Annotated in this window: 314 protein-coding genes and 20 pseudogenes (1 of these 334 cut by a window edge); 179 read left to right on the forward strand and 155 right to left on the reverse strand. The window is 70.4% G+C overall.

The window, feature by feature from the left end; genetic code table 11:
• Positions 1-406: the 5' portion of a TetR/AcrR family transcriptional regulator gene (locus ABD329_RS00945; RefSeq protein ID WP_198275540.1), read on the reverse strand. The gene continues 233 nt to the left of window position 1, outside the view; only the first 406 of its 639 coding nucleotides appear in the window; its start codon is at positions 404-406; its stop codon lies off the left edge, out of view.
• Positions 407-537: 131 nt separating this feature from the next.
• Here ABD329_RS00945 and ABD329_RS00950 point away from each other — a divergent pair, with 131 nt between their 5' ends.
• The 4 genes from ABD329_RS00950 to ABD329_RS00965 all read left to right on the forward strand — a co-directional run bounded on the left by ABD329_RS00950 (position 538) and on the right by ABD329_RS00965 (position 3,616).
• Positions 538-1,470 carry an alpha/beta hydrolase family protein gene (locus tag ABD329_RS00950; protein ID WP_198275541.1) on the forward strand — a complete coding sequence of 311 codons (933 nt, stop codon included), beginning with the start codon at positions 538-540 and terminating at the stop codon, positions 1,468-1,470.
• Between the two features lie 41 nt (positions 1,471-1,511).
• A complete protein-coding gene (locus ABD329_RS00955) occupies positions 1,512-2,372 on the forward strand; it encodes an LLM class flavin-dependent oxidoreductase (RefSeq protein ID WP_198275542.1) in 861 nt (286 codons plus the stop codon).
• A gap of 15 nt (positions 2,373-2,387) precedes the next feature.
• Positions 2,388-3,356 carry an alpha/beta hydrolase gene (locus ABD329_RS00960; protein WP_198275543.1) on the forward strand — a complete coding sequence of 323 codons (969 nt, stop codon included), beginning with the start codon at positions 2,388-2,390 and terminating at the stop codon, positions 3,354-3,356.
• 62 nt (positions 3,357-3,418) lie between these two features.
• Positions 3,419-3,616 (forward strand): hypothetical protein, encoded by a 198-nt coding sequence (locus ABD329_RS00965; RefSeq protein ID WP_246618206.1) that lies wholly within the window; start codon positions 3,419-3,421, stop codon positions 3,614-3,616.
• A gap of 630 nt (positions 3,617-4,246) precedes the next feature.
• On the opposite strand, the gene ABD329_RS00970 is transcribed toward ABD329_RS00965, so the two are convergent.
• Entirely contained in the window at positions 4,247-5,122 is an 876-nt protein-coding gene (locus ABD329_RS00970) for a cyclase family protein (protein ID WP_198275544.1), read from the reverse strand.
• A gap of 777 nt (positions 5,123-5,899) precedes the next feature.
• On the opposite strand from ABD329_RS00970, the gene ABD329_RS00975 reads away from it, so the two are divergent.
• Positions 5,900-6,175 (forward strand): DODA-type extradiol aromatic ring-opening family dioxygenase, encoded by a 276-nt coding sequence (locus tag ABD329_RS00975; protein ID WP_309142625.1) that lies wholly within the window; start codon positions 5,900-5,902, stop codon positions 6,173-6,175.
• Here ABD329_RS00975 and ABD329_RS48105 read toward each other — a convergent pair.
• Positions 6,166-6,273: pseudogene (locus ABD329_RS48105) on the reverse strand (AraC family transcriptional regulator); the annotation flags it as partial. The gene ABD329_RS00975 and the pseudogene ABD329_RS48105 overlap by 10 nt on opposite strands.
• A 171-nt stretch (positions 6,274-6,444) precedes the next feature.
• Between ABD329_RS48105 and ABD329_RS00985 the strand changes: the two are divergent.
• The gene (locus tag ABD329_RS00985) at positions 6,445-7,443 is read left to right on the forward strand and encodes an NADP-dependent oxidoreductase (protein WP_246618207.1); all 999 of its coding nucleotides are present in this window, start codon (positions 6,445-6,447) and stop codon (positions 7,441-7,443) included.
• Between the two features lie 101 nt (positions 7,444-7,544).
• Positions 7,545-7,774, forward strand: a pseudogene (locus ABD329_RS00990) (IS1634 family transposase); the annotation flags it as partial.
• A gap of 115 nt (positions 7,775-7,889) precedes the next feature.
• Here ABD329_RS00990 and ABD329_RS00995 read toward each other — a convergent pair.
• Positions 7,890-8,606: a GntR family transcriptional regulator gene (locus ABD329_RS00995; protein ID WP_198275546.1), complete on the reverse strand. Its 717-nt coding sequence runs from the start codon at positions 8,604-8,606 to the stop codon at positions 7,890-7,892.
• Positions 8,607-8,766: 160 nt separating this feature from the next.
• Between ABD329_RS00995 and ABD329_RS01000 the strand changes: the two genes are divergently transcribed.
• The 7 genes from ABD329_RS01000 (at position 8,767) to ABD329_RS01030 (ending at position 16,860) form a co-directional block, all read left to right on the forward strand.
• Positions 8,767-9,342, forward strand: a complete 576-nt coding sequence (locus ABD329_RS01000; protein WP_344315781.1) for an HD domain-containing protein — start codon at positions 8,767-8,769, stop codon at positions 9,340-9,342.
• Positions 9,339-10,445 carry an Ldh family oxidoreductase gene (locus ABD329_RS01005; RefSeq protein WP_198275548.1) on the forward strand — a complete coding sequence of 369 codons (1,107 nt, stop codon included), beginning with the start codon at positions 9,339-9,341 and terminating at the stop codon, positions 10,443-10,445. The genes ABD329_RS01000 and ABD329_RS01005 overlap by 4 nt, the downstream gene beginning before the upstream one ends.
• 1 nt (position 10,446) lies before the next feature.
• Positions 10,447-11,784 (forward strand): MFS transporter, encoded by a 1,338-nt coding sequence (locus ABD329_RS01010; RefSeq protein ID WP_198275549.1) that lies wholly within the window; start codon positions 10,447-10,449, stop codon positions 11,782-11,784.
• A 38-nt stretch (positions 11,785-11,822) separates the two neighbouring features.
• A complete protein-coding gene (gene rraA / locus ABD329_RS01015; protein WP_344315782.1) occupies positions 11,823-12,332 on the forward strand; it encodes a ribonuclease E activity regulator RraA in 510 nt (169 codons plus the stop codon).
• A 252-nt stretch (positions 12,333-12,584) separates the two neighbouring features.
• Positions 12,585-14,816, forward strand: a complete 2,232-nt coding sequence (locus ABD329_RS01020; RefSeq protein WP_198275550.1) for an AfsR/SARP family transcriptional regulator — start codon at positions 12,585-12,587, stop codon at positions 14,814-14,816.
• 35 nt (positions 14,817-14,851) lie between these two features.
• Positions 14,852-15,547 carry a response regulator transcription factor gene (locus ABD329_RS01025; protein WP_198275551.1) on the forward strand — a complete coding sequence of 232 codons (696 nt, stop codon included), beginning with the start codon at positions 14,852-14,854 and terminating at the stop codon, positions 15,545-15,547.
• A gap of 5 nt (positions 15,548-15,552) precedes the next feature.
• Entirely contained in the window at positions 15,553-16,860 is a 1,308-nt protein-coding gene (locus tag ABD329_RS01030; protein ID WP_198275552.1) for a sensor histidine kinase, read from the forward strand.
• A gap of 23 nt (positions 16,861-16,883) precedes the next feature.
• On the opposite strand, the gene ABD329_RS01035 is transcribed toward ABD329_RS01030, so the two are convergent.
• The 3 genes from ABD329_RS01035 to ABD329_RS01045 are packed head-to-tail and all read right to left on the reverse strand — an operon-like array spanning position 16,884 to position 19,946.
• Entirely contained in the window at positions 16,884-17,762 is an 879-nt protein-coding gene (locus ABD329_RS01035; protein ID WP_198275553.1) for a LysR family transcriptional regulator, read from the reverse strand.
• Positions 17,746-19,353, reverse strand: coding sequence for an MFS transporter (locus ABD329_RS01040; RefSeq protein WP_309142624.1), 1,608 nt, complete (start codon positions 19,351-19,353; stop codon positions 17,746-17,748). Before ABD329_RS01040 ends, ABD329_RS01035 begins: the two co-directional genes overlap by 17 nt.
• Complete coding sequence (locus ABD329_RS01045) at positions 19,350-19,946, reverse strand: flavodoxin family protein (RefSeq protein WP_198275562.1); 597 nt, start codon at positions 19,944-19,946, stop codon at positions 19,350-19,352. The genes ABD329_RS01040 and ABD329_RS01045 overlap by 4 nt, the downstream gene beginning before the upstream one ends.
• A gap of 210 nt (positions 19,947-20,156) precedes the next feature.
• Between ABD329_RS01045 and ABD329_RS01050 the strand changes: the two genes are divergently transcribed.
• The 17 genes and pseudogenes from ABD329_RS01050 (at position 20,157) to ABD329_RS01125 (ending at position 33,731) form a co-directional block, all read left to right on the forward strand.
• Positions 20,157-20,963 (forward strand): 2-amino-3,7-dideoxy-D-threo-hept-6-ulosonate synthase, encoded by an 807-nt coding sequence (locus ABD329_RS01050; protein WP_198275554.1) that lies wholly within the window; start codon positions 20,157-20,159, stop codon positions 20,961-20,963.
• On the forward strand, positions 20,960-21,997 hold the full coding sequence (locus ABD329_RS01055) for a 3-dehydroquinate synthase II family protein (protein WP_198275555.1): 1,038 nt from the start codon (positions 20,960-20,962) through the stop codon (positions 21,995-21,997). The genes ABD329_RS01050 and ABD329_RS01055 overlap by 4 nt, the downstream gene beginning before the upstream one ends.
• Complete coding sequence (locus ABD329_RS01060) at positions 21,997-23,382, forward strand: class I adenylate-forming enzyme family protein (protein WP_344315783.1); 1,386 nt, start codon at positions 21,997-21,999, stop codon at positions 23,380-23,382. Before ABD329_RS01055 ends, ABD329_RS01060 begins: the two co-directional genes overlap by 1 nt.
• A 64-nt stretch (positions 23,383-23,446) precedes the next feature.
• A complete protein-coding gene (locus ABD329_RS01065; protein WP_198276827.1) occupies positions 23,447-23,725 on the forward strand; it encodes a phosphopantetheine-binding protein in 279 nt (92 codons plus the stop codon).
• On the forward strand, positions 23,722-23,985 hold the full coding sequence (locus ABD329_RS01070; protein WP_198276828.1) for a phosphopantetheine-binding protein: 264 nt from the start codon (positions 23,722-23,724) through the stop codon (positions 23,983-23,985). The genes ABD329_RS01065 and ABD329_RS01070 overlap by 4 nt, the downstream gene beginning before the upstream one ends.
• Positions 23,975-25,267, forward strand: a complete 1,293-nt coding sequence (locus ABD329_RS01075; protein WP_198276829.1) for a beta-ketoacyl-[acyl-carrier-protein] synthase family protein — start codon at positions 23,975-23,977, stop codon at positions 25,265-25,267. Before ABD329_RS01070 ends, ABD329_RS01075 begins: the two co-directional genes overlap by 11 nt.
• Before the next feature lie 8 nt (positions 25,268-25,275).
• Positions 25,276-25,866, forward strand: a complete 591-nt coding sequence (locus tag ABD329_RS01080) for a hypothetical protein (protein ID WP_198276830.1) — start codon at positions 25,276-25,278, stop codon at positions 25,864-25,866.
• Entirely contained in the window at positions 25,863-27,578 is a 1,716-nt protein-coding gene (locus tag ABD329_RS01085) for a class I adenylate-forming enzyme family protein (RefSeq protein WP_198276831.1), read from the forward strand. Before ABD329_RS01080 ends, ABD329_RS01085 begins: the two co-directional genes overlap by 4 nt.
• A complete protein-coding gene (locus tag ABD329_RS01090; RefSeq protein ID WP_306420107.1) occupies positions 27,575-28,126 on the forward strand; it encodes a hypothetical protein in 552 nt (183 codons plus the stop codon). Before ABD329_RS01085 ends, ABD329_RS01090 begins: the two co-directional genes overlap by 4 nt.
• Positions 28,123-29,043, forward strand: a complete 921-nt coding sequence (locus ABD329_RS01095; RefSeq protein ID WP_198276832.1) for an NAD-dependent epimerase/dehydratase family protein — start codon at positions 28,123-28,125, stop codon at positions 29,041-29,043. Before ABD329_RS01090 ends, ABD329_RS01095 begins: the two co-directional genes overlap by 4 nt.
• 447 nt (positions 29,044-29,490) lie before the next feature.
• Entirely contained in the window at positions 29,491-30,108 is a 618-nt protein-coding gene (locus ABD329_RS01100) for a GNAT family N-acetyltransferase (RefSeq protein ID WP_198276833.1), read from the forward strand.
• A gap of 110 nt (positions 30,109-30,218) precedes the next feature.
• Entirely contained in the window at positions 30,219-30,326 is a 108-nt protein-coding gene (locus ABD329_RS01105; RefSeq protein WP_344315784.1) for a putative leader peptide, read from the forward strand.
• 32 nt (positions 30,327-30,358) lie between these two features.
• Positions 30,359-31,612 carry an LLM class flavin-dependent oxidoreductase gene (locus tag ABD329_RS01110; RefSeq protein ID WP_198276834.1) on the forward strand — a complete coding sequence of 418 codons (1,254 nt, stop codon included), beginning with the start codon at positions 30,359-30,361 and terminating at the stop codon, positions 31,610-31,612.
• Between the two features lie 19 nt (positions 31,613-31,631).
• Positions 31,632-33,008, forward strand: coding sequence for an NtaA/DmoA family FMN-dependent monooxygenase (locus ABD329_RS01115; RefSeq protein ID WP_198276835.1), 1,377 nt, complete (start codon positions 31,632-31,634; stop codon positions 33,006-33,008).
• A 44-nt stretch (positions 33,009-33,052) separates the two neighbouring features.
• A pseudogene (locus ABD329_RS48110) lies at positions 33,053-33,274 on the forward strand (NAD-binding protein); the annotation flags it as partial.
• Between the two features lie 31 nt (positions 33,275-33,305).
• Positions 33,306-33,488 (forward strand): hypothetical protein, encoded by a 183-nt coding sequence (locus ABD329_RS01120; protein ID WP_198276836.1) that lies wholly within the window; start codon positions 33,306-33,308, stop codon positions 33,486-33,488.
• Positions 33,489-33,539: 51 nt separating this feature from the next.
• Entirely contained in the window at positions 33,540-33,731 is a 192-nt protein-coding gene (locus ABD329_RS01125; RefSeq protein WP_198276837.1) for a hypothetical protein, read from the forward strand.
• On the opposite strand, the gene ABD329_RS01130 is transcribed toward ABD329_RS01125, so the two are convergent.
• The 4 genes from ABD329_RS01130 to ABD329_RS01145 all read right to left on the reverse strand — a co-directional run bounded on the left by ABD329_RS01130 (position 33,680) and on the right by ABD329_RS01145 (position 38,167).
• Positions 33,680-34,894 (reverse strand): acyl-CoA dehydrogenase family protein, encoded by a 1,215-nt coding sequence (locus ABD329_RS01130; RefSeq protein ID WP_198276838.1) that lies wholly within the window; start codon positions 34,892-34,894, stop codon positions 33,680-33,682. The genes ABD329_RS01125 and ABD329_RS01130 overlap by 52 nt on opposite strands.
• Positions 34,895-34,933: 39 nt before the next feature.
• Positions 34,934-35,428, reverse strand: coding sequence for a flavin reductase family protein (locus tag ABD329_RS01135; RefSeq protein WP_198276839.1), 495 nt, complete (start codon positions 35,426-35,428; stop codon positions 34,934-34,936).
• 173 nt (positions 35,429-35,601) lie between these two features.
• Entirely contained in the window at positions 35,602-36,963 is a 1,362-nt protein-coding gene (locus tag ABD329_RS01140; RefSeq protein ID WP_198276840.1) for a PucR family transcriptional regulator, read from the reverse strand.
• Between the two features lie 277 nt (positions 36,964-37,240).
• Entirely contained in the window at positions 37,241-38,167 is a 927-nt protein-coding gene (locus ABD329_RS01145; RefSeq protein WP_198276841.1) for an alpha/beta fold hydrolase, read from the reverse strand.
• Between the two features lie 229 nt (positions 38,168-38,396).
• On the opposite strand from ABD329_RS01145, the gene ABD329_RS01150 reads away from it, so the two are divergent.
• A complete protein-coding gene (locus tag ABD329_RS01150; RefSeq protein WP_198276842.1) occupies positions 38,397-38,984 on the forward strand; it encodes a TetR/AcrR family transcriptional regulator in 588 nt (195 codons plus the stop codon).
• A 32-nt stretch (positions 38,985-39,016) separates the two neighbouring features.
• Here the strand turns inward: ABD329_RS01150 and ABD329_RS01155 are convergent, their stop codons facing one another.
• Complete coding sequence (locus ABD329_RS01155; protein ID WP_198276843.1) at positions 39,017-39,595, reverse strand: TetR/AcrR family transcriptional regulator; 579 nt, start codon at positions 39,593-39,595, stop codon at positions 39,017-39,019.
• A gap of 88 nt (positions 39,596-39,683) precedes the next feature.
• Here ABD329_RS01155 and ABD329_RS01160 point away from each other — a divergent pair, with 88 nt between their 5' ends.
• Positions 39,684-40,607, forward strand: a complete 924-nt coding sequence (locus ABD329_RS01160; protein ID WP_198276844.1) for an SDR family oxidoreductase — start codon at positions 39,684-39,686, stop codon at positions 40,605-40,607.
• A gap of 304 nt (positions 40,608-40,911) precedes the next feature.
• Here the strand turns inward: ABD329_RS01160 and ABD329_RS01165 are convergent, their stop codons facing one another.
• Entirely contained in the window at positions 40,912-41,625 is a 714-nt protein-coding gene (locus ABD329_RS01165; RefSeq protein WP_198276845.1) for a GntR family transcriptional regulator, read from the reverse strand.
• Positions 41,626-41,967: 342 nt separating this feature from the next.
• On the opposite strand from ABD329_RS01165, the gene ABD329_RS01170 reads away from it, so the two are divergent.
• Complete coding sequence (locus ABD329_RS01170) at positions 41,968-44,322, forward strand: collagenase (RefSeq protein WP_309142702.1); 2,355 nt, start codon at positions 41,968-41,970, stop codon at positions 44,320-44,322.
• A gap of 76 nt (positions 44,323-44,398) precedes the next feature.
• On the opposite strand, the gene ABD329_RS01175 is transcribed toward ABD329_RS01170, so the two are convergent.
• From ABD329_RS01175 to ABD329_RS01190, 4 genes are all read right to left on the reverse strand, one after another.
• Positions 44,399-45,037: an Rv1733c family protein gene (locus ABD329_RS01175; protein ID WP_198276847.1), complete on the reverse strand. Its 639-nt coding sequence runs from the start codon at positions 45,035-45,037 to the stop codon at positions 44,399-44,401.
• Positions 45,038-45,154: 117 nt separating this feature from the next.
• A complete protein-coding gene (locus ABD329_RS01180; RefSeq protein ID WP_198279949.1) occupies positions 45,155-45,973 on the reverse strand; it encodes a rod shape-determining protein in 819 nt (272 codons plus the stop codon).
• Positions 45,970-46,338 (reverse strand): TraR/DksA family transcriptional regulator, encoded by a 369-nt coding sequence (locus ABD329_RS01185; protein ID WP_198279948.1) that lies wholly within the window; start codon positions 46,336-46,338, stop codon positions 45,970-45,972. Before ABD329_RS01185 ends, ABD329_RS01180 begins: the two co-directional genes overlap by 4 nt.
• Before the next feature lie 50 nt (positions 46,339-46,388).
• The gene (locus tag ABD329_RS01190) at positions 46,389-46,718 is read right to left on the reverse strand and encodes a TraR/DksA family transcriptional regulator (protein ID WP_138910283.1); all 330 of its coding nucleotides are present in this window, start codon (positions 46,716-46,718) and stop codon (positions 46,389-46,391) included.
• Between the two features lie 376 nt (positions 46,719-47,094).
• Here ABD329_RS01190 and ABD329_RS01195 point away from each other — a divergent pair, with 376 nt between their 5' ends.
• The 4 genes from ABD329_RS01195 (at position 47,095) to secD (ending at position 51,661) form a co-directional block, all read left to right on the forward strand.
• On the forward strand, positions 47,095-48,057 hold the full coding sequence (locus ABD329_RS01195) for a HAMP domain-containing sensor histidine kinase (RefSeq protein ID WP_198279947.1): 963 nt from the start codon (positions 47,095-47,097) through the stop codon (positions 48,055-48,057).
• A gap of 2 nt (positions 48,058-48,059) precedes the next feature.
• A complete protein-coding gene (locus ABD329_RS01200) occupies positions 48,060-48,767 on the forward strand; it encodes a response regulator (protein WP_214665370.1) in 708 nt (235 codons plus the stop codon).
• Positions 48,768-48,823: 56 nt separating this feature from the next.
• Positions 48,824-49,231 (forward strand): hypothetical protein, encoded by a 408-nt coding sequence (locus ABD329_RS01205; RefSeq protein WP_198279946.1) that lies wholly within the window; start codon positions 48,824-48,826, stop codon positions 49,229-49,231.
• Positions 49,232-49,321: 90 nt separating this feature from the next.
• Entirely contained in the window at positions 49,322-51,661 is a 2,340-nt protein-coding gene (gene secD, locus ABD329_RS01210) for a protein translocase subunit SecD (RefSeq protein WP_425574272.1), read from the forward strand.
• On the opposite strand, the gene ABD329_RS01215 is transcribed toward secD, so the two are convergent.
• Positions 51,630-52,202, reverse strand: a complete 573-nt coding sequence (locus ABD329_RS01215) for a TetR/AcrR family transcriptional regulator (RefSeq protein WP_198279945.1) — start codon at positions 52,200-52,202, stop codon at positions 51,630-51,632. The genes secD and ABD329_RS01215 overlap by 32 nt on opposite strands.
• 145 nt (positions 52,203-52,347) lie before the next feature.
• Between ABD329_RS01215 and ABD329_RS01220 the strand changes: the two genes are divergently transcribed.
• Entirely contained in the window at positions 52,348-53,085 is a 738-nt protein-coding gene (locus ABD329_RS01220) for an SDR family oxidoreductase (protein ID WP_198279944.1), read from the forward strand.
• 183 nt (positions 53,086-53,268) lie between these two features.
• Here the strand turns inward: ABD329_RS01220 and pdxA are convergent, their stop codons facing one another.
• The gene (gene pdxA / locus ABD329_RS01225) at positions 53,269-54,282 is read right to left on the reverse strand and encodes a 4-hydroxythreonine-4-phosphate dehydrogenase PdxA (RefSeq protein WP_198279943.1); all 1,014 of its coding nucleotides are present in this window, start codon (positions 54,280-54,282) and stop codon (positions 53,269-53,271) included.
• A 572-nt stretch (positions 54,283-54,854) separates the two neighbouring features.
• On the opposite strand from pdxA, the gene ABD329_RS01230 reads away from it, so the two are divergent.
• From ABD329_RS01230 to larC, 15 genes are all read left to right on the forward strand, one after another.
• Positions 54,855-55,835, forward strand: a complete 981-nt coding sequence (locus tag ABD329_RS01230; RefSeq protein ID WP_198274877.1) for an aldo/keto reductase — start codon at positions 54,855-54,857, stop codon at positions 55,833-55,835.
• Positions 55,836-55,873: 38 nt separating this feature from the next.
• Positions 55,874-56,659, forward strand: a complete 786-nt coding sequence (locus tag ABD329_RS01235; RefSeq protein ID WP_198274876.1) for an HpcH/HpaI aldolase family protein — start codon at positions 55,874-55,876, stop codon at positions 56,657-56,659.
• A complete protein-coding gene (locus ABD329_RS01240) occupies positions 56,659-57,612 on the forward strand; it encodes a phosphoglycerate dehydrogenase (protein ID WP_198274875.1) in 954 nt (317 codons plus the stop codon). The genes ABD329_RS01235 and ABD329_RS01240 overlap by 1 nt, the downstream gene beginning before the upstream one ends.
• Before the next feature lie 98 nt (positions 57,613-57,710).
• Complete coding sequence (locus tag ABD329_RS01245) at positions 57,711-59,138, forward strand: Nramp family divalent metal transporter (RefSeq protein ID WP_198274874.1); 1,428 nt, start codon at positions 57,711-57,713, stop codon at positions 59,136-59,138.
• 188 nt (positions 59,139-59,326) lie between these two features.
• Positions 59,327-59,902 (forward strand): PadR family transcriptional regulator, encoded by a 576-nt coding sequence (locus ABD329_RS01250; RefSeq protein ID WP_198274873.1) that lies wholly within the window; start codon positions 59,327-59,329, stop codon positions 59,900-59,902.
• 237 nt (positions 59,903-60,139) lie between these two features.
• Positions 60,140-61,693, forward strand: a complete 1,554-nt coding sequence (locus ABD329_RS01255) for a class I adenylate-forming enzyme family protein (protein ID WP_198274872.1) — start codon at positions 60,140-60,142, stop codon at positions 61,691-61,693.
• A gap of 5 nt (positions 61,694-61,698) precedes the next feature.
• A complete protein-coding gene (locus ABD329_RS01260; protein WP_198274871.1) occupies positions 61,699-64,131 on the forward strand; it encodes a xanthine dehydrogenase family protein molybdopterin-binding subunit in 2,433 nt (810 codons plus the stop codon).
• 1 nt (position 64,132) lies between these two features.
• Positions 64,133-64,912, forward strand: coding sequence for an enoyl-CoA hydratase/isomerase family protein (locus ABD329_RS01265; RefSeq protein ID WP_198274870.1), 780 nt, complete (start codon positions 64,133-64,135; stop codon positions 64,910-64,912).
• An 8-nt stretch (positions 64,913-64,920) separates the two neighbouring features.
• The gene (locus ABD329_RS01270) at positions 64,921-65,817 is read left to right on the forward strand and encodes an FAD binding domain-containing protein (protein ID WP_198274869.1); all 897 of its coding nucleotides are present in this window, start codon (positions 64,921-64,923) and stop codon (positions 65,815-65,817) included.
• A complete protein-coding gene (locus ABD329_RS01275) occupies positions 65,814-67,106 on the forward strand; it encodes a 2Fe-2S iron-sulfur cluster-binding protein (protein ID WP_246618088.1) in 1,293 nt (430 codons plus the stop codon). Before ABD329_RS01270 ends, ABD329_RS01275 begins: the two co-directional genes overlap by 4 nt.
• 114 nt (positions 67,107-67,220) lie before the next feature.
• On the forward strand, positions 67,221-68,645 hold the full coding sequence (locus ABD329_RS01280; RefSeq protein ID WP_198274868.1) for a lactate racemase domain-containing protein: 1,425 nt from the start codon (positions 67,221-67,223) through the stop codon (positions 68,643-68,645).
• Positions 68,646-68,728: 83 nt separating this feature from the next.
• A complete protein-coding gene (locus tag ABD329_RS01285; RefSeq protein WP_121825886.1) occupies positions 68,729-68,923 on the forward strand; it encodes a hypothetical protein in 195 nt (64 codons plus the stop codon).
• 2 nt (positions 68,924-68,925) lie between these two features.
• Positions 68,926-69,750, forward strand: coding sequence for an ATP-dependent sacrificial sulfur transferase LarE (gene larE, locus ABD329_RS01290; RefSeq protein WP_198274867.1), 825 nt, complete (start codon positions 68,926-68,928; stop codon positions 69,748-69,750).
• Positions 69,747-70,430 carry a nickel pincer cofactor biosynthesis protein LarB gene (larB, locus tag ABD329_RS01295; RefSeq protein ID WP_198274866.1) on the forward strand — a complete coding sequence of 228 codons (684 nt, stop codon included), beginning with the start codon at positions 69,747-69,749 and terminating at the stop codon, positions 70,428-70,430. Before larE ends, larB begins: the two co-directional genes overlap by 4 nt.
• The gene (larC, locus tag ABD329_RS01300; protein ID WP_309142589.1) at positions 70,423-71,634 is read left to right on the forward strand and encodes a nickel pincer cofactor biosynthesis protein LarC; all 1,212 of its coding nucleotides are present in this window, start codon (positions 70,423-70,425) and stop codon (positions 71,632-71,634) included. Before larB ends, larC begins: the two co-directional genes overlap by 8 nt.
• A gap of 55 nt (positions 71,635-71,689) precedes the next feature.
• On the opposite strand, the pseudogene ABD329_RS01305 reads toward larC, so the two are convergent.
• From ABD329_RS01305 to ABD329_RS01370, 14 genes and pseudogenes are all read right to left on the reverse strand, one after another.
• Positions 71,690-71,938: pseudogene (locus ABD329_RS01305) on the reverse strand (erythromycin esterase family protein); the annotation flags it as partial.
• A pseudogene (locus ABD329_RS01310) lies at positions 71,880-72,356 on the reverse strand (NAD(P)-dependent oxidoreductase); the annotation flags it as partial. The pseudogenes ABD329_RS01305 and ABD329_RS01310, both read right to left, overlap by 59 nt.
• A 129-nt stretch (positions 72,357-72,485) precedes the next feature.
• Positions 72,486-73,811: an MFS transporter gene (locus ABD329_RS01315; protein WP_198274864.1), complete on the reverse strand. Its 1,326-nt coding sequence runs from the start codon at positions 73,809-73,811 to the stop codon at positions 72,486-72,488.
• The gene (locus tag ABD329_RS01320; RefSeq protein ID WP_198274863.1) at positions 73,811-74,956 is read right to left on the reverse strand and encodes a PLP-dependent cysteine synthase family protein; all 1,146 of its coding nucleotides are present in this window, start codon (positions 74,954-74,956) and stop codon (positions 73,811-73,813) included. Before ABD329_RS01320 ends, ABD329_RS01315 begins: the two co-directional genes overlap by 1 nt.
• Before the next feature lie 125 nt (positions 74,957-75,081).
• On the reverse strand, positions 75,082-75,534 hold the full coding sequence (locus ABD329_RS01325; RefSeq protein WP_344315786.1) for a hypothetical protein: 453 nt from the start codon (positions 75,532-75,534) through the stop codon (positions 75,082-75,084).
• Positions 75,535-76,486: 952 nt separating this feature from the next.
• A complete protein-coding gene (locus ABD329_RS01330) occupies positions 76,487-76,906 on the reverse strand; it encodes a VOC family protein (RefSeq protein ID WP_198274861.1) in 420 nt (139 codons plus the stop codon).
• Positions 76,907-76,922: 16 nt separating this feature from the next.
• On the reverse strand, positions 76,923-78,116 hold the full coding sequence (locus ABD329_RS01335) for an MFS transporter (protein ID WP_198274860.1): 1,194 nt from the start codon (positions 78,114-78,116) through the stop codon (positions 76,923-76,925).
• A 71-nt stretch (positions 78,117-78,187) separates the two neighbouring features.
• Positions 78,188-78,661 (reverse strand): cupin domain-containing protein, encoded by a 474-nt coding sequence (locus ABD329_RS01340; protein WP_198274859.1) that lies wholly within the window; start codon positions 78,659-78,661, stop codon positions 78,188-78,190.
• Complete coding sequence (locus ABD329_RS01345) at positions 78,624-80,486, reverse strand: FAD/NAD(P)-binding protein (protein ID WP_198274858.1); 1,863 nt, start codon at positions 80,484-80,486, stop codon at positions 78,624-78,626. Before ABD329_RS01345 ends, ABD329_RS01340 begins: the two co-directional genes overlap by 38 nt.
• Complete coding sequence (locus ABD329_RS01350; protein WP_198274857.1) at positions 80,483-81,337, reverse strand: N-acyl homoserine lactonase family protein; 855 nt, start codon at positions 81,335-81,337, stop codon at positions 80,483-80,485. The genes ABD329_RS01345 and ABD329_RS01350 overlap by 4 nt, the downstream gene beginning before the upstream one ends.
• Positions 81,334-82,752, reverse strand: coding sequence for a KamA family radical SAM protein (locus ABD329_RS01355; protein ID WP_198274856.1), 1,419 nt, complete (start codon positions 82,750-82,752; stop codon positions 81,334-81,336). Before ABD329_RS01355 ends, ABD329_RS01350 begins: the two co-directional genes overlap by 4 nt.
• 274 nt (positions 82,753-83,026) lie before the next feature.
• Positions 83,027-84,067, reverse strand: a complete 1,041-nt coding sequence (locus tag ABD329_RS01360; protein ID WP_198274855.1) for a LuxR C-terminal-related transcriptional regulator — start codon at positions 84,065-84,067, stop codon at positions 83,027-83,029.
• Positions 84,068-84,842: 775 nt separating this feature from the next.
• On the reverse strand, positions 84,843-85,523 hold the full coding sequence (locus ABD329_RS01365) for a response regulator (RefSeq protein ID WP_198274854.1): 681 nt from the start codon (positions 85,521-85,523) through the stop codon (positions 84,843-84,845).
• Between the two features lie 89 nt (positions 85,524-85,612).
• Positions 85,613-86,809: a histidine kinase gene (locus ABD329_RS01370; RefSeq protein ID WP_198274853.1), complete on the reverse strand. Its 1,197-nt coding sequence runs from the start codon at positions 86,807-86,809 to the stop codon at positions 85,613-85,615.
• 254 nt (positions 86,810-87,063) lie between these two features.
• On the opposite strand from ABD329_RS01370, the gene ABD329_RS01375 reads away from it, so the two are divergent.
• The 3 genes from ABD329_RS01375 to ABD329_RS01385 all read left to right on the forward strand — a co-directional run bounded on the left by ABD329_RS01375 (position 87,064) and on the right by ABD329_RS01385 (position 91,601).
• Positions 87,064-89,274 (forward strand): MMPL family transporter, encoded by a 2,211-nt coding sequence (locus ABD329_RS01375; protein WP_198274852.1) that lies wholly within the window; start codon positions 87,064-87,066, stop codon positions 89,272-89,274.
• A 240-nt stretch (positions 89,275-89,514) separates the two neighbouring features.
• Complete coding sequence (locus ABD329_RS01380; protein WP_246618086.1) at positions 89,515-90,069, forward strand: TetR/AcrR family transcriptional regulator; 555 nt, start codon at positions 89,515-89,517, stop codon at positions 90,067-90,069.
• Positions 90,066-91,601: an MFS transporter gene (locus tag ABD329_RS01385; RefSeq protein ID WP_198274851.1), complete on the forward strand. Its 1,536-nt coding sequence runs from the start codon at positions 90,066-90,068 to the stop codon at positions 91,599-91,601. The genes ABD329_RS01380 and ABD329_RS01385 overlap by 4 nt, the downstream gene beginning before the upstream one ends.
• Positions 91,602-91,907: 306 nt before the next feature.
• Here ABD329_RS01385 and ABD329_RS01390 read toward each other — a convergent pair whose 3' ends face one another.
• Positions 91,908-92,720 carry a LysR family transcriptional regulator gene (locus ABD329_RS01390; RefSeq protein WP_198274850.1) on the reverse strand — a complete coding sequence of 271 codons (813 nt, stop codon included), beginning with the start codon at positions 92,718-92,720 and terminating at the stop codon, positions 91,908-91,910.
• Between the two features lie 68 nt (positions 92,721-92,788).
• Between ABD329_RS01390 and ABD329_RS01395 the strand changes: the two genes are divergently transcribed.
• On the forward strand, positions 92,789-93,685 hold the full coding sequence (locus ABD329_RS01395; protein ID WP_198274849.1) for an NAD(P)H-binding protein: 897 nt from the start codon (positions 92,789-92,791) through the stop codon (positions 93,683-93,685).
• The gene (locus ABD329_RS01400; RefSeq protein WP_198274848.1) at positions 93,682-94,374 is read left to right on the forward strand and encodes an SDR family NAD(P)-dependent oxidoreductase; all 693 of its coding nucleotides are present in this window, start codon (positions 93,682-93,684) and stop codon (positions 94,372-94,374) included. Before ABD329_RS01395 ends, ABD329_RS01400 begins: the two co-directional genes overlap by 4 nt.
• Before the next feature lie 51 nt (positions 94,375-94,425).
• On the opposite strand, the gene kynU is transcribed toward ABD329_RS01400, so the two are convergent.
• The 10 genes from kynU to ABD329_RS01450 all read right to left on the reverse strand — a co-directional run bounded on the left by kynU (position 94,426) and on the right by ABD329_RS01450 (position 105,624).
• Positions 94,426-95,688, reverse strand: a complete 1,263-nt coding sequence (kynU, locus tag ABD329_RS01405) for a kynureninase (protein WP_309142588.1) — start codon at positions 95,686-95,688, stop codon at positions 94,426-94,428.
• A complete protein-coding gene (locus ABD329_RS01410) occupies positions 95,685-96,311 on the reverse strand; it encodes an MBL fold metallo-hydrolase (RefSeq protein ID WP_198274847.1) in 627 nt (208 codons plus the stop codon). The genes kynU and ABD329_RS01410 overlap by 4 nt, the downstream gene beginning before the upstream one ends.
• Entirely contained in the window at positions 96,311-97,396 is a 1,086-nt protein-coding gene (locus ABD329_RS01415) for an S-(hydroxymethyl)mycothiol dehydrogenase (RefSeq protein WP_198274846.1), read from the reverse strand. The genes ABD329_RS01410 and ABD329_RS01415 overlap by 1 nt, the downstream gene beginning before the upstream one ends.
• A 36-nt stretch (positions 97,397-97,432) precedes the next feature.
• Positions 97,433-98,293 (reverse strand): tryptophan 2,3-dioxygenase, encoded by an 861-nt coding sequence (locus tag ABD329_RS01420; RefSeq protein WP_198274845.1) that lies wholly within the window; start codon positions 98,291-98,293, stop codon positions 97,433-97,435.
• 6 nt (positions 98,294-98,299) lie between these two features.
• The gene (locus ABD329_RS01425) at positions 98,300-99,604 is read right to left on the reverse strand and encodes an NAD(P)/FAD-dependent oxidoreductase (RefSeq protein WP_198274844.1); all 1,305 of its coding nucleotides are present in this window, start codon (positions 99,602-99,604) and stop codon (positions 98,300-98,302) included.
• A 65-nt stretch (positions 99,605-99,669) separates the two neighbouring features.
• On the reverse strand, positions 99,670-100,134 hold the full coding sequence (locus ABD329_RS01430; protein ID WP_198274843.1) for an acyl-CoA thioesterase: 465 nt from the start codon (positions 100,132-100,134) through the stop codon (positions 99,670-99,672).
• Between the two features lie 4 nt (positions 100,135-100,138).
• The gene (locus tag ABD329_RS01435) at positions 100,139-102,520 is read right to left on the reverse strand and encodes a bifunctional salicylyl-CoA 5-hydroxylase/oxidoreductase (RefSeq protein ID WP_198274842.1); all 2,382 of its coding nucleotides are present in this window, start codon (positions 102,518-102,520) and stop codon (positions 100,139-100,141) included.
• A gap of 11 nt (positions 102,521-102,531) precedes the next feature.
• Complete coding sequence (locus tag ABD329_RS01440) at positions 102,532-104,199, reverse strand: AMP-binding protein (protein ID WP_198274841.1); 1,668 nt, start codon at positions 104,197-104,199, stop codon at positions 102,532-102,534.
• Positions 104,200-104,239: 40 nt separating this feature from the next.
• Positions 104,240-105,142: an acyl-CoA thioesterase gene (locus ABD329_RS01445; RefSeq protein ID WP_198274840.1), complete on the reverse strand. Its 903-nt coding sequence runs from the start codon at positions 105,140-105,142 to the stop codon at positions 104,240-104,242.
• Entirely contained in the window at positions 105,139-105,624 is a 486-nt protein-coding gene (locus tag ABD329_RS01450) for a cupin domain-containing protein (RefSeq protein ID WP_198274839.1), read from the reverse strand. Before ABD329_RS01450 ends, ABD329_RS01445 begins: the two co-directional genes overlap by 4 nt.
• A gap of 204 nt (positions 105,625-105,828) precedes the next feature.
• On the opposite strand from ABD329_RS01450, the gene ABD329_RS01455 reads away from it, so the two are divergent.
• The 3 genes from ABD329_RS01455 to ABD329_RS01465 are packed head-to-tail and all read left to right on the forward strand — an operon-like array spanning position 105,829 to position 108,067.
• Positions 105,829-106,248, forward strand: a complete 420-nt coding sequence (locus ABD329_RS01455; protein WP_198274838.1) for a RidA family protein — start codon at positions 105,829-105,831, stop codon at positions 106,246-106,248.
• Between the two features lie 18 nt (positions 106,249-106,266).
• Positions 106,267-107,157 (forward strand): fumarylacetoacetate hydrolase family protein, encoded by an 891-nt coding sequence (locus ABD329_RS01460; RefSeq protein ID WP_198274837.1) that lies wholly within the window; start codon positions 106,267-106,269, stop codon positions 107,155-107,157.
• Positions 107,158-107,212: 55 nt separating this feature from the next.
• Entirely contained in the window at positions 107,213-108,067 is an 855-nt protein-coding gene (locus ABD329_RS01465; protein WP_198274836.1) for a PaaX family transcriptional regulator, read from the forward strand.
• 10 nt (positions 108,068-108,077) lie between these two features.
• Here the strand turns inward: ABD329_RS01465 and ABD329_RS01470 are convergent, their stop codons facing one another.
• Together ABD329_RS01470 and ABD329_RS01475 are read right to left on the reverse strand one after the other, a co-directional pair.
• A complete protein-coding gene (locus ABD329_RS01470; protein WP_198274835.1) occupies positions 108,078-109,256 on the reverse strand; it encodes an FAD-dependent oxidoreductase in 1,179 nt (392 codons plus the stop codon).
• Between the two features lie 141 nt (positions 109,257-109,397).
• Entirely contained in the window at positions 109,398-110,630 is a 1,233-nt protein-coding gene (locus ABD329_RS01475) for a PucR family transcriptional regulator (RefSeq protein ID WP_198274834.1), read from the reverse strand.
• A gap of 226 nt (positions 110,631-110,856) precedes the next feature.
• On the opposite strand from ABD329_RS01475, the gene ABD329_RS01480 reads away from it, so the two are divergent.
• The 7 genes from ABD329_RS01480 (at position 110,857) to ABD329_RS01510 (ending at position 116,755) form a co-directional block, all read left to right on the forward strand.
• Entirely contained in the window at positions 110,857-111,990 is a 1,134-nt protein-coding gene (locus ABD329_RS01480; RefSeq protein ID WP_198274833.1) for an aromatic ring-hydroxylating oxygenase subunit alpha, read from the forward strand.
• Positions 111,987-112,328, forward strand: a complete 342-nt coding sequence (locus tag ABD329_RS01485; protein WP_309142587.1) for a bifunctional 3-phenylpropionate/cinnamic acid dioxygenase ferredoxin subunit — start codon at positions 111,987-111,989, stop codon at positions 112,326-112,328. Before ABD329_RS01480 ends, ABD329_RS01485 begins: the two co-directional genes overlap by 4 nt.
• A complete protein-coding gene (locus ABD329_RS01490) occupies positions 112,325-113,521 on the forward strand; it encodes an NAD(P)/FAD-dependent oxidoreductase (protein ID WP_214664476.1) in 1,197 nt (398 codons plus the stop codon). The genes ABD329_RS01485 and ABD329_RS01490 overlap by 4 nt, the downstream gene beginning before the upstream one ends.
• A 161-nt stretch (positions 113,522-113,682) precedes the next feature.
• Positions 113,683-114,537 (forward strand): ATP-binding cassette domain-containing protein, encoded by an 855-nt coding sequence (locus ABD329_RS01495; RefSeq protein ID WP_198274881.1) that lies wholly within the window; start codon positions 113,683-113,685, stop codon positions 114,535-114,537.
• A gap of 2 nt (positions 114,538-114,539) precedes the next feature.
• Positions 114,540-115,163: an amino acid ABC transporter permease gene (locus tag ABD329_RS01500; RefSeq protein WP_198274832.1), complete on the forward strand. Its 624-nt coding sequence runs from the start codon at positions 114,540-114,542 to the stop codon at positions 115,161-115,163.
• Positions 115,163-115,858, forward strand: a complete 696-nt coding sequence (locus ABD329_RS01505) for an amino acid ABC transporter permease (RefSeq protein ID WP_198274831.1) — start codon at positions 115,163-115,165, stop codon at positions 115,856-115,858. The genes ABD329_RS01500 and ABD329_RS01505 overlap by 1 nt, the downstream gene beginning before the upstream one ends.
• 36 nt (positions 115,859-115,894) lie before the next feature.
• On the forward strand, positions 115,895-116,755 hold the full coding sequence (locus ABD329_RS01510; RefSeq protein WP_198274830.1) for a substrate-binding periplasmic protein: 861 nt from the start codon (positions 115,895-115,897) through the stop codon (positions 116,753-116,755).
• A 64-nt stretch (positions 116,756-116,819) separates the two neighbouring features.
• Here the strand turns inward: ABD329_RS01510 and ABD329_RS01515 are convergent, their stop codons facing one another.
• The 4 genes from ABD329_RS01515 to ABD329_RS01530 all read right to left on the reverse strand — a co-directional run bounded on the left by ABD329_RS01515 (position 116,820) and on the right by ABD329_RS01530 (position 119,799).
• Positions 116,820-117,251, reverse strand: coding sequence for an MFS transporter (locus ABD329_RS01515; protein ID WP_344315789.1), 432 nt, complete (start codon positions 117,249-117,251; stop codon positions 116,820-116,822).
• Between the two features lie 84 nt (positions 117,252-117,335).
• A complete protein-coding gene (locus tag ABD329_RS01520) occupies positions 117,336-118,139 on the reverse strand; it encodes an MBL fold metallo-hydrolase (RefSeq protein ID WP_198274828.1) in 804 nt (267 codons plus the stop codon).
• A complete protein-coding gene (locus ABD329_RS01525) occupies positions 118,136-118,699 on the reverse strand; it encodes an ester cyclase (RefSeq protein WP_198274827.1) in 564 nt (187 codons plus the stop codon). Before ABD329_RS01525 ends, ABD329_RS01520 begins: the two co-directional genes overlap by 4 nt.
• On the reverse strand, positions 118,696-119,799 hold the full coding sequence (locus ABD329_RS01530; RefSeq protein ID WP_198274826.1) for an MBL fold metallo-hydrolase: 1,104 nt from the start codon (positions 119,797-119,799) through the stop codon (positions 118,696-118,698). The genes ABD329_RS01525 and ABD329_RS01530 overlap by 4 nt, the downstream gene beginning before the upstream one ends.
• 129 nt (positions 119,800-119,928) lie before the next feature.
• Here ABD329_RS01530 and ABD329_RS01535 point away from each other — a divergent pair, with 129 nt between their 5' ends.
• From ABD329_RS01535 to ABD329_RS01595, 13 genes are all read left to right on the forward strand, one after another.
• Positions 119,929-120,627, forward strand: a complete 699-nt coding sequence (locus ABD329_RS01535) for a TetR/AcrR family transcriptional regulator C-terminal domain-containing protein (RefSeq protein WP_198274825.1) — start codon at positions 119,929-119,931, stop codon at positions 120,625-120,627.
• A gap of 82 nt (positions 120,628-120,709) precedes the next feature.
• Positions 120,710-121,546, forward strand: a complete 837-nt coding sequence (locus tag ABD329_RS01540) for a DUF8017 domain-containing protein (RefSeq protein WP_246618084.1) — start codon at positions 120,710-120,712, stop codon at positions 121,544-121,546.
• Positions 121,547-121,811: 265 nt separating this feature from the next.
• Entirely contained in the window at positions 121,812-122,378 is a 567-nt protein-coding gene (locus ABD329_RS01545; protein WP_246618089.1) for a snapalysin family zinc-dependent metalloprotease, read from the forward strand.
• 240 nt (positions 122,379-122,618) lie between these two features.
• Entirely contained in the window at positions 122,619-123,695 is a 1,077-nt protein-coding gene (locus tag ABD329_RS01550; RefSeq protein WP_198274824.1) for an ABC transporter substrate-binding protein, read from the forward strand.
• A gap of 47 nt (positions 123,696-123,742) precedes the next feature.
• Positions 123,743-124,792 (forward strand): FecCD family ABC transporter permease, encoded by a 1,050-nt coding sequence (locus ABD329_RS01555; RefSeq protein ID WP_425574273.1) that lies wholly within the window; start codon positions 123,743-123,745, stop codon positions 124,790-124,792.
• Positions 124,793-124,866: 74 nt separating this feature from the next.
• A complete protein-coding gene (locus ABD329_RS01560) occupies positions 124,867-125,640 on the forward strand; it encodes an ABC transporter ATP-binding protein (protein ID WP_198274823.1) in 774 nt (257 codons plus the stop codon).
• Positions 125,637-127,088 carry an MFS transporter gene (locus ABD329_RS01565; protein WP_198274822.1) on the forward strand — a complete coding sequence of 484 codons (1,452 nt, stop codon included), beginning with the start codon at positions 125,637-125,639 and terminating at the stop codon, positions 127,086-127,088. Before ABD329_RS01560 ends, ABD329_RS01565 begins: the two co-directional genes overlap by 4 nt.
• A gap of 39 nt (positions 127,089-127,127) precedes the next feature.
• Positions 127,128-128,954 carry an asparagine synthase (glutamine-hydrolyzing) gene (gene asnB, locus ABD329_RS01570; protein WP_198274821.1) on the forward strand — a complete coding sequence of 609 codons (1,827 nt, stop codon included), beginning with the start codon at positions 127,128-127,130 and terminating at the stop codon, positions 128,952-128,954.
• 12 nt (positions 128,955-128,966) lie between these two features.
• Positions 128,967-130,241: a cytochrome P450 family protein gene (locus tag ABD329_RS01575; RefSeq protein ID WP_344315791.1), complete on the forward strand. Its 1,275-nt coding sequence runs from the start codon at positions 128,967-128,969 to the stop codon at positions 130,239-130,241.
• 141 nt (positions 130,242-130,382) lie between these two features.
• The gene (locus tag ABD329_RS01580) at positions 130,383-131,318 is read left to right on the forward strand and encodes an L-tyrosine/L-tryptophan isonitrile synthase family protein (RefSeq protein WP_344315792.1); all 936 of its coding nucleotides are present in this window, start codon (positions 130,383-130,385) and stop codon (positions 131,316-131,318) included.
• 125 nt (positions 131,319-131,443) lie between these two features.
• Positions 131,444-131,704, forward strand: coding sequence for a hypothetical protein (locus tag ABD329_RS01585; RefSeq protein WP_198280892.1), 261 nt, complete (start codon positions 131,444-131,446; stop codon positions 131,702-131,704).
• Positions 131,704-134,064, forward strand: a complete 2,361-nt coding sequence (locus tag ABD329_RS01590; RefSeq protein WP_198280891.1) for a heavy metal translocating P-type ATPase — start codon at positions 131,704-131,706, stop codon at positions 134,062-134,064. The genes ABD329_RS01585 and ABD329_RS01590 overlap by 1 nt, the downstream gene beginning before the upstream one ends.
• 70 nt (positions 134,065-134,134) lie before the next feature.
• A complete protein-coding gene (locus ABD329_RS01595; protein WP_198280890.1) occupies positions 134,135-134,647 on the forward strand; it encodes a copper chaperone PCu(A)C in 513 nt (170 codons plus the stop codon).
• A 107-nt stretch (positions 134,648-134,754) separates the two neighbouring features.
• Here the strand turns inward: ABD329_RS01595 and ABD329_RS01600 are convergent, their stop codons facing one another.
• Complete coding sequence (locus tag ABD329_RS01600; RefSeq protein ID WP_198280889.1) at positions 134,755-136,080, reverse strand: RNA-guided endonuclease InsQ/TnpB family protein; 1,326 nt, start codon at positions 136,078-136,080, stop codon at positions 134,755-134,757.
• 26 nt (positions 136,081-136,106) lie between these two features.
• Here ABD329_RS01600 and tnpA point away from each other — a divergent pair, with 26 nt between their 5' ends.
• The 3 genes from tnpA (at position 136,107) to ABD329_RS01615 (ending at position 138,397) form a co-directional block, all read left to right on the forward strand.
• The gene (tnpA, locus tag ABD329_RS01605) at positions 136,107-136,538 is read left to right on the forward strand and encodes an IS200/IS605 family transposase (RefSeq protein ID WP_198280888.1); all 432 of its coding nucleotides are present in this window, start codon (positions 136,107-136,109) and stop codon (positions 136,536-136,538) included.
• A gap of 111 nt (positions 136,539-136,649) precedes the next feature.
• The gene (locus ABD329_RS01610; RefSeq protein WP_344315794.1) at positions 136,650-137,141 is read left to right on the forward strand and encodes a MarR family winged helix-turn-helix transcriptional regulator; all 492 of its coding nucleotides are present in this window, start codon (positions 136,650-136,652) and stop codon (positions 137,139-137,141) included.
• A gap of 332 nt (positions 137,142-137,473) precedes the next feature.
• Positions 137,474-138,397: a poly(ethylene terephthalate) hydrolase family protein gene (locus ABD329_RS01615; protein WP_246618894.1), complete on the forward strand. Its 924-nt coding sequence runs from the start codon at positions 137,474-137,476 to the stop codon at positions 138,395-138,397.
• 112 nt (positions 138,398-138,509) lie between these two features.
• Here the strand turns inward: ABD329_RS01615 and ABD329_RS01620 are convergent, their stop codons facing one another.
• A complete protein-coding gene (locus ABD329_RS01620) occupies positions 138,510-139,295 on the reverse strand; it encodes an IclR family transcriptional regulator (protein WP_198280158.1) in 786 nt (261 codons plus the stop codon).
• 333 nt (positions 139,296-139,628) lie between these two features.
• Here ABD329_RS01620 and ABD329_RS01625 point away from each other — a divergent pair, with 333 nt between their 5' ends.
• A complete protein-coding gene (locus ABD329_RS01625; protein ID WP_246618893.1) occupies positions 139,629-140,999 on the forward strand; it encodes a PHB depolymerase family esterase in 1,371 nt (456 codons plus the stop codon).
• Positions 141,000-141,072: 73 nt separating this feature from the next.
• On the opposite strand, the gene ABD329_RS01630 is transcribed toward ABD329_RS01625, so the two are convergent.
• The gene (locus ABD329_RS01630) at positions 141,073-142,050 is read right to left on the reverse strand and encodes a glycoside hydrolase family 16 protein (protein ID WP_198280156.1); all 978 of its coding nucleotides are present in this window, start codon (positions 142,048-142,050) and stop codon (positions 141,073-141,075) included.
• 375 nt (positions 142,051-142,425) lie between these two features.
• Positions 142,426-142,575 carry a GTP cyclohydrolase I gene (locus tag ABD329_RS48115; protein WP_425574267.1) on the reverse strand — a complete coding sequence of 50 codons (150 nt, stop codon included), beginning with the start codon at positions 142,573-142,575 and terminating at the stop codon, positions 142,426-142,428.
• Between the two features lie 99 nt (positions 142,576-142,674).
• Between ABD329_RS48115 and ABD329_RS01640 the strand changes: the two genes are divergently transcribed.
• Entirely contained in the window at positions 142,675-143,190 is a 516-nt protein-coding gene (locus ABD329_RS01640) for a helix-turn-helix domain-containing protein (RefSeq protein ID WP_198280161.1), read from the forward strand.
• Here ABD329_RS01640 and ABD329_RS01645 read toward each other — a convergent pair.
• From ABD329_RS01645 to glyA, 6 genes are all read right to left on the reverse strand, one after another.
• On the reverse strand, positions 143,187-143,858 hold the full coding sequence (locus tag ABD329_RS01645) for a hypothetical protein (RefSeq protein WP_198280155.1): 672 nt from the start codon (positions 143,856-143,858) through the stop codon (positions 143,187-143,189). The two genes, ABD329_RS01640 and ABD329_RS01645, sit on opposite strands and share 4 nt — an antisense overlap.
• A 462-nt stretch (positions 143,859-144,320) precedes the next feature.
• Positions 144,321-144,935, reverse strand: a complete 615-nt coding sequence (locus tag ABD329_RS01650; protein WP_425574268.1) for a sarcosine oxidase subunit gamma — start codon at positions 144,933-144,935, stop codon at positions 144,321-144,323.
• Positions 144,928-147,840, reverse strand: coding sequence for a sarcosine oxidase subunit alpha family protein (locus tag ABD329_RS01655; protein WP_344315797.1), 2,913 nt, complete (start codon positions 147,838-147,840; stop codon positions 144,928-144,930). Before ABD329_RS01655 ends, ABD329_RS01650 begins: the two co-directional genes overlap by 8 nt.
• On the reverse strand, positions 147,837-148,133 hold the full coding sequence (locus tag ABD329_RS01660; RefSeq protein ID WP_198280006.1) for a sarcosine oxidase subunit delta: 297 nt from the start codon (positions 148,131-148,133) through the stop codon (positions 147,837-147,839). The genes ABD329_RS01655 and ABD329_RS01660 overlap by 4 nt, the downstream gene beginning before the upstream one ends.
• Positions 148,134-148,238: 105 nt before the next feature.
• Positions 148,239-149,459: a sarcosine oxidase subunit beta family protein gene (locus tag ABD329_RS01665; protein ID WP_198280007.1), complete on the reverse strand. Its 1,221-nt coding sequence runs from the start codon at positions 149,457-149,459 to the stop codon at positions 148,239-148,241.
• Entirely contained in the window at positions 149,456-150,772 is a 1,317-nt protein-coding gene (gene glyA / locus ABD329_RS01670) for a serine hydroxymethyltransferase (protein WP_198280008.1), read from the reverse strand. The genes ABD329_RS01665 and glyA overlap by 4 nt, the downstream gene beginning before the upstream one ends.
• 96 nt (positions 150,773-150,868) lie before the next feature.
• Between glyA and ABD329_RS01675 the strand changes: the two genes are divergently transcribed.
• Both ABD329_RS01675 and ABD329_RS01680 read left to right on the forward strand, forming a co-directional pair.
• Positions 150,869-151,534, forward strand: a complete 666-nt coding sequence (locus ABD329_RS01675) for a GntR family transcriptional regulator (RefSeq protein ID WP_198280009.1) — start codon at positions 150,869-150,871, stop codon at positions 151,532-151,534.
• A 146-nt stretch (positions 151,535-151,680) separates the two neighbouring features.
• The gene (locus tag ABD329_RS01680) at positions 151,681-152,118 is read left to right on the forward strand and encodes a glutaredoxin domain-containing protein (protein WP_198280010.1); all 438 of its coding nucleotides are present in this window, start codon (positions 151,681-151,683) and stop codon (positions 152,116-152,118) included.
• A gap of 54 nt (positions 152,119-152,172) precedes the next feature.
• Here ABD329_RS01680 and ABD329_RS01685 read toward each other — a convergent pair whose 3' ends face one another.
• The gene (locus tag ABD329_RS01685) at positions 152,173-153,132 is read right to left on the reverse strand and encodes a zinc-binding dehydrogenase (protein ID WP_198280011.1); all 960 of its coding nucleotides are present in this window, start codon (positions 153,130-153,132) and stop codon (positions 152,173-152,175) included.
• Between the two features lie 185 nt (positions 153,133-153,317).
• Between ABD329_RS01685 and ABD329_RS01690 the strand changes: the two genes are divergently transcribed.
• Genes ABD329_RS01690 through ABD329_RS01700 form a run of 3 tightly spaced genes read left to right on the forward strand, consistent with a single transcriptional unit; the run spans position 153,318 to position 156,012 of the window.
• The gene (locus ABD329_RS01690) at positions 153,318-154,052 is read left to right on the forward strand and encodes a hypothetical protein (protein ID WP_198280012.1); all 735 of its coding nucleotides are present in this window, start codon (positions 153,318-153,320) and stop codon (positions 154,050-154,052) included.
• Positions 154,053-154,072: 20 nt separating this feature from the next.
• Entirely contained in the window at positions 154,073-155,338 is a 1,266-nt protein-coding gene (locus tag ABD329_RS01695) for a sensor histidine kinase (protein ID WP_344315798.1), read from the forward strand.
• Positions 155,335-156,012: a response regulator gene (locus ABD329_RS01700; protein ID WP_198275185.1), complete on the forward strand. Its 678-nt coding sequence runs from the start codon at positions 155,335-155,337 to the stop codon at positions 156,010-156,012. Before ABD329_RS01695 ends, ABD329_RS01700 begins: the two co-directional genes overlap by 4 nt.
• 33 nt (positions 156,013-156,045) lie before the next feature.
• On the opposite strand, the gene ABD329_RS01705 is transcribed toward ABD329_RS01700, so the two are convergent.
• Entirely contained in the window at positions 156,046-156,600 is a 555-nt protein-coding gene (locus ABD329_RS01705; RefSeq protein ID WP_198275184.1) for an AAA family ATPase, read from the reverse strand.
• A gap of 67 nt (positions 156,601-156,667) precedes the next feature.
• A complete protein-coding gene (locus ABD329_RS01710) occupies positions 156,668-157,801 on the reverse strand; it encodes an FAD-dependent oxidoreductase (protein WP_198275183.1) in 1,134 nt (377 codons plus the stop codon).
• A 305-nt stretch (positions 157,802-158,106) separates the two neighbouring features.
• On the opposite strand from ABD329_RS01710, the gene ABD329_RS01715 reads away from it, so the two are divergent.
• Together ABD329_RS01715 and ABD329_RS01720 are read left to right on the forward strand one after the other, a co-directional pair.
• A complete protein-coding gene (locus ABD329_RS01715) occupies positions 158,107-158,838 on the forward strand; it encodes a GNAT family N-acetyltransferase (RefSeq protein WP_198275182.1) in 732 nt (243 codons plus the stop codon).
• 364 nt (positions 158,839-159,202) lie between these two features.
• Complete coding sequence (locus ABD329_RS01720) at positions 159,203-160,351, forward strand: serine hydrolase domain-containing protein (protein WP_198275181.1); 1,149 nt, start codon at positions 159,203-159,205, stop codon at positions 160,349-160,351.
• Positions 160,352-160,610: 259 nt separating this feature from the next.
• Here the strand turns inward: ABD329_RS01720 and ABD329_RS01725 are convergent.
• Positions 160,611-160,988, reverse strand: a pseudogene (locus ABD329_RS01725) (transposase family protein); the annotation flags it as partial.
• Between the two features lie 6 nt (positions 160,989-160,994).
• Complete coding sequence (locus tag ABD329_RS01730; RefSeq protein ID WP_198275180.1) at positions 160,995-161,330, reverse strand: ArsR/SmtB family transcription factor; 336 nt, start codon at positions 161,328-161,330, stop codon at positions 160,995-160,997.
• A 170-nt stretch (positions 161,331-161,500) separates the two neighbouring features.
• On the opposite strand from ABD329_RS01730, the gene ABD329_RS01735 reads away from it, so the two are divergent.
• The 4 genes from ABD329_RS01735 (at position 161,501) to lacZ (ending at position 166,782) form a co-directional block, all read left to right on the forward strand.
• Entirely contained in the window at positions 161,501-162,622 is a 1,122-nt protein-coding gene (locus ABD329_RS01735) for an FAD-dependent monooxygenase (RefSeq protein ID WP_198275179.1), read from the forward strand.
• An 80-nt stretch (positions 162,623-162,702) separates the two neighbouring features.
• A complete protein-coding gene (locus ABD329_RS01740; RefSeq protein ID WP_198275178.1) occupies positions 162,703-162,933 on the forward strand; it encodes a hypothetical protein in 231 nt (76 codons plus the stop codon).
• 58 nt (positions 162,934-162,991) lie between these two features.
• A complete protein-coding gene (locus ABD329_RS01745) occupies positions 162,992-163,432 on the forward strand; it encodes a hypothetical protein (RefSeq protein ID WP_198275177.1) in 441 nt (146 codons plus the stop codon).
• 185 nt (positions 163,433-163,617) lie between these two features.
• Positions 163,618-166,782, forward strand: a complete 3,165-nt coding sequence (lacZ, locus tag ABD329_RS01750) for a beta-galactosidase, LacZ type (RefSeq protein ID WP_198275176.1) — start codon at positions 163,618-163,620, stop codon at positions 166,780-166,782.
• A gap of 159 nt (positions 166,783-166,941) precedes the next feature.
• Here the strand turns inward: lacZ and ABD329_RS01755 are convergent, their stop codons facing one another.
• The 6 genes from ABD329_RS01755 to ABD329_RS01780 all read right to left on the reverse strand — a co-directional run bounded on the left by ABD329_RS01755 (position 166,942) and on the right by ABD329_RS01780 (position 172,388).
• Positions 166,942-167,181, reverse strand: a complete 240-nt coding sequence (locus ABD329_RS01755) for a DUF6411 family protein (protein WP_198275175.1) — start codon at positions 167,179-167,181, stop codon at positions 166,942-166,944.
• Between the two features lie 76 nt (positions 167,182-167,257).
• Positions 167,258-168,373, reverse strand: coding sequence for an AI-2E family transporter (locus tag ABD329_RS01760; RefSeq protein WP_198275174.1), 1,116 nt, complete (start codon positions 168,371-168,373; stop codon positions 167,258-167,260).
• Between the two features lie 29 nt (positions 168,374-168,402).
• Positions 168,403-169,323, reverse strand: a complete 921-nt coding sequence (locus ABD329_RS01765; RefSeq protein ID WP_198275173.1) for a class I SAM-dependent methyltransferase — start codon at positions 169,321-169,323, stop codon at positions 168,403-168,405.
• The gene (locus tag ABD329_RS01770; RefSeq protein ID WP_198275172.1) at positions 169,320-170,438 is read right to left on the reverse strand and encodes an NAD(P)-dependent alcohol dehydrogenase; all 1,119 of its coding nucleotides are present in this window, start codon (positions 170,436-170,438) and stop codon (positions 169,320-169,322) included. The genes ABD329_RS01765 and ABD329_RS01770 overlap by 4 nt, the downstream gene beginning before the upstream one ends.
• A 100-nt stretch (positions 170,439-170,538) precedes the next feature.
• Positions 170,539-171,294: a (5-formylfuran-3-yl)methyl phosphate synthase gene (locus ABD329_RS01775; protein WP_198275171.1), complete on the reverse strand. Its 756-nt coding sequence runs from the start codon at positions 171,292-171,294 to the stop codon at positions 170,539-170,541.
• A 194-nt stretch (positions 171,295-171,488) separates the two neighbouring features.
• Positions 171,489-172,388: a LysR family transcriptional regulator gene (locus ABD329_RS01780; RefSeq protein WP_198275170.1), complete on the reverse strand. Its 900-nt coding sequence runs from the start codon at positions 172,386-172,388 to the stop codon at positions 171,489-171,491.
• Positions 172,389-172,472: 84 nt separating this feature from the next.
• On the opposite strand from ABD329_RS01780, the gene ABD329_RS01785 reads away from it, so the two are divergent.
• Entirely contained in the window at positions 172,473-173,438 is a 966-nt protein-coding gene (locus tag ABD329_RS01785; protein ID WP_246618140.1) for an EamA family transporter, read from the forward strand.
• An 81-nt stretch (positions 173,439-173,519) separates the two neighbouring features.
• On the forward strand, positions 173,520-173,993 hold the full coding sequence (locus ABD329_RS01790; RefSeq protein WP_198275169.1) for a nuclear transport factor 2 family protein: 474 nt from the start codon (positions 173,520-173,522) through the stop codon (positions 173,991-173,993).
• 53 nt (positions 173,994-174,046) lie between these two features.
• On the opposite strand, the gene ABD329_RS01795 is transcribed toward ABD329_RS01790, so the two are convergent.
• Both ABD329_RS01795 and ABD329_RS01800 read right to left on the reverse strand, forming a co-directional pair.
• Positions 174,047-175,087: a vWA domain-containing protein gene (locus ABD329_RS01795; protein ID WP_198275168.1), complete on the reverse strand. Its 1,041-nt coding sequence runs from the start codon at positions 175,085-175,087 to the stop codon at positions 174,047-174,049.
• Between the two features lie 114 nt (positions 175,088-175,201).
• Positions 175,202-177,487 (reverse strand): glycoside hydrolase family 43 protein, encoded by a 2,286-nt coding sequence (locus tag ABD329_RS01800; protein ID WP_198275167.1) that lies wholly within the window; start codon positions 177,485-177,487, stop codon positions 175,202-175,204.
• A gap of 182 nt (positions 177,488-177,669) precedes the next feature.
• On the opposite strand from ABD329_RS01800, the gene ABD329_RS01805 reads away from it, so the two are divergent.
• Complete coding sequence (locus tag ABD329_RS01805) at positions 177,670-178,212, forward strand: hypothetical protein (RefSeq protein WP_198275166.1); 543 nt, start codon at positions 177,670-177,672, stop codon at positions 178,210-178,212.
• A 153-nt stretch (positions 178,213-178,365) separates the two neighbouring features.
• Here ABD329_RS01805 and ABD329_RS01810 read toward each other — a convergent pair whose 3' ends face one another.
• Genes ABD329_RS01810 through ABD329_RS01835 form a run of 6 tightly spaced genes read right to left on the reverse strand, consistent with a single transcriptional unit; the run spans position 178,366 to position 185,129 of the window.
• Positions 178,366-180,162, reverse strand: a complete 1,797-nt coding sequence (locus ABD329_RS01810; protein WP_198275165.1) for a sugar-binding domain-containing protein — start codon at positions 180,160-180,162, stop codon at positions 178,366-178,368.
• A gap of 57 nt (positions 180,163-180,219) precedes the next feature.
• Positions 180,220-180,852, reverse strand: coding sequence for a hypothetical protein (locus ABD329_RS01815; protein ID WP_198275164.1), 633 nt, complete (start codon positions 180,850-180,852; stop codon positions 180,220-180,222).
• Between the two features lie 8 nt (positions 180,853-180,860).
• Complete coding sequence (locus ABD329_RS01820) at positions 180,861-181,697, reverse strand: carbohydrate ABC transporter permease (RefSeq protein ID WP_198275163.1); 837 nt, start codon at positions 181,695-181,697, stop codon at positions 180,861-180,863.
• Positions 181,694-182,665, reverse strand: a complete 972-nt coding sequence (locus ABD329_RS01825) for a carbohydrate ABC transporter permease (RefSeq protein ID WP_198275162.1) — start codon at positions 182,663-182,665, stop codon at positions 181,694-181,696. Before ABD329_RS01825 ends, ABD329_RS01820 begins: the two co-directional genes overlap by 4 nt.
• Positions 182,662-183,984, reverse strand: coding sequence for an ABC transporter substrate-binding protein (locus ABD329_RS01830; RefSeq protein ID WP_198275161.1), 1,323 nt, complete (start codon positions 183,982-183,984; stop codon positions 182,662-182,664). Before ABD329_RS01830 ends, ABD329_RS01825 begins: the two co-directional genes overlap by 4 nt.
• Positions 183,981-185,129 (reverse strand): Gfo/Idh/MocA family protein, encoded by a 1,149-nt coding sequence (locus ABD329_RS01835; protein ID WP_198275160.1) that lies wholly within the window; start codon positions 185,127-185,129, stop codon positions 183,981-183,983. Before ABD329_RS01835 ends, ABD329_RS01830 begins: the two co-directional genes overlap by 4 nt.
• Before the next feature lie 264 nt (positions 185,130-185,393).
• On the opposite strand from ABD329_RS01835, the gene ABD329_RS01840 reads away from it, so the two are divergent.
• From ABD329_RS01840 to ABD329_RS01850, 3 genes are all read left to right on the forward strand, one after another.
• The gene (locus ABD329_RS01840; RefSeq protein WP_198275159.1) at positions 185,394-186,437 is read left to right on the forward strand and encodes a LacI family DNA-binding transcriptional regulator; all 1,044 of its coding nucleotides are present in this window, start codon (positions 185,394-185,396) and stop codon (positions 186,435-186,437) included.
• Positions 186,438-186,716: 279 nt separating this feature from the next.
• Positions 186,717-186,947 (forward strand): hypothetical protein, encoded by a 231-nt coding sequence (locus ABD329_RS01845; protein WP_198275158.1) that lies wholly within the window; start codon positions 186,717-186,719, stop codon positions 186,945-186,947.
• The gene (locus ABD329_RS01850) at positions 186,944-187,135 is read left to right on the forward strand and encodes a hypothetical protein (RefSeq protein WP_198275157.1); all 192 of its coding nucleotides are present in this window, start codon (positions 186,944-186,946) and stop codon (positions 187,133-187,135) included. The genes ABD329_RS01845 and ABD329_RS01850 overlap by 4 nt, the downstream gene beginning before the upstream one ends.
• A gap of 56 nt (positions 187,136-187,191) precedes the next feature.
• On the opposite strand, the gene ABD329_RS48120 is transcribed toward ABD329_RS01850, so the two are convergent.
• The gene (locus ABD329_RS48120) at positions 187,192-187,590 is read right to left on the reverse strand and encodes a LacI family DNA-binding transcriptional regulator (protein WP_425574269.1); all 399 of its coding nucleotides are present in this window, start codon (positions 187,588-187,590) and stop codon (positions 187,192-187,194) included.
• 11 nt (positions 187,591-187,601) lie between these two features.
• Here ABD329_RS48120 and ABD329_RS01855 point away from each other — a divergent pair, with 11 nt between their 5' ends.
• On the forward strand, positions 187,602-187,940 hold the full coding sequence (locus tag ABD329_RS01855) for a hypothetical protein (RefSeq protein ID WP_198275155.1): 339 nt from the start codon (positions 187,602-187,604) through the stop codon (positions 187,938-187,940).
• 10 nt (positions 187,941-187,950) lie between these two features.
• Here the strand turns inward: ABD329_RS01855 and ABD329_RS01860 are convergent, their stop codons facing one another.
• Positions 187,951-188,484, reverse strand: coding sequence for an EF-hand domain-containing protein (locus tag ABD329_RS01860; protein ID WP_198275154.1), 534 nt, complete (start codon positions 188,482-188,484; stop codon positions 187,951-187,953).
• Positions 188,485-188,738: 254 nt separating this feature from the next.
• Positions 188,739-189,911 (reverse strand): epoxide hydrolase family protein, encoded by a 1,173-nt coding sequence (locus ABD329_RS01865; RefSeq protein WP_198275153.1) that lies wholly within the window; start codon positions 189,909-189,911, stop codon positions 188,739-188,741.
• A gap of 198 nt (positions 189,912-190,109) precedes the next feature.
• Between ABD329_RS01865 and ABD329_RS01870 the strand changes: the two genes are divergently transcribed.
• On the forward strand, positions 190,110-190,691 hold the full coding sequence (locus ABD329_RS01870; protein WP_198275152.1) for a CGNR zinc finger domain-containing protein: 582 nt from the start codon (positions 190,110-190,112) through the stop codon (positions 190,689-190,691).
• A gap of 23 nt (positions 190,692-190,714) precedes the next feature.
• Here the strand turns inward: ABD329_RS01870 and ABD329_RS01875 are convergent, their stop codons facing one another.
• Positions 190,715-193,108 (reverse strand): SpoIIE family protein phosphatase, encoded by a 2,394-nt coding sequence (locus tag ABD329_RS01875; protein WP_246618139.1) that lies wholly within the window; start codon positions 193,106-193,108, stop codon positions 190,715-190,717.
• A 375-nt stretch (positions 193,109-193,483) separates the two neighbouring features.
• On the opposite strand from ABD329_RS01875, the gene ABD329_RS01880 reads away from it, so the two are divergent.
• The 11 genes and pseudogenes from ABD329_RS01880 to ABD329_RS01930 form a co-directional block, all read left to right on the forward strand.
• Positions 193,484-194,566 (forward strand): polyamine ABC transporter substrate-binding protein, encoded by a 1,083-nt coding sequence (locus ABD329_RS01880; protein WP_198275187.1) that lies wholly within the window; start codon positions 193,484-193,486, stop codon positions 194,564-194,566.
• A 35-nt stretch (positions 194,567-194,601) separates the two neighbouring features.
• Positions 194,602-195,441 carry an ABC transporter permease gene (locus tag ABD329_RS01885; RefSeq protein ID WP_309142598.1) on the forward strand — a complete coding sequence of 280 codons (840 nt, stop codon included), beginning with the start codon at positions 194,602-194,604 and terminating at the stop codon, positions 195,439-195,441.
• A complete protein-coding gene (locus ABD329_RS01890) occupies positions 195,441-196,208 on the forward strand; it encodes an ABC transporter permease (RefSeq protein WP_198275150.1) in 768 nt (255 codons plus the stop codon). The genes ABD329_RS01885 and ABD329_RS01890 overlap by 1 nt, the downstream gene beginning before the upstream one ends.
• Positions 196,205-197,248, forward strand: coding sequence for an ABC transporter ATP-binding protein (locus ABD329_RS01895; protein ID WP_198275149.1), 1,044 nt, complete (start codon positions 196,205-196,207; stop codon positions 197,246-197,248). The genes ABD329_RS01890 and ABD329_RS01895 overlap by 4 nt, the downstream gene beginning before the upstream one ends.
• A complete protein-coding gene (locus ABD329_RS01900; RefSeq protein ID WP_198275148.1) occupies positions 197,245-198,543 on the forward strand; it encodes a glycosyltransferase in 1,299 nt (432 codons plus the stop codon). The genes ABD329_RS01895 and ABD329_RS01900 overlap by 4 nt, the downstream gene beginning before the upstream one ends.
• Positions 198,540-199,646, forward strand: a complete 1,107-nt coding sequence (locus tag ABD329_RS01905) for an ABC transporter substrate-binding protein (RefSeq protein WP_198275147.1) — start codon at positions 198,540-198,542, stop codon at positions 199,644-199,646. Before ABD329_RS01900 ends, ABD329_RS01905 begins: the two co-directional genes overlap by 4 nt.
• A 52-nt stretch (positions 199,647-199,698) precedes the next feature.
• Positions 199,699-200,481 carry an ABC transporter ATP-binding protein gene (locus ABD329_RS01910; RefSeq protein WP_198275146.1) on the forward strand — a complete coding sequence of 261 codons (783 nt, stop codon included), beginning with the start codon at positions 199,699-199,701 and terminating at the stop codon, positions 200,479-200,481.
• 20 nt (positions 200,482-200,501) lie between these two features.
• On the forward strand, positions 200,502-201,311 hold the full coding sequence (locus tag ABD329_RS01915) for an ABC transporter permease (protein ID WP_246618138.1): 810 nt from the start codon (positions 200,502-200,504) through the stop codon (positions 201,309-201,311).
• A 60-nt stretch (positions 201,312-201,371) separates the two neighbouring features.
• Positions 201,372-202,865 (forward strand): dihydroorotase, encoded by a 1,494-nt coding sequence (locus tag ABD329_RS01920; protein ID WP_198275144.1) that lies wholly within the window; start codon positions 201,372-201,374, stop codon positions 202,863-202,865.
• Between the two features lie 57 nt (positions 202,866-202,922).
• A complete protein-coding gene (locus ABD329_RS01925) occupies positions 202,923-204,533 on the forward strand; it encodes an amidase (protein ID WP_344315801.1) in 1,611 nt (536 codons plus the stop codon).
• A gap of 189 nt (positions 204,534-204,722) precedes the next feature.
• A pseudogene (locus ABD329_RS01930) lies at positions 204,723-204,971 on the forward strand (helix-turn-helix domain-containing protein); the annotation flags it as partial.
• Between the two features lie 45 nt (positions 204,972-205,016).
• On the opposite strand, the gene ABD329_RS01935 reads toward ABD329_RS01930, so the two are convergent.
• Entirely contained in the window at positions 205,017-206,321 is a 1,305-nt protein-coding gene (locus ABD329_RS01935) for an MFS transporter (RefSeq protein WP_344315802.1), read from the reverse strand.
• Positions 206,322-206,455: 134 nt separating this feature from the next.
• Here ABD329_RS01935 and ABD329_RS01940 point away from each other — a divergent pair, with 134 nt between their 5' ends.
• Positions 206,456-207,391, forward strand: coding sequence for a LysR family transcriptional regulator (locus ABD329_RS01940; protein ID WP_344315803.1), 936 nt, complete (start codon positions 206,456-206,458; stop codon positions 207,389-207,391).
• Positions 207,392-207,711: 320 nt separating this feature from the next.
• On the opposite strand, the gene ABD329_RS01945 is transcribed toward ABD329_RS01940, so the two are convergent.
• Both ABD329_RS01945 and ABD329_RS01950 read right to left on the reverse strand, forming a co-directional pair.
• A complete protein-coding gene (locus ABD329_RS01945) occupies positions 207,712-208,284 on the reverse strand; it encodes a hypothetical protein (protein WP_344315804.1) in 573 nt (190 codons plus the stop codon).
• A 103-nt stretch (positions 208,285-208,387) separates the two neighbouring features.
• Positions 208,388-208,858, reverse strand: coding sequence for a winged helix-turn-helix transcriptional regulator (locus tag ABD329_RS01950; RefSeq protein WP_344315805.1), 471 nt, complete (start codon positions 208,856-208,858; stop codon positions 208,388-208,390).
• Positions 208,859-208,975: 117 nt separating this feature from the next.
• On the opposite strand from ABD329_RS01950, the gene ABD329_RS01955 reads away from it, so the two are divergent.
• Positions 208,976-210,346 carry an MFS transporter gene (locus ABD329_RS01955; RefSeq protein ID WP_344315806.1) on the forward strand — a complete coding sequence of 457 codons (1,371 nt, stop codon included), beginning with the start codon at positions 208,976-208,978 and terminating at the stop codon, positions 210,344-210,346.
• 22 nt (positions 210,347-210,368) lie between these two features.
• On the opposite strand, the gene ABD329_RS01960 is transcribed toward ABD329_RS01955, so the two are convergent.
• Both ABD329_RS01960 and ABD329_RS01965 read right to left on the reverse strand, forming a co-directional pair.
• A complete protein-coding gene (locus tag ABD329_RS01960; RefSeq protein ID WP_344315808.1) occupies positions 210,369-211,871 on the reverse strand; it encodes a sodium:solute symporter family protein in 1,503 nt (500 codons plus the stop codon).
• The gene (locus tag ABD329_RS01965) at positions 211,868-212,068 is read right to left on the reverse strand and encodes a DUF3311 domain-containing protein (protein WP_344315809.1); all 201 of its coding nucleotides are present in this window, start codon (positions 212,066-212,068) and stop codon (positions 211,868-211,870) included. The genes ABD329_RS01960 and ABD329_RS01965 overlap by 4 nt, the downstream gene beginning before the upstream one ends.
• 296 nt (positions 212,069-212,364) lie before the next feature.
• Here ABD329_RS01965 and ABD329_RS01970 point away from each other — a divergent pair.
• From ABD329_RS01970 to ABD329_RS01990, 5 genes and pseudogenes are all read left to right on the forward strand, one after another.
• A pseudogene (locus ABD329_RS01970) lies at positions 212,365-212,995 on the forward strand (thiamine pyrophosphate-dependent enzyme); the annotation flags it as partial.
• A gap of 332 nt (positions 212,996-213,327) precedes the next feature.
• Positions 213,328-213,927, forward strand: a complete 600-nt coding sequence (locus ABD329_RS01975) for an ALF repeat-containing protein (protein ID WP_344315810.1) — start codon at positions 213,328-213,330, stop codon at positions 213,925-213,927.
• A gap of 251 nt (positions 213,928-214,178) precedes the next feature.
• Complete coding sequence (locus tag ABD329_RS01980; RefSeq protein ID WP_344315811.1) at positions 214,179-214,691, forward strand: hypothetical protein; 513 nt, start codon at positions 214,179-214,181, stop codon at positions 214,689-214,691.
• 197 nt (positions 214,692-214,888) lie between these two features.
• Complete coding sequence (locus ABD329_RS01985) at positions 214,889-215,257, forward strand: hypothetical protein (protein ID WP_344315812.1); 369 nt, start codon at positions 214,889-214,891, stop codon at positions 215,255-215,257.
• On the forward strand, positions 215,254-215,919 hold the full coding sequence (locus ABD329_RS01990) for a nucleotidyl transferase AbiEii/AbiGii toxin family protein (protein ID WP_344315813.1): 666 nt from the start codon (positions 215,254-215,256) through the stop codon (positions 215,917-215,919). Before ABD329_RS01985 ends, ABD329_RS01990 begins: the two co-directional genes overlap by 4 nt.
• 21 nt (positions 215,920-215,940) lie before the next feature.
• On the opposite strand, the gene ABD329_RS01995 is transcribed toward ABD329_RS01990, so the two are convergent.
• The 8 genes from ABD329_RS01995 to ABD329_RS02030 all read right to left on the reverse strand — a co-directional run bounded on the left by ABD329_RS01995 (position 215,941) and on the right by ABD329_RS02030 (position 223,059).
• Entirely contained in the window at positions 215,941-216,579 is a 639-nt protein-coding gene (locus ABD329_RS01995) for a TenA family protein (protein ID WP_344315815.1), read from the reverse strand.
• Positions 216,564-217,310, reverse strand: coding sequence for a glutamine amidotransferase (locus ABD329_RS02000; RefSeq protein WP_344315816.1), 747 nt, complete (start codon positions 217,308-217,310; stop codon positions 216,564-216,566). Before ABD329_RS02000 ends, ABD329_RS01995 begins: the two co-directional genes overlap by 16 nt.
• Positions 217,311-217,374: 64 nt before the next feature.
• Positions 217,375-218,430, reverse strand: a complete 1,056-nt coding sequence (locus ABD329_RS02005) for a phosphotriesterase family protein (RefSeq protein WP_344315817.1) — start codon at positions 218,428-218,430, stop codon at positions 217,375-217,377.
• Positions 218,427-219,446 (reverse strand): ABC transporter permease, encoded by a 1,020-nt coding sequence (locus tag ABD329_RS02010; RefSeq protein WP_344315818.1) that lies wholly within the window; start codon positions 219,444-219,446, stop codon positions 218,427-218,429. The genes ABD329_RS02005 and ABD329_RS02010 overlap by 4 nt, the downstream gene beginning before the upstream one ends.
• 1 nt (position 219,447) lies before the next feature.
• Positions 219,448-220,215 carry an ATP-binding cassette domain-containing protein gene (locus ABD329_RS02015; protein WP_344315819.1) on the reverse strand — a complete coding sequence of 256 codons (768 nt, stop codon included), beginning with the start codon at positions 220,213-220,215 and terminating at the stop codon, positions 219,448-219,450.
• Complete coding sequence (locus ABD329_RS02020) at positions 220,215-221,225, reverse strand: substrate-binding domain-containing protein (protein ID WP_344315820.1); 1,011 nt, start codon at positions 221,223-221,225, stop codon at positions 220,215-220,217. The genes ABD329_RS02015 and ABD329_RS02020 overlap by 1 nt, the downstream gene beginning before the upstream one ends.
• Positions 221,226-221,239: 14 nt before the next feature.
• A complete protein-coding gene (locus ABD329_RS02025) occupies positions 221,240-222,178 on the reverse strand; it encodes a carbohydrate kinase family protein (RefSeq protein WP_344315821.1) in 939 nt (312 codons plus the stop codon).
• Positions 222,175-223,059 (reverse strand): BtpA/SgcQ family protein, encoded by an 885-nt coding sequence (locus tag ABD329_RS02030; protein ID WP_198277353.1) that lies wholly within the window; start codon positions 223,057-223,059, stop codon positions 222,175-222,177. The genes ABD329_RS02025 and ABD329_RS02030 overlap by 4 nt, the downstream gene beginning before the upstream one ends.
• A 155-nt stretch (positions 223,060-223,214) precedes the next feature.
• Here ABD329_RS02030 and ABD329_RS02035 point away from each other — a divergent pair, with 155 nt between their 5' ends.
• Positions 223,215-224,252: a LacI family DNA-binding transcriptional regulator gene (locus ABD329_RS02035; RefSeq protein ID WP_198277352.1), complete on the forward strand. Its 1,038-nt coding sequence runs from the start codon at positions 223,215-223,217 to the stop codon at positions 224,250-224,252.
• Between the two features lie 32 nt (positions 224,253-224,284).
• The gene (locus tag ABD329_RS02040; RefSeq protein WP_198277351.1) at positions 224,285-225,391 is read left to right on the forward strand and encodes a M20 family metallopeptidase; all 1,107 of its coding nucleotides are present in this window, start codon (positions 224,285-224,287) and stop codon (positions 225,389-225,391) included.
• Between the two features lie 631 nt (positions 225,392-226,022).
• Here the strand turns inward: ABD329_RS02040 and ABD329_RS02045 are convergent.
• Positions 226,023-226,616: a TetR/AcrR family transcriptional regulator gene (locus tag ABD329_RS02045; RefSeq protein ID WP_198277350.1), complete on the reverse strand. Its 594-nt coding sequence runs from the start codon at positions 226,614-226,616 to the stop codon at positions 226,023-226,025.
• A 141-nt stretch (positions 226,617-226,757) separates the two neighbouring features.
• Here ABD329_RS02045 and ABD329_RS02050 point away from each other — a divergent pair, with 141 nt between their 5' ends.
• Entirely contained in the window at positions 226,758-227,546 is a 789-nt protein-coding gene (locus ABD329_RS02050) for an SDR family NAD(P)-dependent oxidoreductase (RefSeq protein WP_198277349.1), read from the forward strand.
• Between the two features lie 70 nt (positions 227,547-227,616).
• Here the strand turns inward: ABD329_RS02050 and ABD329_RS02055 are convergent, their stop codons facing one another.
• The 3 genes from ABD329_RS02055 to ABD329_RS02065 form a co-directional block, all read right to left on the reverse strand.
• On the reverse strand, positions 227,617-230,973 hold the full coding sequence (locus tag ABD329_RS02055) for a molybdopterin-dependent oxidoreductase (protein WP_198277348.1): 3,357 nt from the start codon (positions 230,971-230,973) through the stop codon (positions 227,617-227,619).
• Between the two features lie 180 nt (positions 230,974-231,153).
• Positions 231,154-232,989 carry an FAD-dependent oxidoreductase gene (locus ABD329_RS02060; RefSeq protein WP_198277347.1) on the reverse strand — a complete coding sequence of 612 codons (1,836 nt, stop codon included), beginning with the start codon at positions 232,987-232,989 and terminating at the stop codon, positions 231,154-231,156.
• A 260-nt stretch (positions 232,990-233,249) separates the two neighbouring features.
• Positions 233,250-233,507, reverse strand: a complete 258-nt coding sequence (locus tag ABD329_RS02065) for a hypothetical protein (protein WP_198277346.1) — start codon at positions 233,505-233,507, stop codon at positions 233,250-233,252.
• A 198-nt stretch (positions 233,508-233,705) separates the two neighbouring features.
• Between ABD329_RS02065 and ABD329_RS02070 the strand changes: the two genes are divergently transcribed.
• Together ABD329_RS02070 and ABD329_RS02075 are read left to right on the forward strand one after the other, a co-directional pair.
• Positions 233,706-234,365 (forward strand): hypothetical protein, encoded by a 660-nt coding sequence (locus tag ABD329_RS02070; protein WP_198277345.1) that lies wholly within the window; start codon positions 233,706-233,708, stop codon positions 234,363-234,365.
• A 5-nt stretch (positions 234,366-234,370) separates the two neighbouring features.
• Positions 234,371-234,982 (forward strand): nucleotidyltransferase domain-containing protein, encoded by a 612-nt coding sequence (locus ABD329_RS02075; protein WP_198277344.1) that lies wholly within the window; start codon positions 234,371-234,373, stop codon positions 234,980-234,982.
• Between the two features lie 48 nt (positions 234,983-235,030).
• On the opposite strand, the gene ABD329_RS02080 is transcribed toward ABD329_RS02075, so the two are convergent.
• Complete coding sequence (locus ABD329_RS02080; protein ID WP_198277343.1) at positions 235,031-235,609, reverse strand: TetR/AcrR family transcriptional regulator; 579 nt, start codon at positions 235,607-235,609, stop codon at positions 235,031-235,033.
• 83 nt (positions 235,610-235,692) lie between these two features.
• On the opposite strand from ABD329_RS02080, the gene ABD329_RS02085 reads away from it, so the two are divergent.
• The gene (locus ABD329_RS02085) at positions 235,693-236,589 is read left to right on the forward strand and encodes an aldo/keto reductase (protein WP_198277342.1); all 897 of its coding nucleotides are present in this window, start codon (positions 235,693-235,695) and stop codon (positions 236,587-236,589) included.
• A 110-nt stretch (positions 236,590-236,699) separates the two neighbouring features.
• Here ABD329_RS02085 and ABD329_RS02090 read toward each other — a convergent pair whose 3' ends face one another.
• Together ABD329_RS02090 and ABD329_RS02095 are read right to left on the reverse strand one after the other, a co-directional pair.
• Positions 236,700-237,071 carry a YjdF family protein gene (locus ABD329_RS02090; RefSeq protein WP_198277341.1) on the reverse strand — a complete coding sequence of 124 codons (372 nt, stop codon included), beginning with the start codon at positions 237,069-237,071 and terminating at the stop codon, positions 236,700-236,702.
• A 163-nt stretch (positions 237,072-237,234) separates the two neighbouring features.
• The gene (locus ABD329_RS02095; protein WP_198277340.1) at positions 237,235-237,504 is read right to left on the reverse strand and encodes a hypothetical protein; all 270 of its coding nucleotides are present in this window, start codon (positions 237,502-237,504) and stop codon (positions 237,235-237,237) included.
• Between the two features lie 180 nt (positions 237,505-237,684).
• Between ABD329_RS02095 and ABD329_RS02100 the strand changes: the two genes are divergently transcribed.
• The 3 genes from ABD329_RS02100 to ABD329_RS02110 all read left to right on the forward strand — a co-directional run bounded on the left by ABD329_RS02100 (position 237,685) and on the right by ABD329_RS02110 (position 239,532).
• Positions 237,685-238,704, forward strand: coding sequence for a winged helix-turn-helix domain-containing protein (locus tag ABD329_RS02100; RefSeq protein WP_198277339.1), 1,020 nt, complete (start codon positions 237,685-237,687; stop codon positions 238,702-238,704).
• Between the two features lie 115 nt (positions 238,705-238,819).
• Positions 238,820-239,311 carry a DUF2975 domain-containing protein gene (locus tag ABD329_RS02105; RefSeq protein ID WP_198277338.1) on the forward strand — a complete coding sequence of 164 codons (492 nt, stop codon included), beginning with the start codon at positions 238,820-238,822 and terminating at the stop codon, positions 239,309-239,311.
• Entirely contained in the window at positions 239,311-239,532 is a 222-nt protein-coding gene (locus tag ABD329_RS02110; RefSeq protein ID WP_198277337.1) for a helix-turn-helix domain-containing protein, read from the forward strand. Before ABD329_RS02105 ends, ABD329_RS02110 begins: the two co-directional genes overlap by 1 nt.
• Before the next feature lie 112 nt (positions 239,533-239,644).
• Here ABD329_RS02110 and ABD329_RS02115 read toward each other — a convergent pair whose 3' ends face one another.
• The 3 genes from ABD329_RS02115 to ABD329_RS02130 all read right to left on the reverse strand — a co-directional run bounded on the left by ABD329_RS02115 (position 239,645) and on the right by ABD329_RS02130 (position 241,994).
• A complete protein-coding gene (locus tag ABD329_RS02115; RefSeq protein WP_198277336.1) occupies positions 239,645-240,550 on the reverse strand; it encodes an NADP-dependent oxidoreductase in 906 nt (301 codons plus the stop codon).
• Between the two features lie 517 nt (positions 240,551-241,067).
• Positions 241,068-241,463, reverse strand: coding sequence for a DUF2267 domain-containing protein (locus ABD329_RS02125; RefSeq protein ID WP_198282624.1), 396 nt, complete (start codon positions 241,461-241,463; stop codon positions 241,068-241,070).
• A gap of 99 nt (positions 241,464-241,562) precedes the next feature.
• Positions 241,563-241,994: an Hsp20/alpha crystallin family protein gene (locus ABD329_RS02130; RefSeq protein WP_344315822.1), complete on the reverse strand. Its 432-nt coding sequence runs from the start codon at positions 241,992-241,994 to the stop codon at positions 241,563-241,565.
• Between the two features lie 674 nt (positions 241,995-242,668).
• Between ABD329_RS02130 and ABD329_RS02135 the strand changes: the two genes are divergently transcribed.
• Positions 242,669-243,592, forward strand: coding sequence for a GNAT family N-acetyltransferase (locus ABD329_RS02135; protein ID WP_344315823.1), 924 nt, complete (start codon positions 242,669-242,671; stop codon positions 243,590-243,592).
• 100 nt (positions 243,593-243,692) lie between these two features.
• On the opposite strand, the gene ABD329_RS02140 is transcribed toward ABD329_RS02135, so the two are convergent.
• The 12 genes from ABD329_RS02140 to ABD329_RS02195 form a co-directional block, all read right to left on the reverse strand.
• Positions 243,693-246,815 (reverse strand): alpha-N-acetylglucosaminidase, encoded by a 3,123-nt coding sequence (locus ABD329_RS02140; RefSeq protein WP_344315824.1) that lies wholly within the window; start codon positions 246,813-246,815, stop codon positions 243,693-243,695.
• Positions 246,816-246,843: 28 nt separating this feature from the next.
• On the reverse strand, positions 246,844-247,755 hold the full coding sequence (locus tag ABD329_RS02145) for a beta-glucosidase (protein WP_344315825.1): 912 nt from the start codon (positions 247,753-247,755) through the stop codon (positions 246,844-246,846).
• The gene (locus ABD329_RS02150; protein ID WP_344315826.1) at positions 247,752-248,696 is read right to left on the reverse strand and encodes a hypothetical protein; all 945 of its coding nucleotides are present in this window, start codon (positions 248,694-248,696) and stop codon (positions 247,752-247,754) included. The genes ABD329_RS02145 and ABD329_RS02150 overlap by 4 nt, the downstream gene beginning before the upstream one ends.
• Entirely contained in the window at positions 248,696-250,135 is a 1,440-nt protein-coding gene (locus ABD329_RS02155) for an alpha-L-fucosidase (RefSeq protein WP_344315828.1), read from the reverse strand. The genes ABD329_RS02150 and ABD329_RS02155 overlap by 1 nt, the downstream gene beginning before the upstream one ends.
• Positions 250,136-250,421: 286 nt before the next feature.
• Positions 250,422-254,114: a beta-galactosidase gene (locus ABD329_RS02160; protein WP_344315829.1), complete on the reverse strand. Its 3,693-nt coding sequence runs from the start codon at positions 254,112-254,114 to the stop codon at positions 250,422-250,424.
• Positions 254,111-257,752, reverse strand: a complete 3,642-nt coding sequence (locus ABD329_RS02165; RefSeq protein WP_344315830.1) for a beta-galactosidase — start codon at positions 257,750-257,752, stop codon at positions 254,111-254,113. Before ABD329_RS02165 ends, ABD329_RS02160 begins: the two co-directional genes overlap by 4 nt.
• The gene (locus ABD329_RS02170) at positions 257,749-259,617 is read right to left on the reverse strand and encodes a DUF4091 domain-containing protein (protein WP_344315831.1); all 1,869 of its coding nucleotides are present in this window, start codon (positions 259,615-259,617) and stop codon (positions 257,749-257,751) included. The genes ABD329_RS02165 and ABD329_RS02170 overlap by 4 nt, the downstream gene beginning before the upstream one ends.
• Before the next feature lie 115 nt (positions 259,618-259,732).
• Positions 259,733-259,930: a DUF1349 domain-containing protein gene (locus ABD329_RS02175; protein WP_344315832.1), complete on the reverse strand. Its 198-nt coding sequence runs from the start codon at positions 259,928-259,930 to the stop codon at positions 259,733-259,735.
• On the reverse strand, positions 259,927-262,335 hold the full coding sequence (locus ABD329_RS02180) for a glycoside hydrolase family 31 protein (RefSeq protein WP_344315833.1): 2,409 nt from the start codon (positions 262,333-262,335) through the stop codon (positions 259,927-259,929). Before ABD329_RS02180 ends, ABD329_RS02175 begins: the two co-directional genes overlap by 4 nt.
• A 316-nt stretch (positions 262,336-262,651) precedes the next feature.
• Positions 262,652-263,440 carry a DeoR/GlpR family DNA-binding transcription regulator gene (locus tag ABD329_RS02185; RefSeq protein WP_344315834.1) on the reverse strand — a complete coding sequence of 263 codons (789 nt, stop codon included), beginning with the start codon at positions 263,438-263,440 and terminating at the stop codon, positions 262,652-262,654.
• Positions 263,441-263,577: 137 nt separating this feature from the next.
• The gene (locus ABD329_RS02190; RefSeq protein ID WP_344315835.1) at positions 263,578-264,666 is read right to left on the reverse strand and encodes a LacI family DNA-binding transcriptional regulator; all 1,089 of its coding nucleotides are present in this window, start codon (positions 264,664-264,666) and stop codon (positions 263,578-263,580) included.
• A gap of 58 nt (positions 264,667-264,724) precedes the next feature.
• The gene (locus ABD329_RS02195; protein ID WP_344315837.1) at positions 264,725-265,885 is read right to left on the reverse strand and encodes an NAD(P)/FAD-dependent oxidoreductase; all 1,161 of its coding nucleotides are present in this window, start codon (positions 265,883-265,885) and stop codon (positions 264,725-264,727) included.
• A 285-nt stretch (positions 265,886-266,170) separates the two neighbouring features.
• Here ABD329_RS02195 and ABD329_RS02200 point away from each other — a divergent pair, with 285 nt between their 5' ends.
• From ABD329_RS02200 to ABD329_RS02225, 6 genes and pseudogenes are all read left to right on the forward strand, one after another.
• Entirely contained in the window at positions 266,171-268,228 is a 2,058-nt protein-coding gene (locus tag ABD329_RS02200) for a hydantoinase/oxoprolinase family protein (RefSeq protein ID WP_344315838.1), read from the forward strand.
• A gap of 2 nt (positions 268,229-268,230) precedes the next feature.
• On the forward strand, positions 268,231-269,895 hold the full coding sequence (locus ABD329_RS02205; protein WP_344315839.1) for a hydantoinase B/oxoprolinase family protein: 1,665 nt from the start codon (positions 268,231-268,233) through the stop codon (positions 269,893-269,895).
• Entirely contained in the window at positions 269,895-271,277 is a 1,383-nt protein-coding gene (locus ABD329_RS02210; protein ID WP_344315840.1) for an MFS transporter, read from the forward strand. The genes ABD329_RS02205 and ABD329_RS02210 overlap by 1 nt, the downstream gene beginning before the upstream one ends.
• A gap of 424 nt (positions 271,278-271,701) precedes the next feature.
• Positions 271,702-272,110, forward strand: a pseudogene (locus ABD329_RS02215) (cation:proton antiporter); the annotation flags it as partial.
• Positions 272,097-272,567: a CBS domain-containing protein gene (locus ABD329_RS02220; RefSeq protein ID WP_344315841.1), complete on the forward strand. Its 471-nt coding sequence runs from the start codon at positions 272,097-272,099 to the stop codon at positions 272,565-272,567. The pseudogene ABD329_RS02215 and the gene ABD329_RS02220, both read left to right, overlap by 14 nt.
• Positions 272,560-273,861, forward strand: coding sequence for an ArsB/NhaD family transporter (locus ABD329_RS02225; protein WP_344315842.1), 1,302 nt, complete (start codon positions 272,560-272,562; stop codon positions 273,859-273,861). Before ABD329_RS02220 ends, ABD329_RS02225 begins: the two co-directional genes overlap by 8 nt.
• Positions 273,862-274,020: 159 nt before the next feature.
• On the opposite strand, the gene ABD329_RS02230 is transcribed toward ABD329_RS02225, so the two are convergent.
• From ABD329_RS02230 to ABD329_RS02255, 6 genes and pseudogenes are all read right to left on the reverse strand, one after another.
• The gene (locus ABD329_RS02230) at positions 274,021-274,686 is read right to left on the reverse strand and encodes a DUF4142 domain-containing protein (protein ID WP_344315843.1); all 666 of its coding nucleotides are present in this window, start codon (positions 274,684-274,686) and stop codon (positions 274,021-274,023) included.
• A gap of 326 nt (positions 274,687-275,012) precedes the next feature.
• The gene (locus tag ABD329_RS02235) at positions 275,013-276,779 is read right to left on the reverse strand and encodes a chloride channel protein (protein ID WP_344315852.1); all 1,767 of its coding nucleotides are present in this window, start codon (positions 276,777-276,779) and stop codon (positions 275,013-275,015) included.
• Between the two features lie 181 nt (positions 276,780-276,960).
• Positions 276,961-277,455 carry a MarR family winged helix-turn-helix transcriptional regulator gene (locus tag ABD329_RS02240; protein WP_344315844.1) on the reverse strand — a complete coding sequence of 165 codons (495 nt, stop codon included), beginning with the start codon at positions 277,453-277,455 and terminating at the stop codon, positions 276,961-276,963.
• A gap of 352 nt (positions 277,456-277,807) precedes the next feature.
• Entirely contained in the window at positions 277,808-278,245 is a 438-nt protein-coding gene (locus tag ABD329_RS02245) for a DUF2267 domain-containing protein (protein WP_344315845.1), read from the reverse strand.
• A 55-nt stretch (positions 278,246-278,300) separates the two neighbouring features.
• Positions 278,301-278,589: pseudogene (locus ABD329_RS02250) on the reverse strand (DUF2267 domain-containing protein); the annotation flags it as partial.
• Positions 278,590-278,700: 111 nt separating this feature from the next.
• Positions 278,701-279,132 (reverse strand): Hsp20/alpha crystallin family protein, encoded by a 432-nt coding sequence (locus ABD329_RS02255; protein ID WP_344315847.1) that lies wholly within the window; start codon positions 279,130-279,132, stop codon positions 278,701-278,703.
• 128 nt (positions 279,133-279,260) lie between these two features.
• Here ABD329_RS02255 and ABD329_RS02260 point away from each other — a divergent pair, with 128 nt between their 5' ends.
• Complete coding sequence (locus ABD329_RS02260) at positions 279,261-279,893, forward strand: type III effector protein (RefSeq protein WP_344315853.1); 633 nt, start codon at positions 279,261-279,263, stop codon at positions 279,891-279,893.
• Positions 279,894-280,164: 271 nt separating this feature from the next.
• Here the strand turns inward: ABD329_RS02260 and ABD329_RS02265 are convergent, their stop codons facing one another.
• Entirely contained in the window at positions 280,165-281,031 is an 867-nt protein-coding gene (locus tag ABD329_RS02265; RefSeq protein WP_198282114.1) for an NAD-dependent epimerase/dehydratase family protein, read from the reverse strand.
• The gene (locus ABD329_RS02270) at positions 281,028-281,471 is read right to left on the reverse strand and encodes a nuclear transport factor 2 family protein (protein WP_198282113.1); all 444 of its coding nucleotides are present in this window, start codon (positions 281,469-281,471) and stop codon (positions 281,028-281,030) included. The genes ABD329_RS02265 and ABD329_RS02270 overlap by 4 nt, the downstream gene beginning before the upstream one ends.
• Positions 281,472-281,601: 130 nt before the next feature.
• Here ABD329_RS02270 and ABD329_RS02275 point away from each other — a divergent pair, with 130 nt between their 5' ends.
• From ABD329_RS02275 to ABD329_RS02285, 3 genes are all read left to right on the forward strand, one after another.
• Positions 281,602-282,504, forward strand: coding sequence for a helix-turn-helix transcriptional regulator (locus ABD329_RS02275; RefSeq protein WP_344315848.1), 903 nt, complete (start codon positions 281,602-281,604; stop codon positions 282,502-282,504).
• Between the two features lie 81 nt (positions 282,505-282,585).
• Positions 282,586-283,035 (forward strand): hypothetical protein, encoded by a 450-nt coding sequence (locus ABD329_RS02280; RefSeq protein WP_309142965.1) that lies wholly within the window; start codon positions 282,586-282,588, stop codon positions 283,033-283,035.
• 101 nt (positions 283,036-283,136) lie between these two features.
• Positions 283,137-284,243: a sensor histidine kinase gene (locus tag ABD329_RS02285; protein ID WP_344315854.1), complete on the forward strand. Its 1,107-nt coding sequence runs from the start codon at positions 283,137-283,139 to the stop codon at positions 284,241-284,243.
• A 1,445-nt stretch (positions 284,244-285,688) separates the two neighbouring features.
• On the opposite strand, the gene ABD329_RS02290 is transcribed toward ABD329_RS02285, so the two are convergent.
• The 5 genes from ABD329_RS02290 to ABD329_RS02310 form a co-directional block, all read right to left on the reverse strand.
• Entirely contained in the window at positions 285,689-286,096 is a 408-nt protein-coding gene (locus ABD329_RS02290) for a DUF2178 domain-containing protein (protein ID WP_198275850.1), read from the reverse strand.
• Complete coding sequence (locus ABD329_RS02295) at positions 286,086-286,277, reverse strand: helix-turn-helix domain-containing protein (RefSeq protein WP_198275849.1); 192 nt, start codon at positions 286,275-286,277, stop codon at positions 286,086-286,088. The genes ABD329_RS02290 and ABD329_RS02295 overlap by 11 nt, the downstream gene beginning before the upstream one ends.
• Positions 286,278-287,015: 738 nt before the next feature.
• On the reverse strand, positions 287,016-288,644 hold the full coding sequence (locus ABD329_RS02300; RefSeq protein ID WP_198275847.1) for an N-acyl-D-amino-acid deacylase family protein: 1,629 nt from the start codon (positions 288,642-288,644) through the stop codon (positions 287,016-287,018).
• A 52-nt stretch (positions 288,645-288,696) separates the two neighbouring features.
• Entirely contained in the window at positions 288,697-290,115 is a 1,419-nt protein-coding gene (locus ABD329_RS02305; protein WP_198275846.1) for a Na+/H+ antiporter NhaC family protein, read from the reverse strand.
• A gap of 1 nt (position 290,116) precedes the next feature.
• Entirely contained in the window at positions 290,117-291,508 is a 1,392-nt protein-coding gene (locus ABD329_RS02310; protein WP_198275845.1) for a type III PLP-dependent enzyme domain-containing protein, read from the reverse strand.
• Positions 291,509-291,656: 148 nt separating this feature from the next.
• Between ABD329_RS02310 and ABD329_RS02315 the strand changes: the two genes are divergently transcribed.
• Positions 291,657-292,682, forward strand: a complete 1,026-nt coding sequence (locus ABD329_RS02315; RefSeq protein WP_198275844.1) for an Lrp/AsnC family transcriptional regulator — start codon at positions 291,657-291,659, stop codon at positions 292,680-292,682.
• A gap of 137 nt (positions 292,683-292,819) precedes the next feature.
• On the opposite strand, the gene ABD329_RS02320 is transcribed toward ABD329_RS02315, so the two are convergent.
• Positions 292,820-294,607 carry a thiamine pyrophosphate-binding protein gene (locus tag ABD329_RS02320; protein ID WP_198275843.1) on the reverse strand — a complete coding sequence of 596 codons (1,788 nt, stop codon included), beginning with the start codon at positions 294,605-294,607 and terminating at the stop codon, positions 292,820-292,822.
• Positions 294,608-294,644: 37 nt separating this feature from the next.
• On the reverse strand, positions 294,645-295,385 hold the full coding sequence (locus tag ABD329_RS02325; RefSeq protein WP_309142646.1) for a ThuA domain-containing protein: 741 nt from the start codon (positions 295,383-295,385) through the stop codon (positions 294,645-294,647).
• Positions 295,386-295,968: 583 nt separating this feature from the next.
• On the opposite strand from ABD329_RS02325, the gene ABD329_RS02330 reads away from it, so the two are divergent.
• Together ABD329_RS02330 and ABD329_RS02335 are read left to right on the forward strand one after the other, a co-directional pair.
• On the forward strand, positions 295,969-296,235 hold the full coding sequence (locus ABD329_RS02330; protein ID WP_198275842.1) for a sensor histidine kinase: 267 nt from the start codon (positions 295,969-295,971) through the stop codon (positions 296,233-296,235).
• A 104-nt stretch (positions 296,236-296,339) separates the two neighbouring features.
• A complete protein-coding gene (locus ABD329_RS02335) occupies positions 296,340-296,492 on the forward strand; it encodes a response regulator (RefSeq protein WP_246618267.1) in 153 nt (50 codons plus the stop codon).
• A 201-nt stretch (positions 296,493-296,693) separates the two neighbouring features.
• Here the strand turns inward: ABD329_RS02335 and ABD329_RS02340 are convergent, their stop codons facing one another.
• A complete protein-coding gene (locus tag ABD329_RS02340; protein ID WP_198275841.1) occupies positions 296,694-297,551 on the reverse strand; it encodes an NmrA family NAD(P)-binding protein in 858 nt (285 codons plus the stop codon).
• 51 nt (positions 297,552-297,602) lie between these two features.
• A complete protein-coding gene (locus ABD329_RS02345) occupies positions 297,603-298,226 on the reverse strand; it encodes a TetR/AcrR family transcriptional regulator (RefSeq protein WP_344315849.1) in 624 nt (207 codons plus the stop codon).
• 51 nt (positions 298,227-298,277) lie between these two features.
• On the opposite strand from ABD329_RS02345, the pseudogene ABD329_RS48125 reads away from it, so the two are divergent.
• Positions 298,278-298,949 (forward strand): annotated as a pseudogene (locus tag ABD329_RS48125) (IS5 family transposase); the annotation flags it as partial.
• Between the two features lie 120 nt (positions 298,950-299,069).
• On the opposite strand, the gene ABD329_RS02350 reads toward ABD329_RS48125, so the two are convergent.
• From ABD329_RS02350 to ABD329_RS02375, 6 genes are all read right to left on the reverse strand, one after another.
• Entirely contained in the window at positions 299,070-299,816 is a 747-nt protein-coding gene (locus ABD329_RS02350) for a phosphotransferase family protein (RefSeq protein WP_198275840.1), read from the reverse strand.
• Positions 299,817-300,063: 247 nt separating this feature from the next.
• Positions 300,064-301,230, reverse strand: coding sequence for an FAD-dependent monooxygenase (locus tag ABD329_RS02355; protein ID WP_198275839.1), 1,167 nt, complete (start codon positions 301,228-301,230; stop codon positions 300,064-300,066).
• Positions 301,227-301,814, reverse strand: coding sequence for a TetR/AcrR family transcriptional regulator (locus ABD329_RS02360; RefSeq protein WP_198275838.1), 588 nt, complete (start codon positions 301,812-301,814; stop codon positions 301,227-301,229). Before ABD329_RS02360 ends, ABD329_RS02355 begins: the two co-directional genes overlap by 4 nt.
• Before the next feature lie 661 nt (positions 301,815-302,475).
• A complete protein-coding gene (locus ABD329_RS02365) occupies positions 302,476-302,985 on the reverse strand; it encodes a hypothetical protein (protein ID WP_198275837.1) in 510 nt (169 codons plus the stop codon).
• Between the two features lie 278 nt (positions 302,986-303,263).
• Positions 303,264-303,548 (reverse strand): hypothetical protein, encoded by a 285-nt coding sequence (locus ABD329_RS02370; RefSeq protein ID WP_161563124.1) that lies wholly within the window; start codon positions 303,546-303,548, stop codon positions 303,264-303,266.
• A gap of 416 nt (positions 303,549-303,964) precedes the next feature.
• A complete protein-coding gene (locus ABD329_RS02375) occupies positions 303,965-304,381 on the reverse strand; it encodes an STAS domain-containing protein (protein ID WP_246618265.1) in 417 nt (138 codons plus the stop codon).
• A 226-nt stretch (positions 304,382-304,607) separates the two neighbouring features.
• Here ABD329_RS02375 and ABD329_RS02380 point away from each other — a divergent pair, with 226 nt between their 5' ends.
• Positions 304,608-304,886 carry a hypothetical protein gene (locus ABD329_RS02380; protein WP_309142647.1) on the forward strand — a complete coding sequence of 93 codons (279 nt, stop codon included), beginning with the start codon at positions 304,608-304,610 and terminating at the stop codon, positions 304,884-304,886.
• Positions 304,887-304,971: 85 nt separating this feature from the next.
• Here the strand turns inward: ABD329_RS02380 and ABD329_RS02385 are convergent.
• Positions 304,972-305,313, reverse strand: a pseudogene (locus ABD329_RS02385) (SDR family oxidoreductase); the annotation flags it as partial.
• Between the two features lie 358 nt (positions 305,314-305,671).
• Here ABD329_RS02385 and ABD329_RS02390 point away from each other — a divergent pair.
• Entirely contained in the window at positions 305,672-305,800 is a 129-nt protein-coding gene (locus tag ABD329_RS02390; protein WP_014057601.1) for an LPFR motif small protein, read from the forward strand.
• 356 nt (positions 305,801-306,156) lie between these two features.
• Positions 306,157-306,312, forward strand: a complete 156-nt coding sequence (locus ABD329_RS02395; RefSeq protein ID WP_086706874.1) for a DUF6131 family protein — start codon at positions 306,157-306,159, stop codon at positions 306,310-306,312.
• A 420-nt stretch (positions 306,313-306,732) separates the two neighbouring features.
• Here the strand turns inward: ABD329_RS02395 and ABD329_RS02400 are convergent, their stop codons facing one another.
• Positions 306,733-308,313: an FMN-binding glutamate synthase family protein gene (locus ABD329_RS02400; RefSeq protein WP_214664623.1), complete on the reverse strand. Its 1,581-nt coding sequence runs from the start codon at positions 308,311-308,313 to the stop codon at positions 306,733-306,735.
• Between the two features lie 414 nt (positions 308,314-308,727).
• Between ABD329_RS02400 and ABD329_RS02405 the strand changes: the two genes are divergently transcribed.
• Positions 308,728-309,360, forward strand: a complete 633-nt coding sequence (locus ABD329_RS02405) for a restriction endonuclease (RefSeq protein ID WP_198275835.1) — start codon at positions 308,728-308,730, stop codon at positions 309,358-309,360.
• A 277-nt stretch (positions 309,361-309,637) separates the two neighbouring features.
• A pseudogene (locus ABD329_RS02410) lies at positions 309,638-309,754 on the forward strand (IS5/IS1182 family transposase); the annotation flags it as partial.
• Between the two features lie 26 nt (positions 309,755-309,780).
• Here ABD329_RS02410 and ABD329_RS02415 read toward each other — a convergent pair.
• Positions 309,781-310,155, reverse strand: coding sequence for a MerR family transcriptional regulator (locus tag ABD329_RS02415; RefSeq protein WP_198275834.1), 375 nt, complete (start codon positions 310,153-310,155; stop codon positions 309,781-309,783).
• Between the two features lie 67 nt (positions 310,156-310,222).
• Here ABD329_RS02415 and ABD329_RS02420 point away from each other — a divergent pair, with 67 nt between their 5' ends.
• A complete protein-coding gene (locus ABD329_RS02420) occupies positions 310,223-310,558 on the forward strand; it encodes an EthD domain-containing protein (protein ID WP_198275833.1) in 336 nt (111 codons plus the stop codon).
• A gap of 117 nt (positions 310,559-310,675) precedes the next feature.
• Here the strand turns inward: ABD329_RS02420 and ABD329_RS02425 are convergent.
• Positions 310,676-311,214, reverse strand: a pseudogene (locus tag ABD329_RS02425) (carboxyl transferase domain-containing protein); the annotation flags it as partial.
• Between the two features lie 280 nt (positions 311,215-311,494).
• Positions 311,495-312,127 (reverse strand): TetR/AcrR family transcriptional regulator, encoded by a 633-nt coding sequence (locus ABD329_RS02430; protein WP_198275832.1) that lies wholly within the window; start codon positions 312,125-312,127, stop codon positions 311,495-311,497.
• A gap of 147 nt (positions 312,128-312,274) precedes the next feature.
• Here ABD329_RS02430 and ABD329_RS02435 point away from each other — a divergent pair, with 147 nt between their 5' ends.
• The 6 genes from ABD329_RS02435 (at position 312,275) to ABD329_RS02460 (ending at position 316,782) form a co-directional block, all read left to right on the forward strand.
• On the forward strand, positions 312,275-313,009 hold the full coding sequence (locus ABD329_RS02435) for an SDR family NAD(P)-dependent oxidoreductase (RefSeq protein WP_198275831.1): 735 nt from the start codon (positions 312,275-312,277) through the stop codon (positions 313,007-313,009).
• Between the two features lie 275 nt (positions 313,010-313,284).
• Entirely contained in the window at positions 313,285-313,434 is a 150-nt protein-coding gene (locus ABD329_RS02440) for a hypothetical protein (protein WP_344315850.1), read from the forward strand.
• Positions 313,435-313,819: 385 nt separating this feature from the next.
• Positions 313,820-314,446, forward strand: coding sequence for an HIT family protein (locus tag ABD329_RS02445; protein ID WP_309142645.1), 627 nt, complete (start codon positions 313,820-313,822; stop codon positions 314,444-314,446).
• A gap of 189 nt (positions 314,447-314,635) precedes the next feature.
• Positions 314,636-315,139: a hypothetical protein gene (locus tag ABD329_RS02450; protein ID WP_198275829.1), complete on the forward strand. Its 504-nt coding sequence runs from the start codon at positions 314,636-314,638 to the stop codon at positions 315,137-315,139.
• Positions 315,140-315,397: 258 nt separating this feature from the next.
• Entirely contained in the window at positions 315,398-315,829 is a 432-nt protein-coding gene (locus ABD329_RS02455; protein WP_198275828.1) for a hypothetical protein, read from the forward strand.
• A 518-nt stretch (positions 315,830-316,347) separates the two neighbouring features.
• On the forward strand, positions 316,348-316,782 hold the full coding sequence (locus ABD329_RS02460; RefSeq protein WP_198276032.1) for a nuclear transport factor 2 family protein: 435 nt from the start codon (positions 316,348-316,350) through the stop codon (positions 316,780-316,782).
• A gap of 154 nt (positions 316,783-316,936) precedes the next feature.
• Here ABD329_RS02460 and ABD329_RS02465 read toward each other — a convergent pair whose 3' ends face one another.
• Positions 316,937-317,200 (reverse strand): hypothetical protein, encoded by a 264-nt coding sequence (locus tag ABD329_RS02465; RefSeq protein WP_198276031.1) that lies wholly within the window; start codon positions 317,198-317,200, stop codon positions 316,937-316,939.
• A gap of 307 nt (positions 317,201-317,507) precedes the next feature.
• Here ABD329_RS02465 and ABD329_RS48130 point away from each other — a divergent pair.
• Positions 317,508-317,781: pseudogene (locus ABD329_RS48130) on the forward strand (IS5/IS1182 family transposase); the annotation flags it as partial.
• Between the two features lie 292 nt (positions 317,782-318,073).
• Positions 318,074-318,487 carry a hypothetical protein gene (locus tag ABD329_RS02475; protein ID WP_198276030.1) on the forward strand — a complete coding sequence of 138 codons (414 nt, stop codon included), beginning with the start codon at positions 318,074-318,076 and terminating at the stop codon, positions 318,485-318,487.
• 86 nt (positions 318,488-318,573) lie between these two features.
• On the opposite strand, the pseudogene ABD329_RS02480 reads toward ABD329_RS02475, so the two are convergent.
• A pseudogene (locus ABD329_RS02480) lies at positions 318,574-318,807 on the reverse strand (thymidine phosphorylase); the annotation flags it as partial.
• A 133-nt stretch (positions 318,808-318,940) separates the two neighbouring features.
• Here ABD329_RS02480 and ABD329_RS02485 point away from each other — a divergent pair.
• From ABD329_RS02485 to ABD329_RS02495, 4 genes and pseudogenes are all read left to right on the forward strand, one after another.
• A pseudogene (locus ABD329_RS02485) lies at positions 318,941-320,271 on the forward strand (transposase).
• 45 nt (positions 320,272-320,316) lie between these two features.
• Positions 320,317-320,826, forward strand: a complete 510-nt coding sequence (locus ABD329_RS02490) for a hypothetical protein (protein WP_309142655.1) — start codon at positions 320,317-320,319, stop codon at positions 320,824-320,826.
• An 88-nt stretch (positions 320,827-320,914) separates the two neighbouring features.
• Positions 320,915-321,082, forward strand: a pseudogene (locus ABD329_RS48135) (transposase); the annotation flags it as partial.
• A 97-nt stretch (positions 321,083-321,179) separates the two neighbouring features.
• Positions 321,180-321,731 (forward strand): transposase, encoded by a 552-nt coding sequence (locus ABD329_RS02495; protein ID WP_198276029.1) that lies wholly within the window; start codon positions 321,180-321,182, stop codon positions 321,729-321,731.
• A gap of 141 nt (positions 321,732-321,872) precedes the next feature.
• On the opposite strand, the gene ABD329_RS02500 is transcribed toward ABD329_RS02495, so the two are convergent.
• Positions 321,873-322,808: a LysR family transcriptional regulator gene (locus ABD329_RS02500; RefSeq protein ID WP_246618288.1), complete on the reverse strand. Its 936-nt coding sequence runs from the start codon at positions 322,806-322,808 to the stop codon at positions 321,873-321,875.
• Between the two features lie 70 nt (positions 322,809-322,878).
• On the opposite strand from ABD329_RS02500, the gene ABD329_RS02505 reads away from it, so the two are divergent.
• Genes ABD329_RS02505 through ABD329_RS02515 form a run of 3 tightly spaced genes read left to right on the forward strand, consistent with a single transcriptional unit; the run spans position 322,879 to position 324,931 of the window.
• Positions 322,879-323,196, forward strand: coding sequence for a hypothetical protein (locus ABD329_RS02505; protein WP_198276028.1), 318 nt, complete (start codon positions 322,879-322,881; stop codon positions 323,194-323,196).
• Complete coding sequence (locus tag ABD329_RS02510) at positions 323,193-323,939, forward strand: SDR family NAD(P)-dependent oxidoreductase (protein WP_198276027.1); 747 nt, start codon at positions 323,193-323,195, stop codon at positions 323,937-323,939. Before ABD329_RS02505 ends, ABD329_RS02510 begins: the two co-directional genes overlap by 4 nt.
• On the forward strand, positions 323,936-324,931 hold the full coding sequence (locus ABD329_RS02515) for an amidohydrolase family protein (RefSeq protein ID WP_198276026.1): 996 nt from the start codon (positions 323,936-323,938) through the stop codon (positions 324,929-324,931). The genes ABD329_RS02510 and ABD329_RS02515 overlap by 4 nt, the downstream gene beginning before the upstream one ends.
• A gap of 112 nt (positions 324,932-325,043) precedes the next feature.
• On the opposite strand, the gene ABD329_RS02520 is transcribed toward ABD329_RS02515, so the two are convergent.
• Both ABD329_RS02520 and ABD329_RS02525 read right to left on the reverse strand, forming a co-directional pair.
• Entirely contained in the window at positions 325,044-325,280 is a 237-nt protein-coding gene (locus ABD329_RS02520; RefSeq protein WP_198276025.1) for a hypothetical protein, read from the reverse strand.
• 83 nt (positions 325,281-325,363) lie between these two features.
• Positions 325,364-325,703, reverse strand: a pseudogene (locus ABD329_RS02525) (VOC family protein); the annotation flags it as partial.
• On the opposite strand from ABD329_RS02525, the gene ABD329_RS02530 reads away from it, so the two are divergent.
• Entirely contained in the window at positions 325,642-326,181 is a 540-nt protein-coding gene (locus tag ABD329_RS02530; protein ID WP_246618287.1) for an FCD domain-containing protein, read from the forward strand. The pseudogene ABD329_RS02525 and the gene ABD329_RS02530 sit on opposite strands and share 62 nt — an antisense overlap.
• A 310-nt stretch (positions 326,182-326,491) precedes the next feature.
• Here the strand turns inward: ABD329_RS02530 and ABD329_RS02535 are convergent, their stop codons facing one another.
• Positions 326,492-327,202: an FCD domain-containing protein gene (locus ABD329_RS02535; protein ID WP_198276023.1), complete on the reverse strand. Its 711-nt coding sequence runs from the start codon at positions 327,200-327,202 to the stop codon at positions 326,492-326,494.
• A gap of 118 nt (positions 327,203-327,320) precedes the next feature.
• Here ABD329_RS02535 and ABD329_RS02540 point away from each other — a divergent pair, with 118 nt between their 5' ends.
• From ABD329_RS02540 to fabG, 7 genes are all read left to right on the forward strand, one after another.
• Positions 327,321-328,181, forward strand: a complete 861-nt coding sequence (locus ABD329_RS02540) for a fumarylacetoacetate hydrolase family protein (protein WP_198276022.1) — start codon at positions 327,321-327,323, stop codon at positions 328,179-328,181.
• Complete coding sequence (locus tag ABD329_RS02545) at positions 328,178-329,107, forward strand: VOC family protein (RefSeq protein ID WP_198276021.1); 930 nt, start codon at positions 328,178-328,180, stop codon at positions 329,105-329,107. The genes ABD329_RS02540 and ABD329_RS02545 overlap by 4 nt, the downstream gene beginning before the upstream one ends.
• 25 nt (positions 329,108-329,132) lie before the next feature.
• Positions 329,133-330,056 (forward strand): SMP-30/gluconolactonase/LRE family protein, encoded by a 924-nt coding sequence (locus ABD329_RS02550; RefSeq protein ID WP_198276020.1) that lies wholly within the window; start codon positions 329,133-329,135, stop codon positions 330,054-330,056.
• 2 nt (positions 330,057-330,058) lie between these two features.
• Positions 330,059-331,582 (forward strand): bifunctional 3-(3-hydroxy-phenyl)propionate/3-hydroxycinnamic acid hydroxylase, encoded by a 1,524-nt coding sequence (locus ABD329_RS02555; RefSeq protein ID WP_198276019.1) that lies wholly within the window; start codon positions 330,059-330,061, stop codon positions 331,580-331,582.
• On the forward strand, positions 331,579-333,252 hold the full coding sequence (locus ABD329_RS02560) for an AMP-binding protein (RefSeq protein WP_198276018.1): 1,674 nt from the start codon (positions 331,579-331,581) through the stop codon (positions 333,250-333,252). Before ABD329_RS02555 ends, ABD329_RS02560 begins: the two co-directional genes overlap by 4 nt.
• Complete coding sequence (locus ABD329_RS02565) at positions 333,249-334,442, forward strand: lipid-transfer protein (protein WP_198276017.1); 1,194 nt, start codon at positions 333,249-333,251, stop codon at positions 334,440-334,442. Before ABD329_RS02560 ends, ABD329_RS02565 begins: the two co-directional genes overlap by 4 nt.
• A 182-nt stretch (positions 334,443-334,624) precedes the next feature.
• Positions 334,625-335,386, forward strand: coding sequence for a 3-oxoacyl-ACP reductase FabG (gene fabG, locus ABD329_RS02570; protein ID WP_198276016.1), 762 nt, complete (start codon positions 334,625-334,627; stop codon positions 335,384-335,386).
• Between the two features lie 450 nt (positions 335,387-335,836).
• Here fabG and aguA read toward each other — a convergent pair whose 3' ends face one another.
• The gene (aguA, locus tag ABD329_RS02575; RefSeq protein WP_198276015.1) at positions 335,837-337,003 is read right to left on the reverse strand and encodes an agmatine deiminase; all 1,167 of its coding nucleotides are present in this window, start codon (positions 337,001-337,003) and stop codon (positions 335,837-335,839) included.
• Positions 337,000-337,731: a VC0807 family protein gene (locus tag ABD329_RS02580; protein WP_198276014.1), complete on the reverse strand. Its 732-nt coding sequence runs from the start codon at positions 337,729-337,731 to the stop codon at positions 337,000-337,002. Before ABD329_RS02580 ends, aguA begins: the two co-directional genes overlap by 4 nt.
• Positions 337,732-337,849: 118 nt before the next feature.
• Between ABD329_RS02580 and ABD329_RS02585 the strand changes: the two genes are divergently transcribed.
• Both ABD329_RS02585 and ABD329_RS02590 read left to right on the forward strand, forming a co-directional pair.
• Positions 337,850-338,449: a TetR/AcrR family transcriptional regulator gene (locus ABD329_RS02585; RefSeq protein WP_214664647.1), complete on the forward strand. Its 600-nt coding sequence runs from the start codon at positions 337,850-337,852 to the stop codon at positions 338,447-338,449.
• 802 nt (positions 338,450-339,251) lie between these two features.
• Positions 339,252-340,040 carry a hypothetical protein gene (locus ABD329_RS02590; RefSeq protein ID WP_246618286.1) on the forward strand — a complete coding sequence of 263 codons (789 nt, stop codon included), beginning with the start codon at positions 339,252-339,254 and terminating at the stop codon, positions 340,038-340,040.
• 240 nt (positions 340,041-340,280) lie between these two features.
• Here ABD329_RS02590 and ABD329_RS02595 read toward each other — a convergent pair.
• Positions 340,281-340,384 (reverse strand): annotated as a pseudogene (locus tag ABD329_RS02595) (IS5/IS1182 family transposase); the annotation flags it as partial.
• Between the last annotated feature and the right edge of the window lie 244 nt (positions 340,385-340,628).

Here is a 340,628-nt window from a genome sequence, read left to right on the forward strand (position 1 = left end):
GCAGCAGGCGCTCGACGAACTCGTTGTGCAGGGTCTCGAATCCGGCTTGGTCCGAGTGCAGCGCCTCGGCGAGGCCGTGTTTGGTGACGAGGAAGTCGGCGAATTGGTGGACCCACTGCCGCAGGACTTCGTAGGTGGCATCGGCGGTCTGCGCCGCGTGGGCAGCTGTGGCGAGTGCGTCGACCTGGTGGCGGAAGACCGCGACCACCAAGTCCGCCCGGGTGGGGAAGTGGCGGTAGATGGTGCCCATGCCGAGGCCTGATTCTGCCGCGATCTCCCGTACGGGAGCGTGGACCCCCATACGGACGAACACGGCCGCAGCTGCGTCCAGGAGCTTCTGCTCGTTCCGGCGGACGTCGGCTCGCTTGCGACCTGTGGCTGCTGGCGGAGTGTCGGCTGTGGACATCGTGAACACCTCCCACTTGCAAAGCGGAGCGCTGCTCCGTACTCTGATCCGGAGCGGCGCTCCATATTTCAATGATGCCCGATGCCGCGCCGCACGAGCCCACTGAGCATATCGAGGAAGACATTCACCACATGAACGGCACCACGTCAGCGGACGGCGGCAACGCCTTCACCGCCTCAGTCATCTCTGTCAGCCCGATCGCGCTGCCCGCCCCGGACCGCGGCCAGGACCTGCGGGTACGGGTCACAGCGCCCACGACCGGCCACAACCTGCCCGTCGTCGTCCTCTCGCATGGCATGACCCTGACCATGGACGATTACGCACCACTGGTCGGCTTCTGGGCCGCCCGCGGCTTCGTCGTCATCCAGCCCACCCATCTTGACTCCCTCGGCCTCGCCCCCGACGACCCGCGCACCCCGCTCATCTGGCGCATCCGCACCGACGACCTCACTCACGTCCTGGACCAGCTCGACATGGTTGAAGCCGCCGTGCCCGGGCTGGCCGGCCGCATCGACCACGACCGCATCGCGGTAGCCGGACATTCCTGGGGCGCGCAGACCGCCAGTACCCTGGCGGGCGCACGGGTCGTCGACGCCGACGGCATTCCCGGTGAGAGCATGGCCGACCCGCGAGTCAGCGCGGCCGTGCTGCTGTGTCTGCCCGGTACCGGCGGCGCCGACCTGAGCCCGCTCGCCACCCAGTACTTCCCGTTCATGAACCCTGATTTCGCCGAGCTGAAGACACCCTGTCTCATGGTCGCCGGCGACGCGGACCAGTCTCCGCTCACAGTGCGCGGTCCGGACTGGTTCACCGACGGCTACCACCTCAGCCCGGGCGCCACCGATCTGCTGACCCTGTTCGGCGCGGAACACGGACTCGGCGGCATTCAGGGAGCCAACGACACGCGCACCACCGACGAAAGCCCCGAGCGTGTCGCGCTCGTCCAGCACGCCACCCTGGCGTATCTGCGTACCGCACTGGGCCTGGACAACGACGCGTGGCCTACCGCCCGTCGGCCTCTGGCTGCGGCCGCCGACCCGCTGGGAAGCATCGACTCGAAGTGACCAACCACCTGGCACCGGCTGGTAACTCCAGTTTCGGAATCATGACCGCCCCCGCGCAGGTCGCCTACGATGACGTCCTGCGGGTCTGGCGTGAGGCGGACGGCATCCCGCAGATCGAGCACGCCTGGCTGTTCGACCACCTCATGCCGCTCGGCGGCGACCCCAACGGGCCCACCTTCGAGGGCTGGACACTGCTGTCCGCCCTCGCGGCCCAAACCGAGCGGTTGCGGCTCGGGGTGATGGTCACCAGCAACAGGTTCCGCCCACCGGCCATGCTGGCCAAGATCGCCGCCACTGTCGATGCCGTCTCCGGCGGCCGGCTCGAGTTCGGTATCGGCGCGGGCTCTCGCCCCGACGTGCCACTGGCCCGGCGTGAGTACGCAGCTCACGGCCTTCCCTTCCACGATGCCGCCCACGCGGTCGGAAGCCTCGCCGAGGCGTGCACGATCATCCGCAGACTATGGACCGAAACCGCACCATTCGACTTCCACGGCGAGTACCACCAGCTGACCGGCGCGTTCTGTAGTCCCAAACCCGTCCAGCATCCCCGCCCCCCGATCACGGTCGGCGGCCAGGCCACCCGGACGCTGCGCGTGGTTGCCGAACATGCGGACCGGTGGAACATGCCCGGAGGCACCATCGACAAGGCGATCGAGCGCAGCGCCACCCTCGACCGGCTGTGCGAAGAGACCGGCCGTAACCCGGCTGAGATCACCCGATCCATCGTCCTGCCCGTCTCCTACGATCGCCCTCAGCACACCCGCCACACCATCCGCGCGGCGCTCGATGGCGGGTTCAGCCACATCGTGCTCGGACTGGGCGCGCCCTACCCGACCGGCGTCGCACGCTGGGTTGCCGACACCATCATCGCCCCCCTCTCCGACAAGATCATCGCCCCCTGAACCGAGGAATCGCCGATGGCCAGGACACACCCACCGCTCGACCCCGAGCTCGCCGCAGTGCTGACGGTCGTACACGAACACCTATCACCGACCATTACCGCCGAGGACATCGAGGAACTGCGGGCCAACCCCGTATTCGCGGTCCCGGACGAGGTCCTGACGCGCAATGGGACGCTCCAACTGCGGAACCTGTCCGTACCCGGCCCGGCGGGCGCTCCGGAGGTTTCGCTCCTCGTCCTCAAGCCGGTGGGTCTGGCGCCAGGAGCGCCCATCCTCTACTACATGCACGGCGGCGGCATGATCATCGGCAACAACCGCACCGTAGCCGGCGGCGTGCTGGACTGGGCCGTCAACATCGGCGCCATCGTGGTGTCGGTGGAGTACCGCCTGGCACCGGAGCACCCCGACCCGGCGCCGATCGAGGACTGCTACGCGGGTCTGCTGGGGACCCATGGACTCGCGACGGAGATAGGCGGTGACCCGAACCGCATCGTCGTCACCGGAGCGAGCGCCGGCGGCGGGCTCGCGGCCGGCGTGGCGCTTCTCGCACGCGACCGCGGTGGCCCTGAGCTGCTGGGTCAATTGCTCATGTGCCCGATGCTCGACGACCGGTTCCTCACACCGAGCAGCCAGGAACTGGATGGCGAGGGCCTCTGGGACACCACCAGCAACATGACCGGATGGAACGCGTTGCTCGGCGAACGCAGAGGTGGCAGCGACGTCAGCATCTACACGGCGCCTGCGAGGGCGACCGACCTGGCCGGCTCGCCCAGCTCCTTCATCGACGTCGGCTCTGTCGAGACCTTCCGCGACGAGGACATTGATTACGCCGCTCGGCTGCTCCAGGCCGGTGTCCAGACCGAGTTGCACGTGTGGCCGGGCGGTTTCCACGGGTTCGACGGCATCGCGCCACAAGCCGCGCTGTCGCAGACCGCATCGGCGACCCGCAGCGCCTGGGTCAGGCGACTCTTGGCCGCGGGCTGACAAGCAGCAGGACGACGTGATCTGCGCGTGAGCACCTGGAGATGGGGGGCCAGACCATCCCGATGTCGGCCGGCACGTCCGGCCGCTCGCTGGGCCTGCTGGGCGCGGCGACCAACGCGCCGACCGACGGCAGCGGGGTCTCGGGCACGGTGCCCGTCACGTACACCGACGGCACGTCGTCGAAGGCGACGGCCGCCTTCTCGGACTGGACGCTCAACGACGGATCCAGTAAGCCGTCGGCATGGTCGCGCAGGTGCTGAGTGGTGCGCGTCAGGAAGGGATAGTCGGCCGGGTCGAGTTCTTCCCAGCGTTGGCGTGATGTAGTAGAAGATCGCGGTGGAGACCGCGAAATGCCGTGCGACCGGCAGTCGGGTTCGTGCGACCAGGGTGCCGATGCGGTCGAGCAGGCGCAGCGCGTTCGTCAGCGTGGGCGGTGCGGAGACGTGGGACGCCGCCCACGGGTGCCGGTCAGGGGCGTCGAAGACGGCGACGGCAAGCGCACGCAGCCCGGAGCCGGCGTCTTCCTCAGGGCTCGCGTGCGCGGCGAAGGCGTGGCCGAGCACCTGATCGGCGGCCAGGGCGACCAGTTCGTCCTTGATCGACACGTGCCAGTACAGCGCGCCGGGCTCGTCGTGCATGGCAAGCCACTTCCGGACAGGTCCGGCGAGTTCGAAACCGCGGGCGTTGCCGCGCAGGTGCAGGCCGAGTCCGCCCCAGTTGCCCGCAGACAGCAGCGGCACGCTGATGCGCGACAAGTCGGGCCTGCGGCTGCGGGGGGTAGGGGCCCCTGGATTCGGTCACATGCCCGGATCCAGGGGCCACCACGACAGGTGCGGCTGTTCCGGCCGACCGCGGGGCACTGCTCCCAGGAGGCGCCCGAGTGGTGTCCGTCAGAAGACGGCCAGCGGGTTGACCGGGACGCCGGTCAGTCCGTGGATGCGTGGGGGCGCCACCACGAACAGGAAGGCGTAGCGGTTCAACTCCGTGCATACGGCGGCCAGTTCCTCCACCTCCGCCACGTCGATCAGGGGCATGCCCAGCAGTGGCAGAGCGACGCGGTGCAGCGGTGCGGGTGCGGCCTTTTCCAGGGGTGGGTAGGCGTCGCCGAGGTCGCCGGCGTACAGGGATACGCCGCGCTGGTGCATCCACCGCACCGCGTCCAGCGTGACGCCCGGCAGCGGTTTCTCGAAGTCGATGACACCGGCCCATCCGCCGCGCAGCACCAGGGCGTCCCCGGATTCCAGCCGTACGCCCTGGCGGGCCTTGGCCGCCTCGAAGTCCTCCGGGGTGATCGGGTGCGCCGCGGGCAGCGGGCCGTCGAACGCCAGGTCGAGCAGGACGCCCCGGGTGGAGATGCCGGCGGCGAACGCCGCGGTGGAACCGTGCCGTACGCCGGCCGGTGTCACGCTCTCGGCGAGGGGATGTCCCGGGTAGACCTTGCCGTCCAGAACCTGGTGCCCGAGGGCGTCGATGTGGGTCGAGCTCACGTGATGGTTGGTCACCAGGATCATGTCCACGGTCGCGGGCACGTCCCCGGCGTACTGCATGATCTGCTGGACCGGCGAGCTGTCGCGGGCGAGGGGCGCGAAGGGCCCGCTGACGAACGGCGTCGGCCGGATCGGCCGGGCCAGCGACACCGTTCGTCCGGTACGGGCTTGTGCGGCACCCCTGGCCCGGGCCTCCTCGGTGATCAGGTTGAGCGTGCCCAGTTCGTCGTCCGCGCCCCATCGGCCCCAGTTGCTCGGCAGTTCTTGGTCGTTGGTCATGTCGGTGATGTCCTCTCTCTGTCGTCTTGCCCGTGGTGGTGGGATCGGGGGAGGGGCCGGTCGCCCCCCCTGCGTGTGTGCGTCGCCGGGAGGTGAGCACTCCGATCAGGTCACTGCCGACAAGCGGCAGGTCCTGTTCGCCGAGGTCGTGCCAGGCGTTGGCGCGACCGAGCCGGTCGAGCCGGGCGCAGGCACCGGCGGGAGGGTCCCGCTCGTCCCGCGGTCACCGCTGCTCGAGCCGGCCGCCTCTCTACGGGCCTGTCGGCGGCGGTCGGCGCGGGGTCGCTTCTGCGAGCGGTGCCGTTCCTGGCGGAGCGCCAAAATGGAAGCGCAGGACGGTTCGGCGCACGAGCAGAAAGCGGAGCGATGCTCCATATGCTATACGGAGCGCGGCTCCGTTGTGCAGGGGGCCGCCGCACCAACTCCAACTCGCGTCGGGCGGTCTGCCCCGGTGTGCGGCGACGACGTGGGGTGTGGTGTCCAAGATGCCGCCCAGGGCCCCCGTTCGCCGGCCTCGGCGCCGGTGAGCGCGAACAGGACCGGCGGCGCGGCCGGTTCGGTGTCACTGAACGCGGGCGCGATCGGGCAGTCCAGGGGGATCGTCTGCTGGCGGTTGGAGCCCAGGCGCGTCGGGACGGCGGTGACCCGACGCGGTTGGGCGAGGGATCCGAGGTTTCCTGTGACGGTTGCCGCTGCGCGCCCCTGATCTCCGCAGCCTGCCGGTCGGGGAGCCGCCATGACACTTGATGTCGTCGAGTCAAGCCGACAGCGATCCTGATCGTCAGCGCGCACTGGGAATCGGCGCCGCTCAGCCTGTCGGCGACGGGCCCGGGCACGCCGTTGGTCTACGACTTCGGGGGCTTCGCCCAGCGCTACTTCCAGATGACCTACGAGAGACCGGACGCCGGCGCACTGGCCGCCAGGGGCGCGGCCTCAATGCCGGACAGCGAACCGGTCCACCAACACGCCAGCCGCGGCCTGGACCACGGCGCGTGGGTCCCGCTGAAGACCATGTACTCCTACGGCGACGTACCGGTCCTGAAGACCTCGTAGCGGCCGTCGGCGGACCCCAGGACCCGGCGCGGGATGCCGAGTTCGAAGGGATAGACGCCGTCGAGGGCGAGGACGACGACCTTGTGGGCGCCAGACCGCGGGTTCGGGTCCGGCTCGGCAGCGCTGTCGGCGAGGTCAGGGGCCCTGGGGGCGCAACGGACGCGCCACGGGCGTCGGGAACGGCAGGGTCGACAGGCGTGGCGCGAATGTATCGGAAGCTGACCTTCTTGCCATCGCCCGGGGCCGGACCATACGGCCAGGATCGAGGCATGACTTCTCCAGACATCGCTGAGAACCTCAATTCCCCGAACCCTGCTGCCCCGGACGGCGCCCCCGTAATGCTCGCCCTGCACCAGACGGTCCTCGGCGGCCCTGAGGTTCTGCATCTGACCGAGCTTCCGCGGCCCACGCCCGGCATTGGGGAGATCCTCGTCGCCGTGCACGCGGCCGGATTCAACCCCACGGACTTCATGCACCGCGCGCTGAGTCTCTTCCTGCCGCCCCCGCCGCTGACCCTCGGTTGGGACGTCTCCGGCACCGTGGTGGAGACCGGCCACGGCGTCACCCTCTTCCAGCCCGGTGACGAGGTCTTCGGCATGCTCCCTTATCCGTACGGGGCCGGCTCCCACGCCGAGTACGTGACCGGCCCCACCCGCGCCTTCGCCGCCAAGCCCGCCGGGATCGACCACGTCCAGGCGGCCGCGCTGCCGCTGGCCGCGCTCACCGCCTGGCAGGCCCTCGTCGAGACCGCGGGCCTCCGGGCCGGGCAGCGGGTGCTGATCCACGCCGCGGCCGGCGGTGTCGGCCATCTCGCCGTACAGATCGCCAAGGAGCGCGGGGCCCACGTCACCGGGACGGCGAGCGCCCCCAAGCACGACTTCCTGCGCGAGCTCGGCGCGGATGCCTGCATCGATCACCGCTCCGAGGACTTCACCGACACCGACGAGCGCTACGACGTCGTCCTCGACGCCCTCGGCGGGGAGAACGCCATCCGTTCCGTGAGCGTGCTCCGCCCCGGCGGCACCCTCGTCACCCTGCTGCCGGGCGCCGAAGACACCCGGGTTGTCGCGGAGAAGGCACAGGTCCGCGCCGTCCACCTGGCCGTTGAACACGACCATGCCGGGATGCGCGCCATCGCCGAACTCGTCGAGCGGGGCAGGCTCCGCGCCCATGTCTCCGGCACCTTCCCGCTCGCCGAAGGAGCCCGGGCCCACGTCCTGGGGGAGACGGGCCGCACCACGGGCAAGCTGGTCATCACCGTGCGCTGAGGCGGGATGCCCCGAGGGCGCGCCGGGCCGCGGCACAGGGCGGTCGTCCCTCGGAGGCGAGGGGAAGCCGCACGGTGAACGAGGCACTTCAACGAGTGGCCCCGGCCGTGGGGCAGTCCCGTACGAAGGTCGTGTACTCCTTCGGCCGCGAGGACCAGCTCGACCGGGCCGCGATCTCCCGCCTCGTCATCGCCTTGTCCCGGCTGCTGGACCCCGCTGCCGCGCTGACGGCAACCGCCGACGTCGAGCTCGCCCTCACCGGGCCCAGCCCGGTTGGCGGCGTGCACTTCTGGACGGCCTGTGGCGCCGGCTCGGCCTGGACTCCGTGATGCGACCGTGATGCGACGTGCACATCGACGGGTTCCGCGCCTTCGGCAAGTCCACAAAAGGTCATGAGACGTTACCGAGAAGGGTTCACTCATCGGCGTCGATCCCCGGACGCGGTCTTATGGTGCGTCGACCGCGGGCCAGTTCTTCTCGATCACCTGCAACGCCTTGGTCATGATCGATCCGCCGACCGCGACAGCCAGGTCGGCGTCGCGGTCCTCGTAGGCCTCGACGAGCCGGGAGTAGTCCCGAAACGAGATCTCGGTACGGCCGGGCACCGCAAGGCCGAACCGCCGCAGACGATATGTACGCAGACCGAGCGACTCGATGAGCGGTCCGACTGATCTGTTGGGGCAGATCTCGGCTTCGATCCACCGAAAGTCGACGGTGCCGTAGAAGTAGTCAAGTGCGTCGCCGGTGTGCACGGCGAGCTTCATCCTGCGCAAGGGCGCATGGAGGCGAGCGATCGCCTCATCGGGTGCTGCCTGCACGATGCTTCGGCTGATAACGGCGTAGAGACTTGCCCGGATCTGGTAGATGTCTCGGATCTCGGGCAGCGTCAAGGAGGCGACCCGTGGACGCCGCCGAGGCTCGATGGCTACGAGTCCTTCACGCTGAAGCAGACCGAGGGCTTGGCGTACCGGCGTCCGACTCGTCTTGAACCGCTGGCCCACCTCGACCGAGGTGAGCGGGTAGTCGGCAGGCAACGTGCCCTCGATGATCTCGGTCGCGAGCACCGTGACCATGCGGCGGACGAGAGCCCCCTGTCCCTCGAGACCCATGGCTCGGGACAGCGCTTGGGTGATGAACGTCGGCTCTTCTGCCGCCTCAGTCATGTCGGGCTCCCTCATGCGCCTAACCCTAGAGGTTCGTGCCGGTGTTAGCCGCTGGCGCTCGCCACCGGGGGTAAGTGGCGCCAGTATGGCGCTTGACGGAGCGATCCTCGCCAATTTAGCCTCCGGTTGGCCGCAAAGTGGCGCCAGATTGGGAGAACGGATGACGAACAACGCCGATGTAGGGATCGAGAGGATCCGGGAAGTCCTCCCCGAGATCTCACGGATCGAGGATGCGAAGCTCTCCGATGCGGTCGCGCGGATCTGGCTGCGGGCCTGGAGGTCAAGTGCCTGGGCGGAGCTGGCCTCCGTGCCGAAGAGCGTGGACCTTCCCGCGAAGCGGACCCTGGTGACGCACACCAGTGCCGTCGCGCGGATCGCCGGCCACATGGTCGACGTACTGGCCCCGGCCCACGGGCTGACCATCAGCAAGGACCGGACCCTGGCGATCGCCCTGCTGCATGACGTCTCGAAGGTCGCCGAGTTCGAGCAGTCACCGAGCGGAGCGCGGGCCTCCCGTGCCGGGCGGCTGTACCAGCACGGGTTCCTTGGGGCTCACTGGATGGAGGACGAAGGACTCGATGAGGAGTTGGTCCACGGCGTGCTCGCCCACACGCCCGTGTCCGCGGTGGTTCCCCAGACGCACGAGGCCGTGATCGTTCATTACGCGGATTTCGCCGACTCGGACGTTCAGTTGCTCGATGCCGGGCAGCGACTGTTCTGCAAGAGGCGGGCATGAGCGCCGAGGCCGGCTCGCGCCGGTTGCCCGCGGGCGCCCTGATCTGCTTCGCACGCAGCGCCTTCGAATGCGTCGGAATGCGGTCCGCCGATGCGCAGATCATGGCCGCTTCGCTGGTCGAGGCCGATGTCATGGGGGTGAGTACGCACGGTCTCAACCGTCTTGAGTCTTATCTCGGTCAGCTCCGGGCGGGGCAGGTCGAGGTCCGCCCCATTGAAGCGACCGTCAAGGAGGGGCCCGCTTCTGTGCTGATCGATGCCGGTGGTGGGCTCGGGGCGCCCGTCGGTATCCGCACGGTCGAGGCACTGATATCGAAGGCCCGATCCTGTGGGGTGGCACTCGGCGCTGTGCGCAAGGTCGCCCACTTCGGGGCAGCCGGGTTCTACACCCGTCACGCCGCCCGATCGGGCTTCCTCGCCGTCGCGGCGAGCAGCTCGTCCGCGTCGGTGGTGCCCTTCGGCGGTCGCGGTCCACGCATCGGGAACAGCCCGATCTCCTTCGCCACCCCTGGCGTCGAGCATCCCGAGCTCGTGATGGACATGGCGCTGTCAACCACATCGCGCGGGCGCATCAAGCTGGCGGCCGATAAGGGGGAGGACCTTCCAGAAGGATGGGCCGTCGACTCCTCGGGGGCGCCGACGACCGATCCCGAGGCAGCACTTGCCGGCGGGGTCCTGCCCAGCGGCGGCCATAAGGGGTCCGCACTCTCCCTGATGGTCGAGATGCTCGCCTCGGGCCTCGCCGGAGCAAACCTCACACAGCAGATCAACCACGCCGGGTTCACCAGCGCGGCCGGCCGAGAAGCATCCAGCACCCTCGACGTGACCGTCGGCAACTTCTACCTCGTCATCGACGCCGACCTCTTCGGCGACGGCACCGGAGTCCGTGAGCGCGCCACTGCTATCGCGAACCACGTCCGCGCCAGCGAACCGGCGCTCCACGTCGACCAGGTCCTCGCGCCCGGCGACATCGAGGCCGCGAGGGCGGAGCAAGCGTCGCACGAGGGCGTGTCACTCAGCGAACGAACCCTCCAATCGCTGGCACGAGTTGCCGGCCAACTCGGGATCGACTTCCACCCGGATGACCCCAGAGTGGAGGAGTGAGATGTCCACAACAGCTCCTGGAGCACGTGGTAACCGATGGAAGACCATCGCCGCCGCATCCACCGGCAACTTCGCCGAGTGGTATGACTGGGGCATCTACGGCGTGGTCGCGACGCTCCTCGCCAAGGAGTTCTTCCCGAGCGGCAACGACGCACTGGCGCTGATCAGCGTCTATGCGCTCTTTGCGATCTCCTATCTGACGCGTCCGCTGGGGGCCGCGATCTTCGGTCACATCGGGGATTCGATCGGCAGGCGTCGCGCAATGGCGGGCACGATCACCATCACCTGCGGATCGACCGCTCTGATCGGTTGCATCCCCTCTTACCACGCCATCGGGATCGCCGCCCCGATCCTGCTCCTTCTCATCCGGCTCGCCCAGTCGCTCGGAACCGGCGGTGAACACTCCACATCGACCTCGCTGGTCTACGAGAGCACCCAGGACGGCCGGAAGGCCAGGGCGGTCGCGCTGCTCGCCGCCGGCACGTTCCTCGGCCTGCTCGCCGGGTCACTGCTCGCCACGGGACTGTCGGCGGTGCTCTCCGAGCACGCCTTCGAGGCGTGGGGCTGGCGTGTGCTGTTCTGGCTGTCCCTGCCGATGGGCGGGATCGGGTTGTACATGCGTCGACACACCGATGAGGGAGAGGAATTCACACAGGCCAAACGGCGACAGGGCGCAACCACGCAGGCACCGGCAGCTCCGCTGGTCGAGGCGCTCCGCACGCATTGGGCCCGAATGCTCCTCTTCATGGGATACCTCGGGACATGGACGATCGTCTCCGCCGTCCTGACCTCCTACCTCGCCACCTTCCTCCAGAAGAACGACGCGCTCTCCTCGACACAGGTCTACGCCGCAAACACATTCGCATCCGTCGTGGTGATCATCTGCGCCCTGCTCTTCGCCCCCCTCACCGACAGGATCGGCCTGCGCAACGCCTCGGTCCTCGCCAGCATCCTGGTCGCAGTCCTCGTGCTGCCCGGCTTCCTGCTCGCCGACCGCGGAGTCATCTGGGCATTCACGGGCGCCGGGCTCCTCGGCGCCAGCAAGGGAGTTCTCTCCGTCCCCTCACGTCTGGCGGTCAGCCAGATCTTCCCGGCCAACATCCGTGCCACAGCCGGCGGCCTGTCGTACAACACCGCGACATCAGTCCTCGGCGGCACTGCCCCGCTTCTTGCCGTCGCTCTCAATGACGCCTTCGGATCCAACCTGGTCTTCTGCTCCTACGTCATCTTCGCGGCACTGGTAACGCTCGCCATCTCACTGACGTCGGTCCGGCACTGGACCGCGGAGTCGGAGCAAGCTCCCAACGAGGCAAGCCGCGACACCCCTACCCCGGTGTGACCGACTGGCCGATGTTCCCCACCACATGGAGGACACCCTTGACCACCCCGAGTACATCAGACCTCTACGACACGTACGGTGATCAACTGCAAAGCTGCGACGTGCAGATGCGCCAGTTCGGTGGCACGACACACTTCAGCGGGGAGATCGCGACCTTCCGCTCCGAGGAGGACAACCTGATCCTCAAGTCCATCCTCGCCGAACCCGGCCACGGCCGCGTCATCGTCATCGATACCCGCGGATCACTGAGGGTCGCCATGCTGGGCGACAACATGGCCGCCGCCGCAGCCAGGAACGGCTGGGCCGGAATCATCGTGAACGGCTCCATCCGCGACGTCGCCGCGCTCCGAACGTTGCCCATCGGTATCAAGGCGCTCGGCAGCAACCCACGACGCAGCCGCAAAGAAGGCACCGGAGAGCGCGACATCCCCCTCACCTTCGGAGGAGTCACCTTTGTGCCAGGCCAACGACTGGTCAGCGACGAAGACGGAATCGTCATCCTCCCGGCGGGCGAGGTATTTTTGAGGTACGCGGATGGCGGCGGCTGACCGCTGCGGGGCGGGCGAAGCGTGAGCGAGCTGGAGGTGCCCAGCTCCTGGGCGCGTGGATCCTCGCTCAGGCCGATAGCGACGGTCCGTTCGAGCAGCTCGGCGGTCACGGGGCCGGGCGGTGCGCCGACGGCCCGGACCCGGAACACTAGGTTTTCTGCCGGTGTTTGGGTTTGAGTCATGGTTTAGCCTCATTGAGGCTACGCTGCGGAGAGCGTGGTGAGGTCTACTCGACGTCCGAATGAGGTAGTTGTGGACTTCGCGCTTCTCGGTCCTCTCGTCATCAACCTCGAGGGCCGTCAGTTGACCGTTCCGGCGGCGCGGCAGCGCGTTCTCCTTGCCGCGCTGCTGCTCAACGCCAACCGCGTCGTGTCCGCCGACCGCCTCTCGTACTTCGTGTGGGACGGATCTCCGCCGTCCAGTGCCTCGGCCACCCTGCGTACCTATGTGATGCGGCTGAGACAGGTACTCGGCCCCCGGGTGGGCCGGCGGATCGTGACCCGTTTCCCGGGATATCTCATTGAACTGGACGAGTGCGAAAGCGATCTCGGCCGGTTCGTCGCGCACCGCCGGGCGGGCGAATCCGCCATCGCCTCCGGCGACCTGGCCACCGGTGCCGAGGAACTGAACCGGGCACTGTCGCTGTGGCGGGACGAACCACTGCTGGACATCGCCTCGTCCACCCTGTGCGACGTCGAGGTGCGCCACCTCCAGGAGCTGCGCAGCCAGACCGTCGCCAAGTGGATCGACGTCGAGCTGGAACTCGGCCGGCACCACGGCATGCTTCCCGAGCTGTGGCGGCTGGTCCTCCAGAACCCGCTGGACGAACCGATGGCGGCCCGTCTGATGCTGGCCCTGTCCCGATCGGGCCAGCAGGCGGAGGCGCTCCAGGTCTTCCAGCGCAGCCGTGCCCTGCTGATCGACCAGTTGGGCGCCGAACCCGGGCCCGAGCTGAGACGCATGCAGCAGCGGGTGCTGAGGGACGACGAGCCGCGGCCCTCCGCCGGGCACGACAGGCTCCCGAGCGCCGCCCGGCCCTCCCGGAACCGGCCGCGGCCGGCGCAGCTGCCGGTCGCGCCCACGGCCTTCGCCGGCCGGGCCGACGAGGCCACGGCGCTCCGTTCCCTGGTGTGCTCACCGGCGTCGGACCCCGGCGGTGCGGTGATCGTGGCCCTCACCGGCGGGCCCGGCGTCGGCAAGAGCGCACTGGCCCTGCACCTGGCCCACGGCCTGCGCGACACATTCGAGGACGGCCAGCTCTTCGCCGAACTGCGGGACGCGGACGGGCGGCCGGTCTCTCCCGCCGACGTACTGGCCCGGTTCCTGACCGACCTGGGACTGCGCCGATCGGCCGTTCCGCACAGCCTGGTCGAACGGGCACATCTGTACCGGTCATTGATGGCCGACCGCAGGATGCTCGTCGTCCTCGACGACGCCCAGGACGCCGCCCAGGTCCGCAGCCTGATCCCGGGAAGCGGCGACAGCCGGCTGATCATCACCAGCCGCGGCCACCTCGCGGATCTGGAGGGGGCGTACACCTTCACGGTGCGGCCGCTCCCCGAGGCCGCCTCACTGGAGTTGCTGGGCGGCGTCGTCGGTCATCAGCGCGTGCGGGAGGAGCCGTTCGCGGCCCGGCGCATAGCCTCCGTCTGCGCCGGGCTGCCGCTGGCGCTCCGTATAGCCGGCGCGCGCTGTCTGGCCCGGGAGCAGTGGTCGCTCGACGACATGGCCGAACGGCTCACCTCATCCGGCCGATTACTCGACGAGTTACGCGTCGGCGATCTCACCGTGGGCACCGGGCTGCGCTCCCAGTACGCCGCGCTGCGCGCCCGCTCCGCCCACCCCGGCCCTCCGGCGGACCCGGCCCCCGACGCCGCCTTCCGCGCCCTGGGCGTCCTGGGCGCCGCCGATGTCAGCCCCGATCCGGTGGCCGTCATGCTGAACTGCCGGGTCCACCAGGCCCAGGACACCCTGGAACGGCTGGTCGACGCCCGGCTGCTGACCTCCCCGAGCCCCGGCCGGTACCACCTCGACGACCTGGTGCGGGCGCTGGCCCGGGAGGTGGCCGAGGCCGAGGCGCCACCGGTCGGCCGCGCCATTCTCCGCGAGCTGCTGACCTGGTACAGCCGGGTCTGCGAGCGGCTCAACCCCGATGTGCGGCCCGGCCCCCGGCCGCCGTCGTCGCGCACCGGCCGCACCCTCCCCGCCGTCGACGGCGACGAGTCCGCCGCGCGCTGGCTGGCCCGGCAGCGGGACTCCATCGTGGGCGCGGTGCTCGCGGGACGGCGTAGCGGGGTGGGTCACACCGCCGACCTGCTCGTCGCGGTCCTCGCCGATCTGAGGTCCGTCGAGGGCCTTCTCCCCGGCCTGGAAGCGGTTCTCGACAGCATCCTGAGCCGTGTCGGCGCCCGGACCGGACCCACGACGCGCGTTTTCCCCGAGAGCCATTTCTGGCGCCTTCACGACCCTGTTTCGCACCCCTGACGTCGTACGGACGCGGATTGGGTCAAGATGAGCGAATGATCTACCCAGCCGATATAGACCGGTCGACTGCGGATCAGACACGGCTGTTACTGGTCGAGGACGACCGGGAAACCGCAGACATGCTGGCCGAATTGTTCAATGCAGAGGGTTACGACGTCGATGTGGCATTCGATGGCCAACGGGGGCTTCATCTCGCTCTGGGACGACGACATCAGGTGATGGTCATAGACCGGATGCTTCCGGGTATCGAGGGCCTGGACCTGGTGAAACGATTACGAAGGGTCGGTGTCACCACCCGGGTGCTGGTGCTCACCGCGCTGGGCGCACTCGACGAGCGTGTCACCGGCCTCGACTCCGGCGCGGACGACTATCTGGTCAAGCCCTTCGAAGTGGACGAACTGCTGGCGAGGGTACGTGCGCTGCACCGGCGCGACCTCGTCGACGCGGAAGTCCTTCCGCTCGGCGACGGAGAGCTGGACCTCCGGCGCCGCGAGGTGCGCCTGGCCGACGGCACGGGCGTCGAACTCTCCCTGCGGGAATTCGGACTCCTCCACGCGCTCGCCGAAGGCCCCAGGATGGTGCACGAGCGTGCGCACCTCCGCGAGCGTGTCTTCCCCGACACCTCGGCCGAGTCCATCGTCGACACCTATGTCTACTACCTGCGGCGGAAACTGGGCCGCGATGTCGTCCGCACCGTGCGCGGGCGCGGCTACCAGCTGGGGGCGCTGTGAACGCCATGCCAATCCGTTTTCCGCGCCGCACGGCGCGGAGCCCCGAGCAGCGCAGGCTCGCCGCCGCCCAGTGGACGATCACCTGGCGGATCTCGCTGGTGATGTCGGTGATCATGCTGATCGTCGGGGGCATCGTCTACACCGTGGTGCTGTTCGCCCAGCGCGCCGACGCGGAGCGCGAGACCCAGTGGGGCATCGACCACAACACCGTCGAGAGCCCGCCGGTCTGTGTGTGGATGACCGTGGAGCGGAACGGAGCGGTCAGCAGTACCCCCGGCGCCCCCGCCGGGCTGCCGGTGAGAGCCAGCCTGGCCGCGGTCCGCGCGGGCGCCCCTCCGGTGCTGGAACGGGTGGAGCGAGGCGGTGAGCAGTACACGGTGCGCACCGCCCGGCGTGGCTCGGAGCTCGTCCAGGCGGCGTACGGGGAACGGTTCCAGCGGGCCGACCGCAACCATCTGCTGCTCGCCTTCGCGGCGGCCGAGGCGGTCGGCCTGCTGCTCGTCGCGGCCGCCAGCGGCATGCTCGCACGACGCTCGATGGAGCCGCTCTCCGAGGCGCTGGACCGGCAGCGGCGGTTCGTCGCGGACGCCAGCCATGAACTGCGCACCCCGCTGACCCAACTGCACACCCGCGCCCAGCTGCTGGCCCGGCGCTCCGGCTCCGAGACCCCGCAGCAGCTGGCCACCGACCTCCAGCGCCTGGTGACCGGCACCCGCCAGCTCGGTGATGTCATCGACGACCTGCTGCTGTCCGCGCGGCTGCCCCAGTCGCCGGGGTCCCGCGATCCGGTCGACCTGACCGCGCTCGCCGAGGAGGCGGTGTCCGCCGAGGACGCCCGGGCCCAGGAGATGGGGCTTGCCGTGCGGCTGCGGCCCGGGCCGGGGCGGCACGTGGTGGTGGGCACCGCGCCGGCCCTGCGCCGGGTGATCGCCGCGCTGGTCGACAACGCGATGGGGCACACCCCGCCCGGCGGGGAGGTGACGGTGTCCGTGGACGCCCCGCTTCCCGGCGTCGTGTCGCTGTCCGTACGCGACACCGGCGTGGGGTTCGCGCCGGAGGAGGGCGCGCGCCTCTTCGAACGGTTCGCCAGGGGCTCCGCCGGGCGCGGCAGACGGTTCGGGCTCGGGCTGGCGCTGGCCCGCGAGGTGGTCGAGAGCCATGGGGGGCGGATCACCGCCGAGGGGCGGCCGGGGCACGGTGCGCTGTTCACCGTGGAGCTGCCGGCGGCGCGTACGGGGGAGACGGTTCCACGGGAGCGGACGATCGCGTCGTGTCTCTCCGTCGGAGGCAGACGGCCCGACGCCCCCGGGTGAGCCGGTCGGGTCCGCGGCCGGGCTCACGAGGCGTACGGCCGGCGCCAGTCGAGCGCGCCGCCGTCGAGGTCCTCGGCGAGCCCGGCCAGCGGCGACTCGGCGTCCCACACCAGCCGTGTCCGGCGCCAGAGCCGGCCGTTCGCCAGTCGTTTCAGCGAGACCCCCGGGCAGTGGTCGCCCGGTGCGAAGAAGGCCCCGATCGCGTTCCCGGCGCTCACGATGGCCGCCGCGGTCGTCTGGTCGGCGCCGAAGTACCGGAACCGGGGGGTGAATCCCGCACGTTCGCAGGCGATCCGCAGGCTCAGGCCGAGCCCGTCGGAGCGGTCGCCCGGCGCGACCCAGGTGTCCTCGGCCAGCTCCTCGAGGGTGATCAGCTGCCGGTGGGCCAGCCGGTGGCCGGGGGACAGCCCGATCAGCACCGGCTCGGTGTCGAGGTCGCGGACGGCGAACTCACGGACCGTGGGCGGCACGACGTCCGGGAACTCGCTGATGACCGCGAGTGCGATCTTCTCGGTGCGCAGCAGCTCCAGCACGGCCTGGGACGAGGGCTCCAGATAGGTCAGCTGTTCATGGTGCGGCAGCCGCTCCCGGACGAGCTCGGCGATCAGCGGCACCCAGGGGTTGTCCACCCCGCCCAGCCCGACGGCCCGCGGCGGTTCGGCCGGCTGGGCCAGTGCCCGCGCAGTGGAGAGCAGATCGCCGAACTCGTCGAGCAACTGTCTGGCCCTCCCCAGCACATGGACGCCGAGCTCGGTCGGCACCACGCCGTTCGGGCGGCGGCGGAACAGCGGTCCGCCGAATTCCTGCTCAATGCGTCTGAGCTGGGTGGACAGACCGGATTGGGCGATCTTCAAGGTGGCGGCCGCATGGCTGATACTGCCCGATTCAGCCACGGTGAGCACGATTCGAAGATGGCGCAGCCCCATATCCACTTCCTGCTCCCGTCGTTGAAGGTCGCGGCCGGAAATACCCGATGACGAGGACGGCACCGGCCAGGGACAGCAGCGCCGTCCACGCGGCGGTGACGTACATGGCGTGCAGATAGGCCCGGTCCGCCGCGGCGACGAGCTCGGGCCGGTTCAGCGACCTCGCGACCGCCCGGGCGGCCTCCGCCGAGTCCAGGGCCTTCTCCCGGGGCCCGGGAGGCAGATCGGTGAGCTCGGGCCGGACGGCCCCGCGATAGGCGGTGGCGAGGACCGAGCCGAGCACCGCGACCCCGAGCGTGCTGCCCACCGGCCGGGCCGCGGCGTTGATCGCCGCGCCGGCCCCGGTGTACCGCGGTGGCAGGGCGGCCATCATCTCCGCCGTCATCGGCGCGACCACCAGGCCGATCCCGACGCCCTGCGCGAACAGCGTCCCGGCGATCCAGGCCACCGGGGTGTCCGCGTCGAAGAGCAGATAGCCGCCGAAGGTGGCGCTCGACAGGAGTATCCCCGCGACCGCGCACCAGCGGACGGTCAGCAGCCGGGACAGCGCGGGGGAGACCTGGTTGCCGAGGACGATGCCGCCCGCGGCGGCCGACATCACGGCCCCGGCGGCCAGCGTCGACAGTCCGTGCACCCCCTGTAGGTAGAAGGCGCAGTAGAAGAGCTGCCCCGCCAGGCCGAAGAAGAGCAGCAGCAGGGTCACGCTGCCGCCCGCGAAGCGCGCCTCGGTGAACAGGCGCACATCGAAACCCGGCACGGCCCGGCGGCTCTGCGACACCACGAACGCCGCCAGCAGGGCGAGCCCGAGCGCCATGGGCAGCAGCGCGGCCGGGCTCGTCCAGCCGGAGGGGCGGCCGCCCTGGATGACGCCGTACACCACGAGGCCCAGCCCCAGTACGGAGAGCGCCAGGCCCAGCGGGTCGAGCACCCTGCGTTCGGCGTAGCGCAGCTCGGGCACCAGCAGACCGGCGCCGACCAGGCACACCGCTACCACCGGAAGGTTGACCAGGAACACCGAGCCCCACCAGAACCGGGTCAGCAGCGCACCGCCCACCACCGGGCCGAGCGCGACGGCGGCGCCGCCCGCGGAGGCCCAGACCGCGATCGCCCGGGTCCGGTGGGCCGGCGCGGTACCGCGGGTGACGATCGCCAGCGTCGCGGGCGTGATCAGCGCACCGCCCGCGCCCATGAAGCCGCGGGTGACGATCAGCTCCGTGGCCCCGTCCGAGAACGCGGCCAGCGCGGAGGCGCAGGCCAGCAGCACCAGCCCGGCGACCAGCGTGCGGCGCGGCCCGTAGCGGTCGGCGAGCGCGCCGCCGGCGAAGCTGCCCGCGGCGAAGACCAGCGAGTACGAGGCGTTGGCCCATGCCAGGTCCGCCGCGCTCGCCCCGAGCCCGTGGACCGGATCGGCGAGGGTTTCCATCGCCACGTTGAGGACCGTGTTGTCCAGCAGGACCAGCGTCTGGGCCAGGACCGCCACGGCCACGGTCCACCACTGCCGGGCGGGGGCCGCCACGGCACGGCCCTCGTCCCCGGCCGCGGCCGGCGCGGCGGGCCGGTGGCTCACGACTCCAGCGCTCGTCTGCCCGCGACGACGGTCCGGGTGAGCTCCGCGACCCGGTGCCCGAGATGTTCCGCGGTGGCGAGGTCGGACTTGTGCACCGTCCCCGTTCTGTCGTCCACGGGGGACTGCGCGGCGGCGCCCTGGTAGAAACCGAGCCGGTTCAGGTCGAACTCGCTGCCGGAGGAGGAGTTCCAGCCGGGGGGCAGCCCGAGATTGACCCAGAGCATGCCGTGCTGTGCGGCGAAGGTGGCGAAATAGCCCAGGGTGCCGGCCTTGTCCCCGGCCATCGAGCCGGAGTTGGTGAATCCCGCCGCCAGTTTGTCCTGCCAGCGGCGGGTGAGCCAGCGTCTGGCGCTCGCCTCCGCGAAGGTGTGGAAGGCCGATGAGGCCGTGCCCATATAGGTAGGCGCACCGAAGATGATCGCGTCGGCGTCGTCGAGCCGATGCCATTCCTGATCGGTGATCCGGTCGACCCGGACAGCGGTGACCTCGGTGTGCGGAACCCGGCTCGCGCCGGCCTGTACGGCCTCACCCAGCCTGGCGGTGTGACCACGTCCGCCGTGACAGGCGATCGAGATGCGTACCGGGTCGGTCAAGGCGGTCAAACCAGCCTCCTGGAAAACGCGGTTTCGGCTTCGGCGGAATAGCCGTCGGACAGCCTGTCAGAGCAATCTCAGAAATTCCTCAGAGCCGCATAACCGCGGAGTTATGGAGATTCGATATCCGCTCGCTATTGCATAGCCGTGCCATTCTGTCTCCGCAATCCTCTGCGTGGTTCGCCCCCTTGGGAGAGGTGTGCCTGGCACATGACCGATATTGGTAAATCATTCCGGATGCGGAGGCTCTCGGTCGCGGGGGACGGAAGATATCTTTTCGTCCCGCTCGACCACAGTGTGTCCGATGGGCCGGTGGTGTCCCAGGCCCGCTGGAACGGGCTGCTGAGGGCACTGGTGGACGGCGGCGCGGACGCGGTCGTCGTCCACAAGGGCCGGGCGCGGGCGATCGCACCGGACATCCTGCGCCACTGCGCCCTGGTCGTTCACTTGAGCGCGGGCACCGTGCACGCGGCCGACACCGACGCCAAAGTGCTCGTCGGCGACGTCGAAGAGGCCGTACGGCTGGGCGCGGACGCGGTGAGCGTGCATGTGAATCTCGGATCGGACACCGAGCACCGGCAGCTCAAGGATCTCGGGACCGTCGCGGCCTCGTGCGACCTCTGGAACATGCCGCTGCTCGCGATGATCTACCCGAGGGGTCCGCGGATCGCCGATCCCCACGACCCGGCGCTGCTCGCCCATGCCGTCAATATCGCCGCGGATCTCGGCGCCGACCTGGTGAAGACCTCGATCGCCCTGCCGATGGAGCGGATGGCCGAGGTGGTGAACAGCTGCCCGCTGCCGATCCTCGCCGCCGGCGGCCCGCCCGACGGCTCGGACCTGGTCAGCCATGGGACCTCGCTGATGCTCGCGGGCTGCCGGGGGCTCGCGGTGGGCCGCCGGATCTTCTCCTCGCCCTCACCCTCCTCGCTGGTGGCACGGCTGGCCGCCGTGGTGCACGCCGCCGACGCCGGAACGACCCCCCACCCCTCGACGATCGCGACAGGAGCCGCATGAAGTTCGCATGGATCGACCTCCGCACCGTTCCGCAGGCCCGGCTCGAGGCCGTCGTGGACGCCGCCATCCACACCCGGATGCAGGGCGTGCTCTGCGATGACGAATCCGTCCTCAAGGCGCTGCCCCCCACCGTCACCGCCGTCACCACCGCGGCGGTGACCGAGGAGAAGCAGCTGTACGGCCTCGACGCCGACGCGGCCTGGGTCGACGTACACGACGAACCGTCGCTGCGGCTGGCGTGCGCCGCCGCGGTCGCGCTGCCCCACACCGTGGTCCGCTTCGCCGACCCGACCAAGATCCCCCTGGAGATCGTGCTCGCCGCGGCGGACCGCTCCGCCGGAAAGCTGATCACCGTCTGCGCGGACCTGGAGGAGGCCGCCACCGTGCTGGACGTACTCGAACGCGGCTCGGACGGGGTGCTGTTGGCTCCCTCCGACGCCGGCGAGGTGTTCGCGCTGGCCCGGCTGCTGGAGGCCGGGACCTCTCCGCTGGAGCTGACCACGCTGACCGTCGACCGCATCGAGCACCACGGGCTCGGCGACCGGGTGTGCGTGGACACCTGCACCCACTTCGCCGAGGACGAGGGCATCCTGGTCGGCTCGTACTCGACCGGCTTCATCCTGTGTTGCAGCGAGACCCATCCGCTGCCGTACATGCCGACCCGTCCGTTCCGGGTCAACGCCGGTGCCCTGCACTCCTATGTGCTCGGGCCGGAGAACCGGACCAACTACCTGAGCGAGCTGGGCTCGGGCAGCACGACCCTGGCCGTCAACTCCGAGGGCCGGACCCGGCCGGTCACGGTCGGCCGGGCCAAGCTGGAGTCCCGTCCGCTGCTGACCATCACCGCGCGGTCGGCCGACGGCACCGTGGTGAGCCTGACCGTCCAGGACGACTGGCATGTGCGGGTGCTCGGGCCCGGCGGCAAGGTCCACAACGTGACCGAGCTGCGGCAGGGCGACGAGCTGCTCGGCTACCTGGCCACGGACCAGCGCCATGTGGGCTTCCCCATCGGCGAGTTCTGCAAGGAACACTGATGAGCACCCCGATGCGGGAGCTCATCGACGCGCTGTTCGATGCCCATCCCGACGACCTGCCCTACCTCGTCCACGGCGACCACCCGGTGAGCCGTGGCGAGGTGCGGGCCGCCGTGGACATGGAGGCGGCGGTCTTCGCCGGACACGGCATCGGCGAGGGGCATACGGTGATGCTCCAGATCCCGCCGAGCTGCACCCAGATAGAGGTGCTGCTCGCGCTGTGGCGGCTGGGCGCCCAGGTGATGCTGGTCGACCACCGGCTCAAACCGTCCGAAGTGGACGCCCTGCGCTCGCTGTGCCACCCGCAGTTCATGGTCGGCGCGGGCACGGCGGGCCGCTCACCGCTCACGTTCGAGCCCAGGTACGAGGTGGTCACCTCCCGGTACCCGGACGGCCGCCCGGCGACGACCGAGCACAAGCTGGTCCAGTTCAGCTCGGGTTCCACCGGCCTGCCCAAGGTGATCGGGCGGACCGCGGCCTCCCTGTCGGCCGAGATCGAGCGGTTCACCCGGATCGAGGGGATGCCGGTCCTGGGCGAGCGGATGCTGCTGCTCAGCTCGACCGCGCACAGTTTCGGCCTGATCGCCGGGGTGCTGCACTCCCTCGCCGCGGGCGTCTCGGCGGTCTTCGCGCGACGGGTGTCGGCCAAGGACATCCTCGCCGCCGCCGGGGGCCATGACGTCCACGTGATCTTCGGCACCCCGTTCCACTACGAACTGCTGAGCACCGCCCGGGGCCTGCCCGCCCTGCCCGCCCTGCGCGCGGCGGTCTCCGGTGGGGAGATCATGCCGCCGCAGACCGCCGCGCGGTTCGCCGAGCGGTTCGGCACCGGGGTCGGCGAGTCGTACGGGACCACCGAGACGGGCGTCATCGCGATGGAGGTGAGCGGCGCCTCGCGGCCCTCGGTCGGCCGGGCGGCGCCCGGTGTGGTCCTGAGGATCCGCGAGGGCGAGCTGGACGTCCGGCTGCCGGACGGCTCACCGTATCTGCACGCCTCCGGCGGCGACCGGTTCGCCGACGGCTGGCTGCGCACCCACGACCGGGCCGAGCTCGATCCCTCCGGCGCCGTGCGGCTGCTGGGCCGTGGCGACTCCCTGGTGGTCATCGGCGGCCTCAAGGTCGACCTGACCGAGGTGGAGGCGGTACTGCGCCGGCACCCCGGGGTCAGCGGGGCCGTGGTCGTGCACGCCGGTGCCACCGAGGCCTATGTCTCGGTCGCGGCGGACGGCCCCTCGGCGGGGGAGTTGCTGCGCTGGTGCCGGGACCGGCTGGCCGACTACAAGGTGCCCCGCGTCGTCCACGTCCTGCCGGATCTGCCCCGCACCTCCAACGGCAAGCTGGTCAGGCGCCGCGACGCGCTGCTGGCCCGCGCCCCCGACCGCTGACCCGGCTGACCGCCCCTTGCCGACCACCCCCATCGACCCCTGTGGCACAGAAAGGTTGCGCACCATGGAGACGCAGACGGCCTTGCAGAAGGAGATCCGCGAGTTCGTGCTCAGCACGATCAGCGAGGAGATGAACCATCCGCTCGCCGCGGACGAGATCAGCGATGACAGCCCCATGGGCACCGGTGGGATCGACATCGACTCACTGGGCCTGATCGAACTGCTCCTCCGCCTGGAGCGCCGGTTCGATGTGAAGTTCCCCGACAGCGACATCGAGCAGGCCGGCGCGATGAACCTGGGCGACCTGATCAACGATGTCGTGGAGCGGGGCGCCACGGCATGACCGCGGAATCCGAAACCCGGCCGAGGATCACCACCGACGCCGTCCGGGAACTGCTGTCCGACCCCAAGATCTTCGCCGATCTGCCGCCCGGCCTGGACGACGACGCCGAACTCGCGCTGGACTCGCTGGGACTGGTGTGGTTCCTGCACCAACTGGAGCTGCGCTACGGCCTGGAGATCGAGCCGGCCGATGCCTTCCTCGCCGAATTCACCTCGATACGCCGGATCACCGACTACCTGGTGGACGTCCATGAGCCGTGAGGTACTGCTGACCGGATTCGGGGTGCGTACGGCCTTCGGCACCGGGGCGGACGCCGTGCGGGAGGGCGTGTTCGACGGGCGACCCGCGTTCGCGCCGATCACCCGCTTCGACACCGGCCCGTACCGAACGGGCCTCGCCGCCACCGGCGGCCCGGCCGCCCCCCTGCGGGATGTGCTGGCCGAAGTCGCCGGGTCGGCGGTCGCCATGGCCGGGCTGCCGACGGGGGCCGAGGCCGCCGTCCTGGTGGGGACCGCGGGCGACTTCACCGGCCTGACCCGCTTCTGGCGCGCCGCGGACGCGCCCGGCGGTTCCGGCGCGCCCGGCGGTTCCGGCGCGCCCGGCGGTTCCGGCGCGCCCGGGTCACCCGGCGCGCCCGGGTCACCCGGCGCACCCGGCGTCCCCGGGTCACCCGGCGCTCCTGACGCTCCCGGGTCTTCCGGCTCTCCCGGCGCGGTCGACTCCGGCGGCGCCGTGGAGACCGTTCCCGCGTGGCAGGCCGAGGCCCTCGCGGACGCCCTCGGCCTGCGCGGCCCCCGGCTGGCGTTCACCAGCGCGTGCGTCGCCTCGGCCACCGCGATCACCCACGCCTGCCGGCTCATCGCCTCCGGCCGGGCCGACACCGCGGTCTGCGCCGGGGCGTATCTGGTGGAGGAGGAGAACCTGGCCAAGTTCGACTCGGGATTCGCGCTTTCCCGGGACGGGACGGTGCGTCCGTTCTGCGCCGACCGCAGCGGTCTGCTACTCGGGGACGGAGCCGCCGCCGTGGTGCTCGAATCCGCCGAGAGCGCCCGGCGCCGGGGAGCGCGCGCGCTCGGCGCGCTGACCGGCTGGGGCGCCGCCGGTGACGCCCACCACGTCGCCCGGCCCCATCCGGACGGTGCCGGGCTGGTCATGGCCGCCAGCCGGGCCCTGCGGCGTGCGGGCGGTCCGCGGATCGACTACGTGAACGCGCACGGCACCGCCACCCGGTACAACGACCCCGCCGAGACACGCGGGCTGCACACGCTCCTGGGCGCGGCGGCCGCCCGGACGCCGGTGAGCTCGACGAAGAGCACCACGGGACATCTGCTGGAGGCGTCCGGAGTCGTGGAACTCGTGATCACCCTGCTCGCGCTGCGGGACGGGGTGCTGCCGCCCACCGCCGGGTTCACCGAACCCGATCCGCACTGCGACCTCGACTATGTGCCCAACCGCCCGCACAAGGCCGAGCTCCGGTGTGCGCTCACCGTCAACGCCGCGTTCGGCGGCGCCAACACCGCGCTGGTACTGGAGCGAGCATGATCGTCGCGATGTCCGGTCCCTCCGCGCCGCCGGTCGCCGGTTTCGTGGAGTCCGCCTTCAACCCGATGGTGTACGAGGCCGTCGAGCGATGCCTGACCGCCCGGCCGGGCGACGGCGCCCGGACCGCCATGGTCCTGGCCAGCACGATGGGGGACGCCGCCACCCTCGACCTCGGCAGCCGTCTGCTCGTGGCCGGGCAGGTGCACAATCCGCTGCTGTTCATGCAGTCCACGGCCAACGCGGTCCTGGGGCAGCTCAGCCGGGAGTTCGCCATCACCGGGCCGCTGGTCTGCCTGTCCACCGCGGCGGACCCGGCCGGTGAGCTGCTGGCCGCCGCGGAACTGCTGCTGGAGGACGAGGAGCTGGACCGCGTCGTGCTCATCGGGGTCGAGCTGACCGGCACCGAGCGCACCACGGCGGCGTACCGCGAGCTGCGTACCGGCCCGCCCGCCGCGGACCTGGCCGTGGCCATCGTGCTGGACCGGGACGATCCGCTCCCGCGCCTGCCGTCCGACATCCCGCCCGCCCCCTCGGGGGAGTACGGCACCCTTCGCGGCCTGGTCGAGCTGGCCGCCCGACTCCAAGGAACCACACCATGATCACCAAACAGGAACGCGCGCGGATCAGCGAGGACGCCGCGCTGGGGGCCGGGAACGTGATCCACCGGCTGAAGGCGTACGGCAGACCGCTCGACGAGCAGGTCCTGTGGACCGACGCCACCTGGCCGGCACCGGACGGCGGCCACCCCGAGGTACTGACCCTGGGAGAGCTGCACGAGGCCGTGGAGATCTACGCGGGCTGGTACCACGCACAGGGTGTCGGGCCCCGCGACCCGGTGGCGATCCAGACCTGGTCCAGCACCGAGTTCGCCATCAACTTCCTCGCCCTCACCTCCCTGGGCGCGATCCCCTCGTTCGTCAACGGCAACCTCCGCCCGGAGATCGCCCGCGAGTACGTACGGCGCCAGGGCGCGGTCGGCGCCATCACCGACCAGGCCCACCACGAGGTCCTGGCCCCCGGCCGGGAGGAACTGGGCCTCGGCTTCTGCGTCACGGCGGCCGACATCCGCGCGGAGCACCGCGCACCCCTCCCCGCGGCCTACCCGTACGCCCACCACGCCACCGACCCGATCATCATCTCCCACTCCTCGGGCACCACCGGTATGCCCAAGGCCGTACCGCACACCCACGAAACCCTGCTGTACGCGCAGTTGCACCGGCTGAAGCTGTCGGTCGGCTCCGCGATGGGCCGACTGCTGGTCGCGCTGCCCGGTTCGCACAACGCCGCCATCTCGGTCATGCTGTTCGGCTTCCTGCTGCGCTCGCCCGTCCGCATGCTGTCCAGCCAGCGCGGGGTCGACGTCCTGGACGCCATGGAGTCGTTCCGCCCCACCACGGTGTTCGCGTTCGCCGGAACCTACGGGGAGATGGCGGCCCAGGACCTCTCCGCGCGCGACATGTCCAGCGTGGAGGCCTGGTACAACACCGGGGACGCGGCGCACGAGACCCATATCAGGGCGCTGATCGAGCAGGGCAGCCACGAGACGGTCGGCCAGGACCTGAAGCGGCGCCGGGTCTCCGGATCCGTCTTCACCGACGGACTCGGCTCCTCCGAGACCGGCTACTCGCTCTTCCACAACGGACACCGGCCCGGCAAGTCGTCGTTCTCGCGCTGCGTCGGCAAACCGATGAGCTTCGCCGAGGCCGCGGTGCTCTCCGAGGACGGCACACCGCTGCCACCCGGCGAGATCGGCCGCCTCGGCGTGCGCTCACCCACGCTCACCCCCGGATACTGGAACGACTCGCTGACCTTCCACCGGCTGCGGCTCGGCGGCTACTGGCTCACCGGCGATCTGTCCTACCGGGACGAGGAAGGCAACTTCTACCACCTGGACCGCGTGCCGGACGCGATCCGCACCCCCGCGGGCATCGTGTTCAGCACCCGCACCGAGGAGTTGCTGCTGCGCGAGCTGCCCGAGCTCGAGGACTGCACGGTGGTGGCGGTCGCGCCCGAGGGCGTACGCGCGGACTGGGACGGCGACGGGACCGCCGACGCCTACGCCCTGCTACAGGTGCGCGCGGACACGGCGGACCCGGCGGACGCGGCGGACGCGGACAGGGACGACGCCCGATGGACGGCCGAGGTCAACCGGGTGCTGGCCGCCGAAGGCTTCCCGCAGCTGACCGGAGCGCTCCGGATGGACGCGAGCGAGGTGGTGAAGGGCGCCACCGGCAAGGTGCTCAAGCGGGAGATGCGCGAGCGGTTCCGGGCCCGGGTGGCCGACGGCGAGCTGGACGGGAAGGTGCGATGACCGCGCTCGACCATACGAGCCCCGGCACGGGCCCCGGCACGAGCCCCGGTACGGTCCCCCGTCCGAGGACCATGGATGTGTACCGGCAGTGGTGGCTGCACGACGCGCGCTGGTACCAGGGCGTGGCGAAGCGGTTCGGGCACGAGGTGGCGAACGAGATCAACGCCGAGGCGCTGCGGTACGTGGCCGTCCAGGTGGGCAAGCGGATCCGCCGTCAGTTCGGCGGGAAACCGGCCGCCGACCTCGAGGAACTCCGCCGCCGGTACGACGCCTGCTCCGAGTGGATGTTCCCGAACGAACTGCGCGACGGCGGGACCGCGGTGCTCCCGGACGGCGATATCGAGCTGACCATGCGGCAGAACTTCGCCGTGACCATGGTCCGGATGGCCGGTTCACTCGACGGCTACGAGTGCCCGTGCACCGACATCCACGCCGGGTGGTCGGAGGGGCTCGGCGTCGAACTCACCCGCAACTGCGCCACCGCGTGTCTGCGGGACGGCGATCCCGCCTGCCGCCTGCTGATGCGGGCCCAGGGAGGCGCGGCATGACGGCGCGAGTCCTCGTCGCCGGGGCCACCGGGGTGATCGGCCGGACCCTGGTCCCGCTCCTCAGCGCCCGCGGTCATCATGTGACCGCGCTGGTACGGGAGCCGTCCGCCGCGGCCGGGCCGAGCCTGGACGGCGTCGTGGTGGCCGACGCGCTGGACGCCGAGGCGGTGCGCGCGGCGGTGCTCTCGGCCCGGCCCGAGGTGGTGGTGCATCAGCTGACCGCGCTGCGCGGGCCCACCGCGGAGGGCCTGGAGCGCACCGCACGGCTGCGCACCGAGGGCACCGCGCATCTGATCGCGGCGGCCGAGGCGGCCGGGGCGCGACGGATGGTGGCGCAGAGCATCGCGTTCGCCACGGCCCCCGGCGGCGGGCCGGTGCTCACCGAGGACGCGCCGCTCCATGTCGACGCACCGGATCCGGGCTGGGCCCGCACCGCCCGCGCGATCACCGAACTGGAGCGCCGGGTCATGGACGCCGCGAACCTCTCCGGGATCGTCCTGCGCTACGGAACCCTGTACGGCCCGGGCACCCTCTACCACCGCGACGGTGCGATCCACGCCGCGGTGGCGCGCGGCAGGCTGCCCCTGCCCGATCCCGCCACCGGCGTCACCTCGTTCCTCCATGTCGAGGACGCGGCACGGGCCGCGGTCCGTGCCGTCGAGGCGGACGCCGACGGCGTGTTCAACGTGGCCGACGACGACCCGGCGGAGGCCACGGTCTGGCTGCCCGAATACGCCCGACTGCTCGGCGCGCCCCCGCCCCGTACGGTGCCGGCGCCGCTGGCCGAGCGGCTGCTGGGCTGGCTCACGGCCCATCAGCTGACCGCCATGCGCGGTGCGTCCAACGACCGCATCCGGCAGGTGCTCGACTGGAAGCCCTCGATACCGAGCTGGCGGACCCGGCTGGCCACCGACTGACCGGCGCGGCCGGGCCATGTGCGCGGGCCCGGCCGCGCTCCTCCAACTCGTGCATTTCCCCGCCACGTTGCGCCATGTAACGCGAACATGGCGGCCGTACGAAGTAGTCATTGCCGCCTTCCGGAAGCGCGAACGCGTGCTTGAGCCCACCGTTCCGCATGGTGGTCGCCGCTTGACCGGTACACGAACGCCGGTGTTGGGTGGCGCCCATGGCCTCCACACTTTTGGTGCACCGCCACCACGTCGACCTCGGTCGAGTGGCGAGTGCGCAGTGTTGTTGAGGCATTGACGGCTGCCCGCCGGGGCGCCCTCTCCCATCTGTTTCTTCGCGTGTGATCCGTCTGCCCGTACGCGGCCGCACACTTCCGTGCCCCGTGGGGCATGACGGCACGTCGACCTGCCTGCGTGGGCTCCGAGGAGCCCACGCCCCTCCATGAGGAAACCACCGTGACCGACACCTTCCAGCGGGAGCCACGCCAATCCCTGGCCGCCGTACCCACCCGCGCGCTCGCCCCGGGCGGGCCCGTCCGCTGGGCGGCCCTGGGCTGGGACGACCCGGCGGCCGCCGAGCTGCGGGCGCTGATGGACGCGGAGATCAAGCCCCGCTATGCCGCCTTCGGGCCGCGTCCGCATCTGCCGCCCCCGCCCACCGCGGACGAGATAGCCGTCACCTGGATCGCCTTCACCGGCTCCGGCGAGCCCGTGGCCACCGCCGCGCTGCGCGCGCTGCCCGGCGACCGGTGGGAGATCAAGCGCGTCTTCGTCCGGGCCGACCACCGCGGCCGCGGGCTGGCCGCGGTGGCCCTGGCCGCCGTCGAGGCGTCCGCGGCCGAACGGGGCGTGGCGGAGTTGATGTTGCAGACGGGTGTCCGGCAGCCGGAGGCCGCAGCCCTCTACGCACGTGAGGGCTGGTACCGCATCCCGCCCTATCCGCCCTACTCCCGCGACCCGTACAGCGTCTGCTTCGCCAAGTGGCTGCCCGCCACCGGCGATGGGGTGGCGCCCACACTTTTGCCGGGTCACCCATGGGCGTCGGGGAATACGTCGCGGCCCCGTCCGAGTTGACGACGTTGACGATTGCGTGCGGTCACCGGCCTCACGTAGCGTTCCGAGAAACCAGCCAGGGCCCGAAGGCCCGTCGGGAACGGGAACGGGAGGCGAAGGTGTCGCGGCCGATGATCTGCCCGCCCGCGCCGGCTCCCGCCCTCCGCGGGGGCGTACGGCTGTACTCCCGGCACCACATCGACCTGCTGCGCGTCGCCGGCGCGCTCTGTCGCCGCTGACCTGATCACCTCGAGGACACCGCGCCCTCCCGATGAGGGGCGGTGATCACCCATGGCCGACCAGGGAGGCACCCTTCGTGTCCGAGTCCTCATCCACCCCCTTGCACCTCGCCGTCGCCCTCGACGGGGCGGGCTGGCATCCGGCCGCATGGCGCGAGCCGCGGGCCAGGTCCCGGGAGCTGTTCGACCCGGCGTACTGGACCGATGTCGTCACCGAGGCCGAGCGCGGGCTGCTCGACTTCGTGACCTTCGAGGACGGGCTCTCGCTCCAGTCCTCGCACCGCACCGAGCCCGACGACCGCACCGACCAGGTGCGCGGGCGGCTGGACGCGGTGCTCATCGCCTCCCGGGTCGCACCGCTGACCCGGCACATCGGGCTGGTGCCGACCGTCGTCGCCACCCACACCGAGCCGTTCCACATCTCCAAGGCGATCGCCACCCTGGACTACGTCAGCACCGGCCGCGCGGGGCTGCGGATCCGGGTGTCCAGGCGGCGCCACGAGGCGGAACACTTCGGCCGCCGCACCCTTCCGCGCTTCGGCCCCGAGGATCTGGACACCCCGGTGGTCCGGGAGCTGACCGCGGAGCTCTTCGAGGAGGCCGCCGACTACATCGAGGTGGTACGCCGCCTCTGGGACAGCTGGGAGGACGACGCCGAGATCCGGGACGTCGCCACCGGACGCTTCATCGACCGCGACAAGCTGCACTACATCGACTTCGAGGGCAGGCACTTCAGCGTCAAGGGACCCTCGATCACCCCCAGGCCACCCCAGGGACAGCCGGTCGTCAGCGCACTGGCCCATCAGAGCGTGCCCTACCGGCTGGTGGCCGGATCCACCGACATCGGCTACCTCACGCCGCACGACACGGACCAGGCCCGCGCCACCGTCGCCGAGATTCGCGCCGCCCAGGCCGCGGCGGGCCGCGCGGCGGAGCCCTTGCACCTCTTCGGCGACCTGGTGGTGTTCCTCGACGACGAACCGGGTGCCGCGGCCGCCCGGCGGGAGCGCCTGGACGCCCTCGCGGGCCACCCGTACACCAGTGACGCCAAGGTGTTCACCGGTACCCCCGCACAGCTCGCGGATCTGCTGCTGAGCTGGCAGCGGACCGGACTGACGGGCTTCCGGCTGCGCCCCGGTGCGATCGGCCACGACCTCGAGGCGATCACCCGCGGCCTGGTGCCCGAACTCCAGCGCCGCGGCGCCTTCCGCCGGTCCTACGAGGCCGACACCCTGCGCGGACTGCTGGGCCTCGCCCGCCCCGCCAACCGCTACGCCACCGTCTGAGCCGGAGGGACCACCGACCATGAGCACACCGCTCAAGCAGATCCACCTGGCGGCACACTTCCCCGGCGTCAACAACACCACGGTGTGGAGCGATCCGGAGGCGGGCAGCCATATCGAGTTCAGCTCGTTCGCCCACTTCGCGCGCACCGCCGAGCGCGCCAAGTTCGACTTCCTGTTCCTCGCCGAAGGGCTGCGGCTGCGCGAACAGGGCGGCCAGATCTATGACTTGGACGTGGTGGGGCGGCCGGACACCTTCACCGTCCTGTCCGCGCTCGCCGCCGTCACCGACCGCCTCGGCCTCACCGGCACCATCAACTCCACCTTCAACGAGCCCTACGAGGTGGCCCGCCAGTTCGCCAGCCTCGACCACCTTTCCGGCGGGCGCGCCGCGTGGAACGTCGTCACCTCGTGGGACGCCTTCACCGGGGAGAACTTCCGCCGCGGCGGTTTCCTCCCGCAGGACGAGCGGTACTCCAGGGCCAAGGAGTTCCTGGCCACCGCCACCGAGCTGTTCGACTCCTGGCGGGGTGACGAGATCGTCGCCGACCAGGCATCCGGTACCTTCCTCGGCGACGCGCGGGCCGGAGCCTTCGCCCATCAGGGCTACCACTTCGACATCGCCGGGCAGTTCAACGTCCCGCGCAGCCCGCAGGGCCGTCCGGTGATCTTCCAGGCCGGTGACTCCGAGGAGGGCAGGGAGTTCGCCGCGGCCGGCGCCGACGCCATCTTCAGCCGGTACAGCACCTTCAAGGAGGGCCAGGCGTTCTACACGGACGTCAAGGGCCGCCTCGCCCGCCATGGCCGCACCCACGACCAGCTGCTGATCCTGCCCGCCGCCACCTTCGTCCTCGGCGACACCGACGCCGAGGCGCGGGAGCTGGCCCACGAGGTACGCCGCCAGCAGGTCAGCGGCGCCACCGCGATCAAACACCTGGAGTTCGTCTGGAACCGCGACCTGTCCGCGTACGATCCGGACGGGCCGCTCCCCGACATCGATCCGGATCCCGGCGAGCACACCATCGCCCGCGGCCGCGCCCAGGTGCGGATGTACCGCGATCCGCTGGCCGTCGCCCGGGAGTGGCGGGAGCTGGCGGCCGCGAACAAGTGGTCCATCCGCGACCTGGTCATCGAGACCGGCAACCGCCAGTCGTTCATCGGCTCCCCGGCCACGGTCGCCGAGACCATCAACTCCTTCGTCCAGGCCGATGCCAGCGATGGCTTCATCCTCGTACCGCACATCACCCCCGGCGGGCTGGACGCCTTCGCGGACACCGTCGTCCCGCTGCTCCAGGAGCGCGGTGTGTTCCGCACCGAGTACGAGGGCACGACCCTGCGCGACCACCTCGGACTGGCCCACCCCGGCATCCGGTCGCACCACGCGCGGGCCGCGTCATGACCCGGTCGACGCGTCGATGAGCGTGGCGATGCCGGGCTCGCGCGGGCACCCTGAGCCTGATGGTCGGCGCGACACCGGAGGCATACCGGCACGTGGAGCCGGTGCTGCGGTCCTTCGCCGGGACCGTCGAGCACATGGGTCCGCCCGGGGTGGGAACGGTGGCGAAGCTGTGCAACCAGGTGATCGTGGCCGCGACGCTGCTGTCCGTGGCCGAAGCCCTCGATCTGGCCCGCAGAGCCGGGCTCCGCGGGGAACAGCTGGTCCGGGTGGTCGGGGGGTGGCCCGGCGGCCGGCGCCGTGCTGGAAGCCAAGGCCGCCAAGATCCTCCAGCGGGAGTACGGTCCCGGCGGCAGCGCGGCCAACTGTTCGGTCGTCGCCGAGATCGAGCCGGGCACGGTGCTGCGGGACGCGGTGCTGAGCGGACTCGGGGTGACGGTCCTGCCGCTCACGGCGACCCGAGCCCACTTTCGCCCCCGATGAGGTACGTGCCTGCCGCTTCGCCGGCTCCCAGCTCCACACCGCGATGTCCCTGTGCACCTGTGCACCCCCGAGGTGCAGCCCCGCTCGGAGGCCGCCGCGTTGGTGGCGGACCCGCTGCGCACGCTCATCCGGGACCAGCCCGGCCCCGCCGGACGGCGCGAGCCGAGCGTCGCGGCGAACGCCGGTCATCCCTACACCATCAAGGACACCGTGCCCCGGATGCCGAACAGCGACTTCCCGTAGATCTCGGCGGCCACTTCGGGGTTGAGGACGGCGTGACGGCTCCCGGTCTCGATGTCGCGCCAGATGCGCTGCAACGGGTTGGACTCGCCGAAGCTCGAAGCCCCCTGGGCCGAGCACACGATGCGGACCGCCTCACGCGCGTGGACCGCCGCCATTCCCGCGTCCATCCGCATCCGTGCCCGGGCGTCGTAATCGGGGAACACCCCGGCCCGTGCGGCCTCGTCGATGTCATCGGCCGCGCGCTGGGCGTGCAGTCGGGCGGAGTCGGCGAGCGACGCCGCCCTCGCGGCGGCGAGCTGGATGGTGGGCGCCTCGGCCTGGGAGGTGTAGCTCGTCAGGGTCAGCGCTCGCCCCGGGGCCCGCTCCACCAGGAGATCGACGGCGGCCGTGGCCAGCCCGAGCTGGGGCCCGGTCAACACGAGCGCGGCGGTCGGCACGAACGGAGCCCGGTAGAGCGCCTCGTCGGTGAAGGGTGTGGCGTAGCGGCCCTCGATGGCGTCGGGGACGGAGTGGAAGCGGTGTGCGGGTACGAAGAGGTCCTCGCCGACGAGTGTGTTCGAGGCGGTCCCGCGCATGCCCGCGACGAACCAGGTGTCCTCGACGGTCAGTTCCGACATCGGCGCCAGCACGATGCCGACGGCGTCCGACGTGCCCTCGGCGTCCGGCCGGTTGACCCCGAGGACCGCCCAGTCGGCGTGGGCGCACCCGGACGCGGGGGCCCAGCGCCCGCTCACCCGGTATCCGCCCTCGACCACGCGCGCGGTGCCCGAAGGGGTCACGACACCGGCGACCCGGGCGTGCGGGGTCTCGGCCCAGACGTCGTCCTGGGCCCGGGCGGGGAAGAGCCCGACGAACCACGCGTTGGCGTTGAGCAGTGAGGTCACCCAGGCGGTGGAGCCGCAGGCGCGCCCGACCTTGCGGCTGACCTCCAGCAGGGTGCGGTGGTCGGTCTGGAGACCGCCGTAACGGGCGGGCCGCATCAGCGAGAGCAGACCGGCCCCGGCCAGGGCGTCGATGTTCTCGGCGGGTACTCCGCGCTCGCGGTCGGTCGGATCGGCGTTGCCGGAGAGCAGCGGCCGCAGTGCGGCGGCACGCTCGACGAGGTCGGCCCGCAGCTCGCGCGCGGCGTCGGTGGTGCGGGGAACGTCCATGGTGATGTTCATCGTCGTCACTTCGGTGTCAGGGATCGTGCGGGGTACGGGTCAGCTCGCGACGGCGAGCGGGGCGTGGGTGCCGAAGATCCGGCGTGCGTATACCAGCGGGGCCGTGGAGGTCGACTCGGCCTCCTCGAGGCATACGACGAGCAGAACGTGGTCACCGCCGTCCACGTGGCGTTCGACGTGTCCCGCCGTCCAGCCGGCCGACTCGGGCAGGTGGGGGAGTCCGGCACGGACGGTCCAGGTGACGCCGTCGAACTTCGAGCCCGGTCCCCGGTGCCGACGGGCGAACGTCGACGCCAGCTCCCGCTGGTGGGCGCCGAGGATGTTCACGCCCACCCGGTCACCCGGCTGGAGGTGGGCCAGCAGCGCCGAGGCGCGGTCGAGGGCGAAACTCACCAGCGGAGGGTCGAGCGAGAGCGAGGCGAGGCTCGACACGGTGCTGCCGTGCGGCCGCCCGTCGGCGGCCGTCGCCGTGACCACGGTGACCGGGGCACACACCCCGCTCATCAGCTCGGTAAAGGTCTCTCGGTCGATCATCGTGGGCCTTCCGTTGGGCTGGAATCCGAGTTGTCGGGATGCGCGGCCCGGTGCCTCACCGCGTCCGACATCACGAAGTCAACTCCGGCCGGGGCACGGCCGCTTGGTCCGCCGGCTCAGGATTCAGGTCTCCCGTTGGTCTGCCGGACCGGGCCGCGACCGGTGCATCGGGCTCACGCTTCGACGTCGCGCGGCAGGAGTACCGCGTCCCCCAGTTCCTCGGCGAGTGCGAGGGCGGTGTGGAGGGCGAAGCGGCGGTCGTCGAGGTCGTGTCCCAGCACCTCCTGGGCCCGCTTCACGCGGTAGGTCACGGTCCCCCTGGCCACGTGCAGACGTCGGGCCACATCCACGAGGCTGCGCTCGGCGCCGATGTAGTGGTACAGCGTGGTCCGCAGTGCCTCCATCGGCGCGCTGCGGGCGGCGAGTCCGCCGAGTTCGCGCCGTACGAAGTCACCGGCCGCGTCGAGATCGGTGGCCAACAGCGCGATGGCGGCGACGTCGGCGTAGGCGGTGGCGTGCCTCGGCGCACGTCCGGCCTCGCACCGCAGCCGCTCGACCCGCTCCCCGCGCTCGGCCTCGCGGTGGGAGCGGCGGAAGCCCGCGACACCGGACCCCGGGGTCCCGAAGGCCGCCCGCATCCGCTGCCGGGACAGTGCCTCCGTGATGGTCTCCCATGAACCGGTCGAGTGCGTCGCGTCCGTTCTGTCCGTCCCGCCCGGAGGTACGGTGCCCCACGCCCACAACCGCCCTGAGGCCACTGGGATGACCAGCGTCGTGGTGGCGCCACGGGCCCGTAGTACCTCGATCGCCGCCGCCTGGAGCGTGGCCCCGCCCTTCGGCGAGTCCGACCACACCACCACCGCCTCGTGGGTCCGCCGCAGGTTGTAGCCGAGGGCACGCGACGCCTCGTCGACGTCCACCGCCGCGGCATCACTCAGCAGGGAACGCACGAGGTCGGCTCGTGCCGCGGCCGCGCTGGTGCTCCATACCTCGTGCTCCGCGAGGTAGGTGCGGATCATGGTGTCGGAGAGTTCATCGACGTAGGAGAACAGCTCACGGGAGATCGCCGTGACCTCGTCCACCGCGTCCGCCGGGCCGACCAGTTCGGCACAGGCCCGCAGGAACGCCTCGGTCGTTGCCGCGTGCCCGACCCGGACGCCGTGCAGCACCCGCTCGAGCGGTATGGCCCGGTGAACGAACTCGCGGATGCCCTCCAGGATCGCCTCATCCGTGGGCGGGGTGGCCGCCGGGCCCTCCGCCAGGGTGAACAGCGCCCGCAGGGTGGTCGCTTCATTGCCCCGGCGGAGCATCTCGACAGCGGCCGGACTGCCGCCGAGGACCGGCACCTCGCCGACGATCCGCCGCAGGACCACGGAATTCAGCTCGATCGCCCAGCGCACGGGGCCCGCACCGACGCGCGCGACGGCGTCCTCGACCATCGCGCGCGGGCTCGCCGCCCCCTGGAGGTCGACCTCACCTCGCGGCCCCAGCCGTGCGATCCAGGCTCGCCGCGGCGGCCGACCGGTCTTGATCACACTGCCATACTCCGTCCAACCCGAGGCGCTGATCAACTGGGCGCCGCTGGAAGCGGCACCCCACGGTTCGGCTTGTGGGGCGCCCTCAGCCGGTGGGCGGGGCGAAGAGCGCGTCGTTCCCGAACCGCCGCGCGGTCAGCTGCCGAGCGGTTCTCGCTGCGGCGCCCGACGCGTACGACCGTGGCGTCGGCGCGGGGGAGGGGGAGTGCGGCGACGACGTGGCGCGTGAGCTCAGGGGATGCCTGGGCCGTGGTTGAGAAGTGCGGCCTGCGCGGCGTCAGCCGCCGCCGACGATGAAGTCGGTTATCGCGGCAGCGACGGCTTCGGGCTGCTCATCGGGGATGAAGTGTCCGGCGCCGGGCACGATGACTCCGGTGGTGTCGTCGGCCCATGGGCTGATGGAGGCCGCCATGTCCGGGATGGAGCCGTGGCTGCTGGATATTCCGAGGATGGGCACGGTCAGGTGCTGCCGGCTGAGCGCCTGGTGGTTCTTGCGCGCCGACTCGGCGGCGTCCCGGTAGTAGGCGAGGGAGGCGCGGAGGCCGCCGTCGGCGGCGAGGGCCGCTGCGTAGTGGTCGAGGTCGGCGTCGTCGAATGTGCCGGGAGCGAGGGCCTTCACCTTGAGGAACCAGCCGACGTACTCCCGTTCGCGGCCAGCGAGCAGGGTCTCGGGCAGGTCGGGCACGAGGTGGAACGCGAAATGCCAGGTCTTCCACGCCCGGGCCGGGTCGGTGGGGATCGTTTCCGGGAGGGTGATACCGGGGATTCCGGCGTCGAGCAGGGCGACCCCGCGCAGTTGCCCTTCGTGGTTGAGGGCGAGGGAGAAGGCCACCCAGGCGCCGATGTCGTGGGCGGCCAGCCAGTAGGCCGGCACTCCGAGTGCCTTTACGGCGGCGTGGACGTGGGCGGCGACCGTGTGGGTGTCGTAGCTGCGCTCCGGCCGCTCGGAGTGGCCCTGGCCCGGCAGGTCGATCGCGATGACGCGGAACCGGTCGGCGAGGCTGGGCATGACCTTTCGCCAGGCCCGCCAGGTTTGCGGGAACCCGGCGAGCAGGACGACAGCCGGACCGGCCGACTGGCCGCCTTCGACGGCATGAAGGCGGATGCCGTCTGCGTCGACCCAGCGGTGGGTGAATCCGGCCAGGTCGTGCAGGGGCAGATCGCGGACGGGGTTACTTGCGGAGACGGTCATGGGGTCCTCCATCGGTGTTGGGGTGTGCTGGTCCGGCGGTTCGCCCGAGGGCCAGGCCCGCGAGGGCGATGCGGACGACGGCGGCGGTCGGGGTTGCGTGGTGTGCCTGCCGCGCTGTCCCGGTTTACGGGGGCGCCCGGTCACGGGCATGCTCGAAAGCTAACACATCTTGAACCGATCAGTTCAAGATGAAATGATGGGCAGCATCCGGAACACCGACACATCGGCAAGGAAGTGCCACGTGGCAGGCAAGAAGCAGTTCGACATGGACACGGCGCTCGACGCCGCGATGATCCAGTTCTGGCGCGCCGGCTACGCCGACACCTCAGTCGACGACTTGTCCCGGGCGACCGGTCTGAACCGCAGCTCGATCTACTCCTCGCTCGGCGGCAAGGACACGCTGTTCCTGCGCTGCCTGGATCGCTACGCCGCGCGCTACGGCGACAAGTACGACGCCGCCCTGTCGTGTGCGGCCTCCGAGCCCCTTGCCGCTGTCCGCGCGTTCTTCGACGTCACCCTCGAGCGCATCGCCGATCCCGAACTGCCCGATGGATGCCTGATCGCCCAGTCGGCCATGGCGATTCCAGTGCTGAGCCCGGCCGTCGCGGCGCACGCCAGGCAGGCGCTCGGCTTCCAGCGCCTGCGCCTGCGCGCCGCGCTGAAGGCGGGCCGCATGACCGACCAGGACGCCGAGACCTTCGCTGTACACGCGGCGGCCGTGAACCAGTCTCTCGCCGTCATGAGCAGAGCCGGGGCGAGCCCGGCACAGCTCCTGGCCGTGGTGGACGTGACCGTTGACGCGCTCTCGCAGGCGTTGCGCGCCCACTAGGCCGCTTTTGAAAGGTGCCTGCGGGGCCTGTGCTACGGGATGGCGTAGCCGTGCGCGGTCACGGCCCTGAGTTCGGCCAGCGATTCCCGCATCAACTGCCCCATCTCACGTTCCTCCGGTGCCATGAGCCAGAGCTCGAAGCCGACCTTGAAGACGGCGATCCCCGCCTCGGCGGTCAGGCTCGCGGTCGGCTCCGCGACACCGCGTCGGCGCAGGGCGTCGGCGAGCGCGGTCGACATCGAGGCGAGCTTGATCAGCTCGCGCTCCCGGAGTTCCGCGTTCGCCACGATGACGGCCTGTCGCCGCCGGGAGTGCTCGCGTCGGCCGTCGAACGCCGTGGAGATCGCCTCCAGCCCCGCCATCATCGCGTCGATCGGCGCCACGGACTTCGGTGCCTCGGCGACCGCGGTCGCGAACAGCTCCTGCAACGCGCTCGATCCGTCGAACAGCACCTCGCGCTTGTCGGCGTAGTGCCGGAAGAAGGTCCGCTCGGTGAGCCCGGCCCGTTTGGCGATCTCCGCCACCGTGGTCTGTTCGTAGCCGAGCTCGCCGTAGAGCTCCAACGCCGCCTTCGCCAGGCGTCCGCGCGCGTTCGGCTCCCATCTACCCATGCTCGGATCCTACCGCGATGACAGTGAATGACATCAGGTGCTAGAGTCCGATGTCAGTCACTGACATCAATGATTTGGGGCATCTCTCATGCGCGTCTTCGTGACCGGTGCGTCCGGTTGGATCGGCTCCGCCGTCGTTCCCGAGCTCATCGGCTCGGGGCACCGGGTGGTCGGGCTCGCCCGCTCCGACACCTCCGCCGCCGCCCTCACCGCCGCCGGGGTGGAAGTGGTCCGCGGCACCATTGACGACCTCGACGTCCTGGGCAGCACCGCCGCCGCGTCGGACGCCGTGATCCATCTCGCCTTCAAGCACGACATCGCCTTCACCGGCGACTTCCAGGGTGCCGCCGAGGCCGACCGCCGTGCCGTCGACACCTTCGGCGACGCGCTCTCCGGCACCGACCGCCCCTTCGTCCTCGCCTCCGGTCTGGCCGGCCTCGCGCCCGGGCGGGTGGCGACCGAGCGGGACACGCCCACGATCGACGGTTCGCCGGTCTCGGTCCGGCCGGCCACCGCCCAGGCGGTGCTCGCACTCGCCTCGCGTGGCGTGCGCTCGTCCGTGGTGCGACTGTCCCCGACCTGCCACGGTGACGGGGACAACGGCTTTATGGCGGCCCTGGTCGCCATCGCCCGGGCCAAGGGCGTCTCCGGCCACATCGGCGACGGCGCCAACCGCTGGCCGGCCGTTCACCGCCTCGACGCCGCACGGCTGTTCCGCCTGGCGGTCGAGAAGGCCCCGGCGGGATCGGTGCTGCACGGTGTCGCGGAGGAGGGCGTCCCGATCCGGGACATCGCCGAGGCGATCGGCCGTCACCTCGACGTGCCGGTGACCTCTGTGGCTCCCGAGGCCGCGGCCGAGCACTTCACCTGGCTCGGCGGCTTCCTCGGCCAGGATCTCCCCGCGTCGAACGCCCTGACCCGCGAGCTGCTGGATTGGCGGCCGACCCACCCCGGTCTCCTCGAAGACCTCGACGAGGGCCACTACTTCCGAGTCCCCGCCACCCCCGCCTGACCCACATCCGCCACGCCGGGCCCCGGGCCATCTCCTGTGTGTGCGGGCCGAGTACGGCGTGTTGGGCTCCGAACCGGCTTCTCACCGTTGGGCTTTCCGCCTCGCCAACCAGCTTCCCCCGGGTCCCGATGACACAGGGAAGGTGGAAGTCACTCATCACATCCCGGAAAAGGGTGTTCTGTGATGGTGGCGACGCGTGTCGACCCTTCTGGTCCTTTCCAACCCCCCGAGCAACCCGCCACGCAACATCCGTGGCGGGTTCTCGCCATCATGTGCATCGGCTGCTGTCCCTCGGGGCAGCCGGTCAGGTGCCCGGCTTCCTCTTGGGCCTGCGCCCAGCGGGCTCCTGCCCCTGCGCGCCCTTGGCCCACAGCGAGCGCACATGGCCGAGGTGGCGGGCCATGCATGTCTCGGCGCCCGTCACATCACCCGCGACCATCAGATCGAGGAGCTCGATGTGCTCTTCGGCGGACGGGATCAGCTGGTCGCGCTCGTCCAGTGTGGTCAGTCCGTACAGGCGTGAGCGTTTGCGCAGGTCGCCGACGGTTTCGACGAGCCGGTCGTTTCCGGCGAGCGCGAGCAGGGAGAGATGGAACTGACGGTCGGCCTCCAGATAGCCGATGAGGTCGTGCTCGCGCGCGGCGCGCACGATGTCCTCCGCCACCGGGCGCAGCGCCTCCAGGTCCTCGCGGGCGGCCTCGCGGGTGATCCGGCCGATCATGGGGACTTCGATCAGGGCGCGGATCTCGGTGTACTGGTCGAGGTCGCGTTCGTTGACCTCGGTGACGCGGAAGCCCTTGTTGCGTACGGGTTCGACGAGGCCCTCGCGGGCCAGGTCGAGCATCGCCTCGCGCACCGGCGTCGCGGAGATGCCGAAGTCCTCGGCCAGGCCGGGTGCCGAGTAGACCTCGCCGGGGCGCAGTTCGCCGGAGATCAGCGCGGCACGCAGGGCGTGGGCCACCTGGTCGCGCAGCCGCTCCCTGGCGGTGATGAGGTTGCGCTGCTTGAGGTGGCCCATGACGGTTGGTGTTCCCTTCGTGTCCCGTGCCTTCACGGCCGAGAGGATCACCAGAGTACAATGTCATGTTGTTCTTACGGGTGTTGTTCTCGCGGGTGCCCCTGCGCGGATACGGTGGGCAGGGCGCGTACCGCGTCTTCGAAACCGGGGACCGCGTTCCGTACGTTGCCGAGTTCTCCGCGATCCATCGCGTCGAGAGCCTTGCGCCCTGTGCAATTTCACATTATTACGTTACGCATCACATGGCACCACGCGCTCTCATGTGCAGCCCCGCACAGGGCACTTCAGGCCCTGAGGCACCGCTGCCCCGTAGCCCTTGCCACCTCCCCACAGGAGCCAACGGTGTTCCAGTCGAGAAACCCGCGCGGATCCACGCGCGGAACTCTGCTCACGGCCTTATGGGCGGTGACGCTCTGCGTGACGGCGGCCCCGTCCGGTCACGCGGCCGCCCCCGCTCCCGCGGCGCGGCCCTCGGCGTCACGGCCGGCCGCCTCGCCCGACCCCTTCGACAGGGTCGACCGCCTGGCCACGGCCCCGGGCCGGGTACGGAAGGTCCCGGCCCCCGGCGGCCTCACCGATGGCGGTGTCCCCGGAGCCCGAACGCCCGAGCCGAAGAGCCGCGGCAGCGCCGTCACTCCGCACGCCACACTCGGCACGGCATCCGTGCCCTGCACGCTCGACGGCGTCACGGGCCTGCCCCCGGAGCGGTTCGCCGACTTCCTGGCCGACCCTGCCGTCACCGCCGACGGCTGTCTGCGCTCGATCCTGTGGACCTGGGACCGGCGACTCGCCCCCGTCATGACGGACGAGCATGTCCAGGCCGTCTCCCGCCGCGTCAGCCAACTCGCCGCCTCCCACGACGGCAAGGACGGCAGCCATCTGCTGGAGATGTTCACCTATCTGCACGCGGTGGCGTACCAGGACTTCTCGCACGACGAGATCGACATCACCGATGCGCCGACCGTCAACGCCATGCGCGAGGCTGTCGACGCCTTCGGCTCGGCCGCCCACACCTTCGACGTCACCCGCCCCAACGCCGAGACCCTGCGCGAAGCGCTCGACGCGGCCTCCGCCCCCGGCCTGCGTCAGCACCAACTGCCCCTGATCAAGCGGGTGCTGGCCACCATGGACGCCCAGCACCCCGAAACCGCCCAGGACACCTCTTGGGCCGGTGCCGCCCTCGCGGCGCTCACCGTGAACTACCTCGGCGTGTATCCCGGCAACAAGGACGCCGCCTTCCACGCCGCGGTGACGGCCGATCCCTCATACCGGGCGACCTTCAGCTCCTTCGCCGGCTACACCCACCTCAAGGACGGGCCCAACGCCTGGGTGATACGCGACGCGCTCAGCGAGTACGGCCGCTTCGGCCAGATCGAAGGGCTGCGCGACGAGATCGTCTCCGGCCTCGGCACCCTCCTGGACACCACCGCCCACAACTTCGGGGACCGCAGCGCACCCTGGGCGAAGGTCGCCACCTGGCTGGGGGTGTTCGAGGCCTGTGCCCCGTACCACGTGTGCAAGGACGACATCGAGAGGCGGCTCTTCCCGAACACGTACGTCTACGGCACCGACGGCACCGACGCCATCCAGGTCCGCACCGCCCTCGACCGGGACACCGTCGACCAGCTCACTTACGCCGGCAAGCAGGTCAAGGCGCAGTTCCACCGGGTGCTCGGCACGGAGACGCCCCTCGCGGACGACACCAACACCACGCTGCACATCGTCCTGTACGGCTCCCGCGCCGACTACGAGAACTTCCACCCGCTCCTCACCGGGATGGACACCAACAACGGCGGCGTCTACATCGAGAGCGGGGCGACCTTCTACACCTACCAGCGTCGCGTCCCGCAGGACTCCACACTGACCCTGGAGGAGCTGTTCCGCCACGAGTACACCCACTACCTCAACGGTCGCTGGGCGGTGCCCGGACTCTTCGGTGAGGGGCCGTGGTACGAGGGCGACCGGACCACCGCGATGGACGAGGGCACTGCCGAGTTCTTCGACGGCGCCACCCGCGACGACGGCATCCGGGTCCGCAAGTCCCTGGTTCAGGGGATCATCGACGACACGGCCGACGGCGGGCCGCGCATGACCGTGAACCAGCTCCTGCACGCCACGTACGACGGCGACGGCTTCCGCTTCTACGACTACGCGGGCACCTTCTTCGAGTTCCTGTGGCTCGAACACCCCTCCCTCCTGTGGGAGATGTACCGCGACCTGCGCTCCGACGATCCGGCGGCCTTCGACGCCTGGCGCGACCGGCTCGGCGGGGACACGGGGCTTCAGAGCGGGTACGACCGCTTCCTCGACGAACAGATCGGCCACGTAGGTGACTTGTACGTGCCCCACACCACCTACACGCCCCTGGGTGAGCTCCGTGACGGCTCGGCCGACCAGATCCGCTCCTCCTTCACCGCGATGACCGCGTCCGACCCGGACTGCCGTGCCACCGGCGCGGCGGAGCGCCCCCGGTTCGTCTGCACCGGCCGGATCACCGCGAACCTGACCGACGCGGGCGACACGGACGCGGTCTTCGAGGACATGTCCGAGACCGTCGACTACTTCATCCTCGACCGGGCCGCGGGCGGCGACAACAACTTGACCGATATGAACTGCTGGTTCGGCGAGGTGGACATCTGGTCCGACCAGCGCGCGGGCACAGCGGACTACACCTGCGAGGGCCCCCTCCGCGGCTGATGTGTCACCGGCATCGAGGCCGCGCCCCTGACCCATCGCTTCCTGGGCCGGGGGCGCGGCCGCTGTCGGCCGCGGTTCAGGGGGACGTGGTCCAGCGCGGCGCGGTCTCGGCCCATTCGGTGTCCCACTCGGCGAGATTGCGCCGGCGCAGGACCACGGCGGCGCAGCGGTAGGCGGTGGCACCGGCGAGGAGCACGGTCAGGAAGCCCACAAGCGCCCAGCCCATGGTGCGGCTGCGGATCTGGGCGGCGGTCGTGGGCGGCTCGGCGATCGCTCCGTCCGCGTCGACCCACACCTGGACGGAACTGCCCGCGTTCAGCCCGGGCAGGACGCCGGTCTCGGCGGTGCGGGTCCGTCCGGTCGGGTCGGTGAAGCGGACCGTGGCCGGGTAGCGGTTCTCCCGCGCCTCCGCCGATCCGGGCTCCGGGTGGTCCGGGGCGTCGTGGGTGAGGACGGCGGTGGTGCGGTGCAGGTTCTGTCGCCGGTGCTCGGCGGCCGCGCCGTAGTGGCGGTGCGCGGCGTCACCGGCAGCGAACGTGGCGGCGAGCCCCAGGACCGGCACGAGCAGCAGCAACACCAGTGCGATCCGGCCCTGGAGGCGGTCGGTGCACCGGTACAGCGGATTGTGCCGCCAGCGCCACAGCGACAGGGGATGTACGAGCCCGTGGTGCGGGGGAGCGGGCGGTGGCTGCGCGGGTGGTATCTCGCCGGACACGGTGGTTCTCCTTCCAGGGCCGGGGGATGACGTACCAGAGACCCCGGCCGGTCGGGCGGCGGGGTCGGCGGGTCGGCGGGGCGGCGGGTCGGCGGGTCGGCGGAAGAGCGGGCCAGGTCAGGGCGGGGATATGCGCGTGGCCGAGGGATGGCCGTGCGCGGCCTGGAGGATCTTGGCGGCGCCGCGGACCGCCGCGGTGTGCGGTGCGGGAACCGGTCGCAGAGGCGCGTGGGTGCCGCCGATGAGCCGGTGGGTGAGGTCGGGGCGCAGGGCGCCGCCGCCCGCCAGGAGGGCTCCCCGGGCCAGTGCCTCGGCGGTGAGGGACGTGCGGTCCTGCCGGAGCATTGAGGTGATCATGGTGGTGATGGCCTCGCTGAGCTCCGCCGTGGCGCCGGCGCCGGCGAGGTCGGCGGTGCCGAGGGCGGTGCGGCGGGCGTCGAGGACCAGGCCGTCGAGGAGCAGGACCACTTCGGTGAGGTGGGCGCCGATGTCCACCACGAGCAGCGGCATGGAGAGGTCGGCGTCCGCGGCCAGGGCGATGGCGCGTGCGGTCGGGACGGTGAGGACCGCGTGCGGGCGCAGCACCTCCACGGCGGTGCGGGCCCGTTCCCGGTAGGCGGGGCCGTCCAGCACGGGCGCGGTGACCACCACCAGCGGGCGGGTGAGGCGGGGCAGACGATGGCTGAGCAGCCGGTCGAGCATCCGGGCCGTTCCCGGAACGTCGACGATGGCGCCGCGCTGGATCGGGTACACCGCCCCGGCACCGGGGAAGGTGATGGTGGGTACGTCGAGGACCATGCCGCGGCCGGCGATCCAGGCCCGGGTGCGGGCGCTGCCCAGGTCGAGGGCGAGGCCGCAGCAGTGTCGGCACGACGGCCAGGGCCGGTGCCGGTGCCCGGCGGGGGAGCCGGACCGGAAGCGGCGGAGGACGGTCATCGTCCGGCCTCCCGCACCTGCTGGCACCGTGCGCAGTAGCGTGCCTGCGGAACGATCATCAGGCGTTCGCGCTCGACGGGACGACGGCACAGGTGGCACGCGCCGTAGCGGCCCTCGTCGATGCGCCGCAGCGCCGCCTCCACGTCGGCGAGGACCATGCGCGCCGAGGCGGCGACCTTGACGTGCACTTCGGCCTGGGCCGCGGAGCGGCGCCGGAGCAGGTCCTCGGCGCGGGGCGCCGCGGCGATCTGCCGCAGCTGTTCCTGGCGGAAGAGGCGCTGTTCGTGGAGGTTCTCCAGGAGCGCGGCAAGGTCCTCGGGCGACAGGTGCGCGGCAGGGTTGTCGATGGTCTGGTGGTTCACCACTTCACCCCTTTGAGCAGGGCGGACACGAAGACGGGCCGGAGGGGGCGGGGTCAGGCGGTGGCGCGGCCCTGACAGGCGACGCAGTACCGGGTGTACGGGAGGATCTCCAGGCGTTCGGCGGGGACGGGCTTGGCGCAGCCCTGGCAGGTGCCGTAGGCGCCGTCGTCGATACGGGCGAACGCCTCGTCGATCTCGGTGAGGACCCGCTGGATCGCCTCCGTCTGCGCGGACACCAGATGGGCGTCCGTGCTCTGCGCGCTCTCGTCGAGGGCGCGCAGCTGAGCCAGGCGGCTGTTGCGGGCGTGTTCCAGGCGCTGGCGGGCCTCATGAGAGGTCAGCCGCCCGGGGCGGGGACCGGTCTGGGCGGTGTCGAGCGGCACGATGAGGTCCTTTCGCGAAAAGCGCGCTGCGCGCGGCGGTGGCCGCCCGGTTCCGCGGCCGCGGTCTCCACGACCGCGAGCACTGGCCGTACCGGACGGCTCGATCGTCTTCGACTCTGCTCGACCCGGCGTCGGAAACCCATCGGGCGCGGACCCCATTTGCCCGGGACAGCGGTGACCACGGGGCGATGGCGGGGAACGGCGCATGGGTACCCGATGACCCCGGATATGGGGAACGGACCCCATCGACCGCGCGCGGTGCGGGAGGCAGGCTGTGTCAGGCTCGGTCGTGATCAGTCGCGGCGGCTCCGCCCGGGGGCGATGAGCGACAGTAGAGCTGATCACACGCTTGAGCGCAGAAGGAGGAGTTTCCCCGGTGTCGCTGTTCTGGCGGATCTTCGGGCTCAACGCCCTGGTGCTGGGCACCGCCACGGCGCTGCTGCTGTGGGCGCCGGTGACGGTCTCCGTGCCGGTGCTGCTGACCGAGGCGATCATCCTGGTCGGCGGTCTCGCCGTCATGCTGGTCGCCAACGGCACCCTGCTGCGCTGGGGCCTGGCCCCGCTGGACCGGCTGACCAGGCTGATGACCACCGTTGACCTGCTGCGCCCGGGCCAGCGGCTGCCCGTGCCCGGCGCCGGCGGCGGTAGCGAGGTGTCCGAGCTGATCCGCACCTTCAACGCCATGCTCGACCGGCTGGAGCACGAACGCGCCACGTCCAGCGCCCGGGCGCTGCTGGCCCAGGAGGCGGAACGCCGCCGCATCGCCCAGGAACTGCACGACGAGGTCGGGCAGAGCATGACCGCGATCCTGCTGGTGCTGGGGCGCACCGCGGACGACGCCCCCGAGCCGCTGCGCGAGGACCTCCAGCAGGCCCAGGAGATCACCCGGGAGAGCCTGGACGAGGTCCGCCGTCTGGTGCGCCGCCTGCGGCCCGGCGTCCTGGACGACCTGGGCCTGGTCAGCGCACTGACCTCGCTCACTCAGGACTTCGCCACCCACACCGGGCTGCGTGTCGTGCGCCGCCTCGACGCCGACCTGCCCACCCTCGACCAGGAGAGCGAGCTCGTGCTGTACCGGGTGGCTCAGGAGAGCCTGACGAACGCGGCCCGCCACGCGGACGCGCGGCAGGTCGAGGTGAGCCTGCGCCGTGTCGGCGAGGCGGTGGTGCTGGAGATCGCCGACGACGGCCGCGGCATCGAGGCCGCCTGCGAGGGCGCCGGGATCCGGGGCATGCGCGAACGGGCCCTGCTCGCCGGAGCCACCCTGGACATCACCTCGACGCCCGGCACCGGCACCCGGATCCGCCTCATCACCCCCGCCCCCAGGAAGCAGCTCTGACCATGCCCGATCCGATCCCGCCCGGACCCACCTCGGCCTCGACCCCGCCTCCCACGAGCCCGACGCCGATCCGCATCCTGCTCGCCGACGACCACGCTCTGGTACGCCGCGGCGTACGCCTGATCCTCGACCGGGAACCCGATCTGGAGGTCGTCGCCGAGGCCGGGGACGGCGCCGAGGCCATCGAGGCGGCCCGGAGCCAGGAGATCGACCTGGCCGTGCTCGACATCGCCATGCCGCGGCTGACCGGCCTTCAGGCCACCCGCGAGCTGGTGGCGCTCAAGCCGGGCCTGCGCATCCTGATGCTGACCATGCACGACAACGAGCAGTACCTGTTCCAGGCACTCAAGGCCGGGGCCTGCGGCTATGTGCTGAAGTCGGTCGCCGACCGGGATCTGGTCGCCGCCTGCCGGGCCGCGATGCGCAACGAGCCGTTCCTCTACCCCGGCGCGGTCACCGCCCTGATCCGCAACTACCTGGACCGCGTCCGCCACGGCGAGGAGGAACCCGATCAGCTCCTCACCCCTCGCGAGGAGGAGGTCCTCAAACTCGTCGCCGAAGGGCACTCCTCCAAGGAGATCGCCGAGATCCTGTTCATCAGCGTCAAGACCGTGCACCGCCACCGGGCCAACCTCCTACAGAAACTCGGTCTGCACGACCGGCTGGAGCTGACCCGCTACGCCATCCGCGCCGGTCTCATCGAGCCCTGACGCCCGCCCCGATCAGCCAGCGGGAAGTCGAACACCCGGCAGGAAGGGGACGGTGCATGCGCCCAGCGCCCCACACCGTCCCGACCGCAGGTCACCGGCTCGCGGGAACGCTCATCGCGCTCCTCGCCGTCCTGCTGGCGCTGGTTCCGGCCGATACCGCGCGCGCCGCCTCCGGTCCGGCGCCCCGTCCGGCCTCGGCGGCCACGGTCGCGGAGCACCCGGACACCGGTTACCGCGCGGATGAGCCGTGCGCCGCCGGCTGCGCGGCCCAGGCCAGGGTCCGGCACGACCACCTCGGTGAGCGCCCGTGCCCACCGGATCACCACGCCACCGACCCCCGCGATACGGATGCCGACCGGGCCGTCGCTCCACGTACGTCAGCGCCATCCGCACGCGCACACGTCTCGCCCGGCCGATCGGCCCACGACCGCGGCCGGGCCCCTCCGGCGCCCGCAGGTAACTGACGCCACCCCATCACTCTTCTTCCGTCGCGGCCGCGTGCGCCGCTGCCGCGACGTGCCTGCCGGAGGCTCGTGTTGAAACGCCGCGACAACGTGCTGAAACGCCGCGACAAGCGGAATAAGCGGAACAGGCGGAACAAACGCCACAGGTCCCTGCGCGCGCGTGCGCTGCTCGCCCTCGCCGTGATCGCCGGATCGCTGGCCATCGCCCTCACCACGCCGGTCCGCCTCGGCCTCGATCTGCGCGGCGGCACCCAGATCACGCTGGAGACCCGCTCCACCCTCACCACCGACGCCGACGCCGACGCCGACGCCGCGGCCACCGCCCGTACCGTGGAGGTGCTGCGCGGCCGCATCGACGCGCTCGGCGTCGCCGAACCGACCCTCGTCCGCTCCGGCGACCACCGCATCCTCGTCGAGCTGCCCGGCGTACATGATCCGAAGAAGGCCGCCGATGTGCTGGGCCGCACCGCGCAGCTCACCGTCCACGCGGTCCTCGGCCCGGCCGGGACCGCGGACGGCGCCACCTCCCCGCCGGCCGATCCCGCCAAGGAGCGTGTGCTGCCGGACGATTCCGGGCAGCCCCTGCGACTGCGGGCCGCCGATCTGACCGGACGGGACGTCGAAGGCGCCGAAGCCCGCTTCGACCAGCAGGGCGGTGCCGGCTGGCATGTCACCGTCGACTTCTCCAAGACCGGCCAGGACCGATGGCGGCAGGTCACCGCACGGGCCGCCTGCCACCCGGCCGGTGACCCGCAGCGCCGGGTCGCCATCGTCCTCGACAACAAGATCATCTCCTCGCCGCAGGTCGACCCCTCCGTACCGTGCGGGACCGGCATCCCGGGCGGCACCACCCAGATCACCGGCTCCTTCGACGACACCGAGGCCCGCGAACTGGCCCTGCTCATCTCCGGCGGCGCCCTGCCCGTACCGGTCGAGACCGTCGAACAGCGCACCATCGGCGCCACGCTCGGCGATGCGGCGATCGAGGCCGCGGCCCGGGCCGCCGTCATCGGCACCGCACTGACCGCACTGTTCATCATCGCCGTCTACCGCCTCCTGGGCCTGCTCGCGACCGCGGCCCTGGCCTGCTACGGCCTCATCTCCTACGCCGCCCTGGCCGCGCTCGGCGCCACATTGACCCTGCCGGGCCTCGCCGGGTTCGTCCTGGCGATCGGCATGGCCGTGGACGCCAACGTCCTGGTCTTCGAACGGGCCCGTGAGGAGTACGCGGCCCGCGGCCGCCCCAGCCCCCGCTCGGCACTGACGGCCGGGTTCCGCGGTGCCCTCAGCGCGATCGCCGACTCCAACATCACGACACTGATCGCCGCGGGCCTCATGTTCGCCTTCGCCTCCGGGCCGGTACGCGGCTTCGGCATCACCCTCGCCATCGGCGTCCTCGCCTCGATGGTCAGCGCCCTGGTGATCAGCCGGGTGCTCGCCGAGTACGCGGCGGGCCGCCCCGCGGTCCGCCGCCGGCCCCGTGTCACCGGCATCGCGAGCACCGGATGGGTCCGCGACCGGCTGCTGCGCCGCGAGCCGTTCCTGATGCGCCGTCCGCGCCGCTGGCTGGCCGCCTCCGCCGTACTCGCCGTCGTGGCCGCGTCGGGGATCCTCGTCCGCGGCCTGGACTTCGGCATCGAATTCACCGGTGGTCGGCTGATCGAGTACGCCACCAACACCCCCGTCGACCCGGACCGGGCCCGCACCGCCCTCACCGACGCCGGGTTCCCCCGCACGGTCGTGCAGTCCTCCGGCGAGACCGGGCTGACGGTGCGCGCCGAGAACCTGACCAACGCCGACGCGGCCACCGTCACCGAAACCATCGGCGCCCTCGGCGGCGAGACGAAGAAGGTCCGCGACGAGCTGATCGGCCCCAGCATGGGCGACGAGCTGCGCCGCAACGCCCTCATCGCCCTCTCCCTCGCGCTGGGCGCCCAACTGCTGTATCTCGCGGTCCGGTTCCGCTGGTTCTTCGGGACGGCGGCCGTCGTCGCGCTCGCCCATGACGTGGTGATCCTCATCGGTGCCTTCGCCTGGCTCGGCAAGCCCATCGACGGGGTCTTCCTGGCCGCCCTGCTGACCGTCATCGGCTACTCGGTCAACGACTCCGTCGTCCTCTTCGACCGCGTCCGCGAACTGCTCGGCCGCGACCGCGCCACACCGCTTCCCCGCCTGACGAACCAGGCGATCCTCCAGACCCTGCCCCGTACCGTCAACACCGGCATGGGCGCCGCGTTCATCCTCACCGCCCTCGCCGTCCTCGCCGACGACACCCTCGCCGACTTCGCCCTCGCCCTGCTGATCGGCCTGGCGGTCGGCACCTGGTCCTCCGTCTTCACCGCCGCCTCACTCACCATCGAACTGGGGCCGCACCGGAAGCCGTTCGGCGGGGCCGCCGTCACGACCGGGCCTTCAGGCCGTCCAGGGTGAGGTCGAGCAGGCGCTCGGCACGTTCCCGGTGTTCCGGTCCGGCCGAGGTGAGGGCGATGCCTTCGAGGGCGGCACCCATGTCGGTGGGGCTGATGTCGGCGCGAATCGTCCCGGCGGCCGCGCACGCGTCCATCAGGGTGGTGATGGCGGCCTGGATCATCTCCCGGCTGTGGCCGTAGGGGTTGCTTCCCGCGGCGGCGATGGCACGCAAGGCGTCGGCCATGCCGAATTTCGCGGTCACGTAGTCCAGGAAGAGACGCGTCCAGGCGCGCAGGGCTTCGTGGGGAGGCTTCTCGTCGAGCAGATCGGGGACGGCGTCGCACAGCTGAGCCACCTCGTTGCGGTAGACCGCCTCGATCAGAGCCTCCCGGGTGGGGAAGTTGCGGTACAGCGTCGCGCTGCCCACGCCCGCCTCCTTGGCGATGCGCTCCAGGTGCGCGTCCAGCCCCTCCTCGGCGAACACGCGTACCGCGGCGGCGAGGACCTTGTCTCGGTTGCGCCGCGCGTCAGCTCGCAGCGGGCGTTGTGCACGGTCGGCCATCAGCGGTTGCCGTTTCCTTCCCGGTTCCCCTTCACCTTGCTAAACGGAGGCGTGCCCATTTAGCCTGAGCGTAAGTGGGGATGCCCCCAGTTCCACTGTAGGTCATGGTCTGATCTGCGCATATCCCCTTTGGAGGACGTTGGCCATGTCGGGTATCGAAGGCAAGGTCGTAGCGATCACGGGTGCCAGCAGCGGCATCGGGGCGGCGACGGCGGCCCACCTCGCCGAGAAGGGCGCCCGGCTCGTGCTCGGTGCCCGGCGGGAGGACCGGTTGCGCGCGGTGGTGGACCAGATCACGGCGCGGGGCGGCTCGGCCGTCGGGACCGTCATCGACGTGACGCGCCGCGAGGACCTCAGGCGCCTGACGGAGATGGCGGTCGACCGGTTCGGCCGGCTCGATGTCCTGGTCTCCAACGCCGGCACGATGGCGGTGTCACCGTTCGACGAACTGCGCCAGGACGACTGGGACGCGATGGTCGCGACGCACATCACCGGCCTGCTGAACGGCATCGGGGCGGCGCTTCCCGTCTTCCGGCGGCAGCGCTCCGGCCAGTTCGTCAACATCGCCTCCACCGCGGCCTACGTCGTGAAATCCCCGCAGGCCGTCTACGCGGCCACCAAGACGGCGGTGAAGGTGCTGACCGAGGGACTGCGGCAGGAGTCGGGACCCCATCTGCGCGTCACCCTCGTCTCACCCGGGTTCACCAACACCGAGGGCGTGGGCAAGGGGGCGAGCCCCGAAGCGGCGGCGGCAGCAGCGCGACAGCGCGACGAGATGGCCATCCCGCCCTCCGCCATCGCGTCCGCGATCGGTTACGCGATCGAGCAGCCCGCCGGCATCGACATCAGCGAGGTCGTCGTCCGGCCCACCGTGCAGGCCTGACGACCAACAGGGGACAACGACGTCTGCTCCTCGGCGGGACCGCTCGTACCGGCCGCGCCCGCCGCCCCGCCCGTTCACTCCGTTCCGTCCGAGGCCCGGCCACGCCCTCCGGGCGGCGAGTGGCTCTGTCTGAACCTCTACCGCGGCTCCTGGCGGCAGGACCAACCTGCCGGAGGCGGCGGTTCAGGCCGCCGGGGTGACCGGCACCGTGGCCATATCGGCCGCCTGGCACAGCGCCTCGACCATGCTGCCCGCCTCCGCCGTGCCCGTTCCCGCGATGTCGAAGGCGGTGCCGTGGTCGACGGAGGTGCGGATGACGGGCAGGCCCACGGTGAGGTTGACACCCGCCTCGATGCCCAGGACCTTGACCGGGCCGTGGCCCTGGTCGTGGTACATCGCCACGATCAGGTCGTAGTCGCCGCGTGAGGCGAGGAAGAAGGCGGTGTCGGCGGGGAGCGGACCCCGGGCGTCGACGCCGTCGGCGCGCAGCTTCTCCAGGGCCGGGACGATCTTCTCGTCCTCCTCGCCGTAGCCGAACAGGCCGTTCTCGCCCGCGTGCGGATTGATGCCGCAGACGCCGATCACGGGGTTCGGGGTGCCGGCGCGGACCATCGCCTCGTGGCCGCGGCGCACGGTGCGCTCGACGAGGCCGGGCTCGATGCGGTGGACGGCGTCGATCAGGCCGATGTGCGTGGTGACGTGGATGACCTTCACCTTCTCGGTGGAGAGCATCATCGAGACCTCCTCGGTCCCGGTGAGGTGGGCGAGGAGTTCGGTGTGGCCGGGGTAGAGGTGGCCCGCAGCGTGCAGGGCCTCCTTGTTGAGCGGTGCGGTGCAGATGGCGTGCACCTCTCCCGCCACGGCGAGCTCGGCGGCGCGCTCGATGTACGCGTACGCGGCGCCCCCCGCGACCGTCGACAGCTTGCCCCAGGGCAGGTCGGCGGGGAGCAGGCCGAGGTCGACCACGTTGACGCGGCCGGGTGTGAACCCCGCGTCGCGCGGATGGTCGACGGCGGCGATCTCGCAGTCCAGGCCGAGGACGCGGGCTGCCTCGCGCAGCCGCCGGGCATCGCCGATGACGACGGGGCGGCAGCGGGTCAGCACGGCGTCGTCGAGCAGGGCCGCCACGACGACCTCGGGGCCGATACCGGCGCCGTCGCCCATGGTGACGGCGATGAGGGGGAGGGGGGTGGACATGAGAGCAGCTCCTAGGCGGGAGGCGGGAGGCGGGAGGCGGGGGCGGACGGCGGGAGAGGCGGACGGCGACAGGTTCGGGTGGCCGCCGTGGGGGCAGCCGGACGGGGCCGCGGCGCGACCGCGGTGCGCGGCGGCGAATACCCGGCACCGTCGATGGACAACACGGTCGGGCCCAGTGAGGATCATGGCATAAGCTGCGTGAACTGCGCGATACATCTTGCGTGATTTACGCAACCGTGCGAGCGTTCCCATGGCGCCGACGGCCGTCACCCATGGACCGTGTCGCCGTCGTGGGCGCGACGCGGACCGGCTTACCCAGCGGATCGCATCGCACCGCACTCGGCCGCAGCGCGGCGCGTCGCCGGAACCGCCGCGGCGACCGGTCGGGGCCACGGAGCCGCATGGCGCCATGCGTGCGATGCGCACATCACGCATGTGATCGCCTACAAGTACGACCGCACCACCCGTTTCACCGGCACCACGCACCACCCGCACCACGCACCATCGGCACTACTCGCACTGTTCGCACCACCCGCACTACCCGCACCACACGCCTCGGAAGGAACCCGCCCGTGACCGTCGGCCTCGCACTCCCGCATGTGCCCGTCCCGTTGTCCCCTCTCGTCCTCGGGACGATGACCTTCGGCGACACCGCCGACCGCGCGACGGCCGCCGCGATGGTGGACGCGGCGCTCGACGCGGGCATCACCGGCGTGGACACCGCCAACGGCTACGCGGGCGGCGAGAGCGAGCGCATCCTCGCCGAGCTGCTGCCCGGCCGCCGCGACCGGGCGGTCCTGGCCACCAAGGCCGGAATCCCGCACCCCGACCAGGGCGAGCACGCGCCGCTCTCACCCGAGGGGCTGCGCGCCGCGCTCGACGGGAGCCTCAAGCGCCTGGGCACCGACCACGTCGACCTGTTCTATCTGCACCAGCCGGACCGCCGGACGCCGCTCTCCGCGACCCTGGCGACCGTCGCCGAGTTCGTACGGGCGGGCAAGGTCCTCGCCCTCGGCGTCTCCAACTTCGCCGCCTGGCAGATCGCCGAGCTGAACCGGGTGGCCGACGAGGTCGGCGCGCCCCGCCCCGTCGTCGCCCAGCAGCTCCACAACCTCATCGCGCGCCGCATCGAGGAGGAGTACGTCGAATTCGCCGCCACCACCGGACTGCGCACGGTGGTCTACAACCCGCTCGGCGGCGGCCTGCTCACCGGCCGCCACCGCTTCGACCAGGTTCCGGAGGGCGGGCGCTTCGGCGACTCCAAGGTGGCCGCGATGTACCGCGAGCGGTACTGGAACGAGGAGGTGTTCCAGGCCGTCACCGACCTCACCCGCATCGCCTCCGAGGCGGGCCTGCCGCTGACCGACCTGGCCCTGCGCTGGCTGCTGTCCCGGCCCTCCACCGACGCCCTGCTGCTCGGCGGCTCCAAGGTCGAGCACCTGAAGGCCAACATCGCCGCCGCGTCCGCGGGCCCGCTGCCCGCGGACGTCCTGACCGCCTGCGACGAGGTCGGCGCCCGGCTGCGCGGCCCGATGCCCGCCTACAACCGCTGACCCCGCCGCCCACCTCGCAACGTCGCAAGGAGACACCCATGGCCACCGGCCGCACCTCCGCCCAGTTCATCGCCGCACTGCGCAATCGCGAGCAGCTCATCGGCTACTGGTCGCTGCTCGACTCGCCGATCGCCGCCGAGCGCCTCGCCCGCGTCGGCTACGACTACCTGGCCTTCGACGCCCAGCACGGCCTCTTCGGCTACCAGGGCATGCTGCACAACCTCCTCGCCACCGACACCAAGGGCAGCACCGCCGTCGGCATGGTGCGCGTCGAGGCCAATGACCTCACCTACATCGGCAAGGCGCTCGACGCGGGGGCGAGCGCCGTGATCGTCCCGATGATCGACAACGCCCAGGACGCCGCCGACGCCGTGGCCGCCGTCCGCTACCCGCCGCTGGGCCGCCGCTCGTACGGCCCGATGCGCGCCCAGCTCCGCGTCGGCCCGGACCCGGCCGACGCGCATGACCAGACCGCCGTCCTCGCGATGATCGAGACGGCCGACGGCCTGGCCAACGTCGAGGAGATCTGCCGGACCCCCGGCCTGGACGGCGTCTACATCGGCCCGTCCGATCTGCGCCTGGCCATCGGCGGCGCGACGTCCACCGACCCCGCCGTACAGGAGGAGTTCGAGCAGGCCCTCGTCCGCGTCCGGGAGGCGGCCGAGGCGGTGGGCATCGCGGCCGGCATTCACAACCCCGATGGCGAGAGCGCCGCCCGTCGCCTCGCCGAGGGCTTCACCTTCGCGACGGTGGCGTCCGACGTCGTGCACCTCCAGCAGATCGCGACGTCCCACCTCCGGGCGGCACGCGGCGAGGCCCGCTGATGCCGACCACGCTCATCACGACACCCACCTTCGCCCGGCACTCGGCGCGGCCCTGGCGGATCCTGGAGGAGGCCGGGGCGGGCCCCCTGCGTCCCCGCGAGGACACGGCACTGCCCACCGCCGAACTCCTGGCGCACGCGGCCGAAGCGGATGCGCTGATCGTCGGCATGGACCCGATCACCGCCGAGGTGATGGACGCCGCGCCCCGCCTCAAGGTGATCGCGAAGCACGGTGTCGGCGTCGACACCATCGACGTGGCCGCCGCGCACGCGCGCGCGATCCCCGTGGTGTGCGCGCCGGGCAGCAACTCGCGTGCGGTGGCGGAGTACACCTTCGGCCTGCTGCTGTCCGCGGCCCGCTCCCTTACCGCCTCGCACACCGAGGTGGCGGCGGGCGGCTGGCCGAAGCTGTTCGGCCCCGAACTGCACGGCAAGACGCTGGGCATCGTCGGCTTCGGCCGCATCGGCCGTCTGCTGGCCGGCTACGCGCGCGCCTTCGGGATGGAGCCGCTCGCCCACGACCCGTACGTCCCCGAGGCCGACGTCCGCGCGCACGGCGCCGAACCGGTCGCGCTCGACGCCCTGCTGGAGCGCGCCGATGCCGTCAGCCTGCACACTCCGCCCGACCCGTCCGGCACTCCGCTGCTGGACCGTGCCCGCCTGGCGGCGATGAAGCCGGGCGCGATCCTGGTCAACGCCGCGCGCGGCGGCCTCATCGATGAACGCGCGCTCGCCGACCTGCTCGGCTCCGGGCACCTCGGGGCCGCGGCCCTCGACGCGTTCAGCACCGAGCCGCTGCCCGCCGGCCACCCGCTGCGCGAGTCCCCGCGCACCGTGCTCACCTCCCACATGGCCGCCTGCACCCCGGAGGCCAACCAGGCCATGGGCGCGATGGTGGCCGAGGACGTCGTCCGCGTACTGGCGGGTGAGCAGCCGCGCCACCCGGCGGGCTGAGACACCACGGCACACGGCACCACGACACGCCCCCACACCACTCCTGTTCCCACTCCGGATACCGGCGACGGCGCCGGAAGATCCTCTAAGGACCCGCTATGTCCACCACGACCGACGGCGCCACGGCGGCGCCGCCACCCGCGCAGGCCGACCCGTACGCGCTGCGCGTCGAAGACGCCCGCCCGGCCCCCGGGACCTTCCGCGGCCGGCTGCGCCACCTCGGCCCCGGGCTCGTGCTGTCCGCCGCCGTGGTCGGCTCGGGTGAGCTGATCACCACCACCTCGCTCGGTGCGAAGGCCGGGTTCGCCCTGCTGTGGCTGGTGATCGTCTCGACCGCGGTCAAGGTGTGGGTGCAGATGGAGCTGGCCCGCTGGACCATCCTCAACGGCCGCCCCGCGCTCGACGGGTTCCGCGACGTCGGCCCCCGGATCGGCCGGCTGAGCTGGATCAACTGGCTCTGGATCGGCATGGACTTCGCCAAGATGTTCCAGCGCGGCGGCATCATCGGCGGCACCGCGGCCGCCTGCTCGATCCTGCTGCCGATCCACGGCGGGTCACTGAGCACATCGTCGCTGACGATCTGGGCCCTCATCGTGACCGGCGCCGCCATCCTCCTCCTCCAGACGGGCAAGTACCCCGTCGTCGAGCGGGTCGAGGTCATCGGCATCACCCTCAAGACCATCATCACCTTCGGCCTGGCCCTCGCCCTGCCGTTCACCGCCTTCGGATACGGCCCCGAGCAGTTCGCCGACGGGCTGAGCTTCCAGATCCCCGCGGGCACGGTCGGCATCGCGCTCGCCATGTTCGGCATCACCGGTGTCGGCGCCGACGAGATGACGACGTACACCTACTGGTGCCTGGAGAAGGGCTATGCCCGCTGGACCGGCCCCGACGACGGCAGCGAGCAGCGCGCCCGGCGGGCCGAGGGCTGGCTCAAGGTCATGCGGCTCGACGTGGCCGTCTCCTGGGTCGTGTGCACCATCTGCACCCTGTCCTTCTACGTGATCGGCGCCTCGGTGCTCCATCCTCAGGGCCTGGTGCCCGAGGGCAACGAGATGATCACCACGCTGTCGCACATCTACACCGACACGCTCGGCCCATGGGCGGAGTACCTGTTCCTGGCCGGTGCGATCGCCGTTCTCTTCTCGGTCACCGTCGCCTCGTCGGCCAGCGTTCCCCGCCTGTGGACCAACACCCTCGGGCTGCTCGGAGTGGTCGACTGGCACGACATGCGCGTCCGCACGCGCACCATCCGCATCCTCACCTGCTGTCTGCCCCCGGTGTGGATGTGCATCTTCCTGTGGGTGCAGTCGCCGGTCCTGATGGTGCAGATCGGCGGCATCGGCGGTGGCATCTTCCTGCTCGCGGTCGTGGTCGCGGTCTGGCGTCTGCGCTACACCGGTGTCCCGCCCCGCTTCCGCGCCAACCCCTGGCTGACCGCGGCCCTCGTCCTGAGCAGTGCGGCGATCGCCTTCCTCGGGGTGTACGGAGTGCTCGACACCCTCGAGCTCACGCCCGGCAGCTGAACCGGGGCGGGACGCGCTCGTGCGTCCCGGCACCGGACACCGCCCGACCCCCGCGCCCCGCCATGCCGGTGCCCGTCCGCCTTCCGAAGGCGGCGGTGCCGGGCGAACATGGCGGGGCGTTGGTGGTGAACTGCCGCTTTCCCACGCCGAAGCACAAGGGTCACGGGCGCCACGGTACGCTTCGGACCATGTCAGCATTCCGGCTCTCGACGACGTCGTACGTGGTTCTCGGGATGATCGCCATGCGTGGCCCGTCCACCCCCTACGACCTCAAGCGCGCGATCGGCCGGTCGGTGGGCTACTTCTGGAACTTCCCGCACGCTCAGCTGTACGCGGAGCCCAAAAGGCTTCAGGGGGCCGGGCTTCTGGAGGTGCACGAGGAGGACACCGGGCGGCGGCGCAAGATCTACACGATCACCGAGGCGGGCGACGCCGCGCTGCGGGCCTGGCTGGCCGAGCCGGTCAAGGAGCACTTCGAACTGCGCGACATCGCGGAGATCAAGCTCTTCTTCAACGAGTTGGCGGAGCCGGACGACGTGGCGCGCCTCGCCCGGGACCAGATCGAGCAGCACGAGCGGCGCATCGCGGAGTACGAGGAGATGCGGCGCCGTTACGGCGGGATCGAGGAGGTCGCCAGCCGTATGGTCACCCTCGAGCTCGGCCTGGGCATGGAATACGCCGCTCGTGAGTTCTGGCGCGGTGTCCAGGAACGCGTCGAGCGCGGTGAGTTCTCGTCCATGAAGAGGCGGCCGACGGCCCGGTAAAACCCGGCCCGCGGTGACCCGCCGCCATGCCCACCGGGCATGGCGGCTTCTTGCGTGCGGGCATGCCCGGAAGCGCGGTCGGCGCGGGCGTCGTCTTCTCCAGACCGTTGACACCTCCCTCAGGTCGGCGTAACTTCCAACCCCACGATAGTCCGAATCATACGGTGCGACTCGCACTGTGTGATGGGGAAGCTTCCGCCGAGCGCCGGCACGTCATGGGGAATGGAGAGGACCGCGATGGATCTGAGCACGGTTCTGCGCTGGACAGCCGAGCGCCATCCGCGTCGCCGGGCGGTCGGTGGCAGGACCCCGATGACGTACGGACAGTGGGACGCCCACACCAATCAGCTGGCACGGGCGATGGCCGAGCTCGGGGTCCGTCCGCGGGAACGGGTGGTGCTCCTGAGCGCCGGGGGCGAACCACTGGCCAGCCTCCATCTGGCGGCGCAGAAGCTGGGAGCCGTCTCCGTACCCCTGTCCTTCCGCTTCGGCCCCTCGGAACTCGCCTACTGCGTATCCGACGCGGAGCCGGCGCTGGTGATCGCCGACGACTTCACCTCGGCTCTCGCGCAGGAGGCGCTCGCCCCCGTCGAGGCGGTTCCGTGGATCCGCTCGGGAGACCCGGCCGAGGCGACCATCGAGCGCCTGGCGCGCGACCAGCCGGACGGACCGCTCGACGTCCGGGTGTCCGAGCGGGACATCAGCGTCATGCTGTACACCTCGGGGACCACGGGCAGGCCCAAGGGCGTGCCGCGCACACATGGCGCCGAGTACCACGCCTCGGTCGCCCACCTGCTACAGAGCGGACAGTCGCTCTTCGACACGACGCTCGGCGTGATGCCGCTGTTCCACACCATGGGACTGCGCACCCTCATCGCCACCGTTGTCGCCGCGGGCACCTGGGTCCCCCAGACGAAATTCGACGCCGAGGAGATGCTCGACCTCATCGTCCATGAGGAGATCAGTTCGCTCTACCTGGTGCCCACCATCTACTGGTCGCTGCTGCGCACCGGCCGCCTGGGGCAGGCCACATCCGTGCGCAAGCTGGCCTACGCCGGCGCTTCGATGACTCCGACGCTGGTGAAGCGGTTGGTGGAGACGCTGCGGCCGGAGTCCTTCGTCAACCACTTCGGATCCACCGAGATCTACACCTTCACCGTCGGGACCGACGTCATCGCCAAGCCGGGATGTGCGGGCCGGGCCGGGGTCTTCTCCCGGGTCCGCCTGGTGGAGCCCATCCCGGACGCCCCGCCCGATGCCGAGGTGGCGCCGGGCGAGCAGGGGCAGATCGCCGTCTCCATGCGCAACCCGGACGCCTTCGCGGGCTACTGGCACCGGCCCGACGCGAACTCCAAGTCGATCCGCGGCGGTTGGTACTTCCCCGGTGACCTCGCCGTCGCCGACGAGGACGGCGACCTGTGGGTCACCGGACGCGTCGACGACATGATCAACTCCGGCGGCGAGAACATCTATCCGGACGAGATCGAGGACAAGCTGATCGGCTGTCCGGTGATCAGCGAGGTCGTGGTCGTCGGGCTCCCCGACGACCGCTGGGGACAGGCCGCCACCGCCTTCTTCGTCCCCGAGAGCGGGACGACCCCCGACCACGCGCTGACCGAGCTGCGCTCCTATGCCCGCGAGGGCTCCGGACTGCCCTCCCTCAAACGCCCCAAGCGCTTCATCGCCGTCGAGGAAATCCCCAAATCGGGCGCCGGCAAGATCCTCCGCCGCCGGCTGAGCTCCGGCGACTACCCCTCGCTGGCCGACAGCGACACCGCGACAGACAGGTGAACCACGTGACCGCGACCACGCAACGGCCGGGGCGGCCGACCGCACGGATCGAGGACCCCGCACTGCTCACCGGCCGGGGCCGCTTCCTCGACGATCTCGACCCGCTGCCGGGCACACTGACCGCCGCGGTCGTCCGGAGCCCCCACCCGCACGCCCGCATCCGCGGCGTACGTCTCGAACGGGCGCGGCGGCACCCCGGTGTCGCCGCCGTGATCGGTCCCGATGAGGTCGCCGCGACACTGCGGCCGTTCCCGCTCTCCCTCAAGACGCCCATGCCGTACTACCCGACGGGCACCGACAAGGTCCGGTTCGTCGGTGAACCGGTCGCCGTGGTGGTGGCGGCGGACCGCTACCTCGCGGAGGACGCCGCCGAACTCGTCGAGATCGACTACGACCCGCTGCCTCCGGTGGTCGACGCCGAGAAGGCCCTCCTGCCCGACGCCCCACGGCTGCACGAGGGCGCCGACAGCAATGTGGCGACCGACCGGACCTTTGAATTCGGCGATGTGGACGGCCACTTCGCCACCGCCCACCACGTGGTGAAGGGCAAGTACACCTTCCCGCGGTACTCCTCCACCCCGATGGAGTGCTACGCGGTCGTCGCCCACTGGCAGGACGAGGCCGACGGACCGGGCGTGCAGGCGTGGGCGAACTTCCACGGGCCGTTCTCCATGGTCCCGGTCCTGGCCGGGGCGCTGGGCGTACCCGCCTCACGCGTCCGGCTGATGATCCCGGCAGACAACGGCGGCAGCTTCGGCATCAAGGCCGGCATCTACCCCTACGTGGCCCTGATGGCGCTGGCCAGCAAGCACGCCGGCCGCCCGGTGCGCTGGACCGAGGACCGCATCGAGCACATGCTCGCGAGCTCCGCCGGATCCGACCGTGTGATGTGGTTCGAGGCCGCGGTCTCCGCCGACGGCGAGGTGCGGGCACTCCGCGCGGATCTGGTGGACAACGTCGGCGCGTATCTCCGCCCGCCGGAGCCCAGCACGCTGTACCGCTGCTTCGGCAACATCACCGGCGCGTACACGATCGACGCCGTGCGGATCCGCTCCCGCGCGGTCGTGACCAACAAGACACCCACCGGACTCAACCGCGGATTCGGCGGTCAGCAGCTGTACTTCGGCCTGGAACGGCTGATGGACAAGATCGCCGGGGTCTGCGGCCTGGACCCGGTCGAGCTGCGGCAGCGCAACCTCGTGGGCAGTGACGCGTTCCCGTACGCCACTCCGACCGGCGGCGTCTACGACTCGGGCGACTATCGGCGCGCCCTGGACATGCTGCTGAAGAACGCCGACTACCAGGCACTCCGGGAGGAGCAGCGCGCGGCGCGGGAACGCGGTGAGTACTACGGCATCGGCGTCGCCACCATCGTCGACCCGTCGGCGACCAACATCGGCTACGTCAGCCTGGCCACCCCGGCCGAACAGCGCACGGCGGGGCGCGGCAAGTCCGGCTCCACCGAGCACGTACGCGTCAGCGTGGACCTCAACGGCATCGTGTCCGTCCTGCTGGGCACGGTGCCGCAGGGGCAGGGCCACGCCACGGTCGCCCAGGCCGTGGTCGCCGAACAGCTCGGGCTGCCGCTGGACCAGGTCCGTCCGGTGGTCGAGATGGACACCGCCACCACCCCCTGGACGGTGACCTCCGGCAGCTATTCGTCGCGGTTCGCCCCCTTGCTGACCAGCGCGCTGGTCGAGGCCGGTGAGAAGCTGGCCGGGACTATCAAGGTCGCCGGTGCCACCCTGCTGGATGTCCCGGCGGACCAGGTGGAACTCGCCGACGGCAGGGTCCGGGTCCGGGACGAGCCCGAGCGGGCGGTGCTGTTCCGGCACGCGGCCGGGCTGGTCCACTGGGACCCCGGGGCGCTGCCCGAGGGCACCACCGCGCGGCTGTACGAGGAGGCCGCCTTCACACCCCCTCAGTCGAAGGCCGCCAGCCGGGGCGACCAGATCAACTCGAGCCTGTGCTACGGATTCGTCGCCGAGCTCGCCACCGTACGCGTCGACGCCGAGACCCGGCAGCTCCGGCTCGAGAAGGTGGTGACCGTCCACGACCCGGGCACCATCCTCAACCCCACGCTCCTCGAAGGCCAGATCCACGGCGCGCTCGCACACGCCATAGGCGGTGCGATGTTCGAGGAGATGCGCTACACCGACGCCGGGCAGCCGACGGCGACGTTCATGGACTATCTGTGTCCCACCACCGCGGAGACGCGGTATTCGCTCCACAGCGACCACCTGGAGACCCCTTCCCCCCTCACCCGCCTCGGCGCGAAGGGGTGCGGCGAGGGCAGCAGCATGAGCCTTCCCGCCGCGATCGCGGGCGCGGTCGCCGACGCGCTCGCCCCGGCGGGCGTGGACATCACCACCCTGCCCCTGCACGGAAACGTACTCAACGAGCTGCTCAACGGCAGTGACAGCGAAAGGGATCTGTGACATGGCACTGACCGGAGGCCGGATCAGGCTGGACCGCGGCCACGACGGACGTGTCGCCTACCTCACCCTCGACCACGGCAAGTACAACATCGTCACCATGGAGACCCGCCAGGCGATGGCCGACCGGTTCGCCGAGATCGACGCGGACGAGGACATCCGGCTCGTGGTCATCCGGGGCGAGGGCGAGCACTTCACCTCGGGCGGCGACATCCCCGGCTTCATGGAGATGGAGCCCGTCGACTTCACCGATCTGGGCCAGAACGTCACGGCTCCGTCCCGCAGCCCGAAGCCGGTCATCACCGCGGTCGACGGCTACTGCTTCGGCGTCGGCTTCGAGCTCGCGCTGTCCACGGACATCCGTATCGCCACCGAGCGCAGCGAGTTCGCCCTTCCGGAGATGCGCCTGGGCATGATCCCCGGCTCCGGCGGCACCCAGCGCCTCGCCCGGCTGATCGGCCTCTCCCGCGCCAAGTACCACGTCATGACCGCGACCCGCATCACCGCGCGGCAGGCGGGGGACTGGGGTCTGGTGTCGGCCGTGCTGCCCGATCGCGCGGCGCTGGACGCGGAGGTCGAACGGGTGGTGAAGACCATGCTGGGCTACTCGCCACTGGCCCTGCGCACCGCCAAGGAGGTGCTCGACAAGGGGATCGACGCACCGCTCTACTCGGGGATCGAGCTGGAGCGCAAGGCGTACGCGATGCTGCGGTCGAGCCATGACTTCGCCGAGGGCGTGGCCGCGTTCGGCGAGAAGCGTGCCCCGAAGTTCCAGGGCCGGTGATCTGACTCATGAAAGCCGCACCGTTCGCCTACGTTCGTCCCTCGCGCCTCTCCGACGCGATCGCCGAACTGGCGGAGACCCGCGGGGGCGGCAAGGTCATCGCGGGCGGGCAGTCGCTGACACCGGTGCTCGCCATGCGACTCGCCCGCCCCGACACGCTGATCGACATCAACTCCGTCGAGGAACTCGGCGCGCTGACCCGCTCCGGACCGGCCCTGCACATCGGCGCGACCGTGACGCAGCGCCGTGTGGAGCGGGACCCGCTCGGCGCGAGTGTCCCCCTGCTGCGCCTGGCGCTGCCCTGGGTGGGCCATCGCGAACTGCGCAGCCGGGGGACGGTGTGCGGCAGCCTCGCCCACGCCGACCCGGCCGCCGAGCTGCCCGCCGTGGCCTGCTGCCTCGACGCGGAATTGACGCTGACCGGACCGAACGGCCAGCGGCGCGTGTCCGCCCGGGAGTTCTTCCACGGCGCGATGACCACGGCGCTGACCCCCGACGAGATCCTCACCTCCGTACGGCTGCCCGTGGCCACCGAGGGGGAGGGGTTCGGGTTCGCCGAAATCGCCCGTCGGCACGGTGACTTCGCGCTCGCGGGCGTCGCCGCGCGGGTGCGTCTGCGCGCGGGCCGCCCGGAGGCGACGGTGACCGCGTTCGGCGTGTCCGACCGGCCGGTCACCCGAGATCTGTCCGAGCAACTCGCCGCCGCGGTCACCGGCGGCGGCGATGGGCTCGCGGCCCGGCTCAAGGAACAGATCACCGCCGCCGTCGAGGAGATCGTCGACACCGACGACGACGTCCACGCGTCCAGGGACTACCGGCGCCGGCTGCTGCTCGCCCTGGCCGGCCGGGAACTGTCCAAGGCTTACGATCGCGCCCGCGCCGGCGCCGAGGAGGTGACCGCATGACCGTCGGCGAAGCCGGGTCCCGCGAGACGGGACCCCGCACACCGCGCCCGTTGAAGGCCGGCGCGGACGACCCGGTCGAGGTCCGGATGACCGTCAACGGGACGCCCACGGTGCTGCGCCTACCGGCGCGGGTCACCCTGGCCGACGCGTTGCGTGACCACCTCGGCCTCACCGGTACGCATGTCGGCTGCGAGCACGGGGTCTGCGGTATGTGCACCGTGCTCGTCGACGGCGAGGCCGCCCGCGCCTGTCTGCTGTTCGCCGTGCAGCTGGACGGGACGGACATCGTCACCGTCGAGGGTCTGGGGCGGCCCGACTCCCTGCACCCGCTCCAGGAGTCGTTCGGGCGGCACCACGCCCTCCAGTGCGGCTTCTGCACCCCCGGCTTCCTGATGAGCTCCTACGACCTGCTGGTCAACAAGCCGGACGTCACCGAGGAGGAGCTGCCGGAGGAGTTGTCGGGCGTCATCTGCCGCTGCACCGGGTACCGGAACATCCTCACCGCGGTGGACGAGACCCGGCGCGCACACCCCGAGGGCATCCCCGAGCCGGGCAACCGCGTGCGTACGGCGCTGGTCGGCCGCGCCGGGCAGGGCGCGGACGCGTCCGGTGGTCCGGAGGAGGCCGAGGACACGGTGTCGTCGGGCGTCCAGGACATCGTGCTGCCCAGCGGTGATCCCACCATCGCGGTGCGGATCACCACGGAGATCGAACTGCCCGAGGACCGGGTCTGGGGCGTTCTCGACGACATCTACCTGCTGGCGCGCTGCCTGCCGGGTGCGGAGCTCACCGACGACCACGGCAACGGACACTACGCGGGCAGGGCCCGGGTCTCCGTGGGTCCGGTCAAACTGGCGTTCAACGGGGTGGCGCGGATCCTCGAGCACGACCGCGAGGCCGGTCGGCTGCGGGCGATCGCACAAGGCCAGGACACCGGCGGAGCGCAGACACAGGCGGACATCACCCTGACCACCGAGGCCACGGAGACCGGCACCGCGATGCACGCCGACGCCAAGGTCTATCTCACCGGCCGCATCGCCCAGTTCGGACGCGCTCTCGCCGGTGACGTCAGCCGCCGGATGTTCGAGCAGTTCGCCGACGCCGTCACCGAAGCGGCGACATCCGGGCGGGCGCCGTCCGGGCCGGTGAAGGCCCCCAGCGCCCTGAGCCTGGTGTTCGCGCCCCTGCTCGACCGCGTCAAGCGGCTGCTGCGCCGTGTCGGATCGCGTGCTCGCCCCGGGCGCGGATCGTCCGACCCCGGGCGCGGATCGTCCGATCGGCGACCGTGACACACGAGCGTTGACAGCGTCTGAAATCTCGCCTAGCTTCCAATATATTGATCGACCATCCTAAACATACGGTCCGTTGAGTATGGCTGCGCGCCGCTTGCGAAGAGGTCCACGATGACCGGAACTTTCCACGCACGAATTCCCTACGAGTCGCTGGACCCGCTGACCATCGGTGTCATGGACGACGAGAGCAACGTCCGCCGCGAGGAGCTCGAACTCGACATCCCCGAGCGGAACCTGCTCGCCGCGATCTACCCCGACGAACCCCCCGCGGTGAAGAACACCACCGACGAGGCGCGGCGCGCACTGGCCAACCCGGTGGCCGGACCGAGTCTGGCGCGGTTGCTCGAGGGCGGCCGGAGCATCACGGTCATCATCGACAACCAGTTCCGGCCCACCCCCGCCTCGAAGATCCTTCCGGCCGTACTCGACGAGATCGAACGGGCCGGTACGACCAAGGCCACCGTCATCACCGGCAACGGCAAGGTCATGTCGATGTCGCAGCGCGACATCGAGCAGAAGGTCGGCCGGGACAACCTCGCGCGCATGGCCCGGCTGGGCATCCCACTGCTCCAGAACGACCCCCTCAACTACGACGTCTACACCCACCTCGGCATCACCTCGCGCGGCACGCCCGCCTGGGTGCACGAGTCCGTGACCAGCCACGACGTGGTGATCGCCATCGGACAGGCACAAGCCAATCACTGGGGTTACGGCGGAGGCGGCAAGCTGGTCATGCCGGGGGTGTGCGCCGACATCACCATCGAGGCCAACCACGGCAACTTCGTGATGTCGCCCCAGACGCACTACGGGGCACTGGCCGGGCCGATGCGCTCGGACATCGACGAGATCGCCACGATGGCCGGTCTCACCGCGACCCTGGACGTTCTGCTGGACACCCGCGGCAAGGTGATCGAGATGAACTTCGGGGCACATCCGGTGTCGCACCGCAGGACCATCGAGCGGTTCAACGAGATCTACGCCTTCGACAGCCCGGTTGCCGAAAGCGGTCCGGCCGACATCGTCATCTGCGGGGTGTTCGCGCCCACCGACCATCTGTTCTTCCACACCGGCTGGGGCTGCATGTCCGCCGACCACGTGGTGCGCGACGGCGGCACCGTCATCTACACCAGTCCCTCGCCCGGTGTCCGGACCGAGACGGGCTTCTTCCCCGGCCTGGCCCTGATGGACCTGATGAAGCCCTACATGCCACCCTCCGAGGCCGGTTACCACCGGCTGCTGAGGGACATCCACGCCCGTGAGATCCAGATGTGGGCGGGCTGCATCTGGGCCCCGATCTACGAGGTCATGGTGCGCAAGCACCTGACCCTGGTCACCCTCGAGGAGAACCTCGCCATGGCGGAGGACATCGGCATCGACGCCACCACCTCGCTGGACGCGGCATTCGCCGCGGCGATGGAGCGCCACGGCCCCGACGCCAAGGTGGCGATCCTGCCCTTCGCCCGGTACCAGTTGCCCCGCGAGCTGGTCCGGCTGGACGCCCAGCCCCTGCGTTTCCCGCAAGAGGCGCCGCGGTGAATCCGGCCGGGCCACCCCGGCCACCGGTCCGGGGCTCGACCACCATCACGGAACTGATCAGGCGGCATCCCGAGGGCTCCGCGATGCGGTTGCTGTCCGCGATAGGCGTGGGCTGTGTCTACTGCGGTGGAGCCCCGCGGGAGCCGATCACCCTGGCCGCCCGCCGCCATGGCCGCGATCCGGGGGCGTTTCTGCGGGTGTGTCAGGCGCTCGACGACGGCTGGCCACCGGACGAGTTGATCGCCGCCGCGAAGGCGAAGAAACCCAAGGAGGGCTGACCGTGCACACCACCACTCCGCTGGAGGCCCTGACCGCGCGCATCGGCGCCGTCGGCAGCGCCGTCGTCGCCTTCTCGGGCGGCGTCGACTCGTCGCTGGTCGCGGCGGTGGCGGCGCGAGCGCTGGGGCCACGGGCGCTGGCCGTGACGGCCGTGTCGTCCGCGCTCGCCACCGGTGAGCTCGAGGGAGCGCGCGCCGTGGCCGCCTCGGTCGGAATCGCCCATGAAGTCGTCGACACCGCGGAGCTGGCCCGGGAGGGTTACCGCCGCAACGACCGTTTCCGCTGCTACCACTGCAAGTCCGAGCTCTACGACCGGCTGGACGAACTCGCCGCGCGGCGCGGCTACGCGGCGGTGCTGTCCGGCGCGAACGCCGACGACACCGGCGACTGGCGCCCGGGACTGCGCGCCGCGGCCGAACACGGTGTCCGGCACCCCCTGCTGGAGGCCGGTCTCGGCAAGGAAGCCGTCCGGGCGCTGGCCCGCGCCCTGGCCGTGCCCTCCGCCGAGAAGCCGGCCTCCCCGTGTCTGGCCTCCCGCCTCCCGTACGGCACACCCGTCAGCGCTGCCACGCTCGAGCGGGTCGACCGGGCGGAGCTGGCGCTGAAGCGACTCGGCTACGAGGTTCTGCGGGTGCGGCACCACGGCCGGCTCGGCAGGGTCCAGCTGGCCGCCGAAGAGCTCGTCCGGGTGGGCGACCCCGGGGAGCGCGCCGCGGTGGTGGCGGCCGTGCGGGCAGCCGGGTACGACCAGGTGGAAATCGATGAACAGCCCTTCCGCTCCGGCTCGTTGAACCTGCCGATCACCCCGGTGGAGCGAAGCCGGTGAGCGGGCCGGTCGGTGTCGGTGGCTACGCCCGGCTCGATGTGGACCGCAGGACGCGAACGGGAGTACCGGAGGTGGTCTTCGGCGCGGACAAGTCGCCCGAGCAGACGTTGCGGCTCCTTGCCGAGCTGCGGGCGCACGACCGCACCGGCCCGGCTCTGGCGACCCGCTGCCCCGAGGCGGTTCTCGACGCCGCGGCCGAGGCGTTTCCGGGCGAGATGGTGAGCGTCGACCGTACGGCCGCGACGGTCACCGTAGGAGAGCCGCCACCACCGGTGGGACACGCCCTGGTGCTGACCGCGGGCACGACCGACCTGCCGGTGGCCCATGAATGCCTTGCCACGCTGACGGCACTGGGAGTGGGCGCCGAGGTGATGGCGGACGTCGGAGTGGCCGGGCTGCACAGGCTGCTGGCGAAGTTGGACGAGGTGCGCGCGGCGGACTGTCTCGTCGTCGTGGCCGGAATGGACGGAGCCCTGCCCAGCGTGGTCGCCGGTCTCGTCGCGGCCCCGGTCGTCGGCGTGCCGACCAGCGTCGGTTACGGAGTGGCCACCGGGGGCGTCGCCGCCGCCATGACCATGCTGTCGTCCTGTAGCCCCGGGCTGGCCGTGGTCAACATCGACAATGGCTTCGGCGCCGCCGTACATGTCGCGAAGATCCTCCAATGGGCATGCCGTGGCTGAGCGGGCCTGCTGGATCGACGCCACGTCCGGGCTGGCCGGCGACATGCTGATGGCCGCTCTCCTCGACGTGGGCGCGGACCAGGAGCGGGTCGCCGCCGCGGTGGCGTCGCTCGGCCTCGGCGTCGCCGTACGCGTCGAACCCGGCCGACGCGGCGGATTCCGCTGTCTGCGCGCCCAGGTCGGCGTCCCCGCGGGTCCTCCGGCACACCGGCACCTGGACGACGTCCTCGCGCTGGTCGAGTCGGCGGAGCTGGACGCGGACGCCAGGAGCTACGCCAGGCGGGTGTTCGAGGTACTCGCCCACGCCGAAGGCGGCGTGCACGGAATCGACCCCACGGCGGTGCACTTCCACGAGGTGGGGGCGCTCGACGCACTGGCCGACGTCGTGGGCTGCGCGGCGGCGCTGGACGACCTCGGGCTGCTCAGCGGAGATCCCGTGGTGACGACCTCGCCACTGGCGACCGGAAGCGGCACCGTGCGCGCCGAACACGGCCGCCTGCCGGTGCCCACCCCGGCGGTGCTGGGCATCGCCGCGCGAGCGGGCCTGTCGCTGACCCGGGGAGACCTGGAAGGGGAACGCACGACCCCCACCGGGGCGGCCCTGGTCGCCGCGCTCGCCCGGCCCGGGGCGTTCCCCGCCATGACGGTGCGCGGCGTCGGCATCGGCGGCGGTTCCCGGGACCCCGCCGACCGCCCCAACATCACCCGGGTCGTCGTGGGCACCGTCCAGGAGACCGTACGCAGGCCGTCCGGCGATGTGCTCGTGGTCGAGGCCACGATCGACGACCTGGACCCGCAGCTGTGGCCGTCGGTGCTCACCGCCGTCCGGGCCGCCGGCGCCTGGGACTGCTGGACGAGCTCCATCACCGCCCGGCACGGCCGGCCCGGACAGGTCCTCACCGCCCTGTGCGACGAAGGCCTGCGGGAGGCGATCGTGGACACGGTGTTCCACCACACCACCACGGTGGGCGTGCGCTGGTCGTCCTGGCAGCGGACCACCCTGCCCCGCCGGTCGGTGACCGTGGCCATCGGACCCGAGGGGCGCCGGCAGCACATCGGCGTCAAGGTGTCCGAGGCCGGAGACGGGAGCCGTACGGTCAAACCGGAGCACTCCGACGTGGAATCCGCCGCCCGGGCCCTGGAGCTGCCGGTGCGTGTGGTGGTGGATCAGCTGATGGCCGAGTTCCGGCGCCGGGACGGCTGAACCCGGTCCGGGAGCGGTGCGCCCGAGCCGAGCCCAGGACGCCCGCCAGGGGGGCGATCGCCGATCGCTTGGACTCAGCGTCGATGACGCAGCGGTCCTCCGGGAGCGCGTACAGGAGTCCTTCGACGGTGTCCGGTGGCGGAGTGTCCACTCCCTGGTGGCGGACCGCGCCGGGGGCCGTGGTCACGAAGGCGTACCCCTCGCCGAGCCGGGCACTCACCAGAGCGCCGGCGCTCCACCACTTCACCGTCCCCTGCCACATCTGCATCGCGCTCTCCTCCCGCTGGAGATGGGAGTGCCTGCTCGTCGACGATCCCGCCGCGCGCGGCGTTGACGATCCGCACCTCGGGCTTGAGCTTGCGCAGCGCCTCGTCGCCGATCAGGCCGACGGTCTCCGGGGTCTTGGGGAGGTGGACCGTGATGAAGTCCGAGACCTCCAGCAGCTCATCGAGCGAGAGGAGCTTGACGCCCAGCTGCGCGGCGCGCGCAGGCTGCACGTACGGGTCGTAGGCGACGACCTTCAGCCTCTTGGCGGCGGCGATGGCTTCCGCGTCGACCTTGGTCGCGCTTCGCACCAGGATCGCGTCGACATCCGCGATCGCGGGGAGGAGTTCGGCTCGATCGGCGCCATCGCAGAGCCGGATCTCGAAGTCCGAACCCAGGGCGCCGATAGAGGCGGGCGACAGCCTTTCAGCCAGGAGTACGACAGGTTGCGAGCTCACGGTGGATTTCCATCCCTACTGGTTCGTTGAGGAGCGGCCGCCCCGGCGGCCGCATACGGTGGCAGTTCCGGCGCATGGCCGGCAGGGAGGACGAAGGAAAGCTCGTCCCCCCTGCCGCAGGACCATGGGTCAGGCAGACACCGACTCAGGCCGTGTCTCGCGTACCGGCGGCGCGAGGCGGCCGGTGCGGTGCAGTCCGTACAGGGCGGCGGCACAGGCCAGGCCGAGTGCGCAGAACGCGATCCACGGGAGCGCGGAGACGCCGGCCGCGCGGGCGGCGTCCAGAGAGGCTCCGGTCAGCAGATTTCCGAGCGTGATGCCGACGCCGCAGATGGTGTTGTAGAGCCCGTAGTGGGTGGCGACCAGGCGGTCACCGGAGAGCCGGACGATGGTGTCCATCTCGAACGGATAGGCGATCATCGTCCCCACCGCCAGGAGCAGAGCTGAGAGCGCGGGCGGCACGGCCGCGAGCAGCCACAGCCCCACTCCGCCCTCCGGCGCGGGCACGGCCGTCGGTACCAGCAGGGGCACGAACGCCACGCCCATGGTGAGCAGGCCCCAGGCAAGGGCCCGGCCCGGCTCCATGCGGGCCTTGCACCACGCGGTCACCTTGGTCTGGAAAAGGATCGTGCTCAAGCCCGAGACAGCGAAGAGCATCGCCACCGCCGCTGTCCCGGACGTTCCGTCGCCACCCAGACGCCGCACTTCCAGCGGAAGGGCGAGATAGACCTGAAACTGCATGACATAGAAGCCGATCATGGCGACCGAGAACAGCAGGAACGGCCGGTTGGCCACGATGGTGCGCCACTGGGACAGCACGCCGTCCCGTTGGCCGCTTCCCTTGGTGGTCGGTGCGTCATTTGCCCGGCGGGCGGGCAGACTGCGGATCTGCACGACGCTCAGCAGCGCGAAGATCCCGGCCGACACCAGGCAGGCGACGCGGAAGTCGACACCGGTGAGCACCATGCCGACGAGTGGGCCGAGCAAGATGCCGGCCTGGTAGAAGATGTTGAACAGCCCGAACGCTTCGACCCTGCGCTCCCCGGCGTCCGCCGCCAGATAGGCCCTCACCGCCGGGTTGAACAGGGCGCCCGCCAGCCCGGTCGCCGCGGATGCGGCGAGCAGTGCGGGCAGCGCGTCCACCAGTCCGAGGGTCGCGAAGCCGACGATGCGGAGCATCAGCCCGGCGATGATCAGCGGCTTGTAGCCGAGCCGGTCGGCCAGGGTTCCGCCGACCAGGAACATCCCCTGCTGGCTGAAGTTGCGTATGCCGAGCACGAGCCCGACGGCCCAGCCGGCCAGCCCGACCGTGCCGGACAGGTGCGCGGCCAAGTACGGCATCAGCATGTAGAAGCCGAGGTTGATGGAGAACTGGTTCACCATCAACAACTGGACGCTGCGCGGGTAGGAGCGCATCTGCGCCCAGGTTCCCCCGGAACGTGACTGCCGGTCCATCACCGGTCTCCCTCCTCCTGGGTGCCGAACTCAGGGAGCTCCACGGCGCCGTGCTCCCGCGCCGGGTCGGACAGGGTGAGCGGGTCGACCACGGTGGTGCACCGGGTCCAGCGGCTGACTTCCTTCTCGTCCAGGCGGCCGATCGCCTCCGGTTCGACGGGCGGCGGGGAGTCGAGCAGACCGTGGGCGGCGCAGTAGTCGTCGTCGTAGACCGTGCCGAGATAGCGTTGCGGGCCGTCGGGGAAGATGGCCGCGATCTTCGTGTCCGCGGGCAGGGTACGGGCCAGCCAGCCCGCCACCATGGCGACCGCGCCGACGCTCCAGCCGCCGGTGGCGTAGTGGGAGGCGGCGAGCCGGCGGCAGGTCCACACCGCATCGGCCGGTGTCACCCAGTGGACCTCGCTGAAATTGTCGTAGGCGACGTTGCGGGGGTAGATGCTTGAACCCAGGCCGCGCATCAGCCGGGTGCGGGCCGGCTGCCCGAAGATGGTCGACCCGATGGTGTCGACGCCGACGAGCTTCAGCTCCGGGTACAGGGCCCGCAACACCCGGGAGACGCCGGCGGAGTGGCCGCCGGTACCCACGCTGCACACCAGCACGTCGATGTGGCCCAGTTCGGAGGCCAGCTCCAGCGCGAGTGGGGTGTAGGCGGTGGTGTTGTCGGGATTGTTGTACTGGTCGGGGCACCACGAGCCGGGGTGCTGCGTCATGAGCTGAGCCACTCGCTCGCGCCGTGCCTGCTGCCAGCCGCCGGTGGGGTGGGGTACGGGGACGACGTCGACCTTGGCTCCGTAGGTGGTCAGCAGCTGGATCATGGACCGCTCCAACCCTGGGTCGGTGACCAGGGTGACGGGGTGGCCGTAGACCATGCCGGCCAGAGCCAGGCCCAGGCCGAGGGTGCCGCTGGTGGATTCGATGATCCTGGCGCCGGGGCGCAGATCACCACGGGCGCGGGCCCGCTCGACCATGTACAGGCCGGGCCGGTCCTTGATACCGCCGGGGTTGAAACCCTCCAGCTTCGCCCAGAACCCCCGGTCAGCGGGGGTGAGGGGATCGGAGATCCGGAGAACCGGGGTGTCGCCCACGAGCCCGGACAGGGCCGAGCGGGCGGGAAGTGTGATCTCGGTTGTGGTCTGCGGGTTCATCTTCCGCTCTCATCGGTGGGGTGACGGGGGGTTTCGTCGGGCGCGCCGTCCGGTCCAGGAAGAGGCATCCGCCCCGATGACCTGGTGGCAGCACGCGCGGCCCGTGTCGATGGCCGCGAACCCGTCTAGATCCGCCACCGGCAGACGACGGTGAGAGTGGCGCGTCCTGAACGCCGTATCCGGGGTCTGCTTCCTCCGTGCCGAGCGACCCACTGCCGACCGGTCACGGCGGCGGTCACTCCCGCCGCCGCTCCGGCGAAGACGGCCGGGGCCGCGGTGTCCGTGAACAACTGCCGGGCCTGCGGAGGGGCTTGGCTGACCACGTACGGCGCGCAATGCGCACCGGAGTGTGGATGCGGTCCGTGGGGCATCGCACGCTCGGTGTCCGCCGACGCGAGCGGGAGGAGATCGGCCGAGGCCGAGGGCCGGCCCTGGGTGTGGCTGTCGTCAGCGTGCGGGGCAGAACAGCCGAGCGCCCCCAGCAGCAGGACTCCGAGGACGAAGACCAGCAGCCGCAGCAGCCGAGCCCTGGTAGCCGGGCGGCTGATGTGAGCGTGGGGAAGGGGGCGTAACGGCACGGTTCCTCCGGGGAGCGGCCGCCGCTCCCACGGCGCGGGGCGGGAGCGGCGGATCGGGATCAGCAGGCATCCGAGCAGACAGGCACCGAGGAGCGGCCCGACCAACACGAGGAAGCGTGGCTACGGGCGTCCAGGGAGCCGGGAACTGACCCCACGTGGCCGACCCACCCCGCAGGGCGGGCTGTCATCTCTCACAAGAGCGGCGGCCAGTCGGGGACGCCGGAATCTAGACCTGCTGCACCACGGAGGCTCTCGAACCCGTCAACGAAGGAACGGTCGGCTTCGACCGGAAGGGGTCGGGCTTCCCCCATGCGGACGGGTGCGTCGTTGGCACACGGCCCCGGGTGGACAGACTTGGAGCGGCCAGACACAGGTCCTGCTGGGGCTGGCCGGAGACGCAGCCTTCAGCCGGGTGGGGCGGGCCGTCACCCTCGTGCTCGTGCCGACAGTCGGCTGACGCAGCGTCAGGCGACGCGCTCGCGACAGCGCCGCCTCCTCCGGCACCGCTCGTGTGACCTTCCTGCATCACGGCGGACGCGTGAGCGGGCGCGATCACACCGACCCTTGCGTGCCCCTGGGCGCTCTCAGCGCTCGCGCCGTGCGTGACCAGGACGCCGAGCACCAGCACGGCCAGCCACAGCAGACGCAACGGCCCCGCGGAGCGGGGCCGCAGCATGGCGGAGCGCAACCAAGCCGTAACCATGCCGTGATCGTAACCATTGCCCGGCGGCTCGGCGCGAACTTCCCTCGGAAACACCGCGTTAACAGCTGTACACACATTTCACGCGAGGGATCAGGCTGATGCTTCGGGTCTCGTGAAACGACAGGTCGCCCCGCCCTCGGCACCCATTCGCACGAGCCGCGACCATCTGGCCTCCGCCAGACGTGATCCGCCTCACGCCTCCGTCGACGGCCCTCGTGACCACAGGGAAACCGTCTTGCGGCAGGCGAGTCAGGCCGTTGCGGCGTCGCGCTCGACGAGCTGAAACTGAATTCCCTCCGAGGTGTCGGGCCGGGAAAAAGCATTGAGGTTGCCGTCGATGGCCACGGGCTGAGGAGCGACGAATTCGACGCCGAGGCCGCGAAGCATCTGCATGATCTTGGTGATGCTGTCGTCGACCTCGACTGCGATGTGCTCGATGCGAGCCTTGTCGCCGACGCGGTCGCCGAGGCGGCGTCGACGGGCCTCGCTGGTGGTGGGTTCGATGAGCTCGATACGAGCCCCGTCACCCACCCGGTAGAACGCGGCTTTTACCTCGCGGTCGGGCAGCTCGCGTTCGAACTCGAGGTCGAGACCGAGGCTTTCAAGGAATTCCTTCGCGCGAGGCAGGTCGTGGACCACGACACCGATATGGTCGATGCGCTTGAGCATGAGCGTGTGGGTCCCTTCAGGAGGTCTGCGATGCGATGGGGTTCGGGGCGGCCTGAGTGCGGTGCAGTTGAGTGGCCGTCAGGATCAGAATGACCACCAGGAAGAGCCAGCCGACCGTGTAGCCGGTGGCGCCGACGAGCGCGCCGAACAACGGAGGCATGGTGGCGGCGATGATCTGATTCAGGGTGATCGCGAAGCTGATGGTGGAGGCGACCGCATGCTGGGGGGCGATGTCGGTGATCTGTACGAGGTAGAGCGGGTACCAGCCGACGCTGAGCAGGCCCAGCAGCGTGCAGAGCGTGTAAGCAAGCACGCGAGGCGAGCCGGGGGTCAACGCGCTGAGTGCGGTGATCGGGATCGTGGAGAAGGCGAGAAGCCACTTCAGCGAGCGCATCCGCATGCCGGGCCAGAAACGGTCACTGATCCAGGCGAGACCGATCCGGCCGGCGATCCCGGCAGCCTGGGCCACCGAGTACATGAAGCCGGCCGTGACGATCGGGATGCGTAGGTGATCGTTGAGGAAGATCAAGATCTGCACGGAGAACACGTACTGGAACGCGGCCAAGGCGAGTCCGGCGATGAGCAGCGAGCGGACCGCCCTGTCGCGCACGAGGCCGAGGATCAAGCGGCGCAGGTTCACCGGCGTCTTTCGCGCACTCGTCGTGGCGTCACCCGTCTGGCGGTAGAAGCTGGCGAAGACCACACCCCCGAGGATGCCGGCCGCTCCCTGGACGATCATGGCTGCGGTCCAGCTGTGATGCAGGGCGACGGCGGGCAGGATCGCCCCGGCGATGGAGGCGCCGATCGGCAGACCGGCTTGGCGTATACCGGTGGCCATACCTCGTAGGCCCGGTTCGAACCATCGGGTGATGGCTCGCTGCCCGCCAGGCAGAATGGATCCGTAGAAGGCGCCCATCACCAGGATGAACAGCAGCAGCACGGGGTAATTGCGACCGGCGGCCGCGGCGATGAACGCCGTGACGCCCATGGCGATCATTGTGAGAGAGACGACCCAGCGCTCTCCGTAGCGGTCGATGGCCCGCCCGATGATCAGCATCGAGGCGATCGGCCCGGCCTGGATCGCGGTGGCTGCGAGAGCGGCGGTGGCCGCTGACAGGTGGTAGGTGTTCTTCCAGAACGGCAGCAGGACACTGACGCCGGAGTAGACGATCGAGCCGGAGGTCAGCGCGGTGACGGCGATGGCGAGCACGACCCACTTGTACGAGCCCGCCGAGTGGGCGGCTCGCTCGGCGGGCGCCGCCTCGCCGACCTCTTGCGCGGTCACGCGCCGGGCTCCGATTGCCTGGAGGCCAGGTTCCCCAGCTCGGCCAACAGCGGGATGTTCATCAGGTTCAGCAGGACGAGGTTCTGGCTCGTGGGGTTGTTGAAGTGGTGCAGCGACCAGGCCGGGACGAGCAGAAGGTCCCCGAGGCTCAGATCGGTTGTCTCGCTGGTGTCGTGGAAGGTGACAGTGCCGGTGCCGGCTTGCACGACGAACAGGTGATACCAGGTATGCGCGTGCGGGGTGGTGTTCTTCCCAGCGGGGATGACCTGGTACGCGACGGCGACATCACGGATGATTTCGGCGCTGCCGTTCGGCAGGGACAGGGCGAGCGTGCCGCGTTCGGGGTGCTCTGTGTCGCTGAGCCGGCCGGAGGTGTCCGCCCACCGCCACACCACCGGCTCGGGCAGCAGGGTGTCGTAGCGCTTTTTGAAGTCAGGGTATGGAAACTGACCGCCGCTGCCGATCGGCACGGGAATCATCCTCCTCGAGGATCGTGAGTTGCTGCCACATGTCGCACACGGCGGCGTTCGCCTCGTCCGTGAATCGCGACTTCTGCCCGTCCCTGGGCAGGTAGTACGTGTAGTACCGCGGCCCTTCGACGGGGTATCCGACAGCCCATACACCGGTGAGCGGCGTCCCGGCCTTGGCGATGACGCGGCCGCTGGGCGTAATGTCCACACCGCCCGGCTCGTAGGAGCCGTTGCTGTACGGACGGATGAAACCGCGTGCCAGCAGACGGGCGGTCAGCGGGGAACTGTCCGTCTCGGGGTGGAACAGGTCCAGGCGCGCCGCCACTAAGGCGTCGGCCCATCGGACGGTGGGGCCGTTGGTGAAATGGGTTTCAACGGCGAACCGGGCCGTCTCGGGGTCAGGGATGATACGGCAGCCCGGCCCTCCGGCCAGATCGACCACACCAGCGTTCATCAGGGCGAGAAGTTCGTAGTTACGGCGGCGGGGTGGCCCGAACGAGATCTTGTTCATGAGCGGCACCCATCGGGTGTTGAACACCCGATGCGAATCCGGTGTCAGACCGGAGAATTCGACGACCTCGCGCAGGCTGGCGCGGATGTCCCGGATGGCGTCGGTGGCAGCTTTGACGGGGCTCGTCCGGTTGCCTTCCTCGGCGTGCTTCAGGTCCTCGGTGACGAACGCCGTGAAGAAGGCGCGGAAGGCGTCCAGATCCCTGAAGCTCTTGCCGGCCAGCGGGTCGACGATGGCGTCGACGGCGGCCTGATCGGCCGCGCTGAATTCGTACCGGTCGGGCCGGATGTGACGTTGCTCCAGTGTGGAGCGGTAAACGTAGCCCAGTTCCCGACGCAGGAGCGGCACGGCTTCCGCCTCGAAGTCGATCTGCGCGCTGCCGCGCTTCCGCCTCGCGTGCTCACGCAATCCGCGTATGGCCGCGGGGGTGAAGAAGTGTGGCTGGTAGGCGCCGGCGAGGCCCTTCTGGTTGATACCGCGTGCGGCGGCGGGCAGGCACTGACGGGAGAACAACAGGATGGTCGGCTCGCGCCCGCACGGTATGTAGCGCATGTCGTGGCCGTCGCCCTCGAAACGTCCGCCCCTGCCGATGGTGAGGTGAGCGATGACGTCGTGGGCGGTCAGCCCGAGACCCTGAACGGCCACCGTGGCCCCGGGAGCGATGCGCCCGAGCTTGTCGACCGGGTAGCAGTCCGCCAGGTAGGCGAGGCGGTCATTGCGGCCCTGGTGTGCGCTGACGAAATCCTCGAACCGGATGTCCTCGTCGGTGGGGGTGCGCCGGGAGTGCCCGGTGGCGAGGAACAGGAAATCGGAGGGAATCTCGTAGCCGTTCTCGGTCCGCACCACGTACCTGCCGGACGGGGAGAGTTCCTCCACGTCGATGGCGCGAGCCCGGTGGTGCACCACTCGCACGCCCATGGGCAGCGAGTTGAGGGTGTGGTCGGACGCGAAGGAGAGATACTCGCCGAGCAAGTTGCGCGGCAGGTAGTCGTGTGGCCCGATCGGCTCCCCGCCTGCCTCGCCCGTGCGGTAGTAGCCACCTGCGAAGCGGCGGTAGCCAACCTGCTGGGCCCAATCGGTGAACGACGGGCCGCCACCGCCGGGGAACATGGTGAGCTGGCTGGCGAGCGTGTTGGTGAGCAGATGGTCGGGCTGCCGGTTGGAGTGTGCCCCTTGCCCGGCGTCGCCGGGGTCGACAAGGTGGACGTCCAGCTCAACGCCCTCGGGGAGCTGGTGGGCTCGCTGGGCGATGTGCTGGAGGATGCCGAGGCCGCGCGGCCCCAGCCCGATGATCGTGACCTGAACAGCCCTCACGAGATCACCCGCTCGCGCAGTTCCAGCGCCGCCGGGTCGGTGTACGGGGCTATGGGTTCCTCGTGCAACCGCACCCAGCGGGGGTCGTCCTCTACCTGGGGGAAGCGGGCGGCGACCTGAGGATCATGACCGGGGATGATGTGGTCGGCGCCGTCCGCCAGATCTTCGACGGTCTCGTACGCCTCGACCATGGAGGCGAGGTGGTCGAGGATCGGGAACGGGGCCCGGCGACGGATGTTCGCCCACAGATGCGACGAATCGCTCGCCAACACGACCCAGCCGCGCTTTGTGTGAACGCGTACTACTTGAAGGCCGGGGGTATGTCCAGGGGCCGGGTGCACCTCGACGCCGGGCACGATCGTGGCCGTGCCCCGGTGCAGGGTGAGGCGTTCGTCGAACAGCAGCCGAATCGCCGCGTTCACATCCTCCGCCTCGAAGGGGCGGCGGGGTGCGGGTCGGCGCATGGCGCGGCTGGTGCAGAACGCGAGTTCCGGCTCTTGGAGATGAACGCGAGCCGAGGGGAAGCCGGCGAGGTGACCGGCATGGTCCCAGTGCATGTGCGTGATCAGCAGATGCGACACGTCGGTGGGATCCATGCCGAGACCGGCCAGGGCCTCGACGGGGTGGTGAAGTTGCTCGCGGCCGCGCCGCGCACCCGTGTGCGCGGTAAACCCGGTATCGACGACGATCACCTGATCCTGACCTCGGATGACCCAGATGTAGAAGTCGAAGCCGGCCGGAGTGTCGGTGGCGCAGGGGTCGTCGGCGAACAGGAAGTTCTCCCGCGCGAGTCGCCCCGTCTGAGTCCCGAACCTGAGCGCGAGAAGTTCGTGGGTCGGCGGCCGGTTCATGCGCCCACCACCGCCAGTTCGCGAGCCGTGGGCGACGGGAGCGGCAGTTCGTCCTCGAAGAAGAACTTCTCCGCCCCGAACGCCGGGGTGAGCTGGTCGAACCAGGTCGCGTCCGGATCGTATCCGGCGTAGAACGGCCGACGCGCCCAGTCCGCATGACGTCCCTGAAGGAACTGAAGGGCGAAGACCTTCTCGCCGCGGATGGTGGGGGTGCCGTCGATGAGAACCTTGCCCGGAAACGCGCTCATCGACGGGCCGCGCACGGTGCGGGCGAGGCCGGAGACCCGCTGGTATGCGTCGCGGAAGATCTCGTACGCCCTCACCAGGGGAATCTCGAAGTAGGAGCGGGCGCCGGTATCGCGTTCGACGAACATGTAGTACGGGATGGCGCCCAGCCGCACCCCCGTCGTCCACAACTCCCGCCACGCCTCGGCGTTGTCGTTGATGTGCCTCAGTATCGGCGACTGGAGGCGCGCGTTCGCACCTGCGGCGATGATCCGCTTCAGGGCGGTCTGTGCGATGTCAGGGCGCAGCTCGGCGGGGTGGTTGTAGTGGCCCATGATCGCCAGGTGCTTACCAGCATTGACGACCCGCTCGAACAGCCGGATGAGTTCGTCGGCATCCCGGTCGGTGACGAACCTTTGGGGCCAGTAGGCGACCGATTTGGTGCCGATCCGGATGTTCTGGACGTGTTCGAACTCCGGTGCCAGGAGTGGTTCGATATAGCGGGCGAGAGTGTTTGTGCGCATGATCAGCGGGTCGCCGCCGGTGATCAGGACGTCGGTGACCTCTCGGTGGCGAGCGAGGTAGGCGCTCAGCCCCTGGGCATCCTCGGCGGCGAAGGCGAGTTCGCCGTCGCCGACGAACTGCGGCCAGCGGAAGCAGAACGTGCAGTAGGCGTGGCAGGTTTGCCCGTGTTTAGGGAATAACAGTATTGTCTGGGAGTATTTGTGCTGCATCCCTGACATTTCCTTGCCGTCCAACTCGGGTACGTTGTGGGTTTGCTGGCCGGCCGGGTGGGGGTTCATCCGCTTGCGGAGCTTCCCCGCGTGAAGCGCGATCTGCCTCTTGTCGCCAGCGGCGATGACATCCCGCAGGGTGGCGTAGTCGGTGTCGTCCAGCATGGCCCGGTGGGGGAAGTTCAGCCGGAAGATCGGGTCGTCCGGGATGTTGTCCCAGTTGATGAGTTCGTCGAGCACGTACTGATTGGTGCGGAACGGGAGAACCTGGGAGACCACAGTGACGGCCTCGCGGAGTTCCCCAGGCACCCGCCCCCATTGCGGGGCGCGTTGAATTGTTTTTCCGTTGTAGGGCGTGAACTTGTCGACACTCAATTCGAGTCCCTTTCCCTGTTCGAAACCGAGCGGTGCTGTCGCACATGCCATGCCGACGATTGGTATTGCGGTTTTATGCACGACATCCCTCAGGTCTCACGTATGAGCGAAGTTGGTCACCAGGCGTACCGTCCGGCGCGCCACGATCCTGTTTGAACAATGAGACATCTGTCGCGGTCGCAGGTGATCGTGTGTGCGACTGACGTAAGCCCGCCATAGGGCAAAAGGCGTAATTCAGCACCAATCGGTCCACCGCCGTCAACGTACATACAACAAGGCCGGCGCGTGGCCCGGCCTTGTTGTGCTCGTTGTCGAATGTGATCGCTGGTTCAGCGGTAAGTGAGGCCGATGCGGATCACGGTGTCGTTCGGGCCGTGCCGCAGGGGGAGTGGCCCTGGCCCGCGCCTCGGTGGCCAGGCGCATGTTGGGCGCGCTTCTCGTGGCGGATGCCGAGATCGCGTAGCAGGTAGCCGGCGTGGAGCCGGTTGTGGGCTCCGATACGGAGCAGAACTGCGGCCAGGTGGCGCTGGAAGGTGCGTAGGGAGATACCGAGACGCTTGGCGACGACCTTGTCGTCGTAGCCCTCGACGAGTAGTTCCACGATCGCCGTCTTCATCTCCTCCGAGCTGAACAGCATCTGTTCCCGCTCATAGGTGAGCGGGAATGGCAGGGCTTCGTCCCAAGCCCGCTCGAAGGCGCCGATCAGGAAGTGGATGACGCTCAGGTCACGTATGAGCAAGGCGCCTTTGGGGTTTCCAATCAGCTCGACGAGGGCGACTTCGCGGTCGAAGACGATGAGCTGCATGAACACTTGTGTAACAACGCGGACTTCGGCGCCGTGCTCGACAAGCAGCGAGACGTGGTCGACAGTGGGCTGATGAAACTGCGCCGTGTACTGATGGAGCGTGCGCGTGCGTACACCGCGGTCAAGCACGCCTACGGCACGGTCCGTTGCCTCCTTGAGGACGGGTTCGGGGCGAGGACCGCCAGGTTGAGAGATGAGGATCTCCCTGGTGGCGCGGGCCGAGAGTTCGGACACGGTAAGGCGGACGGCATCCACATTGTCGAGACGGTGCAATGAGTGTTCCCTTACGTCTTTCATGACGCTTTTCTCGTAGACGGGCAGCAGATCCACCAGTTGCGCGCTCACTTCGTTGATCGTCGTCTGCCGTTCGCGCAGTTCCCGGATCGCCGGCAAAAGAAGTTGGGTGAAGGCGGTGGCCGGCGCCACGGGTACGAGGCGAACGGGGTCTCCGGGCTTGCCGGTGAGCACCTTGAGCTGGAGCAGCCTGTCGATCGCCTGTCCGGCCTCATCGGGCGCGGCGTCCGCAAGTTGCAAGAGTTCGTTGCGGGAGACGCTTTCCCGGGCTGCCGCTAGGGCATACAGGGTGACCATCAGACGACTGTCAGCATTGGTGGTTTTGTCGGCTTCCAGGTTTGTGGGGCACGTGGACATGGCTATGTTCCCCTTTCGGGAATTGAAGACCGCCTTAATTACCAACAAGATCACCAACAGCCACTAACGGCGCAAGAGCGCGAAACCGTCACCTACAAAACGGACGAGCTCGCCCGCCTGGAAATCGGCCGACGAGACCGACTCGGCGAATCCCTCCAGGATCGGGCGGTATTGCGGATCGGCCGATGCGATGCGCAACCAGCGCCGTAAGAAGACGGTGTCGATATGGAGCAGGTCGGTTGCCGTGATCCGGCCCGGTCGGGCCAGACCGGGGTGCGATCTCCTCGTTGAGTACGGCCCAGAAGCTCTCGGCCGCCGCGTTCATAACAAGACCCGGTTCGGCCGGTGCTCTGCCGGAGCTCAACGACCGTGTCCCGGCTCGGAATTCGGCTGAGGTACAGCCGGCCCTCCTGGGCGGGCAGGTACGTGATGTCTCCGACGAGCCGGGTGCCGGGCCGGGTGGCGGTGAAGTCACGGCCGATCGGGTCCGGGGCCGGCCGTGCCCGCGTGCACGCGCGGAACACCGTAGGCACCTTTCGAGGCCAGGTGGATCACGGTGACCTCGTGGGTAGGCGCTGCGCTTGCCGAATAACAGGTTCTTCGCAGCTCGGGTTACCCAGGATGTGGTCGGGGGTGCGGTGGCGCCACATGACGGCGCATCAGCTCGCTACCCGCAGAAACAGGCCCTGACCGGCGGAAATGGCCGCCGGCTGTCTCATCGGCTCCTGCGGACCGCTCCATGTTCCCAGGCCCAGGCCGCTATCTCGACCCGGTTGCGGGCGTTGAGCTTGGCCTGGATGCGTCCCAGGTACGTCTTCACCGTCGACAGCGACAGGAACAACTCATCGCCGATCTCCTGGTTCGTGCGCCCCACGGCCACCAGCCGGACGATGTCCCGCTCCCGTTCGCTGAGGCCGACGCCATCGGACGCCGCGGGCGCCTGCGTCATCCCGTGTTCCGTCGCTTCCAGCCTCCGCAGGAGCCGCACGGTGACCGCGGGGGAGACGAGGGCGTCTCCCCGCGCTGCCGCCTGGACCGCCTCCACCAGAAGGGCGGGAGAGGCGTCCTTCAGCAGGAAACCGCATGCGCCGTTGCGCAGTGCGGTTCGCACATAGTCGTCCTGGTCGAATGTGGTGATCACGACGACGTTCATCGGATCGGCCACGCCGGGACCGGCCAGCTGTCGCACCACCTCCAGCCCGTCCAGCCGCGGCATACGAATGTCGACCAGCACGACCCGGGGACGCAGACGACGCGCGAGTTCCACGCACTCCACACCGTCTGCCGCCTCACCGACCACCGTGATTCCTGGCTGCACGCCAAGGATCAGGCTGAATCCCGTCCGCACCAGTTCCTGGTCGTCGGCGATGACGACGTCAATCCGGGGTTCGTGCACTGACCGTTCCTATCATCACGGGGCTGGGCCGTGTTGAGATGGCCCAGGTCGCTTCGTCAGGGCCCGGTACCGGCAGGGCTCGGCCCGGGTCATGACGGTGCGAGCGGGAGGGCGGCGGAGACTTCCCAGCCGCCGTCGGGCAGCGGCCCGGCGCGCAGGGTGCCGTCGAGGGCCTCGATGCGCTCTTGGAGCCCGAGCAGGCCGAAGCCGCCCCGGCCCCCGGTCGGCGTGAGCGCCCTGCGGTGCGGTGGAGTGTTGGTGACGGTCACGCGCAGTCGCTCGGTGTCGGCATCCAGGCGGACGATGGTATGCGCGTCCGATGCGTGGCGGCGTACGTTGGTCAGGGCTTCCTGGACCACGCGGTGGGCGGAGGTCTCCACTTCGGGCCGCAGTCGGGCCACCCGCGCTGCCGCTGTCGCTTCGAGGCGTGCCGTCTCGGCTTCGGCGGGCCCGGAGCCGGGCGACGCGGCGGCGCAGTGGGCGGACACGAGTCCACCGAGATCGGTGAGCAAGTCGCCGGGCCGCAAAGGCGTGTTGCTTTCCTCGCGCAGGACGCGGACCAGACGGCGGGTGGATTCCAGGGTCTCGGCACCGGTCTGGGCGATGCTGCGCAGGATGGGCTCGATCTTGTCTGGCGCGGCGGCCTGGATGGACAAGGCGGCGTTGGCCTGCACGATGATGCCGGTCATGTGATGGGCGATGAGGTCGTGCAGATCGCGGGCCAGGGCGAGGCGCTCCCCGTAGCGGACCTCGCGGGCTGTGCGCTCTCTCCGCGCTTCCAGGGCTCGGATGGTATAGCCGAGCGTGATGAAGATGGCGAGGGCGACGGTCAGCACATAGCCGCCGCCGGTGAACGCCTGCCACGACCCGGCCCGCAGGGGCAGCAGAAGTACGGTCACGCTGATCAGCACGGTTTCCGCCACCGCGGCGGCCGGTCGGCCGGGTTGGGCTGAGGCGCGCAGGGCCATGCACAGCAGACCCAATGTCTCCAGTGCTCCCCACCACGCCATGGAGCTCTGCGCGATCAGGCTCCAAGCGGTCAGCGCCAGGGATGGTGAGACCGCGGCGGCGACGCACTTGCCCAGCGACGGCGACCAGGGGGTCTCGGCGACAGCCAGGGCGATCAGGGGGCCGGTAGCCACGACGGGCAGCCAGGCGGTTCCGGACGTCATGGAAGCGCTCCTGACCACGACGATGTCCGCCAGCCAGGTAAGAGCGAACGCGAACAGGCCGCTGACGGTGATCAGCCGTTTGACGTGCGGAGTACGCGGAAGATGTCGGGCCACGATGCTCAGCGTAGGAGGGCGGGTGGGCGCGCGGCTGTCGGCCGAACGACCGACAGCCGCGCGCCCACCCGGTACGTAGGGCTGACGTGCCGCCCCGGGCGCCGGGCCGACGATGGTGATCGCGGGCGGTCGGCGACATCCATCAAGGGTCGGCCTGTGACCAGTGCGCCGTCCAAGGAAGCGGCGTGTGCAGCACTTCCCTGTCCCAACTTCCCGTCCCAACATCGCATGAGTAGAAAGTTTTCCGCACCCTCATGGCCACCTTCTTGCACTGGATCGGTCGGGCCGCCTTCAAGCGGCGCTGGCTGGTGCTTCTCTTCTGGGGCATCGTCGTTGCCGCGGTGGGCGGCGCCGCCGCGCAGACCACCAGCGGTTCGTCGTCCGCCATCACCCTGCCCGGCACCGAGTCACAACGCGCGAACGACCTGCTGGGTGACAAATTCCCCGAGGCCAACGCGAGCGGCGCCACCGCCCGCGTGGTGCTGCGGGCCCCGCACGGGGAAAAGATCACGAGCAAGGGCAACCATGGCTCGGTGGCCGCGATCCTGAAGCACCTGGCGGCCCCCGCTTCCCGGGTCAGTACCGTCAGTGACCCCTTCAAGAGCGGAACCGTCAGTAAGGACGGTGCGACCGCCTACACCACGGTCACGTACCGGATCACGCCCGGGGAGCTCACCGATCGTGACCACGAGCGGCTCGACGACGCTCTGAGCGAGGGCAGGAAGACCGGCCTGACGGTCGAAGCAGCCGGCAACGCGGTCGCCACGGAAGAGGAGGGCAGCTCGGCCGAAGCCATCGGCTTCGCCCTGGCGGCGGTCATCCTCCTCATCACCCTCGGCTCATTGATCGCCGCGGGTCTTCCGCTGCTGACGGCCGTGGTCGGAGTGGGCATCAGCCTCTCCGCGATCACAGTGCTGAGCCCGGTCTTCGATCTGAACAGCAGCACGTCGGCACTCGCCTCGATGCTGGGCATCGCGGTCGGGATCGACTACGCGCTGTTCATCGTCTCCCGCTACCGCTCCGAACGTGCCGCGGGCCACGATGCCCGCGAGGCAGCGGGCCGGGCGAACGGCACCGCGGGGTCGGCCGTCGTCTTCGCCGGCCTCACCGTCATGATCGCTCTCGTCGGCCTGGCCGTGGTCGACCTCCCGGTGCTGACCGCCATGGGCATCACCGCCGCCGGAGCCGTCGCCGTCGCCGTCCTGGTCGCCGTCACGCTGATCCCGGCCCTGCTCGCCTTCGCCCCCGAACGCGTCCGCGGACGTTCCCGCGACCGCGCGGACAGCCGCGGCAACCGTGCGAGCAAGGCACCGTTCGGCCGGCGGTGGGTCACGGCCGTGACGCGCCGACCGGTGCGGGTTCTCCTCTCGTGCGTGGCAGCACTGATCGTGCTCGCGCTCCCGGCCGGCGGGCTGGAGCTCGGACTGCCCGACGACGGCTCCAAGCCGCCGTCCACCACCCAGCGCAAGGCGTACGACATGCTCGCGCAGTCCTTCGGCAAGGGGTTCAACGGCCCTCTGACCGTGGTCGTCACCGATCGCGCCGCGGCCACCGCCAAGAAAGCCGCCGCCACCATGGGCTCGAAGATCCGCGAACTGGACGACGTGGCCGTGGCGACCCCCGCCGTGTTCAACACCTCCGGTGACACGGCCATCATCACCGTCATCCCCGACAGCGCGCCGTCCGACGGCGCGACCAAGGACCTTGTCGCCACCGTCCGCTCCCTGGCGGCGACGACGGAGCGCTCCATCGGCTCCCAGTCCATGGTCACCGGCACCGCCGCGCTGAACATCGACGTCTCCGACAAGTTCAGCGCCGCCCTGGTGCCCTACCTCCTGGTCGTCGTCGGACTGGCCTTCCTGGTCCTGATCCTCGTCTTCCGCTCCCTGCTCGTGCCGTTGAAGGCGGCACTGGGCTTCCTGCTGTCCGTCCTGGCCTCGCTCGGCGCCGTGGTCGCCGTCTTCCAGTGGGGGTGGCTGAAGGACCTGTTCGGCGTCGAACAGCCCGGGCCGATCATGAGCCTGATGCCTATCCTCACCGTCGGCATCGTCTTCGGCCTGGCCATGGACTACCAGGTCTTCCTGGTCACCCGCATCCGCGAGGCATACGTCCACGGCGCCGATCCGCGTCAGGCCGTCGTCACGGGCTTCGAGCACAGCGCCAAGGTCGTCACAGCCGCGGCCCTCATCATGATCTGCGTGTTCGCGGGCTTCATGAGCTCCACCGACTCCGTCATCGCGGCCCTCGGACTCGGTCTCTCGGTCGCTGTCGCCGTCGACGCCTTCATCGTCCGCATGACCATCGTGCCGGCGGTCCTGGCTCTCCTCGGCCGCCGGGCGTGGTTCCTGCCCGCCTGGATCGACCGTGTCCTGCCCAACGTCGACATAGAAGGCGAACGGTTGGCCAAGTCCCCAGCGGTCGGCGCGCGGCCAGAACCCGCGACCGAACTCAGTCCCCGGCACTGACCCGATCCGCGGATGACGGCGGCGCACACCAGTCGGCAGCAGATCGCGGACCTTTGGGGTCGGCTCAATCGGCTGCTGACGGTGTCGAGAGGTACTGGCCCGCTTCGGCCGCGCACTCGCCGTGGCCTGACCACGACCCAAGGGCCTGTCTCGCTCCCGCGGGCAAACGTGGGCTGCCACGGGTGAGGCCGGTAAGCCTTGTATGAGACATGGCTGTCTCATACGAGCTATGGTTGTCGCATGAGTCTTGACCGCGACGACGTGTTGCGCGAAGCCGCCGCCCTGCTCACCCGCAGGGCCACCGCCTCGATGGACGACATCGCCAAGGCGGCGGGGATCAGCCGCGCCACGCTCCACCGACACTTCGCCGGGCGCGACGCGCTCATCCGGGCACTGGAGGAGCTGTGCATCGAGCGGTCCGAGGCGGCACTGGACACGGCCCGCATCGAGGAGGGCGACGCGGTCGAGGCGCTGCGCCGGCTCGTGGCGGCCCTCCAGCCGGTCTCCGGCTTCCTCGCCTTTCTCTACGGCGAGAACCAGCTCTTCGAGGGCGAGGAGGTCAACGCGGGCTGGGCGCGGCTCGACGCCCGTCTGACCGCGCTCTTCCGGCGCGGCCAGGAGCAGGGACACTTCCGTATCGACCTGACACCCGTGTGGCTGACAGAGGCCCTGTGCGGGCTGATGGCGTCGGCCGCGTGGGGCGTCTACGACGGGCGGCTCGCCGCCAAGGACGTGGAGTACATGGTGCTTGAGCTGCTGCTCGGCGGCGCGCGGCGGAGGAGCGGGGACGCATGAGCGGAAGCCCTGTCGAGGTAAGGGAGGAGAGCGCGGAGGCGGAGGCGCGTCCCGGCCGCTGGCTGGCGCTCGCCGTGCTCGTCCTCGCCGTCCTCCTGGTCGCCGTCGACGCGACCGTCCTGGGGCTGGCGACCCCGTTCCTGAGCGAGGATCTCGAGCCCTCCGGAACCCAGCTGCTGTGGATCGGCGACATATATTCCTTCGTCATCGCGGGCCTGCTGGTCTCCATGGGCGGCCTCGGCGACCGTATCGGCCGCAAGAAGCTGCTGCTCGGCGGCTCGGTGGCCTTCGGAGCCGTGTCCGCGCTGACGGCGTACGCGCAGAGCGCGGAGATGATGATCGGCGCGCGGGCACTGCTCGGCGTCGCCGGCGCGACCCTCATGCCCTCCACCCTCGCCCTCATCCGCAACCTCTTCCCCGACGCCCGGGAGCGCAGCCTGGCCGTCGGCCTCTGGGGTGCGACGGCCTCGGCGGGCATGGCCGTCGGTCCGGTCCTCGGCGGCTTCCTGCTCGAACACTTCTGGTGGGGCTCGGTCTTCCTGATCAACCTCCCCGTCATGGCGCTCCTCGTGCTCGTCGGGGCGAAGCTGCTCCCCGAGTCGCGTGACCCGGCGCCCGGCCCGTGGGACCTGCCCAGCGTGCTGCTCTCCCTCGTCGGCATGGTCGGTGTCGTCTACGCGGTCAAGGAGGCGGCGGTGTACGGAGTGCGCGGGGACATCGCGGCCACCGGCGCGGTCGGGGTGCTGGTCCTGGGGTGGTTCGTGCGGCGGCAGCTGACGCTCCCCGACCCACTGCTGGACATGCGGCTCTTCCGGCACCGGGGCTTCTCGGGCGCGGTCCTCGCCGACCTGTTCACCGTCCTCGGCCTCTCCGGGCTGGTCTTCTTCCTGTCCCAGTACCTGCAACTGGTGCAGGGCCGGGACCCGCTGGAGGCCGGGCTCGCCGAACTCCCCACGGCGGCCGGGGCCGTGGTGGCGGGGCTGCTGGCGGGACGCGCCGCCCGCCGCTTCTCCGTGCGGGCGGCGGTCTCCGGTGGCCTGGCGGCGATCGGGCTCGCTCTCGCCGCCCTCCTCTGGCTGCGCACCGATACCGGGTACCCGCTCCTCGGAGCGGTCCTGCTGGTGGTCGGTGTCGGCGCGGGCCTCGCGTTCACCGTCACCGCCGACGTGATTCTCTCCACCGTGCCGAGGGACCAGGCAGGAGCCGCCTCCGCGGTATCGGAGACCGCGTACGAACTGGGCGCGGCGCTCGGCATCGCCGTGCTCGGCTCCATCGTGACTGGTGCCTACCGCGGCTTCACCCCGCCGGCGGGGGTGCCGGGCCCGGCGGCCGAGAGGGCGGACGACTCGATCGGCGGCGCCGTCGAGGCTGCCGCCGCGCTGCCGTCCGAGACGGGCACGGCCTTGCTGGCCACGGCGCGGGACGCCTTCGTCGACGGCCTGCGGATCGCGGCCGGCGTCGGCGCGGGCGTGCTCCTGGCGACCGCACTGGCGGCGTGGTTCCTGCTGCGCCATCAGCGACTGGACGGCTAGCTGAACGGCGTAGTGGGTCGGCGTAGTCGGTCGGCGGCATTCCGACGTCGTCAGGAAGGCCCGGGCCCGCCGCCGGGTGGGTGAGCATGCTCGACAGCGCAGCCGGCCAGAGCCGGTCAACGGACTCATACCGGATCCTGCCGTTGACCTGACGACGCGGCACAGCGTTCTCGTGCGACAGATCCGCGCCACCGTGGGCGCCATCAGCGACCACGGTCAGCCACGGCTGACGGCACGTGGACCGCACCGCGGCGCCAGGTGAACAGCGCGGGCGGGGCTCTCCGTCCGGTTCGTACCGCCGGCCGCTCAGGCGCGCCGCAGCGTCGCGGTGGCGATCTCCAGGAAGTCGCGCAGCAGTTGGTTCTCGCGCCGGTCCGCGGCGACGGCCAGGCAGGTCTCGGCCCCCGGGGCGTCCGTGACGGGCAGGTGGACGAGGTCGGGGCGGGAGTAGGAGCGCGCGGCGCTCATGGAGATGAGCGCGATACCGTGCCCGGCGGCGATGAGCTCGAACTTCTCCTCGATGGAGGACATCGGCCGGGTCGTCGCCGTGATCATCTTCTCACCGTCGAGGTCGGCGCGGGTGAGCTTCTCGCGGCGGGCCAGCGGATGCGTCGCGGGCATGCAGGCGACCCTGGGCTCATGGCCGATGGGGATGGTGCGCAACCCCGAGGCGTCGAAGGGCTGTCGCAGGTACGCGACCTCGGCCCGGCCGTCCCGGAGCGGCGCGTCCGGCTGCCACCAGTGGGCCGGGACGACGTCGGTCTCGACGTCCGGGTGGCGCGCTGCGAAGGCCCGGATCGCGGCCGACACACGCAGCCCGGGGGAGAAGGCGACAACGAGGCGCCGGGCGCCCCGCTCGGCGTCGTGTACGCGCCGCACCGCCGCGGCGACGGTCCCGAGGATCCGCTGCGCCTCCTCGTGGAGCTGCTTCCCGGCGGGGGTCAGCTCCACGCTGCGGGTGGTCCGTACGAGCAGGGCGCACTCCAACTCCTGCTCGAACGCCTTGATCTGGCGGCTGAGGACCGGCTGGGCGATGAAGAGCTGCTCCGCGGCCCGGCCGAAGTGCCGGTGCTCGGCCACCGCGGCGAAATAGCGGAGCTTGCGCAGATCGAGATCCATGCCCTTAAGGTATCAATTGCCGGAGAAGGTATTGGACGCTACGGGCCACCCGCCCCGAGACTCATCACATGATCGTTATTACCGCTCCCACCGGCCAGATCGGCGGCCGGGTCCTGGAAATCCTGCTCAACGAGGCCCCCGAGCGCGGCGAAGAGCTGCGTGTCATCGTGCGCGAGCCGGGGAAACTCCCCGACGCCGTCCGCGACCGCGTCGACGTCGTCACCGGTTCGCACGGCGACGCCGAGGTCGTCGACCGGGCCTTCGCCGGCGCGGACGCCGTCTTCTGGCTGGCCCCGCCGCACCCGCGGGCACCGAGCCTGGACGACGCCTACTCCGGCTTCACCCGCGCCGCCGCGAAGGCGTTCACGGTCCACGGGGTCGGCCACGTCGTCGGCGTCTCGGCGCTCGGCCGCGGCACTCCCGCCGCAGGCCGCGCCGGGCATGTGACGGCATCGCTGGCCATGGACGACCTCATCGCCGGGACGGGCGTGGCCTACCGGGCGCTCGCCTGCCCCAGCTTCATGGACAACCTGCTGCGGCAGGTGGCCTCCATCCGCGACGACGGCGTGTTCACCGACACCGCCGCCGCCGACCGCGCGGCACCGACGGCCACCACCGGGGACATCGCCGCGGCCGCCGCCGGTCTGCTGCTCGACCGCTCGTGGACGGGGACGGGCGAGGTCCCGGTGCTCGGCCCCGAGGACCTTTCGGCGAACGACATGGCGCGCATCATGTCCGAGGTGCTCGGCCGTCCGATCCGCTACCAGCGGCAGTCGCTGGAGGACCTTCGCGCCGCATTCACCGGGCGCGGCGTCGGCGACGCCATCGTGCAGGGCTACGTCGACATGATGCGCTCCAAGGACGAGGGCATCGACGCGGGTGTGCGGCGCACGCCCGAGACCGCGAGTCCGACGACCTTCCGCCAGTGGTGCGAAGAGGTCCTCAAGCCGGCGGTCCAGGCGTGAACGCTCCCAAGACCGCGCTCATCGTCGGCGCCTCCCGCACCCTCGGACTCGGCCTCGCCACCGAATACGCGCACCGCGGCTGGAACGTCATCGGCACCGTCCGGGGCGAGCGGCGCACCGGCCTCCACGACCTCGCCGAGGCGTCCGGTGGCCGGGTCACGGTCGAGTCGATGGACATGACGGAGCCGGACGAGATCGCCGCGCTGCGCGAGCGCCTGGCGGAGCGCACGCTCGACCTGCTGTTCGTCAACGCCGCCATCACCAGGGGCGACATTCCGATCGGCGACGTTCCGACGGAGATGTTCACCGAGGTCATGGTCACGAACGCGCTCAGCCCGATGCGCGTGGTCGAGTCCCTCCGCCCGCTGGTCGCCCCGACCGGGACCATCGGCGTCATGTCCTCACGCCAGGGCAGCCTCGGCCTGAACACCAAAGGTGGCCAAGAGGTCTACCGCGCCAGCAAGTCCGCCCTGAACCAGCTGATGCGCAGCTACGCCGCCCGGTACGCCGAAGCCGCGCACACGCTGCTGCTCATGTGCCCCGGCCACGTCCGCACCGAACTCGGCGGCCCGGACGCACCGCTGACCATCGACCAGTCCATCCCGGGCGTGGTGGACACGATCGAGCGCCACAGCGGCGAACCGGGCCTGCAATTCCTCAACCACCAGGACCAGCCCGTTCCCTGGTAGCAGCCGTCGGCCCGGGCGCGGCGGCGCCCGGGCAGCCGCCCGTAGGGGAAGTCACCGCGTTGCCCCGGCTCGGACGGGGCCGTCGCCGGATGCCCCGCCCGCCGCCAGAGCGCGGGTCACGTCCATCGCCCGCCAGGTCTCGGCGAACCCGGTGGTGAGGGGAGACAGACCGACGCGGATGCCGTCCGGTGGACGGAAGTCGACGACGACACCCGCCGCGATCAACCGCTGTGACAGTTCTGCCGCGTCGGCACGCGCGAGGGTGACATGTCCGCCGCGCCGGCCGGGGTCGCGCGGCGAGGCGATGCGCACCCCGTGCGGTACCAGCCAGTCGTCGGCGAGCTCCGCGACCATCTCGGTCAGCGCCATCCCCTTGGCCCGGATGCGGTCAATGCCGGCCTCGGCGGTCAGGGCCACGCCCTCCTCGACACCGATCATGCCCGTGATGGGCGGGGTGCCGGAGAGGACACGGCGCGCCCCGGGAGCCGGGCGGTAGCCGTGGCCCATGGCGAACGGTGCGGCCTCGCCCATCCATCCCCACACGGGCTGGCGGAAGGTTTCCTGATGTGCGGTCCGGACATAGGCGAAGGCGGGGGCGCCGGGCCCGGCGTTGAGGAACTTGTAGGTGCAGCCGACGGCGAGGTCGGCACCCGTGGCGTCCAGATGGACGGGGATGGAGCCCGCGCTATGGCAGAGGTCCCACACGATCAGGGCGCCGTGCTCGTGGGCGAGGGCGGTGAGGGCGGCCATGTCGGCGATCCAGGCCGAGCGGTAGGCGACGTGCGAGAGGGTGACCACGGCCGTGTTCGCGGTCAGCGCGGCGGCGAGCTCCTCCGCCGTCACGCCCGCGTCCGGGTCGGAGTCGATCCACCGTACGGTCAGGCCCAGTTCGTCGGCGATGCCCTGGACGATGTAGCTGTCGGTGGGGAAGTTGCGCCGATCGGTGACGATCTCGGTGCGTCCCGGGCGCAGGGCGAGGGCACCCCGGAGCAGTTTGTAGAGACAGACGCTGGTGGAGTCGGCGATGACCACCTGGCCGGGGGACGCACCGAGGGCGGCTTCGCCGAGCGCGTCGCCGACGCGCTCGGGCAGTTCCATCCAGCCTTCGGACCAGGAGCGGATGAGCCGGGTCCCCCACTCCTGGGTGAGCAGTGAGTTCAGGCGCTCCTGGGTGGCCTTCGGCGGGCGGCCCAGGGAGTTGCCGTCGAGGTAGGCGATCAGTCCGTCGTCGGCGGGGGTGATGAACCGGTCACGGAAGGGGGCGAGGGGGTCCTTCTCGTCGAGACGGCGGGCGTCGTCCAGGGAGATCGTCACGGGGTCACCTGTCCCGGCAGTCGTGCCTTCTCCGCGCCGATGGTCGTGGAGCCGCCGTGACCGGTGTGCACGACGGTCTGCCGCGGCAGGACCAGGAGCCGGTCGCGGATGGAGGCGATGATGGTCCGGTAGTCGGAGTAGGAACGGCCGGTCGCCCCAGGGCCGCCCTGGAAGAGCGTGTCGCCGCTGAAGAGGGTGCCCAGCCGCGGGGCGTACAGGCACACCGCGCCGGGAGCGTGGCCGGGGGTGTGCAGCACGGTGAGTTCGGCGCCGCCCGCCGTGATCAGCTGGCCATGGGCCAGCTCGCCGTCCGGGGCGCGGTCGGGGTGGGTGAGCTTCCACAGCGGCAGGTCGTCCGGGTGGAGGAGGACCGGTGCGCCGGTGAGGTCGGCGAGCGCGGGCGCGGCGCCCACGTGGTCGTCGTGCGCGTGGGTGCAGACGATCGCGGTGAGGTGGCGTCCGCCGACGGCGTCGGCGACCGCGGACGCGTCATGGGCCGGGTCGATCACGATCACCTCGGCGTCGTCGCCGATGATCCACACGTTGTTCTCGACCTCCCAGGTGTCGCCGTCCAGGGAGAACGTCCCCGAGGTGACGAGGTGCTCGATCCGGGCGCCGGTCATCAGAAGACCACCACCGAGCGCAGGACGTCACCGTCGCGCATCCGCTCGAAAGCCTTCTCCACCTCGTCCAGCGCGATGGTTTCGGTGACGAAGGCGTCCAGGTCCAGGCGGCCTTGGCGGTAGAGGTCGATGAGCATCGGGAAGTCACGGGAGGGCAGACAGTCGCCGTACCAGGACGACTTCAGCGACCCGCCCCGCCCGAACACGTCCAGCAGTGGCAGTTCGAGTGTCATCTCCGGGGTCGCCACACCGACCAGAACCACCGTGCCGGCGAGATCGCGGGCGTAGAAGGCCTGCCGGTACGTCTCCGGGCGGCCCACCGCCTCGATGACGACGTCGGCGCCGAAGCCACCGGTCATCTCGCGGATCGCCTCGACGGGGTCGACCTCCTTGGCGTTCACAGTGTGGGTCGCGCCCAGCTTCCGGGCCGTGGCCAGCTTGCGGTCGTCGATGTCCACCGCGATGATCTTCGCCGCGCCCGCCAGGCTCGACCCGGCGACCGCCGCGGCTCCCACGCCACCGCAGCCGATGACCGCCACGCTGTCGCCGCGTCCAACCTGGCCGGTGTTGACGGCGGCGCCGATGCCCGCCATCACCCCGCAGCCGAGCAGACCGGCGGCGGCCGGCGACGCGTCCGGGTCGACCTTGGTGCACTGCCCCGCCGCCACCAGTGTCTTCTCGGCGAACGCACCGATGCCCAGCGCGGGCGTCAGTTCGGTGCCGTCGGGCAGCCTCATCTTCTGTGTGGCGTTGTGCGTGCTGAAGCAGTACCAGGGACGCCCGCGCAGACAGGACCGGCACCGGCCGCACACCGCACGCCAGTTGAGAACCACGAAATCGCCGGGTGCGACATCGGTGACGCCTTCCCCCACCGACTCCACCACTCCCGCCGCCTCGTGCCCGAGCAGGAACGGGAAGTCATCGCTGATCCCGCCTTGCCTGTAGTGCAGGTCCGTGTGGCACACCCCGCACGCCCGCACGTCGACGACCACCTCGCCCGGTCCCGGATCCGGGACCGCGATCGTCACGGTCTCCACCGGCGCGCCCTCGGCGCGGGCGATGACCGCGCGTACTTCCTGTGTCATAACGTCAGTTCCTTCAGTGGTTCCGGTCCGGCACGATCAGCCGAGTTCGGTGCGGATGGCGAGCAGTTCGGGGAAGAAGGTCAGGTCGAGCGCGGCCTTGAGGAAGTCCACTCCGCTGGAGCCGCCGGTGCCCCGCTTGAAGCCGATGACCCGGGTCACCACCTTCAGGTGGCGGAAGCGCCAAAGCTGGAAGCTCTCCTCGATGTCGACGAGTTCCTCGCAGGTCTCGTAGGCCTCCCAGTGGGCCTCGGGGTTGTCGTAGATCTCCCTCAGGACGGGGAGCAGGCCGTCCTGGAACTCATGGGCCTGGGTGACGTCCCGTTTCAGCAGCTCCACGGGGACCGGGTGTCCGGCGCGGGCGAGGTAACGGAGGAACTCGTCGTACAGCGTGGGCAGGCGCAGGGCGTCCTCCAGCGCGTCGCGCTCCCGCGGGTCGTGGGCGAAGACCTCGGTCATGCGCGCGTTCTTGTTGCCGAGCAGGAACTCCACGATCCGGTACTGCGCCGACTGGAAGCCGGAGGCCGACCCGAGCGCACCGCGGAACTGGGCGTACTCACTCGGCGTGAGGGTGGCCAGCACGGCCCACTGCTCGATGAGCTGTCGTTGGATGTGCTTGACGCGGGCGAGGGACTTCAGCGCCGGACGGAGGTCGTCCGCCGCCATCCTGCGCATGGCCTCGCGCAGTTCGTGGATCATGAGTTTGAACCACAGTTCGGAGGTCTGGTGCTGGATGATGAACAGCAGCTCGTCGTGGTGCGGCGGGTCGCTGAGCGGCTGCTGCGCGGACAGCAGCCGGTCGAGTCGGAGGTAGCCGCCGTAGGTGGTCTTCCTGCGCAGGTCCGTGTGGATGCCCTGCTCGATCTCTCTGGTGTTGTGCCGTGACGTCCTCTGGCTCATGACTGGTCACCCCATGACGCTGAAACTGCTGTCCCGGTTGATCCGCCGTCGGCGGCTGTAGTGCGAGAGGTCCACCTCGTGACCGGTACGGGGAAGTGTGAGCCGGACGGGTTCGGCGTCGTGGTCCCGGCCGTTCTCGCAGGCGTCGACGATGGCGGCCAGGAACAGCCCGGCCACGGGGGCGTTCTTGAACTGGTTCCCGCTCGTGCCGATCGCGACGTAGTAGCCCGGCAGCGCGGTCTTGTCGTAGATCGGGATCCAGTCGTCGGACACGTCGTACACGCCTGCGATCCCGCGTGGGGTGTGGGGCACGGTGAGGCTGGGGACGCGGCGGGCGGTCCGGTACAGCTGGGCGTCGTAGACCGCCTTCGTCGGATGCAGGTGGTAGTCGTCGGGGTCGTCGAGCCACTGGAGCGGATCGCACTCCGGTTCGGTGCCGCCGATGATGAGCCCGCCGCTCGGGGTGGTCCGGAAGTAGGTGCCGAGGTCCGGATCGGCGACCAGGAGCCCCCTGCCGTCCTGCCCGTAGTCCTCGGGCGCGCGCACCTCGTGCACCTCCTGGCGCAGCGGCCGGGTGGAGACCGCGAAGTCATCGCCGACTCCGGCGAGCGCGTTGACCGCTCCGGAGTGGGGCCCAGCGGCGTTGATCACGACGGGAGCCGACACCCGGGTGCCGTCGGCGAGGTCCACGCCGGTGACCCGGCCCCGGGCCACGATGCCCGTGACCTCGGTACGGAACCGGAAGGTGGCTCCGTGGCGTACGGCGGCCGTCATGAGGTTGTGGGCCGCCAGCTGTGGGTCGTCCACGAATCCGCAGTCGGGGGTCCAGCAGCCGGTCAGCTCACCGGTCGGCTCGTCGAAGAACGCCTCGTCCGTGATGGCCTTGGGCGGGTGGTACCGGCCGGTGTCCAGCAGCGGCAGGCGCTCGCGCATCGTCGCCGCGTCCCAGCGCTCGTACGGCACGCCCGCCCGGTCGAACAGTTCGTACACCGTGGCGCGGTCCTGGCCGGGGGAGTCCAGAAGCAGACCGCCGGTCCTGATGAACCGTGCCAATCCCGCCTCGCCGCCACCTCCGAGGTGATCGGCCCACTCCTCCCAGGCGTGCTTGGACTCCCAGGCGGCGGCGACACCCGTCCAGGTGGAGTAGTTGAACCGGATGACGGCGGAGGACGCGCTGGTGGATCCGCTTCCGGCCGAGGGCCCCCGCTCCACGACGCGGACGCGTCGCCCTCCCGCGGCCAGGGCGTGTGCGATGGAGCAGCCGATGACGCCTGCCCCGATCACCACCGCGTCGAAACTCTGATCGGACATCGGGTGCCTTCCGGACGAGGACGGGGACGTCTAAGAGTCTGCTGACGGACGCGGCGGAAGAGCAGCTACGGGTGTCGAGGGCTCCGACCGGCGGTGTCGACATCTGTAGGAGTCATGGTGAGAGCCGTGATCCACTCGGTGGGCCAGGGTGCGCCGGCGCGCTCACCCCGAGGCGGCACGTGCACCACCGTGTACCGGCCGGACGCCGCCAGCCGCCGCGGATGGCCGTCGGTCTCCTCGCCCCACACCTCGAACCGGAACGTCATCGAGGACGTGCCGATGCGCTCCACGGTGAGGAGGGTCGTCACCTCCTGCCCGAACCACAGCGGAGACGCGAAGTCGACCTCATGGCGCACGCGCGGCGCGGCGCCGAAATAGCCGACGACGCCGCGCTCGCGCATCAGTGCCGCCTCCGCGGCCTCCACGAACCGCACCGTCGCCGTGTTGTGGTGGTGGCCGGAGGCGTCGGTGTCCGACCACTCGACACGGGACCGGTGGACGACACGGGCGAAGGCGTCTGTGCCGTCCACCGGGTCAGGAGACGGGGGCTGGTTCACGCGTCGGCGTCCAGCGCAGATGAACGGGCTGGTCGGCGGGGTCGGGGTGGAGCAGTGACAGCCGGGGCCGTACGGCGTCGGTGCGCGCCGCCGGGGGCTTGCGGCGGCCCGCGCCGAACTGCGCCGGCCACTCGGCGCCCGGCCCCCGGTACTCCTGCTCGGCCGCCGCGTGCAGGGTCCAGTGCGGGTCGTACAGGTGGGTGCGCCCTACGGCGCACAGATCGGCGCGGCCCGCCAGCAGGAGCGAGTTGACGTCGTCGTAGGAGGCGATCGCGCCCACCGCGATGACCGCGGCTCCGGTGGCGGCGGCCACTTCGTGGCGGATGCGGTCGGCGAACGGGGTCTGGTAGGAGCGTCCGAAGGCGGGGCGCTCGTCCTTGGTGACCTGGCCGGAGGAGACGTCGATGGCGTCCGCGCCGTGGGCGATGAACGCGCGGGCGATCTCGACGGCGTCGTGTTCGGTGTTGCCGTCCGGCACCCAGTCGGTGGCGGAGATGCGCACGATCATCGGCCGTTCCGCGGGCCAGACTGCCCGCACGGCGTCGAAGACCTCCAGCGGGAATCGCAGTCGGTTCTCCAGCGGGCCGCCGTACGCGTCGGTGCGGTGGTTGGCGGTCGGGGAGAGGAACGAGGACAGCAAGTAGCCGTGTGCGCAGTGCAGTTCGAGCAGGTCGAACCCGGCGCCGGCGCCCCGGCGGGCGGCGGCCACGAAGTCCTCGGCGATCCGGTCCATATCGGCGCGGGTGAGCTCGCGCGGCACGGCCGAGCCGGGGCCGTACGGCAGCGGGGACGGGCCGACCACCTCCCAGTTGCCTTGCGGCAGCGGGTCGTCCATGCCCTCCCACATCAGCCGGGTGGAGCCCTTGCGGCCCGAGTGGCCGAGCTGGAGGCCGATACGGGCGGTGCTCCGCTCATGGACGAAGGAGACGATCCGCTGCCAGGAATCGCGCTGCTCGTCGTTCCACAGGCCGGTGCAGCCGGGGGTGATGCGGCCCTCGGGCGAGACACACACCATCTCGGTCATCACCAGTCCGGCGCCGCCCATGGCCTTGGAGCCGAGGTGGACGAGGTGGAAGTCGCCGGGCACGCCGTCGATGGCGGAGTACATGTCCATCGGGGACACGATCACCCGGTTCCTCAGCTCCAGCTCGCCCAGCCGGTACGGCTGGAACATCGCCGGTGCCACCCCGTCGAGGCCCTGCGCGGCGGCGAAGGCGGCATCGACCCGGTCGGCGAACTCCGGGTCTCGGGTGCGCAGGTTGTCGTAGGTGATGCGGCGGGAGCGGGTGAGCAGATTGAAGCAGAACTGGGTCGGTTCCTGGTGGACGTACATCCCGATGTTCTCGAACCACTCCAGCGAGGCCTGCGCGGCCCGCTGGGTGGACTCCACGACCGGGCGCCGCTCGGTCTCGTAGGCGGTCAACGCGGTCTCGGTGTCGGGGTGTTCGTGCAGACAGGCGGCGAGGGCGAGTGCGTCCTCCATCGCCAGTTTGGTGCCCGAGCCGATGGAGAAGTGCGCGGTGTGGGCGGCGTCCCCGATGAGCACGAGGTTGCCGTGGTGCCAGCGCTCGTTGCGCACGGTCGTGAAGTTCAGCCACTTGGAGTTGTTGGCGAACACCTGGTGGCCGCCGAGCTCATCAGCGAAGAGCTCGCGGACGCGCGCCACCGCGTGCTCGTCGGAGGCGCCCGGTGGGAAATCGGCTCCCTCGGTGGCGTCGAAACCGGCGCGCCGCCAGACGTCCTCGTGCATCTCGACGATGAAGGTGGAGCCGGTGGCGGAGTAGGGGTAGCCGTGCACCTGCACGACGCCCCATTCCGTCCGCTTGACGAAGAACTGGAACGCCTCGAAGACCCGGTCCGTGCCCAGCCACATGTACTTGCTGTGCCGACGGTCCAGGGAGGGGCGGAAGACCTCCGCATGGGCAGCCCGTACGGCCGAGTTGACGCCATCGGCCCCCACCACCAGGTCGTACGACGCGCACAGCCGCCCGGTGTCCGGGGCGGGGGTGGAGAAGCGCAGGGTGACGCCGAGGTCGTGGCAGCGTTCCTGGAGCAGGCGGAGCAGCTCCTTGCGGCTCATGGCGGCGAAGCCCTGGCCGCCGACGGTGTGGCTCTCGCCCCGGTAGTGGATGTCGATGTCGGTCCAGCGGGCGAAGCGCCGGGCCATGTCCTGGGCGATGGTGGTGTCGGCGTTCTCGATGCCACCGAGGGTCTCGTCGGAGAAGACGACGCCGAAGCCGAACGTGTCGTCGGGGGCGTTGCGCTCCCAGACGGTGATCTCGTGGGCGGGGTCGAGCTGTTTCATCAGGGCCGCGAAGTACAGCCCGCCGGGACCCCCGCCGATGATCGCGATTTTCAAGGGTGTGCCTCTTAACTCTCGGCGACGGCCTCGGTGGAGGCCTGCTCGTCTTCGATGATCCTGCGGAGCGCGAAGCGCTGGAGCTTTCCGCTGGTGTTGCGCGGCAGGGCGCTGTGGAAGCGGACCTCGCGCGGGTATTTGTAGGGTGCCAGGACCTGCTTGACGTGGTCCTGGATCTCCTTGGCCTTGGCCGCGTCGCCGGGCACACCGTCGCGCAGTACCACGAAGGCGCACACGATCGAGCCGCGCTGGGGGTCGGGGCGTGCCACGACGGCGGATTCGGCGACGTCCGGGTGGGTGTCGATGGCGGCCTCGACCTCGGGGCCGCCGATGTTGTACCCGGAGGAGACGATCATGCTGTCGCTGCGGGCGTGGTAGTGGAAGTAGCCGTCCTCGTCCCGGTGGAAGATGTCACCGGTGATGTTCCAGCCGCCCAGGACGTAGTCCCGTTGGCGCTTGTCGTCGAGGTAGCGGCAGCCGACCGGGCCGATGACGCCGAGTCTGCCCGGCTCGCCGGGGCCGAGTTCCGTGCCGTCGGGGCCGAGTATGGTGGCGCGGTAGCCGGGGACCGGACGGCCGGTGGAGCCGGGGCGGATGTCGTCTCCGGCGGCGGAGATGAAGATGTGCAGCAGTTCGGTGGCGCCGATGCCGTCGATGATCCGCAAGCCGATGTGTTCGTGGAGCTCCTGCCAGGTGGCGCGGGGTATGTGCTCGCCCGCGGACACGCCGATGCGCAGCCCGGTCAGCTGCCGCTCGGCGCCCTCGCGCAGGATCGCCCGGTAGGCCGTGGGTGCCGTCGCCAGGACGGTGACGCCCTGGCTCCGCACGATCTCCGCGAGCTGGAGCGGGGTGGCCGCCTCGGTCAGCAGGGCGCAGGCGCCGGCGCGCAGCGGGAAGACGACCAGCATGCCGAGGCCGAAGGTGAAGGCCAGGGGCGCGGTGCAGGCCACCAGGTCGTCCGGGGCCAGACCCAGGGTGTGGCGGCCGAAGGTGTTGTCGATGGACAGGATGTCCCGGTGGAAGTGCATGGTGATCTTGGGGGTGCCGGTGGATCCGGAGGTGGGGCCGAGCAGCGCCACATCGTCGGCGGCGGTTTCGACGGTGGTGAACTCACCCGATTTCGCGGCTACCCGGGTCAGGAGATCCTGGGCGCCGGTGCCGCCGTACTCCACGACGGTCAGTGACGGCAGGACGGAGTCCCGCAGCGCGTACACGTCGTCGGCGAACCGGTGGTCGACGAGGGCGATCGACGGTCGGGTGCGCTCGGCGATCGGGGTGAGCTCGCGGGTGCGCAGGGCGGACATGGTGGTGACGACGACACCGCCGGCCTTGAGGATGCCGAGCCAGGCGGCCACGGTCCAGGGGTTGTTGGGGGACCGCAGCAGGACGCGCTGTCCCGGCACCAGGCCCAGGTCCTCGGTGAGCACCTGGGCCACCTGATGGGCGCGGATGCGCAGTTCGCCGTATGTCCACATCTCGCCGGACGGGGTGCGCAGGGCGGGGCGGTCGGGGCCGAACAGCGCGGTGGGGGTGTCGATGAGCTCGGTGGCCGCGTTGAGCCGGTCGGGGTAGCGCAGTTCCGCCGTGGTGAACTCGAGGGTCGGCCACAGGTGTGCGGGGGGCAGCTGGTCGCGGGTGAAGGTGTCGAGGTGTGCCGAGGGGGAGAGGGGAAGAGTCACGGAAGTGTCCTTCCGGGAGCCCGCCGGGGAGTGCGGCGGGTCAGGTGGGGCGGATCAGGCCCTCCTGGACCACGGTGGCCAGGTGGCGGTGATCGCGCGTGAAGAAGCGCCCCGTACCCAGGCCCCGGCCCGCGTCGGCGGCGACGGCTTCCTGGACGTAGAGCAGCCAGCCGTCCACCGGCCCGGGGCGGTGGAACCACATCGCGTGGTCGAGGCTCGCGGTGACCAGTCCGGGCCTGGCCCAGGGCAGGTCGAGCACCCGCAGCACGGGTTCGAGGATCGTGTAGTCGCACACATACGCCAGGGCGGCCAGGTCCCGCTGGGCGTCGGTCAGCCCGTCGACCGGGCGCAGCGGGTCGAAGGGCCTGAGCCAGACCGCCTGGTGCGGAAGGCGCTCTCCCTCGACGGTGAGGTAGACCGGGCCGGGGACGTGCCGCATGTCGAAGCCGCGGCCGCCGGACCAGTACGCCTTGGACTCCTCGGTCATGGAGCCGCCACTCCGCTCGGCGAGGTACTCGGCCGAACTGGGCAGGCCCTCCGGGTCGGGGATGTCCTCGGCGAAGTCGGTGTGGAAGTCCGCGCCGGCCTCGCCCGCGGCGAATCCGGCCAGGCAGACGTACAGCGGTTTGCCGTTCTGGTAGCCGCGCACCTGCCGGGTGCTGTAGCCGCGGCCGTCGCGCACCACCTCCACCTCGTAGCGCACCTCGGCGCCGATGTCGGCGGGGCGCAGGAAGTAACTGTGCATGGAGTGCGGCGACTTGCCGTCGGTGACCGACCGCATGGCCGCCGCCGCGGCCTGGGCCACCAGGTCGCCGCCGTACGCCTTGGGCCAGGGGCAGGGCTGGGTGGTGGCGGTGAAGGCGAGGTCGAAGTGTTCGGGCTGGGCGGGCTTGAGGGTGACGGCGGCGGTGAAGATCGCCGAGGTGGCGGGCGTCCCGGTCATCGGCGGTCCAGCCAGTCGCGCAGTTCGGCGTCGGCGATGTCCGGCAGGTTGACCACGATGTTCTCCGGTGTCCGGGTGGTCATCCAGGTCAGCGGCTTGGTGCGGGAGAGGTTGCACTCCACGTGCGGCATGAACGGAGGCACGAACACCCAGTCGCCCTCCTCCATGTCGACGTAGTCCCGCAGCTCCTCGCCGAAGTAGATGCGGGCCCGGCCGGACAGGACATAGCCACCGGTCTCGGCCTCGCCGTGGTGATGGGTCACCGAGCGATAGCCCGGTTCGTTGCTGACCTTGCCGAACCACAGGCGGGTGGCGGGGGTGTGCTGGATGCTCACCCCCGAGACCCGGACGGCACCGCCCGAGTCGGCGGTGTTCGCGCTTTCGAGGCCGCCGCGCGTCACCACGGGGGCGACCACGCCGCTCGGCAGCCGGTACATCGAATTGTCGCCCTCGAGGCGGTACTTGCTCAGATCGGGCTCCATGGGGTCGGCTCCGTTCAGTCGGGTGAGAGGAGGTGCCGCCTGGCAGGCCTGCTGATCGCGGGGCCCGCCACGGGGCGATTTCCGCCGGCGAGCCATCGTGGCGCCGACAGGAACCGATGTCTCGTATTTTTCACGGTCGTCATCTAAAGTCAATACGCCTGCCCGGCCCTGCGGCAGGACGGAACGCAATCGACCGGAGGCGCCATGACCCCCGTCCCCGTGAACCCGCCCGATCTGCCGAAGCCCAGCGGCTACTCGCATGGAACACTCGCCGGAAACACCCTTTACCTGGGAGGACAGACCGCCCTCGACGCCGACATGAAGATCGTTCCGGGGGGTGTCGTCGAGCAGTTCCGGCAGGCGTTCGGCAATCTGCTCACCACGCTGCGCGAGGCCGGCGGGCGGCCCGAGGACCTGGTGAGCGTGACCATCTACCTCACCGACATCCCCGACTACCAGGCGCACGGCAAGGAGATCGGCAAGGTCTGGCGCGAGCTCGCCGGGCCCGTCTACCCGGCCATGGCGGGCATCGGCTGCACGGCGCTGTGGCAGCCCGAAGCCGTGATCGAGATCCTCGGTGTGGCCGTGATACCCGAAGAACGACTCGTGGCGCCGCGCCCGTAGGAAAGGCAGGACGTCACCGTGAAACTCGCATCCTTCACCGCGGGCGGCGTGCGCCGGGCGGGCGTCGTCGACGAGGCCGCGCGGACCGTCGCGGTGCTGCCCGCCGAAGTCGGCACCGTGGACGACATCGTCCGTGGTGGCGAAGCGGCCCTCGCCGTGGCGCGTATGGCGGCCGCCGGGGCCGACGACGTGCGCCCCCTCTCCGAGGTCCGCCTCGAATCCCCGCTGCACCGCTTCAACCGCGACATCCTGTGCACCGGCTGGAACTACTGGGACCACTTCGAGGAGTCCCGAGGCAAGCGTGAGGGCCAGGACCCCGTGTCGCGCCCCGAGCACCCCACGTTCTTCACCAAGGGACCGAACACCGTCATCGGTCCCTTCGACGACATCGCCCACGACCCCGAGCTGTCCGCGAAGTGGGACTACGAGGCCGAGATCGCCCTCGTCATCGGCCGTGACGGACGGTCGATCCCCGAGGAGAAGGCGCTGGACCACGTCGTCGGCTACCTCGTGGCCAACGACGTCTCCCAGCGCGACCTCCAACGGGCACACGGCGGCCAGTGGCTCAAGGGCAAGAGCATCGACGCCACGATGCCGCTGGGCCCCTGGCTGACCACCGCCGACGAGATCGACGACCTCGCGGATCTGCGGGTGCGGTGCGAGGTCAACGGCCGCCTGTTGCAGAACGCCTCGAGCGCCCAGATGGCCTTCTCCTTCGCCCGGATCATCGCCGAACTCAGCCACGGCATGACCCTGCGCGCAGGGGACGTGATACTCACCGGAACCCCGAGCGGCATCGGCAACGCCCGCGAGCCGCAGATCTTCCTGGGCGACGGCGACCTGGTCGTCACCCGGGTCGGCGGGCTCGGCGAACTGCGCAACAGGGTGAGGCGGACCCGTCTCACCTAGCCTCGGCGGGAGCAGGTGATCATCCACGAGGCGCCAGGCGTTAGGGTGGCGGGACATGACGGCGCAGACGACATCGGCCACCACGGCGACAGGCGAACGGGAATCCCGCCACGCCCCGCTCATCCTCACGCTCTACGGCCTCTACGCCCGGGGCGAGCACAACTGGCTCTCGGTCGCCTCGCTGATCGGCCTCATGGCGGACCTCGGCGTGGAGAGCCGGGCCGTGCGGTCCTCGGTCTCCCGGATGAAACGCCGCGAGGTGCTGCGCGGTGAGCGCCGCGAGGGCGTCGCCGGGTACTCGCTCGCCGACTCCACCCTTCAGACGCTCGCCGAGGGCGACGTACGCATCTTCCACCGGGCCAGGGCGTCCCGCGAGGACGGCTGGACCCTCGTGGTGTTCTCCGTGCCCGAGTCCGAGCGCGAGAAGCGGCACGCCCTGCGCACCGCCCTGACCCGGCTCGGCTTCGGCACCGTCGCGTCGGGTGTCTGGGTGGCCCCCGGACACCTGGCGGACGAGGCGCGGCGGACCTTGGAGCGCCGGGGCTTGTCCGGGTACGTCGACCTCTTCACCGGTGATCACTTCGCCTCCGGGGATCTGGGCGCGAAGGTCCGCTCGTGGTGGGACCTGGACGAACTCACCGCCATGTACGCGGACTTCCTGGACCGGTACCGTCCCGTCCTGGATGCGGTGACGCGCCGCGAGCCACAGCCGCTGGAGGCGTTCCGGATCTACCTGCCGATGCTGACCGAATGGCGGCGCATGCCCTACCGCGACCCGGGACTGCCCCTGGAACTGCTGCCGCCGGAGTGGAACGGTGTGGCCGCCGGCGAACTGTTCGACCGACTCAACACCGCGCTGAGCACCCCCGCGGCGGCCCACGCCGCAAGGGTGCTCCACGGGCCGCGCTGACTCAAGGACGTCACAGGGCGAAGACCGGCTTGTAGGAGGGGTCGGTCAGGGCCGGACGGTCGGCCGTGAACGGCTCGATCGGGTACCGGGACGTTCCCTCGACGACCAGCTCGGACAGGATCTCCCCGAACAGCCCGGCGAACTTCGCCGCATGGCCGGCCCCGATACCGACGACGACCCGGGGATTCCCGGGCATCGCGTCGATGACGAAGTTGCGGTCCGGCGGCATGTCGTAGACGCACGTCTTGCTGTACAGCTCGAAGCCCGCCGCGTCCGGCAGCCGTTCCCGCAGGAACGCTTCCAGCAGCTCGGTCTCGTCGGCCACCGGTTCCAGTGAGCGGGTCTCGTGGGTGACGAACCGGCCGGACACATCGCGGGCGATCTTGACCGCCACCTCGCCGTAGACCGGGAAGCCGTAGAAGAGCGTCGGGCCGTACCAGCCCCAGACCGGGAACGCGTCGGGAGTGAAGTCCCGCAGCGCCCTCGGTACGAAGTAGGCGACCTGCTCCTGGCTGATCGTGGTGCGCCAGGTCTGGCCCACCTCGGCCAGGATGGTGTCGGACCACGCGCCGGCGGCGACCACCACATGACGTGCGGTGACGGAGCCGCCGCCGTCGGTGTGCACCCGCACGCCGTCCGGGAGGCTCTCGATGCGGATCGCCCGGGTACGGGGCCGGAATGTCACACCGAGGGCCGAGGCGAGCGCACGGTGGGTCTGTCCGGCCCGGCCGATGTCGACCAGCCCCATGTCGCGCTGGAAGGTCACCTCGGCCGGTTCGTCGACGTGCCACTGCGGGTAGTGCTCGGCGAGCCGGGCGTTGTCCCAGCGCTCGTAGGCATGTCCCCGGTCGTCGAGGACCTTGCGGTACCGGGCGATCATCTCCTCACCGACGGTCCCCTTCAGACCGATCTCGACGCCACCGGTGCGCAGGAGAACCTGCTGCCCGCTCATCCTGACCAGCCGGTCCCAGTTGTCGAAGGCGGCCTGGGTCAGCCGTCCGTAGGCGTTGTCGTGGTAGCTGTGCCGGATGGCCCGCGAATGGTCCTGCGAGGCGCCGTTGCCGTGGCCGAGGTCGTACTGCTCCAGGACGACCACGTCCGTCTGTCCCCGTTCGGCGAGCCAGTAGGCGGTCGCGCTTCCGATCGCTCCCGCACCGACTACGACGGTCTGTGCGTCCACTGTCGTCATGAGCACTCCATTCTCCTCGCGAACCGGCGGGCGCGGGGCCCGCACGGTGCGTCGACGGTATGGCTCACGACGACGGCGCCGACTCGGCCGACCGTCGAGACGTGCGGGGGAGGGCTTCCTACACCTGTCGCAGTGCGGGGCTCAGGCCATCGTGCGTGCGGGGGCCGCGTGATCGGCGGTGGGCAGCCCGGTTGTGCGGGTCACCTGCGGGACGAGTTCGGCGAAGAGCAGAGCCATGTGCAGGCGGAGGCGGTCGTCGCCGCTGGAGAGGTCGACGCCCAGCGCACGTTCGACGTTGGTCAGCCGCCAGTACAGCGTCGTGCGGTGGATGTGCAGGTCGGCCGCCGTCTTCTGGACATTGCCCCCGTGGCCGAGGTAGGAGCGGACCGTGCACGCGTACATTTCGTTGCCGGATTCCCAGAGCGCGGAGACGCCCGGACACAGCCGTTCCAGCCCGCCGAGGCTCCGTTCGAGGTGCTGGAACGCGGAGTAGGGACCGAGCTCGGACCAGTCGGACATCCCGGTGGAACCGGCCGCGACACCGCTGATGTCCGCGGCGTACCGCGCGTCCTCGCGGGCCTCCCGCACCCCTTCGAGGGAGCCGACGCCACTGCGCGTGCCCACGATGTGGTCCCGGGCGCTCCACCGCAGAGCGCCGAGGGCGGACTCGCGCTGTGTCCCGGAGGCGATCAGTACGAGTTCTCTGTCACGCGGCGTACCACAGAGAACGGCTCGGCGCGGGACGCGGCGGCGCACTTCGCCCGCCAGCCGGCGCAAATCGGTCAGAGCACTCGGGCCATCCGCCCCGACCGGGCACGTCCGGCGGGCGCGGACGACGGCGACCACGTACGACGGGGCGTCCTCGATCACGTCCAGCTCGCGAATGCCCTCCGCGGCGCGCTCGCGCGCCTGGAGGCCCGGTCGCAGCAGGTTGTCGACCAGCCGTCGCGCCGCGTCCGCCTCCTGGGACTCCTGCGCGACACGGTCGCTCAGCAGACGGCTCGCCTCTTCCGCGCGTGCCAGTGCCTCGTCGACCTGGCCCGGGGTGAGGACGGGGTCGTCGATGAGCCACAGGGAACCCAGGTGCAGCCCCTGGTCCAGCAGGGGGATCACCAGCCGGGGCAACGTACCCAGCTCGTCGTTGGCCGGGATACGGACCGGCCCACGCGCGCGCTGAACCCCGTGTGCGGAGATGATCGAACGGATTTCGCCGCTCGTGCGCCGCTGGAGCACATAGTCGATCCGCGACTGGTCGAGCTGTCCCAGCTGGGCGCTGACAGCCAGGGGGCGCAGTGCCGAATCGTCGATGACGACCGACCGCTCCAGGCGCTCGGCGAGTTGCTCGACGATGAACTGAAGGCGGTCTTCCAGCATCGAACGCTCCTCAACCACCGCTTTTGCGTACGTCAGCGCAACGATAGGTGTCGTTGGGGAGCCTGCCGAGAGGCGTGACATAACCATCGTGTCTCTTGTGCGCCGATTCCTACATCTGTCGATACGGCTCCGGGCAACTCCCGACTTCTGCCGGACGCCGGTGAGGTACCCGTCTCACTAGCGTCTCGGGTTGTCACCAGCCCACTCGAACGACGCGGGAGACGCAGTGACCGCCATCCAGGATTCCGTCCTCACCCCTACGCTGAGCAGCCGCTATTACACCGACAGCGCCGTGTTCGAGGCAGAGAACGAACGCATCTTCGAGCGCCAGTGGTACTACGTCGGCCGCGCCGATGACCTCCCGGCTCCCGGCCACTTCCTGCGCCGACAGGTCGGCCGCGAGACCGTGATCCTGGTGCGCGGGAGCGACCAGACCGTCCGCGGCTTCCTCAACGTCTGCCGGCACCGCGGCGCCCAGCTCTGCCTCGCCGACAGCGGTGACATGGGCAAGGCGATCCGGTGCCCGTACCACGCCTGGACCTACGGCCTGGACGGCAAGCTGATCACCGCGCCGAACTGGCAGGCGATGGACAGCCTGGATCGCGGGCAGTACGGGCTGCACACCGTGCACGTGGAGCAGTGGGAGGGGCTGCTGTGGGTGAACCTCGCCCCGGACCCCGCCCCGCTGATCGACCAGCTGCGCCCCCAGATCGAGGCCCGGCTCGCCGACTACGCCAAGTTCGAGCGGTACGGCCTCGGCGGCCTGAAGGTCGGCGGGCGCGTGGAGTACGACGTCGCGGCGAACTGGAAGCTGATCTACGAGAACTTCCAGGAGTGCTACCACTGCGGCACGATCCACCCGGAGCTGGTACGGACCATCCCCGAGTTCCAGTCCCCGGCGATGGGCACGGGAGGCTACGATCCCACCGGCTACGCCATCGCCGATGACCTCGCATCATTCTCGCTGAGCGGCGACACGGTGCTGCCCAGGCTGCCCCACCTGCTGCCCGAGGACGACCGGCTCTTCTACGGCATGGTCGTCCGGCCCAACTGCTTCATCTCGCTGGTGTCGGACCACGTCGTCGTCCACCGTTTCGAGCCGGTCGCGCACGACCGGACCACGGCGGTCTGCGAGTGGCTCTTCCCGGCGGATGTCGTCGAATCGGGCGACTACGAGCTGGATGACGCGGTGGAGCTGTTCAGCAAGGTCAACGAGCAGGACTTTGACGCGGCCGAGTGGTGCCAGCCGAACATGGCATCCCGTGCCTACCGGCACGGCGGGGTGCTCGTGCCGAGCGAGCAGACCCAGATCGGCGTCTTCTATCAGTGGTACCTGTCCGCGCTGGGAGACGAGACGTGAGCGGGACGATGGATACGCGGCACACCGAGGTGTACGTCGCGCGCGTCGACGACATGGCCGACGGGGACGTGACGGTCGTCGAACTGGACGTCCGCGTCGCGGTGTTCAGGGTGAACGGCGAGTTCTTCGCCATCGACGACCGCTGCACCCACCAGGAGGCCCGTCTCTCCGATGGCTTCGTCGAGGACTGCACGGTCGAATGCCCGCTCCACGCCTCGTACTTCGACCTGCGTACGGGCGATCCGTCGGGCCCTCCCGCGGTGCGTTCCGTCCGGACACACCCGGTGATCGTGCGGGACGGATCCGTGTTCGTCTCCGCGGCGGGTGGGGCGCCGTGATCGGCTCGGTGGTCGTCGTCGGCGCCTCCCTGGCCGGCGTCAACACTGTCCGAGCCCTGCGCGGACACGGGTTTGACGGAGCCATCACCGTGATCGGCGCGGAGCGGCATGAACCCTACGACCGGCCTCCGTTGTCCAAGGCACTGCTCGCGGGGCAGGCCAACGCCGCGGACCTCCGCCTTGTCGGTGCGAAAGAGGACCTCGGCGTACGGTGGATCCTCGGTCGGCGCGCGGTCGAGCTGCGACCGAGTGACAAGGCCGTGCGGCTGGACGACGGGTCGGTCGTCAGCGGTGAGGCGGTGGTCGTGGCGACCGGTGCCCGAGCCCGGAGGATTCCGCTGCCGTCGCCGGACCAGGGTGTTCACGTTCTGCGCTCCCTGGACGACGCACGCCGGCTCGCGGCGGACCTCCGGCCCGGTGCCCGGCTGGTCGTGATCGGCGGCGGGTTCATCGGCTGCGAGGTCGCCGCGACCAGCCGCGGGCTAGGGCTGGCGGTGACCATCGTGGAGGCGGCGCCCCTGCCACTGGCCGGTGCGCTTGGACCCGAGGTGGCTGGCCGCCTGCTGCGGTTGCACCGCGACCGGGGGGTCCGGGTGGAGTGCGGCGTCGAAGTCGCGGCGATCCGGGGGTCGGACAGGCCGACCGGCGTGGTACTCGAGGACGGGCGCGAGCTGCCGGCCGACGTCGTGCTCCTGGCCGTCGGCGCGGTTCCGGAAACCGGCTGGCTGCGGAGGTCGGGTGTGGCGCTCGCGCGGGACGGCGGGGTGGTCTGCGACGCATACTGCCGGACCACGGTGCCGTCGGTGTCCGCGGTGGGCGATGTCGCGTCGGCCGAGCACCGTTTCCTGGGCGGCCCCGCCCGGGTCGAGCACTGGTCCAACGCCATGGAGCAGGCGTATGTGGCGGCGGCGGCCCTGCTCGGGGTACCGGGCGGCGCGGTGGGAGATGATCCCCCGTACTTCTGGTCCGATCAGTACCAGCACCGGTTGCAACTGGCCGGCCGCCCGCGCCCCGGCGACACACTGAGCATTGTCGACGGTGAGCTGGCTGGTGAGTGGTTCGCCGGCACCTACTCCAGGACGACACCGGCGGGAGCCGTCACGACCGCCGTGGTGGCACTCGACCGCCCCAGGGTGTTCGGCCGGCTGCGCCGCGGAGTGGGCGTGCCACCCGCCGGGCGCCGGGCCGGGTGAGAGGGCCCACGACACCGCCGGACTCCGACAACTGTCGAAGGCGGGGGTGTCATCTTCCGACACAGACACGACGTCCTCGGGGTGCCCGACTGCGAGGATTCCCCGACATCACAGCGGCAGCGCGCCACAGAGCCCGGCAGACGCGGGCGAGCGGAGGCATGATGCACGACAGCACGGAAGCCCCGACAACTCTGGAAGCCGTCGCGCCCACGAGAGCGCCCGATGTGCTGCTCAGTCTGTCGCGGCTGTCCAAGACGTTCCACCCACGCCGACACGCCGCGCTTCCGGTACTGCGGGGGGTGGACCTCGAGGTGCGCCGCGGCGAGGCGATCGCCGTGATCGGCCCCAGCGGGTCGGGCAAGTCCACCGCCCTGCGATGTATCAACCTGCTCGAACGGCCGGACAGCGGTTCGATCAGACTCGACGGGAAGCCCGTCTTCGAGGCCTCCGACACCGGCCCCGCCGTCGGCCCGTCCGTACGCGCACTGCGCGATCTGAGGCGCCGGGTGGGGATGGTGTTCCAGGGCTTCCATCTGTTCCCCACCATGTCGGTGCTCGCCAACGTCACCATGCCCCAGGTCCGCAGCCTCGGCCGCGGCCGCGCCGACGCCGAGCGCCGGTCCCTGGAACTGCTCGAGAAGGTGGGGCTCGCCGACAAGGCGAACGCCCGGCCGCAGACGTTGTCCGGCGGACAGCAGCAGCGGGTCGCCATAGCCAGGGCACTGGCGCTGGATCCGGAGGTCATGCTCTTCGACGAGCCGACCTCGGCCATCGATCCCGAGCTGCGCATCGAGGTCCTCCGGGTGATGCGCGGACTCGCCGAGGCGGGCATGACGATGATCGTCGTCACGCACGAACTCCAGTTCGCCCGGCAAGTCGCCGACCGGATCGTCTTCTTCGACGCCGGCACGGTCCTCGAATGCGGCCCTCCCGAGCAGGTCCTGGACCGGCCACGGCATGAGCGCGTACGCCACTTCCTGACCGCGGTCAGTGGCGCGCTGGGGAACGGTGACTGACGATGATCGAGTTCCTGGCCCGAGGCATCGTCACGACGGTGCAGGTCACGCTGGGCGCCTTCGCCGTCGCGGTGGTGCTCGGCGCCCTGATCACGACCGCCCGGCGCAGTGGCGCGAAGGCGGTGCGGATGGTCGGCGGGGTCTACGTGGCCGTATTCCGCGGCGTACCGCCGGTGGCCTGGCTGCTGATGGCGTACTACGGATTCGGCGGAGTGGTCTCCCTGCCCCCGCTCGGGGCCGCGGTAGTCGCGCTGGGGCTGATCGGGGCCGCCTACATGTCGGAGATCTACCGGGCGGCGCTGGAGGCCGTGCCCCAGGGACAGGTCGACGCGGCCGACGCGCTGGCCCTCAGCCGCTGGGACAAGTACCGGCTGGTGATGCTGCCGAACACGGCGGCGCTGCTGGCGGCGTCCACCGCCTCGTATGCCATCTCCCTGCTCAAGGACAGCGCGCTGGCCTCGCTGCTCTCCGTCGCCGAGCTGACCTTCCGGGCCAACCAGTACCGCCAGGCGCTCGGCCAGCCGATCCAGGTCTTCGCCGTCGCGGCGGCCTTCTACATCATCCTCAGCGTGCTCGTGGCCGTGCCCGCGCGCCACATCGAGCAGCGGATCCTGGAGGGGCGCTGATGGACAAGCTGCTCCACGACTTCGCCCTGCTGCTCCCGGGCTTCATGACGACCGTCTGGCTCACCGTCCTGACCCTCGTGATGGGGCTGCCGCTCGCCGTGGTGATCGCGGTCGGTCTGCGCAGCCGCAGCCGGTGGCTGACCATCCCGCTGATCGTCGTGATCGAGGTGATCAGGGGCATGCCGGCCCTGGTGACCCTGTACTTCGTGTACTACGGCCTTCCCGCGGCCGATGTCGTACTCAACGACACCCTGAGCATCTGCGCCGCCTTCGGGCTGACCTTCGTCGCCTACACCGCCCCCTTCCTGTCCGCGGCGATCGCGAGCGTGCCTCGCCAGCACATCGAGGCGGGCGACGCGCTGGGGCTCTCGCGCTGGACCGTGACCACCAGGATCGTCCTGCCCCAGGCCATCCGCGCATCGCTCCCGCCGCTGATCTCCTGGACGGTGATCCTGTTCCAGGGAACCGCACTGGCCAGTGTGGTCGGCGCCTCCGACCTGTTCGCCCGGGCCACGAGTCTCGGCGCCCAGCAGTTCGCCTACACCTACTACATCGTCCTCGCAGCCGTGCTCTACGCCGGGCTCAGCATTCCCTTCCTCGCACTCGCCGCGCGTGTGCAGCGGCGCCGCGGTGGTCGGGGCCTGCGTGACGCGATGCGATCGCGAGTCCGGCCGTCGAAGGCCGCACCGGCCTGACGGCTCTCTCCACCTCATTCCCAAGGCGGATTCAGCATGCACCCACGTATCACTGCCACGGCGGCCGGTGTCGCCGCCACCGTGTCGATCGCCCTCTTCCTGACCGGGTGCGGCGGCTCGACCGCGGGGCCCTCCGGCAAGGTGGCTGCCAATTGCAAGCCGGCCCACGAGTTCCGCACCGTCAAGCCGAAGACCCTGACGGTCGGGGTGATCGCCTCGCTGCCGTACTCCTCGATCGACCCGGTCTCCGGGAAGTGGGAGGGAATCGACGCCGAATTCGGCACCGCTATCGCGGCGAAGGAATGCCTGACCGTGTCCACGGTCGCCGTCAGCGGCGCCGACGCGATCCAGAGCCTGGACTCGGGCAAGATCGACCTGCTGTCGGCGGGGGCCTACATCACACCCGCGCGAGGGAAGGTCGTCGGCCAGACCGATCCCCTCTACTACCAGTACACCGTGGTCGTATCCCGTACGTCCATCGGCACCGTACACCAGCTGCGCGGCTACCAGATCGGCGCGCTATCGGGATCGGCGTATGTCCAGCCGTTGCGTACCTGGCTCGGGACGAGCAATGTCCGTGAGTACCCGTCGACCGCGGACCTGCTCGCCGATGTACAGAACAGGCGGCTCGACGTCGCGGTGGCGGCGTCTGGCGAGGCGAACTACCAACTCGCCAAGGCCGAGTACACCGGGCTCAACGCGACCCGATTGAAGCCCAACTCCGCCACGACGAACCTGGAGCCCATTTACGGCGTCAACATGCCCTACCGCAAGTCGAACACCGCCCTGGGGGAGGCCCTGAACGCCGACATCGCGGCGATCCGGGCAAGCGGCACCACGAAGAAGATCCTCACCAAGTGGAAGCTGAACGATCACCTGACGCTGAACGGGAAGTAGCCCGGCGGCGACAGGTGGCGAGCCTCAGCCCCCGGACGGCCGGGGAGATAACGCCCGTGTCGTCCTATGGGCTGGGGCTCGCCTGGCCCGGAACGTGCTCCCGTGCCTCCCCGAGCGCGATGGTCTTCGTCTCAGGCGCCCAGACGATCGAGGCGAGCAGCCCGGCGGTCAGGAGTCCGGCGACCATCAAGGTGGTGCCGTGGACCCCGACGGTGTCGATGGCCATGGGCAGCAGGAACGTCCCGGCCGCCGCCCCGATGCGGCTCAGAGCGGTGACAAGCCCTACGCCCGACGCTCGCACGGCCGTGGGGAACATTTCGCTCGGATACACCGCGCAGAGTCCCGCCGCGGCGGAGATGGTGAAGGAGAAGGCCGCGAACAAGGCGATGACCCCTGCTGCCGGTGCGTTGACCCAGAGGCCGAGCAGCGCGGTCGTGACCGCCAGTACGAGGAAGGACACGATCGCGAAGGCGCGCCGCCGTACCCGGTTACCCACCATGTGATCTTATAAGGGAGTTTATCCGCCCTTTCGGGCGTTCAGGGAATAGTGTCGCAGTACTCCCGGATCAGGGTGATCAAGTCACCGACACCGGTGGCTTCCCTCGCGCATCCTTTCGTACAGGGCCGGGTCATGGGCGCAGATGATCGCCAGGTCGGGCTCCGCGCGCCGGTGCAGCTCGCCGAGGCGGGCGTGGTTGGCGCGGACCTGTTTCAGGTCGTACGCGACGGCCGCTTCCATGGCGCGGAGGGCCACGGGGACGGGGGTGCGGCCGTCCAGGGTGCCGGGGTGGTAGAAGGCGTCGCCCGCGTGCAGGATCCAGCGGGTGCCGGTGTCGACCGCGACGCAGGCGTGGCCGCGGGTGTGGCCGGGAAGGGCGACCAGGACGATGCCGGGCGCGATGGAGTCGAGCTCCTTGGCGGCGGCGAACCCGCGCCATGCCTCGCCGTCCGGGCTGTGCTCGACGACGCTCGGGCCGTGCGCCCACTGGGCCGGGCGGAAGCGGAGGCGTTCGCGCCAGGAGGGGGCGTGGATCGCGCCGTGTGCCTCGGCCGCGGTGACGTGGACGGTGGCGTGCGGAAAGTCGGCGAGGCCGCCGATGTGGTCGGCGTCGAAGTGGGTGAGGACGACGTGGCGGACGTCGGCGCGCTGGAAGCCGAGCCGTTCGACCTGGCGGGCGGCGGTTTCTTCGGGGTCCAGGGCCGGTTTGATGTAGTGGCGGGCCGGGCCCACGCGGCGGCCTCGGGTGGCGATGTCCATGAGGCCGAAGCCGGAGTCGACGAGTACGAGCCCCTGTGCGTCCGTCTCGAGGAGGAGGACGTGGCAGACCAGCCTCGGTCCGCCGCGCAGGTGCATGGTGCCGCAGTTGAGGTGGTGGACCTTCACGACAGGTCCGCCTCCGGTGTGTTGACGAGGGCGGGGTGCGGGGTGCCGCCCGCTTCCCTGAGGAGTCCGCGCAGACAGCGGACGGCCAGGGGCCAGTTGCGCGGTTTGCGCAGATTCAGGCCGCCGATCAGCTGTTTCAGCAGCGTGAGGCTGTCGAAGTAGATCCGCTCGCAGACGAGGTTCTCAGCCCCGTCTCCGTCGTCCTCGAAGATGAAGTAGGCGGTCATGCGCACTCGGAAGCGGTTTCCGGTGGGCGGGATCGCGCCCAGCGGGCCGAGGTGGGTGCCCAGCAGCCAGAATTCGACGATCACGGCGTCGCGGCTGTGGCGCAGCGCGATGATCTCGTGGTCCTGGTCGGGGAAGGCGCGGCGGCTGTCGCGGTAGTAGCCGCGTACGGCCGTGTCCCCGTCGTGGACCGTCATCGTGGGGATCAGTTCGTAGCGCGGATGCGGGAAGGTGGCCAGGACGTCGTCCCACTCCTGGCGGACCTCGTCATGGAAGTGGTCCAGGACCAGCTTCTGGCGGGACGCGAGGATTTCGTCGCTGATCACGGTGGTCATGGGTGGGTCACTGCCTTGTGGGTGAAGGTGGGGCCGGTGCCGGGGTTGGTCCAGGCGGCGGTCAGCTCGCTGGAGGGGAAGAACTGAAGGAAGCGGGGGTCGGCCTGGGCGCGGTCGACGAGCGTCTTCTCGATGATGAGCGAGTTGTACTGCTCGGCCGTCGTCTCGATGGTGTTGGCGTTGAGGACGACCTCCTGCTGCCAGGCGCGGGCCCAGCGGGCGATGCCGGGCATGCGGGAGTGTTCGGGGGTCAGACACTCGGCGGCGATGGCGTTCTCACTGGACGCCCAGATGCCGCTGGAGGTGTTCAGCAGGAGGGTCTGGTTGCCCAGCACATGGCCGGGGGTGGCGATGACCGCGACACCGGGGCCGAGGAGCAGCGAGCCGTCGACGGCGGATAAGGCCTCGGGCCGCACATCCCGATAGGTCTCGGGCTGGTACCAGGGCTGCTGAAGCGGGTGGAGCTCGGACATGGCCAGCAGCTCATGCCGCTGCACGAGCACCTTGGCGCGGGGGAACACCGGCTCGACCGGAGCGTCGCCGAGGCCGGGCTGAGGTGTGCTGGTGCCGATCCACCGGCGCAGGTCCTGGGTGTGCAGATGGTCGAAGAGGAGATAGTCGACATCCTCTGGCGCGATGCCGAGCCGGGCCAGATGCCCGAGGACGGTGCCGTGTTCGGTGACCATCAGGGAGCGCACCGGGCCGGGTGTGCGACGGGCCAGTGCGGCGAAATACGGGGTGCTGCGGCCGAGTTGGACATCGCTCGGCTCGAACAGGAGCACCCGCCGCCGCCCGTCGCTCTCGGTCCAGCGGATGACGAGCATGCGGTTGGTGATGGCGAGGAACGGGGCGATGGCCCGGGAGGCGCGGAAGAGGCCGAATCTCGTCGGATACGGCAGGGTCACCAGGTCGCAGGTGGTGACGGTGTCCGGGGTACCGGTCGCCGCGAACTCGGTGCGCAGCGCCTCCGCCCGGGCGCGGGCCCACCCGAGCTGTGCGCCGTAGCCGCCGGGTATGTCCGCGAGGCCGTCGAGGGTGGTGATCGGGGTGCCGGGCGTGGGCATGTCGAGGACATCGGTGTCCTGCCAGGCGAGTTTCATCGGTCGAGTCCTTCTTCCCTGGTCAGCTCGTGAACCCAGTGCGATCGCCCACAGCGACACTTGCACTGCAAGTCTTGTGGGCCGGAACGCTAGACTTGCGGCGTAAGTGATGTCAAGGGAAGGTGACGCATGACGGCGCGAGGAACCGGTCGTGGCAGGCGGGTCGGTCTGACCCGCGAAAAGGTGATCGCGGCAGCGGTGACGATGATCGACCGCGCTGGCCCCGACGCCTTCTCCCTGCGCAAGCTGGCCACGGAGCTCGACATCGAGAACATGTCGCTCTACAACCACGTACCGAACAAGGAGGCCCTTCTCGACGGCGTCGCCGAAGCGCTGCTGGCCGGTATCGCCTTTCCCGAAGAGGAGGGCGGATCATGGCAGAAGCGGATCCGGGCGCACGCCGCCGCCTTCCGCGCCGCCGCCAAGCGGCACCCGAAGGCGTTCCCCCTGGTGCTGACCCGGCCCACACAGTCGCCCGCCGCCCTGGAGGCCATGCGCTCCACGCTGGCCTGCCTCGAGGAACTCCGCCTCGCCCCCGAGGAGATGGTCCACGTCCTGCGCGGCTACACCGCCTTCATGGTCGGCTCGATCATGCGCGAACTGGGTTACGCCATCTATCTGGGCGCCATGGACAGCGACCAGGTCCAGCAGCGCACCGAAGCCATCGCGGCCTCCGGCGATCCGATCCTGACCGCGACCGCGCCCTATCTGGCCGACAGCGATCACGACGCGGAGTTCCAGTACGGCCTGGAGCTGATGATCTCCGGCCTGGCCGCCAAGGTCGGCGTACCCTACGAGGCCCCACCCGCGCGTATCAGCTCGATGTGATGTGTCACGAGTGGGTATCCGTCTTGCGGTGGGGCGCCCACCTGGGGATGTGTGGTGATGCGGCTCGCCTAGAGTGCCCGTCATGTCTCAGCCAAAGATCTTCAAGAACCTTGCTCAGCACCCACAGTCCACCTCGATACCCACCCGGCGAATGAAGAAGACCCTGATCGCGGCCGTCGGCATCGGCATGGCCCTCGCGTTGAGCGGATGCAACGAGGACACCGGCAGCGGCACGGACAAGGACACCGGTGCCGCGGAGTCGAAGGCGCCTTCCGCGGGGTCGTCCCAGTCCTCCGCCCCGGCGAGCCCCTCGGGCGATCAGCCGTTGTTCAAGGAGTGGCAGACGCAGACCTCGCAGAAGCACCACTTCCAGTACGACGTGCCCACCAAGGCCGAGAAGTGGAAGATCCTCGACGAGGAGACGGCCCTCTCCTACACGGACGAGAACGGCCGGCCGATCGTCGTCATGACCGCGGCCGGCAACTACCGTGAGGGCGGCTGCGCGTCGAGCCCCAATCCCAAGGCCATTGGTGAGGCGGGCAAGGGGCAGCTCGCCACGGTCGGCACCACGGGCGGCGGCAAGGACGGCACGCTTCAGGAGAACGCCCGCAACTGGGCGGGCAACTGGGGCTTCGCCGCGTACGGCGGCGCGGACCACAAGCCCAAGATCAAGGTCAGCGAGGCCAAGCCGTGGAAGCAGGGGGGTATTGACGGCTACACCGCGACCGCCCAGGTCACCGTCACCAACCGCCCGAGCTCGTGCGTTCCGCCGAAGGCCGTCGTGCACAGCATCGCGCAGAAGCTCCCCGACGGGACGATGCACGGCTGGGTGATCTACGCGGACCAGGGTGTTCCGAAGGCACTGACGGACGCACAGATCAAGAAGATCATGAGCACCGTCCGGTCCACCGGCAGCTGACAACCGGCCGGCTGCCGGGCAGGACGAGTTGTCGGGCCACGCAGCCGTACGGGGGTCGCCGGATGTTCGGGTGCCGGACCCGGAAACGGGTCCGGCTCACCATCTCTTATAAGTATTTTTCGGATTGCGGATATTTTTTCGTGGTAGCTGCCACGGAACCTCTCCAGTAGATTCCTGCTGGTGCGCGCCACGGGAACGGCCGTGAAAAACCATCGGGTTGTTTTCTGTTCTCCGTGCGCGACGTCAACGGAAGCCCATAGGCGTGATGGAGATCGTGGCAGTGCAGAGACGAGCGATGAATCTGATGGCGGCCGTGGTATGTGCCGGTGCCGTCGTGGTGGGTGCCGGTGCTCCGGCGAATGCGGTGGAGTCCGAGCCGGAAGTCATTCCGATCGACCTCCTGCTGGCTGGATCCTATGCGGATTCGGTCCGGGATGCGATGGGCATATGGAACAAAGCCGTTCCGGGAATCAAGTTCGTCGAGCAGGACACCCCGGCGGCTTTACGGGTCAAGGAATACACGACCGCGAACGGAACCGGTTCCCACTCCTTTGTCAACGGCTTGGGCAGGGGCTGGGTCTACCTCGAAACCGGGGATGCCCAGAAGTACAAGCCGTCCCGTATCGCCGTGCATGAACTGGGGCACATTCTGTCGCTCAGCGACCTCGGACCGGGCAGCGTCTGCTCCAAGGTGATGTCCGGCGCCTGGGCCGGCCCCGAGTGCACCAATGATCAGCCGGACGCGGAAGAAGCCGCCGAAGTCGCGGATTTCTTCGCCGCGCACGATGTCGGTGACCCGGTACCGGGCTGGGGCACTCCTTCGGAGGGCTGAACACGCCGTCCGCGTGGCCGACCGCCCGATTCGGTCGGCCACTCGCCGTACTGGCCGCTCGCCGCCGCCGCTCTCGCAGCGGGGGCGCATTGCTGAAGCTCTCAACTGGCTTGGCCGCTCTCCCTCGGGGCGGCATGCGCACGCCTCCCAACAGGCGGGAACCGAGGCCATATCCGCCACGACTACTGGACCGGGGTGACGTTCCCTCCCCGTGTGGCAAGTGGATCCAGGAGAGTTTCGATGCGTTCTCGTGTGTGGTGGGGCACGACGGCTGTCGTGCTGGGCGGCCTCCTCGTGGCGGGCTGCGGCGACGGCGGCGGCAGTGGGAACGGCGACAAGGCGAGCGCCGGCGCCGAGAAGCCCGCCACCGGTGACTACCCGGTCACCGTCACCGACTGCACGGGCGCCGGGACCACGTTCTCGAAGGCCCCCGAGAAGATCGTCACCAGTAATGCCTCCAGTCTGGAGCTGCTGCTCCGCCTGGGCGCGGGTGACAAGGTGCTCGGCACCGGCTTCCCGCCCGGTAAGGGGACGCTGCCCGGTGAACTCGACGCGCGGGCGCGGAAGGTGAAGGTGCTCGCCCGATCCGTGATCCCGAAGGAGAAGCTCCTCGGCTCCGGTGCGGATGTGTACATCGACACCTTCGCCTCGATGAACATGGGCGGCGGCATGGGCGATGCTCCGACGGAGGAGGAGTACAAGGCGGCCGGGATCAAGCACATCTACCTCAAGTCCACCGCCTGTGCGGCGCGGAACAAGCGCGCGCTGACCGACCTGTCCGCGGTGGAGGCCGACATCACCTCCCTCGGCGCGGTCACCGGCACGAGCGCCAGGGCGGAGGAACTCGTCGACGGCATGAAGGAGAAGGTGGGCGCCGTCCAGAAGGCGGTCGGCGGGACGGCGGAGGACGAGCGGCCGACGTACTTCTTCTTCGACTACGACGCCGGTACCAAGCAGCCCACCGCCGTATGCGGGAGGCAGGTCGCCAACGCGGTGATCACTCTGGCCGGTGCCCGCAATGTCTTCGCCGACTGCGACGGCGACTACAAGCAGGTCGGCTGGGAGGATGTCATTTCCAGGAACCCGGACTGGATCCAGCTGGGCGTCCGTGACCGGGACAGCGAGGCGGCGAACGAGAAGGCGTTCGACGAGGCGCGGAAGTGGCTCGAGTCGAACTCCGCCACGAAGGGCCTGAAGGCCGTCGAGGAAGGCCACTTCCTGCGCATCGGCTCCGAGCAGACCACCATCGCCGGTGTCGAGAACGCCGACACCGTCCAGAAGATCGCGAAGACCCTCTACCCGGGCAAGGTCGGCTGACCGTGCTCGATGTCACGGTGAGCGGCAAGAGCACCGGCGATGGCGCCATCGACACCCCCGCGCGCACGCGGCGTTCCGTGCCCGCCGGGCCGCTGGCGCTGCTCCTCGGGGGCGCGCTGCTCGCGGCCCTCACAGCGGCGGTCGCCTGGGGCTCCACGTCGATCCCGCCGGGTGAGGTGTGGAGCGTGGTCTGGCGCAGACTGACCGGCCATGCCCCCAGGCCCGGCACGAACGATCTGATCGTCTGGCAACTGCGCCTGCCTCGCGCGCTGTTGGCCGCGCTGGTGGGTGCCGGGCTCGGACTGGTCGGTACGGCGATGCAGGCCCTCGTCCGCAACCCGTTGGCCGACCCGTACTTCCTGGGCGTCTCCAACGGCGCCTCCCTCGGCGCCGTCGCCGCCATCGTCCTCGGCCTCGGCACCGGGGGCGCGCTGGGTCTCGGCCTGTCCGCCGCCGCGTTCGCGGGAGCCCTGGCCACCTTCGCCCTCGTCTGGGCGGTGGCCCGGCGCGGCGGGGGATTCGCGCCGCTCAGACTGGTGCTGGCCGGGGTGGCCATCGGGCAGTTCCTGTCCGGTTTCACCAGCTACCTCGTCCTCCAGGCCGGGGACGAGCAGCAGACGCACAGTGTGCTGTTCTGGCTCATGGGCAGCCTGGGCGGCGCGAGCTGGCCCCTGCTGGCCGCCCCGGCGGTGGCGGTCCCGGTGGTCCTGCTGCTGCTCCAGGCCCGGGCCCGGGGGCTCAACGCGCTGCTGATGGGTGATGAGACGGCTGCCGGGCTCGGCATCGACGTCGTACGGCTGCGCCGTGAGCTGTTCGCGGTCACCAGCCTGCTCACCGGCGTCCTCGTCGCGGTCTCCGGGGCCATCGCCTTCGTCGCGCTCATGGTGCCCCACGTCTGCCGCCTGGTCGTCGGCGGTGACCACCGTCGCCTGCTGCCCGTGGCGGCGCTCTTCGGCGCGCTGCTGCTGGTGGTGGTCGACCTCGTGTGCCGCACGGCCATGGACACGCAGGAACTGCCGGTCGGGGTCGTCACCTCGCTGATCGGCGCTCCGGCGCTGCTGTATCTGCTGGACCGGCGGTTGGGGAGCGGGAGTTGAGGGCCGGACGGAGGGCGGGAGCGGCGGTCCTGCCCGAGGGAGCGGGAGCCGAGGACGGACCGGGGGAGCGTCGGTTGCGGATCGACATCGAGGACCTGAATGTCGCGTACGCCGGACGCATGGTGGTGGCCGGTGCCCACCTCATCGCGGCCGCCGGCGAGATCACCGGCCTGGTAGGGCCCAACGGCAGCGGCAAGTCCACGCTTCTGCGGACCGTGTACCGGCACCTGAGGCCCGTCGCCGGGCGTGTTCTGCTCCAGGGCACCGACATCCGCGAGCTGAGCCCCGCCCGGTCGGCCCGGCACATCGCGGCCCTTCCGCAGGAGCGCGGCGAGGACTTCGAGCTGACCGTGCGTGAGGTCGTCGCCATGGGGCGCACCCCCTACAAGCGGGCGTTCGCCGGGGAGGACGCCGCCGACCGGGACATGGTCGCCCGTGCCCTCGCCGATGTCGGCATGGCGAACCACTCCGCCTGCCGCTTCACCGAGTTGTCCGGCGGCGAACGCCAACGCGTGCTGCTGGCCCGCGCGTTCGCCCAGGCGGCGGACGTCCTGGTCCTGGACGAGCCGACGAACCACCTCGACATCCGCCACCAGGTCGAACTGCTCGCCCTGCTGCGCGGTCGCCGTCGTACGACCCTGGTCTCGCTGCATGACCTCAATGCCGCCGCATCCGTGTGCGACCGGCTCCACGTCCTGCACGAGGGCCGTGTGGTCGCCTCCGGCGCACCCCGTGATGTGCTGCGACCGGCCCTGCTGGCGGAGGTGTTCGGCGTGCGCGCGGCCGTGGTCGAGCACCCGCTGACCGGGGACCCGCTGATCGCCTTCGACCACCGGGAGGGCCCATGACGGACGATGCTTCCGGTGCGGAGCGGCGCGGGGACGTGCCGGAGCCGCGCGTGGACGTGCCGGAGCGGCCCGGGGACGTACCCGAAGTCCACGACCGCTGGCTCCTGGTGTCCGTGGCGGGCGTGCTGTCGTTCGTGGCGATGCTCGACATGAACATCGTGAACGTGGCGCTCGCGGACATCTCCGAGGGCCTGGGGGTGTCGGCCGCGGCGGCGCAGTGGGTGGTCCTTGGCTACCAACTCCCGGTCGTCGCCCTTCTGCTGCCCGTCGGTCACTGGCTCGACGACCTGGGCGTCCGCCCCGCGCTGCTGGCCGCGACCGCCGGCTTCGGGTTGTGCAGCGCGCTCGCCGCCGCGTCCCCCTGGGCCTTCTGGCTGATCGCCGCCCGGATCGGACAGGGCGCGTGCGGCGCCGTGCTGTTCGTGCTGATGCCGGTGCTGGCGATCCGCTCCGTACGGCCGGAGCTGCGCGGGCGCGCGATGAGCGTGCCCGCGACCCTCGGTCCCCTGGGCGCCGTCATCGGACCGGCGGTCGGAGGGCTGGTCCTGGACCATCTGGGCTGGCGCTGGATCTTCCTGGTCAAGATCCCGCTCTGCCTGGTGGCGCTGGCGGTGGTGTGGCGGGCGATGCCCCGGTCCGGGCGGCTGCGCGCCCCGGAGGGGCGCTCGCTTGTCGATACGGCCCTGGTGGCTACCGGAGTAACGATCCTGCTGCTGTCCCTGACCCTGGTCTCCGACGCGCCCGCCTGGCTCGCCCTCGCCCTCGTCGCCGTACCGCCGCTGTGGTGGTGGCTGCGGGGCCCGGGCGGCCGTCCGGTGACCGATGTGCTGCGGGCCGCGGGGCTGCTGCGGGCGCATGGCGCGGTGCTGGCGCTGGCGGTGGGCTTCGCCGCCATGCACTACGTGGTCGCCCTGCACCTCCGGCGCGACGAGGACGTCAGCGCGACCACCACGGGCCTGACCGTGCTCGCCTTCCCCCTCGGCATGGGGCTGGCGGGCCCCCTCGGCGGACGGCTCGCCGACCGCTACGGGGCCAGGCCCGTCGCGGTCACCGGTGCCGCCCTCACCGCCACCGGGCTGCTGCTGCTCGTCCTGCCGGGCGACGGCTGGTCCCCGCCCGACGTGGCCTGGCGGCTGGTCCTGGCCGGACTCGGCATGGGGCTGACCGGCGGACCCACCCAGGCCCTGGTCATGGGCGCCGCTCCGCCGGGCCGCACCGCCACCGTCGGCTCGACGGTTCAGCTCGCTCGCAGCCTCGGCTTCACGCTCGGCCCGGCTCTCGCCACCGCGGCCTGGAGGGTGACCGGCCCGGACGGCGGCGCCCGGACGGGCCTGGCGCTGGCCGCCACCGCCGCCTGCCTCGCCGTGCCACTGCTCGCCCTGCCCGCCCGAGGCCCGGCGAACCGCTCCGGGAGCGCCACCGACGCGGCACCCGCCACACCCCGCTGAGCCATCGATCCTTTAAGCCCTCACCGAGGAGTCGTACCCATGTGCGGAATCACCGGCTGGGTGTCCTTCCACCAGGACGCCCGCACCCAGGCCCCGGTCATCGAGGCCATGACCGCCACTCTCACCCCGCGCGGGCCCGACGCGGGCGGAGTCTGGCTCGGCGAGCACGCCGCGATCGGCCACCGCCGCCTGGCCGTCATCGACATCGAAGGCGGCGCACAGCCGATGACCGACCGGCCGGATACCCCGTCGAGCGTCCTCACCTACAGCGGTGAGATCTACAACCACCATGAGCTCCGCGCCCGACTGAGAAACCTGGGACACGAGTTCCGCACCCGCAGCGACACCGAGGTGGTATTGCGCGCCTACGCCGAGTGGGGCGAGGCGGTGGCCGACCACCTGGACGGCATGTTCGCGTTCGCCGTCTGGGACGAGCGGGAGCGGCGGCTGCTCCTGGCCCGCGACCGGCTCGGTGTCAAACCCCTGTTCTGGGCCGCCGTCGACGGCGGTCTGGCCTTCGCCTCCGAACCCAAGGCGCTCTTCGCCCACCCGGAGATACGGCCGCGGGTGGACGCGGACGGGCTGCGCGAGGCGTACAGCCTGCTGTTCAACACCGGTCCGACGGTGTGGTCGGGCGTACGCGAGGTCGAGCCCGGCGGCCTGCTCCTCCTGGACCGGCACGGCATCCGCGAACGCCGCTACTGGCGGCTGGAGGCCCGTGCCCACCCGGACGACCGGGACGCGACCGTCGCCCGCGTGCACGACCTGGTGAGCACCGCCGCCCGCGGCCAGCTGGAGGCCGACGTCCCCCTGTGCTCCCTGATGTCCGGCGGCCTCGACTCCACCGTCCTGACCGCCCTGCTCGCCGACGCACTGCGCCTGCGCGAGGGCCCGGACGCCCGTATCCGCTCCTACGCCGTCGACTACAGCGACCAGGCCGAGAGCTTCACCGGCGACATCCTGCGCACCGGCCACGACACCCCGTACGCCACGGAAGCGGGCGCGTTCATCGGCACCGATCACAGCACGGTCGTACTGGACCCGCGTGCCCTGCTCGACCCCGAGCACCGCAAGGCCGTGGTCGCGGCCCGCGACTCGCCGATCGGTGTCGGCGACATGGACACCTCCCTCTACCTCCTCCTCGGGGAGATCCGGAAACACTCCACCGTCGCCGTGTCCGGTGAGGCCGCCGACGAGGTCTTCGGCGGCTACCCCTGGTTCCACGATCCCAAAGCGCTCGCCGCGCCCACCTTCCCCTGGCTGCTGGTGACCGGCGACGAGGCCGCCATGCCGCTCAATCCCGAACTCGACCTGCGCATCGGCGAGTTCCGCGACGACACCTACCGCGACGCCCTGGCCGCCGTACCGCACGTCGAAGGCGAGTCGGAGACCGAGCACCGGCAACGCGAGATGCAGCACCTGTCGCTCACCCGCTGGCTGCGCCAGCTCCTGCACCGCAAGGACCGGCTGAGCATGGCACAGGGCATGGAAGTGCGCGTCCCCTACTGCGACCACCGGCTCGTCGAGTACGCCTTCACCTGCCCATGGGCGCTGAAGAGCTTCGACGGCCGGGAGAAGAGCCTGCTGCGGGCGGCGGGCACGGGCCTGGCCCCCGCGTCGGTGCTGCACCGGCCCAAGAACCACTACCCGGCCACCCACCACCCCGACTACAACCGCGGCCTCCAGGACATGGCCCGCGACGCGCTCGCCGACGACCGGGTCCGCTCCCTCGCCGACGAGACCCGCGTCAAGCCCTGCCTCGACGCCCCGCCCGAGCAACTCCGGTGGGACCACCGGCTCCGCCTCGAACGCGTCGTCGACCTCGCCCTCTGGCTCGACCACCACCAGCCCGACCTCGCCCTCTGAGGAGCGCCCCGCATGACCCTCCAGGAGCCCCTGCCCGCCACGGACGCGGACCGCCCACCCGAGCCCCTGCCCGACCCGGTCCCGCTCATGGGCTGCCCGTACAAGGCCAACCCCTATCCGCTGTACGAGCGGATGCGCGAGAGCGGTCCCGTCCATCGCGTCCTGTTCCCCAGCGGTGTGCGCGCCTGGCTCGTCACCGGCTACGAGGCCGCCCACGCCGCGCTGAACGACGACCGCCTGGGCAAGAACCACGACCGCGGCAACGACCACTGGCGCGCCCGTGCCTCGATCATGCCCGAGCCCCAGCACTCCCAGCTCCAGGTCCACCTCCTGCACCAGGACCCGCCCCGGCACACCCGTATGCGGCGCTTCGTCACCGACGCCTTCACCCCGCGCCGTATCGAGCGGCTGAGGCCCCGTTTCCAGGAACTGGCCGACACCCTCGTCGACGCCCTCCCGGACACCGGCCCCACGGACCTCGTCCCCGGCTTCGCCGCCCACTTTCCCTTCCGGGTCCTCGCCGAGGTCATCGGCCTGCCGCCCGAGTTGGCCGCCCGTTTCGACCGCGACTGGGGCAAGGTCGTCCAGCCGGTGGGCCCCACCGACCCCGGACGCCCGCTGTACGAGGCCCGCCTGCACGGACTCCAGGGCTATATCGCCGACATCGTCGCCCACAAGCGCGAACACCCGGAGGACGACCTGCTCAGCCGCCTCGTGGTGGCCCGCGACCGCCGAGAGCTGTCGCGGGAGGAGCTGGACTCGATGATCTTCCAGCTCCTGGTGGCCGGCCAGGAGCCGGTCACCAACCAGATCACCACCTCCCTGATCGCCCTCTTCCGCCACCCCGCCGAGCTCGCCCGGCTGCGCGACAACCCGGATCTGACGCCCCGCGCGGTCGATGAACTCCTCCGCCACGACAGCGCCTTCGAGCTGACCACATGGCGCTTCCTGGACCAGGACGGCGACCTGCACGGTACGAGGATCCCGGCCGGCGACTCGGTGATCATCTCGCTGTGTGCCGCCAACCGCGACCCGCGCCGCTTCCCCGACCCGGACACACTCGACCTCGACCGCTCGCCCAACCCCCATCTGGCCTTCGGTCACGGCATCCACTTCTGCCCCGGGGCCGCCCTCGCCCGCGCCGAGCTCCAGATCGCCCTGGACACCCTCCTGGCCCGCCTCCCCGGACTGCGTCCGGCCATCGACGACGCCGACATCGAGTGGATCCCGGCCGTCCTCGGACGGGGCACCAACCACCTGCCCGTCGGCTACGACCGGCGCGTATGACCCGGCGCCGGTGACCGCCGGCTTCCCCCGACCGGTCCGGCCGACCCCCGTTCCCATCCGTAGGCGCCCGGCGCACCTGGCCGAGGCGCCATCCGGCCATGCCCGCATGCCCGCAGCGCACACGCCTTCATGGAGGCCCCCATGCCGCTGACGACCACACCGCGCACCCGCTCCACGAGCGGCATCAGCGCCGCCGTCCTCGACCTGCTCCTGCCGCACCACCGCACGACCGCCGCCGCGCCCGGGGGAGTGGTGGCGTTCCCGCACCAACTGCGCCGGATCGCCGACTTCGTACGCGCCGGAGAGCCCGTGGTCTTCACCCTGCCCGGCTTCCCCTGCAAGTCCCCCAACCCCGCCAAGGTCCTCGGCCACCTCCCCGACCAGGGCGAACGCCTCTCCCTCGGCTTCCTGAACACCCTGTGCGAGGAGATCGAGCGGATCCACCCACCGGGTGCCCGCGTGATCATCTGCTCCGACGGCCATGTCTTCGGCGACCTGATCCGCGTTCCGGACGACCACATAGACGCCTACGCGGACGCACTCGGACACCTCATCCGGGACGCGGACCTGCGCCGCCTCTCCGTCTTCGACCTGCGCGACGTGCTGGGCGATCTGCCGCACGGCGCCAAGCGCGCCCGGGTGCACCAGGGTTACGCCCCCACCCTCGAGGCGCTGCGGGCGGAGGTCCGCTCCGAGGGCCACACCCTGGCCCTGTACCGGGGCATCACCCGATTCCTCGTCGACGACACCGCCGACTTCACCGGCACCCGCTCCGCCCTTCAGCGGGAATGCCGCCAACGCGCGTACGGCGTGATTCAGCGCAGTCGCGCCTGGGGCGAGCTGATCGCCGAGCACCACCCCCGCGCCGTCCGGCTGTCCATTCACCCCCAGCCCATCGGCGCCCCGAAGTTCGGCATCCGCCTCCTCGACGCTCCCGACGTCTGGACCACGCCCTGGCACTCCGCCGCCCTGCGCCGCGCCGACGGCACCTGGACCCTCATGCCCCGCACCCGCGCGCGGCAGCTCGGCCGCCTCGTCCACCGTCACGGCAGACCGAGCCACTACGAACAGGGCTGAGCCCCGACCCCTGCTGTGGCACGCGTCACCGCAATGCACCGGAACTCGGGCGCCGGCCGCTCCGACTCCTCTACCGGTGCGGCCGGACCGGCCGAGGCCGTACGAAGCGATCGGAGTCTCGTCACATGGAGCAGAACCACCGACCTGCCCGCCGCCGGGCGGCCGCGTCGCTGTCCGGAGCGCTGCCCCCGCCGGCGCTGTGCGGCTTCCTCCTGCTGCTCGTGGTGGTGTTCGCCGCTTCCTACGCCGCCGGCACGGGCGTCGGGCCCGTCGCCCCCGGCATGCACCGCACCGGCACGACACAGGACGGCTCGGGCGACGGCCACGACGGTGGCGGCATGGAGATGGACGGCATGGGCACGGACCACGGAAGCGGGCGACGCTGATGGCCGCCGAATCGACTTCCCGGACGGTCATGACCGACCTCTCCGTCGGCGGAATGACCTGTGCGGCCTGTGTGCGGCGCGTCGAGAAGAAGCTGGCCAGGCTGGACGGGGTCACGGCGACGGTGAACCTCGCCACCGGCCGGGCCCGGGTGAACCACCCGCCCGGGGTCGGCCCGGACCAGCTGATCGCGGCCGTCGAGCAGGCCGGCTATTCCGCCGCGCTCCCCGAGCCGCCCAGGAAGCAGCGGCGCGAGGACGGGGACGAAGGCGATGAAGCGGAGGACGCCCGGCGGGAGCGCGCCCGGCTGGTGGTCACGGCCCTGCTCGCGGTGCCGGTGCTGGTCCTGTCGATGGTTCCCGGTACGCAGTTCCGCAACTGGCAGTGGCTGTGTTTCGTACTCGCCGCGCCCGTCGTCGTCTGGGGAGCCTGGCCCTTCCACCTGCGGGCGGCGCGCGGACTGCGACACTCGGCGGCGACCATGGACACCCTGGTGTCGCTGGGAGTCGCGGCTTCCTTCGCCTGGTCCTCCTACGCGCTGTTCCTCGGCGGCGCCGGCGATCCCGGCATGCGGATGCCGTTCAGCCTGGTGCCCTCCGCCTCCGACGGCGTCGCCCACATCTATCTGGAGGCCGCCGTCGGCGTACCGCTGTTCGTCCTGGCGGGCCGCTGCCTGGAAGCACGGGCCCGGCGCGGAACCGGCGCGGCACTGCGCTCACTGGCCCGGCTGGCCGCCAAGGAGGTCTCGGTACGCGACGGTGACGGCGAGCGCCTGATCCCGATCGGACAACTGCGGGTCGGTCAGGTCTTCGTCGTCCGGCCCGGGGAGCGCCTGGCCACCGACGGCACGGTCGTGGAGGGCGGCTCGGCCGTCGATCTCTCCCTGGTGACCGGGGAGAGCGAGCCGGTGGAGGTCGGCCCCGGCGCGCCGGTGATCGGCGGTGCCGTCAACGCCGGAGGGCTGATTCTCGTACGGGCCACCGCGGTGGGAGCCGACACCCAACTGTCCCGTATCACCCGGCTGGTGACCGAGGCCCAGGCGGGCAAGGCACGGGCGCAGCGGCTCGCCGACAAGGTCGCCGGGGTCTTCGTCCCCGTCGTGCTCGCCCTGGCCGTCACGGTGCTCGGATTCTGGCTCGGGGCCGGCGCCGAGCCGCAGGCGGCGATCACCGCGTCCGTGGCCGTCCTGGTCGTGGCGTGCCCCTGTGCGCTGGGCCTGGCGACCCCCACCGCGCTGATGGCGGCGACCGGCCGGGGCGCCCAACTCGGCGTCCTGGTCAGCGGGGCGCGGGCGCTGGAGGGACTGCGGCACCTCGATGCCGTGGTGCTCGACAAGACCGGCACCCTCACCTCCGGGCATATGAGCGTCGCCCGGGTCACGGCCGTGCCGGGCGGACTCGGCGAGGAGCGAGTGGTCCGGCTGGCGGGCGCGGTCGAACGGGGATCGGAACATCCGCTGGGGCGTGCCATCACCGCGTATGCCCGGCGAACCCTCCCCGGGAAGCCGCTTCCGGACGTGACCGACTTCCTCGCGCTGCCGGGGAGGGGCGTCCGCGGGCGGGTGACGGGACGGCTGATCGAGGTGCTGGCCCCGGACGACGTGCTGCCGCCCGCCCTGGCCCGGGCGCCGGCGGCCGGTGAGACCGCCGCCCGCACACCGGTCGTGGTCCGCGTCGACGGCGAGACCGAGGCACTGATCGAGATCGGGGACGTCCTGCGACCGGGAAGCTACCGGGCCGTGGACCGGCTGCGCCGCCTGGGGGTGCGACCGGTGCTCGCCACCGGCGACCGGGAGGCGCCCGCCCGCGCCGTCGCGGCCGACCTCCGCATCGAGGAGGTGCACGCCCGCTGTACCCCGGAGGACAAGGTCGCGCTCGTCCGCGAGCTGCGGGAGCGGGGCTACCGGGTCGCCGTCGTCGGCGACGGTGTCAACGACGCGGCGGCCCTGGCCGGTGCCGACCTCGGCATCGCCATGGGCACGGGCACGGACGTGGCGATCGGGGCGGCCGACGTGACCCTGGTACGCGGTGACATCGAGACCCTGGCGGACGCGGTCGGCCTCGCCCGCAGTGCGCTGGGCACGATCCGGGCCAACCTGATCTGGGCGTTCGGCTACAACGTGGTGACCGTGCCGCTGGCCATGGTCGGGCTGCTCAACCCCATGCTCGCCGCGGCCGCGATGTCGGTCAGCTCGCTGCTCGTGGTGGGCAACAGCCTGCGACTGCGTGTCTGGCAGCCGTCACCGACCGGCAGACCGAGCGGTGGACCGTCCGGCAGACCGAGCGGCGGATCGAGCGGCGGACCGTCCGGCGGATCGAGCGGCGGACGTCCTTCCCGGCCCGCCGCCCGGACGCCACTGTGATGCCCCTGTTCGCCGCTTGTGGACCGCCTGCCCGCGGCCACGGCCCGACACCGAGCCGGAGACCCGCCCGATGACCAATCCCTCCTGGACGCCCAGCCACCGCCGCCTCACGGACTCCCTGCGGGCCGCGGTCGCCCCGGTCTGCGCCTGTGTCCTCGCCCTGGGCGGCCTCTCCGTGTGGACCGCCTCGGGCAACGCGGGCAGGCCCCCGCGTATCGACGTCACCGACGCACGGCTCTTCCTCCCCGCCCCGGGATCGCCCCGGACCGCCGCCTTCTTCCGGATCACCAACACCGGCGGCGTACGGGACCGGTTGGTCGAGGTGACGTCCTCCGCGGTCACCGGGGGGATCTCGCTCAGCCGCCACCGGATGACCGGGCGGGGATCGGCCTACCCGCAGGCCGCGGAGTCCCTGCCGGTTCCGGCGGGCGGCACGCTCGACATGTCACCGTTCACCAGTGATGTGACCGTCCCGGCCACGGCCCGCTGGCGGGCCGGAGACCTGGTGCCCTTCACCCTCCGCTTCGAACACAGCGGACGTCTCGAGGCCAACGCCGTCGTCGTGCGGCCCGGCGAGGGCTGAGCGAGCCTGCTCGAGCGCGGGCGGGGGAGGCTGCCCGGTGCCCGTACGGCGGGTCGAGACGTTGAAGTTCTCCCCTCCCTTCGCAAGCTCAGGATGGGGATTCCCGTCTACCTTGCGGCGACGGGCTTGACGGTTTTAGCCGCCCTGCGACCGCGCCTTCCGGCGGCCGGGACCTCCACGATGTCGTGGCCGATCCGGTACAGGTGCAAGATGTTCCTCGCTGCGTTCCAGTCGGCGTTGCACTGGAAGTCGCAGTCGGGGTTCTTGCATACGAACGTGGCCTGGTCTTCCCTGCTGCCGGGGACGGTGAATCCGCATGCGGAGCAGCGTCGGGAGGTGTTCGGGGCGGGAACCTTGACGAGCCGGCCGCCGTAGCGGGCGAGTTTGTACGTCAGTATCGTGACCGTGCGTCCCCACGCCTGTTGTGCGATGGAGCGGTTGAGACCGGCTTTGGCTTTGACGTTCTTGCCCGGCTCCTCGATGGTGCCCCGGGCGGACTTGACCATGTTCGTGATGTTGAGCTGTTCGACTACGATCACGCCGTACGTACGGGCGAGGTAGGTGGTCGTCTTGTGCTGCCAGTCCAAGGCTCGTCGCGTGGCTTTTGCTCGGAGCTGCTTGATCTGGTCGTAGGTGTGCTGCAAGCGGTGGGAGGTCTTCTTCCCCTTCTTGCGCAGGCTCTTGCGGTGTGCGGCCTGCCGTTCCAGCTTGAGGAGTTTGGCCTTCTCCTTCGGGGTGAGCCATGTGTCCCGGTCGGCGGTGCCGTCCGGCAGGCGTGGCGGACGTCCGTGGTCCTGGTGGTCCTTGTTGGACAAGGCGAGGGGGATGTTCACTCCGGCGTCGATGCCGACTTCCGGGCCTTGGTGGGGCTGCGGCTTGGCTTCGAGGGTCTGGATACGGAAGGCGATGTGCCAGCCAAGCGCATCCTTCACCAGGCGGGCGCCGGTGATCCGGTTGTCGGTGCCTGCTCGCTTGCCCACGGGGAGGTCTTTGGTCCAGCGGAAGCGGACGCGGCCGATCTTCGGCAGGTTGACCATGCCCCAGCGGCGGTGGACGCGGACGATGTTCAGGTCACGGCCCTGCGGGATGTCCACAGACATCGCCGACCGGAACCGGGCCTTGAAGTTCGGCTCGTCCGCCCGGCCTTCCCAGCAGTTCACCCAGGCCCGGAAGTACGTTTTCAGCACCGCCTGGGATGCCTGCGCGGGCAGCTCGGCGAGGAAGTCGAGCTCTTTACGGGCTTCGCGTATCGCCGCATCAGCGGCGGCGAGGGTCCGCTTGTCCTTCGGCATCATCTGCCACCAGGCGTGCAGGCAGTTCCACATCGTGCGGGCCGCGTGCGCCTGATCGTCCATGACCCGGATCTCGGCAGGGCTGAGCGCCAGTCGGGCATGGTGCCCGAACCGCCGCTTCGCCAGGCCGAGTTCACTCATGGTAATCACTGTACTACATTTGGTTTATGTCACCTCGCTGGAATCCGAATCCTGATGTCAGAACCGGTCGCCACGTCGTCTACAACCTTCACGTCCACTTGGTGTTTGTCACCAAGTACCGGCGCAAAGCATTCACCAACGAGATGATGACGCGCTGCGAAGAGATCATGCGGGAGGTCTGCGCGGACTTCGAGGCCGATCTGAAGGAGTTCAACGGCGAAGAGGATCACGTACACCTGCTCGTGCACTACCCGCCGAAAGTCCAGCTCTCCAAGCTGGTCAACTCACTCAAGGGAGTCTCCGCCCGCCTGCTGCGCAAGGAGTACGACGCGCACGTCCGCAGGTACCTGTGGGGCGGACACTTCTGGTCCGGCTCCTACTTCGCCGGAAGCTGCGGCGGGGCGCCCCTGACCCTCGTGAAGCAGTACATCGAGAACCAGAAGCCCCCCGTGGGCTGAGCTGAATACCGCGGACCCGTGCTCATGCGCGGGTCAGAGCAATTCTGAGATGGCCTTCACCCCCGGCGTAAACGCCGGAGCACTGGCCAAGATTAAAGGTAGAAAGGGCGTATGCAGCGCCGCTCTCCAGCTTCCGAGTCCGATGCCGAGGCGATGGTCTCCGCCTTGCTGACCGCGTCCCGTCTGCTGGTCGCCGTCTCAGCCCGATCGCTGGCCGCGGTGGCGGAATCCCTGACGCTGCCGCAGTTCCGGATGCTGGTGGTGCTCGACGGCCGGGGGCCGCTGAGCCTGTCCGGGCTGGCGGGGGAGTTGGGGGTGCAGCCGTCGACCGCGATGCGCATGATCGACCGTCTGGTCGCGGCGGGGATGGCCGCGCGCGGCGTCTCGGCGGAGGACCGGCGCACCAGCGTGATCTCGCTGACCAAAGGCGGGCGGCGGATCGTGGGCGAGGCCACCGAACGGCGGCGGCAGGAGATCGCCCGCATCGTCGAGGCCATGCCACCGGGCCAGCGTCGCCATCTGATCGACGCGTTGCAGGCGTTCACCGAAGCGGGCGGCGAGCCCACGGTACCGGACGGCTCCCAGGCACACGCCAACTGGTGATGTGAGGCGGCGGTCCCGCCCATCCGCGGCGGTGTTCGTAGGTCGGCTGAAGGTGATCATCGAGCACCCGTGGCCGGCACCGCCGAGGCCGGCCGATTCCTTGCGGGCCAGGGCCACGCCCTGACCACACAAGGACCGTCGAAGAACCCCGCACGCGGTATTTCCTTCCGCTGGGCAGAAAGTCGACTTCCGGGTGTCCCTGGCGCAATCTACGGTGCGGTCGCGCTGCGCTTCCGCAGCGCGCACCCGCGCCGCATCCTGGAGGTACATCGATGCGTCCAACCCGTCGCCCGTCCAGATCGACCTCCCCGTTACGGTCCCGGTCCCGCGCCATGGCCGTGCTGATCGCTCTGGCGACCACCCTCATCTCGGCGCTGTTGACCGTCTCCGTCACACCGACCGCGGCCGCAGAGCGGCCGTCCCGGAGCAACTCCGCGGCCGGCTCGCCCGCCGAGAACGCTTCCGTCCCCGCGGCGATCCCGGATCCGACGACCGCCTCACTCGAGGCCACGAACGGGCCGCTGGCCACCGCCACTTACACCGTTCCCCATCCGAACGGGTACGGGTCCGGCACGATCACCTACCCGACGGCCGGCGGCTCGTATCCGGGCGTCGTGCTGATGCCGGGCTACCAGGGCACCCAGCAGAACCTGCAATGGCTCGCGCCCCGCCTCGCCTCCTGGGGCTTCGTCGTCATCAACGTCGGCACCCTTGCGCTGGGCGACGATCCCGCGTCGCGCGGTCGCCAGATCAGCGCCGCCGGCACCCAACTGCTCTCGTTCGGCTCCACCGTCGGCAACCCGATCTACGGGAAGGTCAATGGCACGCTCGGCGCGGCCGGTCACTCGATGGGCGGCGGCGGTGTGATGGTGGCTCTGCGGGACGACTCCCGCTTCAAGGCGGGCGTGCCCCTGGCCCCGTACAACCCCAGCCAGAACTTCTCCGGAGTCACCGACCCCACCTTCTTCATGACCTGTCAGAGCGACCCCGTCGCCCACGCCAACACCTACGCGCTGCCCTGGTACAACTCCATGTCCCGGGCCGAGAAGCTCTTCGTCGAGGTTCCCGGCGACCATCTCTGCCCGATGACCGGCTACGGCAACAAGGCCAAGCAGGGCAAGTGGATCGTGTCGTTCTTCAGCCGCTGGTTGTACGGCGACACCCGCTTCAGCCCGTTCCTGTGCGGTGCCGCGCGGGAAGCGGACAAGGGCAACCCCTCCCTGGTCTCGCGCTGGCAGGACACCTGTCCGTTCTGAGCGGATTCCCCGTACGGCCCCCGCGCAGGGCTCCCGCGGTCCGCCGCGGGAGCCCTGCTCACGAGCCCGCGCTCGCCCACTCCGCGTGCGGCGCCCCCCTGGAGGCGTCGGCTCACGCGCCGTTCTGCCGGTGGAACAACGCGCGGGAGATGGTCCGGCCGGTGGCCATGACCACGGGCGCGAGCGCGCTCTGTCCGGCACCGGAGGTCCCCGGCACGACGGACACGGCCGCGACGACCTCGCCCGTCGCGTCCCGCACGGGAGCCGCGGCCGACACCGTGCCCCCGGGCCCGGGCCACCGGCCGTTCACCGCGCAGCCTGTCCCCTCCACCTCGGCGAGCACCCGACGCAGGCCGGTCGCCGGGGCGTGGTGGACCAGATAGCGCTCTTGGACGGTGGCCCCCGCGTACGCGAGGAGCACCAGGCCGTCACCGGTGGCGTGCGCCGGGCGCCGACCGCCGACCGGTTCGCCCGTCGCGCCGGTGTCCGGGGCGCCGATCCGCTCGACGAGCACTGTCTCCATGCCGTCCAGCACCGCCAGCCGGACCTGCTGCCGCCCGGTCTTCCGGTACAGGCCCAGGAGGAAGGGCATCGCCACGTCCCTCAGCTCCAGCCAGCGTGGGGCCATGGCCGCGACCGCCCACAAGTGCAGGCCGATCTCGTAGCGGCCGTTCCGGTCCCGTTCGAGCGCCCCCCAGGACAGCAGCTCGCCGACAAGCCGGTGCGTGGTGGCCAGCGGCATCCCGGTTCGCCGGCTGATGTCCGAGAGGGTCAGCCGACGGCGTTCTCCCGCGAACGCGTCCAGCACGCTGAGAACCCGGCCGGCCACCGAGCGGGGGGCCGGTTCCCGCCCGGCGGCCGCGCCGCCGGGCGGAGGTGGAGGCGGCGCTGAACGCATCTGGGGATCCTTTCGGCGGATGGGCCGTGTGCCGCACAAAGGAGGCCTGCGTTGACATGCCTACAGCAAAGCTTCAGGTGCGTGCGGCGGCAGGGCCACCCCTCGCCCCTGGATATGAAGCTGTCGTTTGCGCATAAGACCGTCGCGGCCGGATTGATGCGGATGACGCATCGACAGATCCCGGTTCCGACGCTGGACATCGTTCGAACGCGGCTTGGAGACTCACGGGTACCCCCGCCGCACCACTCATTCTCGGTTCCCCCGCACCAGGCGCTCGGCTCCACATCCGGCCCTCCAGGGCCGCCGACATCTCACGGAGGACCCATGAGAAAGATGACCAGACGTACGGCGTTCGCCATGGCGGCGGGTACCGTCACCGGCTCGTTGGTGATCAACACGGCCACTGCGTCAGCCGATGCCCCCGCGCCGGGACGGCCGGCGGCGTCCGGAGCCAATCCCGCTCTGCGGACCGCCCTCATCACACAGGTGACGCCCAGGGACAACTGGCGGGTGACCGCCGTCGCCATCCGCCACGCGGACCCCATCGACATGCGCGGCGGCGTCATCCCGCCCTCCGCGTTCCAGGTCACCGCCGACCTCGGTGGGCAGAGCGCGGCCCGAACGGTCACCCGGGTCTACCCGAACACCGTGGCCGGGACGGACGACCTCCCCGGCGCCGGACGCCCGGGCAGATACCTCGTCATCGAGCTCGACCCGGACGACGCCAACGCACGGGCCTCCGGCACCGACCCGCTTCCGCTCCAACGTGCCTACACCGTCAGGCAGGTGGCCGATGTGCGGACCCCCGGTGGCGAACTGGTGCTCGCGGCCGGTCCGCTGGCGATCCGGAACGACGATGTCATCACCCCGGTGGTCGACGACTTCACAGCGGGATCGTTCACCGACTCCACGGGGTTCGAACTGGCCTTCCGGCTGTACCAGCCGGAAGGGTTCGTGCGGAGTCCGGGGGCGGCCGTGCGGTATCCGCTCGTCGTCACCCTGCACGGCGGTGGCGAGGTCGCCGACAACAACATGACCCAGCTCACCGCGAATCGCGTCGCCGTCACCTTCGCCAAGCCGGAACGCCAGCGTCGGCACCCGGCGTTCGTGCTCGCACCCCAGATCCCACTGCCCCGCCCCATGGACGGACCCGACGGAACGGACTGGACCGACCCCAAGGTCCGCGCGGCGCTGGTCGAACTCATCGACGCCTTCACAACGCAGCGCCCCGTCGACGCGGATCGGCTCTATCTCGTCGGCCTGTCATCGGGTGCGCGAGGCATCTTCAACCTGCTCCCGAGGCGTCCCCACACCTTCGCCGCGGCCCTGGCCACCGCCGGCTGGGGCGACCCGTCCACCATGGATGGAATCACGCACATCCCGATGTGGACCGACCACTCCATTGACGACCCGGTGGTCCCCTACCGCGAGGGACGGTTCGGAAAGCCCGGCACCTGGACGCTGATGGGCGCGCTGGAGAGCGCCGGTGCGCGGGTCACCCGCGGGGAGTGGGCCAACGACCTGCCGAAAGCGGAGTTCGAAGCCCGCTCCAGGGCCCTGCTGAACCGGGCCCGCCGGACCGGCAGCCATGTGCTGTTCACGAGTTACCCGCCCGGAACGACGCCGGTGAGCGCGCACTTCGCGTGGGCCCAGACATACGAGAACGACGTCGTCATCGACTGGCTCTTCGACCAGTCCCGTTAGCCACCCGGATGCGCCCGCTCCCGCCGCGCTGGTGGGAGCGGGCGCACCACTGCCTGGATGAATGCGCGCGGCGTTACTTGCTCACCTTGACGGAGAACCAGTCCACGCTCATCCCCTCGCCGGAGGTGGTGTCCGCTGCCGGCGAGGTGCAGCCGCAGACCTTGTTCGGGTACGAGCCGCCGACCGCGACGTTGAAGATGGCGAAGAACCCGTGGTCCACCGCCTTCTTCCAGGTCTCGGCGGACACCTGGTTCTGCTTCACCGTGAAGGTCTCCTTGCCGTCGCGGTAGAAGCGCAGCTGTTCGGCGGAGGTGTCGGTGCGATCCACGATCACGGAGTACGTGTGGTAGTCGGTCTGACAGCCGTCGCACGGCAGCAGATCGCTGGTGATCCCGTCCGGGTCGTGGCACTCGCCGGCCCACTCACCGCAGTGGAAGGTGTTCGAGTGCTTGCTGAGCCCGTTGACGTCCTCCATGATGTCCAGCTCACCGATGCTCGGCCAGTTGGTGGCCCCGACCGGGCGGGCGTCGGCGCCCATGGCCCAGAAGGCGGGCCAAATCCCGAGGGCCTTCTCCGGGTTGGGCTGCTTGAGGGAGGCGCTGATCTCCAACTGCCCACCGGCGGGCGCCTCGAAGTCGGTGCGCTGGGTCTCCACGCGGCCGGAGGTCCACTTGCCGGAACCGTCGCGGATCGGCTTGATCACCATATGCCCGGCACCGTCGTGGTAGACGTTGTCGGTGGAGTCCGTGACCGACTCGATCTCGCCGGTGCCCCAGTTCGCGGCGCCGCCCGGGTAGCCGGTGCCGATGTCGTACAGCCAGTCGTTCTTGTTCAGACCGGTGCCGGCCGCGCCGTCGAAGTCGTCCTGGAAGACGGTGGTCCACTCGGCCTTGGCCGTGGGCTCGCCCGCGGCGGCGGTGTTGGAGGACACGGTGAGAGCGAGCAGTCCGGTCACCGGAAGCGACAGGGCGGCCACGAAGGCCAGAACGCGTCGTCGGCGTCGGCGGGGTTTGGCCTCCGCCGTCGTATCTGAGGAAGTGATCCTGAACATGTGGGGGGCTGCTTTCGTTCGAAGGAACAGCGGTGACGGGATGTGCGAGCCCCCGTAGCCCGCTCCCGGCGTGGGGGTGAGGGGAGATCGGGCTACGGGAACTCGGGCACAGTGGACAGAGCGAGCGCCCATGGAGTCGAGAGAGCGCTCACACGGAACGACTGTCTTGGACCCCGCCCTTGTCGGTCAAGGGCCTTGCCCAATTCACTAGTTGAACGAAAGCCCTTGGCTTGACCGCACCGCCGCGGAAGTATCGATCGCTCCGCTTCAGAGTTGGAGACATTTCGGGGGTGCCGGTACCGGCGCTCGCCAACTCTTGACGACGCGGCACGCCGCGGTGTCGTCCGGACCGGCCCGCGGGAAACGGGCCGCCGGTCACGAGGTCGCGCCGGTCAGGGCCAGGAATTCGGCGCGCGAGCGGGCGTCGGAGCGCAGCAGCCCGAGCAGGGTGGAGGTCATGGTGCTCGATCCGGTGGCCTGGACGCCGCGCAGGGTCATGCAGGAGTGCTCGGCCTCGATCACCACACCGACGCCCTTGGGCTCCAGATGGGTCTGAAGCCAGTCGGCGACCTGGATCGGACGGGGATGCGGCGGGCCAGGACGAGTTCGTCGTAGCCCTCGTCGTTGGGGAAGGTGGTCAGGTCGAAGGGGCGCGGGCTGAACAGCATCCCCGAGCGGCGCCATGAGCTCCTGGCGGACCTGCTCCTGGATGCCGTCCTCACCGAGGGGACCGACGAGAACGCCGCGCAGGCGGCGGTGCGGGCCGCCGAGCGGCGCGGCCGGCGGATGGGTGAGGCGGCGCGGGACGAGACCCGGCCGGGCCGCCTGGGCCCCGAGCGCGGGCTGACCGTCTGTGAGCGCCTGCTGGACGAGTACGGCTACGAACCCGTCCGGAAGGCTCCCACCGAGCTCCGGCTGCGCAACTGCCCGTTCCATCCGCTGACCGCGAAGGCCCCCGACCTGGTGTGCGGCATGAACCACGCGTTCCTCGGTGGCTACCTCAGCGGCCTTGAGGTGGGCGGGGTCCAGGCCGTGCTGGCTCCCCAGCCCGGTGAATGCTGTGTGCGGCTGGGCCCGAGTGACACCGATGGTGATGAGCGGACGGCCCGGGCCGAGGGGCTCAGCGGCCCGGAAGCCTAGAACAGGCGGTTCAGGCGGAGCGACAGGTAGCAGCCGCCGGCGCGGCCGTCGGTGTCGTCGCTCACGGTCACGGAGTGGCCCTCGTAGGCCGTGTCATAGGTGTCCTTGGGGCGGTAGTTCTTGCACTGCCCCCCGGCGTCGGCGCCGCCATCTCCGTAGAACTGCACGTCGAGGCCGACGTCCGAGCGACCGGACAGCGTGAAGGTGAGGTTGCACCAGCCCGCTCGGCCATCGGTGTCCACCCGGATGTTGTCGCCGAAGGTCTTGAACGGCTTGATCGGGATCGAGTGCGCGCCCCCGTTCTGGCACTGGCTCTCGTCGCTGCCGGGCTCCGGCTCCCAGGTGTAGGTGGCGGTCAGACCCGCGAGGGAGTTCGACGGGTCATAGATGCCGAAGGCCAGCTGGCAGCCGCCCGCGCGATTGTCGGTGTCCAGGCGGATGGCGGTGGACCAGTCGGGCGCGGTGACCCACCGCTCCGGCGGGTTCGTCGGCCCGTCGCACTGGCCGTCGCCGTCGGGGTAGAAACGAACCCCCAGCTCGGGCGAGGCGTTGGCGGAGGACGGCGCGGCGCTGGCCGACGTGGCCGTCAAGCCGCTCACCATCAATAAACCGACCGCCAGCGCGGATCCCATTCGGGCCGATCTCTTGCCCAGCTTCAGCTTTCTCATGTGTGTCTCCCAGGGTGTCTTCGCTTGATGCCGAAAAGGTGCCGAACCGTTCCACGAGCGCTCATGACCATCACTGAATTCCTGGCTGGTGCGTTGGAACAGGGCGGAGCAGGGAGGAGCGGAGAGGAACAGAGGGAAACTGAGACGGATCAGATGGAGCAGACGGGAAGGCGGAATGGGCCCTCCCCGAACCGCGGCGCCGCTCCGGCAGGCCACGGCGACAACGGCAGAATTATCCAGGCCACGTCGGGATGAGCGGCAAGCTGGATATCGGCCAGGTATGGCCGAATCAGAGGCGCCTTCAGAGCGAAGGTGAATTCGGGGTTTCCTGGTGGTGGAGCGATGAGCGCGCGCTATCAGATGGGGTCTGTCCTGGGGAGGGGCCGGTCGACCCCGGGATATGGGCCATGCGTATTCGGCTGCTTGGGCCATCGCGGGCCCGGCACGGCGAGGCCGGGCTTGTCAGGGCACCTCCGGTCCGCGGTATTCGCTCATCGCGTCGATGAGCCAGCGCGCCAGATAGTCGGCGAACGAGGACCGCGGGAGGAGCCGGTAGGTGGGTGTGTCGTCGAGCTGCCAGAGCAGCACCGGGACGGGGCCCACCGTGGTCGACGCCGCCCGGCCCGGGCCGAAGGCACGGGGATGCAGGTCCAGCCGGCAGCCCTTCTCCAGCACCTGCCGGGCGGCCGGGCCGGTCAGCTCCAGCGTGGTGCGGTTCGCCGAGACGTCCACGACCGAGCCCGGGTCTCCCGCGAGTGCCTGCCGCAACTCGACGGTGTCGATGGGCCCTTCGGACAGCACGAGCCACTCGTCGGGGCCGAGCCAGGCGACGGTGTGGGCGCCGGACGCGGTGGTGTGGCCGCACTCTCGCGGCAGCGGCGCCCCCAGGGTCTTCTCCACGCGGACGGCGGCTTCCGAAGCGGGGTCGAGGCGCAGGTTCACCATGGTGGTGAACGGCCGCTCGGCCAGGGTGACGCCACGGGCGCCGGTGACGGCGGCCGCGTGCATCCGGTCCGCCAGATGTGCCAGGGGGCTGGTGCGCAGCGCCACCGGGCTCGTGTCGGTCAGCTCAGCCATCTCGCCTGGTCCCTTCGGGGTCGTAGAGCACGGGTTCGGTGACCCGGACGGGTACGAGGTCGTCGCCGACGGGGGCGAGGAGGGTGTCCCCGACGCGGTCCCGGCCGGCGGTGACCAGGGCGAGGGCGAACGGACGGCCCAGCGCCTGGCTGTGGTAGCTGGAGGTGACATGGCCGAGCATCGGCACCGGCCCGGCCTCGGGGGTGACGGGCACGTCCGGCGCGATGAGCTGGGTGCCCTCGGGCAGCCGGGTGCTGCGATCGCTCGGCACCAGGCCGACCAGGTGCTTGCGGTCGGGGCGGGAGGTGTCGGGGCGGGAGTGCGAGCGCTTGCCGATGAAGTCCTTCTGCTTGGAGACCACCCAGGACATGCCCGCGTCCTGTGGGGTGACGGTGCCGTCGGTGTCCTGGCCGACGATGATGTAGCCCTTCTCGGCCCGCAGCACGTGCATGGTCTCGGTGCCGTACGGGGTGATGTCGTACGGTCGGCCCACCGCGTACACCTCCTCCCAGACCGCCAGGCCGTACCACGCGGAGACGTTGATCTCGTAGGCCAGTTCGCCGGAGAAGGAGATCCGGCAGATGCGGGCCGGGACACCGGAGGCCAGGGTGGTCTCGCGGAGGGCCATGAAGGGGAACGCCTCGTTCGACAGGTCGAGGTCGGGGGCGAGATGGGCGACGACCTCGCGCGACTGCGGGCCGACGACGGCGATCGTCGTCCACTGCTCGGTCACCGAGGTGCAGTGGACGTCGAGCTCGGGCCACTCGGTCTGCAACCACTCCTCCAGCCAGTCCAGGACTCCGGCGGCACCGCCGGTCGTGGTGGTCATGAAGTAGCGGTTCTCCTCGAGGCGCAGCGTGACGCCGTCGTCGAAGATCATGCCGTCCGGCTTGCACATCACGCCGTAGCGGGCCATGCCGGGCCTGAGCTTCTTGAAGCCGCCTGTGTAGACGCGGCCCAGGAACTCCCCGGCGTCCCTGCCCCAGATCTCGATCTTGCCGAGGGTGGAGGCGTCCATGAACGCCACCCCCTCGCGGGCGGCGCGGCACTCGCGGGCCACGGCCGCGTCCATCTCCTCACCCGGCCGGGGGTAGTACCAGGGGCGCTTCCACTGGCCGACGTCCTCGAACACCGCTCCCTGAGCGACATGCCAGTGGTGAATGGAGGTCAGGCGCTCCGGGTCGAAGAGTTCGCCGCGCTCCCGCCCGGCGAGGGCGGCGAAGGCCACCGGTGTGTACGGCGCCCGGTAGGCCGTGGTGCCGATCTCTCCGGGTGACGCGCCCGCGCCGAGCATCTCGGCGATCACACCGATCGCGTTGACGCCGGAGGTCTTGCCCTGGTCGTTCGCCGTGCCGAGCGAGGTGTAGCGCTTGACGTGCTCGACACCGCGCATGCCGGTCCCGGTGGACCGCCGGATGTCGGCGACGGTGGCATCGCGCTGGAGGTCGACGAAGTGGGTGTCCCAGCTGCCGGGCTCGCCCTCGGGGGCGGGCACCAGCCACAGCGCGCGCATCGGGCCGGGCCCGGGCCGCGCGTCCTGGGACGACGGCAGGGGAACCGGGAACCCGGCGTCCGTCGCCGCCCGGGCACCGGCCCGTGCCCCCTCGGCCAGGCAGCCGTCGAGATCGTACGTCCCCCGGGCCGCGCCGACCACCCGCTGGTCCCGTACGGTGCCGTCGGGCACGAACGCGACCAGGTCCTCGTCCCAGCGCAGCCTGCCCTGGCGCTGGCTGTGCAGGTGCACCACCGGGCTCCAGCCGCCCGAGACGGCGAGGAGGTCGCAGTCGAACGACTCCGGCTCGCCGGTGAGTCGACCCTCCTCGTCGAGGGCCTGGACGGTGACGCCGGTGAGCCGGTGGCCGCCCGCGGTGCCGACCACCGCACCGCCCGTCAGCACCCGCACCCCGGTCGCCGTGGCGACCTCGGCGGCCCGGCGGGACAGCTCGGGACGCGCGTCCACGACGGCGGCGATGTCGAGCCCGGCGGCGTGGAGATCGGCGACCGTGTCATAGGCGCTGTCGTTGGTCGTGCTCACCACGGTCCGCGAGCCGGGAGCCACGGCGTACCGGTTGAGGTAGGAGCGCACGGCCCCGGCGAGCATCACCCCGGGCCGGTCGTTCCCGGCGAAGACCAGCGGACGCTCGTGGGCGCCGGTCGCCAGGACCACCTGGCGGGCCCGGATGTGCCACAGCCGCTGGCGCGAGACGCCCTCGGAGGGGCCGGGCGCGTCGGGCCCGAGGTGATCGGTGCGCCGCTGCACCGCCAGTACGTAGTTGTCGTCGTAGGAGCCGAACGCCGAGGCGCGGCGCAGGACGACGGCCTCCGGGGCGGCGTCGAGGGCCGCGCGGACCTCGGCGACCCACTCGAGGGCGGTCTGTGCGCCGACCCTCTCGGCGCGCCCGGAGAGCAGCGAACCGCCGGGCTCGGGCTGGTCGTCGAGGAGGATCACCCGGGCGCCGGAGCCCGCGGCAGCGGCGGCGGCCGCGAGCCCGGCCGGTCCGGCGCCGATGACCAGGACGTCGGTGTGGACGTACTTCTTGTCGTAGCCGGCGGGGTCGGGGGTCGGGTCGAGCCGCCCCATCCCCGAAAGCGTCGTGGCGGACAGCCCGTCGTACAGCTCCACGGTCGTCGCCGGAAGCATGCCCTCCGAGCACGAACCACCGAGCTGCACCAGGGCGTTGGGCTCCTCGACACCCGCGGCGACGATGCCGCGCGGGCGGCCGCGGTAGATCGACGGGGCGACCTCGGCGACCCCGTTCGCCAGCATCGCCGAGGCCACGGTGTCTCCGGGGTGCCCGGTCAGCTCCCGTCCGTCGACGGTGAACCGCAGCACGGTGTCGCGCTCGATACGGCCCCCCTGTCGGAGCCGACGGGGTTGATCGGGCCGGTGGGGCTGGTCGGTCATCGGTTTCCTCCGGCCTGGGGCAGTTCGGGGCGGGGCGCGTCGAGCCGGTAGGAGGCCAGTACCTCGTAGCTGACGGTGTCGCGCAGGACGTTGAACCAGCGGCGGCAGCCGGTGCCGTGCATCCACCGCTCGGCGAAGGGGCCCTTGGGGTTGTCCCGGTAGAAGACGTACGCGGCCCACTGCTCGTCGTCGAGGTCGGCGGGGCGCTCGGGGTAGGGGACATGGGCCTGTCCCCCGTAGTGGTACTCGGCCTCGTCGCGAGGACCGCACCATGGGCAGGTGATCAGCAGCACGGTGTCCTTCTCTCAGCGGGCTCCCGGCGGGTGCTCAGCCGGGTTCTCGGCGGGTCCTTGGCGGGCGCTCGGCCGGGTGCTCGGCGGGCGCGCTCGGCCGGGTTCTCAGTGGGCCACGGCCGCGGCGCCGTGTTCGTCGATCAACGCGCCCGTCGCGAAGCGTTCGAGCGCGAAGGGGGCGTTCAGCGGATGCGGCTCGCCCGTGGCGATCGTGTGCGCGAAGGTCCAGCCGGCGGCCGGGGTGGCCTTGAAACCGCCGGTGCCCCAGCCGCAGTTGACGTAGAGGTTCTCGACGGGGGTGGTGCCGATGATGGGGGAGGCGTCCGGGGTGACGTCGACGATGCCGCCCCAGGTCCGCAGCACATGCGCGCGGGCGAAGACCGGGAAAAGCTCGACGGCGGCGGCCATCTGCTGCTCGATGACGTGGAAGGAGCCGCGCTGCCCGTAGCCGTTGTACGAGTCGACGCCCGCGCCCAGCACCAGCTCGCCCTTGTGCGCCTGGGAGACGTAGACGTGCACATGGTTCGACATCACCACGGTCGGGTGCACCGGCTCATGCAGTTCGGAGACCAGTGCCTGGAGCGGATGGGACTGCACCGGCAGCCGGAACCCCGCGAGTTCGGCCAGCACACTGCTGTGCCCGGCGGCCGCGAGGCCGACCCGGCCGGCGCGGATCCGGCCACGGCTGGTCTCGACGCCCACCACCCGGTCGCCGTCCTTGAGGAAGCCGGTGACCTCGCACCCCTGGATCAGGTCCACCCCCATGGCGTCGGCCCGGCGCGCCAGCGCCCACGCGACATGGTCGTGCTTGGCGATACCGGCCCGCGGCTGGAACGTGGCGCCGAGGACCGGATACCGGGTGCGGGGCGAGACGTTGAGGATGGGGCAGACCTCGGCGACCTCGTCCGGCGCCAGCCACTGGGCGTCCACGCCGTTGAGGCGGTTGGCGCCCACCCGGCGCGCGCCCTCGCGGACGTCCTGAAGGGTGTGCGCGAGGTTGAGGACGCCGCGCTGGCTGAACAGGAAGTCGTAGTCCAGCTCCTCCGGGAGGCCCTCCCACAGCTTGAGCGCGTGCTCGTAGATCGCCGCGCTCTCGTCCCACAGGTAGTTGGAGCGGATGATCGTGGTGTTGCGTGCCATGTTGCCGCCGGCCAGCCAGCCCTTCTCCAGGACGGCGATGTTGGTGATGCCGTGGTTGTGGGCCAGGTAGTAGGCGGTGGCCAGGCCGTGGCCGCCCGCGCCGACGATGACGACGTCGTACGAGGAGCGCGGCTCGGGGTTGCGCCAGAGGAAGTCCGGGTGCTCCGGCAGCGGCTGGGCGGTCATGCCGCGGCTCCGTTCGGGCGGGGGTAGAGGGGGAAGGCGGAGGCGAGCTTCTCGACCCGGTCGCGCAGCAGGCCCGCGCGCTCGTCGTCGAGCCGCTCGTCCTTGAGGGCCTGGGCGATGATGTCGGCCACCTCCCGGAACTCCGTCTCGCCGAAGCCGCGGGTGGCCAGGGCCGGAGTGCCGATCCGCAGCCCCGAGGAGACCATCGGCGGGCGGGGGTCGAACGGCACCGCGTTGCGGTTGACCGTGATGCCGACGCGGTGCAGCCGGTCCTCGGCCTGCTGCCCGTCGAGCGTGGAGTTCCGCAGGTCGACGAGGACCAGATGGACCTCGGTGCCGCCGGTGAGCACCGTGATCCCGGCCTCGGCCACATCGTCGGCCAGCAGCCGTCCGGCGAGGATGCGGGCGCCGTTCAGGGTGCGCCGTTGGCGCTCCCTGAACTCCTCGCCCGCCGCCACCTTGAAGGCCACCGCCTTCGCCGCGATGACATGCTCCAGCGGGCCGCCCTGCTGACCGGGGAAGACCGCCGAGTTGATCTTCTTGGCCAGACCGGCACGGCTGAGGATCACCCCGCCGCGCGGGCCGCCGAGGGTCTTGTGCGTGGTGGTCGTCACGACGTCGGCGTAGGGCACTGGGTTGGGGTGGAGGCCCGCGGCCACCAGCCCGGCGAAGTGTGCCATGTCAACCATCAGGTACGCGCCGACCTCCTCCGCGATCCGGCGGAACGCGGCGAAGTCCAGCCGCCGGGGGTAGGCAGACCAGCCCGCGACGATCATCTTCGGCCGGTGCGCGAGCGCGAGCCGCTCGACCTCGTCCATGTCGATGCGCAGATCGGACTCGCGCACGTGGTACGGCACCACGTCGTAGAGCTTGCCGGAGAAGTTGATCTTCATGCCGTGGGTCAGATGGCCGCCGTGCGCGAGGTCGAGGCCGAGGATGGTGTCGCCGGGGGAGAGCAGGGCGAACATCGCGGCCGCGTTGGCCTGGGCGCCGGAGTGCGGCTGGACGTTGGCCGCCTCGGCGCCGAAGAGCTCCTTGACCCGGTCGATGGCGATCTGCTCGACCACGTCGACGTGCTCACAGCCGCCGTAGTAGCGGCGGCCGGGGTAGCCCTCGGCGTACTTGTTGGTCAGGACCGAGCCCTGGGCCTCCATGACCGCCGACGGAGCGAAGTTCTCCGAGGCGATCATCTCCAGGGTGGACTGCTGACGGTGCAGCTCGGCCCCCACCGCGGCGGCGATGTCCGGGTCGAGTTCGCTGAGCGGGAGGGTGAGAGGGGAGGCGAATGTGCTGGTCGACGGGGTGATTGCCATCTGTGCACCATTCTGAGAGCCAACTAATGGGCAACTGATATATCAGCCTCTGCGGTAAGGTATGAGAGCTTGCGAGACAGGTCAAGGGGGCATTTCATGCGGCAGGTGGCGACCGAACCCGCGGGCGAGGAGCTCTCCCTCGCCGAGCGCGCCTATCGCGCCATCCGCGACCGGCTCGTCATGCTCGAGATCCGCCCGGGCGCACCGATCAACGAGGACCAGCTCGCGCAGTCCCTCGGCGTCGGACGCACACCGGTGCGCGAGGCGCTCAAGCGGCTCCAGTACGAGCGCCTGATCACGACCTACCCCCGGCGCGGTACCTTCGCCACCGAAGTCAACATCACCGACCTGGCCCATATCTCCGAGGTGCGCCAGGAGTTGGAGCCCCTGGCCGCCGCCCTGGCCGCGCGGCGCGCCACCACCGCGGACCGTACGACCCTGACGGCCGCCCTGCGGGAGCTGGCGGGCGCGGACTCACCTCAGCGCGACGCCGCCGAGCTGATGCGCCTGGACCTCCAGGTGCACCGCGCGATCTACGCCGCCACGCACAATCCGTACCTGGAGGACACGCTCGTCCGCCACGACAATCTGGCGACCCGCATCTGGTGCCTGTTCATCGACCGCCTGTTCGACATGGCCGGTCACATCGGAGAGCACGGGCCGCTGATCGAGGCGGTCGTCGCCGGTGACGCCGACAAGGCGGCAGAGCTCGCCCACAGCCATGTCGAGGGCTTCGAACGGGCCATTCGCGCCGCGATCTGACACGGGGGCCGAGGGGCGACATCGTCCTCCGGGAGCTGGACGATCGTGAAACGGACACAGCGTTCGACCGGGTTACAGCGGGGACGGTCCGGCCCCGGGCATGCAGCCCCGAGGCCGGTCCCGGCACACCGATAGCCTTGGCCGCTATGACGCGCGCTTGGATCCTGCCGATACTCCTCGTGCTCTGCGGCGTAGCCCTCGCCACCGGGCTGGCCTCCAGCGGAGACCCCGGCACAGCCGTATCGGTCCTGCTGGTGTTCGTCCTGCTCGCAGGCGTGAACTCGCCACTGATCTTCCCCAGGTCGATCAGCGCACCGGAGGCACAACGACGCAGCGCGGCAGACGGCCGTCCGGTCGTCTTCTGGCGACCGGGCTGCGCGTTCTGCATCCGTCTGCGCATCCGCCTGGGCCGCGGCGCCCGCCAGGCGCACTGGGTCAACATCTGGCGCGACCCGGCCGGAGCGGCAACGGTCAGGGCGGCCAACGACGGCAACGAGACCGTGCCGACCGTCGTCGTGGCGGGCCGGCCGCACACCAACCCCGACCCCGCATGGGTACGCGAACAGCTCTCCCGCTCCGCGTGACGGCGAGCGGTCCCTCCGTCGGACCGTGGCCCACCGCGTCCCAGCGATGCGGCTTCAGCCCCTGGGGCGGGTGATCAGGCGGCCGCGGACCTTGCCGTGGCGGAGCCGGTCCAACCCCTGGTTGAGGTCGGCGAAGGGGATCTCCTCCACGACCGGTTCGATCCGGCCGTCCGCGATGAAGCTCAGGACCTGGCGGTATTCGTCCTTGCTGGCGCCGTAGGAGCCGCGGAGCCGCACGCTTTTGTGGATGAGGCTGCCGTTGGAGAAGGTCGTGGTCCTGGTGCCGAGACCGACCAAGACCACGCGGCCGTGGCGGCGTACGGCATCGATCGCGTCGGACGTGGTCGAGCCCACGCCCGCGAAGTCGATGATGGCATCGGGCCGCAGGTCAGCCAGTGCCGCGGTGTCGGTGAAGCATTCGCGGGCGCCCGCCGCGTGGGCGGCCTCGAAGGTGTCGGGGTTGATGTCCACGCCGTAGACCGTGGCCCCCGCGATCACCCCCGTACGGACTCCATTGAGGCCGAGGCCGCCCAGGCCGATGACGGCGATCACCTCGCCCGGTTTGGCCCGGGCCTCGGTGCGGACCGCGTGGTAGGCGGTGACGACGGAGTCCGTGGCGACGGCCGCATGGACGGTGGAGACGTTGTCGGGCAGGGGTACGAGGGTGGAGGCATGGGCGACCAGACGTTCGGCGTAACCGCCGTCGATGCCGATGCCCGGTGCGTAGGACGCCTGGACCTGCGGATGCGCGATGATCGCGACGGCCACGCGATCGCCTGTCGCATAGCCCTCCACGCCTTCGCCGAGGGCGGAGACGGTGCCTGCGACCTCGTGGCCGAATGTGAAGGGCGGGCGGCAGATGGGCTCGATCAGGCCGTCAATCATATGGACGTCGGAGTGGCACAGCCCGGCGGCCTCGACGTCCACCACGACCCAGCCCGGACCGGCCACCGGGTCCGGCAGTTCGGCACTCTCCAGCGGGGCGCCCTGTGCCACGTACCGGAATGCCTTCATCGATTACTCCCAAGGGCTCATTGGCTGAGGAACCGCCGCAGCCTATCGCCGTGTCAGTTTCCCCCTGTGACGGCGCGGTCGGACCAGGGGCTGAGGCGCGGCGGGGGAGTGCGACCACGGTCCGATCCGGAAGTGTGGTCCGTGCTCCGACGACGTGGCGTGTGCGGTGGCGACATCGTTGCCCCATGACCGTCACTTCTCCATCAACCGCCGCGTCACAGGCTCTCTTTCCGGGGCGCTGGGTGGGCGGCGCGTCCCTCGTGGTCGGGCCCCTGCTGGTGCTCACCGGTGTGCTGCTCCGTCTGCGCTTCAGCTTCTTCTTCCCCGCGCAGCTGAGCGCGTACGAACGCCATCCGCATCTCATGACCGCCTCGTACAGCCTTGTCGCGGCGGGGTGGGTGCTGCTCTGGCCGGGAGTGGCGCTCCTGGCCGCCCGGATCGGTGAGCGTTTCCGGGAGCCGGCCGTATGGGGTGGTGTGCTCACCGTCCTGGGCCTGTTCGCCCGGGCGTTTCACGCAGGTGTGGACCACGCCGACTTCCAACTGGTGACCGCCGGTGGCGCGGCGTCGGCGGCCCGCACCGTGAGCGAGACCTATGGCGCTTTCCACGTCTTCAGCGTCCTGAACGCGGCCATCATGGGCGGCTGGATCCTGCTGGCGGTCGGCGCCTACCGCGCACGGGTGCTCGGACCCCTGCGTGCGGCGGCCCTGGGCCTGGTATCGGGGATGCCACTGGGGGTGCTGAAGGGGACGACCGCGTGGTCGGTCGCGGCTGCCGCGGGGCTGTGCGTGGCGCTCGTACCGCTGGGCGTGGCCGCGTGGCGCGCGGGGCCAACTCCGCGGGCGGCCACCGTCGTCGGGAGGCTGGTGCTGGTAGGTGTGGTGGGCGCCGCCATGTTCTGCTTCGGGCAGGCGGGATGAGCGCTCGGTATTGTCGTGCGGTGCGCATCGTGCGGTGGCGCCCGCGGACCGGGCCGCATCTGCTGGCAGTCGACGCCTGTGTGGCGGGCGTGGTGACGGCCGCGTATGTGGCACTGGCCGGGCAGGGCGGGGCCGACGGCCTGCCCCGGTTCTTCGGCCCGGTGTGGGCGGGCTGGCTGGTGGCGGTGGGGGTGGGCGTACCGCCGGCCGTCCGGCGCCTGTGGCCCCTGCCCGCCCTGACGGTGGTGCTGGGCGCCACGGCGGCGGCGACGCTCCTCGACATCACCCGCGACCCCTACGTCTCCACCGCCCTGACCCTCTACGCGGTGGCGCTCCTGGTACCGCCCCGCCGAGCCGTGGCGGCGCTCGCACTGACCCTGGCCGTCTCGGCGGCAGCGGTCATCAGCGGGGAGGCGGTGCTGACCCCGTCCGGCCCATGGCCGGAAGCGGTCGGAACCGCGGCGCTGGTGTGGCTGGTGGTCGGTGGCGCATGGGGCGCGGGCCGTGCCGTACGTGAGCGGCGGGCCCGGGCGGCGCGGCGCGAGCGGCGCCTGGCCGAGGAGGCGCTGGCCGAGGAACGGCTGCGCATCGCCCGGGAGTTGCACGACATCGTCTCGCACAGCCTCAGCGTGATCGTCGTCAAGGCGTCCGTCGCCAACCACGTGGCCGAGGAGCGCCCCGAGGAGGCACGCGACGCCATCGGCGCGATCGAGCGGACCGGCCGGGAGGCGCTGACCGAGATGCGGCGCGCCCTGGGTGTGCTGCGTGGCGACACCGCCACACCGCACCCGCCGGGCGCCGACGCCGTACCGCATCCGTCAGGAGCCGGTTCGGCGCAGATGGCACCCCCGCCCGGACTGGACGACCTGCCCTCCCTGGTCCGGCGCGCCGAGCGGGCGGGCATCCGCGTCAGGCTCCGTACCCGGCTGGCGGCCGACCTCCCCGCGGGGACGGCGCTCACCGTCTACCGCATCGTCCAGGAGGGCCTGACCAACGTCGTCAAGCACGGCGGCGACGGAACGCGCTGCGAGGTCACCGTCACCGCCGACTCGCGCGGCCAGGTGGACATCGGGGTGGCCGACGACGGGGCGGGGAGGACGGCCGTGCCCGGTCGAGGGGAGCTCAGGGGTGGTCACGGACTGGTGGGGATGCGGGAACGGGTGATGATGTACGGGGGGACACTTCGGGCCGGGCCGCGGCCCGGCGGCGGGTTCGCCGTCTCGGCCCGTCTCCCGGCCGAACCCGCGCACGGGACCGTACCGGACCGAAGGGAGCCGACCCCGTGACCGAACCGATCCGGGTCCTGGTCGCCGACGACCAGTCCCTGCTCCGGGGGAGTTTCCGGGTGCTCATCGACACCGCGCCCGGGCTGACCGCGGTGGGTGAGGCCGGCACCGGCGCCGAAGCCGTCGAGAGCACCCGGCGGCTGCGCCCGGACGTGGTGCTCATGGACATCCGGATGCCCGGCATGGACGGGATCGAGGCAACGCGGCACATAGCCCGTTCGCCCGAGACAGCGCGGACCCGCATTCTCATCCTGACCACCTTCGACCTCGACGAGTACGTGTACGGCGCGCTGCGGGCCGGGGCGGCGGGGTTCCTGCTGAAGGACACCTCGCCCGAGGTCCTGCTGACCGGCATCCGCACCGTCGCCGCCGGAGAGTCCCTCCTGGCGCCCTCGGTGACCCGGCGCCTGATCGCCGCGTTCGCCCGCCTTCCCCACGCCTGTCCGGCGCCCGGCTCCTCGCTGGAGAACCTCACGGACCGGGAGCGAGAGGTTCTGCTGCTGGTGGCCCGTGGCCTGTCCAACACCGACATCGCCGAGTACCTCCACCTCAGCCACGGCACCGTCAAAACACATATCGGGCGGCTGCTGAGCAAGCTGGAAGCGCGCGATCGTGCGCAACTGGTCATCAGCGCCTACGAATCAGGACTCGTCACGGCGGCCGGCGGCTCCTGAACTCCTTGATCACCTGACCGTCTCGAGGAGGTGTCATGGGCTGCTCGCGGAGTGCCGCTCGGCCCAGCCGGTCGCGGTCACCACCTCGCGCGCGATGTCCACGACGGCACGCCCGTCCGTCACCACCCGTACGGTCTCCGCGGTGGCTTTCTGGTCCAGCAGCCGCGCCTTGCGAGCGCTGGCTTCCAGTTCCTGCTCGAGCTCGGAGCCGAGTTCGCGGCGCACCAGCCGCTCTTCGACGGTGGCATCGGAGGCGGTGAGCAGAACCCGTATGATCCGTGTCCCCGCTCCCATAGCCCGCTCGAACATTCCCGTGGACTCGGGCAGCACACTCACGGTGTTGGTGTAGATCAGTCGGCGGTAGCCGCGTCGGGCGAAGTTCGCCCACACGGCCGTCAGGTTGCTTTCGGTGATTTCCGAGCAGTGGGGATCTCCCTCCGGGGCCGGGTGGACCTGCCCCATGAAGTCGCCGTCGATGACCGCGTGCGAGACGGCCGCGGCCCGCAGTACGGCCGACACCTCCCACCCCACCGTCGTCTTGCCGACTCCGGCCCGCCCTCCGATGAGCAGTACTTCCGCGTGATCCATGGGGGCAGCCTGCCAGCGCACATCCGGCTGAGGCCATCCGATATCGGCTGGTCATGTATCAGTGGGCTCACGGGGTCTGCTCGCCGCCCGTGAACATGCTGATCAGGCCGTGAGGTGCGTCGTCTCCGTAGAACAACTCGTGAACGCGGATGCCTTCGGTGGCGGCCGCGGCGCTGCGGGGGAACATGGCCCGTTCGTATTCGGCGAGCGCGGTCTCGATGTCGTCGGGGTGCGCGGCGAGGCCCTTGCCGAGTTCGGCGGCGTCGTACATGGCCAGGTTGGCGCCCTCGCCGTTCGGGAGCGAGAGGTGGGCGGCGTCCCCGAGCAGGGTCACCCCCGGCACCCGCGCCCAACGGTGGTCCACGGGCAGGGCGAAGAGGGGGCGTAGCACCGGGGCGGTGTCACCGTCGGCGATCAGGGCGGTGAGCTCCGGTGCCCAGTCGGCGAACTCCTGCCCGATCCGTGCGGTGGCCGCGGCGGAGTCGGTGAAGTCGATGTCCGCGAACCAGGCACGTGGCCGGGCGAGCATCACGTAGGTGTGCACCGTGCCGCCCTTCTCCCGGTGGGCCAGGAATCCCCTGCCCGGCGCGAGCGCGAACAGCGACCCGCCGCCGACCGCTTTAGCCCCGGCCGGGTGGCGGGTGTCGGCGTCGAACAGATGGGTCTCGACGCTCGACATGCCGATGTACTCGGGGATCGCGGCGGACAGCAGTGGCCGGACTCGGGACCACGCGCCGTCCGCGCCGACCAGCAGGCCGGTGGTGACGGTGGCGCCGTCGGCGAAGGTCACCTCATGGCGGCCCTCGCCGAGGGCACGGGCCCCGCTGACCTTGTGCCCCCACCGGACGGTGCCGGTCGGGAGCGAGTCGAGGAGCATCTGCCGCAGCTCGCCGCGCAGCACCTCGGGGCTGCCACCCGTGCCGTCGTCGCCCTTCTCGAACAGGACGGTCCCTTCCTGGTCGAGGACCCGTATCGCCTGGCGGCCCTCCAGCACGAGGCCGCGGAACTCATCCGTCAGACCGGCCGCCTCAAGAGCCGGCTGTCCGCTGTCCTCGTGGACGTCGAGCATCCCGCCCTGCGTGCGCGCCGTAGCGGAAGCCTCCGCTTCGTAGACGGTGGCCGGGATGCCGTGGACGTGCAGGACGCGGGCGAGCGTGAGGCCGCCGAGTCCGGCACCGATGATCGTGACGTCAGTGGTCATGGTGGTTCCTCGCTGTCGCACGCCTGCCGGATGGGCACCCGGCAGGATCGATGTGAAAGGTTCCAGGGCCCGCCGACCGACCACCGACAACGGACCGACAGCCACCGATGTGAGACCGACACCGCGGCTTTTCGACGAGCGCGCCACCTTCGCGACCCCCTCGCCACGCGACGGCCGGGGGCGGTTAGGGTTCCCATCACCCCGGCGCCACTACCGGACGCGTCGGCAGGAATCCAGCCGGGGAATGCGCCCGGGCGGTATCGCGTCGCTCGGCCGACCGCGCACAGTGGGAAGGGCACATCACGATGACGAGCGGTGACGGTGGTTACGGTGGTGGCAGCGGTCACACCGCGGTACTCGACGATCCGGTGGGCGAGTCGCTGCGCGGCCACCACGCGGGTCTGGGGCGCAGGCTCGGCCGGGCCGCCACCTACCTGCCGGGAGTCGCGACCTTCTCCGCGGTACCCGCCGATGCTGACGCGGCGGACTGGGCCGGTCTCGCACGGCTCCTCGGACGGGAGGCGTTCGCCGACATGTTCAGCTGCCAGGCGTCCCCTCCTCCGGACTGGGAGCAGGTTTTCGTCCTCGAAGGCCGGCAGATGATCTGGTCCGGCGGCAGCCGCCCCGATCAGCCTGATGCGGCGAACAGCACCGACGTGGTGGAGCTGGGTGCGGCCGATGTGCCTCAGATGCTCGACCTGGTCGCACGGACCCAACCGGGACCGTTCTGGCCGCGCACCCTCGAACTCGGCACCTACCTTGGCATCCGCGACGGCGGCAGACTGGTGGCCATGGCGGGCGAACGGCTCCGGCCCCCGGGATGGACCGAGATCAGCGCCGTCTGCACGGCCCCCGAGGCACGCGGGCGAGGCCACGCCGCCCGCCTGATCAGCGCCCTCGTCGCGCGCATCCTGGCTCGGAACGAACGCCCCTTCCTGCACGTGGCCGAGACGAACACCGGCGCCATCGCGCTCTACGAACGGCTCGGCTTCGTGAGCCGGACGCCCGTGACGTTTCGCGGCTTCCGCACCCCGTGACGGTACGCCGTGCCGCCACAGCGCCGTATCACGAGGCGGGATCAGGGATCCGGCTCTGCCCGAGGAGGCTCCGAGGGCCCCACTGTCCGGGACAGCTGGCCGATACGAGCGTGCGCGGTATCCGCTTCCGGGTCTGCAACGTGCACGACGGCCTCGTCGACGGCTGCGGTCGGGTCCGGTAGGGGTAACCCCAGGCACCGCCCTGAGGACAGCGCGTCGGCACGTCGGGGGAAAGCCGGATGGGCCGATCCCCGCTCCGCTGGTGAGATGGTCGTCGACCACCGGCTCCGGGGGGAAACCGCCGCGCGCCACAGCCTGCGCGGTCCCTGACCGCGCAGGCGACCCGAACGGAAAAGGGAGCGCCATGCATGTGTCAGGAACGCGTCGGCGGGGCCCACTTGTCCTGGCCGGCCTGGCCACGGTCCTCCTCACCGCATCGATCGGGCCGACGGCGTCGGCGAAACCCCAGCGGGCCGATCCGCTCCAACAGCGGGTGGACGCGGTTTACGGCACCGGGGCCACCGGTGTGTTCGCCGAGGTGACATCGCCGCACACACGCGACAGCGCACGCGCCGGGACGGCCGAGAGGGGCACCGGGAGGCCGATGCCGCACAACGGCAGGTTCCGGATCGGCAGCGCCACCAAGACGTTCACCGCCACGGTCGTGCTGCAACTCGTCGGCGAGGGGCGAATATCCCTGGAGGACACCGTCGAGCGGTGGCTGCCGGGAGTGGTCCGGGGCAACGGCAACGACGGTGGCCGGATCACCGTACGGCAGCTGCTGCAACACACCAGCGGCATCCCTGACGTCACGCCGGAGATACCCGCGATGAACAGCGCGGACGACTATCGAGCCGAGCGGTTCCGCACCTACGCCCCCGAGGAGTTGGTGGGCTTGGCGATGCGGCACCCTCCCAACTTCCCCCCGGGCGCCGACTGGTCGTACTCCAACACCAACTACATTCTCGCCGCCATGATCATCCACAAGGTCACCGGCCGGAGCTGGGCACAGGAGGTGAACGACCGGATCATCCGCCCGCTGGGCCTGGGGGAGACCAGTACGCCCGGCACCTTCCCGTTCATCCTCGGCCCGCACGCCCACGGCTACGCCGCGTTCGCCACCGACACCAGCGTTGACGTCACGACGCTCAACCCGAGTATGGCCGTCGGCTCCGGCTCGATGATCAGCACCACGCAGGACCTGAACCGGTTCTACGCCGCACTGCTCGGCGGCCGTCTGCTGGCTCCGGCGCGGCTCGACGAGATGACGACCACCACGCCCGCGCCCGAGCTGGGCGTGAGGTACGGGCTCGGCCTGGGCGAGATCCCGCTCTCCTGTGGCGGCAGCTACTTCGGTCACCCGGGGGAGCTGCTCGGCTATCACACCTGGGGCGGTGTCACCCGAGACGGGACCCGGACCGCCGTGGTGTACGTCACCGGTGACGGCGACAAGGACACCCAGCACGCCATGAGCACGCTCGTGGACCAGGAACTGTGCCGGACCCGCTCCTAGTGCTCCAGTCTGGTTTCGCGATCTTGTCGCGGCCCCGGCTGGGAACGGGTACGGCCACCGCGTGATCATCGGGAGGCGTGGACTCCTGAAGATCGGTGCGGTGGCATGGTGAGATCGTCGACGACGCTCTCAGAGGACACGATGTCCGGGCTGGGACGTCTGCGGCGGTGCCGACGCGATCCGGCCTTGATGCCGGAGTCTCAGGCCCGGTGGGTCTCTCTCGTTGAGTACGTCGATCTTGCGTACCTCATTGCGCATGTGCGGACCCCACTTGGTGAAGAGCGCCATGACCTTGGGCGAGGCCCACAGCAACCGTCCCGCCGGGTCGGCGATCACCTGCACGTTCATGCCGTGCTTCTTATGTTGCCCGGAGTAGGAGGGTCGGTCGGCGACGATTCGGTCGATCGGCAGCAACGTGCCGTCCAGGATCACGAACGCCTTGCCGGAGGCTGTCCTCACCGTCTCGGCGAGGGCTGGAGCCAGAGCGACCAGGATGTCGACGGCCTCGGCGATGTACCGGTAGGCGGTGGCCAGCCGACGCCATCGTGTCCCTTGCGCAAGACGACGTGCGGTCAACTCGCGGGCGAGGAAGCGCAGAGGGCTCAGGGCCGACTCGGACTCCTTCCGGTGCGCTCAGCTGTGTTCAGCGAGGAGCACTGCCGCCCGGGGACTCTGCGCCCAGAAGCGTGAGCAGCCCGGGGAATCTCCTCTCGATGTCCGCGCGGCGCAGTCGGATGCCCTTGCGGTTGCCGTAGTCGATCTCGTCAATGAGACCTGCCTCGCGCAGGACCCGGAAGTGGTGGGTCTGGGTCTGCTTCGAGATCGGAAGATTGAACGAGTTGCAGCCCCGCTCGCTGTCGCTGCGGTCGGCGGCCAACTCCGTCATCACCGAACGACGGTGCTCGTCGGCGAGGGCGCGGAATACCGCACCCAGATCGAGCGCATCGGCCTCGGGGCCGACCAGGTTCATCCCGGCCACGCGCCACTCCCTTCAGGTACGACTTGCATCGTACCTCAAAGATATGCTCCACTGAGGTACGAAATTGATCGTACCTTGACCCGCTTGCGCTGCCCGGTGTCGACGCCCCCTGAGACCCGGCCCGGCACTCGCCGGGGACCTGGTCATTGACACTCCGTGAGGTCATCGTCATGAAGAAGCCCGAGGTGCTGATAGTCGGCGCCGGAATCGCAGGGCCCGCACTCGCATACTGGCTCTCCCACAATGGATACCGGCCGACGGTCGTCGAACACGCCCGGCAGCTGCGCTCCGGTGGCAGCGCGATCGTCGTGAAGGGGCCCGCGATCCCGGTCGCCGACCGCATGGGCATCCTTCCGCAGCTCCGCGGGCTCGCCACCCGCAATCGGTCGCTGACCCTGCTCGACCCCGGCGGCAGGCGGATCCTGCGACTCCCGCTCACCTCGGACAAGGCTCCGACGGTCGAGGTGACCCGAGCCGACCTGTCCGAGGTGCTCCACCGGTCGGCGCAGACCGAGGCCGAGTTCTTGTTCGACGACACGGTCACCGCTCTCGACCAGGACGAAGGCGGGGTGAACGTCACCTTCCGGCGGTCCGCGCCACGGCGCTTCGACTTGATAGTCGGTGCCGACGGGATGCACTCCACCGTACGGCGCCTGGTATTCGGCCCTGAGCGGCAGTTCGTGAGCGACCTGGGCCTGTACGGCGCGACCGTCCCGCTGGAACCCGACGCCATCGAGGACCCGACCGAGATGACGATGCTGACCGCGCCGAACCGGATGCTGGTCCTCCACCCCTCGCGGACCACTCCGCTCGCGATCTTCACCTTCCGGGCCGCACGGCTAGCGCCCCACGACCGCAAGAACATCGCCCTTCACAAGCAGACCGTGGCCGACGCCTACGCCGACGTGCGGTGGCGGGCACCGGAACTCGTGGCGGCGTTCCTCGACCACCCGGCTCCGTTCTTCGACCCCCTGACCACCGTCCGGATGCCCTCGTGGTCCCGGGGACGGGTCGTACTGCTCGGGGACGCGGCGGCGGCGACAGCCCTGCTGGGCGACGGGTCCAGCATGGCGATGGCGGGCGCGTACGCCCTCGCGGAAGAGCTCGCCGCCCATCCCGGTGATCACACCCGCGCCTTCGCCGCCTACGAGTCGCGGCTCCGCCGTGAGGTAGGCCCGCGGCAGCGACGCGTCGGTCTGCTCTCCAGGCTCATGGTGCCCCGCACCCGGCCCGGCCTCGCGGTGCGCAACGCCGTGGGCCGCGCGGTCGGTCGCACGAAACGGATCAGCTGAGCCCGCAGCCGCGCGGCCCCAGGGGGGAGAGGCTGGACGATACGAGCGGATACGGCTTCACCGTTGTCGGGGAACCGGGGGTGACCTCCGCCGTGTCCGCGGACGTGCGGCAGATGTGGCGCCGGCTGCACGCCGTGGTCGTCCCGGAGACCGGTCCGGCCGTCGACCGCTGGCTGGCCGCCCACTCGGCTGCCGCGGCGATCATCCGTCCGGACCGCTACACCCTCGCGCTGGCCACCGACACGGCGGAACTGGAGCAGGCCACCCGCGACCTGGCGCGGACGGTATCGATACAGGGGGCGGTGGCATGAAGGAGTACGCGGCCGGGATGAGGTGGGGGGAGGGTCCCCGCTGGCAGCGCGGTGCGCTGTGGCTGCGCGCCCGGCGGGGCCCGCGCTGGCGGCCGTGGCGCTGCCGGGAGGCGTGTGGCAGCTCCGGCCGACCGTGCTGATCGCCGCGACCGGCTGTCTCCATGGCGGAAAGCACATCGACCGCCGGGCCGATGTACGCGCCCTGCGCGACGCGCTGCCGACCCTCACGGCGACCGTCGTCGTGGGGGACGCGGCAGGGGCGGTGCCCGGTGCCCTCTCCTGGTCCGCGCTCACCGGGCGCGACCCCGAACTGGCCCCCGTACCGGTCCCGTTCGACCACCCGCTGTGGGCGTTCTCCTCGGACACGACGGGACGGCCGAAGGGCATCGTGCACGGGCACGGCGGGGTCGTGCTCGAGCAGCTCACGACGGCGGGCGGCGGGCGTGAGGATCGTCGCGGTCGAGGAGGCACCGTCACCGAGGAGGCACCGTCACCGTGACGGCCCCGGCATCGGTGAGCACCGTCTCCGGTGAGCTGCCATCGCGGCTGTTGCCCCCCGCCGCACCGAAATCCGCCTCGGCGGCGCCCGCCGCCTCGTCTGACAGGAGACCGTCGACGGTCTTGTGCCGTGGGGCTTTCTGTTCGATGCTGCCGTTTCTTGATGCCTTGAGTTCGGAGTCGCGAATGAGCGCAGAGAGAAACAGATCGAACCATCCGCGCCGTCGTACGGTGCTCGCCGCGGGCGCCCTGGCGGGGTGGGCCGCTTTCAACGCCCAGAAGTCGGCGTTCGCCGCCGACGGCGATCCGTGGGACGCCGCGCCGCGGATCTTCCAGGTGAACCGTGAAGCGGCGCGAGCCCGCCTCGTGCCGTACGCGGGCCCCGCCGACGCGATGCGGGGACGGTTCCAGGATTCCCCGTACTACCGTTCGCTCAACGGAAGCTGGCGCTTTCGATGGTCGCGGAACGCGGACCGGCGGCCCACCGGGTTTCAGGCCCCGGACTTCGACGACAGTGGATGGAACCGCATACCGGTGCCCTCCAACTGGGAGATCGAGGGCTACCCGGAGCCGATCTACCTCAACATCAAGTACCCGTGGATCGGCTATGAGACGCCGAACCCCCCGCAGGTGCCCGAGGACTTCAACCCGGTCGGCTCCTATCGCCGTACCTTCACCGTGCCCGCCGACTGGTCGGGGCGGCGCACCCTGCTGTCGTTCCAGGGGGTGAAGTCGGCGTTCTTCGTGTGGGTGAACGGTGAGCGGGTGGGCTACAGCGAGGACAGCTACACGCCCGCCGAGTTCGACATCACACCGCATGTGCGCAAGGGCCACAACGTCCTCGCGGTGGAAGTCCACCGCTGGTCCGACGGCAGTTGGCTGGAGGACCAGGACATGATCGACCTGTCCGGGATCTTCCGGGACGTCTACCTGTACTCGATCCCCCCGGTCCACGTGCAGGACCTGTTCGTCCACACCGAACTGGACGCCGCCTACCGCGACGCCGCGCTGACCGTCGGCGTCACCGTGCGGAACCGTGGCGGGGACGGCACCGCGGGGCACCGCGTCGCGGCGGACCTCTTCGATGCACGAGGCCACCGGGTGGTCCGCCTCTCGGGTGACGCGGGCGACGGCTCGGCGTCCCTGAAGGGCGATGTGCGGGCTCCCGCGCTGTGGTCCGCCGAGGACCCCAACCTGTACACGCTCGTCGTGACGCTCACCGACGCACGCGGCCGGACGACCGACGTCCACAGCACGCGGATCGGATTCCGGCAGGTGGAGTGCGGGTCAGGACGGTTCACCGTCAACGGCGAGCCGGTGATGTTCCGCGGCACCAACCGCCACGAGAGCGACCCCGAACGGGGCCAGGCCGTCGACGAGGCGCGGATGATCGAGGACATCCGCCTGATGAAGCAGCACAACATCAACGCCGTCCGCACCTCGCACTACCCCAACCACCCGCGCTGGTTGGAACTCTGTGACGAGTACGGACTGTACGTCATCGACGAGGCGAACCTGGAGACGCACGGCGTGCGGGACACGGTGCCCGGTTCCCTGCCGGAGTGGACCGACGCCTGTGTGGATCGGCTGCGGTCCATGGTCGAACGGGACAAGAACCATCCGTGCGTCGTCGTCTGGTCGCTCGGCAACGAGGCGGGGCAGGGAACGAACTTCAAGGTCATGGCCGACTGGGCGCACGCCCGCGACGCCTCGCGCCCGGTGCACTACGAGGGCATGAACTCCGTCGCCGACCTGCACAGCGAGATGTACACCAGCCCCGAAGGCGTGGAGTCCTACGGCAGGTCCGGCAACCAGACCCCCTTCGTGCTGTGCGAGTACAACCACTCGATGGGCAACAGCGGCGGCAACCTCCAGGAGTACTGGGACGTCTTCGAGCGCTATCCCAACCTGCACGGCGCCTTCGTCTGGGACTGGGTCGACCAGGCCATCAGACTGCCGGTGCCGGGCGACTCCCGGCACACGTATCTGTCCTACGGTGGCGACTGGCACGCCGGCTATCCCACGGACGGCAATTTCTGCTGCAACGGACTGGTGGCCGCGGACCGGTCGGTCCACCCCGGGCTGATCGAGTTGAAGAAGTGCTACCAGCCGGTGGGCATCGCGGCCGACGACCTCTCCGGCGGGTCCGGGGGCACCGTGAAGGTCCGCAACAAGCATCTCTTCAGCGGCCTGGACGCCTACACGCTGCGCTGGTCCGTGACCCAGGACGGTGAGACCGTGCAGCACGGCACGCTTCCGGCCCCGGCCGTGGCTCCCGGCAGGGAGGGCGTCGTACGCATCCCGTACCGCAAACCCTCGCCCTCCGAGTCCGGGGGCGAGTACTTTCTGAACCTCTCCTTCCTGCTGCGCGAGCGGACCCGCTGGGCCCCGGCCGGGCACGAGGTCGCCGCCGAGCAACTGGCGCTGGACTGGCGCGCCCCGGCCCCCGGCGAGGCCCCGGTGACCGGCAGGCTGGTGGTCACCGAGACCGCGACCGAGGTCACGGTGAGTGGCCCGGAGGTGGAGGTGGTGGTGTCCAAGTCCTCCGGAACCCTGGCCACGTACACCTGGAAGGGACGGGCCCTGCTCGCCGAGGGACCCGTGCCCAATTTCTGGCGAGGCCCCACGGACAACGACATCGGCCGCGGTTTCCAGAAGACGGCCGCGACCTGGCGGGACGCGGGAAGCAAGCGGACGGTGACCTCCGTGACGGCCTCGCAGCCGGCGCCCGGCGAGGTCGTCGTCGACGTCGCCTGCACGCTGCCCACCTCGCCCAGGACCGCCACCTGGAACACGGCGTTCCGGGTGCGGGCCGACGGTGAGGTGCGGGTGCGCCACACCCTCGACGCCCCGGCCGGGCTGCCGGATCTGCCCGTGGTCGGCGCCCTGCTCACCGTGCCGGAGGGCCACGAACGGCTCGAGTGGTTCGGGCGCGGCCCCCACGAGAACTACCAGGACCGCAAGACGTCCGCGTTCGTGGGGCGGTGGCGCTCCACGGTCGATCAGCAGGTTGCCCCGTACGTACGGCCCCAGCAGACGGGGAACCAGACGGACGTCCGCCGACTGTCGCTGACCGACCGCTCCGGCGAGGGTCTGACCGTCGTCGCCGACCCCGCCGAGAGCGAGCCGCTGCTGGAGACCAGCGCCCTGCACTTCACGCCGTCGGACCTGGACGCCCCCAGGCACCCGTATCAGCTGAGGCGTCGCGACGAGACGATCCTGCTCGTCAACCACCGCCAGATGGGCGTCGGCGGCATCGACTCCTGGGGCGCGGCCCCGCTGGAGAAGTACCTGTTGCACTCCGGGCGCACCTACAGCTACGCCTACCGGTTGCGTCCCGCCTCCGCCTGACGGACCCATGCGGCTCTCAGCAGCCGCCCCGGGCCCGGTCGTCCAGCACGACCGGGCCCGCTGCGCGGGGTCTGCGGCGGGCCCCGGGTCGCGGTGTTGACGAACTCGGCCGTGGCGGCGGGGTCGCGCCAAGACCGGGACACACTTGACGGAGTCCTGCTAGAACGGCATGTGACCCCGGGCACGCCGCCCGGCGGAGCCGCTGCGGCCCACTGCCTTGGAACTGCTGCGGAAGGGTTTGCTGAGGATCCGTCCCAGGAGGCCGGGCGCCTTGCCGCCGACGCGTGATCCGGCGCCCAGAGTGCGTTGGGTGCCGCGTTCGGGGTGCCGGGACAGGCGTGGGACCAGGAAGGCCAGCACGGCCAGGACGACACAGATGCCAACAATGGCGAAGATCATGGCGAAGTACTCCCAGTGTGAGGTGTTTCTGCCGGGTACCCCGCGGCTCCGGCCGCATGCCGCGGCGGCTGAGGGGCTACGACGTGACCGTGCCACTGGCGGGCTGCTCGTCGTCTTCTGCGCCTCGTGGTGGGTTACTGAGTTGTTCGCGCAGGTAGTTCCAGATCATGGAGATCAGCGCGGCGACCGGTACGGCCAGCAGGCTGCCCACGATTCCGGCGAGGCTGCTGCCCAGCGTGACCGCCAGCAGGATGACCGCGGCGTGGAGACCGAGGCCGCGGCTCTGGATCATGGGCTGGAACACATTGCCCTCCAGCTGCTGCACCACGACGATGATGGCCAGCGCGATCAGCGCGTCCGTGAAGCCGTTGGACACCAGCGCGATGAGCACCGCGACCGCGCCCGCGAACAGGGCTCCCACGATGGGGACGAACGCGGAGATGAAGGTCAGGACCGCCAGGGGCAGCACCAGTGGTACTCCCAGGGCCCACAGCCCGAGCCCGATGAGGACGGCGTCGAGCAGGCCGACCAGCGCCTGGGAGCGCACGAAGGCGCCGAGGGTGTCCCAGCCGCGTGCGGCCACGGTGGGGATGTCGGTGGCGAGCCGGCCGGGCAGCTGGCGGGTGAGCCAGGGCAGGAACCGTGGGCCGTCCTTGAGGAAGAAGAACATCAGCAACAGCGCCAGGACGGTGGTGATCAGGCCGTCGACCACGGTGCTCACCCCGGTGACGACCGTGGTGACGATGCTGCCGGTGCTGCTCTGGAGCCGGGCGGCCGCGGTGTCGGAGGCCTTCGCGATCTGGGCGTCGCCGATGTTCAGCGGTGGACCGGCGGCCCATTGGCGTACCTGGTGGATGCCTTCGGTGACACCGTCGGTCAGTTCGCCGGACTGGGAGGCCACCGGTACGGCGATCAGCGCCACGATACCCGTGGCGACCAGGAGGAACAGCACGGTCACGACCGAGGCGGCCAGCGCTGGAGGCCACCCGCGCCCGCGCAAGAAGCGGGCCGGGGGCCAGGTCAGGGTCGTGAGGAGCAGGCCGAGGACAAGTGGCCAGAGGACCGGCCACATCCGGCCCAGAGCCCATAGGACCACCGCCGCCATGGCGAGGATCAGAAGCAGCTCGAGGGAGATTCGCGCTGACAGGCGGAGCGCGGCGCGGGTTCTCGTCGGATTCAACGTGGCAGGCATGCGCCCACCGGTACCCCGTTCGTGCCGTGCTATCGCAGCTGACCGGGGCGGGGCTTGTGGGCGAACACCCATCGGTTGCCCGCCAGTGCGTCGTTGTGCTCGGGGCGCGGGCCGCGTCCGTGCCGGCGGGTGTAGTCGAAGGGGGTCCGGACGGTTGTGGTCCAGCCCTTGCCCGCGAGGTCACCCGCGGAGTCGGGGCGTGGTTCCCGGCTGAAGAGGTCGAGCAGGTCGATGCCGATCTGGTGTTTCGTCGCGGTGTAGAGGGGGCTGTCGCGGTATGCGAGCAAGTCCTTGTCGAGTTTGACCTCGAACGCCAGTGTGCTTCCGCCCGCGCTCAGCCGGTCCACCGTGTGGATGAGATTCGTCTCGGAGGTGTTGGGCAGGTAGAACAGCAGCCCTTCGGCGAGCCAGGCGGTCGGTGCGGCCGCGTCGAAGCCCGCGTCGGTCAGTGCCGCGGCCCAGTCGGCGCGCAGGTCGAGGGGGATCGGTACGCGGGCCGCTTTCGGGGTGGTCGGCAGTCCGCCGAGCACCTTGTGCTTGAACTCCAGCACGCCTTCCCGGTCGATCTCGAAGATCACACAGCCGGGAGGCCAGTCGAGCCGGAACGCCCGTGAATCCAGCCCCGCCCCGAGCAGCACCACTTGGCGTGCTCCTCCCGCCCGCACCGACTGGAGGAGGAAGTCGTCGAGGACCCTGGTCCGCAGGCCGAAGTAGCGGGCGAAGCGCCCCCACAGCGGGTTCGCGTCCCCGTCCGCGACCTCATGTATGCGCACCGGCCAGTCCGCGGAGGCCGGTGCGGCGTGGACGAAGTGTTCCGCGTAGACGTCCTGTGCCAGGCTGTCGTGGCGGTGGGTCTCGATCGCCCGGGCCGCGGCGACCATGAGAGCGGTCAGACCGACACCCCCTTCCACGCCTTCCACACCGGTGTTGTGATGCGCAGTGTCGGTCATGGGTCCTCCCTTGGCCCCGCGGGAATCAGGACGGGTTTGACCACGCGGCCCGCGTCGCAGTCGCGTTCGGCTTGGTTGATGTCGGCGAGGGGGTAGGTGCGGATCAGCTGGTCGAAGGGGAACCGCCCGGCCTGCCAGAGCCCGGTCAGCCGCGGGATCAGCAGCCCGGGGACCGCGTCCCCTTCGCAGATGTGGGAGATCCTCCGGCCCCGGTCCAAGGTCCCCGGTTCGAGCGGCAGTGGGGTGTGGAGGCGTGCTACGAGGCCGAGGTGGCCGGTCGGGCGCAGGGCGCGGAGGGCGTTGTTGATCAGCTGGGGGGAGCCCGTGGTGTCCAGTGCGTAGTGTGTGCCGCCGTCGGTCAGTTGCCGGATGCGGTCGGGCAGGGCGGGCAGGTCGCCCGATGCGGCGTGCAGTGGGATTGCGTGGAGCCGCTCGGCGAGGGCCAGCCGCTCGGGGTGCCGGTCGACGGCCACGGTCACGGCTCCGGCGGCGGTGGCGGCCATCACCGCGGCCAGGCCGACCGCTCCGGCGCCGTAGACCGCGATGGTGTCGCCGGGGCCGGCACCGAAGGAGTGGAAGACCGCTCCGGCGCCCGTGAGGAAGGAGCAGCCGAGCGGGCCGAGGAGTTCGACGGGCAGCGTGGGATCGACCCGGACGGCGTTGCGGGCCGGGACCATCGCGTATTCGGCGAAGGAGGACTGGCCGAACCAGCGGGGGGCCAGTGCGCCTCCGTCCGCGTCGGTGAACCGCGCCGCGTGTTCCTCGCGTCCTCCGAAGAGATTGAGCGTGGCGAAGGAGTCGCAGTAGGCGGGGGCCGCGCCCATGCAGTTCCGGCAGTGTCCGCAGGAGTCGAAGCTCAGCACGACGTGGTCGCCGGTGCTCAGGCCGGTGTCCGGGCCGCCTGTCTCCACGACGACTCCGGCCCCTTCGTGGCCGAGCACCGCGGGCAGTGGTGAGCGGCCGGCCGAGCGCCGCACCGCGAGATCGGTCCGGCACATCCCGCAGCCCGCGATCTTCACCAGGACCTCGCCGTCGCCCGGCCCCGCGTGCAGCATCACCTCCTCGAGGGTGAACCGGCTCTCGTAGGAGCGCAGTACCGCCGCGGCGAACCTCATCCGCGCACCTCGACCGGACGGTGTACGACGAACGGGCTGAGATTGCATCCGCCACGGGTCCCGGGCAGGCGAGGGGACGGGCTGGTCGGCATACCGGCGGTCAGCTTGCGGTGGCGACGGACGCCGCGGATTCCCGGGCGTGCCGGTCCATCTCCGCCCGGAAGGCCGCCACCAGCCGCGGCTGGATCCTTCCGGTGTCGCGGTCGCCGCCTTCGCAGACGGCGCCGCGCACCCCCACGATGTCGGTGCCGATGTGGGTGAGGGCGGCGAGGTCCGCGGCTTTGACGCTGCCCGCGAGGGCGGCGCGCAGACCGGCCTCATGGGCCTGCCGGACGAACTCCGCGCAGAGGTCGGGCGGAACGTGGTCGAACAGCCGTGTCCCGTCCTTGATCGCGGTGTCGAGCATGGCCGCGTCACAGCCGGAGCGGCGGGCGATGTCGGGCAGCGCGAGCGGGTTGACGCAGCCGATGCGGTGGGCGTCGGCGTAGCCGGAGGCGACGACGAACGCGTCCGGCCGGTAGTCCTTCACCGCCCGGACGGCCCCGCGCATGACATCGATGGCCTGTGCGGGCGTCGTGCATCCGTAGAGGCCGACCTTGATGTAAGTGGCTCCGGAGACCGCCGCGCCCAGCGCCGCCTGGGCCACTGTGCCGGGCTTGTAGGGGACGTCTCCCACGGTGGCGGAGACCGGCTTGTCCGCCGGGACCGTGTCGCGGATCTGCCGGATGACCCAGGGGAAGTTCGCGCCGAGCGAGCCCTCGTCGGGCTTCTTGACGTCGACGATGTCGAGGTGTTCCGCCGCCTTCGCGCAGTCGAGGGCCTCCTCGACGCTGTCCGGGGAGATGAGAAGCAACAACGTGGCTTCCTTCCACCGCATACCACCTGCCCACGGGGCAGCCATGCGGAGTCGTGTGGATCACGCGCGGTCCGTTCATCATTGCCGCGTCCCGCGGCCCACGGCAGGGCGCGCGGAGTCCGGACGGGGCGTTGTCATGACTCTCCGCGCCCCCGGCGCGCCGTCCACGCCGGTGGCCGGTGCGGCGATGGAGACTATGCGCTCTGCGCCGATTGCCGAATGATCAGGTCGGTCAGCAGGGCCAGCGGAGGCCAGCCGTCGCGGCCCCGGCGGGCGACGGCGAAGGCGCGCAAGGCAACGTCCGGCGCGGTGAGCGGCACCAGCCGGACGCCGGGCAACGTGGAGGTGCCCATCGGCAGCAGACCTACGCCCATTCCTGCCGCGATCATGCCCTGTACGAGGTCGAGGCTGTCCGCCTGGTGGGTGAGGTGGGGGGTGAAACCGGCCATGGAGGCCAGCGTCCGGATGACGGTCTCGTCACCGGGGTTGCGCGAGTTGCCGATCCAGTCCGCCGTGCGGAACCAGCGGAAGACCTCCGGGGCGCCCGGTACTGAGGGGCGGGCGGCGTGGTCGGGAATGCCCAGACCCCAGGGGGCGGTCCACAGCGGGGTGATCACGACCGCGGGGTCCGGCTCGGCCGGTGCCAGGTTGTAGTCGTAGATGAGCGCGAGGTCGGCCTCGTCGTTCGCCAGCAACTGGAGGGCCTCGGCGGGTTCGTGCTCACGGACCAGGATGCTGAGCTGAGGATGGCTCGCCGACAAGTTGCCGATGATGGGCAGCAGTTGGGCTCGGATGGCCGTGGCGAAGCCTGCCACGCGCACCGTGCCGGTCGGCGGGGCGTCGGGGCTCAAGTCCCGCTGTGCGGCCTCGACCGCCGCAAGGATCGTCACGGCGTGTTCCGCCAGCCGGCGGCCCGCCGGTGTGAGCCTGACCCTGCGCCCATGCGGCTCGATCAGCGCCGTGCCCATCTCCTGGGCCAAGGCGGCGACCTGCTGGGACACGGTCGAGGTGGTCGTGCCGGTGGCCTCGGCCACGGCGCGCATCGAGCCTCGACGGGCCAGCTCGGCCAGCATGTGCAGGCGGCGTGTTTCCATCCCTCCATTGTCCATGAATCCCGAACGAATCATTCGGGATCGGCACGTGGACGTGAACGGTGTCAAGGCTCTCTACTGGAGCCCATGAACGCTCCCGAACCGCCCGAGGCTCTTCCTTCCCGCCACTCGCGCCATGCCGGCGGCGGTTTCCTCATGGCCGCCACCGCGATGTGTACCGTGCAGCTCGGATCGGCTCTGACGGTTCCGTTGTTCGGACAGCTCGGCGCGCTGGGGACCGCGGGGCTGCGCCTGGGCTGGGCGGGGCTGATCCTGCTGGTCGCCATCCGCCCCCGGCCGAGTGATTTCAGCTCCCGGGATCTTCTCGCCTGCATGGTGCTCGGTCTCGTGACCGCCGGAATGATGGTCTTCTTCATGCAGGCGATCGCCCGTCTCCCGCTGGGAACGGCGAGCGCGCTGGAATTCCTGGGACCGCTCACGGTCTCCCTCTTCGGGCCGAGGAAGGGACGCCTGATCTGGGCGGCCGCGGCGGCGACGGGCGTCGTGCTGCTGACCGAGCCCTGGCACGGCGGCGCCGACCTCCTGGGGGTGGGGAGCGCGCTGCTCGCCGCGGGATGCTGGGCCGCGTACATTCTGCTGACCCAACGGGTCGGTGATCGTGTCACCGGCCTGAAAGGACTGGCCGTCTCCATGCCGGTCGCCGCGGTGGCGGGGCTGGCCATCGCCGCCCCGGACCTCGCCGACCGCCTCACCTGGGCACCGCTGTGGACCATGCTGGCTCTGGCGGTGCTCAGCCCCGTCATCCCCTTCGCCCTCGAGTTCCTCGCCCTGCGGCATCTGACCACGTCCGCGTTCGGCACGCTGATGAGCCTCGAGCCCGCCATCGCCCTCATGGTCGGTCTGCTCGTCCTCGGCCAGCGTCCCGGTACGGCCGCGACACTCGGCCTGGTTCTCGTGGTCGTGGCCAGCGTCGGCGCCACCCGTGCCGGTGTCCGTCCCCCGGCATCCTCCAAAGAGGCACCGGCTTCCCGGTATGAGCCCGGCCGGGAGCCCGTACGACGCGATCAGGTGTCATCGAACGTGGCAAGCTGACGTGTCGCAACCGGCCGATAGAGGTCCTGCTGTCGCCGGGGACAGCACGCTGAAGATCTCACGCTTCGCTTGGAGGGGACCATGTCCACACCCATCGGCATGCCCGCCGATCCGGCGTTGAGCCATCGAGCCATCGAGAACTTGATCGCACGCTACGCCGAACTCGTGGACGACGGCGATTTCGCGGGACTCGGCACGCTTCTCGCCGACGCCACCTTCATGGGCAGTGGCGAGCCGGCCAGCGGGCGCGAGGCGATCGAGAAGATGTTCAAGGACACTCTGATCGTCTACGCCGACGGCACGCCGCGAACCCACCACGTCACCACCAATGTCGCCATCGAGGTCGATGAGCAAGCGAACACGGCGGTCTCGCGTTCGTACGTCACCGTGTTCCAGGCGCTGCCCGACCTGCCGCTGCAACCCATCGCCGCCGGTCGCTACCACGACCGCTTCGAGCGCCGTGACGGGCGGTGGCGCTTCACAGAGCGACGGGTCCGCATCAACCTGATCGGCGATGTGAGTCGCCATGCGCAGCAGGCCGCCGCACGGGGGTAGCCGTTCCCGGGGGAGGAGGCCCCGCCGGTCGGACCGGCGGGGCCCCCACCGTCTCAGATCATGAGCAGCAGCCGCGTGTGCGGTGTCAGCTTCCGGTTCACGCTGGTGCTCTGCACGAATATCGTGAAGTCGTCGTTGTGATCCGGCTTGACGCGAACTTCCGTGTCCGGCAGGCCGAGCAGGGATCGGGCCTCCGGTCCCGTGTACACCCGGTCCGTCTTCTTCTCCAGCACCGCTATCTGCTTCCGCGCCTGGATTTTCTCCGACTTGCTCAGCTGATAGAACGCACAGCCGGTACGGAAGGTGTGCCCGCATTCGATGACCCATTCCCGGATCGCCGCTTCGCGGGCCACCGGAATCAGCTGGTATTTCGACGGGTCCACCGGGGTGAGGCCGGCTGCCTTGATGGTGTCCTTGTTGACCGCCTCCGCACCCGTGGAGAACACCGCCCGCGATCCCCGGATGCCCTGGGTGCGGCCCACCATAAAGTTCTCGGTGGCCTGCTGGATAACCTGCCCTGCCTCCTCCAGACCCTGCGTGCTCGTGGCGTCCCAGATGGCGATGTTGTCCTTCGGGAAGCCGCACTGCATGGCCTCGCGCTTGCCCATCTGGTCCGGCACCAGGACGGCCAGCGTCCAGTTGTCCTCTTGCGTCTCCATCAGCTTGGCCACGGCCCGCACCAGTTCACGCGGGTTCTTGGTGGGGGCATCCGGGCAGCGGTGACTCGCGTTCTCCTGGCCGTCGGTCAGCACGAACGTCAGGAAGCTGTGGTCGCCGTAGAGTTGAGCGGTCTGCGCCAGCTCCCGCTGCGACGTGAGTGTGGCCGCCAGCAGAGCCGTCATTCCACCGACCCGGTAAAGCTGCTTCAGGGACGGCATCCGCAGCACGTCCTTGTCGTAGATGACGCACTCCACCTTGTCGGCGAAGACGTAGACCGTAACGCGGGTTTCCTGGTCCAGTTCCTTCGATCGGCGGGCCAGATACGCAATCTGCTGGTCGGCGACTTCGACGACCTTTCCGCGCAGGTGTGACATGGACGAACTGGCGTCCAGCACAAGAGCAACGTGATTGATGTAGTTCTGGTCTCCGGACATGCCGCGCCCCCTCTTTTTCCTTCTCGACGTTCCTACCTTCTCACCCACCACTGACAATCGATCTTGGACTCCGATGCGTGGCAGCCGGTGCCGGTGCGGGCGAGCGGGGCGGCGTCAGGAGTAGAAGCGCACATGGTCGAAGCGTGCGGTCACCCCCTTGCCGGCCAGGGAGACGAGGCCGATGGACGGGTCGGAGCCGGCGGGCAGATGCCAGACCCCACCCCAGATGTAGTGCTTCCCGTCCCGGCTCGTGGCCGGCTGGAATGCGTGCTCGCCGGTCTTCGGATCGACGGTGTGGCGCAGCCGCAGCCACATGGTGTCGGCCGACGGGCCCAGCTGCATCTCCGGCCAGCTGTCACGGTCCCGGCCGATCCACAGGAAGGCCTGCCGGGACGGGCCGGTCCGTGTCGGAGCCAGATGGATCGAGTCCTCCGGGCTCTGGAAGGCGATCACCCCGGCCTGGCTGCGCCCGTCGGGCGCGTCGCTGATCGGGAAGTGCAGCTTGGTCTCGACCGTGTAGGTGCCGGGCGGTGCGTCACGCAGCAGCGCCGATGCCATGGTCCCCTTGCCGGAGAAGTCGGCGTCCTGCGTCGGCCACACGTACTGGCCGTCGGCGACCCGCCCGTCCGCGGGGCCGAACCACTTCCAGCCGTCCAGTCGGCTGTCGTCGAAGTCCTCGTCGTACTCCGGCAGTCGGGCTCCGATCCGGGGGTCCGGCTGTTTGACGGTCACCGGTGTGTGGAGCCGGGTCACACCGGCGTTGTCCGCCTCGCCGGCGCCGCGGGTCGAGGCGACACCGCCGCGGCGCCAGTCCTTCGGTACGTCCACCTTCAGTTCGGCCAGCGGCATGTCGAGCATGGCCGAGCTGACCTGTACGTACGCCGCCCCGTCCCGGATCTCGGCCGTGAGCGAGTGCCAGTTGCGCGGATCGGTGTTCGCGTGCAGGTGAGCGATCCGCTTCCGCACCACCTTCCGGTCCCGGGTGATCTCGACGGAGAGGGTGCCGGTGGAATCCAGCCAGGCCACGGCGTGGTTGGAGCGGCCCGCGGAGGCCAGGACAAGTCCGACCCGGCCGTCGTCGCCGCGCAGCCGGACATCGGCCTCGATCCTCACATCGCCGTCCGGGGCCCGCCGTGGCAGCAGCAGCTGCGGTACCGCGGTCCGGGACCGGCCGCGGGCATAGCGTCCCGAGTCGGGATCCGACCCCGTGGTCCAGGAGCCGTGTCCGAGGATGTCGAAGTCGACCAGGCCGTTGTCGAAGGTGCTCCCCGAGCCCCAGTCGCCCGCGGGTGCGGTCTGCCGGCCCTCGCTGGTCCAGGCGCCCGCGCGCACGGTGGGCCAGCCGTCGATCCAGTCGAGCCGGTCCATCATCGTCGGCCGCCCGCCCCAGTTCGGATCGCTCTCGTGGCGGTCGAATCCGTTGGTGAGGATCCAGTCCTGGCCGGACTTGTCGACGACGTTCGCCGAGTGGCCGGTCGCGACCCATTTGTTGCCGTTCGGCGCGTTGACGATCGTGCCACCGGGGTTCAGGTCGGCCAGGCCGACGCCCTCGGCGTCGGTGAACGGGCCCATCGGGTCCTTCGCCCGCCCGACGAACACCGGATAGGCGCCCTTGTCGCGGGCACAGCAGCCCAGGCCGGAGTAGAACAGGTAGTACCAGCCGTTCCGCTTCACCACGTACGCGGCCTCACCGCGCCGGGCGCCGACCACCTGCACCGGATCGCCGGTCGGCGCCGTGCCCTCCTCGTTCAGGCGCACCGCCTGGATGCCGCCGTCGCGGAACGAGCCGTAGTAGAGGTACTTCTGGCCGTCGGAGTCGAGGAACACCGACGGGTCGATCTGATTGACCGTCGTCCCGTACGGCAGCACGGGATGGCCGATGTCCTTCCACGGGCCGGCCGGGTGGTCCGCGGTGGCCAGCGCGATGGTGTTCTCGTCGTCCCCGGCGACCGAATAGTAGAGGTAGTACCTGCCGTTGACGTACCGGATGTCGGGTGCCCAGTAGTAGGTGGTCTTGAAGTCGCGCCATTCCGGGTGGTTGTCGGGCCCGAAGACATCACCGACGTAGGTCCAGTCGACGAGGTCGGCCGAGCGCGTGATCGGCATGAAGTGCTGCGACTCCCAGGGGCCTCCCTGGTTGTCCCGGCGCATGCTGGTCTGGGTCGCGTAGGCGTACCAGTAGCCGTCCTTGCCCCGGATGATCGACGGGTCGGAGAAGGCGTCCGCGACGTCGTCCATCACGGGGTTCTGGTACGTCCCGGGCGGATCGGCGGGGTCGGCCGCGGCCGACCCGGGATGTGCGCCGCCGAGGCCGAGGACCATGAGCAGTGCGAGGAGGACGACGCCGGGTCTGCCGCGTCTGCCGCGGACCGCGGGGAATCGTGTTGACTTCGATGTCATGTCGGGAGCTCTCCTTCGGAGATGCCGTAGGTGCCGTAGCTGCCGTAGATGCCGTGGATACGGAGATGCGTTGGCGCGGACCGCGCCCGGAGGAACTGGTCGGGTGTACGGCGCCGGAGCGTCCGAGGACCGTGCCGTCCTCGGAGATGGTGGTGACACCCGAATCGGTGAGGGAGTCGCCGGTGAGCACCCATACCGTGTGCTTCCCGGCCGGCACCGGGACGCGCAGGACGGTGGGCTTGCCCTTCTGCATGACGATGTCGCGGCGCAGGTCGTCGGCGTTGCCCCGGTCACGGGTGAGCGGCCGGTCGCCGACCCAGCCGAAACCGCGGTCGTCGGTGTGGTCGTCCTCGAGCGACAGCCTGGTGTACCCGGTCAGCAGCGGGCTGGACGGCGGGTCGGCGTCGAAGGCCGAGGCCACGTCATCGGGGTGCGGCGTAGTGACCACGGACACCGATCGGCCGCGCTCGATCTCCTCGTCGCCGCTGGTGAGCCGGATCTCGACGGTGGCGAATCCCGGAGTGGACACCGGGGTCGCGGTGACCGTCAGCTCTCGCTCGGCTCCGGCGGCGACCGTCACGGTCCGCTCGGTGCCGGACCAGCCGTCGGGGGTGACGAGCCGGGCGGTGATGTCGCGGTCCGTGGCGCCGGTGTTGCGTACCAGCACCTCGACCGGCGGGAACCCGGGCCGGTGCGCTGCCGGTGGGGCGGTGGCGCAGCCATAGGTCGTAGCCGTCCTCATCGGGGATGCCCGCCGATGCGGCGAAGCCGGCTGCCGTGTTCCATGGGCTCAGCACGGTGGCGAGGGCGAGAGCGGATGCCTGGAGCACTCGGCGACGGCTGTGCTCGTACTCGGATCGCGCCATTGCGGTTTCTCCTCATGCACGGGTTCGGGTGAGAATTTCGCGCAGTTCGGCCACGGGGATCTTCGGTTGGCGGTCCGGGGTGAGCAGGCCGTTGATCTCTTGTTCGGTGTCGGTGAACTGGGTGTAGCAGAACCCCGCGAGCCCGGAGTCCACCGCGGCGGCCACCAGGTCGGCGAGGCGTTCGGCGAAGTCCTCCTTCGTGACCACGGTGTCGTAGCCGAACCACTCGGCGCCCTCCGCCGGTTCGAAGGTCGCGCCGCCGAACTCGCTGAGGACGACGGGCTGCCCCTGGTGGCGGACGCCGTCCAGGATCAGCCGTTTGGCGCCGGGCCACCGCTCGGCGATCTCGCCTTGCCGCAGCGAGGCGTGGCCGTAGCGCTCGCGCAGTACGTCCCCGTGCTGGGTGTAGTCGTGGACGCCCCAGATGTCGGCGGCGGAGATCTCCCAGCCGTCGTTGGAGACTGCCGGGCGGGACGGGTCCAGGGCCTTGGTCAGGTGGTAGAGCGCGTCGATGAAGTGGCGCTGCGCGGGGACGAGCGCCGGGTTCGGCACGGACCAGGACTCGTTGATCGGGACCCAGGCGACGATCGAGGGGTGGCTGAGGTCGCGGGAGACGGCCTCGGTCCACTCGGCGATCACGCGCTCGACGGTCTGCGCGCCGAACGCGTACGCCGACGGCATCTCCTCCCACAGCAGCAGCCCGAGCCGGTCGGCCCAGTACAGGAAGCGCGGGTCCTCGATCTTCTGGTGGACCCGTAGCCCATTGAGGCCGATCTCCCTCGCCAGCTCGACGTCGCGGCGCAATTCGTCGGCCGAGGCCGACAGGTGCGATGCGGGCCAGTAGCCCTGCTGGAGCGCGAACCGGAGGAAGTACGGCTTGTGGTTGAGGAGGAAGACACCGTCGTCCCAGCCGATGTCGCGCAGACCGAGGTAGGACATGACGCGGTCGACCGGTGTGCCATCGGCCGCGTCACACAACTCCACTACCGCGTCGATGAGTTGGGGACACTCCGGACTCCAGAGGAGGCCGTCGAGATCCTGCCCGTGGCGCAGGGCGGGCAGCGCGACGTCGAACTCCGCCTCCTGGCCCTCGATCAGCGTCCGCTGCTCGGCGAGCACCCGCTCGCCCCGCGTGAGGCGGACCGTCACGGTGAGCCGGCCCCGCGGCCAGTGGCCCAGACGCAGCCGGCAGCGGACGCGGGCGTGGGCGACCTCGGGGGTCCAGTGCAGGAGCGTGATGTGCTCGGCCGGGACCTCCTCCAGCCACACCGGCTGCCAGATCCCGGAGGTGCGGTGGTACCAGATGACATGCGGCTCCCGGCGCCAGTCCTGTTTGCCGCGTGGCTGCGCGGCGTCGAGCGGCTGGTCCTCGGCGCGGACGACGACGGTCTGCTCGCCGTCCCGTTCGACGGCGTCGGTCAGATCGCAGGTGAAGCCGGTGTGCCCGCCCTCGTGACGTCCCACCGGGCGGCCGTTCAGCCAGACCTCGGCCCGGTGGTCGACCGCACCGAAGTGCAGCAGGAGTCGCCGCCCGGCGGTCGGCCGGGGCACGTCGATCGTGCGCCGGTACCAGAGCACGGGGTGGAAGCCGGTGTCCGCCACACCCGAGGCCGCGGACTCGGGCGGGTAGGGCACGGTGACGGTGCCGGTGAACGGCGCGGACGTCGCCGGGTCCATCCAGCGGTCGGCGCGGCCGCGGTCCTCGTCGTCGTGGGCGAACCGCCAGGGACCGCCGAGGTCGCGCCAGTCGGGATCGCGGACCAGCTGCGGCCTCGGATGGCCTGCGGCGTCCAGGTGCGGGTAGGGCATGCGTGAACTCCGGTGGTGTGATGCGTGGGGGAGGGTGGGGAGGTGGCGCGTCGCGGTTCAGCTCTCCGGGGCGTCCGCCGCGGAGCGGAGGCCCGCTGGGGAGCGGAGGTCCACAACCGTGGCGGCGAACGCCAGCGGGCCGGGCAGCAGCGGGATCAGCAGCGGAATCGACCAGGCCAGGAGCGCGCCGAGGAGCACGGCACCGGCCAGGAGGAGACTGCCGCGCGGGTCCGCGGCCGAGCGAAGCAGCGCCTCGCGTGCGGACAGCGGGTGCGGTGCCCTGAGCGCGGTCGCCCGCAGCGCCACGACCGCGGCGCCCAGGACGAGCAGGGCCAGGGCGGGCGCCATGACGGCCGCTCCGGGCAGCGCGGCGCGCAGCAGCGCGGCATCGATCAGGACGACCACCGCGAGCAGCGGCGGCACCAGACCCAGGGCTGCCGACCGCACGGACAGGTGGGCGCGGAAGTGGGCGCCGTAGGTGCCGGCCCTGACGTGGACGCGATCGTCCGCCGCTTGCCGAAGCGTCGCGGAGGCGGCGGCGAACGCGGCCGGGGCCGTGACGACCGGCAGGCAGGCGAGGCTGGTGAGCAGGCCGACGAGCAGCATGTCCGCGAAGAGGCTGAAGCCGGAGCCGAAGACCTCTCCGGGTTCCCGGCGCTCGCGCCGGTGCGCGATCGGTGCGTGGGCCATGGTGTACCTCACCCCTTCAGTCCGGACGTGGCCATGCCCTGCACCAGATAGCGCTGGAAGACCAGGAAGAACAGCACGATCGGCAGCACCGAGATCACCGACATGGCGAACATGGGCCCGTACGCGGAGGTGCTGGACTGGTCGACGAAGCTGCGCAGGGCGAGCGTGATGGTGAACTTCTCCGGCGCGAAGAGATAGATCATCTGCGTGAAGAAGTCGTTCCACGTCCAGATGAACGTGAAGATGGCCGTGGTGATCAGCGCGGGCCGGGCCAGCGGCAGCGTGATCGACCAGTACGCGCGGAAGGGACCGCAGCCGTCGATCCGCGCGGACTCCTCCAGCTCGCGGGGCAGGCCGCGCATGAACTGGACGATGAGGAAGACGAAGAACGCCTCGGTGGCCAGGAACTTCGGCAGGATCAGCGGCCAGAAACTGTCCACCAGGCCGAGGCGGTTGAAGATGATGTACTGCGGGATCAGCACGACGTGGTGCGGCAGCATCAGCGTCGCCACCATGAAGGCGAACATCACCTTGCTCATGCGGAAGCGCAGCCGGGCGAAGGCGTAGGCGGCCAGCGAGCAGGACAGGACGTTGCCGAGCACGGCGCCCCCCGCGATCAGCAGGGTGTTGCCGAGCAGACGGGTGACCGTGACGCCGGAGACCCCGTCCAGGGCGGTCGTGTAGTTCGACCACTCCAGGTGGCTGGGCATCAGGTCCAGGCTCGTCACCACCTCGTCGGCCGGCTTCAGCGAGGTGGCCAGCAGCCAAACCAGCGGGTACAGCAGGACGAGCAGGCACACGGCCGCGACGGTGTGCGGCAGCCACCGCTTCGTGGCGATGTTCATCGTCCCTCCTCGTCGGCGTAGAAGACCCAGGACCGGGAGGTCCGGAACAGGATCAGGGTGATCGCGCCGATGGCGATCAGCAGCAGCCAGGCCATCGCCGCGGCGTAACCCATGTGCGAGGCCGTGAAGCCGCGCTCGTACAGGTAGAGCGTGTAGAACATCGTGGAGTCGGCGGGGCCGCCGTCGCCGCCGCTGATGGCGAAGGCCGGGGTGAAGACCTGGAACGAGTTGATGACCTCGAGGACCAGGTTGAAGAAGACCACCGGGGACAGCATCGGCACGGTGATGGACACGAACTGCCGCCAGCGGCCCGCGCCGTCGAGCGCCGCGGCCTCGTAGAGGTCGGGCGAGATCTGCTGGAGGCCCGCCAGGAAGATCACCATGGGCGCGCCGAACTGCCAGACCGTCAGCAGGACGACCCCGTACACCGCGAGCTCGGGGTCGCCGACCCAGCCGCCGGTGTGGATGCCGACCGCGGCCAGGAGGTCGGGGACCGTGCCGCCGTCGTTGAACAGCGCCTTCCACACCAGGGCGATGGACATGCTCGCCCCGAGCAGCGACGGCCCGTAGAACGCGGAGCGGTAGAAGCCCCGGCCCCGGCCGAGGCTCTTCAGCAGCATCGCCACGCCGAGGGCGAGACCCAGCTTCAGCGGGACGGCCACGACGACGTACAGCAATGTGGTGCCGACCGACCGCCAGTAGCGCGGATCCTCGAACAGCATCTCCCGGTAGTTGCGCAGGCCCACCCAGTGCGGCGGATCGAACAGGTTGTAGTCCGTGAACGACAGGTACAGCGACACGGCCATCGGCACCAGGGTCAGTACGACCGCGCCGATCATCCACGGGGAGAGGAACACATAGGCGGGCCACTGCCGTTCACGGACCTGGCGCCGCTTGCTCTTCCGCGGGCGTGGATCCGTCGCGCGGTCGACGCGCGCGGGCGCCCTCGTCGTCGACACCGTGCTCATGACCTCAGCTCCCGGTTCGCCTCGTCGATGAGTTCGCGCGCCGCCTGCCGCGGGGTGGCCATGCCGTACATCACGCGTTGGTAGCCCCGTTTGAACGCCGTCTGGATCGCGAGGTCGCCGGGCGGCGGCGCGGTCGGGGGGTCGTCCAGGCCGTACTTCTCCATCGTCTGCGCGTAGTCGTAGATCTCCCGCTCCGGCCCCTGGAGCGTCTTGGCGACCCGGGCGGCGATCTTTCGGTTGGGCGGGGTGGAGCGGGAGAAGCCCAGGATGTCGCCCGCCCGTGGATCATTGAGGAGGAAGTCGATCAACTGGGCGGCCTCCTTGGGGTGTTCGCTGTTCGCACCGATGCCGAGGAGCATGCTCGGCTTGAAGTACGCGCCCTGGTGGCCGTCGGTCGTGGGCACGGGCGCGAAGTGGATGTCCTTGCCGAGCAGGCCCGTGTATCCGGGGAACGGCGCGTCCCAGGTGAAGTCGGCGGCCGCGAGTCGGCGGCCGATGGGGCTGGTCTCGGTGCTCTTGGCCTGCACGGTGTCCCTGGCCTCAGCGATGGCGCCGTCCTCGCGGAGTCCGTCGCAGAACGACCAGAAGGCGGCCAAGTCGTCCTCCGTGAAGCCGAGTTCGGTCTGCCCGGCGTAGAGCTTCCCGCCTCGGCTGCGCAGCCAGGTCTCGAAGACGTCCTCGTTCGTGCCGCCGTCGTTGGAGCCCGTGTAGGGGCGCCCGTCGGGCGACTTCAGGCCCAGGGCGGCGATCTTCTTGTTGGCCGCCCCCCAGTCCTGCCAGGTCCAGCCCGGCCGGGGCGTGGGGATTCCGGCCTTCTTGTAGACGGCGGAGTCGTAGGCGTATCCGGTGATGCCACGGCCCATGGGCAGGGCGTACTGCCCGCCCTCGTAGGTGCCGGTGCGCAGCAGGCCCTTGTCCATCTCGGACGTACGGATCGTCCCGGCCTCGATGACGTCGTCCAGCGGCATGATCGCTTCGCCGCCCGCGTACTGGGAGACCTGCCGGTAGTCGAGCTGGACCACGTCGGGTATCCCGCCACCCGCGGCCTGCGTGGCCAGCTTCTGTAGATAGGCGCCGAACTCACCGTTGGACGTGCGGACGCTGACGCCCGGGTGCTCCCTCTCGAAGAGACGTACCGCCTTCTCGGTGCGCGCGGCACGGTCGTCGTTCCCCCACCAGGAGAACGTGAGGGTGATGCCGCCGGAGGCGCCGCCGCTCGCGGCGGAGCAGCCGGAGAGCGTGGCGATGAGGGCCGTACCGAGGCCGATGGCGGCCGCGGCGAGTACGGCCCGGCGGCTCGGGTGCGGGGCGAGCGTCATGCGGGGGCCTCTTCCTTGCGGGTGGTGGCGGGGGCCCAGCCCCGGGCGCCGCCGTGCAACTCGGTGTAGTAGGGGTCGCCGGGGGCGATCTCCCCCGCGCGGACCGGTGTGCCGGTGAACGCGGACTTGTACAGGGCGGTGATGAACTCGAGCGTCTGACGCCCGCCCGCGCCGCTGGTGGCGTGGCGCCGTCCCGCCCTGATGTCGGCCACGAGGGACCGGAGTTGGGCCAGGTGCGAGCTCGGCTCGTCGGTGCCGAAGTCGCGCCAGGCCGCCACCGTCTCCTCGGGGACGCCGGGGGCCGCGGTGATGCGCCAGTCCGCGTTGCGGTAGCCGTACAGATGGGTCAGTTCGATCGTGGCGAGCTCGCAGTCGACGCGGATGCGGCTGACCTCGTCCGGGCTGAGCACGCTGTTGACCACGGTGGCCACGGCACCGCTCGCGAACCGCACCTGTGCCGTGGACACGTCCTCGGTCTCCACGTCGTGCACGAGCCGCGCCGCCATCCCCCGCACCTCGCTCCAGGGACCCATCAGGTCGAGCAGCAGATCCGTCTGGTGGATGCCGTGCCCCATGGTGGGACCGCCGCCCTCGGTCGCCCACCGCCCGCGCCACGGAACGGAGTAGTAGGCGGCGTCCCGGTACCAGGTCGTCTGGCAGTGCGCGACGAGCGGGCGGCCGAACGCCCCCTCCCGCAGCAGCCGCCGTACATGGCGAGCGCCGGAGCCGAAGCGGTGCTGGAAGACGATGGAGGCGTACGGTCCCGCGTCCCCGCCCCGCTCGGCGGCCTCGATCGCGTCGAAGTCGGCGAGGGACGGGCACGGCGGCTTCTCGCACCACACCCAGGCGCCCGCCCCCAGCGCGGCCACGGCCTGGTCGCGGTGGACCGCGGGCGGGGTGCACAGCACCACGAGGTCCGGGCGCAGTTCGGCCAGGGTCGCGTCGAGGTCCGTCGAGGCGTACGGGATCCCGGCGCCCGCGGTGAACGCCCGCACCGCGTGGATGTCGACGTCGACGGCGGCGACGATCTCCACCTCACCGGCGTCTGCCAGGGTCCGCAGGGCCGGCAGATGACTGGAGCGCGCGATGCCCCCTGTGCCGACCACGGCGGTGCGCAGTGGAGTGGTGGAGCGGTGCGAAGACATGCGGGCCCTCTCATGAGATGGGTGGTGAGCGCGGCGCCGTGGGCATGGACGGGCAGCCCGGACCGCCCGACGGACGGGCGTCGGCCGCCCCGCGTGACGCCCTCGGTAGCAACCGCTTGCTATCGATCGGTTCCAACGTTGTAACCGCGCAATCTCGCCACGGTCAACCCCTTGTCAGGAACGGGATTCCGGGCCGTCCCGGCACTGACAGCCCGCCGAAGTCCATGCATAATGCGGAGAAACACAGGTGAGGGGGTTCGGTCAGTGGCCGCGGTGACACTCAAGGACGTGGCGGAGCGGGCAGGGGTCTCGATCAAGACCGTGTCCAACGTTGTACGCAATGCTCCCCGCGTATCCGAGGCCACCCGGAAGCGCGTACTGAAGGCCGTGCACGAGCTCGGCTACCGGCCGAACCCGTCGGCCCGCCGTCTGCGCACCGGGCACAGCGGCCTGATCGGCCTCGCCGTCCCGGATCTGGCCACCCCGTACTTCGCCGAGCTCGCCCAGCATGTACGGGCCGAAGCCGCGCAGCTGGGCCTGACCGTCCTGATCGAGGAGACATCGGGCGACGCGACGGAGGAACTGCGCCTGGCGACCGGCGTCGGCGCGGCACTGCTGGACGGCGTGATCCTGTCGCCCCTGGGCGTCTCGCCCGACGAACTCGCCGCCGTGGCCAACGAGTTCCCGCTGGTCCTGCTCGGCGAGCGCAGCTACGAGCGCGACCAGGTGGGGGCCGACCACGTTCTGATCGACAACGTCGCGGCGGCGCGCGAGGCCACCGCGCACCTGGCCGCCCTCGGCCGTACCCGGATCGCCGCCATCGGTGTGGACCGGCAGGCGTCGGCGACCAGTCGTCAGCGCCTGGAAGGCTTCCAGCTCGCCCTGCACGAGGCCGGGGTGACGTACGACCCCCGGCTCGCGCCCTCCGTCAAGGAGTTCGACCGGCTCAACGGCCTGCTGGCCATGCGCGCCCTCGCCGCCCTGCCGGTCGGCGTGCGGCCGGACGCGGTCTTCTGCTTCAGCGACCTGCTGGCGATCGGGGCCCAGCGGGCGCTGTTCGAAGCCGGGTTGCAGATCCCGGACGACGTCGCCGTGGCGAGCATCGACGGCTCCGACGAGGCGCTCTACAACGCGCCGTCCCTGACGTCCGTGGTCCCCGACAAGGCCGCGATCGCCTCGCTCGCCGTGAAGTGCCTGGCGGCCCGCATCCGCTCGGACGTGCCCCTGCCGTTCGAGGTGCACACCGCTCCGCACTGGCTGCACGCCAGGGAGTCCACGAGCGGCGGGCGCCAACAGCTCTTTCCCTGACCCGGACGGGAATCTTCGCTGATCCGGGCCGAGGGACCGCCCTTCGTCCGGCGACCCCTCGGCGCACGAGGGCACAGCGAGGGCACAGCGAGGGCACAGCCGTTCCGGGGGACGGTCATGTGCTCCCAGCTCGCGGCCCCGGCCTGGCCACGCACCCCGATCGCGCCCCGGGTGAGCCCGCGGGCATATCGACCGGAAACATCCCGCACCGACTTCCTGCCGCACATCCCTCGGGGCGACTGGTTGCCTCGAATTCGAACAAGCGATCTAATATGAGGCATGAGCCAGCATGACTTCCCCCTCGACCTCGTGGAGGCGCAGACCGCCTGGTACCGCACGTACTGGCAGCTCGCCGAATCCGGTCCGACGGCCAGCACCACCACGGACCGTCGACGCCTACAGCAGCTGTCGAAACAGATCGCCGGGCACCCGTACTGGTGTGGGCCGTCGGGCACACCGGCCGCGCGCATGGAGCTCAAGGAACTCGCCCGGCGTGAGGTCGGACGATGAGACTTGCCGCCCGATCGGTGCACCCCGGCTGCCGCATGCAGCGGGACGAGCGCGCCCGGCTCTACCAGATCGACCGGGCGTTGGTGGAAAGGCTCAGGCGGGCCTTCGCGATCGCCGACACCCGCCTTGAGCTGCTGCGCAGTGAACCGACCGCTCGCATCCCCGGACCCCGGGCGCACCACCGGTAGGAGAATGTCCCGCCTGCGATCCCAAGTAGTCGGGTTCAGCTGTACTGATGGCTTCCTCAGTGATGCGCACGGACATCCCCTGGGCCTCGCGCAGCACGGAGTCGGCGAATTCGCGGAAGTACGGGACCGTGACGCTCGGCAGGGCGAGCCCCAGCACTTGGGAGCGTCCCGATCGCGGCCGCCGCGCGGGCCAGGTTGGGGCGGTACCCGAGCTCGTCGACCGCGTCCTGCACCCGCTGCCGGGTCTCCTCCCGGACGATCCCGCGGCCGCGGGCCATGTTCGGCACCGTGCTCACCGAGACACCGGCGAGGGCGGCCACATCGCGCAGGGTCGCGGCACATCGCGCAAGGTCGCGGAACCGCGTGGACCGGGACCCGAGTTTCGCCGGCACCGATCCATGGCCTAGGGTGCGACGCCGCGCCCTGGCGCGATTAACCTTCCGGCCTACCACCACGGGGATCCCTCATGCGTTCGGCAATCACACTCCTCCTGATCGGCGCCCTGTTCGCGGTGGTTCCCGCCACGGCCCGGGCGGCGCCCACGCGTCACTCCGCCTCGTACGTCGCGCTGTCGTCGAAGCGAGTCGGCGGCAGCAGCGGCGGCGGTGGTGTGAGCAAGAGCGGTGGCTATAAGAAGAAGTCGAGGAGCGGCGGCTACTCCTCGAGCGACGACAGTGGTTCGTCCACCGGCAAGAAGAAGATGCCCCTGTGGCAGGCGATCCTGTTTCTGCTGGTCCTGGGATGCCTCGTGGTCTGGGGTGTCGTCAAGCTCGTGCGCAAGTTCCGGAAACTGGTCAGCGACTGACGGTAGTTCGTCAGATCGCCGGGCCCGGGACCAGGAGGTCGCCGGGGATGCCTGCCTTGTCCGGGGCGTAGTAGTCCTTGATCGCGGCGACCCAGACGGCCACCTGGATCCGGTCCAGGTCTGTGGGATCGAAGGCGTCGAAGAGCGCGTCGATGTTCGGGCGCCCGAAGCCGATCGCCGTCATCAACGCGACGAACGCGGGGCGTTCGATGAGTCCGTCGCCGTCCGGGTCGCCGAGCGCGGCGAGCGCCTCGGCGAACACGGCGATCGTCGAGTCGAAGCGCTCGGGCGAGAGCACGCAGGCCTCGAACTCTTCGTAACTGATCTTGCCGTCGTCGTTGGTGTCCAGTTCGGTGACCAGGGTCGTCCAGTACTGGCGGAACGCCGTGCGCATCGCGTCCTTCGCCGCCTTGTCCGCGTCGGGCGCGGCCTCGATGACGTTGTTCGCCATGAGGTCGAAGTCATCGGCTTCGAGGACGCCGTTGCCATTGGCGTCGAAGAGGGTGAAGACGTGTGCGATCCGGTTGGTGGCCTCCGTGCGCATGAATGTTGTCACCCTTCTTCGATCCGTGGGCTGTGCGGGGCGGTCGGGCGGAAGACAGGAACCACCGCCGTGTTCGGGCGCGACCGGACGTTCGTGTCCGGCCGCCATGCCCACTATTTGGCCGACGGCTTGCTCATACGGTGAGTATTCCGCCTTATTCACTCGAAAGATGGAATCGCCCTGGCAGGGCTCTGACCGGCCGGAGGGACGGAGCCGGACGGCCTGCGCATCGTCGCACTCGGACCCGGCCGCGTCTACCGAGTGGCGGCCAGCACTGCCGCGAGGCCTTCTTGCAGATCCTTGACGAAGTACTCGGGAACCTCCAACGACGGGAAGTGTCCCCCGGTTTCGGGCGACCTCCATCGGACGATCCGCCGGTACCGCTCCTGTGCCCAGCCGCGCGGACTCTTCTCGATGTCGCGGGGATACATGCTGATCGCTGACGGGACGTCGACCCGGAGTTCGGGGTCGAGCGAGTTGTGGCTTTCGTAGTAGATGCGGGCTGCCGACGCGCCGGTCCTGGTCAGCCAGTACAAGGTGACGTTGTCGAGGACGCTGTCCCTGGAGATCGTCTCGAACGGGCTGTCTTCGGTATCCGTCCACTCGGCGAACTTGTCAAGGATCCAGGCGAGCAGACCGACCGGTGAGTCGACGAGCGAGTAGCCGATGGTTTGCGGCCGGGTCGCCTGCTGCTTCGCGTACGCCGCGCGGTGGCTCCAGAAATCGCGGGTTTCCTCGGTCCATTCGCGCTCGGCCTCCGTCAGCCCGTCCGTTGTCAACCCGGGTGGTGCCTGCGCGACCGTCGTGTGGATGCCGAGAACGTGCTCCGGGAACCTGCCGCCGAGGATCGTGGTGATCACACCTCCCCAGTCGCCGCCGTGGGCTACGAACTTGTCGTAGCCGAGCCTTTCCATCAGTGTCACCCAGGCGGCCGCGATCTTTTCGATCCCCCACCCGGGGGTGGCCGGCTTGTCGCTGTAACCAAAACCCGGCAGCGACGGGACCACGACATGGAACGCCGGTGCGTCTGCGTTCTCCGGATCTGCCAGTTCGTCTATGACATGGGTGAACTCGGCAATACTGCCCGGCCATCCGTGCGTCAAGATCAGAGGGGTGGCGTCCGCACGGGTGGATCGGCGGTGCAGGAAGTGGATTCCCAGACCGTCAATGGTCGTGCGGAACTGGCCGATCTCGTTGAGGCGCGTTTCGAACGACCGCCAGTCGTACCCGGTGCGCCAGTAGTTCACGACGTCCACGAGGTCGGCCAGCGGAACGCCCTGCTCCCATCGGCGAGGATCGGGCGCGACGCGGTAAACCGTCTCGGCTTCCGGCAGCCGCGCCGCGGCCAGCCGCGCCCGCAGGTCGTCGAGGTCGGTGTCGGTCGCGTGGGCTTCGAATGCCTCCACGTCGCTGGTTCGAGGGTTCATGAGATGGCCCCGCCGGGGTGAGGTGACGTGGTGACGACGCCATGATCAATGGCGGCCGCAGGTTCGGTGACGCACCAGTGTGTGGACATGAGGCCTCCTGGTCATCGGGTGGAACCGGCCGGCTTGGGATCTGCCGGAACCGGCTAAGACGGTTCTAGCAGCTCTCGATGTCGGCGTGCAACCAGCTAAGGTGGTTCCATGAGTCCTCGGTTCCCTGACTTCCGTCTCGGCAAGGTGCTGGCGACCAGCTTCACGGGAACCCTGTCGGAGCGGCATGGCGACGCCGTGGAGCGCATCCCCACGCCGAACCGACTCGTCGACTGGCTGGCGGTGAGCGGCCTCGCCGTGGAGTCCTGCACCACCGCCCAGCTCGAACGCGCCTGGGAGCTGAGGGAAGCGATTCACGCCGCCGCGACAGCGGCCGCGCGCCGAGACCCGCTTCCCGGGTCTGCTGTCCAGATCATCAATGAGTGCAGCTTTCAGGGTCGGGCCGCGGCCGTATTGACGCCCGAGGGCAATCGGCAATGGCGACTTGGACTTGGTTCGGCTTCTTCCGTGGAGGATGCCCTGAGCGTTATCGCCGCCGACGCGATCAGCGTCATCGCGGGCGAACGAGACGGAAAATTGGCCTTGTGCGCATCGCCAACCTGCCAAGCCGCTTTCTTCGACACCAGTCAGAGTCGCACCCGTAAATGGTGCGAGATGAACACGTGCGGGAATCGTCAGAAGAAGGCGCGCTTCAACGCCAACAATCGCAAGAACGCCAGTTCGGCAAGGTAATCGTCCGAGCGCAGCGGCAGTCCTCATCCGTCGTCCGGTTCCAGGCGGAGCAGGAGGAGGGCGATGTCATCGCTGCGGGGGCCGGTGCGCGGGTCGTGGCGGATCAGGGTGTCGGCCAGGGTGGTCATGGGCTGGTCCGGGGCTTGTGTGAGCTCGTCGGCGAGGTCGGTGGTCGCGTCGTCGAGGTCGACGTCGGGACTTTCGACGAGGCCGTCGGTGTAGAGGGCCAGCACGGCGCCGGGCGGCAGGGGGATTTCCGTGGTCGGGTAGTCGGTGTCGGGGTCGATGCCCAGCAGGAGGCCCGGTGGCAGGTCGAGGATCTCGGTATGGCCGTCGGGGTGGCGCAGGAGTGGCTGCGGGTGGCCGGCGGTGGCCAGGTGGGCACGGTGGTGTGCCAGGTCGATATGGGCGTAGAGGCAGCTGGTGAACAGGCCGGGGTCGAGGTCGGTGAGCAGGCGGTTGGTGCGGGCCAGGACTTCGCCGGGAGGTGCGCCGGCGGTGGCGTGGACGGCGGTGCGGACCTGTCCCATGAGGACGGCGGCGTTCACGTTGTGGCCCTGGACGTCTCCGATGGCCGCGGCGACCGTGGTGGCGTCGCAGCGGATGAGGTCGTAGAAGTCGCCGCCGATGTCCATGCCGCGAGCCGTGGGCAGATAGCGGGCCGCCACCTCCAGGCCGGGCACGGTGGGGAGGGCGGCGGGGAGCAGGCCGCTCTGGAGGCTGTGGGCGAGCTGGTGTTCGGCGTCGTAGAGGCGGGCACGGTCGAGGGCCTGGGCGATCAGTCCGGCGAGCGAGGTCAGTACGGCGCGTTCGTCGGGGGTGAAGCCGTGGGGATGGTCGTAGGAGACCACGCAGCAGCCGACCGGGCGACCGGAGGCCAGCAGCGGCAGGAAGGCCCAGGCCGCCCTCTTGGTCAGCCGCGGGATCTCGGGGGCGAGCTGTTCCATCTCGCGGGGGGAGGCGAAGAAGAGGGGTACTCCCGTGGTCACGGCGCGCACGGTAGGGGCCGACTCGTCCCGGAAGGGAGGGATGTCGAGGCGGTTGATGACCTTGGCCGGATAGCCGCGGTGGCCGACGACACGCAACCGGTCGCCCTCGGCGACGGACAGGACGAAGCCCTGGGCGCCGAAGGCCGGCAGGACCAGGTCGGCGGTCAGCTCGACCACGTCCCGCACGCTGACGGCCTTGGTGAGCGCGCCGGCCAGGTGCATCAGGTCGTACAGCGTGCCGACCCGGGTCGGTGTGGCGACGTCCGACAGGCGCGCCGGCTCCGGGTGGTCCACGGGGGTGGTGCGGTCGGTGGGGGAGACGCGCACGCTGATGCCGGATGCGTCCGGACGGAGCCGGAAGGACAGCCACCGGTCCGGCGGGCGCAGGGCGGTGAAGGACGTGGGCCGGCGGCCGAGGACCGCGGCCCGGTAGCGGTCCTCGAAGACCGGGTCGTCCAGCCATGGCAGCGCCTCCCACAGCGGTGCGCCCAGCAGATCCGGGACGCTGCCGCCGACCAGGTCGGCGGCGGTGGTGCTGATGAAGGCGATCCGGCCCTCCGCGTCCAGTACACAACAGCCTTCCGCGAGGCGGTCGGCGAGGTCCACCGCGGTCCGCGCGGCGGTCCGGCCACGCTGCGGGGCCGCCACACGCGGCTCCTCGGGTGATATCGGGTGCCCGTCCGCGGCGGCATGCCGCAGGAGCGCGCCCGCACGGTCGCAGGTGGAGCGGATCACGGCACGCTCATGCGCGCTCAGGTGGGATGGGCGCGGTTCGGGCCACAGCAGTACCAGTCCGCCCCAAGCGGTGGTACCGGAGGTGAGCGACGCGGCGGCCAGCGCTACGGGGTAGGGCCAGACCAGCGCTGCCCTCGGGTAGCGGCGCGCGAGCTCCGCCTGGCTGGGGAGCCACACCAGGCACCGCTCACGGACCGCGTCCGCCACGGGACCCGGGGCCGGAAGCAGCAGCCGTTCCCAGAGCGCGGTGATCTTCGGCGGCACCCCGGTCGTCATGGCCAGCCGCAGCACCTGCCCACCCGGCGACAGCAGGTACACCAGACCCGCTGACGCGCCGGTCTCCCGGACCGTCTCGCACAAGAGCGCGTCCAGCGGCTCCGTACCGGAGCCGACGGCGGGCGTGGTGTCGTCCCGCGGCCCCCACCCCTCTCCCGGGACGTCCCGCACCCGTCCGAAGCGGCGCCTGGCCGCCTCGCCACTGGTCCCCAGTGCGGTGCCGATCCGCGCCCAGCTGGCTCCGGCCTGCCGATCGGCGAGCACCGCATACCGCACCAACCGCTCGGCCAGCCCGGGAATTTCCGCCACCGCGGCGCAGTGACAGCCCGCCCCGGCATCCCGCGCCGGGGACGGATCGCCCGTCTGCCGCGCCGCCGCCTGGACCCTGGCCAGCAGGTCGGCGCCCGCGAGCACCATGGTCTGCCGGGTCCGGGCCGCCGCCGACCATCGGCGCCGCGCCCGCCAGGCCGCCTGTCGGTGAGCCGGGCTGCAATACCGCCGATTGTGGCTGCCCTGGTCCGGTAGCAACGCATCGCACCATTGACACCGAACATCACCCATATGCCCACATTACGCCCGTATGGGGTGACGGCGGCGCGTCCGCACAGGGCGGGAACGAGGCCGGGCGAATAGGCCATCTTGCCCGGTGCATGCCAATGATGCGAAACTCCGGAAATCGATGCCTGCCCGTGAGCCGTTCGGCGAACTGGGCACGACCCACCACGCTCAGCCGGCTGATCTCGACAGCAAGGGAGTGGCGTGTTAGGCGCACTGAGGTTCAGGCACGTGTCCATGGCGGCGACGGCGGCCGTCCTCGCGTTCCTTCTCCCCGCATGCGGCGGCGACGGCCAACCCGGCGGAAGCGGCCCCGCCGCCTCCGCGTCGCTCGACCCCGAGGCGGACTTACGCAAGCAGCGGCTCACCGTCTCGAACTGGGACGGCTATATGCCGAAGGACCTTCCCGCCCGGTTCAAGTCGGCCGTCGGCACACCCATGACCGTCGCCAAGCACAGCACCAACGAGGAGATCGTCGCCAAACTGACCGCCTCCGCCGACAGCGGTATCGACGTGGCGTTCGTATCGGGCCAGTACGCGCAGGCGCTCGCGGCACAGGGGCTGCTCGAACCCATCCACCACGATCTGGTCCCGCACCTGAAGAACCTGGACCCGCTCGCCGCCCGGCTCGCCCATGACAAGGGCAACGTCTACTCCGTCCCGTACACCTGGGGCACCACCGGGCTCTGCTACCGCAAGGACCTCGTCGGTCACACCCCCGACAGCTGGAACGACCTGCTGAAGCCGCGCGCCGCGGTCAAGGGCAAGGCCACCATGCTGAAGACCGAACGCTGGCTCTTCCTCCCCGCGCAGAAGGTGCTCGGCTACTCGGTGAACACCACCGACGAGCAAGAGCTCGCCCAGGTCAAAGAGGTGCTGCTCAGAGCGAAGGACGGCCTCCTCGCCTATGACGACACCACGTTCGGCGACCGGCTCACGTCCGGGGAGGCCGTGCTGGCGGAGGCCTGGGACGGGTGGTGCCCGACCGACGACAAGAGGATCGGCTTCGTCGTCCCCAAGGAGGGCAGCGACCTCTGGACCGACACGATGGTCATCCTCAAGTCGTCGAAGAACAAAGAGGCGGCGCACGCCTTCATCGACTACGTCCTCGACGCGAAGACCCACTCCTGGGTCGCCTCGAACATCTTCTACAAGGTCCCCAACACCGCCGCCATGGCCGAACTCGACCCGGCCCTGCTGAAGAGCCACCCCGCACTCGCCATGGCCCCTGAGCAACTGCTCAAGGGTGAGTCCGCCGTCGACCTCGGGGACGCCGCGGCGGCGTACACCCGGATCGTCACGGAAGTCACCGCGGGCTGATGGCCCGCCGGGGGAGGGCGGTCCGAGGACCACGCGTGCGAGCCCGTCTCGTCCTGCTCGGCCCGGGCCTGTCCTACCTGTCCGTCCTGCTCCTGCTGCCGCTGGCCCTGCTGATCGGTTACACGGCCTTCCGGCGGGGCCGCTTCGGCGGGATCGCCTACGAGGACGGAACCACCGCCGAGAACTTCGCGCGGATCACCGACCCGCTCTACACCGGTGTCCTCACCGACTCGCTGCGCATCGCCGCCGTCACCACGCTGCTCGCGCTGCTCCTCGGCTACCCGGCCGCGTACGCGATCAGCCGGCTGCCCGGCAGATGGCGCACGGTCGCCCTGGTCCTGGTGGTGCTCCCGTTCTGGACCAACTTCCTGATCCGTACCTATGCCTGGATCGTGCTGCTGTCCAGCCGGGGTGTGGTCAACTCGGCCCTCACCGGCATCGGGGTGATCGACCGGCCGCTGAAACTCCTCTACACGGAACCCGCCGTCGTCCTCGGGCTGCTCTACGCCTATCTCCCGCTGATGGTGCTGCCGCTGTACTCGGCGATCGAACGGGTCGACCCCCGGCTGCTCGAAGCCTCGGCCGATCTGGGCGCCCGCCCGGCCCGCACGTATCTGAGCGTCACCCTCCCGCATACCCTGCCCGGCGTGCTGACCGGCTGCGTCTTCGTCTTCGTGCCCAGCCTCGGCAACTTCGTCGTCCCCGAACTGCTGGGCGGCGGGCATACGGTCATGGTCGGCAACCTGATCAGGGACCAGTTCCTCACCGCACGGGACTGGCCGTTCGGCTCGGTGCTCGCCCTCGCCCTCATGGCGTTCCTGGTCCTGCTGCTCATGGCGCAGGCCTGGGCCGGGCGCCGGCTGGGCGGCCGCTGATGCGCCGGGTGACGCTCCTCCCGCTGTGGCTGACGTACGCGTTCCTCTACACGCCCGTCGTGGTGCTCGTGGTCATGTCCTTCAACCGCTCGGCCAGCCCCTACCAGTGGTCCGGGTTCAGCACCGCCTGGTACGCCACGCTGGCCGGTGACGACGAGGTCCTGCGGGGCCTGGTCAACACGCTGATCGTGGCCGCGGGCGCGACCGCCCTGTCCACCGTCCTCGGTACCCTGCTCGCCGTGGGGCTCGCCCGCCACGCGAGCCGGTCGCGGCTGCTGCCCGCCCTGTCCGTGCTGCCCGCCGTCCTGCCGGACATCGTGCTCGCGATCGGCCTGCTCGCCTTCTACTCGCTCGTCTCGGCCACCCTGGGCCTGCACTCGGTGCTGCTCGCCCACACCGTCTTCGGCCTCGCCTTCGTCACGGCCGTCGTGCGGACCCGGATCGCCCATGTCGACCCCTCCCTGGAGGAGGCCTCACGCGACCTCGGCGCGGGCGAGGTCACCACGTTCCTCCGCGTCACCCTGCCGACCCTCGCCCCCGGCATCGTGGCGGGCGCGCTGCTGACGTTCACCCTCTCGCTCGACGAGTTCGTCATCGCCTTCTTCACCGCCGGACCGAAGGACCCCACCCTGCCGATCGTCATCTACTCGATGATCAGGTTCGGGGTGACCCCGGAAATCAACGCGCTCGCCACCCTGCTGCTCGCGGTCAGCTTCACCGTGGTGATCGCCGCCCAGCGCGTCAGCCGGCTGACGGAGGCGCTGTGATCCGTATCCACGCCGTCACCCGGCGGTTCGGCGAGGTCACCGCCCTGGACGAGGTGAGCCTGGAGATCGCGGAGGGCGAGTTCTTCGCCCTGCTCGGCCCGAGCGGCTGCGGGAAGACGACCCTGCTGCGCGTCCTCGCCGGATTCGAGGCCCCGGACAGCGGCACGGTCGCCCTGGACGGCCGGGACCTGCTGGGCGTGCCCGCGCACCGGCGGCCGGTCAACCTCATGTTCCAGTCGTACGCGCTGTTCCCGCACATGACCGTGGAGAAGAACATCGCGTACGGGCTGGCGCGGGAAGGGCTCGCCCGGGCGGAGATCCGCGAACGGGTCGCGGCCGTGCTCGCCACCGTCGGGCTGACCGCGCAGGCCCGCAGACGGCCGCACCAGCTGTCCGGCGGGCAGCGGCAGCGGGTCGCCCTCGCCCGTGCCATCGTCAAACGCCCCCGTGTGCTGCTGCTCGACGAGCCGCTGTCGGCGCTGGACAAACAGGTCCGAGCCGAGATGCAGCTGGAGCTCAAGCGCCTCCAGCACGAGGTGGGCATCACCTTCCTCGTCGTCACCCACGACCAGGAGGAGGCCATGTCGCTCGCCGACCGGATCGCCGTCCTGGACGCCGGGCGCGTCCAGCAGGTCGACACCCCCGTCGAGCTCTACCGACGCCCACGGGGCCGGTTTGTCGCGGGCTTCGTCGGCGCCAACAACCTCTTCTCCGGACGGCTGCTGCCCTCCGGCGGACTCGACGTACCCGGCGTCGGCGTCCTGCCCGCCCCGGCCGGGAAGGCGGCGGGGCTGGTCGGCGTGCGTCCCGAGAGCATCCGGCTCGCCGCCGGGGACGTGGACGCCCACCTGCACGGCACGGTGCTGGACATCAGCTACTTCGGCGGCTCCTCGAGGATCGCGGTCACGGTCCCCGGTCTGGACCGGCCGGTCCTGCTGACCGTTCCGGGCCCGGCCACGGTGGTCTCCGGGGCGCGCGTCGCGCTGTCGTGGGACCCGGAGAGCGCGGTACTGATCGAGACGACGGGAGACACCCCTTGAGCGGACCCCTGACCATCCTCTTCGCGCCGGAGAGCGCGTACGGCCCGACCAACAACTGCGTCGGCATCGGCGACGTACTGCGCCGACGGGGCCACCGCGTGGTGTTCGCGGCGGAGGCGTCCTGGAAGGGCAGGCTCGCCCCGCTCGGCTTCGAGGAGGACCTGGTCGACCTGGCCCCGCCGCCCGAAGAGCCCCAGGAGGCGGGCCAGTTCTGGAAGGACTTCGTACGGGACACCGCCCCCGAGTTCCAGAAGCCCACGATCGAACAGCTGGGCACCTGGGTCAGACCGGTCTGGCAGGAGCTCATCGCCGGGGCGCGGTACTGCGAACCCCAGCTCAGGAGAATCGTCGACCGGGTCCGGCCGGACGTGATCGTCGAGGACAACGTCGTCTGCTTCCCCGCGCTGACCACGGCGGACGTGCCCTTCGTACGGATCGTCTCCTGCAACCCGCTGGAGGTGAAGGGCGAACACGTCCCCCCGCCCTTCTCCGGGTACCCGGCCGGTGACCGAGCGGGCTGGGCCGAGTTCCGCGCCGAGTACGACCGCACGCACCGCGAGGTCTGGGACGGGTTCAACGCCTGGGTCGTGGACCAGGGCGCGAGGCCGCTGCCCGACCTGGAGTTCATCCACGACGGCGAGTTGAACCTGTACGTCTACCCGGAGATCGCCGACTACGCCGAAGCCCGCCCGCTGGGCCCCGCCTGGCACCGGCTGGACTCCTCGGTCCGCGAGACCGACGAGGAGTTCACCCTGCCGCCGGAGTTGGCCGGGCGGCCCGAGGGCAGCGCGCTGATCTACTTCAGCCTGGGCTCCCTCGGCTCCGCCGACGTCGGCCTCATGCGCCGGATCATCGCCTCCCTGGCGCGCACCCCGCACCGCTACATCGTCTCCAAGGGGCCGCTGCACGACCAGATCGAGCTGCCTCCCACCATGTGGGGCGCGGAGTTCCTCCCGCAGACGCGGATCCTCCCGCTCGTCGACCTCGTCATCACCCATGGCGGCAACAACACGACCACCGAGAGCCTCCACTTCGGCAAGCCCATGATCGTGCTTCCGCTGTTCTGGGACCAGTACGACAACGCACAGCGGGTCGCCGAACTCGGCTACGGCGTCCGCCTGGACCCGTACCGCTTCACCGACGCCCAACTGCACGGCGCGCTGGCGGAGTTGCTCGGCGACACCCGCCTGCGGCACAGGCTGACGGAAGCTTCCACGACCATCCGGGGCCGCGACGGGCTGCGCACCGCCGCCGACCTCATCGAGCGGCACGGCCACGAAAGGCAGGGAACATGAAGCTGTCCTTACGGCTCGGCCTCGGCGTCGCCGTCCTCGCGGCGCTCTCGGCCTGCGCGGACGGGCCCTCGTCGTCCTCCAAAGGCGGCTCGGGCGACCGGGCCACGCTCCGACTCGCCGTTCCCTCGGCCGTGATCGCCCCCAAGGAAGAGGTCGCCACCTACGCGGTGGGCGACGCGGAGGGCTATCTGGCCGAGGAGAAGCTGAAAGTCGACGTGATCAACACCGACGGGTCGGTGGCGGCGGTCCAGGCCGTCGCCTCGAACAGCGCCGACATCGCACTGGCCGATGCGGGAGCCATCCTCGCCGCACGGGAGAAGGGCGTCCCGGTGAAGGCCATCGGGGGCCTGGTACGGAACTGGCCGTGGCGCATGGCCGTCCGGCCCGGCAGCGCGGTCAGGAGCCCGGCCGACCTCAAGGGGAAGAAGATCGGGGTCATCAGCCTCGCCTCCGGTTCGGCCGGCTACGCCCGCGCGTACGCCAGCGACGCCGGACTGGACGCGGCCAAGGACATCGACCTGCTGCCGGTCGGGGTGGGCGCACAGGCCCTGACCGCCCTGGAGGACGGCAAGGTCGATGTGCTCGCCCTGTACACCCAGGCGTACACCACCATCGAGAACGCGGGCACCGATCTGCGCTATCTGGACAACTCCGATGCCTTCGACGGCATCCGCTCCCTGACCTACGTGGTGACCGAGAAGACCCTGAGGGCGAAGAAGGACGTGCTGACGCGCTACTTGCGCGCCTCCTACCAGGCACTGCTCTTCTCCGCCGCCAACCCCGAGGCCGCGATGCGCGACGGCTACCGGGCCTTCCCCCAGCTGCTGACCGGCAAGAAGGCCGACGACCGCATCGCCGACGACACCAGGACCCTCGAGGCGTGGATCAAAACCGCGGTCCCCACCGCCGGTGAGCCCGAGGACTTCAGGGACTGGGGCGCGATCAGCGACGTCGAGTGGGACAAGACGGTCGCCTACACCAGGACGGCGGGCCAGATCACCAAGGACGTCCCCCTCCCGGAGCTGTGGGACGACAGCCTGCTGGGGGGCGCGAACGACTTCGACCCGGCGGCCGTGATCGCGAAGGCCAAGGCCGCAGGGTGACGCGGGAAGGCCGGAGAACCGGGGAGCGGGGAGAACAGGAGAGCGGGGGACCGTGGACGAAGACCGCTGGATCGAGGTCACCGGACTGCACAAGACCTACCGGCCGCGCAGGTCCGAGCCGACCCACGCACTGTCGGACATCACCTTCACGGTCCGGCGCGGCGAGTTCGTGTCGGTCGTCGGCCCGTCGGGGTGCGGCAAGACCACCCTGTTGAAGATCCTCGCCGGGATCGTCTCCAGGAGCCAGGGCGCGGTCCGCGTCGCCGGCCGCGACGTCACGGGGCCGCTGCCCGAGGTGGGCATGGTCTTCCAGACGCCCACCCTCCTGCCCTGGCGCACCGTACTACAGAACGTGATGGTGCCCGTGGAGGTACGGAAGCTCGACGCCTCGGTCTACCGGGAGCGGGCCGAACGGCTGCTCGCGACGGTCGGCCTCGACGGCTTCGAGGGCAGCTACCCGCATGAGCTGAGCGGCGGGATGCAGCAGCGCGCCGGAATCTGCCGGGCCCTGGTGCACGACCCGGCCGTGCTGCTGATGGACGAGCCCTTCGGCGCACTCGACGCCCTGACCCGCGAATCGATGAATGTCGAGTTGCTGAGGATCTGGCGGGAGAGCGGCCAGACCGTCGTGTTCGTCACCCACTCCATCCCCGAGGCGGTCTTCCTCTGCGACCGGGTCGTGGTGCTCAGCCCCCGTCCCGGCCGCATAGCCGAGATCGTCGGCATCGAGCTCGAACGCCCGCGCACACTCGGCGCGATGGCCTCGGACCGCGCCGGAGTCTTCGTCGAGCGGATCCGCAGGCATTTCAACGCCACCTGGGTGATCGACCCTTGAAGCGCGTCATGAAGCGCGTCATGACGCGACTCCGTGAGCGGCGGCTCCGCGTGGACCTGCGAGCGCGCCCCGAACTGCTGCTCGCTCCCGCCGTCTTCGTCGTCACCATGCTGACCTGGGAGTTCGCGGTCCCCGCCTTCGGCATCGACGACTACGTGCTGCCGCGCCCCTCGCAGATCTTCGACGCCCTCCGCACACAGCTGGCGGACCCGCTGTTCTGGGGGCATCTGAAGGTGACGGTCCTGGAGTCGGGTTACGGCTTCCTGCTCGGAGTGGCGGCGGCGCTGGTGCTGGGCACCGCGATCTCCCAGGTGCGGCTGATCGAGCGCACCTTCATGCCGTACGTCGTCGCCTTCCAGACCGTGCCCAAGGTGGCGCTCGCGCCGCTGTTCGTCGTCTGGTTCGGCTTCGGCATGACGAGCAAGGTCGTCATGGCGGCGGTGATCTCGTTCTTCCCCGTGCTGGTCAACGTCATCGAGGGGCTGCGCTCGGCCGACGCCGACCGGATCCAGATGCTCACGGTGTTCGGCGCGGGCAGGTTCCAGGTGTTCCGGATGGTGCGGCTGCCGAGCGCGCTCCCCTTCATCTTCGCCGGCCTGGACATCGGGATCGTCTTCTCGATCCTCGGCGCCGTCGTCGGCGAGTTCATCGGCGCGAAGGAGGGCCTGGGATACCTCCTGTTGCAGACCAACTACAACTTCGACATCGCCGGGATGTTCGCCGTGCTGGTGGTGCTCTCCGTACTGGGGCTGATCGCCCACTTCATCATCCGGTTCGCGAGGAAGCGGCTCGTCTTCTGGGCCGAGGAGAACCGGGTGATCGGCGCATGACGAACCGAGGACGACGAACCGAGGACGACGAACCGAGGACGACAGCGGCAGGAGGCCGGCATGACCGCGTACGACCTGGTGGTGAGGAACGCCCGTGTCGTCAGCCACGACCACGATGACGCGCGCCCCGCGGACATCGCCGTACAAGGAGGCCGGATCGCCGCCGTAGCCCCCGACATCGCCACCGAAGGCGCCCGTCGGGTGGTGGACGCCGGCGGCAGGCTGGCGTTCCCCGGTGTCGTCGACGCCCACCAGCACTGGGGGATCTACCACCCGCTGCCCGAGGACGCGGTCAGCGAGAGCCGCGCATGCGCACAGGGAGGCGTCACCAGCGCCCTGACCTACACCCGGACCGGCCGCTACTACCTCAACAAGGCCGGTGCGTACGCCGACTTCTTCCCCGAGGTGCTGGCCGCCGCTTCCGGCCGCGCCCACGTCGACTACGGCTTCCACCTCGCGCCGATCGCGCGCGCTCACATCGACGAGATTCCCGACCTGATCGAACGGTTCGGCGTCACCTCGTTCAAGGTCTTCATGTTCTACGGCAGCCACGGCCTCCACGGCAGGTCGGCCGACCAGAACGCGTTCCTGATGCTCGACGAGGACGAGCGGTACGACTACGCGCACTTCGAGTTCGTCATGCGCGGGGTGCAGGCCGCCCGCGAGCGGTTCCCCGGCCTCGCCGACGAGATCTCCCTCTCCCTGCACTGCGAGACCGCCGAGATCATGACCGCGTACACCAGGCTGGTCGAGGAGGCGGGCGACCTGACCGGGCTCGCCGCCTACAGCGCCTCCCGGCCGCAGCACTCCGAAGGGCTCGCGGTCGCCGTCGCCTCGTACCTGGCGCACGAGACCGGGCTGCCCACGATCAACCTGCTGCACCTGTCGTCCCGCAAGGCGGTCGACGCGGCCGTGCGGATGCGCCGGGCGTTCCCGCACATCGACTTCCGCCGCGAGGTGACCATCGGCCATCTGCTCGCCGACATCACCACCGCACACGGCCTCGGCGGCAAGGTCAACCCGCCGCTGCGGCCCCGCGAAGACGTCGAGGCGCTCTGGGAGCACCTGCTCGACGGCACCGTCGACTGGGTCGTCAGCGACCACGCGTGCTGCCGCGAGGAGGTGAAGTTCGGCGAGCCCGAGGACGACGTCTTCGTCGCCAGGGCCGGCTTCGGCGGCGCCGAGTACCTCCTCCCCGGCCTGCTCACCGAGGGAACGAAACGCGGCCTGCCGCTGGGCCGGATCGCCGCGCTGACCTCCTGGAACCCGGCCCGGCGCTTTGGGCTGCGCACCAAGGGCAGCCTCGCCCCCGGCTTCGACGCCGACATCGCCCTGGTCGACCCGGGCCGCACCTGGACCGTGCGCGCCGCGGAGTCGGAGTCGACGCAGCAGTACACCCCGTTCGAGGGCTTCGAGCTGACCGCCCAGGTCACCGACACCTTCTTGCGGGGCAACCACATCCTGCGGGCGGGCAGGGTCGTGGGCCCACCCCTCGGCGCCTATCTGCACCGTCCGACCGGTACCGCCGGTGCGGCAGGGGGATATCACCAGTGAAGAGCCGGGGGACAGCCGGAGCGCGCTGCACCGGTGGCACCTCTAGCGTGCCGAACCATGAGTACTCCGTACCGAATTGACCGGATCAACGCCACGCGCCGGAGCATGCTCGCGCTCGGCACCGCCGCGGCGGCCACCCCCTGGCTCGGTGCGGCCCCCGCCCAGGCCCGCCCCGCCGGCGGAAGCCTGGACGAACTGGGCGTGACCGAGCTTCGCGAGCGGATGGACGAAGGGCGGCTCGACGCGGAACGGCTGACCCGCTACTACCTGGAGCGGATCGAACGTATCGATCCGCTCCTGCACGCGGTGATCGAGGTCAATCCCGACGCGCTGCGAGAGGCCCGGCGTCTGGACGCCGGGCAACATCCCCGTGGGCCCCTCCACGGCATGCCCGTTCTGCTGAAGGACCTGGTGGAAACCGCGGACCGCATGCGCACAACGGCCGGGTCACTCGCCCTGGAGGGCCTCCGGCCGGCAAGGGACGCCACGGTCGCGGCCAGGTTGCGCGCGGCCGGTGCCGTCATCCTCGGCAAGACCAACCTGAGCGAGTGGGCCGGTGGGATGTCGCTCACCCACCACGCCGGCTGGAGCGCCCGCGGTGGGCAGACCCGGAACCCCTACAAGCTGGATCGGTCCCCGAACGAGTCCAGTTCCGGTACGGCGGCCGCCGCCGCGGCCAACCTGTGTGTCGCCGGGATCGGTACCGAGACCAACGGTTCGATCATCGACCCCGCCTCGGCGAACTGCGTCGTCGGGGTGAAGCCGACGGTTGGGCTGGTCGGGCGCGGCGGAGTGATCCCCGGTGTGCCCAGCCAGGACAGTGTCGGCCCGATCGCGCGCACGGTCCGCGACGCCGCGATCCTGCTGGGCGTCCTCGTCGGCGTCGACGACCGTGATCCGGCTACCGGGGCCGGCCGTGGCCACTTCCACCGTGACTACACCCGTTTCCTGGACGCCGACGGACTGCGTGGTGCCCGGATCGGCATACCGCGCACCGTGTACTTCGGCTACAGCGACCACGCCGACGAGATCGCGGAGCGGGCGATCGCCACACTGCGCGCCGCCGGTGCGACGGTGGTCGACCCGGCCGACATCCCGACGGCCGAGCGGCTCGAGGACCTCCCCAGCTCGAAGGTCGTCCAGGTGTACGAGATCAAGCGGGCGCTGAACGCCTATCTCGCCGGCGCCCCCGGCGACCACCCGCGCGGCCTGGCGGAGCTGATCGCGTTCAACCGCGCACACGCCGACCGTGAGCTCCGCTATGTGCGGCAGGACGGTCTGGAGGCCGTGCACGGGCTGGACTTCACCGAGAGCGAGTACCGCGAGGCGCTGGCCACCAACCACCGGCTGTCGCGCGCCGAAGGCATCGACGCCGTGCTACGGCGCTTCCGCCTCGACGCGCTGGTGATGCCGACCACCGGCCCGCCGGCCAAGATCGACCTGATCCGCGGGGACAGCTACGGCGGCGGCGCCTCCACGCCCGCCGCACTCGCCGGATACCCCGCGATCAGCGTCCCGGCGGGCTTCGCCTCCGGCTTGCCGGTCGGCCTGACGTTCATGGGCACGGCATGGAGCGAGCCGACCCTGCTGCGCCTGGCCTACGCCTACGAGCAGGCCGGCCGGGTCCGCAGAGCACCGACCTACCGCCCCGCCGACGTGGGCTTCTGACCCGCCCACCCGCTCCGCGCGGGCGGAGGTGAACCGGCCGGGAGGTCTCGGTCGCCGGACCATGCCCGTCCCTCGATGGAACTCCGGGGGGACAGGCGGTGTGAGCTGCTTCCGGGAGGGTCCGGGTGATCCGGTCGCGCGTCGGCCCTTGCGGCGGCGTGACCATCTCGCTCCGCTACGTCCTCACCCGCCGCCCGCTGGGCCCACCGCTACCGCCACCACGGGGCGGCAGGCATGACCGACCGTTCCAGCCGCCCCCACCACTCACCACGCCGGACACCCGCCTGTGTGGAGGATCAGGTACTACGGATGCGTCAAGAACACCGGGTCGGCCCACTGCGACTGGCCGCCCGTGCCGCCGTCGCCGCCTCCACCGCTCACCGCATCCTCCGACGCCGCGGCCGGCCACCACGTGCCACCTGCGACGCTCGTTCCGGCGGGTTCGAGGCGGCCCGGGACTGAGCCGGGCCTCGGCGTGGCCCGTCAGGCGCTGCCGCTCGACTGGCTCGAGTACGGCTCCGGTTCCGGCCCCGACTCCGGTTCCGGATCCGGGAGATGCGCCGCCGCGCGGCGGGGGAGCAGCAGCGGGGTCGCCAGCAGCAGGACGCCGGCCAGGGCGATGGCCGTACGCGGGCCGAGCAGGCCGCCCAGCACTCCCCAGACGGCCGTCAGGAGTGCGGCCGAGGCCTTGGTCGTCACCGCCCAGGCGGACAGCGTGCGGGCGACCCGATCGGGCGCGGTGCGCTCGAGGCGGTAGGTGGCGTAGACGGGGTTGAAGACACCGCAGCAGAAGATGAGGCCGAGCTCGACGCCCATCACCAGCAGCAGTCCGCCGGTTCCCGGTTCCACGAAGGCCAGGCCGACGGGCCAGATCGCGCGCAGCGCCCCGACCGCGACCAGGACCGGGTGCTGCCCGAACCGGGTGACGAGCGGTCGGGCCAGCCATGAACCGAGCAGCCCGCCGATCGAGGGCGCGGCGAAGGCGAGGCCGTACTGCCACGGCGCGAACCCGAGGTGGCCCAGCATCAGGACGGCCAGCAGCGGCTGGGCGGCCATCACCAGGCCGTTGAACAAGGCGGTGTTGAAGAACAGCGGACGCAGCGCCGCGTCGGCGAGGATGTAACGCCACCCGTCGAGCAGGTCCCCGGCCCGCATGCGCGCCGCCTCCCGGCGCTCCGGGCGCGGCTCGTGCCCGCCCATCGCGCGGATGCCCAGCGCCGAGAGCAGGTAGCTGACCGCGTCGGCCACCACCGTCGCCACCGGGCCGAGGAACCCGATCGCGGCGCCGCCCAGCGGCGGTCCGATGATCGTGGTCGTCCAGGCCGTGGACTCGAACCGGGCGTTGGCGACGAGCAGGTCCTCGGCCGGCAGCAGCGTCTTCAGGTACGCGCCGGAGGCGGCGCGGAAGGTGATGTCGGCCGCCGCGACGACGACCGAGACCAGCAGGAGCTGGAGGAAGGTGAGCGCGCCGAGCGCGTACGCGGCGGGGACCGTCAGCAGTACCGCGCACCGCACCAGGTCCGTCGCGATCAGCACCGGCCGCTTGCGGCGGAACTCCACCCACGGGCCGAGCGGCACCGCCGCGGCCGCGCCCACCGCGGCGCCGACGGAGGAGAGCGCGGCGACCTCGGCCGGCCCGGCGTGCAGCACCCGGATGGCGATCAGCGGGAACGCGCCGAAGGCGAGCCAGGTGCCGAGCGCGCTGATCCCGTACGCCCCCCAGAGCCACCCGAACCGCCGCCCCAGCCGATGTCCCAGCAGATGTCCCGGCCAGTGCCCGCTCCGCATGTCCGACGCCCCCTCGCCACTCATTCGCACAACCGATCCGCGATCGGAAGCATCAAAGCGAGCGCCGGAGCCTGGGATCAAACAACCGCGAGGCCCCCTGCCACAACCGATCGTTGTGGCCGTAGAGTCTCGGCATGGACCTCGACACCGTCCGGACCTTCGTCGCCGCCGCCGACGCGGGGCGGTTCCAGGACGCGGCCGCCGAGCTCGCGGTCACCCAGCAGGCCGTTTCCAAGCGCATCGCCGCGCTGGAGCGCGACCTCGGCGTGCGGCTCTTCACCCGCACCCCGCGCGGCGCCGAGCTCACCATCGACGGGCAGGCGTTCCTGCCGCACGCGCGCGATCTGCTGCGCGTCGCCGAGCGCGCGGTCTCGTCCGTGCGCACCGGCCGCCGTCCGCTGCGCGTCGACGTGATCGCCTCGCGCAGCGCGCAGTCGAGCCTGATGCGCGGCTTCCACCACGCGCACCCCGAGATCGACCTCGACGTGGTGATGCTGTTCGACGTCGCGACGGCCGTCGCCGCCATCCGGTCCGGCACGATCGACGCCTCCTTCCGAGCCGTCGCCATGCCCGGCCGGCCCCTTCCCGAGGACATCGAGTCCGTCCGGGTGCTCGACGAGCCGCTCCAGCTGCTCACCGGTCCCGCGCACGCGTTGGCGGGCGCGCGATCGGTGCCCCTCGCTCAACTCGCCGGGCACCGGATCTGGATGCCCGGCATCGTCCCCGGTACCGAATGGGCCGCCTACTACGACGACCTCGCCGCCGAGTTCGGGCTGACCATCGAGGCGACGGGCCCCAACTTCGGCTCGGACGCACTCCTCGACACCATCGCCGACACCCCGGCCCTGGCCACCTTCATGAGCGAGCAGACCCGCCTCGTCTGGCCCGCCGGTCACGGCCTGCGCCGCATCCCGGTCACCGACCCGACACCCGTCTACCCGCACTCGCTCCTCTGGCACCGCGACAACCCCCACCCGGCGCTGACCACCCTCCGCGCCCACCTCGCCACCACGGCGACCGGCCACGACGCCGTCGGCACCTGGGCACCGGACTGGGTGGTTCCGCGCTGAACACCGCTACGGCCCCGATCGCCGTGGCCGGGTCGACGGCCGTCCCCGGCGGTCCCAGCCGGACACCGCGCGCGAGGCCAGGAGCCCGCCCAGCCCGTTGCGCAGAACGGCAGGGGCGGGCTCGAGACGGTCCAGTAGCGCCCGTACGGTGGGCCGTCCCGTACCGCCGGGCACCGCCCCGCCCCGGCAGGTGAACCCGCCGTCGGCGCCCTTGGAGAGCCGGTGCAGGTGGACCGCTCGCTCGCGGTCAGCCGCAGCGCGTCGGCGCGTGCGGAGAGCACGGGCGCGGACGGTCCGCGGCAGCCGGGGGAGCGCCGAGCTCACCCGGCCAGCAGCCTGACCATGTCATCGATCACGCCCTCGTTCATGAACCGTGCCAGCCAGGTTGCGAACCGCGGGCCGAAAGCGCACATGGCCGCCTTGCCGATGGCCGCTTCCTCGTCCTCGTCGGGCGGGGTGAGACCGAAGTTCCGGTCCAGCCACATCAGGTATTCCTGACGCGCCGGGAAGAGCTCGTCGAGATCCTCGTCCTCGTAGGCGACGTCGCGTTCGACGGGGAGCAGCCGGAGCAGCTCTCGCAGGTTGCGCGCATGGACCCAGACGTCGCCCTCGTCGCCGAGGAACACGACGGGAAGGTCCGCGAGGTCGGCCCGGTCGTCGAGCCGCCACAGCGCGTAGCCCGAACCGCTGCCGGTGGCCCGTGCGAAAGGGATCAGCTGGTCGAAGAACTCGGCGCGGCTGGGGTTCTCCGGATCGTCCAGCCAGCCCTTGAGCTCGCTCTTGTCGTCGTAGTCGAGCAGCTCGAAGCCGTCCGCGTAGCTGTGCGTCCCGAACTTGTCGTCGAACTCCCTGAGGAGATTGAGCTCCTGGATGGGCGAGTACACGCTGTTCATGAAGGCCACCTGACGGAGAGGCGGGGTCGGGTGAGCGCATCGTAGGGCCGCCGGTGTGCGCACGGGACTCGGATGCGGCAACAACCCTGTCACCCGCCGGAGATCACCCTCGCCTCCGGTCCTCCTTCTCCGGCACCTTCTCCACGACCGTGTCCTCCGGCTCCACCGGCCGTCCGTCCGCCGACTGAATCCGCACCGGGCGCAACGGGCGGCCGGTCCGGCGGTCCAGCAGGCGGGAGTGGTCCTCGCCGGGGGTGAAGCACTGCTCCTCGCCCCACTGGCGCAGGGCGACGATCACCGGGAACAGGGCGCGGCCCTTGTCCGTGAGGAGGTACTCGCGGTGGGACCCGCCGTCCGGCGCGGGCTCGGCGCGCACCACCCCGGCCTCCTCCAGCGCGCGCAGCCGCGCCGCCAGGATGTTCTTGGCGATGCCGAGGCTGCGTTGGAACTCGCCGAAGCGGCGGCTGCCGTCGAAGGCGTCCCGCACGATCAGCAGCGACCACCAGTCGCCGATGGCGTTCACCGTCCGGGCGACGGGACAGGGGTCGGCGTCGAAGCGGGTGCGGGCGACCATCCGTGGCTCCTCTCCTCCAGCTCCCCGGATGCCCTCCAGGGATGGTTGCAACATGCTACCTCGCGCGTCTACTGTCGCGGCGGTAGCAAGATGCAACCGATGGAAGGTGGGGCCGGTATGGCGATCGAATGCTCCGATGCGGGCGGCGGGTGCGACGGGACCGGGGGGACCGGCGGCCACCAGGCGCCTGCCACGACGTCGGCGCGGGACGCGTCGCCCCCCGTCCACGCGTCGCCCCCCGCCAGGCTCGTGCCCCTGCTCGCCCTCGCCTGCGGCAGCTCCGTCGCCACCGTCTACTTCGCCCAGCCGCTGCTGGTGACCCTCGGCGAGCGGTTCGCGGTCGGCTCGGGGCTGCTCGGCGTGATCGTCACCGTGACCCAACTCGGCTATGCGCTGGGCCTGTTGACGCTGGTGCCGCTCGGCGACCTGCTCGACCGCCGGGGGCTGGTCACCGGTCAGCTCGGGCTGCTGGCACTCGCGCTGCTGGCCGCCGGGCTGGCGCCGGGCGTGGCGGCGCTGCGCGGCGCGCTCGCCATGGTCGGGCTGCTCGCCGTCGTCGCCCAGACGATGGTCGCGGCGGCCGCCGCGCTGACCCCGCCCGCCCGGCGCGGCCGTGCCGTCGGGACGGTCACCGGCGGTATCGTCACCGGAATCCTGCTGGCCCGCGCCGCCGCCGGCGTCCTCGCCGACCTCGCCGGCTGGCGGGCGGTCTACCTGGCGTCCGCGGGCGTCATCGCGGTCCTCGCCGTGTCGCTGCGTCGCCTCCTGCCGCCGGGCACGCCGTCCGCCGGGGTGCGCGAGGCGTCGTACGGACGACTGGTGGCCTCGACCGTCACCCTGTTCGCCCGCCATCCGCTGCTGCGGATCCGGGGTGCGCTCGCCCTGCTGGTGTTCGCGGCCTTCAGCACGCTGTGGAGCGGTGTGGCGCAGCCCTTGAGCGGTCCGCCGTGGTCGCTGTCGCACACCGCGATCGGAGCGTTCGGGCTCGCGGGGGCGGCCGGGGCGGTCGCCGCCGGAGTGGCCGGGCGCTGGAACGACCGGGGGCTCGCCCAGCGCACGACCGGTGTCGGCCTCGCCCTGCTGGCGCTCTCCTGGCTCCCGATCGCCCTGACCCGGCAGTCGCTGTGGGCGCTGGCGATCGGCGCCGTCCTGCTGGACTTCGCCGTACAGGCCGTCCACGTCACCAACCAGACCCTGATCCACGCCGTACGGCCCGACGCGGGCAGCAGGATCATCGGCGGCTACATGGTCTTCTACTCGGTGGGCAGCAGCCTCGGCGCCCTCGGCTCCTCCCTCGCCTACGCGACGGCGGGCTGGCCCGCGGTGACGGTTCTCGGCGCGTCCTTCAGCCTTGCCGCCCTGCTCCTGTGGGCAACGACCCGCCGCATGGGGCTGCCCGGCGACAACCCGGCGGTTGAGCTGCCCGGCTCCTGGCCGGGCAGCGCGCCGCAAGAGCCCCGGAACCCCGGGCCGGGGGCGCCCGTGTGAGGCTCCGGCCCGGGGGAGCGCGTCAGCCGGTGCCGGCCGCGGCTTCGGATCCGGGGCGCGGGGCGGCGGTGGTCGCGGGGACGGGGCTCGCGGTGCGGGTGACGGCGGAGGTGGCCACCATGGCCACGGTGTTGAGGGCGAGGGCGATGATGCCGACGTTGAGGTCCTTCACCGCCTGGGGGAGTCCCGGCAGGAGACTGCCCACCGTGACGTCGGAGAGGGTGACGACGGCCACCGTGGTGACCCCGACGACGATGCCCGCCGCCGCTCCCTCTTTGGTGACGAACTGCCGTGGCGCGAGGCTCGCCAGCAGTGCGGGGAAGAGCTGGGTGACCAGTGCGTAGCCCATGAGCAGCAGCGAGACGATGGAACTTCCGCCGTTGAAGGTGAAGTAGAGGGAGACCAGGGCGAGGGCGGGGACGAGCAGCTGTGCGAGGCGGCCGATGTGCTGCTCGCTGGTGTGCGGCCGGGCGAGGCGGTAGACGTTCTTCGCCAGGCAGGTCGCGGAGGTCATGAGCAGCAGGGATCCGGGGACCAGCGCGGTGAGCAGCCCGGAGCCACCGACGATGCCGACGAACCAGGAGGGGAAGGCGGCGGTGGTGATGCGCAGCAGGGACAGGTCCGCGTCGGCGCCCTTGAGGCCGGGCACGACCAGGATGGCGGTGAACCCGACGAAGAAGACGAAGAGCAGGATGAGCTGGTACAGCGGCATGAAGATGGCGTTACGGCGGAAGACGCGTTCGTTCTGGGCGCTGTAGGAGGCGCTGAAGTTGTGCGGCCACATGTAGAAGCCGACCGCCGAGAGCAGCACGGTGGAGGCGAACCACGAGGCGCTCATGCCGCTCGAGGGCAGGGTGAGCAGCTGGGGGTGGGCCTTGTCCACCGCGTGGAACATCTCCCCGACGCCGCCGAAGTAGTGCATCGGCAGGTAGATGCCGAGGATGAGGACGATCGCGAGGATGACGGCGTCTTTGAGCACCGAGGTCCAGGCCGAGCCGTGGATGCCCGAGATCGTCACATAGAGGGTCAGCGCCACCGTGCCGATCACGATGGCCCAGTGGGAGGAGATCCGGCCGTCGGAGGAGATGGACACGATGATCCCCAGCCCTTTGAGCTGAAGGACGAGATAGGGCACCATCGCGACGACTCCGACGAGGGCCACCAGCGCGCCGAGCAGCGGGCTGTTGAACTTGGCGACGAAGAAGTCGGACTGCGAGATCAGCCGGTGCTGCTTGGCGTAGCGCCACACGGCCGGGAGCAGCCAGTACGACAGGACGTAGGCCAGTGAGGCGTAACAGAGGATGTAGTAGGCGGGCGCGCCCTTGCCGTAGGCCCATCCCGAGGCGCCCAGGAAGGTGAAGGTCGTGTAGATCTCGCCGGCCAGCAGCAGGAAGACGAAGACCGTCCCGAAGCCGCGGCCGCCCACCGACCACTGCTCGAGATCCATGTCCCTGCCGCGGCGGGCGCGCAGCCCCAGGCCCAGGGCCGCGAGCAGGAAGGCGAAGATGACGGCGAGGGCGATCATGAGCTCTGCTCCTCGCGGTTCGCCGGGTCCAGGCGGTAGATGACGGCCATCGTCGCCGAGATCAGCACGACCCACATGACCAGCCAGAAGAGGTTGAACGGCATGCCGAGGACGTAGGGCGTCACCCGGTTCGTGAAGAAGATTCCCCCGAGGATCCCGAGGAACGGGATCGCGCCGAGCAGATGGATGGGTTTCACGTCGAGAACCTCCTGGGCCGGGCCGTACTCCACTGGTGGGGCGAGGCCGTCTGGGGGCGGGTGGCACGTCTCGTGCGGTGCGGTCGGGACGGGGCCGTCGGGACGGGGCTGTTGGGAGCCGCAGCGTGTTTCGCCATGCGGAATGTATTTTTCGATTGGCAGATGTATAGGTCCGCCATGCGGGCCTGTCAAGGCCTTTCGTGCCTCCGCTCCGCCCGTCCGTCCGGACGTCGTCACCGCCTCGATGAGTCTGCCACCGAAGTGCGGGACGTGCGGCGAGGGTGCCCGGGGTGAGGGGCGAGCGGGGGGTTGTTATTCCACATTGCTACGGCAACGCCACCCTGCTGGAGTCCGACTTCGTCCTCGGCATCGGCAACCGCTGGGCGAACCGTCACACCGGCGGCCTCGACACGTACACCCGGGGCCGTACCTTCGTCCACGTCGACATCGAACCCACCCAGATCGGCCGGGTCTTTCCCCCCGACTACGGCATCGTCTCCGACGCCGGGCCCGCGCTGGAGCTCTTCGTCGAGGCGGCGAGGGAACTGAAGGGCGCCGGAGCCCTCAGGGACCGCGGCGACTGGGCCGACAGCTGCCGGCAGCGCAAGGCGACCATGCTCCGCAGGACCCACTTCGACCAGGTGCCGGTCAAGCCGCAGCGGGTCTACGAGGAGTTGAACAAGGCGTTCGGGCGCGACACGCGCTACGTCTCCACGATCGGCCTCTCCCAGATCCAGGCCGCGCAGATGCTCCACGTCTACCACCCACGGCACTGGATCAACGCGGGCCAGGTCGGGCCGCTGGGCTGGACCGTGCCCGCCGCCCTGGGGGTCGCGACCGCCGATCCGGACGCCACTGGACTACTGCGTCCAGCTGTCCTTCGACAACGTCAACGCCCCCGAGGTGGGCGGCTACGGCGTCGACCACGGGCCAGTACAGCGGCCCGAGCCCGGCCACGACCCCGAACCAGGCGAGCAGCACCACACACCCCGCGTACACGCCGCCCACCAGCACCCGGCTACGGCGCCCCAGCAGCACGGCGGCCCACACACAGCACCAGTGCCCGCCCGGCCGCCAGTCGCCCGGAGGCTACGGGCGGTCCAACCAAGCCTCCCTCAGGGCGAGTTCCCGCTCGTGACCGGCGGCCGGTCGATGTGATGGTGAGTGCGCTTTTCCGGACTAACCGATTCCTGGTGCGATTTCGGTGCGCATGCGTGATCATCTGCGTACCCGAAGTTCGAACATGGAGGCGCATTTTCATGAGACCGACGCGTGCCGCTCTGCTCGTCGTGGCCACCGCCCTGACCCCGGCCCTCCTCTTCACCGCCCCGGCGTTTGCCGACGGTTCGGCGGCCCCGGTCACCACCACCGTGGCGACCGTGTCCGACACACCGGTGGACGAGATGTCGGAGGACGAACTGCGTGCGGCGATCGCCGCCATCCTGGCGGACGAGGACAGCGGTCGGGGGGTCGTCCGAGAGGCCAATGAGGCCCTCAACGGCACCGTGGATGACATGCGCGCCTTCTTGAAGACCGGCTACCGGCTGGCTCAGGCCGAGGACGACCGGGTCGCCATCGCGCGCATCCTCCACGCGGCAACGCAGAACAATGACAAGCGAGTCATCGAGGAGGCCAACGAGCTCCTCGACAACAACTCCCCGGAGGAGATGCGAGCCTGGCTGGAGACCGGCTACCGGCTGGCCCAAGCCGAGGACGACGCCGTCTACATAGCCCGCATGCTCGCGGATCCGGACATCAGTGATGCGCTGCGCGCCGCGGCCAACGCTGCCCTCGACGACGGCTCCCCGGAGGCCCTGCGCTACTTCCGTGAGGTGGGGCAGTACGAGGTGGCGGGTTAGGCGAAGCGGGGAACACCGCCATCCCTCGTCTGACAGCTGCCGACACCGTGCAGCTCGTGGCGCCCGCGTTGCGGGCGCCACGGCCACCCGCGGTGTACACCACATGCCACCCGTTGCGGGCTCGACCGTCTCCGGGAGCACCCAGCTGATCGCTCAGCCGCTTGGCAGGTGGCTGGTGCGGCAGGTGTAGCGTGAAGCGGACTCGGCCGGTCCGTCCGGCGAACCTGTGTCCTAACGGGGGACCTTTCACCATGCATCTTCCTCGCGCCGCCGCTCTCGGTACGCTCGCCGCCGCCCTTCTCGCTCTCTCGGCCTGCTCCAGCGGCGGATCGGGCGATGCGTCGTCCGACGCCGGGAAGGGCGGGAAGAAGGGCACGAGCGGCAGCGCGCCGAGTTCGACGACCACATCGTCGCCGTCCGCCTCGGCGAGCGGGGCGGCCGGCGGATCCGGCACCGCTCAGGCGGTGACCTCCAAAGTCGAGGTCAGCATCAAGTCGTGCCAGCTGCGCGACGCGTCCAAGCTGTTCGCGGTAGTCCAGCTCGACAACGCGAACGGCGCGGCGGACTACGCCTACACCGTCAAGGTCCGCTTCCTGAACTCCGCACATCCCGACCAGGCGGTCTACACCACCCTCACCAACCAGCCCGTCCAAGCCGGAGCCATGAAGAGCGCGCTCGCCTCCGCCGCGTGGAAGGGCGACTCCGCCGCCATGCCGAAGACCTGCCAGGTTGCCAAGGCGACCAAGGTGAAGACGGCTGGCTGACCCCGGCCCGTGCACGGCTCTGGTGGGCGAGCAGCCGGTAGGGGGTAGTAGGACCGGTCCGGTCGGCGGTGTCGCCGACCGGGCCGACGATCCACAACCGGGCCGACGATCCACAACCGGGCCGTCGATGACGAAGAACCGATGGGCGCCTCGCCGGGGAGAGGACCGGGACGGCCTGTGTCATTCATACTGGTCGCATGTCCGCTACGCCTGCCGCTGAGCCGTCCCCGCCCGCTGCCGAGGTGCTGCGGCAGCGCTACGCGCGAAGGCTCCCCGACACGCTCGGCCGGCTGGCCGGGCCGGCCCACGGCTCCGTCCAGCTGCCGCTGCATGTGGCGTGGTCGGGACTGACGCGGTTCGACCTGGACCGACCGCGGTCGAGGATGAGCATGTACCGCACGGTGCTCGCCGAAGGGCAGCACGATGACCTGATCGCCCTGCTGAACCGGGATCTCCTCATCGACCAGTGGCCCGTCCTGCGCACGCTGATCAGCCGGGCCATCCGTGACGTGTGGGAGGAGGCCTTCCCCGAACTGGCATCGGCTCGCTCGGGAGCCGCGGCGTGAACCTGAGCGATCTCCACCGCAGGCTCCTCTCCGACGTCCTGGCCATCGGCACCCCCTACCCCCTGGTGATCACCGGCGGGTACGCGGTCCAGGCGCACGGCCTGGTCGACCGGCTCAGCCAGGACCTCGACGTGGCCACGGAGAACCCCGCACCCATGGCGGAGATCACCCGCTCCCTCATCGCCGGGCTGGCCGAGCGCGGCTGGCAGGTGAGGGAGGTGGGCGTGGACCCGCTTTCCGGCCGCCTCGTGGTCACGGATCCCGCCAGTGGTGAGCAGTGCGAGGTCGACATCCTCAAAGAGGCGTTCTGGCGTCCACCCACAGCGACCGAGTACGGTCCCGTCCTCGCCCTGGACGATGTCATCGGCACGAAGGTGCGCGCGCTGGCCGACCGCGGCGCCGTGCGGGACCTGATCGACGTCCACGCCGCTTCCCGCCTCCACACCACCGTGGACCTGGAGCGACTCGGCCGCCGCCACGCCCGCGACGAGTTCTGCCTCGAGGAACTCCAGGCGCGTCTGGCGGGCGCGGAGTGGTACGAGGACGAGGAATTCATCGCTTACGGCCTCACCGAGGCGGACACGGCCACCCTGCGGGCCTGGGCTCGGGACTGGGCCGACGACCTCACCCAGCGGCTGCACGAGGAGACCGCGGACGACTGATCGGCCCCCGCCGGGGCCCGGTCACCCGAACACCGCGTCGTGGAAGGCGATTTCCGCCTCCAGCATGCCGGTGAACCAGCGGATCAGCCGCTCCTGGGGGATGTCGTCCGGCAGGGCGTCGACCTCCGCCGCGAGCGCCCGCACCCCGTCCCGGAACGCCTCGTCGGCGTGGAGCGCCACCCAGGCGCTCATCGCGCCGCCGGGGACGGCGCCGCGCTCGTGCGCCCGGGTGCACCAGGTGAGGTAGAGGCTCTCCGCGGCGAACAGCATGGTCATCACCGCCGGGTAGCCGCCGTCCCGCGCCACGTCGAGTGCGTACCGCGACAGCACCTCGGCCCGCCGGGCGGCGCCCGGCCGGGCGGGTACGGGCCAGACGGCGCGGGCTTCGCGGAAGTAGTCCGCCTGGGTGGTGGTCAGCGCGTGGACCGCACGGGCGTTGCGCTCCAGCGCCGTCCGGTCCGGGGCGCCCCACACGGCCAGTCCGTGCAGCCGGGTGGCCGTCTCCACGAACGCGGCCTCGATCTCCAGGTAGTCGGCGTAGTCGGCCTCGCTGATCGTGCCGGCCGTGACCTCGGTGACGAAGCGCATGCGCAACGCCTGCTCCATGACCGGGGCGGCGGCCTTCAGGAGCCGCTCGGACCGGTTCAACGGGAGAGCCATTCGACGAGGCCGCCGAAGACCCGGGCGTAGCCGTCCCACCGCTCGCAGAACGCCGCGGGCGCCCAGTGCGGGGAGCAGTCGGAGGTGAAGACCGCCGAGCGTCCCGCGCCGTACTCGGCCACCGCCACCAGGGGGTCGTCGCCCAGGGTGGCCAGGACCTCGGCGCCCGGACGTGGCCGCACGCGGTTGTAGCCGAGCAGCGGCGGCCATTCGCCGGTCACCCCGCCGAGGGCGGGATGGCCGGTGCCGACCGCCGACGGGCGGCCGCCCGCGGGGAGTTCGACGCGGTCGTCCTCGGGCAGCAGCTCGACCGGCAGCACCTCGTGCAGCGCGGTGTTGCGGTAGGCGGCCTTGCCCTCGAAGCCGGTGAAGGAGAGATAGCCGCCGACCATCAGCAGCCCACCGCCGTCGCCGACCCATCCGCGCAGTGCGTCGATCCGGTCGGCCCCCGGCGTGCCCAGCTCGAACACCTCGGGGGAGAGCTGGAGGGAGTTCGCCCCGATGTCGGAGAGGACGACGACATCGTAGCCGGCGAGCGCCTCGGCGTCGCCCGGGAACTGCCCGGGTACCAGATGCGCGGGCAGGTGCGTGACCTCGTGCCCGCGGCCCTCCAGCGCCCGGCGCAACGGCTCGACTCCGGTCACATAGGTGCTGGTGGTGAACGAGTCGACCCCCTTGATGTGTGTGGACTGGGAGATCCAGCTCTCACCGGCTATCAGGACGCGGCTCACAGGGTGCTCCTTCGAACGGGAAGTGAGGGAAACGGTGGGGCGTGCTCAGCACGGTGGGGCGTGCTCAGGACGCGGCGGCGTTCTCGAACAGCCGGGCCGGGTTGGTGCGCGGCAGCTCCATGGCGGCCTGCCGGGGAACGCCGTGCTCGACGAGGCGGGGGAGGAACAGCTCGGGTACGTAGCGGAAGCCGTTGCCGCCGTACGCCGTGAGCATGCTCTTGAGGAACACGTCATGGCTGAGCAGCAGCCGGTCGCCGTGTCCGCGGGCGATGAGCCCGGCGATCGCGTGCGCGGTCTCGTGGGGTGCCGGGGACTGCCCCTCGCCGGGGTAGCGGAACGGCATGCCGATCATGTCGAATTCGAGCCAGACACCGCGATCGGCCACCGACCGCTGATAGTCCGGGTCGGCGTGCGAGGGGTCCATATGGCACAGCACCACCGCGCCCGGCGCCACCCCGTACTCGCCCAGTACCAGGTCGAGGACCTCGTGGCTGCGGCGCTGCCAGCCGGGCAGATGGATGTAGAGCGGGACACCGGTCTCGCGCTGGGTGCGCGCGGCGGCGCGCAGCGCGGTGTGCTCGCCCTCGGTGAACCGCGGGGAGACCCCGATCTCGCCGATGACGCCCGGCCGGATCCCGGTGCCGTCGGCGCCCTCGGTGAACTCGGCCAGCAATGCCACGGCGAGGCCGCGCTCGTCCGATGGCGACAGTGGCCGGGGATGGTAGGGCTCCAGGTACCAGCCGCTGCCCATGACCACACGCACGCCGCTGTCCTCGGAGAACGCGCGCAGCGCCGCCGGATCGCGGCCCAGTCCGCCCGGGGTGACGTCGACGATCGTGCCGCCCCCGCCGGCCGCGAACGCGCGCAGGTCGGCCAGCATCCCTTCGGTGTCGTCGAGCACACAGTGGTCGAGGCAGGCGTAGGGCTGCTCGCGCAGCAGCCAGGCCAGTTCGGGTGTGGTGCGGGCGTCGCGCAGCCGACCGAGCCGGGGGTCGGCCGGGGTGGTGACGGCCTTGCGGACGTCGTTGCGCAGATGCTCATGGGTGAGGGTGAGACCGAGCCCGGTGCTGGGCACGGGCCCGGTCACCGTGGTCACGGTGGTGGGGGAGGGGCCGCTCATGAGCGGCCCGTCAGATGGGCGAACAGGTCGGCCATCGCCCGGCCGCGCAGGTTGAGCCAGATCGCGGCGAGCAGCACCAGCCCGGTGACGATGGGGGTGAGGAACGGGCTCACACCCAGCAGATTGAGGCCGTTGGCGATGACTCCGGTGATGAGGGCGCCGATGACGGTACCGAGCACGGTGCCCCGGCCGCCGAACAGATTGGTGCCACCGAGCACGACCGCGGCGATCACGGTGAGTTCGAAGCCCTGTCCGGAGTTGGCGGAGCCGGAGCCGAGCCTGGCCGCGGTGAGCAGCCCGGCGATACCGGCGGCCACACCGGTCAGCATCAGGGTGATCATCTTGATCCGGGCGGTGTTCACCCCCGCTCGCCGTACCGACTCCTCCTGGGAACCGATGCCGTTGACGTAGGAGCCGAACGGCAGCTTCGACAGCAGGACCGCTCCGACGGCGACCGTGGCCAGGGCGATCCAGGCCAGTGCGGACAGTCCGAGGAAGGTGGCGTCGCCGAGCTTGGCGACGAAGAGCCGGGCGTCGATGGGGACGGAGAACCCCTTGGTCCACAGCTGTGCCAGGCCGCGGACGACCGACATGGTGGCGAGGGTGACGATGAACGGGGGGATCTTCTGATATGCCGACAGCCATCCGTTGACGGCGCCCCAGAAGAGCCCGCCGAGCAGCGCCGCGACGATCACCACGGAGGAGTCCCAGCCGGCCTGGAGCATCTCGGCGGAGCAGGTGGCGGTGAACGCGAGGATCGATCCCACGGACAGATCGATCTGCCCGGTGCTGATCACGAAGGTCATGGCGACCGCCACGATCAGGGTGATCGCCACCTGGGTGGCCAGATTGGCCAGGTTGTTGAAGGTCAGGAAGTTCGGGGCTGCGATACCGAAGCCGAGGAAGAGCGCGAGGCCCACGCCGAGCATGGCCAAGGTGGCCTTGTTGGCGCGCTGCCAGCGGCCAGGCGGCCGGCCCAGTACGGCGGTGGTGCGCATCGCGGTGTCGGCGCTCATCTCAGGCCATCTCCTCGGTGTTGGGCCCGCCGTTCGTGGCGCCGGATCGGGTGATCATGGCTACGAGCCGTTCGATGTCGAGATCGGAGATCGGGGCGTCCTCGACGCTGCGGCCCTCGTACATCACGGTGATCCGGTCGCAGACCTCGAACAGGTCCTGAAGCCGGTGGGTGATCAGGATGACGCCGACGCCCTGGGAGGCGACGTCGCGGATCATCTTCAGCACCTGCCGGACCTCGGCGACGGCGAGCGCGGCGGTGGGTTCGTCCAGGATCAGCACGCGGGGGCGGAACGACACCGCACGGGCGATCGCCACGGCCTGCCGCTGTCCTCCGGACAGCTCACCGATCTCCTGGTAGGTGGATTTCACCCGGACGTGCAATTCGGAGAGGGTTTCGGCCGCCTGGGCGTGCATCGTCGCGCGGTCGATGAAGGGGCCTCTGCGCGGTTCACGGCCGAGGAACAGATTGCTGGCCACATCGAGGGTGTCGCACAGGGCGAGGTCCTGGTAGACGATGCCGACCCGCTCGCGGCGGGCGTCGGCGGGACTGGTGAAGCGGACGGCACGGCCGTCGATGGAGATCTGCCCGCTGTCGTGCTGGACCGCACCGGCCAGCACCTTCATCAGGGTCGACTTCCCGGCGCCGTTGTCGCCGACCAGGCCGAGCACCTCGCCCGGGGCCAGGGTCAGGTCGACGCCGCGCAGCGAGCGGACGGCGCCGAACGATTTGGTGATTCCTCGGAGGGAGACCAGCGCGCTCTCGCCCATCACTTCTCCAGGTAGTAGAGGTAGTTCTTGACGTTGTCCGGGGTCACCAGCTGGGTGGGAACGGGCACGTTCTTACGGGCGGTGCGGCCGCAGGCCAGGTCGATCGCGGAGTTCATGGCCTCGTAGCCGAACCGGAAGGTGTTCTGCTGGAGCACACCGGTGATCCAGCCGGCCCGCAGCCCGTCGACGGCCTGGCTGGACAGGTCCCATCCGACGACCTTGAGGTCCTTGGTGCGGTGCTGGCTGACCACGGCGGCGGCCAGGCCGATCAGGGCGGGCTCGCCGGTGGCGTAGGCGTACTTCAGTCCGGGGTCGCGGGTGAGCAGGTTCTCGGCGGCGGTCTGGGCGTTCTCCTGGATGTTGCGGCCGTCGACCACGTTCTGGATCTTCATGCCCTTGGCGGTGACGGCCTCGGTGAAACCTTTCTGCCGCTCGTTCTGGATGGTGCTGTTGAGCGCGCCGACCACGCCGATCCCACCGCGGTTGCCGGCCGTCTTCAGCAGCGCCTCGCCGATCCGCCGGCCGCCCTCCGCGTTGCCGACGCCGACCTGGACGGAGACCGCTGGGTCGTCGACGGTGGCGTCCACGGCGACGACCGGTACACCCGCCGCCTTGGCCCGGCGGATGGCGGGCTTGATGCCCTCGGTGTCGACCGCGTCCACGACGATGGCGTCGTAGTGGTTGGCCACCAGGTCGTCGATGGCGTTGGACTGGGTGGCGGAGTCGTCGTTGCCGTTGACGATCTGGGTCTTCACCCCGGCCTTGCGGGCCACGGTCCGGGCGCCGGTGTTGATCTGGTTGAAGAACAGCGCCTGGAGGTTGATGGGCACGATACCGATCTTCGGAGCGTGGCCGCGGACGGTACAGGAGCGGGCGATCTCCGCGGGCGGCGGCGGGCCCTGCTCGGTGGTCTTCTTCTCGGCCGCCATCTCGCGGCGGGCCTGGGTGTCGCAGCCGACGGTCGTCAGCAGCAGGCCCAGCGCGACCACGGCCGTCACTTTCTGGCGCATCTGCTCTCCTTGTCCTACCTGGTTCGGGTCGGCTCCGGGGTTTCGGGGGTGGGGTGGGCCGCGAGCCAGGAGTCGATGGCCCGCCGGTCGGGCAGCCCGTCGCGGGCGCCGGGCCGGGTGCAGGACAGGCCGGCGGCGACGGTGGCGAAGCGCGCCGCCTCCAGCGGGGACCGGCCCCGGTCCAGTTCGGCGCAGTACGCGCCGGTGAAGCAGTCTCCGGCCCCGGTGGCGTCGACCGTGTCCACCTCGATCGCCGGACCGTCGTGGCGTTCACCGGCCGGGGTCAGCAGGGTCCAGCCGCGCGAACCGTCGGTCACGACCAGATGGACGTCCCAGTCGGCGGCGGCCCGGACCAGGGCCGGTTCTCCGCCCAGCAGCGCGACGGCCAGCGGCCGGCCGACCACGGCGTGATCGGCCGCGGCGAGCGCGGTGCGCATCGCCTCCGGCCGGTCGCAGCCGTCGAGGTCCACCACCAGGCCCGGTCCGGGCGTTCCGGGCGGGGCGTCGGCGGCGGCCTCGGCCAGCGCGGCGGCGGCCTGGGGGAAGCGGTAGCCGTCGAGGTAGAGCCAGTCCGCCCCGGCCTCGCGCGCGGCCCGTGCCGTACGGGTGATGTGCCGGGCGTCCAGCTCGTCGTCCTGGCTGATGACGGCGCGTTCGCCGTCCGGGGTGAGCAGTACGACGGCGGTGGTGAGGGTGCCGGTGCGGGCGGTCCAGTCGGTACGGACCCCGTCGGCGGCGAGTGCGGCGAGGAACGCCGTGCTCCGCGGCTCCGGCCCGACGACACCGGCGAACCACGCGTCGGCCCCGGTCCGGGCCGCGGCCGCCGAGGCGTTGGCGGCCATCCCGCCGTGGCCCTCGCGGACGGTGGTCGCCTGCACGCGGTCACCGGGAGCGGGCAGCGACGGCACACCGACGGTCAGGTCGATGTTGGCGTACCCGCAGAAGACGATCACGGGAGCACCACTCCGGCCCTGGCCGCCGCGGTGGTCAGTTCGCGGACCTTGGCCCGGTCGACCCGGCCCCACCAGCGGCCGTTGTCCTTCACCGAGGACGCGACGATCACCCCGTCGCAGGCGGGCAGCAGGCCGCCGATGTTGCCCGCGGTGATGCCGGAGCCGATCACCACCGGCAGGGTGGTGTGCGCGGAGATGCCCTCGACCTCCTCCAGTGAGGCGGCGTCCCCGGTCCGGGAACCGGTGGCGATCAGCACATCGGCGCCGAAGAACTCGGCGTCCTCGGTCTGCTCGGCCAGGGTGCGGTCGGCGACGATGGCGTGCGAACCGTGCTTGACGTGCACATCGGCGAAGACCTTGACCGGGCCGGCGCCGATCCGGCTGCGATAGCGGCTGGCGTGTGCCGACTGGCCCTCGATGATGCCCTCGTTGGCGACGTAGGCGTTGGCCCACTGGTTGACCCGCACGAATCCGCCGCCGCCGGACCAGGCGGAGGCGATGGAGCACTCGGCGGCGTTGGACAGCACGCTGACCCCGAGCCTGCCGCCGGTCCCGTCCAGCACGGCGTGCCGCACCCGGTCGGTCACCACGGCCATCGCCGCCGATGTCTCATAACCGTGCTCGCCCGGTTTGAGGAACGGGATGTCCCAGTGGTTCTCCACGATCAGCCCGTGGCAGCCGCCCTCCAGATAGGCGCGCGCCTCCTCGACCGCGAAGGCGCGGATCTCGTCCAGCGGGGCGCCCTCGTAATGCGGGCTGCCGGGCAGCGGCGGCAGGTGCACCACGCCGATGACGACCTTCGGGGTGCCGAACAGCTCCTTGATCGCGTTCGGCCGGGGCGGGAACACCCCAAGGCCGCTCGTGCTCCCCGATGTCGTCATCGCGCCACCTCAATGCAATCGATTACAGCTGAGTTGCGGAGGACCGTAGGCAGGGGTCAGCTGCCGTGTCAAGGCTCTATGCTGATTCAACGCGTCAGGTCACATCGGTGTTGGAGCCAGGTGACCGCCATGTTTCCCGGCAGGAAGGTAATCGATTGCAACGGGTCACGATCGCTCAGGTCGCCGAGCGGGCCGGTGTCTCCACCGCCACCGTGTCGCGGGTGCTCTCCCGCCGGGGCCAGGTCTCGGCCGCGGTCGAGCGCAAGGTCCGCCGCGCCGCCGACGACCTGGGCTACCAGGTCAATGTCATCGCCAGGGCACTGCGCAACAGTCGTACCGACACCGTGGGGATGGTCGTGCCCAGCATCACCAACCCGTTCTTCACCTCCCTGGTGGAGAGCGTGGAACACGCCCTGGGCAAGGAGGGCAAGGAGCTGTTCCTGTGCGACGCGCGCTCCGACCCGCGGATCGAGGCGCGCCGGCTGGCCTCGCTCGCCGCGCGCAACGTCGACGGCATCATCGTCAGCCCCAGCCACGGCGTCGACAGCCGGCCCGCCGTGCAGCAGACCGCGGACCGGCTGCCGCTCGTCCAGCTCGACCGGTTCGTCGACGGCACTACCACCGACTGGGTGGGCGTCGACGACGTCGCCGCGATGCGGCAGGTCATGGACCACCTCCACGACGGCGGGGCGCGGTCGGCGGCCTTCATCGGCTCGCTGATGACCCACTCCTCCACGGAGCAGCGGTTCGCCGGGTTCCGGCGGCGCGCCGAGGAGCTGAACATCGAGGTGAAGCCGGACCAGGTGCTGCTCGGCGACTACAGCGTGGAGTGGGGTGAGGCCGCCGTGGCCCGGCTGATCGCGGAGGGCGGCCTTCCGGACGCGCTCGTATGCGCCGATGACCTGATCGCGCTCGGGGCCACCCGCGCCTGCCGGGCCCACGGTTTCGCGGTGCCCCAGCAGGTGCAGGTGACCGGCTACGACGACATCGAGTTCTCCCGGCTCGCCGAACCGGCCCTGACCACGGTCCATCAGCCGCGCGACCGGATCGCCGCGGAGGCGGTACGGCTGCTGGCCGCTGCGGGCCTGGCCAAGGACGCCGAGCGCGGACCCCACGCGCGTATCTCACTCGTGCCGACCCTGGTGGTGCGCGACAGCACCCGGGCCACGCAAACGCCCCCGGCCGGAATATGACGGTGCCTCACCACAACCCCAGGAGGACCCCCATGGACGACGCGGACACCTGGCGCGGTGCGACGGACCTCGCGCGGCGGCTGGTGCGGATCGACACCCGGGGCGGCCGGGAGGCACCGGCCGCCGCACTGGTGGCGGACCGGCTGGACGGCGCGGGGTTCGACGTCCGGGTCGAGGAGCCGATACCCGGCCGGGCCAACGTCGTCGCCCGGTTCGGGCCCGCGGCACCACGGGTGCCGGTCACCTTCACCGGACATCTGGACACCGTGCCCGCCGACCCGTCGGGCTGGTCGTTCGACCCGATGAGCGGGGAACTGCGCGACGGCCGGCTGCTCGGCCGCGGCAGCAGCGATATGAAGGCGGGCGTGGCCTGCCAGGTCGAGGCGGCGATCCGGGCCGCCCGGGAAAGCCCGCGGGACACCGCCGTACAGCTGGTCTTCACCTTCGGCGAGGAGACCGGCTGTCATGGGGCCGAGGAGGTCGACGCGGCGTCGCTCACCCCCACCGATCTGCTCATCGTGGCCGAGCCGACCGGCAACCGGACCGTCCTCGGCCACAAGGGCGTGCTGTGGCTCGCCGCGACGGCCCGCGGGGTCTCCGCCCACGGGTCCCGCCCGGAGCTGGGCCGCAACGCGATCGCCGCGCTCGCCGCGGCGGCGAGCAGGATCCACGCCCACCGGGACTGGCCGGTGAGCCCGACCCACGGCCCGGCCACGGTCAACATCGGCACGTTCCACGCGGGTGAGCAGCCCAACCTGGTGCCGGACCACGCCGAGATGCGGCTGGACGTGCGCACCGTTCCCGGCTTCGGGCGGGACGAGGCGATCGCCGAGATCGCCCGGCTGTGCGGCGACGGCATCGGCCTGGAACCGCTCCTGGACCTGCCCGGCGTCGCCACCGCCCCATCCGCCGCCGCCACCGCGCGGGAGCTCCTGGCCCCCGGCTCCTCGGCCCACCCGGCCGAGTACGCGACCTACTTCACCGACGCCTCGGTGCTCACCGGCCGGCTCGGCGATCCGGCGGTGGTGGTGTACGGACCGGGCGACCCGGATCAGGCACATGTCACCGATGAGTCCTGCTCGCTGGCCGCCATGACCGAGTCCGCGGAGGCGATGCACCGGCTGCTGCGGCGCCTGTAGCCCGACGAGCGCGGTGCCGCCCCTGGCCCGGGCCCGAGCCCGGAGACCGATCCGACAGGTGAAGTGCGCTATACTCGATCATGTCGTGGTCACCCGAACTCCGGGCAGCCGGACACGCGTTGGTGGTCCAAGGAAAGACGCCCCGCTTCCTGCGGGGAGATGCAGGTGCAAGGCCTGCCCGGCGCTCAGAGGACGAGCCCACCCCGCTTGCGGGGTGGGCTCGCGCCGTTTCACGGCACGCACACGCCTATGGGCGTCGGACCAGCCGTGGAACGCCGACAACGCGGCCGCCCTCGCCGAGTGGGGCCGGGGACTGGCGGAAGGAATACACCCGGGACACTGGCGGTCGGCCATGGGCAACAGCGATACCCACCTCGAAGGCCGGATCGGCATCCCGCACACCGTGGTGTTCGCCGAGGATCTGAGCACGCCGGCCGTCAGTTCCTGAGCAAGCGAACGCCGGAGGACCCCAGGGGCTGACTATCTGTCCACCGCGCTGGGGCGGCCGTTGTGTGCTTCACGTTGCGGATGGTCGGCGCGCACTACGGGCTCCACATGCCAGGGCCGCACCGCGCCGACGGCATCGCCGGGTCCGACGACAGCTCGCGCGACGCCGCGCGATGACCCGATGTCAGGCTGTCGCGCCGTGGCTGCCGCCCAGCGCGCCCAGTGTGGTTCGCACCAGCAGATCGATCTTCGCCTCGGTCGCATCCGCGGTGGCCGGGGAGGTCAGGGTCGGAGACTCCGCGGGCAGTTCGTGGACCTCGTGCAGAAGGGCCAGATAGACCTGGCGGCACCAGGCGGGGTCGACCGCGGTGATCGCTCCCGTGTCTCTCAGGCGGGCGAAGAGCAGGTCGAGGCCGTCGAGGACTTCGGGTGTGAGGGCCGCGGACAGCTGGATGGCGAAGCGGTGGCAGAGCTTGAGATCGAAGACGATCTCCGTGACACGGTGCAGCGCGATGAGGGGCGGTGCGGTCTTCACCCGTGCTTCGGCCAGCCCGCCCAGATAGCGCTGACTGAGCCGTTCGGCCAGGGCGTCCAGCAGCGCGGCGCGGGAGGTGAACCGGCGGTGGACGGTGGCGCGGGCGAGTCCCGCGGCGTCCGCGATCTGCTCCAGGGACGCGGTGGCGTCCGCGGCGAGCACGGTTTCCGCTGCTTCCAGGATGCGGGCCGTACTGCGTTCGGCGTCCGCCCGTACCCGCCGGGGAGGGCTCTTCTCGCCCATGCCACCTCCTCCACCTCTGTCTCGGAGCCACCCTATCCCCGTCAACAGTAAATGAGACCGCCATGATGCAGTTATTGACATAACTGCGATACAGGCGTTTCAGTTATGTCGCTTGAGTCCTTCCCATCACAGGAGCACGTCATGGATCTTCAACTCACCGGCAAGCGCGTCCTCGTCACCGGGGCGAGCAGGGGCATCGGCCTCGCGATCGTTCAGGCGTTCCAGCAGGAAGGGGCCCTGGTGACCGCGACGGCTCGACGTAGCACGCCCGAGCTCGAGGCCACCGGAGCCGCTTTCGTCCCCGCCGACCTCGCCACGGCCGACGGTCCGCAGGAGCTGGTCGACGCCGTCCTGGCCGTCGATCCCAGGATCGATGTCCTGGTCAACAACGCCGGCGGCGGCGAAATGCCGCAGGAGGGGTTCGGTGATCCGCTCAACGGCGGGGACGAGGTCTGGGCATACGGGTTCGCCCTCAATTTCGAGTCGGCCGTTCGGACCACCCGCGCGGCGCTGCCCTCGCTTCTCGAGGCCAGGGGCGCCGTGGTCAACATCAGCTCCGACAGCGCCCGTCGGCCGGGGACGGAGCCGCTGCCCTACTCCGTTGCCAAAGCGGCCCTCAACGCCTTCACCCGACAGCTGGCCGAGCGCATGGCGCCCTCCGGAGTACGCGTCAACGCGGTGTCGCCGTCAGTGACGCGCACACCCCAGATAACGGGTGCGGACGGATACGTCGCACGAGTGGCGGACAACGTGGGCGTCGACCACGAAACGCTGATGGCAGCCCTACCGAAGGAAACCGGGATGCTCACCGAGACCCTGATCGATCCCGCCGAGATCGCCCGGGCGGTGCTGCTCCTGGCCTCCCCGACCATGCCGAATGCGATCGGCGTGAACCTGTCTGTCGATGCGGGCTCCACCAAGATCGTCTGAACGAGTCCCGCCACCCCGTCGGCGGCCGACGGAGGCGCTCAGCCACCCCGTCGACATGCTCCCATGCACACTAGATGTCGAGCACGAGGTCCGTGACCGGCATCGCCTGACAGGTCAGGACCTGACTGGCGGGCAGGTCGTCGGCGGGAGCCACCAGGTGGGCGACCTCGCCGTTCAGAACGGTGACGGCGCAGCTCTCACACTGGCCGAGGCGGCATCCACTCGGCAGCGTCAGGCCCGCCTTCTCGCCGAGTTCGAGCAGCGTGCCGTCTGCCCGGGTCCAGGTCAGTTCGCGGTCCGAGCGGACGAAGCGCACGGTCGCGGTGGCGTCCGCCGGGATGTCGACATTTCGCGCAGTGGCCTGGAATCGCTCAGCGAAGATGTCGAACTTCGGGACTCCGCGTGCCGTCAGGCCGGCGGTCACGGTGTCGATCATCGCCTGGGGGCCGCAGATGTAGAAGCGGGCGCGTCGGCGGATCAGCTCCACGTCGATGTGCTCGGCGGTGACCCGGCCGAAGGCCGAGTAGTGCACGCCGATCACGTCCTCGGTATCCGGGCGGCTGTAGTGGTCGATCACCGTCAGCCGTGGGATGGCCTTCTCGAGCCTCCGCAACCGGTCCGCGAACGGGTGGGTCCTGCGGTTGCGGTTGCCGAAGTGCAGGACCACCTCGGGGACCGAGCCGCCGGTGGACGCCAGCGTCTCGAGGTAGCCGAGGAAGGGGGTGATGCCGACACCGGCCGCGAGCAGCACCACCGGTTGGTCATGGTCGACCGGGAGCGCGAACAGGCCGGACGGCGCGGTCACCAACACCCGGGCTCCGGCGGTGAAGCCGCGGTGCACGATCGGGGAGAACGCGCCGCCGTCGATCCGTCGGACCGCGAGCCGGTACGTGCCGAGACCGTCGCTCCGTGCCGTGCCGGTCAGCGAGTACGCCCGGGTGGTGTCCGGCGCGCCGGCCTCGGCGAGGGTGATGTGCTGGCCGGGCCGGAACTCCGGCAGCGGATTGCCGTCGGCCGGGCGGAGCAGCAGCTCCCGGATGTCCTCGGTCACGTCGTCGGCCGACTCCACGATGAACTCGCGCGGCCCGGCCCATGTTTCGGTCGGTATCCGGCGGACGTCACAGGGTGTCGAGCGCAACGGCACCGAGCCGCTGATCGGGTCGTGCGAGGTGTCGTCGATGAGCAGGTTGTAGTTCTGTTCGCCGTCCGCCAGCGGATCGGACCCGGGTAGTGCGAGGTCGGGAGCGCTCTGCCACCACCCGTACTCGGCGACCACCGTGTCGGGGTGCAGGCCGGGGTCGACCCGGGCGCGCATCCGCACGGCGGCCTTGCGCGTTGTGATCTCCACCAGATCACCGTCGGCGATGTCCCGGTCCGCGGCGGCCCGCTCGCCGATGTCGACGAGGGGCTCGGGCGAGCGCTTGCGCAGTGAGGACAGCCCGCGGTGCTGGCTGTGGCAGAAGTAGCCGTTCTTGGCGCAGCTCAAGGTGAGCGGCAAGCCGGGGTCGGTGGGTGGTCCGGCGGATTCGGGCAGCGGGGAGTAGCCGTGGTCGAGCAGCCGCTGTGAGTACAGCTCCACCCGCTTGGTCGGTGTGGCGAATCCGGTGACCTGCCCGTCGGGCGCGGTCTCGGCGTACTTCCGGTACCGCATCGGCAGCGGCACGTCCATGCCCCCGGGGGCCGCGCGGAGCTCGTCCACAGTGAGGCCGAGGGGCTCGAGCTGGTGGTTCCACGCCGCCTGGATGTCACCGCCGAAGAACTCGTCTCCGAGCCCCAGGCGGTTGGCGAGGTCGAAGACGATGTCGAGGTCGGAGCGGGACTCGCCGAGCGGGTCGAGCATGCGGGGGCGTAGTTGCACGCGCCGCTGGGCACGGTGCGAGACCTCGAAGCCCGCACGCAGCCCTTCTCGTTCCCAGGGCGTATTGGCGGGCAGGAGGATGTCGGCGAACCGCGCCGTGGGGTTCTCGAACAGGTCGATGTGCACGCCGAATTCGAGCCGCCGCAAGGCCTCGGCCGTGCGCACCGGATCGGGCTGGGACAGCAGCAGGTTCCCTCCGAAGGAGACCAGGGCCCGCACCCGGTACGGATTCCCGTCGATGATCGACCCGCACAGGGCCCGTGCGGTGACCCAGCCGGATGCCGGGGGGCCGAGGGGGTGCTCGTCGAGGCCCAGCGCCTTCACCGCCTGCTCGGGCGTCGGCGGCAGGGCCACCTTGGCGAGCGGCTGCTGCGGCAGGACGACGTTCCCACCGGGCGCGTCGTAGCAGCCGGTGAGCGCGTACAGGGTGGCGATGGCGCGTTCGGTCTGCGTCGCGTCGGCGTGCTGGCCGACTCCGGTCCAGGTTCCGTAGCTGACCGAGCGTGCGGTGGCCAGCTCGTCGGCGAACGCGATGAGCGTGTCGGGGTCCACCCCTGTCACCGACGACGTGCGCTGGAGCGGCCAGGCCGCCACGGCGTCGAGGTAGAGCTGGAACGCCGGCCGGCAGCTGATCGTGCCGGAGCGCGTACGGACCCGGTAGGTACCGCGCAGAGCGAATCGCCGCGGGGCGACGGCGGCCCGGGCGGTGTTGTAGGGCTCGGGCCCGCGGCCGTGCTCGTCCCACACCACGTAACCGACACCGCCGGGGGTCAGCTCGTCCGCCCGCAGGAAGCGGCCGTCGTCCTCACGCACCAGCAGCGGCCCGTTGGTCCAGGCACGCAGGAACTCCTGGTCGCCGCCGTGGCGGCGCAGAACGAGGTCGGCCAGTCCGAGCGCCAGGGCGCCGTCGGTGCCCGGCCGTACCCGCAGCCAGTGGTCGGCCTGCGTCGCGCCGGCCGGGCGGCGCGGGTCGATGACGGCCAGGCGGGCTCCCCGCGCTCGTGCCTCGGCCAGGGCGGCCGACCGGGCCAGCCAGGTCTTGGCCGGGTTGTGCCCCCACAGCACCGTCAGGTCGGTGTCGGCGAAGTCCGGGGCCGGCAGCGCGCTGCCGAAGGTGAAGGCGTGCGCGAAGTCCTTGTGCCAGTTGCAGATCTCGGTGGAGTAGCAGATGTTCGGACTGCCGTAGAGGTGGATGAACCGCTCCACCCATTCGATGGCGTCGCTCATCGGAGTACCGCTGGGCGAGGTCACCGAAAAGGCGACGGACTCCGGCCCGGTGGTGTCCCGCAACTCCGCCAGCCGGTCGGTGATTTCCGCCATCGCCTCCTCCCAGCTGATCTCCTTCCACCCCGGATCGGGGTCGGCTCGCGGCGTGGTGCGGCGCAGCGGCCGGGTCAGCCGGGCCGGGCTGTGCACGAGCTCGGGCGCCGCCCGGCCCTTCGGGCACAGCGCCGCACCCGTGGGGTGGTCCGGGTCCGGACGCACACCGACCATCGCCCCCGATTCGATGGTGTAGATGGCGCCGCAGCGTGACTTGCAGAGGGTGCAGTAGCCACGTGCCTCGGTCATCGTCTCCGTCCCCACGTAGTACGACGCTCCCTTGCCGATCGCTACCGACATTCTTCCCCGGCCGCACGGCCACCAGATCGGTCCGACCCCGTGGGCGGGCTGTTTCGTCGATGTCGTAAGCCTCGCCGGTCGGGTGGGCGGACCGGAGGCGGTCGAAGAACTGGCCGGTGGCGCCCTGTGCTACCCCAGGTCGAAGGTGTTGGGCAGCCCCAGCCGGTAGCGCACCTCGTCGACCCGCTTCAGCGGCTCCATCTCCGGCGGCCGGAACAACTCCCAGACATGACACCGCTCGGCGCCCGAATCCTCCGCGTCCAGGAGTGCGTTGACGGCGCGTCGCGCGGACTCGTTGGCGCCCTCCATGGTCGCCAGGTCCACATCGGTACGGACGTAGTCGCCCGCGAGGAAGAAGTTCGGCACCGCTGTCCTCGCCGACGGGCGGTTGTAGAGGGTGCCGGTGGGGTGGATGAGGAGCTGTTCGCGGTTCTGCGGGTCGGGGCCGCCCAGGCCCGTCACCGCCGGGTCCATGAACCAGCCGAGCCGGTCCTCGTCCCTGAGCGTCGTCTTGCCGGAGTCGTTGAGCCCGTCCTTCAGCTGGGCCCACAGTTCGGCGACGATCTCGTCCTTGGTGCACTCACGGGCCGTCTTGCCGTACAGGATGCCGGGCTTGTCCCACTCGGAGATGATCGCGGACAGGCACTCGTGGGCCCGCCCGTCTCCGTAGTCGCGCGAGAAGTCCCGTACGTCCCAGAACTGGCTCTGGCCGATTCCGGTGACCGCCCACGGGGAGTCGAGGCAGTTGATGTGGCCGTGCACGACGGGGGTGGGCGTGCGCAGGTAGAACATCACGCCGGTCATCCAGTCCGTCTTCAGCGCGTCGCACCGACCGAGCTGCGGGTCGGCGGCGCGCAGGGCCGGGCCCCAGGTCGTGCGCGCGTGCTCGACCGGGAGGGCGGAGACGTAGTGGTCGGCGGTGATGGTGCGCTGTCGGCTGCCGTCGCGCGCCGCCACCCGTACGCCGCTCACCCGGCCGTCGCCGTACACCACCTCCCGGACCTCGGTGCCGAGCACGAACTCGACGCCCAGGGAGCGCAGATGACTCTCCCAGGGGTCGATCCACGCCTCGCTGGTCGGGGCGTTCAGCACCCGGTCGATGTCCGCGTCGCCGTCCATGCCGCGGCCGAGCAGGCCCCACAGGATCAGGGCCTCGATGATGACGCGGCCGACGGTGCGGGTGGAGGCTGTCTCGGCGCGGGTGGCGACGAGGTTACGGGTCTGGCCGATGCCGAGGAGCACCTGGTACTCGCGGCTCATCTCGCCGGCCCGGATGAAGTCCCACCATGCGACCTTCTCCCACTGGCCCTCGCGGCGGGCGTCGCAACTGGTGAGGTGGACCAGGAGGCGGTTGGCGAAGTAGGCGGCCTCGTCGGCGGGCAGATGAGTGGCGAGATCCAGCACCGACAGGATCTGGTCGCGGATCCAGGACGGGGTGAGGTCGCCGGGAGCGGGCGGGGTGGTGACCCGGCGGAGCGGGAAGTGCAGGTCCGGGCGGCCCGCGCCGCGCGCGAACAACTCCTCCGTACCGCCCCGGAGGTTGCCGTGTACGCCGTTCGCGTTGCCGGGGAAGGGGATGCGGCGCATGGTGTCCGGCAGATTCCGGTAGAAGCCGGGGAAGAAACGGAAGCCGTGCTCGCCGGGAAGCGGCTTGCGGCCGCCCGTTCCGGTCCCGGGGACGTCCATGGAGCGGGCCTTGCCGCCGAGGGCGTCGTAGTACTCGTAGACCGTGACCTCGTAGCCGCGTTCGGCCAGTTCATGGGCGGCGCTGAGACCGGAGACACCGCCGCCGAGGACGGCGACGCGCTTGCCGGAGGAGGCCGCGGCCGCGCTGCCGGCGGCCCCTAAGGCGCCGATCGTTCCCCCGCCGACGACTCCGGCGACGGCTGCCCCGCTCGCCGTCAGGAAGCGTCTGCGGCCGTGTCCGTTGTACCCCTGGGACTGCTGAGCGTTGTCTTTTGTCACGAACACCGAAGGGTAGGGAGGGACTCCGGAAGCCGGAAGCCCTCTGTCCCGTCACCCACAGCATCCTCACAAACGCGAGGAGACAGCGATCCCGGGCGGGTTCGGAGAGCTCCCGCCGCCGCACGGCAGGAAGGGGCCCGGCGTACTCGGAGCCGTCGGCTCCGGCAGCTCAGGCCCCTTCGGCCGATGACTCGCCCACGAACCCGCCCACGAAGAAGACCCACTCGGGAACGGCGGCCCCGCCAGAAGGTGGCTGGCTGTCAGTCGCTCAGGGTTCCCCGGTAGCCGACGGGCCCCTCGTCCGGGAACTGGGCGGTGCCCTCGAAACGGCTGCCGCCGTCGAAGAAGGTGACGCTGCCCGACCCGGCGTTCGAGCCGCTCCATGTGACGGTGGTCCCTGTCGCGGGGCCACCGTCCTGCGGGACGACATCTCCGCGGTTGCCGATGCTGATGCTGAGGGGCTCGTCCTGCTGCCAGCCCCCTCCGCCGGTGAAGATCTCCGTGTTGAACGTGGCCACACCCTTCTCCCTTCCGATCACCGATCGCCCCGAGCGGGCGCGGTCCGATGAGCGAGAACCTCACTCCTGGATACGGGCCCGGACTCGCGGCACACCTGTCACCCGGTCGACCGACGGCCGAGGACACCCGCACTCACCGTGCCGCGGCAGGCGCTGGCGAGGCGACCGTTGTGCGCGGGGCGGACTACGGTGTGCGTTATGGCGAGAGAGACCGATCGTGCCGCCCTGGCCGCCGAGGCGTGCGCCGCGCTGAAGAGGTGTTGCCCGGGCTCGAGCGCGGAGCTGAGCGGCTCGCTGGCTTCGGGCGCGGCGGACGCCTTCAGCGACATCGACATCTCGTGGGTGGTGCCGGACGCGCGGTTCCCGGACTGCCTGGCTCGTGGGGTGGAGGCGCTGGGCGAGGTCCAGCCGGTCGACAGCGTACGCGGCGACCCGGACTTCCACCGCTCCGACCGCCGCCGCCTGCTGTTCGTCCGCTTCGCAGGGGTGCCGCTGTTCTGGCGACTCGATCTGGATGTCCGCACCGCATCGATCGCGGACGACCCGCACTACGACGCGGAGAACCCGGCAGCGCGCGCCCGTGATGACGAGTGGTCACGGCCGGCCAGCGCCCTGGCCAACGCCGTCGGCGCGGTCAAGGCGGTGGCCCGGAGCAGGGACGGCGAGGCCTGTGGCCTGTTGGACCGGGGGTTCGCCCGGATCGGCGAGGACGACCGGGCCACCGGCGACTGGGCGAACGACGTGACCCGGCTCGCGCACGCCGCGGCACTGCGCGACTCCGCCTTGACGGACCTGGCCGCCCAGGTCACCGGGCTCGCGGCCCGGCACCTCGGCAACGGCGACGCCAGGGGAGGATGAGCGGCATGACACATCTCCGGGCTCCGTTCGGCAGGTGGGATCCCGCATCGCTGAGCGAGGTTGTCGCGAGGTTCTCCGGCTTGGGGTCCTGCTGGTGGGTGGCTGGGGGATGCGCGATCGAGCTCGCGGTGGGCCGCCGGATCCGGAGCCATGGGGACATCGATGTCCTGCTGCTGCGGCGTGACCAGCTGATGGCCCAGCAGGCTCTGTCGGGCTGGCAATGGTGGGCCGCCGATCCGCCGGGAACCCTGCGTCCGTGGGCCTCGGACGAGGTCCTGTCCCCGGGGGTTCATGACATCTGGTGCCGAGCCGGGGCCGACGATTGCTGGCGCATCCAGATCATGATCGACGAGTCCCGCGGCCAGGAGTGGGTGTCGCGGCGTGACCCCCGGGTGCGTAGGCCGATCAGCACGCTGGGGATGACCTCGGCCGACGGCATCCCGTTCCTCGCTCCGGACGTGCAGCTCTACTACAAGGCCAAGACACCTCGGCCCAAGGACGAAGCGGACTTCGACGCCGCCCTGCCCGTGCTCACGGATCAGCGGCGACGCTGGCTCGTCGACGCGATCTCCAAGACGTACGGACCTCACCCCTGGATCGAGCGCCTACAGGCGTAACCACCGAGTGCGCGAAGCGAGTCGCGCAGGGCGCCGCCCCGGGCCCCGTCAGCCGCGCCTCTTCGGCGTCCCGGCCCGCAAGCCGTCGACGAGCAGGTCGAGCATCCGCCCCGCCTGCCCGCGGTCGTCGGTCGCGAGGAAGATCCCCACCAGGGTGCTGACGACGTCGTCGGGGCGCACGTCTGCCCGGAGCGTGCCCTCCCGCGCCCCGGCGGCGATCAGCGCGCCGACGGCGCCGTTGATGTTCGCTCGGGCGCTGGCGGAGGCAGCCGTGCCCTCCGCGGTGATCGCCTTGAGCGTCTCGGCCATGCCGCGCTTGGTGGTGATGAAGTCGGCGTAGTGGTCCATCCACGTGCGCAGCGCGGTGACGGGCTCGTGCTCGGCGAGCAGCGGCTCCACGCGGGAGCACAACTGCGCGCGCTCGGCGCGGTAGACCGCCTCGATCAGCGCCTCACGGGTCGGGTAGTGCCGGTAGAGCGTGCCGATCCCGACACCGGCCTCGCGGGCGACGGCCTCCAGGGTCGGCGTCTGCCCGGCGGCGAAGGCGGCGCGGGCCACCTTGAGGAGACGGTCCCGGTTGCGCTGGGCGTCGGCCCGCAGGCGTGGTTCACGGTCGGCAGCGGTCATGAAGCGGAGGCACCTCCGATTGTGCTACGTTGCGGAGGATCCTCCGCTTAGCTGTGAGCCTACCGTCCCACGGGAGCCCCACCATGACCACCACCCGCGCCAGTTCGGGCGCACGCCCCCACCCCGGCGGGCTCACGTCCCTCGCCGGGCGTCCCGTCGCCCGCATCGGCTACGGCGCGATGCAGCTCGAACACGGTGCCGACGAACCCGCCCTCGCCGTGCTGCGTCGGGCCGTCGAACTGGGCGTCGACCACATCGACACCGCCGAGTTCTACGGAGCGGGCCGCGTCAACGCGCACATCCGAGCCGCCCTGCACCCCTACCCCGAGCACCTGGTGCTGGCCGGCAAGGTCGGCGCCACCAGCGACCCGGGCGGCCAGTACGGGCTGCGTCCGGCGCAAAAGCCCGCCGAGCTGCGCACCGAGCTGGAGGCGAACCTGCGCACGCTGGGCGCCGAGCGCCTCGACGTGGTCAACATCTACCCGATGCACCGGACGCCAGGGATCCCCGCCGACCAGCGAGTCGACTTCGACGACCAGCTCGCCGAGCTGATCGCCCTGCGCGACGCCGGACTGCTCGGCGGAATCGGCCTCAGCCACGTCGACGCCGACCAGCTACGGCACGCCCTGCCGGCCGGCGTGGTCTGCGTGCAGAACGCCTACAGCCTCGTCGACCGTTCGTCCGAGCCCGTGCTCGACCTCTGCCGCGAACACGGCATCGCCTGGGTGCCGTACTTCCCGCTCGGGTCGGGCTTCCCGGAACTGCCGAAGGTCGCCGACCAGCCTGCCGTACGGGAGGTGGCGACGCGGCTGGGCGCCACCCCGTCCCAGGTCGGGCTGGCATGGGTGCTCGCCCGGGGGCCGCGGACGCTTCTCATCCCCGGCACCCGCAGCATCGACCACCTCGAGGAGAACCTCGCTGCCGGCGACGTCGTGCTCGACGAGGAGGCGTTGGAGGCGCTGGCCGCGCTGGAGGGATAGCCCGCGCCGCCAGCGCCCCTCGCGGCCACCGTCCGCCGCGACACCCCACCACCGAGGGAAGGCCGCGTCGGTCCTCTCACCAACGCCGACTCGACCGGCGGCGCTCGGGCTCAATGGCCGCGCTTGCGTTCCTTGCGCTTCGCGCGGGCGATGGCGTACTTGCGCTCGGACTCGGCTTGCTTTCGCTGCCTGGTCTCCTCGGTGCTACGTGATGTGCGCTGTTCCAGTTCCTGTCGGAGCGCTTCCTGGGAGGCGGTGCCGCGCGACCCCTGGGCGATCCGGGCCGCCTCCTTGGCGGCGAGCGTCATGGCACGTTTGGGGTTCGGACGTACCCCGCGCCGGGTTTCCGCCGGGACCGGCGGATTGGCGTGCGCGCGCTCCAGCAGCGCCGTGCCGTAACGCAGCAGGAACTGGTACAGCTCGGCGTCGGTCGGCTCGCTACCGGAGCCGCATGCGCAACCGCCGTCACAAAGGGGGCGCATGCCTTGGCCGGGGGCCGAAATCCCGGCGGTTCCCAGGCTCCCTGGGGGTGAGATACCCCAAGCGGGGCAGTTGGCCGTTGCCCGGTATGTCGGTGCGGGTCCGGTCCGGACAGCCGTGACGGCCCGCCAGATGTGCCGGCGAGCCGTCACGAGCGTTCGAGGTTTAGTACCAGCGGTACAGGAACCACTTGTACTTGCCGTCGTTGCCCTTTCCGTAGGAGCACGTGTAGGTGCCGCCGAGAGCGTCTCCCTCGGTGAGGCAGGCTGCCTTGGTCCAGTAGGCGCGGTAGAAGTGCCAGCTGGCCGGAACAGCGTTCGTCTTGTCCGCCGAGAGCTGCGGTGATGCCGTGGCATCGGCTGCCTGGGCCGTCACGGCCGTGCCTCCGAGGGCGAGCGCACCCCCCAGGGCCAGGCTTGCCAGTGCACGTCGCATGCGCATGATGGTCCCCTTCGATCTGCGGTGGTTGAGACTGGCCGGGTGTCGAACACGCCGGCGCGTGATGCCCAATCTCTCCATCAGCGGGCCGCTTCTCGACGAGATTCGATCTGGACCGAACCACGGCATTTCCAGAAGAATCAGCCGAGACCGTTCCGTATGCGGCCTGGGGGGACTGTGGTCTACCGTCTTCACTTCACGCTCGAGGATCTGGCGCGGACACGAGTGGCGCAGCCCCCGCCGCTGATGGAACTGGGCGCCGCGGTGCGCAACCTACAGACCCGCAGCCGCCCGTTACGCTTCCAGGCCTGGAAGCGGGCCGCTCTCACCCGTCTGGACCCCAAGGCGCGCATGGTCCTCGACCTGGTCCCGCCCGGCGGCTGGGCGCCCACGTTTCTCACCTCCGCCGGCATCGGCGACCCACAGGAGTTACTGGAGCAGGTGCGGGCCACACCCCGTTCCCAGATCCGCAAGGATCTGGCCCACGTGGCGGAGTGGCAGCCACTCCCGCCGTGGGCGCACCGTCTGACAGACGATTCCGACCTGCTACGGCAGCTGTGCGACAGCCTGGACCACGTCTACGAAGTGCTGCTGTCCCCTAACTGGGCACACATCGCGGGGGAAGCCGCGGCAGATCGAGGGAGACGGGTGCGGCAGGTGCTCGCCGGCGGTATGGATCACTTGCTCGCCTCGCTCCACCCGGGGCGCATCCGCTGGAATCCACCCGTCCTCGAAATAGCGATGGCCTCAGGTTTCGACGGCGACCTGCACCTCGACGGACGCGGCCTGATGCTTGTCCCCTCGGTCTTCGGGGCAGGGGCACCAGCCATCGACATCGACGCTGAGCCACAGCCCGTGCTGCGCTACGCCATCAGCCACGATCAGCCCTCGGGCCCACGCTCCCTGTCCGTCTTGCCGGCTCACTCGGCCCCGCCCGGAGCCCGATCGCCGTTGGCCCTGCTTCTCGGCCAGACCAGGGCCGCCGTCCTCCACACCATCGCCGAGCACCCCGGCTGCTCCACCAAGGAACTCGCGGCCCTCGTCGGCATCGCGCCTCCCAGCGCCAGCGAGCACGCGACCACGCTGCGCGCAGCTCAGCTGATCCGTACCGATCGGCACCGCAACACGGCACTGCACAGCCCCACCACCCTCGGTATCACCCTCCTCAACACCCCACCCGGCACGGCTCAGCCCTGACGCCCGGAAAGTCCCGGACCACGGGCGGGGCACGCGGCGGGGCGGGACGGAGAACCCTTGATTTACCTATCGAAATTCGATAGATTCCCATCGCAATTCGATGGGAGGATGGGGTATGGGACAGCTGGCAGTGCGTGCGCTTCGCGCCGTGCTCGTGGTGGTGCTGGCCGGCACCGTGTTCGTGCAGGCATTGATGGTGTGGGTGTTGGCCAGCGGGAGCGATCCGGAGGACGGGTCGCTCCCGCTGACCCCGCTGCGCGTGATCACGATCCTGGGCATGGGCTCGGCCCAGGTCGCCCTGGTCAGCGTGTGGCGGCTGGTGACGATGGTGCGACGCGGAACCGTGTTCTCCCACGCCGCCTTCCGGTACGTGGACGCCGTGATCGGCGCGATCGTGGCGGCTGCCCTCCTGTGGTTCGCGGTCACGGCCCTCAACGCACCGGGGCAGCGGGACGATCCGGGAGTCACCGTCATCATGGGTGGGGTTGGCGTGGCCATCCTGGGGGTCGCGCTCATCGTGTTCGTGCTGCGGATGCTGCTCGCCCAGGCCGTCGCGCGCGACGCCGAAGCGTCGCAGATGCAGGCCGAGTTGGACGAGGTGATCTGATGCCGATCGTCGTCGACATCGACGTGATGCTGGCCAGGCGGAAGATGTCCGTGGGCGACCTCGCGGACCGCGTGGGGATCACGCCCGCCAACCTGGCGGTACTCAAGAACGGCCGTGCCAAGGCGGTGCGTTTCGCGACGCTCGCCGCGCTCTGCGAGGTGCTCACGTGCCAGCCGGGCGACCTGCTGCGCTGGGAGGCCGAGGACGCCGCGGGCGAATGACGCCCCCGGGTGGGCGTGAGAACGCCCGGCACCACCGGTGCGCGACACGGCAGCGCTGGAGCCGCGCTCCTTCGTCATCGACTCGACGACGGTTTGGGCCTCGAGGTATTGATCAGGTGCGGACCACGATCTTTCCCCGCGTGTGTCCGCGCTCGGCGTATGCGTGCGCTTCCGCGATCCGTTCGATGGGATAGGTCCGCTCGATACGCGGTGTGTAGCGGCCGCGCCGGCCGAGTTCGCCCGCTTCGGCGAGGAGCGTGGAGTCGTTCTCCGCATTGGCCAGACGCACGCCCAGGCGCTGCGCGTTGGTGTGGTCGGCGATCGTCGACACGCGAGCGGGGTCGCCCACGATCGCGATGAGATCGGCCAGGGACCCGGAGGCCGCGGTGTCGAGCACGATGTCGACACCGCCCGGAGCCAGGGTGGCGAGGCGCTCCGCGAGTCCGCTGCCATAGGTGGTGGGAACGGCTCCGAGAGAGGTGAGGAACTCGTGGTTGCGCTCGCTGGCCGTCCCGATCACGGTGGCGCCCTGAGCCACCGCGATCTCGACCGCGGCACTGCCCACGCCTCCGGCGGCGCCCTCGACGAGCAGGGTGCGCCCCCGCAGGGGACCCAGCGCCTTCAGCCCGCCCATCGCGGTCACCGATGCCAGACCGGCACCGGCGGCCTCCTCGTCGGTCCACCTGGTGGGCGCGTGGGCCCAGGCCGAGAGCACGGCCAGCTCCGCTGTCGCGCCGGTGACGCCGCCCAGCCCGAAGACACGGTCGCCGATCCGCACCCCCCGCACACCCTCGCCGGTCTCGTCGACCACGCCGACGGCATCACGCCCAGGAATCGCGGGCAGGTCCACGGGGAACACCTCGCGCACCGCACCGGAACGCACCTTCCAGTCGACGGGATTGACGCCGGCCGCCGCGACCCGGATGCGGATCTCGCCGGGCCCGGGATGCGGATCCGGCACCTGCTCGACCACGAGGGTCTCCACACCGCCGTACTCGTGATATCGGACTGCGCGCATGAAGTTTCGCCTTTCCACGCGGCCTGACCCGGCCGTGCGTGAGATCAGTGGGGTCAATGTTCGGCGAACGCCGACGCCCACCACGCTAAAAGCTGACGTAGGCGTCAGGTGCAAGTCGGGTGGGCCGCCCGAATGGAGGGGGACGGGTGCGCGCGGTGTCTGGGCTGCTTCCCTCCCGGTTCGGAGGCGTGACCACGCCGGCGCCTGTCAGCCGTCCTTCGTCCGCCGCTGTGTGCGGTGGCGGACCGGGGCGGACGGCGCTGGGATTGGTGTCATGACGGGCGGTCGGTCTCCTGCGGTCCGATGCCTGTGCCTACCAGGCGCGACGCCCGCTCCCTCGAGCGTCCCCCCATTCGGAGGAACCCCTCATGTTCGGAGGAACCCCTCATGCAAGCCATCACCGTCCACGACCGTGACGCCGGTGCCAGGGGCCTGGCCCTCCCCGAGCTGCCCCACCCGCGCGCCGCCGAGAACGACGTGATCGTGGAGGTCCATGCCGCCGGGTTCACCCCGTTGGTCAGGTGCTCTGGGGGCGGCCGAAGAGTAGGTCGTAGCCGGCGGGGAGCTGGAGCAGGATCTGCCCCATCAGGTCCTCGCCTGCTGTGTCGGCGACGATGGACAGCACGGCGCTGACGTCCCAGGTCGCGGTCTGCTCGGTGGCGCCCTCGATCCAGGCGGCGGTCGCGCGGACGAACCGCTCGGGGGACAGCGGCTCGGCGCTCTGTAGCGGGTTGAGCAGGATCTGGGCGAAGCCCTCCGGCAGGCGTGCCGCGAGCTGGGCGCGGACCTCGCCCACCAGGTGTGCGCCGAGCAGGGCGAGCACCACGCGGGCCGCACGCTCGGCTTCCTCCGCAGTGCCGTATTCGCCGCGTTCCTTCACGCGTTCGAGGAACGCTTCGCGTCGCAAGGTCATCGGTCGCCGCCCCTTTGTGTTGTCGGGCTGTCCGGGGGGTGCGGAGGGCGGGGTGAGGGGGGATTCGGGTGTCCGCCCTCCGTACCCGTTCGGTTGGTGTCAGCCGGAGATTTCCTTGTGGCTGGATCCGGCGCCGATGGAGATCTTGCGGGGCTTGGCGCGTTCGGCGATCGGGATGCGCAGGGTGAGTACGCCCGTGTCGAGGTCGGCCTGGATGTGCTCGGCGTCGAGGGTGTCGGCGAGGACGATCTGGCGGGAGAAGACCCCCAGTGGCCGCTCGGACAGCTCCATCTGGACGCCGTCGGTCTTCGCCACCGGCCGCCGTTCGGCCTTGACGGTGAGCATGTTCCGCTCGACGTCGATGTCGATCGCGTCCGGGGCGACGCCTGGGAGGTCGAAGGCCACCACGTACTCGTCGCCGTCGCGGTAGGCGTCCATCGGCATCGCCGAGGGGCGGGACCAGGTGCCCGGGCCCATCAGCTGCTGCGCCAGCCGGTCCAGGTCACGGAAGGGGTCAGTGCGCATCAACATCGTGAAAACACCTCCAGCGGGTTCAGGCAGTTGCTGCCAATGCGCCTCACTGGCACCGTTGTATCATGTCGTCCAATGGATGACAAACACGATGTCGTCTATGCGATGACAAGGAGAGGGAGGTGTCACCGTCCCCACCGGCCACCGCAACCAGTGACGGGCCGCTCCTGGTAGCTACCGGCGACATCTACGTCAGTCGCCGGCCCCAGCGACGAGCATCACGCGCCCGAACGGGCCCGTGCGTGCGCGGCTGCGGGGCGAATCCGGCGCGGCGGCCAGGCAGGTCCCGGTCACGGCCGACGCCCGCCTCGACGGCACATGGAAAGCCACGTAACCGGCCGCCCCGCGTGGCTACTTCGCACCGTGGGTCAGCCGCCCTCCCGCACCGCGCACCACGGCAATCGGAACGTGCAGCTGAGAGACCGGGACCCACGGGGCACTGGCGGACGCAGAGCGATCGAAAAGGGCTTGCGGACGGGGTGGCGCTTGGCTAGACCTTACGGCGGAACCCCCACCACGAGAATGAGGGGCCACGACAGAGAGAGGAGGGGTAAGCCCATGATGCCCATGATCATCGCGCTTGGCTCCTCCCGGGGTGCGGACCACATCTGACCTCGGAGCGGGCAGGCGCCTTCACCGGAGCGTGCTTGACTGTGAAACAGAGCGATCTGACCATGCGTCCGATCACCGGACGCGAAGAACTCGTCCTCTTCTCGCAACTGCCTTACGCCCTCAACGAGGAACTGGCGGACGACCTTGCCGCCGGCCGCCGACGTCCGGAATGGATGTGGGTCGCCCTTCGCGGCGAGCGCCTGCTGGCCAGGGTCGCATGGTGGGGTCGGGCCGGAGACGACGCACCATTCCTGTTGGATATTTTCGACATCGACGGCAGCGGCGCGGATCGCGATCGCGTGGACATCGGCGTGCGGCTGCTGCGGACTGCCACGGCCGCGGTGGTCCGAGCCGACGCCCGTCCACCCGAGTACAACCGAACCGTCCCACCCGATTGGCGCAAGGGCGGAGCGACCAGGCGCATCGTTGAGGACCGCATGCTCGCCCTGGAACGGACCGGCGCCCGCCCGCTCGTCGAACGGCTGCTTCTGGAGTGGCGTCCCGGGACGCCGCTCCCCGAACCGAAGGGGCGTTTGGCGTTCCGGCCGGTCCGCGACACCGAGGAAATCCTCGCCCTGATGACCAGGGTCCTGGACGGAACGCTGGACGCGCACAGTAGGGACGACCTGACCCGGATGTCCCCCCGCGAAGCGGCGGCCAGACACTACGAGGAGGAACTCGCGCACTTCCGGAGCCCGCAGGACTGGTGGCGGATCGCGACACTGCCGGACGGTGAGCCCGTGGGGTTCGTCACCCCGGCTCGCAACGACTACAACCCCGTCATCGGCTACCTCGCCGTACTCCCCGAGCATCGGGGCAACGGCTACATCGACGAGATCCTCGCCGAAGGCACCCGGATCCTCAGCACGCGTGATGTCCCCCGCATCCGGGCAGCCACGGACCTCGGCAACACCCCCATGGCGAACGCTTTCCAGCGCATCGGGTACGTCAACTTCGCACGCCGGATCTGCATGACCTGGAGCTGACCGAGGGCGCGGGCCGCCCCGTAGCGGCGGCCCCGCCACTCGCCCGCGATCAACGGGACGCCGCGACGCCTGGCGCGTCGACGCTGGTTCTCGGCCGGGCTCAGGTGACGCAGAAGCCCTGGAAGCCGGCGATCCCGCGGGTACCGGTCCAGCCGTTGGCGGCGGTCATGAAGACCCCTATGTCCTGAGTCCCCGCAACGCCACCCGGCGTGGCGGTGCCGACGACTGTCCATGACACGCCGTCAGCGCTGCACTCGCCGGTATAGGTGGCACCAGAGCGCGTCAGCCGCAGATGCGCCGGGGCGGTCAGGGACCCGGCCAGTTCGATCGAGTCGAATGTGCCGTTGCCGTCGGCGTCCCAGGACAGTGCGCATCCGTTGGAAGGAGTCACCGCCAGATTGACGTACCCGGCTGAGCCGCCGCCGTCCGAGGAGAGATCGTTACGGGCGATCAGCCCGGCGCGGGCCCAGCCGCCCGTGCTGTCCTGCGAGGTGACCTTGACCATGGCGACCGACCCGGAACCGAAGGCGGCGACCCGGTGGATCGTGCCGAACTCGTTGACGCCACCCCAGAGATCGGCGCCTCCGCCCTCTATGGCGAGTCCGTCCCCCGACTGGCCGAAGACGGCGTCGTTGGAGGAAGCGGTCCGGTACGGCGCTCGTACGTCGGTGCCCGCCATCAGACGGACCGCCGCCGAGGCCGAACCCCGCGACCCGGCGGTCCGGTAGGACGCGCCCACCGGCACCCTGGACACCAGCGCACCGGGGGTCGCGGTGAGGGTCACCCGGAAGCTCGCCGAGAAGGTCTCGCCCGGGACGACGGATGCCGCGGTGGTGGTGCCGACCGGCTCGGCGGCCATCCCCTTCGGCGCGTCGACCGACAGGCTCACATCCGTCGCGGGCCCGAACCCGTTGCGGTTGGTGAACGATACGGTGACCGTGACCGGGCGGCCCTCGGCCACCGCCCCCCGGTCGGCGGACGCGGTCAGCGCCACCTGGTGGGGAGCCGCGGTCAGGGTGTCGCGCACCTGCCGGGCCAGCTTGTGGATGTCGCCCGATGTCCGCACCGGGTGGCTGTCGTGCTGGTGCGCCCAGCGGTCCTCCAGCGCGAACCAGTCGATCTCGGCCGGCTGCCGGTCGGCCGCGAGCGCCGCGGAGAGCTCGTCGAAGTATGTTTTCCAGCGGAGGTGATAGAGGCCGCCGACCAGGCCGGACCACTCCCGGTTGGCATAGTCGTGCAGCCCTTCCGCACTGCTCGCCCGGCCGCCCCAGGTGGTGATGATCGATCGCGCGTCGTACTCCAGCCGGTCCTTCTCCGCCTTGGTGGCGCCCCAGGAACGGGCGTCGGCCAGCCACCGTCCGAGCAGGTGCTGGCCGCTGGTGGCCAGCACCTTGTCCATCAGCTTCATCCAGCTGAGCCAGGTGGTGGTGAGCCGGTCGAAGCGGCCGCGGTCACCGTCCTCGTACGCCGCCTTGATCTGGGGCAGCAGCACCCGGCTGCGGTTGGACAGGACCTGACGGGCCACGTCGGCCAGGTCGTACGCGTAGGCCGAGCTGTCGCGCAGTCGCGGCGACACCTGGAGCAGTTCGGTGAGCGCCGTGTCGAAGGCCGTGGTGTCGTAGCGGTCGGCCTCCGGGCCCCATGCGGCGGCCTTGTTGGCGCTCAGGCTCGGCCGGGCGCCGAACAGCCCGTCGGGCGCCTCGCTCCACGTGTCCGCGCGGGTCATGCCGTACGCGGTGTCGCGGATGGTCCGCCACGCCGCGATGGCGTGCGGATCAGCGCCGCCGTAGCGGGACGTGGCGTACGCGGTGAACCACTCGTCCAGGTCGATGGTGCCCGGAGTCCAGGCGAGATCGGTGAGCAGGGCGAGCGCTGCCGGGTTGTTGTCGGCGCCCTCGGGCATCGCCGCTATGCCGGCGAGCGCGCTGCCGTCCTTGTCCCGCCACTTCGGATACCACTCCACCCAGTCGGGAGCGTTGGCACCGATCGGGGTGTGACCGCCGAAGTTCCAGATGCTGCCGAAGGCGTACGGGGTGCCGTCCCAGTCGTTCTCCCGGTCGGTGACGGTGGTGTAGCGGTCGGACAGGCCGTCCACGATGAACATCCGGCTCTTGTCGACACCGTCGAGCAGTGCCCTGGACGGGTTGGACTGCCAGCCCAGGATCGCCCAGATCGCGCCCGGGTGAGCTTTCCGGAGCGCCGCTCCGACGGCTCCCGCGGCCTCGCCCACCGGGACGTCGCCGGGGTTGCCGCCCTCGTGGAGCAGGTCCATCTTGTACATCGTGCTGTCGCCGAAGCGTTGTGACTGGGCCCGGTAGAACACGGCGGCCACCTCCTCGAAGGCCGCGGTGCGCGGGTCGAGCCAGTCGGGCCGCTTGAAGGCGCCCCAGGTGCCCTGCGCGACGACCGCCGCGTCGCCGCCGTTCTTCGCGACGAAGTCGTCGGGCACCGTGCCGAAGTAACCGGGCAGCACCGGCGTCATGCCCAGTTCCCGCACCCGGTCGGTGATCTTCCGGGCGAGATCGGCGCGCCTCTCGAGCAGCCGCTTGGACACCGGACCGCCGAACCCCGACATGTTCTGTAGCAGCCACCACGGCTGATGGGCCGGTGCCGGTATCCACGCGCACAGTTCGGCGTCGGAGTAGCCGAACTGGCGGAAGGTGTCGTAGTAGACGGCGTCGCCGCCGGTGTAGACCAGCACCCTGTTGATGCCGTGCAGCGCGAGCACGTCCAGCTCGCGCTCCCACGCGCCCCAGTCGCGGTAGGGGCCGGTGTAGCCGTCGTTGGTGTCGTTGAGGGCGAACCGGTGCGGTACGTTCGCCGATCCGGCGATCTCCCCGTCGGGGGCGGGCAGCAGCCGCGGCAGGTTCAGTTGTTCGCCGTTCCAGGAGATGTCGGCCTGCGCCGCCCGCGCGAGATAGGCGTTGAGGCCGGTGAGCAGTACCGCCGGGCCGGTGCCCGCCACGGTGATTGTCCCGGCCCGGCCGGTGACCCGGAACCGGTCGGCGCCGCCGGCGGCCAGCGCGCGCAGCGTCACCTGCCGGTGGTGGTTGGGCAGCAGCCGTCGCAGCGCGGCGGCGGCCGGTGCGGTGTCGAACGGCCGGGCGCTGCCGTCCGCGGCGGCCGCCGGGGCGGCCTGCGGCAGGGTCGGCAGCAGTGCGCCGCCCACGGCGGCCGCACCGGTCAGCACTCGTCTACGGCTGACGCCTTCATTGCCTCGCATGAGCTTCCTTTCCCTGTGGCACACGCTGTCAGGCGACCGTCATGGCGAAGATGTGCAGAGCCGGGACACCGGACTCCAGGCCGTCGCCGACCTTCGGCAGCACGACGGCACGCACCTCCTTGTCCCGCAGCTCGACGCCGAACACGTAGAGGCTGATCGGGGTGTCGTCCCGGCCCGTGGAGATGTGGCGGTACGGCACCACCACCGCGGCTGAGTCGTTCGCCCCGTACCAGTCCGGGACGGCGACGGAGAACGCCTGCCGCGTGCCGTCGGCGTAGACGAGGGCTCCCTCGCCCTTGCCCTCGCCCCAGGTGCTGGTGCCGAGGAAGGCCAGCCGGGAGCCCGAGCCGGACAGCAGCACGGTCTGCCCGGAGGCGACGACGTTGTCCTTGTTCCCCGGCCGGGTGTCCGGCCAGGTGAAGGCCGTCCCGTCGTACGTCACCACCGCCCCCGGTGTCAGCCCGACCGAGGCCAGTGCCTGAGCGGACAGGCTGGACCGCGATCCGTCGATGTCGGCGACCGTGAGGGCGTCGTCGGAGGCGATGCCCGCGTTGTCGAAGGCGCCGGCGAGCGACCGGTTCGGCAGCCGCACCGACGAGGTGGCGCGGGCGCAGTCGGAGCCGTCGTGGTGGATGTCGAAGAGCGCGTGGGCGGTGAACGAGACGAGGCCCTCGGCGTCGTCGGCGAGCCGGGTCCGCCAGCTGCGGGTGGCCGTGGCATCGGGCGCCAGGCTGCCCAGACGGGACGGCCGCCCGGTGCCGTCCACGGCGAGGTAGAGCACCGTGTCACGCAGCGCGATCCGGGCGGTGTTGGTGATGGTGGCGGTCAGCGTCACCGCCGAGCCCGGCTCCGGACGTGGCGGCGACACGGTCAGCGAGACGGGCGGGCCGAGGAAGTCCTCCTCGGGCCGGCAGGGCCGACTGCTCGGGCCGCCGTTCACGTCGCCTCCACCCTGAAGTGATCGAATACCGCCTGGACGGTTGTGCCGGGGTAGTTGAGGTTGACCGCGCTGGCGACGACACCGGCGTCCCCCGTGGCGCTCGCCGAGGGCACGGTCGCGGTGCCGATCTCGTCCCACTTGAGTGGGTTACTGGTGGCGTACGCGGTGTACGTGGTGCCGGAACGCACCAGGCGCAGCCAGGCGGGATGGTACGAGGCGCCGCCACCGGCCCAGGTGTCCAGGCGCCCGTCACCGTCGCTGTCCGTCACGAACTCCAGCCCGTACCGCTTCGACATGGTCAGCACGGCATAGCCGCCCGCCTCCGGCGCGGTCAGGTCGTTGGCCATGGCCAGTCCGTACTTGGCGGAGGGATTGTCGCTGCCGGTCAGGCTGATCGCCTCGACCTGCACCACGCAGGACTCGGCGGCGACGCCGGGAAGATAGACGCTGCCCTTCTCGTCCGTGCCGCCTGACAGGTCCCGGCCACCCGACCAGATCACCAATTGGGTGCCGTACTGGCCGTACTCGGCATCGTCGGTGGTGGCATGCGTCAGATACGGCTCCCGCACGCCGTTGGCCTCATACGGGATGGTGAACGTCTTGGCGGACCGGGCGCAGTCGGCGCTGTGCCCGGAGACGTCGAAAACCACGTGAGCGGTGAACGACACCTCCCCCGCCACACCGGCGGGCATCTGAGTCCGCCAACCGCGGCTCACCTTCGCGCCGGGCCGCAGGTCGCCGAGGGCGATGCTCCGCGTGGCCGTCGTCGCCCCGGGATCGATCAGGTAGAGGACGGCGTCGCGGAGCGGGAACGGGCAGTCATTGGTGAGGACCGTCGTGGCCGTCACCGCGTCGCCACCGGCCGGGTCCGCCGGTTCGGTGGTGACGGAGAGCGTGGGCCCGCGGGTGTCCAGTTCCGTTCCGGTAGGTCGTCCGGTCATCAGGCTCGCCCCCGGTCCCAGTCGACGGTGAAGGTGTTGGCGATGTCGCTGGGGAGACTGGACGGGACGGTGATGTGGATCTTCCCGTTCCGGCGGGTCCATCGCACCGGTCCGCCGTGGCCGAGCAGCCGGATCCGCGAGGTGGCGCTTATGGGTATGTCGGCCGGCACCGAGAGAGTCCCTCGGGGGGCGCCCAGCACGATGATGTGGAACTTGCCGGGAGTGACCGTGTACCGAATGCCGAGTGGGCTGCCCTCCTCCTCCGCCCGCACCCACGGCGCCGACCCGTAGACCGCCGGGCCGTTGATGTCCAGCCAGGCACCGATGTCGCGCAGCCGCTGCCGCATGATGGCGGGGATGGTGCCGTCAGGCTTGGGGCCGATGTTCAGCAGCAGGTTGCCGTTCTTACTGACCACGTCGGCGAGCAGGTGGATCAGGAACTCGGAGGTCTTGTAGTCCTCGTCCAGCTCGTGCTTGTTGTAGCCCCAGGAGTACCCCATGGTGATGCAGCACTCCCACTTCTGCGGGTCCATCGTGGGGTTGGTGCGCTGCTCGTACGTCGCGAAGTCGAAGTGGGTGTCGAACCGGTCGTTGACCACGACCCCCTTGGGCCGTGCTCGGTTCTTGGCCTGGTTGTAGTAATGGGCCATGGGCTCTTCGCTGCGCCAGGGCGGTTCCCCGGTGGGCCGGAACCACTGGCCGTCCGCCCACAGCAGTTCCGGGTCGTACCGGTCGATGATCTCGTAGAGCTGCTTCAGCTCGTAGTCGCCGACGTAGTCCTCGACCGGCTCGTAGCCGACCATCGGGATTTCCTCGCCGGTGTAGAAGTTCCTCATCGGCCGACCGATCGCCGGGTTGAAGAACTCGCCGAGCGAGTAGTAGAGACCCGGCCGTACGGTGCCGCGTCCGCGGGCGGCGGTCATCAGCTCACCGACCAGGTCGCGCTTGGGGCCGTACTTCACCGCGTGCCGGTCGGTGACCTCGCTGGGGTAGAGGGCGAAGCCGTCGTGGTGCTTGCTGGTCAGCGCGAAGTACTGCGCGCCCGCCTGCTCGAAGAGCTTCACCCAGGAGTCCGGGTCGAAGTTCTCGGCCGTGAACTGCGGGATGAAGTCGTCGTAGACGAAGTCCTGGCCGTAGGTGTCGCGGTGGTATTTCCACTCGGCGGTGTCCTTGAAGCTCTGGTACCACAGATACCACTCGGCGGCGTTCTGCCGTCCCGTGCCACCGGGTACCGAATAGACGCCCCAGTGGATGAAGACGCCGAACTTGGCGTCCTTGTACCAGCGCGGCACCGGGTGGGTGTCCAGCGACGCCTTGGTGGGCTCATAGTCGGGGCGCGTCCTGCGGCCGAGGGCTCGGGCGATCCCCGGTGGGCCGAGCAGCACGGCCCCGCCGAGGGCGGTCGCGGTGGTCAGGAGATTTCGGCGGCTGATTGCCATGAGTGCCTCTCATGTCCGTAGAGCTGCGCCCAGGAGTTCCACAGCGGGGTGGCGTATTGCTCGTAGCGGGTGTCGGAACGCTCGGGTTTTGCCGACCAGCGCGAGGTGGTCGCGGTACACCTCGGCCGGGGTGTTCTCGACGAACACGGTGGATGCGGCGATCCGGTCCGGGTCGTGATGGTGATCGGTCCCGACGTGGCGGCCGCCGCCGTGTCCTCGCCGAGCAGTGGGGTGGCCGTGATCAGCGCCACCAAGCCGCGGCGCACCGCTTGTCCGCGTCCACGCATCAGACGCCTGCCTTGCAGGTGACCTTGGCATCGGCCCAGTCCGCGTGGTCGAGGGCGTTGCCGTCCCCGGCGTCCGAGACGACGAGTTCGAGCCGCCGGGCCCCGGTGACGTCCACGTCGATCGCCTTGGTCCCGGTGTCGCGGTTCACCGTCCCGCTGTCGTAGACCGTCACTCCGTCGGCGATGACGCTGTAGACGACGGTGGCTGGACCGTCCGACCGGCCGTATGTCTCCTGATCCAGGCCCAGCGCGGCGGTGAATGCCGTACAGGTGCCGCCGAGCCACACGCGCGCCGAGCCGGCCGCGTGCATGCCGAGCCCCTTGGTGTAGGTGACGTCGTGCAGTCGCAACGGCTGTCCGTCGCCCTCGGCGTTCTCGCCGTTGGACTGGTCGCGTTCGACCGGGCCCCAGCCGTTGCTCGACGACTGGAAGGGCAGATCGCTGATGTAGTGCTCGCCCGCGGCGAGCGGTGGCGGCTGGGCCGCGAGCATCTCCTCGCCGGTCACCGAACCGGCGGCGAAGCGTGCCGTGGCGCGCAAGACCGCGACGGTGTCGGTCTTCTGGTCGTCCGGCACGGTGACCGTCCAGGTCACGTCGGCCGACCGGCCGGGCCTCAGGGTGCCGAGTTCGACCGGGTTGTTCGGAGTCGCGCGCCAGCCGTCGGGGAGGTCGAGCATGAGGGACGAGTCGCGCAGCGGGCGGCCGTCGCGCGGTACCGAGACCGCGGCGGTGATCCGGTAGTCGCCGCCCGGCTCGATGGTGTCCGGGGCGTCGACGGTCACCCGGGCCGGCACCACCGGCGCCTTGTAGTCGGCGGCGTCGTAGGCCGGGGAGGCCACGTCACCGACCCGCAGCGAGGTGGTGACATTGCCCAGGGTCGTCAGGCTCACCTTTCCGAGTCCGCCGCTCTTGGCGTCCTCGCTCCACGAGGCGATGGCGATGGTGTTCCTGCCGTCAGCGCGGAGAATGCCGGCCGGGATGGGGAAGGTGTGCTGGGGGCCGGTGTCGTTGATGTACTGGCCCATCAGCCAGCCGTTGACGTAGAGCAGCGCGCGGTAGTCGCGGTCGGGGTCGTCCGTGATCGTGACACCGACGGAGACGTCCTGGCCCTCCGGCAGCCGGGGGTTGAAGGTGGTGCGGTACCAGGCGATGCCGGGCTTGGTGTCACTGACCGGCAGCTTGGCGTCGTTCCAGGAGCGGTCCGGATAGCCGGGCAGTGTCCAGCCGGACCTCTCCCCGTACAGACCGCCGTTGTTCATGTGCCCGCGCACGGTGTCGACGGGCTTCTCACCGCCCCGGGCCCCCTGGACGCGCCAGGTGATCTGCGCGTCGGAGCCGGAGAGGTACGCCTCGGTCAGACCGCGCGGCTGCTTGTGGTCGTCGCTGTTCCAGGTGAAGTCCTCGTTGTGGCCCATGGTGCCGACGAGGACGGAGATGACGTTGTCCGCGCCCTTCTCGAGCAGGCCATCGGGGAGGGCGAAGGTGTGGCGGCCGGTCTCGCTGGTGCCAGCGAACCGGCCGTTGATCCACACCGAGTAGGCACCGACCGCCTTCGAGGAGGTGTCCGGATTGGTGGCCAGAGCGGACAGGGAGAGGGATTTCTCGGCGCCGGTGGCCTTGAAGTGGCCTCGGTACCAGACGTAGCCGTAGTGGTAGCCGTACTCGTCCTGGTACAGGACGGGCAGGGTGCCCGGCTTGGTGGGGTTGGCCGTGGTCAGCCTGTCGGCGTAGGTCCACGAGGAGTCGTCGAAGGCCGGGGCGGCCTCGGGGCTTTCGGCGGACGTCTTCCAGCCGGTCAGTTCGGGCAGGGTGGCCTTGCGGGGGCCGGGGATCTCGCCGAGCAGACTGCCTGAGGAGGTGCGCTCGGTGGCCACCTTGCCGCCGTTCCAGGTGACGGCCCGTAGGCCGGGGGCGGCGAACACCTCCAGTGGGCCGGGCTCGGCCGCGTCACCGGTGAGGGCGAGGGTGGAGCCGTGGACGGCGGCCGTGCGGACCAGTTCGGTGCCGCGGACGAGAGTCGTGCCGTCCGGCCGCCAGAAATCGGCCGCCTGCCCGTCGGTACCCAGGAGCAGCAGCAGGTCGGGGCGGCCACCGCCGTGGACGAGGACCCGGGCCAGGCCCTTGTGGTCGTAGTCCAGCCGTAGGTCGCCGCGTTGGGCGTCCCAGGTGCTCTTGGCTGCACCGTCGAGAACTGTGACGTCCGGCTTCGAGGCGTACCGCAACACCGTCTGCCCGGGGTCGCCCGCGCCGCCGTACAGCACGGCCACATCCCGCGCGCCGGCCTTCGTACTGGTCATCAGCTCGCTGGTGGAGTACACGAGCCGCTGGCCGCCCAGGTCGTAACCGGCGACGAGGATCTTGCCGGTCTGCCCCTTCAGCCGCATGCTCACCGGATAGGTGCCGTCCGGGGTCTTCCAGTCGAAGGTGGTGGTGGCATCGGCGTCGGCCATGGGGTCCGTGTGGCGCGCGTACAGGAACTGCGTCTTCGTGTCCGGGTTGGCGCGGGCTTCGATGTGCACGGCGTCGTTGGACGAGGCGGGCGCGTCGGCCGGGTCGGTCGCGGTGAGCGGGGCGGTGGTGGTGTAGAAGAGGCCCTGCCGCTTCATCTCGTCGTAGTCGGCGCCGGTCTGGCGCGGCTCGCTGATGGGTGCGCCGTAGTCGTAGGAGGTGTAGACCTGGCGCGGGTCGGCGAGCCAGCCCCAGTTGGTGCCGCCGTAGGTCATATAGAGGTTCTCGATCGTCGTGCCCTGCATGACCTCGTGCTTGTTGACGATCTTCTGGTAGGCCGGGCCCATCTTCTCCCGGCACTTCTCGTAGCCCGTGTCGCCCCAGGTCTGGAACCAGCCGGTGCCCGCCTCGAAGATCGCCAGCGGTGCGTCGTCCTGTTGCCGTTTGAGGGCGGGCAGCCACCACTCGCCCTTGCAGAAGGTGTTGTACTGGTCCAGCTCGCCGACGAAGTCCAGGCCGTCACCGCCCGTGTACTGCGGCATCGGCTCGTTGCCGACGAGGGGGACGGTGATGCCGTCGGCCCGCACCTGCTTGCTCAGCTCGACGATGTAGTCCCGGCCTTCCGGGTCGTACAGCTCGTTCTCGACCTGGTAGAGCAGCACGGGTCCGGTGCCGTCGGTGACCTGGCGGCGGGCGAGGATGCGGTCGATCTCCCGGAGCCATTCGCGGGCGGCCGAAAGGTATTCGGGGTCGGTCGACCGGGCCTGTCCCTTCTGGGGCATCAGCCAGCCGGGGAAGCCTCCGCCGTCGGTCTCGGCGTTGATGTACGGCCCGGGGCGGGCGATCACATAGAGCCCGGCCTCCTCGGCCATGTCGAGGAGCTTGTCGACGTCACGGACACCGGTGAAGTCGTAGCGGCCCTTCGCGGGGGAGTGGTAGCCCCAGTCGAAGTAGACCGAGACGGCGTTCATACCGCTCGCCCTGATCTTGTGGAGCACATCGCGCCACAGGTCCGGGCTGGGGAGCCGCCAGTAGTGGAACTCCCCTGACCAGACGAAGAGCCGCTCGCCGTCAACCTTGACGGAGTACTTGTCGTAACTGACCGTGTGCGTCGTGGCCTTGGCGGCCGCAGCGGTCCGGACGGTGGCGTGGGCGGGCACCGCCGTGGTCAGGATGGCGAGCAGCACGGCGGCCAGCGTCCCGGCCAGTGCGGTACGCGGGTGTCCAACGCGTGCGACTTTCACGAGGTGCCTCCCGTACAGGTCAGCTTGGCGCCGGCCCAGTCGGCGTGGTCGGTGGAGACATCGCCGTTCCCGTCGACCAGCAGGTCCAGCCATCGGGCGCCGGTCACGTCCACGTCGATGTTGGTGCCGCCGTCAGAGCCGTGCACCACCGGGCTGGTGGTGAGGGAGCGGCCGTCGGCGATCACCTGGAAGGAGACGCTGCCGTTGTCGCCGACCTCGTCGTCCACCCCGGCGGTGGCGGTGAGGCGGGTGCAGCCACCGCCGAGATAGACCCGGATCCGGCTGTTCGCGTGCACGCCGAGTCCCTTGTCGTAGGTGGTGCCGCCGATGGAGAGCTTCCGCCCGTCGCCCGCGGCGGACTCCCCATTGGAGGCGTCCTTCTCCACAGGACCCCAGCCGTTGACCGCCTTGACCAGGGTCAGGTCGCTCACATAGGCGTCGGCGGAGAGCCCCGGCGGCGGCACTTGCACGGCCCGTACCCCGGTGACGGTGCCCGGACGGCCGGTTTGTGTGAGCGTGGCGGTCGCGGACAGGACGGCGTAGTGGACCGGGTCACCCGGCGGGGTGACGGTGTAATCCGCGGTCACGGTGTCGCCGGGCCGCACCCGGTCGAAACGGGTGCTGTCGTCGGTGGTCGCCGTCCAGCCACCCGGTACCTCCAGTGCCAGCTCGACGTTCCGGGCGGTCGGCGCGTCCTTCGGCACGTGGAGGGTGACGGGGACCTTGGCGGCGGTGCCGGTGCTCAGGAACGGCTCGGCGTCGACGGCGACCTGAGCGCCCGAGTCCGGCATGGCGTACGTCTTGGCGTCGTACGAGGGGGCGGCCACCGTACCGGCCTTGGTCCCGCCCGCCGAGGCACCGAGGTCGACGAGCTCGGCCGAGCCGGGGCCCGCGTCCTCGCCGGTGGACCAGACGGCCAGGGCGATGGTGTTGTTGCCCTTCTCGCGCAGGATGCCCTTCGGGATGACGAAGCGTGCCTGCGGCCCGGTGTCCGGCAGGTAGCGCCCGATCAGCCAGCCGTTGACGAAGATCTGGGCGCGGTAGTCGGTGCCGCTGCCCTCCGCTTGGGCCAGGTCCAGCGCGAGCGCGGTGTCCTGGCCCCGCGGCAGGTCGAGCCGGGCGGAGGTGCGGTACCAGCGCACGCCGGCCCCGGTTTCCCCGGTCTGCCGGGAGAGGGTGGTGCTCTCCCATCTGCCGTCGGGGTATCCCGGCAGCGACCAGCCCGCCCGCTCCCCGTACAGTCCGCCGTTGTTGTACGGGCCCCGCGCGGTGTCGACCGGGTTCTCGCCGCCCCGGCTGCCCTGGATCTTCCAGGTGAGGGTGGTGGCTCCGCCGATCACCTCGGCGCCGAGCAGGCCGCGCGGTTCCTTGGAGTAGTCGTGGCCCCATTCCTCGTTGTGGCCCGCGTTCTCGACGAGCACGGAGAGGACGTTGTCGCCTTTCGCCTTGAGCGCGCCCGCCGGGATGTCGAAGGTGTGCGCGCCGTTGCCGGAGCTGCCGAGGTAGCGGCCGCCCAACCAGACCGCGTACTGGCCGGTGGGGCCGGTCTTGGCGTCGAGTGCGAGCGCGGTCGGCTTGCCTGTGGTCCTGAACCGGCCGCGGTACCAGACGTCGCCGTGGTGGAAGCCGTACTCGTCCATTGCGAGGACCGGCAGCGACCCCGCCAGCTCCGGGTTGTCGGCGGTGAGGTGGTCGGCGATGGTCCAGGCGGAGTCGTCGAAGCCCGGGGCGGACTCCGGCGCCTCCTCCTTGTACTTCCACGTCCTCAGGGCGGGCAGCCGGACGGGGCGCGGCGCCTGGGTGACGGCGGTCTCGCGGCCGTTCCAGGTCACCTTGGTGGTGTCCGCGATGACCTCGATCCTCGCGGCCTTGGCGGAGTCGCCGGTCAGTTTCAGGGTGCTACCCGCCAATTCGGCGGTACGGACGAGGGACGGGCCACGCACGAGGACCGGGCCCGCCGCGGTGTCCTGTCGCCACCAGTGGGCAGTCTCGGCGGTGTCGGCGATCAGCAGTTCGAGGCCGTTCACCAGCACCCGGGCCAGCCCCTTGTGCGTGTAGTTCAGCCGCAGGTCACCGCGTTCGGCGTCCCAGGCGGAGGTGATATCGCCGTCGAGGGCGGTGACCTTCGGGCGCTTCGCGTAGCGCAGTACGGTCTCGCCGGCCTCACCCTCACGCCCGTAGAGCAGCGCCACGTCCCGGTCGCCGACGCGCGCGTGTGTCATGATCTCCGAGGTGGAGTACACGAGCCGCTGGTCACCCAGGTCATAGCCGGCGACGAGGAGTTTGGCGTCCCGGCCGTCGACGGTGATCGCGCCCTGTTGCGGTACGCGCGGGTAGCCGCCGTCCTTCCCCGAGAGGGACAGGGTGGTCTCGTCCCTGTCCTTCACCCGGGTGTCGGCGTGCCGGATCGTGAAGAACTGGGTGCCGTCGTCGGGGTTGACCCGCCGGTCCACACGCAGCGCCTCATCGGAAGGGGCGGGCGCCTCGGCCCTGTCGGTCCGCGCCAGCGAGCGGACCGCATTGACGAAGTACCCGAGACGCTTGAATTCCTGGTATTTATCGGTCAGTTGTCGGGACTCATTGATCGGGGCCCCGTAGTCGTACGACGTGTACACCGCGTTCGGATCGGCGAGCCAGCCCCAGTTCGTACCCCCGTACGTCATGTAGAAGGACTGGCCGCTCACCCCGGCGGCGATGTTCATCTTGCTGAACACCCGGGTGAAGTCGGCCCCGGTGAGTTGCGCGCAATCCTGGTATCCGGTGCCGCCCCAGGGGTCGAAGGCGCCGCCCTGCGCCTCGGGGATGATCAGGGGAGACTCGGGCTTCCACTCATTGACGTAGGAGTAGTCGGGCAGATTCTTCCAGGTGTCGGGATCCTTGCAGTCGAAGCCCTGTGGGTAGGCGTCGAAGCCATAGATGTCCGGAGCACCCTTGCCGCTCACCCAGTTCCTGTTGGCGCCGCCGTCGTTGAGATAGGTCGGGACGTCGATACCGTCCTGGCGCGCCCAGTCGATGAGCGTCTGCATGTAGTCGGCGTCCTGGCGGCCGCCCTGGTACTCGTTCTCGACCTGGTAGAGGATCACCGTGCCGGTGCCCCGGGTGAGCTGGTGCCGGGCGATGACCCGGTTGATTCTGCTCATCCACTCCCGGGCCGCCTCCAGGTACTCCGGCTCGGAGGTGCGGTTCACGCCCGCTTGGGTCTTGCGCCAGGCCGGCATGCCGCCACCGGAGACCTCGGCGTTGATGTACGGGCCGGGGCGGGCGATCACATACAGACCGGCGCGCTCGGCCTCGTCCAGCAGCCGCTCGACGTCACGGATGCCGGTGAAGTCGTAACTGCCCGGCTTGGCCGAGTGGTAACCCCAGTCGAAGTACAGCGAGACCGCGTTGAACCCGCCCGCCTTGATCTTCTGAAGGACGTCCCGCCATGCGTCGGGGCTGGGCAGCCGGAAGTAGTGGAACTCGGCGCCCCAGATGTACAGGGGCTCACCGTCGACCTTCACGGAGTACTGGTCGTAGGTGACCGTGTGCGCCTGCGCCCGCGGCTTCGCCTGGGCGGGTGGCGCGGCGCCCGGGCCCGTCAGGGGAATGACGGCCAGCAGCGCGGCGAGCAGCAGACAGCTCCAGCGCCGTCTCATGATGTCAGCCCCTTCACCACGGCCGCCCGCGCGGTCTCGATGTCGGTGACGTCCTTCGTACGGCCGTCGAGGTTCCGGGTCGCCGTGGCGAGGGCCTCTGCCAGGGCGTCGCTGTCGGCGCCGTCGGCCTCCTTCTCCCTCAGCTGGGCGATGAGCTCGTAATCCTCGATGCCCTCCTTCAACTGCTCCCAGCGGATGCTGGACATCGGCCCGTCCTCGCCGGGGTAGACCAGGTATTCGTCGCCCTGGGTGAAGATGTGCACCGGCTGCTTGAAGGGGTCGCTGGTCCAGCTGTTGTACGACCAGCGCAGAAAGCCATCGAGGTTCCGCTGGGCGGAGATCCACGGCAGCATGCGCGACTCCACGGCGGGGGAGTACGACAGGGTGTTCGGGTGAGCGGGTGATCCGTAGACGTAGAAGGTGGTGATCTTTCCGGCCGCGCGCCGCTCCGCCACCTTCTCCTTGGTCATCGCGTCGATGCCGCCCCAGTCGACGGACAGGTTTGACGCGACGCCCTCCGTGCTGATCGACCCGGCGACGGAGATACGGTCGTCGAAGACCGGCGCGACCTCGTGGACGAAGTCCTTGACGACCGTCATGGTGCTGAGGGGGCGTTCATCGAAGGACAGCCAGGTGTCCTTGAGCCAGCCCTTCGCTCTCAGATGCTTTTCGAAGGCGGGCAGAAACGCTCCCCACGCCTGCCGCCAGCGGTCCCCGCCCAGATCGACGTTCTCATATACGGTCCTGCCGGTACGGGTGTCCGTGTAGGTGAGGTGCTCCTCATCCTGGAACGCCAGCATGGAGAAGGCGCCGATGTCGGGTCCGAGCCCGGCGCCTCTGGCGGTCCGGACGTACTTGTCCCAGCGGCTGAAGTCGAAGGAGAACGCCTTTCCGTTCCAGGTCCAGCCCACCATGCTGGTGTAGGGCGTGGCGGTCTGCGACTCCCGGGCGCCCAGCGACCACTGGTGGTGCCAGGGGTTGTCGACGATGGTGGTGTTGATGACCTTCTGGCCCCGGGACGCCAGGTCGCGGCCGTAGGACTCGATCAGCTTCCAGTGCTTGTCGGACCAGCGCTTCACACCGTGTGCCCGCGCGATGGTCTCCGGCTGCGCCCATACGTCGAGGAAGAAGCGGTAGTCGTCGGAGTCGGGCGCGCTCGCGTCCTCGACCTCGATGGTCAGCGGGTAAGTGGCCTGGGTACGGCCGTCGGCGTCGACCTTCACGGTGCCCCGGTAGGTACCGGGCCTGGCCTTCTCGGGCACATGGAAGGTGAACCACAGCGGCTGCGCCGCGTACGCGGGCACGTCTACGGAGGGCCGCTCTTCGAGGGGGTCGCCGACCACATCGGGGTTGCGGTCGCCGGAGACCTCCTTACCGGAGCTGACCTGGTCGATGGTGGCGGACCAGTCGCCCTCGCTCTTGGAACGCTGCACAGGGACGTACTTCACGAACCGGACCTGGGTGTCGTCTCCGGACAGCTTCGCCCCGCCGGGCCCGGTGAGATCGCCGACCACGGCCTTGACATTGCCCAGGTCGTGGCCGGACGCGATCGCCAACTGCGCCGAGACCTGCTCGTTGCGCACGGCGGAGAGCGCCAACTCCTTGGTGTCCTTGCCCTTGATCGGGGTCATCGGATAGCGCGGCACCCGCTCCTCCGCCGAGCTGGCGAAGGATCCGGTGGGCACCCAGGTGATGGTGTCCCTGGTGCCCATGGCGTCGGCGACCTTCACGGTCAGCCAGGTGGTGGTGGCCCTGGAATCGGGGCCGGTGTCGGTGTTCGCGCCGGTGATGGCGATCGCGGTGGTGCTCGCGGCCACCACGACACCCGCGACCAAGCCGGCGAGGAGCGAGGACATTCGTGCCATCGGTCGGTGTTCCCTTTCTCACGGGAGTGCACGGGGGTGGCCGCTTCCGACAGGCCCCGGGGCGGTGGAGCGGGGGCCTGCCGGAAAGAGGCGGGTGCACTTGGGCCCGGTGGCGTCAGGAGGTGACGGAGAATTCGCTGAAGACGGCCTCGATGCCCTCGCCCGGGTAGTTGACGTTGGCCGCGCTGGCGACCATCCCGGCGTCACCGGGGCCGGCGGCCGACGGTACCTCGGCGGTGCCGACCCGCGACCAGGTCTCGCCGTCCTTACTGGCATACGCGGTGTACGTGGTGCCGTCCCGGGTCAGTTTCATATGCGCTGGGTACGGTCGTACGTCACCGTCGCCGTCAGATCGTGACCGCCCCATGTCGCGTCGGCGGCCGGGGTCACCGTCCAGGTGGTGGTGAACGTTCCTCCGGCCTTGAGGGACTTCGCGGTGGTGGGGCCGGCCGCTGTGGCGGTCCAGCCCTCGGGGAGGTCCAGGGCCGCCGTGGCGTTCCTGATGGTGCGGGTGGACCAGTTGGTCGACTCGGTGGTCACTTCGAAGGGTGTGCCGGAACCGGTGGCCGGGGTGTCCGGACTGATCAGGACCGAAGCGGCCGGGACGCCGTCGCGCTTGAGCGCCTTGATGGCCTTGGCGGCGCCCTTGGCTTTGAGGTTGACGAATGCCGGGGTGACGCCGAGCGGTGCCGCGTATCCCTTGAGGGTCTTGGGGCCGCGGATCACCGTGCCCTGGTTGGCGTCGTACCAGGTGCCGGGCGGCAGGTGGACGGTCCGGGTGGCGCCCGTGCTCAGCTTGGGCGCGGCCAGCACGGCCGGGCCGAGCATCCACTCGTCGGTGACGGTGTAACTCTCCTCATCTTTCGGGAAGTCGAAGAACAGGGGACGCATGATCGGGTCGCCGGTCTTCAGGGTGGACCGGACCTGGTCCCAGATGTACGGGGCGAGCTTCCTGTGCGTCGCGATCGCCCGCCGGTAGAGGTCGACCGTCTCCTGGTCGTAGTCCACCTTCTGCCCGGTGGTGGTGTCATAGGTGTCCACGGGGGACGTCGAGGAGTACATCAGCGGCATCAGCGAGGCGGACTGCGCCCATCGCACCAGCACGTCTTTCGACGGTGCGGGCTGGCCGCCGGAGCCACCGATCATGTCGGACTCGACGAACGGGTAGCCGATGGTGGAGATCGCCAGGTTCTGGGTGGCGGAGGCGCGCAGGGACTCCCAGCCGGTGCCCTTGTCGACCTGGCGGGTGACGAAGCCGGCCTTGTGGGCCGTCTGGTTCCAGTGCACACGAATGCCCGCGCCCTGGAGGTCGAACTCGTCGGCGAGTTGCGTGCCGAGCTTCTGGTAGTCGGTGGCCTGGTGGCCTTCGCGCGGCGCGCACTTCTCGTCGAAGAAGCGGGTGTCGAATTTCAGCCCGTCGATGTCGTAGTCGCCCATGAGCTTCCTGACATTGCCCACGTACCAGTCCCTGGCATCGGGGTTCGCCAGGTCGATGATTCCGGCCTGGCCGTTCCACCAGGTCACTTGGCAGGGCTTGCTGGTGTCCTCGGCGTCCATGAGGAGATAGCCGTTGTCGACGGCGTACTGGTAGTTGTCCGAGTCCAGATTGATCCACAGGGTCACCCAGAGGCCGAAGTCGAACCCCATGTCGTGGATCTTCCTGGACATCCCCTTGGGATCGGGGAAGGTCTTGGGGTCCCAGGTCAGATTGCCGTAGTTCGACTCCCACTTGTCGTCGAGCTGGATGGTGTGCCCGTCAAGACCGTTGTCATGGAGGTCGGTGGCGTAGTCGAGCAGCTTCTCCTGGTCGACCTTCGTGTAGAACTGGGCCCAGGAGTTCCACAGCGGCTCGGCGTACTGCTCGTAGGTCGCATCGCTCTTGACCGGCCTGCCGACGAGCCCGACGTAGTCGCGGTAGACCTCCAGCGGGGTCGACTCGACGAACACGGTGGCCTTGTAGGTGTCGGACGACTCGACGGTGAAGCGGCCCAGACCGTCCCCGTCTCCGTTGAGTGTCACGTCCATGACATTTCCCGTGTCGACCCGGAGCCCTGTCGATCTGGACGTGTACCAGAACGGGTCGATCATGTTGTACGAGGCCGGGCCGAAGGTCTTGTGCACGACCTCTCCCGTGTCGAGCGGCCAGGGCTGATCGACACCAGGGCCGCCCTGCGGAGTCTCCGCCTCGCCATGGCCGTACCAATGGCCGGCTGATGACAGGTCGTAGACGAGGCCGAGTTGGTCGGGGCTGCCGCCCTCGACGTCCCATTCCAGTTGGTAGCGGTCGGACGTGGGAGTCAGCCGCGCCCTGACGGTGGCGCCGTCGAGCGTGGTGTCGGCGGTGAGGGTGAGGACGCCGTCCTTCCACCTCCAGTCGGTGACCTCGGTGGCGTGCTGCCACTGGCCGCCGGAGCGAAATCGCAGGCCCCCCGTGCCGCCGTCCGCGGTGCTGAGCACGACCTCCCCGGCGCGCTCGGTAGTGACGGCGAGTTCGTCGGTGGCGATGTCGACGGTGTAGCCGGGGGCCTTCTCGGTGGCCGGTACGGACATGGTGAGGGCATCGGCGCGGTGTGTCACCTTCGGCTGGGCGGCGGTGTCCGCCCGGGCCGCTGTGGCGAGGGGGTCGGTCACGGACGGTGCGAGTGTCAGGGCCAGCACGGCGGCCAGGAGCGTGCCGAATCTACCGGGTTTGCGCGGTCTGCGCGGATGGGTGCGCACTCACGTCCTCCTGCGGGGCGGGCCGGCATCGTTGAGCAGCACTGCAAGATCATGCTTATTTGTGTTGATGCTCTGGCCGTTTACGTCAGATGTCAACACTCGCTTTCCATGATTTCTTGGCCCACGTGCCATGTCCGTAGGCCCCGCACGCCCGGCCTCTGCCCTGGAATGTCCGGGCGGACCAGCACCTTCGTGGTGATGCCGGGCTGGATCAAGGACGAAAATGCTCGATTCGCTAGCTCATCGATCAAGAATAAACATCACTGTGCAGGGAGGTGGTACCCGCCTGATCGTGCCGGTCGTCGTTCGCCGACGCTCAGGCCCGGACGATCTCCACGCCCGCAGTGGCGAACGGCTCGGTCAGCTCGGGGCCCGCCGCCTTGTCGGTCACCAACACATGGACGTCCTCCACTGGGCAGATCCGGGCGAAGGCCCGCCGGCCCAGCTTGGAAGAGTCCGCGACGACGACCACCTGCTCGGCGCGCAAGGCCAGCGCCCGGTTGATACCGGCCTCGCCCTCGTCGTGGGCCGTCGCGCCGTGCCTGACGTCGATCGCGTCGACGCCGATGAAGACATGGTCGAGGGTGATCTGCGCGAGCACCTCGGTGGCGAGCGGCCCGGTGAGCTCGTACGAGGCGGGGCGGGCCACACCCCCGGTGACGACGAGCTTCACATGGCGGCGTACGACCAGTTCACTGGCGATGTTCAGCGCGTTCGTGACCACCGTCAGAGTGGGCGCCGCGTCCTCCGTGCCCAGCTCCGGTCGGGTGGCCAGCGCGCGGGCGACGGCTGTGGTCGTGGTGCCGCCGTTCAGGCCCACCACGGCGCCGGCCTTCACCAGGCCCGCCGCCGCGTCGGCGATCCGCTCCTTCGCCGGAGCGTTGCGCGCGGCTTTGTAGCGGAGCGGCAGGTCGTAGGCGATCGCGTTGATCACGGCGCCGCCATGGGTGCGGGTGACCATCTGCTGGCGCGCCAGCTCGTCCAGATCACGCCGGATCGTGGCGGCGGAGACCCGCAGTACCTCGGCGGCGGCCTCGACCTCGAGCCGTCCGTCGCGCGTCAGCATCTCCAGCAACGCGCTCCACCTGACCTGCGGCGCCCCCATGCGTCATCCCCCGTTCCGTGGTGTGCGGGCCCGTGAAATCACCGGTCACCGATCGATCCTTTGCCCCTTCGTCCGACGGACGTGGTCTTCGGGGGTCCCCGCCGGCCGCGGTGAGCGCCGCGCCCCGTCCCCGGCGGTCAGCCGCCGGCCGCGGCGCGGCCAGGGGGCGCGGTGGAGTCCCGGGTGATGAGGCGAGCGGGCAGCAGATGGGTGGCCGGTTCGCGCATGGGGTCGGCGATGGCGGCCAGCAGTTCCTCGGCCGCGGTGATCCCGATGACCTCGGTGGGCTGGGCCACCACCGTCAGCCGGGGCCGGACCAGCGGGGCCCACTCGTGGTCGTCGAAGCCGATCAGCGACACCTCGCCGGGACAGTCCCGTCCGCTGTCCTGGAGCGCCGCGAACGCGCCGGCCGACAGCACGTTGTCGGTGCAGTAGATCGCGGTGACCGGGGGAGTGGCCCGCAGCAGCCTGGTGGCCGCGGCGTAGGAGGCGGCGCTGGAGTACGCGCTGTGCGCGATGTGTCCGGGTCGCACCGTCAGGCCCGCGTCGGTCATCGCCCGCATATACCCGGCCAGTCGCAGAGTGCTGGGCCAGTGGACGGTGGGCTCGAGCTCCGTCGCCCCGGCCGGCGCGCTGTCCGGGCGCGCCTCGCTGATGATCCCGATGTGACGGTGTCCCAGACCGATCAGATGGTCCACCGCGAGCCGTGACGCCTCGATGTTGTTGACCGACACGAGGCTCGCGCTGGTGGCCTTCGGGGCCGGGCGGTCCAGCAGAACCAGCGCGGTGCCGATCTCGGTGAGGCGCCGGAGGTGATCGGCATCGGCTCCGCCGACGGGTGCCACGATCAGGCCGTCCACCCGCTTGGTGGACAGCACCTCCACCGACCGGCGCTCCAGTGCCGGCTCGCCCTCGGTGCTGCTGACCAGCAGCTCGTAGTCATGCTTCCGGATGGTGCGGGCGATGCTCTGTAGCGCGGCCGAGAAGAAGCGGTTGCTCATCTCCGGGATCACCACACCGACCGTCTCGGTAGTGCCGGTGATCATGCTGCGGGCCACCTGGTTGGGCCGGTAGCCCAGTTCCGCCGCCACCCGGACGACGTTGTCCCGCGTCCGCGCGCTGACCTCGGCGGCCCCGGCGAGCGCGCGTCCGGCCGTGGACTTCGACACCCCCGCGGCCTCCGCCACATCGACGATGGTCACGGACTGGTGCGCGGGTCGCGTCACGACAGCACGTACCCCTCTCTGTGTCACAGCACGCCGTTGGCTCGCCTCAACGCCACATTCAACCACCGTCGGTGCCGGGCGTCCGGTCCTCCCGCGGGTGGAACCGCCCCGGGCGGAAGGCGGTGAGCAGCGGATGGGAGCGGCCGGTCAGGACCTCGTCGGCGAGCAGCTCACCGGCGATCAGGCCGAGGGTGGCACCGCTGTGGGTGAACGCCACATGGCAGCCGGCGATCTCCTCCAGCGGCCCCAGCACGGGTTCACCGTCCGCGGGGATCGGCTTGGGCCCGGCCGCGTACGACTCCAGCGGAAGCCGGGGCGTGCCGGCCAGCACCGCCGACGCCTCCGCCAGCAGGCCGTCCACGGTGGACCGGCGGATGTCGAAGGTGCCGTCCTCATGGCGCACCACCTCCTTCTCCGACCAGCCCGAGTCCAACACCAGCGCACCGTCCGGGGTCGGCCGGATCGACACCCGCGAGGTGTTCAGCACGGCGCGCAGCGGAACGCCGACCCGCCGGGTGCGCACCAGCAGCGAGATGGGGGTGCGGTCCGCGAGGGACACTCCGAGCGTGCGCAGCACGGCGGGTGTGTCCGCCCCGGTGGCCAGGACCACCGCGTCGCAGTGGAAGCGCCGCCCGGACGCGGTGCGCACACCGGTCACCCGGTCCCCCGTGGTGTGCACGGAGGCGGGGCCCGCGTCGGTCACCAGCTCGCCGCCCAGCCCGGTGAACTCCTCCGCCAGCAGCCCGATCAGGGACGGCAGGTCCACCCAGCCCTCACCCGGGTTGAAGATCGCTCCGCAGTCCGGCACCGCGGTCGCGTCGACACCGGGCGTCACGGCCGCGATCTCGGCCGGGGAGAGCCACTCCGTCTGGTAGCCGATGGCTTGCTGGTGGGCGAACCGCGCGCGGAACTCCGCTTCCTGCCCGGCCGTCCCCCAGGCCAGCCCGCCGTCGAAGCGCAGCCATCCCAGGCCGGGTGCACGGGAGGCCAGGGTGCGATAGCGGTCCATCCCCAGCATCCGCAGCCGGTGGTACTCGGGGGAGCGGACGGCGGCGGAGTTCAGCCAGGCGAGCGAGCGCCCGGACGCGCCGCCGGCCAGGGCGGTGTCCGACACCAGTGTGACGGCCGCACCGCGCCGGGCCAGCTGATGTGCCGTGGAGACGCCCAGAACGCCGCCGCCGAGGACGACCGCACGAATCCGCTGTGCTCCTGAAGTCATGCCTCTTCCCTTGTCCGGAACCGAACCGCCGGAGTGTGTCGTTCCGGGGTTTCGAGCCCACGCCCGTTCCGGGAACGTTCCCGGAATCTCTGGCGCTGACCATACGCGTCGCCGTCGAAGGCGGTCAATCGTCCGCGCGGTGTGCGCCGCGTATCCGGCGTGTTTACACGGCGAACACGGCTTGCCCAGAGCCTTGACCGCCCTGGCGCGGCTGCCTAGAGTGACGCCCACTTTCCGGGAACGTTCCCGGAACGGGAAAGTCGATACCCACGAGGCAAGGCATCCATGAGCCTGAGAATCGGTGTGGACACCGGCGGCACCTTCACGGACGTGTGCGCGTACGACGAGGCGACCGGCCGGATCCACGTACGCAAGGTCTCTTCCACGCCAGACGACCCCGGCCGGGCCATCGTGCGCGGACTCGGCGAACTCCTCGACCAGATCGGCGGCCGGGAGATGGCCGAGGTCGGCTACTTCGCCCACGGCACCACGGTCGGCACCAACGCACTGCTCACCGGGCGCGGTGTGCGCACCGGCCTGATCACCACCCGGGGCTTCCGGGACCTGCTCGAACTCGGCCGCGGCCGCCGTCCGGACATGTACGACGCCCAGGCGGACAAGCCCACCCCGTTCGTCCCCCGCGACCTGCGGATGGAGGTGACCGAGCGGGTCCGGCACGACGGCCGGGTGGAGGTACCACTGGACCCGGACGAGGTACGGGAGGCGGTGCGCGCCCTGAAGGCCCAGGAGGTGGCCTCCGTCGCGGTCTGTCTGCTGTACGCCTACGTCCGTCCGGACCACGAACGGGCGATCGGCGAGATCGTCCGTGATGAGATGCCCGAGGCCCATGTCTCGCTGTCCAGCGAGGTGCTGCCGGAGTTCCGCGAGTTCGAGCGGCTGTCCACGGTGGTCACCAACGCCTATGTCGGGCCCGTGGTCGCCGACTACCTGGCCCGGCTGCGCTCCACGCTGGCCGCGTCCGGACTCCGCTGTGAACCGCATGTGACCCAGTCCAACGGTGGCGTGATCCCGTTCGTCACCGCCGAACGGCTGCCGGTGCGACTGGTGCTGTCCGGCCCGAGCACCGGAGTGGTGGGCGCCGCGGCGATCTGCTCGGCCGCCGGGTTCGGGGACATCATCACCTTCGACATGGGCGGTACCTCCTCCGATGTCTCGCTGGTGCAGCACGGTGAGCCCAAGGTCACCGCCGGCCTGGAGATCGACGGGCGTCCGGTGCGCTCGCCCATGCTGGACATCCACACCGTGGGCGCGGGCGGCGGCTCCATCGCCTGGATCGACAGCGGCGGACACCTGCGGGTGGGGCCGGCCAGCGCCGGCGCGTTCCCCGGACCGGCCTGCTACGGCCACGGCGACGAGGCCACCGTCACCGACGCCAACGTGGTTTTGCGGGTGCTCAACCCCGAATACCTGCTCAACGGCCAGCTGAAGATCGACCATGCCGCCTCCCACCGCGCGGTGGCGCGCCTGGCGGAGCGGCTCGGTCTGTCCGTGCCGGACACCGCGCAGGGCATCATCGACGTCGTCACCGCCAACATGGCGCGGGCCATCCGGGTCATCTCGGTGCACCGCGGCTACGACCCGCGCGACTACGCGCTCGTGCCCTTCGGCGGCGCCGGTCCGCTGCACGCGGCCCGGCTCGCCGCCGAACTGGGCTGCACCACCGTGGTGGTCCCGGAGACCCCGGGCGCGCAGTCGGCACTGGGGCTGCTGATGACCGACGTGCGCAGCGACTTCCTGCGCACCCGGCGGGTGGCGGTGCACCGGGACACCATCGACCAACTGTCCGAGGTAGTCGACGAACTGACCGCGAGCGCGACCGCGTGGTTCGACAGCGAGGACATCGACCCGGCCCGCCGGAGCATCACCCGCGGCGTGGACATGCGCTACCGGGGCCAGAACTACGAACTCGGCGTGCCCCTCCCGGACGGCCCGGTCACCGAGGACACCGTCCGCCGGTTGCGGGCGGACTTCCAGGACGCCCACGACCGCGTGTACGGCTACCGGCTGGCCGAGGAGTCCATCGAGGCGGTGACCTTCCGGGCGCAGGCGGTGGGCGCGGTCTCCCGCGCCGGGATCGTGCGGTCCGCGCCCGGCGGCGGCACCCCCGCCGATGCGGTGACGGCCCGCCGCCAGGTGTATCTGAAGGAGACCGGCGCACCGGCGGACTGCCCCGTGTACGACCGGGGCCGGCTCGAGGTGGGACACCGGGTCACCGGACCGGCGGTCATCGAGCAGATGGACAGCACCACTCTGCTGCTGCCCGGCGACACCTGCGAGGTGGACGACCTGCGCAACCTGATCATTCGAACGCAAGGGAGCTGACCGTGGCGGCACAACGGGAACTCGACGGTGTCCTGGTCGAGGTGATCGGCTCGGCACTCGCCACCGTCGTGGAGGAGATGAGCGGCACCCTGGTGCGGGCCGCGTTCTCCACCAACATCAAGGAACGCCGGGACTGCACCGCCGGGTTGTTCGACACCGCGGGCAACGGGATCGCCCAGGACGAGGGCGGTTCACCGCTGCACCTGGGCTCGCTGATGGGGATCGTCGGCTCCATCCTGGAACGGTTCCCGGTCGAGGAGATCAGGGACGGCGATGTCTTCATCGGCAACGACCCGTACAACGGCGGCGGCTCGCACCTGCCGGACATCGTGCTGGCCACCCCGGTCTTCGTGGCCGGTGAGCTGACCGCCTGGGCGGCCACCCTGGCCCATCACGCCGACTTCGGCGACCGCGGTCACGCCCACATCTTCCAGGAGGGGCTGCGCATCCCACCGGTGCGGCTGGTGCGGGCCGGGGTGCAGCAGGAAGAGCTGCTCTCGCTGATCCTGCTCAACTGCCAGGTGCCGGACGAGCGCCGGGCCGACCTGCGGGCCCAGGAGTCCGCCAACCGGCTCGCGGTGCTGCGCTACCGGGAGCTGTGCGAGCGCTACGGCCGGGACGTCGTGGTGCGGGCCGCGGACGCGCTGCTCGACTACACCGAGCGGCGCACCCGGGCCGCGATCGGCGCCATCCCCGACGGCTCCTACCACTTCACCGACCTGTTCGACTGCCCGGAGCTGGACGTGGAGCGCGAACTGCGGGTGGCCGTGCGCGTCGCCGGGGAGGAGATGTTCTTCGACTTCGCCGGAAACCCACCGCAGGTGCGGGCCAGCGTCAATGTGGTGTGGACGGCGCTGTACGCCACCGTCTACTACTCGGTCAAAAGCCTCATCGACGCCGACATCGTGCCCAACGCCGGGATGTACCGCGCCATCCACATCGACGCGCCCACCGGCTCGATCGTCAACTGCCGCTATCCGGCGGCGGTCAACGGGCGCAGCGAGACCTGCCAGCGCATCGTCGACCTGATCCACGGCGCACTGGCCCCCGCCGTACCGGACCGGGTCACCGCGGCGAGCAACGGCGCCAACACCGGGGTGCACTTCTCCGGACTCAACCCGCTCACCGGCAAGGAGTTCGTCTATCTGGAGACCATCGGCGGCGGCTCCGGCGCCCGAGCCACCAAGGACGGACTGGACGGGGTGCAGGTCCACATGACGAACACCTCCAACCTTCCGGTGGAGAGCCTGGAGACCGAGTACCCGCTGGTCATCGAGGCGTACGAGCTGATCGACGACTCCGGCGGCGCGGGGGAGTTCCGCGGCGGCCTCGGCATCCGGCGGACGGTGCGGGTGGAGAGCGACGAGGTGCACTTCTGGGTGGACACCAGCCGCCAGACCTCCCACCCCTGGGGGCTGTGCGGGGGCACCGAGGGCGCCACGGCGAAGGTCGTGCTCAGCGAGGGCGCCCGGCCCGTCGACCACGGATACACGGTGCTGCGGCCGGGAGAGAGCGTGACCATCGAGACGGCGGGGGCGGGCGGCTACGGCCCTCCGCGGGACCGCGCCCCCGAGGCCGTCGCCCGTGACCTCGCCGAAGGCAAGATCTCCCGCCCTGCGGCGGAACGTCACTACCCAGGCCACCTCGGCTGTCCGGGGGAGCGCTGATGGACACCGCCGACGCCGCCCCCCGCGCCGCCGCCCCCGCCAGGAGCACCCGGCGCCGGGTGTACGCGTCCACCATGATCGGCAACGTCGTCGAGTACTACGACTTCACGCTGTACGGAACGCTGGCGGCGGTGCTGGCCAAGCTGTTCTTCCCGTCCGGCGACGGGCTGGTGGCGCTGTTCTCCACCTACGTCGGGGTATCGCTGTCCTACTTCATCCGCCCGCTCGGAGCGGTGCTCCTCGGGCCGCTCGCCGACCGCAGGGGCCGCCGCGGGGTACTGATCCTCACCCTCTCCCTGATGAGCGTCGGCACCGCCGGGATCGGTCTGCTGCCCACCTACGCGGCGATCGGGGCGGCCGCGCCCGTCCTGCTGCTGCTCTCCCGGGTACTCCAGGGCCTGGGCGCCAGTGTGGAGTACACCACCGCGGCCCAGTTCCTGCTCGAGCACGAACCCGGCAGCCGGCGCCGCAACTACCTGGCCGGACTGATGAACGCGACCTGTTCGGTGGGCTCGCTGCTCGGCTCCGGCGTCGCCTTCGTGCTCACCGTCGTCATGCCGACGGCTACGTTCGACAGCTGGGGCTGGCGGATACCCTTCCTGCTGGCCATCCCCATGGCCTTCATCGGCTTCTACATCCGCAACCGGCTGGACGAGACCCCCGAGTTCGAGCAGATGAAGCGGCAGGTCGACGCCGTCGAGGCGAAGCAGACACCGCTGCGGGACGCGGTGCGCCTGTACTGGCGCGACATGCTCAAGGCCATCGGGCTGGGGGCCGGACAGCGCATCGGCTCGTACACCATCCAGGCGTACTTGGTGACCGCCCTGATCAGCGCGGGATTCCCCACCTCGCTGGCGCTGCTGGCCTCCATGCTCACCTACGCCGTGGGACCGCTGCCCAGCGTCTGGGGCGGGGTACTGGCGGACCGGTACGGCGCCCGGCTGCCGCTGCTGGTGGGCTACGGCCTGTTCATGGCGCTGACCGTGCCCACCTTCATGGCCATCGGCAGCAGCTCCATCGTCCTGGCCACCCTCGCGGTCGTGGTGTTCACGGTGCTCAACAACCTGGTGGCGGCACCGCTGAACGTCGCCTGCGTGCTCAGCTTCCCACCGGAAGTGCGGTCCAGCGCGGCCGCGCTCAACTTCAACGTCGGCACCTCGCTGATCGGCTCGACGGCCGGTCTGGTCGCGGTCTGGCTGCACGACCTGACGGGCAGCGATGTGAGCTTCGGCTGGTACATGACGGCCGCGTGCGCCGTCTCCGCCCTGGTGGCCGTCTTCGCCCTGCCGGAGGCCGTCGACTACCGGGAGCCGGACTGGGCCTCCGGGAACATCGGTACCGCGGTTGTCGGTGAGAGCGACCATGGCCGGCCGGCACGCTGATCCACTCCGCCGCCGGGGTTCGCTGAAACGGCGCCGGACGGGCCCCGGGGGTCGGCTGCGTCGTCACCGGGCGCTGCCGCCCGACGTGAGCGCGCCGGCCCGGCAGGTGGCCGAGGCCCGCCGGGGCGCGGAGCAGCGGCCGCCCACACCGCGGTCGTCGATCCCGCCCATCGGGATCCCTTGCCGATGCGAGAACAGGGGCGAACAGGGGCGAAGCTGATTCTCGACATTATCTTTGCGCAGTGCAACAATTCCCCCAAGGGCAGCGGGGCGACGCGCCGTTGGCCCATGCGCGCTGTCTGAGGTCAGGTGTTCGTGGGGACGGCGCCGCTCACCCACTCTCCGACGGGGCTGGGCTGGACGATGTCGTTCCTGGTGGGCGCGGTGCGCGCGTCGTCTCGCCGGACTCCTGCCGTGCCTTTGGGATCTGACGGTGGGCGGTTACGCGGTCGTGGTGCCGGCCATAGTGGTGGTCCGCACGGCGTCGTTGCTGAGCTCGCTGATCGGTACCCGCTTCGCGTGGCGGGAAGCTGGCGGCGGCCTGGTTCGGCCCGAAGGGCTTCGCCTCCGTCGTGTATGGGCTGCTGGTGCTGGAGTCCGGCATCCAGCGGAGCGAGCGGGCGTACCCCTTGATCGCGGTGTGCATGGCGTTCTCCATCGCCGCGCACAGCAGTACGGACGTGCCCGTCGCCCGCCTCTTCGACGTCGAGGACCTCGTCGGCATCCCCGATGGCGGTGCCGACGGCCGTCACGATGAGGGCAGGGAGAAACAGACCGCCGGGTCGGCCCGGACGGCGTCCCGAGTGGAGGAGGACGACGATGCGTGCACGTGATCTGGCGATGGCATACGAGTCGGTCCGCGTCGATGATGACGCGCTGGAGGCGGCCCGCCTCATGGCCGAGCACCAACTGCCCGGGCTGCTGGTGCTGGACCGCGACGGGGAGCCGAAGGCGATCCTGCCCGCCTCCCAGGTGATCAAGGCGTTGGTCCCGGCGTATGTGATCGAGGACCCGGCGCTGGCTGCGGTCGTCGACGAGAAACACGCCGACCGGCTGTGCGAGGCACTGCGCGGACGCCGGGTCGGTGACCTGCTGTCCGACAAGGCGGCCCGGCCGCCGATCGCCGCCCCCGACGACACCGCCCTGGAGGTGGCCGCCTTGATGGCGCAGGCGCGCAGCCCGCTGGTGGCGGTGGCGAGGCGGGACAAGGCGGGTCTGAATCTGCTCGGGGTGATCACCGCCTCGCAGCTCCTCAATCGACTCCTCGGACATACGGAGCCCCATGAGTGACTGGCACAGCTGGGCCGCGATCGCCGTCTTCGTCGTCGCCTACGCGGCGATCATCAGCGAACGTGTCCACCGGACGGCCGCCGCCCTGGCCGGGGCGGCGGTCATGCTCACGATCGGGGCGACCGACGACAAGGCCGCCTTCTTCGACGAGCGCTCCGGAATCGACTGGAACGTCATCTTCCTGCTGCTGGGGATGATGGCGATCGTCGGGGTACTGCGGCAGACGGGCCTGTTCGAGTATCTGGCGATCTGGGCGGTCAAACGGGCCCGCGGCAAGCCCTTCCGCGTGATGACCATGCTGATAGTCATCACCGCCTCCGCCTCCGCGCTGCTGGACAACGTCACCACCGTCCTGCTGGTCGCCCCGGTCACCCTGCTGGTGTGCGAACGCCTCGCGCTGCCCGCCGCCCCCTTCCTGATCGCGGAGGTGATGGCGTCCAACATCGGCGGTACCGCGACGCTCGTCGGTGACCCGCCGAACATCATCATCGCCAGCCGGGGCGGGCTGACCTTCAACGACTTCCTCGTCCACCTCGCCCCGATCGCCGTGGTCCTGACCGCCGTGCTGGTGCTGCTGTGCCGGATGATGTTCCGCAAGGCGCTGGTGTACGACGAGGGCCGCGCGGCGGAGGTGATGGCGCTGGAGGAGCGCGAGGCCATCCGGGACCACCGGCTGCTGTACCAGGGCCTGGCCGTCCTCGCCTTGATCGTCTTCGGGTTCGTCGCGCATCCGGTGCTGCACTACGCGCCCAGCGTCGTGGCCATGCTCGGCGCCGGACTGCTCATCGCCATCTCGAAGGTGGAGACCGGCGAGGCGCTGAGCGAGGTGGAGTGGCCGACCCTGGCGTTCTTCGCCGGACTGTTCATCATGGTCGGATCGCTCATCGAGACCGGGGTCATCGGGGAGATCTCCCGCGCCCTGGCGGACGCCACCGGCGGCAGCGAACTCGGCGCCGTGATGCTGCTGTTGTTCGGCTCGGCGGTCCTCTCGGGGATCGTCGACAACATCCCGTACGTCGCCACCATGGCCCCCATCACCGCCGACCTGGCCCACGGCTTCGGCGGCGGCGACGGGGTCCACGTGCTGTGGTGGGCCCTGGCTCTCGGTGCCGACCTCGGCGGCAACGCCACCGCCATCGGCGCCTCCGCCAACGTCGTCGTCCTGGGCATCGCCGAACGCAACCGCCAGCCCATCTCCTTCTGGCAGTTCACCCGGTACGGCCTGGTCGTCACCGCCGTGACCGTCGTGTTGTCCGCCGGATACCTGTGGCTGCGGTACTTCGCGCTGAGCTGATCGCTGACATCCATTGACCGACCCCGCCGGCGGCGAGGGCTCCGAGGGCAGCGGGGACGAAGGGCTCAGACTGCTGCCGGGGACGAGGAGGCCGCGGCGCGCAGCGCCTGGCGGTACGCCAGGAGGAGGTGCCCATCCGCCCTGCCTTGCGTACGAGTGTCAGAAGGTGGAGGCGATGTCGTCGTACGTGGCCTCGTCGATCAGGCCGGAGTCGTCGAGGACGTTCTGGTGGTCCAGGACGGTGAGATTGACCTCGGAGGCGAACCGGCGCACCACGGAGTTCTTGGTGCTGGCGCGGACCTGGGCGATGGTGACGAAGATCTTGCCGTGGGTGCCGCGGAGGATGTTGGCGAACTTCTTGTCGAAGTCGGCCCCCTGGGCGTTCTCCAGGGTGCGGACGAAGCCCTGTTGCTCGGGGCTGGCCTCGTCCGGGATGGAGACGTTCAGTGCCTCGGCGGTGTTGCGGACGAACTCATCCAGCTTGGAGTGTCCGTCCATCACGTGCATACCCGCCCGTTTGACGGCCTCGCTGGTGGCATGGGTCTGGGCGAGCCGACCGGCCGGGGCTTCCCACAGGTTGGCCTGCCGTACCTTCACCAGGAACTCCATGTCCAGCTTGCTCACCGGGCCGGCCGTGGTGACGACGTCACCGGGGGCGGCCGGCTTGGCGCTGGGGAAGCTCGCCGAGGAGTTCTCCGTGGCGTTCGCATCGCCCCGGGTGGCCCAGACGATGGCTCCGGCGATGACGGCCAGGGCGACGAGCAGGACGCCCGCGATGGTGAGGTTGCGTGAGCGGCCGGGTACTGACCGGGCGTGCGCGGTCATGCTGCCTCCTGGATCGGGAGTGCGTCCGCCCGCTGGGAGACGGACGCAAGCGTCGTGGCACGCAGAACGCTAGGCATTTAGACACTGCAAAATTTGCGCTTTGATTAAGGGTGCGGAACCGATGGCGGGAGTCCCTCCGATCCGTTACAGTCCCGCTCCCTGGCGGCGTGACACCGTCACTGGAGAGCGACCGATGAGGACCCGACGTATGCGGGTGCGCTCGGCCCCCGGGCTGCGCAGGGCGGCGTTCCGGGCGCCGATCCTGCTCCACCGGTGGCACCTGGGCCCTGCGACATCCGCGCCTGACCCGCGGGCTGTGGCGCGGACTATGGCGAGCGCCGCTGGGCGGCCTCGGGAGTCGGCCGTGGTGGTGGCGTCGGCGCATGGAGGGCGTTCAGGACGGTCTGGTGGGTGAGCCAGCCGACCGGTTCGCCGCGGTGCTCCGCGTCCAGTACGGGAAGCCCGGTGCCGTCGGCGGTGACCAGGGTGTGCAGGGCCCCGCTCAGCGGCGTGCCGGTGGTCACCGCCGGGGGGTGTTCGGCGAGGTCGGCGACGAGGCGTGGGGTGGCGCGCGCGTCGAGGGCGGGATCCGGTTCGGTGAGCGCTTCGGCGACGGCGCGCGCGGTGACCACACCCGCATAGCCCCCGTCCCGTCCGGTGACGGGCAGGCTCCCGTGCCCGGAGCGCGCCAGGAGATCGGCGGCGTCCTTGAGCGGCAGGGTGCCGGACAGCGCGGCGGGCGGCTCCTCCATCACCTCCCGTACGGTCGCTCCGGCCAGCGGGGACTCCAGGCGCGCGGTGTCCAGGTCGATGCCGCGGCGGCGCAGCTTGAGGGTGTAGATGGTGTCGTGTGACAGCAGGCGGCTGGTGAGCGTGGCCAGGACGATGGCGAGCATCATCGGCAGGATGATGGAGTACTGCCCGGTCAGCTCGAACAGCACGATCACGGCGGTGATGGGGGCGCGGGCCGCGCCCGCGAAGGCCGCGCCCATGCCGACCAGCCCGTAGGCGCCCACCGCTCCCGCCGTGCCGGGCAGGAGCTGGTGAGCGGTGGCACCGAACGCGGTTCCGGCCATGGCGCCGAGGAAGAGGCTGGGCGCGAACACCCCGCCCGAACCGCCGATGCCGATGGTCAGACTGGTCGCGACGATCTTGCCGACCAGCAGGAGCAGCAGCAGACCGACGGTGTACTCGCCGTCGATGGCGTTCTCCAGCACGGGATAGCCCACCCCGTACATCTGGGGCAGTACCAGCAGCAGACCGCCCAGCAGCAGGCCGCCGACGGCCGGGCGCAGCCACTCCGGGCCGCGCCAGGCCCAGTCACAGGCGTCCTCGATCAGGTACAGCACCCGGGTGAAGGCCACCCCGACCGCGCCCGCGACGATGCCGAGCAGCGCGAACAGCACGTACTGCGCGGAGTGGCCGACATGGAAGGCGGGCAGGGTCAGGAACGCCTCGTCCCCCAGCACCGCGCGGCCGATGACACTCGCGGTGACGCTGGACAGGACGACGGCGCCGAAGGACTCCACGGCGAAGTCCCGCAGGATCAGCTCCATGGCGAAGAACACCCCGGCCAGCGGGGCGTTGAAGGTGGCCGCGATCCCGCCCGCCGCGCCACAGGCGACCAGCAGCCGCCTGCGGTCCTCCGGCACCCGCAGCACGCCCCCGACGGTGGAACCGAGCGCCGAGCCGATCTGCACGATCGGCCCCTCCCGGCCCACCGAACCGCCAGAGCCCATGCACAGCGCCGACGCCAGCGCCTTGACCACCGCGACCTGCGGGGCGATCCGGCCACCGCGATGGGCGACCGCGTACATCACCTCCGGTACGCCGTGCCCGCGCGCCTCCCTGGCGAAGCGCTGCACCAGCGGCCCGTACAGCAGCCCGCCGACCACCGGCGCCAACACCACGAACCACGGCCCCAGCCACGGCACTCCCGGATGGGCGGCGTGCCCGGCGGCTGAGTAGTCGGCGTGCCCCGACAGGAGCCGTGTGAAGGACTGGATCAGCCACCGGAAGGCGATCGCCCCCAGCCCGGCACCACACCCCACCACCAGCGCGAGCCCGATCACACTCCCCAGGCCCGACCGCATGCCGCTCAGGAGCCGGGCGCCCGCCGGCGTGGGGGAGGGGGTTCGCCGGAGGCCGATCGTTTCGTCGCTCATCTTTGCATTATGCAAAATAATAGATGGAGCGTACAGGCGGTATGGCCGGGCCGGGTGGGATGATCAGTGCGGAGCGTTTCCTCCGTGCCGCCGGAGCCGCCGCCGGATGTCACCAGTTGGCGTGTGCCTGGGAGGTGTTGGCCACCGTGGGCTCGCCGCCCGCTTCGGTGAACGCCTGCAACGCGTCGATCAGATGGCGACGCTGGCCCGGTGGCATGGCCTCGACGATGCGCGCGATCTCCTGCCGCCTCCGATCCGTGGCCTCACGCACGATCCGTCGGCCTTCCTTGGTGAGCGAGATCACGCTGGTGCGCCGGTCCTCCGCGGAGACGCCGCGCGCGACCATCCCCGCCGCGACCAGGCGGTCGATCATGCGCATCGCCGTCGACGGCTGCACCTCCAACTCCGCCGCCAGTCCGGACAGGCTCAGCGGCCCCCGGCCGTCGAGGACGACGAGCATCCGGAACTGCGGCAGCGTCAGGGACTCCTCCACCGCGGCCAGCGACCGGGCGGAGACGGCGACCAGCAGCCGGGACGCGGTCAGCAGAGCGGAGACCATCGCCTCGGCATCGGACGCGGAAGCTGGGGAAGAGCGACGCGGCATACGCCCTTTCTACCCTCCCGACCGCCCCTACGGGGCACGGCCGACCTGGCCCACCGGCCGGCGCACCATTCCCATACGTTGCCGACGACGTTCTACGGGGGTTCGGCGGCCGGGGGTCGGCGCCGCCGGCGAGGGCCTTCTCCAGGATGCGGTCTTGCCGCAGCCGCGTTCCCATCACCGCCTCAGCCAGGGTGGTTGGGGCACGCGGCTTGCGATGACCTGGCCTGGCCCTGGCCGTTCGGAGACGGCGGGTGACCCGCGTCTTTGCCGTGGGCGGGTTCGGCGGGCCGCGATCGGGGAATTGCGGGCGGATGCGGCGCGGGTGGCGGCCGAGCCCGCCGTGCGGCGCTGTCTACGCGGCCTGGGTGAGTTCGGCGCGTCCGAAGAGCAGGGCGTAGCCGGTGGGGAGTTGGTGGAGGATGCGGGTGAGCAGGTCGGGCCCGGCGCAGGCGGCGACGGCGCAGAAGACGGAGCCGGTGTCCCAGCGGGTGGTGGCCAGGGAGGCGCCGGTGCGGGCGGCGAGGTCCTTGACGAAGGACCAGCCGGTCAGTGGCTGGGGGTCGGGTATCTGCTCGGTCAGTACGAGTGCGGCTTCCAGGGGCAGGCAGGCGGCCAGGTCGACGCGTTCGTCGCCGGTGAGCTGGCGTCCCAGTCCGGCGAGGACCAGGCGGACGGCCTCGTCGGCTCGCTCACGGGTGGGGTAGGCGCCCTCGTAGCGGACCTTTTCCAGCATCTGCTCGTATGCCGTCGAGTACGGCTGCTGGGGAGGTGCCTGCCGATCGGAGATCACTGGGGTATTGCCTTTCTTGCTGTTGCCGGTGTTCGGGCACCGGGGTGCGGGATGGTCAGGTGGGTTGCGGGCGGCCGAAGTGCGGGTTGTAGCCGACGGGTAGCTGGAGCAGGATCTGGCCCGGCAGGTCTTCGTCGGCGGCCTCGGCGACGGTGGACAGCATGGCGCTGAGACCCCAGGCCGGGGTCTGCTCGGTGGCGCCCTCGACCCACGCGGCGGTCGCGCGGACGAACAACTCCCGGGGGCAGCGGCTCCGCGCTCTGCGGCGGGTCGAGCAGGTTCAGGGCGAACGCCTCGGACAGGCGCACCGCCGACTGAGTGCGGACGTCGCCGACCAGGCGGGCGCAGTGCTGTCCCGGTCGTCGCCCCTTTGTGTTGTCGGGCTGTCCGGGGGGTGCGGAGGGCGGGGTGAGGGGGGATTCAGGTGTCCGCCCTCCGTACCCGTTCGGTTGGTGTCAGCCGGAGATTTCCTTGTGGCTGGATCCGGCGCCGATGGAGATCTTGCGGGGCTTGGCGCGTTCGGCGATCGGGATGCGCAGGGTGAGTACGCCCGTGTCGAGGTCGGCCTGGATGTGCTCGGTGTCGAGGGTGTCGGCGAGGACGATCTGGCGGGAGAAGACCCCCAGTGGCCGCTCGGACAGCTCCATCTGGACGCCGTCGGTCTTCGCCGCCGGCCGCCGTTCGGCCTTGACGGTGAGCATGTTCCGTTCGACGTCGATGTCGATCGCGTCCGGGGTGACGCCTGGGAGGTCGAAGGCCACCACGTACTCGTCGCCGTCGCGGTAGGCGTCCATCGGCATCGCCGAGGGGCGGGACCAGGTGCCCGGGCCCATCAGCTGCTGCGCCAGCCGGTCCAGGTCACGGAAGGGGTCAGTGCGCATCAACATCGTGAAAACACCTCCAGCGGGTTCAGGCAGTTGCTGCCAATGCGCCTCACTGGCACCGTTGTATCATGTCGTCCAATGGATGACAAACACGATGTCGTCTATGCGATGACAAGGAGAGGGAGGTGTCCGTGACCGCAGCCGACCAGCCGTCCACGACCAGCACGAATGCCCACAGCCCGGCGTCGTTCCTCGCCGCCGCGGCGGCCCTGCACGCCATTGACGACGCCCTGCGCGAGGCCAGGCAGGAGTCCGCGGGCACACAGGATGCGCCCGGTCCCGGGGCGGAGCAGGCGCTGGCCTCCCTGATGCTGCTGCGGCAGGTGCGCGAGCGACTCGCCGGATGGGAGACCGGCCTGATCGAAACCGCCCGCGAGGCGGGAGCCAGCTGGGCCGACCTCGCCCACCCCCTCGGCGTCGCCAGCCGCCAGGCCGCCGAACGCCGCTACCTGCGCGGCCGCCCCGGGCCCGCCGGAACCACCGGCGAACAACGCGTCCAGGCCACCCGCGAACACCGCGCCGCGAAGCGCACCACCGCCACCTGGGCCCGCCGCAACGCGGCCGAACTGCGCCGCATCGCCGGCCAGATCACCGCCCTCACCGACCTGCCCACCACGGCCCGACTCCCACTCAGCCAGCTCCACGAGGCCCTCGCCCACGACGACCCCGCCGAACTCATCGATCCCCTCAACGCCACCCGCCCCCACCTGACCACCACCCATCCCGACCTCGCCGCACAACTCGACACCCTCACCCACCCCTAAACCCACCCAACTCCCCCCTCACAGCAAACAGCCACCGCCCGGAACAGGACCGGGGCGAGGACTCCGCGACCTGGATCCATCTCGCCCTGGCCCTCGTCTCGGACCACTACGAACTCTCCTCCGCCGGCGATCTACTCGGCCTCCAGTGGTCGAGACTCCGGGGCGCGACATCGTCGAGGGCATCTGCGGTCTCACCGGTGAGGCTGACCGATGCGGTACTCGGCGATGCCGCGGCCGGGCGGTCCTTCGTCGTGCCGCCGGCCACCAGCGGTCAGCCCTCGGGCAAGCCGTCGTCTGCCCACCGAGTTGCGTGCTCCTGGACGAATGCGGCGAAGGTGCGGGGTGGACGGCCGGTCAGGTCCAGCACCGCGGTGCTGACCTGGTCTTCCTGACCAGCTCTGATGCCGTCTTCCACAGCGGCGATGGCGGCGGCGAACTCGGCAGAGGTGCCTGCGGCCCGGTAGTTGGCCGCCTGCTCGTCGGTCCCGATCCTCACCACTCGTACCGGCCGTCCGGTGCGGGCGGAGATGATCGCCGCCACGTCCTGGTAGCTCAAGGCCTGCGGCCCGGTGAGCAGGTGGTCACCCTGCTCGCTCGGTTCGACGCGGGGGTCGGCCAGCAGGACGGAGGCGGCCGCCGCGATGTCCCGCGCGTCGATCCAGCCCACCCGGCCGTCCCCGGCGGCGGTGCGGATCTCGCCGTGCCGCCGGATCCGCTCGCCCACCGGGTGTGGGCTCAGGAAGTTCTGCATGAACCCGGACGCGCGCAGCACCACCCACCCTGGCCGGGCCCGCACCCGCGCCGCCAGCTCCAGCGCACTGGGAGCGTTCGGCAATACGACTGCGGAGCCGAGAAGCACTACCCGACGCACGCCGAGACGTTGCGCCTCGGCCAGGAACGGACCGACCAGCGGCATCGGGTCCACCGTGTTCACCGGAGGCACCAGGAAGACCCGGTCCACCCCGCGCAACGCGGCCGGGTGGGTAGCCGGGTCCGCCCAGTCGAACCGGACCGCGTCCAGAGCACCGCCAGACGGGTGCCGGCTGGCCACCCGGACCGGTACACCGTGGCCCCGCAGCAGTTCCACCAGTGCGCTCCCGGTCTTCCCGGTGCCGCCGGTCACCAGCACGCCGGTCATCGGGCCGTCTCCGGGCGCAGCGAATCGAGCAGCTCGGGCAGCGCCCCGGCCGCTGTGGCATTGGCCAGCGGATTCCAGTAGTCCCGGAAGCGGGTGATCAGACCGTCCTGGACGGTGATCACCACGATGTAGTCCATCCGATAGGGCTCTCCGGTACGCACCGAGCGTCCCATCGCGTGGTACTCCACCACAACGGTGTCCGGGCGCTCCGTATGGTGCACGGTGATCGCGGGTATATTTCGCACGTCATACACCTCGGGGAAGCCGATCAGGTAGCCACGGACCGCTTCCCGTCCGACCAACCGCCGCGGCGAGGCCCCGGCGGCGAACGGGAACTCGGCAGTGCCGTCTTCGGCCCACAAGTCGGCGACGGCGTCCATGTCCTTGGCCAGCATCAGATCCAGCAGTCGGCGCATCGTTTCCTCGGGAGCGCGCAGCATGATGTCCTCCAAGATTCAACGGGGTGTGGGGTCCAGACTGTGCGCGGACCTGCCGCCGGGGGAACTGACGGCTGAGCCCCGGACCGCCAGTCCGTGGCTATGCCGGGCACCTCCTGCCACCATGAATGGGGTGAGCAGAAGCGAACTGGCCGACTTCCTGCGCCGCCGGCGAGAGGCACTGCCCCCGGACCAGGTGCCGGCCGCGGCCATCCACCCGCCGGGCCGCCGTGCCCGGCGCACCCCCGGACTGCGCCGCGAAGAGGTGGCCGCACTGGCCGGGGTGTCGGTCAACTACTACGAGCGGCTGGAGCAGGCCCGCGCACCCCGCCCGTCCCCGCAGGTACTGGCCGCGCTGGGGACGGCACTGCGGCTCACCGACGCCGAACGCGAACACCTGGCGCGGCTGGCCGGCCAGATCCCGCCCGGCACGAACGCCGATCGTAGGCCGGTGCCCGACGACGCCCACCGGCTCCTGAACCGGCTCGGACCGATACCCGCCTACCTCGTCGACGAGCGGCAGGACATCGTGGCCTGGAACACAGCGGCAGCCGAGTTGATCACCGACTTCGGGCTGCTGCCCCCCGAAGAGCGCAACACCGTGCGGCTGTCCCTCCGGCTGGGCGGCTCCCTCTGTTCAGCACCAGTCGGCACCGAGGGCGAGTTCACCCGGCAGTCCGCCGCCCAACTGCGCACGGCCAGCGCCCGCTACCCGGCCGACCGCGCCCTCGCCGAACTGGTCAACGAGATCGCCGCGCACAGCCCGGACTTCGCCGCCGGCTGGCGCGACCACGACGTACGACCCGTACCGACGCTACGCAAGCTCCTGCACCACCCAGAGATGGGCGAACTGGAGGTGGAACGCCACGCCCTGCTGCTGCCCGGCACCAACCTGCAACTGGTGATGTACACGGCGGAACCCGGCAGTCCGACCGCCATCGCACTCGCCCGGCTCGGAACCCCCGCGGCGAGCCCTTCGCCGACCTGTAGCCGCAGGGTTGGGGAGGGCGGGGGCAGACATGAGCGGAGCCCCTGAAGGATGATGCTGTCGGCCTCGTACTCCAGCTCTGCTCCCAGGCCCAAGGGGTGCGGAGCCGGCACATCCTCAGAGGCGCCGGTGAGGTGGGCACCGCTGGGGATCGTGGCCTTCGTGGCCCATACGTACCTGGACGGCGTTCCCACCGCGGGCAACGACCTGGTGCTGGTGGGGGCACTGATGGGCGTGGGCGCCGTGCTGGGCGTCGCGGGTGGTGTGTGTACACCCGGGTCCGGGCACTCGGCGGACACGTTGGTCAAGGCCGGTGCGGTCTCGGTGGTTCTCTGGGTGCTGGGCATGGGCGCGCGCATGGGGTTCCAGTTGTGGGTCGAGCATGGCGGTGGCGCCGACGACGTGGCCCGGTTCAGCGTCGCCCACCACATCGCGGGCGACCAGGCATGGGTGGCGGCGTTCGTCCTGATGGCTCTCACCGAGGTGGTCACGCGGCTGGCCACGATCTTCCTGCGCGGTCGGCTGGTGCCCCGCGAGCGGCCGGCGCCGGCGGCGGACCACCTCCTGGCCCGACCGTGAGCTATGGTCTGGCCGTGCCCCCAGTCGAGCCCGCGTCCTCTCCCGCGTCGGTGCCACCCCACGGGGTCGAACCGCGGTCGATGCCGGGACGGGACCCCCGTGTGCAGTGGGTGCTGACCCTGGCCGTCATCGGCGCCGGGATCCTGACGATCCGGCCGATGGGTTTCAGCGGGCGGGGGCTGGCGGTCGCCGTCCTCTTCGTGCTCAACTGCCTGGCGCTGCTGGCCCGAGGGCTGCCCGAGGCCAGGGTCACGGAGCGGGTCGCCGTCGTCTGGCTGTCTCTGGGGATCGTCGCGTCGGCCGCACTGATCGCCACCGGCCGCAGTGGATCGACCTACCTCTTCGCCTTCTTCCTCGCCGGACACAGCGGATACCGGCTCCGGACCAGACCGGCTGTCGTCCTCGCGCTGTCGTGCAGCGTGCTGTGCGGCGCCGTCCTGTACTTCCGTCTCGGGCCCGGTCACCACCTGGTGCCCTGGGAAATCGGCCTGGCCACCGGCGTCCCGGTCCTGGTCGGGATCGCCAATCGCAGTCATCACCAGGCCGTGCAGTCGGGGCTCTCGGCGGCGGAGTCCGCCGAGAGCGCCGCCCGAGCGGAGGCCCAGGCAGCGGTGCTGACCGAGCGCAGCCGGATCGCCCGGGACGTGCACGACGTCCTGGCGCATTCGCTGGCCGGGATCAACATGCAGCTGGAACTGGCCGACGCGCTGCTCGACACCGGTGACCTGGAGAGGGTGCGAGAGGCCAACGGCAAGGCCCACAGCCTGGTCAAGGAGAGCCTGAAGCAGGCGCAGTGGACGGTACACGCCCTCCGCGAGGACTCCCTGCCGCTGCTGGAGAGCCTGACCGCGATGCTGTCGTCGTCCGGCCACCGCGATGCCCTCACCGTCACCGGGACCGTCCGGGAGGTGCCGGCGCAGGTGACCCAGAACCTCCTGCGGATCGCCCAGGAGGCGCTGACCAACGCGGCCCGGCACGCGCCCGGCGGCGATGTCGGCGTGGAGCTGACGTTCGCCGTCTCGTCGACGACACTGAGGATCCGCAACCGTGCCGCCACCCGCCCGGTCGACGCGGGCGTCGGCAGCGGGATGGGACTGATCGGGATGCGCGAACGGGTGGCCCTGCTGGGCGGAACCCTCACCGCGGGCCCGGTCACCGAGGGGCTCGACCAGGGCGGCTGGCAAGTGGAGGCAGCGATCCCGCAATGACCGAACCCGCCGGAGACAGCCGGACGTTGAGGGTGGTCGTCGCCGACGACCAGGCCGCTGTCCGGGAGCCGCCGGCCGCGCAGCAGGTCGGGGCGGGCGTCGGCGATCGCGAAGGCCCGACTGAGCCCTTCTATCAGTGCCCGTCGATCCGGAGAGCCGTGCCCGGTCATTCCGTTGAAGCGGCCGCGGCGCGTCGGCCGGGCCGAGGCGGCGCTGTACCGCCTCGATGCTCGTCCGGGTTCCGCCGGTATGCCGGTGCGCCGGGTCGACATGGACGGCGACCACCGGGCCGACCTGACCGTGGCCGCGCCGGGCGACGACAGGGTTCGCAGCTCCGCATGGCTGCTGCCGGGGACGGACCAGGGGCTGTCGGACGACGGCGGCACCCGGCCGTACGGCGACAGTTTCGAGCGCACCGGGAAGCTGGACCTCTCTATGGGAGGCGGAGGGATCGCCCGCCAGGGCTCGGCCCGGCCTTCGCGCAGCTGTTCGCGGGGAGCATGCCGCTCCCGGGCGGTTCGCGGCGGAGAAGCCGTCGGGCCGGTGGCGGGGTGCCGGTGCGCACCGGATGCGGTGGGCCCGGGTGCGGGAGCTGACCGTCGTGGGCAGGGGGCGGTGTCGACAGTCGTAGCCGGAGCCGGAGCCGGAGCCGGGGCGACAAAAGAAATCACCCAGTGAGGGCGGTGTCAACGGCGGGTCGATCTCCGGCGGGCCGGGGTTCCAGGCGGGTGTGCTGCTCGTGTGCCGTTGGCGTGCCGGAGGTCGCCGCGGGTTCCATGTGCGGGATGACCGGGGGTGCTTGGCGGACCGCAGTTGGACGACGGCGTGTCGGTGGCGCGGGTGACGGCCTCGCCTCGAGTGTCGGGGCATGGGCTCGGGCGGGTGGTGGGCCAGGATGCGTGTGCGTACGCCGCCGCGTAATGGGGGGGGGGGTGCGCCGGTTCGGCCGCGGCGCGCCTGGTAGTGGTCTCGCCGCCGGGCGGTCTCTGCGGCCCTGTCCGCCGGGCCCGGCGGCGGCCCTCCGCGGATTCTTGGCATGGTCTCCTTCCGCCCGGGCTGTCCTGACCGGCGCGGCGGGGAGCGCCGCTGTCCGTCGTTCCGCCGACTGGATGCCCGTCGGTACGCGCGCCTTTGGCGGCACGGCGAAACCGCTCGGTGGCTGTGGCCGACGTCGGCGTCCAGGCCTGGGTGGAGCGCTTGCGGGTCCGGACCGCGGGCCTGGTCGTATGCGCTACCGCTGGCGTGGCGGTCGGTGTCGCGTGGCGGGCGGGTCAGGGCATCGGCGTGTGGTGGGGGGCGGGCAGCGGTAGGTCGTGGCTGTGGGCCCGGATCGTCGCTCGAGTGCGCGGGGGTTGCCGCTTGCGCGGATCGGGTGCCGTGGCGGTCCGGTACCGCGGCCGTGGGCGCCGTGGCGGCCGCCGCTGTCCTGGCCCGTCCTCGGGCGGTCAGCCGCGGCGTGAGAAGTAGATGGTGGCGAGGATGTAGGTCACCCCGCCTGCCGCGCACAGCACATCCCAGGGGTGACCGCTGTGTCCGCGGATCAGTTCGGTTACGAAGCCGGCCAGGAGTACCAGTACGAGAACGTTCAGCGTGAACGCGGATGCGCGTTGGTTGATGGCTCGGCGGCGCTCATCCGTGGTCTGGCCGCGCAGCAGCGCGGCGGACTCCGACCGGCGCGATGCCATGACGAGGATCAGCACATAGGCGGCCATGATGACGAAGCCGGCAACGGCCATTCCGGGGTCGTTCCGGGCCAGGAAGACCGCGATGAAGCCGACGCCCATGGCCAGCCCCACGACCGGAACGGCCCAGCGCTGGCTGCGGGTGGTCTCTGGGGTCTGGTCAGTCGGCATGGAAGATCTCCTCAACTGTTGTGCCGAAGTACCGGGCCATACGGATCGCCAGGGGCAGTGATGGGTCATAGCGGGACTGTTCGATGGCGTTGACCGTCTGCCGGGAGACGCCCAGCGCCCGCCCCAGCTCCTGCTGGGAGAGCCCCATGGCCATGCGCCGCTGGCGTACCTCGTTCCGCATGTATGGAAAGTAGGCTTTACATTCCGGAGGTGTCAAGTGACCTTTACATCGCGGGGGTCTGGCGAGGAAGCTCCGAAAGGGGGTCGTGACCTTGATCATGGCGGCGGTGCTGGGGCTGACGTTCTTGTTCGGTTTCGGCAACGTATGGACCTCGGCGCTGCGGTTGGGTGTGCCGCCGTGGGTGACTTGGCCCGGTAGGCACCGGAGACGCGCCGGACGAGCCCGGGGTCGTCCACCGGCTGGAAGGTGACGGACAGCCGGACCCCGGCCACCTCCACCTCGGTGTCCGCCAGCCGCAGGACCCGCAGGCCAGCCCCTGCGGGCACCTGTGCATTCACTGCCCTTCCGGCCACGAGCAAATCCGCGCTCCAGCTGGAGGCCATCGGCACACCGGAGGGCAGGGCCCGGTACAAGGCGAGGCGGGCGGTGCACTCGTTGATGATGCCACCGAGGATCCGGGGACGGCTTGCGGGCCCGGTGGGGTAGGAGCCCGCGGACCGGCTCTGGTTCTCGGCGCCGTCCTCGCTGATGCCTCGGTGGCGCTGGGCGCAGGTGTCTCCCGTGACGTCAGCCACGTTGCTCGGTTCGCACGGAAGATTCGTCGCACGCAGGTGTACAACGATCGCCGGGCAAGCCGGGCCGGCCACCGACGGGGACGACGGTAGGGAGCACACCCTCGTGGAGCGGTGGTACGGGTGATCGAGTGCCGCGGCGACGGTGGCGAGGTCATCCGGCTGCTTATCGACCTGGGGTCGGCGGAACTCCCGGCCAAGGAGGTCGCGGGGGCCTCTTGCGGAGCACCGTGCCGGGGCGGTGCGTCGTGAAGGTGCCGTCGCGCAGTACGGGGCGGCCGTTGACGAGGACGTGGCGGATGCCCTGGGCGTAGGCGAGCGGTGCGTCGTATGTGGCGGTGTCGCTGACCGTCTTGGGATCGAAGACGGCGAGGTCAGCGACCATGCCTTCGCTGAGGGTGCCTCGGTCGGTGAGGCCGAGGCGGGCCGCGGGCAGTGCGCTCATCTTGCGGATGGCGTCCTCGAGGGTGAGGATCTGGCGGTCGCGGGTGTACCGGGCGAGGACCCGGGCGAACGTGCCGAAGTGACGGGGGTGGGGGTGGCCGTCGGTGGCCGTGTCCAGTTCCCAGCCGTCGCTGACGACTGCGCTCAGGGGGTGGCGCAGCACCGTGTCCACATCCGCTTCGGACATGGCGTGGTTGACGATCCATACCTGAGCCTGGTGGGCACGCAGCACGTCGAGGGATGCCTCGGCCGGGTCGCGGCCGGTGGCGACGGCGATGTCCTGGACCGTGCGTCCCACCCATGAGGAGTAGCGGCCCGGTGGCATCGCGGCGATGACGGTGCCTTCGGGCAGGAAGGTGTGTCCGGTCTTCGCCCGGAGTTCCGCGGCGATCGCCTCGCGGGTCTTCGGGTTGTCCAGTCGGGCGAGGAGCGCGTCGAGGCCACCGTCCAGCGCCCAGTCGGGAAGGCGGGAGGTGAGCCGCGTAGAGGATGCGGCGTAGGGGTAGACGTCGCACGCCACATCCAGTCCTTCCGCGGCGGCGGACTCGATGAGGGCCAGTGCCTCGTGCACCTTGCCGTGGTTGGCGGGACCCATCGCCTTGAGGTGCGAGACCTGGAGGCGCACGCCGCTGCGCCGGGCGGTGTCCAGGGCTTCGGTCACGGCTTCGACGAGATGGTCGCCCTCGTCACGGATATGGGTGCTGTAGAGCAGCCCGGCCCGACGGGCCTCGGTAGCCAGTGCCACGACCTCGTCCGTACCGGCGAACGACCCCGGGGCATAGATGAGCCCGGTGGACATGCCGAACACTCCCTGTTCGGCGGCTCGCGCGAGGAGTTCACACATGTGGGCCGTCTCGTCGGCCGTCGCGGGGCGCAGTTCGGTGCCGACCGCGGCGATGCGGAGGGCCGAGTGGCCGACGAGAGCGGCGAGGTTGACGCACGGTTCGGCCTCCTCTACCGCGCGGGCGAAGCCGTCGAAGTCCTCCCAGGGCATGTCGGCGCTGCCGCCGCGGGCGAGTGTGGTGTCGATCGCGTGGCGCCGTTCCGGGGTGATGGGGAAGGGGGAACTGCCGCAGTTGCCCGTGACGATGGTGGTGACGCCTTGTCTGATGCACGCTTCGGCAAGGGGCGCGTCGCGCACGGTGAAGTCGGCGTGCGAGTGCAGGTCGATGAAGCCGGGCGCGACGACGTGGCCCGTGCAGTCGAACACCTCCCGCGCGGTGGCGTTGGGCGCGGCCCGGCCGAGGAGGACGATCCGGTCGCCGCGAATGCCGACATCGGCCCGCCGGGCGGGGCCGCCGGTGCCGTCGATGACGGTCCCGCCGACGGCGAGTACATCGAATTCGTACAACTTTTTTTCCTTCGCGGTGGAATGCGGTGCGCGTACCTGGGAGCCCAGCCGGTCAGAGGAGCAGGGCGAGGATGAGGGCGTACATGGCCGCTGCCGGGATGAGGAGCGTCCAGCCCACCGTGAGCAGCGTCCTCAGCCGGGTGCCTTCGGCGAAGCCGAGAGCGGCCATCATGTTCGCGTTGGGGTAGGGGCCGTAGGTGTCGGCCTTCGACCCCCACAGGTAGGTCACCGCCCAGGCGGTGGGCGTGAGGCCGATGCTGGTGCCGAGCGGTCCGAAGACCTTGTTGAGCAACACCACGTGCGCGGCAGTGGCTCCCGGGACGCCGAGCCAGCCCAGGAGCGCCACGGCGATGGCGAAGGGCAGTGGGGCCAGGCCGTGCAGCTGGGGGCCGAAGCGGTCCAGGAGAACGTCGTAGGGCTTGAGTTCGTTGACCGTCAGGAAGAACGCGGCGAGCATCCAGAACAGCAGGAACGTCTCGACCATGCGTGCCGCGCCCCGGCAGAACGCGTCGATGGTGTCCTTGACGGACAGTCCCCCCGCGGCGGCGGTGAGCGCGGCCATGGTGGGCAGGGCCAGCAGCGGGAACGCGGTCCCGGACTTACTGGCGGTGGCATACCCGACGGAGACCCCGAGCCCCACCGCGAACGCCCAGGTGGCGCGCACACCACGGGCTCCGGACGGCTCGTCTCCCGCACCCGTGTCGATGTCCTCGTAGAAGTCGTCGCCGGCGGCCGCCGAGCGGCGCTGGACGCGTGGGACGACGACGAGCGAGAGGGCCAGGGACAGGACGACGAGCGGGCCCGCTCCGACGAGTACGTAACGGCCGTAGTCCAGGCCGGAGGCGTCGAGGATGGCGATGTTGGATCCGGCGAAGGGGGCGAGGGCCAGCCCAGCGCAGCCGCCGAGGAACATGACGGTCGCGGTCGTGGAGCGGGTGAGACCCGCGCGGGCCATCACGGGGACGACGATCGGGGCCGCGATGGCCAGCGCTCCGGCGAGGGTGCCCAAGGCGAACGTGAGGACCAGACAGGACATCATCACGCCGATGTGGAGGGCGAGTTGGCTGTCCCGGCGGGCCATGCGCAGGATCCCGTGGACCAGGATGCCGGCCGCGCCGGTCTGCCGCAGCACCTCGCCCAGACCGGCGCCGAGCAGGCAGATGAGCCCGATGAGGGTGACGGTATCGCCGAGCGAGGTGCCGAGGAGGGTGCCGACGTCGGTGGGTGAACGGTGGACGAGGAGGATCGCGGCCAGCAGGGAGACCACGGTGGCCAGCAGAAGGTTCATGCCGCACAGCGAGAGCACCGCGTACATGCCGATCGGGAGCAGGCCCCAGATCGTCGGCGCGTGGATGACGAAGCCGAGTATCAGCGCGGCGATCAGTCCCGCGACGGCGATGGCGTAGGGCGCGGCGGCTTTGGCCGCGGGCATACGGCGGACGGTCGTCGCGGGCTCTTCGGTCAGTGCCACGTCAGTCTCCTGTCGGTACGAGCCGCGCGTGGGACGCGTCGCTGTCCGCCTCGCCGAAGTCGCTGAAGAGGAGCGCGTCCGCCTGGTCGACGCCGCTCTCGGCGAGGATCTCGGCGAGGGTCTGCTCCCGTCGGACCGTGGCGAACCGCAGGTCCGGTCCGTGCGTGGTGAAACCGTGCACGGCGGGCCGGGCGAGGCTGTTGTACGACCAGGGGGTGGAGAAGTAGTAGCCGCCGGTGTCCAGCAGCACCACGATGTCGCCGGGTGCCAATTCGGGCAACCCGCGTTCGCGGGCGACGAGGTCGCCGGCGAAGCAGCACGGGCCCGCGACGTCCTGAACGCGCTCGGGAGCGTGTCCCGGCCGGCCGTCGCGGTCGTACACGGCGATCCGCAGCGGCCACGCATCCGGCATGAAGACGGTGCGGGTGGCGATGTGCGCGCCCGCGTGCGTCAGTGCGATACGGCGGCCACCGGTGTCCTTGGTGTACTCCACGACAGCGGCCGTGAAGCCGTTCTTGGCGACCAGGGAACGGCCGAACTCGGTGACCAGGTCGTAGCGTCCGCTGAGGAGTCCGGGAACCGCGGCGCGCAGCTGCCGGACGTAAGTCTCGTACGTCGGGCGGATCTCGTCGTCGGCGAAGTTGACCGGCAGGCCGCCGCCGATGTCCAGGCTGGTCACCTGCTGCCGTCCCGCCGCCGCGTTGATCTCCTCGGCGAGTTCGAACGTGGCGCGCACCCCTTCGGCGATGAGTTCCAGGGAGCATCCCTGCGAACCGACGTGTACGTGCAGCCGGGTGAGCCAGGGCCGCTCGGCGAACGTGTCGAGGACGCGCTGCCGTGCCCCGGGATCCCGCAGTGGCACGCCGAACTTCGAATTGGGCGAGGCGGTGCTCATCGCGTCGATGGCTCCGGCGCCGACCTGCGGGTTGATCCTCAGCCCGAGCACCGAGGTGGTCTTGCCCACCGCGAGCAGTTCACCGATGCGGTCCACCTCGGCGAAGTTGTCGGCGTTCACCGCCACTCCCAGGGCGAGCGCGTGGGCCAGTTCGGCGCGGGTCTTCGCCGGTGAGTCCAGCACGATGCGTTCCGGGGGGAAGCCGGCAGCGACGGCCTGGGCCAGCTCGCCGGGGCTGGCGACCTCGCACCCCATGCCGGACCGGGCGAGCAGCCGCAGCACGGGGACCAGTGACGCGGCCTTGGCCGCGAACGTGTGCAGTACCGGCGCGTCACCGAAGGCCCGGTGCAGGTCGCGCACGGACTCCTGGATCCCGTCCGCGTCGACGAACCCTGACACCAGCTGGGCCGGGCCGACCAGACCCGACCGCACCGCCTCGCGTACGACCCGGTCGCGCCGCTGCCGGCCGCCGTCCTGGTCGGCTCTGGCAATCCTCACGATCTGTGACCTCCTCGATGACACCAAGCGTGTACGGGCCACCAGAATCCACAGACCGCGTGGAGCGGCCGCCGATACGCAGCATTCCGTCACGACAGCCCGGTAAATCGGCACTGTCCACCACACGCACACCGTGATAAGCAGAGGCATGCCGCACGAATCCGTCGACGAGAAGGATCTGGAGCTGATCAACGCGCTCCAGCTCACTCCCCGCGCCTCCTGGGCCCAGCTGGGCCGGGCCCTCGCTCTCGACCCCGTGACGGTGGCGCGTCGTTGGCAGCGGCTGACCGAGGCCGGGCTGGCGTGGGTCACCTGTGTGGTCGGCCCCTCCCTGCACGGCGAGTTCTGCATGGCGTACGTCGAGATCGAGTGTGCGCCCGACCGGTTGGACGACACGGCCACCGCGTTGAGCGCCGAGCCCCAGGTGCGCTACGTCCACCACCTCACAGGCGTGTACGGGCTGCTGGCCGTGGCGGCGTTGCGCACACCCGCGGAGGTGTCGGGCTACCTGCGCGGCTTGGTCGGGCGGCTGCCCGGTGTCCGGGCGTACCGGGCCGAGATGCGGACCGTGGGCTACAGCGAGCCGAGCCGGTGGCGGTTGCGCAGCCTCGAACGGTCGCAGCAACGCGCGCTGGAAGCGGGCCGCACACCCTCCGCGACGGTGGGCGGTGTTCGAGTGGACGCCGTGGACCGGGAGCTGTACCGCCTGCTGCACGAGGACGGCCGTATGTCCTACGCCGAGCTCACCGAACGCGCCGGGATCAGCGAGCCCACGGCGCGCCGCCGTGTGAAGCGCCTGCTGGCCCACCGGTTGCTCCGGCTGCGCTGTGAGATGGCACAGTCCCTGTCGGGCTGGCCGGACACGGCCGTCCTGTGGGCGAACGTGGCACCGCAGCACCTGGAGGCCACGGCGCGCTCGCTCACCGCCCTCCCTGACGTGCGCCTGTGCTGTGCCCTCACGGGACAGCGGAACCTCCTGCTGATGGTCTGGCTACGGTCGCTCGGAGATCTGCCGCGACTGGAGGCGACGATCACTGAGCGCTCTCGTCACCTCACCATCGTGGATCGGGCCGCCTGCCTGCACACCGTTAAACAGATGGGCCGACTGCTCGACAGCGAGGGGCGTAGCGTCGGGCATGTGCCACCCAATGTGGAGGTGTTCCCGAACACCTGAAGCGATCAGGCCGCAGTGGGCGGAATCCCGGTGCCAGGCTCGGTGGTACGGCTGCCTGTCACCGAGTCCGGCCCGGTCATACGTGAAGTCCCGTAGCCGACGCGCGCCGCGTCGGCTACGGGAGTTGACAGCGATTCTCAGAGGTGTTGTTCGGTGGCGCGGGTGCGGTGGTACTCGTCCTGGCGCTCGTCTGTGATGTAGGAGGGCACCGGGAAGTCCCACCAGCCGGGCACCCAGGGGCCGGCGGCATCGCGATCCGTCGGAACTTCCACCAGGGCGGGTTCGCCCGACTGCACGGCCTTGTGCAGGGTCGATTCCAGCGAGTCGGCGTCGGTCACCTTCCATGACTCGATCCCGAAGGACCGGCCCATGGCGGCGAAGTCCGGGCTGTACGGTGCGCCGTCGGGGTACGAGAACTCGACGCCGATGTGCCGGGAGGTCTGCTTGCGCTGGCCGCCGCGGATCGACATGTAGCCCGCGTTGTTCTGAACGACGAAGACCACGGGTGCGCCCGCGGTCACGCTGAGTGCGATTTCCTGGGCGGTCATGAGGAAGTCACCGTCGCCGAGTACGCACACCACCGGGCGGTTTGGCCGGCCCAGCTTGGCCCCGACCGCAGCCGGGACGGCCCAGCCCATGGAGGAGAAGCCACCCGAGGTGAGATGGGTGCGCGGAGAGTACACGGGGAACGTCTGCTTGACAGCGCCCTGGGTGTTGCCGGAGCTGGCAACGATGATCGCGTCGCGGGGGAGGACCGAGCGCAGGGCACCCAGCGGGCGCTGCGATGTGAAGGGGAAGCGGTTGCTGTCCCGGCGCCCGGCGAGCTTTTCCTCCCACTGCTGCTTGAGCGTGGCCAGTTCGGCCATGTACTCGGGACGGTCGGCGCTCTTCGTGGGCAGGGAGTCCACGAGCGCCGCCACGGCCCGTTGGGCGTCGGCGACGATACCGACCTCGGCCGGGTAGTTCTTGCCGATCTCGTGGGGGTCGATGTCGATGTGGATGAGCTTCGCCGGGGGGATGGAGAAGCTGATGCCCTTGGCGTAGCTGGAGGCGGACCAGTCGGTGAAGCGGCAGCCGACGGAGATGACGACGTCCGCGGAGCTCGCGATCGCATTGCCGATGGGCGTGCCGGTCTGGCCGACGCTGCCGGCGAACAGTTCGTGGTCCTCGGGGAAGGCGCTCTTGCCGTTCCACGTGGTCACGACCGGGATCTGCCAGCGTTCGGCGAGCGCGCGGACCTGGTCGGAGGCTTCGGAGGTGATGGCCCCTCCACCTACGACGATGACCGGGCGGGTGGCGGTGCGCAGTACCTCGACGGCGCGATCCACCGCCTCGGGGTCGGGGTGCTGGCGGCCGACGGGAATGCGGCGCTCCAGGTCGTGCAGTTCCATATTGGCCGCCTCGGCCTGGACGTCCATCGGTACTTCGAGATGCACGGGGCCTGGCCGGCCGGTCAGCATGGAATTGAAGCAGCGGTGCAGGACGAAGGGCAGTTCCTCGACGCGGGTGACCACCCAGTGCCGTTTGCTGACGGCCTCGGCGACCTTGGGGAAGTCGTTGGCCGTATAGCGGTCGAGCTCCTGGAGCAGGCCGTGGCCGCGCATGTGGGTGGGCGGGCCGCCGGTGATGACGAGGACGCTGGTCGAGTCGGTGAACGCGGTTCCCATGCCGATGACGGTGTTGCTGGCACCAGCCCCGATGGAGGTCACCGCAGCCTGTGGGCGGCCCGTGACCCGGTAGTAGCCGTCCGCGAGGTGGACGGCGCTCTGCTCGTGGAAGGTCTGGACGAACGGGATCTTCGATTCGTCGTCCAGGAAGGCGTCGGTCAGTGACCAGATGCCGTGACCGGGGATGCCGGCCACGTAGTCGACCCCGTAGTTGCGCAGGGTCCGCGCGACGATCTGGCCTCCGGTGAGGACAGGCATGTGGTTGCTCCCACTCAGCTTGGTTCGGTTCTTGTGGTCAGTCGCCCCGGCGGGCGGCCCAGCCGAATCCCTGTCGGCACAGTCGGGTCACGTCCGGGTTTCGCAGATCGTCGAGGTCGTGTCCGACCGCGCTGTAGAAGACGCGGCCCCGCCCCCAGGTTCGAGTCCATGCCTGCGGAATGGTCATGCCCTCCAACCAGGGCAGCACCTCGCCGGTGAACGTGGTCTCCGCCAGGACGTGGTTGTTCGGATCGACCGACATGTAGTACTGCTCGGAGGCCACCTGGAAGTCCTTGACCCCGGCGGTGACCGGGTGGTCGGTGTCCGTCACGGTGACGCGGTACGGATACTTCACCCCCTCTCCGGCCGGGTGCTCGAGGAAGCTGCCCCCGATCAGCCAGTGGTACTTCAGGCTCGTCCGGAACGCGGCCGCCGCGCCGTGCCAGGCGGCGATCCCGGTGCCCGCCTCCACCGCCCCGAGCAGACTCGTCTCCTGGGCGGTGGTGAGGCCTTCGGACAGCAGGGCGTTGTTCCAGTTCAGGGCAATGAGGTCGTAGCCCGTGAGGTCGGCGTCGAGCGCGAAGACGTCGTTGGTCCTGTCGACGTCGAACCCCAGATCTTCGAAGATCGGGAGGGTCCATTCGTCGGCGATCTGGTAGGGCCTGTGCCCCGGCCAGCCTCCGTTTCCGGAGCGGTGGACTTGCGCTCCGGCTTCGCCGTCAGCAGGTACACGAGGCCCACGGCCGAGACGATGAGGAAGCCGATCAACGCGATCCACCGGTCCAGGAAGGGCGTGCTGTCATCGCCGGTGGGGGCGGCCAGAAGAGTCATCCCCAGGATGCCGTAGACAAGGGCGGCCACGTTGACCACGGCTCCCCAGCGGCCCAGGGTCCAGGCTCCGGCAGGACGCCAGCCCTTGAGTCGCATTCGCAGCGCGGCCAGCACGACCATCATGAAGGCCGCGTATCCGGCCAACATCTGGAAGGCCGCGATCTTGACGAGAGAGTCGGGCGAGACGTACACGAAGACGAAGAGCAGAAGCGGTGCGACATTCACGGCCAGCAGCGCGTTTATCGGAACGAGGTGCTTGCGGGGATCGGCGGCAGTACCCAGAAAGGCCGACGCGCTGCTCCATCGCAACCCGTTGCGCTGCGTGACCTGGTGGTAGCCGACGCCTTCCTGCTCCGGCCCGTTGAAGTCCGGGCCAGGCACTGCGCGCCATCGAGACCGGCGCCCGCTCCGCGCTCGGCGAACTGCGTCTGCCGCTCCGCGCGTTCCGTCCCGATACGGAGGAGGACGGGACGGGGGAGCAGCGGGAACCGGGGCCCTGGCCGGCGCGCCTGGAGGAGCTGGCCGAGACGGTGCGCGCGACCGGGATGACCGTACGCCTCCACCGCGAGGGAACCACCGGTACGCTGCCGGCCGCGGTGGACCTGGCCGCCTACCGGATCGTTCAGGAGGCCCTCACCAACACCCTGCGCCACGCGCCCGCCGCCAATGAGGTAAGCGTGCGCATAACAGCCGGAGCGAAGCACCTGGGGATCACCGTGACCGACAACGGGCTCACGCCGCAGCGTGGTTCGCCGCACAGCAGCCCAGCCACCGTGGGAGCGGACGCGGCCTGGTGAGCATGAAGGAACGCGCCAGGTTCGTAGGCGGCAGTGCCCGCACGCCGCCCCCTGCCCGCAGGTGGGTGCGAAGTGGCTGCACAGGTGGCGGTGGGGGACGTCTCATGACGCTGCGCGTGGTGGTGGCCGACGAGCAGGCCCGGGTCCGTACCGGATTCCGTCTGATCATCAATGCCCGGGAAGACCTCGGGGTGGCCGGCGATGCTTCCGACGGCCAGGAAGCGGTACGGCTGACCCGGGAACCGGCCCCGACGTAGTTCTGATGGACGTTCGCATGCCCGGCCTGGAACGGCATCGGGGCCACCCGGCACGTGGCGTTTGTGAATGATTCCGTTGATCACCTGTCGGTGGTCCCGTCACCGGCCGCAGCGGTTGTCGCTCCTGGGCAGCGAAGGCTCCAGCACTGCCCACTCCTCATCGGTGAGATCCCCCTGTTGAGCACGCCCCTGGCCTCTCTTTCAGGCGGCGTTCGCGTCCGCGAGTTGGTCGGTTACGGTGCGGGGTTCCCGGCCCAGCAACTCGGCGAGCAGCGGATCGACTCCCGCGAAGCGGCCTTGCCGGGCGGCCTGGAAGGTGGTGAGCGTCATCCGCGCCATCGCCTCCGGAGTACCGGCGGCGACCTTGTCTGCGATCCAAGCCTCGTCGTCCATCGTGACGCGCGTGATCTCACGGCGGGCGGTCTTCGAGGCCATGGCGGCGACGTCGTCGAACGTCACGGCCTGACGGGCGGTGAGCGTGACCGGGCCGTCGAAGGCCCGGTCACCGGCCAGGATGACCGCTGCCGCTTCGGCGGCATCTGCCCGGTCGGTCCAGGAGACCGGTCCGTCGGCCGGGGCCGTGATCGTGCCGGTCTGCTGCCACGGGCCCAGCAGCCAGGCGAGGCTGTGGGCGTAGAAACCATTGCGCAGTGCCGTCCACGCAACACCCGAGCCGTCCAGAAGCTGCTCGGTGGCGGCGTGGTCGCGCGCCGGGTGGAAAGGACTGTCGGCGCTGGCGCCCTGGTGGCTGGTGTAAAGGATGCGCTGGGCTCCGGCTGCGACGGCGGCCTCGATGCCGACGCGGTGCAGCGCGACCGCATCGGCATGCGGATCGTTGGAGGAGACGAGCAGGACCTGCTCCGCGCCCTCGAAGGAGTGCCGCAGCGCCGCCGGGTCCTCGTAGGAACCCTGGCGTACCCGCACGCCGCGGTCGGCGAAGTGCTGCGCCTTGGCGACATCGCGGACGCTGACGCCGATCTGCTCGGCGGGCACGCGCTTGAGAAGGTGCTCGACGGTGGCGCCGTTCAACGCGCCCGTCGCTCCGGTGACGACGATCATGAAGGTGTTCCTTTCGTTCCCGCGGTGCGCCGGGCGCATGCGGGGCTGGTGTCAGTGGCCGCGCAAGAGCGGCAGAAGGATGTCGTCCACGAGGTGCCCGATGAACGGTTCATCGCACGGCTCACCCGCGATCACGATGCGGTGGACGATCACGGCCGGTGCCACCTCGGCGAGGAGCTCGGCAGCCCGGGGGGACAGCTCTTCGCCGTGCCGGATCGCCTTGCGCAGCGGCTCGTCGGTCATCGCCGCCTCATCGCGACGCAGAATGCGACGCATCTCCTCCGCGAGCCGCGCGTCACTGCGCATCCCGGCGAACAGCGCCCCCAGCAGGCCGATCTCCTGCTCGGCGATCTGCCGAGCCAGCCAGCTGACGAGCCCGAGGAGATCTCCTCGAAGATCACCCGCCACAGGCTCGGGAGGCGTGGCCTGCGAGCGGTGCTCGACGGCCGCCGCGACCAGCGCGGCCTTGTCGCGATAGCGACGGTAGATCGTCGTCTTCGCCGCCCCGGAACGACTCGCGACCGCCTCCATGGACAGCTGCTCGTAGCCCACCTCGGTCAGCAGCGACAGCGTCGCGTCAAGAATGCTCAGGTCACGGCTGGTGTCGCGCGGCCGCCCCATGACGGATGGCCGCACCGTGCCGCCGTTTCGTGAGCCACTCGATGCGCGTGCCACGCCTACTCCCACTTTCGATACGCTACGGTTGCGTATCGAAAGTAGCTCGGAATATGGTCTCCGGCAACTCGGGCGCGCTGGGAGTTTTCTGCCGCAGGAGCCGGGCTTCGGCTTGGGGATGACTGCTGGCGACGGCTGCGGGGCTGGAACGAGGCCGGGGTCTGGCAGCGACTGCACGAGTTGCTGCTCTCCGAGCTGCGGGGGCGTGACACGCTGGACTTCTCCAGCGCCGCGGTCGGCTCCAGTCACATCCGTGCGATGAAGGCCGGGCCCGCCACTGGATCGTCCCCGGCGTACCGGGGCAATTCCGGCAGCAGTCATCACCTGATCGTCGAGGCGCACGGTGTCCCGCTCGCCGCGATCACCACCGGCGGCAACCGCAACGACGTCACCCGACTGATCACGCTTATCCAGATCGTCCCGCCGATCCGTGGCGAGCGCGGTCAGCCACTGCGCTGCCCGAAGCACTTGTATGCCGACCGCTGCTACGACCACGAGGTCTACCGGGACAAGGTCCGTCGGTTCCAGATCACCGCGCACCTCGCCGGGCGCGGCACCGGGCACGGCTCCGGGCTGGGGCTCCGGGCTGAGAGCTCCGGGCTGGGGGTGTACCGCTGGGTCGCGGAAGGAGCGATCGCGCTGCTGCATTGGTTCCGCCGCCTGCGCATCCGCTGGAACATCCGCGACGACAGCCACCACGCGTTCGTCGCCCTCGGCTGCGCCGTCATCTGCTGGCGCCGACCGCGCACCGCACCCTGTTGGGAGTGTGGGCGGGCGATCGCCCAGGGATGGCCTCCTCGACGCGTCAGAACGCATTCGCGGCAGTACCGGGCCCGCGCAGCCTCACATGCGGGATCTCAGCACGTCGACCTCGCAGCCCGGCGCGAAGGGGTCGAAGCCGTGCTCGACCAGCCAGCGGACCGCCAGCAGGCTTCGCAACGACCACCACCCGCGGATCACGTCGAGGTCGATGTCGGTGCCGTAGCCGGCGATGACGTCGTCGAGGTGCTCCTCGTGTCCGAGCGTGAAGGTGGCGAGGTCGTACAGGGCATCACCCTGGCCCGCCTCGGACCAGTCGATGATGCCCGTGACCTCGTCGCCGTCGACGAAGACGTGCGCGATCTGCAAGTCGCCGTGCGTGAACGCCGGAGTCCACGGCCGGAGTGCGGCCTCGGCGACCTGGCGGTTGCGGGTGACCAGGTCGGCGGGCAGGACGCCGTTCGTCACGAGCAACTCGCACTCGTCGTCGAGTTCCGCCGCCAGCGCGACGATGCTCCGCCCGGCCCGGCCGGGCCGGGGCGGCAGCGGCGCGTCGTGCAACTTCCGGATGGCGGCGCCCGCCGCGGCCCATGCCGCCGGCGACCCGTTCGACGGCCCGCCGAGGCGCCCAAGCGTCGTCCCCGGGAGTGCGGCGATCGCGAGCACGGGCGGCTTGCGCCACAGGACCTCCGGGGTCGGGACCGGCGCGAGGGACATCGCCTCGACCTCGACCTCGATGCGCGCCTGATCGGCGTCCACCTTCAGAAACACACCGCCGACGCGCAGGGTCGCGCGCTCGGAATGGGCGACGACGACTTTGACCTCATCCATGGCCGACCAGTATCCCGGGGATGATCGCCGACGTCGCCGGGTTTCTCACGTGCGGTGACGGGGCTGACCGCGTCCCGCTACCCGGCGGCCTCGTGCCCGATACCGACCTCTCACCAGGTCAGAGCGCACCGCTTTTTGTCAGGAATCCTAAGACCCCTGGTTCATCGGCTCCGACACCAGTCAGCCCGTACAGACTGCGGAACGCATTTCGGAATCGGCCCCGGGCCTCGGCGCGTGGGGCATGCGGTCAGGCGCTGAGTTCAGCCACGGTTCGGTGGTTTTTGGGGAGGAGGAATCCGGCCAGGAGCCGGTCGAGGCCGGGCAGACGTATGGCGCGGAATCCCCAGCGTCGCAGCAGGAGTTTGGCCGACGAGGTCGGCAGGAACCATTCGGTGACACGGTCCCGGGCCGCCATCTGGACGTCGGTCGCGACCGGGCGCCAGCGCCGTTCGTAGTCGGTCACTGCTTCGGGCACCGAGGACGACCGGTGCAGCCGTTCGGCCAGTACATAGGCGCCCGCGACGCCGAGGGAGGCACCTTGTCCGGCGACGAGGGAGACCGCGTGGGCGGCGTCGCCGATCAGAGTCACCCGCCCGTCGCACCAACGCGGCATGTCGATCTGGGCGACCTGGTCGTAGTAGACCTGGTCGGGCGGCGGGCACTGCGCCAGGGCCCGGTCGGCGAGGTCTCCCATGCCTGCGTACGTGTGGCGGAGCGTTTCGCGCGGATCCCCGGGCAGGGCCGGATCCGGGGCGCGGTGCACGGCGAAGACCGCGATGCGGTCGTCGTCGAGCCCGTAGAAGCCCATCTGGCGGTTGAGCGTCTCGGTGAGCACGAACCGGCCGCGGACCTGTTCGAACGCCTCGGGATCGGTGAAGACGAAGGCGCTGGTGTGCATGCCGAGGTAGCGGAGATAGTCGCGTTCGCCGCCGAAGACGAGCGAGCGGACGCGGGAGTGAACGCCGTCGGCGCCCACGATCAGGTCGGCCTCGAGCGCGGTGCCGTCGGACAGGACGGCCTTGTCATCGTCGATCCGGTCGATGGTGGTGTGGTGGCGGAGGTCGATCTCGTCGGCGAGCGATTGGCGCAGCATGCGTTCGAGTGCGGGACGCATGATGCTGGCGATCTCACCGTCGAGCGCTTTGGAGAAGAGGGCGTAGTCGACGCTGACGGTCTTGCGGCCGCGGCCATCGATGTAGCGGAACTCGTTGACAGCGCTGGCGGACTCGCGCAGCTGGGGTTGCAGGCCCATCGCGGTCAGGGCCTCGAATCCGGGGCCGAAGAAGTCGATCATGTAGCCCTGACTGCGGGGGCCGGGGGCGTGGTCGACGAGGTGAACCTCCCACCCATGGTGGTGGAGGCGGTTGGCCAGGGCGAGGCCGGCGATGCCCGCGCCGCAGATGAGGGCCCTCATGGGCGTGCTCCGTTCGATTCGGTGTCGGTGAGTTGGCGCAGGAGTGGCGCGATGCGGGCGGCCGACAGCTGCGGATCGAGTCCCTTGTGGAGGAGGAAGCCGTCGAAGAGGGCCATCACGACGGTCGCGGCCGCTTCGGGCGCGGGATGACCCGAGCGCGCCAGTGACCCGGCGAGGGCGCCGCGGAAGTCGGACACGAGTTCGCTCATCTGGTCATGCAGTTGGGGATCGCGGGTGGCGGCGAGGTAGGCCTCGATGAACAGCAGGGATGCGGGGTCGGCGCCGGTGTACTGGTCGAGGTCGGACAACATCGCCTCGATACCGGCGGTGGGGCTCGCGGTCGCGGCGAGGAGCGCCGCGGTGCCGTCGAGCATGCGGCGCATCTCTTCGAGCGTGGCCTGACGCAGCAGTGCCTGGAGCGACTCGAAGTGGTAGTGCACCAGGCCTGAACGGACACCGGCCCGTTCGGCCAGGATGCGGGTGCTCACGGCGTTCCAGCCGAGCTCGCCAATGAGTTCCCGGGCAGCCGCCAGCAGTTGCTCGCGTACATTCCGGCCGCGTTCGGCGTTGGTCTGGCCGGGCATGCGGCTCTCCTTGGTCGATCGTCTTGGACGCATGACCAATCTAGCGCTCGCGGCCGTGTCAGGCCACCCGGACTCCTGCGCTGATATCTGATCAAACCCTGTAAAAACCCGCCGAGTCGGCTGGTGTGTGAGGGTTGCGTCCAGGCTGGCGTCAAGGCGGGCAGAGGGGATCCGGTGGATCCGGTCGAACACCCCTGCCCGGCACCGCCGGTCGCACCATCAGTTGCGACTGGACCCTGAGGTGTTACTGACCTTTCCATTGGGTTGCCGAGGGCGGCATCCCTTGATCCCTGCGGTGGTTCGTGGCCATGAGGCATGCGCAGGTGGTCTCATCCGCAAGGCCGGGCCAGGCCAGGCGGGATAGGGTGCGGATGCTGACGGAGCCGTACGGGCTTTTCGCCGGGACTCTCCACAGGCCCTCAGTAGCAGGACGCGGGCCCTTGGCCACGCACTCTGGCGCAAGGACGTACGGGACCCAGTGCCGGGCATGGATGTCGAACAGCGTCGGATGGGATCGGGGCCTGCCCAGTTCACGGGCGCCGAGCAGGCAGGAACTCGGCGGGGGAACGGACCCCGTACGGGTAGGCATGTTCCTGCTCGAAGGCGTCAAGGGTGCGACAGCCGCCGGTGAGCAGGCCGGAAGCTGTCGGCGGTGGCTGGGTCAGTGTGGGCCCAGGTGAGTGCCTCCGTAGGTGTGGGGAGCAAGGCCAAGCGCGGGGCCGGAGCGCCCGCGGGCGGTGATCAGGCCGTCGACGGCCAGCTGGAGCGCGGAGGCGGCGGCGTCCCACATCGCCTCCCGGACTTCCTCTCGCATCTGCTCCCAGGGGCGCCAGAGGTTCAGGCCGGTGCGTTCCGCGTGGCCAGAGGTCTGCCAGATCTGCTGCAACACGGCCTTGCCGCGGGCGTCTTGTGTGCTCGCGGCAAGGCTGATCTCATCCAGGAGGGAGCGCAGCAGCCGGAACCACGCCCCGGCGTGCACGTTCCTGCCGGGCAGGGCGACACGGTCGGCGGTGAGTGCTTCGTGGGTGTGGTGGTCCAGGTCGGCGCGGGGCGCCTCCAGCGGTTCCCTGTGCATTTCCCTGCCCAGGATCAGCGCGGCCCGGACTTCGGAGATCTCCAGGAGTCGGCAGTCGTGCTCGACGCAACTGCTCGTCAGCGCCAGCCGCCACACCAGTGGGATGTCCCGGTGCGGGGCGGTGGGCGGGTGTGGGTGGTGTTGTTGGAATATCGAGCGTCAAACCCGGAGATGACGCGATCACGACGAGCAGAACACCGCCTCAGGCCGGCCCCCCGGCCTCAGCCGCTCGCCACAAGCCCGACAGTTCCCCTCCCCGGCCCGCGGGGTGCCCTTGGGCACCCCGCCAGGGCAGGTCTGGAGGCTACTCCAGGTCTTCGCCGCTGAGGCCACTGCCGCCTTCGCTTCAGTTGACAGCCGTGGAGCATCGCGCGCTACGGGGCGCCCACTCGCTGCCGCTGCCGCTCACCGTCGGTGTGCGCCTTGCCCATCAGCGAGCCTTCTTCCTGCTCGTAGTGGGACAGGGCGAGGCCGAGGCAGAAGAAGGTGGGTGCCCACTCGCCGACGAAGATGCCCCACCGGTCCGCCCGGTCGAGGCCCTTACCGGGCTCGGCGCGGAGGGACGTGGCCCATGTGAAGACCGACAGGCCGATGGAGGCGACAGCGGCGGTGTAGGCGTACTCCGAGCGCAGGCCGATGTCGTGAAGCTTCTTGATCATGGCGGTGCTCCTTGGAGAGGGTCCCCCCTCAGGTCCGCCCTCGTGTGCCCATGTTTCGGCGGGTGACACAGGACGGGTTCAGGACGTGGGCCGCTTCTTCGCCGGGGCCTTCTTGGTGGGGGCTTTCTTCCTGGGCCGCATCTCCCGCCCCTCACCTTCGTCGCCTTCCTCGCCGCGGGCCTGGTTCGCGGCCCGTCGACTCCAACCCTCGAGGCCGGTCATCGGTCGTTGCACGGGCGTCGGGAGGTGATGGTGTTCCCGGAGATTGCCCATCGCCGAGGAAGAGGATTCAGCGGGACTTGGGCGCGCTGTCCACTGGGCCGGGGTGCCGTGTGCTTGTACCGCGGCAGCCACGTGATCGGCGAGGGGTTCGGGCAGGGCTTGGCAGTTGAAGGTCTGCATGAGTGCGTCGGCGATCAGGCGCACTGTGCATGGGTGTTCTCGGCCACTTGATCGTCGCCGGATGATTTTGCTATCCGCGGCTGCCGTTCGGCGGTGAAGAGTGGAAGGGTGTTGGTCAGGGCGAGCAGGCGGGCCACGGCCGGGCTGATGGCACACAGGATGAAGCTCTTGGATGCCTGGAGGGCGCGGTGGCGCACGCGCAGCAGAACGTTGAGGGCGGAGCAGTCGCAGAACTCGACTCCCGCAAGATCCAGTTCCAGGCCGCCCACAGCGTGGTCCAGTGCATCGCTCAGTGTCTGTTGCAGTACCTGACCGCTCTCCAGGTCGAACTCGCCGGACGCTGTCACGATGAGCCGGTCGCCGACCGCGTCGACATTAAGTGTCATGGGCACCGGCGGCTGCATGTGCTGTAGAGCGGTGACGTACTCCATGCAGAGCCCCTCGTCTCGGGCAAGGGTCGCGTGATGGGACATGGGAGGCTCCTGGTGCATACCGTCGTCTCTGTGCTCCCAGGATCACCATAACTCTGGTTCACGTCAATCTTTACATGAAATGTAGTTCCTGTTTTTTAATGCGTGAATCAGATGTCGTATCGTGGCGACGAACCGAACACCGGAACCGCATGCAGGCTGGGCGTTCTTGACTAACCATGCCCGGGTGCTGATCGCGATCTTCGAAGATCACACGATCCGTGTCCGCGACATCGCCACCCGCTGCCAGCTCAATGAACGCGCCGTGCAGAAGATCATCGTCGACCTCGAAGAGGGCGGATGCGTCACCGACGTCGGGCGGGGCCGGGGATGTCGAGGCGGTTCGGCCCGAACCGGTCGCCGAGATCGCCTTCACCGAGTGGGCCCGCGACGGACGCCTGCGTCGCCCCGCTACCAGGGGCTGTGGCGGGACAAGCCGGCCCGCGACGCCGCCGTGCGCGAGTGATCGGGGCACTCGCGTCCGTGTGCCCGGGGAAAGCCGAGCGTGAGCGGGAATACGGCCGCATGGGCGGGGCCTCCAACCCGAGGAGGGGCTGGGCCGGGCGCCGGAGAGGGCTACGCTCGCCGAACCGCGAGGTGTCGGGCAAGGTGGCGGGGATCAGAGGTGTCCACACGGGGCCCGGGCCACGGCGTTCACACGGATGCCGCGCTCCGCCAGGCTCCCCGCGAGGCCCCGGGTGAAGGTCACGATGGCGCCCTTGGTCGTTGCGTAGTCGAGCAGATGAGCGCTGAGCTTGTACCTGCACCGAGGTGGTGTTGGTGATGCTGCCGCCTTCCGGGATATGCGGCAGGGACATCTTGCAGAGCCAGAACATACCGTACAGATTCGTGCGCATCACGCGGTCGAACTGCTCGGTGGTGATGTCTTCCAGAACCTGGGCAGATAAGAGAAACCGAATGCCCTGGGTGCCCGATGGCGGCACGCACAAACCATCCGCCATGGAGTCAGGCCTCCCTTCCGGACCAGCGGGGCTTGACGATCTCCGGTCCGGATCGGTAGCCGACCAGTTCGCGCGTACCGTAGCGAAACTGCGGCCGAGAAACTTCGACACCAGATCCCTGAATCGGGTGTCGCCATAGCGCGTCAGCGGCTGTCCGCCATATCTGTTCGAAACGCCCGGCGAGACACAGTTTCCTCACCTGGTGATCGGGAACGCGCTTGATGAGCGGCCATACCACGGCAGTTGCCACCAGGGCTTCGCCGCGGCGGCCCAATGGAGGTTCGTACTTATGTTCAGGGCGATTGCAGATGTCATCCGGGCCATCGGTGGGGCCATCGCCACCGTCGTCACGCTGCCTTTCCGGGCTGTGGCTCGGCTCTTCGGCGGAGCATCGGACACCGCGCACGGCCGTCACTGAACCCGCACGCAATTGTCGCCAGCCGTACCCGGCCGTGAGGAGGTCACCGACATTGCCGGTAAAGGCCGGGCGGCGGCGCGGTGGGCGGAAAACACGGCCTTTTGGGCGGTCGGCATCGTCGCGATTACTCCGCTGGGGAGCGTGGTGCCTCCGGGGACCGTGAGACGCATCAGCGAGTAGTGCCAGGCGATTTCTTGGATGCCCGGACCCTCGGAAAGTCGGCGCAGTGGGGGAGTTTCCATCAGGGATTTTCTGTGAGGGAGTTTCTGTCAGGGAGTGGGGCCCGGCCCGTTGGCCGTGAGGCTGCTCGCGGGCAATAGTGGAAGTGGGGCATCCCTGAAGGAGTGGAGGGTTCCATGATCATCTTGGGGATCATTCTCCTCGTCGTCGGATTCGTGACCGGCATCAGCGTTCTCTGGACCATTGGGATCATCCTCCTCGTCATCGGAGCGATCCTGTGGGCCTTGGGCGCCCTCGGCCACGCGATCGGCGGTCGTCGACACTACTGGTAGAGCCGTCGCCGAAGGCTGGGCTGTACGTGCGGACTGGCCGTCGTAGGCTCGTCGAACGGGACTGGGAAGGCCCGATACGACCGGCGGTCACCGATGCTGGTCGCCGGTCGGGGTGGCCGACGGCTTGTCGGTCCGAGCGGACGCGGACCGCGTGGCCGACGGCTCTTCCGCCCGCGTGGAGCGCCGCGCTGGTCTGTGGTCGCCCGGTCCGGCCGCGCGCTGTTGTCCTATTCAGCCGCGATGAGCCTGCGATGCCAGGTGAACGGTGTGACGGGCGTGACCGGGAAGACCTCATGCCACCGGCAGCGGGGTATCAGGCCCGAGAACGCAGCCAGCCAGAACCGGTCAGCGGGCTCATACCGGACTCTGCCGTTCATCTACGAGGCAGTACCGCGTTCCGCGGACCTGTGCCGTGCCGGGTCAGACGGTGAACTGGCCGGGGTTGGCGGCGGCCCAGTCCTCGGCCCACGTCGCCGGGGGCTCGGTGAGCAGCTGCCCCGGAGCCAGCCACTCGTACAGCTCCGCGTGGGAGCGGACGGTGAAGGGGTCGACCCGCGTCCGCAGCATGTGCGGACGCAGCTCGGTGGGGTCATGGACGCCCATGGACGCCATGATCTGCATCGCCCCGTACACCGTGGCCCGCTGGAACCGCTCCACGCGCGCCGACTTGTCACCCACGTCCAGCGCGCGGGCCCGCCGAGGATCCTGCGTGGCCACCCCGACGGGGCAGGTGTTGGTGTGGCAGCGCTGGGCCTGGATGCACCCGGTGGCGAACATCATCGCCCGTGCCGCGTTGGTGTAATCCGCCCCCTGCACCATCCGCTTCACCATGTCGCTCCCGGTGGCCACCTTGCCGCTGGCGCCGACCCTGATCCGGTCCCGCAACCCCGTGCCGACCAGCGCGTTGTGCACCGTGATCAAACCCTCGGTCAGTGGCGTGCCAACATGGTCGGCGAACTCCAGCGGGGCCGCGCCGGTGCCCCCTTCTGCGCCGTCCACCACGATGAAGTCCGGAGTGACGCCCTCGCTCAGCATGGCCTTGCACACGGCCAGAAACTGCCGCCGCGAGGTGAGGCACAGCTTGAAGCCGGTGGGCTTGCCACCCGCCAGCTCCCGCATCCGGCCGATGAACCGCACCAGCTCGCGGGGTGTGGAGAACACCCGATGGTACGGCGGCGACACCACCGTCTGCCCCTGCGGCACCTCGCGCACCTTGGCGATCTCCGCGTTGACCTTGCTGCCCGGAAGCACTCCGCCCATGCCCGGCTTCGCGCCCTGCGACAGCTTGAGGGAAACACACTTCACCTGGTCATGGGCCGCCTTCTCGGCGAACATGGCCGCATCGAAGTCACCGTCGTCCGTCCGGCACCCGAAATACCCGGTTCCGATCTCCCAGATCAGATCGCCACCGTGGCGCAGATGGTATTCCGACAGACCGCCCTCACCCGTGTCCTGCGCGAATCCGCCCAGGGCCGCACCACGGTTGAGCGCGAGGATCGCGTTGGCCGACAGAGATCCGAAGCTCATCGCCGAGATGTTCAACAGCGCCATGTCGTACGGCTTGGCACAGTCCGGCCCGCCAATCCGGACCCTGGGCGGCTGGTCCGGCGTGGCCTTGGGCGCCAGCGAAGGGACCAGGAACTCGTACCCCGCCGCACCGACGTCCCGCTCCGTCCCGAACGGCTCCTCGGCGTCCACACCCTTCGCCCGTTCGTACACGATGCTGCGCACATCACGGTCGTACGGGCGACCGTCGTAGTCGCGCTCGATGAAGTACTGCTGTAGCTCCGGCCGTAGCGCCTCCAGCAGGAACCGCAGATGGCCCAGTAGCGGATAGTTGCGCAGGACGGAGTGCTCGCGCTGCACCACATCCCGGACCGCCACGGCCGTCATGGCCGCCGCCACCACGACCAGGAGCCACCACCACGGCGATACCCACCACGCGAGTGCCGCGCCGAGCGCCACCGTCAGGGCAGGACCAGTGATCAATACGAGTTTCAGCACGTCGCACGGCTACCCCACTCGCACCAGTCGATGCGGTTACCTCCGCCGGGTCGAACCGGACCGTGTGCGAATGGTGCGTACGGCCTGCCGGATGACCGCCACGGCGGACACTCCATGGGGACCTCGGCCGAGCCGGGACGGGGTGCCGGTCGGGTGCTTCCTCCGGGACAACCCGATGAGGCGCAGTCCCCGGTCCAGGCGGTGCAGGGCGGAAGTCATGGCAGATATCCCATCGTCAGGTTGGCGAAAATGGCGGGGCGCCCGACTATCGGCTTCCCCTCAGCTGACGCGCTATGCGTGGTGGATACGTCGGCCCGCCACACCGCTGATCTTGCAGCGGGTGTGGAGGGCGCGTACCGGGGCAGTCAGCAGTGACGATCTTGATGTCACCACACGAGGGGACCGCCATCCATGGCCACTTCCGGCCGTCGGCCGCGTATCGGGCGTCAGTACGCCTTCAGCCTGCGGAATCTCTCAGTCTGCTTCGGGCTGATCGCCATCGTTGTTTTCGGGGCGGGGGTCACCGTAAGAGCCGCCGGCGGCGCGACCGACGCCCAACCTGTCGCCGCCGTGGCCGTGGGACTGCTCACTCTTCTGGCCGCCGTCGTGATGCGCCACCGCCGTACGGCCCTCGCTTCTCCCGAGGAGGATTCCCTCGGAGCAGCCGACTTCGAGGCGATGACGGCCAGTGAGTTTGAGCAGGCGGTGGCGGACCTGTGTGAACGGGGTGGCTGCCGGGTCAGCCAGGTGGAGGGCGGCGGGGGTGACCTGGGCGCGGACGTCCTCGCCACCGCCCCCGACGGCCGGCGCATCGTCATCCAGTGCAAGCGATACGACCCGGCTCACAAGGTCGGCTCGCAGGATGTTCAGCGCTTCGGCGGAACGTGCTTCGCCGTCCACGACGCCCAGATCGCCGCGGTGGTCACGACCAGCGAGTTCACCGAGCCCGCCGCCGAGTACGCCATGCAGTGCGGAATTCTGTGCGTCGACGGGCAGGAGCTCGCCACGTGGGCGAGCACGGGCCCGGCTCCGTGGGCGGAGTAACGCAACGGCGCCATCCCGTTAGCCTCTGTAGTCGATGTCGCCTCGCTCGCAGTTCTGCCGGGCGATGTCCCGCAGCTCATCAGGCGACGGTGGCGGTGTCGGACACCATGCCGAGCGCGGCCCGGCGGCCCAACTCATCGAGGGGCGGATTGCATCGTACGACTCTGATCGTCACAGTGGCTCCTCACAGGGGGATGTTGCCGTGCTTCTTGGGTGCCACCGGGCGGGGCGCGGTCTTCGTGGAGGGATCGCGTCGTGGAGGGATCGCGTCCCCGCCATGGCCCGCCTACGCGTACCCCGCCGCCATGGACGCCCCCGCACCAGGCCGGACATGGTCCTGGCCGACGGGGCATACTCCTCCCGCGAGATCCGCGACCACCTACGCAGACGCGGAGCACGCTGATCCAAACACCGCCCAGTTCACGCCTCGTCGTCCGCCGACCGTGTCAGGTACGCGTGGTTGTCCTCAATGAGGTGGTCCAGCGCGTCCCTGGCGGCGGCAAGGCCGTCGATGTCCTCGGACAGCCGGGCCCGCTCGCGGCCCATGATCTCCAGCGCCTGCCGCGCCCTGTCCTCGCTCGGCTCGGTCATGCAGGGCACCATCTCGACGATGGTGCCGCTGGACATACCCGCCGCCAGGAACGCCTTCACCAGGCGCACCCGCTGGACGTGCTCGTCTTCGTAGTGGCGCTGTCCGCTGGGCGAGCGGGAGCTGACAAGCAGGCCCTGCTCCTCGTAGTAGCGCAGCGACCGGCGGCTGACTCCCGTCCGGGCGGACAATTCACCGATCCGCATGCCGAACTCCTCCCATGCTCCTGGCTCACTTGCCCCTCACATCAATGTGAGCCTTTAGGTTAACTCCATGCTGAAGCTCATCTTCATGATCAACCGCGCCGAGGGAATGTCGTACGAGCGTTTTGTCGAGCACCACCGGGATCGGCACGCGCCGCTGTTCACCTCCATCCCGGAGGCGGAGCGCTACGTGCGCAAGTACACCGTGTCCCACCCGGTCCCTGCCGAGAACTACCCGCCCCGGGCCTACGACGGCCTGACGGAAATCTGGTTCGAGGACTGGGAGGACCACGACGCCTTCTTCGCCTCCGACAACTACCGGACGCTGGTCAACCCCGACGAAGCACGCTTCATCGACATGGACTCGGTGGCCGTGATGGTCACCGAGGAGAAGGAGGTCATCTGACGGACCGACTCGACGGGGCGGATGCGAACTCAGCTCTTGCGGCCGACCCGCGTACACGTTGGTGTCCGCGCCCGCGACGCGGACCGCCTCAGCGGCTTCGCCGTTCTCGCCGTTCGCCTTGGTCTCGGCGATCGTGCGGCGGTGCAGGATGTTGACCGCGCCCTGGGCGCCCATGGCGGCGGTCTGGGCGGTCGGCCAGGCGAGGTTGGGTCGGCGCCGCGGCGGATGATGCCATCGTGCTTCTGGTCCACGCCCGGGAGGAAGCCGGGGACGTCGACGAAGGTGATGATCGGGATGTTGAAGGCGTCGCAGATGCGGACGGAGCGTGCGGACTTCTCGAAGGCGTCGATGTCGAGGCAGCCGGCGAACCGCATCGATTGGTTGGCGACAATGCCGACCGGGTGACCCCCGACCCGGCCGAAGCCGGTCAGGATGTTTTCGGCGCGAGGAGTGGCTGCGTCTCCAGAACTCGGTGTCGTCCAGGACGTGTTCGATGACGGTGCGCATGTCGTACGGCTGGTTGGCACTGTCCGGGACGATCGTGTCCAGCTCGCAATCCTCGGCGGTGACCAGGAGGTCCGCTTCCTCCGCTTGATGACGTCGGGGCCGGTGATGAACATGTGCGAGGTCTGGCCGACCATGACCGTGAAGATGGTCTGGTGTATGCAGCCGTCGGGAGGCTCGGGCTGGTCCGGGGCGGTAGTCCAACGACCGGGAGACTCGGGCTGGTCCTGGGCGGTAGTCCACCGACAAGCTCATCCGTCAGCGGGCGACTTCCCGCTTCGTCAGCACCAGCAGGGCCCGCACCAGCGGGGTCGCCCACCTCGGCAGGGCCAACGCCTCGGGCCGTCGGGCACCGGCTCGCGAGGCGAGGGGCGGGCGGCCTGAAGAGATGGAGGTGAGACGTCCTTTCCGTCCCTGAAGCGTCCGCACCTGCTATGGCGTGCCGGCGAGCCTGCCCATCACGTCGTACACCTGCTGCGGAGTCAGCGGGGCTACGGAAAGCGCTCCTTGAGTTGGTTCCGTGTCCAGCCCCTCGAGCAGGAAGGCGACTTGGCGGCGCCAGGCGTCGGGCGCGGTGTCCGCGACCGCGCGGGCGAGCAGGGCGTTGGTGCCGAAGAAGAGCAGGAGGTCCTCGCTGGTGAAGTCTGGGCGGATGGCGCCGGCCAGCTGGGCTCGTTCGATGATCCGTGTGGCGGCGTCCTGCGCCCGGCCGCAGATGGCCATCAGGCACTCGGCGGCCGGATAGCGTCCGCTGACGACGTCGGCGACCGCGGGATCGGTGGCCTGTAGTTCACAGACCTTCTCGATGTAGTACGCGAACCCCTCCCGGGGGTCTTCGAAGGACAGGGCGTGCTCGGCGGCTTCGTCGAGACGGTCGGCGGCCAGCCCGGTCACCACTTCGTCAATGAGCGCCTCGCGGGTGCCGAAGAGGTTGTAGAGCGTGCCGTGACTGACACCGGCCCGGCGGGCGATTTCTTTCAGGGGCACCTTCAGGCCGCGTTCCTGGAAGAGCTCGGCGGCGGCTGCTCGCAGCTTCTCCGCGTTCCGTTGCGCGTCGGCCCGCATCCGGTCGTTCCTCCTGGCTGTGACATTGCGGCTTCCATGGTCGCATCCCCCCAGCAGATTAACTTGACCCGTGGGTCATGTTGAGTGTTACCGTTGGCAGGCAAGTTGACCCGAGGGTCAAGAACTGTTGCGGCAAGGAGCAGTCCCATGTCCAAAGTGATCGCCGTCCTCGGTGCCGGTACCGGCCTGGGTGTGTCCGTGGCCCGCCGCTTCGGGCGCGAAGGTTTCCGGGTCGCCCTGGTGGCCCGCCGCAAGGACCGGCTGGACACCCTCGTCGAGGTGCTCGCCGGCGAAGGCATTGAGGCGGTCGCGTTCTCCGCCGATCTCTCCAAGCCCGCCGAGGTGCCCGCTCTCGTCGAGGCGATCCGTGACCGCTTCGGCCGGATCGACGTGGTCGCGTACGGGCCGATCAGCGGTGACCAGGGCTTCACCCCGGCCGCCAAGCTGGACGCGGCAACTTTGCAGGGCCTGTCCCCGCTCCTGCTGTTCACCCCGGTCGAGGTGGTCCGGGCAGTGCTGCCGGAGTGGACCGAGCGCGGCGAGGGCGCCTTCCTGCTCGCTCAGGGCTACTCAGCGGCGCAGCCGATGCCCCACCTCAGCGGCCTGGGCCCGGTGATGTCCGCCACCCGCAACTACCTGTACTCCCTCAACGCCGAGCTGGCTGACACGGGCATCTACGTCGGAGCCCTGACCATCGCGTCCCTGATCGCCCGCAGCGAGGTGTCCGCCGCGGCACAGGCCGCCTTCGAGTCGGCCGACGGTCCGCACTTCCCGGTCGTCGACCCGGACGACCTCGCAGAGCACTACTGGAACATGTACACCAAGCGCGACCGCGTCGAGCAGTTCCACCCCGAGTCGCTGACTCCACAGGCCACGGCATAGCAGGACTCCGGCACCTCTTTCCATCGGGCCCGTTGGGGAGCAGGCCGAGCGCGTGGATGCAGATGACGCGAGTGGCGTGCCTCGTGACGTCGCAGGTCCCGGCAAGGTCCGCACGGATCCGAGGTGGGCGACCGCGCTGGTGCGGGCCCTGCTGGTGCTGACGAACCGGGAAGTCGCCCGCTGACGGATGACCTTGTCGGTGGACTACCGCCCCGGGCCAGCCTGAGCCTCCCGACGACTGCGCACACCAGACCGTCTGACGTGCGATTTTCATGATGCGCGGGGTCCAGCGGGAGCACCCGCAGTTCCGGGTTGGCGGGCCGGTGAACCGGCTGAACACTGCGGAGTGGGAGGAAGGCTTTGACCTGACGGAGGCGGATGAGCGGTACAGGGAGATCAACCCGTACGAGCTGCGCGAGCGGTAGCCGGGTCGCCCGAGTCCGTGCGTACTTCTTCCAGGTGCCTCCGGCTTGAGCGGCGACGGACGGTGCCGCCTGTGGGGTCGCGGGCGAGGGCCAGGGCACGGGCCGCATCGATCGAGCCAGCCGGACCTCGATGCACCGCATCGCCCGGCAGTGCCCGCCGCACCGCGATCCGGCCCACCCTCGGCCGCATTCGGCGGGGTGCGCCGCATCGAGGCCATTGAGGGGGCCCGCACGAGTGCATTCAAGGGCTCTGGCCGCGATGTCGTGCTTCCGCAGGTCATCCACAGCCAGGCTCGTGGTCTGCCCCCACCGTTGAGGAGGAGCCGGGGCACTCTGGTCCTCACTGGGTGTCGATGCCGGACCAATCTTCACTAGTCTTCGGGCCGTGGCCTTACGACCTGATGAGTTCTACGATCACGCGCTTGCGGCTGCGGATGGTGAGCGCCGGCTCCCGCTCGCGCGCATGACAGGGTGGGATATCAGCCCGTTCGAACGGGACGGATTGCGAGTCGCGCCGCTGCGCCCTCCGGTTCTGCCCGAGGCTCCGCGGCAGGGGGAGGACCCGTCGAGCTGCGATGCGTGCCGGGACCGGGGCGATGGGATCTGGTTCAACGGCAGTTGGCGGCTCACGCGGATCACGGGAGTCGGTGTGCCGCTGGTGCTCATGCTGTATCCGCGTGAGCACTATGACATGGCTGACCTGCCCGATGAGCTGGCAGCCGAGCTGGGGATCCTGTCCACTCACATCGTCCGCCACGTGCAGGCTCTGCCACACATTTCGCGGGCCCATGTCTACCGCATCGGAGATGGCGGCGCACACCTGCACATCTGGTTCTTCGCCCGGCCCGAGGGACAGACCCAGCTGCGCGGGTCATGGATGCCTGTCTGGGACGATCTGCTGCCGGAATACCCGGCAGACGTGGCAGAGGCGGATGCGGCGATCGTGGCAGACGCATTGGTCGCCTCCCTCGGAGGCCGCCGCTCGGCTGCGGGCGAGTCGCGGCGCGGCTGATCACTGGTAGTTGGGTGAGGGGCATGGCTGGGTGAGGGCCCGGGTTCGCAGAAGTGCGAACGAGGCACGGCCATACATGGCTCGCTTGAGCGTATTCCACCCGGTTTCAGGTGTTCTTCGGCAACTCCGGAACGCCACGGGAAGGTGAGGCCGGACGGGACGGTGTCGAGGTCCCGGCGGAGGAGGCCGGTGAATCCGCTCACCGGTTTCGCAGCGTCCCTGCTCAGCGTGGCGGATCCGCTCCTGGAGCAGGTGTCCGCGCCGGTGACGCACCGGATCGGCGAACGCGCGGGCCAGGTCGCAGGCCCGGGTGATATCCGGGCAGGCGAGCCGGAGGGAAAGCGGTTGCTCCTGCTGGCTGCCGGTGAGCGAGTCACGCGGAGGGTGATCCAGGAGGTGGTCCTTGCGGGGGCTGGGGAGGTCGGCCCGGACCGGTTCGGCGGTGCCCGCGCGCGGGGCGGCGAGGTGTTTGCGGGCGACCTGGCGGCTGCCGAGGCAGCCGCGTTCACGGATCTCCGGGAACAGGCGGGTGCCGCTGATCCGGGCGACCGGCGGACGCCGCCTCCACCACCGGGCCGCCAAAGGAATCGCCGACGCGCTCCACTCGCGCGTCGATTCGCGCATCGAACCCGGGAAACAGCACATCCTCGATTCGTCTTGCTCGCCATGGCAGGAAACACCCTGCTGAAATGATCCCCGGTCTCCGTCCCTGACCTGGGGGTTCACCGCCCTGCGGGCAGAGTGCGCATGCAGCGAGCCCCCGCACGAGTGCATTCAGCGAGCCCGCGCATAGGGCACCCCTGGCGGGACCCGTCTCGGCCGGGGCGCATTACACCTGGAGAGCGCCTGGGGCAGAAGACGGCCGGGGGTATCGGCCGCGCGCACAGCGGCACTCCGCTTGCTCCTGCCCTCCGGGCACGGCACCGGTCCGTCCGTCGGAAGGAAAAGATCGTGGCACGCATCTCGCGCATCGCCTTATCCCTCGTGGCCCTGCTCGGCGGGACCATCCTCACCTTGCCGGGCACAGCCTCGGCGGACGTCACGGCTGTGACGGCCTACAACACCAGGACCCAGCACCTCATCGACGACCCCAGGCTCGGCTGGGAGGAATCCTGTGTCGAACGCCGCATCAAACTGGACACCGGCACCTACGACTGGGGCCGCGTCATGGGATCCCGGCACACCTCCTGGCGCACCATCGAACTCGGCGCAGACTGGTACACCTGGAGGGACTGCCTGTGGCCGAAGAACGGCTACTACCTCCAGACCACCATGCTCGACCCCGACAACCCTGACTGGGTGCTGGTTTCGGACTCCGCCTCCCTGAAGGTGGCATATACCGGCACCTGGACATGGGGCGGATACCTCGACCCCCAGTTCTGACCCGCCGCCGCGCGGTGGCCCCACAGCGCCCTGGAGAAAAGGCGCCCCTCACTCGCCACCCTCGCGAGGCGGCCGCCGGTACGGGGCGGACCGGAACCCCGCGCGTGGCAAGCCGACGGGCGAGGGCGACGGAGTGCGCGCCCTGAGCACCGAACGTCTCCCGAACACGTGTGGTGGGATGCCTGACCGGCAGGAACCCCACCACACGTGCCGGCTGCTCACCATCCGGGCGAGACCGGCCTGCACCTGCCTCGTGGTAACGCCCCGCCCACCCGCAGCCACCGACCCGATATCCCCCCGCACACCTCCCGGACCGGGGGCGGGGGAGGAGGAGAGAAGAGGAGCGGAGCGGGCGGCATCGCCGGAACCGGGGCCGCTGCGCTCGGCCGCAATTGCCGCATCAGGAAGCTTCTTCTTACTGGTTGCCTTTGCGAGTACTGCAATTACTTGACAGGTAATCGACGCCTTGCGGTGCCTGGTGGGATCGTCTGTGAGTTACCGGAGGAGAGGATCCGACCATGACGAGCACTACCAACTGCACCCGAGCCGTCGTAGAGGATTATCTTCGCCGTGCTGCCGAAGGGGATCCAGAACGTATCGCCGCCATCTATGCAGAGAAGGTCGATTGGATGGTGGCCGAGAATCCGCAGGTGCCGTGGATTCGTTCCCGCTCTACCCGGGCCGATGTTGCGGGCCACTGGGTTGACCTGGCCTCGTACACGGTCCCGGGCCGAGGAGCCTTTTCGATCGATGCGATCGTGGTCGAAGGCAGCGAGGCAGTTGTGTTGGGTCATCTCTCTGGAACGGTACGGGCTACCGGGAAAACCTTTTCGGGCCCATTTGCGCTAAGGCTGTCTGTGGACGACGGCCTGATCACTCGGCATCACATCTACGAAAACAGTCTTTCAGTTGCCGAGGCGTGCACCCCCGAAGGCCGAACATCTGTCGTTTGAGCATCTTGATGCGTTTGACGTGTCCTTCGACGACGCCAGAGTTCCAGGGCAGGGTGAGGTCGGCAATGACGGCATCGCGGTCGCGGTCGCGGTCGACGCCGGCGGCCAGGGTGTGCAGGCCCGGCAGGTCGTCCCTGCGGACGGCGTCGAGCCACTACGGGAGCCGCTGGCCCTTGGCGCTCGGTGAGCATCTCGGCGAACGACCGGCGTGCCCAGCCAGCGCGTCCAGCTCGGGGCAGCGGCTCAGGACAGCCTTTCGAAGCTGCTCGACTTCGGTGATGGCGTCGGGAGGGCTGAGGATCCAGCCGGAGACCGTGTGAGGGGACGGCGGGGGTGCGGTGACCGGGTCGGTGGAGAGACGCTTGGTGCGGAGGTAGGCATGAACGCGCTGGTAGCTGCTGGTGTAGCCGAGCGGCACGACCTCCTCCCACGCCCTCTAGGCGTTGGTGCAGCCCTGGTTCCAGCGGTCGTCCAGGCAGGGCTTGAACTCGTCCAGGACGGAGGGGCGGCCTTGCCATTGGCCCTGGAAGAGGTCCTCCGTCCTGGCGGCGTCAGCGAGACGTTAGACGGTGCGACTGGTCACGCGGGAGTTGCCGTTCCATCGCGCGACGGCTGTTGCCAGCGGCTGGGACTGCCTGGACAGCGGCATTGGTTGGCCCGAGTGCGGTCGGCGAACCGGTGGCCGGTGGGCCATGGCGAGCCAGAGGCGTCCGTAGCTTCGTCGCCGGGCTATGGCCGCCGGCCACCACACCAGACACGCCCCCACCGCGGCCGGCACTCCAAGCCTCAATCCCTGCACACCGACAAGGCGTACGACGTTCCTCACCTGCGGACATGGTGACGAGGCAAGCGCATCGGAATGGCACATCGCACGCAAGGGTGCCGAGTCCGGTGAGCGACTCGGCCGCCGCAGGTCGGTCATCGATCGCACCATGTCCTGGCTGACCGGATACCGCAGGCTCAACTTCCGATATGAGCGCCCCCCGCAACTACCTGGCCATTCGGTACAGTCGACTGGCATGTCCCAGCCCGGATGCCTCACCACACAGGGCACGGTCTTGGCCGGTGCCGCCAGAACCAGGCGTCGGCCGGCCCCGGCTCCGCCTGCCTGGGCCACCTTCTCCCACCGAAGAAGTCCGCCGTGGTAAACCCCGCACAAAAAACTTCCAATTCACATTATTTGCAGCAGGTTGGCCGAATACCAGCCCCAACTCATTGCCCTTTCCCTGTTAATGTCGGCGACGCAATTCCTGACCCGATAATCAATACTTGTGAACTCTCGGGAGAATCCATGAAGGGGACCAAGCGGGGCGCGGCGATCGCCGGCGCCCTCCTGCTCGGAGGACTCACGGTCGGCGCGGCCCCGGCTGGCGCATCGCAGGCGCCGCGCGCCGCGGCCGCCTATGACACCCACTGGCAGTTGGCCTATAACTATGAGGCCGATTGCGAGGCCGCTCTGCACAATCATGAGGCGCAGGGCCATATCATCAAGCAGACCTGTCATCTCGACACGTTCCGGCAGTACATCTTCGCCTGGCAGGAGCCGGCCGGACGGGGCGATCACCTCCACACGCAAACCAACTACTCGATGGAAAGCTGTCTGGACAACCAGCGCGGCCAGGCCGAGGGCCACGACATCGACAAGCCGTGCGCATACAACCCCCTCACCTTCAAGTTCGACTACGTCTGGTCCGAGCGGGGCTGACGAGGCGGCGGCGAGGCCGGGCGTCCGGGAAGCCGAAGGCCCCCGCGGCGGTGAGCGTCGCGGGAGCCCGGTGCACGCCCGGGGGGTCAGGCGACACGGCCCACAACGACCGGGGCCGGAGCGAACTCCGCGCCTTGGGACCGATACCGACGGCGCTGGCGAAGGGCCTCGACCGCGTAGCCGAACCGTTCCGGGGTGTCCGAGTGCAGGGTCGGCAGCGGCTAGCCCACCGCCACCGTGTCGCCGGACTTGGCATGGAGCCCGACGCCCGCGCCGGCCTGGCCGGCGTCCTCCTCGCGGGCACGGCCCGCGCCCAGCCGCCTCCGGTAGTGCTGCTTGTCGAGCCATCGGTCGAGCGGGAACCCTTCGCCAGGCGCGCGAGTGGTCTCGGCCTGATCATGTGCTCCGGCCAAGGACGCACCTGACCAGACCGAGGCCGAGGAGAAGAGTGTGCTGCAACAGGGGGAGTTGCATGAGGCGTTCGCGACGCTGTCACGCTTCCGTGGTGACTTCTACGACTGCCTGAACGGGCGCGGTGACGCACTGTTCGAGCTCGCCGACGCCCTGCTGCGTACGGACGGGCGGGTCAGGAGACTGGTCGACCTAGCGCTCGCGCCCGAACACCGTCGTGGTCACGGGGCCTTGTACGGCGCGTTGAACAAGGGCGCCTGGACGTGGACCGGTTGCGGCGGACGATCGCCGGGCTTCCGCTGCGGTAGGCCGCGGACGGCCGCCTGGCCCTTGCGGTCGACGTCTCGCCGTGGCTGCGGCCGGACGCCACCACCTGCCCGGACCGCACCTTCTGCCACACCTACGGCCGGGGTGACGCCAAGCGCCGGATGATTCCGCGCTGGCCGTACTCGGTCGTGGCCGCGCTGGAGACTGGCCGCACTTCCGGGACCGCGGTGCTGGATGCGATCCGTCTTCAGCCCGGTGCTGACCTCGCCGTCACCACCACCACCGCCCAGTTGCGTGAGGTCGTCGAGCGGCTCATCGCCGCCGGGCAGTGGTACGACAGAGACCCTGACATGCTGGTGGTGCTCGACACCGGGTATGACGCCCCGTGCATCGCGCATCTGATGGCCGGGCTGCTCGTGGAGATTCTCGGCCGTCTGCGCTCGGACCGGGTGATGTGCCGGTCGACGCCACCGCGCGGCCACAACCCCAGGGGCGGTCGGCCGCCCAAGCACGGCAGTGAGTTCGTCTTCGGCGCCCCGGCCACCTGGGCCGTGAGCAGGCCGTGACGGTCACCAACACCTGTCTTACGGAAAGGCCACCGCGCAGGCGTAGGACCGGCTGCATCCGCGGCTTACGCGGCGGGCGGCCTGGAGTGGCTACGAGGGGCCGCTGCCCATCATTGCGGGCACCGTCACCGCCTGGTCGTCGAGTACCTGCCGTCGAGCGGGGTGAACAAGCCGGTATGGCTGTGGTGGTCGGGCAGGCGCGCACCCAGCTCCGGCTCGCCCGTCCGCTCGCCGTTGACCTGCGCGGGCCCTGGGAGAAGGCGGCTGAGCCGAACACGCTCACGCCCATTCGGGTTCGTCGGGGGGTTCTGGAACCTGTGGACGAAGGCCGGCTCTCCGGCCGGTGAGGCGAAACCCTCTCGGCCCGCGCCTGGAAGGCCACGGGGCTCGAAAAACCGCCACCCGGCCACCCATCACAACGTGGGCCGCGTCCTTGCCACCGGCGAGGTCTACAGCCGTCCCGCCCACCACAAGAAGGGCACCAAAACCCGACGCACCAGCGGTCTGGTGCTTGACTGCGAGGCGGCGAGCAGTGGGTGATGTGACTCCAAGCGGCTTCGAGGGGGATCTGTGGATCTTGGCTCTGTGATCATCGCGGTGGCAGGTATGGCCGGAACACTGGGGGGATCGTTGCTCACCCAACGCGCCTCCGAACGGGCAAAACGTCGCGAAATAGAGCTGCTTCGGGACCAAGAGGAGGTTCGGGAGAACCTGCTCCTCCGACGCACTTGCTACATGGAACTCAACCGGGACGCACGTCAGTTCACCACAGCGCTCAACCGCCATCTGCACGCCATGCGAGAACGCAGTGTCGAGGAGACCGACAGCGAGGCACTCGATGAGGCAAAAGGAGCCCATCGCGACAGATACTCCGAAGCGCAGATGATCGCCCCCGACGAGGTGCTCGCACGCGCGAGTGAAGTCAATCAGGCCCTGAACAAGGTCTATGGCCAGGTCAAACGCCTTGAGCGACAAGAGCCCAAACCTGGGGAGACGGTGGCCACTGCGGTCCAGGCCCAGGCAGAGATCTGGGAGATGCTCCGGGCCATGAGGACCGCGATGCGCCATGATCTCGGGGTGACCGCCCAAGGCTGACAACGCGCCGATGGATCGCACCACCCAGCTGGCCGAGCATCGAAGCAGACGTGAAATCACAAGCTCAGAGGTCGTCTTCTCCTAGGGCGTGTCGTTTGGATCAGGGGGCGGTCGCTGGAGGGATCACCGGGAGGTGATCGACGCGATCGCCTTCAAGTTCCAGACGGGAACGCAGTGGGTGCACCTGCCGGAGAGGTACGGAAACTGGCGCGGCGTCTACAACCGGCTGCGGATGTGGGCCGTCCACGGCACCTGGGTGCGGGTGTTCACCGCTCTGATGGCCCAGGCCGACACCGATGAGGACCTCGACTGGGCGGTTTCGGCGGACTCCACGATCGTGCGAGCCCACCAGCATGCGGCCGGGGCCCGCAAAAGGGGCCCCTGCCGGCGAACCCGACGACCATGCCATCGGACGCTCCCGCGGCGGACTGACCACCAAGATCCACCTGGCTGCCGATGCCGGCTGTCGGCCTCTGGCCATCCTCGTGACATCGGGCCAACGGCACGACAGCTTCTGCGCACGCACCCTGCTGGAGCGCATTCGGGTTCCTCGTCTCGGCCTTGGCCGACCACGCTGCCGAACCGCCCAGATCATCACGGACAAGGGGTACAGCTCCTGCGGCCTCCGCGCTTACCCGCGCGAACGCGGCATCGCGCACACCATCCCGGAGAATCCCGACCAGCAAAGGCACGACGAGCACGGCGGGCAGCCAGGCCAATCCGGCGGCCAGTGTCTTCTGAGCCCCGGAGATGGCTCCGATGGCGATGAGAAAGGCGAGGAAGGCGCCCGCGAAGGCGGTGGGCAGATACGCGGCGTCGGTCAGCGCCACCGGAGTGCCGCGCTGAGCAAGGTGTCGCGGATGATTCCGCCGCCGAGGCCGGAGACGGTGCCGACGACCAGGTAGCTGTCAGCGGCCGTCCGCGTTCTCGGCCACCGGCCCGCTGTCGCATCGGCCGATGGCCGGCGACGCGCAAGTCGGGAACCGGCCGCGAGCTCCACCGTGCCTTCCGGGTGTGGCGTTGCCAATGCGGCACGCCGGGGGAGGTCAGGCGTTCTGCGGCAGCCCATCGCCGTTCCGCCGGGCGTGCGGCGACGGCAGCGGTACGTCGTCGGCCGCCGTGGGGCACCGGTATCGGGTTCCGTGTCGGCGCGTCCCGAGCGCGGCGGCCACGAACGAGGCGACCAGCGGCCGGCGGTCCTGCTCGTTCCAGGCGAGTACCAGGCGGCTGGGCGGTGCGTCGGTCACCGGAACGCAGACCAGGCCGGCCGGGAGCGGTTCGACCAGCGAGCGGGGCAGTACCCCGATCATCCGGCTCACCGTGATCATGTGGAGCATCTGGACCACGTCCGCGACCTCGGGGCCGGTGCCGTCACCCCCGGGGACCCCTTTCCACCGCGGCAGCGTCTCACCCTCCAGATCGGACATGCGCACCGAGGCGTGCCCGGCCAGCCGGTGCCCGGACGGGACGATGGCCACGCGGTCCTCGGTGAGCAGCGTCTCGTGGGCCAGTCCGTCGAGAGGGTCGAACGGCGCGTAGAGCAGGCCGACGTCGGCCCGGCCGTCGCGCAGGAAGTCGGCGCGGTCGGCGGGCCCGCTGAACAGGATGTCCACCCGCCGGGCGTCGGGCTGGTGGGCGTACTCGGCCAGGATCCCGGACAGCAGGCCGGCGTCGCCGCCGGGCTTGAGCACGAGCCGCAGGTGGACCTGGGTGTCCCCGGCGCGCCGGGCGTTCCGGATGGCGGCGCTGACCGCGTTGAGCGCATGCCGTCCGTGTTCCTGCAACGCCTCCCCGGCCGGGGTGAGCTCGACGTGCCGACTGGACCGGACGAACAGCTGGACGCCGAGCCGGGTCTCGATCCGCCGGATCGCCTTCGACAGGGCCGGCTGGGCGATCGAGAGCCGGACGGCGGCCCGGCCGAAGTGCAGCTCGTCGGCGACCGCCATGAAGTACTCGAGCTCGCGGGTCTCCAGTTCGATCATGCCTCCAGGTTATCGCCGAATTCCGAACTGATCTTGGACGTCGGCAGCCTCTGTCCTGAAGAATCGAAGCATGATCAACCACACGATGATCGTCTCCTTCGATCAGCCCTTGCCGACCACCGAACTCGACCAATACCTCGCGGACATCGAACGGGTCATGCTTGACACCGGTTTCGTGCAGTCGGCCGTGGCCCGGCGCCACATCCCCATCCCCGGCGAGGAGAACATTCCGGCACTGATCGCGACCGCGATCGTGCAGTTCGCCGTGGCCGACACCGACGCGCTGGCGAAGGCGTTCGCCGCACCCGGCGCGCACGAGGTCATCGCCCGCTGGCAGTCGCGGCACCCGTACAAGGTCGCCTGGGCGAACCACGAGCCGCTGGCATGAGCGACGAATCCCGGAAGGTGGGACTGGTCACCGGCGCCGGCAGCGGGATCGGGCGCTCGGCGGCGCTGGAGTTCGCCCGGAGCGGCGCCGCGGTCGCCGTGCTCGACATCGACGAGAGCGCGGCGGCCGAGACCACCGAGATGATCAGGAAGGACGGCGGGGAGGCACTGGCGGTCCGCGTCGACATCGCCGACGAGGAGTCGGTCCGGGCGGCCGTCGAGCGTACGGTCGCGGCGTACGGCGGCCTCGACTTCGCCGTGAACAACGCCGGCCTGGCCTCGCACCACCGGCAGCTCGACCAGATGACCCTGGACGAGTTCGAGCGCGTGGTCCGCGTCAACCTGGCCGGGACCTTCCTGTGCATGAAGTACGAGCTGCCCCTGCTCAAGGGCGGCGGCGCGATCGTCAACGTCGCCTCCAACGGCGGCCTGTACGCGATCCCGACCGCCCCCGCCTACGTGGCCGCCAAGCACGGCATCGTCGGGCTCACCAAGGTCGCCGCGGTCGACTACGCGCCGGATGGCATCCGGGTCAACGCCGTCTGTCCCGGCCCCACCCGCACTCCCGGGTTCGAGCAGGTGGCGGCCGGTACCGACATGATCGCGATGCAGGAGGCGATCACTCCGCTCGGCCGGATGGCCACGCCCGAGGAGGCCGCGGCGGCGGCGGTCTGGCTCTGCTCGGACGCCGCGTCCTACGTCACCGGGATCGCCCTGTCGGTCGACGGCGGGCGGCGGGCATGAGGGTCGTCGCGGTCGAGGAGCACCTGGCCACCGAGGCGTTTCTGCGGGTCGCGCACGGCCTGGACGTGGTGCCGGGCGACGAGACCGAGATGGCCTTGATGCGTACGGTGGAGAACGCTCCCCCTCTGCGCGCCCGGCTCGTCGATCTCGACGCGCGGCTGCGGCAGATGGACGCGCTCGGACAGGACATGGCGGTGCTCAGCCTCAATCCGCCCGGGGTCCAGCCCTATCCGGCGGCCGACGCGGTGCCGCTGGCCCGGGAGTTCAACGACGCGCTGGCCGCGATCGTGCGGCGGCACCCGGACCGGTTCGGCGGGCTGGCCACGGTGGCGCCGCAGGATCCGGCCGCCGCGGCCGCCGAGATCGAGCGGGCCATGGGCCCGCTCGGCCTCAACGGCATCATGATCAACTCGCACACCGGCGGGCGCTACCTGGACGAGCTGGAGTTCGCGCCGCTGCTGGAGGCGGCCGAGGCGAACCGGGCGCCGGTCTATCTGCACCCGCGGGCGCCGAGCATGCCGGCCCCCTACCGCGACCACGGGATGCTCGGGGCGATCTGGGGTTACCAGGCCGAGGCCGGGCTGCACGCCATGCGGCTCATCCTCAGCGGCACGCTGGACCGCCACCCGGGGCTGACCGTCGTGCTCGGACACCTCGGTGAAGGCATTCCGTACTGGCTGCGGCGGATCGACAACCGGCACGCGTTCGCGACCCGGACGGCCGGGGCGGCCACGCCGATGCCGCGACTGTCGCTCACACCGAGCGAGTACTTCCGGCGCAACTTCGTGGTCACCACGAGTGGCATCGATGATCCGGACGTGCTCGGGCTGGCCCTGCGCGCGATCGGCGACGACAACATCATGTTCGCGATCGACTGGCCGTACGAGGATCCGGCGGCTGCCGTGGCCTTCCTGCGGGACGTGCCGCTGACCGACGATCAGCGGACGGCGATCGGCCACCGCACGGCCGAGCGCGTGTTCGGTATCGCTTAGGCCGGGTCCGCATCGGGATCGCCTCGGCGGCGATCCCGATGCGGACCTCCTCCCTGGCGCCCCCGGACCGACCCGAAGCCGGACACACCATTCCGGGCGGGTGTCCCGGGGTTCAGCCCCGAGCCCTCTCGGCCCCGACCCGGGCCCGCTCCTCCGCGTCCGCGTCGAAGCGGACCGGCTCCCAGCGCTTCACGAGGAGGGCGATCAGGCCGAGGACGGGAGCGGCGAGGATGACCCAGTACACGTCCGTTCCGAGGCCGCTGCTGAGGATGGGGAAGAAGAACAGCGTCACCGTGTTCGCGGTCTTCGCGGCCTTGATGACCGTGGGCCGTTTCGCGGGCGGCCGCATCGTCGACCGCTACGGAAACCCGGCCGCCCTGTGCCGATGCGGCGGGCCGTGTGCCTCGCCGGGCTTCACGGTGTCGGGGAGGCTCAGCCGTTGGCCGTGTGGGCGCCGGTCATCAGCGCGGGCAGGTCCTCGGGGACGAGGAACGACGGCGGAGGCGGAGGCCCCCAGGCATGGAGCGCCTGCATGCCCTCGAAGGAGCGTGGCGTCCACAGCTGGTCGTCGACGATGCAGTCCGATGCAGTCCATGTCGGCGTAGTACTCGCTGAAGTTGCCGGCCGGGTCCTTGAGGTACCAGAAGAAGTCCGACCCGATGTGGTGGCGGCCGAGCCCCCACACATGGCGTTCCGGGTGCTCGGTGAGCATGCGCGTGGCGCCCCGGCCCACCTCGTCGACATCCGTCACCTGCCACGAGGTGTGGTGCAGGGGGCTGGCGACCTTCGCGCCGCAGCAGGGGTTCCGGGTCGTCACCGTCTCGCCCGAGCGCCTGGAGGAACTGACCGAGGCCCGCGTGTTCATCGAGACCCACCTCGTCCGGGAGTCCGTCACCACCGGCACCATCGAGTGGGAGTCCGATCTGCTCGCCGCACACCACCATCTCGCCCGCTCTCCCTTCGCCGGCGACGCCGGCGAGATCAACGAAGGCTGGCTGAACGCCCACGCCCGCTTCCACCGCGTCCTGCTGGAGGGATGCCCCAACCGGCGGCTGCGGGGCATCGCCACACACCTGCTGCTCAACGACTACGGGCGGCACGAGGAAGAAGAGGAAAGCGAGCAGCGCCGCGGCCCCTCCTCCGTGCGAGGGCCGGGCCCGGAGCGCGGGAGCCCGGCACACTGGCCGGCTGACCAGGTCTTCGAAAACGGCATGAGGCTAATCAGAGCGGCCGAAGCCGGGCAGACGTGACGTGACCAGTGGAGACTACCTGCGGGCTCGCCACTCGGCCTGGGCGGTCTGCCCTTCGAGCGCGCCGAACTGGACCTCGCCGAGGGAAGTCTTCTCGTCCCGAGGACGACCTCGAACTGCGGGGAGTCGCCGCGCTGTCCACCCATGATCGTGATCGATATCGGTTCTGACGCTGCTCGACGGCCAAGTGCAGCTTGGTGGTCAGGCCGCCGCGTGAGTGCCCGAGCCCGTGGTCGGCAGGTTCGACGGCCACGCCGCAGGCGGCTCCTTGAGGCGGCTGACTGGTGATCGCCGCTGCTGATCGCCTGACTCATCCGCGCTGCGGGGCGAGTTCTCCGTCCGAGGGCTCCTCGATGCCGGGGAGTCTGGTGAGCAGCATCCTGGTCGTGTATGCGATGTGCTCGCGCAGCAGTTGGGCGCCCAGGTCTGCGTCGCGGTCGACGGCGACCCGGGTGAGTGCCTGGTGTTCGGCGGCCGGATCGCGGCCGCTTTCGTGCAGGATGGGGGAGGCCCAGCGTCGGTAGAGTTCCGCCTCGGCCCGCAGCCCCTGGGCGATCTCGGTCAGGCGCCGGTTGCCGCAGCCTGCCAGCAAGGCAGTGTGGAACTCCTCATGGGCCAGGTACCAGTCGTCACCACGCTCCCCGTCCGCGACCTCACGGTCGCGCAGGGAGAGCAGGTGGTGGGCGGCCACGACGCCGCTTTCCCACGCCGCATCGCCGTCGAGTATCGCCATACGGAAGGCCAGGGACTCCAGCTCTATCCGTGCGTGCGTCAGGTCGGTCAGCTCGTCCGCCGACAGCGGGGCGACGGTGTAGCCCTGGTGTGCCTGAAGGGTGACCAACCGCTCGGACGACAGTTTGGTCAGGGCCTCTCGCGCCACTCCCACACTTGTGTCGTAGGTGGTGCACAGGTCGGGGAACTTCAGGCGCTGCCCCGGCCGCAGGCGCGCGGTGAAGATGTCGTGTCGCAGCCGTGCGTACAGCTCGTCGGCGCGTGTGACCGCTTTCACCCTCTTCGGCATAGTCGACAGTTTACACCATGAGCGAATCAAAGAGAAACTTTCGAAAGTTCGCTTGCTATTTGAATGTCGGTGGATGGAGAGTGGAGTCACCGGCAGGCAACGAGTGCAAGGAGGCACCGTGCGCATAGGCAACGTTCGGGGTAGGCCGTGGCTGGTCACCGGCATGGAGCGCGGAGTGGACATCCACGAGTCCAGCGGTGGGCGGTTGGGTCAGGGGTTCGCCGAGCTGTATGACAACTGGGAACAGGTCGTGCAGTGGGCGGACTCCGTACGTGATGAGGGGGTGCCGTTCGACCATGCGCAGCTGGGGCCCCCGTCCCCGCACCCGCGGCAGGTCTTCGCCGTCGGCCTGAACTACTTCGACCACGTGGAGGAGGCCGGGCTGGCGATCCCGCAGGAGCCCTCGGTCTTCACCAAGTACGTCTCCTCGTTCGCCGGTGCCGAGTCGACGGTCGAGTTGCCGCAGGGGTCCGTGGACTGGGAAGTGGAGGTCGTCGTCATCATCGCCCGCACGGCCCGCCGTGTCGCCGCCCGCGATGCCTGGACCTACGTCGCGGGCCTGACGGTGGGCCAGGACCTGTCCGAGCGGGGCCTGCAGCTGACCGGGGCGCCGGCCCAGTACAGCCTGGGCAAGTCCTTCGCCGGGTTTGGGCCGACTGGTCCGTATCTCGTCTCGTGCGACGAGTTCTCCGACCCCGGCGATCTCGAGATGGGATGCCTGGTCAACGGGGAACCGGTGCAGAAAGCCCGCACCTCCGGGATGATCTTCCCCATCGATGTTCTGATCGAGAAGCTCTCCCAGGTCACCACCCTCTACCCGGGAGATGTGATCTTCACCGGCACCTGCGCGGGGGTGGGAGCGGTACGCACCCCGCCGCGTTTCCTCTCCCCGGGGGACGAGCTCGTCTCCTGCATCGAGGGAATCGGCAGCATCCGGCAGCGCTTCGTCGCCGCCGCAGCGGAAGGGGGCTCGGCATGAGCCTGCACCGCCTGTCCTCCGTCACGATAGGGGTCCCGAATCCGGAGCTGACCAGCGCCTACTACGAGGACTTCGGCCTGACTCGCCACACGGACGGCTGGTTCTCCACGAGTCACGGCGGCCGGCAGTTGCGGCTGGTGCACGCGCCCACCCGGCGACTGCTCGAGGTGTCCATCGCCGCCGACAGCCCCGACGATCTGCGTGCTATCGCCTCCCGCCTGGCTCGTCTGGGCATCGAAGCGAGTGTCGGCGACGCGCGGATGGTGGCCGTCGAGCCGGTCACCAAGATCACGGTCGAGGTAACGGTGGGCAACCGCATCACCCCGCCCGCCATACCGGCCGTACGGTTCAACGGCCCCGGCAGGGACGAGCGCGGCCCGGCCCGCGCGCCGGCCGTCCTGCGGGAAGGACGGGTGCGGCCCCGCAAGCTCGGGCACGTCGTGATCGGCTCCGTCGACCAGGCGGCCACTCAGCGCTTCTTCACCGACGGCATCGGTCTCAAGGTCAGCGACGAACTCGTTGGTGTCGCCACGTTCATGCGCTGTTCCACGGACCACCACAACATCCTGGTCCAGGCGGCGCCGGTGAACTTCGTCCACCACACCTCCTGGCAGGTCGACGACGTCGACGAGGTCGGGCGCGGCGCCATGCAGATGATCGAGGGCAATCCGGAGCGGCACGTGTGGGGCCTGGGGCGGCACACCATCGGCTCCAACTTCTTCTGGTACTTGAAGGATCCGGCCGGCAACTTCACCGAGTACTACTCCGACCTCGACTGCATCGTCGAGGACGCGTTGTGGAAGCCCGAGGTGTGGGACCGGACCCGCGCCCACAGCTTCTCCACCTGGGGGCCGCCCCTTCCGCCCTCCTTCATCGAACCGGAAGACCTGGCCGCGATGATGACCGGCACCCACAGTGCCGGGTGACGGCCTGCGGCCGTGAGGACACGGCATGCGCGACACACATGCGAGCGGCACCGGCACCCCTCGAAAGGCCATCGCCATGAAGACGTACGCCAGTGGCATGAGATGGGGCGAAGCACCGCGCTGGCACGAGGGGGCCCTGTGGCTGTCGGACACCCAGGCATCGCGCCTGTGGACCGACGCCTCGGGAAGCTGGCGCCCCTTCGACCTCGACTCACCGTCCAACGGACTGTGGTTCCTGCCCGATGGCCGCCTCGTGGGCGCGATGATGTACGAAGCCCGCATCGCCCAATGGGACGGACAGTGCTGGCAGTCTTACGCCGACCTCGCCCACCTGGGGGTTGGCCCCCTGGGGGACATGGTCGGTGACGCCGACGGCAACCTGTACGTCGACGACGTCGCCTTCGACGCCGCATCGGGCGCCCCCGCGAAGCCGGGCCGCATCATCCTCGTGCGGCCCGACGGCAGCGTCACCGTCGCAGCTGACGGCGTCGACTTCCCCAACGGACTGGCTATGATCGACGGCGGCCGCACCCTGGTCGTGGCACAGACCGCCTTGCAGTGTCTGACCGCCTTCACGGTGCGCGCCGACCACACCCTCAGCGCGCCGCGCCGCTACGCCGACCTGCGCCGTCTCGTCGGCCCCGACGCCCGTCCCGACGGGATCTGGCCGGCCGAGCACGGCATCTGGGTGGCGACGACCAGCGGCCAGGCACTCGTGCGGGTGACCGACGACCGGCTCCACCACACGGTCGACACCGCCCCGCGGCTGCCCATCGCCTGCTGCCGACGCGGGGACGGAACCTTGATCGCCACGCTGGCCGACACCCACGGCGCACCGCTGATGGACGCCGTGGCCTCCCGAACCGTCACGGCCTCGGCTGTCCTCATCACCACGCCGGGCACGACCCTGCCCACCCGATCCAACGCACCTACGCACACTCAGGGGTGAACATGACTGACACCGACGAGGGACACGTTGACGAGGGACACGTTGATGTCGCCGTCATCGGCGGCGGAACCACTGGCCTGGCACTGGCCCGGCTGCTGGCGATCGAGGACCTGAAGGTCGCCCTGATCGACCCCCTGCGCCTTCCGCGTCACTTCCCGCGCGCAACACACTTCGACGACGAGACGATGCGTACCTTCCAGACCATGGGGCTTGCGCACATGGAGAAGGACTTCGCGCTCGCCGGCGTCTACCGCTTCTATGACGCCGGCCGGCGGCCGGTGATGGAGTTCCCCTTCAACAAGGGGACCACCGAACAGGCGTGGCAGTCGGACTACATGTTCTATCAGCCCGATTTCGAGTCGGCGCTGCGCGGTCGAATACACATGGATCCGCACACCGAGCACTACTTCGGCTGGACCGCGACCAACCTGAGCACGGAACAGGACACGGCGCGTCTTCGGCTTCGGGAGAAGGCCACCGGCATCGAGCGAGACCTGACGGCGACATTCGTCATCGGCTGCGACGGCGCGAACTCCTTCGTGCGCCGGACCATGGACTGCGCCCAGACCGACTACCACGCCACCCATCGCTCGCTGATCGTCGACATCCAGCCCTTCGTGGAGAAGGAGGAACTGTCCGGGCGGGACGCCTTCATCCACGCGGGTATCCGCAACCCCTTGACGTTCGTGCCGATGACCGGGCCGATCGTGCGCTTCGAGGAACTGCTGCGCCCTGACGACTCCGTCCGTACCTTCGAGAGCCTCGATCACATCTACGAGATGCTGCGGCCCTGGCTGAGCCCGGACGAGTACCGCATTCTGCGAGCGGACGTGTACGAGTGGGATGCCGTCGTCGCCGAGCAGTGGCGGTCCGGCCCGCTGTTCCTTGCCGGGGACGCGGCGCACGAGATGCCCCCGCACCTGGGCCAGGGCATGGCCTCCGGCATCCGCGACGCCATCAATCTGGCCTGGAAGCTCGGCCGTGTCGTGCGTGGTGAATCCCCGGGCGAGCTGCTGAACACCTACGAGTCCGAACGCAAGCCGCACATGACCGAGTTCGTCAAGCTCGCCGCGCAGATGGCCAACGAGGTCGAGGCCATGGAGTACCTGCCGGGCACTGACGACTCCGCTCAGGTGCCCGTCACCCGGCGCGAGACGCTGCGCCCGCGCCTGGGCGATGGCATATGGGCGCACCAGGACGAGAGTGCCGGACGCCTGAGCGCCCAGCCTGTCCTGCATGACGGACGGCGCCTCGACGACGTGGCCGGCTACCGGTTCGCGGTCGTGGCCGAACCCGAGTGCGCTGCGCGGATCGACGCGGCGACCACCGCATCCCTCAAGGCGATGCGCGCCCAGGTCGTCGTCGCCGACTCCGACGACGCGCGGGGCTGGCTCAAGACACTGAACGCGGCCGCCGTCGTCATCCGGCCCGACCGTTTCGTCTTCGGTACCGCCACCGACGCGTCAGGGCTCAACGCTCTGCTGGCCCACCTACAGACCGCCCTGAACGAAACGGCACGGTCATGAATCTGCCGGTCCGGCCGACGGCTCCTGCGTCACCGTCGCCGCTCACCTACGTCGGCGACCCGGACGAGGCCACCACGCTCGGCGACATCCTGCGTACCCGCGCCACCCTCAGCCCCGAGGCGACCTGCCTGACCCTCGACGCCATGGTGCGGACCTACGCCGACATGCTGGCCGCGGCCGAACAGGCCGCGGCCGCACTGGCGGCGCTGGGCATCCGGCAGGGCAGCAAAGTGGCCGCGCTGTTGCCCAACTCGACCGAGTTCCTCGACATCTGGTTCGGCGCCTCGCTGCTGGGCGCGGTGTTCGTTCCGATCAACACCGGGCTCAAGGGTGAGGGCCTGCGCTACATCGTCGAGCACAGTGAGGCGGAGTTCATCGCTCTCGACGCTTCCCTGGTCGACGCGCTCACCGCCGCCGTCCCCGTCGGACACGGGCCGCAGCACCGGTACATTCGCGGCCGGACGGACCCGCCGCCCGGCTACGCGTCCCTGGCCGCCCTGCTGGCCGGGGCCCATCGCCCTGCCCGTCCCTGCGCGATCAGCCCCGGCGACCTCGCCTCCATCCTCTACACCTCCGGGACCACCGGCCTGCCCAAAGGCGTCATGAACTGCCACAACTCGTTCGCTGTCGCAGCCCACGAGTACACACGACGTTACGTGCGCATCCGTCAGGACGACGTCCTGTACACAAGCCTTCCTCTCTTCCACGCCAACGCACAGTCCCTCACCGCGGTCGGCTCTCTGGTGTCCGGCCGGCCCATGGTGGTGGCCCGGCGCTTTTCCGCCTCGCGGTTCTTCGACGACATCCGCACCCACCGCGCAACCGTGTTCAACTACATCGGCGCGATGCTCACCATCCTTGCCAAACAACCCGAACGCACCGACGACGCAGACAACCCCCTGCGGCTCGCGATCGGCGGAGCAGCCCCGGCCGACCTGTGGCGAGCGTTCGAGAAGCGCTTCGGCCTGACCGTCCTGGAAATCTACGGCCTCACCGAAAGCGCCACGTTCTGCCTGGCCAGTCCTCCGGAGGAGATCAGGACCGGCACGATCGGCAAGGAAACCAGCTGGTCGCAGGTCAAGATCGTCGGACCTGACGGCGACACGCTGCCCGACGGGCAGGCCGGCGAGATCGCCATCCGCAGCAAGAACCCGGACACCATGTTCCTTGGCTACTACAAGAACGAGGAAGCCACCCGTAAGGCCGTGCGCGCGGGCTGGTTCCATTCCGGCGACCGGGGCCGGCGCGACAAGGACGGGTACTTCGTCTTCTTCGACCGCCTGAAGGACTCGATCCGGCGACGCGGAGAGAACATCTCGTCCTATGAGGTCGAACGGATCGTCAACACCCACCCGCAAGTGACCGAGAGCGCGGTTATCGGCGTGCCCTCGGACCTCGGCGAAGAAGACATCATGCTGATCGTCGTTGCCAAGGACGGCGACATCGACTGCGACGGGCTCATCGAGTTCTGTAGGCAGCGGATGGCCGAGTTCATGGTGCCGCGCTACATACGCCGCGCCGCGCACCTGCCCAAGACTGCCACGCAGCGTGTCGAAAAGTACGTCCTCCGGCGGGACGGCACGAAGGACGCCTGGGACCGGTACAGCGACAGCACACCCGCATCCACACCCCCCGTGCCCCCGCACCCTCAGCAGCAGGAGATCGGATGACGCGCACCTTCGTGATCGGGGTGGGACTGACCACCTTCGACAAGCCAGGAAAGAAACCCGGGGACTACCCGGACTGGGTGCGCGAAGCCGGCACCGCGGCGTTGCGCGACGCGGGCGTGGCCTACGAGCAGGTCGGACAGGCGTACGCCGGCTACGTCTACGGCGACTCCACCGCTGGCCAGCGCGCCGTGTACGAACTCGGCCTGACCGGTATCCCCGTCGTCAACGTCAACAACAACTGCGCGACGGGTTCGACAGCGCTCTACCTCGCCCGCCAGGCCGTGGCCTACGGCATCGTCGACTGCGCGCTGGCCGTCGGCTTCGAACGAATGCAGAGCGGCTCCCTCAAGCCGATGTACACCGATCGCACCAACCCTCTCCAGCCTCACATCGATCGCATGAGCGAGATCTATCCGCCGGAACCCAGCCCGTTTTCACCGCAGCTGTTCGGCAACGCCGGACGCGCGCACATGGAACGCTATGGTTCCAAACCGGAGCACTTCGCCTGGATCGCCTGGAAGAACCACAAACACTCCGTCAACAACCCCTACGCGCAGTTCCAGACCGAGTACACCCTCGAAGAGATCACTGCCTCCCGGATGATCCACGAGCCCCTCACCAAGCTCCAGTGTTCGCCCACCTCTGACGGCGCCGGGGCCGTCGTCATCGCCTCCGAAGCCTTCGTCGACCGCGCAGGATGCCAGGACCGCGCCGTGGAGATCATCGGTCAGGCCATGGCCACCGACCTCGTCTCCAGCTTCGACGCCACTGCCGACCCCATGCGTATCGTCGGATACGACATGACGAAGCTGGCGGCAGCACAAGCGTTGCGCCAGGCGGGACACAGGCCCGAGGACATCGACGTCTGCGAGCTCCACGACTGCTTCAGCACCAACGAACTCATCACCTACGAAGCTCTTGGGTTCGCCGACGAAGGAAACGGCCACGACCTCGTGGAGCGCCAGGCCACCACCTACGGCGGCGACGGCCCCGTGGTCAACCCGTCCGGCGGCCTCATCGCCAAGGGTCACCCCCTCGGAGCCACCGGTCTCGCCCAGTGCGCCGAACTGACCTGGCAGTTGCGCGGCGATGCCGGTCCCCGCCAGGTCGACGGCGCACACGTCGCCCTCCAGCACAACCTGGGCCTGAACGGTGCCGCAGTGGTCACCGTGTATGAGAGGGGCGCCTGACCCTTCACCTCCGTCCGCACTCCCGCACGCACGACGCCTCGCGCCGGGAATCCGGCTGCGGTCGGCAGCCGGATTCCCGGGTCCGGTCGATCAGGGCTCCGAGCCCGACCGGAACATCCTGTCCGTCGCCCCCCCGCAACGGGGCAGCGCGACAACCCGCCACGGTGAGGAGACAAAGGAACGTGTCCATAGCGGAACAGCATGTAGCGATCATCACCGGAGCGGCTCGCGGCATCGGTGCCGCCACCGCCATCCGGTTGGCCGAGGAGGGCCGGGCCGTCGCCGCAGTCGACCTCGACGCGGCGGACTGCAAGGACACCGTCGAGAAGATCACCGCCGTCGGCGGGAAGGCCCTCGCCGTTGGCTGCGACGTCGCCGACGAGGCGCAGGTCGAGGCGGCGGTCACGCGCATCGCCGAAGAGCTCGGAGCACCGACGATCCTCGTGAACAACGCGGGTGTGCTGCGCGACAACCTGCTGTTCAAGATGAGCGCCACCGATTGGGACACCGTCATGAACGTCCATCTGCGGGGGGCGTTCCTGATGGCCAGAACTGCCCAGGGCCACATGGTCGGGGCCGGCTTCGGCCGCATCGTCAACCTGTCCTCCTCCTCGGCACTCGGTCACCGCGGCCAGGCCAACTACTCCGCCGCGAAAGCCGGCCTGGAGGGTTTCACCAAGACCCTGGCCAAGGAACTCGGAAAATTCGGTGTCACGGCCAACGCTGTTGCTCCCGGACTCATCGCCACCGACATGACCGCCGCCGTCGCCCGGCGCCTGGGCAAATCCTTTGGCGACTACCAGACCGAGGCCGCACGTCACATCCCTGTACAACGCATGGGAAGCCCCGACGACATCGCCAACGCCGTCGCGTTCTTCACCGCTGACGCGGCCGGCTTCGTCTCCGGCCAGGTCCTCTACGTCGCCGGCGGACCACTCGACTGACAGCCCCGTCTGCGGTCCGCACCGCCTCTGGCGGTTCCGGCCCCCGACGCCGACCTCGACGCCTGCTCCGACCTTGCCACCGGCCGCTACGCCGCCGCCTGCCAACCCGGGCTGGGCCTTAAGCGGCCGGATGTCGTGCATGCTGACCGGCACCTCCACCCTCGCCTGGCGTGGCGCATGACCGGCGGGAGCTGACCTTGGGCGCGGTGCCGGCACGGGTGCACTGATGTGCGGCAAATACCCCTCTGAGCAGGCAAGACGGCTCGTCATATTCGGCCGAGCACCACCCCGTCCCGGCGATACGGCGCCGGCTCCCGCCCATTGTCGGGCCGCGGCAGCGGCAGCACCTCCCATAGCCGTGGACGCATGATCACGCCCGGCGGCCCGGCCAGGTCGTGGCTTTCGGCATCACCAAGGGCAGCGGTCAGAACGGCACGACCTGGGTGAGGCTCACCTCGTGGGTGTACCGGTTGAAGCGGTACTCGGCGATGCCGCTGCACGGCGTCGGCTGCCAGGACCCGTCGCCACCGCACCGCTGCTCGGTATCTGCTGGGTGGCGCAGTGGATGTTGCCGCCGCCGAGGAGGAGTTCACGGTTGGGGAGGCCGACGACCGTGTGGTGCGGGTGGATCCTGGCGAGGCGGGCGAGGGCTTCGTCGTCGTGTTCGGGGTCGAGCAGGGGGACGAAGAGGTGGTCCTCCGTGGCGTAGAAGTTGGTGTAGGAGGCGGTGAGCCGGGGGCGTGGCACGGTGCCGGTGGTCGGGGCGCCGTGACGGTCGACGCCTCCAAGCTCGGCCTCGGTGGCGTGCAACGGGCCGGGCAGCGGCAGTTTCTCCACCCGGAGGGTACGGCCTCTGGCGTCCTGGACGTTTCTCAGGTCTTCCAGGGCGCGTGCGCTGCGCTCGTACTGGGGGTCGCTCGTGTCGTCAGTCCAGGTCAGACAGACCACCCCGGGGGCGGCGAAGCACGCCATGTTGTCCACGTGGCCGCGCGTCCCGTCGTAGGCGAGGCCCCACTCGATCCACACGGTGCGGGTCACTCCGAGATAGGCCGCCATGAGGTGATGCATGGCGGTGCGTGAGGGGGCGTCGTTGCGGGCGGGGTCGAGCAGGGTCTCGGCCGTGACGAGGGCGGTTCCCTGCCCGTCGACGTGGAAGGAGCCGCCCTCCAGGACGAGCGGGGCGCGGTAGCGGTCGGTGGCGGTGAGGTCGAGCACCCTTTGGGCGTACTGGTCGTCGGTGGCCCAGTACGGGTAGCGGTTGCCGTAGCCGTTGAAGGCGAAGTCCACGCCGCGACGCCGCCCGGTGCCGTCGACCACGAAGGTGGGGGCGATGTCCCGGGCCCAGCCCAGCCAACTGGTCATCTCCACTACGCGGACGCGGGAGTCGAGGCGGGAGCGGGCGTGTGCGTACTGGTCGGCGGTGACCGTGACGGTGACTGCCTCCCCGGTGTCCGCGACGGCGTTGGCGAGGGCCGCGAGGGCGCGCTGTGCGGGGCGGGCTCCTTCGCGCCAGACGTAACCGTTCTGAGGCCACGCCATCCAGCATCCGTCGTGCGGCTCCCATTCCGCCGGCATGCGGAAGCCGTCCGCGGCGGGCGTGCTGTCCACGGTCCTCATCGCGCACCCCCTCGGTGGCGTTCGAGGACGAAGGCGACCGACGGCGGTGCGGGCTCGGGGTCCCGTGTCCGCGAAGGCACGTGGGCGGTGACACGGGTGCGCGCGTTCCTGCGGTGGCGGACCATCCACACGACGAGCGGGATGAGGACGGCGAATTCCAGCGGTGGCGTGAGCGAGGCGGCCGTTGACACCGGCAGGGTCAGCACGAGCAGAACACGCGCCACGGCCTCTGCCATGAGTCCGGCACCGCATACCAGCGTCTCCGTGCGGTGCGCGCGGAGCAGGATCGGGTCGTGCGACGGTTGACCGTGCAGCCTGCTGGCCAGATAGACGGTGGCGGGCGTGGCGGTGAGGCAGCTTGTGAGGAACACGGATCCGGCGAGGGCGCTGACCAGTGGGTCACGCAGGAGCAGCGGCTGGGGTTCGGAGGTCGCGGCGGCGAAGGCGGCCGAAAATCCGTACATGAGGAGCATGGCAAGGGCCAGGCCGTCGGCACGCCGGTCGTGCAGGACGGTGGCGGCGAGCCAGAGGGCCGCCACTCCGGTCGCGGTCAGGAGCGCGGGGAGTGTGGCCAGGCCCGCGAGGAGGCAGCCGTAGTACGCAAGGGGCGAGATGCCCAGGTCGAGGGCCAAGCGGGTGAGGCGGCCGAGGCGGCGCGGGCGCGCGGGCGCCGACGGCCGGGCCGGCTGCGGTACTGAAGGCGAAGAGGTCGGCTCCGACGGGTCCATGGCTTCTCCTTGATCCTGGTCACCGGGATGGCGGGCCGCGGCGTCAGCCCGATCTTTTTAGCATCATCGTGCTAAATAAACCGTAGCACGGTCGTGCTATAAAAGCCGGGTGCCCAAGATGGTGGACCCCGAGCAGCGCCGCCGCGACGTCGTAGACGCCGTCTTCCGGGTCGTGGCCCGCGGCGGCATCCAGCAGGCCACTCTCCGGAACGTCGCCGCCGAGGCCGGCCTCGCCGTCGGGTCCGTACGGCACTACTTCGCCAGCCACCGCGAGCTCCTGATGGCCGCGGCCCGCGAGATGGTGCGCCGGGTGGATCTGCGCGTAGCGGCCCAGCGGGAGCGGCGGCGCCCCGGGGACGACCCGTACCTGGTGGCGCAGGAGGCGGCGGGTCAGTTCCTGCCGCTCGACGCGGCGCGCGCCGACGAGACCGCGGTCTGGCTGGACTTCCTCGCGGCTGCCCGCACCGACCCCGCCCTGGGCGAGATCGCCGCCGAACTCCACGACGGGCTGCGGGACTTCGCCGGGTGTCTGCTGCACCGTCTGGGCGTGGACGATCCGATGGCGGCGGAGCATCTCGCCGCAGTACTCGACGGACTCGCCCTTGGCGCGACGCTCCACCCCGACCGCCTGAGTCCGGACACCATCCGGGCCATCCTGCACCGGCACCTGACCCAACTGTCCGGCGCGGCTGACGAGTCCGCGCACCCGGACGTATAGGTGCCGCGCGGCAGGCGCCGGTGGCCTTACGCGGCCCAGCGCCACGGCGCTCAGGAACGGCCGCACGCCGGGGCCTCGGCGGTGACGTTCAGCGCGCTCGGCCACGCTTCCAGGCCGTGCCGCAGGTCCCCTCCGCGCGCAGACGACGGTCATCGGCCCGCCGGTGGCTGAACGCGGGGCCGGGCAGCGGGACCGGCGATGTCCCGGTCACCTCGCACAGACCGTGATATTGCTGATGTCACCGCCCAGCCCCTGCGGAACAGGGAACGTCTTGCTCATCGGCAGGCAGCCCGGATTCGACAGGGCACGGTGGGCCCGGCCTGCCCACTTTGTTCGCCGCCCTGTGATCAAGGGCTGACACAACACCCCTGGTCCGAGATGCCTCTTGGACGGTGGCGCCACGCCGGAACCGCACGGACTCGCGGGCCCGGGTGCCCAGGAGTGGATGGTCAAGCCGATGGGCATGGAACGCCTGGACATGGTTCGACCGGGCTGCCAAGTGGTGGTGCGCGGTGGCGGGAGCCGATATGACCCGCCAGTGGTCTCTCTGGCCTGATGTGCCATTACACTGCGCCTGGCGCCACAGGACACACCAGTTGGCCGAAAGTGAACGGGGAGCGGCATGGCTACGGGGGGATGGGGGCCGGGGAACGGCCCGGGTCGGCCTGGAGGTAACGGATCGGGAGGCCAGGGCGGCTGGGGCGCTCCCTACGGACCACCGCAGGGCGGCCCGTACGGTCCGCCGCCACCGAATCCGGGCCCGTACCCGAACCAGCCTCCGTACCCCTACGGCCCCCAGCCCATGAGGCCCGCCGCCCGGCGCCGCCGCGGCTGCCTGTCGTTCGGCTCTCCTTTCGGGCTCGTGGGCGCGATCCTGCGCTCCGCGCACCGCGTTGCCACCAGGCTCTTCGCACAGGAGGGCGACGGCCGGATCGAGGACCGGACCGTGGACCGGGTCCAGCTGGCCCGCACGGTGCTCGGTGCGGCCGCGACCATCGCCCTGATCCTCGCCTACAACGTGGATCCGAACCGCTGGGAGGACGCGGCGTACGGCGGTGCCGCCCAGCTCATCGTCGCCCCGTTCGTGCTGATCATCGCTGCGCCCCTGGTCATCATCGGATTCATCTACTACGCGCCCCCGCACCTGCGGCCGCATCTGCGCTCCCGGCTGCGTGCTCCGCTCAAGGCGGTCGGCTGGTACGTGCTGACGTTGGTCGTGATGGGCGGAATCCTCGTCCCCACGGCTCTGACCGTCGACGCCGACGACGGCAAGAGCTGGTGGGAGTATGTACTGTTGGTTGCCTCGCTGATCGTGATCGTGTGGGGGTTCCCCTTCTTCTTCATGGCGTCGCTGTACTCGGCCCGCAGTGCCTTCAACAGCGCCCAGGTCCACCCGATGTTGCCGCCCGTCCTCACTTTGACGCTGGTGTGGGTGTTCGCGGCCTTCAGCCTGATCGGCGACGGCATGCCGGGGGGCCCGCCCATCGCCCAGTTCTGCTCCACGCTGGGCGGGCCGCTGTCGGTGACCGCTGTCTCGCTGTGGGAACTGCGGCGGATGAGGACCCGTTTCGGCGTCACCCTGCGCTCCTGATCCGGCTTCGGCGGGCCCCGGCTGCCAGGGATGCACCTGGACCGGGCTGTGCCCCCGGCGTGGGACGAGGGCGGAGAGCCGTTGTCGGGCAGGAGCCGGGTGGCGGCGCCCAGTTTCTTCGCGGAGCTTCCCGGTCACCCACGACTTTCTGGGCCGAGCCGGAGTTGGTGGCACGGGTGGTTTTGCCGAAAGCGGAGGGGCGGGGCCGCTGAGGCGGCAGCATGGGGGCGGTGACCTCGGTGGGGCCCCCTTGCAGCGCCGTTCCCCTCAGGGGTGACGATGAGCATGGTGATCCACTCCACGAGCGCATGCGGCACGTCGAGTGCGGCAGGACAGATGATCAACGAGGCCCCTGGGCCGCATCCGCGCGGTGGAGACGTCAGACATCTCCGCCAACCACACGGGGCGGGGCCCCGTCTGTCACGCACCCTCGGCCATCCCCGATCGGTGGCCGGACTGAAGAAGCTCAGTGAGCGGGGCGGGGCAGTACGGCAAGGGCTGTCCGGGCTATATCGGTCAGCGTCTCCTCGCTCGCTCCGGCTTTGCCCAGCGCTTCGATGCCGCGCAGTACGGCGAGCACCAGCGCAG

The sequence above is a fragment of the Streptomyces javensis genome, from assembly GCF_039525925.1.
Lineage (GTDB): Bacteria > Actinomycetota > Actinomycetes > Streptomycetales > Streptomycetaceae > Streptomyces > Streptomyces asiaticus.

Excerpts from the sequence above, each read along its gene's own strand:
- ABD329_RS00950 (WP_198275541.1), top strand. The coding sequence starts at position 538 with ATGAACGGCACCACGTCAGCGGACGGCGGCAACGCCTTCACCGCCTCA.
- ABD329_RS00955 (WP_198275542.1), top strand. The coding sequence starts at position 1,512 with ATGACCGCCCCCGCGCAGGTCGCCTACGATGACGTCCTGCGGGTCTGG.
- ABD329_RS00960 (WP_198275543.1), top strand. The coding sequence starts at position 2,388 with ATGGCCAGGACACACCCACCGCTCGACCCCGAGCTCGCCGCAGTGCTG.
- ABD329_RS00965 (WP_246618206.1), top strand. The coding sequence starts at position 3,419 with ATGTCGGCCGGCACGTCCGGCCGCTCGCTGGGCCTGCTGGGCGCGGCG.
- ABD329_RS00970 (WP_198275544.1), bottom strand. The coding sequence starts at position 5,122 with ATGACCAACGACCAAGAACTGCCGAGCAACTGGGGCCGATGGGGCGCG.
- ABD329_RS00985 (WP_246618207.1), top strand. The coding sequence starts at position 6,445 with ATGACTTCTCCAGACATCGCTGAGAACCTCAATTCCCCGAACCCTGCT.
- ABD329_RS00995 (WP_198275546.1), bottom strand. The coding sequence starts at position 8,606 with ATGACTGAGGCGGCAGAAGAGCCGACGTTCATCACCCAAGCGCTGTCC.
- ABD329_RS01000 (WP_344315781.1), top strand. The coding sequence starts at position 8,767 with ATGACGAACAACGCCGATGTAGGGATCGAGAGGATCCGGGAAGTCCTC.
- ABD329_RS01005 (WP_198275548.1), top strand. The coding sequence starts at position 9,339 with ATGAGCGCCGAGGCCGGCTCGCGCCGGTTGCCCGCGGGCGCCCTGATC.
- ABD329_RS01010 (WP_198275549.1), top strand. The coding sequence starts at position 10,447 with ATGTCCACAACAGCTCCTGGAGCACGTGGTAACCGATGGAAGACCATC.
- ABD329_RS01025 (WP_198275551.1), top strand. The coding sequence starts at position 14,852 with ATGATCTACCCAGCCGATATAGACCGGTCGACTGCGGATCAGACACGG.
- ABD329_RS01030 (WP_198275552.1), top strand. The coding sequence starts at position 15,553 with ATGCCAATCCGTTTTCCGCGCCGCACGGCGCGGAGCCCCGAGCAGCGC.
- ABD329_RS01050 (WP_198275554.1), top strand. The coding sequence starts at position 20,157 with ATGACCGATATTGGTAAATCATTCCGGATGCGGAGGCTCTCGGTCGCG.
- ABD329_RS01055 (WP_198275555.1), top strand. The coding sequence starts at position 20,960 with ATGAAGTTCGCATGGATCGACCTCCGCACCGTTCCGCAGGCCCGGCTC.
- ABD329_RS01060 (WP_344315783.1), top strand. The coding sequence starts at position 21,997 with ATGAGCACCCCGATGCGGGAGCTCATCGACGCGCTGTTCGATGCCCAT.
- ABD329_RS01065 (WP_198276827.1), top strand. The coding sequence starts at position 23,447 with ATGGAGACGCAGACGGCCTTGCAGAAGGAGATCCGCGAGTTCGTGCTC.
- ABD329_RS01070 (WP_198276828.1), top strand. The coding sequence starts at position 23,722 with ATGACCGCGGAATCCGAAACCCGGCCGAGGATCACCACCGACGCCGTC.
- ABD329_RS01075 (WP_198276829.1), top strand. The coding sequence starts at position 23,975 with ATGAGCCGTGAGGTACTGCTGACCGGATTCGGGGTGCGTACGGCCTTC.
- ABD329_RS01080 (WP_198276830.1), top strand. The coding sequence starts at position 25,276 with ATGTCCGGTCCCTCCGCGCCGCCGGTCGCCGGTTTCGTGGAGTCCGCC.
- ABD329_RS01085 (WP_198276831.1), top strand. The coding sequence starts at position 25,863 with ATGATCACCAAACAGGAACGCGCGCGGATCAGCGAGGACGCCGCGCTG.
- ABD329_RS01090 (WP_306420107.1), top strand. The coding sequence starts at position 27,575 with ATGACCGCGCTCGACCATACGAGCCCCGGCACGGGCCCCGGCACGAGC.
- ABD329_RS01095 (WP_198276832.1), top strand. The coding sequence starts at position 28,123 with ATGACGGCGCGAGTCCTCGTCGCCGGGGCCACCGGGGTGATCGGCCGG.
- ABD329_RS01105 (WP_344315784.1), top strand. The coding sequence starts at position 30,219 with ATGATCTGCCCGCCCGCGCCGGCTCCCGCCCTCCGCGGGGGCGTACGG.
- ABD329_RS01110 (WP_198276834.1), top strand. The coding sequence starts at position 30,359 with ATGAGGGGCGGTGATCACCCATGGCCGACCAGGGAGGCACCCTTCGTG.
- ABD329_RS01115 (WP_198276835.1), top strand. The coding sequence starts at position 31,632 with ATGAGCACACCGCTCAAGCAGATCCACCTGGCGGCACACTTCCCCGGC.
- ABD329_RS01130 (WP_198276838.1), bottom strand. The coding sequence starts at position 34,894 with ATGAACATCACCATGGACGTTCCCCGCACCACCGACGCCGCGCGCGAG.
- ABD329_RS01135 (WP_198276839.1), bottom strand. The coding sequence starts at position 35,428 with ATGATCGACCGAGAGACCTTTACCGAGCTGATGAGCGGGGTGTGTGCC.
- ABD329_RS01145 (WP_198276841.1), bottom strand. The coding sequence starts at position 38,167 with ATGGAGGACCCCATGACCGTCTCCGCAAGTAACCCCGTCCGCGATCTG.
- ABD329_RS01155 (WP_198276843.1), bottom strand. The coding sequence starts at position 39,595 with ATGGGTAGATGGGAGCCGAACGCGCGCGGACGCCTGGCGAAGGCGGCG.
- ABD329_RS01160 (WP_198276844.1), top strand. The coding sequence starts at position 39,684 with ATGCGCGTCTTCGTGACCGGTGCGTCCGGTTGGATCGGCTCCGCCGTC.
- ABD329_RS01165 (WP_198276845.1), bottom strand. The coding sequence starts at position 41,625 with ATGGGCCACCTCAAGCAGCGCAACCTCATCACCGCCAGGGAGCGGCTG.
- ABD329_RS01180 (WP_198279949.1), bottom strand. The coding sequence starts at position 45,973 with ATGACCGTCCTCCGCCGCTTCCGGTCCGGCTCCCCCGCCGGGCACCGG.
- ABD329_RS01200 (WP_214665370.1), top strand. The coding sequence starts at position 48,060 with ATGCCCGATCCGATCCCGCCCGGACCCACCTCGGCCTCGACCCCGCCT.
- ABD329_RS01205 (WP_198279946.1), top strand. The coding sequence starts at position 48,824 with ATGCGCCCAGCGCCCCACACCGTCCCGACCGCAGGTCACCGGCTCGCG.
- ABD329_RS01215 (WP_198279945.1), bottom strand. The coding sequence starts at position 52,202 with ATGGCCGACCGTGCACAACGCCCGCTGCGAGCTGACGCGCGGCGCAAC.
- ABD329_RS01220 (WP_198279944.1), top strand. The coding sequence starts at position 52,348 with ATGTCGGGTATCGAAGGCAAGGTCGTAGCGATCACGGGTGCCAGCAGC.
- pdxA (WP_198279943.1), bottom strand. The coding sequence starts at position 54,282 with ATGTCCACCCCCCTCCCCCTCATCGCCGTCACCATGGGCGACGGCGCC.
- ABD329_RS01235 (WP_198274876.1), top strand. The coding sequence starts at position 55,874 with ATGGCCACCGGCCGCACCTCCGCCCAGTTCATCGCCGCACTGCGCAAT.
- ABD329_RS01240 (WP_198274875.1), top strand. The coding sequence starts at position 56,659 with ATGCCGACCACGCTCATCACGACACCCACCTTCGCCCGGCACTCGGCG.
- ABD329_RS01245 (WP_198274874.1), top strand. The coding sequence starts at position 57,711 with ATGTCCACCACGACCGACGGCGCCACGGCGGCGCCGCCACCCGCGCAG.
- ABD329_RS01250 (WP_198274873.1), top strand. The coding sequence starts at position 59,327 with ATGTCAGCATTCCGGCTCTCGACGACGTCGTACGTGGTTCTCGGGATG.
- ABD329_RS01255 (WP_198274872.1), top strand. The coding sequence starts at position 60,140 with ATGGATCTGAGCACGGTTCTGCGCTGGACAGCCGAGCGCCATCCGCGT.
- ABD329_RS01265 (WP_198274870.1), top strand. The coding sequence starts at position 64,133 with ATGGCACTGACCGGAGGCCGGATCAGGCTGGACCGCGGCCACGACGGA.
- ABD329_RS01270 (WP_198274869.1), top strand. The coding sequence starts at position 64,921 with ATGAAAGCCGCACCGTTCGCCTACGTTCGTCCCTCGCGCCTCTCCGAC.
- ABD329_RS01275 (WP_246618088.1), top strand. The coding sequence starts at position 65,814 with ATGACCGTCGGCGAAGCCGGGTCCCGCGAGACGGGACCCCGCACACCG.
- ABD329_RS01280 (WP_198274868.1), top strand. The coding sequence starts at position 67,221 with ATGACCGGAACTTTCCACGCACGAATTCCCTACGAGTCGCTGGACCCG.
- ABD329_RS01285 (WP_121825886.1), top strand. The coding sequence starts at position 68,729 with ATGCGGTTGCTGTCCGCGATAGGCGTGGGCTGTGTCTACTGCGGTGGA.
- ABD329_RS01315 (WP_198274864.1), bottom strand. The coding sequence starts at position 73,811 with ATGGACCGGCAGTCACGTTCCGGGGGAACCTGGGCGCAGATGCGCTCC.
- ABD329_RS01320 (WP_198274863.1), bottom strand. The coding sequence starts at position 74,956 with ATGAACCCGCAGACCACAACCGAGATCACACTTCCCGCCCGCTCGGCC.
- ABD329_RS01330 (WP_198274861.1), bottom strand. The coding sequence starts at position 76,906 with ATGCTCAAGCGCATCGACCATATCGGTGTCGTGGTCCACGACCTGCCT.
- ABD329_RS01350 (WP_198274857.1), bottom strand. The coding sequence starts at position 81,337 with ATGAACCGGCCGCCGACCCACGAACTTCTCGCGCTCAGGTTCGGGACT.
- ABD329_RS01360 (WP_198274855.1), bottom strand. The coding sequence starts at position 84,067 with ATGGTCACCCTGTATGCCCTAGCGGCAGCCCGGGAAAGCGTCTCCCGC.
- ABD329_RS01375 (WP_198274852.1), top strand. The coding sequence starts at position 87,064 with ATGGCCACCTTCTTGCACTGGATCGGTCGGGCCGCCTTCAAGCGGCGC.
- ABD329_RS01380 (WP_246618086.1), top strand. The coding sequence starts at position 89,515 with ATGAGTCTTGACCGCGACGACGTGTTGCGCGAAGCCGCCGCCCTGCTC.
- ABD329_RS01385 (WP_198274851.1), top strand. The coding sequence starts at position 90,066 with ATGAGCGGAAGCCCTGTCGAGGTAAGGGAGGAGAGCGCGGAGGCGGAG.
- ABD329_RS01390 (WP_198274850.1), bottom strand. The coding sequence starts at position 92,720 with ATGGATCTCGATCTGCGCAAGCTCCGCTATTTCGCCGCGGTGGCCGAG.
- ABD329_RS01395 (WP_198274849.1), top strand. The coding sequence starts at position 92,789 with ATGATCGTTATTACCGCTCCCACCGGCCAGATCGGCGGCCGGGTCCTG.
- ABD329_RS01410 (WP_198274847.1), bottom strand. The coding sequence starts at position 96,311 with ATGACCGGCGCCCGGATCGAGCACCTCGTCACCTCGGGGACGTTCTCC.
- ABD329_RS01415 (WP_198274846.1), bottom strand. The coding sequence starts at position 97,396 with ATGACACAGGAAGTACGCGCGGTCATCGCCCGCGCCGAGGGCGCGCCG.
- ABD329_RS01420 (WP_198274845.1), bottom strand. The coding sequence starts at position 98,293 with ATGAGCCAGAGGACGTCACGGCACAACACCAGAGAGATCGAGCAGGGC.
- ABD329_RS01425 (WP_198274844.1), bottom strand. The coding sequence starts at position 99,604 with ATGTCCGATCAGAGTTTCGACGCGGTGGTGATCGGGGCAGGCGTCATC.
- ABD329_RS01445 (WP_198274840.1), bottom strand. The coding sequence starts at position 105,142 with ATGACCGGGACGCCCGCCACCTCGGCGATCTTCACCGCCGCCGTCACC.
- ABD329_RS01450 (WP_198274839.1), bottom strand. The coding sequence starts at position 105,624 with ATGGAGCCCGATCTGAGCAAGTACCGCCTCGAGGGCGACAATTCGATG.
- ABD329_RS01455 (WP_198274838.1), top strand. The coding sequence starts at position 105,829 with ATGACCCCCGTCCCCGTGAACCCGCCCGATCTGCCGAAGCCCAGCGGC.
- ABD329_RS01465 (WP_198274836.1), top strand. The coding sequence starts at position 107,213 with ATGACGGCGCAGACGACATCGGCCACCACGGCGACAGGCGAACGGGAA.
- ABD329_RS01470 (WP_198274835.1), bottom strand. The coding sequence starts at position 109,256 with ATGACGACAGTGGACGCACAGACCGTCGTAGTCGGTGCGGGAGCGATC.
- ABD329_RS01475 (WP_198274834.1), bottom strand. The coding sequence starts at position 110,630 with ATGCTGGAAGACCGCCTTCAGTTCATCGTCGAGCAACTCGCCGAGCGC.
- ABD329_RS01495 (WP_198274881.1), top strand. The coding sequence starts at position 113,683 with ATGCACGACAGCACGGAAGCCCCGACAACTCTGGAAGCCGTCGCGCCC.
- ABD329_RS01500 (WP_198274832.1), top strand. The coding sequence starts at position 114,540 with ATGATCGAGTTCCTGGCCCGAGGCATCGTCACGACGGTGCAGGTCACG.
- ABD329_RS01505 (WP_198274831.1), top strand. The coding sequence starts at position 115,163 with ATGGACAAGCTGCTCCACGACTTCGCCCTGCTGCTCCCGGGCTTCATG.
- ABD329_RS01510 (WP_198274830.1), top strand. The coding sequence starts at position 115,895 with ATGCACCCACGTATCACTGCCACGGCGGCCGGTGTCGCCGCCACCGTG.
- ABD329_RS01525 (WP_198274827.1), bottom strand. The coding sequence starts at position 118,699 with ATGACCACCGTGATCAGCGACGAAATCCTCGCGTCCCGCCAGAAGCTG.
- ABD329_RS01530 (WP_198274826.1), bottom strand. The coding sequence starts at position 119,799 with ATGAAACTCGCCTGGCAGGACACCGATGTCCTCGACATGCCCACGCCC.
- ABD329_RS01535 (WP_198274825.1), top strand. The coding sequence starts at position 119,929 with ATGACGGCGCGAGGAACCGGTCGTGGCAGGCGGGTCGGTCTGACCCGC.
- ABD329_RS01540 (WP_246618084.1), top strand. The coding sequence starts at position 120,710 with ATGTCTCAGCCAAAGATCTTCAAGAACCTTGCTCAGCACCCACAGTCC.
- ABD329_RS01545 (WP_246618089.1), top strand. The coding sequence starts at position 121,812 with ATGGAGATCGTGGCAGTGCAGAGACGAGCGATGAATCTGATGGCGGCC.
- ABD329_RS01550 (WP_198274824.1), top strand. The coding sequence starts at position 122,619 with ATGCGTTCTCGTGTGTGGTGGGGCACGACGGCTGTCGTGCTGGGCGGC.
- ABD329_RS01565 (WP_198274822.1), top strand. The coding sequence starts at position 125,637 with ATGACGGACGATGCTTCCGGTGCGGAGCGGCGCGGGGACGTGCCGGAG.
- asnB (WP_198274821.1), top strand. The coding sequence starts at position 127,128 with ATGTGCGGAATCACCGGCTGGGTGTCCTTCCACCAGGACGCCCGCACC.
- ABD329_RS01575 (WP_344315791.1), top strand. The coding sequence starts at position 128,967 with ATGACCCTCCAGGAGCCCCTGCCCGCCACGGACGCGGACCGCCCACCC.
- ABD329_RS01580 (WP_344315792.1), top strand. The coding sequence starts at position 130,383 with ATGCCGCTGACGACCACACCGCGCACCCGCTCCACGAGCGGCATCAGC.
- ABD329_RS01585 (WP_198280892.1), top strand. The coding sequence starts at position 131,444 with ATGGAGCAGAACCACCGACCTGCCCGCCGCCGGGCGGCCGCGTCGCTG.
- ABD329_RS01590 (WP_198280891.1), top strand. The coding sequence starts at position 131,704 with ATGGCCGCCGAATCGACTTCCCGGACGGTCATGACCGACCTCTCCGTC.
- ABD329_RS01595 (WP_198280890.1), top strand. The coding sequence starts at position 134,135 with ATGACCAATCCCTCCTGGACGCCCAGCCACCGCCGCCTCACGGACTCC.
- ABD329_RS01600 (WP_198280889.1), bottom strand. The coding sequence starts at position 136,080 with ATGAGTGAACTCGGCCTGGCGAAGCGGCGGTTCGGGCACCATGCCCGA.
- tnpA (WP_198280888.1), top strand. The coding sequence starts at position 136,107 with ATGTCACCTCGCTGGAATCCGAATCCTGATGTCAGAACCGGTCGCCAC.
- ABD329_RS01610 (WP_344315794.1), top strand. The coding sequence starts at position 136,650 with ATGCAGCGCCGCTCTCCAGCTTCCGAGTCCGATGCCGAGGCGATGGTC.
- ABD329_RS01615 (WP_246618894.1), top strand. The coding sequence starts at position 137,474 with ATGGCCGTGCTGATCGCTCTGGCGACCACCCTCATCTCGGCGCTGTTG.
- ABD329_RS01620 (WP_198280158.1), bottom strand. The coding sequence starts at position 139,295 with ATGCGTTCAGCGCCGCCTCCACCTCCGCCCGGCGGCGCGGCCGCCGGG.
- ABD329_RS01625 (WP_246618893.1), top strand. The coding sequence starts at position 139,629 with ATGACCAGACGTACGGCGTTCGCCATGGCGGCGGGTACCGTCACCGGC.
- ABD329_RS01630 (WP_198280156.1), bottom strand. The coding sequence starts at position 142,050 with ATGTTCAGGATCACTTCCTCAGATACGACGGCGGAGGCCAAACCCCGC.
- ABD329_RS01645 (WP_198280155.1), bottom strand. The coding sequence starts at position 143,858 with ATGAGAAAGCTGAAGCTGGGCAAGAGATCGGCCCGAATGGGATCCGCG.
- ABD329_RS01650 (WP_425574268.1), bottom strand. The coding sequence starts at position 144,935 with ATGGCTGAGCTGACCGACACGAGCCCGGTGGCGCTGCGCACCAGCCCC.
- ABD329_RS01655 (WP_344315797.1), bottom strand. The coding sequence starts at position 147,840 with ATGACCGACCAGCCCCACCGGCCCGATCAACCCCGTCGGCTCCGACAG.
- ABD329_RS01665 (WP_198280007.1), bottom strand. The coding sequence starts at position 149,459 with ATGACCGCCCAGCCGCTGCCGGAGCACCCGGACTTCCTCTGGCGCAAC.
- glyA (WP_198280008.1), bottom strand. The coding sequence starts at position 150,772 with ATGGCAATCACCCCGTCGACCAGCACATTCGCCTCCCCTCTCACCCTC.
- ABD329_RS01675 (WP_198280009.1), top strand. The coding sequence starts at position 150,869 with ATGCGGCAGGTGGCGACCGAACCCGCGGGCGAGGAGCTCTCCCTCGCC.
- ABD329_RS01680 (WP_198280010.1), top strand. The coding sequence starts at position 151,681 with ATGACGCGCGCTTGGATCCTGCCGATACTCCTCGTGCTCTGCGGCGTA.
- ABD329_RS01685 (WP_198280011.1), bottom strand. The coding sequence starts at position 153,132 with ATGAAGGCATTCCGGTACGTGGCACAGGGCGCCCCGCTGGAGAGTGCC.
- ABD329_RS01690 (WP_198280012.1), top strand. The coding sequence starts at position 153,318 with ATGACCGTCACTTCTCCATCAACCGCCGCGTCACAGGCTCTCTTTCCG.
- ABD329_RS01705 (WP_198275184.1), bottom strand. The coding sequence starts at position 156,600 with ATGGATCACGCGGAAGTACTGCTCATCGGAGGGCGGGCCGGAGTCGGC.
- ABD329_RS01710 (WP_198275183.1), bottom strand. The coding sequence starts at position 157,801 with ATGACCACTGACGTCACGATCATCGGTGCCGGACTCGGCGGCCTCACG.
- ABD329_RS01715 (WP_198275182.1), top strand. The coding sequence starts at position 158,107 with ATGACGAGCGGTGACGGTGGTTACGGTGGTGGCAGCGGTCACACCGCG.
- ABD329_RS01720 (WP_198275181.1), top strand. The coding sequence starts at position 159,203 with ATGCATGTGTCAGGAACGCGTCGGCGGGGCCCACTTGTCCTGGCCGGC.
- ABD329_RS01735 (WP_198275179.1), top strand. The coding sequence starts at position 161,501 with ATGAAGAAGCCCGAGGTGCTGATAGTCGGCGCCGGAATCGCAGGGCCC.
- lacZ (WP_198275176.1), top strand. The coding sequence starts at position 163,618 with ATGAGCGCAGAGAGAAACAGATCGAACCATCCGCGCCGTCGTACGGTG.
- ABD329_RS01755 (WP_198275175.1), bottom strand. The coding sequence starts at position 167,181 with ATGATCTTCGCCATTGTTGGCATCTGTGTCGTCCTGGCCGTGCTGGCC.
- ABD329_RS01760 (WP_198275174.1), bottom strand. The coding sequence starts at position 168,373 with ATGCCTGCCACGTTGAATCCGACGAGAACCCGCGCCGCGCTCCGCCTG.
- ABD329_RS01765 (WP_198275173.1), bottom strand. The coding sequence starts at position 169,323 with ATGACCGACACTGCGCATCACAACACCGGTGTGGAAGGCGTGGAAGGG.
- ABD329_RS01770 (WP_198275172.1), bottom strand. The coding sequence starts at position 170,438 with ATGAGGTTCGCCGCGGCGGTACTGCGCTCCTACGAGAGCCGGTTCACC.
- ABD329_RS01780 (WP_198275170.1), bottom strand. The coding sequence starts at position 172,388 with ATGGAAACACGCCGCCTGCACATGCTGGCCGAGCTGGCCCGTCGAGGC.
- ABD329_RS01785 (WP_246618140.1), top strand. The coding sequence starts at position 172,473 with ATGAACGCTCCCGAACCGCCCGAGGCTCTTCCTTCCCGCCACTCGCGC.
- ABD329_RS01790 (WP_198275169.1), top strand. The coding sequence starts at position 173,520 with ATGTCCACACCCATCGGCATGCCCGCCGATCCGGCGTTGAGCCATCGA.
- ABD329_RS01795 (WP_198275168.1), bottom strand. The coding sequence starts at position 175,087 with ATGTCCGGAGACCAGAACTACATCAATCACGTTGCTCTTGTGCTGGAC.
- ABD329_RS01800 (WP_198275167.1), bottom strand. The coding sequence starts at position 177,487 with ATGACATCGAAGTCAACACGATTCCCCGCGGTCCGCGGCAGACGCGGC.
- ABD329_RS01810 (WP_198275165.1), bottom strand. The coding sequence starts at position 180,162 with ATGCCCTACCCGCACCTGGACGCCGCAGGCCATCCGAGGCCGCAGCTG.
- ABD329_RS01815 (WP_198275164.1), bottom strand. The coding sequence starts at position 180,852 with ATGGCCCACGCACCGATCGCGCACCGGCGCGAGCGCCGGGAACCCGGA.
- ABD329_RS01820 (WP_198275163.1), bottom strand. The coding sequence starts at position 181,697 with ATGAACATCGCCACGAAGCGGTGGCTGCCGCACACCGTCGCGGCCGTG.
- ABD329_RS01825 (WP_198275162.1), bottom strand. The coding sequence starts at position 182,665 with ATGAGCACGGTGTCGACGACGAGGGCGCCCGCGCGCGTCGACCGCGCG.
- ABD329_RS01830 (WP_198275161.1), bottom strand. The coding sequence starts at position 183,984 with ATGACGCTCGCCCCGCACCCGAGCCGCCGGGCCGTACTCGCCGCGGCC.
- ABD329_RS01835 (WP_198275160.1), bottom strand. The coding sequence starts at position 185,129 with ATGTCTTCGCACCGCTCCACCACTCCACTGCGCACCGCCGTGGTCGGC.
- ABD329_RS01845 (WP_198275158.1), top strand. The coding sequence starts at position 186,717 with ATGAGCCAGCATGACTTCCCCCTCGACCTCGTGGAGGCGCAGACCGCC.
- ABD329_RS01850 (WP_198275157.1), top strand. The coding sequence starts at position 186,944 with ATGAGACTTGCCGCCCGATCGGTGCACCCCGGCTGCCGCATGCAGCGG.
- ABD329_RS01855 (WP_198275155.1), top strand. The coding sequence starts at position 187,602 with ATGCGTTCGGCAATCACACTCCTCCTGATCGGCGCCCTGTTCGCGGTG.
- ABD329_RS01860 (WP_198275154.1), bottom strand. The coding sequence starts at position 188,484 with ATGCGCACGGAGGCCACCAACCGGATCGCACACGTCTTCACCCTCTTC.
- ABD329_RS01865 (WP_198275153.1), bottom strand. The coding sequence starts at position 189,911 with ATGAACCCTCGAACCAGCGACGTGGAGGCATTCGAAGCCCACGCGACC.
- ABD329_RS01870 (WP_198275152.1), top strand. The coding sequence starts at position 190,110 with ATGAGTCCTCGGTTCCCTGACTTCCGTCTCGGCAAGGTGCTGGCGACC.
- ABD329_RS01875 (WP_246618139.1), bottom strand. The coding sequence starts at position 193,108 with ATGGTGCTCGCGGGCGCCGACCTGCTGGCCAGGGTCCAGGCGGCGGCG.
- ABD329_RS01880 (WP_198275187.1), top strand. The coding sequence starts at position 193,484 with ATGGCGGCGACGGCGGCCGTCCTCGCGTTCCTTCTCCCCGCATGCGGC.
- ABD329_RS01890 (WP_198275150.1), top strand. The coding sequence starts at position 195,441 with ATGCGCCGGGTGACGCTCCTCCCGCTGTGGCTGACGTACGCGTTCCTC.
- ABD329_RS01905 (WP_198275147.1), top strand. The coding sequence starts at position 198,540 with ATGAAGCTGTCCTTACGGCTCGGCCTCGGCGTCGCCGTCCTCGCGGCG.
- ABD329_RS01915 (WP_246618138.1), top strand. The coding sequence starts at position 200,502 with ATGACGCGACTCCGTGAGCGGCGGCTCCGCGTGGACCTGCGAGCGCGC.
- ABD329_RS01920 (WP_198275144.1), top strand. The coding sequence starts at position 201,372 with ATGACCGCGTACGACCTGGTGGTGAGGAACGCCCGTGTCGTCAGCCAC.
- ABD329_RS01925 (WP_344315801.1), top strand. The coding sequence starts at position 202,923 with ATGAGTACTCCGTACCGAATTGACCGGATCAACGCCACGCGCCGGAGC.
- ABD329_RS01935 (WP_344315802.1), bottom strand. The coding sequence starts at position 206,321 with ATGCGGAGCGGGCACTGGCCGGGACATCTGCTGGGACATCGGCTGGGG.
- ABD329_RS01940 (WP_344315803.1), top strand. The coding sequence starts at position 206,456 with ATGGACCTCGACACCGTCCGGACCTTCGTCGCCGCCGCCGACGCGGGG.
- ABD329_RS01945 (WP_344315804.1), bottom strand. The coding sequence starts at position 208,284 with ATGAACAGCGTGTACTCGCCCATCCAGGAGCTCAATCTCCTCAGGGAG.
- ABD329_RS01950 (WP_344315805.1), bottom strand. The coding sequence starts at position 208,858 with ATGGTCGCCCGCACCCGCTTCGACGCCGACCCCTGTCCCGTCGCCCGG.
- ABD329_RS01955 (WP_344315806.1), top strand. The coding sequence starts at position 208,976 with ATGGCGATCGAATGCTCCGATGCGGGCGGCGGGTGCGACGGGACCGGG.
- ABD329_RS01960 (WP_344315808.1), bottom strand. The coding sequence starts at position 211,871 with ATGATCGCCCTCGCCGTCATCTTCGCCTTCCTGCTCGCGGCCCTGGGC.
- ABD329_RS01975 (WP_344315810.1), top strand. The coding sequence starts at position 213,328 with ATGAGACCGACGCGTGCCGCTCTGCTCGTCGTGGCCACCGCCCTGACC.
- ABD329_RS01980 (WP_344315811.1), top strand. The coding sequence starts at position 214,179 with ATGCATCTTCCTCGCGCCGCCGCTCTCGGTACGCTCGCCGCCGCCCTT.
- ABD329_RS01985 (WP_344315812.1), top strand. The coding sequence starts at position 214,889 with ATGTCCGCTACGCCTGCCGCTGAGCCGTCCCCGCCCGCTGCCGAGGTG.
- ABD329_RS01995 (WP_344315815.1), bottom strand. The coding sequence starts at position 216,579 with ATGGCTCTCCCGTTGAACCGGTCCGAGCGGCTCCTGAAGGCCGCCGCC.
- ABD329_RS02005 (WP_344315817.1), bottom strand. The coding sequence starts at position 218,430 with ATGAGCGGCCCCTCCCCCACCACCGTGACCACGGTGACCGGGCCCGTG.
- ABD329_RS02010 (WP_344315818.1), bottom strand. The coding sequence starts at position 219,446 with ATGAGCGCCGACACCGCGATGCGCACCACCGCCGTACTGGGCCGGCCG.
- ABD329_RS02015 (WP_344315819.1), bottom strand. The coding sequence starts at position 220,215 with ATGGGCGAGAGCGCGCTGGTCTCCCTCCGAGGAATCACCAAATCGTTC.
- ABD329_RS02020 (WP_344315820.1), bottom strand. The coding sequence starts at position 221,225 with ATGCGCCAGAAAGTGACGGCCGTGGTCGCGCTGGGCCTGCTGCTGACG.
- ABD329_RS02030 (WP_198277353.1), bottom strand. The coding sequence starts at position 223,059 with ATGACGACATCGGGGAGCACGAGCGGCCTTGGGGTGTTCCCGCCCCGG.
- ABD329_RS02040 (WP_198277351.1), top strand. The coding sequence starts at position 224,285 with ATGGACGACGCGGACACCTGGCGCGGTGCGACGGACCTCGCGCGGCGG.
- ABD329_RS02045 (WP_198277350.1), bottom strand. The coding sequence starts at position 226,616 with ATGGGCGAGAAGAGCCCTCCCCGGCGGGTACGGGCGGACGCCGAACGC.
- ABD329_RS02050 (WP_198277349.1), top strand. The coding sequence starts at position 226,758 with ATGGATCTTCAACTCACCGGCAAGCGCGTCCTCGTCACCGGGGCGAGC.
- ABD329_RS02055 (WP_198277348.1), bottom strand. The coding sequence starts at position 230,973 with ATGACCGAGGCACGTGGCTACTGCACCCTCTGCAAGTCACGCTGCGGC.
- ABD329_RS02070 (WP_198277345.1), top strand. The coding sequence starts at position 233,706 with ATGGCGAGAGAGACCGATCGTGCCGCCCTGGCCGCCGAGGCGTGCGCC.
- ABD329_RS02075 (WP_198277344.1), top strand. The coding sequence starts at position 234,371 with ATGACACATCTCCGGGCTCCGTTCGGCAGGTGGGATCCCGCATCGCTG.
- ABD329_RS02080 (WP_198277343.1), bottom strand. The coding sequence starts at position 235,609 with ATGACCGCTGCCGACCGTGAACCACGCCTGCGGGCCGACGCCCAGCGC.
- ABD329_RS02085 (WP_198277342.1), top strand. The coding sequence starts at position 235,693 with ATGACCACCACCCGCGCCAGTTCGGGCGCACGCCCCCACCCCGGCGGG.
- ABD329_RS02090 (WP_198277341.1), bottom strand. The coding sequence starts at position 237,071 with ATGCGCCCCCTTTGTGACGGCGGTTGCGCATGCGGCTCCGGTAGCGAG.
- ABD329_RS02095 (WP_198277340.1), bottom strand. The coding sequence starts at position 237,504 with ATGCGACGTGCACTGGCAAGCCTGGCCCTGGGGGGTGCGCTCGCCCTC.
- ABD329_RS02105 (WP_198277338.1), top strand. The coding sequence starts at position 238,820 with ATGGGACAGCTGGCAGTGCGTGCGCTTCGCGCCGTGCTCGTGGTGGTG.
- ABD329_RS02110 (WP_198277337.1), top strand. The coding sequence starts at position 239,311 with ATGCCGATCGTCGTCGACATCGACGTGATGCTGGCCAGGCGGAAGATG.
- ABD329_RS02115 (WP_198277336.1), bottom strand. The coding sequence starts at position 240,550 with ATGCGCGCAGTCCGATATCACGAGTACGGCGGTGTGGAGACCCTCGTG.
- ABD329_RS02125 (WP_198282624.1), bottom strand. The coding sequence starts at position 241,463 with ATGACCTTGCGACGCGAAGCGTTCCTCGAACGCGTGAAGGAACGCGGC.
- ABD329_RS02130 (WP_344315822.1), bottom strand. The coding sequence starts at position 241,994 with ATGTTGATGCGCACTGACCCCTTCCGTGACCTGGACCGGCTGGCGCAG.
- ABD329_RS02135 (WP_344315823.1), top strand. The coding sequence starts at position 242,669 with ATGCGTCCGATCACCGGACGCGAAGAACTCGTCCTCTTCTCGCAACTG.
- ABD329_RS02140 (WP_344315824.1), bottom strand. The coding sequence starts at position 246,815 with ATGCGAGGCAATGAAGGCGTCAGCCGTAGACGAGTGCTGACCGGTGCG.
- ABD329_RS02150 (WP_344315826.1), bottom strand. The coding sequence starts at position 248,696 with ATGACCGGACGACCTACCGGAACGGAACTGGACACCCGCGGGCCCACG.
- ABD329_RS02155 (WP_344315828.1), bottom strand. The coding sequence starts at position 250,135 with ATGGCAATCAGCCGCCGAAATCTCCTGACCACCGCGACCGCCCTCGGC.
- ABD329_RS02165 (WP_344315830.1), bottom strand. The coding sequence starts at position 257,752 with ATGAGACGGCGCTGGAGCTGTCTGCTGCTCGCCGCGCTGCTGGCCGTC.
- ABD329_RS02170 (WP_344315831.1), bottom strand. The coding sequence starts at position 259,617 with ATGGCACGAATGTCCTCGCTCCTCGCCGGCTTGGTCGCGGGTGTCGTG.
- ABD329_RS02175 (WP_344315832.1), bottom strand. The coding sequence starts at position 259,930 with ATGAAACTGACCCGGGACGGCACCACGTACACCGCGTATGCCAGTAAG.
- ABD329_RS02185 (WP_344315834.1), bottom strand. The coding sequence starts at position 263,440 with ATGGGGGCGCCGCAGGTCAGGTGGAGCGCGTTGCTGGAGATGCTGACG.
- ABD329_RS02195 (WP_344315837.1), bottom strand. The coding sequence starts at position 265,885 with ATGACTTCAGGAGCACAGCGGATTCGTGCGGTCGTCCTCGGCGGCGGC.
- ABD329_RS02200 (WP_344315838.1), top strand. The coding sequence starts at position 266,171 with ATGAGCCTGAGAATCGGTGTGGACACCGGCGGCACCTTCACGGACGTG.
- ABD329_RS02210 (WP_344315840.1), top strand. The coding sequence starts at position 269,895 with ATGGACACCGCCGACGCCGCCCCCCGCGCCGCCGCCCCCGCCAGGAGC.
- ABD329_RS02220 (WP_344315841.1), top strand. The coding sequence starts at position 272,097 with ATGCGTGCACGTGATCTGGCGATGGCATACGAGTCGGTCCGCGTCGAT.
- ABD329_RS02225 (WP_344315842.1), top strand. The coding sequence starts at position 272,560 with ATGAGTGACTGGCACAGCTGGGCCGCGATCGCCGTCTTCGTCGTCGCC.
- ABD329_RS02230 (WP_344315843.1), bottom strand. The coding sequence starts at position 274,686 with ATGACCGCGCACGCCCGGTCAGTACCCGGCCGCTCACGCAACCTCACC.
- ABD329_RS02235 (WP_344315852.1), bottom strand. The coding sequence starts at position 276,779 with ATGCGGTCGGGCCTGGGGAGTGTGATCGGGCTCGCGCTGGTGGTGGGG.
- ABD329_RS02240 (WP_344315844.1), bottom strand. The coding sequence starts at position 277,455 with ATGCCGCGTCGCTCTTCCCCAGCTTCCGCGTCCGATGCCGAGGCGATG.
- ABD329_RS02255 (WP_344315847.1), bottom strand. The coding sequence starts at position 279,132 with ATGTTGATGCGCACTGACCCCTTCCGTGACCTGGACCGGCTGGCGCAG.
- ABD329_RS02265 (WP_198282114.1), bottom strand. The coding sequence starts at position 281,031 with ATGACCGGCGTGCTGGTGACCGGCGGCACCGGGAAGACCGGGAGCGCA.
- ABD329_RS02270 (WP_198282113.1), bottom strand. The coding sequence starts at position 281,471 with ATGCTGCGCGCTCCCGAGGAAACGATGCGCCGACTGCTGGATCTGATG.
- ABD329_RS02290 (WP_198275850.1), bottom strand. The coding sequence starts at position 286,096 with ATGCCGACTGACCAGACCCCAGAGACCACCCGCAGCCAGCGCTGGGCC.
- ABD329_RS02295 (WP_198275849.1), bottom strand. The coding sequence starts at position 286,277 with ATGCGGAACGAGGTACGCCAGCGGCGCATGGCCATGGGGCTCTCCCAG.
- ABD329_RS02315 (WP_198275844.1), top strand. The coding sequence starts at position 291,657 with ATGCCGCACGAATCCGTCGACGAGAAGGATCTGGAGCTGATCAACGCG.
- ABD329_RS02320 (WP_198275843.1), bottom strand. The coding sequence starts at position 294,607 with ATGCCTGTCCTCACCGGAGGCCAGATCGTCGCGCGGACCCTGCGCAAC.
- ABD329_RS02335 (WP_246618267.1), top strand. The coding sequence starts at position 296,340 with ATGACGCTGCGCGTGGTGGTGGCCGACGAGCAGGCCCGGGTCCGTACC.
- ABD329_RS02340 (WP_198275841.1), bottom strand. The coding sequence starts at position 297,551 with ATGATCGTCGTCACCGGAGCGACGGGCGCGTTGAACGGCGCCACCGTC.
- ABD329_RS02350 (WP_198275840.1), bottom strand. The coding sequence starts at position 299,816 with ATGGATGAGGTCAAAGTCGTCGTCGCCCATTCCGAGCGCGCGACCCTG.
- ABD329_RS02355 (WP_198275839.1), bottom strand. The coding sequence starts at position 301,230 with ATGAGGGCCCTCATCTGCGGCGCGGGCATCGCCGGCCTCGCCCTGGCC.
- ABD329_RS02360 (WP_198275838.1), bottom strand. The coding sequence starts at position 301,814 with ATGCCCGGCCAGACCAACGCCGAACGCGGCCGGAATGTACGCGAGCAA.
- ABD329_RS02370 (WP_161563124.1), bottom strand. The coding sequence starts at position 303,548 with ATGATCAAGAAGCTTCACGACATCGGCCTGCGCTCGGAGTACGCCTAC.
- ABD329_RS02375 (WP_246618265.1), bottom strand. The coding sequence starts at position 304,381 with ATGGAGTACGTCACCGCTCTACAGCACATGCAGCCGCCGGTGCCCATG.
- ABD329_RS02390 (WP_014057601.1), top strand. The coding sequence starts at position 305,672 with ATGTTCAGGGCGATTGCAGATGTCATCCGGGCCATCGGTGGGGCCATC.
- ABD329_RS02395 (WP_086706874.1), top strand. The coding sequence starts at position 306,157 with ATGATCATCTTGGGGATCATTCTCCTCGTCGTCGGATTCGTGACCGGC.
- ABD329_RS02405 (WP_198275835.1), top strand. The coding sequence starts at position 308,728 with ATGGCCACTTCCGGCCGTCGGCCGCGTATCGGGCGTCAGTACGCCTTC.
- ABD329_RS02415 (WP_198275834.1), bottom strand. The coding sequence starts at position 310,155 with ATGCGGATCGGTGAATTGTCCGCCCGGACGGGAGTCAGCCGCCGGTCG.
- ABD329_RS02420 (WP_198275833.1), top strand. The coding sequence starts at position 310,223 with ATGCTGAAGCTCATCTTCATGATCAACCGCGCCGAGGGAATGTCGTAC.
- ABD329_RS02430 (WP_198275832.1), bottom strand. The coding sequence starts at position 312,127 with ATGCGGGCCGACGCGCAACGGAACGCGGAGAAGCTGCGAGCAGCCGCC.
- ABD329_RS02435 (WP_198275831.1), top strand. The coding sequence starts at position 312,275 with ATGTCCAAAGTGATCGCCGTCCTCGGTGCCGGTACCGGCCTGGGTGTG.
- ABD329_RS02440 (WP_344315850.1), top strand. The coding sequence starts at position 313,285 with ATGCGCGGGGTCCAGCGGGAGCACCCGCAGTTCCGGGTTGGCGGGCCG.
- ABD329_RS02460 (WP_198276032.1), top strand. The coding sequence starts at position 316,348 with ATGACGAGCACTACCAACTGCACCCGAGCCGTCGTAGAGGATTATCTT.
- ABD329_RS02475 (WP_198276030.1), top strand. The coding sequence starts at position 318,074 with ATGAAGGGGACCAAGCGGGGCGCGGCGATCGCCGGCGCCCTCCTGCTC.
- ABD329_RS02495 (WP_198276029.1), top strand. The coding sequence starts at position 321,180 with ATGCGGCCGGGGCCCGCAAAAGGGGCCCCTGCCGGCGAACCCGACGAC.
- ABD329_RS02500 (WP_246618288.1), bottom strand. The coding sequence starts at position 322,808 with ATGATCGAACTGGAGACCCGCGAGCTCGAGTACTTCATGGCGGTCGCC.
- ABD329_RS02505 (WP_198276028.1), top strand. The coding sequence starts at position 322,879 with ATGATCAACCACACGATGATCGTCTCCTTCGATCAGCCCTTGCCGACC.
- ABD329_RS02510 (WP_198276027.1), top strand. The coding sequence starts at position 323,193 with ATGAGCGACGAATCCCGGAAGGTGGGACTGGTCACCGGCGCCGGCAGC.
- ABD329_RS02515 (WP_198276026.1), top strand. The coding sequence starts at position 323,936 with ATGAGGGTCGTCGCGGTCGAGGAGCACCTGGCCACCGAGGCGTTTCTG.
- ABD329_RS02520 (WP_198276025.1), bottom strand. The coding sequence starts at position 325,280 with ATGCGGCCGCCCGCGAAACGGCCCACGGTCATCAAGGCCGCGAAGACC.
- ABD329_RS02530 (WP_246618287.1), top strand. The coding sequence starts at position 325,642 with ATGCGCGTGGCGCCCCGGCCCACCTCGTCGACATCCGTCACCTGCCAC.
- ABD329_RS02535 (WP_198276023.1), bottom strand. The coding sequence starts at position 327,202 with ATGCCGAAGAGGGTGAAAGCGGTCACACGCGCCGACGAGCTGTACGCA.
- ABD329_RS02545 (WP_198276021.1), top strand. The coding sequence starts at position 328,178 with ATGAGCCTGCACCGCCTGTCCTCCGTCACGATAGGGGTCCCGAATCCG.
- ABD329_RS02550 (WP_198276020.1), top strand. The coding sequence starts at position 329,133 with ATGCGCGACACACATGCGAGCGGCACCGGCACCCCTCGAAAGGCCATC.
- ABD329_RS02555 (WP_198276019.1), top strand. The coding sequence starts at position 330,059 with ATGACTGACACCGACGAGGGACACGTTGACGAGGGACACGTTGATGTC.
- ABD329_RS02560 (WP_198276018.1), top strand. The coding sequence starts at position 331,579 with ATGAATCTGCCGGTCCGGCCGACGGCTCCTGCGTCACCGTCGCCGCTC.
- ABD329_RS02565 (WP_198276017.1), top strand. The coding sequence starts at position 333,249 with ATGACGCGCACCTTCGTGATCGGGGTGGGACTGACCACCTTCGACAAG.
- aguA (WP_198276015.1), bottom strand. The coding sequence starts at position 337,003 with ATGAGGACCGTGGACAGCACGCCCGCCGCGGACGGCTTCCGCATGCCG.
- ABD329_RS02580 (WP_198276014.1), bottom strand. The coding sequence starts at position 337,731 with ATGGACCCGTCGGAGCCGACCTCTTCGCCTTCAGTACCGCAGCCGGCC.
- ABD329_RS02585 (WP_214664647.1), top strand. The coding sequence starts at position 337,850 with ATGGTGGACCCCGAGCAGCGCCGCCGCGACGTCGTAGACGCCGTCTTC.
- ABD329_RS02590 (WP_246618286.1), top strand. The coding sequence starts at position 339,252 with ATGAGGCCCGCCGCCCGGCGCCGCCGCGGCTGCCTGTCGTTCGGCTCT.